This window comes from Janthinobacterium sp. 78 (genome assembly GCF_003096775.1).
Classification (GTDB): Bacteria; Pseudomonadota; Gammaproteobacteria; order Burkholderiales; family Burkholderiaceae_D; genus Janthinobacterium; species Janthinobacterium tructae.
Genome location: NZ_QENT01000001.1, coordinates 173,014 through 632,714, shown reverse-complemented (window position 1 = coordinate 632,714; position 459,701 = coordinate 173,014). Strand labels below are relative to the sequence as shown.

At 62.1% G+C, this 459,701-nt stretch carries 393 protein-coding genes, 8 tRNA genes and 6 rRNA genes (2 of these 407 only partly in view); 190 read left to right on the top strand and 217 right to left on the bottom strand.

Annotation, left to right across the window (positions count from 1 at the left end; genetic code table 11):
- The 4 genes in view from C8C92_RS02755 to mscL are tightly spaced (at most 39 nt apart) and all read right to left on the bottom strand, a layout consistent with a single transcriptional unit that may run on beyond the window.
- Positions 1-329 carry the 5' portion of a cupin domain-containing protein gene (locus C8C92_RS02755; RefSeq protein ID WP_116745823.1) on the bottom strand. Its footprint begins 13 nt before the window's first position, so 329 of the gene's 342 nt are visible here — the first part of the coding sequence; the start codon lies at positions 327-329; its stop codon lies off the left edge, out of view.
- Positions 330-347: 18 nt separating this feature from the next.
- A complete protein-coding gene (locus C8C92_RS02750; protein ID WP_116742967.1) occupies positions 348-1,040 on the bottom strand; it encodes a DUF2461 domain-containing protein in 693 nt (230 codons plus the stop codon).
- 21 nt (positions 1,041-1,061) lie between these two features.
- Positions 1,062-2,222 carry a Do family serine endopeptidase gene (locus C8C92_RS02745; protein ID WP_165829249.1) on the bottom strand — a complete coding sequence of 387 codons (1,161 nt, stop codon included), beginning with the start codon at positions 2,220-2,222 and terminating at the stop codon, positions 1,062-1,064.
- Positions 2,223-2,261: 39 nt separating this feature from the next.
- Entirely contained in the window at positions 2,262-2,711 is a 450-nt protein-coding gene (gene mscL / locus C8C92_RS02740; RefSeq protein ID WP_099761010.1) for a large conductance mechanosensitive channel protein MscL, read from the bottom strand.
- 412 nt (positions 2,712-3,123) lie between these two features.
- Between mscL and petA the strand changes: the two genes are divergently transcribed.
- From petA to C8C92_RS02700, 8 genes are all read left to right on the top strand, one after another.
- Entirely contained in the window at positions 3,124-3,732 is a 609-nt protein-coding gene (gene petA / locus C8C92_RS02735) for a ubiquinol-cytochrome c reductase iron-sulfur subunit (RefSeq protein WP_099761011.1), read from the top strand.
- A 2-nt stretch (positions 3,733-3,734) separates the two neighbouring features.
- The gene (locus C8C92_RS02730) at positions 3,735-5,147 is read left to right on the top strand and encodes a cytochrome bc complex cytochrome b subunit (RefSeq protein WP_099761012.1); all 1,413 of its coding nucleotides are present in this window, start codon (positions 3,735-3,737) and stop codon (positions 5,145-5,147) included.
- Between the two features lie 36 nt (positions 5,148-5,183).
- Positions 5,184-5,948, top strand: a complete 765-nt coding sequence (locus C8C92_RS02725; protein ID WP_099761013.1) for a cytochrome c1 — start codon at positions 5,184-5,186, stop codon at positions 5,946-5,948.
- A gap of 120 nt (positions 5,949-6,068) precedes the next feature.
- Complete coding sequence (locus C8C92_RS02720) at positions 6,069-6,680, top strand: glutathione S-transferase N-terminal domain-containing protein (protein ID WP_010394154.1); 612 nt, start codon at positions 6,069-6,071, stop codon at positions 6,678-6,680.
- A gap of 104 nt (positions 6,681-6,784) precedes the next feature.
- Positions 6,785-7,297, top strand: a complete 513-nt coding sequence (locus C8C92_RS02715; RefSeq protein WP_071079859.1) for a ClpXP protease specificity-enhancing factor — start codon at positions 6,785-6,787, stop codon at positions 7,295-7,297.
- Between the two features lie 26 nt (positions 7,298-7,323).
- A tRNA-Thr gene (locus tag C8C92_RS02710) sits at positions 7,324-7,399 on the top strand.
- A 115-nt stretch (positions 7,400-7,514) separates the two neighbouring features.
- Positions 7,515-8,102: a hypothetical protein gene (locus C8C92_RS02705; RefSeq protein ID WP_116742966.1), complete on the top strand. Its 588-nt coding sequence runs from the start codon at positions 7,515-7,517 to the stop codon at positions 8,100-8,102.
- Between the two features lie 247 nt (positions 8,103-8,349).
- The gene (locus C8C92_RS02700; protein ID WP_133250688.1) at positions 8,350-8,853 is read left to right on the top strand and encodes a hypothetical protein; all 504 of its coding nucleotides are present in this window, start codon (positions 8,350-8,352) and stop codon (positions 8,851-8,853) included.
- Positions 8,854-9,168: 315 nt separating this feature from the next.
- On the opposite strand, the gene C8C92_RS02690 is transcribed toward C8C92_RS02700, so the two are convergent.
- Together C8C92_RS02690 and C8C92_RS02685 are read right to left on the bottom strand one after the other, a co-directional pair.
- A complete protein-coding gene (locus C8C92_RS02690; RefSeq protein ID WP_116742963.1) occupies positions 9,169-9,525 on the bottom strand; it encodes a hypothetical protein in 357 nt (118 codons plus the stop codon).
- 282 nt (positions 9,526-9,807) lie between these two features.
- Positions 9,808-11,046, bottom strand: a complete 1,239-nt coding sequence (locus C8C92_RS02685) for an AAA family ATPase (protein WP_243420096.1) — start codon at positions 11,044-11,046, stop codon at positions 9,808-9,810.
- A gap of 173 nt (positions 11,047-11,219) precedes the next feature.
- On the opposite strand from C8C92_RS02685, the gene C8C92_RS02680 reads away from it, so the two are divergent.
- The 3 genes from C8C92_RS02680 to C8C92_RS02670 all read left to right on the top strand — a co-directional run bounded on the left by C8C92_RS02680 (position 11,220) and on the right by C8C92_RS02670 (position 14,673).
- Positions 11,220-13,094 (top strand): methyl-accepting chemotaxis protein, encoded by a 1,875-nt coding sequence (locus C8C92_RS02680; protein ID WP_116742961.1) that lies wholly within the window; start codon positions 11,220-11,222, stop codon positions 13,092-13,094.
- A gap of 15 nt (positions 13,095-13,109) precedes the next feature.
- A complete protein-coding gene (locus C8C92_RS02675) occupies positions 13,110-14,318 on the top strand; it encodes a hypothetical protein (RefSeq protein WP_243420095.1) in 1,209 nt (402 codons plus the stop codon).
- A 148-nt stretch (positions 14,319-14,466) separates the two neighbouring features.
- Positions 14,467-14,673, top strand: coding sequence for a dodecin (locus tag C8C92_RS02670; RefSeq protein ID WP_034753599.1), 207 nt, complete (start codon positions 14,467-14,469; stop codon positions 14,671-14,673).
- 14 nt (positions 14,674-14,687) lie between these two features.
- Here the strand turns inward: C8C92_RS02670 and C8C92_RS02665 are convergent, their stop codons facing one another.
- Entirely contained in the window at positions 14,688-14,999 is a 312-nt protein-coding gene (locus tag C8C92_RS02665) for a hypothetical protein (RefSeq protein WP_099761015.1), read from the bottom strand.
- A gap of 151 nt (positions 15,000-15,150) precedes the next feature.
- On the opposite strand from C8C92_RS02665, the gene C8C92_RS02660 reads away from it, so the two are divergent.
- On the top strand, positions 15,151-15,525 hold the full coding sequence (locus C8C92_RS02660) for a hypothetical protein (RefSeq protein ID WP_071079861.1): 375 nt from the start codon (positions 15,151-15,153) through the stop codon (positions 15,523-15,525).
- Positions 15,526-15,736: 211 nt separating this feature from the next.
- Positions 15,737-16,726, top strand: a complete 990-nt coding sequence (locus tag C8C92_RS02655) for an EDSAP-1 family PEP-CTERM protein (protein WP_116742960.1) — start codon at positions 15,737-15,739, stop codon at positions 16,724-16,726.
- Positions 16,727-16,795: 69 nt separating this feature from the next.
- On the opposite strand, the gene C8C92_RS02650 is transcribed toward C8C92_RS02655, so the two are convergent.
- From C8C92_RS02650 to C8C92_RS02590, 14 genes are all read right to left on the bottom strand, one after another.
- On the bottom strand, positions 16,796-17,854 hold the full coding sequence (locus tag C8C92_RS02650; protein WP_116742959.1) for a LytR C-terminal domain-containing protein: 1,059 nt from the start codon (positions 17,852-17,854) through the stop codon (positions 16,796-16,798).
- 11 nt (positions 17,855-17,865) lie between these two features.
- The gene (locus tag C8C92_RS02645; protein ID WP_099761018.1) at positions 17,866-18,804 is read right to left on the bottom strand and encodes a type II secretion system F family protein; all 939 of its coding nucleotides are present in this window, start codon (positions 18,802-18,804) and stop codon (positions 17,866-17,868) included.
- 14 nt (positions 18,805-18,818) lie between these two features.
- Entirely contained in the window at positions 18,819-19,796 is a 978-nt protein-coding gene (locus C8C92_RS02640) for a type II secretion system F family protein (protein ID WP_116742958.1), read from the bottom strand.
- Between the two features lie 8 nt (positions 19,797-19,804).
- Complete coding sequence (locus C8C92_RS02635; protein WP_099764332.1) at positions 19,805-21,151, bottom strand: CpaF family protein; 1,347 nt, start codon at positions 21,149-21,151, stop codon at positions 19,805-19,807.
- Positions 21,152-21,201: 50 nt separating this feature from the next.
- On the bottom strand, positions 21,202-22,371 hold the full coding sequence (locus C8C92_RS02630; protein ID WP_099761020.1) for an AAA family ATPase: 1,170 nt from the start codon (positions 22,369-22,371) through the stop codon (positions 21,202-21,204).
- 56 nt (positions 22,372-22,427) lie between these two features.
- On the bottom strand, positions 22,428-23,036 hold the full coding sequence (locus C8C92_RS02625; protein ID WP_099761021.1) for a TadE/TadG family type IV pilus assembly protein: 609 nt from the start codon (positions 23,034-23,036) through the stop codon (positions 22,428-22,430).
- Positions 23,026-23,520 (bottom strand): TadE/TadG family type IV pilus assembly protein, encoded by a 495-nt coding sequence (locus C8C92_RS02620; RefSeq protein ID WP_099761022.1) that lies wholly within the window; start codon positions 23,518-23,520, stop codon positions 23,026-23,028. Before C8C92_RS02620 ends, C8C92_RS02625 begins: the two co-directional genes overlap by 11 nt.
- On the bottom strand, positions 23,517-24,959 hold the full coding sequence (locus C8C92_RS02615) for a Tad domain-containing protein (protein ID WP_165829245.1): 1,443 nt from the start codon (positions 24,957-24,959) through the stop codon (positions 23,517-23,519). The genes C8C92_RS02620 and C8C92_RS02615 overlap by 4 nt, the downstream gene beginning before the upstream one ends.
- A complete protein-coding gene (locus C8C92_RS27370; protein WP_165829243.1) occupies positions 24,949-25,263 on the bottom strand; it encodes a hypothetical protein in 315 nt (104 codons plus the stop codon). Before C8C92_RS27370 ends, C8C92_RS02615 begins: the two co-directional genes overlap by 11 nt.
- Positions 25,264-25,279: 16 nt before the next feature.
- Positions 25,280-26,725: a type II and III secretion system protein family protein gene (locus C8C92_RS02610; RefSeq protein ID WP_099761024.1), complete on the bottom strand. Its 1,446-nt coding sequence runs from the start codon at positions 26,723-26,725 to the stop codon at positions 25,280-25,282.
- Between the two features lie 18 nt (positions 26,726-26,743).
- Positions 26,744-27,598, bottom strand: a complete 855-nt coding sequence (gene cpaB / locus C8C92_RS02605) for a Flp pilus assembly protein CpaB (RefSeq protein ID WP_099761025.1) — start codon at positions 27,596-27,598, stop codon at positions 26,744-26,746.
- Positions 27,595-28,968 carry an ATPase gene (locus C8C92_RS02600; protein ID WP_099761026.1) on the bottom strand — a complete coding sequence of 458 codons (1,374 nt, stop codon included), beginning with the start codon at positions 28,966-28,968 and terminating at the stop codon, positions 27,595-27,597. Before C8C92_RS02600 ends, cpaB begins: the two co-directional genes overlap by 4 nt.
- A 93-nt stretch (positions 28,969-29,061) precedes the next feature.
- Positions 29,062-29,595 (bottom strand): A24 family peptidase, encoded by a 534-nt coding sequence (locus C8C92_RS02595; protein WP_099761027.1) that lies wholly within the window; start codon positions 29,593-29,595, stop codon positions 29,062-29,064.
- Positions 29,596-29,649: 54 nt separating this feature from the next.
- On the bottom strand, positions 29,650-29,832 hold the full coding sequence (locus C8C92_RS02590; protein WP_099761028.1) for a Flp family type IVb pilin: 183 nt from the start codon (positions 29,830-29,832) through the stop codon (positions 29,650-29,652).
- 481 nt (positions 29,833-30,313) lie between these two features.
- On the opposite strand from C8C92_RS02590, the gene C8C92_RS02585 reads away from it, so the two are divergent.
- Positions 30,314-31,360 (top strand): GGDEF domain-containing protein, encoded by a 1,047-nt coding sequence (locus C8C92_RS02585; RefSeq protein ID WP_099761029.1) that lies wholly within the window; start codon positions 30,314-30,316, stop codon positions 31,358-31,360.
- Here the strand turns inward: C8C92_RS02585 and C8C92_RS02580 are convergent.
- Complete coding sequence (locus tag C8C92_RS02580; RefSeq protein ID WP_099761030.1) at positions 31,357-32,586, bottom strand: HD-GYP domain-containing protein; 1,230 nt, start codon at positions 32,584-32,586, stop codon at positions 31,357-31,359. The two genes, C8C92_RS02585 and C8C92_RS02580, sit on opposite strands and share 4 nt — an antisense overlap.
- Before the next feature lie 149 nt (positions 32,587-32,735).
- Between C8C92_RS02580 and C8C92_RS02575 the strand changes: the two genes are divergently transcribed.
- Entirely contained in the window at positions 32,736-33,677 is a 942-nt protein-coding gene (locus C8C92_RS02575) for a LysR substrate-binding domain-containing protein (protein ID WP_116742957.1), read from the top strand.
- Positions 33,678-33,871: 194 nt separating this feature from the next.
- Positions 33,872-37,468 (top strand): indolepyruvate ferredoxin oxidoreductase family protein, encoded by a 3,597-nt coding sequence (locus tag C8C92_RS02570; RefSeq protein ID WP_116742956.1) that lies wholly within the window; start codon positions 33,872-33,874, stop codon positions 37,466-37,468.
- Between the two features lie 46 nt (positions 37,469-37,514).
- Here the strand turns inward: C8C92_RS02570 and C8C92_RS02565 are convergent, their stop codons facing one another.
- Positions 37,515-38,528, bottom strand: a complete 1,014-nt coding sequence (locus tag C8C92_RS02565; RefSeq protein ID WP_116742955.1) for a substrate-binding domain-containing protein — start codon at positions 38,526-38,528, stop codon at positions 37,515-37,517.
- Positions 38,529-38,965: 437 nt separating this feature from the next.
- Between C8C92_RS02565 and C8C92_RS02560 the strand changes: the two genes are divergently transcribed.
- Positions 38,966-39,298 (top strand): hypothetical protein, encoded by a 333-nt coding sequence (locus C8C92_RS02560; protein WP_116745822.1) that lies wholly within the window; start codon positions 38,966-38,968, stop codon positions 39,296-39,298.
- Positions 39,299-39,304: 6 nt separating this feature from the next.
- Here the strand turns inward: C8C92_RS02560 and C8C92_RS02555 are convergent, their stop codons facing one another.
- A complete protein-coding gene (locus tag C8C92_RS02555; protein WP_207780962.1) occupies positions 39,305-40,348 on the bottom strand; it encodes an MBL fold metallo-hydrolase in 1,044 nt (347 codons plus the stop codon).
- A 151-nt stretch (positions 40,349-40,499) separates the two neighbouring features.
- On the opposite strand from C8C92_RS02555, the gene C8C92_RS02550 reads away from it, so the two are divergent.
- The gene (locus C8C92_RS02550) at positions 40,500-41,123 is read left to right on the top strand and encodes a TetR/AcrR family transcriptional regulator (RefSeq protein WP_116742954.1); all 624 of its coding nucleotides are present in this window, start codon (positions 40,500-40,502) and stop codon (positions 41,121-41,123) included.
- Here C8C92_RS02550 and C8C92_RS02545 read toward each other — a convergent pair.
- Both C8C92_RS02545 and C8C92_RS02540 read right to left on the bottom strand, forming a co-directional pair.
- A complete protein-coding gene (locus C8C92_RS02545; RefSeq protein WP_116742953.1) occupies positions 41,096-42,193 on the bottom strand; it encodes an exo-alpha-sialidase in 1,098 nt (365 codons plus the stop codon). The two genes, C8C92_RS02550 and C8C92_RS02545, sit on opposite strands and share 28 nt — an antisense overlap.
- A gap of 1 nt (position 42,194) precedes the next feature.
- Positions 42,195-42,464, bottom strand: coding sequence for a MoaD/ThiS family protein (locus C8C92_RS02540; RefSeq protein WP_116742952.1), 270 nt, complete (start codon positions 42,462-42,464; stop codon positions 42,195-42,197).
- A gap of 102 nt (positions 42,465-42,566) precedes the next feature.
- Here C8C92_RS02540 and C8C92_RS02535 point away from each other — a divergent pair, with 102 nt between their 5' ends.
- Positions 42,567-42,878: a hypothetical protein gene (locus C8C92_RS02535; protein ID WP_099761038.1), complete on the top strand. Its 312-nt coding sequence runs from the start codon at positions 42,567-42,569 to the stop codon at positions 42,876-42,878.
- 1 nt (position 42,879) lies between these two features.
- On the opposite strand, the gene C8C92_RS02530 is transcribed toward C8C92_RS02535, so the two are convergent.
- From C8C92_RS02530 to C8C92_RS02455, 16 genes are all read right to left on the bottom strand, one after another.
- Positions 42,880-43,170, bottom strand: coding sequence for a 2Fe-2S iron-sulfur cluster-binding protein (locus C8C92_RS02530; RefSeq protein ID WP_116742951.1), 291 nt, complete (start codon positions 43,168-43,170; stop codon positions 42,880-42,882).
- A 15-nt stretch (positions 43,171-43,185) separates the two neighbouring features.
- Positions 43,186-44,334 carry a Gfo/Idh/MocA family oxidoreductase gene (locus tag C8C92_RS02525; RefSeq protein ID WP_243420094.1) on the bottom strand — a complete coding sequence of 383 codons (1,149 nt, stop codon included), beginning with the start codon at positions 44,332-44,334 and terminating at the stop codon, positions 43,186-43,188.
- 9 nt (positions 44,335-44,343) lie between these two features.
- Complete coding sequence (locus C8C92_RS02520) at positions 44,344-45,396, bottom strand: sugar phosphate isomerase/epimerase (protein WP_116742949.1); 1,053 nt, start codon at positions 45,394-45,396, stop codon at positions 44,344-44,346.
- A 79-nt stretch (positions 45,397-45,475) separates the two neighbouring features.
- Positions 45,476-46,411, bottom strand: coding sequence for a substrate-binding domain-containing protein (locus C8C92_RS02515; protein WP_243420386.1), 936 nt, complete (start codon positions 46,409-46,411; stop codon positions 45,476-45,478).
- A 97-nt stretch (positions 46,412-46,508) separates the two neighbouring features.
- Positions 46,509-47,525 carry an ABC transporter permease gene (locus tag C8C92_RS02510; protein ID WP_099761043.1) on the bottom strand — a complete coding sequence of 339 codons (1,017 nt, stop codon included), beginning with the start codon at positions 47,523-47,525 and terminating at the stop codon, positions 46,509-46,511.
- Positions 47,506-48,993 carry a sugar ABC transporter ATP-binding protein gene (locus tag C8C92_RS02505; protein WP_116742947.1) on the bottom strand — a complete coding sequence of 496 codons (1,488 nt, stop codon included), beginning with the start codon at positions 48,991-48,993 and terminating at the stop codon, positions 47,506-47,508. The genes C8C92_RS02510 and C8C92_RS02505 overlap by 20 nt, the downstream gene beginning before the upstream one ends.
- Complete coding sequence (locus tag C8C92_RS02500) at positions 48,993-50,018, bottom strand: LacI family DNA-binding transcriptional regulator (RefSeq protein WP_116742946.1); 1,026 nt, start codon at positions 50,016-50,018, stop codon at positions 48,993-48,995. Before C8C92_RS02500 ends, C8C92_RS02505 begins: the two co-directional genes overlap by 1 nt.
- A 265-nt stretch (positions 50,019-50,283) precedes the next feature.
- A complete protein-coding gene (locus tag C8C92_RS02495; protein WP_165829241.1) occupies positions 50,284-51,720 on the bottom strand; it encodes a CsgG/HfaB family protein in 1,437 nt (478 codons plus the stop codon).
- Positions 51,721-51,791: 71 nt separating this feature from the next.
- Complete coding sequence (locus C8C92_RS02490) at positions 51,792-52,406, bottom strand: hypothetical protein (RefSeq protein WP_099761047.1); 615 nt, start codon at positions 52,404-52,406, stop codon at positions 51,792-51,794.
- 82 nt (positions 52,407-52,488) lie between these two features.
- Positions 52,489-53,604 (bottom strand): hypothetical protein, encoded by a 1,116-nt coding sequence (locus C8C92_RS02485; RefSeq protein ID WP_099761048.1) that lies wholly within the window; start codon positions 53,602-53,604, stop codon positions 52,489-52,491.
- Positions 53,605-54,783: a hypothetical protein gene (locus tag C8C92_RS02480; RefSeq protein ID WP_099761049.1), complete on the bottom strand. Its 1,179-nt coding sequence runs from the start codon at positions 54,781-54,783 to the stop codon at positions 53,605-53,607.
- 193 nt (positions 54,784-54,976) lie between these two features.
- Complete coding sequence (locus tag C8C92_RS02475) at positions 54,977-55,891, bottom strand: glycerophosphodiester phosphodiesterase (RefSeq protein ID WP_116742945.1); 915 nt, start codon at positions 55,889-55,891, stop codon at positions 54,977-54,979.
- Positions 55,866-57,470, bottom strand: coding sequence for a hypothetical protein (locus C8C92_RS02470; protein WP_243420093.1), 1,605 nt, complete (start codon positions 57,468-57,470; stop codon positions 55,866-55,868). The genes C8C92_RS02475 and C8C92_RS02470 overlap by 26 nt, the downstream gene beginning before the upstream one ends.
- A 1-nt stretch (position 57,471) precedes the next feature.
- On the bottom strand, positions 57,472-58,344 hold the full coding sequence (locus tag C8C92_RS02465; protein ID WP_116742944.1) for a hypothetical protein: 873 nt from the start codon (positions 58,342-58,344) through the stop codon (positions 57,472-57,474).
- A 28-nt stretch (positions 58,345-58,372) separates the two neighbouring features.
- A complete protein-coding gene (locus tag C8C92_RS02460; RefSeq protein ID WP_116742943.1) occupies positions 58,373-59,395 on the bottom strand; it encodes a hypothetical protein in 1,023 nt (340 codons plus the stop codon).
- Positions 59,392-60,219 (bottom strand): hypothetical protein, encoded by an 828-nt coding sequence (locus C8C92_RS02455; RefSeq protein WP_133250687.1) that lies wholly within the window; start codon positions 60,217-60,219, stop codon positions 59,392-59,394. The genes C8C92_RS02460 and C8C92_RS02455 overlap by 4 nt, the downstream gene beginning before the upstream one ends.
- 125 nt (positions 60,220-60,344) lie before the next feature.
- Between C8C92_RS02455 and C8C92_RS02450 the strand changes: the two genes are divergently transcribed.
- The 4 genes from C8C92_RS02450 (at position 60,345) to C8C92_RS02435 (ending at position 64,717) form a co-directional block, all read left to right on the top strand.
- Positions 60,345-61,742, top strand: coding sequence for a caspase family protein (locus tag C8C92_RS02450; RefSeq protein WP_116742941.1), 1,398 nt, complete (start codon positions 60,345-60,347; stop codon positions 61,740-61,742).
- 75 nt (positions 61,743-61,817) lie between these two features.
- Entirely contained in the window at positions 61,818-62,642 is an 825-nt protein-coding gene (locus C8C92_RS02445) for a hypothetical protein (RefSeq protein ID WP_116742940.1), read from the top strand.
- A 31-nt stretch (positions 62,643-62,673) separates the two neighbouring features.
- Positions 62,674-63,405: a hypothetical protein gene (locus C8C92_RS02440; RefSeq protein ID WP_116742939.1), complete on the top strand. Its 732-nt coding sequence runs from the start codon at positions 62,674-62,676 to the stop codon at positions 63,403-63,405.
- Positions 63,406-63,451: 46 nt separating this feature from the next.
- Entirely contained in the window at positions 63,452-64,717 is a 1,266-nt protein-coding gene (locus C8C92_RS02435; protein WP_116742938.1) for a DUF6445 family protein, read from the top strand.
- A 62-nt stretch (positions 64,718-64,779) separates the two neighbouring features.
- Here C8C92_RS02435 and C8C92_RS02430 read toward each other — a convergent pair whose 3' ends face one another.
- From C8C92_RS02430 to C8C92_RS02325, 21 genes are all read right to left on the bottom strand, one after another.
- Positions 64,780-65,721, bottom strand: coding sequence for a LysR family transcriptional regulator (locus tag C8C92_RS02430; RefSeq protein WP_035823672.1), 942 nt, complete (start codon positions 65,719-65,721; stop codon positions 64,780-64,782).
- 133 nt (positions 65,722-65,854) lie between these two features.
- Positions 65,855-66,829 (bottom strand): glycoside hydrolase family 43 protein, encoded by a 975-nt coding sequence (locus tag C8C92_RS02425; RefSeq protein WP_116745820.1) that lies wholly within the window; start codon positions 66,827-66,829, stop codon positions 65,855-65,857.
- A gap of 3 nt (positions 66,830-66,832) precedes the next feature.
- Positions 66,833-67,807, bottom strand: a complete 975-nt coding sequence (gene yjfF / locus C8C92_RS02420; protein WP_116742937.1) for a galactofuranose ABC transporter, permease protein YjfF — start codon at positions 67,805-67,807, stop codon at positions 66,833-66,835.
- On the bottom strand, positions 67,804-68,874 hold the full coding sequence (locus C8C92_RS02415) for an ABC transporter permease (RefSeq protein ID WP_099761060.1): 1,071 nt from the start codon (positions 68,872-68,874) through the stop codon (positions 67,804-67,806). The genes yjfF and C8C92_RS02415 overlap by 4 nt, the downstream gene beginning before the upstream one ends.
- Entirely contained in the window at positions 68,871-70,424 is a 1,554-nt protein-coding gene (locus tag C8C92_RS02410) for a sugar ABC transporter ATP-binding protein (protein WP_243420092.1), read from the bottom strand. Before C8C92_RS02410 ends, C8C92_RS02415 begins: the two co-directional genes overlap by 4 nt.
- A 9-nt stretch (positions 70,425-70,433) precedes the next feature.
- Positions 70,434-71,396 carry an ABC transporter substrate-binding protein gene (locus tag C8C92_RS02405; protein WP_116742936.1) on the bottom strand — a complete coding sequence of 321 codons (963 nt, stop codon included), beginning with the start codon at positions 71,394-71,396 and terminating at the stop codon, positions 70,434-70,436.
- A gap of 166 nt (positions 71,397-71,562) precedes the next feature.
- Positions 71,563-73,920 (bottom strand): glycoside hydrolase family 127 protein, encoded by a 2,358-nt coding sequence (locus C8C92_RS02400; protein ID WP_116742935.1) that lies wholly within the window; start codon positions 73,918-73,920, stop codon positions 71,563-71,565.
- 9 nt (positions 73,921-73,929) lie between these two features.
- On the bottom strand, positions 73,930-74,964 hold the full coding sequence (locus tag C8C92_RS02395) for an arabinan endo-1,5-alpha-L-arabinosidase (protein ID WP_243420091.1): 1,035 nt from the start codon (positions 74,962-74,964) through the stop codon (positions 73,930-73,932).
- Between the two features lie 23 nt (positions 74,965-74,987).
- Complete coding sequence (locus tag C8C92_RS02390; protein ID WP_243420090.1) at positions 74,988-76,517, bottom strand: glycoside hydrolase family 43 protein; 1,530 nt, start codon at positions 76,515-76,517, stop codon at positions 74,988-74,990.
- Positions 76,518-76,611: 94 nt separating this feature from the next.
- Positions 76,612-78,156 carry an alpha-L-arabinofuranosidase C-terminal domain-containing protein gene (locus C8C92_RS02385; RefSeq protein WP_116742934.1) on the bottom strand — a complete coding sequence of 515 codons (1,545 nt, stop codon included), beginning with the start codon at positions 78,154-78,156 and terminating at the stop codon, positions 76,612-76,614.
- Positions 78,157-78,311: 155 nt separating this feature from the next.
- Entirely contained in the window at positions 78,312-79,079 is a 768-nt protein-coding gene (locus C8C92_RS02380) for an SDR family oxidoreductase (protein ID WP_116742933.1), read from the bottom strand.
- 35 nt (positions 79,080-79,114) lie between these two features.
- Positions 79,115-80,692, bottom strand: a complete 1,578-nt coding sequence (locus tag C8C92_RS02375) for an aldehyde dehydrogenase (NADP(+)) (RefSeq protein WP_116742932.1) — start codon at positions 80,690-80,692, stop codon at positions 79,115-79,117.
- Positions 80,689-81,681, bottom strand: coding sequence for an AraD1 family protein (araD1, locus tag C8C92_RS02370; protein ID WP_116742931.1), 993 nt, complete (start codon positions 81,679-81,681; stop codon positions 80,689-80,691). Before araD1 ends, C8C92_RS02375 begins: the two co-directional genes overlap by 4 nt.
- Positions 81,682-81,693: 12 nt before the next feature.
- Positions 81,694-83,436, bottom strand: a complete 1,743-nt coding sequence (locus tag C8C92_RS02365; protein ID WP_116742930.1) for an IlvD/Edd family dehydratase — start codon at positions 83,434-83,436, stop codon at positions 81,694-81,696.
- Positions 83,437-83,697: 261 nt separating this feature from the next.
- The gene (locus C8C92_RS02360; RefSeq protein ID WP_116742929.1) at positions 83,698-84,768 is read right to left on the bottom strand and encodes an aldose epimerase family protein; all 1,071 of its coding nucleotides are present in this window, start codon (positions 84,766-84,768) and stop codon (positions 83,698-83,700) included.
- An 18-nt stretch (positions 84,769-84,786) separates the two neighbouring features.
- Complete coding sequence (locus C8C92_RS02355; RefSeq protein WP_116742928.1) at positions 84,787-85,728, bottom strand: glycoside hydrolase family 43 protein; 942 nt, start codon at positions 85,726-85,728, stop codon at positions 84,787-84,789.
- A 24-nt stretch (positions 85,729-85,752) separates the two neighbouring features.
- Positions 85,753-87,105, bottom strand: a complete 1,353-nt coding sequence (locus tag C8C92_RS02350; RefSeq protein WP_099761071.1) for an MFS transporter — start codon at positions 87,103-87,105, stop codon at positions 85,753-85,755.
- 113 nt (positions 87,106-87,218) lie between these two features.
- Positions 87,219-89,876 carry a TonB-dependent receptor gene (locus tag C8C92_RS02345; RefSeq protein ID WP_116742927.1) on the bottom strand — a complete coding sequence of 886 codons (2,658 nt, stop codon included), beginning with the start codon at positions 89,874-89,876 and terminating at the stop codon, positions 87,219-87,221.
- Between the two features lie 657 nt (positions 89,877-90,533).
- Complete coding sequence (locus C8C92_RS27120) at positions 90,534-91,163, bottom strand: hypothetical protein (RefSeq protein ID WP_133250686.1); 630 nt, start codon at positions 91,161-91,163, stop codon at positions 90,534-90,536.
- 113 nt (positions 91,164-91,276) lie between these two features.
- Positions 91,277-92,467 carry a hypothetical protein gene (locus tag C8C92_RS02330; protein WP_116742924.1) on the bottom strand — a complete coding sequence of 397 codons (1,191 nt, stop codon included), beginning with the start codon at positions 92,465-92,467 and terminating at the stop codon, positions 91,277-91,279.
- Positions 92,468-92,533: 66 nt separating this feature from the next.
- A complete protein-coding gene (locus C8C92_RS02325; RefSeq protein ID WP_133250685.1) occupies positions 92,534-93,472 on the bottom strand; it encodes a hypothetical protein in 939 nt (312 codons plus the stop codon).
- Positions 93,473-93,600: 128 nt separating this feature from the next.
- Here C8C92_RS02325 and C8C92_RS02320 point away from each other — a divergent pair, with 128 nt between their 5' ends.
- Entirely contained in the window at positions 93,601-93,849 is a 249-nt protein-coding gene (locus C8C92_RS02320; protein WP_347708456.1) for a helix-turn-helix transcriptional regulator, read from the top strand.
- Positions 93,850-94,574: 725 nt separating this feature from the next.
- Here the strand turns inward: C8C92_RS02320 and C8C92_RS02315 are convergent.
- A tRNA-Arg gene (locus tag C8C92_RS02315) sits at positions 94,575-94,650 on the bottom strand.
- A 199-nt stretch (positions 94,651-94,849) separates the two neighbouring features.
- Between C8C92_RS02315 and C8C92_RS02310 the strand changes: the two genes are divergently transcribed.
- Positions 94,850-95,413 (top strand): c-type cytochrome, encoded by a 564-nt coding sequence (locus C8C92_RS02310; RefSeq protein ID WP_116742922.1) that lies wholly within the window; start codon positions 94,850-94,852, stop codon positions 95,411-95,413.
- A gap of 116 nt (positions 95,414-95,529) precedes the next feature.
- On the opposite strand, the gene C8C92_RS02305 is transcribed toward C8C92_RS02310, so the two are convergent.
- From C8C92_RS02305 to C8C92_RS02290, 4 genes are all read right to left on the bottom strand, one after another.
- Positions 95,530-97,443 carry a methyl-accepting chemotaxis protein gene (locus tag C8C92_RS02305; protein ID WP_279340910.1) on the bottom strand — a complete coding sequence of 638 codons (1,914 nt, stop codon included), beginning with the start codon at positions 97,441-97,443 and terminating at the stop codon, positions 95,530-95,532.
- Positions 97,444-97,662: 219 nt separating this feature from the next.
- Complete coding sequence (locus C8C92_RS02300; RefSeq protein WP_116742921.1) at positions 97,663-99,738, bottom strand: M13-type metalloendopeptidase; 2,076 nt, start codon at positions 99,736-99,738, stop codon at positions 97,663-97,665.
- A 282-nt stretch (positions 99,739-100,020) separates the two neighbouring features.
- On the bottom strand, positions 100,021-102,105 hold the full coding sequence (locus C8C92_RS02295; RefSeq protein ID WP_116742920.1) for a M13-type metalloendopeptidase: 2,085 nt from the start codon (positions 102,103-102,105) through the stop codon (positions 100,021-100,023).
- 120 nt (positions 102,106-102,225) lie between these two features.
- Entirely contained in the window at positions 102,226-102,810 is a 585-nt protein-coding gene (locus C8C92_RS02290) for a hypothetical protein (protein WP_099761076.1), read from the bottom strand.
- Positions 102,811-103,134: 324 nt separating this feature from the next.
- Between C8C92_RS02290 and C8C92_RS02285 the strand changes: the two genes are divergently transcribed.
- The 3 genes from C8C92_RS02285 (at position 103,135) to ybaL (ending at position 107,796) form a co-directional block, all read left to right on the top strand.
- Positions 103,135-104,577: a S41 family peptidase gene (locus tag C8C92_RS02285; RefSeq protein ID WP_116742919.1), complete on the top strand. Its 1,443-nt coding sequence runs from the start codon at positions 103,135-103,137 to the stop codon at positions 104,575-104,577.
- Between the two features lie 177 nt (positions 104,578-104,754).
- Positions 104,755-105,876, top strand: a complete 1,122-nt coding sequence (locus C8C92_RS02280; protein WP_116742918.1) for a beta-ketoacyl-ACP synthase III — start codon at positions 104,755-104,757, stop codon at positions 105,874-105,876.
- Between the two features lie 210 nt (positions 105,877-106,086).
- The gene (gene ybaL / locus C8C92_RS02275; RefSeq protein WP_099761079.1) at positions 106,087-107,796 is read left to right on the top strand and encodes a YbaL family putative K(+) efflux transporter; all 1,710 of its coding nucleotides are present in this window, start codon (positions 106,087-106,089) and stop codon (positions 107,794-107,796) included.
- Between the two features lie 80 nt (positions 107,797-107,876).
- Here ybaL and C8C92_RS02270 read toward each other — a convergent pair whose 3' ends face one another.
- On the bottom strand, positions 107,877-109,922 hold the full coding sequence (locus C8C92_RS02270; RefSeq protein ID WP_116742917.1) for an NADPH-dependent 2,4-dienoyl-CoA reductase: 2,046 nt from the start codon (positions 109,920-109,922) through the stop codon (positions 107,877-107,879).
- Positions 109,923-110,081: 159 nt separating this feature from the next.
- Between C8C92_RS02270 and C8C92_RS02265 the strand changes: the two genes are divergently transcribed.
- Positions 110,082-110,663, top strand: a complete 582-nt coding sequence (locus C8C92_RS02265) for an SRPBCC family protein (RefSeq protein WP_243420089.1) — start codon at positions 110,082-110,084, stop codon at positions 110,661-110,663.
- Position 110,664: 1 nt separating this feature from the next.
- Here C8C92_RS02265 and C8C92_RS02260 read toward each other — a convergent pair whose 3' ends face one another.
- The 4 genes from C8C92_RS02260 to C8C92_RS02245 form a co-directional block, all read right to left on the bottom strand.
- A complete protein-coding gene (locus C8C92_RS02260; RefSeq protein WP_096233096.1) occupies positions 110,665-111,120 on the bottom strand; it encodes a hypothetical protein in 456 nt (151 codons plus the stop codon).
- 45 nt (positions 111,121-111,165) lie between these two features.
- Positions 111,166-111,606, bottom strand: a complete 441-nt coding sequence (locus C8C92_RS02255; protein WP_071079926.1) for a DUF2721 domain-containing protein — start codon at positions 111,604-111,606, stop codon at positions 111,166-111,168.
- A gap of 112 nt (positions 111,607-111,718) precedes the next feature.
- Complete coding sequence (gene pip, locus C8C92_RS02250) at positions 111,719-112,675, bottom strand: prolyl aminopeptidase (RefSeq protein ID WP_099761082.1); 957 nt, start codon at positions 112,673-112,675, stop codon at positions 111,719-111,721.
- 82 nt (positions 112,676-112,757) lie between these two features.
- Positions 112,758-113,240 carry an Lrp/AsnC family transcriptional regulator gene (locus C8C92_RS02245; protein ID WP_076564899.1) on the bottom strand — a complete coding sequence of 161 codons (483 nt, stop codon included), beginning with the start codon at positions 113,238-113,240 and terminating at the stop codon, positions 112,758-112,760.
- 165 nt (positions 113,241-113,405) lie between these two features.
- Between C8C92_RS02245 and C8C92_RS02240 the strand changes: the two genes are divergently transcribed.
- Positions 113,406-114,026 (top strand): LysE family translocator, encoded by a 621-nt coding sequence (locus tag C8C92_RS02240; RefSeq protein ID WP_243420088.1) that lies wholly within the window; start codon positions 113,406-113,408, stop codon positions 114,024-114,026.
- On the opposite strand, the gene C8C92_RS02235 is transcribed toward C8C92_RS02240, so the two are convergent.
- From C8C92_RS02235 to C8C92_RS02215, 5 genes are all read right to left on the bottom strand, one after another.
- Positions 113,963-115,399, bottom strand: a complete 1,437-nt coding sequence (locus C8C92_RS02235) for a hypothetical protein (protein ID WP_133250684.1) — start codon at positions 115,397-115,399, stop codon at positions 113,963-113,965. The two genes, C8C92_RS02240 and C8C92_RS02235, sit on opposite strands and share 64 nt — an antisense overlap.
- Before the next feature lie 118 nt (positions 115,400-115,517).
- A complete protein-coding gene (gene phbB, locus C8C92_RS02230; RefSeq protein ID WP_096233088.1) occupies positions 115,518-116,258 on the bottom strand; it encodes an acetoacetyl-CoA reductase in 741 nt (246 codons plus the stop codon).
- 212 nt (positions 116,259-116,470) lie between these two features.
- Positions 116,471-117,649, bottom strand: coding sequence for an acetyl-CoA C-acetyltransferase (locus C8C92_RS02225; protein WP_116742916.1), 1,179 nt, complete (start codon positions 117,647-117,649; stop codon positions 116,471-116,473).
- Between the two features lie 212 nt (positions 117,650-117,861).
- On the bottom strand, positions 117,862-118,347 hold the full coding sequence (locus tag C8C92_RS02220; RefSeq protein WP_116742915.1) for a phasin family protein: 486 nt from the start codon (positions 118,345-118,347) through the stop codon (positions 117,862-117,864).
- A 129-nt stretch (positions 118,348-118,476) separates the two neighbouring features.
- Positions 118,477-119,385 carry a LysR family transcriptional regulator gene (locus C8C92_RS02215; RefSeq protein WP_116742914.1) on the bottom strand — a complete coding sequence of 303 codons (909 nt, stop codon included), beginning with the start codon at positions 119,383-119,385 and terminating at the stop codon, positions 118,477-118,479.
- A gap of 118 nt (positions 119,386-119,503) precedes the next feature.
- On the opposite strand from C8C92_RS02215, the gene metE reads away from it, so the two are divergent.
- The 4 genes from metE (at position 119,504) to minE (ending at position 123,897) form a co-directional block, all read left to right on the top strand.
- On the top strand, positions 119,504-121,825 hold the full coding sequence (gene metE, locus C8C92_RS02210) for a 5-methyltetrahydropteroyltriglutamate--homocysteine S-methyltransferase (RefSeq protein ID WP_116742913.1): 2,322 nt from the start codon (positions 119,504-119,506) through the stop codon (positions 121,823-121,825).
- Between the two features lie 228 nt (positions 121,826-122,053).
- Positions 122,054-122,791 carry a septum site-determining protein MinC gene (gene minC, locus C8C92_RS02205; RefSeq protein ID WP_099761089.1) on the top strand — a complete coding sequence of 246 codons (738 nt, stop codon included), beginning with the start codon at positions 122,054-122,056 and terminating at the stop codon, positions 122,789-122,791.
- A 37-nt stretch (positions 122,792-122,828) separates the two neighbouring features.
- The gene (minD, locus tag C8C92_RS02200; RefSeq protein ID WP_071079934.1) at positions 122,829-123,644 is read left to right on the top strand and encodes a septum site-determining protein MinD; all 816 of its coding nucleotides are present in this window, start codon (positions 122,829-122,831) and stop codon (positions 123,642-123,644) included.
- Position 123,645: 1 nt separating this feature from the next.
- Positions 123,646-123,897, top strand: a complete 252-nt coding sequence (gene minE, locus C8C92_RS02195) for a cell division topological specificity factor MinE (protein WP_071079935.1) — start codon at positions 123,646-123,648, stop codon at positions 123,895-123,897.
- 5 nt (positions 123,898-123,902) lie between these two features.
- On the opposite strand, the gene C8C92_RS02190 is transcribed toward minE, so the two are convergent.
- Positions 123,903-124,406 (bottom strand): hypothetical protein, encoded by a 504-nt coding sequence (locus tag C8C92_RS02190; protein ID WP_116742912.1) that lies wholly within the window; start codon positions 124,404-124,406, stop codon positions 123,903-123,905.
- Positions 124,407-124,573: 167 nt separating this feature from the next.
- On the opposite strand from C8C92_RS02190, the gene C8C92_RS02185 reads away from it, so the two are divergent.
- From C8C92_RS02185 to C8C92_RS02155, 7 genes are all read left to right on the top strand, one after another.
- Positions 124,574-125,263 carry a response regulator transcription factor gene (locus C8C92_RS02185; protein WP_099761091.1) on the top strand — a complete coding sequence of 230 codons (690 nt, stop codon included), beginning with the start codon at positions 124,574-124,576 and terminating at the stop codon, positions 125,261-125,263.
- A 92-nt stretch (positions 125,264-125,355) separates the two neighbouring features.
- Complete coding sequence (hemA, locus tag C8C92_RS02180; protein ID WP_116742911.1) at positions 125,356-126,630, top strand: glutamyl-tRNA reductase; 1,275 nt, start codon at positions 125,356-125,358, stop codon at positions 126,628-126,630.
- Positions 126,631-126,726: 96 nt separating this feature from the next.
- Entirely contained in the window at positions 126,727-127,803 is a 1,077-nt protein-coding gene (prfA, locus tag C8C92_RS02175; RefSeq protein ID WP_116742910.1) for a peptide chain release factor 1, read from the top strand.
- 142 nt (positions 127,804-127,945) lie between these two features.
- On the top strand, positions 127,946-128,416 hold the full coding sequence (locus C8C92_RS02170; RefSeq protein WP_099764338.1) for a disulfide bond formation protein B: 471 nt from the start codon (positions 127,946-127,948) through the stop codon (positions 128,414-128,416).
- 11 nt (positions 128,417-128,427) lie between these two features.
- Entirely contained in the window at positions 128,428-129,258 is an 831-nt protein-coding gene (gene prmC, locus C8C92_RS02165) for a peptide chain release factor N(5)-glutamine methyltransferase (RefSeq protein ID WP_116742909.1), read from the top strand.
- A gap of 213 nt (positions 129,259-129,471) precedes the next feature.
- Positions 129,472-131,073, top strand: coding sequence for a glutamate--cysteine ligase (gene gshA / locus C8C92_RS02160; RefSeq protein ID WP_116742908.1), 1,602 nt, complete (start codon positions 129,472-129,474; stop codon positions 131,071-131,073).
- A gap of 19 nt (positions 131,074-131,092) precedes the next feature.
- Positions 131,093-132,136, top strand: coding sequence for a histone deacetylase family protein (locus C8C92_RS02155; RefSeq protein WP_116742907.1), 1,044 nt, complete (start codon positions 131,093-131,095; stop codon positions 132,134-132,136).
- A gap of 81 nt (positions 132,137-132,217) precedes the next feature.
- Here the strand turns inward: C8C92_RS02155 and C8C92_RS02150 are convergent, their stop codons facing one another.
- Both C8C92_RS02150 and C8C92_RS02145 read right to left on the bottom strand, forming a co-directional pair.
- Complete coding sequence (locus tag C8C92_RS02150) at positions 132,218-133,006, bottom strand: LytTR family DNA-binding domain-containing protein (protein WP_243420087.1); 789 nt, start codon at positions 133,004-133,006, stop codon at positions 132,218-132,220.
- Complete coding sequence (locus tag C8C92_RS02145) at positions 132,999-134,258, bottom strand: histidine kinase (protein ID WP_099761097.1); 1,260 nt, start codon at positions 134,256-134,258, stop codon at positions 132,999-133,001. The genes C8C92_RS02150 and C8C92_RS02145 overlap by 8 nt, the downstream gene beginning before the upstream one ends.
- A gap of 285 nt (positions 134,259-134,543) precedes the next feature.
- Here C8C92_RS02145 and C8C92_RS02140 point away from each other — a divergent pair, with 285 nt between their 5' ends.
- From C8C92_RS02140 to C8C92_RS02130, 3 genes are all read left to right on the top strand, one after another.
- Positions 134,544-134,969 carry an organic hydroperoxide resistance protein gene (locus C8C92_RS02140; RefSeq protein ID WP_035823589.1) on the top strand — a complete coding sequence of 142 codons (426 nt, stop codon included), beginning with the start codon at positions 134,544-134,546 and terminating at the stop codon, positions 134,967-134,969.
- Between the two features lie 229 nt (positions 134,970-135,198).
- Entirely contained in the window at positions 135,199-135,669 is a 471-nt protein-coding gene (locus C8C92_RS02135) for a GNAT family N-acetyltransferase (RefSeq protein ID WP_116742906.1), read from the top strand.
- Positions 135,666-136,337 (top strand): diphthine--ammonia ligase, encoded by a 672-nt coding sequence (locus tag C8C92_RS02130; protein ID WP_116742905.1) that lies wholly within the window; start codon positions 135,666-135,668, stop codon positions 136,335-136,337. Before C8C92_RS02135 ends, C8C92_RS02130 begins: the two co-directional genes overlap by 4 nt.
- 73 nt (positions 136,338-136,410) lie before the next feature.
- Here the strand turns inward: C8C92_RS02130 and C8C92_RS02125 are convergent, their stop codons facing one another.
- Together C8C92_RS02125 and C8C92_RS02120 are read right to left on the bottom strand one after the other, a co-directional pair.
- Positions 136,411-136,872, bottom strand: a complete 462-nt coding sequence (locus tag C8C92_RS02125; protein ID WP_099761100.1) for an FKBP-type peptidyl-prolyl cis-trans isomerase — start codon at positions 136,870-136,872, stop codon at positions 136,411-136,413.
- 147 nt (positions 136,873-137,019) lie between these two features.
- Positions 137,020-138,897: a potassium transporter Kup gene (locus tag C8C92_RS02120; protein ID WP_099761101.1), complete on the bottom strand. Its 1,878-nt coding sequence runs from the start codon at positions 138,895-138,897 to the stop codon at positions 137,020-137,022.
- Between the two features lie 238 nt (positions 138,898-139,135).
- Between C8C92_RS02120 and rarD the strand changes: the two genes are divergently transcribed.
- Together rarD and ettA are read left to right on the top strand one after the other, a co-directional pair.
- Positions 139,136-140,020 (top strand): EamA family transporter RarD, encoded by an 885-nt coding sequence (gene rarD, locus C8C92_RS02115; RefSeq protein WP_099761102.1) that lies wholly within the window; start codon positions 139,136-139,138, stop codon positions 140,018-140,020.
- An 87-nt stretch (positions 140,021-140,107) separates the two neighbouring features.
- Positions 140,108-141,778: an energy-dependent translational throttle protein EttA gene (gene ettA, locus C8C92_RS02110; RefSeq protein ID WP_099761103.1), complete on the top strand. Its 1,671-nt coding sequence runs from the start codon at positions 140,108-140,110 to the stop codon at positions 141,776-141,778.
- 72 nt (positions 141,779-141,850) lie between these two features.
- On the opposite strand, the gene C8C92_RS02105 is transcribed toward ettA, so the two are convergent.
- A complete protein-coding gene (locus C8C92_RS02105; RefSeq protein ID WP_116742904.1) occupies positions 141,851-142,432 on the bottom strand; it encodes a porin family protein in 582 nt (193 codons plus the stop codon).
- Between the two features lie 225 nt (positions 142,433-142,657).
- On the opposite strand from C8C92_RS02105, the gene C8C92_RS02100 reads away from it, so the two are divergent.
- Positions 142,658-143,239 carry a molybdopterin-dependent oxidoreductase gene (locus C8C92_RS02100; protein WP_116742903.1) on the top strand — a complete coding sequence of 194 codons (582 nt, stop codon included), beginning with the start codon at positions 142,658-142,660 and terminating at the stop codon, positions 143,237-143,239.
- 143 nt (positions 143,240-143,382) lie between these two features.
- Here C8C92_RS02100 and C8C92_RS02095 read toward each other — a convergent pair whose 3' ends face one another.
- Positions 143,383-143,745, bottom strand: a complete 363-nt coding sequence (locus C8C92_RS02095; RefSeq protein WP_099761106.1) for a hypothetical protein — start codon at positions 143,743-143,745, stop codon at positions 143,383-143,385.
- 266 nt (positions 143,746-144,011) lie between these two features.
- Between C8C92_RS02095 and C8C92_RS02090 the strand changes: the two genes are divergently transcribed.
- Complete coding sequence (locus C8C92_RS02090) at positions 144,012-145,466, top strand: sensor domain-containing diguanylate cyclase (RefSeq protein WP_099761107.1); 1,455 nt, start codon at positions 144,012-144,014, stop codon at positions 145,464-145,466.
- Between the two features lies 1 nt (position 145,467).
- Here C8C92_RS02090 and C8C92_RS02085 read toward each other — a convergent pair whose 3' ends face one another.
- Genes C8C92_RS02085 through C8C92_RS02055 form a run of 7 tightly spaced genes read right to left on the bottom strand, consistent with a single transcriptional unit; the run spans position 145,468 to position 151,070 of the window.
- Positions 145,468-146,295 (bottom strand): Rossmann-like and DUF2520 domain-containing protein, encoded by an 828-nt coding sequence (locus C8C92_RS02085; protein WP_116742902.1) that lies wholly within the window; start codon positions 146,293-146,295, stop codon positions 145,468-145,470.
- A 9-nt stretch (positions 146,296-146,304) separates the two neighbouring features.
- Complete coding sequence (locus tag C8C92_RS02080) at positions 146,305-146,892, bottom strand: DUF924 family protein (RefSeq protein WP_116742901.1); 588 nt, start codon at positions 146,890-146,892, stop codon at positions 146,305-146,307.
- Positions 146,893-146,897: 5 nt separating this feature from the next.
- Positions 146,898-147,638, bottom strand: coding sequence for an MgtC/SapB family protein (locus C8C92_RS02075; RefSeq protein WP_116742900.1), 741 nt, complete (start codon positions 147,636-147,638; stop codon positions 146,898-146,900).
- A complete protein-coding gene (locus C8C92_RS02070; RefSeq protein ID WP_071079957.1) occupies positions 147,639-147,887 on the bottom strand; it encodes a hypothetical protein in 249 nt (82 codons plus the stop codon).
- A complete protein-coding gene (locus C8C92_RS02065; RefSeq protein WP_116742899.1) occupies positions 147,887-149,710 on the bottom strand; it encodes an aminopeptidase P family protein in 1,824 nt (607 codons plus the stop codon). The genes C8C92_RS02070 and C8C92_RS02065 overlap by 1 nt, the downstream gene beginning before the upstream one ends.
- Before the next feature lie 30 nt (positions 149,711-149,740).
- Positions 149,741-150,460: a hypothetical protein gene (locus C8C92_RS02060; RefSeq protein WP_133250683.1), complete on the bottom strand. Its 720-nt coding sequence runs from the start codon at positions 150,458-150,460 to the stop codon at positions 149,741-149,743.
- Entirely contained in the window at positions 150,447-151,070 is a 624-nt protein-coding gene (locus C8C92_RS02055) for a Crp/Fnr family transcriptional regulator (protein ID WP_242428560.1), read from the bottom strand. Before C8C92_RS02055 ends, C8C92_RS02060 begins: the two co-directional genes overlap by 14 nt.
- A gap of 254 nt (positions 151,071-151,324) precedes the next feature.
- Here C8C92_RS02055 and C8C92_RS02050 point away from each other — a divergent pair, with 254 nt between their 5' ends.
- From C8C92_RS02050 to C8C92_RS02010, 9 genes are all read left to right on the top strand, one after another.
- The gene (locus C8C92_RS02050) at positions 151,325-153,256 is read left to right on the top strand and encodes an AMP-binding protein (protein ID WP_116742897.1); all 1,932 of its coding nucleotides are present in this window, start codon (positions 151,325-151,327) and stop codon (positions 153,254-153,256) included.
- A gap of 14 nt (positions 153,257-153,270) precedes the next feature.
- Positions 153,271-154,086: an ABC transporter ATP-binding protein gene (locus C8C92_RS02045; RefSeq protein WP_029496076.1), complete on the top strand. Its 816-nt coding sequence runs from the start codon at positions 153,271-153,273 to the stop codon at positions 154,084-154,086.
- 25 nt (positions 154,087-154,111) lie between these two features.
- Entirely contained in the window at positions 154,112-155,008 is an 897-nt protein-coding gene (locus C8C92_RS02040; RefSeq protein ID WP_207781057.1) for a branched-chain amino acid ABC transporter permease, read from the top strand.
- Between the two features lie 78 nt (positions 155,009-155,086).
- On the top strand, positions 155,087-156,145 hold the full coding sequence (locus C8C92_RS02035; RefSeq protein ID WP_070218970.1) for a branched-chain amino acid ABC transporter permease: 1,059 nt from the start codon (positions 155,087-155,089) through the stop codon (positions 156,143-156,145).
- Positions 156,146-156,210: 65 nt separating this feature from the next.
- Positions 156,211-157,530 carry an ABC transporter substrate-binding protein gene (locus C8C92_RS02030; protein ID WP_099761113.1) on the top strand — a complete coding sequence of 440 codons (1,320 nt, stop codon included), beginning with the start codon at positions 156,211-156,213 and terminating at the stop codon, positions 157,528-157,530.
- A 126-nt stretch (positions 157,531-157,656) separates the two neighbouring features.
- Positions 157,657-158,493 (top strand): ABC transporter ATP-binding protein, encoded by an 837-nt coding sequence (locus C8C92_RS02025; RefSeq protein ID WP_096233030.1) that lies wholly within the window; start codon positions 157,657-157,659, stop codon positions 158,491-158,493.
- 16 nt (positions 158,494-158,509) lie between these two features.
- The gene (locus C8C92_RS02020) at positions 158,510-158,869 is read left to right on the top strand and encodes an MmcQ/YjbR family DNA-binding protein (RefSeq protein ID WP_116742896.1); all 360 of its coding nucleotides are present in this window, start codon (positions 158,510-158,512) and stop codon (positions 158,867-158,869) included.
- A complete protein-coding gene (locus C8C92_RS02015) occupies positions 158,866-160,122 on the top strand; it encodes an AMP-binding protein (protein WP_116742895.1) in 1,257 nt (418 codons plus the stop codon). Before C8C92_RS02020 ends, C8C92_RS02015 begins: the two co-directional genes overlap by 4 nt.
- 76 nt (positions 160,123-160,198) lie before the next feature.
- On the top strand, positions 160,199-160,780 hold the full coding sequence (locus C8C92_RS02010) for a hypoxanthine-guanine phosphoribosyltransferase (RefSeq protein WP_035823544.1): 582 nt from the start codon (positions 160,199-160,201) through the stop codon (positions 160,778-160,780).
- Between the two features lie 105 nt (positions 160,781-160,885).
- On the opposite strand, the gene C8C92_RS02005 is transcribed toward C8C92_RS02010, so the two are convergent.
- From C8C92_RS02005 to C8C92_RS01995, 3 genes are all read right to left on the bottom strand, one after another.
- Positions 160,886-161,839, bottom strand: a complete 954-nt coding sequence (locus C8C92_RS02005) for a nitronate monooxygenase family protein (protein ID WP_099761116.1) — start codon at positions 161,837-161,839, stop codon at positions 160,886-160,888.
- Between the two features lie 99 nt (positions 161,840-161,938).
- Entirely contained in the window at positions 161,939-162,862 is a 924-nt protein-coding gene (locus tag C8C92_RS02000) for an MBL fold metallo-hydrolase (protein ID WP_116742894.1), read from the bottom strand.
- 8 nt (positions 162,863-162,870) lie between these two features.
- Positions 162,871-163,098: a DUF1289 domain-containing protein gene (locus C8C92_RS01995; protein ID WP_116742893.1), complete on the bottom strand. Its 228-nt coding sequence runs from the start codon at positions 163,096-163,098 to the stop codon at positions 162,871-162,873.
- 276 nt (positions 163,099-163,374) lie between these two features.
- Here C8C92_RS01995 and C8C92_RS01990 point away from each other — a divergent pair, with 276 nt between their 5' ends.
- Complete coding sequence (locus tag C8C92_RS01990; RefSeq protein ID WP_034783786.1) at positions 163,375-163,788, top strand: CopG family transcriptional regulator; 414 nt, start codon at positions 163,375-163,377, stop codon at positions 163,786-163,788.
- A 54-nt stretch (positions 163,789-163,842) separates the two neighbouring features.
- Positions 163,843-165,120 carry a PHB depolymerase family esterase gene (locus C8C92_RS01985; protein ID WP_243420086.1) on the top strand — a complete coding sequence of 426 codons (1,278 nt, stop codon included), beginning with the start codon at positions 163,843-163,845 and terminating at the stop codon, positions 165,118-165,120.
- Here the strand turns inward: C8C92_RS01985 and C8C92_RS01980 are convergent.
- The 3 genes from C8C92_RS01980 to C8C92_RS01970 form a co-directional block, all read right to left on the bottom strand.
- Positions 165,113-166,264, bottom strand: coding sequence for a two-component system response regulator (locus tag C8C92_RS01980; RefSeq protein WP_099761120.1), 1,152 nt, complete (start codon positions 166,262-166,264; stop codon positions 165,113-165,115). The genes C8C92_RS01985 and C8C92_RS01980 overlap by 8 nt on opposite strands.
- 31 nt (positions 166,265-166,295) lie before the next feature.
- Positions 166,296-169,334, bottom strand: a complete 3,039-nt coding sequence (locus tag C8C92_RS01975; RefSeq protein WP_116742891.1) for a response regulator — start codon at positions 169,332-169,334, stop codon at positions 166,296-166,298.
- Between the two features lie 95 nt (positions 169,335-169,429).
- Entirely contained in the window at positions 169,430-169,627 is a 198-nt protein-coding gene (locus tag C8C92_RS01970; protein WP_116742890.1) for a cysteine-rich CWC family protein, read from the bottom strand.
- Positions 169,628-169,858: 231 nt separating this feature from the next.
- On the opposite strand from C8C92_RS01970, the gene argB reads away from it, so the two are divergent.
- On the top strand, positions 169,859-170,752 hold the full coding sequence (gene argB / locus C8C92_RS01965; RefSeq protein WP_010393729.1) for an acetylglutamate kinase: 894 nt from the start codon (positions 169,859-169,861) through the stop codon (positions 170,750-170,752).
- Positions 170,753-170,817: 65 nt separating this feature from the next.
- Positions 170,818-170,892, top strand: a tRNA-Thr gene (locus C8C92_RS01960).
- Positions 170,893-171,040: 148 nt separating this feature from the next.
- On the opposite strand, the gene C8C92_RS01955 is transcribed toward C8C92_RS01960, so the two are convergent.
- Entirely contained in the window at positions 171,041-171,910 is an 870-nt protein-coding gene (locus C8C92_RS01955) for a TraB/GumN family protein (RefSeq protein ID WP_243420085.1), read from the bottom strand.
- 95 nt (positions 171,911-172,005) lie between these two features.
- Between C8C92_RS01955 and C8C92_RS01950 the strand changes: the two genes are divergently transcribed.
- The 3 genes from C8C92_RS01950 to pabB all read left to right on the top strand — a co-directional run bounded on the left by C8C92_RS01950 (position 172,006) and on the right by pabB (position 175,271).
- Entirely contained in the window at positions 172,006-172,740 is a 735-nt protein-coding gene (locus C8C92_RS01950; protein WP_099761124.1) for a pyrimidine 5'-nucleotidase, read from the top strand.
- Positions 172,741-172,841: 101 nt separating this feature from the next.
- Positions 172,842-173,417 carry a nucleoid occlusion factor SlmA gene (gene slmA, locus C8C92_RS01945; protein ID WP_071079975.1) on the top strand — a complete coding sequence of 192 codons (576 nt, stop codon included), beginning with the start codon at positions 172,842-172,844 and terminating at the stop codon, positions 173,415-173,417.
- Positions 173,418-173,438: 21 nt separating this feature from the next.
- Positions 173,439-175,271 carry an aminodeoxychorismate synthase component I gene (pabB, locus tag C8C92_RS01940; protein ID WP_116742888.1) on the top strand — a complete coding sequence of 611 codons (1,833 nt, stop codon included), beginning with the start codon at positions 173,439-173,441 and terminating at the stop codon, positions 175,269-175,271.
- A 99-nt stretch (positions 175,272-175,370) separates the two neighbouring features.
- Here pabB and C8C92_RS01935 read toward each other — a convergent pair whose 3' ends face one another.
- Positions 175,371-175,730, bottom strand: coding sequence for a DUF1428 domain-containing protein (locus tag C8C92_RS01935; protein ID WP_116742887.1), 360 nt, complete (start codon positions 175,728-175,730; stop codon positions 175,371-175,373).
- 115 nt (positions 175,731-175,845) lie between these two features.
- A complete protein-coding gene (locus tag C8C92_RS01930) occupies positions 175,846-176,439 on the bottom strand; it encodes a glutathione peroxidase (protein ID WP_116745813.1) in 594 nt (197 codons plus the stop codon).
- 175 nt (positions 176,440-176,614) lie between these two features.
- Here C8C92_RS01930 and C8C92_RS01925 point away from each other — a divergent pair, with 175 nt between their 5' ends.
- Positions 176,615-177,754 carry a poly(3-hydroxybutyrate) depolymerase gene (locus tag C8C92_RS01925; RefSeq protein WP_116742886.1) on the top strand — a complete coding sequence of 380 codons (1,140 nt, stop codon included), beginning with the start codon at positions 176,615-176,617 and terminating at the stop codon, positions 177,752-177,754.
- A gap of 176 nt (positions 177,755-177,930) precedes the next feature.
- Here the strand turns inward: C8C92_RS01925 and gabD are convergent, their stop codons facing one another.
- The 15 genes from gabD to C8C92_RS01850 form a co-directional block, all read right to left on the bottom strand.
- Complete coding sequence (gene gabD / locus C8C92_RS01920) at positions 177,931-179,385, bottom strand: NADP-dependent succinate-semialdehyde dehydrogenase (RefSeq protein ID WP_099761128.1); 1,455 nt, start codon at positions 179,383-179,385, stop codon at positions 177,931-177,933.
- A gap of 92 nt (positions 179,386-179,477) precedes the next feature.
- The gene (locus C8C92_RS01915; RefSeq protein WP_099761129.1) at positions 179,478-180,320 is read right to left on the bottom strand and encodes a PPK2 family polyphosphate kinase; all 843 of its coding nucleotides are present in this window, start codon (positions 180,318-180,320) and stop codon (positions 179,478-179,480) included.
- Complete coding sequence (locus C8C92_RS01910; protein ID WP_116742885.1) at positions 180,317-180,739, bottom strand: CoA-binding protein; 423 nt, start codon at positions 180,737-180,739, stop codon at positions 180,317-180,319. The genes C8C92_RS01915 and C8C92_RS01910 overlap by 4 nt, the downstream gene beginning before the upstream one ends.
- A 64-nt stretch (positions 180,740-180,803) precedes the next feature.
- Positions 180,804-181,457 carry a bifunctional 2-keto-4-hydroxyglutarate aldolase/2-keto-3-deoxy-6-phosphogluconate aldolase gene (locus C8C92_RS01905; protein WP_116742884.1) on the bottom strand — a complete coding sequence of 218 codons (654 nt, stop codon included), beginning with the start codon at positions 181,455-181,457 and terminating at the stop codon, positions 180,804-180,806.
- Between the two features lie 13 nt (positions 181,458-181,470).
- Entirely contained in the window at positions 181,471-182,364 is an 894-nt protein-coding gene (locus C8C92_RS01900; RefSeq protein ID WP_116742883.1) for an SMP-30/gluconolactonase/LRE family protein, read from the bottom strand.
- Positions 182,365-182,377: 13 nt separating this feature from the next.
- The gene (araD, locus tag C8C92_RS01895) at positions 182,378-184,108 is read right to left on the bottom strand and encodes an L-arabinonate dehydratase (RefSeq protein ID WP_116742882.1); all 1,731 of its coding nucleotides are present in this window, start codon (positions 184,106-184,108) and stop codon (positions 182,378-182,380) included.
- Positions 184,105-185,118 carry a 2-dehydro-3-deoxygalactonokinase gene (locus C8C92_RS01890; RefSeq protein ID WP_116742881.1) on the bottom strand — a complete coding sequence of 338 codons (1,014 nt, stop codon included), beginning with the start codon at positions 185,116-185,118 and terminating at the stop codon, positions 184,105-184,107. Before C8C92_RS01890 ends, araD begins: the two co-directional genes overlap by 4 nt.
- Positions 185,119-185,202: 84 nt before the next feature.
- On the bottom strand, positions 185,203-185,979 hold the full coding sequence (locus tag C8C92_RS01885) for a hypothetical protein (RefSeq protein WP_116742880.1): 777 nt from the start codon (positions 185,977-185,979) through the stop codon (positions 185,203-185,205).
- The gene (locus tag C8C92_RS01880; protein WP_099761136.1) at positions 185,976-187,157 is read right to left on the bottom strand and encodes a DNA-binding transcriptional regulator; all 1,182 of its coding nucleotides are present in this window, start codon (positions 187,155-187,157) and stop codon (positions 185,976-185,978) included. The genes C8C92_RS01885 and C8C92_RS01880 overlap by 4 nt, the downstream gene beginning before the upstream one ends.
- Before the next feature lie 32 nt (positions 187,158-187,189).
- Entirely contained in the window at positions 187,190-188,332 is a 1,143-nt protein-coding gene (locus tag C8C92_RS01875; RefSeq protein WP_099761137.1) for a sugar ABC transporter permease, read from the bottom strand.
- A complete protein-coding gene (gene xylG / locus C8C92_RS01870; protein WP_116742879.1) occupies positions 188,329-189,900 on the bottom strand; it encodes a D-xylose ABC transporter ATP-binding protein in 1,572 nt (523 codons plus the stop codon). Before xylG ends, C8C92_RS01875 begins: the two co-directional genes overlap by 4 nt.
- Positions 189,901-190,034: 134 nt before the next feature.
- Positions 190,035-191,036: a D-xylose ABC transporter substrate-binding protein gene (xylF, locus tag C8C92_RS01865; protein WP_207780961.1), complete on the bottom strand. Its 1,002-nt coding sequence runs from the start codon at positions 191,034-191,036 to the stop codon at positions 190,035-190,037.
- A gap of 114 nt (positions 191,037-191,150) precedes the next feature.
- Entirely contained in the window at positions 191,151-192,938 is a 1,788-nt protein-coding gene (locus C8C92_RS01860) for an IlvD/Edd family dehydratase (RefSeq protein ID WP_116742878.1), read from the bottom strand.
- Complete coding sequence (locus C8C92_RS01855; RefSeq protein WP_116742877.1) at positions 192,935-193,702, bottom strand: SDR family oxidoreductase; 768 nt, start codon at positions 193,700-193,702, stop codon at positions 192,935-192,937. Before C8C92_RS01855 ends, C8C92_RS01860 begins: the two co-directional genes overlap by 4 nt.
- 27 nt (positions 193,703-193,729) lie before the next feature.
- Positions 193,730-194,890: a fumarylacetoacetate hydrolase family protein gene (locus tag C8C92_RS01850; RefSeq protein WP_116742876.1), complete on the bottom strand. Its 1,161-nt coding sequence runs from the start codon at positions 194,888-194,890 to the stop codon at positions 193,730-193,732.
- A gap of 376 nt (positions 194,891-195,266) precedes the next feature.
- On the opposite strand from C8C92_RS01850, the gene chvE reads away from it, so the two are divergent.
- The 3 genes from chvE (at position 195,267) to mmsB (ending at position 199,205) form a co-directional block, all read left to right on the top strand.
- Positions 195,267-196,343: a multiple monosaccharide ABC transporter substrate-binding protein gene (gene chvE, locus C8C92_RS01845; RefSeq protein WP_116742875.1), complete on the top strand. Its 1,077-nt coding sequence runs from the start codon at positions 195,267-195,269 to the stop codon at positions 196,341-196,343.
- 113 nt (positions 196,344-196,456) lie between these two features.
- Complete coding sequence (mmsA, locus tag C8C92_RS01840) at positions 196,457-197,998, top strand: multiple monosaccharide ABC transporter ATP-binding protein (RefSeq protein ID WP_116742874.1); 1,542 nt, start codon at positions 196,457-196,459, stop codon at positions 197,996-197,998.
- Positions 197,988-199,205, top strand: a complete 1,218-nt coding sequence (mmsB, locus tag C8C92_RS01835; RefSeq protein ID WP_116742873.1) for a multiple monosaccharide ABC transporter permease — start codon at positions 197,988-197,990, stop codon at positions 199,203-199,205. Before mmsA ends, mmsB begins: the two co-directional genes overlap by 11 nt.
- A gap of 64 nt (positions 199,206-199,269) precedes the next feature.
- Here the strand turns inward: mmsB and C8C92_RS01830 are convergent, their stop codons facing one another.
- Entirely contained in the window at positions 199,270-200,901 is a 1,632-nt protein-coding gene (locus C8C92_RS01830; protein WP_116742872.1) for an NAD(P)/FAD-dependent oxidoreductase, read from the bottom strand.
- Positions 200,901-202,412 (bottom strand): polyamine aminopropyltransferase, encoded by a 1,512-nt coding sequence (locus C8C92_RS01825; RefSeq protein ID WP_116742871.1) that lies wholly within the window; start codon positions 202,410-202,412, stop codon positions 200,901-200,903. The genes C8C92_RS01830 and C8C92_RS01825 overlap by 1 nt, the downstream gene beginning before the upstream one ends.
- A gap of 59 nt (positions 202,413-202,471) precedes the next feature.
- On the opposite strand from C8C92_RS01825, the gene C8C92_RS01820 reads away from it, so the two are divergent.
- From C8C92_RS01820 to rsgA, 7 genes are all read left to right on the top strand, one after another.
- A complete protein-coding gene (locus C8C92_RS01820; RefSeq protein WP_070313122.1) occupies positions 202,472-202,858 on the top strand; it encodes a DUF350 domain-containing protein in 387 nt (128 codons plus the stop codon).
- 31 nt (positions 202,859-202,889) lie between these two features.
- Entirely contained in the window at positions 202,890-203,930 is a 1,041-nt protein-coding gene (locus tag C8C92_RS01815; RefSeq protein ID WP_116742870.1) for an SPFH domain-containing protein, read from the top strand.
- A gap of 20 nt (positions 203,931-203,950) precedes the next feature.
- Positions 203,951-205,414: a DUF4178 domain-containing protein gene (locus tag C8C92_RS01810; protein ID WP_116742869.1), complete on the top strand. Its 1,464-nt coding sequence runs from the start codon at positions 203,951-203,953 to the stop codon at positions 205,412-205,414.
- Positions 205,411-205,581, top strand: coding sequence for a hypothetical protein (locus tag C8C92_RS27365; RefSeq protein ID WP_157814714.1), 171 nt, complete (start codon positions 205,411-205,413; stop codon positions 205,579-205,581). The genes C8C92_RS01810 and C8C92_RS27365 overlap by 4 nt, the downstream gene beginning before the upstream one ends.
- A gap of 2 nt (positions 205,582-205,583) precedes the next feature.
- On the top strand, positions 205,584-205,949 hold the full coding sequence (speD, locus tag C8C92_RS01805; protein WP_116742868.1) for an adenosylmethionine decarboxylase: 366 nt from the start codon (positions 205,584-205,586) through the stop codon (positions 205,947-205,949).
- Positions 205,950-206,018: 69 nt separating this feature from the next.
- Positions 206,019-206,573 (top strand): hypothetical protein, encoded by a 555-nt coding sequence (locus C8C92_RS01800; RefSeq protein ID WP_099761152.1) that lies wholly within the window; start codon positions 206,019-206,021, stop codon positions 206,571-206,573.
- Between the two features lie 276 nt (positions 206,574-206,849).
- Complete coding sequence (gene rsgA, locus C8C92_RS01795) at positions 206,850-207,926, top strand: ribosome small subunit-dependent GTPase A (RefSeq protein WP_116742867.1); 1,077 nt, start codon at positions 206,850-206,852, stop codon at positions 207,924-207,926.
- Positions 207,927-208,001: 75 nt separating this feature from the next.
- On the opposite strand, the gene C8C92_RS01790 is transcribed toward rsgA, so the two are convergent.
- From C8C92_RS01790 to mnmG, 13 genes are all read right to left on the bottom strand, one after another.
- Entirely contained in the window at positions 208,002-208,421 is a 420-nt protein-coding gene (locus C8C92_RS01790; RefSeq protein WP_065307860.1) for a F0F1 ATP synthase subunit epsilon, read from the bottom strand.
- Positions 208,422-208,483: 62 nt separating this feature from the next.
- Positions 208,484-209,884, bottom strand: coding sequence for a F0F1 ATP synthase subunit beta (gene atpD, locus C8C92_RS01785; protein WP_071080005.1), 1,401 nt, complete (start codon positions 209,882-209,884; stop codon positions 208,484-208,486).
- 29 nt (positions 209,885-209,913) lie between these two features.
- Complete coding sequence (atpG, locus tag C8C92_RS01780; RefSeq protein ID WP_035823466.1) at positions 209,914-210,789, bottom strand: F0F1 ATP synthase subunit gamma; 876 nt, start codon at positions 210,787-210,789, stop codon at positions 209,914-209,916.
- Positions 210,790-210,851: 62 nt separating this feature from the next.
- A complete protein-coding gene (atpA, locus tag C8C92_RS01775; RefSeq protein WP_071080007.1) occupies positions 210,852-212,393 on the bottom strand; it encodes a F0F1 ATP synthase subunit alpha in 1,542 nt (513 codons plus the stop codon).
- Positions 212,394-212,471: 78 nt separating this feature from the next.
- A complete protein-coding gene (locus C8C92_RS01770) occupies positions 212,472-213,017 on the bottom strand; it encodes a F0F1 ATP synthase subunit delta (RefSeq protein ID WP_071080008.1) in 546 nt (181 codons plus the stop codon).
- A 2-nt stretch (positions 213,018-213,019) separates the two neighbouring features.
- Positions 213,020-213,490: a F0F1 ATP synthase subunit B gene (locus tag C8C92_RS01765; protein ID WP_099761157.1), complete on the bottom strand. Its 471-nt coding sequence runs from the start codon at positions 213,488-213,490 to the stop codon at positions 213,020-213,022.
- 43 nt (positions 213,491-213,533) lie between these two features.
- Positions 213,534-213,812, bottom strand: a complete 279-nt coding sequence (atpE, locus tag C8C92_RS01760) for a F0F1 ATP synthase subunit C (RefSeq protein ID WP_071080009.1) — start codon at positions 213,810-213,812, stop codon at positions 213,534-213,536.
- A gap of 59 nt (positions 213,813-213,871) precedes the next feature.
- Positions 213,872-214,681, bottom strand: coding sequence for a F0F1 ATP synthase subunit A (atpB, locus tag C8C92_RS01755; RefSeq protein WP_071080010.1), 810 nt, complete (start codon positions 214,679-214,681; stop codon positions 213,872-213,874).
- 51 nt (positions 214,682-214,732) lie between these two features.
- Entirely contained in the window at positions 214,733-215,101 is a 369-nt protein-coding gene (locus C8C92_RS01750; protein ID WP_071080011.1) for an ATP synthase subunit I, read from the bottom strand.
- A gap of 269 nt (positions 215,102-215,370) precedes the next feature.
- Positions 215,371-216,255: a ParB/RepB/Spo0J family partition protein gene (locus C8C92_RS01745; protein ID WP_099761160.1), complete on the bottom strand. Its 885-nt coding sequence runs from the start codon at positions 216,253-216,255 to the stop codon at positions 215,371-215,373.
- A 65-nt stretch (positions 216,256-216,320) separates the two neighbouring features.
- Positions 216,321-217,091, bottom strand: coding sequence for an AAA family ATPase (locus C8C92_RS01740; RefSeq protein WP_096232943.1), 771 nt, complete (start codon positions 217,089-217,091; stop codon positions 216,321-216,323).
- A 141-nt stretch (positions 217,092-217,232) separates the two neighbouring features.
- A complete protein-coding gene (rsmG, locus tag C8C92_RS01735) occupies positions 217,233-217,877 on the bottom strand; it encodes a 16S rRNA (guanine(527)-N(7))-methyltransferase RsmG (protein ID WP_116742866.1) in 645 nt (214 codons plus the stop codon).
- Complete coding sequence (gene mnmG / locus C8C92_RS01730; RefSeq protein ID WP_116742865.1) at positions 217,874-219,823, bottom strand: tRNA uridine-5-carboxymethylaminomethyl(34) synthesis enzyme MnmG; 1,950 nt, start codon at positions 219,821-219,823, stop codon at positions 217,874-217,876. Before mnmG ends, rsmG begins: the two co-directional genes overlap by 4 nt.
- A gap of 316 nt (positions 219,824-220,139) precedes the next feature.
- Between mnmG and sugE the strand changes: the two genes are divergently transcribed.
- The 3 genes from sugE to C8C92_RS01715 all read left to right on the top strand — a co-directional run bounded on the left by sugE (position 220,140) and on the right by C8C92_RS01715 (position 222,074).
- On the top strand, positions 220,140-220,460 hold the full coding sequence (sugE, locus tag C8C92_RS01725) for a quaternary ammonium compound efflux SMR transporter SugE (protein WP_071080016.1): 321 nt from the start codon (positions 220,140-220,142) through the stop codon (positions 220,458-220,460).
- An 11-nt stretch (positions 220,461-220,471) separates the two neighbouring features.
- Positions 220,472-220,831, top strand: a complete 360-nt coding sequence (locus C8C92_RS01720) for an NADH-quinone oxidoreductase subunit A (RefSeq protein WP_116742864.1) — start codon at positions 220,472-220,474, stop codon at positions 220,829-220,831.
- Positions 220,832-220,916: 85 nt separating this feature from the next.
- The gene (locus tag C8C92_RS01715) at positions 220,917-222,074 is read left to right on the top strand and encodes an iron-containing alcohol dehydrogenase (protein ID WP_116742863.1); all 1,158 of its coding nucleotides are present in this window, start codon (positions 220,917-220,919) and stop codon (positions 222,072-222,074) included.
- Between the two features lie 3 nt (positions 222,075-222,077).
- Here the strand turns inward: C8C92_RS01715 and C8C92_RS01710 are convergent, their stop codons facing one another.
- The 7 genes from C8C92_RS01710 to C8C92_RS01680 all read right to left on the bottom strand — a co-directional run bounded on the left by C8C92_RS01710 (position 222,078) and on the right by C8C92_RS01680 (position 230,813).
- On the bottom strand, positions 222,078-224,147 hold the full coding sequence (locus C8C92_RS01710) for a 3-hydroxybutyrate oligomer hydrolase family protein (RefSeq protein WP_116742862.1): 2,070 nt from the start codon (positions 224,145-224,147) through the stop codon (positions 222,078-222,080).
- 76 nt (positions 224,148-224,223) lie between these two features.
- Positions 224,224-225,204 carry a branched-chain amino acid ABC transporter permease gene (locus C8C92_RS01705; protein WP_099761176.1) on the bottom strand — a complete coding sequence of 327 codons (981 nt, stop codon included), beginning with the start codon at positions 225,202-225,204 and terminating at the stop codon, positions 224,224-224,226.
- A 31-nt stretch (positions 225,205-225,235) separates the two neighbouring features.
- A complete protein-coding gene (locus C8C92_RS01700) occupies positions 225,236-226,120 on the bottom strand; it encodes a branched-chain amino acid ABC transporter permease (RefSeq protein ID WP_034752662.1) in 885 nt (294 codons plus the stop codon).
- Positions 226,121-226,282: 162 nt separating this feature from the next.
- A complete protein-coding gene (locus C8C92_RS01695; protein WP_116742861.1) occupies positions 226,283-227,491 on the bottom strand; it encodes an ABC transporter substrate-binding protein in 1,209 nt (402 codons plus the stop codon).
- Between the two features lie 70 nt (positions 227,492-227,561).
- On the bottom strand, positions 227,562-228,284 hold the full coding sequence (locus C8C92_RS01690; protein WP_071080021.1) for an ABC transporter ATP-binding protein: 723 nt from the start codon (positions 228,282-228,284) through the stop codon (positions 227,562-227,564).
- Entirely contained in the window at positions 228,284-229,054 is a 771-nt protein-coding gene (locus tag C8C92_RS01685) for an ABC transporter ATP-binding protein (RefSeq protein WP_099761182.1), read from the bottom strand. Before C8C92_RS01685 ends, C8C92_RS01690 begins: the two co-directional genes overlap by 1 nt.
- A 133-nt stretch (positions 229,055-229,187) precedes the next feature.
- Positions 229,188-230,813 (bottom strand): GMC family oxidoreductase N-terminal domain-containing protein, encoded by a 1,626-nt coding sequence (locus C8C92_RS01680; RefSeq protein ID WP_116742860.1) that lies wholly within the window; start codon positions 230,811-230,813, stop codon positions 229,188-229,190.
- A 1,469-nt stretch (positions 230,814-232,282) separates the two neighbouring features.
- On the opposite strand from C8C92_RS01680, the gene C8C92_RS01675 reads away from it, so the two are divergent.
- Positions 232,283-233,059: a 5'-methylthioadenosine/adenosylhomocysteine nucleosidase gene (locus C8C92_RS01675; protein WP_116742859.1), complete on the top strand. Its 777-nt coding sequence runs from the start codon at positions 232,283-232,285 to the stop codon at positions 233,057-233,059.
- A 76-nt stretch (positions 233,060-233,135) separates the two neighbouring features.
- Here the strand turns inward: C8C92_RS01675 and putA are convergent, their stop codons facing one another.
- Positions 233,136-236,789 (bottom strand): trifunctional transcriptional regulator/proline dehydrogenase/L-glutamate gamma-semialdehyde dehydrogenase, encoded by a 3,654-nt coding sequence (gene putA, locus C8C92_RS01670; RefSeq protein WP_116742858.1) that lies wholly within the window; start codon positions 236,787-236,789, stop codon positions 233,136-233,138.
- Between the two features lie 207 nt (positions 236,790-236,996).
- Here putA and C8C92_RS01665 point away from each other — a divergent pair, with 207 nt between their 5' ends.
- Positions 236,997-237,452 carry an Lrp/AsnC ligand binding domain-containing protein gene (locus tag C8C92_RS01665; protein ID WP_010393827.1) on the top strand — a complete coding sequence of 152 codons (456 nt, stop codon included), beginning with the start codon at positions 236,997-236,999 and terminating at the stop codon, positions 237,450-237,452.
- 202 nt (positions 237,453-237,654) lie between these two features.
- Positions 237,655-239,214: a methyl-accepting chemotaxis protein gene (locus tag C8C92_RS01660; RefSeq protein ID WP_116742857.1), complete on the top strand. Its 1,560-nt coding sequence runs from the start codon at positions 237,655-237,657 to the stop codon at positions 239,212-239,214.
- A 51-nt stretch (positions 239,215-239,265) separates the two neighbouring features.
- Here C8C92_RS01660 and C8C92_RS01655 read toward each other — a convergent pair whose 3' ends face one another.
- Positions 239,266-240,246, bottom strand: coding sequence for a LysR family transcriptional regulator (locus tag C8C92_RS01655; protein ID WP_034752642.1), 981 nt, complete (start codon positions 240,244-240,246; stop codon positions 239,266-239,268).
- A gap of 192 nt (positions 240,247-240,438) precedes the next feature.
- On the opposite strand from C8C92_RS01655, the gene C8C92_RS01650 reads away from it, so the two are divergent.
- Positions 240,439-240,744 (top strand): hypothetical protein, encoded by a 306-nt coding sequence (locus C8C92_RS01650; RefSeq protein ID WP_099761194.1) that lies wholly within the window; start codon positions 240,439-240,441, stop codon positions 240,742-240,744.
- 73 nt (positions 240,745-240,817) lie between these two features.
- Here the strand turns inward: C8C92_RS01650 and C8C92_RS01645 are convergent, their stop codons facing one another.
- From C8C92_RS01645 to C8C92_RS01625, 5 genes are all read right to left on the bottom strand, one after another.
- Positions 240,818-241,414 (bottom strand): chalcone isomerase family protein, encoded by a 597-nt coding sequence (locus tag C8C92_RS01645; RefSeq protein WP_099761196.1) that lies wholly within the window; start codon positions 241,412-241,414, stop codon positions 240,818-240,820.
- Between the two features lie 111 nt (positions 241,415-241,525).
- Positions 241,526-241,789 (bottom strand): YfhL family 4Fe-4S dicluster ferredoxin, encoded by a 264-nt coding sequence (locus C8C92_RS01640; protein WP_070303217.1) that lies wholly within the window; start codon positions 241,787-241,789, stop codon positions 241,526-241,528.
- Between the two features lie 14 nt (positions 241,790-241,803).
- Positions 241,804-242,301, bottom strand: coding sequence for a pantetheine-phosphate adenylyltransferase (gene coaD / locus C8C92_RS01635; RefSeq protein ID WP_034752633.1), 498 nt, complete (start codon positions 242,299-242,301; stop codon positions 241,804-241,806).
- Positions 242,302-242,413: 112 nt separating this feature from the next.
- Positions 242,414-243,073, bottom strand: a complete 660-nt coding sequence (rsmD, locus tag C8C92_RS01630; protein ID WP_116742856.1) for a 16S rRNA (guanine(966)-N(2))-methyltransferase RsmD — start codon at positions 243,071-243,073, stop codon at positions 242,414-242,416.
- Between the two features lie 70 nt (positions 243,074-243,143).
- Positions 243,144-244,049 carry a DUF6279 family lipoprotein gene (locus tag C8C92_RS01625; protein ID WP_207780960.1) on the bottom strand — a complete coding sequence of 302 codons (906 nt, stop codon included), beginning with the start codon at positions 244,047-244,049 and terminating at the stop codon, positions 243,144-243,146.
- A gap of 25 nt (positions 244,050-244,074) precedes the next feature.
- Between C8C92_RS01625 and glmU the strand changes: the two genes are divergently transcribed.
- On the top strand, positions 244,075-245,451 hold the full coding sequence (glmU, locus tag C8C92_RS01620) for a bifunctional UDP-N-acetylglucosamine diphosphorylase/glucosamine-1-phosphate N-acetyltransferase GlmU (RefSeq protein WP_116742855.1): 1,377 nt from the start codon (positions 244,075-244,077) through the stop codon (positions 245,449-245,451).
- Between the two features lie 527 nt (positions 245,452-245,978).
- On the opposite strand, the gene C8C92_RS01615 is transcribed toward glmU, so the two are convergent.
- Positions 245,979-247,985 carry a sensor histidine kinase gene (locus C8C92_RS01615; protein ID WP_165829238.1) on the bottom strand — a complete coding sequence of 669 codons (2,007 nt, stop codon included), beginning with the start codon at positions 247,983-247,985 and terminating at the stop codon, positions 245,979-245,981.
- On the opposite strand from C8C92_RS01615, the gene C8C92_RS27635 reads away from it, so the two are divergent.
- Complete coding sequence (locus C8C92_RS27635; RefSeq protein WP_207780959.1) at positions 247,984-248,298, top strand: winged helix-turn-helix domain-containing protein; 315 nt, start codon at positions 247,984-247,986, stop codon at positions 248,296-248,298. The genes C8C92_RS01615 and C8C92_RS27635 overlap by 2 nt on opposite strands.
- 184 nt (positions 248,299-248,482) lie before the next feature.
- Here C8C92_RS27635 and C8C92_RS01605 read toward each other — a convergent pair whose 3' ends face one another.
- Positions 248,483-248,956, bottom strand: a complete 474-nt coding sequence (locus tag C8C92_RS01605; RefSeq protein WP_099761205.1) for an Lrp/AsnC family transcriptional regulator — start codon at positions 248,954-248,956, stop codon at positions 248,483-248,485.
- A gap of 161 nt (positions 248,957-249,117) precedes the next feature.
- Between C8C92_RS01605 and glmS the strand changes: the two genes are divergently transcribed.
- Both glmS and C8C92_RS01595 read left to right on the top strand, forming a co-directional pair.
- Positions 249,118-250,947 carry a glutamine--fructose-6-phosphate transaminase (isomerizing) gene (gene glmS, locus C8C92_RS01600; RefSeq protein ID WP_099761208.1) on the top strand — a complete coding sequence of 610 codons (1,830 nt, stop codon included), beginning with the start codon at positions 249,118-249,120 and terminating at the stop codon, positions 250,945-250,947.
- 127 nt (positions 250,948-251,074) lie between these two features.
- Positions 251,075-252,217, top strand: a complete 1,143-nt coding sequence (locus C8C92_RS01595) for a serine hydrolase domain-containing protein (RefSeq protein WP_207780958.1) — start codon at positions 251,075-251,077, stop codon at positions 252,215-252,217.
- Between the two features lie 90 nt (positions 252,218-252,307).
- Here C8C92_RS01595 and C8C92_RS01590 read toward each other — a convergent pair whose 3' ends face one another.
- A complete protein-coding gene (locus C8C92_RS01590; RefSeq protein WP_116742853.1) occupies positions 252,308-253,207 on the bottom strand; it encodes a LysR family transcriptional regulator in 900 nt (299 codons plus the stop codon).
- Between the two features lie 127 nt (positions 253,208-253,334).
- On the opposite strand from C8C92_RS01590, the gene msuE reads away from it, so the two are divergent.
- The 3 genes from msuE (at position 253,335) to C8C92_RS01575 (ending at position 256,016) form a co-directional block, all read left to right on the top strand.
- A complete protein-coding gene (gene msuE / locus C8C92_RS01585) occupies positions 253,335-253,916 on the top strand; it encodes an FMN reductase (protein WP_116742852.1) in 582 nt (193 codons plus the stop codon).
- A 70-nt stretch (positions 253,917-253,986) separates the two neighbouring features.
- Positions 253,987-254,964 carry a DUF1852 domain-containing protein gene (locus C8C92_RS01580; RefSeq protein ID WP_116742851.1) on the top strand — a complete coding sequence of 326 codons (978 nt, stop codon included), beginning with the start codon at positions 253,987-253,989 and terminating at the stop codon, positions 254,962-254,964.
- 26 nt (positions 254,965-254,990) lie between these two features.
- Entirely contained in the window at positions 254,991-256,016 is a 1,026-nt protein-coding gene (locus C8C92_RS01575; protein ID WP_116742850.1) for a methionine synthase, read from the top strand.
- 34 nt (positions 256,017-256,050) lie between these two features.
- Here C8C92_RS01575 and C8C92_RS01570 read toward each other — a convergent pair whose 3' ends face one another.
- Positions 256,051-257,295, bottom strand: coding sequence for a HipA domain-containing protein (locus tag C8C92_RS01570; RefSeq protein WP_116742849.1), 1,245 nt, complete (start codon positions 257,293-257,295; stop codon positions 256,051-256,053).
- Entirely contained in the window at positions 257,282-257,611 is a 330-nt protein-coding gene (locus C8C92_RS01565; protein ID WP_099761223.1) for a helix-turn-helix transcriptional regulator, read from the bottom strand. Before C8C92_RS01565 ends, C8C92_RS01570 begins: the two co-directional genes overlap by 14 nt.
- A 377-nt stretch (positions 257,612-257,988) precedes the next feature.
- Here C8C92_RS01565 and C8C92_RS01560 point away from each other — a divergent pair, with 377 nt between their 5' ends.
- A complete protein-coding gene (locus tag C8C92_RS01560) occupies positions 257,989-260,388 on the top strand; it encodes a DUF3772 domain-containing protein (protein WP_099761226.1) in 2,400 nt (799 codons plus the stop codon).
- On the opposite strand, the gene C8C92_RS01555 is transcribed toward C8C92_RS01560, so the two are convergent.
- The gene (locus C8C92_RS01555; protein WP_116745809.1) at positions 260,389-260,877 is read right to left on the bottom strand and encodes a DUF2938 domain-containing protein; all 489 of its coding nucleotides are present in this window, start codon (positions 260,875-260,877) and stop codon (positions 260,389-260,391) included. It abuts the gene before it with no gap.
- Between the two features lie 63 nt (positions 260,878-260,940).
- Here C8C92_RS01555 and C8C92_RS01550 point away from each other — a divergent pair, with 63 nt between their 5' ends.
- The 4 genes from C8C92_RS01550 to C8C92_RS01535 all read left to right on the top strand — a co-directional run bounded on the left by C8C92_RS01550 (position 260,941) and on the right by C8C92_RS01535 (position 264,958).
- Positions 260,941-261,585: a metalloregulator ArsR/SmtB family transcription factor gene (locus tag C8C92_RS01550; protein WP_116742848.1), complete on the top strand. Its 645-nt coding sequence runs from the start codon at positions 260,941-260,943 to the stop codon at positions 261,583-261,585.
- Positions 261,585-262,097 carry a ClbS/DfsB family four-helix bundle protein gene (locus C8C92_RS01545; RefSeq protein WP_099761230.1) on the top strand — a complete coding sequence of 171 codons (513 nt, stop codon included), beginning with the start codon at positions 261,585-261,587 and terminating at the stop codon, positions 262,095-262,097. Before C8C92_RS01550 ends, C8C92_RS01545 begins: the two co-directional genes overlap by 1 nt.
- A 93-nt stretch (positions 262,098-262,190) precedes the next feature.
- Positions 262,191-263,906: an NAD+ synthase gene (locus C8C92_RS01540; RefSeq protein WP_116742847.1), complete on the top strand. Its 1,716-nt coding sequence runs from the start codon at positions 262,191-262,193 to the stop codon at positions 263,904-263,906.
- Entirely contained in the window at positions 263,903-264,958 is a 1,056-nt protein-coding gene (locus tag C8C92_RS01535; protein ID WP_116742846.1) for a bifunctional nicotinamide-nucleotide adenylyltransferase/Nudix hydroxylase, read from the top strand. The genes C8C92_RS01540 and C8C92_RS01535 overlap by 4 nt, the downstream gene beginning before the upstream one ends.
- A gap of 33 nt (positions 264,959-264,991) precedes the next feature.
- On the opposite strand, the gene C8C92_RS01530 is transcribed toward C8C92_RS01535, so the two are convergent.
- Together C8C92_RS01530 and C8C92_RS01525 are read right to left on the bottom strand one after the other, a co-directional pair.
- Positions 264,992-265,810: a hypothetical protein gene (locus tag C8C92_RS01530; protein WP_116742845.1), complete on the bottom strand. Its 819-nt coding sequence runs from the start codon at positions 265,808-265,810 to the stop codon at positions 264,992-264,994.
- A 115-nt stretch (positions 265,811-265,925) separates the two neighbouring features.
- Positions 265,926-266,828: a LysR family transcriptional regulator gene (locus tag C8C92_RS01525; RefSeq protein ID WP_116742844.1), complete on the bottom strand. Its 903-nt coding sequence runs from the start codon at positions 266,826-266,828 to the stop codon at positions 265,926-265,928.
- 127 nt (positions 266,829-266,955) lie between these two features.
- Here C8C92_RS01525 and C8C92_RS01520 point away from each other — a divergent pair, with 127 nt between their 5' ends.
- Both C8C92_RS01520 and C8C92_RS01515 read left to right on the top strand, forming a co-directional pair.
- A complete protein-coding gene (locus C8C92_RS01520) occupies positions 266,956-268,377 on the top strand; it encodes an MFS transporter (RefSeq protein ID WP_116742843.1) in 1,422 nt (473 codons plus the stop codon).
- Positions 268,374-268,772 (top strand): DUF4440 domain-containing protein, encoded by a 399-nt coding sequence (locus tag C8C92_RS01515; RefSeq protein ID WP_099761245.1) that lies wholly within the window; start codon positions 268,374-268,376, stop codon positions 268,770-268,772. The genes C8C92_RS01520 and C8C92_RS01515 overlap by 4 nt, the downstream gene beginning before the upstream one ends.
- 1 nt (position 268,773) lies before the next feature.
- Here C8C92_RS01515 and C8C92_RS01510 read toward each other — a convergent pair whose 3' ends face one another.
- The 5 genes from C8C92_RS01510 to C8C92_RS01490 are packed head-to-tail and all read right to left on the bottom strand — an operon-like array spanning position 268,774 to position 275,534.
- The gene (locus tag C8C92_RS01510) at positions 268,774-269,349 is read right to left on the bottom strand and encodes a DUF1349 domain-containing protein (protein ID WP_116742842.1); all 576 of its coding nucleotides are present in this window, start codon (positions 269,347-269,349) and stop codon (positions 268,774-268,776) included.
- 25 nt (positions 269,350-269,374) lie between these two features.
- A complete protein-coding gene (locus C8C92_RS01505) occupies positions 269,375-270,775 on the bottom strand; it encodes a TolC family protein (protein ID WP_116742841.1) in 1,401 nt (466 codons plus the stop codon).
- Complete coding sequence (locus C8C92_RS01500) at positions 270,772-273,870, bottom strand: MexW/MexI family multidrug efflux RND transporter permease subunit (protein WP_116742840.1); 3,099 nt, start codon at positions 273,868-273,870, stop codon at positions 270,772-270,774. The genes C8C92_RS01505 and C8C92_RS01500 overlap by 4 nt, the downstream gene beginning before the upstream one ends.
- A 12-nt stretch (positions 273,871-273,882) precedes the next feature.
- On the bottom strand, positions 273,883-274,995 hold the full coding sequence (locus C8C92_RS01495) for an efflux RND transporter periplasmic adaptor subunit (protein ID WP_116742839.1): 1,113 nt from the start codon (positions 274,993-274,995) through the stop codon (positions 273,883-273,885).
- A gap of 56 nt (positions 274,996-275,051) precedes the next feature.
- The gene (locus tag C8C92_RS01490) at positions 275,052-275,534 is read right to left on the bottom strand and encodes a DUF2165 family protein (RefSeq protein ID WP_116742838.1); all 483 of its coding nucleotides are present in this window, start codon (positions 275,532-275,534) and stop codon (positions 275,052-275,054) included.
- Between the two features lie 123 nt (positions 275,535-275,657).
- Here C8C92_RS01490 and C8C92_RS01485 point away from each other — a divergent pair, with 123 nt between their 5' ends.
- Positions 275,658-276,317, top strand: a complete 660-nt coding sequence (locus C8C92_RS01485) for a MarR family transcriptional regulator (RefSeq protein WP_116745808.1) — start codon at positions 275,658-275,660, stop codon at positions 276,315-276,317.
- Here C8C92_RS01485 and C8C92_RS01480 read toward each other — a convergent pair.
- Positions 276,314-277,573 (bottom strand): MFS transporter, encoded by a 1,260-nt coding sequence (locus C8C92_RS01480; protein ID WP_243420384.1) that lies wholly within the window; start codon positions 277,571-277,573, stop codon positions 276,314-276,316. The two genes, C8C92_RS01485 and C8C92_RS01480, sit on opposite strands and share 4 nt — an antisense overlap.
- A 112-nt stretch (positions 277,574-277,685) precedes the next feature.
- On the opposite strand from C8C92_RS01480, the gene C8C92_RS01475 reads away from it, so the two are divergent.
- Positions 277,686-278,585: a LysR substrate-binding domain-containing protein gene (locus C8C92_RS01475; RefSeq protein ID WP_099761260.1), complete on the top strand. Its 900-nt coding sequence runs from the start codon at positions 277,686-277,688 to the stop codon at positions 278,583-278,585.
- 12 nt (positions 278,586-278,597) lie between these two features.
- Here the strand turns inward: C8C92_RS01475 and C8C92_RS01470 are convergent, their stop codons facing one another.
- Complete coding sequence (locus tag C8C92_RS01470) at positions 278,598-279,629, bottom strand: class I SAM-dependent methyltransferase (protein ID WP_116742836.1); 1,032 nt, start codon at positions 279,627-279,629, stop codon at positions 278,598-278,600.
- A gap of 126 nt (positions 279,630-279,755) precedes the next feature.
- Here C8C92_RS01470 and C8C92_RS01465 point away from each other — a divergent pair, with 126 nt between their 5' ends.
- Both C8C92_RS01465 and C8C92_RS01460 read left to right on the top strand, forming a co-directional pair.
- Positions 279,756-280,646 (top strand): AraC family transcriptional regulator, encoded by an 891-nt coding sequence (locus C8C92_RS01465; RefSeq protein ID WP_116742835.1) that lies wholly within the window; start codon positions 279,756-279,758, stop codon positions 280,644-280,646.
- 57 nt (positions 280,647-280,703) lie between these two features.
- Positions 280,704-281,108: a VOC family protein gene (locus C8C92_RS01460; protein WP_116742834.1), complete on the top strand. Its 405-nt coding sequence runs from the start codon at positions 280,704-280,706 to the stop codon at positions 281,106-281,108.
- A 131-nt stretch (positions 281,109-281,239) separates the two neighbouring features.
- Here C8C92_RS01460 and C8C92_RS01455 read toward each other — a convergent pair whose 3' ends face one another.
- On the bottom strand, positions 281,240-284,110 hold the full coding sequence (locus C8C92_RS01455; RefSeq protein WP_116742833.1) for an insulinase family protein: 2,871 nt from the start codon (positions 284,108-284,110) through the stop codon (positions 281,240-281,242).
- 298 nt (positions 284,111-284,408) lie between these two features.
- On the opposite strand from C8C92_RS01455, the gene C8C92_RS01450 reads away from it, so the two are divergent.
- The 9 genes from C8C92_RS01450 (at position 284,409) to C8C92_RS01410 (ending at position 292,658) form a co-directional block, all read left to right on the top strand.
- A complete protein-coding gene (locus C8C92_RS01450; RefSeq protein WP_116745807.1) occupies positions 284,409-285,821 on the top strand; it encodes an ATP-binding protein in 1,413 nt (470 codons plus the stop codon).
- Entirely contained in the window at positions 285,818-286,360 is a 543-nt protein-coding gene (locus C8C92_RS01445) for a hypothetical protein (protein ID WP_243420084.1), read from the top strand. The genes C8C92_RS01450 and C8C92_RS01445 overlap by 4 nt, the downstream gene beginning before the upstream one ends.
- Complete coding sequence (locus tag C8C92_RS01440; protein WP_116742832.1) at positions 286,357-287,730, top strand: sigma 54-interacting transcriptional regulator; 1,374 nt, start codon at positions 286,357-286,359, stop codon at positions 287,728-287,730. Before C8C92_RS01445 ends, C8C92_RS01440 begins: the two co-directional genes overlap by 4 nt.
- Before the next feature lie 267 nt (positions 287,731-287,997).
- Positions 287,998-288,360 (top strand): BON domain-containing protein, encoded by a 363-nt coding sequence (locus C8C92_RS01435; RefSeq protein ID WP_116742831.1) that lies wholly within the window; start codon positions 287,998-288,000, stop codon positions 288,358-288,360.
- 202 nt (positions 288,361-288,562) lie between these two features.
- Positions 288,563-289,576 carry a bile acid:sodium symporter family protein gene (locus tag C8C92_RS01430; protein ID WP_116742830.1) on the top strand — a complete coding sequence of 338 codons (1,014 nt, stop codon included), beginning with the start codon at positions 288,563-288,565 and terminating at the stop codon, positions 289,574-289,576.
- A gap of 109 nt (positions 289,577-289,685) precedes the next feature.
- A complete protein-coding gene (gene modA, locus C8C92_RS01425; protein ID WP_116742829.1) occupies positions 289,686-290,444 on the top strand; it encodes a molybdate ABC transporter substrate-binding protein in 759 nt (252 codons plus the stop codon).
- Positions 290,445-290,459: 15 nt separating this feature from the next.
- Entirely contained in the window at positions 290,460-291,137 is a 678-nt protein-coding gene (modB, locus tag C8C92_RS01420) for a molybdate ABC transporter permease subunit (RefSeq protein WP_116742828.1), read from the top strand.
- Between the two features lie 11 nt (positions 291,138-291,148).
- Positions 291,149-291,850 carry an ATP-binding cassette domain-containing protein gene (locus C8C92_RS01415; RefSeq protein ID WP_116745805.1) on the top strand — a complete coding sequence of 234 codons (702 nt, stop codon included), beginning with the start codon at positions 291,149-291,151 and terminating at the stop codon, positions 291,848-291,850.
- A gap of 40 nt (positions 291,851-291,890) precedes the next feature.
- Entirely contained in the window at positions 291,891-292,658 is a 768-nt protein-coding gene (locus tag C8C92_RS01410) for a TOBE domain-containing protein (protein WP_116742827.1), read from the top strand.
- A gap of 67 nt (positions 292,659-292,725) precedes the next feature.
- Here C8C92_RS01410 and C8C92_RS01405 read toward each other — a convergent pair whose 3' ends face one another.
- Positions 292,726-295,800, bottom strand: coding sequence for a response regulator (locus C8C92_RS01405; RefSeq protein ID WP_116742826.1), 3,075 nt, complete (start codon positions 295,798-295,800; stop codon positions 292,726-292,728).
- A gap of 239 nt (positions 295,801-296,039) precedes the next feature.
- Here C8C92_RS01405 and fnr point away from each other — a divergent pair, with 239 nt between their 5' ends.
- Positions 296,040-296,798, top strand: a complete 759-nt coding sequence (fnr, locus tag C8C92_RS01400) for a fumarate/nitrate reduction transcriptional regulator Fnr (RefSeq protein WP_071080086.1) — start codon at positions 296,040-296,042, stop codon at positions 296,796-296,798.
- 3 nt (positions 296,799-296,801) lie between these two features.
- Here fnr and C8C92_RS01395 read toward each other — a convergent pair whose 3' ends face one another.
- From C8C92_RS01395 to ccoN, 6 genes are all read right to left on the bottom strand, one after another.
- Positions 296,802-297,326, bottom strand: a complete 525-nt coding sequence (locus C8C92_RS01395; protein WP_116742825.1) for a FixH family protein — start codon at positions 297,324-297,326, stop codon at positions 296,802-296,804.
- 146 nt (positions 297,327-297,472) lie between these two features.
- Positions 297,473-298,855, bottom strand: coding sequence for a cytochrome c oxidase accessory protein CcoG (gene ccoG, locus C8C92_RS01390; protein ID WP_099761296.1), 1,383 nt, complete (start codon positions 298,853-298,855; stop codon positions 297,473-297,475).
- Positions 298,856-298,859: 4 nt separating this feature from the next.
- Positions 298,860-299,780: a cytochrome-c oxidase, cbb3-type subunit III gene (gene ccoP, locus C8C92_RS01385; protein ID WP_099761298.1), complete on the bottom strand. Its 921-nt coding sequence runs from the start codon at positions 299,778-299,780 to the stop codon at positions 298,860-298,862.
- A complete protein-coding gene (locus tag C8C92_RS01380) occupies positions 299,773-299,973 on the bottom strand; it encodes a cbb3-type cytochrome c oxidase subunit 3 (protein WP_071080089.1) in 201 nt (66 codons plus the stop codon). Before C8C92_RS01380 ends, ccoP begins: the two co-directional genes overlap by 8 nt.
- 1 nt (position 299,974) lies before the next feature.
- Positions 299,975-300,589, bottom strand: coding sequence for a cytochrome-c oxidase, cbb3-type subunit II (ccoO, locus tag C8C92_RS01375; protein WP_096232806.1), 615 nt, complete (start codon positions 300,587-300,589; stop codon positions 299,975-299,977).
- A 15-nt stretch (positions 300,590-300,604) separates the two neighbouring features.
- A complete protein-coding gene (gene ccoN, locus C8C92_RS01370) occupies positions 300,605-302,032 on the bottom strand; it encodes a cytochrome-c oxidase, cbb3-type subunit I (RefSeq protein WP_099761301.1) in 1,428 nt (475 codons plus the stop codon).
- Between the two features lie 246 nt (positions 302,033-302,278).
- On the opposite strand from ccoN, the gene C8C92_RS01365 reads away from it, so the two are divergent.
- Genes C8C92_RS01365 through C8C92_RS01355 form a run of 3 tightly spaced genes read left to right on the top strand, consistent with a single transcriptional unit; the run spans position 302,279 to position 307,226 of the window.
- A complete protein-coding gene (locus C8C92_RS01365; protein WP_116742824.1) occupies positions 302,279-304,414 on the top strand; it encodes a DUF3274 domain-containing protein in 2,136 nt (711 codons plus the stop codon).
- Entirely contained in the window at positions 304,414-305,886 is a 1,473-nt protein-coding gene (locus tag C8C92_RS01360) for a virulence factor (RefSeq protein ID WP_180287842.1), read from the top strand. The genes C8C92_RS01365 and C8C92_RS01360 overlap by 1 nt, the downstream gene beginning before the upstream one ends.
- Before the next feature lie 17 nt (positions 305,887-305,903).
- Entirely contained in the window at positions 305,904-307,226 is a 1,323-nt protein-coding gene (locus C8C92_RS01355) for a hypothetical protein (protein ID WP_165829236.1), read from the top strand.
- On the opposite strand, the gene ccoS is transcribed toward C8C92_RS01355, so the two are convergent.
- From ccoS to C8C92_RS01315, 8 genes are all read right to left on the bottom strand, one after another.
- Positions 307,214-307,399, bottom strand: coding sequence for a cbb3-type cytochrome oxidase assembly protein CcoS (gene ccoS, locus C8C92_RS01350; RefSeq protein ID WP_116742823.1), 186 nt, complete (start codon positions 307,397-307,399; stop codon positions 307,214-307,216). The two genes, C8C92_RS01355 and ccoS, sit on opposite strands and share 13 nt — an antisense overlap.
- Before the next feature lie 2 nt (positions 307,400-307,401).
- On the bottom strand, positions 307,402-309,840 hold the full coding sequence (locus C8C92_RS01345) for a heavy metal translocating P-type ATPase (protein ID WP_116742822.1): 2,439 nt from the start codon (positions 309,838-309,840) through the stop codon (positions 307,402-307,404).
- A 22-nt stretch (positions 309,841-309,862) separates the two neighbouring features.
- Positions 309,863-310,633: a sulfite exporter TauE/SafE family protein gene (locus tag C8C92_RS01340; RefSeq protein ID WP_116742821.1), complete on the bottom strand. Its 771-nt coding sequence runs from the start codon at positions 310,631-310,633 to the stop codon at positions 309,863-309,865.
- A gap of 9 nt (positions 310,634-310,642) precedes the next feature.
- Complete coding sequence (gene hemN / locus C8C92_RS01335; protein ID WP_099761315.1) at positions 310,643-312,091, bottom strand: oxygen-independent coproporphyrinogen III oxidase; 1,449 nt, start codon at positions 312,089-312,091, stop codon at positions 310,643-310,645.
- Between the two features lie 25 nt (positions 312,092-312,116).
- On the bottom strand, positions 312,117-313,778 hold the full coding sequence (locus C8C92_RS01330; RefSeq protein ID WP_116742820.1) for a PAS domain-containing methyl-accepting chemotaxis protein: 1,662 nt from the start codon (positions 313,776-313,778) through the stop codon (positions 312,117-312,119).
- 195 nt (positions 313,779-313,973) lie between these two features.
- Positions 313,974-316,082: an EAL domain-containing protein gene (locus C8C92_RS01325; RefSeq protein ID WP_116742819.1), complete on the bottom strand. Its 2,109-nt coding sequence runs from the start codon at positions 316,080-316,082 to the stop codon at positions 313,974-313,976.
- Positions 316,083-316,126: 44 nt separating this feature from the next.
- Positions 316,127-316,558 (bottom strand): inner membrane protein YiaA, encoded by a 432-nt coding sequence (yiaA, locus tag C8C92_RS01320; RefSeq protein WP_099761322.1) that lies wholly within the window; start codon positions 316,556-316,558, stop codon positions 316,127-316,129.
- An 84-nt stretch (positions 316,559-316,642) separates the two neighbouring features.
- Complete coding sequence (locus C8C92_RS01315) at positions 316,643-317,590, bottom strand: DUF808 domain-containing protein (RefSeq protein WP_099761325.1); 948 nt, start codon at positions 317,588-317,590, stop codon at positions 316,643-316,645.
- A 192-nt stretch (positions 317,591-317,782) separates the two neighbouring features.
- Between C8C92_RS01315 and C8C92_RS01310 the strand changes: the two genes are divergently transcribed.
- From C8C92_RS01310 to C8C92_RS01300, 3 genes are all read left to right on the top strand, one after another.
- The gene (locus C8C92_RS01310; RefSeq protein WP_116742818.1) at positions 317,783-318,436 is read left to right on the top strand and encodes a LysE family transporter; all 654 of its coding nucleotides are present in this window, start codon (positions 317,783-317,785) and stop codon (positions 318,434-318,436) included.
- 103 nt (positions 318,437-318,539) lie between these two features.
- Positions 318,540-320,162, top strand: coding sequence for a DUF6600 domain-containing protein (locus tag C8C92_RS01305; RefSeq protein ID WP_133250682.1), 1,623 nt, complete (start codon positions 318,540-318,542; stop codon positions 320,160-320,162).
- 287 nt (positions 320,163-320,449) lie between these two features.
- Positions 320,450-320,746 carry a DUF493 family protein gene (locus tag C8C92_RS01300; RefSeq protein WP_096232782.1) on the top strand — a complete coding sequence of 99 codons (297 nt, stop codon included), beginning with the start codon at positions 320,450-320,452 and terminating at the stop codon, positions 320,744-320,746.
- On the opposite strand, the gene C8C92_RS01295 is transcribed toward C8C92_RS01300, so the two are convergent.
- Positions 320,739-321,938, bottom strand: coding sequence for a multidrug effflux MFS transporter (locus C8C92_RS01295; RefSeq protein WP_116742816.1), 1,200 nt, complete (start codon positions 321,936-321,938; stop codon positions 320,739-320,741). The genes C8C92_RS01300 and C8C92_RS01295 overlap by 8 nt on opposite strands.
- Before the next feature lie 125 nt (positions 321,939-322,063).
- Here C8C92_RS01295 and C8C92_RS01290 point away from each other — a divergent pair, with 125 nt between their 5' ends.
- The 4 genes from C8C92_RS01290 (at position 322,064) to ung (ending at position 326,183) form a co-directional block, all read left to right on the top strand.
- Positions 322,064-323,536 carry a PLP-dependent aminotransferase family protein gene (locus tag C8C92_RS01290; RefSeq protein WP_116742815.1) on the top strand — a complete coding sequence of 491 codons (1,473 nt, stop codon included), beginning with the start codon at positions 322,064-322,066 and terminating at the stop codon, positions 323,534-323,536.
- A 75-nt stretch (positions 323,537-323,611) separates the two neighbouring features.
- Positions 323,612-324,316: a lipoyl(octanoyl) transferase LipB gene (lipB, locus tag C8C92_RS01285; protein WP_099761341.1), complete on the top strand. Its 705-nt coding sequence runs from the start codon at positions 323,612-323,614 to the stop codon at positions 324,314-324,316.
- Positions 324,317-324,355: 39 nt separating this feature from the next.
- On the top strand, positions 324,356-325,372 hold the full coding sequence (gene lipA, locus C8C92_RS01280; RefSeq protein ID WP_099761344.1) for a lipoyl synthase: 1,017 nt from the start codon (positions 324,356-324,358) through the stop codon (positions 325,370-325,372).
- A 142-nt stretch (positions 325,373-325,514) separates the two neighbouring features.
- Complete coding sequence (gene ung, locus C8C92_RS01275; RefSeq protein WP_116742814.1) at positions 325,515-326,183, top strand: uracil-DNA glycosylase; 669 nt, start codon at positions 325,515-325,517, stop codon at positions 326,181-326,183.
- A gap of 182 nt (positions 326,184-326,365) precedes the next feature.
- Here ung and C8C92_RS01270 read toward each other — a convergent pair whose 3' ends face one another.
- The 4 genes from C8C92_RS01270 to C8C92_RS01255 form a co-directional block, all read right to left on the bottom strand.
- Positions 326,366-328,522 (bottom strand): TonB-dependent receptor, encoded by a 2,157-nt coding sequence (locus C8C92_RS01270; RefSeq protein ID WP_099761349.1) that lies wholly within the window; start codon positions 328,520-328,522, stop codon positions 326,366-326,368.
- Positions 328,523-328,621: 99 nt separating this feature from the next.
- A complete protein-coding gene (locus C8C92_RS01265) occupies positions 328,622-328,960 on the bottom strand; it encodes a hypothetical protein (protein ID WP_099761352.1) in 339 nt (112 codons plus the stop codon).
- A gap of 67 nt (positions 328,961-329,027) precedes the next feature.
- Positions 329,028-329,849 (bottom strand): helix-turn-helix transcriptional regulator, encoded by an 822-nt coding sequence (locus C8C92_RS01260; protein ID WP_207780957.1) that lies wholly within the window; start codon positions 329,847-329,849, stop codon positions 329,028-329,030.
- Positions 329,839-330,384 carry a YbhB/YbcL family Raf kinase inhibitor-like protein gene (locus tag C8C92_RS01255; RefSeq protein WP_116742813.1) on the bottom strand — a complete coding sequence of 182 codons (546 nt, stop codon included), beginning with the start codon at positions 330,382-330,384 and terminating at the stop codon, positions 329,839-329,841. The genes C8C92_RS01260 and C8C92_RS01255 overlap by 11 nt, the downstream gene beginning before the upstream one ends.
- Positions 330,385-330,581: 197 nt before the next feature.
- Between C8C92_RS01255 and C8C92_RS01250 the strand changes: the two genes are divergently transcribed.
- Both C8C92_RS01250 and C8C92_RS01245 read left to right on the top strand, forming a co-directional pair.
- Positions 330,582-331,739: a PepSY-associated TM helix domain-containing protein gene (locus C8C92_RS01250; protein WP_116745802.1), complete on the top strand. Its 1,158-nt coding sequence runs from the start codon at positions 330,582-330,584 to the stop codon at positions 331,737-331,739.
- A gap of 90 nt (positions 331,740-331,829) precedes the next feature.
- Positions 331,830-332,252 (top strand): PaaI family thioesterase, encoded by a 423-nt coding sequence (locus C8C92_RS01245; RefSeq protein ID WP_116742812.1) that lies wholly within the window; start codon positions 331,830-331,832, stop codon positions 332,250-332,252.
- 2 nt (positions 332,253-332,254) lie between these two features.
- On the opposite strand, the gene C8C92_RS01240 is transcribed toward C8C92_RS01245, so the two are convergent.
- From C8C92_RS01240 to C8C92_RS01210, 7 genes are all read right to left on the bottom strand, one after another.
- Positions 332,255-332,950 carry an anti-sigma factor gene (locus tag C8C92_RS01240; protein WP_116742811.1) on the bottom strand — a complete coding sequence of 232 codons (696 nt, stop codon included), beginning with the start codon at positions 332,948-332,950 and terminating at the stop codon, positions 332,255-332,257.
- Complete coding sequence (locus tag C8C92_RS01235) at positions 332,947-333,537, bottom strand: sigma-70 family RNA polymerase sigma factor (RefSeq protein ID WP_099761362.1); 591 nt, start codon at positions 333,535-333,537, stop codon at positions 332,947-332,949. Before C8C92_RS01235 ends, C8C92_RS01240 begins: the two co-directional genes overlap by 4 nt.
- A gap of 97 nt (positions 333,538-333,634) precedes the next feature.
- Positions 333,635-334,156, bottom strand: a complete 522-nt coding sequence (locus C8C92_RS01230) for a TlpA disulfide reductase family protein (protein WP_116742810.1) — start codon at positions 334,154-334,156, stop codon at positions 333,635-333,637.
- Between the two features lie 86 nt (positions 334,157-334,242).
- Positions 334,243-334,929 (bottom strand): BON domain-containing protein, encoded by a 687-nt coding sequence (locus C8C92_RS01225; RefSeq protein ID WP_116742809.1) that lies wholly within the window; start codon positions 334,927-334,929, stop codon positions 334,243-334,245.
- Positions 334,922-335,518 (bottom strand): phosphoheptose isomerase, encoded by a 597-nt coding sequence (locus C8C92_RS01220; protein WP_099761370.1) that lies wholly within the window; start codon positions 335,516-335,518, stop codon positions 334,922-334,924. The genes C8C92_RS01225 and C8C92_RS01220 overlap by 8 nt, the downstream gene beginning before the upstream one ends.
- 57 nt (positions 335,519-335,575) lie before the next feature.
- On the bottom strand, positions 335,576-335,935 hold the full coding sequence (locus tag C8C92_RS01215; RefSeq protein ID WP_099761373.1) for a YraN family protein: 360 nt from the start codon (positions 335,933-335,935) through the stop codon (positions 335,576-335,578).
- An 11-nt stretch (positions 335,936-335,946) separates the two neighbouring features.
- Positions 335,947-337,149: a penicillin-binding protein activator gene (locus C8C92_RS01210; protein ID WP_116742808.1), complete on the bottom strand. Its 1,203-nt coding sequence runs from the start codon at positions 337,147-337,149 to the stop codon at positions 335,947-335,949.
- 165 nt (positions 337,150-337,314) lie between these two features.
- Between C8C92_RS01210 and rsmI the strand changes: the two genes are divergently transcribed.
- Positions 337,315-338,223 (top strand): 16S rRNA (cytidine(1402)-2'-O)-methyltransferase, encoded by a 909-nt coding sequence (gene rsmI / locus C8C92_RS01205; protein ID WP_096232747.1) that lies wholly within the window; start codon positions 337,315-337,317, stop codon positions 338,221-338,223.
- Positions 338,224-338,260: 37 nt separating this feature from the next.
- On the opposite strand, the gene C8C92_RS01200 is transcribed toward rsmI, so the two are convergent.
- A complete protein-coding gene (locus C8C92_RS01200; protein WP_133250681.1) occupies positions 338,261-338,881 on the bottom strand; it encodes a hypothetical protein in 621 nt (206 codons plus the stop codon).
- Positions 338,882-339,059: 178 nt separating this feature from the next.
- Between C8C92_RS01200 and C8C92_RS01195 the strand changes: the two genes are divergently transcribed.
- Positions 339,060-339,136, top strand: a tRNA-Pro gene (locus tag C8C92_RS01195).
- Between the two features lie 170 nt (positions 339,137-339,306).
- On the opposite strand, the gene C8C92_RS01190 is transcribed toward C8C92_RS01195, so the two are convergent.
- The 12 genes from C8C92_RS01190 to C8C92_RS01135 form a co-directional block, all read right to left on the bottom strand.
- Positions 339,307-340,230, bottom strand: a complete 924-nt coding sequence (locus C8C92_RS01190) for a hydroxymethylglutaryl-CoA lyase (RefSeq protein WP_116742806.1) — start codon at positions 340,228-340,230, stop codon at positions 339,307-339,309.
- Position 340,231: 1 nt separating this feature from the next.
- On the bottom strand, positions 340,232-341,164 hold the full coding sequence (locus C8C92_RS01185) for a glyoxylate/hydroxypyruvate reductase A (protein WP_099761386.1): 933 nt from the start codon (positions 341,162-341,164) through the stop codon (positions 340,232-340,234).
- A gap of 10 nt (positions 341,165-341,174) precedes the next feature.
- Entirely contained in the window at positions 341,175-343,202 is a 2,028-nt protein-coding gene (locus C8C92_RS01180; protein ID WP_116742805.1) for an acetyl/propionyl/methylcrotonyl-CoA carboxylase subunit alpha, read from the bottom strand.
- Positions 343,203-343,362: 160 nt separating this feature from the next.
- Positions 343,363-344,409 carry a biotin synthase BioB gene (gene bioB, locus C8C92_RS01175; protein WP_099761390.1) on the bottom strand — a complete coding sequence of 349 codons (1,047 nt, stop codon included), beginning with the start codon at positions 344,407-344,409 and terminating at the stop codon, positions 343,363-343,365.
- 33 nt (positions 344,410-344,442) lie between these two features.
- Positions 344,443-345,234, bottom strand: a complete 792-nt coding sequence (bioD, locus tag C8C92_RS01170) for a dethiobiotin synthase (protein ID WP_099761393.1) — start codon at positions 345,232-345,234, stop codon at positions 344,443-344,445.
- The gene (gene bioF, locus C8C92_RS01165) at positions 345,224-346,420 is read right to left on the bottom strand and encodes an 8-amino-7-oxononanoate synthase (protein ID WP_116742804.1); all 1,197 of its coding nucleotides are present in this window, start codon (positions 346,418-346,420) and stop codon (positions 345,224-345,226) included. The genes bioD and bioF overlap by 11 nt, the downstream gene beginning before the upstream one ends.
- Position 346,421: 1 nt before the next feature.
- Complete coding sequence (gene bioA, locus C8C92_RS01160) at positions 346,422-347,750, bottom strand: adenosylmethionine--8-amino-7-oxononanoate transaminase (protein WP_116742803.1); 1,329 nt, start codon at positions 347,748-347,750, stop codon at positions 346,422-346,424.
- Positions 347,751-347,795: 45 nt separating this feature from the next.
- Positions 347,796-348,584 (bottom strand): enoyl-CoA hydratase/isomerase family protein, encoded by a 789-nt coding sequence (locus tag C8C92_RS01155; RefSeq protein ID WP_099761401.1) that lies wholly within the window; start codon positions 348,582-348,584, stop codon positions 347,796-347,798.
- A 21-nt stretch (positions 348,585-348,605) separates the two neighbouring features.
- Positions 348,606-350,228, bottom strand: coding sequence for a carboxyl transferase domain-containing protein (locus C8C92_RS01150; RefSeq protein ID WP_116742802.1), 1,623 nt, complete (start codon positions 350,226-350,228; stop codon positions 348,606-348,608).
- A gap of 40 nt (positions 350,229-350,268) precedes the next feature.
- The gene (locus tag C8C92_RS01145) at positions 350,269-350,712 is read right to left on the bottom strand and encodes a YchJ family metal-binding protein (protein WP_116742801.1); all 444 of its coding nucleotides are present in this window, start codon (positions 350,710-350,712) and stop codon (positions 350,269-350,271) included.
- A gap of 80 nt (positions 350,713-350,792) precedes the next feature.
- Positions 350,793-352,079: a D-amino acid dehydrogenase gene (locus C8C92_RS01140; RefSeq protein ID WP_116742800.1), complete on the bottom strand. Its 1,287-nt coding sequence runs from the start codon at positions 352,077-352,079 to the stop codon at positions 350,793-350,795.
- An 81-nt stretch (positions 352,080-352,160) separates the two neighbouring features.
- On the bottom strand, positions 352,161-353,516 hold the full coding sequence (locus C8C92_RS01135; RefSeq protein ID WP_243420082.1) for a serine hydrolase: 1,356 nt from the start codon (positions 353,514-353,516) through the stop codon (positions 352,161-352,163).
- Positions 353,517-353,743: 227 nt separating this feature from the next.
- On the opposite strand from C8C92_RS01135, the gene C8C92_RS01130 reads away from it, so the two are divergent.
- On the top strand, positions 353,744-354,484 hold the full coding sequence (locus C8C92_RS01130) for a GntR family transcriptional regulator (protein WP_099761411.1): 741 nt from the start codon (positions 353,744-353,746) through the stop codon (positions 354,482-354,484).
- Positions 354,485-354,486: 2 nt separating this feature from the next.
- On the opposite strand, the gene C8C92_RS01125 is transcribed toward C8C92_RS01130, so the two are convergent.
- Together C8C92_RS01125 and C8C92_RS01120 are read right to left on the bottom strand one after the other, a co-directional pair.
- Positions 354,487-355,620, bottom strand: a complete 1,134-nt coding sequence (locus C8C92_RS01125) for a nuclear transport factor 2 family protein (RefSeq protein WP_165829234.1) — start codon at positions 355,618-355,620, stop codon at positions 354,487-354,489.
- Positions 355,621-355,762: 142 nt separating this feature from the next.
- Positions 355,763-356,821: a helix-turn-helix transcriptional regulator gene (locus C8C92_RS01120; RefSeq protein ID WP_116742798.1), complete on the bottom strand. Its 1,059-nt coding sequence runs from the start codon at positions 356,819-356,821 to the stop codon at positions 355,763-355,765.
- A gap of 187 nt (positions 356,822-357,008) precedes the next feature.
- Between C8C92_RS01120 and C8C92_RS01115 the strand changes: the two genes are divergently transcribed.
- The 7 genes from C8C92_RS01115 (at position 357,009) to C8C92_RS01085 (ending at position 364,478) form a co-directional block, all read left to right on the top strand.
- Positions 357,009-357,890 (top strand): N-acetylmuramic acid 6-phosphate etherase, encoded by an 882-nt coding sequence (locus C8C92_RS01115; RefSeq protein WP_116742797.1) that lies wholly within the window; start codon positions 357,009-357,011, stop codon positions 357,888-357,890.
- Between the two features lie 45 nt (positions 357,891-357,935).
- A complete protein-coding gene (locus C8C92_RS01110) occupies positions 357,936-359,246 on the top strand; it encodes an MFS transporter (protein WP_116742796.1) in 1,311 nt (436 codons plus the stop codon).
- A gap of 91 nt (positions 359,247-359,337) precedes the next feature.
- Entirely contained in the window at positions 359,338-360,990 is a 1,653-nt protein-coding gene (locus tag C8C92_RS01105) for a family 10 glycosylhydrolase (protein ID WP_116742795.1), read from the top strand.
- Positions 360,991-361,084: 94 nt separating this feature from the next.
- On the top strand, positions 361,085-362,032 hold the full coding sequence (locus tag C8C92_RS01100) for a BadF/BadG/BcrA/BcrD ATPase family protein (RefSeq protein ID WP_243420081.1): 948 nt from the start codon (positions 361,085-361,087) through the stop codon (positions 362,030-362,032).
- Between the two features lie 30 nt (positions 362,033-362,062).
- Entirely contained in the window at positions 362,063-362,878 is an 816-nt protein-coding gene (locus C8C92_RS01095) for an N-acetylmuramoyl-L-alanine amidase (RefSeq protein ID WP_116742793.1), read from the top strand.
- An 83-nt stretch (positions 362,879-362,961) separates the two neighbouring features.
- Positions 362,962-363,864 (top strand): LysR substrate-binding domain-containing protein, encoded by a 903-nt coding sequence (locus tag C8C92_RS01090; RefSeq protein ID WP_099761430.1) that lies wholly within the window; start codon positions 362,962-362,964, stop codon positions 363,862-363,864.
- Positions 363,864-364,478, top strand: a complete 615-nt coding sequence (locus C8C92_RS01085; RefSeq protein ID WP_116742792.1) for a M15 family metallopeptidase — start codon at positions 363,864-363,866, stop codon at positions 364,476-364,478. Before C8C92_RS01090 ends, C8C92_RS01085 begins: the two co-directional genes overlap by 1 nt.
- Here C8C92_RS01085 and C8C92_RS01080 read toward each other — a convergent pair whose 3' ends face one another.
- Positions 364,479-365,858 (bottom strand): sodium-dependent transporter, encoded by a 1,380-nt coding sequence (locus tag C8C92_RS01080; protein WP_099761435.1) that lies wholly within the window; start codon positions 365,856-365,858, stop codon positions 364,479-364,481.
- A 511-nt stretch (positions 365,859-366,369) separates the two neighbouring features.
- Between C8C92_RS01080 and C8C92_RS01075 the strand changes: the two genes are divergently transcribed.
- From C8C92_RS01075 to rrf (C8C92_RS01010), 14 genes are all read left to right on the top strand, one after another.
- A 16S ribosomal RNA gene (locus tag C8C92_RS01075) occupies positions 366,370-367,900 on the top strand.
- Positions 367,901-368,000: 100 nt separating this feature from the next.
- Positions 368,001-368,077: transfer RNA gene (locus C8C92_RS01070), tRNA-Ile, on the top strand.
- Between the two features lie 21 nt (positions 368,078-368,098).
- Positions 368,099-368,174: transfer RNA gene (locus tag C8C92_RS01065), tRNA-Ala, on the top strand.
- A 258-nt stretch (positions 368,175-368,432) separates the two neighbouring features.
- A 23S ribosomal RNA gene (locus C8C92_RS01060) occupies positions 368,433-371,322 on the top strand.
- A 137-nt stretch (positions 371,323-371,459) separates the two neighbouring features.
- Positions 371,460-371,572, top strand: a 5S ribosomal RNA gene (rrf, locus tag C8C92_RS01055).
- Together the 16S, 23S and 5S rRNA genes with 2 tRNA genes alongside form the textbook arrangement of a ribosomal RNA operon.
- Positions 371,573-371,718: 146 nt before the next feature.
- On the top strand, positions 371,719-373,155 hold the full coding sequence (locus C8C92_RS01050) for a DUF3375 domain-containing protein (RefSeq protein ID WP_116742791.1): 1,437 nt from the start codon (positions 371,719-371,721) through the stop codon (positions 373,153-373,155).
- The gene (locus tag C8C92_RS01045; RefSeq protein WP_116742790.1) at positions 373,152-373,751 is read left to right on the top strand and encodes a DUF4194 domain-containing protein; all 600 of its coding nucleotides are present in this window, start codon (positions 373,152-373,154) and stop codon (positions 373,749-373,751) included. The genes C8C92_RS01050 and C8C92_RS01045 overlap by 4 nt, the downstream gene beginning before the upstream one ends.
- A complete protein-coding gene (locus C8C92_RS01040) occupies positions 373,748-377,146 on the top strand; it encodes an ATP-binding protein (RefSeq protein ID WP_116742789.1) in 3,399 nt (1,132 codons plus the stop codon). Before C8C92_RS01045 ends, C8C92_RS01040 begins: the two co-directional genes overlap by 4 nt.
- 5 nt (positions 377,147-377,151) lie before the next feature.
- Positions 377,152-378,348, top strand: coding sequence for a DUF3322 domain-containing protein (locus C8C92_RS01035; protein WP_243420080.1), 1,197 nt, complete (start codon positions 377,152-377,154; stop codon positions 378,346-378,348).
- Positions 378,349-378,765: 417 nt separating this feature from the next.
- Positions 378,766-380,296 (top strand): 16S ribosomal RNA (locus C8C92_RS01030).
- A gap of 79 nt (positions 380,297-380,375) precedes the next feature.
- Positions 380,376-380,452: transfer RNA gene (locus tag C8C92_RS01025), tRNA-Ile, on the top strand.
- Positions 380,453-380,477: 25 nt separating this feature from the next.
- Positions 380,478-380,553 (top strand) — tRNA-Ala (locus C8C92_RS01020).
- 240 nt (positions 380,554-380,793) lie between these two features.
- Positions 380,794-383,683: ribosomal RNA gene (locus C8C92_RS01015) — 23S ribosomal RNA — on the top strand.
- A gap of 137 nt (positions 383,684-383,820) precedes the next feature.
- Positions 383,821-383,933: ribosomal RNA gene (gene rrf / locus C8C92_RS01010) — 5S ribosomal RNA — on the top strand.
- 135 nt (positions 383,934-384,068) lie between these two features.
- Here rrf (C8C92_RS01010) and dacB read toward each other — a convergent pair.
- Complete coding sequence (gene dacB, locus C8C92_RS01005; RefSeq protein WP_116742787.1) at positions 384,069-385,571, bottom strand: D-alanyl-D-alanine carboxypeptidase/D-alanyl-D-alanine-endopeptidase; 1,503 nt, start codon at positions 385,569-385,571, stop codon at positions 384,069-384,071.
- An 8-nt stretch (positions 385,572-385,579) separates the two neighbouring features.
- The gene (locus C8C92_RS01000; RefSeq protein WP_116742786.1) at positions 385,580-386,818 is read right to left on the bottom strand and encodes a nucleoside recognition domain-containing protein; all 1,239 of its coding nucleotides are present in this window, start codon (positions 386,816-386,818) and stop codon (positions 385,580-385,582) included.
- A gap of 214 nt (positions 386,819-387,032) precedes the next feature.
- Here C8C92_RS01000 and C8C92_RS00995 point away from each other — a divergent pair, with 214 nt between their 5' ends.
- The 4 genes from C8C92_RS00995 (at position 387,033) to C8C92_RS00980 (ending at position 393,957) form a co-directional block, all read left to right on the top strand.
- The gene (locus C8C92_RS00995; protein ID WP_165829232.1) at positions 387,033-388,838 is read left to right on the top strand and encodes an ABC transporter substrate-binding protein; all 1,806 of its coding nucleotides are present in this window, start codon (positions 387,033-387,035) and stop codon (positions 388,836-388,838) included.
- Positions 388,839-389,056: 218 nt separating this feature from the next.
- Positions 389,057-391,810 carry a TonB-dependent receptor gene (locus tag C8C92_RS00990; protein ID WP_116742785.1) on the top strand — a complete coding sequence of 918 codons (2,754 nt, stop codon included), beginning with the start codon at positions 389,057-389,059 and terminating at the stop codon, positions 391,808-391,810.
- Positions 391,811-391,898: 88 nt separating this feature from the next.
- Positions 391,899-392,978 carry an LD-carboxypeptidase gene (locus C8C92_RS00985; RefSeq protein WP_116742784.1) on the top strand — a complete coding sequence of 360 codons (1,080 nt, stop codon included), beginning with the start codon at positions 391,899-391,901 and terminating at the stop codon, positions 392,976-392,978.
- A gap of 85 nt (positions 392,979-393,063) precedes the next feature.
- A complete protein-coding gene (locus C8C92_RS00980) occupies positions 393,064-393,957 on the top strand; it encodes a YihY/virulence factor BrkB family protein (protein WP_116742783.1) in 894 nt (297 codons plus the stop codon).
- 397 nt (positions 393,958-394,354) lie between these two features.
- Here the strand turns inward: C8C92_RS00980 and C8C92_RS00975 are convergent, their stop codons facing one another.
- The 6 genes from C8C92_RS00975 to C8C92_RS00950 form a co-directional block, all read right to left on the bottom strand.
- Positions 394,355-395,482 carry an acyl-CoA dehydrogenase family protein gene (locus C8C92_RS00975; RefSeq protein ID WP_099761453.1) on the bottom strand — a complete coding sequence of 376 codons (1,128 nt, stop codon included), beginning with the start codon at positions 395,480-395,482 and terminating at the stop codon, positions 394,355-394,357.
- Between the two features lie 38 nt (positions 395,483-395,520).
- Positions 395,521-396,189, bottom strand: a complete 669-nt coding sequence (locus tag C8C92_RS00970; protein ID WP_116742782.1) for an SDR family oxidoreductase — start codon at positions 396,187-396,189, stop codon at positions 395,521-395,523.
- A gap of 75 nt (positions 396,190-396,264) precedes the next feature.
- On the bottom strand, positions 396,265-397,461 hold the full coding sequence (locus C8C92_RS00965) for an acetyl-CoA C-acyltransferase (RefSeq protein WP_099761458.1): 1,197 nt from the start codon (positions 397,459-397,461) through the stop codon (positions 396,265-396,267).
- Positions 397,454-399,256: a bifunctional isocitrate dehydrogenase kinase/phosphatase gene (gene aceK / locus C8C92_RS00960; RefSeq protein ID WP_116742781.1), complete on the bottom strand. Its 1,803-nt coding sequence runs from the start codon at positions 399,254-399,256 to the stop codon at positions 397,454-397,456. Before aceK ends, C8C92_RS00965 begins: the two co-directional genes overlap by 8 nt.
- A 53-nt stretch (positions 399,257-399,309) precedes the next feature.
- Entirely contained in the window at positions 399,310-400,494 is a 1,185-nt protein-coding gene (locus C8C92_RS00955; protein WP_099761462.1) for an isovaleryl-CoA dehydrogenase, read from the bottom strand.
- A gap of 134 nt (positions 400,495-400,628) precedes the next feature.
- On the bottom strand, positions 400,629-401,033 hold the full coding sequence (locus C8C92_RS00950; protein WP_099761464.1) for a MerR family DNA-binding transcriptional regulator: 405 nt from the start codon (positions 401,031-401,033) through the stop codon (positions 400,629-400,631).
- 702 nt (positions 401,034-401,735) lie between these two features.
- On the opposite strand from C8C92_RS00950, the gene C8C92_RS00945 reads away from it, so the two are divergent.
- Positions 401,736-402,143 carry a hypothetical protein gene (locus tag C8C92_RS00945; RefSeq protein ID WP_034753756.1) on the top strand — a complete coding sequence of 136 codons (408 nt, stop codon included), beginning with the start codon at positions 401,736-401,738 and terminating at the stop codon, positions 402,141-402,143.
- 89 nt (positions 402,144-402,232) lie between these two features.
- Positions 402,233-402,559: a hypothetical protein gene (locus C8C92_RS00940; RefSeq protein ID WP_096232675.1), complete on the top strand. Its 327-nt coding sequence runs from the start codon at positions 402,233-402,235 to the stop codon at positions 402,557-402,559.
- Between the two features lie 164 nt (positions 402,560-402,723).
- On the opposite strand, the gene C8C92_RS00935 is transcribed toward C8C92_RS00940, so the two are convergent.
- The 5 genes from C8C92_RS00935 to C8C92_RS00915 form a co-directional block, all read right to left on the bottom strand.
- Positions 402,724-403,326 carry a UbiX family flavin prenyltransferase gene (locus tag C8C92_RS00935; RefSeq protein ID WP_099761467.1) on the bottom strand — a complete coding sequence of 201 codons (603 nt, stop codon included), beginning with the start codon at positions 403,324-403,326 and terminating at the stop codon, positions 402,724-402,726.
- Positions 403,319-403,630, bottom strand: a complete 312-nt coding sequence (gene grxD / locus C8C92_RS00930) for a Grx4 family monothiol glutaredoxin (protein ID WP_116742780.1) — start codon at positions 403,628-403,630, stop codon at positions 403,319-403,321. Before grxD ends, C8C92_RS00935 begins: the two co-directional genes overlap by 8 nt.
- Before the next feature lie 105 nt (positions 403,631-403,735).
- Entirely contained in the window at positions 403,736-404,206 is a 471-nt protein-coding gene (locus C8C92_RS00925; protein WP_116742779.1) for a GNAT family N-acetyltransferase, read from the bottom strand.
- Between the two features lie 4 nt (positions 404,207-404,210).
- Complete coding sequence (locus tag C8C92_RS00920; RefSeq protein ID WP_116742778.1) at positions 404,211-406,559, bottom strand: Tex family protein; 2,349 nt, start codon at positions 406,557-406,559, stop codon at positions 404,211-404,213.
- Positions 406,560-406,653: 94 nt separating this feature from the next.
- Positions 406,654-407,019: a hypothetical protein gene (locus tag C8C92_RS00915; RefSeq protein ID WP_243420079.1), complete on the bottom strand. Its 366-nt coding sequence runs from the start codon at positions 407,017-407,019 to the stop codon at positions 406,654-406,656.
- Between the two features lie 191 nt (positions 407,020-407,210).
- Here C8C92_RS00915 and C8C92_RS00910 point away from each other — a divergent pair, with 191 nt between their 5' ends.
- From C8C92_RS00910 to C8C92_RS00725, 38 genes are all read left to right on the top strand, one after another.
- Positions 407,211-407,939: a secretin and TonB N-terminal domain-containing protein gene (locus C8C92_RS00910; protein WP_116742776.1), complete on the top strand. Its 729-nt coding sequence runs from the start codon at positions 407,211-407,213 to the stop codon at positions 407,937-407,939.
- Positions 407,940-407,941: 2 nt separating this feature from the next.
- Positions 407,942-408,499 (top strand): RNA polymerase sigma factor, encoded by a 558-nt coding sequence (locus tag C8C92_RS00905; RefSeq protein WP_071074977.1) that lies wholly within the window; start codon positions 407,942-407,944, stop codon positions 408,497-408,499.
- Positions 408,500-408,515: 16 nt separating this feature from the next.
- Positions 408,516-409,439: a FecR domain-containing protein gene (locus C8C92_RS00900; RefSeq protein WP_165829230.1), complete on the top strand. Its 924-nt coding sequence runs from the start codon at positions 408,516-408,518 to the stop codon at positions 409,437-409,439.
- A 199-nt stretch (positions 409,440-409,638) separates the two neighbouring features.
- Positions 409,639-423,291 carry a filamentous haemagglutinin family protein gene (locus C8C92_RS00895; protein WP_116742774.1) on the top strand — a complete coding sequence of 4,551 codons (13,653 nt, stop codon included), beginning with the start codon at positions 409,639-409,641 and terminating at the stop codon, positions 423,289-423,291.
- A gap of 198 nt (positions 423,292-423,489) precedes the next feature.
- Positions 423,490-425,115: a ShlB/FhaC/HecB family hemolysin secretion/activation protein gene (locus C8C92_RS00890; protein WP_243420078.1), complete on the top strand. Its 1,626-nt coding sequence runs from the start codon at positions 423,490-423,492 to the stop codon at positions 425,113-425,115.
- Between the two features lie 56 nt (positions 425,116-425,171).
- Positions 425,172-426,953 (top strand): MotA/TolQ/ExbB proton channel family protein, encoded by a 1,782-nt coding sequence (locus C8C92_RS00885; protein WP_116742772.1) that lies wholly within the window; start codon positions 425,172-425,174, stop codon positions 426,951-426,953.
- A 13-nt stretch (positions 426,954-426,966) separates the two neighbouring features.
- On the top strand, positions 426,967-427,377 hold the full coding sequence (locus C8C92_RS00880) for a biopolymer transporter ExbD (protein WP_034753784.1): 411 nt from the start codon (positions 426,967-426,969) through the stop codon (positions 427,375-427,377).
- Positions 427,378-427,387: 10 nt separating this feature from the next.
- Positions 427,388-428,104 (top strand): TonB family protein, encoded by a 717-nt coding sequence (locus tag C8C92_RS00875; protein WP_243420077.1) that lies wholly within the window; start codon positions 427,388-427,390, stop codon positions 428,102-428,104.
- Positions 428,105-428,141: 37 nt separating this feature from the next.
- Positions 428,142-429,887 (top strand): putative porin, encoded by a 1,746-nt coding sequence (locus C8C92_RS00870; protein ID WP_116742771.1) that lies wholly within the window; start codon positions 428,142-428,144, stop codon positions 429,885-429,887.
- A 9-nt stretch (positions 429,888-429,896) separates the two neighbouring features.
- Positions 429,897-430,589: a hypothetical protein gene (locus tag C8C92_RS00865; RefSeq protein WP_116742770.1), complete on the top strand. Its 693-nt coding sequence runs from the start codon at positions 429,897-429,899 to the stop codon at positions 430,587-430,589.
- A 30-nt stretch (positions 430,590-430,619) separates the two neighbouring features.
- Complete coding sequence (locus C8C92_RS00860; protein WP_243420076.1) at positions 430,620-431,111, top strand: YbjN domain-containing protein; 492 nt, start codon at positions 430,620-430,622, stop codon at positions 431,109-431,111.
- A gap of 210 nt (positions 431,112-431,321) precedes the next feature.
- Positions 431,322-434,426: a DEAD/DEAH box helicase gene (locus C8C92_RS00855; protein WP_116742769.1), complete on the top strand. Its 3,105-nt coding sequence runs from the start codon at positions 431,322-431,324 to the stop codon at positions 434,424-434,426.
- A gap of 50 nt (positions 434,427-434,476) precedes the next feature.
- The gene (locus C8C92_RS00850; RefSeq protein ID WP_116742768.1) at positions 434,477-435,613 is read left to right on the top strand and encodes a PAS domain-containing sensor histidine kinase; all 1,137 of its coding nucleotides are present in this window, start codon (positions 434,477-434,479) and stop codon (positions 435,611-435,613) included.
- 137 nt (positions 435,614-435,750) lie between these two features.
- A complete protein-coding gene (locus C8C92_RS00845; RefSeq protein ID WP_034753797.1) occupies positions 435,751-436,431 on the top strand; it encodes a response regulator transcription factor in 681 nt (226 codons plus the stop codon).
- Between the two features lie 155 nt (positions 436,432-436,586).
- Complete coding sequence (locus C8C92_RS00840) at positions 436,587-437,294, top strand: transposase (protein ID WP_116742767.1); 708 nt, start codon at positions 436,587-436,589, stop codon at positions 437,292-437,294.
- Between the two features lie 194 nt (positions 437,295-437,488).
- The gene (locus C8C92_RS00835; RefSeq protein ID WP_116742766.1) at positions 437,489-442,189 is read left to right on the top strand and encodes a glutamate synthase-related protein; all 4,701 of its coding nucleotides are present in this window, start codon (positions 437,489-437,491) and stop codon (positions 442,187-442,189) included.
- A 69-nt stretch (positions 442,190-442,258) separates the two neighbouring features.
- Positions 442,259-443,722, top strand: a complete 1,464-nt coding sequence (locus tag C8C92_RS00830) for a glutamate synthase subunit beta (RefSeq protein ID WP_070290321.1) — start codon at positions 442,259-442,261, stop codon at positions 443,720-443,722.
- Between the two features lie 240 nt (positions 443,723-443,962).
- Positions 443,963-444,772: an ABC transporter ATP-binding protein gene (locus C8C92_RS00825; protein WP_099764359.1), complete on the top strand. Its 810-nt coding sequence runs from the start codon at positions 443,963-443,965 to the stop codon at positions 444,770-444,772.
- A complete protein-coding gene (gene mlaE, locus C8C92_RS00820; protein ID WP_116742765.1) occupies positions 444,769-445,554 on the top strand; it encodes a lipid asymmetry maintenance ABC transporter permease subunit MlaE in 786 nt (261 codons plus the stop codon). Before C8C92_RS00825 ends, mlaE begins: the two co-directional genes overlap by 4 nt.
- 79 nt (positions 445,555-445,633) lie before the next feature.
- Positions 445,634-446,104, top strand: a complete 471-nt coding sequence (gene mlaD / locus C8C92_RS00815) for an outer membrane lipid asymmetry maintenance protein MlaD (protein WP_096232635.1) — start codon at positions 445,634-445,636, stop codon at positions 446,102-446,104.
- Positions 446,101-446,985, top strand: a complete 885-nt coding sequence (locus C8C92_RS00810; RefSeq protein ID WP_099761512.1) for a VacJ family lipoprotein — start codon at positions 446,101-446,103, stop codon at positions 446,983-446,985. Before mlaD ends, C8C92_RS00810 begins: the two co-directional genes overlap by 4 nt.
- A 72-nt stretch (positions 446,986-447,057) precedes the next feature.
- Entirely contained in the window at positions 447,058-447,693 is a 636-nt protein-coding gene (locus tag C8C92_RS00805) for an ABC transporter substrate-binding protein (protein ID WP_116742764.1), read from the top strand.
- 52 nt (positions 447,694-447,745) lie between these two features.
- Positions 447,746-448,093, top strand: coding sequence for an STAS domain-containing protein (locus tag C8C92_RS00800; RefSeq protein ID WP_099761517.1), 348 nt, complete (start codon positions 447,746-447,748; stop codon positions 448,091-448,093).
- 197 nt (positions 448,094-448,290) lie between these two features.
- A complete protein-coding gene (locus tag C8C92_RS00795; RefSeq protein WP_116742763.1) occupies positions 448,291-449,208 on the top strand; it encodes an ABC transporter ATP-binding protein in 918 nt (305 codons plus the stop codon).
- Positions 449,205-449,966, top strand: coding sequence for an ABC transporter permease (locus C8C92_RS00790; RefSeq protein WP_070290316.1), 762 nt, complete (start codon positions 449,205-449,207; stop codon positions 449,964-449,966). The genes C8C92_RS00795 and C8C92_RS00790 overlap by 4 nt, the downstream gene beginning before the upstream one ends.
- 58 nt (positions 449,967-450,024) lie before the next feature.
- Entirely contained in the window at positions 450,025-450,261 is a 237-nt protein-coding gene (locus tag C8C92_RS00785; protein ID WP_010402134.1) for a BolA family protein, read from the top strand.
- Between the two features lie 4 nt (positions 450,262-450,265).
- Positions 450,266-451,516 (top strand): UDP-N-acetylglucosamine 1-carboxyvinyltransferase, encoded by a 1,251-nt coding sequence (gene murA / locus C8C92_RS00780; protein ID WP_099761525.1) that lies wholly within the window; start codon positions 450,266-450,268, stop codon positions 451,514-451,516.
- Positions 451,517-451,536: 20 nt separating this feature from the next.
- Positions 451,537-452,217, top strand: coding sequence for an ATP phosphoribosyltransferase (hisG, locus tag C8C92_RS00775; protein ID WP_099761528.1), 681 nt, complete (start codon positions 451,537-451,539; stop codon positions 452,215-452,217).
- Between the two features lie 26 nt (positions 452,218-452,243).
- Entirely contained in the window at positions 452,244-453,569 is a 1,326-nt protein-coding gene (gene hisD / locus C8C92_RS00770) for a histidinol dehydrogenase (RefSeq protein ID WP_116742762.1), read from the top strand.
- Positions 453,566-454,504: a site-specific DNA-methyltransferase gene (locus tag C8C92_RS00765; RefSeq protein ID WP_116742761.1), complete on the top strand. Its 939-nt coding sequence runs from the start codon at positions 453,566-453,568 to the stop codon at positions 454,502-454,504. The genes hisD and C8C92_RS00765 overlap by 4 nt, the downstream gene beginning before the upstream one ends.
- 33 nt (positions 454,505-454,537) lie before the next feature.
- Positions 454,538-455,632: a histidinol-phosphate transaminase gene (hisC, locus tag C8C92_RS00760; RefSeq protein ID WP_116742760.1), complete on the top strand. Its 1,095-nt coding sequence runs from the start codon at positions 454,538-454,540 to the stop codon at positions 455,630-455,632.
- 19 nt (positions 455,633-455,651) lie between these two features.
- A complete protein-coding gene (gene hisB, locus C8C92_RS00755) occupies positions 455,652-456,242 on the top strand; it encodes an imidazoleglycerol-phosphate dehydratase HisB (protein ID WP_010402123.1) in 591 nt (196 codons plus the stop codon).
- Between the two features lie 38 nt (positions 456,243-456,280).
- Entirely contained in the window at positions 456,281-456,919 is a 639-nt protein-coding gene (gene hisH, locus C8C92_RS00750) for an imidazole glycerol phosphate synthase subunit HisH (protein WP_099761539.1), read from the top strand.
- 63 nt (positions 456,920-456,982) lie between these two features.
- Entirely contained in the window at positions 456,983-457,756 is a 774-nt protein-coding gene (gene hisA, locus C8C92_RS00745; RefSeq protein ID WP_096232615.1) for a 1-(5-phosphoribosyl)-5-[(5-phosphoribosylamino)methylideneamino]imidazole-4-carboxamide isomerase, read from the top strand.
- A 60-nt stretch (positions 457,757-457,816) separates the two neighbouring features.
- Positions 457,817-458,578, top strand: a complete 762-nt coding sequence (gene hisF / locus C8C92_RS00740) for an imidazole glycerol phosphate synthase subunit HisF (protein ID WP_096232613.1) — start codon at positions 457,817-457,819, stop codon at positions 458,576-458,578.
- A 26-nt stretch (positions 458,579-458,604) separates the two neighbouring features.
- Positions 458,605-459,042 carry a phosphoribosyl-AMP cyclohydrolase gene (gene hisI, locus C8C92_RS00735; RefSeq protein WP_071074999.1) on the top strand — a complete coding sequence of 146 codons (438 nt, stop codon included), beginning with the start codon at positions 458,605-458,607 and terminating at the stop codon, positions 459,040-459,042.
- Positions 459,039-459,410: a phosphoribosyl-ATP diphosphatase gene (locus C8C92_RS00730; RefSeq protein ID WP_034753849.1), complete on the top strand. Its 372-nt coding sequence runs from the start codon at positions 459,039-459,041 to the stop codon at positions 459,408-459,410. The genes hisI and C8C92_RS00730 overlap by 4 nt, the downstream gene beginning before the upstream one ends.
- A gap of 15 nt (positions 459,411-459,425) precedes the next feature.
- Positions 459,426-459,701: the 5' portion of a histidine triad nucleotide-binding protein gene (locus tag C8C92_RS00725; RefSeq protein ID WP_099761542.1), read on the top strand. The gene runs 96 nt beyond the window's last position; the window shows 276 of its 372 coding nt (coding positions 1-276); it begins with the start codon at positions 459,426-459,428; the stop codon falls past the right edge of the window.

The following is a 459,701-nucleotide window of genomic DNA, read 5'->3' as shown; positions in this document are numbered from 1 at the left end:
TTGACCATCAAGATCGTCAGCAGCACCAGACTGTCTTCGCGCGCGGCCAAAGCATGCGCCTGGCCGCCGTGCAGATACAGCATCTGCCCCGGCCCCAGCACCTGCTCCCCGCCATGCGCCGTCACCGCCACCTGCCCTTGCAGGCACAGCAGGGTGATTTCACCGAGCACATGATGCTCGGGCATGGTCTTGCCCTTGGGCATGCACATGCGGATCAATTCCAGTTCGTCCGTCTTGGCCAGCGCGATGGCGGAAAACTGCGACAGATCGTCGCCATCCCTGCGCAGTACCTCGATCACCTGTCCTGAACTTGCGTGCTCCAGTGCCATCATGTGCTCCTTCAGCAATTACTCGGTGACTTCCTCCGGCTCTTTCGCGCCGCGCATCCACTCGACCAGCGGCCACGCATCCTGCAAGCCTTCCGCCAGGGTCGGCAGCAGTTTTTCCGGTTCGTTGACGGGCAGCGGTATTTCGGTCCAGACAAAAAAGCTTTTCAGCTTGATGAATTCGATATGTTCGGCATCCGCGTCAAACCCCTTGGGCGGGCGCTGCAACTTGCCCTCGTTCTGGATGGTGCCGAAACGGGCCTTCAAGCGCTTATTTTTCAGCACTTTGGAAAAACCTGGCGCGTCGTTGAGCATATGCTCGCGCAGCGCCTTCAGGCGGCCTGGCGGCGGCATGTATTCGCCGGCACCGAACAGCAAATTGCCCTGGCCATCGATCTGCAGATAATACGTGGGGCCGCCCGCCTTGCTGGGACGGCGCATGTCGTTCGGCGCGATGGCGGCCGAAAAACGCGTTTTATACGGGCTTTTATCGTGCGCGAAACGCACGTCGCGGTTGATGCGGAACAAGGCCTTCTTCGGATTGCAGTATTTCACGGCCGGGTCGAACTTGCCGAGTTCAGCAATGAGTGACGTCACCAGCGCCAGGAATTCCTCGCGCAGGATGTCGTAGCGGGGCTTGTTCATGACAAACCAGGGACGGTTGTTGTTGTCGCTCAGTTCACGTAAAAATTGGGTCAAATCACGCACATGCATGTGTCAAATTCCGATCAACAACTATTTGGAAAGCTCTTTCGGGATGGGGCGCTTGCCCACCATCACGTCGAGCGCCGCTTCGCGATTTTTGCGCAGCACCGTCATTTTAGCTTTTCCGCCGGGCGGCAGTTGGGCGATCAGATTCAGCATTTCCGTCGTGTCGCCCACGGGCTTGCCTTCCACCGTCAGCAGGATGTCGCCGGGCACGATGCCCGCCTTGTCGGCCGGGCCGTTGCGCACCACGCCGGCGATGATGGCGCCGCTGGTGCGCTGCAAGTTGAAGCTTTGCGCCAGCTCGGGCGTGATGTCCTGCGTTTCCACGCCGATCCAGCCGCGCACCACGTGGCCATCCTTGATGATGGCTTCCATCACCGTCTTGGCCGTCGAGACAGGGATGGCGAAGCCGATGCCGACGGAACCGCCGCTTTGCGAGTAAATCGCCGTATTGATGCCGATCAAGTTGCCGCGCGTATCGACCAGGGCGCCGCCCGAGTTGCCGAAGTTGATGGCCGCATCCGTCTGGATGAAGTTTTCAAAGCTATTGATGTGCAGATTGTTGCGGCCCAGCGCGGAGATGATGCCCATGGTCACCGTCTGGCCCACGCCGAACGGGTTGCCGATGGCCAGCACCACATCGCCCACGCGCGCCAGTTCCGACTGGCCCAGCACGATGACGGGCAACTTGTCGAGGTTGATCTTGATGACGGCCAGGTCCGTTTCCGGGTCCAGACCGACGATCTTGGCAGGCGCCTTGCGGCCATCGGTGAGCACCACTTCGATTTCGTCGGCGCCTTCGACCACATGGTTGTTGGTCAGCACATAGCCTTCATGGCTGACGATGACGCCGGAACCGAGGCTGTTTTTCAAGTCCTCGCCATCCTCAGCGTCCGGGTCGCGCTCGCCGAAGAAACGTTTGAAGAAGGGATCGCGCGCCAGCGGATGGGCGCCGCGCTTGGGCACTTGCAGGGTGAGGATGTTGACGACGGCGGGCATGGCGCGCGCCGCCGCGTCGCGGTAGGAACCGGGCGCCAGGCTGCTCGACGCCGTTTCCACCACGGGCACCGGTTTCGCGGCAGAGCCCAGTTGCTGTACCCGGCTGGCCGGGCGCAGCGCGCCGTACACAAAGTACAGCGCCAACGCGATCGTCACGGTTTGCGCAAACAATAACCAGAATCGTCGCATAGTTCTCTGCCCAGGTCAGCCGGCCGGTGCCGGAACGACTTATTTTGCCAGATTGTTGCTGTTGCGTGCGTTCTGCTGCAGGGAATCGCGGATTTCACGCAGCAGCACGATGTCTTCCGGCGTGGCCGGTGCCGGTGCCGGCGTGACCGGTTCGCTGCGGCGGGCCTTGTTCATCAGGCGCACCATCTGGAAGATGATGAAGGCAAGAATGATAAAGTTGAGCAAAATGGTCAGAAAATTACCGTAGGCCAGCACGGCACCCGCCTTTTTCGCTTCCACCAGGGTCATCGTCGTGGCTTGGCCATTCAGGGGCAGGTAGTAATTGGCGAAATCGAGGCCGCCGAAAATGCGGCCGATGGGCGGCATGATCACGTCTTGCACCAGGGAATCGACAATCTTGCCGAAGGCGCCGCCGATGATGACACCGACTGCCAGATCGACAACGTTGCCTTTCATTGCAAATTCTTTAAATTCTTTCATCATTGCCATGAATTTCTCCTTCGGATAGATATAAAAACATGCCGATCATACTATTGATTCCCAGTGCCACCAACTTGTGGTTGTCGGCGAGACCAATTCGTGCACAGCCAGGCGCATCTAGTTCGAAAGAACTAGCCACCTCCTGCAAAAGTATATAAATTATGGTACAAGCAACGTTTTTGTTCTATTCGTTGTTTGCTTCACTTATAATTTGCGGTTGCCAGAAGTGGATTTTTCACTTCCGGATAATCAACAAGAAACTGGCACGGGCTGCGCCATTGGCCGAAGTTCCGCAGGGATGTTGCCACTTTACCGCGCAAAGACGCGGGTTGCGGCAATCAGTGGGAAAGAGCTTCGGCGACGGGTTTTTCGCGGCTGCCACTCATAATAAAGATTCGCATTTTGACTGATTGGGGTTTGCATGAGTAACGAAAAGCAGGTCGATTCAGGCCGTCGCGGCTTGCTCGTCGCCACGTGCGCGGCGGGCAGTGTAGTTGGATTGGCAACCGCGGGAGCCTTGGTAAGCACCTTCCAGCCGTCGGAGCGCGCGAAAGCGGCTGGCGCGCCGGTCGAAGTAGACATCACCACCTTGCAACCCGGCGAAATGCGCACCGTCGAATGGCGTGGCAAGCCGGTCTGGATCCTGAAGCGTACGCCGGAAATGATCGCGTCCCTGAAAAAGACCGATGGCAAAGTCGCCGATGCCAATTCGCAACGCAATCCCGCCGAATTCACGCCTGACTACTGCATGAACGAGGCACGCTCGATCAAGCCTGAAATTCTCGTCGCCGTCGGCATCTGCACCCATCTGGGCTGCTCCCCTTCCTCGAAATTTGCCCCCGGCCCGCAACCGTCGCTGCCCGATGACTGGGAAGGCGGCTTCCTGTGCCCTTGCCACGGCTCCACCTTCGACATGGCAGGCCGCGTGTTCAAGAACAAGCCGGCGCCGGACAACCTGCAAGTGCCGCGCCATATGTACCTGAGCGACACCAAATTGCTGATAGGTAAAGACGAGAAAGGCGAGGCTTGATCATGGCAGCTTTTAAAGAAACGAAATTCCCGGCAGACGCCCCCGTCGCCGAAAAAGCGCTGGGCTGGGTCGATGACCGCTTTCCCCTGACCAAGCTGTGGAACGACCAATGGGGCAAGTACTACGCCCCGAAAAACTTCAATTTCTGGTACATCTTCGGCTCGCTGGCCATGCTGGTGCTGGTCTTGCAGATCGTCACCGGCATCTTCCTGACCATGCATTACAAACCGGATGCGGCCCTGGCCTTCAATTCCGTCGAGTACATCATGCGCGAAGTACCGTGGGGCTGGCTGGTGCGCTACATGCACTCGACGGGCGCCTCGGCCTTCTTCATCATCGTCTACCTGCACATGACGCGCGCCCTGCTGTACGGCTCCTACCGCAAGCCACGTGAGCTGATCTGGCTGTTCGGTTTCGCCATCTTCCTGTGCCTGATGGCCGAAGCGTTCTTCGGCTACCTGCTGCCATGGGGCCAGATGTCGTACTGGGGCGCCCAAGTGATCGTCAACCTGTTCGGCGCCATCCCATTCATCGGCCCTGACCTGTCGTTGTGGATCCGCGGCGACTACGTTGTGTCCGACGCGACCCTGAACCGCTTCTTCGCCTTCCACGTGATCGCCATCCCGCTGGTACTGCTGGGCTTGGTTGCAGCGCACTTGATCGCCCTGCATGAAGTCGGTTCGAGCAATCCGGACGGTATCGAAGTGAAGGAAAACCTGGGCGCCGATGGCCACCCGCTCGATTCGATTCCGTCGCATCCGTACTACACCGTGCATGACCTGTTCGGCGTATCGATCTTCCTCGTCATTTTCAGCGCCGTCGTGTTCTTCGCGCCGGAAATGGGCGGTTACTTCCTGGAATACAACAACTTCCTGCCCGGCGATTCGCTGAAGACCCCGCTGCACATCGCGCCAACCTGGTACTTCACGCCGTTCTACTCGGTGCTGCGTGCCACCACGGCCGACTTCATGTACGTGCTGATGGGTGTCGTGGCGGCCTACGTGGTGTTCATCTGGCTCAAGTCGCGCCTGTCGACGACCGTCAAGTCGGCAATCGCCGGCATCGCCATCGTCGCCATCATCGGCATGCTGCCGCAGGTGCTGGACGCGAAATTCTGGGGCGTGGTGTTCTTTGGCGGTTCCGTCGTGATCCTGGCCTTCCTGCCATGGCTCGACCATTCGCCCGTGAAATCGATCCGCTACCGTCCGAACTGGCACAAATATGTGTACGCCATCTTCGGCCTGTCGTTCCTGATCCTGGGCTACCTCGGCACCCAGGCGCCAACGGATACGAAAACCATCGTGTCGCAAGTGTGCACCCTGATTTACTTCAGCTTTTTCCTGCTGATGCCATGGTGGAGTGCAATGGGCAAGTTCAAGACCGTGCCGTCGCGTGTGACGTTTCACCCGCATTAAGCCGCTCTCACGCCACGCTCAAAGGACATACATCATATGAAGATTGCAAAAAAACTGCTCGCCATCCTGGCCTTCGTGCCTGCCATGGCTCTCGCCAGCGAAGGCGGCTTTCCGCTGGACAAGGCTCCTGACCGCCAGACCAACATGGCGGCGCTGCAGCATGGCGCCAAATTGTTCGTCAATTATTGCCTGAATTGCCACGCCGCCGTGTCGATGCGCTACAACCGCCTGCGCGACCTGGGCTTGACGGAAGACCAGATCAAGCAGAATCTGTTGTTCTCAGGCGATAAAGTCGGCGACTTGATGACGACTAGCCTGGCACCGCAGGACGCCAAGGCCTTCTTTGGCGTCGTACCGCCCGATTTGTCGGTAATTTCGCGCGCGAAATCATCTTCCGCTGGCACAGGCGGCGACTACCTGTATACTTACCTGCGTACGTTCTATAAAGACGACACTCGGCCGACCGGCTGGAACAACATGGTCTTGCCGAATGTTGCCATGCCGCATGTATTATGGGAATTGCAAGGTGTCCAGACTGCCAAGTTCGTGGAAGAGACGGATCCCCACGAGCCCAGCAAGAAGATCCACAAATTTGCCGGCTTCGAGCAGGTCAAGCCCGGCACGTTGAACAAGATCGAGTATGACAATGCGGTAGCCGACCTGGTCGGCTACATGGAGTGGATGGCCGAACCGGCACAGCAAACACGCAAACGCCTGGGCGTGTGGGTGCTGCTGTTCCTGTCGGTATTTGCTCTGCTGGCATGGCGCCTTAACGCGTCGTTCTGGAAGGAAGTCAAATAAGTGAGGCGCCGGCCATAGGCCGGTTTATGCCTGTTTCTGCGTTGTCCGCATGAGTGGACAAGCGACCTGGGGTGAGCCGTTCGCGGCTTCACCCCCTTTGTTTCTAAGGAACTATAAAAAATGATGGTTCTCTATTCGGGTACAACCTGCCCATTTTCGCAACGCTGCCGCCTGGTCCTGTTTGAAAAAGGCATGGACTTCGAAGTGCGCGACGTCGACCTGTTCAACAAGCCGGAAGATATTTCGACCATGAACCCGTATGGCCAGGTGCCTATCCTGGTCGAGCGCGAACTGATCCTGTATGAATCGAACATCATCAACGAGTACATCGATGAGCGCTTCCCGCATCCGCAACTGATGCCAGCCGATCCGCTGATGCGTGCCCGCGCGCGCCTGATGCTGTTCAATTTCGAAAAAGAACTGTTCGTGCACGTGCACGTGCTGGAAAGCGAACGCGCCAAGAGCAACGACAAGGCCCACGACAAGGCACGCGCGGAAATCCGCGACCGCCTGACGACCCTGGCGCCGCTGTTCCTGAAAAACAAGTACATGCTGGGCGACGAATTCTCGATGCTCGACGTGGCTGTCGCGCCGCTGCTGTGGCGCCTGGACCACTACGGCATCGAACTGTCGAAGACGGCTGCACCGCTGATGAAATACGCCGAACGCATCTTCTCGCGTCCGGCCTATATCGAAGCGCTGACCCCTTCCGAAAAGGTCATGCGCCGCTAAGATTATCCCGGCAAGCCACGCTTGCCGGGATATCTGTGTCTTTTGAACTACCGGTGCGCCCGCCTCATGCTTGATGGGGGCGCTCCCGCCTCACAGTGCCTACCATGTCTGAAATCTCAACCAAACCCTATATGCTGCGCGCCATCTACGAATGGTGCACCGACAGCGGCTACACGCCTTATCTCGCGGTCAAAGTCGATTCGCGCACCACGGTACCGATGGAATACGTGAAAAAGGGCGAGATCGTGCTCAACATCAGCTTCGGCGCCACCAGCGGCCTGAAGATGGACAACGACGCCGTCCGCTTCCACGCCCGCTTTGGCGGTGTCTCGCGCGAAATCTACGTACCGGTCGACAACGTGATGGCCATCTACGCCAACGAAAACGGCCAGGGCATGGCCTTCGAGCCCGTGCTGGGCAACGATGACCCCGATGCACAACCGACGGACAGCCCGGCCTCCGCCGACCTGCCGCCGCCAGCGCTGGCCCCGGTCTCCAGCGCCCCGACCCTGTCGTCCGTGCCAACCAGTTCCCCCGAACAACGCGACAACGCCACGCCCGGCGACGACGAGCCACCAAAAAAAGGCGGCCGCCCGACCCTGACACGCATTAAATAGCGTATAATTCGCAACGCACAGTTTTTGCCGACTTAGCTCATTTGGTAGAGCAGTTGATTTGTAATCATCAGGTGGCCAGTTCGAAACCGGCAGTCGGCACCAGAATTCAGTAGGAAAATCAAAGGGTTACATGCTTCGGCTTGTAACCCTTTTTTAATTCCCTTGCGTCTTTTCCTCCCCATGTAACCGCTGTGTAACCCGATTCGGAAAATATCACATGGCCATCCCGACGTTCACGCTCGACACCAACTGCATAATTGATATCGATGAGGGACGACCCAATGCCGGATATATTCAACAACTGGTGCAAGCCCACAACGAGGGCACGGCATCTGTTGCCCTAATTGCGATGTCGGCGTCGGAATCTCAAAAGTCCGGCCGGCAGCTTGACAGCTTTGCCGAATTCACAGAACGCACCGCTGCCTTGGGGTTGGGGGCTTTAGAAATGGTCTATCCAATGTTTATCTTCGATATTAGCTACTGGGATAACGCATTGTGGACTGACGAAAAGGGTATTCAGTTGCAGAGGGTTATCCACAAAATTTTGTTCCCTACCATCCCTGATGAGTGGGAGTCATACTGCTCCGCTCACGGAGTCGCCCCGCTTGTAATTGATGCCTACCATTTTAAAAAGTGGAAGAATGCATTGTGTGACGTGCAAGCCTATTGGGCACACGCCAATGCAAAGCGGGATGTTTTCGTGACGCAGGACTGCAATTTTCTTAAGTCCAAGAAACAATCCCTGATATCGCTCTGTGGTGGCCGTATAGAAACCCCAGCGGCTGCCACAGCTCTTCTGATTTGAACACTTCCTATTCGCACCTCCACGAACGCCGGGATGCTGTCCACCGCAAAAACCGCTCAGAAGACGTTGAACAGGAAGTCGTATCTTGTAAGCCATATTTTTCATAAAATCATGTGCAAAAACACGATTCTGTACCCGGTTTCGTACCCGGTATTACGTTTCTCTGCCGTACCGGTGCCGGAAACCATTGCAGCATCGACGTGGTTGAATCACACAGCCTCAATAGTCATCACCTTGGGCTATACTTGTGAAGTTGCCAATAAAACCCTCATCTGCCGCTATGAATGTCCATCGCAAACTGCTTATCTTAGGAATCAATCAACTTTTAGAAAAAGGGTTGATACGCTTTGACTATACCGAAGAGGAATCTCGTGGCGCAGGCGGCTACATCACTACAGTGATTGCCGGCGAAACTTCCATAGTCAACTGGGACCCTATAGGCTCAGGAGAGCTGCGCATTTCCGTTTGGTGGAAGTTCAATATAGATAACCATCCGCAGGCCAATCTCAGCGGCGCTCAACAAGAAAAATTCCTCACCTCCAGCCCTTTAGCGAAATCGCAGCACTATCCTAAATTTGTAGGGGCAACCGCTAGTGGCTGGCTTGAGCGAGAAAGAGGTCGTTATCTTATGGGGAAAGGCTCCGAGAGCATTTTCGAGAAATATTTGCGGAAGGGTGAGAAGCAGGTATTGGAGATGGTTCCGACACCAGCGCCCAACGGCTATAAGGCCGAAGGCAAATTTATCTTCTAAGGACTGTGACATCAGCGCCGCACTTGACATCTGCTCAAGCCACTGAGACTTAGCTTTCTCCATCAACATTTAGGAGAAATCATGTCCTCTTCAAATTACAAGTATCGTAGTCTTCAGATTGAGGTGAGTCTTAGCTCCTACGGCAGGGGCTGGCTGGCTGAGTACTCGATTGGTGGCGGCCCGTTCCAGCGGTGCGATGGACGGCCGCACAGGAACCAAGAACTTGCGATGAACGAGGGGAAGTCGGAGGCGCAGGCGCGTGTCGATTCCATGCTGGCGCTAACTCCCCCGCTGTCCGTGTAATCAAATGTTGCGTCAGTCGTCGTGCATCTTTTGGGCGTCATACCGGCACTGCTGACACTTGAAGTCGTCGTCGATGTATGACAACAGGAGACTCTCGTCGTCGATAATCGAGTCGTTCATACAGGAATCGTTACCGTCTTCCAGGAGGCCAATCACTCCCTCGCAACGTACATTTTGGATTAGCGGCCGGACTGCTTCGTCAAAAAGGAATGCCTGCTTTGCCGACAGGCTGGTCACATCGCCTTTCTGTGCCGAAACAAGTTTCGCAATTCCCACCGAGGCAGCAGCATCAACCTTTTTATCGGTAGCGAGCGCCTCGATGCGTTCCACATCGTTGTGGATAAGATGATTCAGAACTTCAAGATTCATTTCTGTCTCCGGTACGTTACGAGAAGGAAATTATATGCCGGAATTGCAACTCTCCATAAACATTTACGGCTTGCTTAGGGCTGGCTGCAGTAGCAATCGTTGAGCGCATCTTGCATAGCGAAGAGCGCACGAAGGGAGCGAAGGGAGCGCAGAAAAAACAGTGCTCCCTTCGCTCCCTTCGGTGCTCCCTTCAATCGGCGGAGCCTCCGACTTGTGCCAAACATTGCCACGAAGACCGTCATTTTTCCCGAAGACCGCCACACTATTTAGTGGCGGTCTTCGCTATTCTTTGGCGGCCTTCGGCAAAATCCATTGCCATCCATCCTTCATGCCGGCCTTCGCTGCCTCGATGCCCAGGTCGCGTTTCGCGCGCTCGATGGTCCGCCATGCATACCCAGCGCCGGAGGCATCAGGCTTGACCTGCTTTGTCGATACTGGACCGTCCGCCAACAGGTCGCGCAGGAACTGCTCCGCGTCCAGGCGCTCGCCGCCGCCCTCGCTGTCATCGTGTTCAACATCGCCGAGGATTTCCCTGGTCGTGCCCTCAATCACGCCTTCCCATACCGCATGCGTCGCCTCGATGCCGCCAGCAATGGTCACCAGGTCGAGCGAGTAGGCCACGCCGCCGTCGTCGGGCGCGATGTTTGACTTCGCCCTGGCCATCACACGGCGGTTGCTGCCCTCCTCCTTGGCCATCACCAGCACCATGCGCGCCAGGGCGCCGAATGCCTGCGAACCGATAACCCGGTCCTGTGGCGCCTTGCCGGCGCCGCCCTTGGCAAAGTGTGTGATGCCGATGACCGCGCAGCCGTGAGCGTCCGCGAAGTCCACCACCGCCTGCAGGCTGCGGCGCACGTCGTTGGCCCGGTGCATGTCGCCAGCGACGGCCGACACAATCGGGTCTATCAGAAGCAGGCTCACGCCGCCGATGGCATCGACCGCGCGGCGCAGGTCCGCAATATCCTGTGACGGGTCGAACGGCACGCTTTCCCCGTCTTGGGCGATGCCCTCGATGAAGTGGCAGCGTGCCAGGTCGGCGCCGGAGGCAATCAGCCGCGGCACCAGCGTATCGGCGGCCACGTCCTCGCTCGACCAAATCAACACGTTTCCCAGCTGCTTGCACTCGCTACCATCAGGCCAGCGTCCGCCAGCGGTCAGCACGGCGGCCAGCGCCAGGGCGAGTGTGGTCTTGCCGGTACCGGCGGCGCCGGCCAGGATGGTCAGCTTTCCGGCCGGCACCCAGCCCGGCCACAGCCAGGTGATGGGCAGGGGCTTGATGTCGGCGCCACAGCGGATTTTCACCACACGTTCGCCGCGCTGCATGCTCCGGTCGAACTGGCGCACCGTTTCTTCCTGGTGGTCCAGTTCGATGCGGGCGGCGCGCGCAGCGTCAGAACAGCACAAGTGTTGCCAGAACATGGCTACGTTGACGCTGCGGATCCAGGAAAGCGAAAACCACCGAACCGCCACGGCGCGCGTCCATGCGAAAAATGGCTGCCGGCAAGAAAGGGGGATTTTCATTTTTACCACATTCTTGCGATAGTTGCCATGAGGTGAAACTAGTTGACTTGACGCAATAGGCTGCACTGAGTTTAACTGTGTTTATTGCGGCATAGCTGAATCCAGGCTTCGTGCTCGCACGAAAACGTGGACTTTCCCTGTTCGATGCGTCCCTTGTCCATTTTGGAGTTGCCATGTTCCACACTTTGCGTGCGCGCCTTATCGGTATCGCCATTGCCATCGCCGCAGTGGCGCTGGTTCTCCTCTCGACTGTGACCTTCGTGAGCGTGCGTACCAATGTCCTCTCTTCGCTGGACAAGCAGATCAACGATGTCACGCGCCTGTATGCGCGTGAGCTGACCGAGTGGGTGCAGGACAAGCAGCGCATTGCGGGCGCATTGAAGGTAGCGGTGGCCCAGCCGGATCCCCAACCCGCACTCGATACGGCCCGGCAGGCCGGAGCATTGGATTCGGTGGGCTTTGCCTTGAGCGACAAGCGTGCTCACTACAGCGGATGGACGGTGCCACCTGACTTCGATGGCACGGCGCGCCCCTGGTACAAGCTGGCGGTGTCGACAGGTGGCCCCGCCATCACGTCCCCTTATGCCGATGCCGGTACCGGCGAACTGTACGTGAGCTTCGTGGAACCCGTTTTCGCACAGGCTGGCGGTGCGCTCGCCGGCGTGGTCAGTGCTGACGCAAAGCTGACCTCGGTGGTCAGGAAAGTCAACGCCATCCACCCCACGGAAAAGAGTTTTGCCGTGCTCGTCGATGGCACGAACAACACCATTCTGGCGCATGCGCGCAAGGAATTGACGCTCAAGCCGGTCACCGAACTGGCAGCCGGCCTCGATGCCGCGCTGCTGGCGCGCCTGGTCGCGGGCAATGCGCATGCCGAAGTGATGATCGATGGCGCCCCGCAGATGGTGTACGCCGCCAAGGTCGAGGGGACGCCATGGATACTGCTGACGGCGGTTGACCGCGACCTCGCTACCGCATCGCTGAGGTCGATGCTGCGCGTGACGGTGGTGCTCACGGTGCTGTGCCTGCTGGCCGCCGGCGGTTTGATGTCGCTGTTCGTCAGCCGCCAGTTGCGCCGCATGATACTGGTGCGCGACGCGCTGGAAGACATTGCTTCGGGGGAGGGTGACCTGACGCGACGCATGGATACGTCCGGCCGCGACGAGCTGACGCACATTGCCAGCGCCTTCAACCGTTTCGCCGACAAGATCGCCACTGTACTGCTACAAATCCGCGAGGCGTCCGATACGGTAAGGACAGCATCGGGCGAGATTGCCTCTGGCAACAATGACCTGTCGGTGCGCACCGAGTCGCAAGCCAGCGCGCTGGAAGAAACCTCAGCCGCCATGGAGCAACTGATGGCGACTGTCCAGCAGAACGCCGAAAACGCCATGCAGGCTGACCAGCTGGCCGCCAGCGCCACGCAGGTGGCCGGGCGTGGCGGCGAGGTGGTGCAACAGGTGGTGCAGACCATGGGCGACATCAATATTGCCTCGCGCAAAATCGTCGACATCATCAGCACCATCGACGGGATCGCCTTCCAGACCAATATCCTGGCGCTCAATGCCGCCGTTGAAGCGGCGCGGGCCGGAGAAATGGGCCGCGGTTTTGCTGTCGTGGCATCGGAAGTGCGCTTGCTCGCCGGCCGCTCGGCCGAAGCGGCCAAGGAAATCAAGGCGCTGATCGGCGATTCCGTGACGCAGGTCGACGCGGGCAGCCGCCTGGTGGAAAGTGCGGGCGTGACCATGAGCGAGGTGGTGGACAGCATTCGCCAACTGGCCGGTATCGTCAAGCAGATCAGCAGTGCCAGCCATGAACAAAGCAGCGGCATCACCGAAGTGGGGACGGCGGTGACGCAAATGGATGAAAACACCCAGCAGAATGCCGCATTGGTCGAGCAAGCCGCCGCCGCTGCGCAATCGCTGCAGCAGCAGGCCAGCGCGCTGGCCGAGGTGGTCGCAGGCTTCAAGCTGCCGCAGATGGACGGCAGTGCCTTGCCGTCGCGGGCGCCGCAGGCCGGGTCGCGCGACGCGCTGCGCCTGCACTAACAAGGGAGATTGACCATGTCTGCAAACCATCGTGGTGTCGTCCTGGCGGGAGCGTTGTTATTGCTGTGCAACGCCGTAACGGCCGAAGAGGTGGCCGGATCGCCCTGGACCGTCGGCGGCGCGATCCGCTTCAATTATGTTTACAAAAGCTGGCAGGACGACTATCGGAGCGGTTTCGTCGGCCTGGATACGGCGCGGCTGGACGTCAATTTTGACGATGGCACGCTGATCGGCTCGGCGCAATACCGTTACAACCGGTACCCGAAGGGGCAGGGCGGCTATTGGCAGCACTTCCTGCATCACGGCTGGGTCGGTGTGCGCTTGGCCGACAAGAGCACCTTGCAAGCGGGCCTGGTGAAAAATCCGTTCGGGCTGCAGCCGTTCGCGTCGAATAATTTTTACGAGTCGATGGCGTTCTACACCGGTTTCGAGGACAAGTACGATCTCGGCGTGACCTACGCCAGCCCACCCGGCCCCGTCGAGTGGCAGCTGGGCTTTTATCCGCGTGACGGGGGTTCCTATGGCGGCGGCGGCAATACGGCCGGGGCTTCGAACCGCTACTCGTATAATATCGTGCCCGATGATGACCAGCAGGGGTTTGCCACCGGCCAGCGCGACCACGAACGCAATACCTTCACGGGCCGCGTCGTGGCGCACATCGGCAGTTCGGGCCAGCATGAAGTGGGCTTGTCCGCCTTGACCGGCACGATACGTAACGACACCCGCAGCGAAGGGCGCGATACGCGGCGCAATGCGGTGGCGCTGCACTACCGGGGCGGCATGGGACCCTGGAATGTCATGCTGGAAGCCTTGCGCTACAGCTATGGCACCAGCCATGGCGTGACCCAGACCTACGGCGGGCTCGACCCGAACAGCTTCGTCATCCTGGGCGCATTCGGTTATCCCTACCCGGTGGCGGCCAAGGGCGATATCTATATCGCCAACCTCAGCTACGACATCCCTGGCACGCTGGGCCCGCTGGGCGGATTCAAGCTGTATAACGACTACAGCATCCTGCGCAAACGTGTCGGCAACTACAAAAGTTCGGTGCAGAACGTTAGCGGACTGAGTTTTTCATCCGGGAAATGGGTGTTCTACGCCGACTTCATGTTAGGCAAGCATCACCCGTATCTGTCGCCGGACGCAGGGGGGCTGGCGTCGACCTCGCTCCGGCACGATGGCTACACGCGCAGGATCAATTTACAGGCGGGGTATTATTTCTGAGCGGGCAATCTTGCTGACGTCGCCAATGGTTCATGGCCATTTGCATTGCTGCACCGCGCAATGACGTCTGCCGCATTTAGGCGCACTATGGGCACTTGCTGGCGAAGAACAAACTCCGATGTCTGGCTTTCCTACCTGGGGAAACATCATGTCCGCACATACTTACAAGCTCATCGAACTGGTGGGCACATCGACCGAGAGCAGCGATCAGGCGATACGCGATGCCATTGCCAAGGCGGCGCTGACGGTCAAGCATATGGACTGGTATGAAGTGACCGAGTCGCGCGGCCATATCGTCGATGGCAAGGTGGCGCACTTCCAGGTCACGCTGAAGGTCGGCTTCCGGCTCGAATAGGGTAAGGCGGCAACTCACCGCCGCCCGACCACTGCCCGGCTCTCCAGCCACTCGCGGCCGCCGGCCTCCAGCGCGGCCTCGATCACCTTTTCCGGCAAGCTATACACGGTCGCCCAGCTGGCGCGGCCATCCTGCGTATTCGCGGGGAAACTGTGCGTCTCGATGGGCCAGTGGTATTTGCGTTTCAGCGCTTTGACGATGGCGGCCAGCGAGACGCGGCCTTGCAGCGGTTCGGCACCGGACTGGTCGCGGTTCGACAGCAGCACGGCCAGGACCTGGCCGCGGCCCGTGCGTGCGCCGGGGAAAGTGGGAGTTTTGTTTGCCATGGCCTATTTTACCGGGCGTGGCGCGATGTGCCGCACCTTTGATCTGGCGCAAGCGCCGCACCCGCTTTGCGGCCACGATGGGTATTTCGCCAGGCGTGCCGGCGCCCCTCCGGCAGCCTGGGCCACTCATCACGGGGCACAGGAGCCTATCATGCACAGCCTGAACATCCATGCCATGCAATGGCAACCCGTTGCCGATATTTCCGCCGTCGATCCGCTGCTGCCCGCGGATCTGGCCTGCTTTCGCGAATTGCGCGACGTGCTGCAGCGCTACGGCGCACTCGACCGCTTCGGCATTTCCCTGATCCACCGCCATTTCGACATCGCCGACGACGAGGAGCTGATGGAATACACAGATGTAGAGCAGCGCACCTTGACGGTCAAACCTGTCAAGAAAAGCGACATCGACTGGCAGCACACGACCATTACCAACTGGAAATTGACGGAAGGTGAGGAAGTGGCGCGCATCGGTTGCGGTTGCGCAAGCAATTCGGGTGGCCACCTGGGCTATCACCGCGGTACCTGAGGCGGGCCGACGCTGCCCGCCAAGCGGCGTCGGCCTTTCTTACACTTCGCCCTATCCAGCTCAGTCCGCTTTGCGCAAGTAGTTGATTCAATTTACTTTTTTTGTGTGGCACGCAAGCTGCTTATCCCAGTCTACGAGATGAATCCAGGCAAGTCACTCTGGATTCTTTGTCCCCCGGATTTTCCGCGACTGACCACGATAAGAGGCTGCGATGAACGTCGATCACACACGAAGCAAGACCCTGGGCTGGCTGGGCGCACTGGCGGCGGCAAGCCTGCTGGCCAGCGGCCAGGCGCAGGCCGGCGCGTACGGCCTGGCCGTCAATGAGTTGAACAATTTCCGGATCACCACCAGTGCCGGCAGCTTGTCGCTGGCCGGCGCCAACCGCAATGCCAGCGACAGCGCGTTTTTCGAAGGCGGCGTGGCCGTCAATCCGCGCGCCGTCAATACGGGGCCGGCCGCCAACGCCGACGTGCTGCAAGTGTGTTCGGGTGGCGGCTGCAGCGGCTTGCCGCAAAACCACTATGCACCCAGTCCCAGCTCCACCCTGGAATTCGCGCGCGGCGATGCGCACGCCTTCGGCAACATGCTCAATGGCGGCGCCAGCGTGCAAGCCGTGGCGGAAGCACAGCGCAACACGGTCGGCGCCGCCACGGCCACGGCCGGCGACACGCTCACCGGCTCCGTCAACCTGACCCTGTCGAGCGCCGGCTTCATCACCTTCAGTTTCATGGGACGGCGCGACTTGCGCACCAGCGTGACGACCATGGGCGACAAGTCGAACGTGTCGATCATGGATATCTTCAATATCTCGTGCAATGCCGCCAGCCCCGCCGGCTGCCTGTCGAACGCGAACGCCGATGGCGTGATCTTCCAGTTCGCGCCCGATGGCGACGCCAACAATGGTAGCGATATCAACGGCAACCATGGCGCCGGCAGCCTCGACCCGTTCAGCCTGAACTTGACGGCAGGCACGAATGATCCCGCTACCGGGCGCGCCTTCACGAATGGCTTTGCGCTGTTTTCCCTGACCTCGAATTTCGCCCTGCCCGCCGGCAGCTATACCTTGAACTTCGCCAAGTCCACGCGCACCGACATCGTCGTCATCGATCCCCTGGCCGTACCGGAACCGGGCAGCCTGTTCCTGCTGGGTCTGGGGCTGGCCGCCCTGGCGTTCACGCGCCGCCGCCAGCCGGAATAGACACTGGCATGTCAACAACACGCGGCGCCTTTGCAGACGCCGCGTGTTGTTGACACCGGCAGAGGCGTTTTACCCCAGCCGTGCCAGTGCCTGGCGCGCCAGCTGCAACTGCTGCAGATAATAGCGGTGCAGCACGGCGGGGTCACTCAGGTCGCGCCCGAGTACCAGGCGCAGCTCGCTGGCCGGGCAGTCGGCGGCCTGGGTCTGCACCTGCGGCCCAAGCTGGCGGGCCAGCTGGCGCGCCGCCTGCTCTTGCGCGGGCAGGTATTCGACGCGCGTGCGCGCCACCTGGAAGCTGGTTTCATTGGCCAGGCGCACCACCTGCACAGGAGCGCCAGCCAGGCTGCGCGCCAGCGCGGCGGCCATGCCCGGCACGCCGTTGCCATTCACAATTTCCAGGCGCGGCTGCGGCGCGGGCGCCGCCGGCATGGGCCGCTCGGGCACTGCGGCGGGTACGCTGCGCACCGCTGCCGGTACGCGCTGCAAGCGGGCCATGCCATCGCTCTGCGTGATCTCCACGCGCGCCATGGCCGGCGCCTCCGGCACCGGCGCGGGCACAAGCTGCGGCGCCGCCGCGCCGCGCACGAGCGCCAGGTCGCGCCGCAAGTCGTGTTCCCGCAAGCTGGCCGCCTGGCGCCGCATGAGGGCGGCGCGCTCATGCTGCCCCAGCCGTTCGAGTACCTGCGCCAGGTGCTGCCAGGCCAGCGCATTGAGCGGATCGAGCAGACACGCCTGTTCCAGCACAGGCAACGCTTGCGCATCGCGTCCGCTCAAATAATAGGCATGGCCGAGATTGCTGAACAGATAGGCTTGCTGCGGCCGCGCCATGCCCGCTTCCTGCGTCAAGGCCAGCCAATGGGCGATCGCGGCGGCGTGCTCGCCCCGCTGCGCATGCAGCACGGCCAGGCCGTTGCGCGCATTCACGTGGCGCGGCGCATGGCGCAGCGCTTGCTCATAGGCCGCTTGCGCGGCGGGCAGGTCGCCCCGCTCGAAATGCTGGCGCCCCGCCACATAGGCGGCATCGGCGTCAGGCCATGTCGGCACCGGCGCATGCGCCAGTTGCGTGGTACAGGCGGCCAGGCCAAGGCAGGCACAGGCGGCGGCCAGGCGGGAGAGCGTCAAGCGCATGGTGACTCCTTTCAGCGGCTGGCCATGGCCGGCACGAGCACGCGATAGACTTCGATCACGGCCGGCCCCATGAGCACCAGCATCAGGGTGGGAAAGACGCAAAATATCAGCGGGAACAGCAGTTTCAGGGCGATCTTCGCCGCCGCCTCCTCGGCCAGCAGACTGCGCTTGCCGCGCAGGTTTTCCGAATGCACGCGCAGCGAATCGCCCATGCTGGTGCCGAAGCGTTCCGATTGGATCAGCATGGCGACGAGGGTATCGACATCTTCCACGCCGCTGCGCAAGGCCAGGTTGCGCAATGCCTTTTCCTTGGAAAAGCCGGCGCGCATTTCCATCAGTACCAGTTGCAATTCCTGCGCCAGCACCATGCTTTTGATGTGGATCTCGCCCGATACCTTGACCAGCGCACGCTCCAGGCTCAGGCCCGCTTCCACGCATACGGTCAGCAAGTCGAGCGCATCGGGGATATTTTCAAAGATATCGCGCTGGCGCCGCTTGGCCGTGCTGGCCAGCACCAGGTTCGGCAGGTAATAGCCGACGGTAGCGCTGACGCATAGCAGCAACAGCAGCACGCTGCGCATCTGCGCCGCCATGGCGCTGGCCGCATACAGCCCCAGCACGGTGGGAAACAGCAGGGCCAAAACGCTTTTCGCCGCAAAGTACAGGGCCGGCGCGCTCGCTTGCCGCCAGCCCGCATTCATGAAACGCGTGCGCAGCGGCGAGCGCTCCCAGCCCTCTTCCGGCAGCGACAGCTTGCTGAACGGCTGCGCCACGCGCGCCACGCGCTCCACCCAGCCAGAGTCGGCCACCGCGTCGCTGGCCGCCGGCGCCGTGGCGCCGAACAGGCGCTGGCGCAAGGTGCCGGGAATGAAGATCAGCCACGCCAGCAGGGCCAGCGCCACTACCACGACGAAGACAATCCCGAGAAACAGCAGTTGCGAAGTGCTCATGCCACCCCCTGTTGTTATATCCTGATACGTATCACATTGCGCATCCAGACCACGCCCAGCGCCACCATGCCGGCCGCGTACCACAGCAATTTGATGCCGCTGGGATCGGTCCACAGCAGGCGGATGTATTGCGGGTTGACCAGCGCCATGACGCCGATCATCACCACCGGCATCAGTCCCAGCACCCAGGCCGACATGCGCCCCTCGGCCGACAGCACGCGCACCTGCCCCAGCAGTTTCAAACGGGCGCGGATGATGCACGCGATGCTGACCAGCACTTCGGCCAGGCTCCCCCCCGATTCGCGCTGCACCAGCACGGCGATGACGAGGTAGCGCAAGTCCGTCAGCGGAATGCGCGCGGCCAGGTTTTGCAGCGCCTCGTTCATCGGCACGCCGTAATTGATCTCTTCGTGCGCCATCTTGAATTCGCCGCTGATCGGCTCATTGAGTTCGTCGCCCACCATTTGCAGCACGTTGGAAAACGAGTGACCGGCGCGCAGCGCGCGGGCCAGGAAATCGGCCGCTTCCGGCAGTTGCGCCTCGATCTTTTTCAGCCGCGCCGCGCGCGCGCGCAGCACCAACAGGCACGGTCCGCTCACGGCACTGACCAGCAGCAGCAAGGCGCCAGGCAAGGGCATGGACCAGGCCGCCAGCAGCAGCAAGGCCGCCAGCAACAGGGCACCCGTGACGCCGATGAATTGCGCCACCGACCAGGACAAGCCCGATTGCAGCAGCAAGTGGTCGAGCCGCGCCGCCTGCGGCACGCGCCGCAGCAAACGCTCGAGGCCAGGCGCACGCGCATAGCGGCGTTGCTTGAGGATGGAGATCCGCTCCCCACCCGCCTCGCCGAGCGCCGCCATCAGCCGCAAGCGCCGGTTGATGCGCCGCGCCGCGCTGCCATGCGTGCCCGACCACCACAGCCAGGCGCCTTCCACCATCAGGATGCAGGCGGCAAACAGCAGCACGGCAAAGCCGTAGAACACCAGGTCCATGCTGCCTCCTATTCGTAGATGCGGTCCGGATCAAAAACACTATCGGGTACCGGCGCGCCGAACATGCGCAGGCGCTCCGTGAAACGCGGCCGCACGCCCGTGGCGCAGAAGTGGCCCTGCACCTTGCCCTCGGCATCCACGCCCGTCTGCTCGAAGCGGAAGATTTCATGCATGGCGATGATGTCGCCTTCCATGCCCGTCACCTCCTGCAGGCTGACCAGCTTGCGCGCGCCGTCCGTCAGGCGCGACACTTGCATCACTACCGTCACGGCCGAACAGATCTGCTGGCGCGTGGCGCGTGGCGTCAGGTTCACGCTGGCCATGCCGACCATGTTTTCCAGCCGCGCCAGCGCATCGCGCGCCGTATTCGAGTGGATGGTCGCCAGCGAACCCTCATGGCCCGTGTTCATCGCCTGCAGCATGTCGAGCGCCTCGGCGCCGCGCACCTCGCCCAGGATGATGCGGTCGGGGCGCATGCGCAGCGCATTGCGCACCAGCGCGCGCTGGCTCACTTCGCCCTTGCCCTCGATATTCGGCGGTCGCGTTTCCAGGCGTACCACGTGCGGCTGGCGCAGCGCCAGTTCGGCCGCATCCTCGATGGTGACGATGCGCTCGCTGCCGGGAATGAAGCCAGACAGCACGTTGAGCAAGGTCGTCTTGCCACTGCCCGTGCCGCCCGAGATCAGGATGTTCACCTTGGCCTGCCCCAGCGCCTGCAGCACCTGCACCATGGGCGGCGTCAGGCTCTTGTAGTCGAGCAGGTTGGCTATGGTCAGGGGCTGCACGGCAAAGCGCCGGATCGACAATATCGGGCCATCGACGGCCAGCGGCGGGATGATGGCGTTCACGCGCGAACCGTCCGGCAGGCGCGCATCGACCATCGGGCTCGATTCATCGACGCGCCGTCCCACGCGCGAGACGATCTTTTCGATGATCTTCATCAGGTGCGCATTGTCGTGGAACGTCACGTCCGTCAACTGCAGCCGCCCGCCCCGCTCGACATACACCTTGTCGCAGGTATTGACGAGGATGTCGGACACGCTGGCGTCGGCCAGCAAGGGTTCGAGCGGGCCAAAGCCCAGCATCTCGTGCTGGATATCGAGCACCAGGCTATGCCGCTCATGCTGGTTCAGCACGATGCGCTCTTCCTCGATGACGCGCTGTACCAGCAGCGCCAGCTCGTGCTTGAACTGCTCCGCCGTCAGGCGCTTTAACCGTTCCAGGTCGATACGGTCGAGTATCGTCTGGTGCATGGTTTTTTTGAGTTCCTGGTAGGCGTGCAGCGCCAGCGCCCCTTGCCCATTCGTGGCGGGGCGCACCATTTCATTCGCCGCCAGGCGTTCGCGTAAAGTCATCTCGGCTCCCATGATGGCTCCCGGCGGGAGCCTTGACATCCATCCCTGTCCTAGGCCTCGCTGCGGCTGAACAACCGGTCGAACAAGCCGCGGCTTTCCGTCACGCGGCGCGCCGTCACCAGCTCCACCAGCTCGGCCAGGCTGCGCGCCACGGCGCTGGTGCGCGACAGCTGCAGCAGCGGGATGCCCTGGTTGACGGAGTCCGTGGCGGCGATGTAATCGTTGGGCACCGTGTGCACCACTTCGGCGCCCAGCGCCTGCTCCAGGTCCGCCAGGCGCAGGCGCCCGCCCTTTTCATAGCGGTTGACGATCAGGCGCAGGCGCTCGCCCGGATAGCCGAGCGAGCGGAAGATGTCGAGCAGACGGCGCCCGTCGCGGATGTCGGGCAGGGCCAGCTGCAGCACCGGATAGATGGCGTCGGCATTGTCGAGCGCGCGCAGCGACAGCGCATCGATCTGGCGCCCCACGTCGAGCACGATGTAGTCGTAATGCTGGCGCGCCACGGCCAGGATGCGGTCCATGTGCTCGGGCTGCATGTCGACCTTGTGCGCGGGGTCGTCGGCCGCCGCCAGCACGCCGAAGTTCGGCGTCACGTGCACCAGGCAAGAGGCGAGAAAGGCGCCATCCATGCGCGCGATCTGCGCGCAGATATCGGACAGCGTCATGGCCGGCTTCTGGTCCGAGACGTACAAAGTGGCGTCGCCGAACTGACCGTGCAGATCGATCAGCAGCACCTTGCAGCCGGCCAGGCTGGCCAGCGCGTAGGAAAAATTCGTCGACAGAAAGGTGGCGCCGCTGCCGCCCTTGCACGAAATGAAGGCGAGCACCTTGCCGTCGCGCATCTGCGTCACGCCGGCCTGGATATCGACCCGGTCCATCGCCTCGTGAAAGGCCTTGTGCACCAGCGGCAGTTGCAGCACTTCGCGCATGCCGGCGCGCATGGCGCGGATCAGCACATCCTGCTGCTGGCCGCGCGTGAGCAGCATCAGCACGGCCAGCGGATACTGGCGCGCCAGCCGTTCCAGCAAGTCCGCCTCCTCGGCGTCAAGGCCGCTGGCGTCGACGATCACCAGCTCGGGCGCTTCGGGCAGCATGCGCTCGACGGCGTCGCGCAGGCCGCTGCGCCGTTCCAGCAGCCGCAGCACGGGCATGCGGGCCGCGCCTTGCGCGGCGATTTCTTCGTGCAAGCTGGCGTCGCGGCTAATCATCAAGGCTTTCATCGCACTTCCTCGCTTCTTTCAGGTCAACACAGTCGGCTGCCACCGTCTGACAGCGCTCAGGGACAGAAATTCGGGTTATCCGGATAGCCCAGCGACTCGGCCACCGCCATGGTGCTCCCGCTGGGCAAACGCACGGCCCCCGCGCCGGAGGGAAACATCATCCCCAGCAGGGGCAGGACGGGCCGGTATGGCACGCGCTCGCAGCGCGCGCCATCGCCCGGCACGCACAGGCGCGCGCGCACGAAGCGGATGCAGCTGGCGCCATGCGGATCGTCCAGGCAATTGATACGGTTGCGTTGCGGACAGCCCGGCATCACCGTCACCGGCACTGCCGCCAGCGCGGCGCCGCCGGCGGCCTGCGACAGATAATCGATGCGCACATACGCATCGCTGATGCCGCCACCGAGCGGCAGCGCGCCCGGCGTGGTGCGCAGCACGGCGTGCGCGCGCACGGCCTGCAGCGCGCCGGCATTGCTGAAATCGGTGACGGCGGCGGCGCGCGCGGCGCGCCGGGTAATTTCATGCACCATATTCCACACGTACACGGCGCGCGCCAGTTCCAGCATGGCGAACAGGAACAGAAAGAACAGCAGCGCCAGCATGGCGAATTCGACGGCGAACACGCCGCCCTGGCGCCGGCGCCCCGTGTGCAGGTCAATTTTCATAGCGCAAGGTCGCGTTGGCACGCAACGGTATCGGCGCCATCTGCGGCAGCCATCCCAATGTCAGGTCGGGCAAGATGCCGATGGGCATGTCGACACCGACCTTGAGACGCACCTGCAGCGGCTTGCTGGGAAAGTTACCGCAGGCATAGGCATCGTCGTTATAGATGCATTCCAGGTTGACCTTGGCGACATCCATGTCCGGCCAGGTTTCCAGCATCGCATCGAGCACCATCTGCCTGGCGAACGCGGCGCCCTGCGCCGCCGCGGTGGCGTTGGTCATCTGCGGCAGCGGCAAGGTGGCCATGTAGCGCGCCGCATCATGCACGCTTTTTTGCATGGCGGTATAGGCCAGCAGCGCACGGCCGAACAGCAGCACCACGGGCAGCAAGCCCATGAAAAACAGCAGGATCAGCGCCAGTTCGATGGCGGCCACGCCGTCCTGGTGGCGCGGCTTGCGGCATGGTTTTCGGCATGGCGCCTTCATTGCAGCAGCTCCGCCGGGCCGGCAAGCGCCTGCTCCGGCACCACGCCGGCAAATTCGGCGCTGAGCATGGCACTGCTGGCCGGCGCCGTCATGAAAAAGCGGCCGACGGCCAGCACATTGGCCAGCACATCGCTGCCGGCCGGCAAGGGACACGCCAGCAAGGCGATGTTGAGCACGCGCCGCTGCGCCACGCCCGTGTTGCCCACGGGCGGCGTCTGGAATGCCCCCCACAGGTAGGGCGTGCCGCTGGCGGGATAAAAACTGTTGCTGGCGGGCGCGCTGGGCAAGCCTGGATACAGGCTGCTCCAGGCGCTGTTGGGAAAGGCGACAAAATCGCCGGGTGGCTTCGGGTTGGCATACTGCACCGCCTTGGCGAACGACCACAAGGGACCATAGCTGGCAGCGGAAATGGAGGCAGGCACCCCGGCGGCGGCCGGCGGCAAGTCGGCTACGGACAGCAGGGGAGTGCCGCCGCTGGAGGCGGCGCTGGAAGCGGACGGCATGTTCATCCACCAGTTCGCCGCCGCGTTGGGAAAGACGCGGATATTCACGTCGGGCGGCGCCGTCAGCGGATGGCAGCCGCTGCCCGCATACTGATTGAAGCGCGCGTTAAATGCCGGCCACAAGCCGGTGGGAAACGGACGGTGCGCATGAATGGCCGCGTTACCGATGGCTGTGTGCAGCATGCTGCCGCTGCAGATGAACGGCGTCACAGCGGTGTTGCTCACTTGCGCCGACGGGCCGATCGCGCCCAGCGGACCGAGCGGGTTGAGCACGAAGTGCTCGGGCGCGGCCCCATGCGGATTAAGCTGGAACAGGTTATAGGCGACGCCGCGGCGAAAGCCGTATTCCAGCGCCTCCTTGCGTTCGGGCGGGCCTGCATTCGTGCGCAGGCCAAGCGGCGCCGACGACAGAGCGCAAATGGCCAGCGGCGCCAGGCGCAGGCTGGCGCGGCCCGCCACGGCGCGCGCGCCCGTGTCGAGCGTGCGCAGCGCCGGCGACCAGGCGCCCAGAAAGGCCGTCGCCACCTTGCCCAGCGACGGCGTGTTGTCGCGCGTATCGACGCGCACGAACAGGGCGGTGGCCGGATCGGCCACCGCCGCCGCCACCTGCCACGCACTGGCCGGCGCGTCAAAGGCGCTGGCAAAGCGGATGCTCTCGTCGGACAGGATGGCGCCCTGTGTGCGGCGCCGATATGCGCTCTGCCCGGCGGCGCTGAGCTTGGCTTTTTGCACGGCATTGGCCAGGCCGGCCGCCGTGCCCACCAGCTCCGGCACCGCCGCCAGCGCCGCGTTGTCGACCAGGTTCTGCAATTCCGTCTTGCGGCCGATGACCTGCCCCACATCGAGTGCCAGGCCGATAAAGCCCAGCACCACAATGAGCAGGATGGAAAAGGCGATCAGCATCGCCCCGCGCTGGCGCTGGCGTCTATTTGCCATTGCCGCCTCCCAGCATGAATTGCACCGGCTGCGGCGCCTGGCCGTTCGGTTCGGCAAACGAGGCGCGGTAGCGCTGCATGACGGCGTGCGCGCTGGGGCCATCGAGGCCATCGGCCGGCGTGCGATTGCCGGCGCTGGCCGGATCGCGCACCTGCTGCGCCATGGCCAGGCGCACGGCGTCGCCGAAGCGCCGGTCCAGCTGCGGCGTGCTGCCGTGCGTGCAGGCGGCCAGCTGCAGCGCCAGCAGCAGCGCCAGCAGCAGCGCCGCCAGGCGCCGCAGCGACATCAAAAGCGAGTTCGGCATGGCATCTCTCCCCGTCTCATTTCAGCTCGAAACCGTTGGCCGCGCGCAGTGGAGACACGGGCGGCGGCACGGACGGCGGCGCCAGCGTGCCTTCCATCTTGCCGCCCAACATCAAGTCCGTGCGCGAAGGGGGCGCCAGCTGGGCCGTCGGCAGTACGGCGTCCGCCGGCAACGGTTTGACCAGGTGTGCGGTAATGACGAACAGCAATTCCGTGCGGTCATGCTGGAAATCCGTGCTGCGAAACAGCGCGCCGAGGATAGGCACTTCGCTGAGCCAGGGCACGCCCGTGATATTGCTCACCTGGTTGTTCTTGATCAGCCCGCCGATGGCGTAGCTCTGGCCGTCGTACAGCTGTACCGTGGTCGACGCGCGCCGCGTCGTGATGACGGGCAAAATAGAACGTCCGCTGACGCCGGCGGCGGAAATGCCCACCCCCTCGCGCGACAGTTCCGACACTTCCGGCGCCACCTTCAAATTGATGCGCCCGCCCGACAGCACGGTGGGCGTGAAGCGCAGGCCGACGCCATACTCGCGTTCTTCCAGCGTGATCTTGTTGTTGTCCTGGCCGACGGGAATGAAGATCTTGCCGCCCGCCAGAAAACTGCCCTCCTGCCCGCTGATCGCCATCACCGTCGGCTCGGCCAGGATACGCACCAGGCCATCCTGTTTCTGCGCCTCGATGGTCAGCTGCTGGCCGTTCGACTTGCGCACGTCGAGCAAGCCATTGGCCGTGCCGCTGAGGAAATTCGACAGCAAGGTGGTAGCCCAGCTGCCGGACGCAAAACGCAGGGTGGCGCCCACTTCCAGCCGTTCCAGCAGCGACTTCGACACTTCGGCAATCTGCACGGCCAGCATCACTTGCTGCGGCGCACTGACGTCGAGCATGTTGATGACGCGGCTGTTCGCGCCACCCGTGCCGCCAGCGGACGCCGTGGCCGCCGCCGGCATGGCGGCGCCATCGGCGGGCTTGGGCAGCGCCAGCGGCGATGTTGCACGACGCACATAGGCGTGTGCCAGCTCGACGGCGCGCAGCACGGCGCCCGCATCCTGCACCGTGCCCGACAGCACCAGGGTATCGGCCACGGCCGTCACACGGATGGCTTTTTCTTCCGGCATCAGGGCCGCCAGGGTCGCTTGCAAGCCGGCCGGGTCCATGCTGACGCTGACGTTCACCACGCTGCACACGCCGCTCTTGCCCTGGATGATCATATTCGTGCTGCCCACATCGACGCCGACCACATATAAAGTGTCGGGCGCCACCAGCATGGCTTGCAGCACGGCCGGATTGCCGACACTGCGGGCCAGCACCGCCTCGGGCAGGCGCAGCATGCTCGACTTGCCCACCTGCAGCTGCAAGTTGCCCGGTGTCGCCGCTTCGCCGCCGCAGCGCGGGCCAGGATCGGCCGCCGCGCCGGCAAGCGGCAACAGCAGGCAGCACAGTGTCAGCAGGGCGCGGTTCATGAGCGTGTCCATGGTTGGCTAAAAACATTCGCGCGACTGGCGCGTCCCGTCGATGACGCCGCTGCACTGGCGCGCCGCTTCCGGCGCTGCCTTCGCCACGCGCACCGGACGCGGTGCCACGGCAAGCACGGGCACGGCGGCAGGCGCGGGTTCGGCTTCAAGCGGCCCGCCCAGCAAGGTCAGCTTGGTGGCGCCTGCCGTCACGCCCGGCTGCGGGTCGACCTGGTTGCGCAGCACCAGCGACAGGCTGCCCACGCTGCGCGCCAGGTCCAGGTTTTCGGCCTGTTCCGGCGTCACTTCCAGGGTCACTGCATTGACCACGCGCGGCTTGGTCTCGTCGCGCCCCACTTCCTGCGCCACGGCCAGCACCAGGATGCGTTCGAGCACGATCTTCGAAATGTTGCGGCTTTGCGGAAACGCGCGGTCGCCAGCATCTTGCTGGGTACTCACGATGATGTCGACATAGTTGCCCGGCAAGGCGAAGCCGGCCACGCCGATCACGTCGTTGACGCGCACGGTGATGGCACGCCGCCCTTCCGTGATCAGGGCCGACAGACCGCCCAGGGTGCCCACCGGCGCCAGCTTGGCTTCGCTCAGCGGTTCGCCGCGCAGCACGCTGGTTTTCAGCACCCGTCCCGCCAGTGGCGCCGGGTCTTGCAGCGCGCCCTGCGGCAAGCTTTCCGCCGGCCACTCGGCCAGGCGCAGCATCTCGGGCGTCAGGCGCTGGCCCAGGTTGACATCGCTGGCGGCGACGACGATCTTGCCCTTGCCGGCCGGCGTCTGGCGCAGCAACCAGTGCGAGGCCAGCAACACGGCCAGCAGGCCCAGCACCACAGCCAGACCCATCATCAGAAGGGCGCGCCGGTTCTTCATGCGATACGCTCGCACAGGCTGGCGGCCGGCATGTCGCAGCTGGCAAACAGGCTGCTCCATGCCTGGTCCAGGGCGGCCACCGTCAGGCGCGCTTCACAGCCGGCAAAGCCGGCAAAGTCGCCTATGCGCGCCAGCAATTCACCAGGATAGCTGGCCAGCAAGGGCCGTCCCTGCGCGCCATGCAGCTGCAGCAGGTGATTCAGGGCCAGCTCGTCGATGGCCATGCCGGCCAGACGGCATTGCTGGCGGAACAGGGCGCGATAGGCGCTCTCGGCCAGCGGTCCCACCTGCACCTTGTAGCCGATGCGGCGCAGCAAGGCAGGATCGAACAGCTCGCCCGGCGGCACGTTCGTGGCCAGCACCAGGGCATTGTCGAACGGCACGCTGATCTGCACGCCGCCGGGCAGGCCCAGCTGGTCGCTGCCCCGTGCCAGCGGCTGCATCAGCCGCGTCAGCAGTTCTTGCGCGCCCAGGCGCTGGCAACCCAGGTCGTCAAGGATCAGCATGCCGTTGTTCGCCCGCACATGCGGTGGCGCCTGGTAACAGCCGCCGCTGGCGTCATGGCGCAGCTCCAGCATGCCCGCGTCGAGCTCGGCGCCCACGTGAATCACGGGACGCTGGCACAACACCCAGCGAATATCCGTGCTGCGCCGCTCCAGCGCCTGGCGCGCATGGCTGACATGCTGCGGCGCGGGCGGCAGGTGCTGCGCCGGATCGTACAATTGAATGATGTCCTGGCCGACGACGATGGCGTAGGGCACGGCGACGAGACCGTGCAGCAATTGGCCCAGTTGCAGCGCCAGTGTCGACTTGCCGCTGCCGGGCGGACCGTACAGCAGCAGCGAGCGCCCCGAATGCAGGGCAGCACCCACCACGTCGAGCATGCCCGGCCCCGCATGGGCGCTGCCCAGCACGGCGGCCAGGTCGTCGCTGCCGACGCGCTGTTCCTGTACCAGCCACGACTGGCGCGCCACCATGGCGCGGTACGCTTCCAGGGTGACGGGGGCGGCGCCGATATACGCACAGCGCTCAAGGAAGGCGCTGGCGCGCTGCTTGCCGGCGCCCGTCAGCTGATACTGCACGTCGATCTCGGATTCGCCGCGCCAGGCCACTTCGGCCATCTGCTCGGCCACCATGAAATCGAGCACTTCGCGCAAGACATTGATCGACAGGCGCAAGCGCGTCGTCATGGCGGACAGGTGCGTCTTGCCGCTCACAAACATCAGCTTGGCGATCAGTTCAACCACCAGCGGCCGCTCCAAGCCCGTTTCGCGCAAGCTCTTCGGCTGCGGCGGCAAGGGCGGCATCAGGTTCGCGTCGGCAGGGCGCGGCGTACTCTCGGTGCTCATGGAATAGTCGACCTCGGTCATCCTGTGTCTCCAAGCCGGTTAAGACTGCATTGAACAGAATTCATTCTAGCCAGCGGGGACTGGCGCCCATTGATTCAGAGCAATAAATAACAATCAGAAATAATGTCGCCCTTGCACTGCCAGGCAACCCAGGGCAATGGCCAGTCCGTACGGCATGTTGCCCACGCTGGCGGCGCTGCCCAGTGCGGCGGGTGCCAGGGGTATGCCGGCCATGCGCGCGATCATCGGCCACAGCAACTGGCGCAGATTGCCCAGGCAGGCGCGCCACTTGCCCTGGTACGTGATCATCAGCACGGCCATCAGGCCGCCCAGCGCAAAGGTGGCGAAACAGATCTGCAGCACGGGCCATGGGCCGGCAAAGGCGCCCACCATGGCGATCAACTTGACGTCGCCGGCGGCCATGCCGCGCAGCACATATAAAGGAAGAAACAGGAAGAAACCCGTCGCCATGCCACCCAGCCACAACGACGGCACGCTTTGCGGCCACAGCCACATGTGCAAGGCCAGTGCGGCGAGGATGCCGGACAGCACCAAACCATTCGGTATCTTGCGGCGGATCAAATCACTGACGGCGGCCCCCGTCACAAAACACAACAACAGCAGGTCACACAAGGCAGTAGCAGGCATGGCATACCTCCTGAAAAAAAACCCGCCACCGGCCGGCCAGCGGCGGGCACCCGCTTAGGGCGTCAACACCAGGTTCTTCGAAATGTCGGTGAGGACGTTCAGCAGGCCGTCCTTGATCAGCAAGAAACCGGCCGCGATGGCCGTCGCCATCAAGGCCGCAATCAAGCCGTACTCGATTGCCGTAATGCCATCCTCATCTTGGACAAATTGCTGTACTGCCGACAGGAAGGTATGCATGACAAGCTCCCAAAAGTGAATCACAAGTCCCTGGCGCAATCGGGTGTGAAACATTGCCCATTCCTGCTAATATGTTTCCTGCCGTAAATTTCTGCGCCATTGCATTGACTATAAAGCGTCCATAATTTGGCAAATTGACGCGCCACAAGTTTCCATATGGAAATTATCAAACCTTGTTGAAACGACGGCGGACGCAAACAATTGTTGCGATCAGGATTGAAAGTCTGCGTCAAGGCAAGTTTTTTGCAACGCAGTGCATGAATCTCATGTATTTACATGAAATATTGCATACGTTAATTGCCTATTAGGCAAAAAGACATTATCCTGCTTAGCTCTTCTTTGGAACGGCCTCTCGCCCTGCGGTAAAGAGCGTCATGCCACCAAATAAATCTTGGCTTCTTGTAGACGGACGCGAACATGCTCTTGCTTGATGCAATGCTGCGATGACGACACTTGTGTGACTACTTTCCAGAGAACGACAATGGATTCCCTACTGAAACACATGGTGGACATGACCGGGCACCGCGACCACACGATGCTCGACATCTCCGTGATCTCGGCGGTTCAGGAGCTCGCTGCCGCGTCGCAGACCCGTGTACTGGCACTGACCAGCGTGCGTGGCCAGGTGTTCGTGCGGTCGCGGGCCATCATCGTGGCAGGCAGCGTGGCCCGCATGGAAGAGCATAACGACCCTACCCTGCCAGGCGAACCGCTGTCCGACTACCCGGCCCTGGCCACCTGCATCAAGCGCCATGAAGCGAGCGCCGACACCCTGTGCGCCGACGGCCGCCACCTGCTGTGGCTGCCCATCTGGATCGGCGACCAGGTCACCACCTGCCTGGAAATCACCAACCCCACGCCCTACACGGGCGCCACCATCCAGGTGATCGGCGGCATCGTCAGCGTGTACCGCAATTTCCAGAACCTGCTCGACTACAGCGAACGCGATTCGCTCACCGGCTTATTGAATCGCAAGACCTTCGACGACCAGCTGGCGAAAATCCTGCACAGCCGCGGCGAACCGGAAGCGGACAAGCCGCTTGCCATCGATGAAGAGCGGCGCCACCATACGGACACGGAACGGCAATGGCTGGCCGTGATCGATGTCGATCATTTCAAATTGGTTAACGATAAGTTTGGCCACCTGTATGGCGATGAGGTGCTGATCCTGATCGCCAACCAGCTGCAATCGTCGTTCCGCTCGCAAGACCGCATCTTCCGCTTCGGCGGCGAGGAATTCGTCGTGCTGCTGCGCTCGATCACCCTGGAAAATGCGCAGAAGATCATCGACCGCTTCCGCACCAATGTCGAAACGCACGACTTCCCGCAAGTGGGCAGAGTCACCGTCAGCGTGGGCTTCGTCAGCATCAACGCCTATGAGGCGCCCGTCATCATTCTCGGCCGCGCCGACCAGGCCCTGTACTACGCGAAAAGCCATGGCCGCAACCTGGCTTGCCACTATGACGAGCTGGTCGCCAAGGGTCTGTTAACTACCATCGCCTCGAACGATACGGCGGAGTTCTTCTAGGCATCCGCCAGCGATAAAAAGCGCATGGGATCGACCTGCCACTTGGCAGCGGACTCATGGCCGACGATCTTGTCGCCGCCGCCGAAGCCGAAGCCGCGCGACAGGTCGACTGTCTCGGGCTTGATGTAGGCATTGCTCTTCGTACTGAAAAACACATTCACCTTCGGCGCCAGCAGATTGCTCTCGTGCGCTTCGATGACGACGGCCAGGCGGCCCGATTCCAGCATGACCATGGTCCCCACCGGATAGATCCCCACGCAACGCATGAAATCCTGCGCGAACACGGGGTTGAAATGGAATTTGCTCCACTCATAAATCTTGCGCAAGGCTTCGGCGGCGGCAACGCCCTTGTGATAGCTGCGGTCGGACGTCAGCGCGTCATACACGTCGACGATGGCGGCCATCTGCGCCAGCTCGCTGATGGCGTCACCGGCCAGCTGGTCCGGGTAGCCGCTGCCGTCGCGCCGCTCATGGTGGTGCAAGGCGATGTCGAGGGGAATGGCGCCCAGCTCGGGCGAGCGGCACAGGATGTCGTAGCCATCGCGCGGATGGCGCTTGATCAGGGCAAATTCTTCCGGCGTCAGGGGGCCGGGTTTGTTCAGCACGCTGTCGGGCACCAGCGCCTTGCCTGTGTCGTGCAGCAAGCCGCCCAGGCCGGCCTGGTGCGTGGTGGCGCCATCGACGCCCCGCGAGCGGCAAAACGCCACCAGCAACGCGCACACACTGACGGAGTGCAGGAAGGTGTAGTCGTCCTTGTTCTTGATGCGCAACAAGCCGACGAGGGCGCCGGGATTGCGCAGAATCGATTCGGTAATATCTTGCACCGTGTGCTGCACGCGGTCGATCTCGACGGCCTTGCCCAGGCGTACATCGGCCATCACCGTGCGCACCAGGCTCGATGCCTGCCGCCGCACCTGCGTGGCGCGCGCCAGTTCCATGCCCAGCGACACGCGCGTGACCACCTGCGGCGCCGCCGCGGCGATCTGCACCAGTTCGCGTTCCGTCTCGGCCCGCGCCTGCGCCACGGTAGGCGCATCCTGCACATCGAGGCCCTTGCCGCTGTCGATCACCACGTCGTGGATGCCGGCTTGCACGATCTTGCGGATTTCATCGTCGCTGCGCAACAGGAAACGGTTGCGCACGAACGGATGGGTCATCCAGTCACAGCTGAGGTCGTGGACATACATGCCCACTTTTAATTGAGACGAATCAACTTTCTTGAGCATGCTGTCATCCCACAAGTACGCGTCTGGAGCACCGAAGGCGCTAGAATGAGTATAACAAAATTGTTATTCTGCTGGCCGCGTTCGGCGCTGCGGCGCAACACCTTGTTTTTTCCGATCACCGCCCCCTCAACGCACCGCTCTTGGGACCCATGGAACTGCGCCAATTACGTTACTTTGTTGCCATCGTTGACCACGGCTCGCTGTCGCGCGCGGCCCTGGTCCTGCATGTGGCGCAGCCGGCCCTGACGCAGCAGCTGCGCCAGCTGGAAGAAGAACTGGGGGTACAGCTGCTGCACCGCTCGGCCCAGGGCGTGCTCAGCACGGACGCGGGCAAGGTATTTTACGAACACGCGCAAGCGATCCTGAAACAGGTGGCCGACGCCCGCTCGGCCGTCACGCAGAGCGCCACGCGCCCGTCCGGCAATGTCACCCTGGGCTTGCCGCACAGCATCTCCGGCGCGCTGGCCCTGCCCCTGCTGCTGGCCGCGCGCGAACGCTACCCCGAGATCACTCTGCAACTGACGGAAGAAATCACGGGCAACCTCAATGAACAGCTCAGATCGGGCCGCATCAACCTGGCCGTGCTGTTCGACGATGGCCAACTCACGCCCTTTGCCTGCAGCCCCCTGGTGGAAGAAGAAATGCGTTTTATCTGCCGCAGCGATTCGCCGTTCGCACCCGCCGGCCATGCCGTGTCGTTCCCGCAAGCATTGAGCGCCACCCTGATCTTGCCGGGCTTGCAGCATGGCGTGCGCCCGCGCATCGACAGCCGCGCGCGCGAACTGGGCCTGGAGACGGCGAACGTGATCGAGATCAACTCGATCGCCATCCTGAAATCGGCCATCCTGGCCGGCATGGGCGCCACCATCTTGCCGGCCGCGCCCCTGCTGGCCGAACTCGACAGCGGCGCCATGCGCAGCTATGCCATCCACAGCCCCGTGCTGTCGCGCACGGTGGCCCTGTGTGCGTCGAAAAACATTCCCCTGACGAATGCGGGCAATGCCGTGAAAAACCTCGTGCTGCAAGTGGCCGCCGAGCTGTGCGGCAGCGGGCGCTGGGTAGGGGCGCACGTGCTCTCGCCCATGACATAAGTATTTCTTATACCCCCATCGTCAAAGCGTATTTGCCCCTTCCCCTCGGTCGTTCTACACTGACCACATTAACTATTTTAAATTTAAAATAGTTATGTGCCGCCCATACGCGGCCATCCCGTCTGCACAGCGCGCGCCTTACCGGGTGCGCCCCTTGTACAGCCGTTATCTGAAACACCCTTTTGGAGACAGCCATGTCCGTGACCACGGAAAACGGCTCCGCAGCGTTCGTTAGAAACGCCGGTGCCGCGCCATCTACACCGCTTGAACCTTCCCGTTTGACCAGCGTCAGCCTCGACGACAAATACACGGCCACTTCCGGCGCCATCTTCCTGTCCGGCATCCAGGCCCTCGTGCGCCTGCCCATGATGCAGCGCCTGCGCGACCAGGCCGCTGGCCTGAACACGGCCGGCTTCATCTCCGGCTACCGCGGTTCGCCCCTGGGCGGCCTGGACGAGAACCTGTGGAAAGCCAAGCAGCACCTGGAACAACACCATGTGCAGTTCGTGCCCGGCGTCAACGAAGACCTGGCCGCCACCGCCGTCTGGGGTTCGCAGCAGGTGGACCTGATCGGCCCGGCCAAGTACGATGGCGTGTTCGCCATGTGGTATGGCAAGGGCCCGGGCGTGGACCGCTGCGGCGATGTCTTCAAGCACATGAACCATGCGGGCACCTCCAAACTGGGCGGCGTGCTGCTGGTGGCCGGCGACGACCATGGCGCCTACTCATCGACCCTGCCGCACCAGTCCGACCATCTGTTCTCGGCCTCGATGATCCCGGTCTTGTATCCGTGCAATGTGCAGGAATACCTGGACCTCGGTATCCACGGCTGGGCCATGTCGCGCTTTTCCGGTTGCACCGTGGCCTTCAAGGCCCTGGCCGACACGGTCGAATCGTCGGCTTCCATCGACGCCGACCCGTTCCGCGTGGAAGTCAAGATTCCGCAGGATTTCATCATGCCCGAAGGCGGCCTGAACGCGCGCCTGTCCAGCATCCCCCTGGGCCAGCAGGCGCGCAACCAGGAAGCGCTGATGCAGGACTACAAGATCTATGCGGCCCTGGCTTACGCGCGCGAAAACAAGCTCAACCACACCACCATCGACAGCCCGAACGCCAAGCTGGGCATCATCGCTTCCGGCAAGTCCTACCTGGACGTGCTCGAAGCGCTGGAAGAGCTGGGCATCGACGAGCAGATGGCGGCCGAGGTCGGCATGCGGCTGTTCAAGGTGGCCATGCCGTGGCCGCTGGAACCGGACAGCGTGCGCGAATTCGCGCAAGGCCTCGATGAAATTCTCGTGGTCGAAGAAAAACGCCAGATCGTCGAATACCAATTAAAAGAGCAGCTGTACAACTGGCGCGACGACGTGCGCCCGCGCGTGATCGGCAAATTCGACGAAAAAGGCGAATGGGTGGCGCCGCGCGGCGAATGGCTGCTCACCTCGAAGGCGGACTTTTCCGTCTCGCAAGTGGCCAGAGTCATCGCCAGCCGCATCGCGCGCCTGATTTCCGATCCCGTCACCTGCGACCTGATCAAGGCGAGATTAAGTTTCCTCGACGCCAAGGATGCGGTATTGAAAAAGGCCGTGAACACGCCGTTCCGCCCCGCGTTTTACTGCTCCGGTTGCCCGCACAACACCTCGACCAAGGTTCCGGAAGGCAGCCTGGCGCTGGCCGGCATCGGTTGCCACGTGATGGCCACCTCGATTTACCCGGAAATGAACAAGCTGACCACGCACATGGGTGGCGAAGGCGCGCCGTGGATCGGGCAAGCCGCATTCTCGGAGCTGCCGCACGTGTTCCAGAACCTGGGTGACGGCACGTATTTCCATTCTGGCTATCTGGCCATCCGCGCCGCGCAGGCGGCCAAGGTGAACATTACCTACAAGATTCTGTACAACGACGCCGTCGCCATGACGGGCGGCCAGCCTGTCGACGGCCTCATCACCGTGCCGATGATGGCGCAGCAAGTGGCGGCCGAAGGCATCGCCCGCATCGCGCTGGTCACGGAAGATTTGAGCCGCTACAGCGACCGCAGCAACCTGCCCGCCCACCTGACCTTGCACGACCGCAAGGACATGGACGCCGTGCAGCGCGAATTGCGCGAAGTAGCCGGCGTGTCCGTGCTGATCTACGACCAGACCTGTGCGGCCGAGAAACGCCGGAGAAGAAAAAAAGGCGAGTATCCGGACATTGCCAAACGCATGGTCATCAACGACGCCGTCTGCGAAGGCTGCGGCGATTGCGGCGTGCAATCGAACTGCGTGTCGATCTTGCCGAAAGAAACGGAATTTGGCCGCAAGCGCACCATCGACCAATCCTCGTGCAACAAGGATTATTCGTGCGCCAAGGGCTTTTGCCCCAGCTTCGTCACCGTCGAAGGCGGCAGCCTGAAGAAAACCAAGACGGGCGCCGGCAAGCCGGGCGAGACGGACAACTTCGGCCCGCTGCCGGAACCTGTCTTACCCGATTGCGACGCGCCGTACAACATCCTGATCAACGGCATCGGCGGCACGGGCGTCATCACCGTGGGCGCGCTGATGGGCATGGCGGCGCACCTGGAAGGCAAGGGTGCTTCCGTGCTGGACATGACGGGCATGTCGCAAAAGAACGGTTCCGTCACCTCGCACGTGAAAATCGCCAAGTCACCGGCGCACATCCGCGCCCAGCGTATCGCCACGGGCGAAGCGGACCTGATTTTAGGCTGCGACATGCTGACGGCCGGCGCGCAGGATGCCGTGTCGAAAATGCGTCCAGGTAGAAGCCTGGCCGTCGTCAACCTGCACGAGCAACCGCCGGGCACGTTTGCGCAAAATGCAGACTGGCAATATCCAACGGCGGAAGTGCGCCAGCTGATCGAGGAATCCGTGGGCGGCGCCGAGGCGGCCGACTTCATCGACGCCACAAAACTGGCTACCGCCCTGATGGGCGACTCGATCGCCGCCAACCTGTTCATGCTCGGCTACGCCTGGCAAAAGGGCCGCATCCCGTTGACGGAAGCGGCGCTGCTGCGCGCCATCGAACTCAATGGCGTCGGCATCGAGTCGAACAAGAAGAGCTTTTTGTGGGGCCGCCGCGCCGCCGTCGACGTGCGCAAGGTCACGCAGATCGCCACGCCGTCGCAAGCGATCCTCGTGCAAATGCCGCAAAGCCTCGATAGCGTCATCAAGAAGCGCGTGGAGTTCCTCACCGCGTATCAAAATGCCGCGTATGCGGTTGGTTATTCCACCTTGGTGAAACAGGTGCGCGACCGGGAAAACACCCTGGGACTGGGCCAGAAGCTGTCGACCGCCGTGGCCAAGAGCTATTTCAAATTGCTGGCCTACAAGGACGAATATGAAGTGGCGCGCCTGTACACGGATGGCCGTTTCGTGGAGCAATTGCAGCAGCAATTCGAGGGAAATTTCTCCGTGAAATTCAACCTGGCGCCGCCGCTGTTCGCGAAGAAAGATGCGAAAGGGCATTTAGTAAAAGCGGAGTTCGGTTCCTGGATGTGGCGCGCCTTCAAGCTGCTGGCGAAAGCCAAGGGCTTGCGCGGCGGCAGCTTCGACATCTTCGGTTATACAGCCGAGCGCAAGATGGAACGCGCGCTGATCGTCGAATACCGCGAACTGCTGGCCGGCCTGCTGGTCAACCTGACGGCGGAGAATTTGGCCACCTGCGTGGAACTGGCATCCCTGCCCGAAAAAATCCGCGGCTTCGGCCACGTCAAGGAAGCCGCTGTCGCCACGTATCGCCAGGACAAGGCGAGACTGTTGGCAAAGCTGGCCGATGGCACGAAGCACGCGGCCTAAAACCGGTCGGGCAATGAAAAACGCAGAGCCTCGGCTCTGCGTTTTTTTATGCGTCCACGCAACGCCCCACGGTCGCCCCCGGCAACAACACCGGTTGCCAGATTTCCTGCAAGCGTTCCGGCGGCGTGCCGGCCAGCAGGGATTGCAGCATTTCCACCATCTTGGCGCCGGCGCGGCGCAGGTCGGGCTGGTCGATGGTGGTGACGTTGATGCCGATCAAGGTGTCTTCCACATTGCCCCAGACGATGACGGAGATTTCCTTGCCGATCTCGATTCCCGCATCCATCAGGGCACGTACCACGCCCACGCCGGACAGGTGATTATCGACAATGACAGCCGTGGGACGGGGCGAACAGGCCAGCAATTGCTGCATGGCCTGGTAGCCGCTGCGGCGATCAAAAGTATTGTCGAGCAGATAGTGGGGATCGAGCGACAAGCCCGCTTGCGCCATGCAGCGGATAAAGCTTTCCTGGCGCTCATAGGCGAAATGCAAGTCCAGCGGCGCGCTCAGCAGGGCGATGCGCTGGTGGCCATGCGCCGCCAAGAAGGACACGGCCAGGTCGATGCCGGTGTCGTTGTCGTAGTCAAAATATGCGTACGGCGCGTCGATGCGCGTGCGGCCATTCGCGACAAAGGGAAACCCGACTTTCGTCAGGTAGGCGATGCGTTCATCAACCACCTTGGTGCGGCCCACCACCAAGCCATCGACCTGGCGCCCGCGCACCATGGTTTCATACGAGGGCTGTTCGTTCTGCGGCGACACGGGGGCGATGATGAGACTCATCTTCGACGCTTCCACGGCGTCCGACATGCCATTCACCACGGAAAGAAAGACGCTGTCGCCCAAGTCGCTGGGCAGCAGGGGATAAATCATGCCCAGTACATTGGTACGGCCGACGGCCAGGCTGCGCGCCAGCGGGTTGGGCCGGTAGCCGACTTTCTTGGCGGCGGCCAGGACGATTTCACGGGTGCGGGAATTGACTTCCGGATAGCCGTTCAACGCCCTGCTGACTGTCGTTTTCGACATGCCGAGGGCAATTGCGAGGCTCTTGAGATTCATGTGTTAACTACCTGTCTGTATGGCAAAAAAAACCAACTCTGACCGTCCATTATAGCCCAGAGCGCCAAGCAGGCCGCGCATTACCCTGCGCCGCAATGGTAAAAAAACAACAAGATATTGACTATTTAAAAAGCAATGTTTTAAATATGACCAGTCCCGCCATCTTCGCAGCGCGGCATCGGCCATGGCAGAGAAGAAAGGGCAAGTAGCGGAAGCGTGCACTCACTTTGAGCATAGCGTCGCCAGCGTCGGCATGCACGCTCGGCAACACAGGGCCCGCACGATAAAATTATCAAGAAAACATAATTAGCTGGAACTATGCGAGAATTTGTCCTACTCTTGATTCAGGTGAAGATTACCTGCAGACATGTCGCGCCCCCCGGCCTGCATTCTTCCTCTTCTACGCACGCCTGGACATACTTTCAAAGGTGAACAATGTGGTCACGCTAACGTCCGTCAACAATCTGCAAGCCTCGCTGGCCACGGCGCAACGCCGGGTCGAGCAAGGCCAGAACCAGGTACAGCGCGACAGGGAGCAACTGGCGCAAAGCCGCCAGTCGCTGGCGCGGGAACAGGAGTCGCTGAGCCAGACGCAGCGCAGCAGCCAGCAAGCCCAGGCCGATGCCCCTGCCGCCGTGAAGGCGCCGCAACTGGATCAGGCGATCAAGCTGGCCGTGCCGCAGCAAGCGCTCCCCGCCACGCCGAAAAGCATGCCCCAGCTGAACAGCTATGGCCAGACCCTGGGCCGCCTGATCAACGTGACGGCTTGAGCCAGCTTACTGCGCCATTTCTTCTTCCAGCATCGCCAGCCACCACTTATTTCCCTTCTGCGGTTGCGTCAGGTCGACCGCCTCGCCCATCTGCGGCGTGGCCAGGTGCACGCCCTGCTTGGCCGCCAGCCCCGTAATACGGTCGAACGGTTCATGCCAGGCGTGCAACCCCAGGTCAAAGGTGCCGTTATGCACGGGCATCAGCCACTTGCCGCGCAAGTCCAGGTGGGCTTGCAGGGTTTCTTCCGGCTGCATGTGCACGTCCGGCCACAACTTGTCATACGCGCCCGTCTCGATCATGGTCACGTCAAACGGGCCGTACTTGTCGCCGATCTGCTTGAAACCGTCGAAATAGCCGGAGTCGCCGCTAAAAAACACGCGCACGTCCGGCGCGTCGATGACCCACGACGCCCACAGAGTTTGATTGCCATCAAACAAGCCGCGTCCCGAGAAATGCTGCGAGGGCGTGGCGACGAGTTTCACGCCGGCAATCGTGGTGCCCTGCCACCAGTCGAATTGCCGCACCTTGGCAGCCGGCACGCCCCAGGCAACCAGGGTATCGCCCACGCCCAGCGGCGCAACAAAATGTTCGGTCTTGGCGGCCAGTTGCAGCACGGCGGCATGGTCGAGGTGGTCGTAATGGTCATGCGACAGGATGACGGCCTTGATCGGCGGCAAGTCGGCGATGCTGATGGGCGGCTGGTGAAAACGCTTCGGACCTGCCCATTGCACCGGCGAGGCGCGCTCGGAAAACACGGGATCGGTGAGGAAGAATTCGTTGTTCAGTTTCATCAGCAGGGTCGAGTGACCGAGGCGAAACAGGCTGTTGTCGGGGGCGGCCAGCAATTGCGCCTGGCTCAAGGCTTGCACGGGCACGGCAGCGGCCGGCACCGTGCTGTCGGGCTTGTCAAAGAGAAAGGTCCACAGCAGCTTGAGCGTGGCTGCCGTGCCCAGCTTGTGCATCTGCACGGGATTGCGAAACTTGCCTTCGTGGTGTTGCAAGGATTCAACAGGCGCCACAGGCGCGGCGCGCAAGGTGCAAGAACTCATGATGATCAGGACTCCCAAGAATAAGATGCGGTGCATATGCGATCCGGTCAATAAAATATAAGGATTAAATTACACTACACAGTGTAGTTCCTATTCCGGGCAAAGTAAACCAGGAGGTGTAAAATATTGTTTTCAAAGGAGATTTCCCGCCATGGCCGCACCGCAACGCCTCACCGACCGCAAGCGCGTCGCCATCGTCGATGCCGCCATCGCCGAGTTCCGCGAGCACGGTTTTGACGCGACCAGCATGGACAGGATCGCCGCCACGGCCGCCGTTTCCAAGCGCACCGTGTACAACCATTTCCCCAGCAAGGACGAACTGTTCGCGGAAATCCTGCAGCGTATGTGGGAAAGCAGCGTGGCGCAGCCCGCCGTACCCTATCTTGCGGACCAGCCGCTGCGCCCGCAGGTGCTGGCTCTGGTCGAGCAGAAAATGGGGTTGCTGTGCGACCCGGCATTCATCGACCTGGCGCGCGTGATCTTTGGCGAAACCATCCACTCGCCCGCGCGCGCGCAAGCGATGGTGGCGCGCCTGAATGAAAAGGAAACGGGCCTGTATCTGTGGATCCGCGCGGCGCAGCAAGATGGGCGCATCAAGGCGGGCGAGACGGTGGAAGTGGCGCACCTGCTGATGTCGCCATTAAAAACCTTTGCCTTCTGGCCACAGATCACCATGGGTGAGCCTCTGCTGGGCCCGGCACGCCGGCGCGAAGTGGCGGAACTGGCCGTCGATATCTTCCTGTGCTACTACGGCGTGGCAAAACAGACGGCATAAACGGGCGGCAAGTGGGCAGAGATGGTCTGCCAATGCTCGCCCTCGTCGCTCGAATACCAGGCGCCGCCCGTCGTCGACGCCATCACTAAACTGCGCCCATCGTCGGCCAGCGCCAGCCCGTGGCGGTAGATGAGGTCGTAGCAATGCTGCTGCGGCAATCCCGCGCGCAACACCTGAAACGTCTTGCCGCCATCGCGCGTGCGCGTCACGGCCAGCGCACCATCGATGGGAATGCGCAGCACATCCGCCTGCGCCGGCACGAACCAGGCCGTGTCGCCATCGCGCGGATGCACGGCGACGGCAAAGCCGAAATGCGACAGCGGCGCCGTGGTCACTTCCTGCCAGTGCCAGCCGGCATCTTCCGAGCGCCAGATGCCGTTATGGTGCTGGCACCACAGCGCGTCCGGCGTGCCGGCGCTGCGCACGATGCGGTGCGGATCTTGCACGGCTTCATTTTCATCGAGCTCGGGCGGCATGTAGTCGGCCCGCATGCCCGTCGCGCTCAAGGCCCAGTTGGCGCCGCCATCGCGCGTTTGCCACACGCCGCCGCAGGACACGCCGACGAGCACTTTGCTGCTGTCGCGCGGATCGACGCAAATGCTGTGGATGCCGGGCACGTCGTAGCCGCCGCCAAACCACTGCGCCCGCTGCGGCACTTGCCACAGGGACTCGACCAGTTGCCAGCTGTCACCGCGGTCGCGGGAACGAAACAGGCCGCCAGGCAGGGTGCCCGCCCACAGCACGCCGGGCTGGTCCGCGCCACCGGCTGCCAGCGACCAGATCTGCCGCAAGGTCCAGTCCAGCGTATCGCTGCTGTCTTCCGGCTTGGCGGGATAGGCGGGCACGGCGATCTCTTGCCAAGTGGAACTGCCCCTGTCCAGGCGGTGCAGCTTGGCGCCGAAGTGGCCCAGGTTCAGGGCCGCGTACAGCGTGCCGTCGCGGCCATCGTGCAGCAGCATGGAAACGGGGTCGCCGGCAAACTGCACCAGCGCCAGCTGCCAGGCGCCGGCCGCATCGACATCGAACTGGAACAGCCCCTTGCGGGTGCCGAGATACGCGCGTTGGCTCATGTCAACCTCCGGAAAGTGCCTGCAAGATATACACCTGGCTGTCGGGCCGCAAGGCGTCATCGAGCACGCGCCGCTCGCGGCAACGCGCGCCGTCGATGAAGATCACCACGTTGGGACGCAGCGCGCCCTGCTCGTCGAGCACATAGCCGCGCAGGCTCGGCTGCTGCGCAAACGCGGCATCCAAGGCGGCGCGCAGGCGTGGCGCGGCCACGTCCACGGTGGGAGCGTCCAGGAAACGTGCCAGTTGCTGGGTAAAATGCAAGTGCGCCATGCTGCCTTCGACGTCATTGGCCTGGACTCATTCTAGTCCGCTTTGCCGACGATACAATGGCGCATGCCCTAAAATAGGGCCAAGCACACAAGGAGGCCAGGCATGACGATTACCCCGGAAGAACTAGCGGTGCTGATGCAGGAAGTGGAAGTGGCCGACCCCATCGATTTTGCCGACTTGCCCTTCGACGAGCAGGAATTGCGCGGGCTGATCGCCAACCACCTGTGCGAGATGGCCGATGCGATGGAAAGCTTCAGCCCGGAAGACCGCAACCTGGCCCTGCTGGCCGTGGCGGCCAAGCTGGTGCTGGAAAACCTGGTGCTGCACGTGCAGCTGCTGCGCCGCCACGGCTTGCCCGTGAGCGACAGCGTGGACGCGCTGCTGCAGCGGCTGAAGGGCGGCAAGTCCTTTTGAGTCAGGCACCTGTGCGCACGGCCCGCGCCTGCACGGTGAGATCGCTTTCGGCCACGGCCACGCAGGGCAGGATGTAGCCGTCGAGCCGTTCATCGGGGCTGATGCCGGGCCAGTCCACCGTGTAGCGTATCTTTCCTTCGGGCATGTGACAGAGGCAGGTACGGCAGGTGCCGTTGCGGCAGGAACTGAGCAGGCGGATGCCGGCCAGCTCGGCGGCGGCCAGCACGGTGGTGCCGGCCTGGGCCGGGAATTGCCAGCCTTGCGGGACGATGGTGATGGTAAAGGAGCGCATGCCCCAGTGTAACAGTCAGCTTGCCAAGGTCGTCCACTGCGCGCCCGCCGCGTGGCTGCGCAGCACGGCCTCGGCAAAGGCCAGGCCCGCCACGCCGTCAAACACCGTCGGCAACCAGCGGGCCGCCTCCGGCACGGGCAAGCCCGCTTGCAGGGCACGGATGGCCAGGGCCGCATCCAGATACAGCTGGGCGAACGCTTCCAGATAACCTTCCGGATGGCCGGCCGGCACGCGCGTGGCGTGGCGCGCCGCCGCACTGTCGACCCGGCCCGGGCGCAGCAGCTGGCGGTTGCCGCCCTGCGGCGTCAACCACAGTGCATTTGGTTGTTCCTGATCAAAATCGAGCTGCGCCTTGCTGCCGAACAAGCGCAGGCGCACCGTGTTTTCGCAACCGGTCGCCACCTGGCTGGCCCACAAAGTCCCCTTGGCGCCATTCGCATAGCGCAGCATCACCTGCACGTGGTCGTCCAGGCTGCGATTCGGAACAAAGGTCGACAATTCCGCCAGCACGGATTGCGGCGTCATTCCGCTGACGAATTGCGCCAGGTGGTACGCGTGCAAGCCCACGTCGAGCAGGGTGCCGCCAGGGCCAGCTTTCAGCGGGTCGTTATGCCAGTTGCCCTGGTTCATGCCGCCAGCGGCAATGGCATCGGCCAGCCAGTCTTGCGAATACTCGACTTGCACCAGGCGCAGCGCGCCGATCTCGCCCGCCTCGACCATGGCCCGGGCGTGGCGCAGCAGCGGATAACCGCTGTAGGTATGCGTGAGCGCAAACAGCAGATTTTTCTGCTCTGCCAGCGCCGCCAGCGCCTGACCTTCCGCCAAAGATATTCCCAGCGGCTTGTCGCAGATCACGTGGATGCCCGCTTCCAGGAACGCCGTGGCGACCGGTGCGTGTAAATGGTTCGGCGTGACGATGGCCACCGCCTCGATACCGTCCGCGCGCTGGCTTTCGGCCTGCGCCATGGCGCGGTAATCGCAATAGCTGCGCTCCGGCGCCAGATGCAGCGCGGCGCCGCTGTCACGCGCACGCTGCGGGTCGGACGACAGGGCGCCCGCCACCAGTGCGTACTGGTCGTCGATGCGCGCCGCGATGCGGTGCACGGCGCCGATGAATGCGCCCTGCCCGCCCCCTACCATGCCCAGCCGTAAGCGTCGCTGCATGTCGTCTCCTTATTTCAAGCCAAGCAAGTGATGAATTTGCTCCTGGTCCACCGCGCTGCCCGCGAAATCGTCGAACGCGCGTTCGGCCACGTGGATGATGTGCTCACGGATAAAACGCGCCCCTTCGGCCGCCCCATCCTCCGGGTGCTTCAGACAGCATTCCCATTCCAGCACGGCCCAGCCAGGGAAATCGTATTGCGCCAGCTTGGAAAAAATCGCCTTGAAGTCGATCTGCCCATCGCCCAGCGAGCGGAAGCGCCCGGCCCGGTCTTGCCAGTCGGCATAGCCGCCATACACGCCCTGGCGCCCGTTGGGCCGGAATTCCGCATCTTTGACGTGGAAGGCCTTGATGCGCGCATGATAAATGTCAATGAAAGCGAGGTAATCGAGCTGCTGCAGCACGAAGTGGCTGGGGTCGTACAAGATCGAGGCGCGCGGGTGATCGCTGACGGCGGCCAGGAAGCGCTCGAACGTCACGCCATCGTGCAAATCCTCGCCCGGATGCAACTCATAACAAAGGTCCACGCCGGCTGCATCGAACGCGTAGAGGATGGGCAGCCAGCGCTTGGCCAGTTCCGCGAATGCCGTCTCCACCAGTCCCGCCGGGCGCTGCGGCCACGGATACAGATACGGCCAGGCCAGCGCGCCGGAAAACGTCACGTGCGCCGTCAAGCCCAGGCGCTGCGAGGCGCTGGCCGCCCACAGCAATTGCTGCGTGGCCCAGGCCGTGCGGGCAGCCGAGTCGCCACGCACGTGTTCGGGCGCAAAGCCATCGAACAGCGCGTCGTACGCGGGATGCACGGCGATCAGCTGGCCCTGCAAGTGCGTCGACAGTTCCGTCACCTGCAAGCCGTGGCGCGCCAGCAGGGCGACCACATCGTCGCAATACTGCTGGCTATTGGCCGCTTGTTCCAGATCGAACAATCGCGGCGCCGTGGGCAGCTGCAAGCCCTTGTAGCCCAGTCCGGCCGCCCATTGCGCCAGGTGCTCGAGCGAGTCGAACGGCGGCTCGTCGCCGAGAAACTGGGCCAGGAAAATGGCCGGGCCCTGGATGGTTTTCATGTCAATGTCCTGTTAACCCAAACCAAAACCCGGGGTCGTACCCTGAGGGTACGACCCCAGCCCTTGTTTTGGGGTGTCGTTAAAAAGGCGAGTTCGGAAAGTAGAACTGCTTGGCATTCTCGCGCGTGATCAGCACCGACGGGATGATGGTGTTGGCCGGCAATTTATCACCTTTCAGGCGCGCTTCCGTCGTCAGCTTGATGGCGTCGTACATGAACTTCGGCGAGTAGGACACGTCGGCCACGATCAGCGGGTCGGAACCGTCCATGATCTTCTTCACGGCGCCCTTCGCGCCCGCGCCGCCGAACACTTGCTTGATATCCGTGCGCTTGGCTTGCGCGATGGCTTTTTGCACGCCGATGGCCATGTCGTCATCGGCGGCCCAGACGGCGTCGATGTGCTTGAAGCGGGTCAGATAATCCTGCATGACCTTGAATGCATCGTCGCGGTTCCAGTTGCCATACTTGGCATCCAGCACCTTGATGTCGGGATGACCTTTCATGACGGCACTGAATGCGTCAAAACGCTCGTTATCGAGCGTGGTCGGCATGCCGCGCAGCACGACGATATTGCCCTTGCCATTCAGGCTTTTCGCCAGATACTCGGCCGGCAGCTTGCCAAAGGCCGTGTTGTCGCCCGCAATGTAGGCATCCTGCGACTGCGTGTTCGTCAAGCCACGGTCCACCACCGTCACGTACACGCCCTTGTTTTTCACTTGCGCCACGGGCTGCGTCAGCGAGGCCGACTCGATGGGGAAGATGACCAGGGTGTTGATTTTGTTCACCGTCAACATGTCCTGCAACTGGTTCGCCTGCTCGGGCGCCGTGGCGGCCGTCTTGACGATGATCTTCACGCCCGGATGGGCTTTTTCCAGCTCCGCCTTGGCCTGGTTCGCCCACCACACGATGCCCGACGTGAAACTGTGCGTGGCCGTGGGGATGGCGACGCCGACCACCAATTTCTCTGCCGCCTGCGCACTTGGCAAGGCCCACGCCTGCATCACCAGCACTGCCATCCCTGCTACCCCTGCTACCCGTCCAAAGCTCTTCATGCTGCTCTCCTCCAAGGTTGTGGGCGCCCGTTGGCTGCCCTTTCAGAACGCCGCTGTGTTTTTATTTGCGGCCTCGCTGCAGGAAGGCGACGGCGATGATCACCACGCCTTGCACTGCGGCATTCAGGTAGACACTGATGATGCTGGTCAAATTCAGGATATTGCTGATCACGGAGAGCAGGATGGCGCCGATCACGGTGCCGACGATGCGCCCTTCGCCGCCCTTCAGCGCCGTGCCGCCGACGACGACGGCGGCGATCGCTTCGAGTTCCCACAGCAAGCCCGTGGTCGGCGTGGCAGAGCCCAGGCGCGGCACGTACAGCACCGTGGCGATGCCCACGCACACGCCCAGCAGCATGTAGGTGGCAATCTTGACCTTGTCGACATTGATGGCCGCATAGCGCGCCACTTGCTCATTGGAACCGATTGCCTGCACGTGGCGGCCAAACGTCGTGCGGTTGAGGATGATGGCGCCGGCCGCCGCGACGAACAGGAAAATCCAGATCGGGATCGGTGCGCCCAGCACGCTGGTGTAATACACGGGGCTGTACAGCTCGGACAGGGTGGCGTCCAGGGTCAGGGCGCCGCCGTCGGCCAGATACGTCAGCACGGCGCGGAAGATGCCCAAGGTGCCCAGGGTGACGATGAACGGTTCGATATTGCCCTTGCTGATGAGCAAGCCATGCATCAGGCCGAATCCGGCCCCCAGCACCAGGGCCATGGCGATGCCCAGCACCAGCATGGTGATGGGCGCCAGGTCGCCGCCCGCGCCTTGCGCCAGCGCATTCATGAAATAGATCATGCAGCCGGCGATCAGCGCCGCCATCGAGCCGACCGACAAGTCGATGCCGCCGGAAATGATGACGAAGGTCATGCCCACGGCGATGATGCCGATGAAGGCCGTGCGCGTGAGCACGTTCATCAGGTTGTCCAGCGTGGCGAAATCGCCGTTGAGCAAGGTGCCCGCGATGCACAGCGATAACAGGCCCAGCACGGGGCCAAAGCCCTTGATGCGCGCGCCCAGTTTGGCGATGCGGGCGCCGGTGGAGACAGTGGTGTCAGTGCGTACCGGTTGCATGGGCAATCAACTCCTCTTCGGTCAGGTGGTCAGCAGACAGGGTGGCTTGCAAGGTGCCGGCGCGCATCACCGCGACTCTGTGGCACAGGCCAATCAATTCGATCAGTTCCGATGAAATCACGATCACGGCGCGCCCTTCGGCGGCCAGGCGGTGGATCAAAAAGTAAATGTCGCGCTTGGCGCCCACGTCCACGCCACGGCTGGGCTCGTCGAGCACGACGACACGCGGGTCCGAATGCAGATATTTCGCCAGCGCCAGCTTTTGCTGATTGCCGCCCGACAGCATGCGCGCGCGGCTGTCCAGGTCGCCCGTGCGGATATTGAAGTCCAGCACCGCCCTGGCCAGCGCCGCCTTCTCCGCCCTGACATCGAGCCACGGCCGCGCATAGCGCTGCAGCGTCATCATGGTGAGGTTTTCGCGCAAGCCCAGATTCACATGCAGACCTTTTCCCTTGCGGTCTTCGCTCAAATACGTCAGGCCGTGCTGCATGGCCTGCTTTGGCGTGCGGATGTCCACGGGCTGCCCATTGAGCTCGATCAGCCCCGCGCTGCGCGGGCGCAAGCCCAGCAGTGCCTCGAACGATTCCGTGCGCCCCGCCCCCACCAGTCCCGCAAAGCCCAGCACTTCACCGGCGCGCACCTCGAACGACAGGTCTTTCGACCAGCCCGGCACGCACAGGCCATCGACCTTCAGCAGGATCGGCGCATCGGGCGCCAGCGGCACTTTCGCGGGGAACATGTCGGACAATTCGCGCCCCACCATCAGGTTCGCCATCTGCTGGCGCGTGAGGCTGGCCGTCGGCTCGCGCGTGACGAAACGCCCGTCGCGCATGACGATGACTTCATCCGTGTTGCGCTCCACTTCATCGAGCTTGTGCGAGATATACAGGATGGTGACGCCGTCCGCTTTCAACTGGGCCATGACGGCGAACAAACGCTGGGTTTCCGACGACGTCAGGGTGGCCGTGGGTTCGTCCATGATCAAAAAGCGGGCGCGGCGCGACAGGGCCTTGGCGATTTCCACAAGCTGCTTTTCGGCGACGATCAGGTCGCGGATTTTCGTCTCGGGCGAGACATCCAGGCCCACCTGTTTCAAATAGCGCGATGCTTCCTCGAGCATGGCCGCTTCGTCGAGCAACCAGCCGCGCGTCTTTTCGTGGCCTAAAAACATGTTTTGCGCCACCGTCAGGTGCTCGGCCAGGTTGAATTCCTGGTGGATCAGCACGATACCGGCAGACTCCGCCGCGCGCGAACTGCTGAAATGCCGGGGCTGGCCATCGATCAGCAGCTGGCCTTCGCTCACGGCCTCGTAGCCGGCAAGGATTTTCATCAGGGTCGACTTGCCGGCGCCGTTTTCGCCCAGCAAGCCATACACGCGCCCGGGCGACAAGGTAAAACTGACGCCATGCAAGACGCGCACGGGGCCGAAATCCTTGCAGACCCCATCGAAACCGACGGCAACGCTCACTATGCACTCCCTCGCAAAATTAACTGGTGTTGCAGCAACACGCCCGGCACACTGGCCGCCGGGTCCGCCAGCCGCTGCAGCAATAATCGCGCCGCCGTCTCGCCCAGCTCGCGCATCGGCTGCGCAATGGTGGTGAGACCCGGGTCGATCTGCGCGGCGATGGCGATATCGTCGAAACCGATCACGGCCACGTCTTCCGGCACGCGTTTTTTCAACTGGCGCAGCGCGCTCAAGACGCCAATGGCCAGGGTGTCGGACACGGCAAAGATGGCCGTCGGCGCGTCCGGTCCCGCCATCATGCGCAAAGTGGCGGCCGTGCCCGCTTCATAGTCGAGGCTTTGCACCGTGTGCACCCACTGCGGCTGCACGGGCAGGCCGGCGCCCGCCAGGGTGTCCAGGTAGCCTTGCTGGCGTTGCCGCGCGTACAGATAGCGTTCATCGGAATTGATCAGGCCGATGCGCGTGTGGCCGCGCGCCAGCAGATGTGCGACGGCGTCGGAGGCGGCGCGGTGGTTGTCGATGCCGACATAGGGCACGGCCACGGCGGGATCGAATTCGCAGCAGGCCACCCACGGCAGGCTGACGGATTCATGCGACAGGGCGTGCTGCACCGTGTCCGGGTCGAGGCAAATGGCGCCATCGGCGCGGTGCATGCGCAGCAAGTCGAAGTAGGAACGTTCGCGGCCCGCATCGGCGCCCGTGTCGCACAGCAGCACGAAATAGCCGTGTTCGCGCGCCACCGTGTCGATGCCGCGCACGATTTGCGCATAAAACGGGTTGCCCACGTCGGGCACCATGGTCAGCAGCATGCGGCTCTCGGCCGTGCGCAAGCTGCGCGCCAGGTGGTTCATGCGGTAGCCGAGCGCGGCCACGGACGCGAGCACCTTGTCGCGCGTGGGCGCCCGCACCCCGGCCTGCTCATTCATCACGCGCGAGACGGTGGCCACCGACACCCCCGCATGCGCGGCGACGGCGCTGATGGAGACGGTTTCTGTCGGCAAAGAAGACGGGACGGCTGGCGGCATGGGGGGTTTCACATAAATGTAATCGATTACATTTATAGTCCAGTCGCGCGCGCGATGCAAACATTATCGATGCTGCGGTGCGGGAGAATGGCCCGTGCAAGCCGCCGGCAGTAGGTATTTTCCGGGGCTGGACGGGCCAGTGTTGCGTGGCAAAATGATACGTCAGGGGAACATGGACACCGGCAACATCACTCCGACACCCAGGCAGCGCCCCGGTTGCCTGGGGCTGTGGCGACTTGCCTGGATTCGCCAGGCCAAGAGAGGCTTACCAGTCCTTGTCGCTAGCCTCTGCAGCGGCATTTTTGGCAGCCGCAGGTGTATTGCGCTTCACTTCGGTTTTCACCGGCGCCACCGCAGGCTCCACCTTGACGATGGTTTTTTCCGCAGGTGCCGCTTCCCGCACCTGCAGCGCGCCCGCCGCGATGCCGTCGAGCTTGATCTTGACGTTTTCCAGGACGCCATACGACAGCTTCGGCGTGACGCGCTCGATACGTACCTCGCAGCACAGCTTTTCCATATTGCCCAGGGATTGGCCAGTCTGCGGATCCTTGATTTCCTTGCCTTGCTGATACACACGGTAGCGGCCGTTTTCCACCACGGCGTTGCCACCCTGACTCAACACAACGTTGTCGCCATCGCGCTCGACGATGGAAATAGGGAACGTGCGCAGCAAGATAGCCTCGGTCGCCTGTTTAACGATCGCTGCCTGCATATTCTTCAGCGTCTGGCTCTCATTAAAGTTACTGCCCAAGGTCGTGGCGGCAATCGCTGGCGGTTCGCCTCGCAGGGTGGTCGATTGCAGGATCTGCCGCGTAGTCAGATTGATCATGCGTTGCGAGACCGACCAGGCACCGGCATAGGACACCAGTTCGCGGTCCGAGGTCTGCAGCTTGCGTGCATGACGCTGGTAAGCGAATTCATTGACCACGCCGACCCACACCAGATCCGCGCTCAGCGCCTGTCCCAGCTTGGCAAGGTCACTACTCGGGGAATTACCCGAGGTAATCATATTCAATTCATCCTGCAACTCGCCCTCGAACTGGCGATCCAGCACGGTAAAGCGGCCCGTTTGCGACAAGGCATCAATGATCTGCTGGCGTATTGGCGCCAGCACTTCCTGCGCCGGCACCGCGCGCCCGCCAATATTGAAGCTGGCTTGCTCGCTGCGCAACGGCGCCACGACGATCTTGATCTTGCCACTATCGGCTGGCGCCTTGAACTTGGCAATGCGCGCTTCGATCTCCACCTTGTACATACCGCCCTTGGAAAACGGCGATGCCATGTCAACCACCTTGAACGAGGACACCACGCCCTTCGATTGACTGATGATCTGCTCGGCAAAAGCCTGACCCTGCATGGTCGCCTTCATGCTGGCGCTCCCTGAACCGGCCGTCGAATCGACATCGAGCGTTGCCGTCACCTGCTCAAACATGCTCGCATTGCTTGAATTGGCTTGCACCGTAGCGCCATTGACTTGCATGATGGCCAGCTTGAGCGCGTCATTGAGCGCGGCACCGGGCGAAATGCCGCTGCCAGTTGCCGTCGTAGTGACTTGTTCGACCTGTCCGACGTCAGGTGTCTGCGTCAGATTAGGCGCGCTTGACGTAACAGGCGGCTGCGCAGCTTTCTCGCCGCAAGCAGCCAGGCCCAAGGCGATACTCAGCAGTATGGCTGGTATACCGGATTTCATTGTGATCTTCATAGGCAATTCCATTGTCCCAAAAAAAAAGGGCGAACCAGTCGCCCTGCTATCTTTCCTACTCCGTTTTTGACTTACAGCAATGCAGTAGCGTCGCTGGCTTCTTTTGGCAGCGGAATATTATTGTTCTTGGCAAAATCGATCGCCACTTTCAAGGTGCTGCCGACGGCCTTGATCGATGACGGCAGGTTTTGCGCGATAAACAGGGCCGAATTGGCCGATGCGCCCAGAGCGGTAACCGATGGCTTGAAGCTGCCGACATCCTTGCTCATGCCGACGTACTGAATCACGCCTTTCGACAGATCAATCAAGCCTTCCGTGAAGCGCTGCTTGCTCGCATCATCCATGGCTACTTTCTTGCCTTTCATTTTCTCTTCCAGCAGTTTGCTGTTTTCGCTTTGCATCTTGCTCGCACCCTGCAGGCTATCCTTGGTGGCGCCTTCGGTCAGATTCTGCGCTTCCAGGGCGGCCTTGTCCGACTCTTCCTTCAAACCAAACGCGGCCAGCATGGTGGCATCGGCTTTCATGACGCTTTGCGTACCGCCGACATATTTCTTGACGATCTGCTCGGCGGTGACTCCCTTGCCACCACCCAGCGCACCGGCCAGGCCACCGAATTGGGCCGATGCCAGGCTCGAAACTGCCAACAGGGTCGCACCCAACAATGCGGAAATACGAATATGCTTCATGACTTGCCTTTTAAAAGAAAAATGAGAAACAGTCGAGGGAATAGAAGATGCGGGCGTTCGACTTGCCGCCAACACCGGTATGTCAATACACGCCAGCGGCGCTCAAGCGGCTGATAATTTCCTTGGCCGCCAGTGCGGAAGCGTCCTTCAACGCCTTGGTCTGGGCTGTCGCATTGTCCGCACCGAGGCCAAAATACTGTACCGGTGGCACGGCCGCCACTTCACGAGGCAAGGCGCCACGCAAATCGAGTACGCGGCCGGTGACCGATACCACGACGCGCTGCAAACCGGTCGCTTCATCGGTCGCGGCAGGATTGACGTCAAAGGTGGCCAGTGCCAGCAAGGGCACATTCGCCTTGCGCAAGGCGGCAACGATGGAACGCAAGGTCGCGGGCGCCAAATCATTGCCTTTGGAAAAATCTTTATTCACGGATGGAATGTCCTTGTCACCGAGTACGAACTCAGGATCGGCGACCAGGTACCCCGCTTGCGAAAACACGCTCGTCACGGCCGTCTTCTGGTTGGCCAGAGAAAACACACGGTAGTCGGTTTCATCTGCCTTGCGCACGGTGCTGCCACCGGTTTCGACCTTGATAGTCTGCTTGAGGGCAACGTTTTCATTCCGGCGCACGGTGGCACTGGTGGCGATGGCCCCGCCGCTCAGCGATTCGCCTTCGCGGCCGTTCACGCTACCGCTCGTTTTCGCGCTACCGTCGAGGGTCAACTCGGCACGCTTGACCACACGCTCATCAAATGCCTTCACGCTGGCCACTTCGCGGCCGACAAAGACATACACCATCTGCGATTTTTCCCCGTTTGATACCCGACCGGTGGCACTGGCGCCTTTCAGGGTATTTCTCAGTTTCGCCACATTTAGTTCGGCACGCACTACCACGGAATATTTACGCAGGCTGACCTGATCTTGCTCGTTCAGGACGACAGTACTGAGCAAGAATTTATCCAGATTGGCTTCAATTTTTCCCTGGATCGCTTCAAAGTTTTCCGATTCCGCTTCGCCGCTCTCAGCGAAATAACGTTCTATCGCCGCCATTTGCGCCTTCTGATAAGCCATTTCCTTGTCGGCATCCGTCAGCATGGCCGCATATTTCACCGTCGCCGCGCCTTTTATCTGAATAACCTGGGAAAAGCATGGGCCGGCCAAAAACAAGCCCAGGCAAAACAACATCAATTTTTTCATCTATTTACTCGCCTTTAATATCACCCGAGTTGCCTCGAGTTGTTTTCCAATATCCTTGGCTCCTGCCGCAGTCTGTATCCATTTCATGTCGCCGCCTTCAAATGCGGCGGTCAGCTTTAAAAACAAACCGCGCAAGGCATCCTGATAGGCGGCAAAATCGTCGGATCCGATGCGGCCGGCAGGAACGATCGCCGTTTCGCCATTTTTCAAATCGGTATTCAGGAAGTCGGAATGGAGCAACGGTTCTGAAAACTGAACGTGCGCATATGCACCATATACATACGATATCGCGACAGCCGTTTCCGCCGTTTTAATCTTGGCAAACTTATTCAGCGTAATATCAAAAACATAATCACCTTCGCCGATGCTCAAATCGACATCATCACCATTCTCGAGCCGCAGCGACATGCGTCCCAGGGCGTCACCAGCCTTGCTCGGCAGCAGCGGCACGCCAGCCTTGGCGGCTAGCACTGAAGCAAAGGCGTCAACCACCATGCTTTCCATCAGTTGCGGCTGGCTACGCAGCGCGTCGGGCATGACCGCCAGCGCTTCGGGCGCCACTTTGGCACGCCGGATCTGGATCGTGCGCTGGCCTGGGGTCGGCAAGGTCGCGTGCGACAGGCGATCCAGATATTGCGTCACCAAGCCCTTGCCCTCTTCCTTCAACAATAACTGTTCGATGAATCCGCTAATACGTGCGGCATCGGGTGCGTCCGGCGTGGCATCAAACAGGGCGGCATTGACGGGATAGCTGCGCACCACGGTCTTGCTCTTGTAATCGAATATCAGGGCATCGCCACGCAAATTGACAAAGGTCTTGTAATAACTGCCAAAATTTTCCGTCAATACCGTTTCGCCGGTCAGTACCAGCACCGTGATCAAGGCCTGATCACTTTTCTTGAGATTAACGAGGGATGCAGGCGGCAACAGGCTGAGGGCAGGATTGGCCACTTTGCCACTACGGTCGTGAATAATGCGCGAAAGGTTCTGCCCCGACTTGTCGGCGCGCAGGCGCATATATAATTGGTGGGAATATGGAAAACGAACGCCGGCCGTGGCGGAGTCACCGGCAAATGCAAACCCGGCTACCGCTATATCGGCGGCATAGGCTGGGATCGCGAACAGGAAAAAAATCAGCTGAAATGACAGAACTGCATATATCTTGGATTTCGACCACACGAACCAACCTCTATTGCCTCATGGAAATAGCATAAATTGTAACTTATTTTTTATCAAAAAATCAAAAGTATTTTGCCAATTTATTACGTTTGTTGATAAATTCCGACGCTCCGTGAATTTGCCCAAGAATAAACCACAGAATATCTGGCTATTTTTTTAGAAAGCGACGTAATAAATATCAACGCGCCTTCCATTAATTCTTCATCATCGCGCAAAACGTCTCGGGATTGCCGTCAAGGATGACACCGCTGGGCCAGCGGTGGCTGCGCTGCTGCGCGCGCAACAGCGAGGCGGCCAGGGCCGAGTCGCCATCGACGGCATACACGAAAACGGGCATGTTCAGGCTGGCGGCGTCCATCAGCAAATTCGGGTTGGCGTCGAGGCTGCGCGCGTCGACGTGCACGCCGGCGGGCATGCCGATCTGCTGCTGCACGCGCTGCAGCCACGGTTTGTCGAGCTTGGGTGGACGGGCATTTTTCGCGATATAGCGGCTGACCCGGTTCGCGCCGGCCGCCTGTGCATTGCGCGCGTCAAACACGAGCAAACCCAGATAACCCTGCGGATCGGCGCGGCGCGCGCACGCCAGGTTGTTCGGCACGCCCGAGGTCAAAAACCAGTTGCCATGCTTGATATTTGCACGCAATTGCCCCACCAGGGTGGCGATCGGCGCGCACGAGGACACGACATCCTTGATTTCCGCGTTCAGGGTCTTGTTTGGGAAAGCCGTCGCCAGGCCGGCGATATCGCTGACGAAGGGCGGTGTTTCCGCCGTCAGCACGCCGCGGTTCTTCATGCTGGCGGCGCGCCAGTCGTCGGCCGTCAATTGTTTCACGGTGCGGGGCGAGCCCGTATCGACGACTCTGCCCGTCAGCAAGTCGTGGTGCACCACCCAGCTGCCGTCGCCCAGCAGTTGCAAATCCGTCTCGACGCCGTCCCAGGTGCCGAAATACGTGTTGCGCAGCGCACTCAGCGAGTTTTCCGGCGCATTGCCGGCGCCACGGTGGGCGTGCACCTTCATGCCCAGGCAGTCGGCCTGGACGGCCGTGCTGGCCATGCAGAGCAGCAAGGCCAGGGCGGCCGCCTTATTTTTGTTGCGGATGATAACCATATTCGATTCCCTGCAAAACATTGATGCGGATCGCTTCGTTGACGGGGTAGCTGTAGCCCTGCCCCACCGCCACGACGTGCGTGATATTGGCCAGGATGGCCTTGCCGGCGAGATTCCAGCGCGTGCTGTCGGGCTCGCCCTGACGCGTCCAGTCCAGCATTTGCCGGAACAAGTCGCTTCGCGTGACGTTGTTGTCGAGCACCGACAAGATGCCCCAGGTGCCCGCAAAGGCCGTCGCCAGCACGCCCGTGGCGATCCAGGCGGAACGGCGGCTCAGCTGTCCATCGGCACCCGCCTGCTCGCCCCGGCGCATGGCCAGCAGCAATAATACGACGGTGGCGATCAAATACAGCAATTTGGAAAAGTGGCCGATGGCGCCCAGCAGCGAGAAAAACAGGGCCACGGGCGGTACGATGGCCGCGCGTGCCGCTTCCTTGCCTTCATGGAAGAACCTGCCGCCCGCTTCAAAATCCGTGCGGCTGGCGCGGTATTCCACCAGTTTTTCCGCCGTCTGGCGATCCAGGAACTGGTCGAACAGACGCCCGAACTCGGCAGGACTCGCATACGATGCCTGCACCGTGGCGCTGGCTGGCAACTTCAACGCTTCGCGCAATTCCGCCTGCACGCCGGGGCGCGCGACAAAGGCGGCAAACGGCAAGCCAGGCGGGATGCGCTCGCCGCGCACGGTAACGCCCTTGCTGGCCGCCTCGGCCGTGTAGCGGCGCTTGACGGCGGCGCGGAAGCCCTGCTCGTCATCGGTACGCCAGTTGGCGGGCACGGGCACTTTCTTGCGCACATTGTTGACGACGGCTGCCTGGCGCCGCATCGGCACCGAATGCGGCTGCCAGCCACGCCGCGACAGGCTGCTCACGTATTCCTGCCACGAGGATTGCTGCTTGGCACGCAAGCCGGCATCGCTATCGGGGATGATGCCCGCATACAGTTCCCACTTGCCGGCCAGCTCGCGCATGGCTTCCTGATATTTGTCATAGTAGCCGGACGGGCCGCCCGCCACCTGGCGCACGTTGGCGCGCACCAGCTGCTCCTTGGCCGGCCCCATGCGCTCGTCAAGATGCCGCACCGACACGGCCAGGAAGGGGAACAGGGCCAGGAAGGATTTGCCTTCCGGCTTGGCGAACAGCGTAGGATCGTCGACCAGGCCTTGCAACTGCAAGCTGCCGCCTACCAGCGAGCGCTGCAGCAAGGTGGTATTGAAAGCCATGCGGCGAAATTCCGCGTCGCGCGTATTGACCAGCACATTCACCGTGGTTTTCAGCACGCCGAAGACGACGCCGGCCATCACCAGGCAGCAGACGATGATCTTTGTCCAGCTGGGGCCGCTGCCATTGTTCTTCAGGCGGCGGCGCCACATCAGTTGCAGCACCACCAGCGCGGCGGCGATGCCCGACAGGCTGCGGCCATAGAATTCCACCCCTTCCACGTCTTCCGGCTTGACGTTGCCGCCCACCACGTCGAGCAAGCGGGCATTGAAGCCCAGCTCGAAGCACAGATAAATGATCGTCAGGACGATCAGGATCAAGGTCTGCCGGATTTGCAGACTGCGCAAACTCGCGGCCATCTTATTTCCTCAAATCGATGACGACGGGCTTGATTTCTTCCGTCTGGAAACTCATGGCGGCCGGTACGCGCGAGGCGCTGTCGGCGGCACGGGTGGCCGGAGCCGCTGCCGGCGCGTTTGGCACGGTGCGGGCGGGCGCGGGCGCTTCCTGCGCCACCTGCCGGCGGTTGCGGCTGGTGGTACGCGTGGCGGGCTTGGTGGCGGGTGCCGGTGCGGCGGCCGGCGCGGCGGGAATCACGCGGCCGCTGTCGTTGCCCGGCATGGTGGCGATGACGGGGCCGGTGGCGCGCAAGGCGTCGTCGGCAAACGGCTGGGCGCGCGTATCGACGCCGGGCGGCACGGCCACGCTGGCGTTCAGCAGGCGGTTGTCCGTGTAGATCATGCGCGACAGGCGGTTGTAGTTGGGAAAGTCGATATTCAGCGATTTCGCGTCCGCCGCCAGTTCCACGCGGGGGCGGTCCTTGCAATTGCCGACCGTCCACTGCAGCACGTCCGTGCCCTGGAAAGCCAGCACTTCATAGCGGTAGGCGCAGCCGCGCTCCTGCGTTTCGACGATCACCACGGTGCGCTCGCCCACGTTTTCCACCCTCGCCACGCGGGCCGTCATCGCATTGGCCAGCGGCACGACGCGAAACGCCTGCGACAGCTTGATCGAATACTTGCCTTGCGGGTCCTTGCGCAAAGTGCCTTCCGTGCCGTCACGCAGGCGGAAGGTGGAAATCGGCGTGCCGAACAGCTCGGCAGTATCGAGGCCCACCAGCACGCCGCCACGGCCGTTCGGCGTCATGGCGCAGCCCGTCAACAGGACGCCAACTGCCACACCGGCGATCAATGTGCGCCAGTGCGCGGATGCAAAATTCTTATACGTTGTCATGCTGGATAACTTTCTCTTATTTCACAATTCAGGGATGGATCACGGCCAGGGGATTGCCCGGTCCCGGTGGCGGCAAGATTTTCTGGCGGTCGCGCGATAACAGCGTGAAGGCGCCCAGGGTGTCCGGTCCGGCAACGATTTCCAGCTGTTCGCGCTGCAGCCAGGTGCGGATTTCCGCTTCCGTGGCCTCGGCGCGGAACAGCACGCGCGTGCGCACGCCCGTCTCGACGCCGCTGCCGCCATTACGGAATTCCGCATTGCCGACCACGGCCTGATCTTTCGGCAGGAACAGCCACGCCGATTGCACCAGCATCACGCTGGCGGCCACGGCCGTGACGAGCTTCAGCCAGCGGCTCGCATTCGCAGCCCTGACTGGCGGGGCTACCGGTGCCAGAGCATCGGCCGAAGCGATCTGCAACTGCTGCAGCCCCTGGCGCAGCAGTTGCCGGTACGCCACGCGGCCATCCTTGCCCAGTTCGTTCGACAAGGGTGTGCCCGTCAAGGCGTAACCGTCGCCGGGCAGGGCCACGCGGGCGATCACGCCGGGCGCCGCCGTGGCGGCATTCGCGCGGCCATGCGCTTCCAGCCAGCGCGCCGCCTGCAGGCGCTCCTGGCTGAACACGCCCAGGCAGGCGCCCAGGTCCGTCACGGCCAGGGTCACGGGCATGTCGCACAGCACCAAGCCCGCGCGCGGGTCGGCGGGCGCATCGCGCTGCTCGACCACCAGGCCGCAGGCATCCGCATACGCAGCATCTGGCGTGACGAGCCAGCCGCGCCAGCGCTGCCGCGAGCTGTCCCAGGCATCGAGCAACACGGCGCCAAAGCCGGGACAGCGCGCCAGCAAGTGGATCTGCCCGCCCGCGATGGGCCGCACGGCCAGCGGCGCGGCATCGCTGCGGCGCTCGAAACGCTGCAGCAAGTGTTCCGGCACGGCAATGCCGCGCCAGTCGGGGGTATCGCCGCTCACCTCCGCGTCCAGCAATTCGGCGGACGATGGGGTAGATGGCAGGCGCGCGGCAACGATGGCCAGCGAGGGCGTCAATGCAGTCATGCCGGTGGCCTTTCATCAGGGTTCGGGGAGGTGGCTATCGGGTCCAGCTGCAGGGATAACGCGGCCAGGCACAAGATATCCAAAACTATTTGCGCCGCCTGCATATCGCGCGCGGTCAGGGCATCACCCACGCGCAGCTTGAGCAGGCTCAAGACCCAGCTGCCCAGCAGGGTAGAACGGTGGGCCGCTTCGACGATCTGGCGCCCCGCGCTGTCCGCGTCACCCTTCTGCCGGTGCACGAGGCCCAGCTTGCCGCCGTGGTAATGCGCGGACGCGATCTGCTCGGCCAGTTCCCTGACGGGCATGCCGCCGCAGCCGCAATGACGCAGCAGCAAGATCAAGTCCCGTGGCAAGGTGGCGATAAAAACGTCGGCCGCCTCGCGCACCTGCTGCGGCGTCAACTGGTAGTCGCGCAGCGGTTCGGCATAGGCGTCGGGCGCGCGCAGTTCGCAGCCCTCTTGCGCATCGGCATCGTCGTCATCGCGCTGCTTGCGCAGCTGGTCGATGATGAAGCGCTTGAAGTACAGAAACAAAGCACCGATGTGGTGGGGCGCCGCATCGCTGTCGCTGTGCAGGACTTTTTCGATGAAGAACTGGTGGCGTAAATCCGCCAGGGAATCACCGAGCGACGCCGCCTCGCGCGGGCGGCATGGGGTCAGCGCAGCGATGACGCGCTGGTAAAACTCGCCCAGTTCGCCTTGTGTCAGTTGCTGGCGGCGGGTCCAGAAAGCATGAATCCGTTCAAATTGTTCCGATTGCACAGCCGGTCCGATCGTGTGTTGGGGCGGCACGCGCCACTGGCCGGCGGCGATGCGCACAGGCAAACAAGCAATGCGCTGGCCAGACAAGAGAAACTTGTCAGTAAGGTAAAATGCATTTAAGCAATTTTCTCATATCACAGTAAAAATCGCTAACTTTTGTTACTTTCACGACAATTCCCGAGAAACCCATGCATCGCCTGATTCCCCTGTTTTTCAGTCTGTTCTTTTTACTGGGCAGCAACGTGGCGCACGCCGCCGTGCCAGCGGCTCCCGGCAAGCGCATCGCCCTGGTGATCGGCAATGCGGCCTATCCGCAGCCGCTATTGAATCCCGTCAACGATGCGCGCGCCATGGCCGAGCGCCTGCGCCGCCTGGGCTTTGAAGTGCTGTTGCGCACGGACATCAATGCGCAACAGCTGCAAAAGGCGTCGGCCGAGTTTTCCACGCAGGCACGCGGCGCCGATATCGCCCTCGTGTTTTACGCGGGCCACGGCGCGCAGGCAGGAGAAGCGAACTATGTGCTGCCGCTGGGCGCCAACATGAATGCGCTCAGTGCGGCCGCCATCGCCGCCCAAGGCGTGTCCGTCTCCAGCCTGGCGGGCGATTTGCAGCGCACGGGCGCGCGCGGCGCCGTGCTGATCCTCGACGCTTGCCGCCAGGAATATACGCGCGGCGGCGCCGTGGTGCTTCCCGGCGGCAGCAATGCGGTCAGCCACGGTTTTGCCGACACGCAAGCGCCACGCGGCGTGGTGATCGCCTATTCGGCCGGTCCCGGCGCCCTGGCGCGCGATTTCTGGTCGCCCGATTCGCGTAACAGCCCGTATACCAGCGCCCTGCTCGACGCGCTCGATGCCCCGGGCTTGCCGATGGGCGACGTGTTTTCGCAAGTGGCGGCACGGGTCGCCGCCATGACGCACGATGTGCAAAAGCCGCGCGTGTCGTTTGGCGAAACGTCGGCGCGCCTGGTGCTGAACATGGGCAGCGGCAAGGGCGTCAGCCAGCCTCCAGCCGGCGTGCTGGCCGGCGCGCAAGGCCAGGGCGGCATGCGCGCACCGGTCCCGGCGCCAGCGCCAGCGGTGGAAAAGCCGGCCGCACCGGGCGCCAAGGTGTGGCCAGGCAATGTGCTGCAAGACATCAACTACGAAATCCGCATGCAGATCGCGGCCCGCCCGTTTCCCCGCCAGCAACTGGAAAAGCGCGCGCGCGGCGGAGACCTGGTGGCGCTGACGGCCCTTGGCTACGGCATCGGCGGCGGCGATGCTGGTGTGAAACAGCCGAAGGCAGGCATGCAGTGGCTGGAAAAGGCAGCCGCGAAAGATTTTCCGATTGCCCAGACCTATCTGGCCGAATTGCTGATGGTCAAGGGTGACCCGGCCTCTTTGAAACGCGCGGGCGTGCTGCTGGACGCCGCCTCGCAGGCGGGCTACACGGCCGCGCACGCGTATAAATTCGACCTGGCGCGGCGCACGGGCGCACCGCCACAGGATGCGGCCCGGCATTTGCAGGATGCCTTCATGGGCTTGATGAAGGATTACCAGGGCGCCGCCAAAGACGTGTTACAGCCGCCAAAAAATAATTCTAAATAATTTTAGATTTCCCTGAACTGCCCCCGTTATCCGTGGGTACATGCAATAGAGCATGACAGTGACCAGGGAAATCCCATGCAAGCATCGAGCCCAGCAGCAACCATTACCACCGGCCAACGGGGCCGCATCCTCGCCTACCAACCGAGCGGACAAGGTTCCGTCAGCGTGGCCGGCATTCAACATGCTTTCGACGTGGCCACGCACTGGCGTTCCGACGTGGCGCCCGCCATCAACGCCGTCGTCGACGTGCGCTTCGATGACGCCGGCAGCCTCGCCACCGTCAGCGCCGTGGCAACGCAGCAACTGGCACAGGAAGACATGGCCATCGCGGCGAAACTGGCGCGCGACAAGGGCCAGCAACTGTGGCGCCAGGCCGTCTCGGCGCTGGGCATCAAGGTGCTGGCCAGCCTGGGCGTCCTGATCGCCGGCGCCTTTATCTTCAACACCATCGGCATCCGTTTGTTCGCCTCCGTCTCGCGCACTTACTGGCAGCTGCTGGGCCTGTCCGCCGACAGCCTGGAAAGCTTTGCCCGCGATGGCGGCGGCGGTTTTACTTCCGCACAATTCTTCTTCCTGCTGGCCATTGCCGGATGCTGCGCCACCATGGCCAGCAATAGCCCGAAAGCGGCACTGGGCAAGTGCGCGCCGCTGCTGTTCATCGTCATCCACAGCAGCTTGCTGTTCGTCAAGATCAAGGGCGCCGTCAGCGAGGCAGGTAACGCCATGGGCGGCATCATGGGCAGCCGCGCGGCCCGCATGGCCGAACAGATGGCCAGCGAAATGCTGGGACAAGTGTGGCAAGGCTTGTCGTTCGGCATCGGCTTTTACCTGGTGCTGGCGTCTTCCATCGTCCTGGCCGCGTACGGCATCGGCGAATACAAACGTAAAACCATCGGCTAAGCCACCTCACACATTCACTCAAGGAAATATCATGAACCGTACCCTCCCCGCCCTGCTCGCCATCGCCGTGATCCTGTCCGCCTGCGGCAAGACGGATAACGCCACACCCGTCGCCTCCGCCCCCGTCGCCGCGAATGTCGCCGACCTGGCCGCCAAGGCGCAAGTCAAGGCGGCCGCCGCCAGCCTGCCACAAGCGGATCCGGCCACGCCAAGCGCCAGCTATGTCGACATCACCAGCGGCAACCAGTTGATGTACAGCTACATCGCCCTGTCCGGCGTGCCGCCCGACTATGCGGCCGTGGCGCAACGCATTTCGCGCGAATATGCGGGCAGCAATGATGCCTTCCGCAAGCAGGAAGTGCTCGACGCGCTGAAACCGCAGATCGACGCCAAGGTCAATGAGGCCAAAACGAAACGCTACCTGCGCTACCAGATCAATGGCCAGGGCGCGCTGTCGCCGTACGCCATGGACAAGGCCGCCTTCCCCGCCAAGTTCGCCGACGCGGGCACGTATTACTACATGTATGACAACGGCGACTACAAGCTGGCGTTCACGAATGGCGACGGTTATTCCTTGCTGAAAGTGGACCAGGAGGCGGCGCGCAAGATCGAGGCGGCGCGCAGCGGCTACAAGGACTTCGCCATCGTCGTGTATGCCTACGCCCAGGAAGCGGACATGGCCAGCAACCAGGTCAAGGCGCAGATCGTCAAAGTGGCGATCAAGCTGAACGGGGAAGAAATTCCCGTCAGCCAGGCGCTGTAGAACAGCCTCGGTTACACTGTTCGCCACATTGCATCGGGATAGTGACATGGGCGAACAGACACTGGCGGAACAACAGCTGGCCAAGGGCCGGCAACTGCAGCAGCAAGGCAAGCTGATCGAGGCGATCAACGCTTACCAGGCCGCGTATCAACAGGACCCGGCCCTGGCCGAAGCGCAGCATTTCCAGGGCCTGGCCATGCTGGAACTGGGCCAGGGCACCATCGGCCTGGGCCTGTTAAAACTGTCGCTCAAACAACAGCCCGACAACGCCCTGTTCCACTACAACCTCGGCAACGTGCTGCGCGGTACAGACAACGAGGCGGCGCTGGCCAGCTACGCCACGGCGGCGCGGCTGGCGCCGCACGAGCACGATTTCGCGATTCTTCACGCGGAATTGCTGCTGGGGAAACAACGGCTGGCGGAGACCATCGCCGAACTGGAACGCGCCCACGCCCTGCGCCCGCAGCGCTGGCAAACCCTGCAGGGCCTGGCCGAGCTGTACTACCGCACGGGACAGCAGGATCTGGCGCTGGAGCGTTACGCGCAAGCGCTGGCGCTGCATCCGGCGCTGGCGCACACGTGCCGCATCGGCTTTGCCAGTCCGCAAGCGGAACAAGTAGAAACGCTGACACCGATCAACGTCGCGCCAGCGCTGCAGGACTTCCTGCGCGAAACGGATTTGCATATCCTCGACGATTTCCTGCCTGACCCCGCCGCCTGGCGCGCCCAGGCGCTGGCTCTGCCATTCGAGCAGCAGCGCTATGCGGGCCAGAACTATCCAGGCAGCCAGACGGCGGGCCAGCCCAGCCAGGCCATCATGGAGCGCATCGCCACGGCGCTGGGCCGCCCCATCCGTTTCATTTCGCCCGACAATGGCTCGTATCGCCTCAGCTATGCGGACGCCATGGCGCGCACGGATATCCACGTGGACAATGAGACGGGCAACAATTTCAATTTCTATGCGGGCGTGCTGTATCTAAACCCGCCCGAGCAGTGCCAGGGAGGCACCACGTTCTGGCGCCACCAGCCCAGCGGCTGGTACCGGCGCTTGCCCGAGGCGGACGTCAAAGCGGGCGGCTATGCCAGCTTCAAGGATTTCCAGAAACGCTGGCTGCCGAATAGTAAAGTGCAGAAATTCAACGACTTGCAGGAACAGCGCGACAGTTGGCAAGCGCTGCTGGAAGTACCGATGCGCCACAACCGATTGATCGTCTACAAGGGCCACTACTTTCACTCGATCAGCAATGTGTTTGGCGACACGCCAGAAAATGGGCGGTTGGTGCAGCTGTTTTTCTTTGAAGTCCCGGATTGAACCCCAAAAGCAAGATCCGGGGTCGTACCCTGAGGGTACGACCCCGGCATTTGCCGTTGGGTTTAATACATATCCGCCGCCGTGGCCCGCACAGCTTTCAGTAACATATCCGCCCCCGGCGACAGCAAATGATCCTGCTGGCGGATGATGCCGAAGGCATCCATCTTGCATGGCAGCTCGATGGGCAAAATGCTCAGCACGTTCAACGATTCGTAGTAGTGCGCCACTTCCGTCGGCATCACGTGCAGCGAATCCGTCTGCTGCAGCAGGGAGGTGATCAGCAGCAAGGCGGTGGTGTCGACGACGTCGACGGGCGGCTCCAGGCTGGCGCGGCGGAACATCATGTCGAAGCGGTGGCGCAGGATGCTGCCTTGCGGCGGCAAGATCCACGGCTGGCCCGCCAGGTCCTTCAATTGCAGATTCTTGCGCGACAGCAGCGGGTGGCCATTGCGCGCCACGGCGCTGGCTGGCTCTTCCGTCAACTCTTCGTAGATGAGTCCCGCGCTGCTTTCCTTTTCCAGGATGCGCCCGATCATGAAATCGAGCGTGCCGTGCTGCAGCATGTCCATCAGTGTATTGCTGTGCTCCAGGTGCACGCCGATGCGCATCAGCGGCGCCTGCTGCTTGATGCGGGCAATCGCGCGCGGCAGCAAGGCCATGGCCGGTGTCATGATGACGCCCACTTCCACCTGGCCCGTCAGGCCCGACTTCAGGGCGACGATGTCGTCATGCGCCAGGGACAGGCTCGTCAAGGCCATGCGCGCGTGGCGTATCATCGTTTCGCCGTAAATGGTCGGCTCCATGCCGCGCGGCAACCTGTCGAACAGGCGCACGTCGAGCATCTCTTCCAGGTCCTTGATTTGCTTGGACGCGGCCGGCTGCGTCATGTGCAATTCTTCCGCCGCGCGGTGGATGTTGCGCTGCTCGTCAAGGGCGATCAACAGCAGCAATTGCCGCGTCTTCAGGCGGGCTCGCAAGAACCAGTTGGGGTTGAGGGTATCCATGAATAAATCATATCATGATCGATATCAGTTTTAACTCAATATCGATATTCCAGATATCGGTGTGTCTCCTTTTTTGCAATTCAAAACCCAAGAGCAAAGGCTGGGGTCAGACCCGGCGGGTCTGACCCCGGTACTAACTTGCCTTGCAGGCGGCGCTGGGATTGGCTGCCGGGCCATCCGTTTGATGGATGAATTCGATCGTGCCGTCGGGCTTGTATTTCAGCTCTTCCACGGCCACGGAACGCCGGTATTCTCCACCGCCGGGCAACTTGTCGTTGTGATAGAAGATGTAGGACTTGCCATTGAACTCGATGATGGCCTGGTGGATGGTTTTCACCACGGCGTTCTTGTCCATGATGGCGCCGCGGAAATGCCACGGGCCCGTGGGCGTGGGGCCCGTCGAGTACGCTGTTTCTTCGGGGAAGTTGCGCGAGTACGACAAATAGTAGGTGCCAGCATGCTGGTGCATATACGCCGCTTCCGTGAACGCATCCATGCCGAAGGTCAGAATCGGGCCATCGAGCTCCGTCATGTTGGCTTTCAGCTTGGCGTATTTCAAGACCGTGTTGCCCCAGTAAATGTAGGCCTGGCCATCCGTGTCGATGAAAACAGCCGGGTCGATGTCGTCCCACGGGATCGCCGTCTGTTTCGTCATGTCGTTCGTGATCAGAGCACTGCCGCGCGCGTCGACGAACGGCCCCGTCGGGCTGTCCGAGACGGCCACGCCGATGGCCTTGCCGGCGATGGTTTGATGGTCGACGGTCGAGTAAAAATAGTATTTATTGCCGCGCTTGACGATGTCGCCAGCCCAGGCATCCTTGCCGGCCCAGGCAAACGTGGAAAAGCGCACGGGCGAGCCGTGGTCCGTCCAGTTGGCCATGTCGCACGAGGAATACACGCGCCACTCGTTCATCCGATAGTCCGTGTCGGTAGCGCTCGCTTCATCGTGGCCGACGTACAGATAGACCCTGCCATTGTCGACCAGCGCGGCCGGATCGCCCGTGTAGATATTTTTCACGATGGGATTGGCCGCCGGCGCATTGACTGCAATACAGGCGAGCGCCACCGCCATGCCGATGGCTGCGGCACGTTTATTCTGCTTCAACATCAATTAACTCCCGTTGGTATGTTTCTGGCCCATGGCCATCAGTCTTTGCACGACACAAAAGACGAACAGCAAGCCGCCGATGACGATCTTGGTCCACCACGAGCTGAGCGTGCCGTCGAAGGCGATCAGGGTCTGGATGGTACCGAGCACCAGCACGCCGGACAAAGCACCGGCCACGTAGCCATAGCCGCCGCTGAGCAGGGTGCCGCCGATGACGACGGCGGCAATCGCGTCCAGTTCCGTGCCTTGCGCATGCAAGCCATAGCCGGACAGCATGTAGAACGAAAACAGTACGCCGCCCAGGGACGCGCAAAAGCCGCTGAAGGCATAGATAAGCACCTTGGTGCGCCCCACGGGCAGCCCCATCATCAGGGCCGACTGTTCATTGCCGCCGATCGCATACACGGCGCGGCCGAACGGCGTGGCGTGCGCCAGCCAGATGGCCAGCAGCAAAGTGACCACGGCGATCACCACGCCGGGCGAGACAAAACCGCCAAGAAATTGCAATTGCGTCTGCGACATGGCCACGAACAGCGGGTCAGTGATGGTGATGGAATTGATGCTGATCAAGTAGCACAGCCCCCGCGCCAGAAACATGCCGGCCAGGGTCACGATGAAGGGCTGCAACTTGAAATAATGGATCAGCGCGCCCATGCTAGCGCCAAACACGGCGCCCAGCGCCAGCACGGTGACGATCACCAAGATTGGGGGCCAGTGCGCCACGTTGAGCAGCCAGGCGGCGATCATGGTCGACAGGGCCAGCACGGAGCCGACCGACAGATCGATGCCGCCGGAAACGATCACGAAAGTCATGCCGACGGCGATCACCAGCAAAAAGGCGTTATCGATCAACAGGTTAAAGATCACTTGCGTCGACAGCAGGCCCGGATAGGCGGCGCCGCCCAGGCCCAGCATCACCACCAGCAACAGCACGGTGACGAGCGAGGTGAAATACGGGGTGTGCAGCAAGCCCTTCATGCTTTTCTCCGATGCAGCAATTGCTTGAATTCCGACGATTGCGACAGGCAGACGAGGAACACGACGACCGACTTGACGACCATGTTCACCTCGGGCGGCACGCCCAGCGAATAGATCGTGTAGGTCAGGGTCTGGATGATGAGCGCGCCGATCATGCTGCCGACTAAGCTGAACTTGCCGCCCGCCAGAGACGTGCCGCCCAGAGTGACGGCCAGGATGGCATCGAGTTCCAGCATCAGGCCCGCATTGTTGGCGTCCGCGCTCTTGATGTTCGAGCTGATCATCAACCCCGACAGGCCCGCGCAGGCGGCGCAAAACACGTAGACGAAAAAGATCAAGGTCGCCGTCCTGATGCCGGCCAGGCGCGCGGCGACGGGGTTGATGCCGACGGCCTGGATGAACAGGCCCAAAGCGGTTTTCCGCATCAGCACGGCCGTGATAATGAACACGGCAGCGACGAGGAACAGCGAAAACGGCAAGCCGAACAAATAACCGCTGCCGATGAAGAAGTAAGGCTGATAGTAGACGGTGACGATCTGGCCATCCGTCAGCAGTTGCGCCAGGCCGCGCCCCGCCACCATCAGTATCAATGTCGCGACGATGGGCTGCAAGCCAAGACCGGCCACCAGCACGCCATTCCAGGCGCCGCACAGCAGGGCCGCGCCCAGGGCGGCCGCCAGGGCCCAGCCCATGGGGATATTGCTCACGTAGGTCGGCACGCCGTTGTCCATCACCATGGTGCCGCCGATCAGCATGGCGGCCACGGTGCCGGACAGGGCCACGACGGCGCCCACGGAAATATCGATGCCGCGCGTGGCGATCACCAGGGTCATGCCCAGCGCCGCCAGCATCAAGGGCGCCGCGCGGTTGACGATGTCGATCACGCTGCCGTACAGGTGACCGTCGCGCACTTCCAGATGGAAAAAGCCGGGGATGGCGAAGAAGTCGACCAGCAGCAGCAAGAACAGCGCGGCCAGGGGCCTGCTCAAAGGGTGATGCAAGACGGTATTCCCCGTAAAAAAAGCCGGGCGCGCCAAGGGCACGCTGGAGGGTGTGGATAAACTCATGTGGCGTCTCCGGCGATCACTTGCAGCACGGAACTGTCATCGAGCTCGCCGCGCGCATAGTCGCCGCAAGCCTTGCGGTCGCGCATGACCAGAATACGGTCGCTGCAGCGCAGCACTTCCGGCAATTCGGACGAGATGAACAAAATCGCCATGCCCTTGCGGCACAGTTTGCTCACATAACTCATGATTTCCTGCTTGGCGCGCACGTCGATGCCGCGCGTGGGTTCGTCCAGGATCAGCATGGCGGGCGAGGTCACCAGCCAGCGCGCCAGCAAGGCCTTTTGCTGATTGCCGCCGGACAAGCTGCCGATCGGCGTTTCGATACTGGCCGTCTTGATGCCCAGCGCCTTGACGTACTCATCGGCCAGCGCCTGCTGGCGTTTGAACGGGATGGCGCGCAGCAAACCCGTGCGGGCTTGCAAGGCTAAAATAATGTTTTCGCGCACGGACAGCGACAAAATCGCGCCCTCGTGCTTGCGGTCTTCCGAGCAAAAGCCGATATCGCGCGCAATCGCGTCGCGCGGCACGTGGAACTGGCACGGCTGGCCTTGCATGGTGATGGAGCCGGAATCGGCCTTGTCGGCGCCGAACAGCAAGCGCGCCAGTTCCGTGCGACCGGACCCCAGCAAGCCGGCCAGGCCCAGCAATTCACCCTGGCGGATGTGGAAATCCATGGGCAGCAAGGCACCCTTGCGGCCCAGTCCTTGCGCTTCGAGCACAGTCGGGCCAAAGCTGGCCGCGTCCGCTTCGTGCGCCAGGTCCAGCGCTTGCTCCTGCGTGTCGGCCGCCACACCGATCATCTTGTTCACCAGCGCCAGGCGCGACAGTTCGCTGCACGCATATTCCCCTTCGCGCTCGCCATTGCGCATGACGGTGATGCGGTCGGAGATGGCGTAGGTCTGGTCGAGAAAGTGGGTGACGAACAGAATCGCCATGCCCTGCTCGCGCAGGCGGCGCAGCACGGAAAACAGCAGATTGACTTCCGCCTCATCGAGGCTGGACGTAGGTTCGTCGAGGATCAGCACGCGGGCCGAAATATTCAGCGCGCGCGAAATGGCCACCATTTGCTGGATCGCCAGCGGAAAGCTGGACAATTGCGCCGTGACATCGATATCGATCTGCAATTGCTGCAGCAAGGCACGCGCCTGTTGCTGCATGGAACGCCAGTCTATGGGGCCAAACCGCGCGCCAAAGCGGCGCGGGTAGCGGCCGATAAAAATGTTTTCCGCCACCGACAGGTTCGGGCACAGATTGACTTCCTGGTACACGGTGCTGATGCCCAGCGCCTGCGCGTCCGAGGTGGAGGCGGGGGCGATGGGCTTGCCGTCAAACAGGATCTGGCCGCTGTCGGGCGTGTAGACGCCCGTCAGCACCTTGATCAGGGTCGACTTTCCGGCGCCGTTTTGTCCCATCAAGGTGTGCACTTCGCCCGGATACAGGCGCAGGGCAACATCGCTGAGGGCTTTGACGCCGGGGAAGGCTTTACTGATGCCGCGCAACTCCAGCAAGGGAGCTGGCGCGGCCGTGTGATGCGCTTGCGTCTTCATCATGCGGCAAGCTTAGTACTTACGGTTCGGAAATTCCTTGGCGGCCACCTCGGCAGGGAACACGTTCTCCACCGTCGTGATGCGCGCTGGCACGGGTTTACCGGCCACCACATCGCGGGCGATGGACATCAGTTGCGGGCCCAGCAGCGGGCTGCATTCCACGGTGACGTTCAGCTTGCCAGCGATCATCGCTTCGAACGCGCCTTTCACGCCATCGATCGAGATGATGATGATGTCCTTGCCCGGCTTCATGCCCGCTTCTTCGATGGCCTGGATGGCGCCGATGGCCATGTCGTCATTGTGCGCGTACAGCACGTTGATCTTCTTGCCTTCGGCTTTCAGGAACGCTTCCATCACTTCCTTGCCCTTGGCGCGCGTAAAGTCGCCCGTTTGCGAACGGATGATCTTCATCTTCGGATTCTTGCCCACCACTTCCAGGAAGCCCGCCTTGCGGTCGATGGCGGGCGCGGAACCGACCGTGCCCTGCAGTTCGACGATATTCAAGGTGGCATCCGGGGTTTTCTTGGCGTGCTCGAGCAGCCATTGGCCCGCGCGGCGGCCCTCTTCCACGAAGTCGGAACCGATGAAGGTCACGTACAGCGATTTATCGGCCACGTTGACGGCGCGGTCCGTCAAAATGACGGGAATCTTGGCAGCCTTGGCTTCGCGCAGCACCGTATCCCAGCCCGATTCGACGACCGGCGAGAAGGCGATCACGTCGACTTTTTGCGCGATGAACGAGCGCAGGGCCTTGACTTGGTTTTCCTGCTTTTGCTGGGCATCGGCAAATTTCAGGGTGACGCCATCTTTCTTGGCGGCCTCCTTGATGGAGACGGTATTGGCGGTGCGCCATTCGCTCTCGGCGCCTACCTGCGAAAAGCCCATGACGAGGGGCTTGGCGGCGAAGGCGGAAGAAGTAGCGGACAGTGCCAACAACATGGCGCTGGCGAGGAGTGTGCGGCGTGTCAATTTCATTCTTGTCTCCAGTTTTTTTTGGAATACCATCACAGCCGGATGCAGGATGGGCGGTTTTTTATGAACCCATGGTAGGAGAAAGCAACATAGCCATCCAATCAATTCTTTTTCGCTTGCGATACCGATTTGCGTATCACCGGATGGTCGCCTAGCTTCCTGCCTCCCGTCAGCGCAGCAGGCGCAGCCCGTACAGGCCGCCCGCCACGGAATTCTTGCCGGCGACAAATTTCACGCGCAATTTGCCCTTGGCCGCTTTGACCAGCTCGGCAGGCAAGGCCACATCCACCGTATGCAGCTCTTGCGGCGCATCGGCCGCCACGGCAATGGTCTCGACCTTGAAGCCGTTGATCAAGACGTCGAAGACGCGGCCCGCGTCCAGGGTGGACAGAGTCAGGCGCAATATCGCCGCTGCACCTTGCGGGTCGCTCAGTTCATAGCTGAACCAGCCCGTGGCATGGCGCCAGTGCCTGCCCTTGTTGACGCCGTTTTCTCCCCCCTCGGCCTGGAAGTTGTGGTCGGACTCGGGCTGCTGTTGTCCGGGCGCCACCTGGTCGATGGTGAGCGCATCGAGCGCCAGGCGCTGCGCCTCGGCTTGCCGGGTGGTTTCCTGCAGCTGCGCCAGGCTGGCGGTCGTGGATACGGGCCAGTACAGCATGTAGCGAGAGTCATGCAGGCGGAAGAACGGGATCAGTTTTATCTTCGCCGCATCCTTGCCCTGGATCAGCCCGGGCGCCGTGAACGTCAGCGGCTGGCCGTTCACGGGGCGGATTCTCCGCATGAAATCCTTCTCATCGCTGACGAACAGCGGCGACGATTCCAGCGGACAGACTTGCCCCTGGGCGATATGGCCCATGCGCGAATCGTCGGCAAAATAGTTCAGTTGTTCATTCGCGAACGGCTGCGTCTTGGCGGCCAGCACGATGGGGCCATGCAGCACGGCATAGTAATTCGACTGGTCCGGCATCTGCTCCAGGCGCGTCGTCATCGGCAGGGTCACGTCCACGGTGTCGCCCACTTTCCAGGCGCGCGTGATCGTCACGTATTCGCCGGGGGCGCCGTTCACGCGCATGGCCTTGCCATTGAGCTTCAGGCGCAGCTTGCCTTTGGCTACCCACTGCGGGTAGCGGATCTTCATGCTGAACGTCTTATTTCCCTGCACGGTGATGCGCGTCGTGTCCTGGTCGGGGAATTGCGTGCTCTGGATAATCCTGACACCCTGCTCTTTCCAATCGAGCGTGGAGGCCATGAACAGGTTCACGTACAGGGCGTCACCTTCATGCGCGTAGATGAACTCGCCATATTTGGCCTGGCTCTCGATGCCGGAACCCACGCAGCACCACATGCCCTTGTCCACCTGCGAATACACGCGGTAGTGATTCGGGCGCATGGGCGTGAAATACACAAAACCGCCCGTGCCGGGGCGCTGCGACGACAAAATATGGTTGTACAGGGCGCGCTCGTAGTAATCCGCGTAGCGCACCTGCTCATCGCGGCGGAACAGTTGCCCGGTGAGCTTGAGCATATTGTAGGTATTGCACGTTTCCGGCCCTTCGACCTCTTCCACCATCGAGGAAAAGTCGTGCTCGTCGTGAAAATGTTCCTTGACGCTATTGCCGCCGATGGCCACCGTGCGCTTGTCATGTACGGTTTGCCAAAAGAATTGCGCCGCCTGCTGCCAGTCGCGCCTGCCCGTCAATGCACCGATACGCTCGAAGCCGATGACTTTCGGGATTTGCGTATTCGCATGCAAGCCCGTCAGCTTGTCCTGCTGCTGCGCCAGAGGCTGCAGGATGGCCTGGTGCGAAAAGCGCACGGCCAGGTCCATGTATTTCTGCTCGCCCGTCATGGCGTAGACGTCGGCCAGCACTTCATTCATGCCGCCGTGCTCGGCGCGCAGCATCGCCTGCATCTGTGCATCGGTAAGCGAGACCGACAGATTCACGGCCCAGTCCGACAAGGCGATCAGCATGGTTTTCGCTTCAAGATTGCCGGCGTACTGGTAGGCGTCGCGCAAGCCGGCGAACACCTTGTGCAGGTTGTACCACGGCACCCAACGACCATTGACGGAGAAGGTGTCGGCCTGCAGTTTTCCCTTGGCAATGGCTTGCCAGGCGGCATTGCCGTCGGGGATGCCGCCCAGGTAGCCATTACCGTTGGCGTCCTGGCATTTCTTCAATTCCGCCAGCATGTAGTCGAGGCGTTCGCGCGCCTGCGCGTCGCCCGTCGATGCCACCATCAGGGCCAGCGCGGACAGGTAATGCCCGCCCATGTGGCCATCGAGGCCCGTCGATTCCCAGTTGCCATAGCTGGGCTGGATCTGCGGCAAGCCCGCTTCGCGGCGAAATGGCGCCAGCAATTTGTCCGGTTCGAAGGCCAGCAAATAATGCAAGTCCGTCGTTTGCGCATCGAGGAAAGGTCCCGCTTTCAAGCGTACGGACGAGAGGGGAAACAGTTCAGCGGCGGGGAGTAGCTGCGTGACAAGGCCGCCGGCGGCCAGCGCCAGCGTCAACAAGGTCTTTTTCATGGCGCGCCCTCAGGGTTTGGCGGCCGGCAGCTCGCGGCTGTGATAGCGGTTCAAATCGCGCGCATCGACCTGCGGCCAGCCCTCCTGGTCCCACGTCATGGGCAGGATCTTGAGCTTCTGCAAATAATTGTCCGCCGTCTCATACGCGTGCAGCACCAGGTAATCCTTGCCGTCAAACGTGTAGGCGCTATTGTGGCCCAGGCCTTGCCAATCCTTGTCGCCCTGCAGCACCACGGTGCCGCCGCCCTGCGCCATGTCGCGCCCGTTCTTGTCCAGATAAGGCCCCGTCACGCTCTTGGCGCGGCCCACTGCCAGGTGATACGTGCTTTTTTCTTTCTGGCAACACAGGCCCCACGAGACGAACAGGAAGTAATCGTTGCCGCGCTGGAAGATGAACGGCGCCTCGATTTCCTCGGGCGCGGGCTTGAATTCGCCCGCGCGTGGCGGCAGCGGTGCCCGGCGCGCCAGCGAGTGCCACTCTTGCGGTTCCGCAATAGTTTTCCAGTCCGCATTGAGTTTCACCAGCTTGATGCCGTTCCAGAACGAGCCGAACGACATCCACGGCGTGCCCTTGGCATCGGTGATGATGTTCGAATCGATGGCATTCCACTCGTCGCGCTCGGGCACCGATTGCAGCAACATGCCCTGGTCGACCCAGCGGTAGTCGGGCGAGCGGGGATTCAAGGTGGTATTGACAGTCACGCCGATGCCGGACGTGTTCTTGCCGAAGCCGGAAACCGAGTAATACAGGTAGTATTTTCCGTCGTGAAATTGCACGTCGGGCGCCCAGATATGGTCGTCAAAGCTGGGAGCGGCTGTCTTGGCCCACGTGGGCTGGCCCGCAAAGACGCGCCCTTCCGGCTGCCAGTCGACCATGTTTTTCGAACTGTAGAAGGTGATGCCGGGGCCCGTGCTGTACAGATAATACGTATCGCCTTCCTTCGCCATCACGGGGTCGTGCACGCTCACTTGCGCGGCATGGCAGGACAGCGCCAGCAAGGTGGCGGTAACAGCGGCCAGGCCGCGCTTGAGCGTTTGCATCATTGTTTTCCTTTGACTTTGACTTGTTAGTTGCCCGTGCGGGCGCCCCACAGCGACACGCCATCGGCGGACTGCACCGTGAACGTGACGACAAAGGTGCCGGCATTGCCATTCCACTGGCGCGACAGCACGCCATGGAACAGGCCGCCGGACACCAGGGTAATGGCGATCAGATTGTTGCCCTGGTGTATCCAGCTCCCCACCTGCGCGCCCGTGATGGTGCCGTCCGCCAGCAAATTGATGGATTGCGACAGCTTGAGCACCGTGGAAATATCCTTGCCATGATTCACCAATTGATAGCTGCCCGCCACGTCCGCTGCCACCACTTGCGCCGCCAGCGGCGTGGCGCTGCGACTCAATGGCACATAACGGAATGGCGCCGCCACCAGCCAGCCATCGCCATTCATGAACAATTCGTGCACGCGGATCTCGTGCAACTCGCCCGTGTTCGGGAAGCGCGTATGGAAGATCAGGAAATACTGCTGCGTGGCGGCATCGTATACCGCCGAATTGTGTCCTGGCGACACATATCCCAGCGGCGTGCCCGTCTCGCCAGCGGTCAGCGCGAATTGATGGTTGCCCATCAGCTTCTGGCCAAAGGGTGCGATGCTGGCGTCGTCGAACAGGGGCAAGGCGGGGTTGGACTTGACCTGGCGCATATCGTTGCCCTTGCCATCCACGTACGGGCCGTCCGGCGCGCGCGAACGGGCCACGCGCATATTGTAGGCGCCGTTGGCATCCAGGCCGCCAAACGACGTAAACAGGTAGTAATACTGCGTTTGCGGGCTGTACAGCACGTAGGCGCCCTCGATGCGGCTATGGTTGCCGCCGATCACGTGCTTGCCATAGCCCTGCCCCGCGACAGGCAAGCCCGTGGCCGGGTCCATGGCGAGGATGAAGATGCCGCCCGAATACGAACCGTAGGTCATCCACAGCTTGCCGGCAGCGTCGCGGAAGGTGTTCGGGTCGACCACGTTCGGTTGCGTCAGCGCATCGTAGATAGTCACGCCATCCTCGCTGATCTGGCCCCACATGCCCGATTTCAGGAAAATCTTCTGATTGACATATGGGCCTTCCACTTTGTCCGCCAGGGCCAGGCCCATGGCGGAACGGGGCGAATCGCCCTTGCAGCTGTTGTAGTACATGGCGAACTTGCCATTGTCGAGCGCGATCACGTCGGGCGCCCACAGGCCCGTCACTTGGGACCAGGCAAAGGTGTCGGCCAGGCTGGTGACCACATTGTTGAACAGGGGGTTGCTGGCATTGACGCCGTCGGCCATCTTCGTCCAGTTCATCAAGTCGGTGGATTTGGCAGCCGCCAGGTGCGAGCCGAACACATAATAGGTGCCGGCCACCTTGATCACGGACGGGTCGTGCACGGAGGCATTGCTAAAAGTGATGGCGCCTTGTACTGGTGGAACGACAGCGGGAGGGACGACCGGCGGCACCACGGGCGGCGTGACGGAGACGACAGGCGCGCTATCGGACGAACCACCGCCACAGGCGGCCAGGGCCATGGCGCTACCCAGCGCCAGCACAGCTTCTCTTCTGTTCATGGAATACTTTCTCTACAACGTGCAGCACGATGCGGCTGGCCGGCGCGGGAAAGCTCCCGCACCGGCACAGAGTAGACAGCAGGAAGCCAGGCGTTTATTCGACGGCCACCACCACCACGGCCTTGGCCGGCACCGACACGGTCAGCTTGCCGCCTTGCGCCTTGGCATTGAACGCCACCGGCTGCACGGCTTGCGGTTGCGCAAAGCTGTTGACGGCATCCATCTTGCCGGCGGTCAACACACGGCCCGTCACGCTGGCCACTTGCTTGCCTGCCAGCGCCACGCTCACGTCGACGGCCTTGTGCGGGTTCGTGTTGACCAGCGACAAGTACACCTTGCCATCCTTGGCGCGCGCGGCCGAGGCGCTCACTTCGGGAATGCTGACCTTGCCCAGGCTGTATTTGCCATTGCCAGCGATGGCCACCGGCAGCGAGGTGGCGTCCTGGAACGGCACGTACATTTCAAATGCATGATACGTGGGGGTAAGGAAATATTTGTCCTTGTCCGTGATGATCATCGCTTGCAGCACGTTGACCATTTGCGCGATATTCGTCATGCGCACGCGGTCCGCGTGTTGGTGGAAAATATTGAAATTCAGGGCCGCGACGAGCGCATCGCGCAAGCTGTTTTGCTGGAACAAGAAGCCCGTGTTGGTGCCCGGCTCCACGTCGTACCAGGTACCCCATTCGTCGACGTACAAGCCCGTCTTTTTCGAGGGATCGTTCTTGTCGATGGCGGCGAGATTGTTCTTGATCAAGCTATCGATGCGCAACGTGCGGCTCAAGGTGGAAATCCACTCATTTTCACCAAAGCCCGTGGCCGCGCCCTTCTTTTCCCACACGCCGGTCGGCACCGTGTAGTAGTGGAAACTGATGGCATCCATCATGTTCGGCTTGATCTCGCGGCTCAGCGTGCCGGACCAGCTGATGTCGTCGTCATTGCCGCCGCTGGCGATGAATTTCGGGCGCGCGCTTTCCGGCGTCTTCATGAAGGTGTGATAGTGCTTGTACAGGTCGGCGTAGTACTGCGGGCGCATATTGCCGCCGCAACCCCAGGCTTCGTTGCCAATGCCAAAGTAATCGACCTTGTACGGCTGCGCGCGGCCATTCTTGCGGCGCAGCTCGGCCAGGGTCGACTTGCTGTCCGAGGTCATGTATTCGAGCCACTCGGACATTTCCTGTGGCGTGCCGGAACCGAGGTTGCCGTTGATATAGGTTTGCGCCCCCAGCAATTCCGCCAGGTCGAAGAATTCATGCGTGCCGACGGCATTCGACTCTTCCACACCACCCCAGTTGGTGTTGACCTTGGTCGGACGCTGCGCGCGCGCGCCGATGCCGTCCTTCCAGTGGTATTCATCGGCAAAGCAGCCGCCCGGCCAGCGCACCAGCGGCACGTGCAACTGTTTCAGCGCGCCCAGCACGTCGTTGCGCCAGCCTTTGGTGTTGGGAATGCTGGACTCCGGCCCCACCCACATGCCTTCGTAAATACCGGTCCCCAGGTGCTCGGCGAACTGGCCGTAGACGTTCTTGTTGATCACGGGACCGGGCCTGGCCACGTCGATGGTGACACTGACGGGCGCGGCAAAGGCGCTGCCGGCGACGAGGCTCAAGGCCACGATGCTGGTATGGATGAATTTCATGCTGTCTCCTGTTTTTGAGTGAAAAGCAAGGGCCGGGGTCAACCCGGCGATGGAATGGCGATGCCTCTCCTGCCGCGGGGTTGGGGCGGCAAGAGCGGTGTTTCAAGATCGGAGTTGCCGGTCAGTGCCGGCGCGAATAAACGGCGCGGGGGCGCTTACACCCAGCCGGCATCGACGATGAATTCCTGACTGGAACACATCGCGCCGTCGTCCGATGCAAGGAACAGCACCATGGCGGCGATGTCCTGTGGCATCAGCTTGCTTGGCAAGCATTGGCTTTTCTTGATTTCCGCTTCCGCCGCCTCGTCGACCCACAGGTCGATCTGGCGCTGCGTCATGACCCAGCCCGGCGTAACCGTGTTGACGCGAATATTGTGGGCGCCATAATCGCGCGCCAGGCCCCGCGTCAGGCCCACGACGGCCGCCTTGGTGGTGGCATACACAGGGTAGCCGCCCGACTTCATGTGCCAGGAAATCGAGCTGACGTTGATGATGGAACCGCCGCCCTGGCGCTTCATGCCCTCGAAGACGGCCTGGCACGTAAAGAACATCGGGCGCTGATTGATCGCAATACGCTCGTTCCAGTATTCCAGGGTAACGTCCTGCGCCTGGTGGCGCTGGTCGTTGGCGGCATTGTTGACGAGGATATCGAAGTCGCCCAGCTTCTGCGCCAGTTCCGCCATGACGGCTTGCAGCGATGCAATATCCGTGATGTCGCAATGGCGGAACAAGGGCGCCGTCAGGCCCGCTTCGGCCAGGCGGCGGCACAAGGCCTCGCTCGCTTCCACGGCAATGTCGACAAACGCCACCAGCGCGCCCTGGGCGGCAAACTCCGCCACCAAAGATTCGCCGATGCCGCTGCCGCCACCCGTGATGAACACGCGCTTGCCCTGCAAGCTGCCATATTTCGCCAATTGCTTCATTTTGTCTCCGCCTGTGTATTTTTTATTTTTTGTAATTAACGTTTGCCCAGCACGCCATCGTGACGGCGCCAGATACTGAGCGGATTATCATCGCGCAGCGACTCCGGCAGCAAGTCTTGCGGCAGGTTCTGGTAAGACACGGGACGCAGGAAGCGGTTGATGGCCGCCGTGCCGACCGAGGTGCTGCGGCCGTCCGACGTGGCCGGGAACGGGCCGCCGTGCACCATGGCCGTCGACACTTCCACGCCCGTCGGGAAACCGTTGGCCAGGATGCGGCCCACGCGGCGCTCCAGCACGGGCAGCAAACGGCGCGCATCTGCCACGTCGCCGGCATCCATCTGCAAGGTGGCCGTCAGCTGGCCTTCCAGGCTTTCCGTGATCGCCAGCAACTGTTGCATGTCACGGCAGGCCACCAGCAGCGAGGCGGGACCGAAGACTTCGTCGCGCAGATCGTGCCTGGCCAAAAACGCCTCGCCCGAGGTGACGAACAGGGCGGCGGCGCCCTTGCCTTCCTCGCCCGTGTTATGCACCAGCGGTGTCACGTCGGCATGCTGCGCCAGCGCGGCGACGCCCTTCGCATAGCTGCTGGCGATGCCGGCCGTCAACATGGTGGCGGCCGGGGCCGGCGCCAGTGCTTCGGCGGCGGCGGCGGCAAACGCCGTAAAGTCAGCGCCTTCCAGGCCCAGCACGAGGCCGGGATTGGTGCAGAACTGGCCCACGCCCATCGTCAGCGAAGCGGCAAAGCCGCTGGCAATGGCTGCGCCACGGGCGGCCAAGGCTTGCGGCAGCACGAACACGGGGTTGATGCTGCTCATTTCCGCATACACGGGTATCGGTTGCGCACGTTCCGCCGCCACCTTCATCAGGGCGATGCCGCCCGAACGCGAACCCGTAAAACCGACAGCCTGGATGGCCGGATGGGCCACCAGGGCCTGGCCGATGCCATTACCCGTGCCTGTCAGCAAGGCGAACACGCCTGCCGGCAGCTGGCAAATCGCGATGGCTTTGACGATGGCGCGCGCCACCAGTTCCGACGTGCCAGGGTGGGCCGAGTGGGCTTTCAGCACGACAGGGCAGCCGGCAGCCAGGGCCGAGGCCGTATCGCCGCCAGCCACCGAGAAGGCCAGCGGGAAGTTACTGGCCGCAAACACGGCGACGGGGCCCAGGCCGATCATGCGCAAGCGCAAGTCAGGACGCGGCGGCGTGCGCTCGGGCAAAGCCGAATCGATGCGCGCATCGGTCCACGAGCCTTCGCGCAGCAAGCCGGCGAACAGTTTTAACTGCCCCACCGTGCGGCCACGTTCGCCTTCCAGGCGCGCGCGCGGCAAGCCGCTTTCCGTCATGGCGCGCACGATCAAGTCGTCGCCCAATTCGCCGATTTGCGCGGCGATGGTGTCGAGAAAATCGGCACGCTGCGCATCGCTGGTGGCGCGGAACGGGTCGAACGCGGCTTGCGCCAGGCGGCAAGCCGCGTCGATTTGCGCTACGTCAACCATGTGGAAGGCAGGCGCGATGTGCGCGCGCGCGGCCGGGTCCCACGCTTCGAAGGAGCCGCCATGGCCCTTGACGGCGACGCCGCCGATCAATGCATCACCGCTGATATTGAAACTCATAATGTGCTCACTTTCGCAAATTCGGTTGGGAAGACGTCGAGGCGGTTGCGCAAGGCAGGGCCAAAGGCCGGCGCTTCGATTTCAAAGGTTTCGCCCGGCGCCACGCTTACGCCATCGGCAAAGCTCAGGGTCGCCGTGCCGAAGAAATGCACGTGCACGTCGCCAGGGCGCTTGAACAGCGGATACTTGAAGTGATGGTGTTCCAGGTTGGCAATCGTGTGCGACATATTGTCTTCGCCGCTGACAAAGGCCTTTTCCCAGCGCACCTTGCCGGCCGCATCGAGCACGCGCGAAGCGCCAGCGATGTGCGCGGGCAATTCGCCCACCAGCAGGGCCGGTCCCACGCTGCACATGCGCAGCTTCGAATGGGCCAGGTACAGATAGTTCTGGCGTTCCGTCACATGGTCCGAGAATTCATTGCCGATGGCGTAGCCGACCCGGTACGGCTGGCCGTCGTCGCCGATCACGTACAGGCCGGCGATTTCCGGCTCTTCGCCGCCATCGAGGGCGAAATCCGGCATGCGCAGCGGCTGGCCGCTGGCGCGCACGATGGAGCCATCGCCTTTATAGAACCATTCTGGCTGGGCGCCGGCCGTGCCATCGGCCGGCTTGCCGCCCTCCACACCCAGGCGGAACATTTTCATCGAGTCGCTCAGGGAATCGGCATCGCCGCCGATCTTCTTGTGCATGGCGTCGCGCGCACCGGCGCTGCCCAGGTGGGTCAGGCCCGTGCCCGTCACGTAGCAGTGCGCTTCATCGGCGTGGTCGAGCGGAGGCAACACACGCCCGGCAGCGGCCACGTCCGCATAGGCATGCGTGGTGTTGCCGACGGTGGCGTTGACCAGCTCCGCCAGGCTGACCTTTTTGCGGATGGCGTCTTGCGCCAGCGCATACGTCGTGTTGTAGCCTTCGATGACGCGGATGACGTCGTCTTGCAGCAGGCCGACGAGGCGGCCGCCATGTTCATTCATAAATTGCAGCAACAGCATAATGGTCTCCGCTTAATGTGAGTGGCGCGGCACGGCGGAACCGCGATTGCCGACCAGGAAGTCGAAATCGCAGCCTTCGTCGGCCTGCAACACGTGTTCGATATACAGCTGCTGGTAGCCGCTCTTCGGTCCGGGCGCGCTGCCCAGCTCGCGCTTCGCCAGGCGCTCGGCGATTTCCGCGTCGCTGATGTCGATGTTCAGGCTGCCGGCGTGGCAATCGAGGGCGATCATGTCGCCATCGCGCACAATGCCCAGCGGGCCGCCGGCCATCGCTTCCGGCGCCACGTGCAGCACGACGGTGCCGTAGGCGGTGCCGCTCATGCGCGCATCCGAGATGCGCACCATGTCGGTGATGCCCTGCGCCAGCAGTTTCGGCGGCAAGCCCATGTTGCCCACTTCGGCCATGCCCGGATAACCTTTCGGGCCGCAATTTTTCATCACCAGCACGGAGTCGGCATCGACATCAAGGTCCGGATCGAGGATGCGCGATTTGTAATGTTCAAAGTCTTCGAAGACGACGGCCTTGCCCCGATGCTGCATCAGATGCGGCGAGGCGGCCGACGGTTTCAAGACGGCGCCGCGTGGCGCCAGGTTGCCGCGCAACACGCAAATGCCGCCATCGGCCAGCAGCGGGTTGTCCAGGGTGCGCACCACTTCATCGTTGTAGATCGGCGCTTCGACGCAGTTGTCCCAGATCGACTTGCCGTTGACGGTCAGCGCATTTTTATGTGGCAACAAATCGCCCTCGCCCAGGCGGCGTATCACGGCCGGCAAGCCGCCCGCGTAGTAAAACTCTTCCATCAGGAAACGGCCCGACGGCAGCAAGTCGACGATGGTCGGCGTGCCGCGGCCTACCTTGGTCCAGTCTTCCAGCTCCAGCGGCACGCCGATGCGCCCGGCAATCGCTTTCAGGTGGATCACGGCATTGGTCGAACCGCCGATGGCGGCGTTGACCTTGATGGCGTTTTCAAACGCCTCGCGCGTCAGCACTTTCGACAGGCGCAGGTCTTCATGCACCATTTCAACGATGCGGATGCCCGACATGTGCGCCAGCACGTAGCGGCGCGAATCGACGGCGGGGATGGCCGCGTTGTGCGGCAACGAGGTGCCCAGCGCTTCGGCCATGCTGGCCATCGTCGAAGCCGTGCCCATGGTGTTACAGGTACCGGCCGAGCGCGACATGCCCGATTCGGCCGACATGAACTGGTGCAAGGTGATCGATCCGGCCTTCATCTGCTCGTGCAACTGCCACACGGCCGTGCCGGAACCGATATCTTTGCCGTTCAGCTTGCCGTTCAGCATGGGGCCGCCGCTGACGACGATGGTGGGAATGTCGACGCTGGCCGCGCCCATCAGCAGCGCCGGCGTGGTCTTGTCGCAGCCGACCAGCAGCACGACGGCGTCCATCGGATTGCCGCGGATCGATTCTTCCACGTCCATCGAGGCTAGGTTGCGCGTCAGCATGGCGGTGGGGCGCAGATTCGATTCGCCGTTCGAGAAGACGGGGAATTCCACGGGGAAACCGCCCGCTTCCAGGATACCGCGCTTGACGTGTTCGGCCAGCTGGCGGAAATGCGCATTGCAGGGGGTCAGTTCGGACCAGGTATTGCAGATGCCGATGATGGGCTTGCCATGAAATTCGTGGTCAGGTATGCCCTGGTTTTTCATCCAGCTGCGGTACATGAAGCCATTCTTGTCCTGCGAGCCGAACCACTCGGCCGAGCGCAGGGCCACCTTCTTTTTTGTCTCAGACATGCCATTCTCCTGGTTGTGCCATGCCGGATCTAAGGTCGTCGGCCCGGGCAGCGATGTTGGAATACTAAAGAATCCTGCCATGCCTTTCCAATCAATTTTTAATGCGTTCCGATATCGAAAACGGTATCAGCATGCGCCAATGAAAACGCCCTGCGGGCGCATGGCGGCAGGGCGTGGAAGGTTTTCAGTCCGCGTTACCCCAGCAAAGGCCGGGGTCGTACCCTAAGGGTACGACCCCAGATTTCGTTTGGGGTTAAACGATTATTCTGCGGAAAACCGATATACCGTTTCCGTCTGATACACCTGACCCGGACGCAAGATGGTGCTGGGGAAGTGGGACTGGTTCGGCGAATCCGGGAAATGCTGGGTTTCCAGGCACAGCGCGCCGCGATAACTGTGGGCGCGCAGCTTGCCGTGCTGGCTGCCGTCGAGGAAATTGCCCGAATAAAACTGCACACCGGGCTCCTGCGTGTACACCTGCATCACCCGCCCCGAAACGGGCTCGCGCACCATGGCGGCCAGCTTCAACCTTTGCTCCGGCTGTTGATTGAGCACAAAGTTATGGTCGTAACCGCGCCCGATGCGCAGCTGTTCATGCGGCACATCGATGCTGTCGCCAATGACGGTACTCTGGCGCAAGTCGAACGGCGTGCCGGACACGTCCGCCAGTTCGCCCGTGGGTATCGATCCCGCATCGACGGGCAGGTAGCGGTCCGCGTTGATCGTCACCTCATGGCCAAGGATACTGTCCTGCCCCGCCAGGTTGAAATAGCTGTGGTTGGTCAGGTTGATCGGCGTGGCCTGGTCCGTCACGGCGTGGTAACGCAGGCTCAGCGCGTTGTCGTCGTCCAGTTCATAGGTCAGCGTCACGTCGAGCTTGCCCGGGTAGCCATCTTCACCGTGCGGGCTGCTGCGCGTGAACGTGATGCCCACGGCGTCATCGTTCGTGAACGGCGCGGCCTGCCACATCACCTGGTGAAAGCCCTGGTTGCCGCCATGCAAGTGATTCGGCGCATTGTTGACGGCCAGCTGGTAATCCTTGCCGTCGAGACTGAAACGTCCCTGCGCGATGCGGTTGCCGTAGCGGCCGATGACGGCGCCCAGGAAAGCGCCGTTGTGCAGATACGGCTCGATGCGCTCGAATCCCAGCACCACGTCGGCAAAGTGGCCGTCGCGGTCCGGCACATGGATTGCGCTGATGATGGCCCCAAAGTCGAGCACTTTGACTTGCATGCCCTGGCGGTTCCTCAGGGTAAAGACCGTCACGGGCTGGCCGTCCGGCAAGATGCCGAACGGTGCTGGCGTCACTGAAACAGTATCAACTGGGGTCATGGCGTCGGGTCCGGAACGTTACAGGGTCGATGAACGGCCAAACACGGGCATGCCTTGCGCATCCCAGCGCAGCGGTTTGACAAACGTGTGGCGGTCCGGGTTCCACAGGGGGTCGCCAACGATTTCCGTGTAGGTGCGGGCATGGTACACCAGCAATACGCCGTCGCCGGCCGTGGTAAAGCTGTTGTGGCCGGGGCCGTAGATGCCGTGCTCGTAGCAGGTGGCAAACACGGGCTCGGGCGACTTCGTCCACGCCGCCGGATCGAGCAAGTCGGCGGACTCGTCGGCCCAGAGCAAGCCCATGGCGTAGTTTTCATCGGTGGCGCTGGCCGAGTAACTGATGAAAATCTTGCCGTTGCGTTTCAGCACGGACGGCCCCTCGTTGACCCAGAAGCCGCGGATTTCCCAGTCGAATTCCGGTTTGCTCAGCATCACGGGCGGACCGGCCAGCTGCCACGGCGTGGCCATCGGCGCGATATACAGGTTCGAATTGCCCTCGATGGCCACATCTTTCTGCGCCCACAGGTAATACAGCACGCCGTCGTGCGTAAAAGTGGTGGCGTCCAGGCAGAAGGTGTCGATGCCCGTGTCGATCGATCCCATGAATTCCCACTCGCCTTCCAGTGGATTGGCGTTGGCATTGCGGATCGCATACATGCGGTGCTGGAACAATTTATCTTTGATTTCGCGGCTCGGTGCGGCGGCAAAATACACATACCAGGCGCCCTGGTTGAAGTGCAGCTCGGGCGCCCACACCAGCTCGCTGTACGGGCCCGTGTCCGGCTTGTGCCACACGTCGACCGCTGGTGCGCCGGCCAGGCCGGCGATGCTGTCGGCGCGGCGCAGCTCGATGCGGTCGTACTGGGGCACGGAAGCCGTAAAGTAATAGTAACCGTCGCTGTGGCGGTAGATATGCGGGTCGGCGCGTTGTTCGATCAGCGGTTTCAAGATGTCAGCCATATTGCTTGCTCCATTCAGTTATTCTTACGCGGCGACAAAACCGCGCTTGTGCATTTCCACTTTTACGCCACGATAATAGTCATCGCTGATGCGGTACTTGAACATCAGCAAGCCCATCAGCAGGTGGAAGAAGCCGGGGATGATCGACAGCATCAGGGCGATGCCGTTCAGGGCGAATTGCGTTTGTTCATGGTTGGGCTGGTAGTCGAAATAGGACAGCAGCATGCCGACCAAAAAGCCCGCCACGGCCATGCCGGCCTTCTGGCACACGGAGATGCCGCCAAAGGCGAAGCCGGAGACGCGCTTGCCCGTCTTGACTTGACCATAATCGATGGTTTCGGCGATGGCCGACCAGAACACGGGCGCGTGCAAATCCACCACAAAGGACAGCAGGAAATACAGGGCGAAGGCCAGCACGGTGTCGCTCGGCGTTACAAAAAAGTAGATCGCCAGGCTGATCAGCGCGACGCCGATTTGCGAGTAGCGGAACAGCTTGACCTTGCAATAAAACTTGGTGATCCAGGTCGAGGCGATCATCGCCAGGATGGCCGCCACCACGCCCGTGGTCAGGAAGGCGGCCACCGTTTCCGTGCTGCCACCCAGATAGTATTTCGCATAATAAATGGCGACGGAGCCGCGCACCACGTAGCCGACCGTGCCCGTGACGCACACGCCGCACAGCACCAGCCACTGGTCATTCTGCAGCAGCACCTTCAATTGCTCCAGCAACGATTGTTTTTCCACCACGTGCACGACGCGCTCGGTGGTGGTGAAATAGCAGAACAGGAACAGGGCCACGCCCATCACCGCCATCACGGCCATGGCCGCCTGGTAGCCGACGGCCGGGTTGCCGCCGCCCCAGCGCTGCGACAGAATCGGCACGACGATGGTCACCATGAAGGCGCCGATCTTGGCGAAGAACAGGCGGTAGCCATTGGCCGACAGGCGCTCATGCGGGTCGCTGGTCAGGCCGCTGATCAGCGAGATATAGGGAATGCCCACGCCGGCCGTCATGATGGTCATCAGGATATACGTGGAATATGCCCAGATCAGCTTGGCGTCATAGCCCCATTCCGGCGTGGTGAACACAAAAAACACGCTGACGCCGAAGGGCACGGCCAGCCACAGCAGGTACGGGCGGTAGCGGCCCGAGGCAAAGCTGTAGCGGTCGGTAATCTGCCCCATGACGAGGTCGGCGATGGCGCCCACCACTTTGACGGCCACGAACAGCAGGGCCAGGTCCGTGGTTTTCAAGCCATAGATATCGGTATAGAAAAAGGTGATGATCAGCATCATCGACGAGATGACGACATTGAGCGCCATGTCGCCCGCGCCGAAGCCGACCTTTTCAACGGTGGATAATTTTTGCGTCTCCATGCTTTCCGTCCATTCTTTTGATGATGAGTCGAGTCTTACTGCCTAACTGCAACGCAAGGGGCGCTGCCGGCCGAAACCTTGGCAACGCCCTTGATGTTTACTGTGCGACTAACTTACATTTTCCAGCGCAGGGATAAGCCTACCGTCCGGTCATAACGGCGCGTATCGCGCGGATACACGCCTGCCTCGTTCCAGTAATCCTTGAATTTGGTATCGAGCAAGTTATTCCCGTCCAGGGTCACGGTGAACTGCTCGTTGATCTTGTATGACAGCGATCCGTCAAGCTGGGCCGTCGGCGCCACTTTCAAGTCCAGGCCGGGGCCGCCCTGGTTGTAGCTGTCGATGAATTTCGAGCGCCAGTTGTAGGCCAGGCGGCCCGACCACGCATCTTTTTCGTACAACAGCACCAGGTTGTAGGCATAGCGCGACACGCCCGTGATGGCATGGCTGCCCGTCTCGTCGTTGGTCTTGCCGCTCATATAGGTGCCGTTCGCTTGCAAGCCCAGGCCGCTCAACAGGCCCGGCAAGCCGTCATAAAATTGCTGGTAGCCAATTTCCAGGCCTTGCAGCTTGCCGGCGGCCGTGTTGTACGGGCGGTCCACATCATAGGTCTTGCCGGCGATGGTTTCGCTGGCAATGCGTTGCTGGATATAGCCGTCGAACTTGTGGTGGAACACGGTTGCCGTCACGGAACCGGCCGGCGCGAAATACCATTCCAGCGCCGCGTCGACATTGTCGCCCGTCACCGGTTTCAAGTTCGGATTGCCACCCGCGCCCGTCGCCTTCACCGTTTCCGTCGAGTTGACCAGGGCCACGCCCGGGTTCAGCTGTGCAAAGCCGGGGCGGCTGATGGTGCGGCCCGCGGCGAAGCGGCCCACCAGGTCGGCGCGCAGCTTGATTTTCAGGGCCACGCTGGGCAGCACGTCGGTGCTGGCCGTGTCGCTGATGACGGGCGTGTAGACGCCATCTTGCGAACTATTGCCTTGCAGGCTTTGCTCGGTGCGCACGACGCGCACGCCCAGAGTGCCGTCGACGGGGTAGGCGCCCAGCTTGAAGGCGATCTTCGCCTTGGTATAGATGGAATACGTCTTTTCCGTATCCTTGAAGAAGGAGCCAGGGTCCATGGCGCGCGCCGCGCTGCTGCCCGTGACGGCTTGGCGGATCGTGCCCGTGTTATTGAGCAGGAAGCTGGCGCACGGCGTGTACCACTGCTTCAAGCCATAGTCGGGGCCGCCGCTGGACATCGGTTCCGACAGGCAATTGAGGCCGGGAATCGAGGTCACGCTCTGGCGATTGAACGGAAACGCTGCGCCGGACACGTCCGGTGCTTCCGCATTGCCCTCGAAGCTCTTGATCGATTCGGCTTCGCGTTTGACGCCGCGCACACCGACGCTGATTTCCTTGAAGAAGCCGCCCGCACTCGGCGTGTAGGCCAGGTCCGCGCGCACATCGTTCGAGCTACCCTGGTCCCGGCCGTAGCGGTCGAAAAAGCCCTTCAGATAGTAATTCGACGGATCTTGCACATCGATGCCCGTGTAGTCGACGTGCAAAGTGCCGTTCCGGTTGGTATTGATGCTGGCGTTCGGCACGACGGTAATGGCATCGAGAATCGGGTTGCGCCAGGCATAGCTGCTTTTGGTGCTGGCCACTTCCGACGTGAAACGCCATTCCGGATTGATATCCCACAAGCCACCGACGGCAAACTGGTGCGTCTTCGTCTGGTTCTTGTTCGCCTGCGTCGACATGATGGTGTTGACGTTGGTGGAAGTGAGCGTTTGCAGCTGGTTAGTGCCGGGAATCTTCGTGGCCGACACGGGCGTGCCCCACCATGGCAAGCCGACGAAGTAATCGGATTCGGCATCGAGCAGAAAACGCGTGGCCATGCCTTCGGCGTACAGTTCAACGTCGGCGTTCGGACGCCATTGCAGCACGGCATTGGCGGTGCTGCGGCGGCGGTCGCCCTTGATCGGCAACAGGCCCACCTGGTCCGGCCCCGTCAAGCCCGGCGACAGGAAACTTTTGTCCACGGGCGCCGTACTGAACGCGCGTTCTTCATGGTAGCGGTGCTGCTGCTGCGACAAGCCCAGCAGCGCGCCCACTTCGCCGATGCCCGTCTTCCAGCGATTCGACAGCATGCCGCTGATGTTCGGGTCGGTGGCCTTGGATTTGTCGCTGTAGACGGCGCGCGTATTCACGCTGGCGGTAAACTCCTTGAAGTCGAAGGGGCGATTCGTGCGCACGTCGATGATGCCGGCCACGCCGCCTTCGACCTGGTCCGCGCCCTGCGATTTATAGACGTCGACGCGCTGCAGCATGGTGGCGGGAATGTCGGCCAGGTTGACGTAGCGGCCCGTGGTGGTGAACAGTTCGCGGCCGTTGAGCAGGGTCGTGACATCGCGCAAGCCACGGATCATGACGGCGCTCGCTTCGCCCGAATCGCGGCGGATCTGGATGCCGGAAATGCGCGCCAGGGTCTCGGCCACGTTGTTGTCAGGGAATTTGCCAATGTCGTCAGCCACGATGGAATCGATGACTTGGTCCGAGCGCATCTTGATCTGCTGCGAATTTTGCGCCGAGCGGCGCACGCCGCTGACGGTCACCACCGACACTTCCGCCGCAGGCTCGGCACTGGCGTCCGCCACCACCGCCTCCTGCGCCCAGACCGAAGCCGTGCTCAGCAGGCCGATACCGGCCAATGCCGCAACGGCTGCCTTCAAAATGAATGGACGAGGGGAAGTGGCCGCGAGCGGGCCGGTGGCGTGGCGCATCATGAATCTCCAGATATTGTATTGATATTGTTGTACCGCTTGCATGTCGTGCGCATGCTCGGCGTTTATCTTAGGGGCTGGACGATAATCTCTCCAATCAATTTTTCCACTGTTTCGATATCAATTTTGATATCGGTGGCTGGAGGACTTTGGAGGTTGTAAACAGACAACGGCAGGGGCGTCAGGGGAAAGAAAGTGGCGGAATGGACGAATACGGAGGAAAACGCCGGGGCGTGACGGAAGTCGTGCCCTTCCTGGTGGCAGACATGCTCAGGGAAAACGACGGTAATTACTCGATCGGCGCCACCAACCAGTTTTCAAAAGATTCCCGGCTTGCTATTACATGGCGCCTCAGGTCCGATTTGGGTCGAGGTAGAGAACGGTTGGCAAGGAGCACGAGACATGCAGAAACCTGTCTGGTTTTTGAGACGTGTCTTTGAGCATTCAGCACCCATGGTCGATAAGGTATGGTTTGTCGTTACCGTCCCCGGCGCCAAGACTATCGGTAAGCGTCTGCATGCAGCATTAACGCATCGGCCAGACAGCGGATATCCGCGCCAAATCCGTGAACTCGACGCCCGGATTTTGAACGAGCGCCTTGCTATTTTTCAACTGGACGCAAACCGTTTGGAGCCTGCACGACTCCCTTGGCAGCAAGATTCAATTCAACAGCTGATTATCGCTCGTAACTGTGTCGGTACTTTCTTGTACTTGAACCGTAGCTTGCGGCTTGCCGTTACGACCAGGCAGAACTGTGGCCAGTTCTGACGCGCTTGTAGCAAGGAATGCCTTAGCCGCATCATCTTGACCACTGAGGTGCTCCAGGCGTTTCACAACTTGTGGGAACCAGGGTTGCACTTTGTCTGCAGGGGTCTCGAGCATATCTCCGGCTGGGAAAAAAGTATGCTTGTCCACCTGCGGACCGCGGCTACCGAAAAGCAGTGTCCGGGTACGAAGCATACCGGCCCTCAAAATGACTTCAGCCTCTTTACCTTTGCACGTCTTGCGGTTGATTATCGCAACGTAACCTGCGATTTTCCCAGGTTCAGGGGGCAGAATTACTCGCTCGCCACCACGGTCTACTTCTTCCGGCCAGGTACGGTCAAAAGGAACCACCATACCAGCGTACGAGCACTTGCCATCACCATCATCACGCCACCATTCACGCACGAATCGCAGCTCTACAGCACCATTCAGTTGACTCGGCACGGCGGTTTCGCCTACTGGATACATGGTGATGCTGGAAAACAGAATGGCTGCCAAATAGACAGCATTCAGAAAATCGAACATGTTTCTGCCTTATATTGAATGTACATGAAGACGCACCGCCATCGCTTCGCCTGCGTCGTCCTACACAGAGCCTCATGCGCTTGTGCGCTTCCAGAAAGCCGCACCCCGTTCTGCTACTGCATCATCGACTTAGGTATGCCTTTGAATTGAATCGCATACTGGAGCGTCGCCTTGGTGCGGAAGGCTTCCGCCTCAGCTCCACTCAGACGCTGCTCTTTAATCATTCTCTCAATCCCCGCCAGCACCTCCGGTGACAAAGACTCCCGGGCTGCGGCAAGCGCTTGTGCAGGGTCTGCTGCTGGATTGTTCGGTTCCTTGGCCGCTGCCTGAGGGTTAGCAGCTGCAAACTGCTTGATCGCTTCCCAAGCGGCCGATGCACTCGATTCCAGCGCCGCTTGCTCCGGAGTCTTGCCATTGGCGTCTTTGGTGAGTATTTTCATGGAACCAGCAGCCAGGAAGAGCTGAACGGCCACTTCATCGTCACGGCGAATTGCTGCGAAAAACTGTTCGGTCGAGTGATACGTCAAGCCCATTCCTGCAAGGTTTTTGCGCGCTTCCACTTTACTATTGCCCTGTGATGCCACGCCGCCCGTCCCAGATACCGATGGCGAACCAACGAGCGATGCTGCCAAAGACGGCTGGGTAGCTATCTCGCTCCTGGCCGGCATCAACTTGGCAACTGCATCCTTATCCGGTTCCTCAAGCGTAGCGCCAGGAACATCGATTTTCTCAATCAGCAACTGAGGCAGATTCTTGCGTATGGCCGCAATCTCTTCTTTCAAGCGCTTGGCGTTGTAGTCTTCGTCCTTGCCTCGGATAGCGCTGGTAATGCCATTGAATAATCCGGATGTCAGCGATTCGGTCTTCTTGACGGAAGCAAAGATCAGGTAAATCTTCACGCCACCCTGGAACGGGTACAGACACGCTTGCACGCGTTCAGCGGCAAACATGAATGGATTTTTGATCGGTGGCGGGGTCTTGGTGACTTCTGCGTAGCCGTTGCGGCACTGATACTCACTGACAGGCTGCCCCTGGACCAGGAAATCCTGGAGCGCCGGCTCCAGCGGGCGAGCAGGCAACGCCGCCGGAAGGCTATGCACGTTATATGAGGTTGGAATAGCGAACTGTGACAAGGCATCCTTGACTTGCGCCGCCACATCTTGAGCGCGCGCATTTGGCACCACTAGCTCAGCTTTTGAGGTTTGCACATTGAACTGGTCACGAATATCCGCAGCGACAGCCGCATTCGTAACGGAGAGAACCAAAGCGGCCATCATAGTCTTCAAAAATACTTCCTTGCCCATATGTCTTCCTAAATACTGAATGATTAAATTTTTGCTCAAGTCCGGGAGATTACTCAGCTATAGCAATCAGTGAGTATTAAAACTGTCGTGCCCCATGTCCGTGTTGTAATAGGACTGATAGTTGTCAGTACCAAAAGCATTACCCATCACATCTACGCTACCGATCCCGGCCACCAAAGGGAGTCCATTTGAAGGGTTGTACTCCATAAAAGTGGAATTCTCGATATGGTTTTGTCCTTCGTCTGTATCAGCCTTCAATGCTTGGTGAGCTGCGCGGATACGCTGATCGACAAGAGGGCCATTCCCCAACTCATGGATGGTAAATAGGGGGATTCCGGCGGCCACTGCTGCACCTCCACAACGGAAACGCGGGGAAGGCACAAAGATCGCCTCGTTGTCATGTTGAATCTGCGTCACGCCGTCACTGCCGAACTCTATGATGGGCGTACCACGCGATGTCGTCCAACCCTTGTATTTCGTACGTAATACGCGATTATTGATTTTTGCGAGTATGGCCAAGACCGGGGCTGCAATAGGGGATGAAAACGCATGCAAAAGCAAAGAAAGCAGACGAATCACGAGCGATAGGACTGCAATTCCAACCATGACAACTATCCAGGTCACACAAAAACCACCGGCGCCGGCAGCAAGAACGATCAGCGGCTCCTTTTTGAGAAGCAGCGTGATGACGAGGCCGCAAAACAAACCAACAACCGCGAACACCATGGCAATACGCGAACTTTTTCTCTCCGCCTTGAGCATCACCGTATTATCAAAGAATGTGACGACCAACATCACAGCGCCGACAACCCCGGCAATCTGAAATGCCTTGCTCCCCATACCTGCAAGGTACGCCAACAATACATAAGCCAAGATTGTGGCTGCCAACGGCCGAACCAGCTTAGGAAGCAACATTGCTCTCTTAACCAAAGCTAACACTTCATCATGGCGTGGGCGATCAATATGGGAAAGATAAGCAACGAGTTGTGCAGATGTAAGTACCATGTTCAATGTTTCCTATATAGCAATTTCGACGAGAAGAGATTTCAAAAGCGGATTTACATCAAAATTTCCGTTTAGATAAAAAGCAATTTTCGAGACCTGGTCCCACGAATACATTGAAATGTTGCCACATGGAATTCTACGAATATCGAAGTATGCCTCCCCGCTCTAAACCTCCCTCTTCTCTTTTTGGACTGCGCCTACGCGAAGCAAGACTTCTCGCCGGCATCCCGCAGGATAGGTTAGGCACAGCAATCGGCTTGAACGAAACCACAGCGAGCGCGCGGATCAGCAGATACGAGACGGGAGTGCATGCGCCACCAGTGGAATCCGCAGCTCGATTAGCAACGGTACTTAATGTGCCCACACCATTTTTCTAATGCGAAGAGGATGAATTAGCTGAGGTTATTCAGGCGTGGTATCACCTTTCAAACAGTGAACGACATCGCCTTCTAACGCTCCTCCGCACGAAACTGGATTAATCCTGAAATCTAACTTTGCCCGTGCTCAATTAGTTATCCAAGGTATCATATTCCATAGAAGAAATACTCACACATTGTCACGTTTTGTAGTCGGATACGACAACCAGAGCGTACAGGGTCCGCATCAATCCACCAAAGTTAAGGAGCAAGCCCGCGCAATTGCTGGTAAATCAATGAAATAGTGCTTGACGTGGCACTGGCTTTGCGCGGCCGCCGCCTTGCTGACCTCTCTTTTTTCGACAGCGGCAAGGCGGCGGCCAATGAAGGTCTTTTGATCTTCATTGGCCTTTCATCTCGCTCGCTTCCTTGCTGTCCGATTTCTCCGACCATCTTCATGTGAACGGGGCTGTGACTGCTGGGACGGCCGCAAAGGCGCAGGATTCGGACAGTACCGGCCGGGAGCGCTCAGCGTACTTACCCCGATCATAGTGAGACTCCAAAGTTGACGAGCGCACAAACGTCCTGCCTGTGATGTGAATCGTCACGGATATCCAAGATTCAGGCCATACGGAATTGGCGCCACTGGCCATGGCAAAAAGGAGGCGGAAATAATGCATCGTAACCCAGGCGTAATCCAGCAAAAAATTCATGCTGATACTGATGCGCTAAGTCATTGATTTTATTGGTGCGGCTGGCGGGGATCGAACCCACGACCCTTGGCTTCGGAGGCCAATACTCTATCCACTGAGCTACAGCCGCGTAGGGGGAATTTCTGAAGTGATGCGAAGGATACCGTTTTTCTTTACCTACGTCTACGGAAACTGTCGTATCGCTGGCAATTGCATGTCGCTGCTCAATTTTTGTGCCTATAATTGTGGGATTCATAAAGGTTTACATACAAGCATGTAAAAATGCTACCTTACACGGCCATCAGTTTCAAATCTGGACTAAGGACATCATGAGCGACGCACATAACGAACAACAATCAGCGATCAAAACGCCTAAACAATTGCTTGCCGCCGTAGCTGGCTTCTTCCTCGTCACCGTCATCGGCATCATCCTGCTGGTGCAGTTCGTCACGGCGCAAAAACTGACGGGCGCAGGGACAGACAGCCAGGCGCCGGAAGCCATTGCCGAGCGCCTGAGCCCCGTCGCCAACGCCGGCTTTACCTTCAAGGATGCCAGCGGTCCGAAAGTGCTGCAAAGCGGCGAAGCCGTCTACACGGCGACCTGCGTGGCTTGCCATGGCGCCGGCGTGGCCGGAGCACCGAAGTTTGGCGATGCGGGCGGCTGGTCGGCCCGTCTGGCCCAGGGCTACGATACGGTCCTGAAACACGCCATCGAAGGCTTGCGCGCGATGCCGGCCAAGGGCGGCAATCCTGACCTCGACGATGTAGAAGTGGCGCGCGCCGTCGTCTACATTGCCAACGCTTCGGGCGGCAAGTTCAAGGAACCGGAAGTGCCGGCACCGGCCGCAGCCGCTGACGGCGCTGGCGCACCAGCGCAAGAAGCCACGAAATAATCACGCTGCCGCGTCAAGCGGCGCGTTGCAGCGGCCCCCAAAGGCTGCCGCGGATGTGAAAAAGCCGCCCGGTTCAACTTGAACCGGGCGGCTTTTTCATGTCCGTGCGCGGCGCGCTACAGCTTGAATGCGCCGATGATCTGTTCGAGCTTGGCCGTCTGCTCCTGCATCGAATGGGCTGCCGCTGCCGCCTGCTCCACCAGCGCGGCATTTTGCTGGGTGGTGTCGTCGAGCTGAACGATGGCCTGGTTGACCTGGCCGATGCCCGTTTCCTGCTCCTGGCTGGCCAGCAGGATCTCGCCGATGATGTTGGCAACCTTGTCGGTGCCGGCGACGATCTCGTGCATGGTGGCGCCAGCCTGGTCGACCAGCTTGGTACCGGCGTTGACGTTGTGCACCGATTCAACGATCAGCGCGCCGATCTCCTTGGCCGCCGTGGCCGAGCGGTGCGCCAGGTTGCGTACCTCGGACGCCACCACGGCAAAGCCGCGGCCCTGTTCGCCGGCCCGGGCCGCCTCGACGGCCGCGTTCAACGCCAGGATGTTGGTCTGGAACGCGATCCCGTCGATGACGCTGATAATGTCGGCGATTTTCTTCGACGAGTGTTCGATCGCGCCCATCGTCTCGACCACCTGCGTCACCACCGCGCCGCCCCGCGCCGCCACCTTCGAGGCGTCCAGCGCCAGCCGGTTGGCCTCCTGGCCGCTGCTGACGTTCTGCCTGACGGTGCCGGTCAACTCCTCCATCGACGCGGCGGTCTGCTCGAGCGCGCTGGCCTGGCTTTCGGTGCGGGCCGACAGATCCTGGTTGCCGCTGGCGATTTCTCGCGAAGCGAGCGCGATCGACGCCGTGCTGGTGCCGATTTCGCGCATCATCTGCTGCAGCCGCTCGATGAAGGCGTTGAAGCTGCCGGCCACATCGTTGAACTCGCTGCCGCCGCCGCCCGGCAGGCGCCGCGTCAGGTCGGCGTCGCCGGCCGACAGCGCATCGATATTGCTCTTGAGTACGCCCAGGCGTCCCATGAACAGGCGGATGCTGCCGATGAACATGGCCAGCAGCAGCAGGGCGATGGGGATCTGCACCATGCCCAGCTTGCTCAAGATGCGGTCGCTTTGCTCGGTCAGCTGGCTGGTCGGCAAACCGGTCGCCAGCACCCACGGACTGCCCGGTATCGCCTTCAGAAACAGCGTGTGAGGCGTGCCGTCGCTGCGATACTCCGATTCGGCCACGCCCTGCGCATCGAGCTTGGGCAACAGGCGGCCGATTTCCGCCACCATCGGCGAACTGGACGCCAGATCCTCGACTTTCTTGAGTACGATCTCGTCCTTGATATACGTACTGTTGCTGATGATCTTGCCGTCGCGTTCGACGATCAGGATCTGGCCGTGGATCGTTTTCTCCATGTCGGCCACCAGGCGGTTGAAAAAGCCCAGCGTGACATCGATGGTCGATACGCCGTACAACTCGTTGTCCTTGTAGATCGGCATGGCGCAGTTGGTGCGCGGCTGCGCACTGGCATCGTCCTTGTAAGCCTTGGCCCAGTCGCAATGGCCCTTGGCAGACTTGAGCCCGCCCAGATACCAGCTCTGCTCGAAGTACTTCAACGACTCCGGCGAGTTCCAGTGGGTGTTGACGACCAGTTTGTTGGAGGCGTCGCGGGCGAAAAAGGTGCTGAACTTGTCGCGCTCGGGATCGCGCTTTTTCGGCAGCGGCCAGATGCCGCCGCCAAACACATTCGGGTCGGAATACTGGTCGACCAGTCCCGGCAGCAGGACGTCGATCGCCGCGCTGTCCATCAGCGCCACCGTCTGGGTGATGCTGCGCTGCTGCGCCTCCACCTGTCGCAACTGCTCGGTAATCCTGGTGGAAATTTTGCTGACGTCAAAACCGACCACCATGCCCTCGGTGCGTTTCAAATCCGGCGTGACGAAAAAATGGATGACGGCCAGGGTCATGACCAGCAGCACCACAAAAACAAGACTGAACAGGGTGATAAAACGGGCTTGGCTGGTACGAAATATGTCTCTCACAATGTTTCCTTTTTGATGACACATGGGGCGCTACACAGGTTTATTCTTGTTTTCATCCAGATATAGGCGCTTCAAACTTCGTTGTCAACGAGCAAGGAAAATCACCGGCGACGCACGCAACACTTCGCTGTGTACGGCTGGCACGCAAGCAAAAAAAATGCCGCCCGGCGCGAACCGGGCGGCATTGCTAGCGTATTTCTGTCCAGCCGAAAAAATGGCTTACCACATGATGACGCGGTCTTTCGGTGGCAGATACATCTTGTCGCCCGGTTTCACGTCGAAGGCCTGGTAGAAGCCGGGCTGGTTGCGCATGGTGCCGTTGGCGCGGAACTGGCCCGGCGAGTGCGGGTCCGTTTTCAGCAAGACCAGTTGCTGCGCTTCACGCATCTTCATGCGCCAGACCTGGGCAAAGCCCGCATAGAAACGCTGTTCGCCCGTGAAACCGTCGATGACGGGGGCTTGCTTGCCATTCAGCGACAATTTGTACGCCTTATAGGCAATCGCCACGCCGGAATTGTCGGCAATGTTCTCGCCCAGGGTCAGTTCGCCGTTGACGAAGTGGCCAGGGATGGGGCTGAAGCTGTTGTACTGCGCCACCAGCTGCTTGGTTTTCTTGGCGAAGTTTTTATGGTCGGCCTTGGTCCACCAGTCGCGCAGGTTGCCGTCGCCGTCGTACTGGGCGCCCTGGTCATCGAAGCCGTGGCTGATTTCATGGCCGATCACGCCGCCGATGGCGCCATAGTTGACGGCGTCGTCCGCCTTGGCGTCGAAGAACGGCGCTTGCAAGATGGCGGCCGGGAAGACGATCTCGTTCAGTTCCGGGTTGTAATAGGCGTTCACGGTTTGCGGCGTCATGCCCCACTCGTCGCGGTCGATAGGCTGGCCCAGCTTGTTCAATTCGCGGTTGTAGTTGAGCAGGTGCGAACGCTGGATGTTGCCGATCAAATCGTCCGGCGCCACCGTCAGGCCCGAGTAATCGCGCCATTTGTTCGGATAGCCGATCTTGGTGGTGAACTTGGCCAGTTTAATTTGCGCCTGTTTCTTGGTGACGGGGCTCATCCAGTCGAGCTTGTCGATGCTTTGCTGGTAAGCCGTCATCAGGTTTTTTACCAGCGCTTCCATGCGCACCTTGCGCTCGGCCGGGAAATATTGCTCCACGTACAACTGGCCTACGGCTTCGCCCAGCGCGCCTTCGACGGCGCCCACGCCACGCTTCCAGCGCGGACGCATTTCCGTCACGCCCGTCAGGGTGGTGCCATAGAAGGCAAAGTTTTCATCGACATACGCTTTCGGCAGGTAGCCGGCGTTGGCGTGCAGCAAGTGCCACTGGAAGTACGCTTTCCACGTCGCCAGCGGCGTCTTGTTGGCGATCTCGGCAAAGCCCTTCAGGTAGCTGGGCTGGCTGACGATCACGTAATTGACCTTGCCGGCGATGCCCGTGTCCTTCAGATAGCGGGCCCAGTCGTAGCCTGGCGCCATGGCGGCCAGTTTCGCCAGCTCCACCTTGTTGTAGGTCTTGACGGGGTCGCGGTTCTGCACATTGCTCCATTGCGCCTTGGCCAGATCCGTTTCCAGCGCGAGGATAGCCTTGGCGTTGGCGGCAGCATTCGCATCGCCGGACAAGCTGAGCATTTTTTCCACGTGGGCCAGGTATTTGGCGCGCGTATCGGCCTTGCCCGCTTCCAGGTAGTAATCGCGGTCAGGCAAGCCCAGGCCGCTTTGCACGATGTCGGCCACGTATTTGGTGGAATCCTTGGCGTCCTGGTGGATACCGAAATCGTACGGCGAGGTCACGCCCAGCTTGCTGAAGTGGGCGATGACGGCCGGCAACTCCGCCTTGTCCTGCAGCGCGGCGATCTTCGCCAGCTCCGCGTTCAACGGTGTCAGGCCCAGGCTTTCCAGCTTGGATTCATCCATGAAGCTGTTATAAAAATCACCGATTTTCTGGGCATTCGAGCCGGCCGCGCGGGCCTTGTCGGCACTGGCGCCTTCGACGATGCCACGCAGCTGCGTTTGCGTATCGTCAGCCAGCTTGGCAAAGCTGCCCCAGCTCGACTTGTCGGCAGGAATCACGGTTTCCGCCAGCCATTTGCCATTCAGGTGCTGGAACAGGTCGTCCTGCGCGCGCACGGCAGGGTCGACGTATTCGACGGCGATGCCGGACGTCAGCGCGGCGCCGGCGACGGCCGTGGCGGGAGCAGCAGCGGCTTTCTTGGCAGAATCAGCGGCGCCAGCCATGCCGGACACGCCGGCCAGCAAACTCAGGGTCAATGCACTTAACAAATAACGATTCACGGTTGTCCTCTATATTATATTGTGTGGAATATAAGGGTCAGAAGGCCCAGGGCTTCTGGCCCGGTTTTTGACTGTAGCATACCGGCCGAAATGACAGAAAGAACTTTGGCCAGAATGTAAAAAAGACCACGCGAGGTGGTCTTTTTTGTTGTGACAAGATAACGTTTACATGACGTAGGTCGGCTTAGCCCGGAGGGCGTAAGCCGACAACATTGTTGGCACAGGCTGTATCGTCGGATTACGCGCTTGCGCGCTAATCCGACCTACCCGGCTAAATGACGTTTACCAGATGATGACGCGGTTTTCCGGCGCCACATACATCTTGTCGCCCGGTTTCACGCCAAACGCTTCATAAAAACCTGGCTGGTTGACCATGGTGCCATTCGCGCGGTACTGGCCCGGCGAATGCGGGTCGGTCTTGATTTGCACGATCTGCTGCGCTTCGCGCATCTTGCTGCGCCACACTTGGCCAAAGCCCATGTAGAAGCGCTGGTCGCCCGTCAAGCCGTCCAGCACGGGCGCCGGCTTGCCTTTCAACGAGATCTTGTAGGCTTTATAGGCGATCGCCACGCCCGAGTTGTCGGCGATGTTCTCGCCCAGGGTCAGCGCGCCGTTGACGTTGTAGCCCGGCAATGGGCTGTAGCCGTCATATTGCTTGGTCAGCGCATCGGCCTTGGCGGCGAAGTTCTTGCGGTCGGCCGGGGTCCACCAGTCGCGCAGGTTGCCGTCGCCATCGGACTGGCTGCCCTTGTCGTCGAAGCCGTGGCTGATTTCATGGCCGATGACGGCGCCGATGGCGCCATAGTTGACGGCATCGTCCGCGTTGGCGTCGAAGAACGGCGGCTGCAGGATGGACGCGGGGAAAACGATCTCATTCATCGTCGAGCTGTAATAGGCGTTCACCGTCTGCGGCGTCATGCCCCACTCTTCGCGGTCGATCGGTTTGCCCAGCTTGGCCACCTGGCGCGCCGAAGCGAAATTGGCCGCGCGCATGATGTTGCCCACCAGGTCGCCCTGAACGATTTGCAGCTTCGTGTAATCGCGCCATTTGTTCGGATACGCGATCTTCGGCGTGAACTTGGCCAGCTTGGCTTGCGCTTCTTTCTTGGTCTCCGGGCTCATCCAGTCCAGGGTATCGATGCTGTCCTTGTAGGCGGCCAGCACGTTTTTCACCAGTTCCTGCATGTGCGCCTTGCGCTCCGCCGGGAAATATTGCGCGACATACAGCTTGCCGACGGCTTCGCCCAGCACGCCTTCGACCGCGCCCACGCCACGCTTCCAGCGCGGCTGGTTTTCCTTCACGCCACTGAGTACCGTGCCATAGAAGGCAAAGCTTTCATCGACGAAGTTTTTCGACAGGTAGCTGGCATAGCTGCGCAGCAACTGCCATTCGAAATACGCTTTCACGGTGTCCAGGTCGCTTGATGCCAGCACCTTGTTGTAGCCGGCCAGGTAGCTTGGCTGGTTGACGATGACGTAATCGACCTTGTTGGCGATGCCCAGGGCGGCCAGGCCCGACTTCAGGTCGTAGCCCGGGGTCAGGTCGTTCAGTTTATTGATGTCGGTCTTGTTGTAGCGTTTGACGGGGTCGCGGTTCTCAACCTTGGTCCATTGCACTTCGGCCAGGGCCGTTTCCAGCGCAACGACCGCCTTGGCGCGCGCGGCGGCGTTCTTGTCGCCGGCCATGGCCAGCATTTTTTCCACGTGCGCCTGGTATTTTTCCTTGACGCCAGCCTGCTTGGCTTCCAGGTAGTAATCGCGGTCGGGCATGCCCAGGCCGCTTTGGCTTACATATGCCGCATATTTCGTCGAGGCACGCGCATCCTGGCCCACGTAGACGGCGTAGGGAGTCGACACGCCCGTCTGGCTCAGGTGGGCGATCAGGGCCGGCACGCCCTTCTTGTCGCGCAGCGAGCGGATGCGGTTCAGTTCGCCGGCCAGCGGCTTCGTGCCCAGCGCATCGAGCTTGGCTTCATCCATGTAGCTGGCGTACAGGTCGCCGATTTTCTGCGCTTCGGAACCGGCCTTCTTGTTTTTGTCCTGTTGCGTGGCTTCGATGATGCCGCGCAACTGTGGCGTCGTGTCATCGCGCAGCTTGGCGAATGAACCCCAGCTCGACTTGTCGGCAGGGATCTCGGCCGTCGCCAGCCACTTGCCGTTCAAATGGGTAAAGAAATCGTCCTGCACGCGCACGGCGGGGTCGATGTACTGCACGTCGATACCGGAAACGACGCCAGCGGCGGCAGGCGCGGAAGGTGCGACACTGGGCGCCACGGTCGGGGCGGCCACGGCGGATGCGGGTTCGGCGGCATGGGCAAACGCAGCCAACAGGGTCAGGGTCAGACTGCTCAAGAGATAGCGATTCACGGATTGTCCTTATGGGGCATATCAAAAAAGACCGGGCAGATAGCTGCGGGCGGATAGCCCGCCGCGCCAGGCGCTGCAGGAATGTAGCACGCGAGCATGGCCTTTGACCATCCTTGCCCCTCAGTTGCCGGGCAACGTCATGCCGGCGCCGCCGCTACCCATGCTCACGCCCGCGCCGCCCATGCCTCCCTTGCCGCCCTTGCGCGCGCTGCGTTCGCCAGCGGGCGCGCCGCGCGATTCACTGCGGGGCGCGGCGGCATCCATCACGCGCGCCATCTGGCCGGCGATGAACTGGGCCACCGCCTGGCGCTGCTGTTCGTCCAGGGCATCGTTGACGCTGAGCCACCATTCGCGCAGCTGCTTTTCTTCGGCCAGGCTCTGCGTGCTTTCCGTGTCCAGGCCCGCGAGCATGTCGCGCAACTCCAGCCGGGGCGTTTGCAAGCCCTGCGTCACAGCCGCTTGCAAGCGTTCACGGCGCACCTTGCGTTCGCGCAAGAGTTGACGGGTTTTTCCTTCCACCTGCTGCCACAAGGTGGTTTGATTCGCATTGAGTTTCAATTCCATCCTGAAATCGGGGGCCATCGGCAGCAAGTCTTCCAGGCGCATCTCGGCAATCGGCACGGCCGAAACGGTCAAGGCGGTGGTGCCCAGCAGGAAAGCCAGGCTGAGGCGGCGCACGGCGGGGAAAAAGGTCAGCGATGTCATGGGGGCTCCGGATAAAAAAAAGCCTGCGTCCGCAGACGCAGGCAAAACCACTTTGGGTCGAGAATGCGAGTCTACTATAGGGCCGCCGCACACGCTTTTTTTCGACTCTTACAAATGCTTACTCCCCTCAAGAGTAACTATACATCGCATACAAAACCGCAACATATGGCAAGCTGACAGCCCCGCTTTCGCGCGTAGACTGGGCCCAGGCACGCTTTTTCCACGGCCGGCCCACGCCGGCAGAGATTCAGGTCTATACTTTCAACAAAGCGCCGCTCCACGGGGACTGGCGCTTGTGCAAGACACGCTAGCTGCAAAGGTGCAATGATGGGCAAACTCAAAAATACCGGCTTGATTGGCCTGGGCGTGGTGGCCGGCGTCGCCGTGTCGCTGCAATTTTCAGCCATGGCGCAAAAGACCGTCGAGCCGCCCCTGCCGCTGGAAGAGTTGCGCCAATTGGCCGATGTGTTTGGCCTGATCAAGTCCGATTACGTCGAGCCGGTGGAAGACAAGAAACTGCTGGAAGACGCCATTTCCGGCATGGTCGCCTCGCTCGACCCCCATTCCGCCTACCTCGACAAGAAAGCCTACGCCGAGCTGCGCGAAGGCTCCGAAGGCAAGTTCGTCGGCCTGGGCATTGAAATTGGCCTGAGCGAAGACGGCTACATCAAGATCGTCTCGCCCATCGAGGATTCACCCGCCTACCGCGCCGGCATCAAGGCCGGAGACCTCATCACACGCCTGGATGGCCAGCCCGTGAAAGGCGTCAGCCTGGACGACAGCGTCAAGCGCATGCGCGGCGAACCGGGCACCAAGGTGACGCTGACCATTGCCCGCAAGGATGAACCGCAGCCACTGGCCTTCACCATCACGCGCGAGGAAATCCATCAAAAGAGCGTCAAGGCGAAGATGGTCGAGCCGGGCTACGCCTGGCTGCGCGTATCGCAATTCCAGGAACCGACCGTCGACGACATGGCCGCACAGATCACGGCACTATATCAACAAGATCCGAACATCAAGGGCATGGTGCTGGACCTGCGCAACGATCCGGGCGGCGTGCTGCAAGGCGCCATCGGCGTCTCGGCCGCCTTCCTGCCGAAGGACGCTGCCATTGTGTCGACCAACGGCCAGTTGCCGGACTCGAAACAGGTGTTCTATGGCCGCGCCGAATACTATACCTTCCGCGCGGAAGGCGATGCGCTGGCGAAATTGCCGGCCGCTATCAAGAAAGTGCCGCTGGTGGTGCTGGTCAACACGGGGTCGGCCTCGGCCTCGGAAATCGTCGCCGGCGCCCTGCAGGATTACCAGCGCGCCACCATCATCGGCACGCCAACCTTCGGCAAGGGTTCCGTGCAAACCATCCGCCAGCTGACGGCCGACACGGCCGTCAAGCTGACAACGGCCCGCTACTACACGCCGAACGGCCGCTCGATCCAGGCCAAGGGCATCGTGCCCGACCTGCTGGTCGATGAAAATGCGGACGGCGACGGCCTGAACGGCTTGCGCATCCGCGAAGCGGACCTGACCAAGCACCTGAGCAACGACCGCGACAAGGAAAGTACCAAGGCGGCCCCCGTCAACGACGAGATGGAAGAGCAATTGCGCATCATCGCCCTGGAAAAGACCCGCAAGCCGCTGGAATTTGGCAGCAAGGACGATTTCCAATTGCACCAGGCGCTGAATCACCTGAAGGGTTTGCCGGTGCAACTGGCCAAGGCCGAACCGGTGGTGGTGCAAGCCGATGTCAAGAAAGAACAGAAGAAGTAAACAGCACAGCCAGGGGGGCGCCATGCCCCCCGATAACCGGTCCACGCGACAAAAATCAATCTTCCGCCACACTTCCCCGTCTCGCGCAACACGAAACTCTCTACAGTCGAGCCCGTTTGTGTAAAATTTGCTTCACTTATCGGCAACGCGCCGATTGCCAAATTTGAAAGTTTAACCATGAAACAAGTCGTCATCAGCGGTACCGGACTGTACACGCCGCCATTTTCGATCTCCAACGAAGAGCTGGTCATCTGCTTCAATGCTTACGCGGAAAAGTTCAATGCCGACAACGCCGACGCGATCGCCGCAGGCACGGTGACGGCGCTGGAGCTGTCGAGCGTGGCCTTCATCGAAAAGGCATCCGGCATCAAGTCGCGCTTCGTGATGGAAAAGGAAGGCATCCTCGATCCGGCGCGCATGGTCTCGCGCATTGCGGAACGGGGCGATGACGAACTGTCCTTGCAGGCGGAAATGGCGGTCGCCGCCGCGCGCGATGCGCTGGCGCGCGCCGGCCGCACACCGGCCGACATCGACATGGTGCTCGTGGCGTGCAGCAATATGCAGCGCGCCTATCCCGCCATGGCCGTGGAAGTGCAGGATGCGCTGGGCATCGACGGGTATGGTTTTGACATGAACGTGGCGTGTTCGTCCGCCACCTTCGGCATCCAGCAAGCCGTGGCCGCCGTGCAAAGCGGCCAGGCGCGCGCCGTGCTGGTGTTGAATCCCGAAATCACCAGCGGCCACCTGAACTGGCGCGACCGCGACAGCCATTTCATTTTCGGCGACGCCTGCACCGCCATCATCGTCGAAGCCAAGGACACGGCCGTCTCTACGCACCAGTTCGAGATCATCGGCACGGAACTCAAAACGCGCTTCTCTAACGCCATCCGCAACAATTTCGGCTTCCTCAACCGTTTTGACGAGTCCGGCGTGGGCAAGGTCGACAAATTGTTCCGCCAGCAAGGCCGCAAAGTCTTCAAGGAAGTGTGCCCGATGGCGGCCGAGATGATCAAGGCGACCCTGGCCAAGGCCGGCGTGGAAGTGGCGCAAGTCTCCCGCTACTGGCTGCACCAGGCCAACCTGAACATGAACCTGCTGATCGCGCGCCTGATCCTGGGCCGCGACGCCGAGGCCAACGAAGCGCCCGTGATCCTCGACACCTACGCCAACACCTCGTCGGCCGGTTCCATCATCGCCTTCCATACCTATCAGGATGACATGGCGGCGGGCGCCATGGGCGTCATCTGCTCGTTCGGCGCCGGCTATTCCATCGGCTGCGTGGTCGTGCGCAAGGTGTAAGCGTTGGGAGCGATCTGCGCCTGATTGCCACAATTAGGCGCAGATCGCAGTCGATGGCATGCGTTCGGTGCCAGCTGGTCGAAGATATAGCGCAAATTTTTTGTAAAAAAAGCGGCAGGAACATTCCAGCCGCAGCTTTGTTGCGTTTATACTCGATCGCTGAACACCCTCTTTTTCCATCCGCACGTCCCCATAAGGAACCCACCACGCATGCCCCATGACATCAGTCTGATCACCACCATCGCCGCCGCCCTCGGGTTCGGCCTCATCTTCGGCTTCATCGCCGCGCGCCTGAAACTGCCGGCATTGGTCGGCTATCTGGCCGCCGGCATCATCATCGGACCGGCCACACCCGGTTTTGTGGCGAATGCGGAAATAGCCGGGCAATTGGCGGAGATCGGGGTGATGCTGATGATGTTCGGGGTCGGCCTGCACTTTTCCATCGACGATTTGTGGGACGTGCGCAAGATTGCGCTACCCGGCGCCGTCCTGCAGATCGGCGTCGCCACGGCGATGGGCATGGGCCTGGCCCACTGGTGGGGCTGGACCCTCGGTGGCGGACTGGTCTTTGGCTTGGCCCTGTCCGTGGCCAGTACCGTGGTGCTGCTGCGCGCACTGGAAGAGCGGGGCATCCTCGACTCGCTCAATGGCCGCATCGCCGTCGGCTGGCTGGTGGTGGAAGACCTCGTCACCGTGCTGGTGCTGGTGCTGCTGCCGGCGTTCGCCGGTGTGCTCGGCGGCAAGGTCGCGCCGGATGCCGAGGCCACCAGCCTGTGGCAAACCCTGGCCGTGACCTTGGGGCAAGTAGCCGGTTTCATCGTCTTCATGCTGGTGGTGGGCCGCAAGCTGTTCCCATGGATTTTGTGGCAAGTGGCGCGCACCGGTTCGCGCGAACTGTTTACCCTGTGCGTGATCGCCGCCGCCGTCGGCATCGCCTACGCTTCCACCAAGCTGTTCGGCGTGTCGTTCGCGCTGGGCGCCTTCTTCGCTGGCATGGTGCTGCGCGAGTCCGAACTCAGTCATCGCGCCGCGGAAGAGTCCTTGCCCCTGCGCGACGCGTTTGCCGTGCTGTTCTTCGTGTCCGTCGGCATGCTGTTCGAGCCGAATATCCTCATCGACAAGCCGCTGCAAGTGCTGGCCGTGTGCGCCATCATTATCTTCGGCAAGTCGATCGCCGCCTTCTTGCTGGTGATGGCCCTGCGCTATCCGCCAAAAACCGCCATCATCGTCTCGGCCAGCCTGGCGCAGATCGGTGAATTCTCGTTCATCCTGGCCGCCCTGGGCCTGTCCCTGGGCCTGATGCCGCAGGAAGGGCAAAGCCTGATCCTGGCCGGCGCCATCCTGTCCATCGCCCTCAACCCGCTCGTGTTCAGCATGGCCAAGCCACTGCTGCGCGTGATCGGCAACAGCGATTTCGCGCGCAAGTTCGAACGCACCACCGACCCGCTGGCCGAGCTGCCGATGACGGTGCCGCAGGAAAAGCTGTCGGGCCAGATCGTGCTGGTCGGCTACGGCCGCGTGGGCCGGCGTATCGCCGCCGCCCTGATGGAACGCGGCATTCATTTTGTCGTGGCCGAGGAAAACCGCGAAATCGTCGACCAGCTGCGCAAGCAGGGCATTCCGGCCGTGGCCGGCAATGCGGGCGAACCGGCGGTATTGATCCAGGCGCACATCACGCACGCCACCATGCTCGTCATCGCCACGCCCGATACCTTCCACGTGCGCGCCATGATCGAGACGGCGCGTGCGCTGAACCCCGCCATCCTGACGGTGGTGCGCACGCACAGCGAGGAAGAGGCGGAATTGCTGCGCGCGGAAAACGCGGGCAAGGTCTTCATTGGCGAGCACGAGCTGGCGAATGGCATGGCCGAGCACGTGCTGCAGAGTTTTGAGACGGCCAAGAAGGGGCATGGCCATTAAGGTTCTTTGAGGCCGAACCTCCAGCCCATGCAAATGCCGGGGTCGGTCCCTGAGGGTCCGACCCCAGTTTTTTTCAGGGTTTACAAACGCGCCGCCAGCTCCGCGCCTTCCCGTATGGCCCGCTTGGCGTCGAGTTCCGCCGCCAGCGCGGCGCCACCGATTTTATGGAAGCGCGGGCCGCCCGCCTGTAAGGGCTTGCCATCCTTGTCGACCGGCGGCATGAGTTCCGTCAAGCTGTCCTGGCCCGCGCAGATGACCACGTTGTCCACCGCCAGCAGGCGCTGCTCGCCGCCCACGGTGATGTGCAAACCCTGCGCGTCGATCTTGTCGTAGCTCACGCCGGCCAGCATGGCCACGCCGTTTCTCGCCAGGGCCGCGCGGTGCACCCAGCCCGAGGTCTTGCCCAGGCCCGCGCCCACTTTCGACGTCTTGCGCTGCAACAGGAAAATCTGCCGCACGGGCGCAGGCGCCACGGGCGGCACCAGGCCGCCGCCGCTCGCCGCATTCAAGTCCACGCCCCACTCGCCCGCCCACGTCGCCACGGATTGCGGCAGCGGGTGCGCCGGGTCGTGCAGCAAATACTCTCCCACGTCGAAGCCGATGCCGCCCGCACCGATGATGGCCACGCGCGCGCCGACGGGTTTCTTGGCTTGCAGCACATCCAGATACGACAGCACTTTCGGATGCTCGATACCGGGAATGGCCGGCAGGCGCACTTTGATGCCGGTGGCGACGATGACGTCGTCATACCCGCCGGCCAGCAATTGCTCGCGCGTCACGCGCTGCCCCAGGCGCAGCTTGACTTCCAGCAGCGCCAGCCGGCGGGCAAAGTAGCGGATGGTTTCCGTAAATTCTTCCTTGCCCGGTATCTGCATGGCCACCTTGAACTGGCCGCCCACGCTGTCGCTGCTGTCGAACAGGGTCACCTCGTGCCCGCATTCGGCGGCCACGCAGGCGGCCGACAGGCCGGCCGGCCCGGCGCCGACGACGGCCACCCGGCGCGGCACGGCCTTTTTTGCGTACACGAGTTCGGTTTCATGGCAGGCGCGCGGGTTGACCAAGCAGCTGGCGCGCTTGTTGGCAAAGGTGTGGTCGAGACACGCCTGGTTGCAGCCGATGCAGGTGTTGATTTCGTCGGCGCGGCCTGCAGCGGCCTTGGCGACAAAGTCAGGGTCGGCCAGGAACGGTCGCGCCATCGACACCAGGTCGCAGTCACCGCGTTCCAGGATGGCGTTGGCTTCATGCGGCATATTAATGCGGTTCGAGGCCACCACGGGAATGCTCACTTCGCGGCGCAAGCGGCCCGCCACACTGGCGAAGGCGGCGCGCGGCACCGAGGTGACGATGGTGGGCACCCTTGCCTCATGCCAGCCGAAGCCCGTATTGAGAATGGTCACGCCGGCCTGCTCCAGCGCCTTGGCGACCGTCACCACATCGTCCCAGGTATTGCCGCCCTCGACCAGGTCGAGCAGGGAATGGCGGTACATGATGATGAAGTTGGGGCCGACGGCGGCGCGGATGCGGCGCACGATCTCCACGGGCAGGCGCATGCGGTTCTCGATCGTGCCGCCCCAGCGGTCCTGGCGCAGATTCGTGCGCGCGCACAGAAACTGGTTCAGCAGATAACCCTCGCTGCCCATCACTTCGATGCCGTCGTAGCCGGCCTTTTGCGCCAGGCGCGCGCAGCGCACGTAGTCGCAGATGGTGCGCTCGATGCCCCGCTCGCTCAAGGGACGCGGGCGGAACGGCGAGATCGGCGATTTTTTCGCCGATGCCGAGACGACGAACGGTTGATAGCCATAGCGGCCCGCATGCAGGATCTGCATGACGATCTTGCCGCCCTCCTCGTGCACGGCGCGCGTCACCTTGCGGTGATTCGGCACGTCGCCGAGGAAATTGAGGGTGCCGCCGAACGGCAGCAGCCAGCCCTGGCGGTTCGGCGAGATGCCGCCCGTGACGATCAGCCCGACGCCACCGCGTGCCCGTTCGCGGTAAAAGGCGGCCAGCTTGCCATAATGATAGAACCGGTCTTCCAGGCCCGTATGCATGGATCCCATGATGACGCGGTTGCGCAAAGAGGTAAAACCCAGGTCGAGCGGGGCCAGCAGATGGGGATAGGCAGTCATGGTCGGTCCGATAGATGGTGGTATGCAGGCCGTACGGTAACAAGCATTGCTGGCTACCGCAGTGTATTTCTCTAGACCGGGAGTTCTAAATCGCCGGACGCGCCCGCCGGCGATGGGTACAGCTTGTGCCGGGCGCTAGTTTCCCGTAGGCTAGGTGGCATGAAGCGACTCTTCCTCTGCCTGCTGGTGCTGTGCGCCGTCCCCGCGACCGCGCTGGCACAGGCGATACGCCTGGACAAGCTGAAGGTCGAGGTCAAGCGCATCGAGGTCGACGGGCAGCGCATGTATGAAGTCGATGCCAGCGGCAGCGTGCAGGCGCCGCCGGCGTCCGTGTGGAAGACCCTGACCACCTACGAGCGCATGCATGAATTCGTGCCCGACCTCAGTTCCTGCCGCGTGCTGTCGCGCAATGGCAATGAAGTCATCATCGAGCAGCAGGGCATGGCGCGCTTCCTGTTCATGAACCACGCCATCCGCCTGGTGGTGCGGGCCACGGAAACGCCGTTGACGGCCATCGACATCGCCCTCATTTCGGGCGACATGCGGCATTACGAATCGCGCTGGAATCTGTATCCCATCCCCGAGACGGGCGGCACGCGCATCGTCTTTTCCAGCCGGCTGATGCCGGGCTTCTATGTGCCCGGCATGCTGGGCACGACCATGATACGCGGCGATATCGAGCGCATGATGGCGGCCGTGCTGGCCCGCATCGACAGCCAGCACGCGGAAAAGGCAGGCTAAATCAAGCCAGATACGTATCGCGGTCGCGGATTTCCGCGAAATTTTCCAGGCTGCCCAGTTTGACCGTGACGGGGTTCAGGCTGGCCTGCGGCTGCATCGAGCGCCAGGCGAACAGCCATTCCTGCTCGGGCGCTTCGGCGCGCGTCTTGGTGAAGGTCGCGCCCAGGGCCGCGCGCTGGCCGTATTCGACGACGCCGTCGATGCCGGCCCAGCTGGGCAAGGTGCGCTGCACGGCGCGGTGCAGGCGTTCGCCGAATTCTTCCGTGTTATGGATGATCAAACAGGCGTCGGCCGGAGCGAACAGGTCGAACAGGTGCTTGTCCCACACTTGCGAAAAGCTGAGGGTCAGGCAATTGCCCGCTGGTATCAGACGGAACTGGCCCAGGCTCAGCGCCAGCTCGAGTTCGCTGCGCTGGCCGTAGCGGTGCAGGGTGGGGGGACGTTTGTAATCGTGCATGCTTGACTCGTTCTTAATATGGAAGGTAAAACCGGCGCTGCCCGCCTAGCGGGGCGGGCGAATATGGCGCCGGATGCGCTGGGCAGTGGCGGCCAGGTAAATCTCGCGCAGCAAATAGGTGAAGCAACCGATCAGGCAAATCACGGCCAGCACGAAGAACACGGCGATGTATTTATCCAGCGTCAGGTTCATGATATCGCCCAGAAACAGCATGGCGATGATGATGCAGACGAAGAAACCGCAGGCCGTGCTCAGCGAGATCGAATAATTGATCAGATGGGTACGCGTATACAGCGTATCTAACTCATCCATATAGAAATCGTTGTAACCGATGTCGAGCCGGTCTTCCAGCACGCGGGTGCGGTCGATGATGCGGCCCAGGCGGTTGGTCAGCACGACCAGCATGGTGCCGATGCCGGTCAGCAGGAAAACCGGCGCAATCGCCAGCTGGATGATATGGCCGATGTCGCCGATCTGTATGTTCATGGATAAAAAGTCGTGGGTTCACACCGACGCCCGATCCTGGCGCCAGCACAGGCCGTAGTGTAGCAGGTGGCGCACGCCGGCTGGCCGCTTTGCCAACCGGCGTGTTGAAATGTCATGCGAAGCCGCGCCCCGGGACGAAGCGCTCGGTGGCGCGCACCAGCGCCGAAGCGATACCGTGCTCGAGCGCGCCATGGCCCGCGTCCGGTATCATCTCGAGCTGCGCGCCGGGCCATGCCTGCTGCAGGCGGTAGGCCGACAGAGGCGGGCAGATGGCGTCGTAGCGTCCCTGCACGATGACGGCCGGCAAGTGCGCGATGCGCCCCATGTTGCGGATCAGCTGGTCTTCCTCGAAGAAACCGAGATTGGCCATGTAATGCGATTCGAGCCTGCCCACGCCCAGGTCCAGCGCATCGTTCGGCGCATCTTCCGGCTGTGGCATCAGGTACACGCGGCGGCCCTCGAAGCGGCTCCAGGCGCGCGCGGCAGGCCAGTACACGGCGGGATCGCTGCTGAGGATGCGTTGCACGTAGGCGGCCAGCAAGTCACCCCGCTCCTCTGCCGGAATGGGCGCGGCAAATTCTGCGTACAGTTCCGGATAGAACCAGCGTACGCCTTCGATGAACCAGTCGATTTCCGCCTGCGTGCACAAAAAGATGCCGCGCAGCACGAAACCGAGGCAAGCCGCCGGATGCGCCTGGCCATACGCCAGCGCCAGGGTCGAACCCCAGGAGCCGCCAAACACCAGCCATTGATCGATGCCGAACTGGGCGCGCAGCACTTCGATATCGTCGATCAGCAGCTGCGTCGTATTGTTGCGCCATTCACCCAGCGGCGTGGACTTGCCGGCGCCGCGCTGGTCGAACAGGATCACGCGGTAGCGCTGCGGATCGAAGAAGCGGCGGTGCTGCGGCGACAGGCCCGCGCCCGGGCCGCCATGCAGGAACAGCACGGGAATGCCGTCGGGATTGCCGCACTCTTCCCAGTAAATGGTGTGGATGTCATCGACCGCCAGCATGCCGTGCCGGTTCGGCGTCAGGGCGGGAAACAGGGGCGACAGGGAATCGGGCATGGCGAGCGGTCCTTGGAATGGCGGTCAGGGCGCCAGGCACGATTCCTGGCAACTGTCCCAATTATAGTGTGCCGCCGGCGCCTCAGGCCAGCAGCAAGGGCAGGCGGTTCGACGACTTGATTTCGCGCATCGACAGGCTGGACTGGATTTCCGCCACGCCGGGCAGGCGGCGCAACACCGTCGAGACGAATTCGCCATACGCTTCCAGGTCGCGCGCCACCACTTGCAGGAAATAATCGGCTTCGCCCGCCACATTGTGGCACGACAATATCTCGGGAATCGTCGCGATGGCTTGCTCAAACTGCGACGGCTGCTCGCCACCATGGTTGGCAAACACGACCCGTACAAATGCCACCAGGCCGATGCCCAGTTTCTTGCGGTTGAGCAAAGCCTGGTAGCCGGTAATAAAACCCTCGTCTTCCAGGCGGCGCAAACGGCGCCAGACGGGGGTTTCACTGAGCTTCAAGCGCTCGGCCAGGCGCGCGTTGGACAGCCTTCCTTCATCCTGCAACAGCCTGAGTATCTGCAAATCGGTGGCGTCGAGGCTAACTTCTGAAATTTTCATCTATTTTTTGTTTTTATAGGAGTGGAATCCACCCGAATACTAGGGCATGCAGGGCAGGAAAAGCAAGCACATTTCATCGCGACAAGAACATAATGGGGTCCGGCGAGCATGCGGCAAACTGCCGTTGCTCCCGCCCTTACTTTTTGCCTGTGACCGAGCTGCACCATGTCCGATTCTACCTTCCTGATGTACCTGCTGGCACTGACCGGCGCCTTTTTATTACCCGGCCCCGACATGGCGCTGGTGCTGGCGACGGGCGCCGCGCGCGGCGTGGCCACGGCGCTGGTGACGGCGCTGGGCATCGCCGGCGCGCGCGCCGTGCACGTGGCACTGTCGGGCGCGGGCCTGGCGGCATTGATGGTCACGCATCCGCAAGCCTTGCAGTGGGTCAAATGGGCGGGCGCCGCGTATCTGCTGTATCTGGCGCTGCGCCTGCTGCAGTCGGCCCTGTCGAAAAAGACGGCACAGGAAGAAACCGCCCCCGCCACGGCGCACGGCGCCCGCGCCAGCCTGGTGCGCGGCTTCCTGACGAATCTGCTCAATCCGAAGGCACTGCTATTTTGCAGCATGTTCCTGCCGCAATTCGTCGTCGGCAGCGAGCACGTTGGCATGCAATACCTGCGTCTGGGCGCGGTCCTGGTGCTGGTGGGCTTGCTGTTCGATGCCCTGTACGCCGTGCTGGCCGCGCGCCTGGCGCGCCGCCTGCGCGGCAAACCTTCGCCTTACGGCAAGTTCGTGCTGCCCACCGTCTTCGTCTTGCTGGCCGGGCGGCTGGTGCTGGGCTGAACGTCAGGCGCAAGCGCCGCCCCGCCGGCAAAAAAGGCGGGATAGTCGTGCAACAGGCTGCGCTCCAAATCGTTGACCTTGCGAAATTGCCGCAGCGACGGCGCCATGGCCCGGCCCGCATCCCAGCTGCGCCAGGCGTTCGGCGCATCGAATTGCGCGTATAGCGCGTCGCCCAGGTCCTGGTACGCGGCCGCCATGTGCGGCTTGGCCTGCAGTACTTGCAGATACAAGGCCATCGCTGCCTGCCGTTGCCCCAGTTTGGCGCGCAGATTTCCCTCGAACAAAGCCAGTACCGGCTGCTCCAGGCCGTGCTGCTGGCGCAAGCCCTGCACGGTGGCCAGCGCGGCCTGAATGCCTTCCTTGTCCTTGGCCAGCAGTGCCCGCGTCAAGTCATGGATGGGCTGGCACGCCTGCATGGCCAGTTGCTGCTGCGGCGACAGTTTGTCGACCAGCGCCCCCGTGGAAAAATGATCTTCCAACATGCTCAAAAAAGCCTCGAAGGGTTTTTCTGCCGCAAACAGGCGCTCCGCTTCGACGCGCAGCGCCGGATGCTCCTCGGGTCCCAGCGGCGGCAACCGCGCCGCCTGCGCCAGCACGCGTTCGAGCACCGGTGCATCGGCGGCCAGCGGGCGGGGCCGGTAGGCGGCCAGGGAATACGTGGCGGGCGCGCCCGCCGTCATGGCGCTGATACGGAAATGGCGCGCGACTTTGCCAGCCATCTGCTGGTGATGCAAGGTGAATGCGGCGGGAATGCGCTTGCCGTCGGCCAGCATTTTCAGCACCAGCGGATGACACCCCCAGGTGTAGCGCAAATACTGGGCAAACGCCGTCGCATCGTCGCCGCTGACGGGGCTTCCAGCAATATCCAGGCGCAGCAGGGGCTGCTCATCGAGCGACCACAGTACGGCGCCGTCGAGCACTTGTGGCAGCAAGGGTCCTCGCCGCTTGTTGTCCAGCACCGACAACGCTTGTTCCTCATACACAGGCGGCGTTGCGTGCTGTTCAAGGCCGCTCAGCTTCAACATGCCGGCGATCCCCTGCCGGTGGTGCAGCTCGGCGGCGCGAGAACCCGCCACGTCGAACAGCGAATACGTGTCGTAGGTGGACGCCGCCGTATCGATCATGTAGCGGCGGCGCGTGGCAAAATCGAGCACGGACAAGGTGTGGCCGTCGCGCACGCTGATGAAATGTTCGCCCAGCACGACGTCGCTGTCCTGCGTCTCGCGCGCGGGCAGGCTGGTGTTCACGCCGGGCTTGTTGACGCGCTCGGTAGTCACCGTGACGTGGAACGCGACGCTGGCCTGGGCCGCGCTGGCGCCCAGGAAAAGGATGGCGGCCACACTGGCGCGACGCAAGGCAGGAACAAGGGGCATGGAGAGTGATGCGGTGAAGAAATGCTGATTCTAAGGCAAATCCCGCACTCCCCTTGTTTTGTTTGCAAGCATAAAAAAAGACAGCCGCAGCTGTCTCTCTGTTTTACCTCAACAACGATTACGACATGTGCTGGCCGCCGTTGATCGAAATATTCGCGCCCGTGACGAACGCGGCTTCATCAGAAGCCAGGTAGGCCACCAGACCGGCCACTTCTTCCGGCTTGCCCAGGCGCGCCATCGGAATTTGCGGGATGATTTTGCTGTCGAGCACTTCCTGTGGAATTGCCATGACCATCTTGGTGCCGATGTAGCCGGGCGAAATGGTGTTGACGGTGACGTTCTTGCGCGCCACTTCCAGCGCCAGCGACTTGGTGAAACCGTGCATGCCGGCTTTCGCGGCCGAATAGTTGGTCTGGCCGAAGGCACCCTTCTGGCCGTTCACGGACGAGATATTGATGATGCGGCCCCAGCCGCGTTCCACCATGCCGTCGCAGACAGGCTTGGTCATGTTGAAAACGGAGTCGAGGTTGGTGCCCATCACGGCATCCCAGTTCGGCTTGTCCATCTTCTTGAACGTCATGTCGCGCGTGATGCCGGCGTTATTCACCAGCACGTCGACAGGACCGATGTCCTTTTCCACGGCAGCCACGCAGGCAGCGGCCGAATCGTAGTCGGCCACGTCGCACGGATACGCCTTGAAGTCATAGCCCATGTCCTTGGTCGTCGCCAGCCAGTCCGCGACCTTCTGATTGCCTGGAGAATAGGTCGTGACCACGCGATAACCGAGCGCCGCCAGCTTGAAACACACCGCTTCGCCCAGACCACCCATGCCACCAGTTACCAATGCAACTCTTGCCATTTTTCATCCCCTCAGTGTCGTTCTATTGCTAAAAAGTTAATTATTTAGGTAAGGCAGTCCACAACCATTGAATCACGGCGGCAAACCGCGCCGCATCCAAGCGTAGCGAGCGGCGATGATTTGCGGCTAAGAAGCGCAACCGTGTTCCAACACGGTGAGCATCGCAGGCCGCAAAGCGCGCCGCGCAGTAGCTTGGGTGCGGTGCCAGCTACTTAGTCGCGCTCGATCGCCAGAGCCACACCCATGCCGCCGCCGATGCACAATGCGGCCAGGCCTTTCTTGGCGTCGCGGCGGATCATTTCGTGGATCAGCGTGACCAGGATGCGCGCGCCGGAGGCGCCGATCGGGTGGCCGATGGCAATCGCGCCGCCGTTCACGTTGATCTTGCTGGTATCCCAGCCCATTTCCTTGTTGACGGCAATCGCTTGCGCGGCAAACGCTTCATTGATTTCCATCAAGTCCAGCTCTTCATGCGTCCAGCCGGCTTTTTTCAGGCACAGACGCGAAGCCGAGACAGGGCCCATGCCCATGACGGCCGGGTCCAGGCCCGACGAGGCGTAGGCCTTGATGCGTGCCAGCGGCTTCAAGCCCAGTTCTTTCGCTTGCGAGGCCGACATCATGATGACGGCGGCGGCGCCATCGTTCAGGCCGGAAGCATTGCCGGCGGTGACGGTACCGTCCTTGGCGAACGCAGGGCGCAGGCCGGTCAGCGATTCCAGGGTCGAGCCGGGCTTGATGTATTCGTCGCTGTCGAAGACCACGGTGCCTTTTTTGTTGGCGATTTCCAGCGGCAGGATTTCATCCTTGAACTTGCCCGCTTTTTGCGCCGCTTCCGCCTTCAGTTGCGACTGCAGCGCGAATTCATCCTGCTCGGCGCGCGTCACTTCGTATTTCTTGGCGACATTTTCCGCCGTGATGCCCATGTGGTACTGGTTGTACACGTCCCACAGGCCGTCGACGATCATGGTGTCGACCATCTTGAAGTCGCCCATGCGGAAACCGTCGCGCGAACCGTTCATCGCGTGCGGCGAGGCGCTCATGTTTTCCTGGCCGCCGGCGATGATGATGTTGGCGTCGCCACATTTGATCGCTTGCGCCGCCAGGTGTGTAGCCTTCAGGCCGCTGCCGCATACCTTGTTGATGGTGAATGCCGGGATGGAGCTGGGCAGGCCAGCCTTGATGACAGCCTGGCGCGCGGGGTTCTGGCCGACGGCAGCCGTCAGCACCTGGCCCAGGATCGCTTCGCCGATCAGGTTCGGGTCGATGCCGGTTTGTGCCAGCAAGCCCTTGATTACATGCGCGCCCAGTTCGGACGCAGGAATCTTGGCCAGACTGCCACCGAATTTGCCGACTGCGGTACGGCCGGCGGCCACGATTACGACATCATCCATTTATTTCTCCGATATGCAGGCCACGAGGGCCAAGGTGAAGGTGTTAATACAATCCAATGAATCCGGGAAGACACAGCAAGCTGTGTTTCATTCTAGCGTGGCCTACGCCACAGTTCCAGCGCCACACCGCAGGCGACAACGATGGCGGCCTGCCCTGCAGTGGCGGCGGGCGGCCTGGCGCGGCGGATAGCCGCTGCCGGGCCGCGACGCGCCTACGCTTGACGAGCGGGACGCGTGTTTTTGTTTTTATCATACCCTTCATCGGCGCCGCCGAAAGTGGTTTTTAGAAAATTATTGAAGGGAATAATCAGGGGCACGGGCGTTTGCTTTACCACCTGCACCAGCTCGCCAAATTTTTGACGCGATGCAGCAAACTCACCCTTTGTCACGGTGTCGAATTTCTCCTGGGTTTCTTGGGCAACATCCTTTGCCTGGCGGCCATATGCACCGATGCGCTCGATGGCCAGTTGCGACTGCGTGCGCGACAGTTCCAGCAGCGCTTGCGTATCCTTCGCGGACAGCAGCTGATTGCCCGCCACCGTAGCGGCCGCCAGCGCCGCGCGGGCCGCGTCGAGCTGCAAATCCAGTACGCTGGCGCCGCTCTCGACGGCGGCCTGGGCATACGCTTGCGCGCTGATCAATTGTGCTTCCACCACAGCCTTGCCGGCGAGTGCCCATTGCTCGGAAAATGAAAACATCGTGTTCCTCCCCAAAGAGTAGGCAGCGCCATGTTGCGCCGCACAGTGCTCAACTGTAAGCGGTGGTTCATTGCTGAACCTTGATATTTATCAAGCTTTGCTGTTGGTTTGTTTCCAACTCAACGTTGATCAGGACAACAACTTGATACCATCGAGCGAGGCCGCGCACTGCTCGCGTATCACGCTGACGAAATCGCGCACATACGCCTTGTCCTGCAACTGCTGCGGCACGGACACGTACAAGTCGCTCCACAGGCCATGCTCGCCCACCGGACGCGCCACCACATAATCGTAATCGACGTAATTCTTGATGGCCCAGTTCGGCAAGGCGGCGATGCCGCGCCGGCTCGCCACCAGTTGCAGCACGGCCACCGTCAATTCCGCCGTGCGGCGTTCAAACTCGATGCCGGCAGGCCGCAGCACTTCGCGGATCAGATCGATGCGCTCCTCCGGCACCGGATAGGTGATCAGGGTCTCGCCCGTAAAGTCGGCCGCCACGAGCCGGCGCTGCGCCTGCAGCCGGTGCTTCTGCGCCATCACCACCAGCATTTCAAAGCGGAACAGGGGAAACACGGTGAAATCGGGGCCGTAAGGCGAACCGATCACGAGATCGGCCTCGCCCGAGCGCAGCAAGTCCGCCGGTTCGCTGTGAAAGCCCGACACCAGGTCGATCTCCACTTCCGGCCAGCGCTGGCGGAACGCATCCATCACCGGCATCAGCCAGTCGAAGCAGGTATGGCATTCGAGCGCCACGCGCAGCTGCCCCTTGTCGCCCTGCGACAGGCGCGCCACGTCGCGCTCGGCCAGCTCGATCTCGGGCAGCAGCTTGTCGGCCAGCTCCAGCAGCCGGCTGCCCGTGGCCGTAAACGCGATCGGCATCGACTTGCGTTCGAACAGGGGCGCCTTGTAGCGCTCTTCGAGCAAGCGGATCTGGTGCGACAGCGCCGACTGGGTCAAATTGAGCAGCTGCGCGGCGCGTACCAGGCTGCCGGAGGAACGCAAGGCACTCAGGGTGCGCAGGTGGCGGATTTCTAGCATCGGGGAAATGGATTCTGTACGTGAATTATTTTCATGTTATTCGGCAAAATGTTTCGTTTTGATTATAGATCAAGTTGCCGCACACTCTAGCGCACTCACATTAAATCTCGATGACATCATGACCATTCGTACCCACATCCTTGGCTTTCCCCGTATCGGTGCCGCGCGTGAACTGAAACTGGCACTGGAAAGCCACTGGCGTGGCGAGGCGTCCGAGGCCGCCCTGGAAGCGACGGGCCAGCAACTGCGCGCGCGCCACTGGGCCTTGCAACGCGATGCCGGGCTCGATTACGTCACCGTCGGCGACTTCGCCTTCTACGATCAGGTGGCCAACCATATCCAGCTGCTGGGCTGCGAACCGGCGCGTTTCCACTTTACGCCGGAGCAATCACCGCTGGCGCGCTATTTCACCATGGCGCGCGGTGACGCAACGCAGGCGCAACACGCGGACTGCGGCCATGCGCACCATAGCAACGCCGCAGGCACTGCCGCGCTGGAAATGACCAAGTGGTTTGACACCAATTACCACTACCTGGTGCCCGAATTGTCGCCGCAGACCCAATTTTCGCTGGCTGGCGAGCGCCTGCTGGCGGAAGTGGCCGAGGCGCAGGCGCTGGGCCACCAGGTCAAGGCGGCCCTGATCGGCCCCCTCACCTTCCTCTGGCTGGGCAAGGAAAAGACGCCGGGCTTCGAGCGTCTGGCCCTGCTGGAACAATTGCTGCCCGTGTACGGCGCCCTGCTCGACCGCCTGAAACAGCAAGGCGTGACGTGGGTGCAGCTCGACGAACCGATTTTGGGCCTGGACTTGCCCAACGCCTGGCGCAGCGCTTTTGAGAGCACCTACTGGCAGCTGAACCAGGTGGGCGTGAATATCTTACTGGCCACGTATTTCTCGCCGCTGGAAGAAAACCTCAGCCTGACCTGCCGCCTGCCCGTGGCCGGCCTGCACGTGGACGGCATCCGCGCGCCGCATGAATTGATCAGCGTGACGGACTGGTTGCCCGCGCATAAAGTCTTGTCGATCGGCATCGTCGACGGGCGCAATATCTGGCGCACCGACCTCGACGCGGCCCTGGCGGTGCTGCAGCCGCTGGCAGCGAGGCGCAACGGCCAGCTATGGCTTGCGCCGTCGTGCTCGCTGCTGCACGTGCCGTTCAGCCTGGAAGCGGAAACGGCGCTCGACGGGGAAATCAAGAGCTGGCTGGCGTTTGCCACGGAGAAACTGACGGAAATCGCCGTCCTCAAGGGCGCGCTCGAAGGCCACCCAGATGACGCCGCGCTGGCCGCATTGGCCATTTCTCGCCTGGTCCTCGCCGGGCGGCGCGCCAGCCCCCGCGTGCAGCGTGCCTCGGTCACGCAGCGTCTGCAAGCGCTCACGCCCACCGTCGACCGCCGCGATTCCAGCTTCCCGCTGCGCCAGGCCGTGCAGCGCGCGCGTTTCCAGCTGCCCGACTTCCCGACGACGACCATCGGCTCCTTCCCGCAGACGGCGGCCATCCGCGCCGCCCGCGCCAGCCATCAACGGGGCGAACTGGCCAGCGCCGACTACGAACAGCAGATGCGCGCCGAAATCGCCCACGCCGTGGGGCGCCAGGAAGCGCTGGGTCTGGACGTGCTGGTGCATGGCGAAGCGGAACGCAAGGACATGGTCGAATACTTCGGCGAGCAACTGGACGGATTCGCCTTCACGCGCCTGGGCTGGGTGCAATCGTACGGCTCGCGCTGTGTGAAACCGCCCGTCATCTACGGCGATGTGCAGCGCCCGGCCGCCATGACGGTGGCCTGGACGGTGCACGCGCAAAGCCTGACGCATAAACCCATGAAGGGCATGCTGACGGGCCCCGTCACGCTCTTGCAATGGTCGTTCGTGCGCGACGACCAGCCGCGCGCCACGACGGCGCTGCAGCTGGCCCTGGCCCTCCGCGACGAGGTGCAAGACCTGGAAACGGCCGGCATCGGCATCATCCAGATCGACGAACCGGCCATCCGCGAAGGCTTGCCGCTGCGCCGCGGTCAGTGGGACGCCTACCTGGACTGGGCCACGCGCGCCTTCCGCATCGCCGCGTCCGTCGTCAGCGACGCGACGCAGATCCACACGCACATGTGCTATGCCGAGTTCAACGACATCCTGCCGCAGATCGCCGCCATGGATGCCGACGTCATCACGTTGGAGACGAGCCGCTCGGACATGGAGTTGCTGACGGGCTTGGGCCAGTTCCAGTATCAGAACGAAATCGGCCCCGGCGTGTACGACATCCACTCGCCGCGCGTCCCCTCGACCGTCGATATGGTGAAATTGCTGCAAAAAGCCAGTGCCGTGATTGCGCCAGCCCATTTATGGGTCAACCCGGACTGCGGCTTGAAGACGCGGGGGTGGGCGGAAACGGAAGCGGCGTTGCGCAATATGGTCGCGGCGGCGCGCCAGATGCGCGCGGCTTGATCCAGAAGTGCGCCGTCAGGGCGCATTCTCAGCAGCTCTTGGGGCGGCGCAGCGGTTTTCCGGGGCGCCGCTCTTGTTTTTTGACAAGAAGTCACTGTTGCCCTGCGGAATAGCACGCGCCAGGCCCCTGATGCTGATTTTTTTGCAGTAGAATGCAAGAAATTTACTGCTCCCATTGTTGCCGTACGGAACATCTGGCCTGCCGCAGTTTCACTTTGATAAATGTTTATGTCCAAAAGCCCGTCGCAGAAGCCTATCGAAATCAAGATTTCCACCGTCGTCGCCGTTTCCGCCATTGTGCATAGCGCCGATACGCAGGCACTCGATGCCGCCTTGCGCGACATGACGGGAGGCGTGGCGGACTTTTTCGAAGATGACCTGGCCGTGCTGGACGTGGCCGACTTGCCGCCTGGCGGCATGCCCGTCGATTGGGCTTCGCTGGTGGCCCTGCTGAAAAAGTACCGCTTGAATGCCGTGGCCGTGCGCAATGCGCCAGCCGAGATGCAGGACGCCATCCTGGCACAAGGCTTGAGCCTCGATAGCGGCAAGACGCGCGACGATGCGCCGCCCAAGGATACGCCCACGGCGGCCGCCCAGGCGGGCGCCGAAGCGCAAGTGATGGTGATCGACACGCCCGTGCGGGCGGGCCAGCGCATTTATGCGCGCGGCTGCGACCTGATCATCACCGCCGTGGTGAACAATGGCGCCGAAATCATCGCCGACGGCAGCATCCATGTGTATTCCTCGCTGTATGGCCGCGCGCTGGCCGGCGCCTCGGGCAATGCCCAGGCGCGCATCTTTGCGCTGGCCATGGAACCGGAACTGGTGTCGATCGCCGGCGTGTACCGCACGTTCGAGGATGGTTTCCCGGCGGAAATGGCACGCGGACCGGCGCAAATTCGTTTGGCTGGAGACAGAATCGATATACACTCTGTCAATCCGGTCACTCCCGTGAACCGCTCTTAAGCTGCACAATTCAAGAGATATCTGAAAAGGATTATTTGTGGCAAGAATTATTGTTGTGACGTCCGGCAAGGGCGGTGTCGGCAAGACGACCTCTAGCGCCAGTTTTTCCACTGGCCTGGCCCTGCGCGGCCACAAGACAGCCGTGCTCGATTTTGACGTGGGTCTGCGCAACCTCGACCTGATCATGGGTTGCGAGCGCCGCGTCGTCTACGACCTGATCAATGTGATCAACAAGGAAGCCACGCTGAACCAGGCCCTGATCAAGGACAAGCACTGCGACAACCTGTTCATCCTGCCCGCGTCGCAAACGCGCGACAAGGATGCCTTGTCGGAAGAAGGCGTGGAACGCGTGTTGAACGACCTGATCAACATGGGTTTCGAGTTCATCATCTGCGATTCGCCGGCCGGCATCGAACATGGCGCGCTGATGGCGCTGACATTTGCCGACGAAGCCATCATCGTCACCAACCCGGAAGTGTCGTCGGTGCGCGATTCGGACCGCATCCTCGGTATCCTGCAAGCGAAGTCGCGCCGCGCGCAGACGGGCGGCGAACCGGTCAAGGAACATTTGCTGATCACCCGTTACTCGCCAAAACGCGTGGAATCGGATGAAATGCTGTCCTACCAGGACGTGCAGGAAATCCTGCGCATCCCGCTGGTGGGCATCATTCCGGAATCGGAACAAGTGCTGGCCGCCTCGAACCAGGGCAATCCGGCCATCCATTTCAAGGGCACGGACGTGGCGCAAGCCTATGAAGACGTGGTCTCGCGTTTCCTCGGCGAAGAGGTCGAGTTGCGCTTTACCAACTATGAAAAGCCTGGATTACTCCAGCGCATTTTTGGGGCGAAGTGATATGGCCTTGCTTTCTTTCCTGTTCCCCCCCAAGCCGAAGACGGCGACCGCCGCCAAGGAACGCCTGCAGATCATCATCGCCCGCGAACGCAGCGGCCGCGGTGGTCCGGACTTCCTGCCCGCCCTGCACAAGGAATTGATCGCCGTCATTTCCAAGTACACCAAGGTCAATGCCGACGACATCAAGATCTCGCTGGACCGCCAGGGCAACCTGGAGGTACTCGACGTCAACGTGGTGCTGCCGGACGCTTAAGGTCTTTACTCCGGCCTGACCGTGAGCAATTCCTGCGCCACCGCGGCGCAGGCATTCACGTGCTGGTTGCCGATCTGGCGGAACACGGCGTAGCCGATGGCTGCCGCCACCACCTGCCCGGCGAACGGCACGAAGCGCGCCACCTGCTTGGTGGCAATCTTGACACCACTGCGCTTGAGCAGCTGGAGGATCAGTTCGCGCGACACCAGCTTTCCCACCAGCATGCCGCCCATGCCCACCGCCGCGCGGTAGGCCATCATCTTGAACTGCGGGTTGAGGCGCTCGATCTGCTCGGGCGTCAGACCGAATTCGTGGTTGATATCGTTGATCAGCATGGAAAACAGGCCGACATCGGACATCAGGTCGATACCGGGAATGGGAATGGCCGAGGCGCCCGCCGACATCACGGCACGCCGCTGCACCAGGCGCCGGCAACGCTCGCGCACTTGCTCGATTTCGGCATGACTGGCCGGTATCAGAGTCCAATCGGTACTGCTCTTGTCTGTCATTGCCATTTCTCCGCGGTGAGGGTAGATGAACAAGTGTAACGTAAAGAATGTGGCCACCGATTTCACTGGACACAGTTGCAATCTCTGTTATATTTCACTTGAGCATTCCTTAACATTACGATAAGCAGAGCGGACCGTCTGTTTGTTGCTACACACTCCAGCCCATTATGCGAATTGCCGTACTCGATAGCGACCATAGTCAGGCAGAACTGATCTGCCAGGTGCTCACCGCCGCCGGCCACGCTTGCCACGAGTTTCAGAGTGGTAAGGAAATGCTGGGGCAACTGCGCAAGGACAGTTGCGACATGCTCATCCTTGACTGGCATGTGAGCGATCTGGATGGCGCGGAAGTACTGCGCCGTGCCCGGGAAAAACTGGCGCCGAAGGCGCCCGTGTTGTTTATGACCAACAGCTCGGGCGAAGACGATGTGGTGGCCGGCATGACGGCCGGTGCCGACGACTACATGATCAAGCCCCTGCGGCGCAGCGAACTGACTTTACGCACCCAGGCGCTGCTGCGCGTGGCCTACCCGTCGCAGAATGGCGCCGAGTATTTGCAATTTGGTCATTACACGTTTGAAACCCGCCCCGGCCGCCTGCTGAAGGATGGCGAAGTGCTGGACGTGACGCACAAGGAATTCGCCCTGGCGCTGCTGTTTTTCCGCAACATGGGCCGTCCCCTGTCGCGCGCCTACATCCACGAAGCCGTGTGGCAGCGCGACACGGCCCTGCCCTCGCGCACCATGGATACCCACGTCTCGCGCGTGCGCAACAAACTGCAGCTGAAACCGGAACACGGCTACCGCCTCGTGCCCGTCTACAGTTATGGCTATCGCCTGGAAAAACTGGGCGGGTGACGCCCACGCATCCGGACGAAAACGGGCGAACTGCTCAAAGAGCGGGCACAAGGCGTTATAATGTCGGCATAAGAATTCCCAACAGCCCTGAAATGCAACTGCTCGCCGTCGGCCTCAACCATACCACCGCCCCAGTGTCGCTCCGCGAACAGCTGGCGTTTGCGCCTGAGCACTTGGGTTCGGCGGTGATGGCGGCGCGCACCTGGTTCCAGCGCATCGACCTGCGCGACAACGACGAAGCGGCCATCCTCTCGACCTGCAACCGCACGGAATTGTATGCGGCCAGCCATGTGCCGAACCCGCTCGACGCGGGCGCGCATTTCCTGGCCGATTATCACCAGCTCAACTACAGCGAGCTGCGCCCCCACTTGTATATGCTGCCGCAGCACGATGCCGTGCGCCATACCTTCCGCGTCGCCTCCGGGCTCGATTCGATGGTGCTGGGCGAAACGCAGATCCTGGGGCAGATCAAGGACGCCATCCGCACGGCCGACGAGGCGGGCGGCCTGGGCACGTATCTGCACCAGTTGTTCCAGCGCAGTTTTTCGGTCGCCAAGGAAGTGCGCAGCAGCACGGAAATCGGCGCCCACAGCGTTTCCATGGCGGCCGCCGCCGTGCGCCTGTCGCAGCGCATCTTCGACAAGATCGCCGAGCAAAACGTGCTGTTCATCGGCGCCGGCGAAATGATCGAATTGTGCGCCACCCACTTTGCCGCGCAAAATCCGAAAAGCATCACGATTGCCAACCGCACCATGGAACGGGGCGAGGAACTGGCGCACCGCTTCAACGGCAAGGCCATCCGCCTGGCGGACTTGCCAGAAATGTTGCACCAGTTCGACATCGTCATCTCGTGCACGGCGTCCTCGTTACCGCTGCTGGGCCTGGGCCTGGTCGAGCGCGCCATCAAGGCGCGCCGCCACAAACCGATGTTCATGGTCGACCTGGCCGTGCCGCGCGACATCGAATCGGAAGTGGGCCGCCTGAACGACGTCTTCCTGTACACGGTCGACGACCTGGGCAAGGTCGTGCAGACGGGCCTGGAAAGCCGGCAAGCGGCCGTGGCGCAAGCCGAGACCATCATCGAGACGCGCGTGCAATCGTTCATGAGCTGGGTCGACGACCGCGCCATGGTGCCCGTCATCCAGCATTTGCATGAAAACAGCGAAGCGCTGCGCCTGATGGAAGTGGAACGGGCGCGCAAGATGCTGGCCAAGGGCGCCGACATCGACGCCGTGCTCGAAGCGCTGTCGAAAGGCTTGACGGCCAAGTTCCTGCACGGCCCGCAGCAGGCGCTGCACCAGGCGCAAGGCGACGAGCGCAAGCAACTGGTCACCCTGCTGCCAAAACTGTTCCGCCCCCGCCGTTAGCGCAGCCCCGCTGGCCGCCCGCGCGCGGCTACCCCTGCCCGCCTGCCGGGTCTGCCGGACCCGCACCATCCCTACACTCTTTTACCGCGAATCGCTATGAAACCATCCATGCTGGGCAAACTCGATCAACTGGCGAACCGCCTGGTCGAACTCGACGAACTGTTGATGCACCCGGACGCCACGTCGAACATGGACAGCTACCGCAAGATGACGCGCGAGCACGCCGAACTGGGCCCGCTGGTGGCGCTGTACCATTGCTACCAGGAAGCGGGCAACGATATCTCCACGGCGCAAGAGATGCTGGGCGACCCGGACATGAAGGAATTCGCGCAGGAAGAGATCGAGGCGGCGAAAGCCACCATGGCGCGCCTGGAACGCGAATTGCAAACCATGCTGCTGCCGAAGGATGTCAACGACGAGCGCAATATCTTCCTGGAAATTCGCGCCGGCACGGGCGGTGATGAATCGGCGCTGTTCGCCGGCGATTTATTGCGCATGTATTCGCGCTTTGCCGAACGCAACCGCTGGCAGGTGGAACTCGTGTCGTCGTCCGACTCCGACCTGGGCGGCTACCGCGAAGTGATCGTGCGCGTGGTCGGCAATGGTGCGTATTCGAAGCTGAAATTCGAGTCGGGCGGCCACCGCGTGCAGCGCGTGCCGGCCACGGAAACGCAGGGCCGCATCCACACGTCCGCCTGCACGGTGGCGGTGATGCCGGAGGCCGATGAAGTGGAAGACGTCAACATCAACCCGGCCGACCTGCGCATCGACACCTACCGCGCCTCGGGCGCGGGCGGACAGCACATCAACAAGACCGATTCGGCCGTGCGCATCACCCACTTGCCGACCGGTATCGTGGTGGAATGCCAGGATGACCGCAGCCAGCACAAGAACAAGGCGCAAGCGATGAAAGTGCTGGCCGCGCGCATCAAGGACGTGCAGCTGCGCGAGCAGCAGTCGAAGGAAGCGGCCACGCGCAAGAGCCTGATCGGCTCGGGCGACCGCAGCGAGCGCATCCGCACCTATAACTTCCCGCAGGGCCGCCTGACGGACCACCGCATCAATCTGACCTTGTACAAGCTGGACTTCATCATGGATGGGGATTTGACGGACTTGACGAATGCGCTGGCGGCAGAGCACCAGGCGGAGCTGCTGGCAGCGCTGGGCGATTAAGTAACCCACGCAAGGGCCGGGGTCGGACCCTGAGGGTCCGACCCCAGATTCTGCCTTTGGGTTTAAGTAGCGGCTAAGCAATAAAAATCCGGCCTTGTGCGAAAATGACCAGCTCGATTCCATCCACTTCACCGTGTCGCCCATGAAAAATTCACGCACCGTCCTCCTGTTGATCGCCGCCCTGTGTTTCCTGATGCTGGGCGTGGCCATGTATTTGCAGCATGCCATGCACATGGCGCCGTGCCCGCTGTGCGTGATCCAGCGCTACCTGTTCCTCGCCATCGGCATCGCCTGCCTGGCTGGCGCGGCGGCAAACAAACCGAAAATCGGCGCCGGCATCGGTGTCTTGGCGGCCCTGGGTGGCCTGGGCGTGGGCGCCAAGCATTTGTACGTACTGGCCAACCCCGGCTTCTCGTGCGGCATCGACCCGGTGGAAACGGCGCTGAACAAGATCTTCACGGCTGAACTCATGCCGTTCATGTTTGAATCATATGGCGCCTGCGAAAACGCCGGCGAGCCGTTTTTCGGCCTGTCGATCCCGCAATGGGCGTTCATCTGGTTCGCCATCTTCGCCATCGGCCTGCTGTGGACCTTGCTGCGCCGTCAGAAATAATTGAAAGCACCATGCCAGAAACACTGATCCCCGCCGGCAGCACTGTCGGCGCGCTGCAAATCCGTCCGCTGCTCGATCCGCTCGACAACCGCATCCTGCTGGGCCACGCGCTGGGCTTGTCGCGCGTCTCGCTGATCACGCAATCGGAGCGCGTGCTCACTTCCGATGAAACCGAACGCCTGTCAGGCTTGCTGGCGCGCCGCCTGCAAGGCGAACCGATCGCCTACATCGTTGGCCAACGCGAATTCTTCGGCCTGCCATTTGAAGTCAACGACGCTGTGCTGATTCCCCGCCCCGACACGGAAGTGCTGGTGGAACTGGCGCTCGATCGCCTGCCGCCCGGCGGACGGGTGCTCGACATGGGCACGGGCAGCGGCGCCATCGCCGTCGCGCTGGCGTACACGCGGCCCGACGCCGTCGTCACGGCCCTGGACGTCAGCAGCACGGCCCTGGCCGTGGCGCGCCGCAACGCCAGCGCCAACGGCGTCAACATCACCTTCATGGCCAGCGACTGGTTCGAAGCGCTGGGCACGGAAAAATTCGACCTGATCGTCTCCAATCCCCCCTACATCGCCAGCGGCGACCGCCACCTGGCCGAAGGCGATTTGCGCTTCGAGCCGGCCGGTGCGCTGACCGACCACGCGGACGGCCTGTCGGCCCTGCGCACCATCGTCTCCGGCGCCGGGCGCCACCTGGCATCGGGCGCCTGGCTGCTGCTGGAGCACGGCTACGACCAGGCCGTATCCGTGCGCGGCTTGCTGGCCGACGCCGGCTACAGCAAAGTACAGAGCTGGCGCGACCTGGCCGGCATCGAGCGCGTCAGCGGCGCCCGCCTGGGCTGACCGCCATCTGCGCAAAGCTTGACCCGGCGGCGCGCCAGATCCCCCCGCAGTTTGTTAAAATATCAAGCGCATTCCTGACCGAAGCGCCGCCCTTCTTGCCCGGGGCGGATGCTGGCGACGCGGCGTTTTTTGGGCCGGCGCCGACGCATTTGCCAAAATTCGGTTAATCTCAGCACAAATTATTTATATGCTGCACAAGAAAGGAAGCTCAAATTGCCCAACCTGTTGACTCGCCGCCTGGCATTGCTGACCGAAGATGCCAACCGCGCGCTGCTGGGCGGCTTGCGCGGCATCGAGCGTGAAACCCTGCGCGTCGACCCTGCCGGCCATCTGGCTTCCACGCCCCACCCCGCCGCCCTGGGCTCGGCACTGACGCACCCTGAAATCACCACCGACTACGCCGAAGCGCTGCTCGAATTCATCACCCCGGCCGAAAGCGACATCGCCACGACATTAAGCAAGCTGGATACCGTGCACCGCCACGCCTACAGCCGCCTCGGTGACGAGTTGCTGTGGAGCCAGTCGATGCCCTGCCAGTTGCCGCCCGAAGCACAAATTGAAATCGCCAACTACGGCAGCTCGAACATGGGCATGCTCAAGCACGTCTACCGGCGCGGCTTGGCCTTGCGCTACGGCAAGGCCATGCAATGCATCGCCGGCATCCATTACAACTATTCGCTCGACGAACAGCTGTGGCAAGTGCTCGCCAGCAACCCGGACACCAGCGCCAGCCCGACGCAGGCAGCTGCCTCGCCGAAAGACGTGCAGTCGGAAAGCTATCTGGCGACGATCCGCAATTTCCGCCGCTACAGCTGGCTGCTGATGTACCTGTTCGGCGCTTCGCCGGCGCTGTCGGCCGGTTTCCTGCGCGGCCGCGCGCACAAGCTCGACACCTTGTCCGACGACACCCTGTTCCTGCCGTATGCCACCAGCCTGCGCATGAGCGACCTCGGCTACCAGAACGATGCCCAGTCGGGTCTGCGCCCGCACGAAAACAGCCTCGAAGACTACGTCAGCGCCCTCACGCATGCCGTCAACGATCCGTATCCGCCGTATGCGGCGCTGGGCACGAAGAAGGATGGCGAGTGGATTCAATTGTCCACCAATGTGCTGCAGATCGAAAATGAATACTATTCGACCATCCGCCCGAAGCGCGTGATCCGCACGGGCGAGCGCCCGATCCAGGCCCTGTGCCTGCGCGGCGTGCAATACATCGAAGTGCGCTGCATGGATGTCGACCCGTTCGAACCGGTCGGCATCAGCCTGGAAACGGGCCGCTTCCTCGACGCGTTTTTGCTGTTCTGCGCGCTCGACGACAGTGCGCCGATTTCTGCCGAGCAAAGCGCCTGCTACACGCACAATTTTGCGCGTACCGTCAAGGAAGGCCGCACGCCGGGCCTGACCCTGCACCGCGATGGCGAGGAAATCAGCTTGCAGGCGTGGGGCGAGCAATTGCTGGCGCGCATCGCGCCCGTGGCAGCGCTGCTCGACGCGCGCCACGGTGGCACGCAGCACGCGGACAGCCTGGCGGCGCAAGCCGTCAAACTGGCCGACCCGGACACGACGCCATCGGCCAAGGTCTTGGCCGAGCTGCGCGCCAACGGCGGTTCGTTTGCCGCCTTCGGCCTGCGCCAGAGCGAACGCCACGCCGCCTACTTCCGCGCGCAGCCAGCAAGCAAGGAACAAAGCGCGTATTTCGACGCGATGGCCGCCAGCTCGCTGGCCGAGCAGCGCGCCATGGAAGCGGCGCCCGCCGGCAGCTTCGACGATTTCGTCGCCGCCTACCGCGCCAGCACCCTGTGCTCGCACACCTGACCTTGCACAAAACGCCCCGATGCTGACCTTCTACAATGAATTGCACAGCCAGCACCGGGGCCGCTTCGAGCTATTTCGCGGCACCATGGTACCCTGCTTCGAGACGCCCGAACGGGCCGACATGGTGGTGGCCGAACTGGGACGGCGCAACCTGGGCCGCATCGTCACGCCGCACGGTGTACCACTGACGTCGCTGGAGCGCATCCACACGCCCCGTTACCTGCACTTCCTGCGCCACGCCTGGCACGACTGGCTGGCGCTCGACCCGGACAATGCCAACAAGGATGCCTTGCCATCCGTGTGGCCCGTGCGCACCTTGCGCAGCGATATCGAACCGGACGACTTCACGGCCAAGCTGGGCCTGTATTCGATGGACAATGGCACGCCGCTGACGGCCGGCACATGGACGGCGGCCAAGACGGGCGCCGACTGCGCCGTCAACGCGGCGCATGCGCTGCGCCTGGGAGAACGCGCCACGTTCGCCCTGACGCGCCCGCCGGGCCACCATGCGGGCAGCGATTTCTTTGGCGGCTACTGTTTTCTGAACAACGCGGCCCTGGCCGCGCAGCACCTGCTCGACGACGGCGCCAGCAAGGTCGCCATCCTCGACATCGACTATCACCACGGCAACGGCACGCAGAGCATTTTCTATGCGCGCAGCGACGTGCTGTTCGCCTCGATCCACGCCGACCCGCGCAGCGAATATCCGTTTTACCTGGGCCACGCCGATGAAACGGGCAGCGGCGCGGGGCTCGGCTACAACGTCAACCTGCCGCTGCCGGCCGGCAGCACCACCGCCAGCTGGTTCGCCGCGCTGGAAACGGCTTGCCTGCGCATCAATATGTACGCGCCCGACGCGCTGGTGGTGTCGCTCGGCGTCGACACCTTCGCCGGCGACCCGCTGTCGCACTTCGCCCTGCAAAGCGGCGACTACCTGCGCGTGGGCGAACGCCTGGCGCATCTGAACCTGCCCACCGCCTTCATCCTCGAAGGCGGCTATGCGGTGAAGGAACTGGGTATCAATGTCGTCAATGTGCTTGAAGGTTTTGAGACCGCGGAGTAATTCTGGGGTCAGCCCCCCGTCCACGTTGACGGTGAGCCTGGCGTTAGCGGTGTTGAGGGTCTGACCCCGGCTTTAGCAGCGCTACATATTCCGGAACAAGGCCATGAACGGCTGGCTCACGGCCAGGGTTTCCGGCCGCGTTTTCAGGCGCAACACACCGCGTCCCACTTCGTCGCGCGTGACCGACGCCACCATCTTCATGTTGACGATGGTGGAACGGTGAATCTGCTTGAAAATGGCCGGATCGAGCACGTCGAGCAGTTCGCGGATCGGCTTGCGCAGCAGCGCCTCACCGTCCGCCGTCATGACGGCCGTGTACTTGGTATCGGACTGAAAGTAGGCGATGTCTTCCACCATGATCAGGCGCGTATCCTTGCCGCTGCTGGCCGTCAGCCACACCAGCGGCGGCGACTTGGCCGCCGCCGGCAAGGCGCGGCTCAATTGCTGCAGCAAGCCAGCCAGCGCGCCGTCGCCCACCGTTCCCTTGCCGGCCCGCGCCTGCAGGCGCTGCAAGGTCGCTTGCAGGCGCTCGCGGGCGATGGGTTTCAACAAGTAATCGACGGCGCCCTTGTCGAAGGCATCGATCGCGTACTGGTCGTAGGCGGTGACGAACACCACCTGGGTGGCGGGGCTGGCGTCGAGCGCGCCAGCGGCCACTTCCAGCCCCGTCAAACCCGGCATGCGGATATCCAGGAAGGCAACGTCGGGTCGCAGGGTGGCGATGGCGTCGAGCGCCGTGCCGCCGTCGTCGCAGGCGGCGACGATGCGCAGTGACGGCCACTCTTCGGTCAGCAGGGCCACCAGCGCATCGCGCAGCAGGCTTTCATCTTCGGCGATGACGCAGGTCATGCCGCTCAAGGTTTCATCCATACGACACTCCTTGCGCCGTGCTGTCAGGCACCGTGATGGTGGCCGTCACACCATCGGGGAAATTGGCGACTATGGCAAACGCGGCGGCATTGCCGTAGGTCAGGCGCAGGCGTTCGCGCACATTGCGTAAACCAATGCCCGTACCGGCGCCGTCGTCGCTGAAACCCTTGCCGTCGTCGGCCACCGTGACGATCACCGTGCCATCGCCGCTGCGCGCCATGATCCAGATGGTGCCGCCGCCGCTCTTCGGCTCCAGGCCATGCTTGATGGCGTTTTCCACCAGGGTTTGCAGCATCATCGGCGGCAGCTCTGCCTGGCGCAGGTATTGTGGTACCTCAATCTGCAGGTTCAGGCGTGCGCCCATGCGGATTTTCAAAATATCGAGGTAGGCGCGCGCCCGTTCCAGCTCCGTGCCCAGGGTCGACATGGCTTGCTCCGTGCGCGGCAGCGAATGGCGCAGGTACAAAATCAGATTGCCCAGCATCTCGTCGGCGCGCACGGGGTCGCTGCGCGTGAGCAGCTGCGCGCTGGCCAGGGTGTTGTACAGGAAGTGCGGCTCGACCTGCGCATGCAGCAGGCTCAGCTTGGCCACCGTGAGTTCCTTTTCCGTCACCGTCTGACGTGCCTCGGCCTGCTCGCCGCGGCGGCGCTGCGCCACGCGGCGCGTCATCGCCCGGGTCACCGCTTCCGCGTTTTCCAGGTTGCTGCCATGGTCGACGAGGAACCAGTCGGTCCAGGCATTGCGCGCCGGCTCGCAGATCAGGGTCACGCTGCCCGCCTCGCCATTTGGCGTAACGGTGGCGAGGATCTGGTTCGGCCGCGGCTCCAGAAAACCCAGCAGACGCATGCGGGGCAAGCCCGTGTGCGTGTACGGCGCCGCGCGGCGCACTCTAGCCTGCACCTGCAGGCTGTCGCGCGCGCTTTCGACCACTTCGCTGCCCGGCAGTTCGCGGATGGCCGCGTCGATCATGTCGAATACCTCGCCCGCCTCGAACGGGATCTCGATCTGGCGCCGCTGGCGGCTCGACAGCGTGCCGGCATTGACGGTGCCGGCGATCAGGCGCACGCGCCGCACATGCGAAAACGCATTCGTGATGACGGCGCTGGCCAGCAGCGCGCCGACGATGACAAAAAAGCCTTCCGTATGCCCGAAGATATAGCGCAGAAAATTCTCGACCAGAATCGCCATGGCGATGATGTAAGTGAGCATCGTGGCCAAGGTGATGCGCAGGATAAAGAAGAGGCTAGTCATGATTTTTTCCTTGGGGTGTGAAGTGGGCCCAGCATAACCATCGCCCCCGGCGACGGTGGCCATTATGCGACGGAAGGGCAATACTGGCGACAAAGGCAAGAAAATAAAGCACAAATATGCGTCGCCCGAAAATAAAATCGCTTGCAATTAAATAGTGCACGATATATATTGAGCACATGGACGCCGGCAATCGCTTCTGCAGACGGGCATCCTGGGGCACTAGCCCATGAAACAAGTAGCACACTATTTAGTCGTTAACTATTTAATTTACTCAAGGAAACCACCATGTCGATCAAACAAGTCCTGTACCGCGCACAAGCCACCGCCACCGGAGGCCGCGAAGGCCGTGCCGTGTCGTCCGACAATGTGCTGGACGTCAAGCTGACCACGCCGAAAGAACTGGGCGGCAATGGCGCAGTGGGCACCAATCCGGAACAACTGTTCGCCGCCGGCTACTCGGCCTGCTTCATCGGCGCCATGAAATTCGTCGGTGGCCGCGACAAGATCGCCTTGCCGGCAGACCTGTCCATTGAAGGCAACGTCGGCATCGGCGCCATCGACACGGGCTTCGGCATCGAAGTGGAGCTGAAAATTTCGCTGCCGGGCATGGAGCGCGCCGCCGCCGAAGCGCTGGTCGCCGCCGCCCACATCGTGTGCCCTTACTCGAACGCCACGCGCGGCAACATCGACGTTACCCTGACCATCGTATGATGGCACCTGACATAAGCTACTGCGCGTCGCGCTTTGCGGCCGGCGATGCTCACCGTGCTCCAGCACGGTTGCGCTTCTCGGCCACAAATCACTGCCGCTCGCTACGCTTCTGTCAGGCGCGGTAAGCCAGAGGTTTACACATCAAAAGCCACGCTGCCCGAAAGGCAGCGCGGTTTTTTTTCATCTGCCGCTTTAAAATGGCGCTTTTCCCTGACAACCTGGAACAGCGATGATCACCTGGCAATGGCAAACCTTCGACGCACTCGGCCCCCACGCTTTGTACCAGGTGCTGGCCTTGCGCCAGCGCGTGTTCGTCATCGAACAGCAGTGCATTTACCCGGACCTCGATGGCCATGACCAGCAAGCCATGCACTTGCTGGGCTGGCAAACGGTCGATGGCCAGCGCCGGCTGGCCGCCTACCTGCGCGTGCTGGCGCCCGGCGCCAAGTACGTGGAAATGTCGCTGGGCCGCGTGCTGACGGCGCCCGAGGCGCGCAGCACGGGCGCCGGCAAGCAACTGCTGCTTGAGGGCATCGCGCGTGCCGAACGCCAGCATCCTGGCCACGCCATTCGCATCGGTGCGCAGCACTACCTGGAGCGCTTCTACCAGTCGTTCGGCTTTGTCACCGTCAGCGCGCCCTACGACGAAGACGGCATACAGCACGTCGACATGCTGCGCGCGGCGCAGGCGGCAGCATGACGACGGCCCTCATTTCCTGGAGCGGCGGCAAGGATTCCTGCCTGGCCCTGTGGCGCGCGCGCAACGCCGGCATGCGCGTGCCGCTGCTGATCACGGCCATGGATGAAGATGGCCGCAAATCGCGCTCGCACGGCGTGCCGCCGGAATTGCTCGAAGCGCAGGCAGCCAGCCTGGGGGCGCGCCTGCAGCGCTATCACGCCAGTTGGGCCAGCTACGAGGAACAATTCATCACCATGCTGCGCGCAGCGAAAGACGATGGCATAGCGCACGCCCTGTTTGGCGACATCGACCTGCAGCCGCACCGCGACTGGGAAGAAAAAGTCTGCGCCGCGGCCGGCCTGACGGCACATCTGCCCCTGTGGGGCGAAGCGCGGCGCGCGCTGGTCGACGAATTTCTCGCCGCCGGCTTCAAGGCCATCGTCGTGTGCATCAATGGCCAGCACCTGCCACGCGAATTTTGCGGGCGCGAGTTCGACGCTTCCTTCCTCGCCGACCTGCCGCCCGGCGTCGACGCCTGCGGCGAAAACGGCGAATTCCACACCTTCGTCTACGATGGCCCCGCCTTCAGCGCCCCCGTGGCGCTGCGCCGCACGCAGGTGCTGCAATATGACGCGCCGGCCGATCTGGGCGGCGCCTCGTATTACTTCCAGGAACTGGCGCCAGCCTGACGCAGACAGGGCCCGCAAAGCAAAAAGGGCGATTCCGTGGAATCGCCCCTGATATCAGCTGCCTTGCGTGTGCTTACTTTTTCGTCACGCCGATCAGCTTGACTTCAAACAGCAAGCCCGCGTAGCCGGGAATCGCCGTTGGCTTGCCCACCTTGCCATAACCGAGGTCATACGGAATGGACAGGATGCGGGTGCCGCCCACCTTCATGCCGACCAGGCCGCGGTCCCATCCCAGGATCACGAGACCCTTGCCCAGCTGGAAAGGCAAAGCCGGGCCAGACATGTTTGTCTCGAACTGCTTGCCCTTGTTGTCCGGCTTGCTCGCGTCATACAGCCAGCCCGTGTAGAGCACATCCAGGGTATCGCCCGCTGCCGCCTCCGTGCCGGTGCCGACCACCGGATTGGTAATGAGCAGTTCTTTCACTTGCGTATTCGGGTCGAGCACGACCGGCTTTTCCGTGTTTGCGGCGGCGCCGCAGGCGGTCAGGGCCACGGCACATGCGAGCGTGGCGATCAATTGAAATACCGATTTCATGGTTTCCCTTTAAATATTGGTGTGTGACTGGGGCCCGTACGGTGCGGACCGGTACGGGCTGGAGTTTAACAGGTGTCGCCGGGCCCATTTGTAAGCAGACGTAAGCTCGGCGTTAAATGCTGCGTCGACACAACATTGTCACAATATCTAGATTTCCACCTGCGTACCCAGTTCGATCACCCGGTTACTCGGGATCTGATAGTAATCGGCCGCCGTGCGCGCATTGCGCGACATGGTGACGAACAGGTGCTCGCGCCACGGCATCATGCCATGTCCCGGCGTGGAGATGATGGTCTGGCGCGCGATGAAGAACGACGTTTCCATCATCTCGAAATCGAGTCCCTGCTCGGCGCATTGCGCCAGCGCCGCCGGAATATCCGGTTCATCCTTGAAGCCGTAATGCACATTCACCTGGTAGCACTGGTGGCCCAGTTCCACCACGCGCACGCGCTCGGATGGCAACACCCACGGCTCTTCATGCATGAATACGGTGAGGAAAATGACGCGCTCATGCAGCACCTTGTTGTGCAGCAAGTTATGCAGCAGCGCATGCGGCACGCCATCCGTTTCGCCGCGCAGGAAGATGGCCGTGCCGGGCACGCGCAGCGGCGGCGCGATGAACAGCGACGAGAGGAATTCGTTGAGCGGGATCGCGTGCTTTTCCAGGTTCTGGAACACCAGCTGGCGGCCCCGTTTCCAGGTCAGCATGATGATGAACAGGACGGCGCCCAGCAACAGCGGGAACCAGCCGCCGTGGAACAGTTTCAGGGAACTGGCCGCGAACAGGTTCACATCGATGAACAGGAAGAAGCCCGTGGCGGCCCAGCACAGCAGCAAATTCATCTTCCAGCGGTAGCGGATGACGAAGAAGGTCAGGATCGTGGTGGACAGCATGGTGGCGGTGACAGCGATGCCGTAGGCGGCGGCCAGCTTTTCCGACGAGCCAAAACCGACGACGGCCAGCAGCACGACGGCCAGCTGCAGCCAGTTGACGGCAGGAATGTAAATCTGGCCGATTTCGCTTTCCGACGTGTGGCGCACGCGCATGCGCGGCAAAAAGCCCAGCGCGATGGCTTGCTTGGTCATCGAGAAGGTGCCGGAAATAGTCGCCTGCGAAGCGATCACGGTGGCCATGGTCGACAAAATCACCAGCGGATACACGCTCCAGGCACCCAGCTGCTGGTAGAACGGATTGGAAATGGCTTCCGGGTGCGCCAGCAGCAAGCCGCCCTGGCCCAGGTAGTTCAGCGCCAGCGCGGGAAAGGCGATCAGGAACCAGGCCATGCGGATCGGCTTCTTGCCGAAGTGGCCCATGTCCGCGTACAGCGCCTCGGCGCCCGTCAGTGCCAGCACCACGGCGCCCAGCGACAGGAAGGCGATGCGGCCATTGTCCAGCAGGAATGCCACCGCGTGCAGCGGATTGACGGCGGCCAGGATGCCTGGCGACTTGATGATGTTGATCACGCCCATACAGGCGAGCGCGACAAACCATATCACCATGATGGGAGCAAAGAAACGGCCGATGCCGGCCGTACCGTGCGACTGCACCGAATACAGCGCCACCAGCACGGCGATCGTCAGCCACACCACGTACGGGCTGAAGGCCGGCGTGGCCACTTCCAGACCTTCGATCGCCGACAGCACCGAAATGGCCGGCGTGATCACGCTGTCGCCATAGAACAGGGTGGCGCCAAACACGCCGATCACCATCAGCGGCACATGCCAGCGTGAAGACTTGCTGACGGACGACAGCACCAGCGCCATCAGGGCCATGATGCCGCCCTCGCCGCGGTTGTCGGCACGCAGCACCAAGGTCACGTATTTCAGCGAAACGATCAGGGTCAGGCCCCAGAAGATCAGCGAAACGATACCCAGCAGGTTGTTATGCGTCACTGCCAGCCCGTGGGCCGGGTCAAAGACCGTCTTCAGGGTGTACAGCGGACTGGTGCCGATATCGCCGTAGACGATGCCGACCGCAGCCAGTGTCAAGCCGACCAGGCTGCTTTTTTTATGTTCCGACGTCAAGATTGCACCCGTTTTTGTTTTGTTGCATCGCACAATATGATAGGTATTAGCAAATAGCAAGAGTATTTTTGCATGGTTCCGCAGCTGCCCCAAAGTCGTGGTTTTGTACCGCTCCGCCTTGCTGCGCGGGCTTGCGGCCATTGATTTGTTGCCATTCTACGCCTCGCCAGCGGCGCCGGGCAGCCCCCGATGTTTTCAGCCATAATGACAGACTGTCTACTCTCCAGCGAACCCCATCATGAATCCAGGCATGTTGTACGCCTCCCTCGCCTTCCTGTGCTGGGGCCTGTTTCCCCTGTATTTCCATGCCATCGGCGAGATCGCACCACAGGAAATCCTGGCGCACCGCATGGTCTGGTCTCTGTTGTTTCTAGGCATCGTGCTGACCGTGCGCCGCCAGTGGGGCTGGCTGGGCAGCCTGAAAGCGCAGCCCAGGGTCGTGGCCGGCTTCGTCGCCAGTGCGTTTTTGCTGTCCGCCAACTGGTTCATCTATATCTGGGCTGTCAACAACGGCCACGTGGTCGACGCCAGCCTCGGCTACTTCATTACGCCCCTGATCAATGTCATGCTGGGCTTTATGCTGCTGCACGAGCGCTTGCGCCGCCTGCAGTGGCTGGCCATCGGCCTGGCCGCCTGCGGCGTGGCCTGGCTCACCTGGCAGGCGGGGCAAGTGCCGTGGATCGCCCTGCTGCTGGCGGCCACCTTCGGCGGCTATGGCTTGCTGCGCAAGACGGCCGCGCTCGGTGCGCTGGAAGGCCTGTCATTCGAAACCTTGATTTTGTTTCCGCTGGCGCTGGCCTACATGCTGTGGCTGGCCTGGCACGGCCAGAGCGGCTTCGTCAATACTGACTCGTCCGCCACGCGCGCGCTGCTGCTGGCGTCCGGCCCCATCACGGCCATCCCCCTGCTGCTGTTTGCCGCTGGCGCGCGCCGCCTGCCGCTGGCCGTGCTGGGCTTATTACAATACATCGCCCCCACGGGCCAGCTGCTGATCGGCGTGTGGGTCTTCCACGAATCGTTCACGCCCGAACGCATGCTGGGCTTCCTGGTCATCTGGACGGCGCTGGGCCTGTACGCGGCCGAAGGGCTGTGGAACAGCCGCCGCGCGCGCCTGGCCGCCTGACCGACCCGCTCCGGCAGCGTACAGCGCTGGCCGGAAGCGGGCGTTTACCGTATCCTGTCCGTCTTTGTATATCACCCGAGATTTCTAATGGCAAATTACGTCTACACCATGAATCGCGTGGGCAAAATCGTCCCGCCCAAGCGCCAGATTCTGAAAGATATTTCCCTCTCCTTCTTCCCAGGCGCGAAGATCGGCGTGCTGGGCCTGAACGGCTCCGGCAAATCGACCCTGCTGAAAATCATGGCCGGCATCGACACCGACATCCAGGGCGAAGCCGTGCCGATGCCGGGCCTGAACATCGGCTACCTGCCGCAGGAACCGCAGCTGGACCCGGAAAAAACCGTGCGCCAGGAAGTCGAATCGGGCCTGGGCGAAGTATTCGAAGCGCAAGCCAAACTGGAAGCCGTGTACGCCGCGTATGCCGAGGAAGACGCCGATTTCGACGCCCTGGCCACGGAACAGGCACGCCTGGAAGCGATCATCTCGACTTCCGACGGCGGCAACTTGAATTTGCAGCTGGAAATGGCCGCCGACGCGCTGCGCCTGCCGCCCTGGGATGCCAGCATCGGCGTGCTGTCCGGCGGTGAAAAGCGCCGCGTGGCGCTGTGCAAGCTGTTGCTGTCCAAGCCCGACATGCTGCTGCTCGACGAGCCGACCAACCATCTGGATGCGGAATCGGTCGACTGGCTGGAACAATTCCTGCTGCGCTTCCCCGGCACCGTGGTGGCCATCACCCATGACCGCTACTTCCTCGACAACGCGGCCGAGTGGATCCTGGAGCTGGACCGCGGCAGCGGCATTCCATGGAAAGGTAACTACTCGACCTGGCTGGAGCAGAAGCAAGCCCGCCTGAAACAGGAAGAATCGACGGAATCGGCGCGCCAGAAGGCGCTGCAGAAGGAATTGGAATGGTCGCGCCAGAACCCGAAAGCGCGCCAGGCCAAGTCGAAAGCCCGCCTGGCCCGCTTCAACGAGCTGTCCGAGCACGAATACCAGAAGCGCAACGAAACGCAGGAAATCTTCATTCCCGTGGCCGAACGCCTGGGCAATGACGTCATCGAGTTCAAGAACGTGTCGAAAGCGTTCGGCGACCGTTTGCTGATCGATAACCTGAGTTTTACCGTACCACCAGGCGCCATCGTCGGCATCATCGGCCCCAACGGCGCCGGTAAGTCGACCCTGTTCAAGATGATTACCGGCAAGGAACAGCCGGACAGCGGCGAAGTGGCCATCGGCCAGACGGCGCGCGTGTCCATCGTCGACCAGAATCGCGGCGACTCGCTGTCGGACAGCAAGACCGTCTTCCAGGACGTGTGCGGCGGCGCCGACATGTTGACGGTCGGCCGCTTCGAAATGCCGTCGCGCGCCTACCTGGGCCGCTTCAACTTCAAGGGCGGCGACCAGCAAAAAATCGTCGGCAATCTGTCCGGCGGTGAACGTGGCCGTCTGCACCTGGCAAAAACCCTCTTGATGGGCGGCAACGTCCTGTTGCTCGATGAACCGTCGAACGATCTGGACGTGGAAACCTTGCGCGCGCTGGAAGACGCCTTGCTGGAATTTGCCGGCAGCGTGATGGTCATTTCGCATGATCGCTGGTTCCTCGACCGTATCGCCACGCACATCCTGGCATTCGAAGGCGATTCGCAGGTCACCTTCTTTGACGGCAACTATCAGGAATACGAAGCTGACAAGAAGAAACGCCTCGGTGACGAAGGCGCGAAGCCAAAACGTATCCGCTACAAGCCGCTCAGCGTATAAATCGGGTGCAGCAATGCAAAAAGGCAGTTACCTCGCGGTAACTGCCTTTTTTTTCAGCACATTTCTAAGCGATTAGAAATTGTAGCGTGCGCCTAAAGCGAGGCCCGTGGCCTTGCGGCCCTGGTCGGCGCTCTTGCCGAAGTGTTCCACTTCCGCCGTCAGCGAGACTTTCTCGTTGATCGCGTACTGGGCGCCGACGGAAGCGTACACGCCCGTCTTGTCGTTGCCGCTGATGCCGGTCGACAGACCCGTGCCGCTCAGGCTATTCTTGACCTTGGCCACACCGAGCTTGCCGAACACGCCGACTTTCTCGCTCACCGGCATGCTGGCCTTGCCGGCCAGGTAGTAGCCGTGCGAGTCGCTTTTCACGGAACCGTTGCCGGCACCGGTGACATAGCTGTAATCCTTGCTGCCGAAATCGGCATAGCCGCCCTCGACCGCCCAGGTTTTATCGAAATCGTAACCGGCGAAGATCTTGGCGCCGGCCTTGTAGCCGCTGTGATTATCGGCGCTGGTGGCGCCAGGAATGTCGAAGTTATAACGGTTGCCCGTGACGCCAGCACCCACATAGGCGCCTTCAGCGTGCGCGGCGCTCATGCCGGTGAATGCGGTAACGGAAGCGATCATTGCAAACAGGATTTTCTTCTTCATCATGTTCTCTCTTTCAATTAGTGAATGGTGCCTGGATTCGCAGTTCAGCGAAGTGCGATGACCACACAATAACAGCCGAAAAAAGCTACGTCTTTCTCCATTCCGTAAGAACTGTGACAAGATGTAAGCAGACATTCCAAACTGACAATAACCATAAAATGCGCACTGTTAAGCGAACTTAAGATAGACTTAAGCGCAATTTGAATTTCAGACGAACAGGAGAAGTGCATGCACAAACGCCAGTTTCTCGCCGCCGCCATGGCGGCCAGCGCCCTGCCTGCCATCGCCCGGGCGGCGCCCGCCGGCCTGCGCGGTCCGGCCTTGCTGACCATCACGGGCAGCATCGCCAAACCCAACCGGGGTCCGTTCGACGCCGTGCGCGACCAGATGATGCACAAGCAGAAAATCAGTTTTGAGCGGGCGCGGGCATTCGACTTTGCGGCGCTGACGAACTTGCCGGCGCGCACCATCCACCCCACCCTGGAATACGATGGCAAGGCGCATGCCCTGCGCGGGCCGCTGCTGGTCGATGTCTTGAAGGCGGCGGGCGCCCCGGAGGAAGATGATGTGCGCCTGCTGCTGCGCGCCGTCGATGGCTATGCGGCGGCGCTGACGGTGGCACAGGCGCGCGCGCAGCGTTTTATGGTCGCCACCCACCTCGACGGGCAGGCGATGGCGCTGGGCGGACTGGGGCCGCTATGGGCGATCCATGATGCCGACCGCATCGCGGCCGTGGCGGCACTGCCCCTGGCCGAGCGTTTCGCCAGTTGCCCGTGGGCGCTATATCACATTGGCGTGGAGGCGGGCTGACGCTACTTAAAACGCCAAACAAAACCGTAGCGAGCGGAAGGGAGAGGTGGCTGAGAAGCGGAGCTGTGCGAATGCACGGGGCCGCCGAGGCAGTGAGGATCGCAGGCCGCCTATACCGACGCGCAGTAGGTTTTGATAGGCGTTTAAGCGTAGGCTTCCGCCATCGACATGACGCGCGGCGCGATGGTGATGCCGTGCTCCTCGAACAGGACCGTGATGGCCGCCAGGTTGAGTGTGCACTCCTCGGTTTTCCAGCCCTTGAAGATATCCGTGCCATCCTTCTGGAAATGCAAATCCAGCACCTTGCCCCCATCCTTGTGCAGGTAGGGGGAACTATAGGTGTTCTCGTAGCCGAGCACCTTCAATTGTCCCAGCAAGGCATGCGGTGGATGATCGGGATCGGTGGCGAGGAAAATGCCAAAGGTCTTGCCCGGTGGTTTGGCGGCGATGTCGACCTCATAAATGCCGGAGGCCTTGCTGACAGACGTACTCTTTAAAAATAACATACTACACTCCCTGCGCGTGGTGTCCTGCGCCTGAAACGGACGGCAAGACAGGGGCGGTGCGCATTGATTCCCATCGTCAAATCTTATTGCTAATTTGCATCTTTGTCGACAAATCGGCACTTTTATTTGGTAAGTCGTGGTTATCTTGTCGCGGATACCAGCGCAAATTATCAATAAAGCCAGTTATCATTGCGCCAATACCCGGCCTGCTGCATACTTTTGGCTTGCGTAAAGATTGCCTTCCCGCCTGCCACTTTCACGTCTCCATGCGCCTTCTGTCGATCAAGTACCGCCTGCTCATCCTCCTGACCCTGATCCTGGGGGCGGGCTTCATGGCCACCAGCCTGGCCAGCTACCTGGCCTCGCGCCAGGCCATCGAGCATGGCATCGCCGACCAGACCTTGCCGCTGACGGGCGACAACATTTACTCGGAAATCCAGAAGGACATGCTGCGCCCCGTCTTCATCTCGTCGCTGATGGCGCACGACACCTTCGTGCGCGACTGGATACTCGCCGGCGAAAGCAACCCGGCGCAGATCGTGCGCTACCTGGCCGAGGTCAAGAAGAAATACGGCGCCATCACCAGCTTTCTCGTCTCGGACAAGAGCAGCAAATATTATTATGCTGAAGGCACGCTGAAATCCGTCAGCCCGGAAGCGACGCGCGACCTCTGGTACTACCGCGTGCGCGCCATGGACAGCACCGATTATGAAACCAATGTCGATGTGGACATGGCCAACCGCGACAGCATGACCATCTTCATCAACCACCGCGTTTATGATTACGATGGCCAGTTCATCGGCGCCACGGGCATCGGCCTGACCCTGGACACCATGAGCCACATCATCGACCGCTACCAGGCGCGCTTCCACCGCAACATCTACTTTGTCGACGGCGCCGGCGCCCTGGTACTGGCGGGCAAGACCATGCGCGAGGGGCGCGGCAACATCCGCAATTTGCCTGGCGTGAGCAGCATTGCCGAGCAGATCATCAACCACCAGAGCGCACCGACGCATCTGTCGTACCAGCTGGGCCGTGCACAAATCCTCGTCAACTCGCGTTTCATTCCCGAGCTGGGCTGGTATCTGGTGGTCGAGCAGAATGTCAGCGACGAAGTCAAGTCGCTGCAGGGCGTGTTCATCCTGAATCTGGCCATCAGCTTTGGCGTCACCCTGCTGGTATTGCTGCTGACCCTGTTGACGGTGAACCGCTACCAGCGCCGCATCGAACGCATCGCCTCGACGGATGCGCTGACGGGCTTGCTGAACCGCCAATCGCTGGAATTGCTGTTCCAGCGCGCCATGCTTCTGTCCAAACGCAACGAGCAACCGATGTCGGCCATCCTGTTCGACATCGATTTCTTCAAGCGCGTCAACGATACCCACGGCCACCTGTGGGGCGACAAGGTCATCCGTGGCGTGGCGGACGTGGCGCGCGCCAGCGTGCGCGAAAGCGACGTCATCACGCGCTGGGGCGGCGAGGAATACCTGGTGCTGCTGAATAACTGCAGCCTGGCGCAGGCGCTGGACGTGGCGGAAAACCTGCGCGCCGCCGTCGAACGGCACGATTTCGGCCTGCCCGCGCCGCAGCTACCCGTGACGATCAGCCTGGGCGTGGCCGAATACCGGCGCGACGAAAGCGAGTCAACCTTCTTTTCGCGCGCCGACAGCGCCCTGTACCAGGCCAAGCATCACGGCCGTAACGGCGTGCACGCCGCCTGAGTCATCCCCCGCGCTTGCGCCTGGCCAGGTCTTGCGTGGGTGCCACCAGCGCCCGGTACAACTCGCCCGTGGCGGCATCCCAGCTTTGCACCGCCTGCTGCTGGCGTTGCACGGTGGCAGAGTCGCCCCGTGCGATGGGGCCGGAGAGCGCGGGCGCGGCGCCCAGGCGAAACACATTGGCCACCGCTTCCATCACCAAAGGCTGGGCCAGCTCGCGCGCCACCGGCTCGGCAATGCCGGCTGCCTGGTAGGCGCGCAGGGCGGCGTCGAGCACGGTCACCAGGTAATTGCTGGCGAAGACGGCGGCGGCGTGATACAGGGTCTTGCCGGCCGGGTCGATGGGCACGGGGCGCGCGCCGATGGCGTTCAAGGCCGGCGTGAGGAAGGCCAGCGCCAGCGGATCGCCTTCGACGCCGCAAAACGTGCCGTCAAAGGTGGCGGCCACCTGCTGCGGGTCGGCAAAGCTGCGGATCGGATGGGCGCTGGCCACCGACGCACCGGCCTGCGTGGCCGCCAGCAGCACGTTCGACGCCAGCGCGCCGCTGCAGTGAAACACGATGGCGCCCGCCTGGCGTCCCTCGGCCACCAGCGCCGCGCAGGCCGGGCCGATCTGGTCGTCGGAGACGGCCAGCATGGTGACGTCGGCATGGCGCAGGGCCGCATAGCTGGCGACGGGCGTGCCGGCGCCGATGAAAGCGACGGCCGCTTGCGCCGAGGCGATCGAGCGTGTCAGCACGTCCTGCACGGCGACACCTTCCACGCCGGCGAACAGACGGCCCAGCACGCGGCCCACGTGGCCGGCGCCGATGATATTCAAAGTGACATTCATGATGATTTTCTAAAAACTCGATCCCGGCTGGCGCAAAAATTCCACCTCTTGCGGCATGGAAGCGCGCCCCAGGATGGCGTTGCGGTGCGGGAAGCGGCCAAAGCGGGCGATGACTTCCTGGTGGCGCTCGGCATAATCGAGCATGCCGTCAAAGCCGGGCTGCGCCTGCGACAGCAGCTGGAACAATTCGACGGCGCGCGCCTGCATGGCCAGGTCTTCCGCATGTTCGAACGGCAGGTAGGCGAAGGCGCGCAGCATCGGTGGCAGCAGCCGATCCTGCTCCGCTTGCGTCAAGGCGACGGCCAGCGCCAGCGCCTGGGCATCGCCGGCAAAGGCGCGCGGCGTGCCCCGATACACATTGCGCGTGAACTGATCGAGCACGATGAGGCGCGCCAGCGCGCCGTGCGGCGTCGCGTCCCACGCGCGCAAGCCGCCATCGATGGCTGCATCGATCAGCGCGCCGAAGCGCGCGCGTATCTGCGCGTCGAAGGCGTCATCCTTGCGGAACCATTCCACGCGCGACTGGCCGTAGCCACGGTTATCCGGCGGCAGGAACCAGAAATCGAGTACGTCTTGGGCCTGTGCATCCATGTCCATCCTTTTCAGTTGCGTGCGTGCGACAGCTGGAAGCCGGCGATACCTTCGAAGGCGGCCAGTTCGGCCGACATGGCCGACAGGCTGGCACCCGTGTTCTTGCCATGCGCGATGGCGACAAAGCGCCATTCCTGCATGCCGTCGGTGCTGCCGATGGTCAGCGAGCCGCCGGCGATGTCGTAGCCGCGCTTGGCGGCCATGCGCCGCAGCGCATCTTCGCGCGGAATGAACCCTTGCTTGAAGCGCATGGTGATGGCCACTGCGTGGCGCGACGGCAGCCAGTTCTCCAATTTTGACAGAAAAATCATCGCCATCGCGCACATGAAGGCCAGGCCCATGGCCGACAGATAAAAGCCGATGCCGACCATGATGCCGATCACGGACGAGGCCCAGATCGAGGCGGCCGTCGTCAAGCCGCTGATATTGAAGCCTTCGCGCATGATGACGCCGGCGCCGAGGAAACCCACGCCCGTGACGATACCCTGGATGATACGCGTCGGGTCGCTGCCGACGATGGTGCCATGGCCGCCATACCAGAACTCCGGATAGCCGCCCAGCACCGTCAGCGCGGCCGAAGCCATGCAGACCAGGCCATACGTGCGCATGCCGGCGGCGCGCCCGTGATACGAGCGCTCGTAGCCCACCAGCAAGCCCAGCAGCAACGCGCCCAGCAGGTTCAGCAGAATCACGCCATTCGTTGCCAGCTCGGCCGGCGACCAATACGCGCGCAGGAAGTCGATGGTCGGCATCTAGGGCTTTTTCGTCAGCTGCTTTTCAAACGCCACATCGAGCTTGCTGACGCGGCGCGCCTTTTGCGGTCCCAGGCCATTCACGAAGGCGACAAAGGCATCGAGTTCCAGCGGCGGGCACAGGGGCGGCAAGCCGGGGCCTTCGGTCAGGAAAAACAGTTCATCGCCCGTGCGCGCCATCGTGTAGAGGCGATGGCCGGTGCGTTCCTTGAGCCGCTCGATGGCGGACGTGGCGCGGGTCGAACGCATCAGATGGCTCCCGTGCGCTGTTCCAGCCACGCCAGCGCAGGCGCATCGGCCGGCGCAGCCAACAGCGGCGCGAGGCGCGCGCGCACGGTGGCGTGGTAATCGTTGAGCCAGGCCGCCTCGTCGTCGCGCAACAACGAGCGCTCGACGCAGCGCGTATCGATCGGGCACAAGGTCAATGTTTCGAAGCGCAGGAATTCCCCGAAGGGCGTCGTCCCTGCGGGAACGTTCAATACCAGATTCTCGATACGGATACCCCACTGGCCAGGGCGATAAATGCCCGGTTCGATGGAAGTGATCATGCCGATCTCCATGGCCGTCTGCGGCTCCGGCATGGCGGACTGGGAAATCGATTGCGGGCCTTCATGGACGTTCAGGAAAAACCCCACGCCGTGGCCCGTGCCGTGGCCAAAGTCGATGCCCTCGGCCCACAGCGGTGCGCGGGCAATCGCATCGAGCATGGGCGACTTCACGCCGCGCGGGAACTGCGCGCGCGACAGGGCGATCATGCTGCGCAAGACCAGCGTGAAATCGCGCTTGTGCTCGGCGGTGATCGTGCCGACGGGGACCACGCGCGTGATATCCGTGGTGCCGCCCAGGTACTGGCCGCCCGAATCGATCAGCAGCAAGCCGTCGCCTTCGATGGTGGCGGCCGAATCCGCATGGGCGTGGTAATGCATGATGGCGCCATGCGCATTGAAGCCGGCGATGGTGCCGAAACTGGGGCTGACAAAGTGCGCGCGGCGCGCGCGGCATGCCGTCAGGTGTTCGTCGACGCCGATTTCCGTCAACGGTGCGCGTTGCGGGTCGGCCAGGGTGCTGTCTAACCAGCTGAAAAATTCGCACAGCGCGGCGCCATCCTGCTGCATGGCGGCGCGCACGTGCGCCGCTTCGCTCTGCGTCTTGCGCGACTTGGCCAGGGTGGTGGGATTGATGGCTTCGACCACCCGCACGCCCTCGGCCACGGCCTGGCGCGTGCCGAACGTGATGCGGCGCGGGTCCAGCAGCAAGGTGGCGCCAGCCGGCAGCGCGGCCAGCACGGCCGCAGTACGGTCATACGCGGCCACGTCCACGCCTTGGCTTTCCAGGGTAGCGCGCAGGGCGGCGGGCAGCTTGCCGTCGGCGACGAACAGGGTGGCGCGCTCCGGCCCCACCAGCGCATGCGCGAGGAAGACAGGGTTGTAACTGACGTCGGCGCCGCGCAGGTTGAACAGCCAAGCGATATCGTCGAGGGTGGAAATGACGTGGTGGCTGGCGCCGTGCGCCGCCATGCTGGCGCGCAGGGCCGCCAGTTTTTCAATACGCGACAGCGATGGATACGCCGCCGCGTGTTCAACCACGGGCGCGGCGGGCATGGCCGGGCGCTCTGGCCAGACGGCTTGCAGCAGATCGATATCCGTGCGCAGGGTCACTTGCTCGCCCAGCGCCTGCTGCAGCAGGCGCGCATTGGCCAGGCCCAGCACGGCGCCATCGACGGCTACCGTCTGCCCCGGCTGCATGGTCTCGCCCAGCCAGTCGATATACAGCACGCTGGCGCCGGACGGGATTTTCTTCAGGACGATGCCGCTGCCGGCCAGTTCCGTTTCCGCCTGCTCCCAGTAGCGGCCATCGGTCCACACGCCGGCAACATCCTGCGTCACGACCAGGGTGCCGACCGACCCCGTAAAGCCCGACAGCCACTCGCGGCCCTGCCAGCGCGCCGGCAGGTATTCGGACAGGTGCGGGTCGGCCGAGGGCACGATGCAGGCGTCGATGTGCTGCGCGCGCATGGCGCTGCGCAGTTGCGACAAACGGGAGGCGGGAGTGGATTGGTCAGGTGTCTGCATGGGGCCGAAAAGAGCGGTGCTGGGAAGTGTCTATGATACCGCGATTAGGCCGGCTAAGGCACTGCGCGCCCGCAACGCCTTTTCCGCCGGTTTCAGGTTGCGTTCGAGTTTCTTACGGATGCCCGCGTGGCGCACCTGGTCCAGCGCCACGCGCAGGGCTTCCAGGCTTGCCTGCGTGGGGATGGTTTCCACCCCATGACCGAGGGCCATGGCCAGCGACTGCGATGGCGCGCTTTTGGCCGTGCCGGGCGCCACACACGCTTGCGGCAGCAAGGTGGCGATGACGGGTGCGAACCAGCCGTCATCGCGATAGGACGCCACCCGCGCAGCACGCGCCAGGATGCCGGTATCGGCCGTGGCGAAGGCCGCATCGGCCACATACGGCAGCTGTCCGGCATGGATGGCTTCGAGGTGGCGCGCCGCCTCTTCCAGGATACGGCGTGAAAAATCGGCATACGCCGCGTCGCCGGCCAGCACCTGCGCGGGGTCCGTGTCGCCGATGTCGTCGCGGCTCCAGTGAGCGCTGTGCGGCGAGCTGGCCAGCGCCAGCAGCGAGGCATCGCGCAGCTGCGGCAGCAGGGCCAGTTCGCGCAGGGTCACCGGCATGGGCAGCAGGGCATGGCGTGCCAGCATGGCCGCATCGAGCCGCGCCAGCGCCTTGGCGCCGGCCAGGCGCGCCTGCAGGAACGATTGATAGTGCTGCTCCGTCAGGTCCCGCACGTCGTCCATCGAAGCATCATTCGCCATCATCGGCCTCATAGCGGCGCAAGCCTTCCAGGTCCAGCACGCGGATGCCGCCGTAATCAAGGCGCAATAAACCCTTTTTTTCCAGCACCTGCAAGGCCTGGTTGGCGCGCTGGCGCGAAGAGCCGGACAACAGGCCGATCTCTTCCTGCGACAGCTGCACCAGCGTATCGACGCCAGGATACAGGTGCGAGTTGAACATCGAGGCCAGGCAGCGCGCCACGCGCGTGTTCAGGTCGAGCAGGCGCTCGTTTTCCACCATGCCGATGAACTGGCCCAGGCGCTCATTGAGCTGCATCAGCAAGAACCGCGTAAATGGCAGGCTCGTTTCCAGCAGCCAGTGAAAGGTGGCGCCGGGCAGGCGCGCCACGCGCGTGTCGCGCAGCGCCATGGTGTCGTATTTGCGGATTTCCCTTTTCAGCAGCGAGCCTTCGCCAAACCAGCTGCCGGGCGGCACGCCGATGAAGGTCATGGCCTTGCCGGAAGCGGAAAAATTATTCATCTTGACCATGCCGCTGATGACGCCGATCCAGTTGTCCACCGGCTCGCCCTTGCGGCAGACAAAACCGCCTTTCGGCACGAAGGTTTCAAACACGTCCGCTTCGACGCGGGCCATTTGCACGGGATCGAGCAGCTGCGCCCAGTTGGCCGCGCGCACGGCATCCTTCAAACTGATATCAGGGTAGGTCATTGTGCGATGCACCATCGAAAAGTGGGTAAATGTCCCCGAAAAGACAACTCGGCAAACTAACGCAGGCTACTATCATTGCACAAACGCCTTATACATAAAAACACAGAGCGCCATCCAACGAGGTGGAGCCTGAGACAAGCAACAGGGAGACACTGGTGCAAACGACTACCACAGCAACGATGCCGACTTTTCCGCGGCGCTTATTGCAACACGGGACAGTACGATCCGACAAGCCCGCCTTTCGCGAAAAACACCTGGGCATCTGGCAAACCTGGACCTGGTCCCAGGTCAACGAGGAGGTGCGCGCGCTGGCCTGCGGCCTGGCTGCCATCGGCTTCCAGCGCGGCATGAACCTGGCCATCATCGGCGACAACCGTCCCCGCCTGTACTGGGCCATGCTGGCAGCACAAAGCCTGGGCGGCGTGCCCGTGCCACTGTATCAGGATGCGCCGGCCGCCGACATGGCCTATGTACTGCAGGATGCGGAAATCCGCTACGCCATCGTCGAAGACCAGGAGCAGGTCGACAAGCTGCTCGAACTCAAGGCCCTGTATCCGCACATCGCCCACATCGCCTACGACGATGAACGGGGCATGCGCCATTACCGCCAGCCGGAGCTGATATCCTTTGCCGCCCTGCAGGTGCTGGGCCGGGCCTACGACCGCGAACATCCGGGCTTCTTCGACGCCGCCGTGGCAGCGGGCCAAGGCAGCGACTCGGCCGTGATCCTGTACACCTCGGGCACCACGGGTAAACCGAAGGGCGTGTGCCAGAGCCACACGGCGCTGCTGGCCGCTGGCGTTGGCGGCGTGGCCTTCGACAAGCTCACCGACGAGGAAGACATCCTGTCCTATCTGCCCATGGCGTGGGTGGGCGACTGCCTGTTTTCGCTGGCGCAGGCCATGGTGGCCGGCTTCACCGTCAATTGCCCCGAATCGGGCGACACGGTGATGATCGACATGCGCGAAATCGGCCCCACCTGCTACTTTGCACCGCCGCGCGTGTTCGAAAACATGCTCACCAGCGTGATGATACGCATGGAAGACGCCAGCAGCATCAAGCGCCACATGTTCAGCCATTTCATGGACGTGGCCAAGCGCTGCGGCGCGCAGATCCTGGATGGCAAGCCCGTGTCGCTGGCGGATCGCCTCAGCTACAAGCTGGGCGAGCTGCTGGTCTACGGTCCCCTGAAAAACGTGCTGGGACTGTCGCGCGTGCGCGTCGCCTACACGGCCGGCGCCGCCATCGGCCCCGACCTGTTCCGCTTCTACCGTTCCATCGGCGTCAATCTGAAGCAATTGTACGGTTCCACCGAAACCTGCGCCTATGTGTGTCTGCAGCCGGACGGCAATATCAAGTTCGACAGCGTGGGCCTGCCCGCACCGGGCGTGGAAGTCAAACTGGCGGCCAATGGCGAAGTGCTGGTGAAGTCGCCCGCCACCATGAGCGGCTACTTCAAGCGTCCCGAAGCCACCGCCGAAGTGATCGATGCCGACGGCTACTTTCATACGGGCGACGCGGGCGTGTTCGACAGCGAAGGCCACCTGAAAATCATCGACCGCGCAGCCGATGTGGGCAAGCTGACATGCGGCGCCATCTTCGCGCCCAACTACATCGAAAACAAGCTCAAGTTTTTCCCTTTCATCAAGGAAGTGGTGGCCTTCGGCCATGCGCGCGACCAGGTGTGCGCCTTCATCAACATCGATATCGAAGCGGTGGGCAACTGGTCGGAGCGGCGCGGCATCGCGTATGCCGGCTACACCGACCTGGCGGCGCGCGCCGAAACCTACGGCTTGATCCGCGACTGCATCGAGCAGGTCAACGCGGAACTGGCGACCGATCCGCTGATGGACCGCACGCAGATCCACCGCTTCCTGGTGCTGCACAAGGAACTCGACCCGGACGACGATGAACTGACGCGCACGCGCAAGGTGCGCCGCAAATTCATCGCCGAAAAATACGCGGTGCTCATTTCCGCCCTGTATGAGGGCAAGGCAACGCAATACATCGAGACCCAGGTGAAATTCGAGGATGGCCGCCTTGGCTCGACCAGCGCCGACCTGCAGATCTGGGACAGCAAAACGTATCGGCCCCAGGGCCTGGCCGCATGATGGAGCACAGCACGATGCAAATGAACGAACCCGACGCCCATTTCGGCACGGCCCGCAAGACCGGCCCCGTGATCCTCGACCTGAAGAACATCTCGCTGTCGTTCGGCGGCGTGAAGGCGCTGACCGACATCTCGTTCGACGTCAAACAGCATGAAATCCGCGCCATCATCGGCCCGAACGGCGCCGGCAAGAGCTCGATGCTGAACGTGATCAATGGCGTGTACCGCCCGCAGCAGGGCGAGATCATCTACCGGGGCGAACATCGGCGCGGCATGGACTGCTACGCGGCCGCCAAGTCCGGCATCGCGCGCACCTTCCAGAACATCGCCCTGTTCAAAGGCATGACGGTGCTGGACAACATCATGACGGGGCGCAACCTCAAAATGAAGTCGAATTTCCTGCTGCAAGCCCTGTACTGGGGCCCGGCGCGGCGCGAGGAAATCGAGCACCGCAAGAAGGCCGAAGAGATCATCGACTTCCTGGAAATCCAGGCCATCCGCAAGACACCCGTGGGGCGCCTGCCCTACGGCTTGCAAAAGCGGGTGGAACTGGGCCGCGCGCTGGTGGCCGAACCGGAAATTTTGCTGCTCGATGAACCGATGGCCGGCATGAACGTGGAAGAAAAGCAGGACATGTGCCGCTTCATCCTCGACGTCAACGACCAGCTGGGCACGACCATCGTGCTGATCGAGCACGACATGGGCGTGGTGATGGATATCTCCGACCGCGTGGTGGTACTCGACTACGGCAAGAAGATCGGCGACGGCACGCCCGACGAGGTGCGCAGCAACCAGGATGTCATCAACGCGTATTTGGGTGTAGCCCACTAGCACCAGACCAGGGATAACAATGAATATCAATTTTTTCTTTGAAGTGCTGATCGGCGGTCTGCTGTCGGGCGTCATGTACGCGCTGGTGGCGATCGGTTTTGTGCTGATCTACAAGGCCTCGGGCGTGTTCAACTTCGCGCAGGGAGCGATGGTGTTTTTCGCCGCCCTCACCTGCGTCGGCATCATGGACAAGTTCGGCCTGTCGCTATGGCTGGCCATCCCGCTGACGATGCTCACCATGATCGTGCTGGGCATGGCGATTGAACGGGTGGTCTTGCGGCCCCTCGTCAACCAGCCCGAAATCACGCTGTTCATGGCCACCATCGGCCTGACCTTTTTCATCGAAGGCCTGGCGCAGCTGATGTGGGGCTCGCAAGTGCACAAGCTGGACCTGCCCATCGAAGACGTGCCAATGCCCTTCCTGATGGAGCATTTCAATATCATCATCTCGCAGTTCGACGTGGTGGCAGCCGGCATCTGCGCGCTGCTGGTGATTTGCCTGGCCCTGCTGTTTTCGAAAACCAAGGTGGGCCGCGCCCTGCGCGCCGTCGCCGATGACCACCAGGCGGCGCTGGCGGTCGGCATCCCGCTGCAGCGCATCTGGGCCGTGGTGTGGGGCGTGGCGGGCCTGGTGGCCATGGTGGCCGGCTTGCTGTGGGGCGCGCGCAACGGGGTGCAGTTCGCCCTCACCTTCATCGCCCTGAAAGCCTTGCCGGTGCTGATACTCGGCGGCTTCACTTCCGTGCCGGGCGCCATCGTCGGTGGCCTGATCATCGGCGCCTCGGAAAAGCTGGCCGAAGTCTACCTCGGCCCCATGGTGGGCGGCGGCATCGAAGGCTGGTTCCCGTATGTGCTGGCCCTGCTGTTCCTGCTGGTGCGCCCGGAAGGCCTGTTCGGCGAGAAGATCATCCGGCGAATATAAGGCCCCAAGAGCATCGTAGGTCGGATTAGCCGAAGGCGTAATCCGACAAACACCCCAACAGCCAGTAAAGGACACGCCATGATTTACCGTGAAGCAGGACAATTCAAGACCAGCTACCAGGCTGACAACCAGATTTTCCCGATCAGGCAAGACCGCCTGGCGCTGACGGCCACGCTGCTTGTCGCCGTCTTCCTGCTGCCGTATTTTGCCTCGCCCTACATGCTGTCGGCGATCCTGATTCCCTTCCTGATCTTCGCGCTGGCAGCGCTGGGTCTGAACATATTGACCGGTTACGCGGGCCAGCTGTCGCTGGGTACGGCCGCCTTCATGGCCGTGGGCGCCTTTGCCTCGTATAACTTCATGGCGCGCCTGCCGGGACTGCCGCTGCTGGTGTCGTTCATCCTCGGTGGCCTGTGTGCGGCCATGGTGGGCATCGCCTTCGGCCTGCCCTCCCTGCGCATCCGCGGCTTTTACCTGGCCGCCTCCACCCTGGCGACGCAGTTCTTCGTCGTCTGGTGCCTGACCAAGATCCCGTACCTGACCAACTACAGCTCCTCGGGCGTCATCACGGTACAGAAAATGAGCATCCTCGGCTACCAGTTCGATACGCCGCAAAGCAAATACCTGCTGGTACTGGCCATCGTCGCCGGCATGGCGCTGCTGGCCAAGAACATGATCCGCTCCAACGTGGGCCGCTCGTGGATGGCCGTGCGCGACATGGACATGGCCGCCGAGGTGATCGGTTTCAGATTGATGCGCACCAAGCTGCTGGCGTTTGCCGTCAGCTCGTTCTACTGCGGCGTGGCCGGTGCCCTGTATGCGTATGCCTACCTGGGCACAGTGGAGCCGGAAGCGTACAACCTGGACCTGTCCTTCCGCATCCTGTTCATGATCATCATCGGCGGCGTCGGTTCGATCCTCGGTTCCTTCCTCGGCGCGGCCTTCATCGTGCTGCTGCCCGTCTTCCTGAACACCATCGCGCACGGCCTGGCATTGCCGACCAGCGTGGCCTCGAATCTGGAACTGATGGTGTTCGGCGCGCTGATCATCTTCTTCCTGATCGTCGAACCACACGGCCTGGCCAGGCTGTGGCAAATCGCGAAAGAGAAACTGCGCCTGTGGCCTTTCCCGCACTAGAAATTTGTACCTTGCAGTCTGATGTCGGTTGACTTGAAATCAAATAAAACAAGAGGAGACACACAATGAAACACATCAAATCGCTCATGCTGGCCGCCGCCATCGCCAGTGCCGCACTCACCATGGCCGGCAGCGCCCAAGCCCAGGACAAGGAACAGTACATCGCCCTGCCGTCCTACCGCGTGGGTCCCTACGCGGCCGGCGGCTCCGGTTTCTACGGCGGCGCCATCGACTACTTCAACCTGGTCAACCAGGCCGGCGGCGTCAATGGCGTGAAAATCAGCTGGGAAGAATGCGAAACCGAATACAATCCGTCGCGCGGCGTCGAATGCTATGAGCGCCTGAAAACCAAGCAGGGCGGCGCCACCCTGGTCGAAACCCTCTCCACCGGCGTCGCCTACGGCATTCTGGACCGCGTGGCGCAGGACAAGATCCCCATGACGATGATCGGCTACGGCCGCTCGGACGCCGCCAACGGCAAGGTCTTCCCGTATGTGTATCCGCTGATCTCCAGCTACTGGAGCCAGGCCGCCGCCATGATCAAGTACCTGGGCGACAAGGATGGCGGCATGGACAAGCTGAAAGGCAAAAAAATCGTCCACCTGTACCACGATTCGGCCTTCGGCAAGGAGCCACTGCCCGTGCTCGAAGCGCTGTCGAAACAGTACGGCTTTGAACTGGTGAAAATTCCCGTCGCGCCGCCAGGCAGCGAACAGCAATCGCAATGGCTGCAAATCCGCCAGGCCAAGCCGGACCACGTGATCCTGTGGGGCTGGGGCGTGATGAACTCCGTTGCCATCAAGACGGCGCAGCGCAACGGCTTCCCGCGCGACAAAATGCTGGGCGTCTGGTGGGCCGGCTCCGAAGAAGACACGATTCCATCGGGCGACGCGGCCAAGGGCTACACGGCGATGACGTTCAATACGCCGGGCAACTACCCCGTGCTGGACGACATCCGCAAGAAACTCTACGCGTCCGGCAAGGGCAACCTCTCCGACCAGTCGCGCGTCGGCTCCGTCTACCACATGCGCGGCGTGACGGCCGGCATCCTGTGGGTGGAAGCGATCCGCGTGGCGCAGGAAAAATTCGGCAAGGGCAAGCCTGTCACGGGCGAGCAGATGCGCTGGGGCCTGGAAAACCTGAACGTCGACGACGCGCGCCAGAAGGCTGTCGGCGCACTGGGCATGTTCCCCACCGTGAAGACCAGCTGCGACGACCATGAAGGTTCGGGCGCCGTGAAGGTGCAGCAGTGGGATGGCAAGAAGTGGATCGCCATCACGCCGAAATGGATCGTCGGCGACAAGGCCCTGGTGCGTAAGCTCGTCGAGGAATCGTCGGGCAAGTACGCCGAAGAGAAGAAGATCACGCCGGCGTGCATGAAGTAAGCGGCTCTCAAAGTGGTGTCGGATTACGCGCGTTGCGCTAATCCGACCTACCTCGATACGACGTAGGTCGGATTAGCCAAAGGCGTAATCCGACAAGCACCAACATCACATGAAAACGAAGCAGCCATGACACCCACTGCCACGCAAACACCAGACACCCCGCCGCCCTACCTGTCGGTGAACAATATCGAAGTCATCTATGACCACGTGATCCTGGTCCTGAAGGGCGTGTCGCTGCAAGTGCCGCAAGGCAAGATCGTGGCACTGCTGGGCGCCAACGGCGCCGGCAAGTCGACCACCCTGAAAACCATCTCGACCCTGCTGCGCGGCGAACGCGGCGACGTCACCAAGGGCGAAGTCCAGTTCAAGGGCGAGCGCGTGGATCAATTGACGCCGAATGAGCTGGTCAAGCGGGGCCTGTCGCAAGTGATGGAAGGGCGCCACTGTTTCGGCCACCTCACCATCGAGGAAAACCTGCTGACAGGCGCCTACACGCGCAGCCTGTCGCGCGGCGAGCTGAAAGACGCGCTGGAAAAGGTCTACCACTACTTTCCGCGCCTGAAAACACGGCGCAGCAGCCAGGCCGGCTACACCTCGGGCGGCGAACAGCAGATGTGCGCCATCGGCCGCGCGCTGATGGCCAAGCCGTCGATGATCTTACTGGACGAACCCTCGATGGGCATCGCGCCGCAGATCGTCGAAGAGATCTTCGGCATCGTCAAGGACCTGAACCACAAGGAAAACGTGTCGTTCCTGCTGGCCGAACAGAACACCAACGTGGCGCTGCGCTACGCCGACTTCGGCTACATCCTGGAAAACGGCAGAGTCGTGATGGAAGGACTTGCTAGGGACCTGGCCAGCAACGAAGACGTCAAAGAGTTTTATCTGGGCGTCTCCAGCGCCGGGCGCAAGAGTTTTCGCGACATGAAGTTCTATCGCCGCCGCAAGCGCTGGCTGGCCTGACACGGGAGCAGCCGTCATGGACCTGGAACGGGCGAAGCAAGTGTGCCGTGCCTTTCCCGGCGCGACAGAAGACATCAAGTGGAGCAACGTGCTGGCGTTTTGCGTCGGTGGCAAGCTGTTCGCCCTGTGCGGCGCGGAAGACCACAGCACGCGCGGCATCAGCTTCAAGGTCGATGCAGAGCGCTTCCTGGAATTGACGGACCGTCCCGGCTTTCGCCCGGCGCCCTACCTGGCGCGGGCCAAATGGGTGCTGGTCGCCAGCCCCGACGCGCTGGACGATGACGAAATGGCCGCCCTGCTGCAGCGCTCATACAGCCTGATTGTTGCGGGGCTGACGAAAAAAATGCAACGTGACATTGGAGAATCAGCAACATGACCGATACGCTCGATAGTCTGGAAGCACGCGCCCCCGAAGCGCGCGAACGCGAATTGATGGCCGGCCTGCCGCAGCTGATCGCGCGCGCGCAACAGGCGCCGGGCTGGGCCCGCATTCTCGATGGCGTCAACGCGGCCGACATCACCAGCCGCGCCGCGCTGGCGCAGCTGCCCGTGACGCGCAAGTCCGACCTGAAACAATTGCAGCACGGCGCGCTGCCGTTCGGCGGCTTGAACACGACGCCGAAAAACGCCCTGTCGCGCGTCTTCGTCTCGCCCGGCCCCATCTTTGATCCGGAAGGCCGCGGCCCCGACTGGTGGCGCTTCGCGCGGCCCATGTATGCGGCCGGCGTGCGCGCCGGTGGCTTGCTGCAGAACTGCTTTTCGTATCACTTCACGCCGGCCGCCTTCATGGTCGAAGGGGGCGCCGCGCGCATCGGCTGCACCGTCATCCCGGCCGGCATCGGCCAGACGGAAATGCAGGTGCAGGCGATGGTCGACCTGAAGCCCGACACGTACATCGGCACGCCGTCATTTTTAAAACTGATCATCGAGAAGGCGCGCGAAATGGGCGCCGACATCAGCAGCGTCACCAAGGCCGTGATGGGCGCGGAAGCCTTGCCCGAATCCCTGCGCAGCTGGTTTGCCGAGAACGGCGTGCCGCACGTGTTCCAGACCTATGCCTCGGCCGATATCGGCAGCATCGCCTATGAAACGGCCAGCAATGGCAAGCTCAATCCGGGCATGGTCGTCGATGAAAACGTCCTGCTCGAGATCGTCCATCCGGGCAGCGGCATTCCGGTCGCACCGGGCGAAGTGGGCGAAGTCGTCGTCACCGTCTTCAATGCCGACTACCCGCTGATCCGCTTCGCCACGGGCGATCTGTCGGCCGTGCTGATGGGCGCGCCGGACTCGCCGTGCGGCCGCACGAATACGCGCATCAAAGGCTGGATGGGACGCGCGGACCAGACCACCAAGGTGCGCGCCATGTTCGTGCATCCGTCGCAGGTGCATGACATCGCGCGCCGCCATCCGCAAATCAGGAAGGCGCGGCTGGTCGTGTCCGGGCGCATGGCCAACGACGAGATGGCTTTGCATTGCGAAGTCGACGATCCGGCGGACGCCAGCGGCGTGGAAGCCATCATCGGCTCGATCCGCGAACTGACCAAGCTGCGCGGCGACGTGGTGCTGGTGGCCGTGGGCAGCCTGGCGCAGGATGGAAAAATAATCGACGACATGCGCGATTACAGCTAGGCGTAGCGCACGGATGGCGTTTGCGGGATAATACCCGCATTCATCATCAGCCCCATTCATCGCCATGCAAGAGTCCATGCAAGAATTTCATCACAACCGTGCCCGTGACCTGATCAAGAACGCGGAACTGCTGTTCGACCAAGATACCGTGCAGGCGTCGATCACGCGCATGGCCGATGTACTCAACACGCGCTTCAACGCCGAGGATTCCAAGGAATTCCCACTGGTGCTGGGCGTGATGGGCGGCGCCGTCGTGTTTACGGGCAACCTGCTGCCGCAACTGAGCTTTCCGCTCGAATTCGACTACATCCATGTGAGCCGCTACGGCGACGACGACAAGGGTGGCGAAGTGGTATGGAAAGTCATCCCCCGTTCGAACGTGGCGGGCCGCACCGTCATCGTGCTCGACGATATTCTCGACGAAGGCGAAACCCTGGCGCACGTCAAGCAGCGCTTGCTGGACATGGGTGCCTCGGAAGTCATCCTGGCCGTGTTTGCCGACAAAGCCATCGGCAAGAAAAAACCGGTGCAGGCGGACATCGTCGGCCTGGTGATCCCGAACCGCTTCGTCGTCGGCTTCGGCATGGATGCGTACGGCTACTGGCGCAACCTGCCGGGCCTGTGGGCTATCAAGCCTGAGGATTTGAAGCAGGAGTGATTGTGGTGTTGTCGGATTACGCGCTGCGCGCTAATCCGACCTACCGAATCCATGGTCGTAGGTCGGATTAGGCCAAAGGCCGTAATCCGACAACCACCACCAGCGTTACAACTTCAACCGCGCGCGCGCCGCATCGTATTCGGCCTTCAGGCGCGCCACCATCTCTTCCACGCTTGGCACGTCATCCATCAAGCCCACGCCCTGGCCCGCGCCCCAGATGTCGCGCCAGGCCTTGGCGCTGCCGGAGCCAAAATTCATCGAACTCTTGTCCGCTTCGGGCAAGGCTTCCGGATCGAGTCCGGCCGCGACGATCGATTTTTTCAGATAATTGCCGTGCACGCCCGTAAACAGGTTCGTGTAGACGATGTCCGAGGCGGCAGACTCGACGATGGCGTCGCGGTAGCCGTCGCTGACGTTCGATTCCTTGGTCGCCAGCCAGCGCGAGCCGATGTAGGCAAAGTCGGCGCCCATGGCCTGCGCGGCCAGCACGGCGTCGCCCGTGGCGATGGAGCCCGACAGCGCCAACGGACCGTCAAAGAATTTGCGCACTTCGCCCACCAGCGCGAATGGCGACAGGGTGCCCGCATGGCCGCCGGCGCCGCTGGCCACCAGGATCAAGCCATCGACGCCCGCCTCCAGCGCCTTTTTCGCATGGCGGATCGAGATCACATCGTGCAGCACGATGCCGCCATAGCTATGGATGGCGTCGAGCATTTCCTTGGGCGGCGCGCGCAGCGAGGAAATGATGATGGGAATCCGGTGTTTCACGCACACTTCCACATCATGCGCCAGGCGGTCGTTCGACTGGTGCACGATCTGGTTGACGGCGATCGGCCCCACTTTTTTATCGGGATTGGCGGCCTGGAAGGCGGCCAGTTCGGCCTGCAGCTCCGTGAGCCAGGTGTCGAGCAATTCGGCGGGACGCGCGTTCAGGGCCGGGAAGGAACCGACGATGCCGGCCTTGCACTGCGCCGCGACGAGGGCCGGGCCGCTGGCGATGAACATCGGCGAGGCGATAACGGGTAAGGAGAGGTTTTGCAACGCAACAGGCAATGCCATGGCGGACTCGCTGGAAAGTTGATCGGGATGAGAAACACACTGAACATCGATTATAGTTCAGAAAAAGTACGATCGTGCTGAATTTATCGCCTGACCGCTTCAGCCTTCGTTAAGCAAGTACTCACCCTCGACCCGTGCCGCCGCAGCCCTCACCAGTTGCGACACGGCCCACTCGGCCAGCGCGGCGACTTCCTGGCGCAGGAAGCGACGGTTGGCCTCTTCGAAGATGGGCATGCCGCGCAGTAGGGCCGGTATGGCGGCGAGCGCGATGCGCTGACGCTCCAGCAGCAAAAATTTCAGCAGCACTTTCACCGCATTCTGCGCATTGCGCACGGGGTCCGACGACAGGTAATCGAGACGTGAATACGCGCGCTGCAGGGCGCCGGCAGCGTCCTGGAACGGCCGCCCGTGGCCGGGAATGACGACGCGCACGTCCAGGCTGGCGATCAGGTCCAGGGTGGCGCGCGCTTCCAGAAAGCCGGAGCCGCCGTCGAGTTCGGGGAAGATCACGCCAAAGCCGTTTTCCCACAGGGCGTCGGCGGAAATGAGGATGCCCTCGTCGGCGCAGTAAAAAATCAGCGAGTGCGGGTCGTGACCCGGTGCGCCCAGCGCCTGCCAGGCCATGTCGGCCAACGTCAACGTGTCGCCGGGCGAGACGGTGGCGTCAAAGCCGAAGCGCGGGCATTGCTGGCCCGTGGCCTGGAAGCTGAGGGCATCGACATCCCATACTCGCACCTTGTCCGCTTCCGAGACGGGAATAGCCGTCTGGCAGCCATACTCGGCTTGCAACAGCGCGTTGCCGCCGCAATGATCGGAGTGCAGGTGCGTATTGAACAGGCGGTGCAGCGGACGCCCTTGCAAGCTATGGCGCAGCAAGGCCAGGGTTTGCGGCGCATGCGTGACATAGCCGCTGTCGATCAGGGCCGTGTCGTCCCGGCCCTGGAACAGGATGTTGTTCGACGACAGCCAGCCGCGTTCGAACACCTGCATGGCATCGGGGAACAGCGCTGGCGATCGTGGCATGGGCTTCCTCAGTAGTCGGACTCGAAATCGAGCAAAGATTCGCGTCCCGGCAATGCGGCCCACACGGCGCGCTTGAAGTCGTCGTCGGCCTTGCTCCAGGCGATGATCTCGTCGAGCGTGCGCAAGCAGCCTTCGCACAAGCCGCTGTTGCGGTTCATCTTGCACAGGCTGACACAGGGCGACGGCACCGGAGACGGCAAGGGGAGCGGAACGGCTGGCAGGGTATTGACCATCATGGAGCGGCATCGGTAAACGTGAGGCTTGCATTATGCCGCGAAACCGTGTCGGTGAGGCGATGGCCTCGCCATGCAATGTTTCTGTGAATATATTTTTAAGAGAAAGCATGAGCAAAAAAGCATCTTCTAGAAATTTATTTTGCAGCCATTCTCACTCTGCGGGTGCCCGTCCTACAACATTATCAGAGTAGATCCTGCTTGACTTGAGATATTTCAGAACTATACTACCATCCATGCAGATGGCAATTGGATGCCACGTGGAGTTTTTGGAGAGATATGGCCAAGCAAGACAGCAAGCCCAAAATTGGGGAATCCGAGAAAATCACGATCAACCTCGGTTTGATCGACCTGGGGCAGATCGATTTGCTGGTCCAGGAGGGATTTTATTCCAACCGTACGGATCTGATCCGTACGGCCATACGCAACCAGCTGGGTATCCACGCCGACGTGGTGAAACAAACCGTCGCCCGTAAAAGCCTGGTATTGGGCATGCAGCATTATTCGCGCGCCGACCTGGAAGCGATCCAGGCAGCCGGCCAGCGCCTGCAGATCCAGGTGCTGGGACTGGCCAGCATCGCCAGCGACGTCTCCGTGGAACTGGCACTGGCCACCATCGAGTCGATTTTCGTATTAGGTGCCCTGCACGCCAGCACCGTCGTCAAGACGGCGCTCGCAGGGCGAATTCACTAGCGTATTGGTTTGCGGCGATGACCCGGCCGATGCGCGGCACCGTTAAGGATGGTCATGAAACTACCTCTCAACATGTTGGCGCAGATGCGCGCAGCGACCCGTAATCTGATGGGCAGCGGTCCCGCCGCCGCCACCGAAGCGATCCAGCAGGCGCTGTCTGCCGCTGGCCTGACGCCGCAGGCAGCAACCACGCAAGCGCCGCCACCGCAGCCGATGCGCGACATCAATCCACCACCGGCGCCATCACCAGCGCAGGCCCAGGCCGAGGCGCCGCCAGCTGATGCCGCGCCGGAAGCGGCATCGGTGCCGCCCACGCCCGCGCAGGCGGCGCAGGAATTCGCGCAGGATTTCATGGCGCGCCTGGGCGTGCCCGCCGGCCTGGGACAGCACAGCTTCGACATGCCCAGCTTCGAGCTGCCGAATTTCCACCCACCCGGTTTCAACGCGCCGGGCGCCGCACCGGCGCAGATGCCGGCTGGCGCGCAGTTCATCGACGGCGTGTACCGCAACCATGCGGGCACGCGCTCCTATAAGCTGTATATCCCCAGCAGCTACCACGGCCAGGCCATGCCGCTGATCGTGATGCTGCACGGCTGCACGCAAAATCCCGACGATTTCGCGGCCGGCACGCAGATGAATGCGCTGGCCGAAGAAAAGGAATGTTTTGTCGTCTATCCGGCGCAGACGCAGGGTGCCAACAGTTCGCGCTGCTGGAACTGGTTCAATGCCATCGACCAGCAGCGCGACCAGGGCGAACCGTCGCTGATCGCCGGCATCGCGCGGCAAGTCATCGACGACTACCCGGTAAATGAACGCGAAGTGTTCGTCGCCGGCCTGTCGGCGGGCGGCGCCATGGCCGTCATTGTCGGCACCTTGTACCCCGACCTGTTTGCCGCCGTCGGCGTGCATTCGGGCCTGCCCTTCGCCTCGGCGCAGGACTTGCCGTCGGCGCTGGCCGCCATGAAGGGCGGCGCCATGCCCAATGGCCAGCGCAAGGCGCCGGCGGGCGGCGTGCCCATCATCGTTTTTCACGGCGACCGCGACACCACCGTCAACCCGCGCAATGGCGATGAACTGATTGCCCAGGGCGTGCGCAGCCAGGCGGGCGGCCAGGCGGCCAAGGCTGCTTCCATCGACGGCAGCGTACCGAATGGCCACCGCTACACCCGCACCACGCACAGCCAGGCCGATGGCTCGCCGCTGGGAGAACACTGGGTCATCCACGGCGCCGGCCATGCCTGGTCCGGCGGCAGCAATAATGGCAGTTACACGGACGGAAAAGGCCCGGACGCCAGCAGGGAGATGCTGCGCTTCTTCAAGACCGTCAGCTGATATTTTCGGTGTATGGCGCGATCTGCCGCTGCTTGTCGGCGATCTCGCACACGCCATCGGCATAGCGGTGGGAGATGGCGATGAACTGGTCCTGGATCTGCAGGAAGGCGTCGACGATCTCGGCGTCAAAGTGCGAACCGCGCCCCTCGACGATGATCTGCACGGCCTGTGCATGCTCCATGCCCTGCTTGTAGATGCGTCGGCTGATCAGGGCGTCATACACGTCGGCCAGCGCCATCAGGCGCGCCGAAATCGGGATGTCTTCGCCTGCCAACCCTAGCGGGTAACCGCTGCCATCCCATTTTTCATGGTGGCTGTAGGCGATCTCTTTTGCGTACTTGAGGAAATCGACCTCGATGCCCAGCTCGTGTTCGGCCGCCAGGATGGCGTCGCGCCCCAGGGTGGTGTGCGTCTTCATGATGGCCATTTCATGCGGCTCGAAACGCCCCGGCTTGAGCAAAATATGGTCGGGGATACCCACCTTGCCGATATCGTGCAGCGGCGCCGTCTTGAACAGCAGTTCGATATTCTTGTCCGTCAAAAAATCGCGGAAACGCGGCAGGCCGCGCACTTTCTCGGCCAATGCCTTCAGGTAGTGCGAGGTGCGGCGGATATGGTTGCCCGTCTCGCTGTCGCGCGTCTCGGCCAGCGACGCCATGGCGTGTATCGTGACGTCCTGCAGCGCCGCCACTTCCTGCACCCGGCGCTCCACTTCCGTTTCCAGGTAATGATTCTGGTCGCGCAAAAAATCCTGCATCTGCTTCATCGCCAGCTGCGTCTTGATACGGGCCAGCACGATGGGCGCCGAAATCGGCTTGGTGATGTAGTCGACGGCGCCCAGGGCCAGGCCCAGCTGCTCGTCGGCCACTTCGCTCATGGCGGTCACAAAAATCACGGGTATGCCGGCCGTGGCGGGATCGGCCTTCAGCGCGCGGCACACATCGTAGCCACTCATGCCCGGCATCATGATGTCGAGCAGGATCAGATCGGGCTGGTCGCCGCCGGCGGCGATTTTCAGGGCACGCTCGCCATTGACGGCGATCTTGGTCCGGTAATCGTCTTCCAGCACTGCGCGCAACAGGTCGATATTGTCTGGCGTGTCGTCGACTACCAGGATGGTTGGCTTGCTTGCTGACGCTCTCATGCCCGTCCTTCGCTCTGCATAGTTATCCTTGTCACAGTCTCAGCTCCAGCGCATCGGCCACCTCGCCCAGCTGCGCCAGCGCACCTTCGAAATCGTATTGTCCCAGCATGCGCTTCAACTGGCGCGCATGTTCCGCCTGCCCGGCTGCGACCAGCACGGGACCGATGCCATCGAGATGCTTGACGGCCTGCGCATCGTCCTGCTGCAGCAGTTGCGACAGTTCGCGCAAGCCCGCCTCCAGGTGTACCCGGTCCACCGCTGCCACCACGGTGCTGCCTGGCTCGGGCACATTGCTGCGCGACTGCATGGCCAGCACGATCTTCGGTACCAGTTCGTCGAGCGCCAGAGTGCAGGCCGCCAGCGCCTGCGGCAAGCCGTCATGCGATCCCAGGCTGAGCAAATGCTCGACCCGCGCCGCGCTGTCGGCCAGGCCACCGGCGCCGATATTGCCGGCCAGGCCCTTCAGGGTATGCGCTTCCCGGATTGCCGTCTCGAGCTGATTGTTCTCGATGGCGGCGACGATGCGCTGCATGGCATCGAATTGGGTTTCCACAAAACGATCCAGCAATTTTCGCATCAAAGTGGCATTGCCGCCCACGCGCCGCATGGCCTCCGCCATTTTCAGGCCGGCGATCACGGGCAGCTCCGCTTCCGGCTGCGCCACCACCACCGTCATTTCCTGCGGCGCAGCCGGCGCGATCCAGCGCGCCAGGGTACCGAACAGCTGCGCCACGTCGATCGGCTTGGCGATGAAATCGTTCATGCCGGCGTCCAGGCATTTTTCCTTGTCGCCGACCATGGCATTGGCCGTCATGGCGATCACGGGCAAATCCGAATAGCGGGGATCCTGGCGCAGCTTGCGCGTGGCCTGGTAGCCATCCATCACCGGCATCTGGCAATCCATCAGCACGCCGTCATAGGCGTTTTCCTCGATCTTCGCCAGCGCGATGGCGCCATTGCTCGCAATGTCGACACGAATGCCGGCGTCGTTGAGAATATGCTGCGCCACTTCCTGGTTCACCTCATTGTCCTCCACCAGCAGCAGCCAGGCGCCGCGCAGGGCGCGTTCGTCGTCGCGGTAGCTGCTCTGGCGCTGCGTCTTGCGGCTCTGTCCTGTCACGCCGCCAAACACGAACGATATCTGGTCGAGCAGGGTCGAGGCGCTGACCGGCTTGTTCAATACGCCATCGAGCGGCAATTCCCGCTGGCGCGCCGCCTCCAGCAGTGCTTCGCGATGGAAGGCCGTGACCATGATACAGGCCGGCGCCGCATCGATGCCGGCGGCATCGGCACGGATGCCGGCCAGCGTATCGAGGCCGTTCATGCCCGGCATTTTCCAGTCCATCAGCACCAGCCCGTACGGGCGCCCCTCGGTGCGCGCCTGCGCCACGGCGCCGATGGCCAGCACGCCGCCAAACACGGCACGCGCATCGAAACCGAGCGCCGTCAGCATGCTGACGAAAATTTCACGCGCACTAGGGTTATCATCGACCACCAGCACGCGCAGGCCCTGGAACTGCGGCGGCACCGGCAGGCTGTCGCGCGGCACGGCGGCCAGGCCGAAGCGGGCCGTGAAGAAAAAGGTGCTGCCCACGCCCGCTTCGCTGACCAGGTCAATTTCGCCTTCCATCATTTCCACCAGGCGCTTGCTGATGGTCAGCCCCAGGCCGGTGCCGCCATGGTGGCGCGTGGTGGAGGTGTCGGCCTGGGTAAATGCCTGGAACAATTTGCTGCGCTGGGGCGGCGTCAGGCCGATGCCCGTATCGCGCACATCCACGCGCAGCACCGCCGCATGTTCTTCCAGCTGCTGCAAGCGGATGCTGACGACGATCTCGCCCTTGTCCGTAAATTTGATGGCATTGTTGGTCAGGTTGATCAGCACCTGGCCCAGGCGCAGCGGATCGCCCTGCAAGGCGTTCGGCACGTCGGGGGCGATGTCGAACAGCAGTTCGAGCCCCTTGTCCTGGGCACGCATCACGGACAGGTCGGCGATCTGCGCCAGTACGTCCTCGAGGAAAAAATCGACTTTTTCAAAGGCCATCTTGCCCGCCTCGATCTTCGAGAAATCGAGGATGTCGTCGATGATGGCCAGCAGGTTCTTCGACGCCGACTCGACCTTTTCCAGGTAATTGCGCTGGGTCGAGGTGAGCTCCGTCTGCAGCGCCAGGTGGGTCATGCCGATGATGCCGTTCATCGGCGTGCGGATCTCGTGCGACATATTGGCCAGGAAGTCCGACTTCATCTTGGTCGCATCCTCGGCCACTTCGACGGCATGCCGCAGATCCTGCTCGACGGCCAGGTTGGTACTCATGTTTTTCAGCGCCTGCAGCAATTCGCCCGTCTCATCGCGCGACGTCACTTCGATGACAGAACTGAAGTCGCCTTTGGCCACGCGCGTGGCGATCGCCACCGCCTCGCCCAGCGGACGCGTGATCGAGCGCGCCGACCAGGCAAAGGCCAGGCCGATCAACAGGGCTGCCAGCCCGATACCGCCCATCAGAATCAGCGACGTATCGATATCGTTGCGTATCCTGGCCGCGCTGTCGCGTATCAGTTGCTGCTGCAAATCATCGAGCTGGCCCACATACAGCAGCACTTTTTCCAGCACCGGCAAGGTCTGCGTCTGCATGGCCAGCTCCGCGGCAGCATCCTCGCCGCGCTCGACCAGTTCGAAGATCGTCTTGAGCGAAACATAGTAGTCGGCGCGTGCCAGGTGCATCTGTTCCAGCAGGCGCCGTTCTTGCGGCCGCGCATCGAGACCATCGAGGATGCGCACCTGTTCATCGATGCCTTGCTTGATCGCTTCCAGGCGCGCCTGGTTCGCCTGGCGCCGTGCCAATTCACGCTGGTTCGGCAAGTTGCTGATGCGCGTGGCCGCCTCGCGCGCCAGCCCATGGATCTTGCTGGTGGCCTTGGCGGCGACCCAGTCGCGCTGCAGGATATCGTCGGTCTCGGCGCGGATGGCATAGATGCGGCTACCGGCCAGGACGATGACGACCAGCATCAGCACGATCAAAATGGCATAACCGGCATTGATGCGCACGCCGATGCGGATATCCCTGAAGCGCATAACTTTCCTATAAGAAATTCTTAAAAATCGAAGTCTGACCGTATTCCCCTACAATATGCAAGGTCTTTTGCAAAGGAAAAGGCGCGCCGATGCGTTTATCTGGCCGGCGTTGCCGCCGGGGGCGTCACGGCGGCGATGCGCTGTTGCAGGCAGGCGGGGCACCAGCAGCCCACGGCGGCGCTACCGGGCACGGGTATGGCGGGCGGCAGGGCCACGCACCAGCATGGTCCGCTGGCCTGCGGGTCAGTCTGGCCACACTGGAAGGTGGCGCCACAGAGAGTGCATACGCTCATGGCTGTGTTTGAATTGGCAAGTGTGTGTCATGCTGCAGCGGGGTGCGACGCAGATGTAACTGGCAGTAAAAAGGCTGGCTGGGGGACATATCGGGCCAGACTATAGGATCATCAGGGAAAATACAACAAGATCGCCCTATAATGCCTCCAGGATTTTCTTCTTCCCTGTAAAATCGCACAAATCTATTTTCCGGACTCGCCATGAATCAACTAGCTAACTTGAACCTGGACATGAATGACGACTTGACGGCGGTGTCGCCACAAATCAAGGCGCAGATTCTGGCCGAGGCCCTTCCCTACATTCGCAATTTCCATGGCAAGACCATCGTCATCAAATACGGTGGCAATGCCATGACGGACGAACGCCTGAAGCACGGCTTCGCGCGCGACGTCATCCTGCTCAAGCTGGTCGGCATGAACCCGGTGGTGGTGCACGGCGGCGGACCGCAGATCGACAACGCGCTGAAAAAAATCGGCAAGCAAGGCACCTTCGTGCAAGGCATGCGCATCACCGATGAAGAAACCATGGAAGTGGTGGAGTGGGTGCTGGGCGGCGAAGTGCAGCAGGATATCGTCATGCTGATCAACCATTACGGCGGCCAGGCTGTCGGCCTGACGGGCAAGGATGGCGGCTTGATCCGCGCGCGCAAGATGCAGATGCCGGACCGCGAACATCCGGGCGAATTCCTCGACATCGGCTTTGTCGGCGAGATCGATGCGATCAACCCGGCCGTCGTCAAGGCGCTGCAGGACGATGCCTTCATTCCCATCATTTCGCCTATCGGTTTCGGCCAGGATGGCCAGGCTTACAACATCAACGCCGACGTGGTAGCCGGCAAGATCGCGGAAATCCTGAAAGCGGAAAAGCTGATCATGATGACCAACATCGCCGGCGTCCAGGACAAGCAGGGCAACCTGGTGACCGACCTGTCGGCGCGTGAAATCGACGAGATGTTCGCCGATGGCACGATCTCGGGTGGCATGCTGCCAAAGATCTCGTCCGCGCTCGACGCCGCCAAGTCCGGCGTGAACACGGTGCACATCATCGATGGCCGCATCGAACACTCATTATTGCTGGAAGTGTTGACCGAGCAGGCTTTTGGTACTATGATCCGTTCGCACTAAAAAAATCGCAATGCATTACAGCGAGTAGTTTGGCGGCGCAGATCACCTGGCGCCGCTTTTAATTTGCCCTTGTAGCTCAGTGGTAGAGCACTCCCTTGGTAAGGGAGAGGCCACGTGTTCGATCCACGTCAAGGGCACCAGTATCCTTTCCCCGCAGCTGTAAAAATGCCCATGGCGGCGTTGTCCTTCCTCGCCGTACATGCGTACTGTCTTCGTCAGTCCGCCTTGCCCTGAACATTTTTCCATCTGCTCTGCCGCGTGTTTTACGCAGCTAAGCCAGCGTTATCCCTAATACACCCGCACGACCTTCAAGCCCCTTTGACGCAATAAATCCGGCACGCTTTTCGTTCCGACCAGATGCAGCACGCCGATGGCGGCCAGGCTGTGCTTTTCGCGCGCCAGCAGCTTGGCGATGCCGTCGGCCAGGGCCGGGTTGCGGCCATCTAACAACACCTTTTGCACGAACTGCGCGGAAAACGAGGGGTCTGTCGCCGCTTTGGCGGCCAGCTTGTCGAAGGCGGCCGCGTCGGCCGTGCGCCAGGCGTTGGCGATCTCGCGCGCTTCCTGGTTTTGTTCCTGGTCTTCGATCGAGGCCACGCCGTCTTCTAGGAAGCGGCACTGGTCAAGCGGCGTCATGGCGCCAAACAGCGCCAGCTGGCCTTCCATCGATTCGAGTTCCACCACAGGGATCTTGCGCGCCCTGGCCTGCTGCGACAGATAATTGTCGACCGCCAGGTCGGAGCGGTAGCCGAGCGTGGAAAACTCGCCGATGGCCAGCATGCTGGCCAGCATCCACGGTTTCATCGGCGCCACCGCTTCGGGCGCTATACCGTATTTTTGCAACAACGGCGCCAGACGCGGCGCCAGGGTCTGACGGCAGTCGGCCGGCACTTGGCTGCCCGGTGCCTCCATGCCATATTTCAGCACGGCGCCCAGGGCGGCGCGCGGGTCGGCGCCGGGATCGATCTCCAGCGCCAGTGCCCCGGCGCCTTCCAATGCCTGCATCACCGTCGGCTCGAGCGGATAAAAGTCGGGGGCGCCGACGTGAATGGTGCCGAACAAATACAGGGTGTGGCCCGCGTCCTGCACCCTGAACAGGGCGCCCCGGTTTTGCGCCACGGGCGCCGCTTCGGCCAAGGCCGCCGGCAACGGCAGCAAGAATAATCCGCAAAACATCACTATAATCTGGCTTCGCATGGTTTTCCTGATTGTTGAATTTTTCATCTTGCTTATCATCTTGCCTAAAGACGCCTGTGCCTGTGTCCCATCTTAACCGCTCGTCGCCGGTCTGGCTGTTTGACCTCGACAACACGCTGCACAATGCCTCGCACGCCATCTTCCCCACCATCACGGCCAATATGAACACGTATATTGCCCGCGTACTGGGCGATGGCGTGACGCCGGCCGACGACGCCATCGTCAATGCGGCGCGCGCGGCCTACTGGCGCCGCTATGGCGCCACCTTGCTGGGCATGGTCAAGCATCATCAGGTGCAGGCAGCGCACTTCCTCCACGAGACGCACGCGTTCGACGATTTGCGCGCCATGATACGCGCCGAGCGGGGGCTGGGGGCTTTACTCAAACGCCTGCCTGGCCGTAAAATTTTACTCACCAACGCGCCGCTGCGCTACTCGAGCGACGTGATGCGCCATCTGGGCCTGCGCCAGCACTTTTCACACCACATCGCCATCGAGGCGATGCATGTGCACCGCCAGCTGCGGCCCAAGCCATCGACCCTGATGCTGCGCAAACTGATGCGCAAGCACCAGATCCGCCCTGGCCGCTGCATCCTGGTGGAAGACACCCTGGCCAACCTGAAGGGCGCAAAAAGACTGGGCTTGCGCACGGCCTGGGTCACGCAATACCTGAAAATGGCCGATCCGATCGGCGTGGCAAAGCTGCCCAGAGCGTTAAATCGCCCCGCTTACGTCGATGTCAAAGTAAAATCTGTCCGGCATTTGGCACGCCGCCTTCACCGTCTGCGCTGAAGGGGACTCCTGGGCTTCCGGTTGACGCCGGAAGCCGCACCGCTAGCGGCGGTGACGGAACGCCCCATCAAGACAGCTTTTTTTTAACGACAAGAGAAAATATGGCAAGCACACCGCCGGGCCAACGCAGGCTACAAATTCTTCAGGCCCTCGCCGCAATGCTGGAGCAGCCGAAAGGCGAAAAGATCACCACTGCCGCACTGGCGGCCAGACTGGCCGTGTCGGAAGCGGCCCTGTACCGCCATTTCGCCAGCAAGGCGCAAATGTTCGAAGGACTGATCGAATTCATCGAGTCGAGCGTTTTCGGCCTGATCAACCAGATCGCGGAAAAGCACAGCGACGGCATGACGCAGACGCGCGACATCGTCGGCATGCTGCTCAATTTCGCCATCAGCAATCCGGGCATGACGCGCGTGCTGATCGGCGATGCGCTGGTGAATGAGGACGAGCGCCTGCAAGTGCGCATGAACCAGTTCTACGACCGCGTGGAACTGGCGCTCAAGCAGGCCTTGCGCGTGGCCGCCGCCGAAGGCCATGGCAAGGAAAGCGAAGTGGCGGCGCGCGCCACCCTGATCGTCAGCTTCGTCATCGGACGCTGGCACCGCTACGCCAAGAGCGGCTTCAAGATCAATCCATCCCAGGACGCGGCGCTGCAAATCGCCATGCTGCTGGGGTAAGTCACCACCGCGGCTGTCCCCATGCATACCGACTGTTTCGCCCTGCTCGACGACGCCAGCACACCCGGCGCCGGTTCGCGCCTGTACACGGGCCTGGCGGCGGTCTTGCAGTGCACCGAGGGTAACGGGTGGCCAGCCCTGCTCGAAGGGCTGCAAGCGGCTTTAAAACGCGGCCAGTACGCCGTCAGCGTGTGCAGCTACGAGTTGGGCGCGCACTTGCTAGCCATGCCGCCGCGCGCGGCCGGCCCCGGCGCGCCGCCACTGGCGCAAGTGCTCGTCTTTGAGCATTGCACCCAGCTGTCGCAAGACGAGGTGCAGCAGTGGCTGGACGCACGCGTGGATAGCGCGCCGGCCGGCGTGGCCGCTATCCACGCAAATGTGGATCAAGCCGAATTCACGCGCGCGCTGCAGCGCATCCACGACTACATCGTGGCTGGCGACACCTACCAGGTCAACTACACCTATCGTTTGCGCTTCGACGCCTTCGGTTCGCCCCTGGCCCTGTATGCGCGGCTGCGCGCGCGCCAGCCCGTACCGTACGGCGCGCTGCTGATGCTGCCCGATGGTGGCGCCCTGCTGTCGCTGTCGCCGGAGCTGTTCGTGCGCCATGCGCAAGGCGAGCTGACGGCGCGTCCCATGAAAGGCACGGCGCCGGCCGCTCCTGCCGAACAGGCGGAAGAAAATGCGCACCGCGCCAGGGCCCTGGCCAATGATCCGAAGAATCGCGCGGAAAACCTGATGATCGTCGACCTGCTGCGCAACGACATCGGCCGCATCGCCGCCACGGGCTCCGTTCAGGTACCGGCCCTGTTCCAGGTGACGCGCTACAGCAGCGTGCTGCAAATGACCTCCACCGTGCAGGCGCGCCTGCGCGGCGACGCCAGCCTGGCCGACATCTTCCAGGCCTTGTATCCCTGCGGCTCGATCACGGGCGCGCCGAAACGCCGCACCATGGAAATCATCGCCGAACTGGAACCCGCACCACGCGGCATCTATACGGGCGCCATCGGCTGGTTCGATCCGCCAGCCGCCGGTGCCGCCCACGCCGTGGGCGACTTCTGCATGTCCGTGCCGATCCGCACCTTGGCCCTGCAAGCGGCTGGCCCTGGCGGCATGCGGCGCGGCGAAATGGGCGTAGGCGCCGGCATCGTGCTCGACAGCGACCCGCACGATGAATTTGCGGAATGCCAGCTCAAGGCCCGCTTCCTTACGGGCCTCACGAACGACTTCGAACTGTTCGAAACCCTGCACGCCAGCCGCAACGATGGCTGCCGCCAGCAGGAACGGCACCTGGCGCGCCTGGCCGCTTCCTGCGCCTACTTCGGTTTTATCTGGGATGCGCAGGCCGCCCGCGCCGCGCTGCAGGCGGCTTGCGCGGCGCACCCCGACGATGCGCCCTTCCGCCTGCGCCTGGCGCTGCGCCAGGATGGCCAGTTCACCGTGCAAAGCGGTGCGCTCAGCACCTTGCCGGAGACCGTGAACATTTTGCTGGCACCCGACGCCACCACAGCGGACGACCTGTTCCTGCGCCACAAGAGCAGCGTGCGCGCGCGCTACGATGCAGCCTGGCGCGCGGCCGAGGCGCAAGGCGGCTTCGACATGCTGTTCTTCAATGAACGGGGCGAGCTGACGGAGGGCGGGCGCAGCAATGTCTTCGTGAAGCTGGACGGCCACTGGCACACGCCGCCCCTGTCCTGCGGCTTGCTGCCCGGCGTGCAGCGCGCGGCCATGCTGGCCGATCCCGCCTGGGATGCGCAGGAAACCATCATCACGCGTCCCATGCTGGCGCGGGCCGAGGCGATCGTCGTGTGCAATGCGCTGCGCGGGGCGTTGGCAGCCAAGCTTATCCTGTAAACCGGTAACACCTGAAACCGTTCAGGGCAAGGCGCATTGCCGAAGGCAGTGCGAACGCACGACGAGGCACTGCAACGCCGCCATGGACTGTTTCAGGGGTTACAGGTCAACTTGCATCTCGTAACCGCCATAGATCATCCGCTTGCCATCGAACGGCAGCTTGGCCGGGTCCATCATCTCGGCCAGGCGCGGGTCTTGCATGACCTTGTCGTTGATTTCATCGCGTTTGGCGCGCGACTCATACACAATCCATGAAAACACCACCACTTCGCCATCCTGCAAGTCCACCGCCTGCGGGAACGAGGTCAGCTTGCCTGGCTTGACATCGTCGCCCACGCATTCGCGAAATTCCAGCGCGCCGTGTTCGCGCCAGACAGCGCCACAGGCGCGCGACATGGCCAGGTAGGCATCGAGCTTGGCTTTCGGTACGGGCACCACAAATCCATCGACATACGCCATGATGTTCTCCTTTGTTGTGACAAACGCGAACAACCAGCTTAGGACAATGATGCCAAGACGACAAGCGCGGCATTAAAAAAAAGCAGGCGCGCAGGCCTGCTTGTGTGTCGGCAACTTACAGCGCCAGTGCTTTTTCCACTGCGCCAACGAGTTTCTTGTCGTCCGGCGTCACCTTGCTGGGGAAGCTTTCCAGCACTTTACCGTGGCGGTCGATCAGGTATTTATGGAAATTCCAGGCCGGCGTCTTGCCCGTCTGCTTGATCAAGTCCACGTACAGCGGATTCGGCGCGGGGCCGGAAACCGCCGATTTGGCGAACATGGGGAACTTCACGCCATAGGTGTTGTAGCAGAAATCGGCGATTTCCTTGCTGTTGCCAGGCTCCTGCTTGCCGAAATCGTTCGACGGAAAGCCCAGTACCACCAGGCCCTTGCTGCCGTACTTGGCGTACAGCGCTTCGAGCCCTTCGTATTGATTGGTAAAACCACAATAACTGGCCGTATTGACCACCAGCACGACCTTGCCCGCGTACTGGCACAGGTTTTGCGGCGTTTCATCCTGCAGGCGGTTGAAGGTCTGCTTGAGAATGGCGGGACAGGCCGCTGGCGCGGCGGCAGCTGGTGCGGTGTCGGCGGCATGGGCCGGCATGGCCAGGCTGGCGCCGGCGGCAAGGGTGGTCAGTGCAAACAGCTTGGCAAGGGTCTTGGACATGAGGGGCACCATGGTTGAACGGAAAAAAACCATTCTATGTCAAACACCGCACACGCGCAGGCGGGCCACAACAACAGCGATAGCTTGAGCGACATCAACGACAGTGCAGTACTTGCCCAACGCACAGTTTTTTTACCTATGCTCGGCCTTCCTGCCCTTGCCTTGTGGAGTCACCATGTCCTTCCCGCACCTGACCGCGCACCTGACCACACTACCCACCACCCTGCTGGCCGCCAGCTTGCTCGTCCTGGCGCCAGCAAGCGCGCACGCCGCCACGGCGGCGAAAGCAGTCAAGCCCGCCGCGAGCAAGGATGCCGCCGCCCTGCCCGCCTACCAGGCCGACCTGAGCCAGACCACCGTATCGGGCCTGTCCTCGGGCGGCTTCATGGCGGCGCAATTTGCCGTCGCCTACTCGGCCACGGTGGCCGGCGCCGGCATCATCGCCGGCGGCCCGTATTTCTGCTCGGGCCAGCCGGGCCGCTTTCCCTACATTCCCTACCTGACGAATGCCCTGACCACCTGCATGAATCCGGGCAGCGCACAGGTGGCGCCGCCTGTCGCCAGTGAATTGCTGCGCGCAGCGAACGATTTTGCACGCGCCCGTCTCATCGACGACACGGCCAACCTGAAACGCCAGCGCGTGTATCTGTTCAGCGGAACGCAAGACCAGACCGTGACGCGGCCGGTGGTGGAACAGGTGGGAAAATTCTATCAACTGGCAGGCACGCCGGCGGCGCAGATCCGCTTCGTCGATACGGTCGGCGCGGGCCATGCCATCATCACAGACAACACTCAGGACAAGCCCTGCGCCGTGACGGACTCGCCCTTCATCAACGACTGCGACTTCGTGCAGGCGCGCGACATCCTGCAGCACCTGTACCCGGACCTGCAGCCGTCGTCGACCACCCTGACGGGCAAGCTGATCGCCTTCAACCAGCGCAGTTTCATCCACGGCGCGTACGCCAGCATGAACAATACGGGCTACGCCTACATCCCGAAAGCCTGCGACAGCGAGAGCTGCCGCGTGCACGTGGTGTTCCACGGCTGCCTGCAAACGACGCAGGCGATCGGCGACCGCTTCTATACGAGCACCGGCTACAACCAGGTGGCGGACGCCAACAAGATCATCGTGCTGTATCCGCAGGCCGAACCGAGCCCCGTTTACCCGTACAACCCGAAAGGCTGCTGGGATTTCTGGGGCTACACCAGCATCAATCCGATCGACCCGGATTTCTACCGCAAGAGCGGCACGCAGATGGAAGCGGTCAAGGGCATGCTGGACAGGTTAGGATCGGCTCGCAACAGCCGTCGATAACAGACGTCACGAATGCTTGAGAAAATCGTAGCGAGCGGCAACGAGGCTCGGCGCCCCCATCTGGCTAAGAAGCGCAGCTGTACTCTAGTACAGCGAGCATCGCAGGCCGGAAAGCGCGCCGCGCAGTAGATTTAATCAAGCATCCTAGATCGCGCCGCGGCTCGCGTTAAGCGGCTTTAGATACCGCCCATGCAGATATATTTAATGACTAAATAATCTTCGATACCATAGGTCGACCCTTCACGGCCCAGGCCCGATTGCTTGACACCGCCGAAGGGCGCGATCTCGTTCGAGATCAGGCCCGTGTTGACGCCGACCATGCCCGTTTCCAGGCCTTCGGCCACGCGCCAGATACGGCCGATGTCGCGCGAATAGAAATAGGCGGCCAGGCCGAATTCCGTGTTGTTGGCCAGGGCGATCACTTCATCATCGGTCTTGAAGCGGAACAGCGGCGCCAGCGGGCCGAAGGTTTCTTCCGTGGCCACGCGCATGTCGTTCGTCACGTCGGCGATGATGGTCGGCTCGAAGAAGCCGTTACCCAGCGCATGGCGCTTGCCGCCGGCCAGCAGGCGACCGCCCTTGGCCAAGGCATCGGCCACGTGCTCTTCCACCTTGGCCACAGCCTTGGCGTCGATCAGCGGGCCTTGCGTCACGCCCGCCTCGATGCCATTGCCCACCTTCAGCTTGGCCACGGCGGCCACCAGTTTCTCGGCAAACGCGTCATACACGCTGTCCTGCACGTACAGGCGGTTGGCGCACACGCAAGTCTGGCCCGCGTTGCGGTATTTCGAGGCGATGGCGCCTTCCACGGCCGCATCCAGGTCGGCGTCGTCGAAGACGATGAACGGCGCATTGCCGCCCAGTTCCAGCGAGAGTTTCTTGATCGTCGGCGCGCACTGTTCCGCCAGCAAACGGCCCACCTGGGTCGAGCCCGTAAACGTCAGCTTGCGCACGATGGGGTTCGACGTCATTTCGCCGCCGATGTCTTTCGGCGCACCGGTGACGATGCTGAACACACCCGCAGGCACGCCCGCGCGCTCGGCCAGCACGGCCAGCGCCAGCGCGGAAAACGGCGTGGCTTCGGCCGGTTTCAAGACCATCGGGCAGCCGGCGGCCAGGGCCGGGCCGACTTTGCGCGTGATCATGGCGGCGGGGAAATTCCACGGCGTGATGGCGGCGCACACGCCGATCGGCTCCTTGGTGATGACCAGGCGGCGGTCTGGCCACGGCGATTGCAGGGTGTCGCCCGCGACGCGCTTGCCTTCTTCGGCAAACCACTCGATGAACGAGGCGCCGAACTGCACTTCGCCCTTCGCTTCCGGCAAGGGCTTGCCCTGCTCGGTGGTCATGATCAGCGCCAGATCGTCGGCGTTTTCCAGGATCAGGTCATGCCAGCGGCGCAGCACGGCCGCGCGTTCCTTGGCCGTCTTCTTGCGCCAGGCGGGCCAGGCGGCATTGGCCGCCTCGATGGCGCGGCGCGTCTCGGCTGCACCCATCAGGGGCACCGTGCCGATATGCTCGCCGGTGGCGGGATTGCTCACATTAATCGTCTGGCCACCATCGGCATCCGCCCAGGCTCCATTCACGTAAGCCTGGTGACGCAACAAGGTAGGATCTTTCAACTGCAGCATATGGATCTCCGGTCTGGTTTGAATTATCGACGAGGGATACTATGCCACAGCGCGGCCGATTCCGCAGGCACAGCGCTGAACTGCCCTGACCTCTACTCGACCTTGAAAGACGACAGTTTCGGGTCCGGCGCCGGGTATTCCAGCTTCATGCCCTGCAGCGTTTCCAGCAGCAGCGAGGCGACCACCAGGTTGCGCTGCGTCTTGGAGTTCGATGGCACCACGTACCACGGCGCGTGATCGGCATCGGTCTCGCGGATCGCCGTTTCATAGGCGCGCTGGTAGCCATCCCACTTCTTGCGCTGGGCGATATCGTTGGGATCGAACTTCCACTGGCGGTCGGGATCGTCAAGCCGCTCCTGCAGCCGTCCCCGTTGCTCGTCCTTCGAGATATGCAGGAAGACTTTCAGGATGACGGTGCCCGTTTCGCTCAGCATGCGCTCGAAATCGCGGATCTGCGCGTAGCGGCGCTGGCATTCGGCTTTGTCGATCATGTCCTGCACCCGCGTGATCAGCACATCTTCGTAGTGGCTGCGGTTGAAGATGGCGATCTCGCCCCTGACGGGCACGTGCTGGTGCACGCGCCACAGGTAATCGTGCGCCAGTTCGATGTCGGTGGGGCCCTTGAACGCCACGGCGCGGATGCCCATCGGGTTGATGTTGCTGAAGATGGCCTTGACCGTGCCATCCTTGCCCGAGGTATCCATGCCCTGCAGGACCAGCAGCACCTTCTTTTTGTGCTGCGCATACAGCATGCTCTGGCACTCGGCGATCTGCGCCGTCAGGGCCACGGTTTCCTCGCGGTCCAGGGCCTTGCACTGGGCAGGCGTGAGCTTCTTGTTGGCCGCCTTGGTGGCGGCGCCCAGCAGGCGCTTGCCGGCGAATTCCTCGTTCAGCTCGAAGCCCTGGCCGGCGCGAAATTGCGTGCGCGCCTTCATGCCGCCACCGCCAGCTTGCGGTGCTCAATTTTTGTGCAGTGGTCCATCACCACATCCAGGCCAGCCGCCCGCGCCAGCTGCGCCGCCTGCTCGTTGATGATATCGAGCTGCAGCCACAAACAGCCTGCCTTGACGGCGATGGCTTCCTCGGCGATGGGCAGGATATCCTCGGACTTGCGGAAGCAGTCGACGATGTCGATGTGCGCCGGCGCCACGGCCGCTGCGGCCTGCGTCAGGGTGGCATAGGCGCGCTGGCCCAGCACTTCCTTGCCGGCGAGGGCCGGATTGACGGGCAACACGCGGTAGCCATGCTGCAGCAGGTAATCTGCCACTTCATGGCTGGCGCGTTCGGGCTTGTCGGACATGCCGACGATGGCGATGATGCGGCTGTCTTGCAGGATACGGGCGATGTTGGACATGGTTTCTGTAGTTGGGCGTGCGACATTGCCCGCCTAGCGTAGCAGATTCCAGTCGCGCCGGGAGCTAGCCAGAAGACTTAGAAGTCCGCACGGCCGCCATCTTCGCCACGAAAGCCTGTGCGCGCGCCATCACGGCCGCGTAATCTCCCGTGGCGCCCGGGCCACTCAGGCTGCCGCCGATACCCACGGCCACGGCGCCGCTGGCAAACCATGCATGCAGGTTTTCCACCGTCACGCCGCCCGTCGGCATCAACGGCGCTTGCGGCAACGGTGCGCGCAGGGCCTTGATGTAGGCGGGGCCGAACATCTCGGCGGGGAAGACCTTGACGATGTCGGCGCCCGCCTGCAGGGCCGTGACGATTTCCGTCGGCGTCATCGCGCCCGGCATGGCCAGCACCTGATAGCGCTGGCACAGCGTGATCGTTTCCACGTTGACGCTGGGCGAAATGATGAACTGGGCGCCGGCCAGGATGGCGGCGCGCGCCGTCTCCGTATCGAGCACCGTGCCCGCGCCCAGCAGCACATCCGCGCCATGGCGTTCGCGCAGGGTGCGCAGCACGCCCAGGGTATCGGGCGTGGTGAAGGCCACTTCCAGCGCCGTGATGCCGCCGGCGATGCACGCCTCGGCGATCTGCAGCGCCGCATCGGGCGAGCCGGCGCGCACGATGCCGACCATGCCCCGCTCGATAATGCCTTCGAAAATCGTATGTTTTTGCATATGCTCTCTCCTGTCAGGCCGGCAGGGCGCCAAAGCGCACTTCCGGCAAACCGCGCACGTCCACCTGGCGCGCATGAAACAATCCTCCGGCCAGCGGTTCGCCCGCCAGCTGGGCCGGCGTCAAACTTTCCTGCGCGGTGGTGACGAACAATTCGTCGTAGTGCGGGCCGCCCAGGCTCACGCAGCTGGGCTGCGAGACGGGCAAGGTGATCGCGCGCTCGACGCTGCCATCCGGCGCGAAGCGCAATACCCGTCCCGCGCCCCATTGCGCGCTCCACAAGTGGTCGTGCGCATCGATGGTGGCGCCGTCGGCGGCGCCGGGGCCGGGATCGAGCACGGCAAACACGCGCACCCGGCTGGCGTCCCCCCCCAGGTAATCGTCCCAGCGGTAGATCGCCTTCTTCATCGAATCGCAAAAATACATGGCCGTGCCATCGACGCTGAAGCAGATGCTGTTCGAGATGGCGATCGGTGGCAGCGGCAAGCGCTCCAGGCTCAAATCCAGGTTGAGGCGGTAAAAGCTGGCGATCGCATCGCGGCAGGGGCGCTCATCGAGCGTGCCGAAGACAAAGCGTCCCTGGCGGTCGCAGCGGCCATCGTTCAGGCGCGTCATGGGCAAGTCGCCCTCTACCGTGTGCAAGGGCGTGACGGCCCCGCTGCGCGCGTCAAACCACGCCAGGCGCGAGGCCAGTCCCAGCAGCAGCACCTCGTCGCGGTCCGTCAGCGCGAAACACGCCAGGCGCTCGGGCATGGCCCAGCTCTGGCGTTCGCCCGTGGCCAGCACCAGCGCATGCAGCTGGCAGCCTTCGATATTCGTCCAGAAAACGCGGCCGCTGCGTTCGCACCAGCGCACGCCCTCGCCCAGGAAATTCTGCGCATCGACCAGCAATTGGGCCCGTGTCCCCATCATTTTTCCTCTTTTAGTGTGATTCGCGTGGAACGGCCGAACCCCGGCAGCCGACGAGAAAATCCAGGTCCGCGCCTTCGTCGGCCTGCGTCACGTGCCTGATGTACATGGACTGGTAGCCGCCCTTCATGGCCGGCTCGGGTGCGCGCCACTCTGCGCGCCGGCGCGCCAGCTCGGCCTCGTCGATGTCCAGGTGCAAGCGCCGCCCCGCCACGTCGAGTTCAATCATGTCGCCATCGCGCACCAGCGCCAGCGGCCCGCCCACGGCCGCTTCGGGCGCCACGTGCAGCACCACCGTGCCGTAGGCCGTGCCGCTCATGCGCGCATCCGAGATGCGCACCATGTCGCGCACGCCCTGCTCCAGCAGTTTTTTCGGCAGTCCCATATTGCCCACCTCGGCCATGCCCGGATAGCCCTGCGGGCCGCAATTTTGCAGCACCATCACGCAGCTGGCATCGATATCGAGCGCGGGATCGTCGATTCTTTTTTTATAGTGCTCGATGCTGTTGAAGACGACGGCGCGGCCACGGTGCTGCATCAGCTCGGGCGAAGCGGCGGAAGGCTTGATGACGGCGCCGCGCGGGGCCAGGTTGCCCTGCAGGACGGCGATGCCGCCCTCGTCCTTGAATGGCTGCGCCAGCGGCGTGATCACCTCGGGATTGAAATTTTCCGCTTCGGCCACGTTGACGGCCATGCTGGCGCCCGTGACGGTGAGCGCCTCGCCATGCAATGTGCCCAGCAGGTCGCGGATGATCACGGGCAGGCCGCCCGCATAGTAAAAATCCTCCATCAGGTACTGGCCCGACGGCATCAGGTTCAGCAGGCAGGGAATGTCGCGGCCCAGGCGGTCCCAGTCGGCCAGGCGCATGTCCACGCCGATGCGCCCGGCAATGGCCAGCAGGTGGATCACGGCATTGGTCGAGCCGCCGATGGCGCCGTTGACCATGATGGCGTTTTCAAACGCTGCGCGCGTGAGGATCTGCGACAGTTTCAGGTCTTCATGCACCATGTCGACGATACGCCGGCCCGTCAGTTGCGCCTGCAGCTTGCGGCGCGCATCGACGGCGGGAATGGCCGCGTTGCCGGGCAGGGTCACGCCCAGCGCCTCGACCATGCTGGCCATGGTGGACGCCGTGCCCATGGTCATGCAGTGGCCGGCGGAGCGCGACATGCACGCTTCGGCCTGCTTGAATTCGGCGGACGTCATGCGCCCGGCGCGCACGTCTTCGGAAAACTTCCACACATCGGTGCCCGAACCGATCGGTTTGCCGCGGTAGTTCCCATTCAACATGGGGCCGCCCGACAGCACGATGGTGGGCAAGTCCACGCTGGCCGCGCCCATCAGCAGGGCCGGGGTGGTCTTGTCGCAGCCCGTCAGCAGTACCACGCCGTCGATCGGGTTGGCGCGGATCGATTCCTCGACATCCATGCTGGCCAGGTTACGGAACAGCATGGCCGTCGGGCGCAGATTCGTCTCGCCCAGCGACATGACGGGAAATTCGACGGGAAAGCCGCCCGCTTCAAGCACGCCGCGCTTGACCATCTCGGCCAGGTCGCGGAAATGGCCATTGCAAGGCGTCAGCTCGGACCAGGTATTGCAGATGCCGATGACCGGACGGCCATCGAAGGCGTCGCCGGGATAGCCCTGGTTCTTCATCCAGCTGCGGTGAATAAAACTGTCCTTGTCGTCGCCGCCAAACCACGACTGCGAACGCAAGGGACGCTTGTTCTTGTTGTCACTCATACCGTCTCCTGCGGGGAAATCAAGCCGCGCGCGGCGGCGATCAGCAGCGCACCGTGACCGGCCAGATGGGCTTGCTGCTGGTCGTCGACGATGATGCGCTTGCCATAAAAAAATCCGTGTTCTTCGATCAGCAAGCCGAGCGCCTGGCGCAGCATGGGCTTGCCGGTAATGACGAGCGGCGTATCGGGCCGCATCTGGATGGCGGTGCTGTTGCGCAGCGCCAGCAAGTCGCCGCTGAGGACAGCGCCCATCAGGAAATTGGCCCGCTCATTGCATTCGACGGCGCTGAACTGGCCCAGCGTGCGCACGCTGAAACAGGCGCGCGCCAGCCCCGTTTTTTGCGCCGCGGCCGCGCCGGCCAGCAGCATTTTCGGCACCAGGGTCTGCGCAAAACCGCCATCGACCGATTGCTTGATCAGGGTATGCTGCGTGATCGCCTGCAGCAGCTCGCCCGCGATGGTGGTGCTGCAGCCGAGGATGCGGCGTTGCTCGTCCACGCTGATCAATTTGGTATGCGAACCGGGCATGATCAGGGTCGCCGCGCCGCGCAACTGCAAGCGCTCGAGCAGCGCGACGACTTCCGTCTCTTCGCCGCGCATCATGTCCATCGCCTCGACGTTATGCAGGCCGACGGCGCCATGCTGGTTGCGCACGCCGGGGATCAGCCACAGGGGCTGCGCCAGCACGTCGGGCAAGTCCACCGCCTGCATGCCTTGCGCCAGCTGGGCCAGGCCGGCGGGCGCCGGCAAATGCGCCACTTCCTGCACGCCCATGGGCGAGCTGATCATGCCCGAGGCCAGCGCCAGGTCCACGGCGGACGGCGCGATGCCGGCGCTGGACAGCACGCTGGCGATGGTGTCGCGCAGCGCCTGTTTCAGCGCGCCGTTATGGCCATCGATGGCGGTATTGCGCACGCCCGTTTCCAGCTGCGCCTGGGCGACGACGGCGCCTGCGCGCCACAGCAAGGTACGCGTATTGGTGGTGCCGGCATCGATGGTGAGTATGTTCATGGGCAGATTCGCAGCGTCGGTCAGGACAAAAATAAATGAGGGAAAAACTACCCCATGGTAGAACTGCCCCGCATATCTGACCAATCACTTATTTGACATCATTGATACCGGTTCGGATATGTCAAACGCGTCGATATCCTGCACGCCCAAACGGTAGGCGAGCGTGAAGCGCATCACCTGTCCCGGCTGCAATTGCACGCCCCGCGCCAGCAGGGAAAAACAGCATGCATCGGAAGACAGATGGCAGCTGTCCTGGCTACTGGAAAAACGCAAGACCCTGCCAGAGGCGGGATCGGCAACCCGCGCCACCTCGCGCAGCTGGCCGCTGCCCATCCAGTAAAAGTCATGCCCGAATCCCGGCAAGTTCACCAGCGCGGGCCAGGCCAGGCGCGATGCGAGCGGCGCCGGCTGGCGAAAGTCAAACGCGCTGCCCGCCACATCGCGCGGAGCATCGCTGGCGCAGCCGCCAGGCCAAGGCCAATAATGGTCGGCGGCCAGGCGCAGCACATGGTCGCCCACGGCGGCATGATGACCCTGCAGATTGAAGCGCGGCGCAGCAAGCGCGAAACGGGAAATGGTATCGGCCGTGGCGGCGCAGTCGAGGTGCAGGCTGCCATCGTCATCAAGCCGGTAGGCCAGGCGCACCGACAGGCCGTCGTGCGCCAGGTGCAGCAGCAAGTGGCCGTCCTCCGGCGGCGCGCACTGCCAGCCCGTGGACGACCGCGCCGCAGGGGGCGCCGCGCCCAGTACATCGGCCTGGCGGCCATAGCGGTCGGGTGCCCACCAGGCCCGCACGCTGGCATCGTGCGCGTCGATGGCCACGCGCATGCCGCGCGCATTGTGCAAGGTAAACATCGTCATGGCGGTGGCCCGCTGCGCTGCTGGAATTCGCGCGGCGTGCAACCGAGTTCGCGCTTGAAGACGGCGTGCATGTACTGCACCGTGGTAAAGCCGCAACGCACGGCCACCTCGGCCACCTGTCCCGGCCCGCGCGCCAGCAGGGTCTTGGCTGCATCGAGCTTGAAATGCAGGATTTCGTCGTGCACGCTGCGCCCCAGTTCCTGGCGGAAGTGCGCTTCGAGCGAGGAGCGCGACACGCCCACGTAATCGGCCACCTGCTCCGTCTTGATGCCCTGGCACGCGTACTGGCGGATGAAATGGCGCGCCTGCATCACCTGCGGATGCTGGAAGGGCTGGTGACAGGTGGAGGCAAGCACGTTCAGGCCGGCCGGCGGCACCAGGATGCGCGTGCCGGACAGGCGCGCGCCATTCAACATCTGGTGCAGCAAATGCGCCGCCGTGCGGCCCATTTCCTCGGTGCCCTGGATCACGGAACTCAATGGAATGCGTGTGAGCATGCGCGCCAGCGGGTCGTTGTCGATGCCGATCAGGGCCACTTGCTCCGGCACGGCGATGCCCGCGTGCATGCACGCTTGCAGCAGCTGGCGCGCGCGCGCGTCGCTGACGGCGATGATGCCGACGGGTTTTTCCAGGCTGTTGAGCCAGGCGATCTGCTGCTCCACCGCTTCGTCCCACGCGGGCGCGCTGGTGGCGACGCCGCGGTACACATCGGCGCGCATGTGGTCGCGCTGCATCAAGGCGCAAAACGCCGTTTCGCGCTCCTGCGCCCAGCGGTTGACATCGGCCTCGGGCAGGCTGAAACAGGCAAAGCGGCTCAGGCCCGCTTCCACCAGATGTTCATAGGCCAGCTTGACGATCTTGAAATTATCAGTTGCCACGTAGGGGATGCCGGCCGGGTAATCCTCGGCGCGCGCATACGAGCCGCCCACGGCCACCACGGGCAACCGGCTGTGCGCCAGCGCCGCGCAGACGGCGGGATCGTCGAAATCGGCGATGATGCCGTCGCCCTGCCAGCGCTCGATGCCGGGCAGGCGGCAGCGAAAATCCTCTTCCAGGAACAGGTCCCACGATACGCGCGTGGTGTTCAGGTAGGCGGCGATGCCCGCGATGATGTCGCGGTCGTAGATTTTATTGCCGTTAAACAGCAGCGCGATCCGGTGCGCGGTCGGCATCTTCATGGTGTCTCCTCGCGTGCCAGATCGTTTCACGGCTATTTACGCCCCGCTCGCGTGCTGACATCGACCCACACGGCCAAAGTGAGGATACTGCCTTTCACGATCATCTGCCAGTAAGTGTCCACGTCCAGCATGGACATGCCGTTATCCAGGCTGGCCATGACCAGCGCGCCGATCAGGGCGCCGTACACGGTGCCCGAGCCGCCGCGCATCGAGGTGCCGCCGATGAAGCAGGCGGCAATCGCATCGAGTTCGCTGAAGGTGCCGGCCGATGGGGAACCTGCCGCCAGGCGGCCCGTGTTGATCAGGCCCGCCAGCGCGCACATCAGGCCCATGATGCCGAAGATCCACAGCTTGACGGCTTTCACGTTGATGCCGGACAAACGCGTCGCCTCCATATTGCTGCCGACGGCGTAGATGCGGCGGCCGAACACGGTCTGGCTGGTGATGTAGCTGAACAGTCCCAGCAAGGCCAGCAACAACAGCACGGGCAGCGGGATGCCTTCATAGCCGTTCAGGGTTTGCACGAAGGCGTACAGCACGGCGCCGATGACGGCCAGGCGCAAGCCGTCAGCCCAGGGCGCCGTCTGCGGCAAGCCATGCTGCGCGCGGCTGGCGCGCGCGCGCCACGTCAGGAAGGCGGCCAGCAGGAACAGGCCGACGCCCAGCACGATGCCGGGCACCGCGGGCAGGTAGCCCTGCCCCAGGTAGACCATCGGCTCGGAGACGGGCGCGATGGTGATGCCGCCCGTGATGCCCAGCAGGATGCCGCGATACGCGAGCATGCCGCCCAGGCCGACGATGAAGGAGGGAATGCCCCGGTACGCCGTCAGGTAGCCATTCAAGAGGCCGATCACCAGGCCGCAGCCGAGTACGGCCGCCAGGTTCAGCGCCAGCGGCCAGTGCTGCGTCACGTCCAGCACGGCGGCGATGCCGCCCAATAGCCCCAGCAGGGAACCGATCGACAGGTCGATCTCGCCGGCGATAATCACCAGCACCATGCCGCAGGCGAGGATGCCGGTGACGGACATCTGGCGCAGCAGGTTCGACAGGTTGCGCGGCGTGAGGAAACTGCCCTGCGTCTTCCACGAAAAGAAGGCCCAGATCAGCGCTACGGCGATCAAGAGGGCCAGCATCTTGTATTGGGTGAACAGCTGTTTGATACTGTGCGGTTTCATGCTGCGGGTTCCTTGTTTGCGGTGTTGGTGGCGGGCGCCGGACGCTGGTCCAGCGCCGCCGCCAGCACGGTTTCCTGGCTCAGGCCATCGTTGATAAAGTCGCCGCGCAGGCGGCCCTCGCCCATCACCAGCACGCGGTCGGACACGCCCAGCACTTCGGCCAGTTCCGACGAGACCATGATGATGGCCACGCCCCGGTCGGCCAGCGCCAGCATCAATTTGTAGATTTCATATTTGGCGCCCACATCGACGCCGCGCGTGGGCTCGTCGAGGATCAGCACGCGCGGGCGCGTCAGCAACATCTTCGCCAGCACGGCCTTTTGCTGGTTGCCGCCCGACAGACTCGTAATGGGCAGCGACGGACTGGCCGCCTTCAGTTCCAGCTGGGCGATCTCGCCGCGCACGGCCGCCAGTTCCGCCTCGCCATCGATGCGCGTGGCGCGCGCGAATGTCTCCAGCACGGCCAGCGTGATGTTCTGCCCCACGTCGAGGTCGGGCACGATGCCGTGGTGCTTGCGGTCTTCCGGCACCATGGCCAGGCCCATGGCGATGGCCTTTTGCGGAGACGAGGTGTCTATGCGGCGGCCATCGAGCCACACCTCGGCCTGGCACGGCCCCTGGTAGGCGCCGAACAGGGCCGAGACAAGCTCCGTGCGCCCCGCCCCCACCAGGCCGGCGATGCCGAGGATCTCGCCTTTGCGCAGGGTAAATGAGACGTCGTCGACCCGCTTGCGCTGCGGGTTGTCGGCATCGATGCACGTCACGTGGCGCGCCTCGAACAGCACTTCGCCGATAGGTGCCGGCTGCGCGCGTTGCGGGTACAGCTGGCTCATTTCGCGGCCCACCATCTGCGCGATGATGCGCTCGACGTTCATCTGCGCCATCGGCGTGGTGGCGATATGCTTGCCGTCGCGGATGACGACGATGGTGTCGCAGATGGCCGCCACTTCATCGAGCTTGTGCGAAATGTAGATGCAGGTGACGCCCTTGGCTTTCAGGGCGCGCAGGATATCGAGCAGCACGGCGATTTCCGACGCCGTCAGCGACGATGACGGCTCGTCGAGGATCAGCAGGCGCGCATTCTTGTTGAGCGCCTTGGCGATTTCCACCAGCTGCTGGTGGCCGCCGCCGTAATTCATCACGGGCTGCGCCACGTTCAGTTCGGGAATTTTCAGTTCGCGCAGCAGCTCGTCGGCGCGCTTGTACATGGCCGCGTAATGCATGCGCCCGCCGGGCAGGGTAAGCTCGCGGCCCATGAAGATATTCTCGGCCACGGACAGCTGCGGCACCAGCATCAGTTCCTGGTGGATGATGATGATGCCCGCGTCTTCCGTGTCGCGGATCGATTGCGCGCGCAGGGGCTGGCCATCCCACAGGATCTCGCCATCCCAGGTGCCGTGCGGGTAGACGCCGGACAGCACCTTCATCAGGGTCGACTTGCCGGCGCCATTCTCGCCGCACAAGCCGATGCACTCGCCGGCCCGCACCTGCAGGTCGATGCCGTCAAGCGCGCGAACACCGCCAAACTGTTTGACGATGCCTTTCATTTCAAGCAGATAGTCGGACATGCTCACTCTCGTTGCTGATGACAGAAACTACACCAGTTGTAGCTGGTATTCCCACCCCAACGTCGAAAGGCCGGGGTCGGACCCTGAGGGTCCGACCCCAGATTCCGCCGTTGGGGTAAAAATGAAGTGGGCGATTAATTGCCCAGCTGCGCCTTGGTATAGAAACCGTCATCGACGAGAATGTTCACATTCGCCTTGGTCAGGGGCGTTGGTTTCAGCAGCACCGTGCTGACTTTTTTCAGGCCGTTGTCATAGCTGGAGTTGTAGGCCGGCTTTTCATTGCGCGCCAGCTGGATGGCCAGCTTGGCCGCTTCCGATGCGATGGTTTTCAACGGCTTGTAGACGGTCATCGACTGCGTGCCGGCGATCACGCGTTTCACCGCCGCCAGGTCGGCATCCTGGCCCGAAACGGGCACCTTGCCAGCGAGTTTTTGCGCAGCCAGGGCCTGGATGGCGCCGCCGGCCGTGCCGTCGTTCGAGGCGACGATGGCGTCGATCTTGTTGTTATTGGCCGTCAGCGCGTTTTCCACGATGGACAGCGCTTCGGTGGCGCTCCAGTCCTTCACCCACTGCTGGCCGACGATCTTGATGTCGCCCTTGTCGATGAACGGTTTGAGTACTTTCATCTGGCCTTCGCGCAGCATCTTGGCGTTATTGTCGGTGGGCGAGCCGCCCAGCAGGTAGTAATTGCCCTTCGGCTGCAGCTTGGTCACGCCTTCGGCCTGCATCTCGCCCACTTTCTCGTTGTCGAACGAGATGTACGCGTCGATATCGGCGTTCAGGATCAGGCGGTCATACGACAGCACCTTGATGCCGGCCTTTTTCGCTTCCTTGACGGTGTTGTTGAGCACAGTGGCATTGAACGGCACGATCACCAGCACGTCCACGCCGCGCGAGATCAGGTTTTCGATTTGCGAAATCTGCCGCTGCTCGCTGGCGTCGGCCGACTGTACGAAGACCTTGGCGCCCTGCTTCTCGGCGGCGGCGATGAAGAAATCGCGGTCACGCGTCCAGCGTTCCACGCGCAAGTCGTCGATGGAAAAACCGATCTTCGGGTTTTTCGCATCGGCCAGGGCGGCGCTGCTGCTCAATGCCAGCATGGCGGTCATGATGGCTGCACTGATGATCTTGTTCATTGTGTGTCTCCTTGTGGATTTTATTAACAACGTTTTTTTCACTACGGGTGCTGCTGAAAAATTTTATGTCTGTGGTGGTGTCGGGTTACGCACGGAGCGCTAACCCGACCTACATCAATGGTTGTGGCGTGGCAGGGTCTGGCCCACGGCGCGGTATTTCAGCGCCAGCTCCATGCAGGCGCCCGTTTCCAGCTGGCCCACGCTGGCGCGGTACATCTCCTGCCACGGCGTGGCGCTGTCGTTGACGGGCGGCGGCAGCTCCTGCGCGCGGCGCGCCAGCTCCGTGGCATCGACCAGCATGTCGCACTGGCCCGCATTCAAGTCCACGCGGATGATGTCGCCCGTGCGCAGCAGCGCCAAGCCGCCGCCCACGGCGCTTTCCGGCGAGGCGTTCAGGATCGAGGGGCTGTCCGAGGTGCCCGACTGGCGCCCGTCGCCCAGTGTCGGCAGGTTCAAGATGCCGGCCATGAGGAGCGCGTCGGGCGGCTGCATGTTGACCACCTCGGCCGAACCGGGCCAGCCCACGGGGCCGGCGCCGCGCATGACCAGCATGCAGCTGTCGTCAATCGCCAAAGCCGGATCGTTGATGCGCGCGTGATAGTCAGATGAACCGTCAAAGACGATGGCGCGCGCCTCGAACACGCCTTCGCTGCCGGGACGCGACAGGTAGCGCTCGCGGAAAGCGGGCGAGATCACGCTGGTCTTCATGATGGCAAAATCAAACAGGTTGCCCTGCAAGGCCATGAAACCGGCCTTTTCCTTCAGCGGCGCGGCAAACGGGCGGATCATCTCGCGGTCCGCGCTTTCACGGCCCGCCAGGTTTAACGCCATGCTCTGGCCCGTGACCGTCAACCGGTCCGCGTGCAGCAAGCCCGCCTGCTGCAGCTCCCACATCACGGCAGGCACGCCGCCGGCGCGGTGAAAGCGCTCGCCCAGGTATTTGCCGGCCGGCTGCATGTTCAACAGCAGCGGCACGTCGTAACCGTGTTCCATCCAGTCGCTCGAATGCAATGCCACGCCCGCATGGCGCGCCATGGCCATCAAATGCGGCTGCGCGTTGGTCGAGCCGCCGATGGCCGCGTTGACGATGATGGCGTCCAGGAACGCCTCGCGCGTGAGGATGCTCGACGGGCGCACGTCGTCATGCGCCAGCTCGACGATGCGGCGCCCCGTGGCATAGGCGATCTGGCCCCGCTCGCGGTATGGCGCGGGGATGGCCGAACAGCCCGTCAGGGACATGCCCAGCACCTCGGCCAGCGCATTCATGGTCGATGCCGTGCCCATGGTGTTGCAGTGGCCGGCCGACGGCGCCGAGGCGGCGGCGATCTGCAGGAATTTGTCGTTGTCGATCAAGCCGGCGGACAACTGGCGGCGGCCCTTCCAGATGGCGGCGCCGGAACCCACCAGTTCGCCGTCCATCCAGCCATCGAGCATGGGGCCGCCCGACAGCACGATGGCGGGAATATCCACCGTGGCGGCGGCCATCAGCTGCGCCGGCGTGGTCTTGTCGCAGCCCGTCGTCAGCACCACGGCGTCGATCGGGTAGCCGTGCAGGATTTCCACCAGGCCCAGATACGCCAGATTGCGGTCCAGCGCGGCCGTAGGACGGCGGCAGTTCTCGAAGATCGGGTGCAGCGGGAATTCCATCGGGATGCCGCCCGCGTCGCGGATGCCGTCGCGCACGCGCTGCGCCAGTTCCAGGTGGATGCGGTTGCAGGGACTGATGTCGCTGCCGCTTTGCGCAATGCCGATGATGGGCCGGCCTGAACGCAGCTCCTCGGCCGTGATGCCGTAGTTCATGAAGCGCTCCAGGTACAGCGCCGTCATGTCGATGTGCTCGGGATTGTCGAACCAGTCCTGCGAGCGGAAGCGCCGCGCCGGGTGTTTATCCGAGGTGCTCATGCGCCGTACCAGCCGGCGTCGACATAGTATTCGCGGCCCGCGCACTTGGCCGCGTTGTCCGACGCGAGGAACAGCGCCAGCGCCGCCACGTCTTCCGGCTCCACGCGCGTTTGCAGGCACTGTCCCTGCAGGATCAACGCTTCCGCCTCCGGCGTATGCCACAGCCGCTCCTGGCGCGGCGTGCGCACGGCACCGGGAATGATGCAGTTGACGCGGATGCCGTCGACGCCCAGGTCGCGCGCCAGGCCGCGCGTGAGACCCTCGATGCCGGCTTTCGCCGTCATGTAGATCGACAGGCGCGCCTGCGCCAGATGCCAGGAAATCGAGCCCAGGTTGAGGATCACGCCGCTGCCCTTGGCGCGCATGGCCGGCGCCACTGCCTGGGCGCAGAAATACTGGTGGCGCAAGTTGACGGCCATGCGCTCGTCCCAGTAGGCGGGTGTGACGTCCTGCAACTGGTGGCGGTCGTCATTGGCCGCGTTGTTGACAAGGATATCGGTACCACCGCTGGCGTTTTCGATCTCGGCGAAGGTGGCGGCCAGGGCGCCCAGATCCGTCAGGTCGCAATAGCGGAAAACGGGCGGCTGCGGCAGGTGCGCCAGCGTTTCCTGCAGCGCGCGCGAAGGTTCGTTGGCGATATCGAGGAAAGTGACGTGGGCGCCCTGGCGCGCGAACGCCTCGACGATGGCCACGCCGATGCCGGTGCCGCCGCCCGTGATGATGACGCGCTTGCCGGCCAGGCTGGGGTAAGTTGCATGCTGCATGGTGTCTCTCTATTTAAAATAATCGGATCAAAGCAAACCGCGTTTGGCCAGGTTCTGATACAGCGCACGTACGCCGAACGTCCAGGGAGGAATCGCATCGCAGCGCTGCACCTCGTTGACCAGCGCGCCCAGCGCGGCGCTGGCAATCGTCACGCGGTCGCACAGGTGATGGGTAAAACCGCCGCCCTGCGCGCCGCGGTCCTTCACGGGCGAGAACATGGTGCCCAGGAACAGCATGAAACCGTCCGGATACTGGTGGTACTGGCCCGCCGTCTGGCGCACCAGGTCGAGCGGGTCGCGGCTGATCTCGCGCATGAAACTGGCGCCTTCGAGCACAAAGCCGTCGTCCGCGCCTTCGATCAGCAGCGACACTTCGGCCTGGCGCACGGTCTCGAGCGTGAAGTGTTCATCGAACAGGCGGATGAAGGGGCCGATGGCGCAGGAGCCGTTGTTGTCCTTGGCCTTGCCCAGCAACAGGGCGCTGCGCCCTTCGATATCGCGCAGGTTGACGTCGTTGCCCAGGGTCGCCCCCAGCACCTCGCCGCGGCTGTTGACGGCCAGGACGATCTCCGGCTCCGGGTTGTTCCAGGCGGACGATGGCAGCAAGCCCACCTGCGCGCAGCAACCCACCGACGACATCGGCTGCGCCTTGGTAAACACTTCCGCATCGGGGCCGATGCCCACTTCCATGTATTGCGACCAGGCGCCGCGCTGCTGCAGCTGCTGTTTCAGGCGCTGCGCCGCCTCCGAGCCGGGTTTTAATGCCGACAAGTCGCCGCCCAATGTCATTTGCAGCGCAGTGCGCAAGCTCGCGGCGCGTGCCGCATCGCCGCCCGCCTGTTCCTCGATCACCCGTTCCAGCAGGCTGACGGCGAAGGTCACGCCACAGGCCTTGACGGCCTGCAGGTCGCACGGCGCCAGCAGCAGCGGCTCGCCTGCCGGTGCGGCCAGCGCCTGCGCCAGCAGCGCCTGCACGGGGCCGAGCGCGATACCGGGCGCATGGCGGGCGATATCGAGTGCATCGCTGCGCTCGAACAGCTCGGCCACCGTCGCCACCGTCTGCGTGATGTCGACCACCTCGCCGCCGCGCACGGCGACGACGCAAGGTCCGTCACGCCAGATGCGGCCGATGAGGAGGGCCTGCGCCAGGTCGGCGGGCAACAGGGAGGCGGGGGAAATCGGCTGCATGGCAAGCTTTCAAAAGGTCGTGACGGGATGGCAGGTCTTCAAGTCCGGACCGATTCTGCGCGCCGGCCTGTATCGCCGCAATTACGAAAATCACCAAATTGAATGATGATTATTGGTATTGCAGCGCACCAAAAAAAGCTGCTGCCCGGCCCCCGTTTCCACCCTGTCAGCAGGCGGAAAGGGGCGGCATGGCGCATTGCATCAATTGACCGATCGATACCGTTTTGGATATCAGCTATGCGAAAAAAGTGATTGGTGAGGGATGGATGGACAAACTAGTATCAGCCGTGGCCTGCAATCGGCCATCCGCACGGAGCCCGCCCACTGGGACGACGGCCCTGGCACATTCAACTATCGAAGACGGTGGAGACCTGAAATGAAAACAACAATGAAAATGCTGACCGCGAGCCTGGCGCTGGCCATCTCCGGCATGGCGGTAATGCCCGTGGCAAGCGCCGCCGACAAGGGCGCGATCGGCATCTCGATGCCGACCAAGTCGTCCATGCGCTGGATCGCCGATGGCGACAACATGGTCAAGGTATTCAAGGAGCGCGGCTACAAGACGGACTTGCAGTTTGCCGACGACGATATCCCGAACCAGTTGGCGCAGGTGGAAAACATGATCACCAAGGGCGCCAAGGTGCTGGTGATTGCCGCCATCGACGGCACCACCTTGTCGAACGTGCTGCAAAAGGCAGCCGACAAGGGCATCAAGGTCATCTCGTATGACCGTCTGATCCGCGGCACGAAAAACATCGATTACTACGCCACCTTCGACAACTTCCAGGTCGGCGTGCTGCAGGCGGGCTATATCGAAGCGGCGCTGAAACTCAAGGAAGGCAAGGGCCCGTTCAATATCGAACTGTTTGGCGGTTCGGCCGACGACAACAACGCGCACTTCTTCTACAACGGCGCGCTGTCGGTCCTGAAACCCTACATCGACAGCGGCAAGCTGGTGGTGCGCTCGAAGCAGATGGGCATGGAAAAAGTGGCCACCCTGCGCTGGGATGGCGCCGTGGCACAAGCCCGCATGGACAACCTGCTCAGCGCCTACTACGGCAATGCCCGCGTCGACGCCGTGCTGTCGCCGTATGACGGCTTGAGCATCGGCATCCTGTCCTCGCTCAAGGGCGTCGGCTACGGCACGCCGAAACAACCGTTTCCCGTCGTGACGGGCCAGGATGCGGAAATCCCGTCGGTGAAATCGATCATCCGCGGCGAACAGGCATCGACCGTGTTCAAGGACACACGCGAACTGGCCAAGGTCACGGCGAACATGGTCGACGCGATGATGAGCGGCAAAGCGCCGGCCGTCAACGATACCAAGACCTACAACAACGGCGTGAAGGTGGTGCCATCGTACCTGCTGAAACCGGTCACCGTCGACAAGGCGAACTGGAAGCAGGTGCTCGTCACCGGCAGCGGCTACTACACGGAAGCGCAAGTGAAATAAGCATCGACGGTACTGAAGGCCCGGCGCTGCCGGGCCTTTCGCTTCATGCATTATCCAGAACAAGACTGCCGCACGACCGATGCCGACCAGCGCGGCCGTGCCAGAGAGGTTATATGACGAACACTATCCTGGAAATGCGCGGGATACGCAAAACATTCCCGGGCGTCGTGGCGCTCGACAATGTCAACCTGCGGGTACGCAGCGGCGAGATCCACGCCATCGTCGGCGAAAACGGCGCCGGCAAATCGACCCTGATGAAAGTGCTGAGCGGCGTCTACGGCCATGGCAGCTATACGGGCGACATCGATTACCTGGGCCAGACGCGGCACTTCCGCGGCATCAAGGACAGCGAAGAAATCGGCATCATCATCATCCACCAGGAACTGGCGCTGGTGCCCCAGTTGTCGATCGCCGAGAATATCTTCCTCGGCAACGAACCGGCCCATATGGGCGTCATCGACTGGGAATACGCGCAAACGAAGACGCGCGAACTGCTGCACAAAGTCGGCCTGAAAGAGTCCCCGGACACCCTGATCACCAACCTGGGCGTGGGCAAGCAGCAGCTGATCGAAATCGCCAAGGCGCTGTGCAAGGACGTCAAGCTGCTGATCCTCGACGAGCCGACGGCCAGCTTGAACGAAAGCGACAGCGCGGCCCTGCTCGACCTGCTGCTGGATCTGAAAGCGCAGGGTATCGCCTCGATCCTGATTTCACACAAGCTCAATGAAATTTCACGTGTCGCCGATGCCATCACGGTGCTGCGCGACGGGAACACGGTCGACAGTTTCGACTGCCGCATCGAGCCCGTCAGCGAAGACCGCATCATTGAAAAAATGGTCGGGCGCGAGATGGCCGACCGCTATCCGCCGCGCACGCCGACGATAGGCGAGACCATTTTCGAGGTGCGCGACTGGCGCGTCTTCCATCCCGAGCATGCCGACCGCCCCGTCATCAAGGGCATCAATATGCACGCCAAAAAGGGCGAGATCATCGGCATCGCCGGTTTGATGGGCTCCGGGCGCACGGAACTGGCGATGAGCATTTTCGGGCGCGCCTACGGCCAGCGCATCAGCGGCACGGTGCTCAAGAATGGCCAGGAAATCGATGTCAGCACCATCGGCAAGGCGATCGCCCATGGCCTCGCGTATGTCACGGAAGACCGCAAGGGCCTGGGCCTGATCCTCGAGGAAGACATCCAGAAGAACACCAGCCTGGCCAACCTGGATGCGATTTCCAGGCACATGGTGATCGACGAGCAGCGTGAATTCGGCGTGGCCGAGGAGTTCCGCCGCAAGCTCAAGACCCGTTGCTCGAGCGTGGCGCAAAAGGTGGTCAATCTGTCCGGCGGCAACCAGCAGAAAGTGGTGCTGGCGAAGTGGCTGTTTTCGCGCCCCGACATCCTGATCCTCGATGAACCGAGCCGCGGCATCGACGTGGGCGCCAAATATGAGATCTACAGCATCATCAGCGAGCTGGCCGCCGAAGGCAAATGCATCATCATGATTTCCTCGGAAATGCCGGAACTGCTGGGCATGTGCGACCGGATCTATGTCATGAACGAAGGCCGCTTCGCGGCAGAACTGAGCGCGGCAGAAGCATCGCAGGAACGCATCATGCGCGCGATCGTTACACACGGAGAAAACAATGGACAATAAACTGACAGCAGGCGTGCCGGCAGCAGCAGCGCCAGCGGCCGCGCCGCAAGCGAAAAGCTATGCCGGCTTTTTGAAGAACAATATGCGCGACTACGGCATGCTGCTCTCCCTGATCGCCATCATGGGCTTTTTCCAGTACATGACCGATGGCACCCTGATGCAGCCGCTGAACCTGACGAACCTGGTGCTGCAAAACAGCTACATCGTCATCATGGCGCTGGGCATGCTGATGGTCATCGTGGCCGGCCATATCGATTTGTCCGTCGGCTCCGTGGTCGGCTTCGTCGGCGCGCTGGCGGCCGTCCTGATCGTCAACTACGAGATGAACTTTGTCGCCGCCAGCATCATCTGCCTGATCGCCGGCGCCGTCATCGGCGGCGCGCAAGGCTATTTCGTCGCCTTCTTCAAGATCCCGTCGTTTATCGTCACCCTGGCCGGCATGCTGGTGTTCAAGGGCCTGACCCTGGCGCTGCTCGCTGGCCAGTCGGTCGGCCCCTTCCCGGAAGGCTTCCAGATGCTCAGCTCGGGCTTTTTACCCGATCCGTTCGGCGGTGAAAACCTGCGCGGCCTGTCGCTGCTGCTGGGCGTGATCGCCGCCGCGGCGCTGATCTTCACCTCGCTGCGCAGCCGCGCCAAGCAACTGAAACACGGCATGGAAAACGAGCCACGCGCCTTCTTCCTGCTGAAAAACGCGATCTTCGCCGCCGTGATGGTGTATTTCAGCTACCTGCTGTCGTCGTACCGCGGTTTCCCGAACGTGCTGGCCGTGATGTCGGTGCTGATCGTCGCCTACACCTTCATTACCAACCGCACCGTGCTGGGCCGCCGCGTGTATGCCGTGGGCGGCAACGAGAAGGCGGCGCGCCTGTCCGGCATCAAGACGGAACGGGTAAGCTTCTACACCTTCGTCAACATGGGCATGCTGGCCGCGCTGGCCGGCCTGATCTTCGCGGCGCGCCTGAACACGGCCACGCCGAAGGCCGGCACAGGATTCGAGCTCGACGTGATCGCCGCCTGCTTCATCGGCGGCGCCTCGGCCTCGGGCGGCGTGGGCAAGGTGATGGGGGCCGTGATCGGTGCCTTCATCATGGGCGTGATGAACAACGGCATGTCCATCATGGGCATCGGCATCGATTACCAGCAGGTGATCAAAGGCCTGGTGCTGCTGGCGGCCGTCTTCATCGACGTCATTAATAAAAATAAATGAGAAGAACAAGGAAGTACAGGTTCGAGCCTTAGGGGGCTCTGGCCGGCGCTTGCGCCGGCCTTTTTCATTTCACCGCCAGGCGCGCGGCCCTGTCCCCCCACCACGCCGCTTCCTCAAACACGGAAAAGCCCGACAAATCGGCATGCGCGAACAGGATGGCGCCGTCGTGCTCGCGCAGCGCCTTCAAGCCCGCATTGCTGCGAAATCCAGGTAACGGTGCGGCCATGGCGTGGCCGCGCACGGTGATGTCGACGCGCTCGACGCAGCTGGCAAAATCGCGTCCATACGCCGTCTTTAAATCGACGCTGGCCAGCGCCAGCAATTGCTCGGGCGTGGCCACATCTAACCATTTGCGCGCTTGCTGCGGCGTGCGGTCGGACAAGGCCACGTAGGCGCTGAAGACGGTTTTCTCGGGCGGGCGCACACGGATATCCTGGTGCGTGGAGACGACATAGCCGAGGCCCGGTTCCTGATACACCACGTTGTCCCAGCACAGCGGCGCATGCGGCAGTTCGTCGGGAAAGCGTTTCAGTAAAAAATTCGCCACCATCCACGGCGCATACGCGGGCGTATCGCGCTTCGCGTCAAAGCCATAGTCGGCGATATTGTTCACTACGCGCGCCGCGACATACAGCGGCATGGCGCAGATGGCCTTGCGCGCCTTGACCAGGTAGGTGCGCGGCTGGCCATCGACCAGCTCCAGGCACAGCGCTTCGACGCCCTGGTCCGTCGTCTGCACGGACACCACCGTGCCCGCATGACGTTGGACACCCGAGGCCTGCTCCATGGCCGTGGCCACGGGTTGCATGCCACCGGGCCAGGTCAGCCAGGCGCCGTTGCCCGCATTCGCCGCCTGGCCCCAGCGGCTGCAATAGTAATGCAGGCCGGCCCAGGCCGACACCTGGTCATAGCGCGTGCCATAGTCGTCGCGGCAGCAGTAATTCAGATACCAGTGCAAGGTGGGCGAGGTATAGCCTTCGCGCTCCATCCACTGCTTCAAGGTGATGGCGTCGAGCGCCTGCCAGGCCGGGTCTTGCGACGATTCCACGGTGGGAAAGACAAACACGCGCTTGCCGTCGTTGCCGCGCGCCTGGCGCAGCTGCGCCACCTGCGCAAAGAAGCGCGCGTGCTGCGCCAGTTCCGCAGGCAGCACGCCTTCGGTGGGAATGAAGCCATCCTGCCAGTGACCGTTGAACAGCAATCGTTCTTCCGGCGCGTGCAAAATATAACGCTCGTCGTAAGTCGGCTTTTCCGCCTGCGGGTCGCGCTGGATAATTCCCAGGTCGAACAGGATCTCGCGCACATGGGTCGATTCGGGTGAAGGCAGCGGCAAATAATGACCACCGGTCGGATAGGCCAGCTCGCCGAAGTGGCCGCCGGCCGCGTTGCCGTAGGGCTGCGGGCCGTCGATCATCAGGAAATCCTGGTGCCCCAGCTTGTTCAGGCGCCATGCCGCCGTCAGGCCGGCGATGCCGGAACCTAAAATTGCCACGTCGGTGCTCAAGATGCGTGTAGGCGGCGGCAGCGCCGTGTGCTCACGCAGCAGCTTGCGCAAATAGTGTCCCTCGCTGCGGCCCGGATACAGCACCTTCGGCGTGATTTCCTGCCAGCGCAGATACGCGGCGATGCTGCCGATGCCGGCGGCGGCCGCCGCCGTGCCACCGGCAGCCCACAGCATGAAGGAGCGGCGCTGCATCAGCGGATCACCCGGTTCCAGTCCTGCTCGAATTCATGCACGAGCGACTGGGTATTGAGGCGATTCGGCGCCATCGGCAGCGGCTGCATGTCGGGCGGGAAGATGAACATTTCGCGCGTGGTGTCCGCATTCAGGTAGCGCATCGGCAGGCGGTATGTCGTCGGCGGTGTGTAGTCTAGCTGGGGCGAGGCCAGAATAAAACCCCATTCGCCGAACGAGGGTACGTAGGCGTGGTAGGGCCAGGTGCGCATGCCCACTTCGCGCAGGGTCGCATTGATGGTCCAGTAGGCGTGCGGAGCAAAGAACGGCGACGTCGATTGCACCACCATCAAGCCCTTGACCGCCAGGTGTTTTTTCACCAGGTCGTAGAAGGGCACGGAATACAGTTTGCCGAGCGCGAAGCTGGAGGGATCGGGGAAGTCGACGATGGCCGCGTCGAACATGTCGCCGTTGTTGCGCAGCCAGACGGCGGCATCGGCATTAACGACGGTGACGCGCTTGTCCGAGAACGAATTGTTATTCAGCTTTGCCAGTTCCGGGCGCGTGGTAAACGCGGCCGTCATGGCGGGGTCGAGGTCGACCACGGTGACGTGTTCTATATGGGGATAACGCAGGATTTCGCGCAGCGCCAGGCCATCGCCACCGCCCAGCACCAGCACGCGGCGCGCCCATGGCAAGGCTTCCAGCACGGGGTGCACCAGCGCCTCGTGGTAGCGGTACTCGTCGCGCGAGGAAAACTGCAGGTTGCCATTGATGTACAGCCGCGTATCGTCCTTCCAGCGCGTGATCACCAGGCGCTGGTAGGGCGTGGTGGTGGAATACACGATCTGGTCGCCGAACAGGCCGTGCTCACCCCACTCCACCATGCGGTCCGACATGGCAAAGCCGGTCACCAGCAGCAGCAGCACGGCGCAGGCGCGCAGGAAGCGCCCCGTGAGGTTTTTCAGTTCGGCGCGAAACACGTAAATGCTCCACAGGCCGACGGCCACATTCAGCATGCCGAACAAAAAGCCCGTGCGCACCAGTCCCAGGTACGGCGACAGCACCAGCGGAAACAGCAGGGAGACGGCCAGCGCACCCAGGTAATCGAAGGTGAGCACACGGCTGACCAGTTCGGAAAATTCGGTTTGCCGCGTGTTCAGCGCACGCATCACCAGCGGCACTTCCATGCCGACCAGTGCGCCGATCAGGAACACCATCACATACAATAAGGTGCGAAATGGCGCCGCCATCCACGAAAACGTCATGAACAGGATGGCGGCCGAGAGGCCGCCGATCAGGCCCACGGCCAGCTCGATGTCGACGAAGCGCGAGAGCACGTCGTCGTCCTTGACATACTTTGAAAAGTGAGCACCCACACCCATGGCAAACAGGTAGCAGCCAATGATGGTGGAAAACTGCAGGATGGAGTCGCCGAGCAGGTAGCTGGACATGGCGCCGGCGATCAGCTCATACGCGAGGCCGCAGGAGGCGACCACGAAGACGGACAAGATCAGAATTTTTTTGTTCATGGGACTTTTTTTGTTCTAATATGCGTTGACGTTATCAAATACTCATTGCGAGGAAAGCCGTGCCCGCCATCCTAAACTATCTGATCCATCTTTTACTGGCCGCCGGGCTGTTGATTGTATTTTTTATCATCTACACGCGCGTCACGCCGTACAACGAAGTGCTGCTGATCCGCCAGGGCAACCAGGCGGCGGCGCTGTCGCTGGGCGGCGCGCTGCTGGGCTTTTCCGCCACCATCGCCTCGTCCCTGATGCACACGGCCGACTACCAGCAATTCTTCGCCTGGGCCTTCGGCGCCATGGTGGTGCAATTGCTGGCGTACGTGGTCACCACGCGCCTGCTGCGCATGTCGAAGGACCAGATCGAATCGAACAACAGCGCCTTTGGCGGCTTGCTGGGCGCCATTTCGCTGTCGATCGGCGCCATCAACGCCGCCTGCATTTCCTGACACCGTTTTATCTTATTCAAGGATATCCATCATGAGCCTCGGCAGCTTTATCAAGAAGCAGTTTATCGACGTACTGCAGTGGAACGAAGAAACGGAAGGCGTACTGGCCTGGCGCTTCCCCATGCAGGACTTCGAGATCCAGAACGGCGCCATCCTGAATGTGCGCGAATCGCAGGTCGCCGTCTTCGTCAATGAAGGCAAGATCGCCGACGTCTTCGGTCCCGGCACGCACAAGCTGACGACGCAGACGTTACCGCTGCTGACCAACCTGAAAAACTGGGACAAGCTGTTCGACTCGCCCTTCAAGTCGGACGTGTATTACTTCAGCACCCGCGTGCAGACGGGCCGCAAATGGGGTACGCCGCAGCCGATCACCATCCGCGACAAGGATTTCGACATGATCCGCGTGCGCGCCTTCGGCATGTACTCGTACCGCATCGCCGACGCCCGCACCTTCTTCACCGAGATCAGCGGCACGCGCGAAGTCTATACGCGCGACGAGGTGGAAGATCAATTGCGCGGCATTCTGATGTCGAGCATGGCCAGCTCGCTGGGCGGCGCGAATGTCCCCTTCCTCGACATGGCGGCCAACCAGGCGCTGATGGCACAAGAGGTCAAGGATGGCCTGGCGCAGGCGTTTGTCCGCTATGGCGTGGGCCTCGATGAATTCAACGTGGCCAGCATCAGCCTGCCCGAGGAATTGCAGGCGGCGCTCGACGAGCGCATCTCGGCCGGCATGAAGGGCGGGCTGGGCGCCGACAAGATGAGCGGCTACACCAAGTTCCAGGTCGCCAACGCGATCCCGCTGGCGGCGCAGAACGAGGGCGGCATGGCCGGCATCGGCGCGGGACTGGGCGCCGGACTGTCGATCGGCCAGGTGATGGCGCAAAGCATGGGCGGTGCGCTGCAGCAGCCCGCCCCGGCACCTGCTCCGGCGACGCCACCGGCGCCAAGCGAAGAACCGATCGAAGCGCGCCTGGAAAAACTCAAAGGCTTGCTCGACAAGGGTCTCATTTCGCCGGCCGACTACGACGGCGCCAAGGCTGAACTGCTGAAAAAACTGATCGGCTGATTAGAGCGAAATACGACTGCATGCAAACTGTTTCCTGTCCCAGCTGCGGCGCGGAAGTCCGCTTCCGCTCGCACGCTTCCGTGCTCGCCGTGTGTGAGTACTGCCACAGCACCATCCTCAAGGACGCCGATTCCGTCAGGGACGCGGGCAAGATGTCGGCCGTCCTGGAAGACTATTCACCTATCCAGATCGGCACGGCCGGCGTGCACGATGGCGTGCACTTCACGGTCGTCGGGCGCATCCAGCAGCGCTACAGCGCCGGCACGTGGAACGAGTGGTATCTGCTGTTCGACGACGCCAGCACGGCCTGGCTGGGCGACTCGTCCGGCCTGTACACGCTGACGCGTGAGCGCGCGACGCAAGACGCCTTGCCCGTCTTTGGCGAACTGGCGCCGGGCAAGCGCTATACGCTCTGCGGCGAGCCGTACACGGCGGCCGAGATCCGCAACGCCGAGTGCATCGCCGGCCAGGGCGAACTGCCGTTCAAGGTGGGCGCGGGCTGGCGCATCCAGGTGGCGGACTTGCGCAACTACGCCAGCTTTGTCACGCTCGACTACACGGATGGCCCGCAACCGGTCGTCTACCAGGGCGTTGCCGTCACCCTGGACAGTTTGAAATGCCAGCTGCTGCGCGACGACGACGCCATCGCCAAGAGCGCCGGCAAGTACCGCGGCAAGCTCGATGCGCTCGACTGCCCGTCCTGCGGCAGCGGCATCAAGTATGTGCCCGGCGCGGCGGCGCAGCTCGTGTGCCCCGCTTGCCACGCGCAGCTCGACGCCAGCGGCCCGGAAGCGCAGGTGCTGGCCATCGGCAAGCAGGTGCACGACAACGCCGACATCACGCTGGAGCTGGGCGCCAGCGCAAAGATCAGCAATGCCGACTTCACGGTCATCGGCATGATGCGCCGCGCCGACGACGAAGGCAGCGAATGGAACGAATACCTGTTGTACAACGCGCGCGCCGGCTTCTTCTGGCTGGTGGAGACGGACGACGGCTGGTCGCGCTCGAACGTGCTGCCGAACTGGCCCAACTGGGCGTCATTGGACGCCGCTACCTGCACGCTCGATGGCGCCACGTATCGCAAACTGTACGACTACGGCTCGCAGGTCGTGTACGCGGCGGGCGCCTTCAACTGGAAGGTGGCCGTCGGCGACAGCACGCGCGTGTTTGAATTCGAACAGGGACAGACCAAGCTGGCGGCGGAGCTCACCGGCGAGGAAATGACCTGGTCGCGCTCCGTACCCGTCGCCTATGACCAGATGGCCGCCTGGTTCGGCGCCGCCTTCCATGGCGGCGCCAAGGTGCAGAATATCCAGCTGAGTCATCGCGGCATCGCCAAGGTCTTCATCGTCATCGTGCTGGTCTTGAATGCGATCCCCATGTTCGTCTCGTTCTCCAGCACCTTGATGTGGAGTTTGCTGGGCTGCCTGGCGCTGTTCCTGCCCGCCGCTTTTCTCGACAAGAATGCAAAGAATCCCCCATGAGTAAATATGTGATCTATGCCCTGATGGTGACGTTTTCCGTCACGGCCGCCAATTGGGTGCGCATGTTCAAGGTAGCCGGCAGCAGCAGCGGCAGCAGCTGGAGTTCGCGCACGGGCAGCGGCGGCGGCAGCTATGGTGGCGGCTCCAGCGGCGGCAGCCATAAATAAGCATGACCGCCACCCCGCATCTGCCTCTGGGCACCCACTTGCTGGCCGACCTGTCGGGCATCGCACCGGAGCGCCTGCGCGATGGCGATGCGCTCGAACGCCTGCTGCGCGCAGCGGCCACTACGGCCGGCGCGCAGGTGCTGCACAGCCATTTCCACAGCTTTGGCGCAGGCCAGGGCGTCACCGGCGTGGTGCTGCTGGCCGAATCGCACATTTCCATCCACACCTGGCCGGAATGCAGCTTTGCCGCCGTCGACATCTTCATGTGCGGCGCGGCGCAGCCGCAGCTGGCATTGGGCGTCATCAAGGATGCGCTGCAGGCGACGCACTGCCAGTTGCAGTCCGTGCGGCGCGCCCCGCCAGGGTAGGCCTGGCGTCGCTGGTGGATCGCGTGGGGATCGCTTACACTGTCGGCTGATCCTCCAACCGTGACTCCCATGCGCCGTTCCGCCCTCCTCGCCCTGCCCCTGCTACTGCTGGTTTCCGCCTGCGACGACTACACGGCGCCGAGCCTGTACCAGGCCACCACGCCCGAGTGCAAGACGTGGACGGAGGGTTCACGCTTCGAGCTGCCGCGCGGTATCAGCGTATATGCCACGCCCCCCGTCACATTGAAAGAAGGCGGCACGGAGCTGGCGCTGATTTTTACGCTTCCCATCGGCACGCAAGCCAGTTTTACGCGCCTGTCCTTCCTGCTGGAAGAGCCGAAAAAGCCCCCCTTCGCCGAAGCGAAAGTGCTGACCATCTACCAGCGCGGCATGAACCGCAAGGCGGAAATCGTCGACGTCATCGAGCAGCTGCCCATCATGTTTTCCGCCGTCGGTTCGAGCGCCGAAACCCAGTGGCGCTTGCGATTGCAACTGCCGCGCCAGCTGCCGCAGCGCTTCGATCTGTCGATGCCCGACATGCTCGTCGCCGGCAAGCGCTATCCGGTGCGCACGTTTACTTACCGCTATTTCCCCGAACGCCAGGCGTACGGCATGTGCAGCTAAGCCACAGCTTCCATTGACGGCGGCGCACGCCGCTGGCACACTGGCGTTTTCCCTCACACCTCAGGAGTAGACAATATGCGCCATTCGGATACTGCCGTGTTGTCAGCTGCCTGATCACTGTTTTTCCCTGCGTAGCCCCTTAGCTCGCAACTCCCCATACGCGTGATCGCGTAGCCGACGTTCCCCTTCTTTCGTGCCAGTCATCGCGACTGGCTGTGCCTGCACGCGCAGGCTAAATGTCCGTACGCGGACGACAGAATCTGGAATCACGCTACCATGATCGCATTCGATTTTGCGCAACTACGCCTTATCGGGCTGCAGCAGGCCATCGCCGGCGCAGCCACCCAACTCGACTTATCTTCCCCGCTATCGTCTTCCCGCGCGCAGCTGCTGCGCGTGAGCGCCGTGCACCGCGACAGCATCCTTGTGCACGACGGCATCCTGGAACACCCGGCGCAGATCCTGCCGCGCCTGCTGCACCAGTTGCAGGCGCAGGACGACGTCCTCACGGTCGGCGACTGGGTCGCCGCCGAACACGATGGTCACGGCACGCTGTGGATAACGGCGCACTTATCCCCAGTCACGCAAATCGCCCGGCGCGGCAATGACGGCCGCCGCCAGGTACTTGCCAGCAATGTCGATACGGCCCTGCTGGTGATGGGATTGGACGGGGATTTTAATCCGCGCCGTCTCGAGCGCTATCTGGCCATCGTGCTGGCGGCGCAAGTGACGCCTGTGGTGGTGCTGAGCAAGGCCGACGTGGCCGACGACGTGGCCGGCAAACTGGCGCAGCTGAAACAGCGCCTGCCGCCCCACGTGCCGCTGTTTGCCGTCGATACACGCCACGCGTATGACGTGGCCATCCTGGAACCCTGGCTGGGTGCCGGCCAGACCCTGGTGCTGCTCGGTTCATCGGGCGCCGGCAAGTCCAGCCTGACCAATACCCTGTGTACGGCCGGGCAGGCGACCAATGCTGTGCGCCATGGCGACGGCCGTGGCCGGCATACGACGACGGCCCGCTCGCTGCACCAGTGCGCGGATGGCGCCTGCATCATCGACACGCCGGGCTTGCGCAGCTGGCAGGCCGATGCCGATGCGCAGACCCTGGCGGCCACGTTTGACGACATTGCGGCGCTCGCAGCGACGTGCCAGTTCCGCGATTGCCGGCATGCGAGCGAACCCGGTTGCGCCGTGCGCGGCGCCGTCGATGCGGACCGCCTGCGCAATTATCACAAGCTGCTGCGCGACGCGCACCGTGGCGAGGCAACGCCGCTCGAGCGCATTGCCGCGCGCGCCAAGTGGAAGACGATATTGAAGGCGGGACTGGAAAGGGGCAAGGACAAGCGCCGCTGATTTTTACTGACATCAGTTTGCACAAAAAAAAGGCAGCCCGCAGGCTGCCTTTTTGTTTTACTGCATGCGAGCAAATTAATGCTTGCGCAGTTTCTGGATCGCTGCCAGCTGCGCAATCGCGCTGGCCAGCTCGGCTTGCGCTTGCGCGTAGTCGATGCCCGAATCCTTGTTGTGGATATTCTCTTCCGCCAACTTCTTCGCTTCCAGCGCTTTCGCTTCGTCGAGGTCGTGACCGCGGATCGCGGTATCGGCCAGGACGGTCACGGTGTCCGGTTGCACTTCCAGCAGACCGCCGGCAACGAAGACGAATTCTTCTTCAGCCTGACCGACTACCTTGATGCGGACCGCGCCCGGACGGATGCGGGTAATCAAAGGCGTGTGGCGTGGGTAGATACCCAGCTCGCCCTGCTCACCCGGCAACGCGACGAATTCTGCTTCGCCTGAAAAAATCAGTTCTTCAGCGGAAACCACGTCAACGTGAATTGTGTGTGCCATGTGTATCCTATCGGGTTGAAGAACCCCGCCTTCTGAGGGGCGGGGTTAGGCCCAGACTTAACTTAGTTAAGTTTCTTGGCTTTTTCGATTGCTTCTTCGATCGTGCCGACCATGTAGAACGCTTGTTCCGGCAGGTGATCGAGTTCGCCCGAAGCGATCATTTTGAAGCCCTTGATCGTGTCTTTGAGCGAAACGTATTTACCAGGCGCGCCGGTAAAGACTTCAGCGACGTGGAAAGGCTGCGACAGGAAACGCTGCATCTTACGTGCACGGGCAACCAGCAGTTTGTCTTCCGGTGCCAGCTCGTCCATACCCAGAATCGCGATAATGTCGCGCAATTCTTTGTAGCGTTGCAGGGTCGTTTGCACGGCACGCGCGGTGTCATAGTGCTCTTGACCAACGATCAACGGATCGAGCTGACGCGAGGTCGAATCGAGTGGGTCCACGGCTGGGTAGATACCCAGGGAAGCGATGTCACGCGACAGCGCAACGGTCGAATCCAAGTGAGCAAACGTGGTAGCAGGCGATGGATCGGTGTAATCATCGGCTGGAACGTAGACGGCCTGGATCGAGGTGATCGAACCGGTCTTGGTCGACGTGATACGCTCTTGCAGACGGCCCATTTCTTCAGCCAGGGTCGGTTGGTAACCCACAGCCGACGGCATACGGCCCAGCAGTGCCGACACTTCGGTACCGGCCAGCGTAAAGCGGTAGATGTTGTCGACGAAGAACAGAACGTCCTTGCCTTCATCACGGAACGATTCAGCGATCGTCAGGCCGGTCAGCGCAACGCGCAGACGGTTACCTGGCGGTTCATTCATCTGACCGTAGACCATCGCCACTTTGGAGTTCTCTGGATTTTCCAGATCGACCACTTTCGCGTCAGCCATCTCGTGGTAGAAGTCGTTACCTTCACGCGTACGCTCACCCACACCGGCGAACACGGACACGCCGCTGTGCGCTTTGGCGATGTTGTTAATCAATTCCATCATGTTGACGGTCTTGCCTACGCCAGCGCCGCCGAACAGACCGACTTTACCGCCTTTTGCAAACGGGCAAACCAGATCGATCACCTTGATGCCGGTTTCCAGCAGTTCTTGCGATGGCGACAGTTCGTCGTATGCAGGAGCGGTGCGGTGGATCGACGCGACTTGCTCGTGCGACACAGGGCCGCATTCGTCAATCGGGTTACCCAGCACGTCCATGATGCGACCCAGGGTTGCTTTACCGACTGGCACCATGATAGGTTTGCCGGTGTTCTGAATCATCATGCCGCGACGCAAGCCATCGGACGTGCCGAGTGCAATGGTACGGACAATGCCGTCGCCCAACTGCTGTTGTACTTCCAGGGTCAGTTCCGAGCCTGCCATCTTCAAGGCATCAAATACCTTAGGCATCGCGTTGCGGGGAAACTCAACGTCCACCACAGCGCCGATACACTGAACGATTTTGCCATCAGCCATGTTCGTTCCTTCAATATAGTTAAATTCGTTTAAACCGCAGCCGCACCGGCGACGATTTCGGAGAGTTCTTTGGTAATCGCAGCTTGGCGGGTCTTGTTGTAGATCAGCTTCAGTTCGCCGATCACACTACCCGCGTTGTCGCTTGCAGCTTTCATCGCGACCATCCGTGCCGATTGCTCGGACGCCAGATTCTCCGCGACTGCCTGGTACACCAGCGCTTCTACATAGCGCTCCAGCAATTCGTCGATGATGCTTTGTGCATCCGGCTCGTAGATGTAATCCCACGAGTGTGCGCTCTTGTCGGCGACCATCTTGTCAGCCGTCAGGGGCAGCAACTGTTCGACCACTGGTTCCTGCTTCATCGTGTTGATGAATTTGGTGTAGCACAGGTACACTGCGTCGAGCTTGCCTGCCTGGAACTCTTCGAGCATGACCTTGACAGGTCCGATCAATTTTTCCAGGTGGGGCGTATCACCAGTTTGAATGGCAGAAGCGACGATCTTGACGCCGATGCGATTCAAAAAACCCAAACCCTTGTTACCGATGGCAACTGCTTCAATCCGGTTGCCAGCTGCTTCCAGCTCGCGCGACTTCGACGTCACCTGGCGCAGGATGTTGGTGTTCATGCCGCCGCACAGACCCTTGTCGGTCGTGACAACGATGAAACCCACTGCCTTCGCTTGCGTACCCTGGGCAGCTGCCAGGAACGGGTGCGTGTATTCCGGATTGGCATTCGCCAGATTGGCGGCGATATTCCGAATCTTGTCACTATAGGGACGAGCGGCCCGCATCCGGTCTTGCGCCTTGCGCATTTTGGACGCGGCGACCATTTCCATCGCCTTGGTGATCTTCTTCGTATTCTCTACGCTCTTGATCTTGCCTCGTATCTCTTTGCTTGATGCCATGAGTCCTTACTCCTTCTGCGCGTAGGGCGGCGCCTCACTCGAGGTGGGCGCCGCCTGGCCGCTTAATATGCGCCGGATTTCTTGAAATCAGCAATGGCCGCCGACAGAGTTGCTTCGCTGTCTTTGTCGAGTTGCTTGGTTTCTTCGATCTTGGCCAGCAGAGCAGCTTGCTTGGTCTTCATGTAAGCGTGGACACCAGCTTCGAACGACAGCACTTGCTTGACTGGCACGTCGTCCATGAAGCCTTTGTTCACCGAGAACAGCGATACGGCCATCAGCGAGATCGACAGTGGCGAGTACTGGGCTTGCTTGAGCAATTCCGTCACGCGCGCACCACGGTCCAGCTGCTTGCGGGTCGATTCATCGAGGTCGGATGCGAACTGCGCAAACGCGGCCAATTCACGGTACTGCGCCAAGTCGGTACGGATACCGCCGGACAGGTTTTTGATGACCTTGGTCTGGGCGGCGCCACCGACGCGCGATACGGAAATACCGGCGTTAATTGCAGGACGGATACCGGCGTTGAACAGCGAGGTTTCCAGGAAGATCTGACCGTCGGTAATCGAAATCACGTTGGTTGGAACGAATGCGGATACGTCGCCAGCTTGCGTTTCAATGATCGGCAGTGCCGTCAGGGAACCGGTCTTGCCTTTGACGGCGCCGTCGGTGAACTTCTCGACGTAGTCGGCGTTCACGCGTGCTGCGCGTTCCAGCAGGCGGCTGTGCAGGTAGAACACGTCGCCTGGGTACGCTTCGCGACCTGGTGGACGGCGCAGCAGCAGCGAGATTTGACGGTATGCAACAGCTTGTTTGGACAGATCATCGTAGACGATCAGTGCATCTTCACCGCGGTCACGGAAGTATTCGCCCATGGCGCAACCGGAGTACGGCGAGATGTATTGCATGGCGGCCGATTCCGAAGCGGAAGCGGCGACAACGATGGTGTATTCCATCGCGCCGTGCTGTTCCAGCGAGCGCACGATGTTCTTGATCGACGAGGCTTTTTGGCCAATCGCGACGTAGATACATTTCATGCCCTGGCCTTTTTGATTGATGATCGCATCAATCGCCACAGCCGACTTGCCGGTTTGACGGTCGCCGATGATCAGTTCGCGCTGGCCGCGGCCAACTGGAACCATCGCATCGATCGACTTCAGGCCGGTTTGCATTGGTTGCGAAACGGACTCACGGGCGATCACGCCCGGAGCGATTTTTTCAATCGCGGCCGTCAGTTTCGTGTCGATGGCGCCTTTGCCGTCGATTGGCTGACCCAGCGCGTTGACAACGCGGCCGAGCAGCTCAGGACCAATTGGCACTTCCAGAATGCGGCCGGTGCATTTCACCGTGTCGCCTTCGGAGATGTGCTCGTAGGCACCCAGAATCACGGAACCGACGGAGTCGCGTTCCAGATTCATTGCCAGGCCAAACGTGTTGCCTGGGAATTCCAGCATCTCGCCTTGCATCACGTCCGACAAACCGTGGATGCGGCAGATACCGTCGGCGACGGAAATAACCGTGCCTTGATTACGCACTTCAGCGCCGCCGTCAAGACCTTGGATCCGGCTCTTGATCAACTCGCTGATTTCAGATGGGTTGAGTTGCATACTAACTCCTAAAAGTGTTTCTCTCAGCTTGCGCGAGGGGTAAGGGTCTGTCTTAGCTGGCCTGCCGAAGCGCGTGTCTTACGACACCAGTGCAGCGTGCAGTTGCTGCAGCTTGGCGCGCACCGAGGTATCGAGCACTTGGTCGCCAACAACCACGCGCACGCCGCCGAGCAGCGATGGATCCACTGTGACGGCAGGGTTGAGCTTACGACTGAATTTCTTTTCCAGCGTTGCGACCAGCTCGGCCGTTTGGCCTTCGCTCAGATCGAAAGCGCTCGTGATCTCGGCGTCAGCCGCACCTTCCAGACCATTTTTCAAGGCATGGAATTGCGCGCCGATTTCCGGCAGCAGGCTGATGCGGCCATTTTCGATCAACAACGTGACGAAGTTTTTGACTTCCTCATTGAGCGGCGATTTCAACAACGACAGGATGGTGGCGGCGACGTCGCTTTCCGAAACTTTCGGATTGCGCGCGTACGCCTGTACCTCGGGGTGGCTACCGATCTGTGCCAGTTCGGACACCAGTTCGGACCACGCCGCGAGGTTGCTTGACTCCTTACCAGCTTGGGCTACGCGGAACAAAGCTTCCGCGTAGGGACGGGCGACGGTTGCGAGTTCTGCCATGATTACAGCTCGACAGCAAGACGCTGCAACATTTCGGCGTGAGCCGTAGCGTTGACTTCACGCTTCAAGATCTGCTCGGCACCCTTGACAGCCAGGTCAGCCACCTGAGCGCGCAATTGTTCGCGTGCTTTCGACAGTTGCTGTTCCGCGTCCGACTGGGCTTGCGCAATGATACGCGCCGCTTCAGCTTGTGCATTTTGCTTGATCTCTTCAGCAACCAGCTGCGCGCGCTTTTCAGCGTCCGCAACGCGTTGCGACGCTTCTTCACGTGCACTGTTCAATGCCTCTTGCGCACGCTTTTCAGCGACAGCCATCGAAGCCTGACCTTGATCGGCCGCAGCCAATCCATCCGCGATTCGTTTGGCACGCTCATCCAGCGCTGTGTTCAGCGCTGGAAATACGAACTTCATCGAGAACCAGACCAACACCGCGAAGGTGATCATCTGGCCGATGAGCGACATATTGATGTCCATACCTTTGCTCCTAACTAAAAGTTTCTCCTAGGGTTGGAGCGAATTACTGAGCAACAGCCGTCAGAGCGGACAGGAACGGGTTAGCGAACGTGTACAGCAGAGCGATACCAACGCCGATCATCGAGATAGCATCCAGCAGACCAGCGATAACGAACAGTTTGGTTTGCAGTTGTGGCATCAGTTCTGGTTGACGTGCCGAAGCTTCCAGGAATTTGCCACCCAGAATAGCGAAGCCCAGAGCGGTGCCGATTGCGGCCAGGCCGATGATGATTGCTGCTGCCAGAACGGTCATGCTTTGTACTTGTGCGATCAGAGCTTGCATAAAATTCTCCTAAATTTAAAAACGAAAGATACTAAAAAAACAAAATATAAAGTTGCTGATTAATGTTTCTCAACCGCAAGGCTCAGATACACAACCGTCAACGCCATAAACACAAAAGCTTGCAAAGTTACAATCAAGATATGGAAAATTGCCCATGGACCACCCAACGCCCACTGTGCCCACCAAGGCAACAACGCGATCAAGATGAAAATCAGCTCGCCGGCATACATATTGCCGAACAGTCGCAGCGACAGGGAGATCAGTTTTGCAACCAACTCAACCATTTGCAGCAAGAAATTAACTGGTGCCAACAAGATCGTGCCGATGATGCCACTTGCATGGAACGGCGCGGTAAACAATTCCTTGATCCAGCCGCCCAGGCCCTTGGCCTTGACGGAAAACGCGATAATGCACAGAACGACCGAGAACGACATCGCAAAAGTATGGTTCACGTCGGCGGTCGGCACCACGCGCAGCTTGTGCACGCCAAACCAGCTCAACACCGTCGGCAGCAAGTCCACCGGCAAGAAGTCCATGGCGTTCAACAACCAGACCCACACGAAAATCGTGATGGCCAGCGGCGCGATGATCTTGCTTTTTGCGTGGAAGGCCCCATTAATAGTCTCATTGACCATTTCCATGATCATTTCGACGAAGTTTTGCAATTTGCCAGGAACACCGGCCGTCGCGCGGCGCGAAGCCATGTAGAAAACGGCAAGGAAAACAAAGCCCATGATGGCAGACACCCAGAAGGTGTCCAGGTTGAAGGCGCCATCGGCGCTTTTCAAGTGGGCCAAATGGTGGCTGATGTATTCTGTGGCGTTGGCCGGGGCAGCATGGCCCGCTTCAATAGCGTGTTCTGTGGTCATAATGAATTTAGATTTGTCGTTTCAGAGCACAACAGGCCCCAAAACCAATGATTAAACAGCGAGCAATGAAAACCAGTATGCTAAGGTTGCCACCGCGAAACCCAAGATCAGCCATAACCAGGCGGCCGACTGAAACAACACCAGTGCCAATATAAACAGCACCGCTGTAAGAAATATTTTCACCATTTCCGCACGCAAGTGCGCGCGAAAAGCCTTTTTGGCGTCGCTACTACCGCGCACCACCAGCAAGGCATACGCCAGACTGCCAGCGACGGCGATCGCACCGCCGCATGCGGCGGACCAGCCTCTCACACTACCACCGAAAAACACGGTGAGCGTGGCAAAGCTGATCACGATTGCTAACTGCAAGGCAACTACTTTGTAGACGGGCTTGGCAATACTTTGTTGTGAATCACTCAATTGCCAGGTTCCCAAAAAAATCTACACACGCAAAGACACGGGATTATAGTTGGCTTTGATCTATAGAGTCAAACGTTGCTGCACCGCAGCAGGGCGATTGCGGCGTGAAACTGACGCTTTACCGACTATTCGCCGCCATTTGCACCACTATATGGCAAAGTCGCTTGTCTGGCCGCTTCCAGCCGTGTTATCAAGGAATCACGTGGTGCATCTGGAAAGCATGGCTGGATTGTCCACACCGCACTCCCCATGTCTTTGCCGCTTGCTATTTAACCACGCAAGCGGGTCAACAAACCATCGAGCACGTCAAGATCGGCAAAATCGATCACCAATTGGCCACGGCCTTTGTTGCCCATTTTGAACACCACGGGCGTGGCCAGCGCATCGGACAACTCTTCTTCCAGGCGCGCGATGTCGCCGGACTTTTCCTTTTGCCGCGGTTCGACCGGGTTGGCCGCTTCCTCGACCGTGCGGGTGACGAGCTTTTCCGTTTCGCGCACCGACAGGCGCTTGGCCACGACCTGGTTGGCCAGCGTGATCTGGCTGGCCGCATCGACGGCCAGCAAGGCGCGCGCATGACCCATGTCGATATCGCCGGCCATCAGCATGGTCTGCACCGGACTGGCCAGGTTCATCAGGCGCAGCAGGTTCGACACGGCGCTGCGCGAGCGTCCCAGCGCAGTGGCCGCTTGCTCATGCGTAAAACTGAAGTCAGCGATCAGGCGGTGAATACCCTGCGCCTCTTCCAGGGGATTCAAGTCTTCGCGCTGGATGTTCTCGATCAGCGCCATGGCGGCGGCGGCCAGGTCGTCCACATCGCGCACCAGCACCGGCACTTCCGTCAGGCCGGCCAGTTGCGAGGCGCGGAAACGGCGTTCACCGGCAATAATTTCATATTTAACAAGTCCGCTCAGGGTGTCTTGCCCGATCGGGCGCACCAGGATAGGCTGCATCAGTCCTTGCGCCTTGATCGAGGCGGCCAGTTCGTTCAAGGCCCCTTCGTCCATGCGCGTGCGCGGCTGGTATTTGCCGGCTTGCATTTGCGACACGGGCAAGCTGGAGGGTTGATGCGTGTCCGGGCTGGCAAAGTCGCCGCCGCCACCCAGGAGGGCGTCGAGTCCGCGACCCAGTCCTTTTAATTTTTTCGTAGCCATGCTGTCCTAATCGTGTTTTCTGAGTGAGCGCTCACATCATTCCATCAGAGTCGCTCGCCCTTTGTTTACATATGTTTAATGCGCTCGACCATCTCGGCGCCGAAGGCGATATACGCCTGGGCGCCTTTCGAGCTGGGGTCGAAGGTCACGCCGGGCAAGCCGTACGATGGCGCTTCGGCCAGACGGACATTGCGCGGGATGATGGTCTTGAAGACCTTGTCGCCGAAATGCTGTTCCAGCTGGGCCGACACTTGTTGTGATAATGTCATGCGCGGATCGAACATCACGCGCAAGAGTCCAATGATCTTCAAGTCCGGGTTCAGGTTGGCATGCACCTTCTTGATGGTGTTGACCAGGTCGGACAAGCCTTCCAGCGCGTAGTACTCGCACTGCATCGGGATGATCACGCCATGCGCGGCGCACAGGCCGTTCAGGGTCAGCATCGATAATGCCGGTGGGCAATCAACGAGGATGAAGTCGTATTCGCTGTCCACTTCGGCCAGCGCATCCTTCAGGCGGCGCTCGCGGTTGTCCAGTTCGACCATCTCCACTTCGGCGCCGGCCAGTTCGCGGTTCGACGGCAGGACATCGAAGCGCCCCGCTTCCGAACGCTGGCGTGCCGTTTTGACATCGGACTCGCCCAGCATGACTTCATAGGTGGACGCCTTCAGGCCGGCCTTGTTGATGCCGGCACCCATGGTCGCATTGCCCTGCGGGTCGAGGTCGACCAGCAGCACGCGCTGGTTCAACTTGGCCAGACCGGCGGAGAGGTTGACGCTGGTTGTGGTTTTACCAACACCACCCTTTTGATTTGCTACACAAAAAATTTTGGCCATGTATCTTCTAGTTGTAAAGAGATGCAAACTTCATCGTGCGCTTCGGCATCCGGCCGAAACGATTTATACTGTTTATTTCATTTATACGATATAAATCGTTTATACGGTTTATATCATTTATACCGTTTAATTTTCTGGCCTTTACATTCTTGCTATAAAAACCAGATGACGCTCTGCATTTAGCCCTGGTACCTGAATGGCGCGTAATTGCGTCACTTTCCAGTCTGCCGGCAGTCGCTCGCGCTCGTCTGGCGGTGCCACCCCTTTCAAGGCGATGAATTGCCCGCCCTCGGCCAGCACGTGGTGCGACCAGTTGACGAAGTCGGACAGGTCGGCAAAGGCGCGCGAGGTGATCACATCGAATTTCTGCGCCACTTCCAGCTGCTCCACGCGCTTGGTGTACACGGTGACGTTGGCCAGGCCCAGTTCGGCCTTCACTTGCGTCAGGAATGCCGTCTTTTTGTGCACCGTGTCGATCATCGACACTTTTACGTCGGGCCGCGCGATGGCCAGGACCATGCCCGGCAAGCCGCCACCGGCGCCCACGTCGAGCACATTCTTCGCGTCTGCAAACGCCGGCACGGCCGCCAGCGAATCGAGCACGTGCAGGGTCAGCATCTGCAGGGGCTCGCGCACCGACGTCAGGTTGTACACGCTGTTCCATTTGGCCAGCAAGGCCAGGTAATCGAGCAGTTTTTCCGTCTGATCCGCGCTCAGGTCCAGCCCCAGCGCGGCGATGCCTTCATTCAAAATGGGGGCCAGTGCGGCCCGGTCAAACTGCTTCATTCAACAACCTCGTCCTTTAAAGTGGTGGTCTGTATTTCGGCCTGACCTGCACCGAAGCCGCGCTTTTTCAAATGCACCAGCAGCAGCGAAATCGCCGCCGGCGTCACGCCCGAAATGCGCGAGGCCTGGCCCAGGGTTTCCGGGCGCTGCTTGTCGAGTTTTTGCCGCACTTCGACCGACAGCGCGCCGATATCGAGGTAATTAAAACCGGCCGGCAAGGCCAGGTTTTCATAGTGTTCGTGACGCTCGATTTCCTTGCTCTGGCGCTCGATGTAGCCCGCATATTTGAGCTGGATTTCCACCTGCTCGCGCACGGCGGGGTCCTGCACGCCGGGGCCGGCCAGGGCCTGGCCTTCCATGCCCGTCATGCTCATCAGCGTGTCGTAGGCGACATTCGGGCGGCACAGCAAGTCGGCCAGCGAATACTCGCGCTCGATGGCCTGGCCGACGATGCGTTCCGATTCGGCGGCCGCCAGGATGCGCGGATTGACCCACGTGGAACGCAGGCGCTGCAGTTCCAGCGCCACCGCTTCGCGCTTGGTCTCGAACGCTTGCCATTGGGCGTCGCCGACGCAGCCCAGGGTGCGGCCGATTTCCGTCAGGCGCATGTCGGCATTGTCTTCGCGCAGGCTCAAGCGGTACTCGGCGCGACTGGTGAACATGCGGTACGGTTCCTGCACGCCCTGGGTGATCAGATCGTCGACCAGCACGCCCAGATACGCCTCGGAGCGGCCCGGCACCCAGGCTTCCTTGTCCTGCGTCAGCAAGGCGGCATTCAGGCCCGCCAGCATGCCTTGCGCGGCCGCTTCCTCGTAGCCGGTGGTGCCGTTGATCTGGCCGGCGAAGAACAGGCCCGCCACGGCCTTGGTTTCCAGCGAGGCTTTCAAGCCGCGCGGGTCGAAATAATCGTATTCGATGGCGTAGCCGGGGCGCAGGATGTGCGCGTTTTCCATGCCCTTCATCGATTGCACCAGGGCGATCTGCACGTCGAACGGCAGGCTGGTGGAAATGCCGTTCGGATAGAACTCATGCGTCGTCAAGCCTTCCGGCTCGAGGAAGATCTGGTGCGATTCCTTGCCCGCGAAACGGTGGATCTTGTCTTCGATGGATGGGCAATAGCGGGGGCCCACACCCTCGATCACGCCCGTGTACATGGGACTACGGTCGAGGCCGGCGCGGATGATGTCGTGCGTCTGGCTATTCGTGTGCGTGACCCAGCACGGTACCTGGCGCGGGTGCATGGCCGTGTTGCCCATGACGGAAAAGACGGGCACGGGATCGAGGTCGCCCGCCTGTTCTTGCATCACGGAAAAGTCAATCGTGCGGCCATCGATGCGCGGCGGCGTGCCCGTTTTCAAGCGGCCCTGCGGCAGCTTCAATTCCTTCAAGCGGGCGGACAGCGAAATGGCGGGCGGATCGCCGGCGCGGCCGGCCGAGTAGTTATTCAAGCCCACGTGGATCTTGCCATCTAGGAAAGTGCCAGCCGTCAGCACCACGGCGCGCGACAGGAACTTCAAACCGATCTGCGTCACGGCGCCGACGACGCGCTCGCCTTCGACGATCAGGTCATCGACCGCTTGCTGGAACAGCCACAGATTCGGCTGGTTTTCCAGGCGCGTACGGATGGCGGCCTTGTATAAAATACGGTCGGCCTGGGCGCGCGTGGCGCGGACTGCCGGGCCTTTCGAGGAGTTCAGGATGCGGAACTGGATGCCGGACTCGTCGGTGGCAATCGCCATCGCGCCGCCCATGGCATCGACCTCCTTGACCAGGTGGCCCTTGCCGATGCCACCGATGGAGGGGTTGCACGACATCTGGCCCAGTGTCTCAATATTATGCGTGAGCAATAGCGTCTTCTGCCCCATGCGGGCAGAAGCGAGGGCCGCCTCGGTACCGGCGTGACCACCACCGACAACGATGACGTCGAATTCTGTAGGAAATAACATGATAAATAGGTAACAGTGCAAGTAAAAATGCGGGAATAGAGCTCCGATTATAGTGTCTTTTTGCGAGCGCAACCTTCCTCGGGCCAATTTTTGCTTAATTTTTACTCAGCAGTGGCAAGCAAACGGCCGTTTCTGTTTCACGTGGAACACGTCACTGGCCTGCGCTGGGGCTGCGGTGCTTGTGAATGTTTGCTACAATTGCCGCATCGTCCGCAAGTGTGGTCACGCCAGTGGCCATAGTGACGATCATCCAGGAGGACGGCCTCCCCCATCATGGGCACACACCGGGACGGCCCGCTCTGTATAAGGAGCCGCCATGGCCTGGATACTGTTACTCATTGCCGGCATGCTTGAAGTCGTGTGGGCATACTCGATGAAACTCTCCGAGGGTTTCACCCGACTCACCCCTTCCGTCATGACCATCGTCATGATGATCGCCAGCTTCGGCTTGCTGTCGATTGCCATGCGCACCCTGCCCCTGGGCACGGCCTACACCATCTGGACCGGCATCGGCGCCGTCGGCGCCTTCATCGTCGGCATCGTCTTTCTGGGCGAGCAAGTCAACACCCTGCGCGTGTGCGCCGCCGTCCTCATCGTGTGCGGCATCGTACTGATGAAGCTGTCGTCCAGCCACTGAGAGGAATCCCCATGCTCCTCGATAACTATTTTCCCGTCCTGCTGTTCATTCTGATCGGCATCCTGGTCGGCATCGTGCCCATGCTATTGGGGCGCGTGCTCGGTCCGCACAAACCCGATCCACAAAAACTGTCGCCGTACGAATGCGGCTTCGAAGCATTCGGTGACGCGCGCATGAAGTTCGACATCCGCTTCTACCTGGTCGCCATCCTGTTCATCCTGTTCGATATCGAGGTGATCTTCCTGATGCCGTGGGCGGCCAACGTCAACGAACTGGGTTTGCACGGTTTCTGGGCCGTCATGGGTTTCTTGAGCGTACTGGCCATCGGCCTGGCATATGAATGGAAACGCGGCGCGCTGGAGTGGGAGTAAGCCCCGCTTCTGGTTCCACGTGAAACATGCGCACGGCGGGAAAGCGGAGTAAGCTTGGCTTCTGTCCTCACTGTCAGGAGTCTGCATGTCCGCCTTCCAGTTTCGCACCGTGCCCCATCTGATCGTTGAACCAGGCGCCGCCGCCCAACTGGGCGCGCACATCGCCCATCACTTCCCCACCGTGCGCCGCGCTTTGCTCGTCACCGACGCGGGTTTTCTGCGCACGGGCCTGGCCGATGCTCCCCTGAACAGCTTGCAGGCGGCGGGGATCGAGGTCCACATCTTTGCCGAGGTGCAAGCCGATCCCCCCGAAGCCATCGTGTTGGCCGGCGTGGCCCAGGCGCAGATGTTTCACGTGGAACTAATTATCGGCCTCGGTGGCGGCAGCTCGCTGGACGTGGCCAAGCTGATCGCCGTGCTGGCCCCCGGGCACCAGGAACTGACGCAACTGTATGGCATCGGCAATGTCCATGGCCAGCGCCTGCCCCTGGTGCAATTGCCGACCACGGCCGGCACGGGTTCGGAAGTGACGCACATCGCCATCGTCACCACGGGCGCCACCAGCAAGATGGGTGTGGTCGCGCCGCAACTGTATGCGGACTTGGCCATCCTCGACGCCAGCCTGACCTTGGGCTTGCCGCCTGCCGTGACGGCCGCCACCGGCATCGATGCCATGGTGCATGCGATCGAAGCGTACACCAGCCGCCTGCTGAAAAATCCCTTGTCCGACATGCTGGCTACCCAGGCACTGTCGCTGCTGTCCAGCAACCTGGTCACGGCCTGCCGCGATGGCGGCAACTTGCCGGCGCGCCAGGCCATGCTGCTCGGCGCCATGCTGGCCGGCCAGGCGTTTGCCAATGCACCGGTGGCCGCCGTGCATGCGCTCGCTTATCCCATCGGTGGTTTGTTCCACGTGCCACACGGCTTGTCGAATGCGCTGGTGCTGCCGCACGTGCTGCGGTTCAATCTGTCTCACGCGGCACCGCTGTATGCGCAACTGGCGGCCGTCTTGCAGCCCGGCATCGTGGGCAGCGAGGAAGCGCGGGCCGTGGCCCTGATCGACGCCATGCAAGATATTGCCCTGGCCACCGGCATCGCGCGCACCCTGCGCGAGGTTGGCATCGCGGCCAGCGACCTGGACCGGCTGACCGACGATGCCATGCTGCAGACGCGCTTGCTGGGCAACAATCCGCGCGTCGTCACGCGCGCGGATGCCCGCGCCATCTATGCGGCAGCGCTATGAGACTCAGTCGGGCACATCCACCACCGTCCCCGTCACACTGATCGCATTGCCTGCCGCAGGGGTCGACGCTATCGCCGGCACGTTGACAGTCGTGATCAAGGTCGACGCATCGGCGCGCGTCACCGTGCGCACTACCTGCGAGGGTGGCAAGGCTTGCTTGGCGGACAAATGCGCATACATGGCATCGAGTGCCCGGTTCAGATACACGTGCAGCGGCACGATCAGTGTCGGCAAGGCGCTGCTGAAGGAATCGAAGTGGTTGGCATGGGTCACCTCGATATAGCGCAGTTTGCTACTACTCCCTTCCACGGCGGCGTTCAGGCCAAGATAGGCGCGCGACGCGTGATTGACGGGAATCAGGGTATCGCTGCGACCGTGCACGATGATGGCCGGCTTGCCATGCAGTTTGCCGCTGGCCGCGACCTCGGCCACGCCTGCCCGCACGCGCACGCTTTGCGCAGCCAATGTCCCCTGCAAGTTGGCGCCGCTGACGGCGTCGCGCCCCGTCGCCAGACTGCGCAGGCACAGGAAGCCATCGAGCGACTGGTCCGCCAGGCTGTTTGACGGCGACACGCCGGCCGTGTAGCCCTTGGCGCCGCCCACGCTGTTCTCGTACACGACACTGCCGAGGATGCCGTTTTGCGCGGCAAAGCTGGCCGCCTTTTGCGCCGTGGTCAACGGAATCGGATTGCCGCTGCCATCGGTCTGTGCAAACGTAAAACCGCAGACCTTGTCCGTGACGGAGAATTTTCCGTAGGCATAGGCATACGTGACGGCCACCAGGATGTTCGTGCCCGCGTGCGCCGCCTGCAGCGGGTCGGAGTCAGGCAACCAGCCATACGCGCGCAAGCGCTGCTTCGCGTCCGCCTGCTGCGCCGCCAGGTCGGCGCCGTTCAGCAAGCCCTTGGCTACCAGCGCCGTGCAGCGTCCCGCATTGCCGGCCACGGACGCGATGCACGGCTGGTACAGGGCCGCATAGGTGGCGTAGTCGAATAGCGCACGGCCGGGATTGGCGACCACCACCCCGCCCTGGCGCACGCTGTAGGCAGTCGATGCCGCCGGCTGGACTTGTGGCTCGCTGGCCGCCACGCCGCTGATCAAGCCCTGCGTATCCTGTTCCGCTGCCAGCAAAGCCGAGCCGGCGCCGTTGGAAATGCTCGAGGCGATCGTGATGGTGTTCTTCGGCGTCAGCCGCACGATGCGCGCACTGCCGTCGCGCGCCAGCACGCCATAGCGCTCGTTCAAGACGTAATACGCCATCTCGACCGCTTGCAAGGTCACCTTGCCCCAATCCTTCTCCGGGTTCTGCTGGGAGTGCGCGTGCTTGAAGGCGATGCGGTTCGGGTTGGCGCTAGCCCAGGCCAGCCGGTCGGCGTCGCTCAAGTCCGGCGCGAAGAGCGCGCTCTTGCCGGCGGCCACCCTGCCCGCGCGCACGCCATTCTGCAGATTGACGCTGTCGTCCTCGAACCCATACAGGCCCGTGCCGGAACCCTTGTCCGCATACGCCACGGCGCAGCCTTTCTTCAAGCCCCATTCGCCGGAGCTGCCGATGGCGCCGTAGATGCCGCGCGAGCCGCTGGACGTGCCCGTGACGATGCAGGCCCGCTCCGGGTCGAAGCTGGCCGGCACCTGCACCATCAAGGTGACATTCTTCTTGCCCGTGCCATCATCGGCATAGGCGATGTATTCGCTGCCCGCCACCAGGCCCTCGCCCGTGCCCACGTTTCCGGACGCATCCACGTTCGGTCCGTACAGGGTGCCATAGCCGCTGTTGACGGCAATGTCGAGCACGGCGCGGTAGTTGGCGTAGATGGCATTGCGGCGCAGTTCGAGCGGCGTCGGCTGTTCCGTATTCGCATACGCGGGCGCGGCGCCGGCCAGCCCCGTCTTGCCCAGGCCGGCCGTGAGTAAGTCATTCGTCTTGCCGTCGTAGTCGGCGCGCGTGATGCTGCCCAGGTAGCCGGGCATCTGGTTCAGCTCTTCCGGTGCATGGTTGCTGCCGCAGGCTGCCAATGCCAGCAAGGTGCACAGGCGCATGCCAGTCGTGCCCGCGCGCGTGATCGTCATTTGCATGGTGGTTCTCTCCGTTGAGGTAACAGTGGACGCACAATGAAAAACGCCGGACGAATCGTCCGGCGTTGCTTGAAAATCAGACAGCGGCTTTGGCTGGCCTGCCGCCGAAGCGCGCGATGGCTTCGCCGACGATACCGCGCCGGAACAGCAGCACGCAGATGACGAAAATCACGCCCGTGACCATACCCACCGATTCGCCCAGGGTGCCGAACCACTCGATGCCCGTGTGCGTGGCCAGATAGGTGCCGACATCGCCCAGCTTGTTTTCCAGCGCGATGATCAGCACGGCGCCAAGGATGGGACCGGACAAGGTACCCATGCCGCCCACCAAGGTCATCAGCACGACCAGGCCCGACATGCCCCAGTACACATCGGTGAGGGTTTCAAAGCCCAGCACCAGGGTCTTCGTGGCGCCGGCCAGTGCCGCCAGCGAAGCGGACAGCACGATGGCCATCAGCTTGTACTTGTTGACGTCGTAACCGAGCGAGATGGCGCGCGGTTCGTTTTCCTTGATCGCCTTGAGCACCTGGCCGAACGGCGAGTGGATGGTGCGTACGATCAGGGCGAAGCCGGCGATGAAGATGGCCAGCACGAAGTAATACAGTACGGTGTCATTGCCCAGATCTATCATGCCCAGCAAGGTTCCACGTGGAACACCCTGCAAGCCATCTTCGCCGCCCGTGAATGGCAGCCGCAAGGCGAGGAAGTACACCATCTGCGCCAGCGCCAGGGTGATCATCGTAAAGTAAATGCCTTGGCGGCGGATCGCCAGACCGCCGATCACCAGGCCCAGCAAGGCACCCGTGGCGACGCCGGCCAGCAAGCCCAGTTCCGTTGGCCAGCCCCAGGTGCGCAGCGCGTAGCCGGTGACATAGCCGGCGCCGCCAAAGAAGGCCGCATGGCCAAACGACAGCAAGCCCGTGTAGCCGATCAGCAAGTTAAAGGCGCAGGCAAACAGGGCAAAGCACAGCAACTTCATCAGGAAGACGGGATAGCCGTAAAACGGGGCCGCCAACGCCAGCAGCAAGGCAATGGCGTAGCCTACATTTTTATTCATCGTGGTAGCTCCAATACATGACTGATGAGGATTACTTTTCTTTGCCGAACAGGCCGGCGGGACGCAGCAGCAGCACGATGACCATCACCACGAAGACCACGGTGGCCGAGCCTTCCGGGTAGAACACGCGGGTCAGGCCCTCGATCACGCCCAGGCCCAGGCCCGTCAGGATCGAGCCCATGATGGAACCCATGCCGCCGATCACCACCACGGCAAACACGACGATGATCAGGTTCGAGCCCATCAGCGGCGAAACCTGGATGATCGGTGCTGCCAGCACGCCGGCGAAACCGGCCAGCGCCACGCCGAAGCCGAAGGTCAAGGTCACCATCAGCGGCACGTTGATGCCGAACGCTTCCACCAGTTTCGGGTTTTCCGTGCCGGCCCGCAGGTAGGCGCCGAGCTTGGTTTTTTCGATGACGAACCAGGTCGCCAGGCAGACGGAGAGCGAGGCGATCACCACCCAGGCGCGGTAGTTCGGCAAGATCATGAAACCGAGGTCCGTCGCGCCGGCCAGCGCTTCAGGCACGGCATACGGCTGGCCCGAGACGCCATAGAAAGAGCGAAACACGCCTTCCATGATCAGGGTGATGCCAAAGGTCAGCAGCAAGCCATACAGGTGGTCGAGTTTATACAGCCAGCGCAGCATGGTCTTTTCGATCAGGATGCCGACCAGGCCGACGAGGATCGGGGCGATGACCAGCATGGCCCAGTAATTGATGTCGAAATAACTGAGGCCCATCCAGGCCAGGAAGGCGCCCATCATGTACATGGCGCCGTGCGAGAAATTAATAACGTTAAGCAAGCCGAAGATGACGGCCAGACCGAGGGACAACATGGCATAGAACGAGCCGTTGACGAGACCCAGCAGCAGCTGGCTCATCATCGCTTGTATTGGAACGCCGAAAATTTCCATGGCATCACAGTATAAAAAGCACCGCCGGATAGCGGTGTGGTATCAAGGGAAACACGCCACCGCAGACCAGACTGGTGCGGCGGCGCAAGGCGAACCCTGCGAGCGAAGTGCAGGACGGAGCACCCGCGCAGCGGCGGGTACTCCATGGATGTTGCTACAGCCTTACTTCCACAGCGAACACTTCGATTCCGCCTTGGTCACATACGCTTGCGCACCGGGCACGGTGGCAACCACCTTGTAGTAATCCCATGGGTATTTCGACTCGGATGGCTTTTTGACTTCCATCAAATACATATCGTGCACCATGCGGCCATCGGGACGCACTTCGCCATTCTGCGTGAACATGTCGTTGATCTTGGTCTTCTTCAGATACGCCATGACTTTCTCTGTGTCATCCGTCCCCAGCGCCTTGACGGCTTTCAGGTAGGTCGCCGCGGCCGAATAGTCGGCCGCCTGCAGCATCGACGGTTCCTTCTTCATCTTGGCGAAATAGCGTTTCGACCAGGCGCGCGTGTCCGCATTCAAGTCCCAGTACCAGCCATCGGTCAGGTACATGCCTTGCGTCAGGTTCAGGCCCAGCGAATGGATGTCGTTGATGAAGATCAGCAGACCGGCCAGCTTCATCGATTTCGTCAGACCGAATTCGTTGGCCGCCTTGATGCTGTTGATGGCGTCGCCGCCGGCATTGGCCAGGCCCAGGATTTGCGGCTTGGACGCTTGCGCCTGCAGCAGGAAGGACGAGAAATCCGAGGCGCCCAGCGGATGCTTGACGCTGCCCAGCACCTTGCCGCCGGCCGCCTTGACGACCTCGGCCGTGTCTTTTTCCAGCGAATGGCCAAACGCGTAATCGGCCGTCATGAAATACCAGCTCTTGCCGCCCTGCTTGACGATGGTACCGCCCGTCCCGCGCGCCAGCGCTACCGTGTCGTAGGCGTAATGCACGGTGTAGGGTGTGCATTCTTCATTCGTCAGGCGCGAGGAGCCGGCACCGATGGCAATGAAGATTTTTTTCTTTTCTGCCGCCACCTTGGCCATGGCCAGGCTGGCGCCGGAATTGGTGCCGCCGATCAGCATGTCGACACCTTGCTGGTCGAACCATTCACGCGCCTTGGAGGCGGCGATGTCGGCCTTGTTTTGATGGTCGGCGGAAATGAACTCCACCTTCTTGCCGGCCAGTACCACGCCGGCATCGGCGATCGCCATCTTGATGGCTTCCGCGCCACCGAGGCCGTCGACGTCGGAATACACGCCCGACATGTCGGAAATAAAACCGATCTTGATGGTGTCGCCCGATACCTGGGCGTGCGCTGCAGCGGAAAAGCCCAGTGCGCAAAGAGTGGCGGTGGCAATGGCGATAGCGTTACGTTTCATAGTGTCTCCGTTGGGATTATTGTTTGCTATTTAAACGATTGCTCGACGACGATACAGAACTACATGGGCATTACACGCCAAGCAGCTCGGTCAATACCGGCATCTTGGCTTCCAGTTCGGATGCAGCAAAGGTCTCGACGATCTGACCGTGCTCCATCACATAAAACCGGTCCGCCAGCGGTGCGGCAAACCGGAAATTCTGTTCCACCATGACGATGGTGTAACCCTTCGCTTTCAGGGTGGTGATCATGCGCGCCAGCCCTTGCACGATGACGGGCGCGAGGCCTTCGGAAATTTCATCGAGCAGCAGCAGGCGCGCGCCCGTGCGCAGGATGCGCGCCACGGCCAGCATCTGCTGTTCCCCGCCCGACAATCGCGTGCCCTGGCTGTGGCGGCGTTCCTGCAAATTCGGGAACATGGCGTAGATTTCCTCGACCGACATGCCCTTCTCGCCGCTGGCCAGGGTCGGCGGCAGCATCAGGTTTTCCTCCGTCGACAGCGAGGAAAATATGCCGCGCTCTTCAGGACAATAGCCGATGCCCAGGTGGGCGATTTTGTGCGTGGCCAAACCTATCGCTTCGACGCCATTGACTTTGATGGAACCCGTGCGTGCGCCCGTCAGCCCCATGATGGCACGCAAGGTGGTCGTGCGGCCGGCGCCATTACGGCCCAGCAAAGTCACCACTTCGCCCTGCTCCACTTTCAAGTTCACATCGTGCAGGATGTGCGATTCGCCATACCAGGTGTGCAGTTGTGCAATTTCCAGCGCGGGTGCCTTGTTGCTAGCGGTCATCAATGTGCCCCTTCCAGTTCGGCGTGGGTGGTGCCCATGTACGCTTCCATCACTTGCGGATTGCGCGACACTTCCGCGTAACTGCCTTCGGCCAGCATGGCGCCGCGCTGCAGGACGGAAATCTTGTCGCAGATGCCAGAGACCACGCTCATATTGTGTTCCACCATCAAAATGGTGCGGCCGACCGAGACTTTCTTGATCAGTTCGGTGACGCGGTGCACGTCTTCGTGGCCCATGCCCTGGGTCGGCTCGTCGAGCAGCATCATTTCCGGTTCCATCGCCAGGGTGGTGGCAATTTCCAGCGCCCGCTTGCGTCCGTACGGCATGTCGACCGTGATGGTGTCGGCAAACTCCGTCAGGTCGACTTCGGCCAGCAAGGCCATGGCGCGGTCATTGAGCCGGTTCAAGGAACGCTCGCTTTGCCAGAAGTGGAACGAGGTGCCCAGCTGGCGCTGCAAGCCGATACGCACATTTTGCAGCACGGAGAGATGCGGGAAGACGGCGGAAATCTGGAAGGAACGGATCACGCCCATGCGGGCGATCTGCGCCGGTTTGGCTGCCGTAATATCTTTCCCATTGAACAGGATCTGTCCACCGGTGGGGACCAGGAATTTGGTGAGCAAGTTGAAACACGTGGTCTTGCCGGCGCCGTTAGGACCGATCAAGGCGTGGATATGGCCCCGCTCTACCTTCAGGTTCACCTCGCTCACTGCGGTGAAACCCTTGAATTCCTTGGTCAAATTTCTTGTTTCCAAGATTACGTTTGACATCGTGTCTCCTAGTTGTACTTTTTGTACTACTTAGTCATTTTTATAATACACAACTTAAATTTAACGCACAATACAGTATAACTACGGGGATTTTGCGCCAGCCCGAATAGCGCAAACCCGTGCTTTGCCACAGTCATTTCCAGGCCGCATGTATCATTTGTGCCGCTTTTTCCGCAATCATCACGGTGGGCGAGTTCGTGTTACCAGAAGTAATGTACGGCATGATGGAGGCATCAACCACCCGCAAGCCGCCCACGCCGAGCACGCGCAGCTGGCTGTCGACCACGCTCGACGCATCGCCTGCCACGCCCATGCGGCACGTGCCCACGGGGTGAAAGATGGTGGTGCCGATCTGGCTGGCCGCCTGCGCCAGCTCTTCCTCGCTCTGGAATTGCACGCCAGGCTTGTATTCCTGTGGCGCAAATTTTTTCAGGGCCGGCGCGGCGGCGATGGCGCGCGTCAAGCGCAAGGCGTCGGCCGCAACCTTGCGGTCCGGCTCGGTACTCAGGTAATTGGGCACGATCTTCGGCGCCGCATAGCTGTCGGCCGAGGCGATGTGCACGTGGCCGCGCGAGGTGGGGCGCAGATTGCAGACGCTGGCCGTAAACGCGGGAAACGCGTGCAAGGGCTCGCCGAATTTGTCCAGGGAGAGCGGCTGCACGTGGTATTGCAGGTTCGGCGTGGCTTGCTGCGCATCGGACTTGGCGAACGCGCCCAGCTGCGACGGTGCCATCGACATGGGCCCGCTCTGAAATAGTGCATATTGCAAGCCGATCTGCATCTTGCCGACAATATTGCTGGCCATCACGTTCAAAGTCTTGACGCCCTGCACTTTAAAGACCATGCGCAGCTGTAAGTGATCCTGCAAATTGCCACCCACGCCAGGAGAGTCCAGCACGGGCGTGATGCTGTGTTCGCGCAGCAAGGCGGCCGGGCCGATGCCGGACAGTTGCAGCAATTGGGGCGAACCGATGGCGCCCGCCGTCAGCAAGGTTTCCCGTTTGGCCGTCGCCTGCCACTGCGTGCCGCCGCCCGTAAACACGATGCCCGTGCAACGCGGTCCCGATTCTGTCGTCTCCAGCAGCAGACGTTCCACGTGACAACCCGTCATGATGGTCAGATTCGGGCGCCGCGACGCCGGTTTCAAAAACGCTTTCGAGGTATTCCAGCGGATGCCGCGGCGCTGGTTGACGTCGAAATACGCGCTGCCGCTGTTGTCGCCACCGTTGAAATCGCTGGTTTTCGGAATGCCGACCTGCTGCGCCGCGTCGCGGAACGCATTCAAAATATCCCAGGATAGCCGCTGTTTTTCCACGCGCCATTCGCCGCCCGCGCCATGGTTTTCCGACGCGCCACCGTAGTAATCTTCGCTTTGCTTAAATAGCGGCAAGACTTTATCCCAGCGCCAGGAAGCGTCGTCCGTCAGGTCGGCCCAGTGGTCGTAATCGCCGGCCTGGCCGCGCATGTAGATCATGCCGTTGATGGAAGAGCTGCCGCCCAGGACTTTGCCGCGCGGATACATCAGGCTGCGCCCGCCCAGGCCCGCGTCCGCCTGCGTGGAATACAGCCAGTCCGTGCGGGGATTGCCGATGCAATGCAGATAGCCGACGGGGATGTGTATCCACACGTAATCGTCCTTGCCGCCCGCTTCCACGAGTAAAACGTGGGCATCCTTGTCGCGTGTGAGCCGATTGGCCAGCACGCAACCTGCCGTACCGCCACCCACGATGATGTAGTCGTATTCGCCTGCCGATTCCAATGAAGCTCCTTTCGGTATGCCATCAAGCTGTCGCGCGGCGTGTCTCCCCGCCGCGTCCCGTTACCAGAGTCTGTCTTTCTTCATGCATGCATGGCTGTTGAGCCGCATTGAGATTACCACCAGTGCCGGGCCAGGGCGACATTATTCGTGGCAAGCGGCGCGACACGCTCAAAAGCCGGGCAAAAACAGGGTCTGCGAGCTGTGGATAACCGTATGGATATCCACAGGGACGATATGTGTGTAAACGAAAAATTTTTTCGGCAGCGTTTTTTTGTCCAGAAACCGTCCCAGGCAGATACACCCCTTACTCAGCGCTTATCCGCACGCCAAGCGATTGTTTACAAGGATAAATCAGGACTTATCCACAGAAGATGCCACCGTTAACTACTATTACTATTCTTGTATACGAACTTGTTAAGGTAAACCCGACAAGCACGCTTTGCCTGCCCTCCGCCATCGAAAAGGTTCACAAGCCTGTGTCCTCGAAAAAAGCCGACAAGCTGCTTTGGCTGACAAAAAAAATCGCGCCAACAACTGAGCGACGAAAACCGGCACGGCCGGCATCACGCACACAGCACTGCCAAACCGTTTTGCAAAATGGAAACGTCAACAGACCTGACCGGGCACAGTGCCAGCAAGCCGTTCAATGTCGAAAAGAGGGGGGATTTACAACGATTGTGGATAAGTCACTTGATATCCACAGGATGACTTGTGCGTAAACACGAACTTTTGCGCAGGCCCGCATTTTATACAATTTTGCTCCTCGCGTGATACAGCGATTATGCACGCTTTATTTTTCGCGTAAACGATTGATCCTGTTGAAAAAAAGCGACTTATCCACAGAAAAAACCGCGTTTACTATTACTACTATTTTTATATAAAGATCTATTGTAAACCGATAAAAAAAGCGGAAGTCCGGGGATATTTTCAAAAAGCATGCAAAAAGCATCCCAAAAAAAAAGCCAACGGCGACATCGCGACCCACTGCCAAACCGTCTTGCAGGAATCACCTCGATGCCAACGTTCGCAAAAGAACAGCGCCCGTGGTCGCTCAAGCTTAATTGCCAAACTTGATTGCCAAACAGGGATCTGAGCATACGAAGCACGTCAAACATGCCACTACAGCAAGAAAACCCGTGATTTTTGCCAAGCACTGTGGATAAGTGCCTGCATATCCACAGGATGAGATGTGGGAAAAGTCGATCTTTGTCCACAGCCCGATTTTTATCCCAAACAAGTCCTCGCTCGATACAATGCTTGTGCGCCTACTTTTTTGTGCGCCAAGTAGATGATTCTTATACGGTATACCGACTTATCCACAAAAAAATGGCCGTTTACTATCACTACTATTTTTATGTATACATCTTTATTTAAAACACAGAGACAAACGCGAACGGTGGAAAAGTCACCGAAACGGCTGTTTTCACCCTGTAAACCGTCTGGCAATTCAAAAAACCTGTAAAAACAGCATGAAATCACACACAAAAATGCGTTTAGGCATCATCAGTGCCTTGCACGAAGAACAGCAGGGGCTGGTAGAAGCCATGCAAGGGCCCCAGAGGCGTTCGCACGGCATGCGCGACTACACCCTGGGGACCTTGTGGAATATCGACGCTGTGTGCGTCCTGTCGCGTCTGGGCAAGGTTGCCGCTGCCATGACAGCTTCTATCCTTGTGGAAAAGTATGGAGTTACCCACATCGTCTTCACCGGCGTGGCCGGCAGTGGGGATAAACACGTGAAAGTGGGCGATATCGTGGTGGCCGAAGCCTTGCTGCAGCACGATATGGATGCCCGCCCTTTGTTTCCCCGTTTCGAAGTACCGCTGACGGGACTGCAGCGCTTTGCCACGGACCTGGAACTGAGCACGCAACTGGCAGCTGCCGCGGACGATTTTTTGCGTGACGATGTTTCCAGCGTGCTCAAGGCGGCCGATATCGCGGCGTTTGGCTTGCAGCACGCGCAAGTCCACCGCGGCCTGATCGCCAGCGGCGACCAGTTCATCAGCAGCGCCGCGCATCTGCACCAACTCAAAGTGGATATTCCCGACCTGCTGGCCGTCGAAATGGAAGGTGCCGCCGTGGCGCAAGTGTGTTTTGAACTGGGCGTGCCGTTTACGGTCATGCGCACCATTTCCGACAACGCCAACGAAGAAGCGGCCGTCGACTTCATGCGTTTCGTGCAAACGGTCGCCTCGCCGTATGCGTTTACGGTGCTTCAGCAGCTATGCCAGCGCCTGGCCGGCTGATTTTCATTCAAACGTGCATAAAAAAAGGGCAGAACCACTGGTTCTGCCCTTTTTGCGTTGATGACCTGCTTAAATATTAGACACTGAGCATCATTAAACTCGCGTTACCACCGGCCGCCGTCGTATTCACGCACAGCGCCCGCTCAGCGACCAGGCGCCACAGGGGGATGACACCCTCCTGCGTGGTGGCGATGGTGCCCACCAGGGCCCCTTCCCGGGCCGCCAGCAGCGGTTTGAGCTGGCCATCGAGACTAGCCTCGATCATGGCGATCTGGAAATCATGCCCGACCGACGCCAGGCTGCTGACGACCTGGATGCGGTCCTTCAGCGCGGCCGGCAAGTCGCCCGGGATCAACTCCGGCGATTGCGCCAGCACCAGGGCCTGGTTTCCGGTGGCCAGCACGGCCGCCAGCTGGTTCATCAAGGTGCCGGAGGTGGCCGCCGCGCACAGTATCGTGCCGCGTGCGGCAAAGCTCAGGGTATTGCGCTCGCCGGTCGGGCCTGGCAACACGGTGGTGCTGCCCAGCAAGGTCGTGCGCGCGTATTGCTGCGCCAGTTGCTCGATCTTGTCGTGGCCATGCATCTTGGCCCACACGGTCAGCGCATCGAGCGCTGGCGGCGCCTGGCGCTGGTGCTGCGGGCCGGCCGCTGCATTGCGCTGCAGGCGTTTCAGGTACAGGGGGCCGCCCGCCTTCGGACCGGTCCCCGATTTGCCTTCGCCGCCGAACGGCTGTACGCCGACGACGGCGCCGACGATGTTGCGGTTCACATAAATATTGCCCACGTGCGCGCGCCTGGTGATGAAATCGATGGTTTCATCGATGCGCGTATGGATGCCCAGGGTCAAGCCGTAACCGCTGTCGTTGATCGATTGCACCAGTTGCGGCAGTTCGGAGCGTTTGTAGCGGATCACGTGCAGTACGGGACCGAAGACTTCCTGCGTCAATTGCGCCAGTGACTTGATTTCCAGCACGGTCGGGGCGACGAACGTGCCTTTGACGGTCGGCAAATCGAGCGAATAATGGTCGATGGCCATGGTTTTCATCTTGTTGATGTGCGCCAGCAGATTGCTTTGCGCTTCCGCATCGATGACGGGACCGATATCGGTGGCCAGGCGGTCAGGATTGCCAACGCGCAATTCCTGCATGGCGCCCTTGAGCATGTGGATGGTCTTGTCGGCAATTTCCGCTTGCAGGAACAGCACGCGCAAGGCCGAGCAGCGCTGGCCGGCGCTATCGAAAGCGGACGACATCACGTCTTGCACCACTTGCTCCGGCAAGGCGGACGAATCGACGATCAGGGCATTCTGGCCACCCGTCTCGGCGATGAGGGGAATATCGATGCCTTCGGTCACGGCACGCGCGGCCAGGTTGCGGTTGATCAATTGCGCCACTTCCGTCGAGCCCGTGAAAATCACGCCTTTCACGCGCGCGTCATTGCACAGGCCGGCGCCAACGATCTCGCCGCTGCCGGGCAAAAATTGCAGCGCACCGCGCGGCACGCCCGCCGCATGCAGCAATTGCACGGCGCGGTGGGCGATCAGCGGCGTTTGCTCGGCTGGCTTGGCCAGCACCACATTGCCTGCCGCCAAGGCGGCGGCCAGCTGGCCCGTGAAGATGGCCAGCGGGAAATTCCACGGGCTGATGCAGGTGACGGGACCGAGCGCCTGGGTCGCCGGCGCGTGTTCCACCTGCGCCGCGTAGTAGCGCAGGAAGTCGACGGCTTCGCGGATTTCCGCGATCGCGTTCGGCAAGGACTTGCCCGCTTCGCGCACGGCCAGGGCCATCAGCTCGATGTGGTGCTCTTCAAACAGGTCGGCCGCGCGTTGCAACGCTTGCGCGCGGATCGAAGGCTCCGTGGTTTGCCACTCGATGGCATACGCGCTGGCGCTGGCCAGGGCCGTTTCCACGTCGGCCGGACCGGCTTCCATGACCTTGCCCACGACATCGTCGTGCTGGGCCGGATTGTGCAGCATGTGCGTGGGGCCATTCAGGCTGACGGCGCCATCGATCAGCGGTGCTGCCTGCCAGGATTGCTGCTGTGCCAGGCCGGTGGCCAGGGTGCGCAAGGTGTCTTCATTTGACAGGTCCAGCCCGGCCGAGTTCCTGCGTTCGCTGCCAAACATGTCCAGTGGCAGTGGAATCGACGGGTGCGGCAAGCCGCCCTGCAGACGCGCCTGCTCCAGGGGATCGCGGATCAGGCTATCGATGGCCACGCTTTCGTCGACGATCTGGTTGACGAACGACGAGTTGGCGCCGTTTTCCAGCAGGCGGCGCACCAGGTAGGCCAGCAGGGTTTCATGCGAGCCGACGGGCGCGTAGATGCGGCACGGCTTGTCGAGGTTGTCGGGGCCGACGACCTGGTCGTACAGGGTTTCGCCCATGCCGTGCAGGCACTGGAATTCATAGTCGCTAATGCCGTCGCGCTTCGCCCAGGTATAGATGGTCGCCAGGGTTTGCGCGTTGTGCGTGGCAAATTGTGGATAGATCAGGCTGCTGGCGGCCAGCAGTTTTTGCGCACACACGAGGTAAGAGACGTCCGTGTAGACCTTGCGCGTGTAGACGGGATAGCCTTCCTGGCCATCGACTTGCGCGCGTTTGACTTCCGCATCCCAATACGCGCCCTTGACCAGGCGCACCATGAACTTGCGGCCGCTGCGGTGCGCCAGGTCGACCAGGAAATCGATGGCGAAGGGGCAGCGTTTTTGATACGCCTGCACCACGTAGCCGATGCCGTCGAAACCGGCCAGGTCCGCATCGAACGCCAGTGCTTCCATCAGGTCGAGCGACAGTTCCAGGCGGTCCGTTTCTTCCGCATCGATGTTGAAGCCGATGTTGTACTGTTTGGCCAGCAACAGCAGCGCTTTGACCTTTGGCAGCAATTCTTCCATGACGCGGGTGCGCTGAGCGCGGCTGTAGCGCGCGTGCAGGGCCGACAGTTTCACGGAAATGCCGGGGCCGTTGCGGATGCCGCGCCCGTTCGAGGCCTTGCCGATGGCATGGATCGCCGTTTCGTACGAGGCATAGTAGTTGGCCGCGTCGGCTTGCGTCAGGGCCGCCTCGCCCAGCATGTCGTACGAGTAGCGGTAGCCGCGCGTTTCATTCTCGCGGCTGTTCTTCAGCGCTTCCTCGATGGTTTGCCCTGTCACGAACTGGTTACCCAGCATGCGCATGGCCAGGTCGACGCCTTTGCGGATCAGCGGTTCGCCGCCTTTGGCGATGAGCTTGGTCATGGCCGAGCCGAGGCCCGATTCGCTGCTGGTACTGACCAGTTTGCCCGTAATCAGCAAGCCCCAGGTGGCGGCGTTGACGAACAGCGACGGCGATTCGCCCAGGTGCTTCTTCCAGTCACCCTTGCTGATTTTGTCGGCGATCAGGCGATCGGCCGTCTGACTGTCGGGTATACGCAACAGCGCTTCAGCCAGACACATCAATGCAACACCCTCTTCCGACGACAGCGAGAACTCGTGCATCAGTGCATCGACGCCGGAGGCGCGTGTGCGTTTGTGGCGTACGTTTGAGACGAGGCGGTGCGCCAGCGCTTGCCCTTCGGCCGTCGTTTCGGTACTGCTGGGGCGCACTTGTTGCAACAGCCACTGCACGGCGGAAACCTCATCGCGCCTATAGGCGGTGGTGATGGCGGCGCGTTGTGGTGTCGCTTCAGGCAGGATTTCTGCCTGGAACGCAGCAAAAGGAAGCGGGGTAAAAGCCGAGGGGCCTGCAGGGTGCATAAGCGCTCTTTACAAGGAAAAAGGGGACGAAAACTGACGTAATTCTTGCTCTTTTTTGGTGCAAAAAAATACAGAAAGTCGGACGTTAAGATGATTCGATTGTAAAGGGGATTCTTATGGATTAATTCTGGTAATACAGGGGACTAGCAATAGATAGTTTTTGATGCGACAATTTAACCAAATAATATTAATTTGGGGGTGATGGTAATGCTGGACAAGATCAGTAAGAAAATCTTGATGGAATTGCAGAGCGATGGACGCATCAGCAATGTGGAGCTGGCCGCGCGCGTGAACCTGTCGCCGGCCGCCTGCCTGGAGCGCGTGCGCAAATTGCACGAATCCGGTTACATCATGGGCTATACGGCCCAGTTGAACCCGCAGCTGCTCGACGTCTCGCTGCTGGTGTTCATCGAAGTGGTGCTCGATCGCACGACACCGGAAGTGTTCGACGCCTTCAAGCATAGCGTACAAATCATTCCAGAGGTACTGGAATGTCATATGGTCGCCGGCGGTTTCGATTACCTGGTCAAGGCGCGTGTCAAGGACATGGCCGCCTACCGCGAATTCCTGGGCAAGACGCTGTTGCAGAAAGGTGTGCGGGAAACCCACACTTATGCCGTCATGGAAGAGGTCAAAAACACCACCAAATTGCCAATTAAGTGACCTTGGTGTAGCCGCCCCACTTTTCTGATTGAGCTATCGGAACAAATGTTGTAGGGTAGAACTACACACTGCTATCCAGTAGCCGCCTGAAACGCCGCGCAGACGTGATGTTCAGGGTGCAAGGTGGGCAATCGTGCCCACCTGCATACGGTTACAGCACGTCCCTTTCGCGGACGTGACGGGTTCGCGCAGCGGGGGACAAATGAAGCAGTTGCAGCATCAGCTGGTGCGTTTCTTTGCATTCACGATCCTGGCCATGGCCGTAGCCTGTTGCCTGGCCTATCTGCTGCTGCTGTCGGGCGGCGACCATCCTTATCTGATTGCCTGCGTGGCTGCCGCCATCGGCGCTGCGCTGCTGGCGTTCGCCGGACGTCCACGCGGCGAGCCGGGCTTGCACCAGTTTGCCGACACGGTGGGCAACGCCATCGACGCCATCATGATCGGCGCGGCGGAAACCTCGTATTTTGTCGACTCCGTCAAACAGAAGGTGGAACTCGATGTGCGCACGGCCAGCGACATCGCCGACAGTTCTGCACAAAATGCCGTGATGACGGAAAAGATCGCCGCCAACGCGGAACGGGCCGCCAAGGTGGCCGCCGGCGTACGCGTGGAAAGCGTGGCGGCGCGCGCCGAAGTCGATCAGGGGCTGCGCCGCATCAACAAGGCCCGCGAGGAAGCGCAAGGCGCCTCCAGCACCATGCTGAGCTTGCAGGACAAATCCAAACGCATCACGGGCTTTACGGAAGCCATTTCCGATATTTCCGCGCGCACCAACTTGCTGGCGCTGAACGCCGCCATCGAGGCGGCGCGTGCCGGCGAACACGGGCGTGGTTTTGCCGTGGTGGCGGGGGAAGTGCGGCAATTGGCGCAGCGCACCAAGGAAGCCTCCGATGAAATCAGCGTAATGGTGCGCGAAATCAATGAACAGTCGGAAAAAGCTGCGCGTGGCATGAGTTCGCTGGCGGCGGGCGTGACGGAAGCGGCGCGCAATGTGGAAAGCGTGCATGCCTCTCTCAGCCATATCGAGGAATCGTCGGGCGAGTCCGAGGACGCGATCGGGCAAATCGCCCGCGCCTCGCGCGAACACGTCGAGACGACGCAGCTGATCGCCGACGCCATCGAGCAAATCCGCGACAGCATGCTGTCGACGAATGTCGAATTGCCGCGTGCCACGCAGTCGGCCATGGCCCTGGCAGAGCGGGCCGAGGCGATCGCCGGCGCTTTGGGTGAATCGAGCGTGGCCACGCCGCACGATGAAATCCGCGAGACGGCCCAGCGCGCCGCGCGCGAGGTGGGCAAACTGTTCGAGCAAGCCATCGCCTCGGGGCGCATCACGCGCGAAGCGCTGTTCGACCGCCATTACCGGCCCATCCCGAACACCAATCCGCCCAAGCACAACACGAAGTTCGACGCGTTTACGGACAAGGTGCTGCCGGACCTGCAGGAAGGCGTGCTGGCGGCATTACCCCATCTGGCGTATGCGGGCGCCGTCGACAACAATGGATATTTTCCAACGCACAACAAGAAGTTTTCCCAGCCGCTGACGGGCGATTACGCCACCGATATGGTGAATAACCGCACCAAGCGCATCTTCAGCGACCGCACGGGCAAGCGCTGCGGCAGCAACACCAAGGCCTTCCTGTTGCAAACCTATAAACGCGACACGGGCGAAGTCATGCACGATTTATCCGTGCCGATCCACGTCGATGGCAAGCACTGGGGCGGTTTCCGAATCGGTTATCGGTCCAGCAATCACGCATAGCAAAACGCCTGATGAGAGATCATCAGGCGTTTTTTCTTGGGCCAGCTACGCTTACTCAATATGCGGCTTGGGCGCTACGCCGCCACCGGCCGCCGTGGCCGTGCGTAAAGTGGGCGTGTTCATGCTTTCCAGGTGGTTGCGCAACCATTTGTGGGCGGGGCTGCGGGCGTCGCGCTCGTGCCACAGCATGTCCAGGTGGACGGCGGGCAAGGTCAGTGGCAAATCCTTGTACAGCAGCGACTCCGTCATGCCCGTCGAGGCGATCAGATGGCGCGGTAAGACGGTGATCAGGTCGGAATTGGCAACGACTCTGCCTGCCGTGAAGAACTGGTTGACCGTCAGCAAGATGCGCCGTTCGCGGTGGATCTGCGACAGCGCTTCGTCGATCAAGCCATGCGCGCGGCCGGAAAAGCTCACCAATAAATGGTTCGCCGCGCAATAGTTATCCAAGGTCAATTCCTTGTCGGCCAGCGGATGGCCGCGCCGCATCACGCACACATATTTGCCGGAATACAGGCGCTCATGGCGGATGGGCGAACCCGTTTCGCTCGACAATTGCGCCGCCACGCCGGGAAAGAAGCCCACGGCCAGGTCGATATCGCCGCGCAACAACATCGGGCGCGGTTCGCGCGTGGTCAGCGGCATCATGCGCACGTTGACGCCCGGTGCTTCCCGTTCGATCGAGCGCATCAGCGAGGGCAGCCAGAAGGCGGCGGTCGCATCGGCCATGGCCATGCGGAACGTGGCGTGGGTCTTCGACACGTCGAAGGTTTCCGGCGTGACGGCCGCTTCCAGGCTGGCCAGGGCCGAGCGCACGGATGGCCACAGCGCTTCGGCGCGCGGCGTGGGTTTGACGCCATATGCCGTGCGGATCAGCAATTCGTCACCGAGGCTCTCGCGCAGGCGTTTGATGGCGTTCGATACCGCCGGCTGCGTCATCGCCAGGTGGCCGGCTGCGCGCGTCAGGTTTTGTTCCGTCATGACGGCGTCGAAAACACGCAGCAAGTTCAGATCCAGCGTCAGAAAACTCATGGAAAGCCCAAGATAAAAGTTGAATTGATTACTTGAGAGTGTAAACCGCGCCGCGCGCGAATATTTTCACTCGTCAAAAAATATTACCGTTTTCCATTCACGATTCATATAATTGGTATCAAGAAATGGAATTAGATTTATATGTTGCACTGCACTATAGTACTGGCAAATTCTATAATGCACTGGAACAGTATGTCTACCTTCGCCGCCGCCCTGTACGCAGTATCCGCACCCGTGCTGGAAATTTCCCTGCTCAACGCCCTGCAACTCGTGCTGGTGATCGTCGCCGTGGGCGCGTTCGCCCTGCTGTTCAAGCCTTTGCTGGTGGGTATCGCCCGCGCCATGGTGCTGGTGGTGCGTCCCAAGCTGAGTCGAGAAGAGCGCCTGGCGCGCCAGCAGATGCGCGAAGCGCAAGCCTTGAAGCGCACCTTGGGCAAGATGGATGGCGTGTCGCCCAGCAATGCCGCTGAATTGCGCGCCCTGTCGACGCGCGCGTAAGCAGAGAACTGTTGCAGAATGACAAGCCGGCGCGAGCCGGCTTTTTTACGCCCGCGTTTTCGTTCAGGCCGCTTTAGGCCATATCGCCCAGCAAATGGGCGCGCAGCAAGCTGTCGGCCGGATGGGCGCCGATCCAGATCTTCAGCAACGCATTGTAAAAGGCCAGGTCCGGCACTGTGTCGCCCACCTGCTTGCCGTTCAGCTTGCACAACGTTCCCTCTTCCGGCAGCCAGTCCACCGTCAGGATGTCGCCTTTTTTCAGGCCGGGCACCATGGCGAACATGGCGCCGAACTGCATCGTCTGGCTCAGCAGACGCGTGCGGTCAGCCTGCTCGGAGCTGCGCTTCAAGCCCTGCATGAAGGCGTGACCCAGCTCGTCGGAAGTGATGTCGCGCAACATGACGATTTCCAGACGGCGCGGCCCGGGCAGGGCCAGGATGTCGGCCAGCTGGGTTTTCTTTTCCGGCAGGTACAGCGCAATCGTGTAGACCTTGAAGATGACCTTGTAGCGCACGCCAGCGCCGTTGAGTTTCAATTCGCGGCTGGCCAGCTGCACGGTCTCGTCCAGTTTGACGCCGCCCACCTCGACGGCCAGCGCTGCTTGTGCCAGGGCAGCGCACAGGCAGGCACAAGCCAGGGAGCGGCCCAAACGGGATGTGCTTATTTGCATCTTCTACCTCCGTGGAAACCATGGGCTGTGGATAAGTCAGCACACAGTGTAGAACAGTTGGCAGAAGCTGGCGCCACGCAGAAGTGGCTCAGAAATGGCGGGGAGAAAAGCTTAGGGCTTGGCGGGCAGCTCCGCCTGCAGGCGTTCGTACTTGGCCATCAATTGTTCCGGGCTTTCGCGCCAGGCGGGATTGAAGGGGATGCAACTGACGGGGCACACTTGCTGGCATTGCGGCTCGTCAAAGTGACCGACGCATTCGGTGCACTTGTTGGGATCGATTTCATAGATTTCCGCGCCCATGTAGATCGCGTCATTCGGGCATTCGGGCTCGCAAATGTCGCAATTGATGCATTCGTCGGTGATCAGTAATGCCATGATTTCACTCTTACTTATTGCGATGATGCAGCGTTGGCGGCAATCTTGTTTTGCAGCCAGCGGTTCACCGAGGGGAAGACAAACTTGGAAACGTCGCCGCCCAGTGCCGCGATTTCGCGCACGATGGTGCCCGAAATGAACTGGTACTGGTCGGACGGTGTCAGGAACATGGTTTCGACATCGGGCAGCAGGTAGCGGTTCATGCCCGCCATCTGGAATTCGTATTCGAAGTCGGAGACGGCGCGCAAGCCGCGCACGATGACCCGTGCTTCATGCTTGCGCACGAAATCCTTGAGCAGGCCGGAAAAGCTTTCCACTTGCACATTCGGATAGTGGCCGAGGACTTCGTTGGCGATTTCCAGGCGTTCGTCGAGCGAGAAAAACGGTTGCTTGTTCTTGCTGTCGGCCACACCGACGATCAGCTTGTCAAACAGACCCGATGCGCGGCGCACCAAATCTTCATGACCGCGCGTGAGCGGATCGAATGTTCCTGGATAAACGGCTACAACCATTGCGGCTCCCTGATGATGCACCAATATAGACGCGCATTATGCCTGAAATTGGTGACCACCTTGGTGCTGCGCCTCGGGCCAGGGAGGTTTTTTGCCTCATTTATAGGCAGATTCAGGCAGTTGCCGTCATTTTGTTGTAAGTTAGCAAATGATAATAAACGGTGCCCGCCTTGTCGGCACGGATCACTTCCCACGGCGCCATCCACTCGGGCTTGTCCAGTTCGCTGCTCTCGTCGAAGATCAGCGGCAAGCCCGATTCCGCGTAGACCATGCCGCCTTCCTTGAGCAGGTTGGCGCACAAGGGCAGCACTTTGGCCAGGAAATCCTGCTGGTAGGGCGGGTCGAGGAAGATCAGGTCGAAACGCTGGCCGCGCGATGCCAGGCCTTGCGCCGTCAGCAGGGCGTCGCCGCGCAGCAGTTGCACATTCTCGGCGCGCAATTTCACCTTGTTTTCTTCCAGTTGGCGGATCACGGGCGTGTGCGTGTCGACCATGGTGACGGACGCCGCGCCGCGGCTGGCCGCCTCGAAGCCCAGTGCGCCGCTGCCGGCGAACAGGTCCAGCACCTGGGCGTTGGCCCAGTCGCCGTCGCGCAAGTGATTGATCCAGTTGAATACGGTTTCACGCACGCGGTCCGGTGTCGGGCGCAGCCCCAGTGCCTGCAAAACAGGCAACACGGAACGCTTCCACTGGCCGCCGATGATGCGCACCTGGTTCGGTGGCGGCGCGTGGTGGACGGGGACTTTGGCGGGTTTTTTAATTTTCTTTTGCATGGGGATTTCTTCAATTCGGTGGCGGCCACTATAGCATATGGCCCCCCTCTCCCCTGCTGGCGCTGCCTGTCTATTTGGCTTGTGTGGCCAGGGAATTGAAATCGTCAATCCAGCCCTGCATGCGCTTGACGGCGTGGGCTTTTTGCGCCGGCGTGGCGATCTTGATCACCGTCAAGACCATCTGCGCCGTGCTGCTTTCGTAGGCATCGAAGAAGGCCTTGCGCTCGGAATGTTCGAGGCGCTCGAAACTGTCCTTGATCAACGTCGTGATCAAGGCTGCGGCCGCTTCCTTGCCGAGTTTTTCCTGGTGGACTTTCTTGACCAGGTTCAATACGTTCTGCTGGCGCCGCATGCGTTCGTCGAGCCAGATCTCATTGTTCAGCGGACGCGCGTCGGACGCCTTGCGGATGATCGCTTCCTGCTCGCTGCTGAAGCTGCCGAACCATAGTTCGAATTGCTCCATGGCTTTCTTGTAGCGCAGCTTCTGGCGATTCTCCTGGTCGCCGCTCAGGTATTTCTTGCGGTAATCGTCATTGTTCGACTTGAACTTCTTTTCCATCTGCGCGATTTGCTCGGGCTTGAGCGAGTGCGCCAGGTCGGCCAGTTCGGGCGCCGCCTTCAGCAGCAACGCCTGGGTGCGCTGCTTGATCTCGCTGTAGTCGCTCATCAGGTCTGCCTGCGTGATATTGCCTTGCAGCTGCTTCTGGCCCGTGCGCAGGATGTTCACGTAATCCTTCAATTGCGTCTTGCGGTGCCAGTCGAACAGCTTGTCGATATCGTCGCGCACCCAGCCCTTCTGGTCGCGGTCCAGGTCGACATACGCGTTCAGCCACCAGTACAGCACGGTATCGCCATTGTTGTAGGCCAGGCGCAAGCCGCTGCAGCCGGCCATGACGACGAGCATGATGACCAGCACGGCATAGGTAAAGCGGTTGACGGGCGTGGAAATGGGGGCCTGCGTGTTAAACTTTTGCATATTCTTAACTTATAAAAGACGGTCTATGAACGTTGTCATTCTCGCTGCCGGTATGGGCAAACGCATGCAGTCGGCACTGCCCAAGGTATTGCACCCGTTGGCGGGCAAGCCGCTGTTGTCGCACGTCATCGACACGGCGCGCGGCCTGGCGCCGTCCCGATTATGCGTGATTTACGGGCATGGGGGCGCCGCCGTGCTGAAGTTGCTCGACGGCTACAAGATGAACCATGCCGTGCAGATCGACGCTGCCGAGCAAGCGCAGCAGCTGGGCACCGGCCATGCGGTGCAGCAAGCCGTGTCCTTGCTCGATGACAGCGTGCCGACCCTGATCCTGTACGGCGACGTGCCGCTGACCAGCGCCGCCTCCCTGCAGCAACTGGTGCAGGCGGCCGGCAACGACAAGCTGGCCATCCTGACCGTGGAACAGGACGATCCCTTTGGCCTGGGCCGCATCGTGCGCGAGCACGGCGCCATCGTGCGCATCGTCGAGGAAAAGGATGCCACGCCAGAACAGCGCGCCATCCGCGAAATCAACAGCGGCATCATGGTCGCGCCCACCGTGCAGCTCAAACAATGGTTGTCGGCCTTGTCGAACGACAATGCGCAGGGGGAATACTATCTGACCGATATCGTCGCGCAAGCCGTCGCCGATGGCGTGGCCGTCACCTCGGCCCACCCGGCTGCCGTGTGGGAAGTGGCGGGCGTTAACAGCAAGGTGCAACTGGCGCAGCTGGAACGCATCCACCAGAACAATATCGCGCAAGACTTGCTCGAGCGGGGCGTGACCCTGCTGGATCCGGCCCGCATCGACGTGCGCGGCGAACTCATTTGCGGCCGCGATGTCACCATCGACGTCGGCTGCGTGTTTGAAGGCCGTGTTGAATTGGGCGACGGCGTGCGCGTGGGCGCCAACAACGTCATCATCAACGCCACGCTGGCCGCTGGCGCGCACATCAAGCCGTTTTGCCATATCGAGGACGCTGTCGTCGGCGCCGCCTCCATCATCGGCCCCTACGCGCGGCTGCGCCCCGGCACGGTCCTGGCGGAAGACGTGCATATCGGTAACTTCGTGGAAGTGAAAAACAGCCAGATCGCCGCGCACAGCAAGGCCAACCACCTGGCCTACATCGGCGATGCGACTATCGGCTCGAAGGTCAACATCGGCGCCGGCACGATTACCTGCAACTACGATGGCGTGAACAAGTTCCGCACGGTGATTGAAGACGACGCCTTTATCGGCAGCGACAGCCAGCTGATCGCGCCCGTCACCGTCGGCAAGGGCGCCACTCTGGGCGCCGGTACGACCTTGTCGAAAGATGCGCCGGCCGGCAAGCTGACGGTCTCGCGCGCACGGCAAGTGACCATCGACGGCTGGACGCGCCCCGTGAAAATCAAGAAGTAAGCGCAACGTTCCGTTTTGCTCACAGGCAGGCCGCGCGGCCTGCCTTTTTTATTTGTGGATAACTATGTGGGTAAGCCGCTGCACAAGTGGCGGATAAGCCTGTGTGTAAGCCCGTGCATAAGCTGTTGGCAAGTTTCTTCCTGCTGCCTGGCATGCGCCTGTCGCTGCCTTTTTCTTCGATTGCCGCTCGCCATCAGCAGCGTCGCGGCACTTATCCCTGTATTGTGGATAAGTCTGTGCGTAAGGCTGCGGATAAGCGCTGGATAGTCTGGGTACAAGTGGGGATAACTGTCTTTTTGCCACCGGCTTGCCTGTGGTTGCTGTGGGTAAGCCTGTGGAAAAGCGCGTGAATAGGCGGTGGATAGCATGTGTGCAAGTACTGCCATCGATCAGGGCAGGCCTGGCCCGGCACCAGGATACACGGCGTTGCGCTGGTCCAGGTTGTGCAGGCGCAGCAGAAGGATAGAATGTGAAGTTGGGCAAACCTCAGCGATTCCCGACTGATTCAGTCGGGAAAGCCGGGGCCATCAGGCGGGCAGGCGCAGGGCGAAGCTGATGGTGCCGTTGTTGCCGGCGCTGTCGAGGGTGACCTGGCCGCCGTGCAATTCGGCGATGCGCTGTACCAGGTACAGGCCCAATCCTGCACCAGGCTTGTGCTGGGCGATGCGGCCGCGGAAGTATTTCTGGAACAGGCGCGGGATTTCATCGGCAGGCAGAGGCTCGCCGGCATTGCTGACGACGATTTGCACGCCGCCGTCATCGAGCGTGGCGGCTTGCACGCGAATCGCCTGGGTTTGCGGCGCATGCCGGTCAGCATTGCTGAGCAGGTTGCGCAGGGCCACGCGCAGCAGGCTGGCATCGGCCACGACGCTGTCGGGCAGCGCCTGTACGCTGGCATCGATGCGGCCGTCGGGCCATTCGGCCAGCAGGGCGTGCAGCAGGGCGCGCAAGTCGCATGGCTGGGGACGGAACGTCGCCGCGCTCGTTTCCATGCGGTCTGCGCTCAGGTATTCATCCACCAGTGCCGTCATGCGGCCGCTCGCTTCGCGCAGGTTCTGGCAGCGCTGCAGGGTTTTTTCCCGTGGCGCCTCCGTGTTGCGGGCAATCTGCTGGGCCGTGGTGTTGATGATGGCCAACGGCGTGTGAAATTCATGCGACACCATGGCAACGAAATCCTGCTGTTCTTCGCGCGTGCGGGTTTCCACTTCCAGGGCGGCACGCAATTCGCCTTCGAGCGCGGCGCGCCGGCCGATTTCCTGTTGCAGCGCCAGCGTGCGCCGCGCCACCTGTTCTTCCAGCCGTTCATTCAGGGCGCGCACGGCACGCACGGCTTCGGCCTGTGCCCTGTCCTTGGCGCGGCGCAATTCCGCGTAGCGGCGGTTGAGGCGCAGGCTCATCAGCATCATGTGGACAAAGGCACCCAGGGTGGCCGCATGGTTGGTCCAGAAATTCGGTGGCACGATCGCCATGTTGCGCAGGAAGCTGATGATGACACCGGCGTAGAAGATGCCGAAAATGAACAGAAAGGCATGCGCCGGGCGATGGCCGCGCAGCGCTAGCCAGCTGGCCAGGCCGATGAACAGCACGATCAGCGGCAAGGCCGTCATTTGCACCACCAGCACGCCTGCAGCATAGTCGCCGCGCAGCACCAGCAACGCCCCGAACAGGGCGGCGGCGGCCGTGATGCCCACCACGGCACGGCTGAAACGGGGATACAGGGCGGGCAGCTCCAGCTGCAAGGTGGAAAAACGCGCGCCGACGGCAATCGACATGGCCATCGATACGCCCAGCATGGGATCGGACAAGCCGTTCGGCATGGCGAAGATTTGCTGGGGAATGGCGATCGTCAGCGCTTCCGTGGTGGCATTCGTCAACACATACAGCAGGTACCAGCCGCTGTGGGCTTCGCGTGTCATGCGCCAGAAAAAGATATGGAACAGGATCAGCAGCAAATAACTGCCGAACTGCAAGCCGTAGTACAGGTATTCGCGGCGCGAGGCGTTGTCGAAGGCATCGCTGGGCAGCAAGGTCAGCTCCGTCGACATGGCTTTCTTGCTCTGCATGCGTATCAACCAGCGCTGTGGCTGTTCTGCTTGCAACTGCACGGGAAACACCACCTGGCGCGCATCGATGGGCCAGGCGTCGCGGATCACGTCGGCGCCCGCCTCTTGCCGCAGCCAGTGTCCGGCCTGGTCCTGGCGATACAGGCGCACGTCATCGAGCACGGCGTTGCTAAAGCGCAATACCCATTCATCGGGCGACTGCGCCGCGCGCGTCACCTCCAGGCGCAGCCAGATGGCATCCTGCGTATAGCCGGCACTGACGGCGCCAGGCAGCGGCCGCCAGCCGGGCGCGGCCAGTGCGGCCTGCGGACCCAGCTGGCCGGAGGGGTCGCGCAGCATCTGCATGTGGCCGCTGGCCGACACGGGTTGACCGCTGGCTGGCAGCAGCACTGGCGCCGACACGGGCGCGGCCGCCCCGGCCAGCGCTTGCAGGGTGGTGAACAACAGGACAATGGCGAGCAGGATTTTCATGGCGCAGGAGCTTACCATGCGGGGCATGACGCCCCTGCGGCTTGCTATTACCTGCCCAAGAGGGCCGCCCGGAGGCGACGCCATTGCGCTGTCGCAACAGGATGTGACGGTGCTGCACGCCCTGATGGCCGAACCGGAGCGTATCGTCAGCCGCCAGCAGATCGTCCAGTCGCTGGGCGAGAATTTCCTCTTGTTCCCTCTGCGCGCGGCTGTGGATAAGCCTGTCGATAAGTGCTGCAAAAGCCTGTTGGCAAGCTGTGGGAAAGCGGTGCAAAAGTCACCGTGGCAATGCCTCGCTCGTGGGTATGAATGAGTGGCAACACGCTTGCCGGGGTACGGCCTCGTCCAGTCTGGAGACTGCTGGAGAAAAATCGTCCTGCCATCGCTCATGGAGCGCAGTCTGCTTGTGCATAAACCTGTGTAAAAGTGCCGTATAAACGGTGCGCAAGACGCGTATAAGCATGTGGGCAAGCGGTGGATAATCGGCGCATGGCAATTCAGACGGCGATGCGTGTCTCGAACTTGCTGCGAAACGTGGAAAAGTAGCTTTTCACGTTGCGCACATTCGCATGCGCGGCAAACAGGCGGTGCGCCAGCGCGTGATACGCGGGCATGTCGGCCACCTGTACCATCAGCACGAAGTCGGGCCCGGGCGAGACGCGGTAGCATTGCAGTACGGCGGGCTCGTCCGCCACGAGTAGTTCGAATTCCGCCATGCGTTCCGCCGCCTGCACGTCGAGCGTGATTTCCACGATGGCCGTCAGGCGCGCACCGACCAGTTGCGGCGCGACGATGGCCACTTGCCGCTCGATGACGCCGCTTTCCCGTAAATGTTTGACGCGCCGCAAACAGGTGGGCGCCGAGACGTGCACCGCTTGCGCCAGCTCACTGTTGGTTTGCGATGCATCAATTTGCAAGGCGTTCAGGATGCGACGATCAATCTCGTCGAGGGTAATGTTGTGCTCGCTCATAATTTTGATGAATTTGGAAATATATTGAGTTTAAATGAAATAATATTTCATCGTAAAATAGTCGTGAAATATTCAGTCAAAAATACACGCATTTAGAAAGCATATTTCATGCGCTCTGCATTAGCATGCGTGCATTGATGAATTTTTAGACAGAGGTTTCCATGTGCGGCATCGTCGGCGCGGTAGCGCAACGTAATATCACTCCCATCCTGATCGAAGGCTTGAAGCGCCTGGAATACCGTGGCTACGATTCCTGCGGTATCGCCCTGCACGCCGATGGCCGTTTGCAGCGTTCGCGCTCCACTTCGCGCGTGGCCGAGCTGGAAAAGCAGATCGCCGAAGAACGCTTGAGCGGTTTTACGGGCATCGCCCACACACGCTGGGCCACGCATGGCGCCCCTGTCAACTTCAATGCCCATCCGCACTTTTCTCCAACGGAGGAGAATGCCCGCGTGGCGCTGGTGCATAACGGCATCATCGAAAACCACGACGAACTGCGCGCCGAACTGACGGCCTTGGGTTACGTCTTCCAGAGCCAGACGGATACGGAAGTGATCGCCCACTTGGTCGAGCACATGTACAACGGCGACCTGTTCGAGACCGTACAGCAGGCCGTGAAACGCCTCGATGGCGCGTATGCGATTGCCGTCTTCTGCCGCGACGAGCCGCACCGCGTGGTGGCCGCGCGCCAGGGCTCGCCCCTGATAGTCGGCCTGGGCAATGGTGAAAATTTTGTCGCTTCCGACGCCATGGCGCTGGCCGGCACGACGGACCAGATCATCTACCTGGAAGAAGGCGACGTGGTCGACCTGCAACTGTCGCGCTGCTGGATCGTCGACGTCGATGGCAAGCCCGTCGAGCGCGAAGTGAAAACCGTGCATGCGCATACGGGCGCGGCCGAGCTGGGTCCGTACCGTCACTACATGCAAAAGGAAATTTTTGAACAGCCGCGCGCCATCGGCGACACGCTCGAAGGCGTGACGGGCATCATGCCGGAATTGTTCGGCGACAATGCCTATGCCATCTTCAAGCAGATCGACCGCGTGCTGATCCTCGCCTGCGGCACCAGCTCGTATGCGGGCATGACGGCCAAGTACTGGATCGAAGCGATTGCGAAAGTGCCCGTCAGCGTGGAAGTGGCCAGCGAATACCGCTACCGCGACAGCGTGCCGCACCCGAACACCCTGGTCGTCACCATTTCGCAAAGCGGCGAAACGGCCGACACCCTGGCCGCCCTGAAACATGCCCGCAGCCTGGGCATGCAGCACACCTTGACCATCTGCAACGTGGCCACCAGCGCCATGGTGCGCGAATGCGCGCTGGCCTACATCACGCGCGCCGGCGTGGAAGTGGGCGTGGCATCCACCAAAGCCTTCACGACACAGCTGGCGGGCCTGTTCCTGCTGACCCTGTGCCTGGCGCAAGTCAATGGCCGTCTGTCCGAAGAGCAGGAAGCGGCGCACCTGAAAGCCATGCGCCACCTGCCCGTCGCCATCGCGTCCGTGCTGGCGCTGGAACCGCAAATCATCGCCTGGTCCGAAGAATTCGCGCGCAAGGAAAACGCCCTCTTCCTGGGCCGCGGCATGCACTACCCGATTGCCCTGGAAGGCGCGTTAAAGCTGAAGGAAATTTCCTACATCCACGCCGAAGCATATCCGGCCGGCGAACTGAAGCACGGCCCGCTGGCGCTGGTGACGAATGAAATGCCCGTCGTCACCATCGCGCCGAACGACGCCCTGATCGAAAAGCTCAAATCGAACATGCAGGAAGTGCGCGCCCGTGGCGGCCAGCTGTACGTCTTTGCCGACGTGGATTCCCGCATCAGCTCCGGCGAAGGCCTGCACGTGATCCGCCTGCCCGAGCACTATGGCGATTTGTCGCCGATCCTGCACGTGGTCGCGCTGCAATTGCTGGCGTATCACACGGCACTGGCGCGCGGCACGGATGTCGACAAGCCGCGCAATCTGGCCAAATCGGTGACGGTGGAGTAAGCAGGCCAGGGGGCCGCCCCGGGCCACCAGGAATTAAAAGAAAACGCTACCTCCGGGTGGCGTTTTCTTTTATCCGGCACCGCTGAACCCATTGTGCGAGAATGCCCCTCTCTACTGGATGGTGCGCATGATGACCAAACTCGCCGCAATCATGACTGGAATGACACTCGCGCTGGCCGCTTGCAAGCCCGCAGCCACGGCACCTGCGCATGACATTCCTGCGGCCATGCGCGAGACCGCGACCACTCTGCTGCAGTCAAAATTGCTGCATGCGACCTCGATTGCTGTCGTGTATCGCGGCAAGGAATTCATGCTGCACCAAGGCGAGCTGGAGACCGGTAAAGCCAATCCGCCGAACGATACAACGCTGTATGAAATCGGCTCGGTCAGCAAAACTTTTGCTGGCCTGCTGCTGGCGAACGCTGTGCTCGATGGCAAGGCGGCGCTCGACGATCCCATACAAAAGTACCTGGCGGATGCCTACCCGAACCTGCAGTCGCAGGGGCAGCCCGTTCGCTTGCGCCATTTGATCACGCACACCAGCACTATGCCGGGCATGTTGCCATTGCAGGTGAACACCGTCTTGCAGGACTTCACGGCACACGCCACGCCGGCAAAGCTCAATGCAGCCTACGCCAACTACGGACAACAGCAATTCTGGCAGGACTTGCACACAGTCGATATCAAAGGTCCGCTTGGCAAGGACTACGCCTATTCAAGCGCCGGTACTGAACTCATTGCGCACACGCTCGAAAAAATCTACGGCGTGCCCTATGACGTCCTGCTCACGCAATTCCTCGCGCGTGAAGCCGGTATGCAAGATACCAGGCTGAGAATCACCGCCAGGGATACCGGCCGGCTGGCGCCCGGCTACCACAGCGACAATCCCGTCATGACCACACCGATGCCACAACTGCCCTGGGGGGCGGCGGGCAACCTGAAGTCGACCATGCCGGATATGGCGAAATACCTGCGCCTGCAACTGAGCGCCCATCCCGCGATCGTCGAATCGCACCAGCCTTTGGCGCGCTTTCAGGACGACTTCAGCATCGGCTATTTCTGGAACATCGGCAGCAATCGCCAGTTGGGCACGCACTATGTACACCATGGCGGCGTGCCACGCGCGCAAAGCTACGCCTACGTCGTTCCTCAATATCAGCTTGGCGTTTTCATCATCACCAACCAGAGCGGCGACGCTACCGCCGGCGCCATGGAAAGCGCGCTGGCGCATATCTTCGATACGGTGGAATCCATGGAAAGCGCGAAGTAAGATCCTCGGCGCTCTGTGCAGGGATGTGCTTCGCACTGGCTTCCAGCGAATAGGCGTGCGTGACGCCGCTGGCGGGCCAAGGGGCTTGTCTTAGCTTTCTTGCGCAATGGCCGGCTGGCGCGCCAGCTCGATGAAGGCGCGCACGTAGTCGATGGCGGTGTCCGTCTCGCGTGCCCCCAGGAAAATCTGCTTGGCGATGCCGCGCGCGCCCAGGCGCACCGGCACCACGTCCATCTTGGCTGCGTATTCCTCGACCAGCCAGCGCGGCAGGGCGGCCACGCCGCGGCCGCTGGCGACCATCTGCAGCATGATGTCGGTCGTTTCGATGGCTTTGTGGCGCTTGGGGGTGACACCGGCCGGCAAGAGGAATTGATTGTAAATGTCCAGGCGCTCGATGTCGACGGGGTAGCTGATGAGCACTTCCTGGGTCAGCTGCTGCGGTTTTACGTAGGCCGCCGACGCCAGGGCATGGCCCTTGGCCACGACGAGCACCTGCTCGTAGTCGAACACGGGTTCGAATGTCAGCCCCGGCTTGTACAGCGGGTCGGGCGTGACCAGCAGGTCGATCTCGTAGCCGAACAGCGCGCCGATTCCGCCGAACTGGAACTTCTGCTTGACGTCCACATCCACATCGGGCCAGGCGGCCAGATACGGGGAAACGATTTTGAGCAGCCACTGGTAGCAAGGGTGGCATTCCATGCCGATGCGCAACGCACCGCGCTCGCCCTGCGCAAACTGGCCCAGGCGCTCTTCGGCCAGGTCCAGTTGCGGCAGCACCCGGTTCGCCACCGCCAGCAGATACTGGCCGGCCTGCGTCAGGCGCAGGTTGCGCCCTTCGCGCAGCCAGACGTCGGTGCCCAGTTGCTGCTCCAGCTTCTTCATGCTGTGGCTCAGGGCCGACTGGGTCAGGTGCAGCACGCCTGCGGCGGCCGTCAACGACCCTTGTTTTTCGACCTGCTGGACGATGCTGAGGTGGATGCGTTCAAGCATTTGAATGAGCTAAGTTCATGGATGTATGAAATAAGACCATTATACTTCATGGGTTTCCCCCGCTATCATCGATCCTCTTGCTGTTGGCATTCTTCGCCCTCGCGCATCACTCCCTATGAAAGCAAACATGACACGTCCACTTCGCTTAGTCGCGGTTTCCGGCGGGCTGCAACGCCCTTCCAAGGCGGCAGCCCTGGCCGAGCACCTGATGGACCTGATCGCCGAGGAAGTGCTGTGCGAGCAGCGCCTGGTCGAACTGGGCCAGCTGGCCCCGCAGCTCGCCGGCGCGACGTGGCGCTCCCATCTGCCCGAGACGGTGGAGCGGGAACTTGCGGCGGTCGAGCAAGCCGACATCCTGGTGGTGACAACGCCGGTCTTCCGTGGTTCTTACACGGGACTGTTCAAGCACTTCTTCGACTTCATTGACCAGGATGCCTTGATCGACAAGCCCGTCTTGCTGGCGGCCACCGGCGGCAGCGAGCGCCATGCGCTGATGATCGATCACCAGTTGCGGCCACTGTTCAGTTTTTTCCAGGCACGCACCTTGCCGCTGGGCGTCTACGCGACCGACAAGGACTTTACCGACTACCGTCTGCAGGACGCGGCCCTGATCCAGCGCGCCACGCTGGCGGTCCAACGGGCATTGCCCTTGGTCGGCCTGACGCGCCAGGCGCAATCTGCCACCGCTGAAGAGCTGGTCTCGGCCTGATACGCATCCCCACGGTCACCAGGCAATCAATATATTCATCTTTTCGCAGCAAACAGGACACCAGATCACCATGAGCCAAGATTTTGCATTCAGCATCAAGAGCATTGTTTTCGATGAAAACTATCACCCATCGGACAGCACGCGCCTGACGACCAACTTTGCCAATCTGGCCAGGGGCGAGCGTCGCCAGGAGAACTTGCGCAACACCCTGAAAATGATCGACAGCCGCTTCAACAACCTGGCGCATTGGGACAACCCGAAGGCGGACCGCTACTGCGTCGAACTTGAAATCATTTCCGTCGCATTGAATATCGATGCCGCAGGCGACAATATTCCACTGATCGAGATATTGAAGCCGAATATCCTCGATAAAAAAACCGGAGAGCGCATCGACGGCATCGCCGGCAATAACTTCTCCTCTTACGTGCGCGATTACGACTTCAGCGTGCTGCTGCCAGAGCACAACAATAATCAATCCACATTCAGCACGCCAGAGAACTTTGGCGATTTTCATGGCAGGCTGTTCAAACACTTTGTCAATTCAAATACTTACAAAGCACACTTCAGCAAGGCGCCGGTGATCTGCCTCAGCGCCTCGAGCAGCAAGACCTATCAGCGCACTGAAAACCAGCATCCCATCCTGGGTGTCGAGTATCAACAAAATGAGTTCTCGTCGACGGATGAGTATTTCGAGAAAATGGGGATGCAGGTGCGCTATTTCATGCCGCCAAACAGTGCGGCACCGCTGGCATTTTATTTTATCGGCGACCTGCTGGGCGACTACACCAATCTTGAGCTGATCGGCACCATCAGCACGATGGAAACGTTCCAAAAGATCTACCGGCCCGAGATTTACAACGCCAATTCTGCGGCGGGAAGACTCTATCAGCCCAGCCTGAAGAACCAGGATTATTCATTGACGCAAATTGTCTATGACCGGGAAGAGCGCAGCCAGCTGGCTGTCAAGCAGGGCAAATATACGGAAGAGCACTTCATCAAGCCCTACAAGCATGTTCTTGAACAATGGGCTGCGAACTACGCGCTCTGATTAAAAAATAGACGAAAGCATTCATCATGAAAAAATTATTGCCTACTTCCACCGCCGGCAGCTTGCCCAAACCTTCCTGGCTGGCGCAGCCTGAAAAACTCTGGTCGCCGTGGAAATTGCAGGACGAGGAATTGATTGAGGGCAAACAAGATGCGTTGCGTTTGTCCCTGCAGGAACAGCAGCAGGCAGGCATCGATATCGTCAGCGATGGCGAGCAGACCCGCCAGCATTTCGTCACCACGTTCATCGAGCATCTGAGCGGCGTCGACTTTGACAAGCGCGAGACCGTCAGGATTCGTGACCGCTACGATGCGAGCGTGCCGACCGTCGTGGGCGCCGTGAGCCGCACCAAGCCGGTGTTTGTGGAAGACGCCAAATTCCTGCGTCAGCAAACCACGCAGCCGATCAAATGGGCCTTGCCAGGCCCGATGACGATGATCGATACGCTGTATGACAGCCATTATAAAAGCCGCGAAAAACTGGCCTGGGAATTTGCGAAGATCCTCAATCAGGAAGCGCGGGAACTGGAGGCTGCCGGCGTCGACATCATCCAGTTTGACGAACCGGCATTCAATGTCTTCTTTGATGAAGTCAATGATTGGGGAATCGCCACGCTGGAGCGCGCGATCGAAGGGCTCAAATGCGAAACCGCCGTGCACATTTGCTATGGCTACGGCATCAAGGCCAATACCGACTGGAAAAACACGCTGGGCTCCGAGTGGCGCCAATATGAAGAATCGTTCCCCAAGCTGCAGCAATCGAATATCGACATCATCTCGCTGGAATGCCACAACTCGCGTGTGCCGATTGACCTGATTGAACTCATACGTGGCAAAAAAGTGATGGTCGGCGCCATCGACGTGGCAAGCAATACCATTGAAACGCCGGAGGAAGTGGCCGACACCCTGCGCAAAGCGCTGCGGTTTGTCGATGCCGACAAGCTCTACCCGAGCACCAACTGTGGCATGGCGCCCTTGTCGCGTCAGGTAGCAAGAGGCAAATTGCATGCGCTTAGTGCCGGCGCGGAAATTATCCGGAGAGAAATCTCTTAACAGGCTGGGGAAAATTCCGAAAACCCGCCTGCGCCTAAGCCAGCCGCACCAGCATCACCCGCAAGCGCTCCGCCATCCGCGCCCGCAAGGCTGCGTTCAGCAGCGGCGCCACCTGCGCAAAAGCTTTCTCGATGCGCGCCAGCAAGGCATCGACATAATCTTCTGCCTGCTGTCGCGTGGCGAAGCCGAAACGGGTCACGTCGCGCAGCATGGCGTCGCGCGTGATGTCGCGGCGGCCGGCGCTCACTTGCATGACCAGCGTTTGTGGGTCGTCTTCCGTATCCGGCACAACATCGAAGGCGGGCGAGAGGCGCCAGCGCTGTTCATCCAGGTCGAACAGCACGGCGTGGTTGCGCGGATGGTCGTCGTTGTTGCCGACGACGCCGTTGAAGACCATGCGGCCGAACAGCTCGATGGCGTCTTCCGGTGGCGCGCCGATGCGCCGGAGCTCCTCGGCCAGGCGGGGATAGCTGGCGCCATCGCTGTCGGCCGCGTCCACCGGCGGATATTGCACTTGCAGCAGCGAAGCGGCACTGACCGTCATGACGCGTTGCGCGCCGCGCCGGTCGTAACGCAGGATGCGCACCACGCTGCGTTCGGCCGTCAACGCATGGTGGCGCGTGTCGGCGAAACGCAGGCCGGCCGCCTTGCCCCATTGCATCGCCGCATGTTCCAGCAGTGCCAGGTCGACCGTATCGGTCATCAGTCCCGGTTTCACCAGCCAGTAATCTTCACCGTCCTGCACCGTGGCCTTCGGCCGTGCGCCGCCCATGCTAGGGGTGGCGAACAGGCGCTTGCGCAAGGGCGCATTGAGTGGCGGCCGGCTGCCCGCGATGGCCAACAGTTCCTGCACCAGCGCATCTAGGTGATGCAGCCTGGGACTGGCCAGTTGCGCTATGTTCGGTTTGGGCGTGTTCCCCACGGCCAGCGCACCCCAGCGCTCGCCGTTGCCGGACAGGCGCAAGAACTGGATCGCCGTGGTTTTTTCGCCCAGCTGGTGTTCGCGGCGTATCAGCATCTGCCCCCAGGAATCGGGACTGGCGTCGCGCAGCACGTCATGCAGGCCGCCATAGCGGCGCGCCAGGTGTTCCATGCCGGGAATGAAAGGCAGATTGACGGGATCGATGCTCCAGGACAAGCCTGCATCGGCATAGCTGGGCGCGTACAGAAAGCTGCCGATGCCGGTCTGCGCATCGAGCACATAGCGGCCCACCACTACCCACGCGCCGTTGTCGGGCCGCTGCAGATAGACAAACAAGGGACGGCTAGAAGTAGCCATCGTCGCCCCCGTTCAAGGCGGGGCGGCTGCGGATGTTGGGGCTGTCCATTTGCCACAGCGCCACGTCGGGTTCCGGCGCCGTGATGGCGAGGATGCCGAGTACGTGGAAGGCGGCCAGGAACAAGCCCACGTTGACGGATGCCTCGCCCCGTTCCATGCGCTGCAGGGTAGGATGTGAAATGTCGAGGCGGGCACACAGGTCGCGTGCCGTGATGTTTTGCTGCACCCGCTGCTTGCGCACGCACTGGCCCCATATCCTGAGCCGCTCGTTGACGAGCGTCGGCATGGCGTCTTCCGGGCGGGCACGTTTTGTCATGATAAGGAAGTGAACATATTTTTTATATTGTAGTCCTTAATTGAAAGAATATGTTTGTTATTGTTTCATGATATATAAACATAAAATTGAACTTAACCATTGTAAATGCAATTTTATGTTCATCTATATTCCTCAGTTTCTTGCCGCACGAAAATTTCCGCCATCTGTCGCTGGAGTGCGCTAGGCTGTCGCTGTTTGCCGTACAGTTCAGCAACTCCCGTAATATCCATCGCCCTGTTCCTGCCGCTGCAGCCGCTGTACCTGCCGGCGCGATGCTGTCTCGCTTTTCCCCGTATTGACCTGGCCGATAGGACCGCATGATTTCATTCCGTACCCCTCATTTTTCTTCCCCGCGCCAAGCCTGGCGTGGCTGGCTATTGCCACTGCTATTGAGCCTGCTGCTGGCGTGCTCGCTGGCCGCGCCACCGGCCTGGTCGCAGCCCGTCGATGACGCCGCCACGGCCGACCAGCACCTCGATGGCTTGCGCAAGCAAATCACCAGCATCCAGAAGGCGCTCGATGGCGAGGCTGATCTCGATGACGCAACCCTGTCGCAGATGCGCGCCGATGCGCTGGCGGCCAGCGCCGAGGCGGACAAGGTGGCCGATGCGCTCGCGCCTACCCTGTCGAGCGTGCAGGCGCGGCTGGCCGAGCTGGGCAAGCCGGCGGCGGGCACGAAAGAGGCCCCTGACGTGGCAGCGCAGCGCAGCCAGCTGGACCGCACCAGCAGCGCGCTCGATGCGCAGGTGAAGCTGGCGCGCTTGCTGGCCGTGGAAGCGACGCAGGCGTCCGAGCAGGTGTCGACGGCGCGCCGCGCGCAGCTGCAGGCGCGCCTGGGCGAGCGCACGGCGTCCATCCTGGCCGGTTCCTTCTGGAAACAGCTGCATGCCGAATTGCCGCAGAATCTGCAACGCCTGCGGGCGCTGGAGCTGGAGTTGGCCAACGCCGCACGCGCCACGCCATGGTCGGCCTGGGGCGGTTTACTGGCCGGTATCGTGGCCGTGATCGGCGCCAGCGTCTGGGTGTCGCGCTATCTGCTGGTGATCACGGCCACGCGCGTGCCGCATGGCCGCTTGCGCCGCTCCTTGCATGCGCTGGCCGTGCTGGTGCTGGCGGCTGCCACGCCGGGCCTGGTGGCCGAATTGCTGGTCATGGGCTTGCGCTGGGAGGGTGGCCTGTCTGAAAAAATTTCGACTTTCCTCAGCAGCTTGATCGGCATCATCTGTTTTGCCGGTTTTACGGCGGGCCTGGGCCACGCACTGCTGTCGCCCTGGCGCGTGTCGTGGCGCCTGCTGCCCCTGCCCGACGCGCTGGCGCATCGCTTGCGCCATTTTCCATCGACGTTTGCCTTCATCGTGGTGCTCGTATGGGCCACGGAACGGGTCACCATCGTCATCAATGCGGGCCTGTCGACGGCCGTGGCCGTCAATTGCATCGTCGCCCTGGTGATGAGCACGACCATCGCCTATGGCTTGATGCGCGCCGAGCGCAGCTGGCGCTTGTTGCGCGAGGCCGATCCCGCCACCCTGGTCACGCCGCTGTGGCTGCGTTGCGTCACGGTGCTGCTGTGGCTGGCGCTGGCGTCGAGCGTCATCAGTTTGCTGGTCGGCTATGTGGCCTTCGGCAGTTTTATTGCCAAGCAAATCGCCTGGGTCATCGTGGTGGTGGGCAGCACCTATCTGCTGACGGTGCTGGTCGATGATATCTGCATGCTGCTGGCCTCCACGCCGCCGCCGCCAGACGTCGTCAATCCCGTGCTGGCCACGCCCAAGGCGCGCGACCAGGCGGCCGTGCTGCTGTCGGGCATCGGCCGCGCCATCGTCGTGCTGCTGGCCCTGATGCTGCTGCTGGCGCCGTTCGGTGAAGGTCCGGGCGAGCTGTTCCAGCGCGTGGGCAAGCTGCAGGATGGCCTGGCCATCGGCGAGGTGGCGATCCGCCCTGCCGCGCTGATCCAGGCCCTGCTGGTGCTGGTGGTGGGCTTTGTGGCGCTGGGCCTGTTCAAGCGCTGGCTGCAAAACAGTTATTTGCCGACTACCAATCTCGATACGGGCATGCAAGTGTCGTTCATCACGCTGTTTGGCTATATCGGCGGGGTGCTGGCCGTGGCGCTGGCCCTGTCTGCGGCCGGCATCGGCCTGGAACGCATCGCGTGGGTGGCGTCGGCCTTGTCGGTGGGGATCGGTTTCGGCTTGCAGGCGGTGGTGCAGAACTTTGTGTCCGGCCTGATTTTATTGGCCGAGCGTCCTGTGAAAGTGGGCGACTGGGTCTCGCTCGGTGGCGTGGAGGGCGACATTCGCCGCATCAATGTGCGCGCCACGGAAATTCAGCTGGGCGACCGTTCCACGGTGATCGTGCCGAACTCGGAATTCATCACCAAGACGGTGCGCAACGTCACCCTGGCCAATCCTCTGGGCCTGGTGCAAGTCAAGCTGCCGCTGCCGCTGGGTACGGATGCGCAAGCGGCGCGCGCGCTGATCCTGTCCACCTTTGTCGACAATCCCGACGTGCTCGACACGCCGGCGCCCAGCGTGCAGCTCGACGGCATCGACAATGGCCTGTTGCTGTTCAACGCTACCGGCTATGCCTCGTCGCCGCGCCTGACGTCGGGCATCCGCAGCGCCCTGCTGTTCGAGCTGCTCAAGCGCCTGGACGAGGCGCATATCGCGATTGCCAAGCCCAGCACGATGGTGCTGAGCACCGTGCCGGCGCATCCCGAGGCGCCGGCCATCTCAGCCGTTGCGCCGGCACCCGCCCCTGTGCCGCCGTTGACGAGCTGATCAGCGGATAGTCGACCACAGCAGCGCCGCCAGGTACAGGCCGATGCCGAACGCCGTGTGGGCCATCAGGCTGCGCAGGCGGGCTGCGCCCGGATGCGGCGTCTTGCTGGCGGCCAGGCCGGCGCCCACGCCCGGCTGCAAGATGCAAAACGGCGCGGCCACGCTCACCAGGCCCGCCAGCAGCGCCGGTGCGAACGTCGGCTGGTGCACCCACTCCTGTCCCACCAGCGCCAGCAGCACGGCCGCAAACAGCACGCCGATCACGTAATGGGCGGTCCAGCCCAGGATGGCTTCATCGCGCACGGGCGCCGCCTGGGCGATGTTGGCATGCGTCACCGTGCCGCGCGGCAGATGGCCCAGCCAGCGTCCCACCATCGCCAAGTTCAGCGAGGGGATGCACCAGAAGCGCTTCAAGGCCACCGCCCACACATCCATCACCGCCGTCGCGCCCACGCCGATCACCAGCGCATCGAGCCAGAGTATTTGCATCATTGTCACCTTATAACATTCAATAGATTGCTTGAATGTTATAAGGGTGCTAGCATCGTGTCAATGAAAAATGCTGATATCGAATTGCTCACCGGTTCCGCCGGATTTGCCCATATTTTAGGCAGCGCGCCGCGTCTGCACCTGCTTGAGCAGGTCGCGCAGGGCGAATTTGCGGTGGAGCAGCTGGTGGCGTTGACGGGCCTGTCCGTGGCGAATACCTCGCAGCATTTGCAGCAGTTGCGGCGCGCCGGCTTCGTGCAGGCACGGCGCGACGGCAAGCGCGTGCTGTACCGGCTCGGTAGCGGCCCCATCGTGCAGTTGCTCGATGCGCTGGCGCTGTATGCGCAGCATCAGCGCAGCGAATTGCAGGCGCTGAGTCGGGGCGACCACGTGGAAGCGATCACGGGCAACGAGCTGCAGGCACGCATGCAGGAAGCCAGCATCACCGTGCTCGACGTGCGTCCCGCGCAGGAATTTGCCGCCGGCCACTTGCCCGGTGCGATCAATATTCCCTTTGATGACTTGCAGCGCCGCCTCGGCGAATTGCCCGCGAACGCCGAAATCGCCGCCTACTGCCGCGGCCCGTATTGCGTGTTGTCCGTGCAGGCCGTGGCCGCCTTGCGCCAGCACGGCTTGCATGCGCGCCGTCTCGGCAGCGGTTACGACGACTGGCAGGCGGCCGGCTTGCCTGTCGTGAAGGCGGCGTGATGGCGATCCCGAACAGCAAGCAGGAACTCGTCGACGCCATCAACACCACGTACGCCAAGCTGGCGCAGGAGCTGGCGCGCGTGCCACCGGCCTTGGCGCGCGATCCCGTACTGGAGGGGCAAGTGAAGGGCACGCGCATGAGCGTGTGCGATCTGCTCGCCTACCTGGTGGGGTGGAACGAGCTGGTCTTGCACTGGCACGCGCAGCTGCGCGACGGCAAACGCATCGAGGACATCGCCTTTCCCGCCGAAGGTTTCACGTGGAACGCTCTGGGTGCCCTGGCGCAGCGCTTCTATGCGGACTATGCTGAACTGGACATGGACGACTTGCTGCAGCGCCTGGAGCAGGCGAAAGACCAGCTGCTGGCGCTGATCGACGCGCATGACGATGCGCAATTGTATGGCCAGCCCTGGTACACGCATTACACGATGGGGCGCATGATCCAGTTCAATACCTCGTCGCCGTATGCGAATGCGCGCACGCGTTTGCGGGCCTGGCTGAAGACCTTGTAGTGGCTCCTGCGCGCTTGCACGATTGCATCAGTACCCTCAGAAACGTTTTCAGGCAGGATAGTGGTTTCACGCGTAACTATCTGAAGGATCGCCATGCTGACCATCGCCCTCGCCCAGATGAATCCCACCGTGGGCGACTTCGACGCCAATGTCGCCGCCATCACCGCGCGCATGGCCCGCGCCGGCGAGGATGGCGCCGACTTGCTGGTGTGCCCCGAACTGTCGCTATGCGCGTATTACCCGGGCGACCTGTTCGAGGACGCCGCCTTCCTGCGCGCCATGCAGCAGGCGCTGAACAAGTTGCTGCAAGCGTCCGCGCGCTGGCCGGCGCTGGTCACCGTCATCGGCACGGCGCGGCCGAACCCCGGCGTCGGCAAGCCCCTGTATAACGCCTTGCTGGCCATCCGCGACGGGCATATCGTCGCCGAATACTACAAGCAGCTGCTGCCCACGTACGGCATCTTCGACGAGGGCCGCCATTTCGAGCCGGGCCCGCCCGGCGCCTGCACCTTATCCATCGCTGGCTGCAAAGTCGGCTTCATGATTTGCGAGGATGGCTGGAACGACGATGGCCGCGCCTATGCCGTCAACCCGTTCGAGTCCCTGCATGCGGCGCGGCCCGACCTGGTCGTCAGCATCAACGCCAGCCCGTCCGACATCGGCAAGCGCGCACAGCGCCACGCCGTGTTTGGCGCCGCCTGCGCACGCGTCAACTTGCCCCTGCTGTTCGTCAACCAGGTGGGCGGCCAGGACCAGCTCGTGTTCGACGGCGCCTCGTTCGCCATTTCGCCGAAGCACGGCGTGGAATTCGAGGCGGCACGCTTCGTCGAAGATTTTCAACTGCTGCGTTTTGCCGCTGGCCGTTTTAGCCGTACCGATGGCGCGGCGTTTCCCGTACCGGACCCGGACGGCATCCCCGCCGTGGAGTTTGCGCGGCGCCAGATCGTGCTCGGTTTGCGCGACTACGCGCGCCGTTGCCGCTTTCAAAAAGTGGTGGTCGGCTGCTCGGGCGGCATCGATTCGGCGCTGACCCTGGCCCTGGCCGTCGAGGCGCTCGGCGCGGACAACGTGGTGGCCATCACCATGCCATCCGTCTTTTCCAGCGCCGGCTCCGTCACCGATTCCGTCGCCCTGTGCGCCAATCTGGGCATCGCCCTCTACACGCATCCGATACGCGACATCGTGGCGCAGTCCGAGGCTGGCTATGCGGCCGCGTTTGACGGCAAGCTGCAGGGGCTGCCGCTGGAAAACCTGCAGGCGCGGGTGCGCGGCACGATCCTGATGGAGTACTCGAACGCGTTTGGCGCCCTGCTGCTCACCACCGGCAACAAGAGCGAAATCTCGGTCGGCTACTGCACCCTGTATGGCGACACGAATGGGGGACTGGGCTTGATCGGCGACTTGTATAAAACCGAGGTGTTCGCCCTGTCGCGTCATATCAACGCCAGTGCCGGGCGCGAGTTGATACCCGCCGCCGTGCTCGATAAACCCCCGTCGGCGGAACTGGCGCCGGGCCAGCGCGACACGGACAGCTTGCCGCCCTACCCCGTGCTCGATGAAATTTTGAAGTGGCATATCGAGGGACGGCGTTTGCCGGCTGCCGAAAGCGCGCAAGCGCTGACCCTGGTCGACCAGCTGCGCGAGACGGACGAGGGGCGAGCCCTCGTGACGCGCATCCTCGGCATGGTCGCCCGCAACGAATATAAACGGCGCCAGGCGGCGCCCATCATCCGCGTGCGTTCGCGCGCCTTTGGCAGCGGGCGCCAATTGCCGATCGCCGCCCACTACCCTACCGGAGACGACGCATGACCCCATCCTACCCTGCCGACGCGGCCATCCTGATCGGCCGCTTCCAGCCTTTTCACAATGGCCATGCCGGCTTGCTGCAAACGGCGTTGACGACCGCTGCCCAGGTGGTGGTGGTACTCGGCTCCGCCTTCCATGCGCGCAGCCCGAAGAACCCGTTTACGTGGCAGGAACGGGCCGCCATGATCGCCGCGACGTTACCCGAGGCGCAGCGCGCGCGTGTGCATTACGTGGCCGTGCGTGATTACTACGACGATGGCCTGTGGGCCGACGCCGTGCGGCGCGCCGTGGCGGGCGCCTTGCCCGCAGCGCAGCGCGTGACCCTGGTGGCCTGCTTCAAGGACGCCACCAGTTACTACCTGCACCACTTCCCGCACTGGCAGCTGCTGAACCTGGAGATCGATGCGGGCGCGCCCATTGGCGCGACGGCGATCCGCAACGTGCTGTTCGAGGCCGAAGACGTGGATGTGTCGCTGAGCGCCGTGGCGCAGCTGCTGCCGGCGGCTATCAGCCAGTATGTCAAAGCGTGGACCTTGCTGCCGTGGTACGCGCCGCTGGTGCAGGAATACCGCGCCATCGAAGCGTACAAGGCGCGCTGGCGCACGGCGCCGTATGCGCCCATCTTTTGCACCGTGGACGCGCTGGTGCAGACGGGCGGCCACGTTTTACTCGTGCGCCGTGGCGGCTATCCGGGCAAGGGTTTGTGGGCCTTGCCCGGCGGCTTCCTGGAGCCGCGCGAACGCCTGCTGCAGGGCGCCCTGCGTGAGCTGGCGGAAGAAACCCAGCTGGGCGTGCTGGCGCCCACCCTCGTCGAGGCGCTGGTCGGCGTGGCCGTGTTCGACCACCCGGACCGCAGCCAGCGCGGGCGCACCATCACGCATGCGCACTATTTTGACTTGAAGACGCGCCAGCTGCCGGAAGTGACGGCGGCCGACGATGCGGCGCTGGCGCAGTGGGTGCCTGTGGCGGCGCTGCCGGCCATGGAAGAGCAATTCTTCGAAGACCATTTTCATATCCTGAACCACTTCCTGCAATTGACGCACGAGGGGCGCTGAAGGACGGGGGAGTCCCGCAGCGCCCTCCGGCGCTCAGGAGGTCATGCGCTCCCAGCCATGCTTGACGGCCGCCTTGAAGTCGTCCCACGCCGACTGCGGATACGTGTGTTCCCAGTTGCTGCGCAGTTCAGGCTCGACTTGCTCCCAGCTTTGCCCCCGGTAGCTGTCGCTGCCCGCCATCGAATGGCCATAGCGGTAGGCGGGATCGTAGTCGTCGAAGCGCGCGCCGGTGGCGACATAGGTGGCGCTCCAGTGGCTGCGGTAATACTGCTCGTCGTCGTCGCTGGTGCCGGGCAGGTTGTCGGCGCCGGGATAGCGGCGCACATTGGCGCCCGCGTTGGACGGCGGCGGGGGCGTCATGTCGCTGGCAAATTGCTGCGACCCTGGCGACTCGTTCAGGTTGCCCTGCTGCGATGACGTATCCGACTGCATGCTGGCGCCCTGGCGCATCGCGCTATCGTTCTGTGGCGCGCCTTGCCAGCCGCCAGCGCGCCAGTGGTCGGCGTGCGCATCGATGTCGAGCGGCGCGTAGCGCTCGACGAGGTCGGTGGCGCGCTGGATATCGGCGTCGCTCGCCCCTTCCAGTGTCAGCACGACATGCCCGCGCCGCACGGCTTCCGCATAGATGTGGCGGTCGGCGTGGCTGCCGAACAGGTCCGTAAAGAAATGCTTGACGCTGTCGAGCAGGCTGTCGCTGTCGTCGCGGCGGATGTCTTCCGTGGTGGATATATCTTCACTGCCCGCATCGTGCAGGCGGATGCTGGCGCCGGGGAAGCCAGCCGTGATCAGGTCGTGCCGGGCGCGCTCGGCCATGTCGCGCAGGGCGAAAACTGCTGCCAATGTATGTGCCATGATGGTCTCCAATCGGTGAACAACGTCCTTCCAGTGTAGGCCGTGTCAAGCGAAAGGGGCGCCCGTTTGCCCCTTGGAAATCGTTGTGTTCAATAAATGTTGACCACGTGAAACTTCAGGCGGGCGTGCCCACGAACGCGCGCAAAAAGTCGATAAAGGCGCGCACCTTTTCCGCAATATGCTGGGTGTTCGGATACACGGCATACACGCCCTGCTGCGGGAAGGCGACGTCGGGCAGCAGGCGGCACAAACGCCCCGCGCGCACATCCGCCTCCACCAGCCACTGCGGCAGCAGGGCCACGCCGCAGCCGCCCAGGGCAAAGCCCAGCAGGGCCGAGGCGGAGTCGGAATGGATGGCGGCGTCGTCCTGCGCGGCGAAGGCGGCGGCGCCGTCCGGCGTCTGCACCTCCCAGCGCAGCGGCGAAGCCAGGCGGCTGTGTGCCAGCCAGCGCGCGCGCTGCAAGTCGGGCAAGCTGGTGATGCCCTTGGCGGGCAGGCTGGCCAGGTAGGCGGGCGAGGCGACGGGCCAGATCGCATACGGCTCGATCAGCGCGGCGCGGTAGCTCGAATCGTTGAGTGAACCCATGCGGATGGCCAGGTCGTAGCGGCCCGAGATCAGGTCTTCATGCGACGACGACGAGGAATGCTGGATCTGCAGTTGCGGATGGGCGGCGGCAAAGGCGATCAGCGCAGGGATCACCGTGCGGCCGCCGTATTCGACGGTGGTGGTCAGGCGCAGGGTGCCGCGCAAGCCCTGCTGGCCCTGGCGCGCCGTTTCGATGGCGCCGTGCGCTTCGCTCAGCACGCGCTGGCAATCTTCGTAAAAGCGCCGTCCCACGTCGGTCAGCGCCAGGCTGCGCGTGCTGCGCGTGAGCAGCGACACGCCCAGCTCCGCCTCCAGCTGTTTCAAATTAAAACTGACGACGGCCTTGCTCTGGCCCAGCACGGCGGCGGCCGCCGTCAGCGAGCCGGCGTCGACGATGGCGATGAAAATACCCAAACGGTCAAGACTGATCATAAATAAGAATGAGGAGGCATGCGGGTTGTAGAGGTTTGTCAAAATTTCTTTGACAGTGTAATCGGGGCTGGCCCGTTACGCAAATGGCGATGGGCGCTTAAGCTGGCCGTTTGCCATTCGGAGCACCATGGACTATCGCAAAAAGGTCGCGGCCATCTATCTGCTGGGGTTTTTCGTCGACCTGATCAACATGTTCATCACCAGCGTCGCCTACCCCGACATCGGTCATGCCTTGCACGCCTCGGTGGCGCAGCTGGCCTGGATCAGCACCGGCTACATTCTCGGCCTGACCATCGTCATCCCCGCCAGCGCCTGGCTTGCTGCCTATTATGGCAGCAAAACCGTGTTTATGGCATCGTTGCTAACTTTTTTATGCGCCAGCATCGGCGCCGGCCTGGCGCCCTCGATCGAGGCGCTGATTGCCTGGCGCTGCGTGCAGGGCCTCGGTGGCGGCTTGCTCATTCCGCTGGGCCAAAGCATGACCTACCAGTTATACAAACCTGCCGAGCGCCCCGGCCTGTCCTCCGTCATCATGCTGGTGGGCTTGCTGGCGCCCGCCCTGTCGCCTGCGTTGGGCGGCGCCATCGTCGATAGTCTTTCCTGGCGCTGGATTTTTTACCTGAACGTGCCATTCGCCGCGCTGGCGCTGCTGCTGGCCGCCTGCTGGCTGCGTCCCGACCCACCGCGCGCGCAAGTGCCCCGGCTCGACACGGGCGGCCTTGTGGCGGGCAGCACAGCCATCCTTTTGCTGTTGCTGGGCTTGACGATGCTGGGCACACCGGGCGAGTTGGCTGCCGGCGCCGGCGTGCTGGCGCTGGGCGCCGCCTGTGCCTGGGGCTATGTGCGCGGCGCCTTGCGCAAAGCCACACCGTTGCTGAATCTGCGTTTGGCCACCGAGCCGCTGCTACGCATCGCCATGCTGATGTATCTGCTGGTGCCGGGCGTCTTCATGGGCGTGAGCCTGCTGGCCATGCTGTACCTGCAGGGCGTGCTGGGCATGTCGGCGTCGACGGCGGGTGCGCTGATGCTGCCATGGGCGCTGGCCTCATTTGGCGCCATTGCGCTGACGGGCAAAAGCTATCGCCGCGTGGGTCCGCAACCGCTGTTCATTGCCGGTGTGCTGCTGCAGGCGGCGGGCATGCTGATGCTGCTGCGCGTGGATGCGGCGGGCCAGTTATTCTGGCTGGCTGGCGCGTATGCCGTGATGGGTTTTGGCGGTGGCTTGTGCAGCAGCACGGCGCAAAGCACGGCGTTTTTGCGCACGCCGGATGGGCAATTGAGCCAGGCCAGCGCCGTGTGGAATATCAACCGCCAGCTGGGCTTTTGCCTGGGCGTGGCGCTGCTCAGCGTACTGCTGAATGGCTTGCTGGCGGCGCACGGAATATCGACGCTGGAGGACCCCGCCCAGCACACGCGCGCGGTGCAGGTTTTTCACTGGTGTTTTGCTCTCGCCGCCGCCTCGTGCGTACTGCCTTTGGTGCTGTGCGCGCGCATCGATAACCGCGCCGTTCTCGACCTTTTACATCACCATGGAGTAGCGAAAAAATGAACGCAACGAACCCCTGTTTTGACGACGTTTTATCCACGCACGCGCTGATCCGCGACTGGCTTTCTGGCGACGCCACGGCACCAGCACATTGCGCCGATTTACTCGCGCGTTTTGCACCCGCTTTCACGATGGTGGCGCCCGGTGGCAAGCAGCTCGATCACCCCGGCTTGACGACGTTTTTCCGCGCTGCCGGCGGCAGCCGTCCGGGCCTGCAGATGCGCCTTTCCGACCTCGTTTTAATCCAGGACAGCGCGGCCGGCGCCAGCGTGTCCTACCGCGAATGCCAGTCGCTGCCGGGGGGAGAAAACACCGAGCGCCTGTCGACCGTCGTGTATGACAAAACACCGGCTGGGACCCTGCTGTGGCGCCATCTGCACGAAACGTGGGTGGCTTAATTTAACTCAAATCATGCAAGTCTTTTTGCTGTGCCGGAGCGATGGAAAACTGCGAAAAAACCACTTCCAGGCCACCACGTTCCGGCGTGCAGCACATGGGGCCGACCAGGTAGCGCGATGCCGTGGGAAACGGCGCCAGACGCAGCAGCGGCCAGCGCTGGCCATCGGTCGAATACTGCACCCGGATCACGCCTTGCGCCACCGTCACGCGCAACCAGAAACCGTCCGGCATGGCGGGGGCGATGCTGACGGCCCAATCCGATTTGTCGAGGGTCAATACGCTGCTCAATAGCAGCTGGCCGTCGGAAAATTCGACACCGCATTTGATCCAGTTTTGTGCGTCGACGCGCACCATCATGCCGGCCTGGTCATACAGCGCGGAGTAGTGCGCCGCCACGTGCAGCTGCGCCGTGAAATCGCCGTTGACTTCAGTGCCGAAAAAGTGGCCGCTGTCGCGGATAAAACCATACGCGGTCTTGCGCCAGAAATCGGTTTTTTCATTGGTCGTCACGCGCAATTGCGCGTCGTCGGCGGACCAGTTTTCCGGTGGATTGAGCCAGCTGCCTTGCGTGAACATTGGATGCCTTTCCGATCTAAGAAGATCACATAGTTTGCCCCCATCCCAGCGCCTTGTACAGGCCAATTGCATCGATGTAGGACGCCGTTTCCGCCAGCAGCGCTTCGCGCCGGATATCGAACAAGGCGCGCTGGTTTTCCAGCACCGCCTGGTAGCTGCCGGCACCGCCCTGATAACGCGTGCTGGCGATGCCGAGGGCCGCATTGCCGTGGCGCGCGGACTGCAACAAGGAGGCTAAGCGCGTCTGGTTTTCCGCCAGTTGCGTGACGGCGTTTTCCACGTCTTCCTGCGCGATTAACAGGGCCTGTGCATAGCGCGCCAGCGCGCCGTGCGCTTCGGCTTGCGTACCGCGCAAACGTGCCCGCACGCTGCCCAGGCGGAAGGCTGGATAGCTGACGGAAGGCGCTACCTCAAAGGCGCGCGCGCCGCCGTCGAACACGCCGCTGCCGCGCAGCGCAAAGAAGCCCAGGAAACCGCCGAGGCTCAGGCGCGGATACAGGTCCGCCGTGGCGGCGCCCACATCTTCGCTGGAGGCGGCCAGCAGGCGTTCGGCGCGCACCACGTCGGGACGCTGCTTGATCAGGCGGTTGACGTCGCCCAGCGGCAGTTGGCCCGCCAGCGGCGCCTGCTGCCGCGGCTGAGTGGCCAGCGCGATGGCGCCAGGCGCTTGTCCGCTCAGCACATCGAGCCGGTACTGCGCCTGGCGCAAGCCCGCCTGCATCGGCGGCAGCATCGCCTCGCTGCGCGCCAGGTTGGCCAGCGCATTATGGCGCTCTTCCGGTAAGCCGCTGCCGGCGCGGATGCGCGCGTCGGTCAAGGCCACCGTATCGCGCCAGCTTTGCACCTGCGCCTGCGTCAGCGCCAGGTTCTGCTGGTAGCCCAGCGCCTCGTAGTAATTGCGCGCCACTTCGGCGGCAATCGTCAGCTGCACCTGCCGCAAGTCCGCCTGCGCGGCGTCGGCGCGCGCCTGCGCCGAGCGGGTGATATGCGCCAGGCGGCCGAACAGGTCGATCTCCCATTGCGCGTCGAATCCCACGCGCGTATTCGCCGTAGCGGCGCGGCTACCGGGCGTGTCTTGCTGCACCTGGCGCTGCCATCCTGCCTGGCTGGTGACGGCAGGCAGTTCGTCGAGGCGGCGCTCGTCGAAGATGGCGCGCGCGGTCAGCAGGTTGGCTTGCGCCTGCGCGATATCGAGGTTGTGTTCGAGCGCGCTGGCGATCAGTTGCGACAGGCGCGCATCGTCAAAAAATGTCCACCAGGCGGCCTGGCTGACGGCGCTCGCACCGGGCGCGAATTGCGCTTGCTGCGGACTGGCCAGGTGGACGTTGGGCGTGCCCGGCGTGACGTAGGCGGGACTGATGGCGCAGCCGGCCAGCAGGGGGAAAAGGGCAGCAAAAAGGGAGGCTAGATAGCGGTCATTTTTCATACGGATTCCTTCAGCGCCTGCGACAAATCTCGCGCGCGCGGCGTGGCATGGTCGGCCGTGTGGCGGCGGGCCAGAAAGGTGTACACGGTGGGCAGCACGAACAGCGTGAAGAAGGTGCCGATCAACATGCCCGAGACGATCACCACGCCCAGGCCGAAGCGGCTGTTGGCGCCCGCGCCGGAAGCGAACAGCAGCGGCACCAGGCCCACCACCATGGCCGCCGTCGTCATCAAAATGGGGCGCAGACGGATCTGCGCCGCCTTGCGGATCGCGCTCATGCGGTCCAGCCCTTCATGCACCTGCAATTCATTGGCAAATTCCACCATCAAAATACCGTGCTTGCTGATCAAGCCGATCAGGGTCACCAGGCCAATCTGCGTGTAGATGTTGACGGTGGCGTAGCCCAGCGCCAGCGGGATCAGCGCGCCGCAGATCGACAGCGGCACCGTGATCAGGATGATCAAAGGGTCCGTCAGGCTTTCATACTGCGCCGCCAGCACCAGGTAGATCACAACGACGGCCGCGAGGAAGGCCAAGAGCAGCGCACTGCCTTCCGTGGCGAACTGGCGCGCGTCCGATTGCCAGTCGTAGCTGAAGCCCGGTGGCAGCGTTTTTGCCACGCCATCGAGGAAGGTCACGGCGTCGCCCAGGGTCACGCCTGGTGCGGGCACGCCCTGGAAGGTGGCCGCGTTTTGCTGGTTGAACTGCGTCAGCATGTTCGGCTCGATCTGCTCCGTTACCGAGACAACAGCGGACAGGGGCAGCAGGCTGCCGTCGTCGGCGCGCACGTACTGCTGCGTCAGGGCTTGCGCCGTCAATCGCTGTTCGCGCGGGCTTTGCGCGATGACGTCATACGCGCGGCCATCCATGCCGAAGCGGTTCAGGTAATTCTCGCCCACCAGCACGGCCAGCGATTCGCCGATGTCCTGCATGCGGATGCCCAGGCTATTGGCTTTTGAACGATCCACGCGCACTTTGACCACCGGGTTGTTGTAATCGAGGTCGCTGTCGACGGCGGCAAACAAGCCGCTATCGCGCGCGCGCTGCTTGACGTCTTCCATGGTGCGGAACAGGGTGGCGTAATCCTGCGCGCTGCGCAGCACCAGCTGCACGGGCAAGCCACCGCTCGATCCGGGCAAGGGCGCCAGCTGGAAGGCGAAGATGCTGGTGCCTTCCACGTCGCCCACGGCGTGCTGCAATTCGGCCTGGATGACGGCCGCGTTGCGCGAGCGTTCGGCCCATGGCGTCAGGTTGATGCCGCCGATGCTCGATGCCGGGCCTTCGCCGCCGTTGATGATCCAGCGCGACGCCGTTTCGGGGATATTTTTGTAGATGGTATCGAGCTTGTACGAGAAGCGTTCGACGTAATCGAGGTTGGCATGCTGCGGCGCCTTGATCGCCGTCAGCACGCTGGCCTGGTCTTCCGCCGGCGCCAGTTCGCGCTGCGGCAGCAGGTACAAAAACGGCAAACTCACCATCACCAGCGCGGCGAAACCGGCGCTCAGCCAGCGGTGGTGCAGGGAGCGGTCCAGCAGGCGCGCATAGCGGCTGGTCAAGCCTTCAAAGAAATGCTCGGCGGCGCGCGCCATGCGCCCTTCCGATTGTTTCGGCTGCAGCAGCAAGGAGCTCATCACGGGAGACAAGGTCAGCGCCACCACGCCCGACACCACCACGGCGCCGGCCAGGGTCAGCGCGAATTCCTTGAACAGCGCGCCCGTGAGTCCCCCCATCATGCCGATCGGCGCATACACGGCCGCCAGCGTGATCGTCATGGCGATGACAGGGCCGGCCACTTCGCGCGCCCCCACCAGCGCGGCCGCCACGGGCTTCTTGCCTTCCTCGATATGCCGGTGCACGTTTTCCACCACGACGATGGCGTCATCGACCACCAGGCCCACGGCCAGCACCATCGCCAGCAAGGTGAGTAAATTGATGCTGAAGCCGAAGGCCAGCATCAACGCCGCCGCACCCAGCATCGACAAGGGGATCGTCACGACGGGAATCAGCACGGAGCGCAAGGAACCCATGCACAAATAGATGACGATGACGACGATGAGAAGCGCTTCGAGCAGGGTGTGCGCCACCTCGTCGATGGACGACTGGATGAAGCGCGCCGTCTCGAACGCCAGCTCGACTTTTACGCCCGGCGGCAGGGTTTTCTGGATCTCGGGCAGCAGTTTCTTGATGCCGTCGACGATCACCAGCGGGTTGCCGCCCGGCGTGGGCGACAGGCCCAGATACACGGCCGGCACGCCGTCCATGATGCCGCTCGTCTCCGTGGCGGCCGCGCCCAGTTCCACCGTGCCCACGTCCTTCAAACGCACGAGCGCAGCGCTGTCTTTGGCATCGCCGCCCTTGGTGATGACCATGTCGCGGAACTCCGCCACGCTGGTCAGGTCCGTGTTGACGCTGATGTTCGAGACGACGAATTGTCCCTTCACTTTGCCGGGCGCCGCCTGGTAGTTATTGCGCCGCACGGCGTCGGCCACGTCGGCGGCCGTCAAGCCGCGCGCCGCCAGTTTTTCCGGGTCGATCCACAGCCGCATGGCCAACTGCTGGCCGCCATACACGTCGACTTTGGCCACGCCGTCGATGGAGGCGAACATCGGCTGCACCACGCGCGCCAGATAATCGGTCAGCGCGGGCGCCGAGACGCTCTCGCTGGCAAAGCCCACATAGGCGACGGCCGAGGAGTCGCCGGCCGCGCGCTCGATGACGGGGTCAAAAGCGCCTTCGGGCAGCTTGTAGCGCACCTGGTTGACCTTGGCCATCACTTCCGTCAGTGCTTGCGTGGAATCGCGGTTCAGTTCCATGCGCACAGTGACCGTGCTGCTGCCCTGCACCGAGGACGAGGTCAGGTAGTCGATGCCTTCCACCGATGACACGGCTTGCGCAATCGGCTGCGTGACAAAGCCCTGCATCAGTTCCGCCGAAGCGCCCGGATACGTGGTTTTCACGGTGATGGTGGACGATTCGAGCATCGGGTACTGGCGGATCGGCAGCTGCTTGATGGCGATCACGCCCAGCATCAAAATCAGGGTGCTGATCACCAGCGCCAGCACGGGGCGGCGTACGAATAAATCGGTAAATTTCATCGTGTGCGCTCCTTAGGAACCGGCCCTGGGCGCGGCGCGCTTGGCCTCGTCCAGGGTGTTGGCCACGGCTTGCACGGCCATGCCGTCGGCCAGTTTCAGCTGGCCCGAAGCGACCACGCGCTGGCCTTCACGCAAGCCATCGATAATGGCCACGCGGCCCCCTGCCCGCTCGCCCAGCTTGACGCCCACGCGCTTGACGGTGAGCGGCTGTTTGCCCTGTTGCTGCGCGACGAAGACCGTGTCGCCATACGCGCTGTAGGTCACCGCCGTTTCCGGCACCGTCAGCTGCTGGCCCGCTTCACGCGCCACGCGCACATTCGCGTACATGCCCGCCTTGAGCGCGCCGCGTGGATTTGTCAGCGTCGCCTGCACCTGCACCATGCGCGAGCGGGCGATCAGCGGGTCGATGGCGTTGATCTTCGCTGTAAAAACGTCGCCCGGATAGGCGTCCACCAGCACTTGCACGGCCTGGCCCGGCGCCAGTTTCGCGCTGCTCTGTTCATCGAGAGCGAAGTTCACCAGCAGCGACTTCGTGTCGATCAAACTGGCCACCGTGTCGGCCGCGTTCAAATACTGGCCCGCGTGCACCTTGCGGATGCCCAGCTGCCCCGCGAACGGCGCGCGGATGGTCTTTTGCGCGATCAGCGCTTGCGTCTGGCGCACGTCGCCCAGGGCCGCGTCGCGCGCGGCCAGCGCAGTGTCGAGTTGCTCCTGCGTGGCCGCTTTTTCCTTGACCATCTGCGCCGTGCGCGCATGGCTGCTTTCCGCGTTTTTCAGTTGTGCGCGCTGGCGCAGCAGGGCCGCCTGTTCTGGCGCGTCATTCAGCTGTACCAGCACGGCGCCGGCTGCCACCTGCTGCCCCGATTCGAAGCGGATCTGCGTGACGCGCCCGCCCGTTTCGGCCGCCACTTGCACCTGGCGCGCCGCTTCCAGTTCGCCCACGCCGGCGAAGTAGCGTTCCTGCGTGCCCAGCACGACGGGCACCAGCGCCACCTTGGTGGCGGGGGTGGCGGGGGCATCGGCCGCATGCGTAGCGGCTTGTGATGCAGCGCGCGGGTACAGCGCGGCGCCCGCGACGGCCAGCGCGATGGCCAGCGCGGAGGCGCCAACGATTTTCGTATTCATGATGCAGTCCTTTACAGCAGTACAAAAAGACAAAGAAGAGGCGCAGCGGAGGCTGATCAGGTCCGCTGCGCGTTGAAGAGGAAGAACAAACCCAGGGTCCACAGCACCAGCACCAGGTGCGTCGTCTGCAAGCCTTCCTGGGCGATCCAGTAGCCGAACCACAGGCCGCCCAGGTGCATCAGCAGCAAAAAGGCGGCCATGGCGCACAGGGCCAGGTTCAGCCAGGGCAAGCCAGCGGCCAGCCCGCCGCCGAGAAACAGCGCCAGGCCCGTCCAGGCAGCGATGGCGGCGGCAAGCTGCAGCGCCAGCACCACGCCCAGCGATAGCCGGTGCAAGGTCAGCGAGGTGAGGGCGCGGCGCAGCAGCGGCGTCTGGATGGTCGGGTCCTGGCGCAGCGGGTTCATGCGCATGGTGTTGCCGATGGCCCAGACGGAGCCGTGGAAGGCGTGCAGGTTGTTGATGGCGGCCAGGGTGAGCCAGATGGCCAGGCCGGTAGCGAGGATGGCGTGAAACAGCCAGATCGAGTGCTGCAGCTGCATGGGATTCCAGTCCAAAGAGTGTCTTGCCGGCAAGCGGACGTGGAAACTCCTCGACAGCGGGGAGCTACCGGCCTATTATGCAAGCAATTAGTTGGTTAACTGGCCCCATGATAGTTGAGCGAAATGAATTACACAAGTAAACGTTTGGATAATAGCGAAGCGCCGCAAACCACGGAGCGCATCCTGTATTTCATCAAGACCAAGGGACCCGTCTCCACGGCGACCCTGGCCAAGACCCTGGACATGACGGGCGAGGCGGCGCGCCAGCAAGTGCAAAAGCTGGTGGCGGCGGGTCTGATCGAAGGACGCCAGGAAGCGCAGGCGGGCGCCGGGCGGCCGCGCCAGAACTGGGTCTTGACGGAAGCGGGCAATGCGCGCTTTCCCGACACGCATGCGCAGCTGACGATCAAGCTGATCGGTTCCGTGCGCCAGCTGTTCGGCGAGGCGGGGCTGGACAAGCTGATTACCCAGCGCGAAGAGGAAAGCCGCAGCGCGTATGCGCTGGCGTGCTCGGCGCCGGACTTGCCCACGCGGCTGCAGCAGTTGGCCGTCGTGCGCGATGAGGAGGGTTATATGGCCCGCGTGGAAGCGGACGGCAAGGACTGGCTGCTGATCGAAGACCATTGCCCGATCTGCGCCGCCGCGCGCACTTGCCAGGGCTTTTGCCGCTCCGAATTGCAGCTGTTCCAGGAAGTGGTGGGACCGAACGCCAGCATCGTGCGCGAGCAGCATGTGCTGGCGAACGCCATGCGCTGCGTGTATCGGATCAGGGTGCTGCCCTAGTCTTTCGGAAACAGCGGCCAGGTCAGCAGCGCCACCAGCCCCGCCAGCCACCAGACGACGGGCCAGCTACTGGCCGCCAGCAAATGCGGGATGGCCATCGGCGTAAGAAACAGCCCCACGTAGACGGCCGTATTCGCCATGCCCAGGGCCGTGCCCGCATGGGCGGCGCCCGCTTCCGTCGCCAGCTCCGTGTAGGCCACGCCATGCCAGGCGGACACGGCGATGCCTGCAGCCACCACGGCGGCCATCAGCAGCCAGCCCGGCGCCTCCGTCCAGGCGATGCATCCGAGAAAAATGAACGCAGCCAGCGCCACCAGGGCCGAGCCGCGCAGGTAGGCGGGCCGGTTCGCGTGGCGGTCCGTGTGGCGTCCGCTCCAGATGCGCATCACCATGGCGCCCGCCTGCAGGGCCACCATCACGGCCGTGATGGCGGCCAGGCCCAGGTGGCCATGGTCGTGCAGGAACACGGTGGCGTAGCTGAGCACGGCAAATTGGGGCACGCACAGCAAGCCGATGGCCGCCACCATGCGCCAGACTTTACGATTGCGTAAAGGTTGCGGTGGCATCGCCTCAGACACGCCCGTGGACGCGTTGTGCGGCCCCGTGGCGGCCTCGGCAGAGAAATCGGGCTCATGCATCCAGCGCCACGTAAAAAACGCCGACAGGCCGCATACGAGGGCCAGGGCGCCAAACGCGGGCATGAAGCCATAGGACGATGCCAGGCTGGGCAGGATGAGGGCGCCGAGGCCGCCGCCGAGCGGCACGGCCGTCTGGCGGATGCTCATGGCGAAACCCCGTTCGCCGGCGCCGAACCAGCGCATCACGGCGCGGCCGCTGGCGCCATTCACGCTGCCGCCCAGCACGCCCACCAGCGCCAGCCCGGCCGCCAGCGCCCATAACGGCGGCACGGACCCGTCAGCGGGCGTAATCCACAGCAGCAAGGTCAGCAGCGCCAGCATGGTGCCCAGCAAGCCCGTCAGCAGCACGGGGCGGTCGCCCCAGCGGTCGGTGGCCATACCCCACGGCAATTCGGTCAGGGCCACGCCCAGGCCCATGGCGCCCAGCGCCACCCCCAGTTGCGTATTGCTCAGGTGATAGCCGCTGCGCAGCCAGATGGCCGTGGTGGGCATGCCGTTGGCGGCGGCGGAAAAGCTGGCGTTGGCGGCCACGCCGACGGCCAGTACTTTCCAGCGGTGGGCGTCGCCCAGCGCGGGCGCGGTGACGGGAAGGGAAACGGCAGGGCAGCTGGTGCGCATGGCAGGGAGGGAAAAGTGGTTGACCCTGCCAGTGTTGCGCAGTACGATCATTCTGAATATCAGATAATTTACGCTATACCATCCCATAAAACCGGACGATTGCATTTTCCCCATGAGCCTGCTGAATTTCGACATCGCCTTCTTGCGCAGCTATGTGGCCGGCATCGAGCTGGGCAGCTTTGCCCGCGCGGCCGACAAGGTGGGCCGTTCCACCTCGGCCGTCAGCGCGCAGCTGAAAAAACTCGAGGAGCAGGCGGGCATGCCGCTGTTCCGCAAGGATGGCCGGGGGCTGGCGCTGACGCCGTCCGGCGAAGTCTTGCTCGGCTATGCGCGCCGGCTGCTGGAACTGAACGACGAGGCGGCCGTCGCCCTGCGCGGCGCGGAACTGGAAGGCTGGATCAGGCTCGGTTTGCAGGAGGATTTCGGCGAAGCCTTGCTGCCCGAGGTGCTGGGGCGCTTTGCGCGCGCGCATCCGAAAGTGCGCATCGAGGCGCACGTGGCGCGCAACACGGCCTTGATGCAAGGGCTGGCCATGGGCCAGCTGGACCTGGCCCTGCTGTGGGGCGGTGCCTGCATCGCCGATGTGGCGCAGTACCCGCTGCCGCAGCGCCAGCAGATTGCCGAACCGGCCATGCGCTGGATCGCCTCGTCCAGCCTGGCCTGGCGTCCCGAATCGGGCGAGCCTTTGCCCTTGATTACGTTTGACCGCGACTGCCTGTTCCAGCGCTGCGCCACCCAGGCGCTCGATGGGGCCGGCATCGCCTGGCGCACGGCGTTTACCAGTCCCAGCCTGGCGGGACTGTGGGCGGCGGCCGCCGCCGGGCTGGGCGTGACGGTGCGCACGGCGTACGGCCTGCCCTCGTCCGTGCGCGCGCTCGACCATGTGGACGCGGGCTTGCCCGCCCTGCCCGCGCTGTCGCTGGAATTGCTGCGTGCCTCCAGCGTGCCCAGGCCGCCCGTCGAGCGGCTGGCGGCCCTGATCATCGCCTCGCTGCAGCAAGATGCGGCGTAACACGCCTGCAATTCAAGTGCGCGCGATCAGCACTTGCACGGGCGCCATGGGGAAATCGCTGGCGCCGTATTGCTCCACTTGCGTCCAGCCCGTGTCGCGCAGTCGCTGCGCCAATTCCCCCTGGCGCGTTACCGTGCGGCCCAGCATGCGCATCGGCAAGTAATACGGCAACACGCGCGCCGCGTCAACGGGCGCCGGGGCGATTTCCGCCTGCACGCAAACGAAGACGCCACCAGGTTTCAAGGCCGCATGGATCTTGCGCAAAGCCGCCGCCATGTCGGGTACGAAGTGCAGCACGGACGAGCACCAGATCAGATCGTAATGCGCACCGATATCGTCGCTGTCCAGGTCGCCGCCCACAGTCTCCAGGCGGTCAGAGAGTTGGGCATGGGCGATGTTCGCGGCAGCCACCGCCACCGTTTCCGGCCAGTCGAAAACGCAGCCGTGCACGCCCGCGTGGGCTTGCGCCAGCGCAATGGCAACCCAGCCGGGACCGCCGCCCAGGTCCAGCAGGCGCAGCGCCGTGTCGCGTCCCGCAAACGGGGCGATGCGCTGCATCACGGACAAGGCCGCGCGCATGGTGACGGCGCGCTGCTCCTGGCCGATCTGCTGTTGTGCGGCAACGGCCCAGTTGACCCCATTTGCCGCGCTGTACGGCGCCGCCTTGCCGCCCTCGCGCACCAGCGTACTCAGCTGGGTGGCGAAGTGGCGCAGCGCATGCAGCCGGTACAGCCAGGCGTCGCCGCAAAAGGCCACAGAGTCGCGGCAGAAATACTGCAAGGTGGTGGCCGTGCAGCGGTAGCGCTGTGCATCTGCGTCGCCCTCGTCGCGTTCCAGCACCTGCATGCTCCAGAGTAACTCCAGCAGCAGCGCCGTGTGCGGCGCATGCAGCGACAGGACTTCGGCCAGTTGCGCCGGCATGTGCGGCGTGGCCAGCACCTCGAAAATGCCCAGTTCCAGGGCGGCGGCCAGCCCATCGGCCTGGACGGGGGCGACGGCCAGGTCCCAGTACGGCTGCAAGGCGTGTTGCGGATTGAATGACATGATCTTCCTTTCGGCGAGGTGGGCATCAGCGTCATTTTATGCAACAATGAGAATAATTATCATTTGCGTTTGTATGCCGGACGGCGCATTTCGTATGCGCGACGGTGCGCAGGGACAGGAGGAGTGATGGCAGGACAGGACAGGGAAGCGGCAGGCTGGACGCGGCGCCAGCTGGACCCGGGGTTGAAAGAGTGCCGCGCCGACCAGCGTCAGGTCGAGCAGGGCTTGCTGCTCGTGCATTCCGATTACCGCCCGCGCCTTGCGCTCGTCGAGCAGTCGCAGCATGACGATGCGGGCGGCCTGGTCATTACCATCGGCCTGGAAGGCGCGTCCGGCTACACCACGCGCGATGGCGGGCAATTGCATTTCCGGGGAGGTCATACGACGCTGACGGCGTTTCACCACGTCAGCGGCGAGCGCCGTTTCGAGGCGCATCAACGGGCGGTGCAATTGCGCGTGCTGGTCGGCGAAGAGGCGCTGGCGCGCTACTGGCCGGAAGGCTTGACTTCCCTGCTGCCCAATGGCGGTGCGCGCCAGCTGGCGCATGCGGCCACCACACCCACTGCCGCCCTGCACGCGCGCTCCCTGCTGCGCGCGACAGACCCGCTGGCCGTGCATATCGGCGTGCTCAGCTTGCTGGCGGAGCAGTTGCGGGCACTGCGGCCGGCGCCCGCGCCCGTGCCGCGCTGGTCCGAGGCCGATATCGCCAGACTGGAGCGCGCCTACGCGCTGATGCAGGAACAGATGGCGCAGGAACTCACGCTCGACTACCTGTGCGCGCAAGCGGGCCTGAGCCTGTTTAAACTCAAGCAGGGGTGGCGCTACCGCTACAACGACAGCCCGCAGCGCACCCTGCTGGCGCTGCGCATGCAGCGGGCAAAGTTACTGTTGGAAAATGGGTGTCAGGTGGCGCAGGCGGGCTGGCAAACGGGTTATCGGCATCCGGCCAATTTCAGCTCCGCGTTCAGCCGCTATTTCGGCTACGCGCCGAAGACCGTGGGACGCGCCGGCGGGTAAAAAGCCGGTGTAGAATCGGCGGGCACACTGTACGCATTCGACCTACAAGGAGACATGATGGCCCGCAAAATCTTTGTCAATCTGCCCGTCCAGTCGCTGGAACGCTCCGTGGCGTTTTTCACGGCGCTGGGCTTCAGCTTCAATGCCCATTTCACGGATGAAACGGCGACGTGCATGATCGTTGCCGACGACATCTTCGTGATGCTGTTGACGCACGATAAATTCCAGCAGTTCACGCCCAAGCAGCTGTGCGACACCAGGGTGGCGACGGAAGTGCTCGTGTGTTTGTCGGCCGAGAGCCGCGGCGAAGTCGATGCGCTGGTGGCAAAAGCCGTCCAGGCGGGCGGCAGCATCTACAAGGAGCCGATGGATTTCGGCTTCATGTATGGCCACAGTTTCCAGGATCCCGATGGGCATCAGTGGGAGTTGATGTTCATGGAGCCGAGCGCCGTACCGCAATAGCAGCGCAATCCGACAATACAGGCCAACAATGTTGTCGGATTACGCTGCGCTAATCCGACCTACCCGATCCGTAGCGTAGGTCGGATTAGCGGCGGCACGCCGCGTAATCCGACACGATCCGTCTGCTCAGCTTAAGAAGCCAGCGCCAACAGGTCGACCACTTCCAGCCCGGCCAGATCCTGCGTCGTGTTACCCGCAAACGCGGCGCGGCTTTGCTGGCCGTTTTTCAGCCAGGTGCGCGTGACATCCTTGATCTGCGCCAGGGTGCAGGTCAGGACGCCGGTGCGGAACTGCTGGCGCACGGCTTCCGTCGTGCCCCGTTGCTGCATGTTCCACGCCGTCAGCGCTTCCGCGTACGGCGAATGCGGCTTGTCGAGGCCCTTGATGACGCAGATGATGGCTTCTTCCACCTGCTCTTGCGAGAAATCGCCGTCGAGGATCTGATCGAGCGTCGTGCGGAAGTCGGCAAACGTGCCGGCCAGGCGCGGATCGCGGTAGGAACTCAATGTAAATGTTCCTGCGCCGGCCGCGTAGCTGGCGCTGCCGCCATACGCGCCGCCTTTTTCGCGCAGCGCCGTATGCAGCACCTGATTCGTCATCAGTTCGGCGGCCACGGCCAGGGCGGAAGCGTCCGGATTGTGCACGCCGGGGACGGCCCAGGAAACGAAGCAATGGTTAATCTGGCTCGTCGCATGCAGCGCCGTGTTGGCCAGCGGCAAGGCCGCCGGTGCTGGCACGGCCGTAGGGACAGCCGTGTCGACGCTGGCCGCCGGCAATTCCAGCAAGCGGGCCAGGGCGATGCCATCGTGCTCCAGGCCCGCGCACAGCACGGTTGGTGACTGGGCGATGATGTGCGCATGCAGGGTGTCGAGTTCGTGTGCGATTTCCTGCAAGCCTGCCGAGGTTTTGCTCAGCTGCTGCAAACGGCGGTAGAACGGCAATGCGGACGGGCCGCCGACGATGTCGTCGAAGCGGCGCGTGGGCGACAGCGGCGCTGCCGAGGCCAGCATGGCGTAGCGGTTGCCCGATTCGGCCAGGCTGCTCAATTTGTCTTGCACCAGGCTTTCGATCAGGAAGGCCAGGCGCTCTTCTTCATCGAAGCGGGGCTTGGCGATCCATGCCGACAGCACGGCGGCAATCGCTGCGTGTTCTTCGCGCAAGCCGCTGGCCGAGAACGACAGTTCCACGCGCATCGCTTGCTGCGGGCGGGGAATCGCTTCCAGGCCGATGTGGAACGAGGGCACCATGCTCTGGCGCCAGGCGCTGGCGTCGTCGAACGACATGTCGCCCACGCCCAGTTCCGGCGCCAGGTCCGTGTACAGGCGCAGCCATGGCCACGACGCTTCCGGCAAGCTCGACACGTCGTACAGCACGTTGGCATAGCTGATGCCGTTGGAGGCAATGGAAAACGCTACGGCGCCATCGACGGCGGGGGGAATCGGCAGGGCCGGGCGCGGCGCGGCGCTGACGTCGCCAGGGCGGATGCGCGGCAAGACTTCGGAATTCGATGGCAATTGCTGATGCGTTTCCAGCGCGGCGGACTCGGCGACAATGTGCTCGCGCTCGGCATCCGTCAGGCGCGCTTGCAGGGCCGCCAGCTTGGCGTCTTCCTGGGCGGCACGGTCCGTGAAGTAGGCGCTGTCGGGCACCACGTGCGTGGTCAAACGGGTCGGATTGGCGATCAGTTCGCGCACCAGTTGCTTGAAGAATTCAGGGTCTTCGATCTGCTGTTCCAGTGTTTCCAGGATGGCCGCATTGTCGAAGGCGTCCATGACGTCGCCGCCATACATGGCCAGCGGCAAGGCGTGCAGCAAGCGGCCCAGGCCGTAAGGCATGCGGCCGCTGCTGATTTCGCGCTGGCTGTATTTGATGTCGCGCAAGGCCGCGTGCAGCACGGCGGCGGGAATGCCCTCTTCCGCCGTCTCTTCCAGGGCCGTCCAGATGCGCTGGTGCGCATCGGCGATCTGTTCCTGCGTCAAACCTTCCATGCCGATGTGGAATACCATCTGGCGGATGCCCGCGTCGCGGCCATTCATGTCCGATGGGCGGCCATAGCCGGCCGATTCCATGGCGCGCATGACGGGCGCCGACGATTCACCCAGCAAGCCGTGCGACAGCAGATGCGCGTGGTAGTAGGCGATCGGGTCGCTCGATTCGCCCATCAGCCAGGCGAATTGCAGGCCGAACTCATCGTCGCGCGCTTCCTGTGATGGAATCTTGACGATATTTTCCTGCGGCGCGGTCCAGGCGGGGGCCAGCTGCGGCAGGCGGCGCTCGGAGAAACCGCTGAGTTTGGACAGCACGCGCTCGGCCACTTGTTCCTGCACGGCCGACGCTTCGATATTGCCGGCGGTCATGATCACGGCTTGCGACGGGTGGTAATGGCTGGCGTGGAATTCTTTCAGCATGGCATGCGTGAGTTCCGGTATCACCAGCGGATCGCCGCCCGATTCCACTTCATACGTCGTGCCCTTGAGCAAGGCGCTGGCGATGCCGCTGTCGAGCGCGCGCATGGGGCTGTTGAAAGCACCCTTCATTTCATTGAAGACGATGCCCTGGTACACGAGCTTGTCGCCTTCGAACGCATGGCGCCAGCCTTCCTGGCGGAAATTCAGGTAATCGAGGTTCGGGAAGAAGGCCGCATCGAGGTAGACGTCGAGCAGGTTGAAGAAATCCTTGCGGTCGGTGCTGGCAAACGGATACACGGTGCGGTCCGGATAGGTCATCGCATTCATGAAGGTGGCCGTCGAGCGGCGCAGCATCGAGAAGAACGGGTCGCGCACCGGGTAGCGCGACGAGCCGCACAGCGCCAGGTGTTCGAGGATGTGGGCGCGCCCGTCGCTCACTTCGGGCACAGTGGGAAAGGCCACCAGGAACACCATCTCAGCCTGCTCGGTATGCATGTGGATATGGCGCATGCCCGTTGCTGGCTCGACATATTGCTCGATGGTTGCCTGCAAGACTGGAATGAAATTGCTGCTGACTTTTTCAAATGTGCTCATGCGGTATGGGATCTCTTCAGTAGGTGAAACGGATAGTCGGTGGGGCTGCATCACATGTGGGGGCAAAGTGGCGTAATGCCAGGGCTGGCCGCCAGGGCGGGGTGTCACTTTGATGCCTGTATGAAGTTTTCCCTATTGTACTAGGAGTACTCGTGCGCCGCCGCCAAGGCCTTGCTGGCGGCCGGAAAAGCGACAGTGTTGCAAAATTAACCATTTCCGGGTGGGTGGCGTCTGCGAATGAACGCTTAGCGTACCATGCGCCTTTTCCCCCTTGCTGACCGAACCGAAGGCGCTTACCTTGTCCAGACTGTCCTTTCGCCAACTGTTATTTGCCGCCTTCATTTTGACGACGGGCATTTTGACGGCCACCTCCGTGCAAGCCCTGCTGACCCTGGAGCACCTGGCGCGGCTGGGACGCGAGACGGCGGCGCAGGCGATTGCCTTGACGGAACAGTCGCAGCGCCTGTCCGAGCGCACCCTGGCCATGGAACGCAGCGCGCGCCAGTTCCTTGTGCTCGATGATCCCGTCTTCCGCGAGCGCTATGCGGCGGCGCGCGACGAAGCGACGGCGGCGCTACAAGTGCTGAACCGCGCCACGCCCGAGTTTGCCTCGCAGCTGGCCGACGAGTGGACGGCGCAGGCGCAGTCGGCCTGGGAAGTCTTGCAAGCAGGTAAGCGCCGCAAGCGCGATGGCCACGCCGTCGTGTACCGCGCGTTTGCCCGCATGACACAGATCAATGACAGCCTGGCGCGCGAAAGCAAGACGGAAATCGGCAGCCGCAACGACGCCCTGCTGGCCGAGCTGGAACGCCAGCGCCGCGTGCTGGGCATGCTGGTGGGCGGCGCCGTGCTGCTGGCGGCCGTGCTGGCGACCTGCTTCGGTTTTCTATTGTCGCGCCCGCTGCGCCGCATCGAGTCGGCCATCGGGCGCCTAGGCGAAAAGCGCTACGATCAGCCCATCGTCGTCGGCGGCCCGGCCGACACGCGCCGCCTGGGCCAGCAGCTGGACTGGCTGCGCCAGCGCCTGGCGGACCTCGATGCCGACAAGGAACGTTTTTTGCGCCACATCTCGCATGAGCTGAAGACGCCGCTGGCGGCCCTGCGCGAAGGCGTGGCCTTGCTGGAAGACGAGGTGGCCGGCAAGCTCAGCGATGGCCAGCGCGAAATCGCGGGCATCCTGCAGCAAAACACGGCCTCCTTGCAAAATCAGATCGAAGACTTGCTGCGCTACAATACCGCCGCCTTTGACGCCCAGCATCTGGCGCACAGCAAGGTCGACTTGCTGGTCTTGCTGCAAGATGTGGTGGCCGGGCAGCGCCTGCAATGGCTGGCGCGCCGTTTGACCGTCGAGGTGCAGGGCGAGTCGCTGATCGTGCAGGCCGACCGTGACAAGCTGGCAACAGTGCTGGCGAACCTGCTGTCGAATGCCGTGCGCTTCAGCCCGGAAGGCGGCACCGTGCGTTTTACCCTGTCTTGCGAAGGCCGCCGCGTGCGCATCGACTGCATCGACGAGGGTGCCGGCGTGGCGCCCGAGGATGCCGCGCGTATTTTTGAACCGTTTTACCAGGGAGTGCGCCAGGCGGCCGGCGCGCGCAACGGCAATGGCATCGGCCTGTCCATCGTGCGCGAATATATCGCCGCGCACGATGGCAGCGTCACTCTTTTACCGCGCCCCGCTGGCGCGCATTTTCGGATAGAACTGCCCTTATGATGACGAGAACTTCCTTGGCCGGCATGGCCGCCTGCGCGCTGCTGTTGGGCGCTTGCGCCGCCAAGCCCACTATCCAGACGCCCGTGCTGGTGCAAACGCCGCCGCGCTTGGTGGTGGTGATGGACCCCCAGCTGACCGAACTGCTGGCGTATCAGAGCGCCTTGCGCCTGATGACGCCGTCGGAACTGGTGAAAGCCCAGCTGGACCTGGCGAAGGCCGATCACGCGCCGTCCAACACCATCCGTCGCGCCATGCTGCAAGCGACAGTGCGCGGCCCCGGCGACCTGGCCCGCGCGCAAGCGTTGCTGGAACCGCTGGCCACGGCCACGGGCAAGGACGCGCAACTGCTGGCGCCGCTGGTGCAATTGCTCAGCAGCCAGTATGCGGAACTGCGCCGCCAGGACGAGAGTATCGACAAGCTCAATGCGCAGCTGCGCGACGCCCAGCGCCGCAACGACTTGCTCAATGAAAAACTCGAGGCGCTGAAAAACATCGAGCGCAGCCTGTCCGTGCGCCCTGCCGCGGGAGCGCCGAAATGAATGCCCAGACGCACGCCCACATCCTGTTGGTCGACGACGATCCCGACCTGCTGCGCCTGCTGACCATCCGCTTGAAGGCGGGTAATTATCGCGTGACAGCCGTGGGCAGCGCGGAAGCGGCGCTGGCGCGCCTGGCCGTGGAATTGCCGGCCCTGGTCATTACCGACGTGCAATTGCCTGGCCGCGACGGCCTGGCCCTGTTCGATGAAATCCGCCGCCAGCACGCGGCCCTGCCCGTCATTTTGCTGACAGCCCACGGCACCATTCCCGATGCCGTCGAGGCCACGGCGCGCGGCGCGTTTGCGTATCTGACAAAACCGTTCGATGGCAAGCTGCTCATGGAAAAGGTGGCGTATGCCATCAACTTGTCCACCGTCATGCCGGCGCCCGCGTCCGGCGACGAGAGCTGGCGTGCCGAGCTGATCAGCCGTAGCGCGCAGATGGCCGAGTTGCTGGCCGAAGCCAAGCTGGTGGCCGGGTCCGACGCCAGTATTTTGATCCGTGGCCCCAGCGGCACGGGCAAGGAATTGCTGGCGCGCGCGCTGCACAACGCCAGCCGCCGCGCCAAGGCGCCGTTCATCGCCGTCAACTGCGGCGCCATTCCCGAGCAGTTGCTGGAATCGGAACTGTTCGGTCACGTGAAGGGCTCGTTTACGGGCGCCGTCGGCAACCGCGAAGGCTTGTTCCTGGCGGCCGATGGCGGCACCCTGTTTTTAGATGAGATCGGCGACATGCCGCTGCCGCTGCAGGTGAAATTGCTGCGCGTGCTGCAGGAGCGGGCCGTGCGGCCCGTGGGCGCCGACCAGACGCGCCCGGTCGATGTGCGGCTTCTGTCCGCCACGCACCGCGACCTGGACGTGGCGATGGCGGAAGGGCAATTTCGCGAAGACCTGTATTACCGCCTCAACGTGGTCACCTTGACCCTGCCGCCGCTGGCCGAGCGCCGCGAAGACATCTCCCTGCTGGCGAACCATTTTCTGCAGAAACTGGCGGCCAAGTACCAGAAACCGCTGAACGGTTTCGCGCCCGACGCCCTCACGGCCCTGGTGGCGGCGCCATGGCCCGGCAACGTGCGCCAGCTGGTCAATGTGGTCGAGCAAGTGTGCGCGCTGGCCACGGCGCCGCTGGTGCCCCTGAGTCTGGTGCAGCGCGCGTTGCGCGTGCCATCGCTGGAAGCGCTCAGCTACAACGAAGCCAAGCAGCGTTTCGAGCGCGACTACCTGATTCAATTGCTGCGCCTGACGGATGGCAACGTGGCCGACGCGGCCCGCCTGGCCGACCGCAACCGCACGGAGTTCTACCGCTTATTGCAGAAATACGAGCTGACGCCGGCCCTGTTCCGGCTTGACGGCGACCCTGTCGCTGAATAGCGACAAAAATAAAGTGTTGTAAATCAGGGACTTAGTCAGAAACATTGATATTGTTGCCATAAGCTGTCGCTGTCTGGCGACAAAAAGCCCTGTTTTTCCGTCCAGATCCGGCGGAAACGCGCTGGAAAAATCGAGTTTGGCTGTAAGTCGTTGATTTTGAATGTAATTTAAAAGCTGGCACGGTGCTTGCTGTATGGGTAGATGTGACGCTTCAACGTGTTGCTTTATCTAAGTAAGAAGCTTTTAACTTCATTGAGAGGAACTACCATGCAAACATCGAAACTGTTCAATACCCTGGTCACCGCTATCGTACTGTCGGGCGCCTCGATCACCGCTTCGCATGCCGCTGACTCCGCACCAAAAGCACAAGCTCCTGCTGACACTGTCGTGGCCGCCAACGCCGCCGCAGCCGTCCCTGATGAAACCATCACTTCCTCGGCCAAGGCCGCCCTGAGCGCCGATGCGCAAGCCGCTACCCTGCCAGTCAAGGTAGCAACCCAGCAAGGTGTGGTCGTCCTGTCGGGCGATGTACCGAGCGCCGAAGCGGGTGACCGCGTCGTGCAGATCGTCGCTTCCGTGAGCGGCGTGAAAGAAATCAAGAACGAGCTGAAAGTCAAAGCCGCCGGTTAAACGCCCTCGCGCTGTACTTTACTCCGGGTTGCCCTGTCTGCGGACAGGGCATTTTTTTGTCCGCACGGTTTACCGGGCAAGCCATGCCGCCAGGCAAGGAGCTGGACAATGCAGGTAGAATAGCCAGCACTGGCGTCGTTTCCGGCGCTGTTTGTCATCCATGGCGCAGTGTTGCAAGGCTGGGCCGCTACCAGGCTACCGCATGTCTTCTTTTTCCCCCGCCGCCCTGCTGCGCAATCTGAAACCCGATAATTTCACCATCGCCCTGCTCGTCACCGTGGCGCTGGCCAGTTTCCTGCCTTGCACGGGCACGACGGCCGTGGTCTTCGGTCACGTCACCACCGTCGCCATCGGCGCCCTGTTCTTCCTGCATGGCGCCAAGTTGTCGCGCGAAGCCGTGGTGGCCGGCGTCATGCACTGGCGCCTGCATTTGCTGGTGCTGGCCAGCACGTTCATTTTGTTTCCCCTGCTGGGACTGGCCCTGCGGCCGCTGGCGCTGACTTTTCTCACGCCCGAGCTGTACGTGGGCATCCTGTTCCTGTGTGCCCTGCCATCGACCGTACAGTCGTCGATCGCCTTGACAGCCATGGCGCGCGGCAATGTACCGGCCGCCATTTGCAGCGCCTCGGCCTCGAATTTCATCGGCATTTTCCTCGCTCCCATCCTGGTCGGCTTGCTGGTGGCGAAAGGCGGGGCAAGCAAGTCGTCGGTCGACGCCGTGCTGTCCATCGTCATGCAGCTGCTGCTGCCCTTCCTGGCCGGCCAGTTCCTGCGCCGCTGGATCGGCCGCTGGGTCGACCGCCACAAAGCCACCCTGAAATACGTCGACCAGGGTTCGATCTTGCTGGTGGTCTACACGGCCTTCAGCGAAGCCGTCAGCGAAGGCCTGTGGCACACGATCTCGGTGGAAACGCTGGTGGCGCTGGGCGTGTTCAGCATCTTGCTGCTGGCGCTGGTCCTGGGCCTGATGACGTTCATCAGCCGCCGCCTGGGTTTTAACAAGGAAGACGAGATCGCCATCGTCTTTTGCGGTTCGAAGAAAAGCCTGGCCAGCGGCGTACCCATGGCCAAGGTGCTGTTTGCCACCCACTCGCTGGGCATGGTGATTTTGCCGCTGATGCTGTTCCACCAGATTCAATTGATGATCTGCGCCGTGATTGCGCAGAAATATGCGCAGCGCAAGGATGACCTGGATAGTGAGAAAGTGGCCGCTTAAGACTGCGCTTGAAGCAAGTTCAGCCGTCTTGACTTGCGCCATGGCAGAACGTTGTATATGCGTGTATATTACGCTCCTTGTTCACCGTTCACTTGACAAGGATACGATCATGCGCCTCACCTCCCTCGCCCGCCTGCTTGGCGCCGCTCTTCTCGCCACCGCCGCCACCTCCGCCGTTGCCGGCGAAGTGGTGGTGTCGGCCGCGGCCAGCCTGACGAATGCGTTCAAGGATGCGGCGCAAAGCTATGAGGCGCAATATCCGGGCAGCAAGGTGTCCTTGAACTTCGCCGCTTCGGGTGTGCTGCTGCAGCAGATCGTCAAGGGCGCGCCCGTGGATGTGTTTGCTTCGGCCGACCAGGAAACCATGGATGCGGCGCAAAAGCAGGGCCTGGTGCTGCCGGCCGAGCGCATGGATTTCGTCAGCAACAGCCTGGTGCTGATCGTGCCGCACGATAGCAAGCTGGGCATCAAGAGCTTGAGCGACCTGACGCACAAGGGCGTGACCCGCGTGGCCATCGCCAACCCGGCCAGCGTGCCCGTGGGCCGTTACTCCGAAGGCGCGCTGAAGAAGGCCAAGCTGTGGGACGCCGTGCAAGCTAAAGCCATCGGCACGCAGAACGTGCGCCAGTCGCTCGACTATGTGGCGCGCGGCGAAGTCGATGCGGGCTTTGTCTATGCCACCGACGCGGCCATCATGAAGGATAAAGTCAACGTGGTGCTCGACGTGCCATTGGACGCGCCCGTGCTGTACCCGATCGCCACCATCAAGGGCAGCGGCAATGCGGCCGAAGCGAAGCGCTTCGTCAGCTACCTGCAGACGGCGCCGGCGCAAGCCATTCTCGCCAAGTACGGTTTTAAAAAGCCATAAAGCAAACGACTGCACATGGATATCGCCTGGACCGCGCTGGCCCTGTCGCTCAAAGTAGCGGCCTGGGCCACGGCGCTCAATTTGTTGCTCGGCATCGGTACGGGCTATCTGCTGGCGCGCACGCGTTTTCCCGGGCGTGAGCTGCTCGACGCCCTGTTGACCCTGCCGATGGTGATGCCGCCCACCGTGCTCGGCTATTACCTGCTGGTGCTGCTGGGCCGGCGCGGCACCCTGGGCATCTGGCTGCAGGATAACTTCGGCATTAACCTCATCTTTACCTGGCAGGGCGCCGTCATCGCTTCCACGGTGGTGGCCTTTCCCCTCGTCTTCAAGCCCGCGCGCGCCGCCTTCGAGGCCGTCGACGGGCAGCTGGAGCAGGCGGCCCGCGTGCTGGGTATCTCGGAAATGGCCATCTTTTTCCGCGTGACTTTGCCGCTGGCCTGGCGCGGCATCCTCGCCGGCGTGCTGCTGGGTTTTGTGCGCGCGCTGGGCGAATTCGGCGCCACGCTGATGGTGGCCGGCAGCATCCCCGGCAAGACGCAGACCCTGTCGGTGGCCGTGTATGAAGCCGTGCAGGCGGGCCAGGACGACGTGGCCAATACGCTGGTCGTGACTATCTCGCTAGTCTGCATCGTGGTGCTGCTGTCGGCTGGCCGCCTGGCGCCCGGGCGCGTCGCGCACAAAGGACACTGAGGATGACGCCCATGCAACTCGACCTCGACATTCGCGCCACCTTGCGCTCCGGCAAACGCCGTTTCGACATGCAGGTGCAATGCACCTCGAACAGCCAGCGCATCGCCGTGTATGGCCCGTCCGGTGCCGGCAAGAGCATGACCCTGAAAGCGATTGCCGGACTGTTCACACCGGACGCCGGCCATATCCGCCTGAATGGCCGCACCCTGTTCGATTCCGCCGCCGGCATCAACCTGCCGCCGCAGCAGCGCAACGTGGCCTACCTGTTCCAGGATTACGCGCTGTTCCCGCACCTGACGGTGCGCCAGAACGTGGGCTTCGGCCTGAGCCGCGGCTGGTTCAACCCGGGCGCGCGCGAAAAATTGCAGAAGGTCGAGCATTGGCTCGACGCCTTCCACTTGCAGGAACTGGCGCAGCAGTTTCCCGACGAGTTGTCCGGTGGCCAGCGCCAAAGGGTGGCGCTGGCGAGGGCACTCGTGGCCGAGCCAGCCGCGCTGCTGCTCGACGAGCCGTTTGCCGCCCTCGATCCGGCCCTGCGTGTCAAAATGCGCCTGGAACTGAGCCAGTGGCAGCAGCGCCTGGACGTGCCCATGATCCTGATCACCCATGATCCGGAAGATGCGCGCATCCTGGGTGAACACGTGCTGTACTTGCGCGACGGACAGATCGATAACAGGGAAGAACACATGGCATTGGGTGAACGCATTGGATAAATCAGCGGCAGCGGAAATCGGCCTGCAAGGCTCGGTATGGATGACGGTGGGCGGAGAAAATCTGGGCGGCGCCGGCAGGGTGGAATTACTGGGCGCCATCGCCGAATGCGGCTCCATCACGCAGGCGGCCAAGCTCGTCAAGATGAGCTACAAGGCGGCCTGGGACGCCATCGACGCGATGAACAACCTGGCTGGCGAGCCGCTGGTTGAGCGCTTGACGGGCGGCAAGGGCGGCGGCGGCACGCGGCTGACGCAAAGGGGGCGCCAGCTGGTCGACAATTTCCGCATCATCGAGCGCGAGCATGCGCGTTACCTGCGCCAACTGGGCAGCCAGGCCGAAGGCATCGCCGACGATCTTTTACTCATACGGAGAATGGCCATGAAAACCACGGCACGCAATCAATTCCTGGGCAAAGTTACCGAACTGAAACAGGGTGCCGTCAACGATGAAGTCACGCTGGAATTGCCGGGCGGACAGCACATCGTTGCCATCGTCACGCAGGGCAGCAGTGCAAGCCTGGGCCTGGTGCCGGGCGCGGAAGCGTTTGCGCTGATCAAGGCGTCGTCGATCATCCTCGTGGCGGACAGCGCAGGGGCGCGCTTTTCCGCGCGCAACCAGTTGGCCGGCACCGTGACGCGCGTGCAGACGGGCGCCGTCAACACGGAAGTGGTGCTGGACTTGCCGCGCGGCGGCACGATAGCCGCCATCATCACCAACCAGAGCAGCACCGACCTGGGCATCGCCATCGGCAGCAGCGTGACGGCGATGTTCAAGGCGTCCAGCGTGATTCTCGGTGTGCCCGCCTAAACCCAAAGCAAGGACTAAGTTCCGGGGTCAGACCCGGCGGGTCTGACCCCAGCTTTACGTTGCGGGTTTAATCCTTCAACCTGGACAACCAATTCGCCGCCGCCGCCAGCGCCTGTTCCAGCTCCTGCGCCGTCTGCGCCAGCAGCGCTGGCACCTCGTCCAGGCGGCCCGCGTCGATGGCTTCCTCGGTGGCAAACGCGGCGCGAATCAGACGTTTCGTGCCCAGGGTGCCGACGGAGCCGCGCACGCCGTGCAGGATGCGCGCCACGTCGCTGTGGCGGCCCGTTTGCAACGCTGCTTCGGCGTCGCGCACGGGCGTCATGCCCTTGTTCAGGGCGTCTTCCACCATGCGCCGCAGCACGCCGCGGCCTTTCGCATCGCGGCCCATCACGCGCATCAGCGGCGCCATGGAAAATACTTCCTCATCGGCAACCGTTACCGGCTCGGCCGTCTGCACGGGCGGGCGCTTCGGCAGGTGGCGCAGGATGACTGCCATCATCTCTTCCACCACCACGGGCTTGGCGATGAAATCGCTGATGCCGGCCGTCATGCAGCGCTCGCGTTCGGACGCCAGCACACCGGCCGTCATGGCGATCACGGGCAAGTTCAAGCGCAGTTCCGTGCGGATGATATGGGTCGCGCTGAAGCCGTCCATGACGGGCATTTGCATGTCCATCAGCACGATATCGTAGCGCAGCGCTTCCGTGCGCAGCCGTTCCACCGCTTGCAAGCCGTCACCCACCACGTCCAGGGTGGCGCCCATGTGCTCGAGGATGCCGCGCGCCACGGCCTGGTTCAAATGATTGTCTTCCACCAGCAGGAAATGCACGCCGGCCAGTTCCGTGCCCAGCGGCTGGTGCAGGATGCGCGGTTCGCCGCCGTCGTTCTTGGCGATCAGCGCCTGGTGCAGGGCATCGAACAGGCTCGAACCCGTGATCGGCTTCATCAGCACGACATCGGCCTCGGCCGCGCTGGAGATTTCTTCCAGGTGGTTGCGCGCGAAGGCGTTGACCATCACCACGATGGGCTGGCGCTGGCCGCTGGCCGCCTGGCGGATGGCCTTGGCCGTGGCCAGGCCGTCCATGACGGGCATGTGCCAGTCGGCCAGCACCACGTCGTACGGTTGCTGCTGCGCCAGGCGTTCGCGGTACAGTTCGATGGCGGCAAAGCCGGAGTCCACTTCGTCGGCCAGCCAGCCCCAGGCCTCGATCAGCTTGACGATCAGTTCGCGCGTGGTGCGGTTATCGTCGGCCACCAGCAGGCGCAGCTGGCCCAGTGCCGGCGTGCGCCGCGTTTCGGCCGGCTGCGCCAGCATCTCGAACGGCACGCTGAACCAGAAGCGGCTGCCCTTGCCTTCGCTGCTGGCCACGGCGATATCACCGCCCATCATGTGGATCAGCTGCTTGCTGATGGCCAGGCCCAGGCCCGTGCCGCCGAAGCGCCGCGTGATGCTCTGGTCGCCCTGTGAAAACGCGGCAAACAGCTGCTGTTGCTGCAGTTCCGTCATGCCGATGCCCGTGTCGCGCACTTCGAAGCGCAGCCAGGCGCGGCCGTTCTCTCTCTCGGCCAGGCTGACGGCCACCACCACTTCGCCGCTCTCGGTAAACTTGATGGCGTTGCCGGCCAGGTTGACGAGGATTTGCTGCAGGCGCTGGGCGTCGCCCATCAGGCGCCGCGGCACGTCGGGCTCGACGGCGATGGCCAGTTCCAGCTCCTTTTCGCCCGCATTCATGGTCATCGTCGTGGCCAGCGTGTTCATGACTTCGTCGAGGTCGAATTCGACGGGCGACAATTCCATGCGGCGCGCCTCGATCTTCGAATAGTCGAGCACGTCGTTGAGGATGCCCAGCAGCGATTGGCCCGCCACGCGCACCATGGTCAGATACTTGCGCTGTTCCGTATCGAGCCTGGTATTGCCCAATAAGTACACCATGCCCAGCACGGCATTCAGGGGCGTGCGGATTTCATGGCTCATGTTGGCCACGAAATCGCTCTTCGCGCGGTTGGCCGCCTCGGCCCGGTCGCGCTCCTGTTCCAGCTCCGCCGCGCGCGCTTCGAGTTCCTGCTGCAGGCGGTCGCGTTCGCTCATCAGGCCGTTGAACGCTTCCGTCAGTTCGCCGATTTCGTCGCGCTGCCGCACCGGCACGGGCGTGAAACGGCTGCCGCTGGTGCGCATGGCTTGCAGCGTGTCGCGCAGGCGCACCAGCGGCGACAGCAGGCGCACGGTGACCCAGCCCAGAATAAACGCGGCCAGCAGCGAAGCGAGGACGCTCCACAGCACCAGCCGGTACAGCACGCCATCGAACGGTTCGAAGGCATCGTCGAGAGGCAGCGAGGCGGCCAGCAGCCAGTTCACCGATTTCAGGCGTTTGAAGCTGTTGACGGCCGTGATGCCGCGGCTGTTGGTGCTGACCATGCTGCCTTCGCCATCTTGCTTCAGCAACTGCGTGGTGGTCAGGTTGGCGTTCGGCAGGCGCGGCTGCAGCAAGCGGCTGGTGTCGGGGTGCAGCACGTAGCGCGGCACGGCGCCGCGCGTGAGGATGAAGTAATAGCCGCTCTTGCCGATCTTTTCCGAACGCAAGCGTCCCAGCAGGTTGTCCTTGTACAGGCGCAGCACGCCGATCACCACGCCAGCCACCTGGCCATCGGCGGTGAGCACGGGCGCCACCATCTGCACGATGGGCATGCCGCTCGACTTGCCCAGCATCGGCTCGGTGATCATGGGCTGGCGCGTGCGCAGCACGGTCTGGAAATATTCGCGCTCGGCGACGTTGATGCCGGCGCGCCCCGCTACTTCCGGCATGTCGGCTACGACGGCGCCTTGCGCATCGAGCACCAGCACGTCGTCGAACAGTACCAGCATCGAGCGGCGCGAATAGTATTCGCGCAATTGGGCGGGCTGGGCGATCAATGCCGGCGGCTGTTGCCGGGCCGTCAAAGTGACGATCTGCAGCAGCATGCCCAGCTTGTCGTCGAGTTCGGCAGCGGTGCGGGTGATCAGGGCAGACTGCTGGCTCAGCAGTACTCGGGTGAAGTCGGCGCGCATGCGCTGCACCTGTATCATGGTGACCAGCGCGATCATGGCGATCGAGGTCAGGCTGGTGGCCAGCGCGACTTTTGCTTTGATGCCGAGAGGCTTCATGATTTCCTTTTCAGTACCGGGCGGTACAGGCGGCAGCTAATGCTGTCGGGAATTTTCCTATCAATACATCAACTTGGCAAGCGGCGCTGCGCAAATTGCCTTCCCCACATGGGCTTTTAACGATGTTGCCATATAATCAAAGTCAGAACGTCGTTTATTCAGCGGAAATGCGGTGAAATTGGCACACGGCAACCCTGTATGCAGTAAACTCGTTATTGCATTTTCTAAAAGGTACCGACATGACTGAAGCGCTACTCACTCCCACCATGCCCACAGTGACCGTGGAAGCGTTGCGTGCGCGATGCTCGACCTGCAGCATGCATCAATTGTGCCTGCCGATGGGCCTCGATGTGGGCGACATGGACAGGCTGGACCAGATCATCGGCCGCCGCCGCAAGATCGTGCGCGGTGCCTCGCTGTTCCGCATCGGCGACTCGTTCCAGAATCTGTACGCGATCCGCCTGGGGCACTTCAAGACGTACCAGATCAATCCGGGCGGTGAAGAGCAGGTGACGGGTTTCCAGATGGCTGGCGAACTGCTGGGTATGGACGCCATCAGCGCCGACCGCCATCACTGTAATGCGGTGGCGCTGGAAGACAGCGAAGTGTGTGAAATTCCTTTTTCCAGCCTGGAACAATTACTGGGCAATATGCCGACCCTGCTGCGTCATTTCCATCGCATGATGAGCCAGGAAATCACGCGCGAGCAAAGCGTCATGCTGTTGCTGGGCAATATGCAGGCGACCCAGCGTTTTGCCGCCTTTATCGTCAACCTGGCCTCGCGCTATGAAGCGCGCGGCTATTCGGCCAGCAAATTTCAGCTGCGCATGTCGCGCGAGGAAATCGGCAATTACCTGGGGCTGACCATCGAGAGCGTCAGCCGTTTATTGTCGAAATTCAAGAAGGAAGGCTGGCTGCGCGTCTCCAACCGCGAGATCGAGATCTTGCAGCCCGCCAAGTTGAAAGCCATTACGGCCGGCACGGACGTCTGCAAATAAGGCTTACAGTTCCTCATCTGCATGCAGCGCGATGCTGCGCTGCAGCGGCCAGGTCCAGATGCCGGACAGGCGCCACTCGCGTTTGTCGTTTTCCACCAGTACTTGCCAGCGGCTGCGTTCGAGCATCGGCAGCGCGACGGAAAAATTGCCGGCCGCATCGGGCTGCACCAGCAGCTTGATATCCTTTTCCGGCAGGGTCGCATGCGCCAGATGCAGCTGCAGCGGACCCTGGTAAGCCTTGCCGAAGCTGTGCACGGAACCACTCAGGCGCGCTGACGCCACATCATAGGACAGGCTGGTATCCATCGCCAGGTCGCTGGCGATCGTATCGCGCCGCAAGTCCTGGTTGATCGCCTTGCCCTGCTTGTAATAGTCGCCCACCACCAGCGCATCGGGCTGCGTAAACGCGATATAGCCCATGAAGCTGCCGACGACCACCGACAGGCCGGGGCCGATCATCAGCAGCCAAGGCCAGCGATGCTTGTACCAGGGATCGGCGGGTGCTTGCAGTTTCAGACTGTCGGACATTTTGTTCTCCTTGGGGTCGGACCCTGTGGGTCTGACCCCAGCTTTTGCTTCTGGGTTGAAAATACAGTAAACCTACCGCATGTTGGATGCTACCCCTACGGCGACATACCGGGGTCGGACCCGGAGGGTCCGACCCCGAATCAACATCACCGCGGTACGATGAATACCGCGCTTTCACGCACATGCAGCGATGGGTCGTCCAGCGAATGCAATTCGATCGCAATCTTGTTCGAACCCTTCTCACCCACGCCGTGCGGCACGCGCAGGCGGATCGGCCAACCCAGCGTTTCCGTCGGCTGCAAGGTCACCTCTTCGCGCGTCAGCAAGGTCAGGCCCGGCAAGCCGGAAGCGCTGATTTTAAAATGCTGGGTTTGCTCCGAGGTGTTCATGATCTGCAAGCGGTAGACGTTTTCGATCATGCCATCTTCCACTTCGCGTCCCATCGAACCGCGGTCGCGGATCACGTCCATTTTCAGGGGCGTGCGCAGCGCCAGCGAGGTACACACGGCAATGATGATCAGGGCCAGGATGGAAGTGTAGATCAGCACGCGCGGGCGCATGGCGCGCTGGCGGATCTGCTTCGAACTGAAGTTGTTTTCCATCGCATGGTCGGTACTGTAGCGTACCAGTCCCCGCGGCCGGTCGACCTTGTCCATCACCGTATTGCAGGCATCGACGCAGGCGGCGCAGCCGATGCATTCATACTGCAGGCCGTTGCGGATATCGATGCCGGTCGGACACACCTGCACGCACAGGGTGCAGTCGATGCAGTCGCCCAGCTTGTCGTTGTTGCCGGCCTTCTTGCTGATGGCGCCACGCGGTTCGCCGCGCTTGGCATCGTAGGTGATGATCAGCGTGTCCTGGTCGAACATGGCGCTCTGGAAGCGCGCGTAGGGGCACATGTATTTGCACACCTGCTCGCGCAGCCAGCCCGCGTTGCCGTAGGTTGCCAGGCTGTAGAACAAGACCCAGAACCATTCCCAGGGACCGAAGTTCAGGGTGGTCACCGACTGCGCCAGTTCCTTGATCGGCGTGAAGTAGCCGACAAAGGTAAAGCCCGTCCACAGGGCGATGGCGCCCCATGCCAGGTGCTTGGCCGTCTTCTTGAAGGCCTTGCGCACGGACGGTCCCTGCTTGTCGAGGGCCATGCGCGCGCTGCGCGTGCCCTCGATGCGGCGTTCGACCCACAGGAAGATTTCCGTGTATACCGTTTGCGGGCAAGAGAACCCGCACCACACCCGCCCGGCGATGGCCGTGACGAGAAACAACAAATACGCACAGATGATCAGCAGGGCCGCCAGATAGATGAAATCCTGGGGCCACAGCACGACGCCGAAAATGTAGAACTTGCGCGTGGTCAAATCGAACAGCAGGGCTTGCCTGCCATTCCAGGTCAACCACGGCAAGCCGTAGAACGCCAGCTGGGTAAGCCATACGCATACCCATCGCCAGGTAGCGTAGCGTCCTTTGGCCTCGCGAGGGTAGATCTGCTCGCGGGCCGCATACATCTTGATGACTTGAGGTTCCATTACATCATTTCACGGGCGTCTGTGGATTCGACAGGCTCCAGACATAGGCCGACAGCACGTGGACCTTGGACTCGCCGAGGAAATCGCTGAAGGCCGGCATGGTGTTGCTGCGTCCCTTGCGTACGGTTTCCATGATGGTATCAGCACTGCCGCCGTACAGCCAGATCTTGTCCGTCAGGTTAGGCGAACCGAGCATCTGATTGCCCTTCGCATCGGCACCGTGACAGGCCATGCAGGCGCCGAACTTGGCTTTGCCCAGCACGGATTTGACGGGGTCCGAGGTGGAACCGGACAGGCTCAGCACATAATGGGCCACGTTCTCGACATCCTTTTCGGAGCCCAGGGCGGCGCCCATCGGTGGCATCTGCCCATTGCGGCCATGCAGGATGGTGGTCTTGATGATGTCGGGTTCACCGCCATACAGCCAGTCCTTGTCGGTCAGGTTGGGGAAGCCCTTGTTGCCGCGTGCATCCGAACCGTGGCATTGCGCGCAGTAGGTCAGGAACAAACGCTGGCCGATGGCATGCGCTTGCGGATCGGCGGCCACCGTCTTCAAGTCCTGGCTCAGGTACTTGTTGAACAGGGGACCGTAGTCGGCTTCCGCCTTCTTCAGCTCTTCCTCGTACTGGCCCGTCGATTTCCAGCCCAGGCTGCCGGCATAGTTGCCCAGGCCCGGGTACAGGAACAGATACGCCAGGGCGAAGACGATGGTGATGTAGAACAACCACATCCACCAGCGCGGCATCGGCGTGTTGAGTTCCTTCAAGTCCTCGTCCCAGACGTGGCCCGTGGTGCCGTCGGCAGGCGCACCTTCGACCACTTTGATTTTCGACTGCGAGTACAGCAGCACGCCGCAGCCGATGATGCCCAGCAAGGACAGCACGATGATGTAGATATTCCAGAAGCCATTGGTAAAATCAGCCATGGTTGCGCTCCCCTTGTGCCGGTGCGGCATCGGCCGCGTAGTCGAGCGCTTCGTCGTCGAACGGCAGGCGCGCCGCCGCGTCGAAGTCGCTATTGCTGCGGCTGAACGTCCACCACAGGATGCCTACGAACGTCGTAAAGGAAACCACCGTCATGACGCTGCTGGCGCTGTCAAACAGGTTTTCGATTGCCATGCTAATTCCTTGTTTTGATTAATGTACCGAGGCCTTGCAGATAGGCGACCAGGGCGTCTTCTTCCGTCTTGTCCTGCAGCTGGGCCGGCGCGGCGGCGATTTCCGCATCGCTGTACGGATCGCCGAGGCGTTTCAGGGCGCGCATCTTCGGCATGATGTCGTCAGGCACCAGCTTGGTCTTCGCCAGCCATGGGTAGCCCGGCATGTTCGACTCGGGCACCACGTCGCGCGGGTTGTTCAAGTGCGTGCGGTGCCATTCATCGCTGTAGCGGGCGCCCACGCGGGCCAGGTCCGGCCCCGTGCGCTTGGAACCCCACTGGAACGGACGGTCGTAGACGAACTCGCCAGCGACCGAATAGTGGCCATAGCGTTCCGTTTCCGCGCGCAGCGGACGCACCATCTGCGAGTGGCAGTTGTAGCAGCCTTCGCGCACGTAAATGTCGCGGCCCGCCAGGCGCAGCGGCGAGTACGGCTTCAGGCCGGCGACCGGCTCCGTCGTGCTCTTCTGGAAGAACAGGGGGACGATCTCGACGGCGCCGCCGATGCTGATCACTACCGTGACCAGGGCGATCAGCAGCCAGGGGTTTCTCTCAATCCATGCATGTGAAAATTTCATTTGCTTTTGCTCCTATCAGGCGTGCGCCGCGTTCAGTTCCGGAATGCGGGCGACGGGGAGTTTGCTGCCGCGCAAGGTCATCCAGGTGTTGTAGCCCATGATGCACATACCCGACAGGTACAGCAGGCCACCGGCCACGCGCACCACGTAGTACGGATACGTTGCTTTCACGCTCTCGACAAAGGTGTAGGTCAGAGTGCCGTCCGGATTGACCGCACGCCACATCAGGCCCTGCATCACGCCGGCGATCCACATTGCGGCGATGTACAGCACGATGCCGATGGTGGCCACCCAGAAGTGCACATCGACCAGACGCGTGCTGTGCATCTGCGTGCGGCCCGCCAGGCGTGGCAGCAGATAGTAGATCGAACCCATGGTGATGAAGCCCACCCAGCCCAGGGCACCCGCATGCACGTGGGCAACGGTCCAGTCGGTGTAGTGCGACAGCGAGTTGATGGTCTTGATCGACATCATCGGACCTTCGAAGGTGGCGATGCCGTAGAACGACAGCGAGACGATCATGAATTTCAGGATCGGATCGGTGCGCAGCTTGTGCCAGGCGCCCGACAGGGTCATGATGCCGTTGATCATGCCGCCCCAGCTTGGTGCCAAGAGAACCAGCGAGAAGACCATGCCGATCGATTGCGTCCAGTCAGGCAAGGCCGTGTAGTGCAGGTGATGCGGGCCGGCCCACATGTAGGTAAAGATCAGCGCCCAGAAGTGGACGATGGACAGGCGGTACGAGTACACGGGGCGCTCGGCCTGTTTCGGGATGAAGTAGTAGACCATGCCCAGATAGCCGGCAGTGAGGATGAAACCCACCGCGTTATGGCCGTACCACCACTGGATCATCGCGTCCTGCACGCCGCTGTAGGCGGAGTAGGATTTGGTGGCCGAAGCGGGGCTGACGGCACCGTTGACCACGTGCAAGATCGTCACGGCCAGGATGTAGGCGCCGAAGAACCAGTTGGCCACGTAGATATGCTTGACCTTGCGCTTGATCAAGGTGCCGAAGAACACGATGGCGTAAGCGATCCAGACGACGGCGATGAGGATGGTGATGGGCCATTCCAGCTCGGCGTATTCCTTGCCGCGCGTCAGGCCCATGGGCAGGGTGACCACCGCTGCCAGAATCACAGCTTGCCAGCCCCAGAACGTGAAGGCGGCCAGTTTGTCGGAAAACAGGCGCACCTGGCAGGTGCGTTGTACAACGTAGTACGAGGTGGCGAACAGGCCGCAGATGCCGAAGGCGAAAATGACCGCATTCGTGTGCAGCGGACGCAAGCGTCCGTATGTCAGCCATGGTATGTCGAGGTTCAGGGCAGGCCAGGCCAACTGAGCGGCGATGATAACGCCAACCAGCATGCCGATGATGCCCCATACCACAGTAGCGACCGCGAATTGCTTCACGATCTTGTAGTTATAGTTCAGCGATTGATCCACAAAGACTCTCCCTGGAATTACTATTTATGATGGTGGCCAGAGAGTAAGTGTTTGACTGCGAAAAAACTTTGATGTGGATCAAAATTCCCCGGATGAAATAAGCGTAGCTAACTGACATCGAAATAAATTGTGATTTGGGTAAAAAAAGCCATGCAAGATCCCTGCAAGCGCTGGCTTGATATAGCTTAAAACATGTAGATTAGCAACGGTTTACAGTGGACAGTCCAGTCATGATGAGGGCTAGCCATGAGTCATGCCGATAGCGCGCCAGCGGATGGTGAAGATATTAAATTGGTTGTGGGAAAGTTCAACGGAACGTCCCTGTTCAGCTACAGCCTGCTCGACTGCCTGCAGCAAATGCCGTCGCCGGGCATCGTCATCTTCGTGCATGGCGTCAATTCCGACGGCGAGTGGTACCGCGCGGCCGAAGCAGGCCTGTGCGCCGGCCTGAACACGCGCATGAAGCGCTGCGACGAGCACCTGTGCCACGCCACGCCCGAGGCCGGACAATTGACGCCGCTGCGCTACCGGAGCGAGTTGAGCGATGACGGCTATGTCGATCCCGACTATACGGCCAGCACCTTCATCGCGCCGCAAGCGCACTTCTCGCCCGTGATCCAGTTCCGCTGGGGCTACAAGGCCAGCGACAAGGAGTTGCAGGCGTATGGCGATTCGGTCTACCTGAACGAACACGCTTACTGGGGCGGCGGCCCGTTCGCCAATGGCTGCTCCTCGCTGCCGGATCTGTGGGGCGAGGGCTTGTCGGACGCCCTCTTCCTGTGGATACACATCGAACACCTCAATCCCGTCAACGACCGCATCGTGTATGCCTGCCCGCCGCGCCCCTACTTCGTGCTGGCGGCTTTGCGCCTGGCGCACCTGGTGGCGGCCATCCGCCGGCAGCAGGCCGACGTGCCCATCACGCTGGTGTGTCACAGCCAGGGCAATATGGTGGGTATGGCGGCGGCGTTTCTGGGCAACAAGATGGCTGACGTGAAAGATGCGGCAGGCAAAAGCGGCCGTTGCGTGGCCGATACTTATGTTTTATGTAACCCTCCGTACAGCCTGTTGCGCAGAAACGACACCGAAGGCTGGCTGCAGGGGCAAGTCAGGGATGTCGATGGCAATGTGGGCCGGCAAAGCGGCGAGGCGCGCCGCCAGACCCTGGCGGCATTTTTCGACATTGTGCGCGGCCAGGCGTCGGAACCGGCCATCGATCCCTGCCTGCGCCGCATGGCGGACAACGAGACACATGATTTCAGCCTGGACAAAGACAAGGCCAGCCATGGCTGCGGCCCGCAGAAAGGCACGCGCGGTCGCGTCACCCTGTATTGCAATCCGCACGACCAGGTGATTTCCGCCACACCCATCCAGGGCATCGGCTGGTTGGGTCTCAGCGCCGAAGAGATCAAGGCCACGCGTGGCGACGGCGTGTTTACCCAGCGCGTCTTCGCTCAGGGCTTTCCCGTTGGCCAGCACGGCGATTATGATTATTGGAGCAATCACTATCGCCAGCCCGCGCGGGGCAGTGCCGATTTCTGGCATCCGCATTCGCCGATCTCCAAATATGATCCCAACAAGGGTGCGCGCGCCAGCAGCAGCGCGGCGGGCAGGACCGCGACCAGGCGCACGGCCGCCGCCACCTCGGCCCTCATGCGGATGCTGAAGATCCCCATCCACGCCATCCCGCCCGACGACTGGCGCATCCCCGTGACGGCGCCCGCCTTGCCGGAAGTGTTTACACCGCAGGCCGTGCGCTTTGGCGTACCCAGCCCGCAGTTCGACCAGAATCTCGATCCGCCCGGCACGCACCGCCATGCGGGCAAGGCGCGCCCGGCAGGCGAGCCGTATGCCGATACAAGTGTGGGCGGCACGCCGCAGGGCGACCGCGATACCGAGGCGGCATTGCGCTACGAAGACCACGCCCGCCTGCGCATGAAGGCCCGCCGCGAAAAGCTGGACGGCCTTGACGGCAAGGCGATGATGGAAGACGACCTGTCTACCGCCACGCCGGAATATTTGCATTGGCGCAAGCAGGAAATTCAGGCGCAACTGGTAGCCACCTGCGACACGCATGCGACTGACCACTCCACCATCCTGACCAATCCGCAGCACGCGGAAAAGGCGCTGGCGTATGACGTGGCGATTGGGGTGGGGCATATCAGCGAGAAGGCGATGCGGGAGCTCAGGATTGCTGCTGATTGGCGCTTATCGGCAGATATGGATAAGGTCGGATCTAGCAAGATGTTTCTTGAATATTTCTCTACTGGAAAGTTTATGAAACTGTCTTTGCTGGAATGGGTTCGATGTGATGGCAGCACAGGGCGCATGCCTGCCGAAATTGTGGATGAACGCATGTACAAGCGCCCGGAGACCTCCTGATGCGTAACTTGATTGCTACCTTTCCGCGCAGGCTGGGCTGGAGCATGTGCGTATTTAGCCTGGCGTTTGGCATTGCATGCTGGTCGGTATTGCAGGCCCCGCCAGTTGACGTTCCTCTTGAAGAAGGATTGCTGATGAAACGACTACTATTGATGCCGGCATTGCTAGCGCTTGCCGTGCTTTTTCTGACCTCGGCCTGCGCCAGCAAGGCGCCGGTCGCGGCACCGGTTGCCGCCGTCGTACCCGCTGTGCCCGCGCAGCCGTACATGGCACAGGTTGTGGGCGTGCAGTGGCTCAATCCCCTGCAGCGGCGCGATTATCCGACCGAGTGGCAACTGCTGTGGACACTGGGGCTGGCCAGGCCGAACAAGGACGATAGCAAAGTGAAAGAGAATCCTGTGCGTTTTGGCAAGGTGCAATCGATCGGCATGATTGCTTATGGTAATAATGGAAAAGAATCATTCGTAGGCTTTCACGAAAAATATGCGTACAAAATGATTATGTTGTTTCATGATATTTACTTTTCTAATCAGGAGTATTTTTACAACGCCCATTCGCTGACCGATAAATCCACGCGCCGTGAACTGGCTGGTATTCATGTGGAATATGCCTTGCCGGTTGGACGCCTTGATCCGGACGAGGCGGGAAAATATGTCGTTGAAACGATTACCGATGCCTTCAGCATCGGCAACCCCTCCTTCCCCGACTCCTGGACCACGGCCACGCCGCCCGACGTGCGCGTCACCATGGGTGGCGCCAATGCGGGTTTTACGTCCTTGGCGGCGGGCCTGGCCTATCTGCAGGCCAATCCCGACAAGACGGTGTGGGTGATGAACTGGGATGCGCCCAGTTATCCGCCCAAGGACGAGCAGATCAATGAAAATATGGTCTTGCTGGTGCTGGCCGGTCCCGGCTACAAGACGGAGCGCGCGCCGTTGGCCTGGCTGGGCTTTCCCGCCACGCGCAAGGTCGCCGATTTCACCGCCGACAAGGGACAGTCACCGCGCGCCGTGCAGGCGTGGAGCGCTGCCATCGACGCTGCCGCCCGGAATGCGCAATTGAACGATGACGCCATCGGCTACGTCATCCACGATGCCGGCAGCACCTATCCGGTCTCGTCAGAACGGCTCGGCCCGCTGGCGCAAAGCCTGACGCAGCAATTGCCCGACTTCGACTTCAACAAGCAGACGTTCAATATGCCAGCCTTGCTGGGCGAGACGGGCGCCGGCACGGCGCTGACCAACGTGGCGCTGGCCATCGCTCATGCCAACCACGTGGGCCGACCCGTCTTGGTGGCGGGCAGCAGCGACAGCGAGAGTGTGACTGCCGTGGTGGTGGCGCCGCCGGCCGTGGTGCGGCCCATCGACCACGAACAGCCGTGGTTTCGCGCGCGCGGCGGCAACACCGTGTTTTTACCGTGGTGGGGCCGGCGCTTCGATGCACGGCCGGGGTCGCAAGGGTACTCGCGCTAATCTCGACAGGAGCAGCGATGAAGCGTTTTCTGATGCTAACGATGCTGACCATGCTGCTATCGGCCTGTGCCAGCAAGGCGCCTGTGGCATTACCGGTTACCGCCGTTGTCCCTGCTGTGCCCGCGCAGCCATACATGGCGCAGGTCGTGGGCGTGCAGTGGCTCAATCCCCTGCAACGGCGCGATTATCCGACCGAGTGGCAACTGCTGTGGACACTGGGGCTGGCCAAGCCGAACAAGGACGATAGCAAAGTGAAAGAGAATCCTGTGCGTTTTGGCAAGGTGCAATCGATAGGCATGATCGCTTCCGGCAACAAGGGCCGGGAAACCTTCAGTGGATATCATGAAAAGTATGTGGAGGAATTGATTTATCTTTTCCGGGATATCTACTTTTCCAGCAAAGAGTATTTTTACAACGCCCATTCGCTGACCGACAAATCCACGCGCCGTGAACTGGCTGGTATTCATGTGGAATATGCGTTGCCGGCTGGACGCCTTGATCCGGACGAGGCGGGAAAGTATGTCGTTGAAACGATTACCGATGCCTTCAGCATCGGCAACCCCTCCTTCCCCGATTCCTGGACCACGGCCACGCCGCCCGACGTGCGCGTGACCATGGGTGGCGCCAATGCGGGCTTTACGTCACTGGCGGCGGGCCTGGCTTATCTGCAGGTCAATCCCGACAAGACCGTGTGGGTGATGAACTGGGATGCGCCCAGCTATCCGCCCAAGGATGAGCAGATCAATGAAAACATGGTCTTGCTGGTGCTGGCCGGCCCCGGCTACAAGACGGACCGCGCGCCGTTGGCCTGGCTGGGCTTTCCCGCCACGCGCAGTGTCGCCGATTTTACCGCCGACAAGGGCGCTTCCCCACGCACCGTGCAGGCGTGGAGCGCTGCCATCGACGCTGCCGCCCGAAATGCGCAATTGAACGACGACGCCATCGGCTACGTCATCCACGATGCCGGCAGCACCTATCCGGTCTCGTCAGAACGGCTCGGCCCGCTGGCGCAAAGCCTGACGCAGCAATTGCCCGACTTCGATTTCAACCAGCAGACGTTCAATATGCCGGCGCTGCTGGGCGAGACGGCCGCCGGCACGGCGCTGACGAACGTGGCGCTGGCCATCGCTCATGCCAACCACGTGGGCCGGCCCGTGCTGGTGGCGGGCAGCAGCGACAGCGAGAGCGTGACTGCCGTGGTGGTGGCGCCGCCGGCCGTGGTGCGGCCCATCGACCACGAACAGCCGTGGTTCCGCGCACGCGGCGGCAACACCGTGTTTTTACCGTGGTGGGGCCGGCGCTTCGATGCGCGGCCGGGGTCGCAGGGCTATTCGCGTTGAGTGGCCGGAGGGGCGGCCGCTTCCTGCGGCGGCGTATCGTCGTCCTGCAGCACGCGCAGGCCTGGTCCGACGAGGTCGTCGAACTGGCCGCTGTCCGAGGCCGTGAAATACACCCACAGCGCGATGAAGACGACCACGACGCTTAAGGGGATGAGGAGGTACAGTGCTTCCATGTTCAGGCTTTCCGCAGGCGCAGGGCGTTGGCGATGACGACCGCCGAGCTGGCAGCCATGCCGACGCCGGACAGCCAGGGGTTGAGGTAACCCAGCGCGGCGGCCGGGATGGCCGTCAGATTGTACAGGGTGGCCCAGCCCAGGTTTTCGCGGATGATGCGCATGCTGCGCGCGGCCGTTTTCGCCGTGTCGAGCACGGACACCAATTGGCTCGACAGCAGCACCGTGTCCGCATGCGCCTGCGCCAGCGCGGCGCCGGACCCCATGGCGAACGAGACGTCGGCACCGCTCAGCACGGCGGCGTCGTTGATGCCGTCGCCGACCATCGCCACGACGGCGCCCGTCGCTTGCAATTGCTGCACGAAATCGAGCTTTTCATCGGGCAGGCATTCGCCGCACGCCGTATTGATGCCCAGCTGCGTCGCCACGCTTTGCGTCAGCGCTTCCTGGTCGCCACTCAGCAGCACGACTTGCTTGCCGCGCCGCTGGAAATACGCGACCACTTCACGCGCTTCCGGGCGCAGCGCATCGCTGAGCAGGAAACGCGTGAGCCAGCGCCCCTGCGTGCCCAGGTACAGCGGCGTCATGCCCTGCATGCCGACGGCCGTGTCGCCCAGCGGCGGCCCGGCGATGGCGGCGACAAAGGCCGCATTGCCCAGGCGGTAGCGCACGCCATCGATCACGCCTTCGAGTCCCTGGCCCTGCACTTCCTGTAATTGCTCCGCATGCGCGCGCGCCTGCTGTCCTGGCAACCCTTCGGCGGCTGCCAGGATCGCCTGCGCCAGCGGATGGGCGCTGCCCGCTTCCAGCGCGGCGGCCACTTGCAGGCAGTCGTCCTCCGTCATGCTGCCGAGTCCCTCGATCTGTTGCAGCACGGGCCGGCCCAGGGTCAGGGTGCCCGTCTTGTCGAAGACGATGTGGGTGGCGCGGTGCAGGGTTTCCAGCACATGCGGCTGGACGATCAGCACGCCGCGCCGCAGCAGGCTGTCGGTGGCGGCCGCCAGCGCCGTCGGCGTGGCGAGAGACAGCGCACACGGGCACGACACGACCAGCACGGCGATGGCCACGGGCCAGGCCCGCGACGCATCGTGCCAGCTCCAGAAGGCGAACACGGCGACGGCAAACAGCAGCAGGCCCAGCACGAACCAGGCGGCGACCTTGTCGGCCCACTGCGCGATCTGCGGCTTGCCGCTGCCGGCCCGCTCGATGAGTTTTAACAGATCCGACAGGGTGCTTTCACGCGCCGGTTTCAAGACGCGCAGGATCAATGCCGCGCTGGCGTTGATGGCCCCGCCCGGCACCTGTTCGCCCGTCTTGCGCCGCTGCGCCGCGCTCTCACCCGTCAGCAGCGATAGATCGAGCGCGCTCGTGCCTTCGATGATGACGCTGTCGGCGGCGATCGCCTCGCCCGGTTTGACTAAAATGATGTCGCCCACTGCCAGGCTGCCGGCCGGCACCAGGATGGTGGCGCGGTGGTCGGGAAAGCCCGCCATCAGCGAGGCCGAGGCGGGCAAGGCGTGCTGCAAGCGCTCCAGCGCCGAGGCGGCCTTGCGGCGCGCCTGCAGCTCGTAATAGCGGCTGCACAGCAGCAGGAAGATGAACATCGTGGCCGAGTCGTAATACACCTCGCCGCGGCCCGTAAAGGTCGCCACCACGCTGCCGAAGAAGGCCGCCAGGATGCCCAGCGCCACGGGCACGTCCATGCCCAAGGTGCGTGCGCGCAGGCTAGCCCAGGCGCCCTGGAAAAACGGCATGGCTGAATAGCAGATGGCCGGTAAGGTCAGCAGCAGGCTGGCCCAGCGCATCAGGCTGGCCATGTTGTCGTCCAGCGTGCCATCTTCGGCCAGGTAGGCGGGCGCCACGTACATCATCACCTGCATCATCGACAGGCCCGCCACGAACAGCTGGCGGCCCAGGGTCTTGCTGGCCTTTTGCAGGCGCTCGCCATGGCGCACGGCGTCATATGGATACGCCGTGTAGCCGACTTGCCGCACGGCTTGCAGGATGTCGCCCGGTTCACATTCGGCGCGGCTCCAGCGCACGTACAGGCGCTCGGTGGCGACGTTCAGGCTGGCGGCCTGCACGCCGGGCAGGCGAGTTAATTGACGTTCGATCAGCCAGACGCAGGCGGCGCAGCGGATGCCTTCGACGGACAGTGTCGCTTCACAGCTGCTGGCGTCGCGCGCGAATTGCGCGTCGTCATTGCTGTACAAACGCAATTCGGGCGGCATCAGGGTGGCATCAAACGCGTTGACGGCGTATTCGTCGCGGTCGCGGTAGTACGCGCTCTGGCCGATGTCGACGATGGTTTGCGCCACCGCTTCGCAGCCGGGGCAGCACATGGCGCGCGGCACTTCGTCGATGGTGACGTGCCAGTTGGAACCGCTTGGCACGGGCAAGCCGCAATGGAAGCAGGCGGACGGTTGTAACACAGCATTCATAGGTTTGTTTTCATGCATCTTTTCATGGATGGCCAGTGACGCACAGGGCGTCGAGCCAGCCCAGCGACACGCCATTCGCGGCGCGCAGCAGGCCCAGCAAGCCAAAGCCCAGCACCAGCAAGCCGCTGGCGATGCGCACGGGACGGCGCTGCATCTGTGCGCGCAGGCGCGTGCCCAGTAAACCCATGCCCAGCAGCATGGGCAGCGTGCCCAGGCCGAAGGCGGCCATGGCAGCCGCGCCGTCGAGGGCCGAACCTTGCAGCATGGCCGTCAGCAGGGCGCTGTAGACCATGCCGCATGGCACCCAGCCCCACAGGCCGCCCACGGCCAGCGCTTTGAATGCGGTATCCATCGGCATCAACGGTTTCAACAGGGGCCGCACGCGGCGCCAGACGACGTTGCCGGCCGCTTCCAGATGCGCCAGGCCGCGCCAGGCATCCATCAGGTACAGGCCCAGGGCGACGAGCATCAGGTTGGCCAGCCAGTAGCCGGCCACTTGCAGGGAAGCCATGTGCAGCATGCCCGCGCCCGCCAGGCTGCCGGCCAGGGCGCCAGCCAGCATGTAGCTGACTATGCGCCCGCCGTTGTAGGCCAGCACGCGCAGCACGTTCGATTGCAAGCTTGTCTGCAATGCGGGGCGCGCCACGGCGATGGCGATGACCGGGCGGGCAGGCGCCGCCGGTGCACCGCCGCTGATCGACAGCGCGCCCACGATGCCGCCGCACATGCCGATGCAGTGCACGCTGCCGGCCAGGCCGACCATGAACATGGGCACGAGGCTGAGGGCGTTCATCGGGCGGCGTTACACCGTTTTCGAGTAGCGCAGCGGCTGCACCGCGTCCGGCGCCGCGTTGGCGCGGGCTTGCGTCAGGTAACGGTCGAAGACCATGCAGATATTGCGGATCAGCAAGCGCCCTTTCGGCGTCACCGTCAGCCAGTCTTCCTCGATGACGAGCAAGCCGTCACGCGCCAGTTCGCGCAGCTTTTCCAGCTCGGCGGCGAAATAGCTACGGAACTTCACGGGGTGGGCTTGCTCGATGGTGGCGATCGACAATTCGAAATTGCACATCAGCATCTGGATGATGATACGGCGCAACAAATCATCGGTATCGAGCTTGATGCCGCGCGCGATCGGCAGCACGCCTTCGTCGAGTTTTTCGTAGTAGGCGTCCAGCGTTTTCTCATTCTGGCTGTAGACGGCGCCGACGGAACTGATGGCCGACACGCCGCAGGCGATCAGATCGGCTTCCGCGCGCGTCGAATACCCCTGGAAGTTGCGGTGCAAGCGGCCCTGGCGCTGCGCCACGGCCAGGTCGTCGGTCGGCTTGGCGAAATGGTCCATGCCGATGTAGACATAGCCGGCGGCCGTCAGGCGCGCGATGCACAGGCCCAGCATGGCCAGCTTGGTGGCGCTGTCGGGCATGTCGGCGTCGAGGATGCGGCGCTGTGGCTTGAACAGGTGCGGCATGTGCGCGTAGTGGTACAGGGCGATGCGGTCGGGGCTGGCGTTGATCACCTTGCGCAAGGTTTCCGTCATGGTCTCCAGGTTTTGCTTGGGCAAACCGTAGATCAGGTCGATGCTGACCGAGCGGAAACCGGCGTCGCGCGCGGCCTGCATGATGGCCACCGTTTCCGCTTCCGGCTGGATGCGGTTGACGGCTTTTTGCACGTCGGCGTCGAAATCCTGCACGCCCAGGCTGATGCGGTTAAAGCCTTGTGCGCGCAGCGAAAACACGCGTTCGCGCGACACGGTGCGCGGGTCGATTTCGATCGAATACTCGCCGTCTTCATCGGAAGCGAACTCGAAATGCTGGCGCAAATGCAGCATCAGCTCATCCATCTGCTTTTCGCTCAGGTAGGTCGGTGTGCCGCCGCCGAAATGCAGCTGTTCGATCTGGTTCATGCCGGCAAACAGCTTGCCCTGCATGGCGATTTCCTGTTTCAGATAGCTGAGATAGGTGGCGGCCTTGCTGCGGTCTTTGGTGATGATCTTGTTGCAGGCGCAGTAGTAGCACAGGGTGTCGCAGAACGGCACATGCACGTACAGCGACAGCGGACGGCGGCCACCGCGCATGCGCAGCGCGGCCAGCGCTTCGAGGAAGTTGCCGTAGCCGAAGTCGGCACTGAAACGGTCGGCGGTCGGATAGGACGTGTAGCGCGGGCCGGACTGGCTCATCTTGCCGATGATGACCGGGTCGAATTCGACGACGGCGTCCAGGTCGGCGGAAGCACTGCTGAGTAGTGTAGGCATGATGTGTGTAAGGTCTTGAAAGGTGTTAAGCGGCCAGGCGTTTCAGAGCGGCGGGTTTGCCCGTGTTCGCGGCGCCTCCCTTGCCGCCAGGCATGGCGACGCGGCGCGGTGGCGGCATCTTGCCGAAATTGAACAGGCTCACGGCTTGCGACAGGCTGGCCGCTTCTTCCGCCAGGCGCGTAGCGGCGGCGGCGGCTTCTTCCACCAGGGCCGCGTTCTGCTGCGTCACCTGGTCCATGTGAGCGATCGCCTGGTTGACCTGGTCGACGCCGATGCTCTGTTCGCGCGAAGCGATGGAAATTTCCTGCATGATGGCCGTGACTTGCTTGACGGAACTGACCACCTGTTCCATGGTGGCGCCGGCGCGGTTCACCTGCAGCATGCCGGCGCCCACCTTGCCGACGGAAATCTCAATCAGCTGTTTGATGTCCTTGGCTGCCACGGACGAGCGCTGCGCCAGGTTGCGCACTTCGCCCGCCACCACGGCGAAGCCGCGGCCCTGTTCGCCGGCGCGGGCCGCTTCCACGGCCGCGTTCAGGGCCAGGATATTGGTCTGGAAGGCGATGCCTTCGATCAGGCCGATGATGTCGACGATTTTCTTAGACGAGGTGTTGATGTCGTCCATGGTGGTGATCACTTCGGCCACGATTTCGCCGCCCTGCACCGCCACTTTCGAGGCGGCCACGGCCAGCTCGTTCGCCTGCACCGAGTTGTCCGCGTTCTGTTTCACCGTCGACGAGAATTCCTCGATGCTCGAGGCCGTCTCTTCCAGGCTGGCCGCCTGCGATTCCGTGCGGCCCGAAAGGTCCATATTGCCGACGGCGATTTGCTTGGTGGCCACGGCCATGGTTTCCACGTTGATACGCACGTCGCGGATGGTGGCGATCAGGTTGCTGTTCATCTGTTGCAGCGCGCGCAGCAATTGTCCCATTTCATCCGTGCTGTCCGTTTCGAAACTGCCCGACAGGTCGCCGGCGGCAATCGCCCGCGCGCCGTTCAGGGCCTTGCCCAGCGGCTTGAGCACGGACATGCGCAAGGTGTACCAGAGGAAGACGTTGATCAGGAAGCCGAACAGGGTGGCGCCAAAGATGGCGTAATTGGTGATCTTGCCGCCGCTGGCGAACAGGCTGATGACGCACACCAGCAGTTGCAGACAGTTGACGATGGAGGTGGCGGCCCAGATGCGCAGGTTGAGCGACATGTGCGTCAGCTTGTGCAGCAGGTGCGCCAGGCCCGGGCGCACGATTTGCCCGTTCTTGATGACAATATTGCCGCCTTCCTTGTTGCGGATGGCTGCGTAGGCTTCCTCGGCCGCCTTGACCTGGTCCTTGTCGGCCTTTACGCGCACCGACATGTAGCCGATGGTCTTGCCCGCTTCGCGGATCGGTGTGACGTTGGCGCGCACCCAGTAAAAATCGCCGTTCTTGCAGCGGTTCTTGACCAGGCCCGTCCATGGCGTGCCGGCCTGGATCGAGGTCCACAGGTCGGCAAACGCTTCGGCCGGCATGTCCGGGTGGCGCACGATGTTCTGGGGCGAACCGATCAGCTCTGCCTCGGTGAAGCCGCTGACCTGGCTGAAGTAGGGGTTCACATACACGATATTGCCGTTCATATCCGTTTTCGACACGATGGCCTGATCGTCCAAGACGAGGACTTCACGGTTAGTCACTGGCAAATTTTGGCGCATGGTCGCGGCTTCCTGATCGGTTAAATGAGCAATTGGTGAGTAAGACTTGCACGATTGCAAGAATGGAGATCAGTGTAAGGAGTCGCCTGCGCAAATTTATTGATGTAGATCAAAATCCTCCAGATTGGTCGTGCTGGCACGCATTTAGGGATAGCAATGCGGCATTGTTTTAAAGCTACTGGTTGCCGGTGGAGGCTAATCCATGCCCGCCGTCAGGGGCCGCAAGCCGCCCACGGCGTAGCCTTGCGCGTAGTCGATGCCCAGTTCGCGGATGATGGCCAGGGTTTCCGCGTTTTCCACGTATTCGGCCACCGTTTTCAAGCCCATCACGTGGCCTACTTCATTGATGGCCTTGACCATGGCGCGGTTGATGGCATTGGTGGCGATGCCGCGCACGAAGATGCCGTCGATCTTCAGATAGTCGACGGGCAGGGCCCGCAGGTAGCCGAACGAGGAAAAGCCGCTGCCGAAGTCGTCGAGCGAGAAGCGGCAACCCATGGCCTTGAGCTGGCGCATGAACACTTGCGCTTTTGGCAAGTTGGCGATGACGGCCGTTTCCGTGATTTCAAAGCAGATTTGTTCGGGCGCAATCGCGTACTGTACGAACTGCGCCGTGATGTAGTCTTGCAGGCCGGGGTCGGCCAGCGACATGCCCGACAGGTTGACGGAATACAGGGCCGGTGTGCGGCGCCGGCTTTCCGCCAGCGCGGCCAAAGGCGGCAGGCTGTCGCGCACGCTCTGGATATGCTGGCAGACGGCGCGGATGACCCAGCGGTCGATGGACAGCATCATGTCGTAGCGTTCGGCGGCGGGAATGAAGGCGCCGGGCAGTATCAGGTCGCCCTTGCCGTTGCGGATGCGGATCAGCACTTCGTCGTGGTGTTCCGGGCTGTCGTGCAGGTGCACGATGGGCATGGCGTACAGGCGGAAGTAGTCGTGCGTGAACGCTTCGTTCAGGCGCGAGATCCACAGCATTTCGCCATGCCGCTGCGCCAGCATGACGTCCGACTCCTGATAGAGATGAATGCGGTTGCGGCCCTGCTCCTTGGCCAGGTAGCACGCCTGATCGGCGGCGCTCAGCAGCTCGCTCATGGACTTGCTGTCCTGGTTGATTTCCACGATGCCGATGCTCACGCCCAGCTCGAAGCTGCGTTCGTCCCAGGCGAACGGGAATTCGTGGATGGCTAGACGCAGCTGTTCGCCAATCAGGCGCGCATGCTCGAGCGGACAGTGGGGCAGCAGCACGCCCAGTTCATCGCCGCCGAGGCGCGCCAGGATGTCGCTGTCGCGCATCTTCCCCTGCAGCATCTTGGCCAGCAGTTGCAGCAGCACGTCGCCGGCGCCATGGCCGCAGGTGTCGTTGATGACCTTGAACTGGTCCAGGTCGAGGTACAGCAGCGCATGCGCGTGGCCTTCCTGCTTGGCCGTGTGCAGGGCGCCCGCCACCAGGTGTTCGAATTCGCGCCGGTTGATCAGCTGCGTCAAGGTGTCGTGCGTGGCTTGCCACGACAGTTGCCGGCTTAATTTTCGTTCGTGGCTGACGTCGCGGAACACGATCACGGCGCCAAGGATAGCGCCGTCGCGCGACCAGATGGGGGCGGCGGAGTCCTCGATCGAAATACGCCGTCCTTTGCGCGTGATCAGTTGCGTGTGCGTGGACACGCCGATGGCCTGGCGCTGCAGCAGGCATTTCAGGGCCACGTGCTCGAGCGCTGCGCCCGTGTTTTCATCGATCAGCTGCAGCGTTTGCCGGATATCAAGGCCTTCGGCCAGTTGGCTGCTCCAGCCCGTTAATTGTTCCGCCACGCGGTTCAGGTAGCGCGTCTTGCCTTGTGGATCGGTGGTGATGACGCCGTCGCCGATGGAGCTGAGCGTCACTTCGGCCAGCTCCTTGCGTTCGGCGATCATCAGCTCGCGCGCCATGTGCTCGGTGACATCCCAGATGATGCCCAGCGTGCGTTCGGGATGCCCGCCGCCATCCATGAAGACCTGCGCCTTGGCCGCCAGCCAGTGTTCGCTGCCGTCGGGCCAGATGACCCGGTATTGCAGGGCGTAGCCGCCGCGCCGGCGCACGCCGTCTTGCAGCACGTTGACCACCTTGTCGCGGTCATCGGCATGCACGCAGTCGAGGAAAGCGGGGAAGGAATGGGTCAGGGCGCGCGCCTCCAGGCCCAGCAAGGCCGCACCCCTGGCCGACCAGATGACCGTGCCGTCGATGACCTGGCCATCGACGATGCGCGAATCCCAGATGGCCATGTGCGCCGCTTCCAGCGCCATCTGTAAACGTTTCTGCTGGTCACCCATCATCCTCTCCCGACATGGATACAGAATAGATGCGCCGCTGCTGTTTAAGTTCCCGGCGCGTCGGCGGAGGTGGCTGGCGTTGCGCGTGCCACATCACGCACATTCTTTTGCACGGCCACGGCGGAAAACAGGCTCAGCAGGAATGCCATCGCATAAAATCCCTTCTCGCTATTCTGCAGGCTGGCGTTCCACAGGCCCACCGTCAATAACAGCAAGGCCAGCAGTACGGAAATCCAGCACAGGCCGAAATACATGCCCGTCACGGCGATGCCTTCCGTGCGGTCGCGCACGGATTTTTGCAGCGAGACGGCGGCGAACAGGCCATACATCAGGAGCGTGAAGTAATAGCCCTTCTCGTTGAGGGGCATGCCGGCGTTCCACAGGCCGGTCAAATAGGTGATGGCGCCGATCAGCAGTGCCGCCCAGGAGGCACCGATGAAGGCGCTGCTGGGACGTTGGATGGGGGATGTCTGCATAGGGTCTCCATGGGCAGCGGGCGCCGCCGGCATGGCCGGGGCGGCAGGCACGGATGCGCCTGCCGCCCCATCAGACCAGAAAGCTTATTTGTTTGGCTTGATCATGCGCAACAAAGCTGACACGGCCGTGACGCCGGCCAGCACCAGGCCACCGGCGATGACGCCGGCCACCGCGTTGATCAGGCTGGGCGTGACGGCAGCCAGCACGGGGCCAACGAGAGCCACGCCGCCGACGGCTGCTTCCGCGTGGTGCAGCATGGCGCTGGCCCACGGCCAGCCGTGCGTCAAAATGCCGCCGCCCACCATGAACATGGCCAGCGTGCCCACCACGGACAGGAATTTCATCAGTTTCGGCGCCGCCGACACCAGCATGCGGCCAAATGCGCGCACGCCGTTCATCAGCGCGCCTGCGCCCTTGCGCGCGGCCAGATAAAAGCCCGCGTCATCGAGCTTGACGATGCCGGCCACCAGGCCATACACGCCCACCGTCATGATGAGGGCGATGCCGACGACGACGGCCACCTGCTCGGCGAAGGTGGCCGCGGCCACCGTACCGAGGGCGATGACGATGATTTCCGCTGACAAAATGAAGTCAGTGCGGATGGCGCCCTTGATCTTGTCCTTTTCCAGCGCCACCAGGTCGACTTGCGGGTCGCGCAGGGCCTGTGCCAGCTCGGCCTTGTGGCTGTCGTCCGGGTGCAGGTATTTATGGGCGATCTTTTCGAAGCCCTCGAAGCACAGGTAGGCGCCGCCCAGCATCAGGAGCGGCGTGATGGCCCACGGCGCAAACGCGCTGATGGCCAGCGCGGCGGGCACGAGGATGGCCTTGTTCTTCAGCGAGCCGACGGCGACGGCCCAGACGACGGGCAATTCGCGCTCGGCGCGCACGCCGGCCACTTGCTGCGCGTTCAGGGCCAGGTCGTCGCCGAGCACGCCGGCCGTCTTCTTGGCGGCCACCTTGGTCATCAGGGAAACGTCGTCGAGGATGCTGGCGATGTCGTCGAGCAGGGCCAGCAGGCTGGAGCCGGCCATCTCAGCGCGCTCCCGCAGTGGTGACAGGGAATCGTGGGGCGAGGAAAGTGTTGTTTTTCATGATGTTATTCTTGGTTGTACGGCAAGGGGTGACGTGGGTAAGGCATCCTTGCGATCTTACCTCAGGGATGGCCGGCAGGGCCGCACTGAGCGGGTTAAAATTGCCTCTTGTTACCATTTTTGGGAAACCGCATGCATTTCGCCACCTGGATCACCTTTGTCATCGCCGCCTCCATCATCGCCGTCTCGCCCGGCTCGGGCGCCGTGCTGTCGATGTCGCACGGCCTGTCCTACGGGGTGAAGAAGGCCAGCGCCACCATCCTCGGCCTGCAGCTGGGGCTGCTGGTGGTGCTGGGCATCGCCGGCGCCGGCGTGGGCTCTTTGCTGCTGGCCTCCGAAGTGGCGTTCAATATTGTCAAGACGGTGGGTGCGCTGTACCTGATCTACCTGGGCCTGTCGCAGTGGCGCGCCAAGGTGGCCGTCACGGGCAACCTCACGGGCGACCTGCATGCCGACGCGGTGGTGCCGTCCATGCGCCGGCGCGTGCTGACGGGTTTTCTGACCAATGTGACGAATCCGAAAGGCATCATTTTCATGGTGGCGGTGTTGCCGCAATTTATCAGCCCCACGGCGCCGCTGTTGCCGCAACTGCTGATCCTGGCCGTCACCATGTGCACGATCGATCAGATCGTCATGCACAGCTACGCTTTCCTCGCCTCGTCGATGCAGCGCTTTTTCCGCGATGCCAAGGCCGTGAAGAAGCAGAACCGCTTCTTTGGCGGCTTGCTGATGGCCGTCGGCACGGCATTGTTCTTCGTCAAGCGGGGTGGCCAGGCGGCATCCTGAGTCCGGTCAACATGCAAACATTTGTAAGCCCGCTTGCGGTGCCCGCACTATGCGGATGTAATCGATAGCAATCATCCTTGTACGTCTTGCCTGGAGCGCTGCCATGCGTCCTATCCTGTCTCTCCCCCTCTTGAACACCGTGTGCGCCATGCTGCTGTCGTCGGCATGCACCTTCGCCCTGGCGCAGGATCCGCCTGCCCGCGTGGGGCGCATTTCCACCGTCGAAGGGCAAGTGCTGGTGCGCGCCGGCGATGGCGAGGCGCAAAACGCCCTGCTGAACTGGCCCGTCACGACGGATAACCGCCTGAGCACCATGCGCGGCGCGCTGGCGGAATTGCGCGTGGGCGCGGCCGCCGTGCGCCTCGACGGCGATTCCGAGCTGGAAGTGAGCGAGCTCGATGACGACAGTTTCAAGCTGCACCTCGGCTATGGCACGGTCAGCGTGCGCGTGCGCAATCCCGATGCGCTGCGCGGCTTCGAGCTGACCACCGCCCAGGCCCGCGTGATCCTGACCCAGCCGGGCTGGGTGCGCATCGAGGCGGGGCGCCAGAGCGGCACCAGCGTCGTCAGCGTGCTCGACGGTGCGGCCGACGTGGATGGCGCGACGGGCAGCGTGACTTTGCGTGCCGGCCAGCGCGCGGAATTGACGGACGAGGACTTGCGCACGGGCGCCTTGCAGCGGATCGCGTTCGACAACTGGCCCGAAGCCTTGTCCGCCGCCGCGCCGGCCTTGCGCTATGTCACGGACGATACCACCGGCTATGAAGAGCTGGACCGCTACGGCGCCTGGCAGGACGATGCGCAATATGGTCCGCTGTGGCTGCCCAGCGCGGTGCCGGCTGGCTGGGCGCCGTACAGCGACGGGCGCTGGACGTGGATCGCGCCATGGGGCTGGACCTGGGTCGACAATGCACCGTGGGGCTACGCGCCCTCGCATTACGGCCGCTGGGTGCTGCTGGGCCAGCGCTGGGGCTGGGCGCCGGGGCGCGAGCGCGGCCGCGTACCTTGGGCCCCGGCCCTGGTGGGCTGGGTCGGCGGCCACCCCGGGACACACCATGAGCAGCGCCCCGGCGTGGGCTGGTTTCCCTTGTCGCCGCATGAGCGCTATGTGCCCGGCTACCGTGCCAGCGCGGAGTATGAACGCCGTATCAACCGCGTGGCCGAGGGGCGCCGCTCCGTGGTGGGTGAACGCGAACGCCGCGAGGGCATGACGATGCTGCCCGGCGAGCGTTTTGGCGGCTCGCGCACGGTCGACGTGCCGCGCCGCAACCGCACCAGCATGCCACCGCCCGTCCTGCAAAGCTTGCCCTTGAGCACGGCGCCTGCGCCGGCGGGCAACTGGCAGCGTCCCGTTGATGCGCCGCGCGGCGACAGGCCGCCCCGGCGCGACTGGGTCAATCGCCCCGGCCGCTTGCAGACGGACGATGGCCAGACGCACCTGGCGCCGCGTCCCATGCAGCCGAACCGGCAGCCCGTGCCGGCCCAGCCGCAGCAGCCGCCGATGCCGGCCCAGCCCTTGATGCCGGCAATGCCGGCCTTGCCGCCGGTACAAGACCAGGTGGGCCGCCCCGGGTGGCGTGGCGAAGAACGGCCGCGCGCCGAGCGGCCGCAGCCGCGTCCGGTCAGCGAACGCAGCGGGCCGCCACGTGAACGCAGTCATGACAGAGGCAATGAGCGCGGCAATCCCGGCCGCAATGGCCGGCTGCAGCAGGAAGCGGAGCGCTGACGGCCGTGTCGTCTGTCGCGCCGTATCGACGTTCAGGCCGCAAAAGGCGCAGTTCGTCACATACCGGAGGTAAAGCCGGCGTGGTTTGTCTACAGTACGACCACTGCTTTTCCTCCACGTCATGGCAGCGACTTTTCCGGCTATTTTGTCCAAACGAAATAGTTTTCGCCAGCTTACCCAGCTGGCTTTTTTTTTCCGTGCCCCTGGCGCCATGGCAGCGGGCGCAGGCGCTGCCAAAGTTGGCTACAATACGTCTTTGGCACTGACCGGCACTGATTGGATTTCCCATGCAAACGACCCCTCCCACCGAACACATCATTCCTCCCAGCGAATCGCTGATCGAATACCCGAGCGACTTTCCCATCAAGATCATGGGTCCGACGCACGTCGATTTCGCGCCCACCATGCTGGAACTGGTCATCAGCCATGATCCGACCTTCCACGAGGGCCGCATGGAAGAGCGTCCATCGCCCAAGGGCAATTACACGGGCCTGACCGTGACCGTGCGCGCCATCAGCCGCGAGCAGCTCGACGCCCTGTACATGGCGCTGTCGGGCCATCCGATGGTCAAGATCGTCATGTAAGGCTGGCTGCCGCCACGCTGGCCCGGCTCTTCGTGAGCAGCCAGACGGCGGCAAAGGCGCCACTGGCCCCTGCCGTCACCCACAGCAGGGGCTTTTCGCTGCCATCCGTGATGGCGGCGATGACGGCGCCGCAGACGGCCGTAATCGCCATCTGCACGAAGAAGAACAGGCCCGAGGCGCTGCCCGCCTGGGCGCCATACGGCTGCAGCACGGCCAACTGGCAGGCCGGAATGGCCATGCCCACCGACACCATCACCAGCAGCATCGGCGCCACCAGCGACGCGACATGCTGCGGTGCCAACGTGCCCGCCAGCAACAGGCTGGCCGCGCCCGCCACATTGATCAGCACCGCCACGCCCAGCATGTAATCGGCACCCAGGCGCGGCCCCAGGGCGCGGAACAGGCTCGATCCTACGATATAGCCGCTGACCGTCAGCGCGAACACCAGCGCATACGCGTGCGGCGACAGATGCATGCGCCTTTGTAACAGCACGGATGATTCCGCGATGAATGGGAAATACGTGCAATACACACAGCCGATGGCCAGCGTATAGCGCAGGAAATACGCGTCGCCCAGCAGGCGGCGGTACAGGGCCAGGGTATTGCCTTGGGGGACGGCGCCGGCCGGCCTGGTTTCCGGCACATACGCGGCGATCAGGCCCAGCGACAGCGCGCCCAGCAGGCACAGCACGCCAAACACGGCACGCCAGCCGAAGGCCGCGTCGAGCACGCTGCCGGCCAGCGGCGCCAGGATCGGCGACAAGCCCATCACCATCGATATTTTCCCCAGCATGCGCGCCTGCGTGGCGGCGTCAAACCGGTCGCGCACCATGACCCTGCCGATGATGGTGCCGCTGCAGCCGCCGAACGCCTGCAGCACGCGCGCGGCGATCAGCACGTGCACGTCGCTGGTGAAGGTGCAGACGATGCTGGCGAGCACAAAAATGCCCGTGCCGGCCAGCAGCACGGGGCGGCGGCCGTAACGGTCGGCCAGCGGCCCGCAAGCGAGCATCGAGGCGGCCGAGCCAGCCATGAACAGGCTCAGGGTAAGTTGCAACTGGGCATCGCTGGCCTGCAGGGCATCGGCCATGGCCGGCAGCGAAGGTAAATAGATGTCGATGCTGATGCGCGACAGGCAGACCAGCAGCAGCACGATGCTACCCCAGGCCCATACAGCGAGTTGTTTCTGCATTGTTTTACACGATCCTTGCAAACGTGCGCCCCGTTGGCGCACCGGAACGGTGAGAGTAGGATGGTTGTGGTGTAATGCGAAGTGCCAGTCATCAGAAAATTCATTGGACCACTTGGACGATCATCATGCCGCGAGGAAAATCACCGCACGCCCTGGACTTGCCGCGTCCCACCAGCTGGCTCGACAAGGCGGGCGTCAACAAGCAGGATGGCGCGTATGAAGCGCTGCGCTCGGCCATCCTGACGAAGATGCTGCCGGCGGGTAGCCGGCTGCCGTCCAGCCGCACCCTGGCCGAACGCTGGGAATTGTCGCGCGGCACCATCGAAACCGTGTTCGATCGCTTGCACGCGGAAGCCTATGTGACGCGCGTGCCCGGCTCCGGCACGCGCGTGTGCGCCGTGGTGCCGGAACGTTTTTTGATGGCAGGATTTACAGATACCACCCCGGTCGGGCCATTTTCCGAGCCGGTACCTTTGTCTGATACGGGCGTGCGCGACGGCTTGCCGTTCGTGGCGCGGCGCGCCGACGCCAGCCTGTTTCCCATGGCTGCCTGGTCCAAGTGCGCCACGCGGGCGCTGGCGGCCGCCACGCCGGAGCAGCTGTGCAGCGCCGATCCGGCCGGCCTGCTCCAGTTGCGCCAGCAGATCGCCGATTTTCTCGCCAAGTACCGCGGCATCCGCTGCGACCCGCAAGACATCGTTGTCACCACCGGCATCCGCCACGCGATCGACTTGCTGGCGCGCGGCATCGTGCGCGATGGCGACAAGGTTTGCCTGGAAGAACCGGGGTACCCGGCCGCGCGCGCCCTGTTCGCCCTGGCCGGCGCCGTGCCGGTGGACATTGCCGTCGACGCCGAGGGCATCGATTGCACCGCCCTGGCCGCGCACACCGACGCCTGCCTCGCGTATGTGACGCCGGCGCACCAGTCGCCGAAGGGCGTGACCATGTCCGTCACGCGCCGCCTGGCGTTATTGGAATGGGCGAACGACAGCGGCGCCTGGGTGGTGGAAGACGATTACGACAGCGAATTCAATTACCACAGCGCCCCGCTGGCGGCCCTGAAGGCGCTCGACCAGTATCAGCGCGTGATCTACTGTGGCAGTTTCAACAAGACCCTGTTTGCCGGCCTGCGCGTGGGCTTCATGGTGCTGCCGCCCGCCCTGCGACCGCCACTGCTGCGCATCGTGCAGTTGACGGGCCGCTCCGTGGGCGTGACGCAGCAGCTGGCGCTGGCTGCCTGGATGGAGGAAGGCGCTTTCGTGCGTCATTTGCGCCAGGCGCGCCTGGCCTACAAGGAGCGGCGCGACCTGCTGCTGGCTTGCCTGGAGCAGGTCGCCCCCGGCCGCTACACGATTTCAGGCCAGCAGGCGGGCTTTCATTGCGTGCTGTGGCTGCCGCCGGATGCCGACGAACGGGCGTTTTGCGCGCGCGCGGCGCAGGAGGGGCTGGCGCTGCAGCCGCTCGGCGACTTTTGCCATAGCGCCAGGCTGGCGCCGGCCGTGTTGCTCGGTTACACGGCGCTGAGTCTGGCCCAGGTGCGCCACGCTGCACAAAAATTGGGCAGATTGCTGCTGTTGCCCGCGCCCGGGGCTGAATGAAACGGCGGCCTGGCTTATAATCACGGCTTCGCCGCAGCGTCCGCAGGGCGCCGGCAGCTGATTACAGAATCTGTCATGACCACCACCCGCACCGAAACGGCGCTGATCCGCGAGCTGGGCCGCGTCGATTACGAGCCCACCTTTGCCGCCATGCGCGCCTTTACCGACGCGCGCACGACGGACACGCGCGACGAACTGTGGATCGTCGAGCATCCGCCCGTATTTACTTTGGGCCTGGCGGCCGACCGCGGCCATTTGCTGGCCGGCGCCGAGAATGTGCCCGTGGTGCAGACGGACCGGGGCGGCGAAGTCACCTTCCACGGCCCCGGCCAGGTGGTGATTTATCTGTTGATGGACTTGCGCCGCAACAAGCCGGGCGGCAAGCTGTATGCGCGCCAGTTCGTGCATAAAATCGAGCAAGCCATCATCAACGTGCTGGCGGCGTATAATCTTGCTGGCGAACGCATCGATGGCGCGCCTGGCATCTATATCGCCGGCGGACCAAGCAAGGGTGCGAAGATCGCCGCGCTGGGATTGAAAGTGCGCGGCAACGGCTGCACCTACCATGGCGTATCGCTCAACGTGGCGATGGACCTGGCGCCGTTTTCCTGGATTAACCCCTGCGGCTATTCCGGCCTGAAGACGGTGGACATGCGCAGCATGGGCGTGGTGGCGCCGCTGGCCGAGGTGCAGCGGGCCCTGGCCCATGAATTGACCGTATTACTCGATGTAAGCGAAGTAAACAGCGCCGCAGGCGCGCCTCAGGCAACGGATGCCTGAGCAAACAAACCAAACTTTGCCCCTCAAGGGCTTGCAGCCATGACTTCTGAGACCATTTCCAGCACCGCCCCCGCCGCGACCGCCGCTCCCGCGTACAACCCGAGCGAAAAGCAAAAAGGCGCCAGCAAGACGTCGCGCATCCCGATCAAGATCATTCCGATCGAGCAAGTCGAGCGCCTGAAAAAGCCGGACTGGATCCGCGTCAAGGCCGCATCGGCATCGACCCGTTTCTATGAAATCAAGGATATCCTGCGCGAAAACAAGCTCGTCACGGTGTGCGAGGAAGCCAGCTGCCCGAACATCGGCGAATGCTTCGGCAAGGGCACGGCCACCTTCATGATCATGGGCGACAAGTGCACGCGCCGCTGCCCGTTCTGCGACGTCGGCCACGGCCGTCCTGATCCGCTGGACAAGGAAGAGCCGTCCAACCTGTCGAAAACCATCGCCAAGCTGCGCTTGAACTACGTCGTCATCACCTCCGTCGACCGCGATGACTTGCGCGACGGCGGCGCCGGCCATTTCGTCGAGTGCATCCAGCAAACGCGCGCCCTGTCGCCGAACACCCGCATCGAAGTGCTGGTGCCCGACTTCCGTGGCCGCCTGGAAAAAGCCCTGCTGTTGTTCAAGGATGGCTTGCCTGACGTCATGAACCACAACCTGGAAACGGCGCCGCGCCTGTACAAGGAAGCGCGTCCCGGCTCCGACTACATGCACTCGCTGAAGCTGCTGAAAGACTTTAAAGCCATGTACCCGGACGTGAAGACCAAGTCCGGCATCATGGTGGGCCTGGGCGAGACGGACGAGGAAATTCTGCAAGTCATGCGCGACATGCGCGAGCACGACATCGACATGCTGACCATCGGCCAATACCTGGCGCCATCGAACAGCCACTTGCCCGTGCGCCGCTACGTGCACCCGGACGTGTTCAAAATGTTCGAAGCGGAAGCGTATAAAATGGGCTTCACCCACGCCGCCGTCGGCGCCATGGTGCGCAGCTCGTACCATGCGGATGAACAGGCGCACAGCGCCGGCGTGGAATCGGCGCTGAATTTCTAAGCCCTTTACGCCAGATCAAGGCCGCCCGCTCACGCTGGCGGCTTTTTTTTGCCTGTTCGTATCGTATGCGCACCATGCTGCCGAGCGTCCTATACTGGCAGGCTGACAAAGCATGGTGGACGAATCGGCTATGAGGTGACGCATGGACGTACGCATCGACGCATCGTGGAAGGCGCGGCTGGAAGGGGAATTCGCCCAGCCCTACTGGGAACGCCTGACGGCCTTCGTCAAGGCGGAATATGCGGCCGGGCCGTGTTGTCCTCCCGGTAAAACCATTTTTCGCGCGTTCGACCTGACGCCGTTCGAGCAGGTGAAAGTCGTGATCCTGGGGCAAGACCCATATCACACGCCCGGCGCGGCCATGGGCTTGTGCTTTTCCGTGCCGGACGGCCATCCGCCGCAGCCGAGCTTGCAAAACATTTTCAAGGAATTAGCCACGGATGTGGGCGTCGAGCGCACGCGCACGGATTTGTCCGACTGGGCCGAGCAAGGCGTGTTTTTGCTCAACAGCGTGCTGACGGTGCGCGCCGGGGCGGCCGGCTCGCATGCGGCCAAGGGCTGGGAAACGCTGACCGATAGCGCGATTGCCCATCTGTCCGCCGAGCGCGAGCACCTCGTGTTCCTCCTGTGGGGCGGCTATGCGCAAGCCAAGCGCAGCCTGATCGACCCCGGCAAGCACCTGGTGCTGGCGGCGCCGCACCCGTCGCCCTTGTCGGCCAGCAAAGGTTTCTTTGGCAGCAAGCCGTTCAGCCAGGCGAATGCGTATTTGCAGGCGCATGGCCAGACGCCCGTCGTCTGGGGCGATAGCTGATTCCTGAGACGGCAACCGACAGCGGCAGGCGTTGCTCCCTGCCGCTGTCTTCGCGCGACTTACAACACCTGGACAGAACCGTAGCGAGCGGATGTGCGGCGTGGCCGAGAAGCGCAGCTGTGCTTTAGCACAGTGAGCATCGGAGGCCGCGCCCCACGCCGCGCAGTAGGTACTGTCAGGTGTTAAAAGCTGGTGGACAGGCCGGCGTAGATGCTGCGGCGGGCGCCATACTGCGGCGCCCCCACGCCTACGCCGGAACCGTCGCGTAGCAGGTACGACTTGTCGAACAGGTTGATCAGGGCCAGTCGTCCTTCCACCTTGCCCACGGGCGTGTTCTTCCACGTATGCGTGAGCGCCGTGTTGACGGTGAAGTAGCTGGGCAAGTGGCCGGAATTCGGTGCGCCGCCGTCCGGGGTCATGCGCAGGCCGCTGCCGTACAGGAAGTCAGCGCTCACTTGCGAATCGCCAAAGTGATAATGGCCACCACCGGACAGCGTGTATTTCTGGTCATGATCGAGGTAGACATAGTGGGAGCTGATGTAGTTCAACTCATCAGCGCCAAACAGGGCTTGCCCCGAATTGATGTTGCGCCCCTGCGCCTTTTGCGTGCTGGCGTTGAGGAACAGGCCCCAGTTTTTCTCGCTGTAGATGGCGGATAATTCCAGGCCTTTGGCGTAGCCATCCGCATAGTTGAATGGCGTCAAAATCAATGCCTGGCCGAACTGGCCTTCATCCAGCAGGTTGTTAATCTTTTTATAGTACACATCGGCCGTCACGGTCAGTTTCGAACTCACCTGGTGGCTGATGCCCACGTCGTAGTAATGCGTGCGTTCGGCCTTGACGTTGTCCGACTGGCCGATTGCCGGCGCATTCGTCGTGTTGGCGTACAGGTCGATGCTGGCTTGCGCCGCCAGTTCCTGCGGTGGCGGCGTGAAGTAGCGCGAATAGCCCGCGTGCAGGGCCGTGCCCGGCGCGATTTTGTAGGCCAGATTCACGCGCGGGCTCCATTGCTGCTCGCTCGTGTAGGCCGAGACCTTGTCGAAGCGGGCGCCGTAATTCAGGGTCAGGGGTTTGCTGATATGCCATTCATCCTGCAGATAAAAGCTGGCCAGGGTGCCCGTCTTGCCGCTGTTGTCCAGCACCGTGATCGGCGTGCTGGACGTTTGCGCGCCGTCAATACTCGGGAAGACGGCCACCGTGTTGTTGCTGGTCGTCTTCTGGCGCGTATAGGCCAGGCCCGCGCGCACGGTGTGGTCCTGGTGCAGCTTGTAGCTGATGTCGAATTGCGCGCCGGAAGCGCTGTTGGCGCGGCGCGAGTCGGAAGCCACGCCGTTGTAGATCAGGTCGCCGATGGTGTCGGGCGTGAAGTGCAGTTCCGAATACTGGTGGAAGGCGGACACCTGGTAATTGATGTCGCCCAGGCTTTTTTGCAGGGACAGCACCAGAAAACGGTTCACTTCGCGCTGGTTTTCATTCAGCTGCGACGACGGTAACGTGGACGTGCCCGCCTGCGCATCGCTGTGGCCGTCAAGGGAAAATCCTGGCGCCTGGTTCGGGTTGTTCGGGATCTGGAAGCGGCCGTTGTAGGTGCCGAACATGGCGCCCAGGCGCGTATTGTCATCAAGGAAATACGACAGGTTGCCGAACGATTTGTTCTGGCGCGTCTTGTCGTGCAAGGCGCTGCGCGTGGCTTGCGGATTCTCCACGCCCAGCGCATTGCCCAGGTAGCTGCCGGACAGGTAGTAATTGAACTTGCCCACGCTGCCGAAAAATTCGGCACTCGGTTCCACGTGGTCGTGGCTGCCGAGCATGATGCCGATGCGCCCGCCAGGCGTCAGTCCGCCCTCCTTCGTTTCAATATCGACGATGCCCGCCGTGCGCAGGCCGAACTGGGCCGGCAAGGCGCCCGTCATGAAATCGGTCTTGTCGATCAGCCGCGTGTCGATCGACTGGCCAAAGCCGCTGATGCTTTCCGGCAGTTGCACGCCATTGATGCGGTATTGCACGTTGGCATGGTCATCGCGCACGTGCAGGGCGCCGGAGCCCTTCGAATCCTGCGACACGCCAGGCAGGCGCAGCAGTACCTCATTGAAGGGCGTGTTGTCGCCCTGGCCCAGCATGTCAACCATATGGCTGTCGATGCTGTAGATGGTGGTGCCGACTTTCGGCGACAGCTCGATGCGCGCGCTTTTCAAATGGGCGGAGGTGACTTCGACCTTTTGCATGTCTTGCGGGACAGCATCGGTATTGGCCTCGGCAGGCTCGGCGGCATGGGCGGAAAAGCTGAACAGGCTGGCAAGGGCGAGCGACAGCGCGCTCAGACGTGGAGTGTGTTGCATGGTAAACCTCGAAAATAGTCAACGCCAGGCGGCCCGGCGCGCATACGGAGGACGCGGCGCGCGGCGGTGCAGCCTGAAAAAGGAAAAACGGCGTGGGAACTACAGTGAGGCGGCAGGCGGGCCGCGCACGGGCGGCAGGATGAGGGCGGCGGCGGGCGCCAGGGTAGCGGGTGCGATGGCCAGCAAGCGGTACGGCAATAACTGGGCCGGCGGCGCGGTGATGGCCGGCGGCACGGCGAGATCGGCCACCTTGTCGATGACCGTGGCGCACAGCGCGCACTCTTCCGCGTCGAGCGTCGTCTTGTGCAGGTGCGAGGCGGCCGTCGACAGCAGGAACACGAGGGCCAGCGCACTGAACAGGGCCACGCACAGCTGCCACGGCGTGTGCGCGAGGGCGGACGCCGTGTAAGGCTTGCGGGATGGCTGGCGGGAAGACATGGGCGCATAGTAGCAAGAAAATCGCCCCGCTGTCAGCGCTTGTTGCGTGATTTTCGCCAGAGCGCGCTTACAGGGTGGCGCGCAGCTCGCGCGGCGACAGGCCGTAGTGCTGGCGGAAACGGGCCGCGAAGCGCGATGGCGAGGCGTAGCCGCAGGCGGCCGCGATGTCGCCGATGGGTAAGATGCCCGATTGCAATTCCTGCAAGGCCAGTCCCAGGCGCACGTCTTCCAGGATGGCGCGGAAGTGACGCTGTTCCAGGGCCAGCTGGCGGCGCAGGGTCGAGGCACCCAGGTGCAGCTTCGACGCCACCTTGGCCACGCTCCAGTCGGCGCCCGGGTCCAGCAGCAGCACTTGCTGCACGCGCGCGGCTAGCGGATCGCGGCGGTCCAGCAGCAGCGGGCCGCAATGGCCGCCCAAGGCCAGGGCCAGCAGCAAGCCTTCCGCCTGGTGCGCCAGCAGCGCGGGCGGTGTGTTACTCGCCAGGCTGGCCGTCAGCTGGTCCCAGGCGAGCGCCGCGTGCACGTCGAGCGGCACGCACAGGCTGGCCGTGGTGGCCTGGCGCAGCTGGGTATCGACGAGGCCGCCATGGCGCGCGCGGAAACGGGCGATCAGGGCGGGTGAAAAACTCAGCACTTCCGCCCGGTAGCCTTGCGCGCCGGGCAGGTTGGCCACGCCCAGCTCCTGTCCCGCCGGCATCAGCACCACGTCGTGCGTGCCGGCGCGGGCCTGGCGCGCGCCCCATTCCAGCAGCTTGGTTCCGTGCCGCACGCGGCATAGGGCGCTCTGGAAGACGGGCACGCGGCGCAGGGTTTGCGCGCGGCGCGCCTCGATGGTGCCGTGCGCGATGCGCAGCTCGCTCAGGGCCACCGCTTCCATGTCATCGGCCATACAGTCCTGTCAGCTGCGCTTTGCCCAGCGCATTGGCGTTGAGCATGTAACCGAGCATGGCGCCGCTGGCGTGCTGGTCCAGTGGCAGCTTGTCCACGCTCAATGCCCAGACCGTGAGCTGGTAGCGGTGCGCCTTGTCGCCCGGTGGCGGACAGGCGCCGCCGTAGGCGCTGTCGCCGTAATCGTTGCGTCCTTGCACGGCGCCGGCCGGCAAGGTGGACGTGGTCGTTCCCGCAGCCAGGGACGTGGTGCTGGTCGGGATATTGAACACGCTCCAGTGCCACCAGCCGCTGCCCGTGGGCGCGTCCGGGTCGTACACGGTGACGGCATAGCTTTTGGTGCCGGCTGGCTCATCGTGCCACGACAATTGCGGCGCCAGGTTGCCGCCCGTGCAGCCGAAGCCCTGAAATACTTGCGCGCTCGCCAGGGTCTGGCCAGGGGCGATGTCGGCGCTCGTGAGCGTGAAATCGGCGGCGTGGGCACCCAAATGCAGAGCCAGGCCCAGCATGACGGCGAGGAAGCGGGAGGCGGTCATAATTTTCCTTTCGATAAGTATAGGGGAAAGTGTATGTCGCGCAACATAACGCCGCGATGCCGATGCGCTCGCTGATGGTGCCGAAACGCTCGTTTTTATCTGAATCCGCCGTTGCCATGAGCGTGTTGTTCGCTGTGAGGCCGATTGTGTTTGTCTTTCATGCTATCGTTTCGCAGCCCAAATTTCCCAAAGTGTCCATGTCCCAACGCTCGATCAAGTGGTTGTTCACCAAGCTGCACCTGTATGCGGGGCTGTGGTTCGGCGCCCTGTTCGTCCTCTTGGGCTTGACGGGTTCCGCCATCGCCTGGATGCCGGAGCTCGACGCGTATCTGAATCCGAATTTGTTGCAGGCGAGCACGCCCGTGCCTGGCCAGGTGTTCCAGGTGACGCCACGCACGCTGCAGGCCGTGGTGGACACTCTTGCGGCCGACCCCGCCTACGGCAAGCCGAGCCAGCTCAATCCGCCCGCCGATGCGCGCGACGTCTACGTGGCTTCGTACCGCCAGGCGGGCAAGCCGTCCCCCTTCAGCCAGGCCATCGTGCGCCAAGTGATGGTCGACCCCTATACCTTGCAAGTGAAAGGCGAGCGCGACTGGGGCCGTTTCGGCCTCACGCGCCCGCTGCTGATGTCGGGCATGTTTCATTTGCACCGCTATGTATTGTCGGGTGAGGTGGGCAAGACCATCACTGGAGTTTCCGGCGTGATGCTGCTGCTGATGGCGCTGAGCGGCATCTATCTGTGGTGGCCGCGCCTGCACTGGACGGCGATCAAGCGCGCCCTGACGGTGTCGCATGGCGGCTCCTGGCCGCGTTTTCATTACACCTTGCACAAGGCGGCCGGCTTCTTTGCCGCGCCCGTGCTGGCCGTGCTGGCCTTTTCCGGCATCTATTTCAATTTGCCGCAATTGATCGTGCCGCTGGTGGATCTGGTATCGACGGTGCCGGACACGGCAAAACTGAAAAATGTGGCGCAGGATGGCGCCCTGCTCGATGCGGGCCAGGCCATGGCCGCCGCGCAGCGGCTGTATCCGCAGGCGCGCGTGTCGCGCATCGGGCTGCCAGCGAAACAGGACCAGCCGTACGAGATCCGCGTGCGCCAGCCTGACGAAATCGCCGAGGGCGACGGCGCCACGCGCATCACCCTGGACGCGCGCAGCGGCTTGCCCTTGCGCATACGCGATCCCTTGCGGGCGCCGGCCGGAGACGTTTTCCTGGGCTGGCAATTCCCCCTGCATTCGGGGCAGGCGTTCGGCCTGGCCGGGCGCAGTTTCATGACGGTGTTCGGCCTGATGCCGCTGCTGTTCCTGCTGACGGGCAGTCTGGTGTGGTGGAAACGGCGGCGCAGCCGGAAATAAGCGGCCGTCAAACCGATGTGGGGAAAGTTGCTATCATCATAGTATTTTCCGGCAGATCCGCTGTCCGGACTCACCCGCACAAGGACCCGCATGAGCCATCCCGACATCACCGTAGCAATGTTAAATGAACGCGGCACAGGCCGCTTGCCCGGCCACCTGGGCATCGTCATCACGGCCGTGGGCGACGGCCAGCTGACGGCGGAATTGCCCGTGCTGCCCCACCTGCTGGCGCCGAACGGCTATCTGCACGCGGGCAGCGTGGTGACCCTGGCCGACACGGCGTCCGGCTATGGCTGCATCGTCAACCTGCCCGAGGGCGCGAACAACTTCACCACCATCGAGCTCAAATCGAACCACCTGGGCACGGTCCGCGAAGGCACGCTCACCTGCACGGCGAAAGTCGAGCACAAGGGCCGCAACACGCAAGTGTGGGATGCCGTGGTGAAAAACAAGGAAACGGGCAAGACGATTGCCCTGTTCCGCTGCACGCAGATGATTCTGTATCCCAGATAAGCTTACATTTTTACCCAGTTACCTTTATACAAAACCGGCCCTGTCGGTCCGTTCGGATTCGGCGAACCGCCTTTCGGCTCCAGGGTGACGGCCAGCAGGGCCACGTCGCTGCCGATGGCGCGCTGCGACAGGGCCAGTTTTATATTGCCCTTGCCGGCCAGCAAGCCCAAGGAGCGGGGGTTGCCGCTCTTCGGCACGGCCCACAGTTCCAGGTCGCGATCAGCAGGCACGGGGGCGTTGCCCAGCATGCGCACCTCGAGCGCGCCGTGGCGGCTATCGGCCGTCAGCAGCAGGGCCGTTTGCGCTTTCTCGTCCGTCAGGCTGGCGACATAGCTGATTTGCGGCGCGTCCAGCATGCGCGTGGCCACGACGATCACCAGCAAGGCGGCGATGGCGCTCGAGGCCAGGCCCAGACCACGCCAGAACGACAGCGCATCGCGCCATAGCGACCAGCCGCCCTGCGGCGCCAAGTGCAGGCGCTGCTCGATCTGCTGCCAGACGCGCTTTGGCGGCGCCACGGGCGTGGCGAATTCCGCCATCGGTTCCAGGCGCTGGCGCCATTCGGCCGTGATATTGCGCAAATCGGCGTCGTTGTGCAGCCAGCCTTCGAAACGCCGCCGCGCGCCCCCTTTCAAGGTGCCCAGTACGTATTCGGACGCCAGTTTCTGGCGCAGGCTGTCATTGCCGCGGATATTCATGATGCCTCCCGTTTCGCCAGGCACGTGCGCAGCCGGTCCAGGCTGCGACGTATCCAGGTTTTCACGGTGCCGATCGGCAGCGACATCTGCTGCGCCACTTCGCTGTGCGACAGGTCGTGATAGAACGCCAGGGCGACCACCTGCCGGTGCAGCCCTTCCAGGGCCGACATGCAAAACGCCAGCGCCTTGGCGTCACCGCTCATCTGCAGTGATTCGATCGGCGTGGCCTGGGGGTCTCGCAGTGCATTCATGACTTCGCTATCAAACTGTTCGGCATCGATTTCCACGCTATCGTCGCTACGCCGCAGCACATCGAACGCCTTGTTGCGCACGATGGTGGCCATCCAGGTCATCGGCGCGGCCAGATGGCTCTGGTAAGTGGCGGCGTTGTTCCAGATGGCGACGAAACCCTCTTGCAAGGCTTCTTCAGCGAGCTCTTGCTTATGCAATATACGCAGCGCGAAGCCAAACAGTTTCGATGAGGTGGAGTTATATAGCTGACGGAACGCGGTGGCGTCCTTGTTGCCGGCGGCGAGCAGCCAGGTTTTCAGTTGTTGCGGGTCGAGCGATTGAGCGGCGAGGGACACGGCTGGCCTTCACAAGGGGATGGGGATCACGCAAGGGAAGGTTATAACAGCTTGGCAACACCTGGCAACAGGGTTTTGTGCGGTGCTGGGGACTGAATCAGCCGGCGATGGCCTTTTCCAGGAGTTTATGCAGTTCGGCAAACTCGGGCTTGCCCACGTAGCGCTTGAGGATCTTGCCCTGCTTGTCGAGCACGAAGGTGGTGGGCGTGAGGGCCACGTCGCCATAGGCCTTGGCCGCCTCGCCCGTCACGTCGAGCGCCACCTTGAACGGCAACTGGCGCGTTTCGGCGAAATTGAGCACGTAGTTGGCCGGATCGTATTTCATGGCCACGGCCACGAATTCCAGGCCCTGCCCCTTGTACTTGTTGTAGGTATCGATCATCTCCGGCATTTCCGCCACGCACGTGGTGCAGGAAGTGGCCCAGAAATTGACCATCACGACCTTGCCGCGCAAACTGCTTGACGTGATTTTCTCGCCATGGATGCCGTGGAAGGTCACGTCCGGCGCGCTTTGCTTGTCATTCAGCGACAGATAGCCGACTGCCGCCACGCCCGCCACGAAGACGGCGATCAGGGCTGGCTTGATCCAGGACTTGCTTGCGGAGGGCGAAGTTGACATGGCGAAGTTTCACTAATGTTGAGCAACGATGCGGCCATTATAGTCGCATCATCACTCAGGCGCCGTAGGCCGGATGGGGGAGGACCTTATTGCTGGACCGTATCGCTGACCGTGTTCGTCGTGCGCTGCTGCGGCGGATCGGGCTGCAATTGTTTCAATTCCGCTTCCGAAATGTAGTCGAACAGCTTGACCACTTTCTGTACGCCGCCCACGCCGCGCGCCACATCGGCCGCGACCGTGCCTTCGCGCTGGGTAACGCGGCCCATCAGGAAGACGGTGCCGTTTTCCGTGACGACCTTGAACGAGGCGGCCGAGATGGTTTTCATGTCGACCAGGCTGGCCTTGACCTTGGCCGTGATCAGCGCGTCGTTCGAGCGCGAGGTGTAGCTGGCCGGGCCGGCGATGATCAGTTCATTGGCCACCGATTCCACGCCCTCGATATTGCGCACTTCACGTTCGACGGCATTTTTCATCGCATCGTCGCGCACTTCGCCCGTCAGCAGGACGCGGCGGTTGAAGCTGGTGACATTCACATGGCCGGCATCGCCGACGATGGAGGGGATGCGCGACTCGCCTTTCAGGGCGATCGACTTGTCTTCGGTCTGCGCGCCCAGGGTGCGGCGGTCCGCTGCGGCAACGCCGCCCATCACTGCGCCGCCGACCATCAGTTCGATGCAGCCGGTGAGCGAGGTGAGCATGGCGCCGCACAGCAGTGCGGTAGCCAATGGGCGTTGTACGCGTTTCCAGCCTGGGCCAGTACCGAATTTAGTCATTCACGTCTCCTCCGAATAGCGCGACGTCGATGCCGTCGCAGATGCAATGTATGGTAGTCAGATGGACTTCCTGGATGCGCGCCGTGCGCTCGGCCGGCACGCAGATATGCACGTCGGCGTCCGTCAGCACCTTGCCGATGGCGCCGCCGTCCCTGCCCGTCAGCGCCACGACGCGCATTTCGCGCTCGAGCGCCGCTTCCACGGCGGCCAGCACGTTGGCCGAATTGCCCGACGTGGAGATGGCCAGCAAGATGTCGCCGGCCTGGCCGAAGGCCTGCACCTGCTTCGAGAAAATCTCGCGGTAGCTGTAATCGTTCGCCACGGCCGTCAGGATCGAGGTGTCCGTCGTCAGCGCCAGGGCCGGCAGCGGAAAGCGCTCGCGTTCGAAGCGTCCCACCAGCTCGGCCGCGAAGTGCTGGCAGTCGGCGGCGGAACCGCCGTTGCCGCAGGCGAGGATCTTGTTGCCGTTGGACAATGCATAAAACATCAGGTCGATCGCCTGCGCAATGGGTGGCGCCAGCACGGTAGCGGCCTGGATCTTGAGTTCGGCACTTTCGTGAAAGTGCGAGAGGATGCGTTGATTATTCATAGTCTGCCGATTATAGTGCAGGCACGCGGCATGGCGGACAAGCACTGTTAAAAATGCTTACATATCGAGGATGTTCTGCAGCCAGCTGATGTGCCCGCCATCGATGGCCAGCGCGTCGAAGCGGCACGGCGGCAAAGTCTTTTGCCCCTGCAGCCAGGTTTGCGCGGCCACCACCATGCGCCGCTGCTTGGCTGGCGTGATGCTGGCCAGGGCGCCGCCGCAGGCTGCACTGCTGCGTAGCCGTACTTCGACGAAAACGATGCAGGCGCCATCGCGCATGATCAGGTCCAGCTCGCCTCCCTTGCACAGATAATTGCGTTGCAGCAGCACCAGGCCTTGCAGCAGCAGATACGCGAGCGCATCGTCTTCTCCCTGCCGTCCCCGTTCCCGTTTGTTCCAGAAAGCGAAGGGCGGCATGGCGCATGTCCTTACTGTACCGGTGGCGTGGCCGGCGTGACCGGCGGCCAAGTGCCCAGCACGCCCTGCTGGTAGGTGGCGGCCTGTTCCGTGCGTTCGAACACGCTTTGATCATCGTCAAAGCGCACGGCCAGACGGCCCGTCACGCCATCGAGCGTGAACGGCGTGTTCGGGCGCAACGCCACTTCGCGGGCCACGCGGAAGGCATCGATGCCCAGCGCATACAGGCGTTCCATGTCGGCCGTCAGACGGCGTTCGGCAGGCTGCGGCGGCTGTGGATACACCATCACTTGCGGATGGTCGCGCTGGACTTGCCATGGCAAGTCCAGCAGGCGCGCGCCGTCGAGCTCGGGGCCGCTGGCGCCGCGCCCGGCGCCGGGATTCAAGGATGAGGTGCCATACAGGGGCAGATCGCTGCCGATGGCCACGCGCAGCTGGCGCGCCTGGTCGGCGTCGAGCGCGACAAACAGCAGGCCCGGCGGCGTCGCGGCCAGGCGCGCGCGCAGCTGCACCAGTTCCGCATCGCTCAGGTAGCCGTTCGTGGCCGTCAAGTCCATCACATCGACTTTGCCGCCTTGGCGCAGCCATTCCTGCTTGAAGGCGGCGCTGATGCGGCGCTGCGAGGGCGCACCGGCCGACAGGATCAGCGCGCTGGCGCCCGGCTGTTCGCTGGCGGCCCAGGCGGCGACCTGGCGCGCTTCCGCCTCGATCGACAGGCCCATCACCAGCAGCTTGGCCGGCAGGCGCGCCTCGCCGCGATTGTCCGGGTGGTTCAGGGCAATCGTTGGTTTACGTACCAGGTCGCTATTCGCCACGGCCGTGACGGCCGAGCGCGACAAAGGCCCGACGACGACGTCCTGTTCCTCTTGCGCTTGCGCAAACTTGTTCAGCACGTCGCTGCTGCCGTCGCCCGTGTCGATCACCGTCACTTCAAAGCCGCTGCGGTCGCGCTCGTACGCGGCCATGAAGCCGGCGCGCAGCAGTTCGGCGGCCGGGCCCAGGGACGCCGAGCGCAGCGGCAGCAGCAGGCCGATGTGGTGGACCTTGCCGTCGGACGGCGCCGGCGCCGTGGCGGCCGGCATGTCCTGCGGCGTGCCCGTCGCCGGCTTGGTGGTGATGGGAGACAATGGGGCGCCGTTGCCGTCGTACGCGGTAATATCGGGCACGGCCACGGCAAACGTCACCGGTTCGGGCGCGGGCGGCTTGGGCGGCACAGGCGGCGCCCGCGGCGTCGGTGGCGGCAGCGCTCTTGTGTTAGATTCAATAGGCGCGCACAATTGCCCGGGCGCGTCGCAAGGCGTGCTGCAAGCGCTCAGCATGCCGGTCGCGGCACAAACAAGCAGTAACTTCACACTATTAGCAAGCATTCAACCTCCAAAATGACCGTACAAGAAATCAGTTCCATCGCCAGCCTGCCCATCATGACAGAGGCGGCGCACCAGGTCTATCCTATCGCAACATTGTATATAGTGGCCACGCCGATCGGCAATGTGACCGATATCAGCCTGCGCGCGCTGCATTTGCTGAGCATTGCCGATGCCGTCGCCTGTGAAGATACGCGCAACACGGCGCACCTGCTGACGCGCTTTGGCTTGAACAAGCCGCTAATTGCGGCGCATCAACATAACGAACGCGAAGTGGCGCAAACCCTGATCGCCCGCCTGCACGCCGGCGAGCGCATCGCCCTCGTCTCCGACGCGGGCACGCCGGCCGTGTCCGACCCGGGCGCGCGCATCGTCGACGCCGTGCGCGCGGCCGGCTTGCGCGTCCTGCCCCTGCCCGGTCCGTCGGCGGCCATCACCGCCATTTCCGCCAGCGGCTTGTTGAATGACCAGTTTTACTTCGTCGGTTTCCTGCCGGCGAAGGCCAAGCAGCGCGAAAACATCTTGCACAGCCTGCGCGGCGTGACGGCGACGATGGTGTTTTATGAAGCGCCGCACCGCATCCTCGATTGCGCCACGGCTTTGGTGGAAGCGTTCGAGCCCACGCGCCAGGTGGTGTTCGCGCGCGAACTGACGAAAATGTTCGAAGAAATCCACCGCTGTCCCCTGTCCGAAGCGGAAAGCTGGATCCGTGCCGACGCGCACCGCGAAAAGGGAGAATTCGTCGTGCTGCTCGAAGGCGCGACGGAGGCGCAGGACGCGGAAGACGTGGAAGCGGAACGCATCCTGAACATCTTGCTGGCCGAATGCAGCGTCAAGCAGGCGGCGAACTTGACGGCGCAGATCACGGGCCGCAAGAAGAATGCGCTGTATGAGCGGGCGTTGCAGTTGAAGGGGCAGGAATAGGCTGCTCTCTGCATGCCCGGTGATGATTGTTAGGTAACTACCACTTGCAGCCGCTATCCTTCTTGTCGAGCAACATCAGCACGGGCGCCAGCAAGCCTGCGCCTGAATAGGCGCTGCGGCAGTCGCCGCGCTTGCCTTGCGCGATATCGCGCGCCAACTGGGTTTCCGTTTGCAGCGGCTTGTCGGGGATTTGCCCCACGGCCGTGCCTACCTTGGACGGGTCGCGTTCGCCGGCCATCTTGCGCGCCGTCTTCCTGGCCGCTTCCATGTCGAACTTTGGCGTCTCTTGCCTGAAGGTATCGGTACTGGCCGCTGGCGTGGCCGGTACCACCGTGATGGCTTGCGGGCTGGCCGCTGGCGCCGTGGCCGCCGCTGGCGTTTCCCTGGCCGTGGCGAGTCTCGGCTTGCTGACGGGTTTTGCTTCGCGCTTCGGCTTGATGACCTCGACAGGCGGTGGGGGCGGCTTGGCGGCCAGCGGACGTATCCACACGGCGATCGACTCCACGCGCGGCGCCGTGTCCGGCGGGACAGGCGGCTGCACATGGCGCCATAGATAGATCAAGGCGCCATGCAGCAGCAAGGATACGGCTATGCCCAGCGCGATGCTGCGGCGATGCGGCAAGGGCTGGCCACCGCCGCTTCCGCCGTTTCTTTCCATACTGAAATCCATTGCCGTCGTCGCCTTCATGTCTGATCGGGAAAACTTGCAAACCGAGTGTCGCATATTTCATGCATGTTGAAAAATACAGGGCTTCCAGTGCCGCGCGTAAATAATTTACGCAGAGTTTCACCTGACCCTTGACCGAAGTCGATACGGCCTGTATTATCTTGGTCTTCGGAGTGTGGCGCAGCCCGGTAGCGCACCTGGTTTGGGACCAGGGGGTCCAAGGTTCGAATCCTTGTACTCCGACCAAATTTGTAGAAAAAAACCCAAGAGTTTCGGCTCTTGGGTTTTTTTTCGTCTGTACGGTTTACGTACGGCTGGCGTAGGTCGGGTTAGCGCACAGCGCGTAACCCGACAACATTGTTGGCCATGTCTCTGGTGGCGTCGGATTACGCGCTTGCGCGCTAATCCGACCTACCTCAAACAGCGGCGCGTTTCGCCGCGATGGCGTTGCCAGCCCGGCTCGATCCCTTGCGGCCCAGCTGCTGCGAGATGAACTGCCCCGCATCGACCACCAGGTCCAGGTCGATGCCTGTGTCTATCCCCAGCCCCTGCATCATGTACAGCACGTCCTCGGTGGCCACATTGCCGGTGGCGCCCTTGGCGTACGGGCAGCCGCCCAGGCCCGAGACGGACGAGTGATAGATCGCGATACCCGTTTCCAGGCTGGCGTAGATGTTCGCCAGCGCCTGGCCGTAGGTATCGTGGAAGTGGCCGGACAGGCCGCCCACGTGAAAAGCCGCAATCGCGCGCTGCATCACCGCCTGCGTTTTGCGTGGCGTGGCCACGCCGATGGTGTCGGCGATGTCGATCTCGTCGCAACCGAGGTCGCGCATGCGGCCCACCACGTCGGCCACGGCGTCCAGCGGCACTTCCCCCTGGTAGGGGCAGCCGAAGGCGCAGCTGATGCTGCCGCGCAGGCGCAGGCCGTGTTCCTTGGCCGCCTTCGCCACGCCTTCGAAGCGGGCGATCGATTCGGCGATCGAGCAGTTGATGTTCTTTTGCGAGAACGCCTCGGAAGCGGAGCCGAAGATCACCACTTCATCGACTTTCGCCGCCAGCGCCGCTTCGAAACCCTGCATGTTCGGCGTCAGCGACGAATAAATGGTACCAGCGCGGCGCGCGATTTTCTCCATCACTTCCGCGCTGGTGGCCATTTGCGGCACCCATTTTGGCGAGACGAACGACGCCGCCTCGATATTGGCGAAGCCGGCCAGGGTCAGGCGGTTGACCAGTTCGATCTTGACGGCGGCGCTGATGGTGTCCTTTTCGTTTTGCAGGCCGTCGCGCGGACCCACCTCGACGATCTTGACCTGTTTCGGCAAATGCGGTTGATTGCTCATCTCAATATCCTTGCAAACGGTTGACGATGCCGGCGACAGAGTCTCCGGCGTGCAGGCGGCGCATCTTGGCGGCGATCTGCGCCACGCTTTCGCGGCGCAGGGTGGCCGCCGAAATATGCGGCGTGATGGTGATGCGGGGTTCTTGCCAGAACGGGTGCTGCTGCGGCAGCGGCTCGTTGCGGAACACGTCGAGGGTCGCCCCGGCGATATGCCCGGAGCGGATCAGTGTCAATAAATCCGGTTCGGCGAGATGCGCGCCGCGCGCCACGTTGATGACGTAGGCGCCCGGCAGCAGCATCGACAGGCGCGTGCGGTCGAGCAGGTTGTGCGTCTCCGGCGTGAGCGGCAGCATGCACACCAGCACGCGCGTGCCGCGCAAGAATGCTTCGAGCCCCTCTTCGCCTGAGTAGCACTCGACGCCATCGAGCTGCTTGCGGCTGCGGCTCCAGCCGCGCAGCGGAAATTCGAATTGCGCCAGCGCTTGCAGCACGCGCGTGCCCAGCACCCCCATGCCCAGCACGCCGACGGGGAAATCCATCTTGTCGAACGCGGGCAGCGGCTGCCAGATGCCGGCGCGGCCCTGCGCCTCGTAGTCGTCGAAGCGGCGGAAGTGGCGCAGCACGGCGTGGCTCACATACTCGGCCATCTGCACGCCCATGCCCGCGTCATCGAGGCGTACCAGCGGCACGTGCGCGGGCAGCGCCTCGCCAAATTTCAACAGCGCGTCGACGCCGGCGCCCGTGTTGAAGATGGCTTTGACGTTGGCCAGCGCGGGCAGCATGGCGGCGGGCGGCTGCCACACGACGGCATAGTCGCACGGCGCGAACGTGTCGCCTTCGCGCCAGAAAACAATTTCGGCTTCGGGCAGCAAGTCTTTGAAATCGGCAATCCACGCCGCTTGCTTGCCGTCCGAGCGTTGTAACAGGATGCGCATGTGCTGACCTCTATGCGGCCGCCTTGAAGGCCAGCAGCGGCGCGCCGTCGGCCACCTGGTCGCCGACTGCATACAGCACGTCTTCCACCAGGCCGTCGTGCGGCGCGGCGATCGTATGCTCCATCTTCATCGCTTCCATGATAACCAGCGGCTCGCCCTTCTTGACGTCCTGGCCCTTGTTCACCAGCACGGCGACGACCTTGCCCGGCATCGGCGCCGTCAGGCGGCCGCCTTCCGCTTCTACTTCACCCGCATGCGCCATCGGGTCGCTGTAATGCAAGGTATGGTGCAAGCCATTGGTGAATACGTGGAACTGCTCGCCATCGCGCAGCACCGTGCCATGCACGGCACGCTCGCCCAGCTTGATGTGCAGCTCGTTGCCTGTGCGCGCCGTCAAGGTCAGGGGCTGGCCGTTGAACAGCCAGCCATCGGTTTTATAGGCGATGCGCGCGGCATAGGCCTTGCTGGCGCTGGCCAGCGCGAATTCGTCGGCAAACGCCAGGCTGCGTCCCAGGGTGCTGTTCAAGCGCCAGCCCAGGGCATTGCCCCATGGGTCGGCAGGGTTGCTCGACTGCGCTTCGGACGCGGTTTTTTCTTCCGTCAGCAGGCTGACTGCCGCCAGCGCCAGGGCCGTGTCGGGCGCCGCCTGCAGGACGGGGAACAGCGTGTCTTGATTGCGCTCGATCAAACCCGTGTCGAGGTCCGCGCTGGCAAATGCCTGGCCTTCGACCAGGCGTTTCAAGAAGGCGATATTGCTGGCCAGGCCGACGATCTGGTATTCCGACAGCGCCTGCGCCATGCGCGCCAGCGCTTCGCGGCGGTCTGCGCCCCAGACGATCAGCTTGGCGATCATCGGGTCGTAGAACGGAGAGATGGCGTCGCCTTCGCGCACGCCCGAATCGATGCGCACGGCGGCCGGAATCACTGTGCCACCGAGCTCGAACGTGACGGCCGATGGCGACTGCATGTGGCGCAGCGTGCCGATCGACGGCAAAAAGCCCTTTTCCGGATTTTCCGCATAAATGCGCGCCTCGATGGCGTGGCCGTGGATCGTCAGTTCGCTTTGTTTTTTCGGCAGCGGTTCGCCAAAGGCGACGCGCAACTGCCATTCCACCAGGTCGGTGCCGGTGATCATTTCCGTTACCGGATGTTCCACCTGCAGGCGCGTGTTCATTTCCATGAAATAGAAAGAGCCATCCTGGTTGGCGATGAATTCCACCGTGCCCGCGCCCACGTAGCCGACGGCCTTGGCGGCGGCGACGGCCGCTTCGCCCATGGCGGCGCGGCGCTCCGCCGGCATGCCCGGCGCCGGCGCTTCTTCCAGCACCTTTTGGTGACGGCGCTGCACCGAGCAATCGCGCTCGAACAGGTAGATGCAGTTACCGAGCGTGTCGGCAAACACCTGGATTTCGATATGCCGCGGACGCGACAGGTATTTTTCGGCCAGCACCTTGTCGTCGCCGAAAGAGCTGATCGCTTCGCGCTTGCACGAGGCCAGCGCGGCCTTGAAGTCGGCGCTGTTGTCAATGACGCGCATGCCCTTGCCGCCGCCGCCAGCGGATGCCTTCAGCAGCACGGGGTAGCCGATCTTGTCGGCCTGCCCGTGCAAAAAGTCCGCATCCTGATTCTCGCCGTGGTAGCCGGGCACCAGCGGCACATTGGCTTTTTCCATCAGCGACTTGGCGGCCGATTTCGAGCCCATGGCGCGCATGGCGGACGCCGGCGGGCCGATGAAGACCAGGCCCGCAGCGTGGCAGGCGTCGGCAAAGTCGGCGTTCTCGGACAAAAAGCCATAGCCAGGGTGGATCGCCTGGGCACCAGTGGCCAGCGCCACGGCGATTATCTTGTCGCCGCACAGATAGCTTTCCTTGGCCGGCGCGGGGCCGATCAGGACGGCTTCGTCGCACACGGCGACGTGCTTGGCGTTGGCGTCCGCTTCCGAATACACGGCGACGGTCTGGATGCCCATGCGGCGCGCGGTAGCGGCGACACGGCAAGCGATTTCGCCGCGGTTGGCGATCAGGATTTTAGTGAACATGGTCTCTCTCTATTCTCTCAAAAAGGGGCAGCTGTCTCTTGGCGGACCTTGTCTGCTGGTTTGTCGGTTTACGCGCAACGCGCTAAACCGACCTACGCATGGTGAGGCTGGATATCGTAGGTCGGGTTAGCCGGCACGGCGTAACCCGACAAGGCTGTCATCAGCAGCCGCACTTCTCTTTCTGTACCGAGTCCAGCATGGCGCCGCGCGTCTGCAGGCCCAGCTTACCCAGCAAGACGCGGTCGTCTTCCGCTTCCGGGTTGTCGGTGGTGAGCAGCTTGTCGCCGTAGAAGATGGAATTGGCACCAGCCAGGAAGCACATCGCTTGCACGGCTTCGCCCATCTGGCGGCGGCCCGCCGACAAACGCACGCGCGCCTTCGGCATGGTGATGCGGGCCACGGCGATCGTGCGCACGAATTCAAATGGATCGAGCGCTTCCAGGCCGAACAAAGGCGTGCCTTCCACTTGTACCAGATGGTTGACGGGCACCGATTCCGGATACGGATTCAAATTGGCCAGCTGGGCGATCAGGCCCGCGCGCTGCAGACGCGTTTCGCCCATGCCGACGATGCCGCCGCAGCACACTTTCAAGCCTGCTTCGCGCACGCGGCCCAAAGTGTCCAGACGGTCCTGGTATTCGCGCGTGGAGATGACGTTGTCGTAGAACTCGGGCGCCGTGTCGAGGTTATGGTTGTAGAAGTCCAGGCCCGCGTTTTTCAGGCGGTCCGCTTGTCCCTCTTCCAGCATGCCCAAAGTAGCGCAGGTTTCCAGGCCCAGCGCCTTCACCTTGGTCACCATCTCTTCGACTTTTTCCATGTCGCGCTCTTTCGGGCTGCGCCAGGCGGCGCCCATGCAGAAGCGCGTGGCGCCATTGGCTTTCGCCTGGCGCGCCGCGTCGAGCACCGTGTCGATGTCGAGGATTTTTTTCGCTTCCACGCCCGTGTCATAGCGGGCAGCTTGCGGGCAGTAGCCGCAGTCTTCTTCGCAGCCGCCCGTCTTGATCGATAACAGGGTCGCCAGTTCCACGTCGCCATCGGGGAAGTTGATGCGGTGGGTTTGCTGGGCCTTGAACATCAGGTCATTGAATGGCAGGTCGAACAGGGCCAGTACATCGGCGACGGGCCAGGTGGCCGCTTCCGGCACGGTGATGCGCGCCGCAGGGCGGTGCAGTTCGACGGTTTTTGTTGCTTCTTGGACGTGAGACATGTGATTCCTTCGCTTCTATTTTTTGGATACGTTTTAAGTGTTGGGATGCTGCGCCGGCCAGTTCGGCAAGCCGGTGAAATCGAGATACGCCGCCGCCGCTTGCGCGCTCGGCTGCGCCAGGCGCGGCACCTTGCCCAGCAGCGGCGCCGGGATGCGCTCGATCAGCGCATCGATATTTTCGTCGAGGAAGCGCATTTCCACTTCCAGGGTGTTGGCGACCCAGCCGATCACCGTCAGGCCGCGCGCTTCGATGGCTTCCAGCGTCAGCAAGGCCTGGCTGATGCAGCCCAGACGCATGCCGACCACCAGGATCACGGGCAGGTCGAGCTGCTGCGCCAGGTCGGCCGAATCAAAGCCGGGCGACAGCGGCACGCGGAAACCACCCACGCCTTCGACCACGACCGCGTCCGAGGCGGCGGCAATTTCCAGGTAGGCGGCCAGGATCGGCACCGACTCGATGCTGACGCCTTCGAGCGCGGCGGCGATGTGCGGCGCGGCCGGCTCCTTCAGCATGTAGGGCGTGGTGATATTGCGCAGCATGGTGACGTTGCCGGCGGCGATCAGGCTGTCGGCGTCTTCATTATGCAGTTCGCCGTCGCGCATCTCGGCGCCGGCGGCGACGGGCTTCATGCCGCAGGCGCGCACGCCGCGCGCCACCAGCGCGTGCAGCAGGGCCGACGAGGTCAAGGTCTTGCCGATTTCCGTGTCCGTGCCGGTGACGAAACAGGCAAAGCGCGATGGCAGGCCGGCAGTGGCCGGAGCCGGCTGCACGGCCGGCGCCAGGTCCGCCAGCACTGCCGCCACGATAGGGTCATCAAGGCTCATGGCGTGTCCTTTCCAGGGTGTTGATTGCATTGATCAATTGCGCCACTTCCTGCGCCGTGTGGCCGGCCGACAGGGTCACGCGCAGGCGCGCCGATCCGGCTGGCACGGTGGGCGGGCGGATGGCGCCGACCCACAGTCCCTGCTGGTAGAGTTGAGCGGCGATGTCCAGCATGTCCGCATTGTCGCCGATGATGACGGGCTGGATGGCGGACAGTGATGGCAAGGCTTGCCAGTGTTGCAGTTGCAAGCCATCGTTCCATTGCGCCACCAGCGCCGCGAGGTGCCTGCGACGTTGTTTTCCTTCCTCACCGGCGATGATGTCCAGGCTGGCCAAGAGCGCATGCGCGAGCGCGGGCGCGGCCGCCGTGGTGAAGATGTAGGGGCGCGCCTTCTGGATCAGCGTGTCGATCACGGCTTCGTGCGCGCAAACAAAAGCGCCACCCACGCCGGCCGATTTGCCCAGGGTGCCCACGTAGACCAGGTGCGGCGAATGCAGGTCGAAGTGTTCCAGCGCGCCACGGCCATTCTCGCCCAGCGCACCGAAGCCGTGCGCATCGTCGACCACCAGCCAGGCGCCATAGCGCTCGCACAGGGCCAGCAGCGCGGGCAGCGGCGCCAGGTCGCCATCCATGCTGAAGATGCTGTCGGTGACGACGATTTTGGTTTTGGCTTTGCTGTCCGCCAGCAGGACCGCCAGGGCATCGAGGTCCGCATGCGGATACACGCGCGTCTTGACGCGGGCCAGGCGCGTGCCGTCGATCAGCGAGGCGTGGTTCAGCGCTTCCGAAAAAATCTCCGTGTCCGCATCGCCCGCCGCCAGGGCCGTCAGCACAGCCAGATTAGCCATGTAGCCGGTGCAGAAATACAGGGCGCGCGCCTGCTCCAGGTTGGCGCCGACGAAAGCGGCCAGCCGTTCTTCCAGCTGCGCGTGGGCGCGGCTGTGGCCACTGATCAGGTGCGAAGCGCCGCTGCCGGCGCCATACAGGTCGGCGCCCTCTTTCAGCGCGGCGACGATGCGCGGATGCGACGCCAGGCCCAGGTAGTCATTGCTGCAAAAGGCCAGCATGTCGCGTCCGTCCACCGTCAGGCGCGGCGCGCACGGCGTGTCGACGGTGCGGCGGCGGCGGATCAGGCTACGCTCTTCCAGCCCTTGCAGCTGCTGTTGTAATCGCGCGATCAGTTCCATCTCAGGCCCCGATCACTGTGTTGAAGACGGCCAGCGTCTGCTGGCCCAGGCCCGCGATTTCCTCGTCGTCGAGGATATATGGCGGCATCAGGTAGACGGTGGAGCCGATGGGGCGCATCAACAGTTCGTGTTCCAGCGCCGTGCTGAAGAAGCGGCGCGAAAAATCGGGCGCCGCATCGACGGCATCGAATGCCCAGATCATGCCCTGCTGGCGGAAGTGTTTTACGCGCTCATGCTGCGCCAGCGGTGCCAGGGCGCGCGTGATCTTGGCGGCGCGCACCCGGTTGGCCACCAGCACGTCGTCTTCCTCGAAGATGGACAAGGTGGCCAGCGCTGCGCGGCAGGCCAGCGGGTTGCCCGTGTACGAGTGCGAATGCAAAAAGCCGCGGCGCACGTCGGTGCTGTAGAACGCTTGATAGATGTCTTCGCGCGTCATCACGAGGGACAGGGGTAAATAGCCGCCGCTGATGCCCTTCGACAGACACACGAAATCGGGCCAGATGCCGGCCTGTTCGCACGCAAAGAAAGTGCCCGTGCGGCCGCAGCCGACGGCGATTTCGTCGAGGATCAAATGGACGTGATAACGGTCGCACAGGGCGCGCACCAGCGACAGGTACAGCGGGTCATGCATGGCCATGCCGGTGGCGCATTGCACCAGCGGCTCGATGATGATGGCGGCAATCTTGTCGGCTTTTTCCTGAAACAGCTGCTCAACTTCGGCGGCCGCGCGGCGCGCCACGTCCTGCGCCGTTTCGTTTTCAGCTGCCTGGCGGAAGTCGGGCGACATCACCGTCTGCGTGGCGCGCAGCAGGGGGCCGTAGGCATCCTTGAACAGGGCGACGTCCGTGACGGCCAGCGCGCCGATGGTTTCGCCATGGTAGCTGCCCTTCAGGCAGACGAATTCCTGCTTGTCACTCTTGCCGCTGTTGCGCCACGCGTGAAAGCTCATTTTCAGGGCGATTTCCACGGCCGAGGCGCCGTCGGACGCGTAAAAGCTGTGGCCAAGCACGCCGCCCGTCAATGCCGACAGCTTTTCCGACAGTTCGACCACCGGTGCATGCGTGAAACCGGCCAGCATGGCGTGTTCCAGGCGGTCCAGCTGGTCCTTGAGTTCCGCATTGATGCGCGGATTGGCGTGGCCGAACAGGTTCACCCACCAGGAGCTGATGGCGTCCAGGTAGCGTCGGCCTTCGTGGTCATACAGCCAGGCGCCGCGGCCATGGCTGACGGGGATGAGCGGTACAGTCTCGTGATGCTGCATTTGCGTGCACGGATGCCACACGCTGCGCAGACTGCGTTCGACCCAGCCCGATTGTTTTTCTGCTTTCAAAACTGCTCCAATGATATTCTTAGTCCATGAGCTTTGGACTATTAACTAGCCCATGAGCCAACTCGGCTTGCGCTTGTCGAGGAACGATTGCACGCCTTCGCGGCCCTGCTCCGAGGCGCGGATGTGCGCGATGCGCTCGGCGGTGTCCGCCAGCAGCGCGTCATCGACCGGCTGGCCAACGATTTCGCGCACCAGCGTTTTCGCTTGCGCCACGGCGTGCGGGCTGTTGCCCGTCAGCGCTTTGAGCACGTCAAAGGTTTTCGCGTCCAGCGCGCTTGCCTCGACTACCTCGTGGGCAAAGCCGATGCGCAGCGCTTCCTGTGCAGAGAATCGCTCCGCGGTCAGGAAATAGCGGCGTGCCGCGTTTTCGCCCATGGCCTTGATGACATACGGTGAAATAGTGGCCGGGATCAGTCCCAGCCGCACTTCGCTCAGGCAGAAATGCACGTCTTCCGCAACCAGAATGATATCGCATGCGGCGACGAGGCCCATGCCACCCGCATAGCAGTCGCCCTGGATCTTCGCCACGACGGGCTTGGGACACAGGTAAATCGTGCGCAGCATCTGCGCCAGCTGCAGCGCGTCGGCCTGGTTTTCGGCGTGCGTGTAGCCGGCCATCTTCTTCATCCAGTTCAAGTCCGCACCGGCGCAGAAGGCCGCGCCATTCGCGGCCAGCACGATGGCGCGCACCATGTCGCTGCGCCCCAGGCCTTCGAAGGCGCGCGCCAGTTCGGCGATCGTCGTCTCGTTGAAGGCGTTGCGCACGTCGGGGCGGTTCAGGGTCACGGTGGCGACATTGCCCTCGATGACCAGCTTTAAGGTTTCAAATTCCATGATCTTCTCCCTGAGTGCCGCTTACATGCGGAATACGCCGAACTTCGTGTCCGGGATTTCCGCGTTCAAGGCGGCCGACAGCCCCAGGCCCAGCACCATGCGCGTGTCGGCCGGGTCGATCACGCCATCGTCCCACAGGCGCGCGGTGGCATAGTATGGGTGGCCCTGATGTTCGTATTGATCCTTGATCGGCTGCTTGAAGGCCGCTTCCTCGTCCGCGCTCCATGCGCCGCCCTTGCCCTCGATGCCGTCGCGCTTGACGGTGGCCAGCACGGACGCGGCCTGGTCGCCGCCCATGACGGAAATGCGCGCATTCGGCCACATCCACATGAAACGGGGAGAAAAGGCGCGGCCGCACATGCCGTAATTGCCGGCGCCGAAGCTGCCGCCGATAATCACCGTGAATTTCGGCACGGCGGCCGTGGCCACGGCCGTGACCATCTTGGCGCCATTGCGGGCGATGCCTTCGTTTTCGTACTTGCGCCCTACCATGAAGCCCGTGATATTTTGCAGAAAGACGAGCGGGATCTTGCGCTGGCAGCACAATTCGATGAAATGCGTGCCTTTCAGCGCTGATTCGGAGAACAAGATGCCGTTATTGGCGATGATGCCGACTTTGACGCCATAGATATGCGCGAAGCCGCAGATCAGGGTGGTGCCGTAGCGGGCCTTGAATTCGTCGAAATCGCTGCCGTCGACGATGCGCGCGATCACTTCGCGTACATCGAAGGGCTTGCGCGTATCGACGGGGATCACGCCATACAGTTCCTGCGTCGGGTATGTCGGTTCGACGGATGCACGCAAGGCCATCTGCTGCGGTTTTTGACGGTTCAGGTTCGAAACGATGGTGCGCGCCAGCGACAGCGCATGCAAATCGTTCTGCGCCAGGTGGTCGACCACGCCGGACAAGCGCGTGTGCACGTCGCCGCCACCGAGGTCTTCGGCCGTCACCACTTCACCGGTCGCCGCTTTCACCAGCGGCGGGCCGCCGAGGAAAATCGTGCCCTGCTCCTTGACGATGATCGACTCGTCGCTCATGGCCGGCACATACGCGCCGCCCGCCGTGCAAGAGCCCATCACCACGGCGATCTGCGGGATGCCCTTGGCCGACAGGTTCGCCTGGTTGTAGAAGATGCGGCCGAAATGGTCGCGGTCGGGGAAGACGTCGTCCTGGTTCGGCAGGTTGGCGCCGCCCGAGTCGACCAGGTAGATGCAGGGCAGGTTGTTCTGGTCGGCGATTTCCTGGGCGCGCAAATGCTTTTTCACCGTCATCGGGTAATACGTGCCGCCCTTGACGGTGGCGTCGTTGCAGACGATGACGCATTCCTGGCCCGAGACGCGGCCGATGCCGGTGATGATGCCGGCGGAAGGCGCCGCATCGACGCCCTTGGCGTCCTGGTACATGGCGTAGGCCGCCATCTGGGAAAACTCGAGGAAGGGCGTGCCGGGATCGAGCAGCATCTGCACTCTGTCGCGCGGCAGCAGTTTTCCGCGCGCCAGGTGCTTGGCGGCCGCCGCTTCGCCGCCGCCAGCCGCGATCTTTTCCACCTTGTCGCGCAAATCGTCGACGATGGCTTGCATGGCTGCGGCATTGGCCTTGAAATCTTCACTGCGCGGATTGAGTTTGCTTTCGATGTGCGGCATTGCGGTTCCTTTTTATGATCGCCCGGTCTCTCGGGTCGCGCTATTCGGGAAAACTGCCGTCGAGATAAAACCAGCGCATGCCACCGTCACCCGCCTCGCGCACGAAGCGGCTCACTTCATGCAGGCGGTGCGCGCGGCCGTTGACCTTGTAGCGGGCCACGAATTCGACGCTGTCGCGGTGTATCTCTTCGGCTTGATCTGCTGATACTGCTTTACGTTGACGTAAACGTAAAGCAGATTTTACCTCAAGTCCCAGCCAGTGGACTTTTTCTTCTTCGGCAAATAAAGCGTCGGCTGGACGGGTGCTGGCATGCCAGGTGGCGCGCAGATAGGGCTCGTCGCGCAAGGTGAACGCCGTGTAGCGCGAACGCATCAAAGCTTCGGCCGTGGGCGGCAAGGCGTCGCCCGCGATATACGGGCCGCAGCAGCTGGCGTAGGAGGCGCCGCCACAGGGGCAGGCGGCAGATGTCGAGGGTGTGGGCATGCGGACGCGGATAGGGGAACAGGAAAGTTCCGCAATTATCCGTCATATCGGCAGCGGCGCGTGCGCGCCGCCTTGGCCAGCTACTTTTTCGGGCTGAGGAAGTCCAGCGCAAACGGCGGCGCCTTGCCGGCCATGAGATCGGCGAGGATGCGCGCCGTGCCGGCGGCAAACGTAAAACCCAGCGGGCCGTGGCCCACGTTGAGCCACAGGTTGGCGTAGGTGCTGGCGCCCACCAGCGGCGCGCTGTTCGGCGTGGCGGGGCGCAGGCCGGCCCAGGCCGTGGCCTGGTCGTAGTCGGCGCCGTGCGGCATGGCTTCGCGCGCCAGCCGCGTCAGGCCGGCGATGCGGTTCCAATCGATGCTGTTGTCGGCGCCCACCATGTCGACCATGGCGGCCACGCGCAGGTCGCTGCCAATGCGCGCATACAGCACCTTGCGCTCAAAATCCGTGATGCTGATCTCGGGCGCCTTGTCCTGTGCGCGGATGGGCGCCGTCAGGCTGTAGCCCTTCAAAGGGTACAGCGGCAAATAAATGCCCGCCGTGGCGGCCAGGTCGCGGCTCTGTATGCCGGCCGCGAGCACATAGTGGTCCGCCTGTAACAGGCCCAGGCTGGTGTCGACGCCCGTGATCCTGCCCTTGTGCGTGACGAGGCGGCGCGCCTCGCCTTTCAGCAGGAGCGAACAATTCGGGTGCTGCAGCAGGCGTGCTTCCAGGGCCAGGCAAAAGGCGTGGCAATCGGCCACCGCCTCGCCCTCGGTAAAGATGCCGCCCGCCAGGGAGCCTTGCAAGGCGGCCAGCGCCGGTTCGCGCTGCACGGCTTCCTGTGGCGACAAGACGATGCGCGCTTCTTCCGACTCGGGCCGGGCCACGGCCCGCTGAAAGATGGCGGGCGAGCGGTAGACGATGAGTTTGCCCGCATCGCGCCAGGCATACGCCTCGGGCGGCACGCTCAGTTCCAGCTGCGCCATGCCGGCGCGGCTTAATTCTCCCAGTTGCAGCAGCTTGGCCGTCGTGCGGGCATTGCTGGCGCTGTTGCAATTACGCAAGAAACTGGCCATCCAGCGCCACTGGCGCCAGTCGGCCTCGGGCCGGAAGCGCAGCGGGCCATCTTTCTGCAGCAGCCATTGCAGGGCTTTCAGGGGGACGCCCGCGTCCGCCAGCGGTGCTACATAGCGATAGCTGAGCTGGCCGCCATTGCGGTAGCTGGCGGCGATCGCCACTTGTTCATTGCGTTCCAGTACCGTGACCTTGTAGCCGGCCTCGGCCAGCCACCAGGCCGATGTCAGACCGACGACGCCGCCGCCGATGATGATGACGTGTTGCTGCATGTTGCCTCGCTGCGTTGCGCTCCCATGGTGCGGGAGCATTCGGGAAGAGCTTAGAGGCTGGCCGCCAAGGCAGCCAATGAAACATCATGGTGCAGCCATAACTTTCAGGAATGCACCATTTCAAGGCAGGGATTGATTGTTGGCAATCGCACCATGGTAGAGCGCCGTGAGGATCAACTCCTCGCTGCGCCCCATGGCGGAATACGTGCCGGGATACTGCGCGGGATCGCTGCCCGTGCCGCCCACCAGCATTACCATGCCATTCCTGTTATTGAAATCGAGCACGAAGGCGGAAACGAGGCCATACGCGTCGCCCAGGTGGCCCACGGCCGTGAAACTGGCGCCCTCGACCAGGCCATTGCCCTGCCCCGCCAGCGCATCGAACTGCTGGTTGCCCAGGCCCCAGGCGCGGTACAGGCCCCGCTCGCTGTCGCCATTGCTGCCATCTGGCGCCAGCTGCCATTGCCGGGCAAACATCAGCGCGATGCTGGCCGGCTGCAACAACTGCTGATGCTGGTAGCGCCCACCGTCGAGCAGCATTTGCATGATCTTGCCCAAGTCAGCGGCGGAAATGCGCAAGCCGCCCGTGGGACTGAAGACGGTGGCGTTGCTGCCGATCACATAGTTGGCCAGGCCAGCGGGCACGGCGGGTGGACGCTGGTAAACAGCATCGGCCTGGGCGATCCAGGGGCCGTGCGGCTGCCACTGTTCCGTCTCCAAGGTGCGCTTGCGGTACAGGGTGGCCGTGTTCGCCACGTCCGCCGCAGGGAAGGCCGCCGGGTGGTAGCCGCCGCGCACATCGAGGGGATCGAGCAGCAGACGGCGCATCAGCAAGTCGAAGCGCTCGCCCGTGACTTTTTCCATCACGGTGCCGATGACTCCCCAGTTCAGATTGGAATACGTGAAATAGCGGCCTGGCGGCATGGCCGCATCCCACATGAGGTCGCCGCCGGCCGTAAACACGTCGCGCAAGCTGCGTTCGGGGCCCCAGGCATAGCCGCCCGCGTCGCGCAGCGAGGAAGTGTGGCTGAGCAAGCTGCGCAAGGTCACGGCTTGCTGAGGGAAATGCGGGTTGCGCAAGGAAAAGCCCAGATAGATGCCCACGTCCTGGTCCAGGCTCAGCTTGCCTTGCTCGACCAGCCGCATCAGGCCCACAGTGGTCATCATCTTCGATACCGAGGCGATGCGAAACAGCGTGGCCGGCGTCACCGGCAAATGCTGCGCCGGCGTGGCGCCGATGTGCCGGTAGCCAAATTGCTGCTGATACGACACCTTGCCGTGGCGGATGGCCAGCACGGACAGGCTGGCCAGCGGATGGGCCGGGTCATCGACGATGGCGGCCAGCGCCGCATTAAGCGCGCGCTGCTGTGCCTGTGGCACGCGTGGCTCAGTGCCGCTGCCGGGCGGGGTGGCCAGTGCAGTCCAGGTCGTACCCAGCAGTAGCAAGCCCAGCAAACCCGTCATTTTGTTGATCATGCTTTCCCTGTGTCATGGTGGATGGACGCCTTGCCAGCATAGGGGGGGATGCTTGACTACGCCAATGAAAATTGCTTATTTATCTATAATGCAAAGCTATACGTACGGTAAAACATTGTTTTTTTAAATGTATAACCGTTATTTATGGTCATTTTCCATTTATTCATAGGTGGATGGGCTACGCGCAAGCGCCATCGCTATTACACTAGGAGGACAAGGAGAACTGTATGAGCCAGACCAGCGTAGAACTCAAGGTCGATTTAAATGACAATTCGCCTTTATATATGCAGATCGCCCGCAAGCTGAGCGATGACGTACGCAATGGCCGCTACCAGGTAGACCAGGCCCTGCCCTCTGAACGTACCCTGTCCGAACTGCTCGACGTATCGCGCGTGACTGCCCGCAAGGCCATCGACCAGCTCGTCGAGCAAGGCCTCGTCGTGCGCCGCCGTGGTTCGGGCAACTATATTGCCCCGCGCATCGAGCAGCCGCTGTCGAACCTGTCGAGCTTTTCCGAGCAGCTGCAGCAGCGCGGCTACCGCCCCGGCTCGCGCTGGCTCAAGCGCGAAGTCGTCATCGCCAGCAGCGATGAACAGCTGAGCCTGGGCCTGGCGCAGAACACGAAAGTGGCGCGCCTGGAGCGCTTGCGCCTGGCCGACGATGTGGTGATGGCGTATGAAGTGAGCGTGCTGCCCTTCAGCGTGGTGCCGGACCCGGCCGCCGTGGGCGATTCGCTGTACGAATACTTAAACAGCATCAAGAAGGCCCCCGTGCGTGCCTTGCAGCACATCCGCGCCATGAATGCGACGGACGTGCTGGCCAAGCAACTGGGCATCCCCGATGGCCAGGCCGTGCTGTTCATCACGCGCATCGCCTATCTGGAGTCGGGCGAAGCGGTGGAACTGACGCATTCGTATTGCCGCAGCGATCATTACGATTTTGTGGCGGAAATGCGCCGCGCGCCATAAATCTACTGCTCGAGCAGGCGCATCATGGATTCGGCCACGCCGACGGACGACTCCCAGCTCATGCCGGTCACCAGCCGGCCATCGACCTCGACGTGACTCTTGCCGTTGGCGCCGTGTCTGAAGATGCCGCCATGGCGCTTGATGCTGGCCTCTGCCGAAAAGGGATAGGCCTTGTATACCGGTGATTCCTTGTTGAGAAACGCATCGGGGAACGAGGTGAGCACCTTGCCCTGGATGAGGAAAGTACCGTCACTGAGCTTCAGGTTCTTGATGCCCTCGGTGCCATGGCAGATGGCCGCGATCACTCCACCTTGTTGTTCATAGATGCGCACAGCGATGTCCTGCAGCGGCTGGTTGTCCGGGACGCCGACGATGGCCGCGCCGCCGCCGACGAAAGCCATGCCCGCATACTCGTCTGCCCTGACATCGGCGACGGGCGTGGTATGGGCCAGTGCCCACATGAAATCACTGTCGTACAGATGCTTCTTGAGCAACTCGTCCGACGTGACGATCATTTCCAAAGGAATGGCGCCACCGTCGGGACTGACGAAGTCGACCGCGTACCCTGCTTTGCGAAAGGCGTCGTAGGTATACGCTAGCTCGGGAAAATTATTGCCTGCGTTAACCTTTGTGCCCGGATATTGATGCACATTCGACACGACCAGCAGCACCTTGCGTGCCTGGCGCGGAGCTGCCGGCTCGCGATCGGCCGACTTGCTGATGATCTTCCAGTGGCCGGCGATCTTTTTCAACAGAAACACATCCACATAGCGCACGCCTTGCTGGGGAATGTGGATCTCGGCCTTGGCGCTGGCCACCTTGCCGCTCACTTCCACCTTGATCAGTCGTCCGTGGCGCCCATTGAATTGCCCTTTTTTCTCCTGGGAAAAGAGTTTGGCGTATTCCGGACCGCTCAACTCCCATTCCGCACCGTTTTTACCGTCGAGGTAAAGGCGGGCGGTGGCATGGAAGGCCTGGTTGATCTCGTCCGGTACGTTGAAGCTGGTGCCGTGCAGATACAAGTGCACGGTTTCCCGGATGGCATTTTCGTCCTGGTCTGCGGTGGCGGCGGTGCCGGCGGCGGCGCTGCTGAGCAAGCAACAGGCGAGTAGCGTGCGCATTAAAAATTGAATCATGGATTTACCCTGCATGGAGAACTACGTTTATCGGAGCAACGACTATTTCAGGTCGCTGGTGGTCGATAAGTTATCGAAATGCAGGGGAATGGATGTCGCCAAACACGATGTCAGACTCCGGAATGGCGATTCCGGAGCGGTTTTACGCGGAAACAGGCCTGGCCGCCTGGCCAGATTGGGCGCGGAAGCTGGCGGGTGTCTGCCCAGCAACTTTCTTGAAGGTGGAGTAGAAGGTGGAACTGGAATTGAACCCGCAGCGCTCGGCAACGATATCCATGTTCAGTTGCGGCTCGTCGGTCAATAGCTGTTTCGCTTCGGCGATACGGTATTCGTTGACGTAGGTGTTGAAGCTTTTGCTCAGCCGGTCATTCAGTACTTGCGACACCTGCGCCTGCGTGCATCCCGCCCGCTTGGCCAGCTGGGCCAGGGTCAGGTTCGGATTCAGATAGGATTGTTGCCCGCTCATCTGTTGTTCCAGCGCCGCGAGCACGGCAAGTCCATCTTCGTGCGTCAGGCGGCTATTCTGGTATTTCTGCCTGGGGTCGGCAAGCGTCGATGTTTCCTTTCTCAGCAGAAAGACCATGACCGCGACATGCAGCGAGAAGGTGAACGACAAGGCACCGACAATATAGGACGTGAACGGCGTGCTCGCGTACGCCGCCAGCATGACACAGCTGCCTGCAAAGACGCTCAGCAGTAGCACGCTGCTGGTGGCCATCCGCTGTCCGTCGTTCAGCCATGCATGGCGGCTTTGCCACAGCAACTTGGCAGTTGTCAGCAGGTAGCCTAGCCAGAACACGTGAATGGCATGACTCGACAGGTCCCACACAGGACGATACGCGGAATACGGAAAGGCAACGCCTATGCCTATCAGCAGGAAGGACAAGCCGAGATGCCAGCGCCATTGTGGTCCGGCCGGCAGTTGCGCACGCCCGGCCAGGAAAGAGCGCACATAGAGATAGGTCAGGGGACCGATCAGCAGGCAGGCCGACAGGCCCAGCTGTCGGAATTCGATGGCGATCGCCGGGTTGAAGTAGAGGAAGGCGGATTTGGCGGTGCGCACTCCGACGGCAAGCAGCAATGCACCGAGCATGCAGTCGGCCAGGCAGCGAGGCCGACGGCTGAAAAAATAGACGGCCAGGAAAATGCCGTTGATGGCGCCAAGGGCGCTAAACAGGAACAGCAATTGGCGAGCGATCATGGGGCGTGTCGTGGATTAGGGCGTCGAATCGAAGTATAGACACAAATGGGAGCGTATCGAAGTACAAGTAATATGCCACGTTCCTGCGCCAGCCATAAACTCCCGTTATGCACGCCCGCCAAGCTTTCATGGCTGATCTTGCACATCGGTATTAAACTGGTTTCACGTTCAACTATGTTCTGAAATCATGTTGAAAACTGAAACCCCGAGCCGGCGGCATCCGGACCTGGACCTGTATCCGGTGGAGCAACTGGTGGCGGCGCTGGTCGATGACCAGTTCTGGGCCGTCGAAGCCGTGCGGCTGGCCTCGCCCGACATTGCTGCCGCCATCACGGCTGCCCTGCCCCGCATCGCGGCCGGCGGACGCTTGCTGTATGTGGGGGCCGGCACCTCGGGCCGCCTGGGCGTACTCGACAGCGTGGAACTCAATCCCACGTTTTCCTGGCCACCCGAGCGGGCCGTCGCCATCCTCGCCGGTGGCGCCGGCGCCATGTTTGTGGCCGTCGAAGGGGCGGAAGATGATGTACAGCAAGGCGAGCGGGATTTGCTGGCCTTGCAACCGCAGGTCAACGATGTGGTGATCCTGCTGGCCGCCTCCGGCGCCACGCCGTATGTGCTGGGCGCGCTGCTGGCTGCGCGCACGGCAGGCGCCTTGACGATCGGCATCGCCAACAATGTGGATGCCCCCGTGGCGCACGAGGCGCAATGCGGCATCGTGCTCGACACGGGCACGGAAGTCATTTCCGGCAGCACGCGTCTGAAAGCGGGCACGGCGCAAAAAATCACCCTGAACACGATTTCCAGCGCCCTGATGGTGGGTTTGCACAAAACTTACGGAAACTTGATGGTAGACTTGAAGCCGACCAACGCCAAGCTGATCTGGCGGGCGGTGCGTCTGACCATGCATGCCACCGGTGCCAGCGAAATGCAGGCCAGGGCCGTGCTGGAGCAATGCCACTATCACGTCAAGGTGGCGATCGTTGCCTTGATCAAAAAAATCAACACAAACCAGGCACAGGCATTGTTGGCCGGCGCGGACGGCAGTGTGCGGGCGGCACTGGCGGCGTGATCCGATGGCGCGGCATTCTTCTGTCTGGGAGACCAAGAAGGATGTATGGAGCTAGTGAAACAAACCGCCCCGGCGCGCGCGAATAAGCCGTCAAATAAGCCGTGGTTGTGGATCCCTTCCCTGTATTTTGGCCAGGGTATCCCCTATGTCGTGGTCATGACCTTGTCCGTGATCATGTACAAGAACTACGGCTTTTCGAATACCGATATCGCGCTGTATACCAGCTGGCTGTACTTGCCCTGGGTCATCAAGCCCCTGTGGTCGCCCTTCATCGATATGTACCGCACCAAGCGTTTCTGGATCGTCGGCTTGCAGCTGGTGATCGGCGCCGCGCTGGCGCTGGTGGCCCTGACCACGTCGCTGCCGCATTTTTTCCAGATCAGCCTGGCCATCTTCTGGCTGATGGCCTTCAGTTCCGCCACGCATGACATTGCCGCCGATGGCTTTTATATGCTGGGCCTGGAAGAGCACCAGCAGGCGGCCTTCGTCGGCGTGCGCAGCACGTTTTACCGCCTGGCGATGATCGCGGGCCAGGGCGGCCTGGTGTTTCTGGCCGGCTATCTGACGCATGCGACGGGCAATGTGCAGCTGGCCTGGTCCGTCGTGTTCGCGATTCTGGCGGGCCTGTTCATCGCGCTGTTCCTGTACCACTATTTTGTCTTGCCGAAACCGAAAGATGACCGTCCCAGCATCCAGGATGCCGGTGTTTCTCCGCTGCAAGAGTTCGTCGCCACCTTTGCTTCCTTTTTCAAGAAGAAGGATATTTTCGTCATCCTGGGCTTTTTGCTGCTGTTCCGCCTCGGCGAAGCGCAACTGCTCAAATTGGCCGCGCCCTTCCTGCTCGACCCCGTCGCCAAGGGTGGCCTGGGCCTCAGCACGGAACAGGTGGGCCTGGTCTACGGCACCATCGGCGTGATCGCCCTGACCCTCGGTGGCTTGCTGGGAGGATTCATCATTTCCCGCTTCGGCTTGAAACGCTGTTTGTGGATCATGGTGCTGTCCGTCCACTTGCCCGACCTGGTCTTCGTTTACCTGGCCAGCGCCTTGCCCAGCAGCATCTATGTGATCGCCGGTGGCATTGCGCTTGAGCAATTCGGCTATGGCTTCGGTTTCGCATCCTACATGTTGTACATGATCATGGTCTCCGATGGCGCGCATAAAACGGCCCATTACGCCATCTGCACGGGTTTCATGGCCCTGGGCATGATGTTGCCCGGCATGGCAAGCGGCTGGATACAGCAAATGCTTGGTTATCAGCACTTCTTCATCTGGGTCTGCATCGCCACCATTCCTGCTTTCATCATGGCCGCGCTGGTCAAGATCGATCCCGAATTCGGCAAGAAGGCCGAGGCCTGATTCTTTTGAACTGTGCGCCCGCAAGGATGGCGGGCGCACAGTAAAATGCCCGCACCGATACACCTGCGCTTCACCACTGCAAGGAATTGTTTTGTTGTCTACTTTGAAAAAACGCCTGGGCGCCACGGCTGGCGTGCTGGCCGCGCTGGCCACCGCCACATTGCTCAGCAGCTGTACCAGCACCAAAATGCCCTCCGCAGTGACGCCGGGCGAAGCGGGCTTGCCGGCCGTGCCGCACATCACGGGCGAAGTGCCGCCGCCGGCGCCGCGCGAGTTCCGCGCCGCCTGGGTCTCGACGGTCGCCAATATCGACTGGCCCAGTCGCAGCAATTTGCCGGTCGCCAAGCAGCAAGCCGAGGCAATTGCCATCCTCGACCGCGCCAAGTCCTTGAATCTGAACGCGATTGTGCTGCAGGTGCGGCCCAGCGCCGACACGATTTACCCGTCGCAACTGGAGCCGTGGTCGGAATACCTGACCGGAAAGCAAGGCCAGCCGCCATTGCCCCTGTATGATCCGCTGGCCTTCTGGGTGGCGCAGGCGCATGCGCGCGGCCTGGAATTGCACGCCTGGTTCAATCCTTACCGTGCCCGTCACGCGACGGCCAAGTCGCCGCTGGCGCGCGACAGTTTCGCGTCCACCAACCCGGCGTCCGTCAAGCAATACGGCCGCTACCTGTGGATGGACCCGGGCGACGCCGCCGCCTCAAAACACACGACGGATGTGGTGCTCGACGTGGTGCGCCGCTACGATATCGATGGCGTGCACATCGACGATTACTTTTATCCGTATCCGATCGACGCGCCCGGCGCCGGCGCGGGAGCCGAGACGGCCGCGCTGGACGCGGGCAATGGCGGCGCCAAGCGCGAACTGCCGTTTCCCGATGAGCCTTCCTGGCAGCAATATCTGCTGGCCGGTGGCCAACTGGACCGCCCTTCCTGGCGTCGCCAGAACGTCAACCAGCTGATCGAATCCTTGTATACCGGCATCCACCGCGAAAAGAGCTGGGTGCGCTTCGGTATCAGCCCGTTCGGTATCGGCCGTCCCGACCGCCGCCCTGCCGGCATCGTCGGCTTCAGCCAGTACGATAAATTGTATGCGGATGCGGAACTGTGGCTGGCCAAAGGCTGGCTCGATTACCTGTCGCCGCAGCTGTACTGGCCCGTGGCGCAGGCGCCGCAAGCGTTTGGCGTGCTGCTCGACTACTGGCTGGCGCAAAATCCGTATGGCCGCCACGTGTGGCCGGGTTTATATACCAGCCGCATCGACAATTCCGCCAAGTCCTTCACGCCGCAAGAGATCATCAAGCAAATCGAAGTGACGCGCACGCGCCCCGGCGCGAATGGCCAAGTGCATTTCAGCATGGCGCCCCTGATGCAGAATCGCAAGGGTGTCAGCGAGCAACTCAAGGCGACCGTGTACCAAAGCCCTGCCCTGATTCCCGCCACGCCATGGCTGGGCAAGGAAGCGCCGGGTACGCCCGTGCTGGCCTTGCGCCGCGATTCCACCAGCCTGAACGTCAAATTGACGGCGGGCGGCGGCAAACCCGTGGCGCAGTACGCGGTCTGGGCCCGCTACGGCGAAGACTGGCGCTTTAGCATGGTCACGGGCATGCAGGGCGAGCTGACCCTGGTCGACGATGCCATTGGTAAAGTCAATGCGGTGGTGGTCAGCGCGGTGGACCGTCTCGGCAATGAAAGCCCCCGCGTCACCGTGCGCGCACCGTTTACGGCCGCCGCCAAGTAATTGTTGACCGTTCAACGGTAGTCCATAACCTGCAGGCATGAAACATGCGCAAGCTTTCATGCCTGCAAGCCCAGCTTGGCTTTACACTCATGCCATGATTTCCTTCCCTACAGCCAATAATGCGGTGCCCGTGCTGGGCCTGGGCATCGACGCGGGCGGCACGCAGACGCGCTGGGCCCTGGCCACCGTTGACGGCGCCATCGTGGCCGACGGCGCCGTGGAAGGCTTGTCTGCCTTGCAAATGAGCAGCGATGCGGGCCGCGCAGCCGTGCACGCCACGTTCACCGGGCTGTGCCGTGCCGTGCTGGCCGTCGGCCAGCCCCGCGCCGTGGTGGCGGGCTTGACGGGTTTTGGCGGCGACGACGCTGTGCTGGCGCAAACACTGGCCACCTTGCTGGCGCTGGACGCCGCCCACGTCCGCGTGGGCAACGATATCGACATCGCCTATCGCGACAGTTTTGAACCAGGCGAAGGTTATCTGGTCTACGCTGGCACGGGCTCGATCGCCGCCTGGATCGATACGGATGGCGTGTTTCACCGCGCGGGCGGGCGCGGCGTGCTGCTCGACGATGGCGGCGGCGGCTACTGGATCGCCCGTGAAGCCTTGCGCCACATCTGGCGCCGCGAAGATGAGGCGCCCGGCAGCTGGCAAAGCTCACCCATGGCCGAAGCCGTGTTTGCGCATATCGGCGGCAGCGACTGGTCATTGTCGCGCGCCTTCATGTATGGCCAGGACCGGGGCGCCATCGGCCGCCTGGCATTGGCGGTCGCCGCCAGTGCGGACACCGACCCGCTGGCGCTGGACATCTTGCAGCGCGCGGGACAGGAACTGGCGCGCCTGGCGCTGGCCCTGACGGCGCGCTACGGTCCGCGTCCAGTGGTGCTGGCGGGCCGCGCGGCGCAGTTGCACCCGGCCATTGCGGTTGCCATGCGTGCCGCTTTGCCGGTATCGTTGATGATGGAGCAAAAAGTTGCCCGTTCGCATGAGGCTGCTGCCAAGCTGGCAGCCCGGGCAGCCAGCCAGCGTACTGGCAAGAATTGACTATTTTATTAAACCGAACATGGATCTTTCATGAAAAAAATCGCCCTCGCCCTGCTGGTGGCCCTGCTCTCCGCCTGTACCACGCCCGCGCCGCACCTTGACCATAGCTTGACGGCGCGCAGCCAGAGCCCGCGCGTGAAATTCATCGTCATCCATTACACGGTCAGCGACTTGCCCCGCTCGATCAAGATCCTGACGGAACAAGTGGTCAGCAGCCATTATTTGCTGACCGACACGGACAAGCCGAAGTTTTACGTGCTGGTCGACGAATCGCGCCAGGCCAATCACGCGGGTGTGAGCAACTGGAAGACTTATACACAGTTGAATGTCAGCTCGATTGGCATCGAGATCGTCAACCCCGGCTACAAGGACACGCCGGAAGGCCGCCTCTGGTATCCCTTTCCGCAGGCACAGATCGATGAGCTGATTCCACTGCTGAAAGATATCCAGGCCCGCTACAACATCGCGCCGGAAAATATCCTGGGCCATAACGAAATCGCCCCGCAGCGCAAGCAGGACCCGGGGCCGCTGTTCCCATGGCGCCAGCTGGCCGATGCTGGCCTGATTGTCTGGCCGGACGCGAACCGCGTGGCCATGCAGCGCCTTATTTTTGAGCAGCAAGTGCCGGACGCCGTCTGGTTCCAGAAAAAGCTGGCCCAGCATGGGTATGCGACGCCGAATACGGGCATCTTCGATGAAGCGACGCGCAATGTGCTGATCGCCTTCCAGATGAAATACCGCAACACATTGTTTGACGGCACGCCCGATGGTGAAACGGCGGCTCTGCTGGAAGTGCTGACGACGCCGGCCCCAGCGGTTGCAACACCTGCTGTTGTAGCAAAGTAGCATAGCCGTTCCAGCCCATGACTTTTTCTTATATGCTGAACGTTGACGGCCCAGGTGGCCACGGCAAGGTAAAGGAATAGCTCATGCGGCTGCGTCATATCGAAGTGTTTCACGCCATCATGCAAGTTGGCACCATCAGCGGCGCCGCCCAGGTGCTGCATATCTCGCAACCGGCCGTGACCAAGGTCTTGCAGCATTGCGAGTTGCAGCTGGGCATGCCGCTGTTCGAGCGCGTGCGGGGCAAGCTGTACCCGAAGCCGGAGGCGCACCGTTTGTTTGTCGAGACGGAAAAGCTCAACCGCGATTTATTGGGCATTCGCCGTCTGGCGGCCAGCCTGAAGGGCCATGCGGTGGAAACCATCCGTTTGGTTTCCACGCCGACGCTCGCCATCAGTGTCTTGCCGTTTGCCATGACCGAGTGGCGGCGCGACTTTCCCCACACGCGTTGCCAGCTGGCTACCCACCACACGGGCGAGATCGTCAATACCCTGCGCCTCGGTGAAGCGGACTTGGCCGTATCGCTGCAAGACCCGCGTCATCCGGGCATCGTGGCCGAACCGCTGGCGCACGGTGTCATGACGGTGATCGCGCCGGCTGGCACCTGGCATGCGGCCGATTGCGGCACGCCCTTGACGGCGCATGGCCTGAATGGCGAGCTGATCGGCCATGCGGACAACGATCCGCTGGGCGAACTGGTGGTGGCCGCCTGCGAGGCGCAGGATATCCACCCCGTCTTCAGTACCGTGGTGCAAACCTATCAAATTGCCCGTTCCCTGGTGGAAGCGGGCGCCGGCATGGCCGTGGTCGACCCGTTTACGGCCGCGTCCGGTTCACCCGAGCGCTTGCAGCGCCGTCCCTGGGCACCCACGATACCGATTCAACTGTATTTATTGACGGCGAGCCACTCGCCGCTGTCGCATGGCGCGCGGCGCCTGGCCGACAGCATCGGCGTGGCGGCGCGTCAGTGTCTGGAAAGAGGAGTCTGATGTCTGTTGCAAGTTTGCAATTGGAAGCGGTCGGCAGCGATCCGCAATTTCGCCACCTGAGCAGCATCGCCGGCATCGCCGTCGACTTGCGCTACGCCACGCCCGACAATTTTGTCGGCCGCGACTTATATAGTCCCATCGATTGCGCCTGGTTGCACCGCGATGCGGCCGCCGCACTGGAACAGGCAGTGGCCTGGCTGGCCGCGCATCGCCCCGATCATCATCTATTGGTGCTCGATGCCCTGCGTCCGCAGCGGGTGCAGCAGCAACTGTGGGATGCGTTGCAGGGAACCGAGTTGCTGGGATATATCGCCGAACCGTCGCGCGGCTCGATTCACTCATTTGGTATGGCGCTCGACATCACCATCGTGGGACCGGACGGGCAGGAACTGGACATGGGCACGGGCTTTGACGACTTGAGTGAGCGCTCGCATCCAGCGCTGGAGCTGGCTTTGCTGGAAAGCGGGGAGATTACGCAGGAGCAGGTGGCGCACCGCCGATTGTTGCGCGACGCCATGTTCCAGGCGGGCTTCTTCGGCATTAACAGCGAATGGTGGCATTTCGATTGTGGCGACCGGGTGCTGGTGCGCCAGACCTACACCCGGGTACTCTGATTAAAAGACCTTTAATCCCTTCAGCATCACGATCAGGATCAATACCGGCGAGACAAAGCGCAGCAGGAACAGCAGCACATGCGCCAGAGTTTGATTCTGCAACTGGCCGTGATTACTGATCGCCTCGATGAAATGCTGCTTGCCCCAGGCCCAGCCTGTAAACAAGGCAATCGCGATGCCGCCCACGGGCAAGAAGATATTCGATGACACAAAGTCGAACAGATCAAACATATTCAAATTAAACAGCTTGAAGTCCGCCAGGGTGCTGTTGCTCAGCGCGCATACGGAACCGAGCACGGCCAGCAGCAGCATGGTCACCACGGTGGCCTTGGTGCGCGTCCAGCCGAAGCGCTCATGGAAAATCACCACGGGTACTTCCATCAGCGACAGCATCGCCCCTGTGGCGGCCACGGCGGCCAGGATGAAAAACACCACCATCAGGGCTTGTCCCATCGGGATTTGCGAGAACACGGCCGGAATCGTGATGAACACCAGCGACGGTCCCGCGCTGGGGGCGAAACCAAACGTGAACACGGCGGGGAAGATGGCGATGCCGGCCAGCATCGATACGCCGAGGTCGGCCGCCATCACGCGCAGGGTAGTGACAGGGATATTCTGGTCGTCGCGGAAATAGCTGCCATAGGTCATCATCGTGCCCATGCCGACGGACAATTTAAAGAAAGCCAGGCCCATGGCCGTCAGCACGACGGAAGCCGTCAGCTTGGAAAAATCAGGACGGAACAGGAACGCCAGTCCTTCGGCCGCTTTATCGAGCGACAGGCTGACCGCGCAGAGCAGGAGCAGCAGCAGGAACAGCAGAGGCATGAGTTTCTTGGCGATCGCCTCGATGCCCTTGGTCACGCCCAGCATCAATATGCCACCGATAAACAGCAGCACGCCCCATTGCCAGAACAGCGACTGCAGGGGATTGCTGATCAGGGAGGCGAAGGCTGCTTCCGTCACCAGCTTGTCGCTGCTGAGGATGGAGCCGTCGATGGCCTTGGCGATATACGCAAACACCCAGCCCACCACTTCCGAGTAAAACGCGACGATCAGGAAGGCGGCGATCATGCCGATGACGCCGACCAGCCACCACGGTTTGCCCTTCGGTGCCAGTTGTTCCATGGTGGAGATGGGATTGACCTTGGCGTGGCGGCCCAGGGTGATTTCCGCGATCATCACGGGCAATCCCACTAATAAGGTGGCGAGTAAATAGATGAGCAGGAAGCCGGCGCCGCCATTGGCGCCCGTCAGATAGGGGAATTTCCAGATGTTGCCGAGACCGACTGCGGAACCGAGGGTGGCGGCGAGTACGCCGAAGCCAGTGGTAAAGCCAGCTCGTTTCAGGGTCAGGCCTGATCCTTGAGCTTGTTGTTTCATGGTGAATCTTCTATGGTGGGACGCGAATTTGCGTTGAGGGGGCGAAATTGTAGCAGTTGGCCGCAAATACCCCGGAAAAGCCTTGCTACTGGCGGGGCGCTTTGCTATAGTTCGCCTCCCCAATGAGACGCAGTCACTGCGGCAGTTGAGGATCACCGGAAACGGCGATGAGCAGGAAAAGAAGGAGTTGACGGATGTAGTGAAATGCTTCATACTCTTCCTTCTTCGCAGCTGACAAACACAACGCTTTGTCAATAGCGCGAAAGTAGCACCGAATACCGTTCTTTAACAATTAACAGTCGATAAGTGTGGGCATTTGATGTAAGTGCAGCGTCAATCTTCGGATTGGCGTCTAACTTAAAATATCAAATGTTCACAAGAAATAATGAAATAGGATACTTCTTCGGAAGTAGCCTGTCAGTTTTTTGAGTGAGCAAATCTTTTGCAATGCAAAAGATTTGGATGGTAGTGATACTGTCCGACCTGTCAGAAATGACATTAAACAGAGATTAAACTGAAGAGTTTGATCCTGGCTCAGATTGAACGCTGGCGGCATGCCTTACACATGCAAGTCGAACGGCAGCACGGAGCTTGCTCTGGTGGCGAGTGGCGAACGGGTGAGTAATATATCGGAACGTACCCTAGAGTGGGGGATAACGTAGCGAAAGTTACGCTAATACCGCATACGATCTAAGGATGAAAGTGGGGGATCGCAAGACCTCATGCTCGTGGAGCGGCCGATATCTGATTAGCTAGTTGGTAGGGTAAAAGCCTACCAAGGCATCGATCAGTAGCTGGTCTGAGAGGACGACCAGCCACACTGGAACTGAGACACGGTCCAGACTCCTACGGGAGGCAGCAGTGGGGAATTTTGGACAATGGGCGAAAGCCTGATCCAGCAATGCCGCGTGAGTGAAGAAGGCCTTCGGGTTGTAAAGCTCTTTTGTCAGGGAAGAAACGGTGAGAGCTAATATCTCTTGCTAATGACGGTACCTGAAGAATAAGCACCGGCTAACTACGTGCCAGCAGCCGCGGTAATACGTAGGGTGCAAGCGTTAATCGGAATTACTGGGCGTAAAGCGTGCGCAGGCGGTTTTGTAAGTCTGATGTGAAATCCCCGGGCTCAACCTGGGAATTGCATTGGAGACTGCAAGGCTAGAATCTGGCAGAGGGGGGTAGAATTCCACGTGTAGCAGTGAAATGCGTAGATATGTGGAGGAACACCGATGGCGAAGGCAGCCCCCTGGGTCAAGATTGACGCTCATGCACGAAAGCGTGGGGAGCAAACAGGATTAGATACCCTGGTAGTCCACGCCCTAAACGATGTCTACTAGTTGTCGGGTCTTAATTGACTTGGTAACGCAGCTAACGCGTGAAGTAGACCGCCTGGGGAGTACGGTCGCAAGATTAAAACTCAAAGGAATTGACGGGGACCCGCACAAGCGGTGGATGATGTGGATTAATTCGATGCAACGCGAAAAACCTTACCTACCCTTGACATGGCTGGAATCCTTGAGAGATCAGGGAGTGCTCGAAAGAGAACCAGTACACAGGTGCTGCATGGCTGTCGTCAGCTCGTGTCGTGAGATGTTGGGTTAAGTCCCGCAACGAGCGCAACCCTTGTCATTAGTTGCTACGAAAGGGCACTCTAATGAGACTGCCGGTGACAAACCGGAGGAAGGTGGGGATGACGTCAAGTCCTCATGGCCCTTATGGGTAGGGCTTCACACGTCATACAATGGTACATACAGAGCGCCGCCAACCCGCGAGGGGGAGCTAATCGCAGAAAGTGTATCGTAGTCCGGATTGTAGTCTGCAACTCGACTGCATGAAGTTGGAATCGCTAGTAATCGCGGATCAGCATGTCGCGGTGAATACGTTCCCGGGTCTTGTACACACCGCCCGTCACACCATGGGAGCGGGTTTTACCAGAAGTAGGTAGCTTAACCGTAAGGAGGGCGCTTACCACGGTAGGATTCGTGACTGGGGTGAAGTCGTAACAAGGTAGCCGTATCGGAAGGTGCGGCTGGATCACCTCCTTTCTAGAGTTTGCACGAATCAGGTAACTGATTCACGCATCAAATGTTCACACTTATCGGCTGTTTAATTAAGAAGAAACAGTAGTCGTAGTAGTTCCGCGTTGGGGCTGTAGCTCAGCTGGTTAGAGCACCGTGTTGATAACGCGGGGGTCGTTGGTTCGAGTCCAACCAGCCCTACCAGCTAATTAGTACATAATTCCCGGGGGATTAGCTCAGCTGGGAGAGCACCTGCTTTGCAAGCAGGGGGTCGTCGGTTCGATCCCGTCATCCTCCACCAATACTTTGAAAGTGCAAACGTAAGCCAGTCAACAAGACTGTGGTTTAGGTTTGATCTTTTAGCGATCAAAGCTGTTTCGTTCTTTAACAATCTGGAAGAAGTAAAGATTATTTATTGATCAAGTCTATGCGTGCAGCGATGCATGAGGCGACTTGATGGGTAATGATTGTATGTATCAACAAACAAGCAACAACGTTGTACTTTCTTATCCCTGTAACGCTCTTTCATTATGCAAATGATGAGAGGCTAACGTTATAGGGACAAGCGAATAAGTGCACATGGTGGATGCCTTGGCGATTACAGGCGATGAAGGACGTAGTAGCTTGCGATAAGCTGCGGGGAGTGAGCAAACACACTTTGATCCGCAGATTTCCGAATGGGGCAACCCACCCTTTTAGGGTATTGCATACTGAATACATAGGTATGCAAGGCGAACGCGGCGAACTGAAACATCTAAGTAGCTGCAGGAAAAGAAATCAACCGAGATTCCCAAAGTAGCGGCGAGCGAAATGGGAAGAGCCTGTACGTGATAGTCGGACCGATAACAGAATCCCCTGGAAATGGGAGCCATAGTGGGTGATAGCCCCGTATGTGAAATTGGACCGGTGATACTAAGCGTACGACAAGTAGGGCGGGACACGTGACATCCTGTCTGAATATGGGGGGACCATCCTCCAAGGCTAAATACTCGTAATCGACCGATAGTGAACCAGTACCGTGAGGGAAAGGCGAAAAGAACCCCGGAAGGGGAGTGAAATAGATCCTGAAACCGTGTGCATACAAACAGTAGGAGCGGACTTGTTCCGTGACTGCGTACCTTTTGTATAATGGGTCAGCGACTTACATTCAGTGGCAAGGTTAACCGCATAGGGAAGCCGTAGAGAAATCGAGTCCGAATAGGGCGATCAGTCGCTGGGTGTAGACCCGAAACCAAGTGATCTACTCATGGCCAGGATGAAGGTGCGGTAACACGCCCTGGAGGTCCGAACCCACTAATGTTGAAAAATTAGGGGATGAGCTGTGGGTAGGGGTGAAAGGCTAAACAAACTTGGAAATAGCTGGTTCTCTCCGAAAACTATTTAGGTAGTGCCTCAAGTATCACCATCGGGGGTAGAGCACTGTTATGGCTAGGGGGTCATTGCGACTTACCAAACCATTGCAAACTCCGAATACCGATGAGTGCGAGCTTGGGAGACAGACGTCGGGTGCTAACGTCCGGCGTCAAGAGGGAAACAACCCAGACCGCCAGCTAAGGTCCCAAAGATTGGCTAAGTGGAAAACGAAGTGGGAAGGCTAAAACAGTCAGGATGTTGGCTTAGAAGCAGCCATCATTTAAAGAAAGCGTAATAGCTCACTGATCGAGTCGTCCTGCGCGGAAGATGTAACGGGGCTAAGCCAGTCACCGAAGCTGCGGATATTGTTCTGTGATTTATCACAGATATATATGGTAGGAGAGCGTTCTGTAAGCCTGCGAAGGTGTCTTGTAAAGGATGCTGGAGGTATCAGAAGTGCGAATGCTGACATGAGTAGCGATAATGGGGGTGAAAAGCCTCCACGCCGTAAGCCCAAGGTTTCCTGTTCAACGTTCATCGGAGCAGGGTGAGTCGGCCCCTAAGGCGAGGCAGAGATGCGTAGCTGATGGGAAGCAGGTTAATATTCCTGCACCGTCGTATGATGCGATGGGGGGACGGATCGCGGAAGGTTGTCCAACTGTTGGAATAGTTGGTTTTTGGCTCATAGAAGGCACTTAGGCAAATCCGGGTGCGGAATTCAAGGGGTTGAGACGAGTGCACTTGTGCATGAAGCAATCGGAAGTGGTTCCAAGAAAAGCCTCTAAGCTTCAGTCATACGAGACCGTACCGCAAACCGACACAGGTGGGCGAGATGAGTATTCTAAGGCGCTTGAGAGAACTCGGGAGAAGGAACTCGGCAAATTGGTACCGTAACTTCGGGAAAAGGTACGCCCCGGTAGCTTGATTGGTTTACTCCATGAGGGTGAAAGGGTTGCAATAAACTGGTGGCTGCGACTGTTTAATAAAAACACAGCACTCTGCAAACACGAAAGTGGACGTATAGGGTGTGACGCCTGCCCGGTGCTGGAAGATTAAATGATGGGGTGCAAGCTCTTGATTGAAGTCCCAGTAAACGGCGGCCGTAACTATAACGGTCCTAAGGTAGCGAAATTCCTTGTCGGGTAAGTTCCGACCTGCACGAATGGCGTAACGATGGCCACACTGTCTCCTCCCGAGACTCAGCGAAGTTGAAATGTTTGTGATGATGCAATCTACCCGCGGCTAGACGGAAAGACCCCATGAACCTTTACTGTAGCTTTGCATTGGACTTTGAACCAATCTGTGTAGGATAGGTGGGAGGCTTTGAAGCGGGGACGCTAGTTCTCGTGGAGCCAACCTTGAAATACCACCCTGGTTTGTTTGAGGTTCTAACCTTGGTCCGTTATCCGGATCGGGGACAGTGCATGGTAGGCAGTTTGACTGGGGCGGTCTCCTCCTAAAGTGTAACGGAGGAGTTCGAAGGTACGCTAGATACGGTCGGACATCGTGTTGATAGTGCAATGGCATAAGCGTGCTTAACTGCGAGACTGACAAGTCGAGCAGGTACGAAAGTAGGACATAGTGATCCGGTGGTTCTGTATGGAAGGGCCATCGCTCAACGGATAAAAGGTACTCTGGGGATAACAGGCTGATTCCTCCCAAGAGTTCATATCGACGGGGGAGTTTGGCACCTCGATGTCGGCTCATCACATCCTGGGGCTGTAGCCGGTCCCAAGGGTATGGCTGTTCGCCATTTAAAGTGGTACGTGAGCTGGGTTTAAAACGTCGTGAGACAGTTTGGTCCCTATCTGCCGTGGGCGTTGGAAATTTGAAGGGGGCTGCTCCTAGTACGAGAGGACCGGAGTGGACGTATCTCTGGTGTACCGGTTGTCACGCCAGTGGCATTGCCGGGTAGCTAAATACGGAAGAGATAACCGCTGAAAGCATCTAAGCGGGAAACTTGCCTTGAGATGAGATTTCCCAGAGCCTTGAGCTCTTTGAAGGGTCGTTCGAGACCAGGACGTTGATAGGCTGGGTGTGGAAGTGCAGTAATGCATTAAGCTAACCAGTACTAATTGCCCGTACGGCTTGTCCCTATAACCTTAGCAGGTACAGAGGATAAGACGGTACAACGTTGCGTGTTTGTTGATACTACTATTCATTACCCAATCTTTGCTTCTTCCAGATTCAGGCTTTGTCGCTCCACTGAGGACAAATGCCAGTACAAGTTATGCCTGATGACCATAGCAAGTTGGTCCCACCCCTTCCCATCCCGAACAGGACCGTGAAACAACTTTGCGCCGATGATAGTGCTGCAACCAGTGTGAAAGTAGGTTATCGTCAGGCTTGTTATTTGGAGAAACAGCCCCCGGCTGTTTCTCCTTGAGAAAAACCCGTCAAGAAATTGGCGGGTTTTTTTTCGTCTGGAGATTTATCAAGAGCTGAGACATTGATCGGTGCTACAGTACGCAATAGACTCACAATGCGTACAGATGGACTATCAACAACTTTCTGCCCAGCGCCGCAACCATCCGGCCTGGCGTTTGCTCGCCGCTGATCATGCACCGATGATCGCCAGTTTCCTGCACCGTCATTTTATTGCTCCCAATATCCGTACCATCGCACGCCAGCAACTGGCATCGCATCTGGACGATCATCTGTATCATCTGCATGAACTGGCTGGCGAGGTGTTGTTTCCCAAAAGCGCGACAGCGTATCTGGACGACTGGGCTTCCGATGAACGGGGCTGGTTACGCAAATATTATCCAAGCGGGCAGGACGAACCGCACTATGACCTGACGTCGCCGACCGAACAGGCAATCGAATGGCTGCTTGGCCTGGGACAGCGCCAATTCATCGGTACCGAATCGCGCCTGATGACGGTATTCGATCTGCTGCGGCAGATTATCGATGGCACGGAATTGAATCCCCGTACCCGTATCGCCGAACTGCAGAAACGCAAGGCGGCCATCGATGCGGAAATAGCGCAAATCGCCCAGGGCCGGCTCGACATGATGGAACCGACCCAGATACGCGAACGCTTTCTGCAAATGTCGTCCACTGCACGCGAGCTATTGTCCGATTTTCGTGCCGTCGAGCACAATTTTCGCAGTCTGGATCGCTCGGTGCGTGAACGTATCGCCACCTGGGAGGGCAGCAAAGGTGAATTGCTGCAGGAAATTTTCGGCAAGCGCGATGTGATCGCCGATTCCGATGAAGGCAAGAGTTTTCGCGCCTTCTGGGATCTGTTGATGTCGCCATCGCGCCAGGATGAATTGACGGCGCTGCTGAATGCGGTAATGGCGCTCGATCCGGTGCGTGAACTGGCGCCCGATGGCCGTTTGTTGCGGATACATTATGACTGGTTGGAGGCAGGCGAAGTGACGCAGCGCACGGTGGCCCGTTTGTCCGAACAGCTGCGGCGCTATCTCGACGATCAGGCCTGGCTGGAAAACCGCCGCATCATGCAGCTGATACGCGACATAGAAAAAAAGGCGCTCGATGCGCGCGCGGTGGTCGAGCATGCCGCTTTTATCGAGATCGATGCCGCCGCGCCGAATGTATTGGCGCCGATGGATCGCACCTTGTTCACGCCGCCCTTCAAACCCGTCATTTTGCATGGCGTGCTCGATGAAGCCGCCGAACCGGTGCCGTCGGATGCCTTGTTCGAGCAGGTCCATGTCGACCGCCTGAAACTGGCGTCGAATATCCGCCGCGCGCTACAGCAGCGCAAGCAAGTGTCGCTCGCCACGCTGATCGCCGAATACCCGCTCGAGCAAGGTCTGGCGGAACTGGCCACTTATTTGAGCCTGGCGACACAGGAGTTGCCAGGCGTGATCGACGATACGCAAGAAGAAACGATACACTGGAGTGATGCGCAGGGTCGTGCGCGGCTTGCCACAGTGCCTCTTCTTATTTTCAGTGCATGATGAATTCTTCCAGCGAAATCCATTACAGCCAGATCCTGATCGCCTTGATGCAAGGCGTGTTGTACCAGGAAAACAATGTCGCCTTATGGCAGCCACTGCTGCTGTTGCAAGCGCGCGTGCGCGATTATTGCCAGCAAATCGGCCTTGAACTGATACTCGACGAAGCCGAGGGCTATGCCTATCTGCGCCAGCGTGCCACACCGGAAGGGGAAGTAGCGCTGCCGCGCCTGGTGCCGCGGCGCCAGCTCAGCTATCCGGTCAGTTTGATCCTGGTGCTGTTGCGTAAAAAGCTGGCGGAGTTCGATAGCCATGCTGGCGATACGCGTTTGATTGTCAGCCGTGAGCAGATCACCGAACAATTGCGCCTTTTCCTGCCCGATACCGCCAATGAAGCGCGTTTGCTTGACCGCATGGAGACGCATTTGAATAAAGTGGTCGAACTGGGCTTCCTGTATCGTTTGCGTGGACAGGATCAGCAATTTGAAGTGCGGCGCATTTTGAAGGCCTTTGTCGACGCGCAATGGCTTAGCGATTTTGAACAACGCCTGAACGATTACGCCAGTCATGGCGCGGGACTGTCAGAGGATGCGGAATGACGGCGCGGGATCATGAGGACGGCGTCAGTTCCCAATTAGATTTTGCGGAGCCGGCGCTACTTGAACGTGCGGGCTTCCGGCTGCATCACTTCGAAGTCCTGAATTGGGGGACCTTTCATGCGCGCGTGTGGAAACTGCATCCGGGCGGCGACAATCTGCTGCTGACCGGCGACATCGGTTCGGGAAAATCGACGCTGGTCGACGCGATTACCACCTTGCTGGTTCCCGCTCAAAAGATTTCCTATAACAAAGCCGCCGGTGCCGACGCGCATGAGCGCAGCCTGCGCACATACGTGCTTGGCCACTACAAATCGGAACGCGGTGACACGGGTAGTACGGCGCGCGCGGTGGCCTTGCGCGACCAGAATACCTATGCCGTGATCCTTGGCGTGTTTTATAACGAAGGCTACGATCAGACGGTGACCCTGGCGCAGGTCTTCTGGCTCAAGGATGCGCGCGGCCAGCCCGAGCGTTTTTATGTGGTGGCGGACAGCGCCTTGTCGATCGCGGATCAGTTCGCCGGCTTCGGTAGCGATATCACCCAGTTGCGCAAGCGCCTGCGCGCCAGCAAGGGTATAACCCTGTACGACAGTTTTCCACCGTATGGTGCCGATTTCCGCCGCCGCTTCGGCATCGGCAATGAACAGGCGATGGAGTTGTTTCATCAGACGGTGTCGATGAAATCGGTCGGCAACCTGACCGACTTCGTACGTGAGCACATGCTCGAAGCATTTCCTGTCGAAGAGCGTATCGCCGCCCTGATCGCCCATTTCGATGATCTGCATCGCGCGCACGAAGCTGTACTCAAGGCGAAACAACAGATCGAGCAATTGCTGCCGCTCACTGCCGATTGCGCACGCCACGCCAGTTTGCAGCAGCAGGATGAGCAATTGCGCGGCTGCCGCGAAGCGCTGCGGCCGTGGTTCGCTGCCTTGAAAAGTGAGCTGTTGGAAAGCCGCCTGGAACAACTGGTGCTGGAACTGGAAAAAACCGCCGCGCGCCTGCAGCGGCTGCAACAGCAGCGCGGCGAACAAGGCCTGCGCCGCGATGAAATACGGGAAGCCATTTCCGCCAACGGCGGCAATCGCCTGGCGCAGATCGACGCCGAGATCGCGCGCCGGCAAACGCTGAAGGATGAGCGTGCGCGGCGCGCAGCGCTCTACGAGCAATTGGCGCAAGCGCTGGGCTTGCCTGGTGCGGCCGATGACGAAGGCTTCAGCGCCAATCTGCGTGCCATCGACAGTGGCCAGGCGCAATGCGTCGCGCAGCGCGACGAGTGCCAGAACAGCCTGACAGAGGCGGGTGTCATGGTGCGCGAACTGGGGGCCAGCCATGGCGAGTTATCGGCGGAGCTCGCATCGTTGCGCCAGCGCCGCTCGAATATTCCAGGCCAGATGCTGAAACTGCGTGACTTGCTGTGCGGCGCGCTTGATCTCGATGGTGATGAGCTGCCCTTTGTTGGCGAGTTGATCCAGGTACGCGACGATGCGGACGAGTGGGAGGGCGCGGCCGAACGCCTGCTGCACAATTTCGGCCTGGCGCTGCTGGTGCCGGAAGCCCATTATGCGGCGGTGGCGGCATGGGTGGACCGCAGCCATCTTGGAGCGCGCCTGGTGTATTTTCGGGTACGCGCGGTCAATGTGCCGGACGCACGGCCGCTGCATCCGGACTCCCTGGTGCGCAAGCTGTCCATCAAGCCTGATTCGGCATTTTATCCATGGATAGCCGGTGAACTGGCGCGGCGTTTCGACTACGCATGCTGTGAATCGCTGCAGCAATTCCAATGTGAAAAATTGGCCATCACGCGCAACGGCCAGATCAAGGCGGGTGGCGAGCGCCATGAAAAGGATGACCGTCATCCGTTGCAAGACCGCACCCGTTATGTGCTGGGCTGGACCAACCAGGCCAAGATCGCGGCGCTGGAAAAGCAGGCGCGTGATTTGTCATTGCGCATCACCGCCCATCGTGCTCGCATCAGTGCACTGGGCATTGATGTCAAAACGCATCAGGACCGCCTGGGTCACTGGCAGCAACTGGCGGTGTTCCAGCATTTCGGCGAACTGGACTGGAAGCCCTTGCTGCTGGCGATCGAACAATTACTGCGTGAAAAAGAGGCACTGGAAGCGGCGTCCGATCTGCTGCAAGAGCTGCAGGGCCAGCTTGAGGCGTTGACGCAAGCGCAAGCCAAAACGGATGACGACATCAGCCGCCACACCACCGAGCATGCCAGGCTCAGCGAACGCCAGGAGCAGGCCAGCGGTCACTTGGGCGATTGCGCACAGTTGCTGGACGCCACGCCGTTGCACGCGCGTGAGCTGTATTTTCCCTTGCTGCAGTTGCTACAGGCGGAAGCGCTGGGCGAACACAAACTGACGGTGGAGTCGTGCGACAACCGTGAAAAAGACATGCGCACTTTCTTGCAGGCGCGTATCGATGCCGACGGCAAGAAAATCGCCAGTTTGCGCGACCGTATCATCAATACCATGAGCGATTACGTCACGGCCTGGCCGCTCGATACGCGTGAGGTCGATGTCAGCATCAATGCCGCTGGTGAATTCGGCAAGATGCTGGCGGCACTGCAGGCCGATGATTTGCCGCGCTTTGCGCAGCGCTTCAAGGAGCTACTCAATGAAAACACGATCCGCGAAATTGCCGGCTTCCAGTCGCAGCTCAAGCGGGAGCGGGAAACCATCCGTGAACGCATCGACATCATCAACCTCTCCTTGCATGATATCGATTACAACCCCAACCGTTACATCGCGCTGGAAGCCGAGCCCAACCTGGACGCTGACCTGCGCGACTTCCAGGCCGACTTGCGTGCCTGCACCGAAGGCGCGCTGACCGGGTCGAGCGACGAAGAATATTCCGAAGCCAAATTTCTGCAGGTCAAAACGATTATCGAGCGCTTCCGTGGCCGCAGCGGGAGCGCCGAGGTGGACAAGCGCTGGACGCGCAAGGTGACCGATGTGCGCAACTGGTTTGTGTTTTCGGCTTCCGAGCGCTGGCGCGAAGACGACCGCGAGCATGAACATTACACCGATGCTGGCGGCAAGTCTGGCGGACAGAAGGAAAAGCTGGCCTATACCGTGCTGGCCGCCAGTCTGGCGTATCAGTTTGGTTTGGAGTGGGGAGTGGTGCGCTCCCGTTCCTTCCGTTTTGTCGTGATCGATGAAGCATTTGGGCGTGGCTCGGATGAGTCAGCGCGGTATGGCCTGGAATTGTTCAAGCGCATGAATCTGCAATTGCTAATCGTCACGCCCTTACAAAAAATTCATATCATCGAACCCTATGTTGCCGGACTGGGTTTCGTGCACAGCGAAGAGGGCCGGCAATCAATGTTGCGCTGCCTGAGCATCGAGCAATACCAGGCCGAGCGCCAGGCCCGCAGCGCATGAGTGCCATGAGCAGCAACTGGACCACGCCGGCTGACATTCGTATGCAGTTACTGCGCCTGTGGGACAGCGGTCGCCTGCTGGCGGCGCATGTCAGTCAGAGCGTGCTGTTTCCCTTGCCTCTCAATCTGCGCCAGCCTGCATCGGCGCAACTGGGCGAGCAATTCGATGAAGTGCGGCGCTGGATACGCCAACTTGACGAAGGCAGCAAGAGTCACAAGGGCTACGGCTACACCATCGAATGGCGTGATATCAATCATCGCCAGTTGGGGCGCAATCGCATGCCGGCTGGCGTGGTCGTGGACGAAGAGGGCGACGCCTTGCGGCTGATCGGAAAAATGGCGGAGAAGCGGCGTTTCGAGCAATTGCTGACGCTGACGCTGCAGGCGTTTCCTGCTTTGGCCGGCTGGATCGCGCGCCGTCCGATGCTGTTGCTCGAGCACGCGCCCGCATGGGAACGCATCGTGCTGATCCTGCAATGGTTTGTGGCGCATCCACGTCCGCAGCTTTACTTGCGCGAACTCGACATCGCTGGGGTGGACGGAAAATTCATCGAAACGCGCAAGGCCTTGCTGGCGGAATTACTGGATCAGCTAATGCTGCCCGAGGCGATCGACGCGCAGGCCGTCGGGGCGCGCCAATTTGAAACGCGTTATGGATTATTGAGCAAACCGGTATTGATACGTTTTCGCCTGCTCGATCCGCGTCATTATATCGCTGGCTTGTCTGACCTGAGCGTGCCGGTAGCGCAGTTCGCTGCCTTGCATGTCAATGTAAAACGCGTCTTTATTACCGAGAATGAAATCAATGGCCTGGCGTTTCCGGAGGTTGAAGACTGCATGGTGATTTTCGGCGGCGGTTATAGTGTCGAACGCCTCGGTGATGTGCCGTGGTTGGCTGACAAGGAAGTAATTTACTGGGGCGATATCGATACGCACGGCTTTGCCATCCTGGATCGCTTGCGCGCATACCTGCCGCAAGCGCGCTCCATGCTGATGGACATCGCGACCCTGGAAGCGCACCGCTTGCTGTGGGGGAGTGAAGAGCCGCATAAACGCCACGGTGGTAATCTGACCCGCTTGACGCATGAGGAACTGGCCCTGTTTACAATACTGCGCGAACATGCTTTGGGCGAATGCCTGCGTATGGAGCAGGAAAGACTGGGTTTTCGCTGGGTCAGGGCGGCGATACAAAATCTTGGCTGAAAGCCTTGCCACTATCGCGGGGCAGGACTATAATTCGCCCCCTCGCTGAACGATGCATGCAAATGCCGAGTGAAGCGGGCAAAAAAGAAGGTTGACGAAATGCTGAAAAAGCTTCATAATCTTCCTTCTTTGCAGCTGACAAACACAACGCTTTGTCGATAGCGCGAAAGTGGCACCGAATACAGTTCTTTAACAATTAACAGTCGATAAGTGTGAGCATTTGATGTAAGTGCAGCGTCAATCTTCGGATTGGCGTCTAACTTAAAATATCAAATGTTCACAAGAAATAATGAAATAGGATACTTCTTCGGAAGTAGCCTGTCAGTTTTTTGAGTGAGCAAACACCTCGCAATGCGAGGGGTTTGAACTAGTTAAATAGTTCGACCATGCCAATAAAATGGCAAAGTAACAGAGATTAAACTGAAGAGTTTGATCCTGGCTCAGATTGAACGCTGGCGGCATGCCTTACACATGCAAGTCGAACGGCAGCACGGAGCTTGCTCTGGTGGCGAGTGGCGAACGGGTGAGTAATATATCGGAACGTACCCTAGAGTGGGGGATAACGTAGCGAAAGTTACGCTAATACCGCATACGATCTAAGGATGAAAGTGGGGGATCGCAAGACCTCATGCTCGTGGAGCGGCCGATATCTGATTAGCTAGTTGGTAGGGTAAAAGCCTACCAAGGCATCGATCAGTAGCTGGTCTGAGAGGACGACCAGCCACACTGGAACTGAGACACGGTCCAGACTCCTACGGGAGGCAGCAGTGGGGAATTTTGGACAATGGGCGAAAGCCTGATCCAGCAATGCCGCGTGAGTGAAGAAGGCCTTCGGGTTGTAAAGCTCTTTTGTCAGGGAAGAAACGGTGAGAGCTAATATCTCTTGCTAATGACGGTACCTGAAGAATAAGCACCGGCTAACTACGTGCCAGCAGCCGCGGTAATACGTAGGGTGCAAGCGTTAATCGGAATTACTGGGCGTAAAGCGTGCGCAGGCGGTTTTGTAAGTCTGATGTGAAATCCCCGGGCTCAACCTGGGAATTGCATTGGAGACTGCAAGGCTAGAATCTGGCAGAGGGGGGTAGAATTCCACGTGTAGCAGTGAAATGCGTAGATATGTGGAGGAACACCGATGGCGAAGGCAGCCCCCTGGGTCAAGATTGACGCTCATGCACGAAAGCGTGGGGAGCAAACAGGATTAGATACCCTGGTAGTCCACGCCCTAAACGATGTCTACTAGTTGTCGGGTCTTAATTGACTTGGTAACGCAGCTAACGCGTGAAGTAGACCGCCTGGGGAGTACGGTCGCAAGATTAAAACTCAAAGGAATTGACGGGGACCCGCACAAGCGGTGGATGATGTGGATTAATTCGATGCAACGCGAAAAACCTTACCTACCCTTGACATGGCTGGAATCCTTGAGAGATCAGGGAGTGCTCGAAAGAGAACCAGTACACAGGTGCTGCATGGCTGTCGTCAGCTCGTGTCGTGAGATGTTGGGTTAAGTCCCGCAACGAGCGCAACCCTTGTCATTAGTTGCTACGAAAGGGCACTCTAATGAGACTGCCGGTGACAAACCGGAGGAAGGTGGGGATGACGTCAAGTCCTCATGGCCCTTATGGGTAGGGCTTCACACGTCATACAATGGTACATACAGAGCGCCGCCAACCCGCGAGGGGGAGCTAATCGCAGAAAGTGTATCGTAGTCCGGATTGTAGTCTGCAACTCGACTGCATGAAGTTGGAATCGCTAGTAATCGCGGATCAGCATGTCGCGGTGAATACGTTCCCGGGTCTTGTACACACCGCCCGTCACACCATGGGAGCGGGTTTTACCAGAAGTAGGTAGCTTAACCGTAAGGAGGGCGCTTACCACGGTAGGATTCGTGACTGGGGTGAAGTCGTAACAAGGTAGCCGTATCGGAAGGTGCGGCTGGATCACCTCCTTTCTAGAGTTTGCACGAATCAGTAATGATTCACGCATCAAATGTTCACACTTATCGGCTGTTAATATAAAGAACAGCATTTGGGGCTGTAGCTCAGCTGGTTAGAGCACCGTGTTGATAACGCGGGGGTCGTTGGTTCGAGTCCAACCAGCCCTACCAGTTTCTGTAGTCTGGAAATACCCTAGGGGGATTAGCTCAGCTGGGAGAGCACCTGCTTTGCAAGCAGGGGGTCGTCGGTTCGATCCCGTCATCCTCCACCAAAAGTTCAAACGTAAATCAGTGCAGAGTGCACCAGGATTTAGGTTTGGTCTTTTCGAGATCAAGTGCTGTATGTTCTTTAACAATCTGGAAGAAGTAAAGATTATTTATTGATTGGTTTGCCGTAAAACGCAAATCGATGGGTAATGATTGTATGTATCAACAAACAAGCAACAACGTTGTACTTTCTTATTCCTGTAACGCTCTTTCCTCATGCAAATGATGAGAGGCTAACGTTATAGGGACAAGCGAATAAGTGCACATGGTGGATGCCTTGGCGATTACAGGCGATGAAGGACGTAGTAGCTTGCGATAAGCTGCGGGGAGTGAGCAAACACACTTTGATCCGCAGATTTCCGAATGGGGCAACCCACCCTTTTAGGGTATTGCATACTGAATACATAGGTATGCAAGGCGAACGCGGCGAACTGAAACATCTAAGTAGCTGCAGGAAAAGAAATCAACCGAGATTCCCAAAGTAGCGGCGAGCGAAATGGGAAGAGCCTGTACGTGATAGTCGGACCGATAACAGAATCCTCTGGAAATGGGAGCCATAGTGGGTGATAGCCCCGTATGTGAAATTGGACCGGTGATACTAAGCGTACGACAAGTAGGGCGGGACACGTGACATCCTGTCTGAATATGGGGGGACCATCCTCCAAGGCTAAATACTCGTAATCGACCGATAGTGAACCAGTACCGTGAGGGAAAGGCGAAAAGAACCCCGGAAGGGGAGTGAAATAGATCCTGAAACCGTGTGCATACAAACAGTAGGAGCGGACTTGTTCCGTGACTGCGTACCTTTTGTATAATGGGTCAGCGACTTACATTCAGTGGCAAGGTTAACCGCATAGGGAAGCCGTAGAGAAATCGAGTCCGAATAGGGCGATCAGTCGCTGGGTGTAGACCCGAAACCAAGTGATCTACTCATGGCCAGGATGAAGGTGCGGTAACACGCCCTGGAGGTCCGAACCCACTAATGTTGAAAAATTAGGGGATGAGCTGTGGGTAGGGGTGAAAGGCTAAACAAACTTGGAAATAGCTGGTTCTCTCCGAAAACTATTTAGGTAGTGCCTCAAGTATCACCATCGGGGGTAGAGCACTGTTATGGCTAGGGGGTCATTGCGACTTACCAAACCATTGCAAACTCCGAATACCGATGAGTGCGAGCTTGGGAGACAGACGTCGGGTGCTAACGTCCGGCGTCAAGAGGGAAACAACCCAGACCGCCAGCTAAGGTCCCAAAGATTGGCTAAGTGGAAAACGAAGTGGGAAGGCTAAAACAGTCAGGATGTTGGCTTAGAAGCAGCCATCATTTAAAGAAAGCGTAATAGCTCACTGATCGAGTCGTCCTGCGCGGAAGATGTAACGGGGCTAAGCCAGTCACCGAAGCTGCGGATATTGTTCTGTGATTTATCACAGATATATATGGTAGGAGAGCGTTCTGTAAGCCTGCGAAGGTGTCTTGTAAAGGATGCTGGAGGTATCAGAAGTGCGAATGCTGACATGAGTAGCGATAATGGGGGTGAAAAGCCTCCACGCCGTAAGCCCAAGGTTTCCTGTTCAACGTTCATCGGAGCAGGGTGAGTCGGCCCCTAAGGCGAGGCAGAGATGCGTAGCTGATGGGAAGCAGGTTAATATTCCTGCACCGTCGTATGATGCGATGGGGGGACGGATCGCGGAAGGTTGTCCAACTGTTGGAATAGTTGGTTTTTGGCTCATAGAAGGCACTTAGGCAAATCCGGGTGCGGAATTCAAGGGGTTGAGACGAGTGCACTTGTGCACGAAGCAATCGGAAGTGGTTCCAAGAAAAGCCTCTAAGCTTCAGTCATACGAGACCGTACCGCAAACCGACACAGGTGGGCGAGATGAGTATTCTAAGGCGCTTGAGAGAACTCGGGAGAAGGAACTCGGCAAATTGGTACCGTAACTTCGGGAAAAGGTACGCCCCGGTAGCTTGACTGGTTTACTCCAGAAGGGTGAAAGGGTTGCAATAAACTGGTGGCTGCGACTGTTTAATAAAAACACAGCACTCTGCAAACACGAAAGTGGACGTATAGGGTGTGACGCCTGCCCGGTGCTGGAAGATTAAATGATGGGGTGCAAGCTCTTGATTGAAGTCCCAGTAAACGGCGGCCGTAACTATAACGGTCCTAAGGTAGCGAAATTCCTTGTCGGGTAAGTTCCGACCTGCACGAATGGCGTAACGATGGCCACACTGTCTCCTCCCGAGACTCAGCGAAGTTGAAATGTTTGTGATGATGCAATCTACCCGCGGCTAGACGGAAAGACCCCATGAACCTTTACTGTAGCTTTGCATTGGACTTTGAACCAATCTGTGTAGGATAGGTGGGAGGCTTTGAAGCGGGGACGCTAGTTCTCGTGGAGCCAACCTTGAAATACCACCCTGGTTTGTTTGAGGTTCTAACCTTGGTCCGTTATCCGGATCGGGGACAGTGCATGGTAGGCAGTTTGACTGGGGCGGTCTCCTCCTAAAGTGTAACGGAGGAGTTCGAAGGTACGCTAGATACGGTCGGACATCGTGTTGATAGTGCAATGGCATAAGCGTGCTTAACTGCGAGACTGACAAGTCGAGCAGGTACGAAAGTAGGACATAGTGATCCGGTGGTTCTGTATGGAAGGGCCATCGCTCAACGGATAAAAGGTACTCTGGGGATAACAGGCTGATTCCTCCCAAGAGTTCATATCGACGGGGGAGTTTGGCACCTCGATGTCGGCTCATCACATCCTGGGGCTGTAGCCGGTCCCAAGGGTATGGCTGTTCGCCATTTAAAGTGGTACGTGAGCTGGGTTTAAAACGTCGTGAGACAGTTTGGTCCCTATCTGCCGTGGGCGTTGGAAATTTGAAGGGGGCTGCTCCTAGTACGAGAGGACCGGAGTGGACGTATCTCTGGTGTACCGGTTGTCACGCCAGTGGCATTGCCGGGTAGCTAAATACGGAAGAGATAACCGCTGAAAGCATCTAAGCGGGAAACTTGCCTTGAGATGAGATTTCCCAGAGCCTTGAGCTCTTTGAAGGGTCGTTCGAGACCAGGACGTTGATAGGCTGGGTGTGGAAGTGCAGTAATGCATTAAGCTAACCAGTACTAATTGCCCGTACGGCTTGTCCCTATAACCTTAGCAGGTACAGAGGATAAGACGGTACAACGTTGTGCGTTTGTTGATACTACTATTCATTACCCAATCTTTGCTTCTTCCAGATTCAGGCTTTGTCGCTCCACTGAGGACAAATGCCAGTACAAGTTATGCCTGATGACCATAGCAAGTTGGTCCCACCCCTTCCCATCCCGAACAGGACCGTGAAACAACTTTGCGCCGATGATAGTGCTGCAACCAGTGTGAAAGTAGGTTATCGTCAGGCTTGTTATACGCAGTAGAGAAAAACCCCGCCAGCAATGGTGGGGTTTTTTTTCGTCTGGCGCTTTGGCAGGTTTTACAGCGTACAGGCGTAAAAAAAGGCAGCGCTACGCGCTGCCTTTCTGTCTTTGCGTCCCTTTTATTGGCCAGCCACCACTGGCGTGGCGCCGCTCCTGGCGACCCACTCGATCAGCGCATCGACGGCGGCGCGGCCATTGCCATTGCCCACCAGGTCGCTATTGATCATGGCGACCACCACGCATAACTGGTTGTTGGCGTCAGGCACATAGCCGGCGATGGCCACCACATTCTTTAATGTGCCCGTCTTGATGCGGGCGCGCGCGGCGGCCGGGCTGTTCAGCAGGCGCTTGCGCATGGTGCCGTCCAGCGCCACGATGGGCAGGCTGGACTGGAACTCGGGCGCCCACGGACTTTGCTGCATCGCTTGCAGCACGCTAGCCATTTGTGCTGGTGCAATGCGCCCGGTGCGCGACAAGCCGGAGCCGTTGTCGATCAGCATGCCCTGGGTATCGATATGGTGCCGCTGGAACCATTCCTGGATGACTAGCCGCGCACGCGTGGCCGTGTCTTCCGGCGCCGCCATGGCAACGGGGCGGCTGCCCAGCCAGCCATCGCTCTGCAAGCTGCCCAGGCTCAGGAACAAGGTGCGGGCCAGGGTGTTGTCGGAGGTCTTGTTGATGTCACGCAAGACTTCCGGCAAGGCGCGCGCCACGTGGTCGGCCAGCATGCGCGTGCCGACCGGCTCGGCCGTCGGCGGCAAGCCCGTCAATGGCGCTTCGCGTACCGTGCCCGTGAGCGTGCCGCCCAGGCGTTTCCAGGTGGCACGGAACAAGCGGTCTGCATAATCGTTGCGGTCGAGTACATTGATGCTGGTGGCCTTGCTGCAATTTTGCGGGAAGGTGCCGTGCAGTATCACCTGCAGCTTGCCGCTCGCATCGCGCCGGTATTCGGGTGGGCGCCAACCGTCTTCCCACCGGGCACAGCTACCCTTGATGAGCTTCATGTCGCTGGTGATGCTGACGTTCTCCAGCGGCGGCTGCATCAGGATGCTCAATTGCCGGTCCGTCGAGTTCATGTTGATATCGAGTAAATTGGTGTTCAGCAACAAGGCATCGGGAATGACGTTGTAGCGGAACTCGGCCGACTCATCGAAGGGCGGCGTACCGATATCGGGCCGGGCCGGCTGGAACAGCTGGCGGTCGAGGATCAGGTCGCCCTTGATTTTGACGATACCCTGGTTGCGCAGGGTTTGCAGCATGTGTGCCAGCACGTCCGCGTTGAAATCCGTGTCGGCGCCGCCGCGCAGGATCAAGTCGCCTTTCAGTACGCCATTGATGACGTCGGCGCTGGTGCGCAATTCCGTGCGGCCGCGGAAGGTGGGGCCCAATTGCTCCAGGCCCACGGCCGTCGTCACCAGCTTCATGGTGGAAGCGGGCTGCATGCTGCGCTCGGCGCCGTGCGACAGCACGGTGGTGCTGCCACGCAAGACGATGGCGCCCATGGCGTCTTCGGGAATATTCGCGCTGCGCAGCAGCAGGCTGACGGATTCGGGCAATTGCGCGTGGGCAGTCGACAGGCCAAGACCCGCCAACAGCGCAGCCATCAGAACAGGACGTAACATGGTGCTCCTTAGTGGAAAAAGACGTAGGCGACAAAGACGGCCGTGACCACGCCAGCGAAATCGGCGATGAGGCCGGCCGTGATGGCATAGCGCGTCTTGCGGATGCCGACGGAGCCGAAGTACAGGGCCACGATATAGAAGGTGGTGTCGGCCGAGCCCTGGAAGACGCAGGCCAGGCGGCCGACGAAGGAGTCGACACCGTAGGTATTCATGGCGTCGATCATCATGGCTTTCGAGCCGGAGCCGCTGAGCGGCTTCATCATGGCCGTTGGCAGGGCGGGCACGAAGTCCGTATTGATGCCCAGGTTGGCGAAGAACCAGTTCATGCCGCTCATCAGGAAATTGAATACGCCCGCGTTGCGGATCACGCTGATGGCCACCAGCATGCCGACCAGGTAGGGAATCACGGTAATCGAGGTCTGGATGCCGCCTTTCGCGCCCTCGATGAAGGCGTCGTACACGTTCACTTTCTTGCGCAGCGCGCCGATGATGAAAATGGCGATGACGCTGATCAACACCAGGTTGCTGACCACCTTCGAAACCAGTTCGATCTCCTGTTTCGTCAGGTATTGCGTGAAGTACCAGATCATGGCGACGATGGCGCTCGTCATGCCGCCCATCCAGCTCAGGACGACGCGGTTGAGCAAGTTGATGCGTTGCTTGATGGATACCGTGATGATGCCGACCATGGTGGCCACATAGGTGGCGATCATGCAGGGGATAAAGATGTCGGACGGGTCGGCTGCGCCGAGGATGGAGCGCTGCGCCATGATGGCCAACGGAATCAGGGTCAGGCCCGAGGTGTGCAGCACCAAAAACATGATTTGCGCATTCGTCGCCTCTTCCTTGTTCGGATTCAGGGTTTGCAGGCTTTCCATGGCTTTCAGGCCGAATGGCGTGGCCGCATTGTCCAGGCCCAGCAGGTTGGCCGAGAAATTCATCACCATGTGGCCCGTGGCCGGATGGTCTTTCGGAATTTCCGGGAAGATGCGCGAAAAGAAGGGCGCGATCACTTTCGCCAGCCAGCCGACGATGCCCGCCTTTTCACCGATGTTCATGATGCCCAGCCACAGGGTCATCACGCCCGCCAGCGGCAGGGCGATATCCATCACGCCCATGCGCGCCGTTTCAAACGTGCCGTCGATGATGCGCTTGAAGATATCGGTATCGCCGAGAAACAGCCACTGCAGCACTGCGGCCAGGAAGCCAACGAGGAAAAAGCCGGACCAGATGTAATTAAGTGCCATATGCGATCAGTTCTGTGTGTCGGGAGTGAAAAATGTCTGCAAACAAAGTATAGGGGCAGCCCGATACGAGTTGATGAAAGAATGCAGCAATCGCATGCCAAAAAGTTATAAGCTGGCAGCCTGTTTTCATTGGCGCCCCGTCGCTTGCCCGCGTAGTGTGGGGGATGCCTGTCGCTTGTCGTTGTTCGTTACCCCTGTCTGCACTGGATCACTGATGATGTTTTTACGCAAAACCGCCTGCGCCGCCGGCCTGGCCCTGTTGACGCTGTTCGCTGTACCGGCCCACGCCGCCACCGACGCCCGCGCGAACAAGACCTTGCACTTGTTTTTGAGCACCAGCGAGACGGGCCTGGACCCGGCCGTGGCGTCCGACCTGGCCAGCCTGAATTTGATGGAAAACATCTTTGACCCGCTGCTGCGCTATGACTACCTGGCGCGTCCGGTGCAGCTGCAGGGCAATACGGCGCGCGCCATGCCCACCGTGGCAGACGGCGGTCGCACGTATACCTTTCACTTGCAGCCCGGCATTTTTTTCACGCCCGATCCCGCCTTCAAGGGCCAGCCGCGCGAAGTGACGGCGCAGGATTATGTCTACAGCCTGACGCGGCTGTATGACCCGAGCCTGAAGTCGCCGTGGCTGTTCTTGCTGGAAGACAAGCTGGTCGGCGATGCGGCCCTGAAAGCCAAATTCAGCTACGACACGCCGATCGCCGGCTTGCAGGCGCTGGACAAATACACCCTGCGCATCCGCCTCAACGCCATCGACCCGAACTTCCTGTTTTACCTGGCCATGCCGGCGACAGCCGTGGTGGCGCGCGAAGTGGCCGAAGCGTACCCGGCGGCAGGGCAGATCGGTAATCACCCCGTGGGCACGGGGCCGTTCCTCGTCAAGGAATGGAAGCGCAGCGACAAGATCGTGCTGCAAGCCAATCCGACTTTCCGTGCCACCGTGTTCCATACCGAGGCCAAGGCGCTGGCCGCTTTGCCGGTCGACGCGCGCGTCATCGCCACTGCGCTGGAAGGCAAGCAATTACCGCTGGTCGAGCGCATCGAGGTGCGCATCGTCGAGGAATATCAATCGCGCATGCTGGGTTTCCTGAAAGGTGAATTCGATTACCTGGAGCAAGTACCGGAATCGATGACGGACATGGTGCTGGAAAACGGCGCCCTGAAACCGGCGCTGGCCGCCAAGGGCTTGCAGCTGACGCGCTTTCCCGTGCTGCAGACGTATTACATGTGGATGAACATGGACGACCCCGTGCTGGGCGGCACCAGCAAGGACAAGCTGGCCCTGCGGCGCGCCATCGCCCTCAGCTACAACAGCCGCGAAGACATCGCGCTGCTGAAAAAGGGCCTGGCCTTGCCGGCGCAGTCGCCGCTGCCGCCGAATGTGCTCGGTTACGACAAGGCTTACCGCAGCCCCGTCGGCTACGATCCCGTGCTGGCGCGCGCCTTGCTGGACCGCTTCGGCTACAAGGTGGGCGTTGATGGTTTCCGCACGCAGCCCGATGGCACGCCCTTGCTGCTGAGCATGCATACGGAGCCGAGTACGGTGGGACGCCTGCGCGATGAGTTGTGGCGGCGCAATCTGAACGCCATCGGCGTGCGCGTTGAGTTCAAGAGCGACAAGAAGACGGAAATCATCAAGGCGTCGCGCCTGGGCAAGGTGCAGATGTTCGAGACCAACTGGATCGCCGACTTCCCCGATGGCGATAACTTTATGCAATTGTTGTATGGTGGCAACGTTGGCCGCGCCAACTATGCCCGCTTCAACTTGCCCGATTACAATAAACGCTATGAGGAGGCGCGCCTGCTATCCGATACGCCGCGCCGACGCAGTCTGTACTTCGACCTGTTTCAGCTGATCCACGCTTACACGCCGTGGGTGTTGCTGACGCATCCCATCTCTGCCGACCTGCAGCAACCGTGGCTAAAAAACTACAGGCGCCACCCCGTGGAATTCACGTCCTGGCGCTATCTGGACGTCGATCCCGCCAAGGGCCGCCCCGCAGGCAAGTGACCACGTCGCTGAAAAGGGCATTCATTCCAAAAAGTTATGGTTAGGAAAGCATTTTTCATTGGCTGGCTGCGGATGCATCGCGCTACTCTGAAAATGAAAACAAATAAAGTCATGCGCAAATGTCATAAAAAAATGTACTGCGAGACAGACAGCTGCGACGTGAAAAAACAGCCTGACTTGATAACTCAAGTTTCGATTGCCCAACAAGGAGAAGACCTGTGAAATTGAAGAAGCTAGCGCAGTTGGTGGCATTGATGGGGGTGGTGGGGCCGGTAGTGGCACAGGAAGCGGTGCCGCCAGCGATGCAACGGGTCGAAGTGACGGGCAGCAGCATCAAGCGGGTGGCCAAGGAAGGCGCACTGCCGGTGCAAGTCATCACCTTTGACCAGATCGAAAAACAGGGCATCACGACGACCGAGCAACTGGTGCGCACCCTGTCGGCCAACGGCACGGGCGCCGATAACATGACTTCGGGCAATAACGTGTTTGGCGCCGATGCGGACAGGGTCAGCGGTGGCGCCTCGTTCGCCTCGCTGCGTGGCCTGGGCCCATCGAGCACCCTGGTGCTGTTGAACGGCCGCCGCATCGCCACGCACGGCGCCAGCGGCAAGTCGGTCGACTTGAACTCGATTCCACTGGGTGCGATTTCACGCGTGGAAATTCTCAAGGATGGCGCCTCGGCCATCTACGGCACGGACGCCATCGGCGGCGTGATCAATTTCATTCTGAAAACCAATTACAGCGGCGTGGAAGCGTCCGTCTCGACCAACGACACGCAGGCAGGCGGCGGCGCCACGCGCCGCGCGTCCATCCTGGCGGGCACGGGCTCGCTGGAGTCGGACCGCTACAACATCATGGCCAGCCTGACCGTCGACAAGGCCGAGCGCTTGAACGGCAGCGACCGCTCCTTCGTCAACGGCTACCAGCCGGGCCGCGGCCTGTCGCCCGATACCACGGGCACGCCGTTCGCCAACCAGATGGCGGGTGCCGGCACGGCGCTGGGCACCGCGTTCCAGCTGCCTGGCGATGCGAATAAATATCTGCAAGCCAATCCGCTGAGCTTCCAGGGCAAGTGCGACAGCATCGCCGGCATGTCGCAATACCAGACGGCGCTGTGGAAAGATGTGACCTCGCCGTTGCGCACCAAGTATTCGTGCGCGTACGACTATGGCGCCGACTATGTGCTGCAATTCCCCGTCGAGCGGGCCAATCTGTTGTCGCGCGGCACGTTCCAGCTGGCGCCCGACCACCGCATGTTTGTCGAAGTGCTCGGTTCGCGCACCAAGGCCACGGCCATTTTGACGCCGATGCAGGTGCAGGCGACCGTTGCCAACAAGAATTTGTATCCGGTCGGCGGCGCGTATTACCAGGATCTGTCGGCCTACATCCCTTCTTTCGACAAGACCAAGCCGATTTCCTACAAATGGCGCGCGAATGACGTGGGCAACCGCACGCAGGAAAACACCACCGACAATGCCCGCGTGCTGGTGGGCTTTGAAGGCAACTTCGGCAAGTGGGATTACAAGGCGGGCATTTCGCGCGCCGAAAGCAGCACCAAGACCAAGCTGACGGATGGCTATTCCTACACGGACAAGCTGTACGCGGCCCTGGCGACGGGCATCATCAATCCGTGGGTGGGCGCGGGCCAGAGCCAGACGGAAGCGGCCAAGCAATTGATCGAATCGACCAAGTTCCGTGGCGACTTCCAGCACGGCAAGACAACCCTGACGCAGATCGACGGTTCCGTTTCGGGCGAGCTGTTTCAGCTGCCGGCCGGTGCGCTGGCCATGGCGGCCGGCTTTGACTTGCGCCGCGAAGGTTATAGCTTCGGGCAAGACGTCGACGCCATCCAGATCCTGCTGGCACCAGGCAATGCTTCATTGAAAGATGCCAGCCGTACCGTCAAGGCCGTGTATGCCGAGTTGCTGGTGCCGGTCACGAAAGACCTGGAAATGCAACTGGCCATCCGCCGTGACGATTACAGCCTGGTGGGCGCGACGACGAATCCGAAAGTGGCTTTCCGCTACCAGCCGACCGACTTCCTGCTGTTCCGTGGTTCGGCCAGTAAGGGTTTCCTCGCGCCAAGCTTCCAGCAGCTGTATTCCGGTTCGCTGAGCCAGGAATTGCCGAACGGCGTGATCGACCAGGAGGGTTGCGCCAAGCATCCGGGCGTGCCCGAATACTGCGCCATCGACCGTCTCGACTACAGGACGGGCGGCAATACGAATCTGAAGCCGGAAACGTCGAAGCAGGGCAGCGTCGGCTTTGTCATCGAGCCATTCAAGGGCTATTCCGCCTCGTTCGACTACTGGGCCATCAATACCAAGGACCGCATCCTGAACCGCACGCCGCAAATCGTGCTGGCCAATTACCAGGCGCTGAATCAGTACATCCACCGCAATCCGGACGGCACCATCGAGTACGTGCAGGCGGGCTGGATCAATGCGGCAGGCAGCCGCGTGCGCGGCCTCGACGTGGGCTTGCGCGGTGAAGGCAAGGTCCAGGACGCGAAATGGACGGCGACCCTGGACGGCACGTATATGGACAGCTTCAAGTTTGCGGAATATCAAGGCCAGCAATACCAGGAACTGGTCGGCAAGTTTTATACGCGCGATCTGTACCTGCGCTGGAAACACAATGCCAGTTTTGGCGTGTCGCGCGGCGACTGGAGCGGCTTGCTGATCCAGAGTTTTTCGTCGGGCTACAAGGACCAGTTGCCGAATGGCGGCAAGGGGTCGCCGCCACCGGGCTTCAAGCCGGATGTGTCCAGCTACACCACGTATAACTTGTCGGGCACGTACACGGGCTTCAAAAATACGACGATTACCGTGGGCATCCAGAACTTGTTCGACCGCGACCCACCGTTCACTGCGCACAACGTGGATGAAGTGGTGGGCGCCGGCTGGGATCCCCGCGTGGCCGACCCGCGCGGCCGTTCGCTATCGTTCCAGCTGAAGTACAAGTTCCTGTAAGGCAGCCATGCCGGCGGCGATCCTGTCGGCATGCTAACCTCGTGCGGCGGCGCCTGGCGTCGCCGTTTTTATTCCAGGAAAGGGCCGCATGTCCAGTCATACCAATCTCAGCCGGCGCCGCTTCGGCGGTTTGCTGGCCGCCACCTTGGGGGCGGCAGGCACACCGGCATGGGCGGCGGCCGCGCAAGGGAAGGGCAAACGCATGCAACAGCCACACGCATTGATCAAACCGGCGCGCCTGCGCGAAGGCGACCTGGTCGCCATCATCGCACCGGGCGGCTTTACGGATGAGGACGCCATCGCCAAGGCTCAGCGCAATATCGAATCGCTGGGCTTGCGCGCCAGCCTGGGCGCGAATATCCGCGCCGTGCACGGCAACTATGCGGGCACGGTGCAGCAGCGTCTCGACGATCTGCACGCGGCATTCCGCGACCCGGACGTCAAGGCGGTGTGGGCCATCCGCGGCGGCTCCGGCTGCATTTCGCTGCTGGCGCTGCTCGACTACGCCTTGATCCGCGCCAACCCGAAAGTGCTGATCGGCTATTCCGACATCACGGCCCTGCACCTGGCCATCGGCCGCCAGACGGGCCTGGTGACCTTCCACGGTCCCGTGGCCTCGTCCACGTTTTCCGAGTACACGGTGACGCAGCTGCAAAACGTGCTGATGACGCCGCAAGACAGCTACACGATCCCGATGGCGCTGGAGAATCACCGCCGCGCGCAGACGCAGCCGAATTTCGCCATCCGCACCGTGCATGGCGGCCAGGCGACGGGACGCTTGACGGGCGGTAACCTGTGCATGGTCAGCGCGCTGGCCGGCACGCCGTATGCGGCCAATTTCCGCGAAAGCATCCTATTCCTCGAAGAAATCAATGAAGTGCCGTATCGCATCGACAGGATGTTATGCCAGCTCGACCTGTCCGTGGGGTTCAACAAGGCGGCGGCATTGATGCTGGGCATCTTCGAGCATTGCGAGGCGGCCGAGGGCGACACTGCGCTGAGCCTCGATGCTACCGTGGACCAGCATTTGCAGCCTTTACGCGTGCCGGCCGTCAGCGGCTACTCGTTTGGCCACATCCGCCACCAGTTCACGCTACCGATGGGTATATTGGCGACCCTGGATGCGGACCGGCAAACCTTGACCTTGCTTGAGCCGGCCGTCTGCTAGCGCACGGTGCAGCAGGGCGATTGTCAGTATGCTAGTGTGATAAGGCGTGGCACGAGGCTGCGCCGTCTTCCTCACCGCTCCCGACATGATCAACCGCCACGCCAGTACCTACATCCTCAGCCATCCGCTGGCCTTCGTGCTGCAGGTGCTGAAGGGTTTCCGCGCCAACCAGGGCTTGCTGCTGGCGGGCGCCGTCGCGTATTACTCGCTGCTGTCCATCGTGCCCTTGCTGATGCTGGTGGTGGTGGCCCTGTCGCACGTGATCGCGCAGGACGAATTGCTGCAAACAATCGGCCATTACCTGGAGTGGCTGGTACCGGGACAATCGAAGGCCATCGTGGGCGAGATTGCACATTTTCTCGACAACCGGGGCGTGATCGGCTGGCTGTTGCTGCTGACCATGCTGTTTTTCAGCTCGCTGGCGTTTACCGTGCTGGAAAACGCCATGAGCGTGATTTTCATTCATCGTGTGGCCATCCGCCGCCGCCATTTCCTCATTTCCGCCGTGCTGCCGTACTGCTACATCCTGTGCCTGGGCGTGGGCATCTTGCTCATTACGCTGGTAGCCGGCGGCTTGCAGGTGATGGGCGAGGAAAGCGTGCGCTTCTTGCGCCACGACTGGGGCCTGGAAGGCGTGTCCGGCGTGCTGCTGTATCTGTTGGGGCTGGGCGGCGAAATCCTCGTGCTCAGCTCGATTTACCTGGTCATGCCGGTTGGAAGATTATCGATTACGCATGCGCTGATCGGCGGCGTGACAGCGGCCCTGCTGTGGGAAATCGCCCGTCACGTGCTGGTCTGGTATTTTTCCACCTTGTCGCAGGTTAACGTCGTGTATGGCTCGATGACGACGGCCATCGTCGTCATGTTCAGCCTGGAAATCGGCGCCACCCTGCTGCTGCTGGGCGCGCAAGTGATTTCCGAATACGAAAGAGTGGCCCGTGGCGGCGAAGAGGACAAGCCGCTGGCGCTAAGGACTTGATTTAAGGTATGGCTTCAATTCGTTGTTGCGCCGCACAAAAAGCTGTGCTATACTCCGTTCAGTGATTGAGATTTGGCAGCAAATCATCTCACCATCCAGTTTCAGCGCGGCGACCGACAGGTGTAATGTTGATGGCGTGACAGAGCGAAGAGTGGATTTTGTAATTCCGGATACGTTGGTCGATTTACACTTGGAGTCACCATGCAGATAGCATGGGAGTCCGAAAATCAGGAGGCACTTTGCAGATAGCACTGGCGTCCATGACACGATTAAAGCATTGGTAATACATTGGAACGAAGCCCGCGCTAGCGGGCTTTTTTTTCGTCTATTGAAAACCCAAGGGCGTAACCCCGGGGTCGTACCCTGCAGGGTACGACCCCAGTATCTGCAGTTGGGTTTACAACGCCCTTGCAATCAAAATCTTCTGAATATCGCTGGTCCCCTCGTAAATCTGGCACACGCGCACGTCGCGGTAGATGCGCTCGACGGGGAAGTCGGACACATAACCGTAGCCGCCGTGCACCTGGATCGCGTCCGAACACACTTTTTCCGCCATTTCCGACGCAAACAGCTTGGCCATGGCCGCTTCCTTCAGGCAGGGCAAGCCCGCATCCTTCATCGACGCCGCGTGGCGGATCAGCTGGCGCGCCGCTTCGATTTGCGTGGCCATGTCGGCCAGGCGGAATTGCACGGCCTGGTGTTCATAAATGGGTTTGCCGAAACTTTCGCGCTCGCGTGCGTACTGCAGGGCCGCTTCATACGCGGCGCGCGCCATGCCTACGGCTTGCGAAGCGATGCCGATGCGTCCGCCTTCCAGGCCGGACAGGGCGATCTTGTAGCCTTGTCCTTCTTCGCCAATCAAATTTTCCGCCGGGATGCGGCAGTTGTCGAACAGGATTTGCGCCGTATCAGATGAATGCTGGCCCATCTTCTGTTCCAGTCCCGCGACGATGTAGCCGGGCGTGTTCGTCGGCACCCAGAAGGCGCTGATGCCGCGCTTGCCGGCCGCCTTGTCGGTGACGGCCATGACGATGGCCACGTCTGCATACTTGCCGCTGGTAATGAATTGTTTTGTGCCGTTGATGACGTACTCATTGCCATCGCGCGTGGCCGTGGTGCGCAGGGCCGAGGCATCGCTGCCCGTGTGCGGTTCCGTCAGGCAAAACGCCCCCAGCATGGTGCCTTGCGCCAGCGGACGCAGCCATTGCTCCTTTTGCGCATCGTTGGCGTACATCATGGCGATGCTGCATACGGGGCAATTATTTACGGAAATGATGGTCGACGTGCCGCCATCACCGGCAGCGATTTCTTCCAGCACCAGGGCCAGCGACACGTAGTCGAGGCCGGCGCCACCGAGCGCTTCCGGCACGGCGACGCCAAAGGCGCCCAGCGCGGCCAGTTCCTGCAATTCTTCCTTGGGGAAATGATGTTCCTTGTCCCAGCGGGCCGCATTGGGCGCCAGGCGCTCGCGCGAAAAACTGCGCAGCGCTTCCTGGATCATCGATTGTTCTTCATTGAGTATCATGGACGTCGTCTCGTATATTTTTATAGTGGATGCGGGAATTACCAGGCGATGGGCTTGCCATCGTAATTGCGAAACACGGCCTTGTCCGTGGCCGGCAGGCTGGCCAGCGTGGCGCGGATGCCGGCTGCGCTTTCTTCCGGGGAAATATCCGCGCCGGCGCCGCCCATGTCCGTGCGCACCCAGCCCGGGTGGAAGGCGACGCAGCTGACGCCTTGCGGGCCATGCACGAGGCTAGTATCGATCAGCACGGAATTCAGGGCCGCCTTGCTGGCGCGGTACAGCGAACCGCTGGGGTTGCCCCGTTCGCTCAGGGAGCCCATGTGCGAGGACAGCACTGCCAGCTTGCCTTTTGCAGACGCTACCAGCGGCGCCAGCATCGGCAGCAGCCGCATGGCTGCCAGCACGTTCGTGTGCATGACGGCATCGAAATCTTCTTGCGTGGGGGAACCATCGTGACGGGGGCCATACACGCCTGCGTTGAGGATGGCCACGTCGAGCTTTTCATCGTCGAGCTTCCAGCCCAGGGCGGCGCAGCCGTCCACATCCGTCACGTCGAGCTGGTGCGCTTCCGCGCCCAGTTGCCTGAGGGCATCGCAAGCGTCCGGCGTGCGCGCCGTGGCGATCACTTTCCAGCCAGCGTGGCGGTATTGATGGACGATTGCGTGGCCGATGCCGCGCGAGGCGCCGATGATCAATGCGGTAGGCATGTGTTTTCTCCCTGGAAAGTCAAATGAAAAGGCGCGCAACCAACAACCATGCGCGCCTGTCGTCAACAGAGCCGCTTATACCAGTTCGATCGCCATCGCCGTCGCTTCGCCGCCGCCGATGCACAGGGCCGCCACGCCGCGCTTGCCGCCGGTTTTCTTCAAGGCGCCCAGCAGGGTGACGATGATGCGCGCGCCCGAGGCGCCGATCGGGTGGCCCAGCGCGCACGCGCCGCCGTGGATGTTGATCTTGCTGTGTGGAATGTCGAGGTCGTGCATGGCGGCCATCGGCACGGCAGCGAATGCTTCATTGATCTCGAACAAGTCGACGTTGCTGCTGCTCCAGCCTGTTTTCGCGTACAGCTTCTTGATGGCGCCGATAGGAGCCGTGGTGAACTCGTTTGGCGCCTGCGCGTGCGTGGCGTGGCCGTGAATTTTCGCGATGACGGTGCATCCCAGTTTTTTCGCCGTCGATTCGCGCATCAGCACCAGCGCTGCCGCGCCATCGTTGATCGACGAAGACGAGGCGGCCGTGATGGTGCCATCCTTCTTGAACGCCGCTTTCAAGGTCGGAATTTTTTCCAGGCGGGCCTTTTGCGGACCTTCATCGATGCTGACGATGGTGTCGCCGCCGCGGCCGGAAACGGTCACGGGCACGATTTCCCATTCGAAACTGCCATCCTTGGTGGCCGCTTGCGCGCGTTTCACCGATTCGATGGCAAACGCATCCTGCGCTTCGCGCGTGAAGCTGTACTGGCTGGCGCACTCCTCGGCAAACGTGCCCATCGAGCGGGCATTGCCCTTTTCATCGCGGCCGTAGGCGTCTTCCAGGCCATCCATCATCATGTGGTCATAGATCATGCCGTGGCCGATGCGGTAGCCGCCGCGCGCCTTCGGCACCAGGTAGGGGGCGTTGGTCATCGATTCCATGCCGCCCGCCACCACCACGTCGGCGCTGCCGGCGAGCAAGGTGTCATGCGCGAACATGGTCGTCTGCATGGCCGAGCCGCACATTTTCGACAGCGTCACGGCGCCGGTGGAATCGGGCAGGCCAGCCTTGCGCAAGGCTTGGCGCGCGGGCGCCTGGCCTTGGCCGGCCATCAGGCAATTGCCGAAAAACACGTGTTCAACGGCGTCTGGCGCCACGCCGGACCGTTCGACGGCGGCGCGGATGGCCACGGCGCCCAGGTCGCTGGCGGTGACGTTGGCAAAATCGCCCTGGAAGGCGCCCATAGGGGTGCGCGCGGCACCGACGATTACGACTGGATCATGCATGTTGGATCTCCGGTTGGGGGTGGGAAGGTGCTTGCTTACAAAAACGCAGGTGTTGCGGATACGGGAAGACGTCCTCGATATGACCGTCTTCGATGCGCTGCTTGCGCGCCTGCCAGTATTGCGCCGTCAGCAGGTCGGCATGGTGCTGCATGAAATACTTGCGGATGCGTGGATTGCCGAGCAGGAAGGTGCCGAATTGTTCGGGAAACACATCGTGCTTGCCGATGGGATACCACGGTTCGGCCGACATTTCTTCCTCCTCCGTGCGGGCTTGCGGGATGACGCGGAACTGGCAATCGGTGATGTACTCGATTTCATCGTAATCGTAAAAAACGACACGCTGATGACGGGTCACGCCAAAATTTTTATACAGCATGTCGCCCGGAAAAATATTCGCCGCCACCAGTTCCTTGATGGCGTTGCCGTACTCGATGATGGCATGTTCCACCAGGTCGTCGCGGCCTTCCTTCTCGGCATTGCTCAGCCACATGTTCAGCGGCACCATGCGCCGCTCGATGTACAGGTGGCGGATGATGATCTGCTCCTGGTCTTCTTCGATCAGCGATGGGGCGAACTGTTTCAGTTCGGCCAGCAATTCCGCAGAAAAGCGGGCGCGCGGAAAGGCCACGTTGGAATATTCGAGCGTGTCGGCCATGCGGCCTACGCGGTCGTGGTGTTTCACCAGCAAGTACTTTTGCTGGACTTGCGCGCGCGTGGTTTCCTTGGGAGGAGGAAAGAAATCCTTGATCACCTTGAAGACATACGGAAACGACGGCAGGGCAAACACCAGCATCACCAGGCCGCGGATGCCGGGTGCGCTTTCAAAGTGGTCCGATGAGTGTTTCAAGTGCTGCAGGTAGTCGCGGTAAAACAGCGTCTTGCCCTGTTTTTGCAGGCCCAGTATCGTATAGATTTCGCTGCGTGGTTTGCGCGGCAGCAAGCTGCGCAGGAATTGCACATAGGCCGACGGCACTTCCATATCGACCAGGAAATAGGCACGCGTAAATGAAAACAGCACGGCGATCTGCTGCTGCTCGAACAGCACCGTGTCGAGCACCAGCTTGCCGTGGCGGTTGTGCAGGATCGGCACGACAAACGGATACTCGCGGTTGCCGTTGATGCCCTTGCCGACCAGATAGGCGCCCTTGTTGCGGTAGAACAAACTGGTCAAGACCTGGAGCTGGTGGTTCGGCTCCAGCCTGTCGCCGCCGAACAGCTGCTGCAGGCGTGCTTCCACCTGGGCCACGTCACGCTCCAGGTCGGCAAATGCACAGTCCAGCTGGAAGTTGCTCAGCATGCGCAGCAAGGTGAGGCGCAAGCCATCCTTGCCCGGGTAGTACACGCGGTAGGTGGGCACCAGGTCTTGCGTCTCGATGTATTCCGTGGAAACCACGGGACGCACGAAAATATAGTCGTTATTGAAATAGGTGCGGTGCAGGATATTGCAGCAGACGGAATTGAAGAAGGTTTCCGCCAGTTCCGGCTGCTTGTGTTCCGTCAGCATGCCGATGTAGTGCAGCTTGAGTTCGCGCCACACTTCGTCGCTCAACTCCGACTCTTCGTACTCATCTTCGAGCATCTGCACGCATTCCTGCACGCGCTTGTCATAAAAGTCGATGCGTTCGCGGGCCGCCGTCTGCGCCGCGCTCCAGGCGCCTTGCTCGAAATACCGCTTGGCGTGCTGGCTCGTTTCACGGAACAGACGGTAATGCTTGTCAAAGCCGTCGCGGATGGTGCGCGCGATATCGAATGCAATCTGGGAAGAGAGCAATTTGGGGAAGGCAATTTGCGTCATAGTTGTGCTCGCATGAATGGCTCATCACCCAGTCGATAACCGCGCGCCCGTGCTTACTTGGTTTCCGCAAACAGCTCGCGGCCGATCAGCATGCGGCGGATTTCGCTGGTCCCGGCGCCGATTTCGTACAGCTTGGCATCGCGCCACAGGCGGCCGGCCGGATACTCATTGATGTAGCCGTTGCCGCCCAGGGCCTGGATCGCTTCGCCTGCCATCCAGGTCGCCTTCTCCGCACTATACAGAATGGCGCCGGCCGCATCCTTGCGCAACTGGCGCACGGCTTCCGGCGTGGTGGCGCGGTCGCAAGCCTGGCCCACGGCATACACATAGGCCTTGCACGCCATCATGGTCGAATACATATCGGCTAGTTTGCCTTGCATCAATTGGAATTCGCCGATAGCCTGGCCGAATTGCTTGCGGTCATGCACGTAAGGCACGACCAGGTCCATGCAGGCCTGCATGATGCCCAGCGGTCCGCCGGACAGCACGGTGCGCTCGAAATCGAGGCCCGACATCAGCACATTGACGCCCTTGCCCAGGCCGCCCAGCACGTTTTCGGCCGGCACTTCGCAATCCTGGAATACCAGTTCGCCCGTGTGCGAGCCGCGCATGCCCAGCTTGTCGAGCTTTTGCGCGATGGAAAAGCCCTTGAAATTCTTTTCGATCAGGAACGCCGTCATGCCGCGCGCGCCCGCTTCCAGGTCGTTTTTCGCGTACACCACCAGCACGTCCGCGTCGGGACCGTTGGTGATCCACATCTTGGTGCCGTTCAAGACCCAGCGGTCGCCCTTGAAGTCGGCGCGCAGCTTCATGCTGACGACGTCCGAGCCCGCATTCGGCTCCGACATGGCCAGCGCGCCGATGTGCTCGCCCGTGATCAGTTTTGGCAGGTATTTGGCTTTTTGCTCGGCCGTGCCGTTGCGCTTGATCTGGTTCACGCACAGGTTCGAGTGGGCACCGTAGGACAGGCCGACGGACGCCGAGGCGCGCGAGATTTCTTCCATGGCGATGATATGCGCCAGATAGCCCATGCCGGCCCCGCCGTATTCTTCGCTGACGGTGATGCCGAGCAAGCCCATGTCGCCCATCTTGCGCCATAGGTCCATGGGGAACTGGTCTGTACGGTCGATTTCGGCCGCGCGCGGCGCGATTTCGGCGGCGGCAAATTGTTGGATCGCTACTCTTAGCGCGGCGATGTCGTCGCCGTGGTCAAAGGTCAAGCCTGGGAGATGGAGCATGTCGTCCTCGTCGTTATAGGTGTGGCGGTCATGGGTGTCGGGTCAGTGAAGCTATGATACTCAGTTGTGACGTTTACGTAAACGTAAAGTGAGGCGCGTAAAGCGATGTGCGCGGCAAGCGCCGCCGCAGCGATTTAGTTTGCTTGCGCCTGATCAAGGTTCAAGTCCGCCAGCATGCGCGCGCACGCGTCCTCATGCGCGCTGATTTCCGCCAGCGCCATTTCGATATCGATACGCTGCTGCTCCAGCGTCTGCCGGTGCTGCGCCAGCACGCCCAGGAAGCGGTCCATCTGCGCGCGCGTGTCCTTCGGCGATTCATACATGTCGACCAGGCTCTTGATTTCCGACAGGGCCAGGCCCAGGCGCTTGCCGCGCAGGGTCAGCTTCAAGCGGGTGCGGTCGCGCGGCGTGTAGACGCGGCTGCGTCCGCCTGCGCCTTCGCGCTTCGGGCTGAGCAAGCCCTGGTCTTCATAGAAACGGATGGCGCGTGCCGTGATGTCGAATTCCCGCGCCAGTTCGGTAATGGTATAGGTCGTCATTGCTGCGGGCGGTGTCGGTTGCATGGGTGATCGGTCGATAGATGGGGTGCTGCGGGGCAGATGGTGGCAAAGTGCCGTTTACGTCAACGTCAATACTATTGTAGCGTGCCCTGCCCGTGCTGCAACAAAGAAAAAAAACGCCTGTGGACAGGCGAGTTTGGCGAATAAGACAACAGTTACTGAAAATAAATTGATTCTTCTTGCGCAAACACGCTTAAGATCGAGAGTTGGTGGCCAAGATGACACCAAAAAGAGCTTTCCTGGCATAACGGCGACATTCTTTTCGCTGCGATGGCAGTAAAATTTTTGGGGCAGTAGACACGATCAAAAAACAACGTTTCACTATGAGCACGTTGTACCGATTGTTTCCATATTGAAAACAGAATGGCCCTTCTGAAAACTTTGTCTACAAGAAATTGTATGACATGGGCATTGCGTGTATCGGTAGAGCAGGGCATTATCCGATACCGTACGTTGTAATGCCAAACCGAGGCTTTGAATCGTGCTGCAGTGCGAAAATCAAGGCCAGCCGCGAATTTGAACCGAAGCCACACAGAATCACAAGAGAAAATTTGGGCCACTTTTTTACCTGAAAAGCCTGGCCGGAGTGTTAATTGTTAATTCATACTCTTTTCAAATGTAACAATCTGTATGGTCATTCAAGAAACTGACTTTCATGTTACAACATGAAATAGTACACCTATGAATTCTTCTAACGAACGCGAAAGCTTCAGCCAACGACTTCAGTTGGCTCTCAAAAACGCCCATTACTCTCCAGACAGCCCGACCAGACTGGCGCGGGAATTTAACATCCGTTTCGACGGACGCCCGATTACCGTGCATGCAGCTAGGAAATGGTTAGTAGGTGAAGCAATTCCCACGCAAGAGAAATTGCGCATGATTGCCCAATGGTTGGGCGTTCCGGCGGAATGGTTGCGGTTTGGCGGCCCGGAAAGCGCCACGCCGAATGGCGAAGCGGGCAGCGCTTTATCGCGTTTTGAATCTGCCGATGTGAAATTAATTGCCGATTTGCAAAGATTAGATGAACATCATCGTCAAATCGCGCGTGAATTTATTCGCATGCTGGTCAGAGTCAACTACCAAAAGTAAGCATTCAGGCCCTCCCCGGCGGGCGCCGTCGGCTTTTCGCTGGCGGTGCTTTCCCTGTCCTTTTATTTGCGCAGCGTCATACTGGAGACATGATTTTGCCGCACAATAAGACCTCGCATGTTGCGCTGCAGCGGAATTATTTGACAATAATCCCGTACGCAGCGGCGCGGCAGCCAATACCAGCGCATAATCACAGCAGAAGCAGCCAGTTCATCCACTACGGAGCCGAGCATTTGAGCCGTCTTATGAAAAGTAACTACAGCAATACCGCGCAGCTGAAGGACTTGATGACCGTGCCCCCCATGACTGCCGCGCAACATGCGGAAGTGATGCGCAAACGGATCGCCCACCGCAGGATGGTTGAAGAAGCCAGGGATTTGAAGCAGGCCAGTGCTCACCAATTCGACAAGAGGTGAGGGATGCCTGACCAAAGCTACTGCGCGTCGCGCTTTGCGGCCGGCGATGCTCACCGTACTAAAGTACGGTTGCGCTTCTCGGCCACAAATCACTGCCGCTCGCTACGCTTTTGTCAGGCATCGTGACTTGGCAGGTATTTGCCGGTGATAAGCTGATGGTGGTGTCAGGTCTCTGATGCCTTAAGACCACTCCAGCGTGGTGCCAGGCTGTGCTCGATGCCGAGCAGGTCGATGACGCGCGCCACCGTATGGTCGACCATGTCCGCGATGCTGTGCGGGTGGTGATAAAAGCTCGGTAATGGCGGGAAGATGATGCCGCCCATTTCGGTCACGGCGGTCATATTGCGCAGGTGCGCCAGGTTGAATGGCGTTTCGCGCACCATCAGGATCAGGCGCCGGCGCTCCTTGAGCACCACATCGGCGGCCCGCGTGATCAAGTTATCCGACAAGCCATGCGCCACGGCCGCCAGCGTCTTCATCGAGCACGGCGCGACGACCATGCCATCCGATTGAAACGAACCGCTGGCGATCGACGCGCCGATATCGCGCAGCTTGTGCACCACGTGCGCCTGCGCTTCGATGTCCTTGCGCCCCACGCCCGTTTCCTGGTGCAGGGTCAGTACCGCTGCATCCGACAAGACCAGATGCGTCTCGACGCCAGGGATGGCGCCGAGTAATTGCAGCAGCCGCAAGCCATACACGGCGCCCGTGGCGCCCGTGATGGCCACGACGATCCTGCGCGGCCGCGCAAGCTGGCTATCAGGCATCGATCAGGGATTTCAATTCGCCCGATTCAAACATTTCATTCATGATATCGGAACCACCGATGAACTCGCCTTTCACATACAGCTGCGGAATGGTCGGCCAGTTCGAATAATCCTTGATGCCCTGGCGTACTTCCGGGTCGTCCAGCACGTTGACGGTAGCGATGTTTTCCACGCCGCAGGCCTTCAGGATCTGGATGGCGCGGCCGGAAAAGCCGCACTGTGGAAATTGGGCGGTGCCTTTCATGAACAGCACGACCGGCGTGCTCGTCACGGTTTCTTTGATCCAGGTTTGTACGTCGCTCATAGCTGCCTCTGATGGGGAAATAAATAGATGCCGTCATTTTATAAGAAAACGACGGCACGGGTATGCGCTCAAGTCATAAATCGGGCAAGTCAGCCACGTTGAGGCTTAGAAGGTCTTGCCCAGGCAGGCCGATTGTGCCGCGCCCACGTATTTACCCCAGGCAATGACGGGTGCGTAGCCGTGTTTGGCATAAAACGCCACGGCGCGGCCATTTGCCACGCGCGTGGACAGGTAGAGGGCCTGGTAGCCATGCCCACGCGCCTGTGCCTCTACATGGGCCAGCAGGGTCGCGCCCACGCCGGCCGAGCCCGGGCGCGCATACATGCGCTTGAGTTCGCCTATGGCGCTGTCCGCTTCGCCGAGCGGGCGTAAGGCGGCGCAGCCCAGCAGTTCTCCAGCCGCATCGCTGGCCAGATAAAAACCGCCGCGCGGCGTTGCCGCTTCGACATCGAAGGAGGCACGGCCGCTGTCGCCATTCATGCGCAGCAATACGTCCGACAATTCGTCGAGCAGCCGCTGCGCATCCGGGCTGGCCGCGTCCACCGCCAGGATGACAAGGTCGTGCCCGGCGGCCATGGACTTAACCGCGCAGCTTGGCGAACGCGGCGGCCATGCTGCCGGCCGGCTCGGGCGCGTTGCGCGACTGCGACTGGTGCTGCGCCAGGCCGCGGCGGTCGTTGCGGTCGCCCTTTTGCTCGGGCTTGCTGCCCGCCTGGGGCGCGCTGTCCGTCAGGCGCATGGTCAGCGCGATGCGTTTGCGCTTTTCATCGACTTCCAGCACTTTTACACGCACGACCTGGCCCGCCTTGACCACCGTGTGCGGGTCTTTCACGAACGTATTCGACAGGGCCGAGATATGCACCAGGCCATCCTGGTGCACGCCGATATCGACAAAGGCGCCAAAGGCGGCCACGTTGGTGACCACGCCTTCGAGAATCATGTCCGGGCGCAAGTCGCGGATTTCTTCCACGCCTTCCTTGAAGGTGGCGGTGGTGAATTCCGGACGCGGGTCGCGGCCCGGCTTTTCCAGTTCCTTCAAAATATCGGTAATGGTCGGCACGCCAAACGTTTCATCGGCGTACTTTGCCGGGCTGAGGGTTTTCAGCAAGGCGGTCTCGCCGATGACGGCCTGGATATCCTTCTTGATATCGGCCAGGATCTTTTCCACCAGCGGGTACGATTCCGGGTGGACTGCCGAGGCGTCCAGCGGATTGTCGCCGCCCATCACGCGCAAGAAGCCGGCCGCCTGTTCAAACGTTTTATCGCCCAGGCGCGGCACGGCTTTCAAGGCCGCGCGCGAAGTAAACGCGCCCTTCATGTCGCGGTAGCTGACGATGCTTTGCGCCACGCTGGCCGACAGGCCGGAGACGCGTGCCAGCAGCGGCGCCGAGGCTGTATTCACATCCACGCCGACGGCGTTCACGCAATCTTCCACCACGGCGTCGAGCGAGCGGGCCAGCTGGCTTTGGCTCACGTCGTGCTGGTACTGGCCCACGCCGATCGATTTCGGGTCAATCTTGACCAGTTCGGCCAGCGGATCTTGCAGGCGGCGCGCGATCGACACGGCGCCGCGCAGGGACACATCCATGTCCGGCAATTCCTTGGAGGCGAATTCGGACGCCGAATACACCGACGCGCCCGCTTCCGAGACGACGATCTTCGTCATCTTCGCTTCCGGGTGCTGCTTGATCAGGTCTTGCGCCAACTTGTCCGTCTCGCGCGAGGCGGTGCCGTTGCCGATGGAAATGAGCGACACATTGTGCTTGGCGGCCAGACGGCCCAAGGTGTGCAAGGAGCCATCCCAGTCGTTTTTCGGCTGGTGCGGGTAGATCACGGCCGTGTCGACGACTTTACCGGTGGCGTCGACCACGGCGACCTTGACGCCCGTGCGCAGGCCGGGATCGAGGCCCATGGTGGCGCGCTGGCCGGCCGGCGCGGCCAGCAGCAGCGCTTTCAAATTGGTGGCGAAGACGTTGATGGCGTCGAGTTCCGAGCGTTCGCGCAGCGCACCCATCAGTTCCGTTTCCAGGTGCATGAAGCTTTTCACGCGCCAGGTCCAGCGCGCCGTGTCCGCCAGCCATTTGTCGGCCGGGCGGCCTTGTTGTTTGATGCCGAAGCGGACGGCGATGCGGCCTTCGCATGGGTTGTGCGGCGCATCCCATTTCGGTTTTTCCGCTTCCGTGTCCAGGCGCAGGGTGACGTCGAGGATACCCTCGCGGCGGCCGCGCAGCAGCGCCAGCGCGCGGTGTGATGGCACAGTCGAAATGGTTTCCGAGTAGTCGAAATAATCGGCGAATTTTTCGCCTTCGTCCTGCTTGCCTTCCACCACTTTCGATTCGACGATGCCGTGTTCCTGCACGTATTCGCGCAGGGTTTGCAGCAAGGTTGCGTCTTCGGCGAAGCGTTCCATCAGAATCTGGCGCGCGCCGTCGAGGGCTGCCTTGGTATCCGCCACGCCCGGATTGTTCCCGTCGGCACTGGTAAACGCGTCGCGCAGGAACTTGCCCGCTTCCATTTCCGGCGTCAGTTCCGGATTGTCCAGCAAACAGTCGGCCAGCGGCATCAAGCCCGCTTCGATGGCGATCTGCGCCTTCGTGCGGCGCTTCTGCTTGTAGGGCAGGTACAAATCTTCCAGGCGCGTCTTGTCTTCCGCGTGCATGACGGCGTCGAGCAGCGCGGGCGTCATCTTGTTCTGTTCCGTGATCGAGGCCACGATGGCGGCACGCCGCTCTTCCAGTTCGCGCAGGTAGCGCAGGCGCTCTTCGAGCAGGCGCAGCTGGATATCGTCGAGGCCGCCGGTCGCTTCCTTGCGGTAACGGGCGATGAAGGGCACGGTGGCGCCTTCGTCGAGCAGTTCGATGGCGGCGGCAACCTGCACCGGTTTGGCGGCAAGTTCAAGGGCAAGGCGTTGTTCGATAGTGGGCAGCATGGTTGTTTCCAGAGCGATCAAGCTTGGAATGATACGCAATCGGCGCGATTGCGCAATCTTGACAGCGCAAATGGACTGTGCGTTGACAACAAGGTCAACGCGGCGGCAGCAGCGGGCTGGCGGGCGCTGGAGCTGGCGGCCTCTGCGGCGTGACGGATTTGCCAAAGGCATTGCCCATGCGGTGTTCGAGGGCGGCGCGGTTGTACAGGCCCAGCTGGTTCGACGGACGCTGCATGACCGCCTCCGCGCCGGACAGGGTAGGCGGCGGCCGGTTCACGGTGTTGCTGTCGGGTAATAATTTTTCACTCAAGCAAGACATCGATTGCGCGCGCTGGCCATTGACTTCCACTTCCACGCAGCCCTTCTCCGGTGCGGCGGCTTGCACGACGACGGTGTGCTCGTCCGCCTGCGCGGCCAGGGTGGCGCAGGCCAGCAGCAACAGTGATAACAGGCGTGCCATGGCGGCTCCCGGAGCGGTGGATGAGGCGTTCAGCATAGCAAGGCCATGTGTCGCGGCGATGACACAGGCGGGATGCGGGCTGGCGCCATGTCATACAGTTGTCATTTTATGAAGCTACCATCCTGCCATTCTGCTTGAACTGGCACAGTCAAGACACTTCATGAGCAGGCTCTCGTTGATTTCCCTGGACAATGACACGAATCCACCGCCGCACCGCAACAGGCAACGCCCTGGCCCTGTCCGCCTGCTTGCTGATGACATTGATGACATTCGTGCGACCGGCTGCCAGTGCATCCGGCAATGACGCCGGCACGCAGGCCACCGTGCGCTTCGACTTGCCCGCCCAGCCGCTCGATGCGGCGCTGGTGGCGTTTGGCGAAGTGACCGGGTATTCCGTGCTCGTCAGCAGCCAGCTGGCGGCGGGCAGAGTGGCCGCGCCCGTGCGCGGCGACTACACGCCGGCCGAGGCGCTGCAGCGCTTGCTGGCCGGTACGCAGCTGGGCGCACGCTTCAGCGGCAGCAATGCCTTCACCTTGCTGGCGCTGGCCGACGCCCCCGTGGCACCGGCACCCGTGCCGGCCGAGGCGGTCCCCGCCGCGCCACCGTTGCAGGGCTATGCGGCCATCCTGCAGCGCTCGCTCACGCGCGCCCTGTGCCGGCTGCATCCGGACGCCTTCGGCCGCTACCGGCTGGCCTTCCAGCTGTGGCTCGACGAGCGGGGCAAGGTGCGCGCCGTGCACGTGCTGGAAGGGAGCGGCGTGGTGCAGCGCGACCGTGCCGTGCTGCAGCGCCTGCGCAGCCTGCTGATGGATGGCGCGCCGCCGGCGGGCTTGCCGCAGCCGCTGACGATCCTGTTGACGCCGCGGCCCGACCCGGACACCGACTGCGCGCCGTATCTGCACCTGGCCGTGGCACCCTGAGCATGTCGGAATTACTCAAAACCACCTTGCGCAAGCTGTTCCTGGAACGCTACGGACAGTTTCGCCGCCACCTGCAGCGCCGCCTGGGCTCGGAAGACCTGGCCAATGACGCGCTGCATGAAACGTATCTGCGGGTGGAACGGATGAATGCGCCCGAGGCGATCAGCTATCCGTCCGCCTATCTGATGCGTATCGCCATCAACATTGCGGAAGATCAACGCCGCGACAATGCGCGCCTGCTCAGCCTGCCCGATATCGACGACTTGTACGAGATGGCCGATGAATTGGCCGACCCGGCCCGCACCTTCAGCGCGCGCGCCGAACTGGAAGAACTGGAGCGGGCCTTGCAGGAGTTGCCGAAACGCCGGCGCGCCATCGTCATCGCTGCCCGCGTCGACCAGTTGCCGCACCGCGACATCGCCGAGCGCTTTGGCATTTCCGCCCGCACGGTAGAGAAAGAATTGCGCGCCGGCCTCGAACATTGTTGTGAGCGCATGGGACGCGATTTCATTCAGCGCTTCGGTCCCGGCGCGGGAAAAACGTCTAAACATCATGATTGAACAAGCGGAAGACGACATGAGTGTCATCCAGAAGGAAGCGCAGGCGTGGGTCGTGCGCCTGGCCTCGGGCCAGGTCAGCGAGCGCGATGCGCAAGTGTTTCGCCACTGGTGCGCGCGCAGCCGCAAGCATGCCAACGCCTTTGCCGAGGCGCGTGCCGTGTGGGGCGCGATGGCGCCGGCCGCGCGCGCCGTCAAGCGGGCGCAGCGGCCCGTGAACACGGCGCGGCGCGCCTGGCTCGGTGGCGCCGTGGCCGCCTCGCTGGGTTTACTGGTGCTGCGTCCACCGACAGACTTGTGGCCGGCCGTGGCGGGTCTTGCCGCCGATTACGCCACGGGCACGGGCGAGCAGCGCGCAGTGGCGCTCGACGGCGGCGTGCTGGTGCAGATGAATACGCAGACGCGCCTCGATGCGGCGCCGCTGCAGGACGGCGCCGCGGCGCTGGTGCTGCTGGCGGGCGAAGCGGAATTCCAGGCTGGCTTGCGCGGCCCGGCGCGCGTGCGCGTGCAGGCGGGCGACGGCATAGTGTCGGCCGGCAGCGCGCGCTTCAATATCCGCCTGTTCGGCCAGGAAGTGTGCGTGACGTGCCTGGCTGGCCGCCTGCGCGTGGCGCAGGCCGGCAACGATGCGGAGCTGGCGGCCGGCCAGCAGCTGCGCTACCGGCCCGAGCATTTCGGCATCGCCCGCGCGGTGGCAAAAAGCGACGTCAGCGCGTGGCGCCAGCGCCTGCTGGTGTTCAAGCAAAGCACCCTGGCCGAGGTGGTGGACGAAGTGAACCGCTACCGTCCCGGCAAGCTGATCCTCAATGGCGACGCCTTGAAACAGACGCGCGTGCAAGCGAGCTTTTCGCTCGACCGTCTCGACGACGTGATCGCCCTGATCCAGGATGCGTATGGCGCGCGGGTGACGCGGCTGCCGGGCGGCATCGTGCTGTTCGGCTGAGCCCCGCCTTGGAGTTCCGCCTTGGCGCGCCAAGGCGGTGCGCCAATTATGACATTTTCATGACCTTTTGCAGTCCCGGACCTTGTTCCCTGTCAATGCTGCTGGAAGCCGCGAATCAGTGCCTGCCGCCCGCCCCGTGCGTGCCGCGTGCCCTTTCGCGATATCGGTCAGCAACGGAACATGAAAAGGGAATGTCGCCATGCAGCGAAGCAAGTCGGTCACGAAACACGCATCCTCCTCCGCCATGGCGGGCAACCGGACCGGGCGCCCGGTGCGCTTGAAACCGCTGGCGCTGGCCATCGCCCTGCTGCTGCAGGCCGGTGGCGCGCAGGCGCAGCAGCCGTTCAGCGGCGCCTGGTTTGCCGGCAAGGGTGCGCAGCAGGGCACGGCTTCTGCCACGGGACGCTTGCCGAATGGCCAGCCGGCAACCTCGCTGAACAATCCCCTGTTGCAGCAGCAGAAGGCCGAAGGCAAGCTGCAGCAATCGCTGAACAACTTGCTGCTGGCCGCGCGCGGCATCGCCGCCGAGCAGGCGGTGCAGGCGGCTGCGCGCCAGGCCGCGCTGGCGGCGGGCGGCGCCCCCGATGGCCTGGCCAAGGGCGGCTTGCAGGTCGACACTAACAGCCTGACGGCCGGCTGGCTCAATGCCCAGGGCCCCGTGCAGAGCCAGGCCGACGGCAAGACCGTCGTGAAGGTCGTGCAGACGGATGACAAGGCGATTTTGAACTGGGAAAGCTTTAACGTCGGCAAAAACACCACCGTGCAGTTCGACCAAAAATCGAACTGGTCCGTATTGAACCGCGTGAATGATCCGCTGGCACGCCCCAGCCAGATCCAGGGCCAGATCAAGGCCGACGGCACGGTGATGATCGTCAACCGCAACGGCATCGTGTTTACAGGCAGCAGCCAGGTCGATACGCGTAACCTGGCGGCCGCCGCCATGGGCATGAGCGACAGTCAGTTCAAGAGCGGCCTGTACGGCAAGGCGCAGGGCGCGGGCGCCGTGCCGACGTTCGCGAATGATTTATTGCTGGGCCAGAATACCTTTACGCATGGCAAGGCCGAGGCCGACGTCGTCGTCGCCGCCGGCGCGCGCATCGACACGCGCAAGCCGCAGACGGTGACGGAAGGCGGCGGCTATGTGCTGCTGGCCGGCCGTAGCGTCGACAATGCGGGCGCCATCACCACGCCGAATGGCCAGACCACCCTGGCCGCTGGCGACGCCATCGTCGTGCGCCCTGGCCAGGGCACGGACAAGAACCAGTATTCGAGCACGCGCGGCAATGAAGTCGAGATGCTGCGCACGGCCGGCAGCGGCGCCGGTGCCGTCGTCAACCGCGGCTTGATCCAGTCGGCCGGCGGCGACATCACGCTGAGCGGCAACACGCTGCGCCAGGACGGCATGCTGCTGTCGAGTACCTCCGTCAACGGACGCGGCGCCATCCACCTGTCGGCGGCGGGCGAGAACGCCGGCGTCACCATGGGACGCCGCAGCGTCAGCGCCATTTTTATCGACGACAACGGCGCTACGGCGCTCGACGTACAGCGCGACACCTTGCTGAAAGATATGGGCAAGGGCACGGACACGCCGCTGGACCGGCGCGACCAGTCGCTGGTGCGCATCGTTTCGGCCGGCAACGTGGAATTCGAAGGCGATTCGCTGACCCTGGCCACGGGCGGCCAGGTGCTGGTCGACGCGGCCCGCCGCAGCCACGTGGCGCGCGACGCCGCCATCGACGTCTCCGGCGCCGTCGGCGTGAAGGTCGACATGAGCAGCAACAATGTGCTGATCAACGTGCAGGGCAACGAACAGCGCGACGCACCCGGCAGCCGCGACGCGAAATACCTGAACAACAGTGACGTGTGGGTCGACCGCCGCGACCTGGTGCTGGTGCCGGCCGGCACGAATGGCTACGCCACGGACCGCTGGTACACGGCCGGCGGCTTGCTGGAAGTGAGCGGCTACCTCAATACCAGCGGCCACGGCATCGGCGAGTGGGCGGCCCAGGGCGGCACCGTCGGCTTTGGCGGCGGCGAAGTGGTGACGCAGGCCGGTTCGCGCATCAATATCGCCGGCGGCTCGCTGGACGTACAGACGGGCATGGTCAGGCAGACGTGGCTGAAAGGTGCCGACGGCGCGATGGTCAAGCTCAGCACTGCCCCCGGCGACAATCTGTACACGGGCTTGTACCGCGGCTATGAAAGCACGCATGCGCGCTGGGGCGCGAACACGACGGAAACGTACGCGAATGCCTTGATCGGTCCGCGCGAGCGCCTGGAAAACGGTTACACGGTGGGCCGCGATGCGGGCCGCCTGATCGTTTCCACGGGCGCGGCCGTGCTGGAAGGCGATATCGACACGTCCGTGTTCCAGGGCGAGCGCCAGCAGCGCAAGCGCGATGAAGGAATGGATAGCTACAAACAGGGGCAGACGTCGGCGGCGCGCGCCGGTCAATTAATCGTCGGAAAAATGACGCCCGTCTTCGATACGAAGACGGGTCAGCTGCGCGACAGCGCGCAAGCCGTGCTGGAAAAAGTCGAGATCGGCAAAGTGGCGCCCATCGCCGATGGCCAGCTGCTCAGTGACGCCTTGCCGGCCGCGCGCAGCAAGACCCTGCAGCTCGATGCGGACTGGCTCAATGGCCTGGAACTGGGCGCCCTGAATATCTACGCCTATGACAAGCTCGACGTCAACGCCGACGTGCGCGTGGCTGATGGCGGCGACATCGCCCTGCACGCCACCGACGTGGCCATCAAGGCGAACGTGAGCGCGCGCGGCGGCAGCATCGCCGCCGGTGACATCATCTCGCGCTATCTGGCGAATGCGGGTGCGGTATGGGTCGAAGGCAAGCTGGTGCCGGACAACCGTCCCACGGGAACGGCCGGCGTGCGCGTGGCGCCCGGCGTGCGCCTCGATGCGCGCGGCCTGTGGAGCAACCTGGAACTCGATCCGGGCGCGGTCGCCGGCTTGCCATATGTGAATGGCGGCAAGGTCACCTTGAAAAGCTCGGGCGGCATCGAGCTGGCCGGTGGCAGCGTCATCGACGTCTCGTCCGGCGCGGCCCTGATGAGCAATGGCAGGCTGCAGGGCGGGCGCGGCGGCGACATCACCCTGGCGGTCGATCTGCCGACGGAGAAAGCGTCGACGGGCGCCTTGCTCAAGCTTGACGGCGAGTTGCGTGGCCATGGCGTGAAGGGCGGCGGGCGCCTGGTGATCGACAGCGGCACGGCCGTCAGCATCGGCGGCAAGCTGCAGGCTGGCGACGTGCTGCCAGCGGGGAGCAGCGCCCCCGTCGGCCTGCGCCTGAGCGATGAATTTTTGATTGCCAAGGGCGAGAAGGTCCCCTTTGATTTCGCCATCATCACCAGCCTGATCAAGCCGGGCGAGACCCTGGCCAAGCCCGTGACGGCGGATGTGTCGATGCAGAAACCGCTGGTGCTGGGGGCCGACTTGCTGGTGCCGCAGGGCGCGAGCTTCTTCATCAACGGCACGGCGTATGTCTGGGGCGGTTCCATCGTTCCCGCCGGCAGCGTGGTAACGGCCATCAACGGTCTCAATGCGGGATTCGTGGTCTCGGCGGCGGTTTTTCCGAACGGCTTGCCGATTCAGCCAGTGACGACGCAGTATGCGGCTGGCAGCGTCGCCACCGACGACGTGCGCGCGCCGCGCGGCATGCTGCTGCCGGCTGGCATGGTGCTGGGACGCGATGTTGCCGTCCAGCCCATGCTGGCGCTGGGCGCGAGCCTGTTCCAGAGCGGGTTTGCCGACTACGCCATCACGGGCCGCGATGGCGTCGTGGTGGTCAAGGATGCGCAGATCGATGTCGCGATGCCCGTGCTGCGTTTCAATCCCGCCACGGGCCACACGGTGGCGGGCGGTACCGATCCGGCTGCAGCGCTGGAACTGTGGACGCCACAGCTGTACCAGGAAGATGCGCGCAAGGCCCGTCTGACGCAGCGCGCCGGCGCCAACCTGTCGCTGACGGCCGGCAGCCCGCACGTGAAGGGGGATCTGGCGGTGGCGCAGGGCGCCGTCGTCACGGTCGATCCGGGCCGTCAGATCAGCCTGACGGGCAATGGCCAGATGACCATCGATGGCCGCCTCGACGCCTGGGGCGGCAAGATCGCCGTACTGCCCGGCACGTTGGGTACGGGCAGCGATGTGGACGTACCGAACGGCAAGGGGCAAGCCACGTCGATCTGGATCGGCGAACACGCCGTGCTCGACGTCGCCGGCCGCGCCACGGTCGCCACCGACGCGCGCGGCGGGCGCTATGGCCGTGCCGACCAGGGCGGCAGCATCGAGATCGGCGCCCGCTACAAGGCCGACGCCGCCAGCGTCGACGCGGCCGATGCCTTTGTCGTCGTGCGTCCTGGCGCGCGGCTCGACGCCAGCGGCGCGCAAGCCACGCTGGACTTGCCGAACCAGGGCGCCGTCAACGTGGCAGGCAACGGCGGCTTGATTTCGCTCAGCTCGTATAACGGCATCTTTGCCGACGGCACCCTGCGCGCCGCGGCCGGTGGCGCCGGTGCGGCCGGCGGCACCCTGGCGCTGGCGCTGGATACGCCCAATTATGGCAAGGTCAACCGCCACAACTTGCAAGGCGACAACGTGGACAACGCGGTGCGCGTGCCGCGCGAAATGCAGCTGGCGCAGGTGCAGGGCGAGAGCGCCTTGCCCGACGACTTGCGCGCCGGCCAGCAGGATGCGGCGCTGCGCTACGGCAGCGCGCGCCTGGGCGCCGACCGCGTGCAGGCGGGCGGCTTCGACAACCTGGCCCTGCATGTGAACGGCATGCTCAGTGTTGACGGCGACGTCAAGCTGTCGCTGGGCCAGAGCCTGCGCCTGAGCGCCACCTCGCTGGGGCTGGCGCAGCAGCCGCCGCAGCCGGATGCCGATGGCCAGGACAAGGCGAGCCGCCTTGCCAGCCAGGTGCATCTGGCGGCGCCGTATGTGCGCCTGGGTACGGCCGTGCGTGCGCAGAAGGACGATTACATCGTGCCCAATGCCGTGAAAGGCTCGAAGAATCTGGGCAAGGGACGCGGCATGCTGGGCGTGCCGCTGGTGGCCGACGGTTCCCTGCTGCAGATCGATGCGGGCATGCTCGATATCGCGGGCGAGGTCAACATGGGTACGCGCGGCACCATTGCGCAGAGCAGCGGCGCCGACCTGGTGGTCGAGCGCGACGCCTTCGAGCAGCTGACCCTGAACAGCCGTGGCGACATGCGCCTGTCGAACAGCGCCGCCCTGTACCAGCCCGGCAATGCCACCCTGGTCGCCGCGCAAATCTACCCGGCCACGGGCGACAGCGGCATGGTCACCGTGGGCCAGCAGAGCGGCATCGACGAATACGGCAATATGCGCGTCACGCTCGATCCGCTGCGCACGCTCAATATCGGGCGCAGCGGCGACGGCGCCACGCCAAACCAGCCGTTCTCCGTGTTCGGTACCCTGAGCCTGGTTGCGCCCACCATCAACCAGCACGGCGTGCTGCGCGCGCCTCTGGGCCAGATCACCCTGGGCGCCGAAGGCTATGAAGCCTACACGGGCCATGTCAAGCTGTTGCCTGGCAGCCTGACCTCGGTCAGCGCGAAAGGCTTGACGATGCCGTACGGCGGCACGCTCGATGGCTTGAGCTATCTGTATGACGGCAACGATGTCGTCTTCAAGGGCGTGGGCAATGGCCCCGAGATCGCCTTGACGGGCGCCGCCATCGACGTGCAGGCCGGCGCCGTGCTCGACATGTCGGGCGGCGGCACCTTGACGGGCGCGGCCTTCCTGGCCGGACGCGGCGGGTCCACCGACGCGCGCCTCAATCCGCTGGTGCAGATGAAGCCGAATGGCGGCTTTACCTTGCCCGGCCTGAATACCAACCCTGTGTACGCCATCATTCCCGGCGTACAGCCTGACGTGGCGCCTTTGATGGCCGAGCAAGGCGCGGGCCAGCCCGCCGTGGGACGCCAGATCACCATAGCGGCGGGCGTGCCCGGCCTGGCGGCCGGCACCTATACCCTGCTGCCGTCGAATTTCGCCCTGCTGCCCGGTGCTTTCCGCGTGGAACTGAATGGCCTGGCCGGTGCCGTCGAGACGGGCGGCACGATCGCCATGCGCAACGGCTCGTTTGCCACCGCGGCGCAGACGGGTGTGGCGGGCACGGCGATCCGCGACGTGGTGGCGCAACAAGCCATCCTGACGCCGGCCGACGTGCTGCGCAGCTATTCGCAATACAATGAAACGGGCTATGCCGCCTTCGCCGTGGCGCAAGCCACGCGCGACGGCGTGCCGCGCGCCGCGCTCGAGCGCGACGCCAAGGGCGTGCGGGTGCAGCTGACCGCCCCGTCCCTGCACAGCGTCGAGAATAACCATACGCCCTTGATGATGGATGGCAGCGCCCTGTACGCGCCGGCCGAGGGCGGCTTCGGCGGCTCTCTGCTGCTGGGCTCGGGCAACCATGCGTCGACGCGCTACGAAGTGCTGGCCGACGGCACGGCGCCGCTGGCCGATTTCAATGGCGTCTCCGTGCATGCGTCGCAGATGAATGCCTTCGGCGCCCAGCGCGTGGGCATCGGCGGCTTGCCGCGCGTGAACTACAGCGAATTTGGCACGGGCAGCAACCAGCGCGCCAATATCGCCGCCATCAAGGAATCGGCGGGCGGCATCGTGCTGCGCGACGGCGCCGTGCTGAAGGCAGCCGAAGTGTTTCTGGTGACGGCGAGAAAAGACGACGGCATCATCCTGGAACAGGGCTCCGGCATCAATACGCTGGGCCGCGGCAAGGCCGCCTGGGATTCCCGCGACGGCTATGTGTACGAGCCCATGGGCAGCGTGCTGGCCGTCTCGAATGGCTGGCTGGACATGCTGCCGGCCGCGGCGCCGTCGTCCGAATCGTATGGCCCCGGCATCATCGATATCGGCGCCTGCCAGAAGGCGGGCGGCGCCTGCAGCGGCAGCACCTCGCTGTATTCCGAGGGCACCATCGCGGCCGTGACGGAGCGCGCGTTTACCCTGCGCGACAACGTGCGCTACGGCACGCGCAACCTGGTGCTGGCGATGGGGGCGATCAATGTCGGCAGCGAGGCGTCCCTGGCGGCCGCCAGCGCCCGCAGCGCCCTGCCCGATGGCCTGGCGCTGAACCAGGGCGTGCTCGACCGCCTGCTGCACGGCGACACCAGCACGGGCGCACCGGCGCTGGAAAGCCTGGGTTTGACGGCGCGCAATTCCTTCAACTTCTATGATTCGTCGCAACTGTCGACCATCGACGCGGCCACGGGCAAATCCTCGCTGTCGCGCCTGGTGCTCAATACGCCGGCCATCTACGGCTATGGCGGCACGGACGCGCTGGCGCGCATCCACACGGACACCCTCGTGTGGCAGGGCGCGACGAATGCGCCCGGCGCCGTCGTCGCGGCTGGCCCCGGCACGGGCAGCGGCCGTTTGCAGGTCGATGCCAGGCGCATCGAGTTCGGCTTCACGCCGGACAGCCGTCCCGACACCATCCATAACCTCGACCGTTTGATGCTGGGCTTCGGCCAGGTGGCGCTCAATGCCAGCGAACAGCTGACGGCCAACAACAAGGGCAGCCTGTCCGTCTACCAGTCGCAAAGCGCGTGGGATACGGCCACCAATGGCTACCGTTACAGCGGCGGCGATTTGCTGATCAACACGCCGCTGTTGACGGGCGCGGCCGGTTCCGTCAACCGCATCACGGCGGGCGGCGACCTCAAGGTGAGCGCACCGGCCGGCGCGGCCGCCACCACGCCGGCGAATGCGGCGCTGGCCGGCGCCCTGGGCGCCGAAGTGGCGCTCAGCGGCAACAGCGTCAGCGTCGATACCTCGGTGGTCTTGCCGAGTGGAAAATTGACCCTGTCGGCCGAGCGCGATGTATTGCTGGGCGACAAGGCCAAGCTGGACCTGGCGGGCCGCAAGATCGATTTCTACGACACCAGCAAGTACAGCTGGGGCGGCGACGTGATCCTCGACAGCCGCGCAGGCGATGTGCGCCAGGCGGCCGCTTCCGTGATCGACGTGTCGGCCGTGAACAACCGCGCCGGCAAGCTGAGCGTGGTTGCCACGGGCGACGCGGCGGGCACGGCCGACTTGCGCGGCGCCCTGCTGGGCGGCGCCAGCGGCCATTATGACGCGGGCGGCACCCAGGTGCCGTACGCGGCCGGCGGCCTGGAGTTGCGCGCCCAGCATGTCGGCGACTTCGCCGGCCTGAACCAGCGCCTGAACACGGGCAAGGTATACGGCAGCCGCAGCTTCCAGCTCAGACAGGGGAATCTGACCATCGGCGACGAGCTCAAGGCGCGCGAAGTGAGCGTGTCCGTCGACGGCGGCAGCTTGACGGTGAGCGGCCGCATCGACGCCAGCGGCGAGCAGGTGGGCAGCATCCGCCTGGCCGGCCGCGACGGCGTCACCATCGAGTCCGGTGCCGTGCTCGACGCGCATGGCACGCTGCTGCGCACGGACAGCTACGGCCAGGTGATCGAGGCGCCGAACCGCGCCGTGATCGAACTGGCTGCGCCTGGCGGCCGCCTGAGCCTGGAAAACGGCGCGCGTTTCGACCTGCGCAGCGGAGACAAGGGTGGCAACTATGGCAGCATCGACCTGAACGCGCGCCGCCTGGGCGGCGCCACGGGCGACGATATCGATATCGACGCGGCCGGCGCGCTGAACATCACCGGCGCGCGCAACATCAACGTCAACGCTTTCTGGCAATACAAGGATGCCCCGGCCGGCACGGGCAAGGATGCGGATGGCCGCAGCTACCAGAGCATCAGCCAGGCTTACCTGAACGAGAAGCACGCGGACAGCCAGGCCTTCATGGCCCACGCGCTGGCGAACGGCAACTTGATGGACAACAAGCTGCGCGGCTTGCGCGGCGACGCCAACGCTTTTCACCTGCGCCCCGGCGTCGAGATCGTCAGCGCCACGCCGGGCGGCGATCTGCATGTCGATGGCGATATCGACCTGTCCGGCCACCGCTATGACGGCGTCAATCCGCTGGCGCGCCTGAGCAGTGTGTACGGCTCGGGCGAGGCCGGTGCGCTGGTGCTGCGCGCCGGCGGCAAGCTCAGCGTCTTTGGCAGCATCACCGATGGTTTCGATACCAGCGCCCTGCCAGTCACGGTCGATGACAAGGGCTGGCAGCTGGTGAAAGGCCGGCTGCCGTGGGGCGGCGAGGTGGTCGTCCCCGCCGCGAACTTGGTGACCCTGGCCGAGGACACGTATTTCAAATCGGGCACGAGCGTCAATTTCGCCGTGCCGATGAAAGCCATGGAGTTGCGCAGCGGTACCTTGCTGGCGGCGCGCGCCACCTTGACGGCGGAGTTGAATCTGCCTGCAGGCAGCGTGCTGGGCGGCGCCGTGCGCAATGCCGACGGCAGCGTGCTGTACGCGGCCGGCACGGTCTTGCCCAAGGCGCTGACCTTGTCGAGCGGCATGCAGCTCGATGCCGGCCTGCGCCTGCCTGGCGCGGCCAGGGTGGCGGCCTTGCTGTGGCCGGCGAACGTGGCCCTGCCTTTCCCCGAAGGCCGGCCGTGGGATGTGGCCGATAGCACGAATGCCGTCAATGGCGTGGTGCTGGCCTCGGCGCTGGCGCTGGACAAGGGCAGCGTGCTGCCTGCCGGCACCTTGGTCAGGCTGCCGGGCGACGCGGCGATGGTAGCGCTGCGCCCGGCGGACAGCGATGGCAACCAGGGCCGCAACCTGGCGCTGGCGCCCATGCTGGCCCAGGGTTCGCAAGCGTGGTCGCTGCGCCTGGTGGGCGGCGCCGATACGGCGGCGGCCGACACGCGCGCGCTGCGCCCGCATGCGCAGGACGCCCATCTGATGCTGGCCGATGCGCATTACGGCATGGCCAATGCCCGCGAGCTGGTTCCAGGCACCGGCTTGCCCGCACAGTATGTATGGGGCGACGATGCCGGCCTGTTTGGCGAGATACCGGGCATGCCGATCGACCTGGCCAACTTTGCCAGTGAAGAAGTGCTGCTTGGCTTCAATGAATATGGCGCAATCGTGGTCAAGATTGCCGATGGCACTGCGCCTCAATACGTGTACGTGACCGCGCCGGCGCGCCAGCCCCTGTTCAGCGTGCTGCGCACGGGCGCGGGCGACCTCGATTTGCTCGCTGCGGGCGACTTCGACATGCGTTCGCTGTATGGCGTCTACACGGCGGGCACGCAGTCGGCCTCGCCGCTGGTCGGCGGCAAGGACCTGTTCAATCTGCCGCGCGCGCAGACCGTCAAGGGCCGGCTGCTGGGGGCGGACGGCGATGCCTTCATCCCGTTCATCGACGGCGGCAGCCAGAGCCTGTACCGGGCCTGGTATCCCGAACATGGCGGCAACCTGCTGCTGCGCGCCCAGGGCAACGTCACGGGCGACACGCTGGCCGCTTCCATCAGCCGGCGCGAAGACGCCATCGGCTGGCTGCGTCCACAGCAGGACAGCAGCGACATCGGCACCTGGCTGTGGCGCCAGGGCAGCGGCAGCACCGGCGGCGGCGTGCCGACGGCATGGTGGATCAACTTCGGCACCTATATTCCGGGCACCGAAGGGGCGGACCTGTATTCGGGCATGCCTTTCCTGTCGGGCTTTACGGGCATCGGCACCCTCGGTGGCGGCAATCTGCTGCTGCAGGCAGGCGGCGACGCCGGCATGCTGGCCTCGCGCGCCGATCCGGGCGGCGAGTTCGCGCCGCGCAGCCAGGGCCTGAATGTGGCCGTGGGCAGCACGGGCAGGGTGACGCCGGACGGCAAACTGCTGCTGACGGGCGGCGGCGATCTCGATATCCGCATCGGCGGCGGGCTGAACCCCGTGGCCGAGGTGCGCAGCTTCGACACCAATAGCGACTGGCCGAACCCGAACACGCGTTTCGAACGCCAGCTGCCTGGCCTGAACAGCACGCTCACCAACCTGCGCGGCGCGCTGCGCCTGGAGGCGGGCGCCGTGGGCGGCATCGAATTGCGCTTCGACCGCGCCGATCCGAAGGAATCGCGGCCGTATGAAACCTACACGGCGGGCACGGCGATCGCCAGCGGCGGGCCTATCCTGGTGCCGGGCGACAGCGGCGTGCGCATCGATGCGCGCGGCGACGTGGTGCTGGGCGGCGTGGCCGATGCGGGCCGCGTGAAGCAGCTGGCCAACGGCACGCCGTTCAGCTACCAGGGCGTGGAGCGCAAGGGAGAGGGCTGGAGCTGGTTCTCGCTGTGGACGCCGGCCACGGCCATCGACCTGTTCAGCGCGGGCGGCAACCTGACGCCCACCTCGTCCTGGATCAATGCGACGGCCGGCGACAACCACGCGCCGACGGACGGGCGCTTCGTCATGCCGTCCGTGCTGCGCGCCGTGGCCGCCAGCGGCAGCTTGTACTACGGCAATGCCAGCCTGGGCAGGCTGGGTGATGGCGGCAAGGTTGACATGCCGCAAAACGGCGTGATCCTGGCGCCGTCGCCGGTGGCGCAGCAGTTTGTCAGGACGGGCACGGGCCAGCTGGAAATGCTGGCCGCCGACTCCATCCATGCGGCCGGCTATCCGATCACGCAATCGGGCGCCGATCCGCGACTCTTGCCGAGCCCGTTCAATCCCGGTTTCGTCGGCGCCCTGGGCCCGGTGTGGTTCGGCCACTTGCCGCTGCATAACGTCAGCCAGGAGGCGCTGGCGCCTTCAGCGTTGAAATTGCTGGGGGCGACCAGCAACGGCGCCAGCGGTGAGCAGCAGACTTATCCGCTGTTCAGCATGACCCCGCCGACGGTCTCCGATTATGTGCCGGCGGGCCAGGTGCCCGCGCACTTCTATGCCAACAGCGGCGACATTGTGGGCTTGCGCACGGGCGGCATCGTGTACCGGGGAACACTGAAGGGCGAAACGGGCCCGCTGGGCCTGTGGTACGAAGGCGGTGGCGCCGTGGCCGTGCGCGCCGGGCGCGACATCGTCAATTCCGGCACGCCGCTCGGCAGTGTCGAGTACGTGCCGGACGGCGCGGCCGGATGGACCGGCCAGCCCTTCGCCAACAGTCCCGAGCTGCCGGAAAAGCCGGTCGTCTTCGCCAGCTCGTCGGCGCGCGGCAACCTGTTCGTGCACCGCCATGCCGATGACGTTTCCGTCGTCAGCGCCGGGCGCGATATCCGCTACAGCACCTTCTATGTGGCGGGGCCGGGCCAGCTGAACGTGAGCGCCGGGCGCGACCTGTACATGGCCGACAAGGCGGAATTGCGCAGCATCGGTTCGATCGTCGGCAGCGGTCTCGGCGAACGCGGCAATGGCGCCGGCATCAGCGTGGCCGCCGGCGTGGGCCGCAACGGTCCCGACTATGCGGCTTTCGCGGCGCGCTACCTGGATCCGGCCAAGCTGGCCGACCCGGGCCGGCCGCTGGCCGACCAGGCTGGCAGCGCCGTGTACGTCTACGGCGGCAAGCTGACCCTGGCCGACTGGCTGCGCGGCCAGTTCGCCTACAGCGGCGACGAGGCGGGCGCGTCCGCCTTCCTTGGCACGAAGCAGGCGGAGCTGGAGAAGGCCGGCCAGGCCACGGGCGGCGTGCGGCGCGACCTGGCGCGCGAATACGCGCAGGTCAGCCAGTTGCACCTGGTGAACTGGCTGACGACGCGCTTTGGCGGCGACAGCGGCCTGGGCATCCGCTACGACCCGGCCACCGATGCGCGCAGCTTCTTTGCGGCCTTGCCGAAGGAACAGCAGCAGGTATACCTGAGCAATGTCTACTTTGCCGAACTGAAGGCGGCCGGGCGCGAGTACAACGATCCGGACGGCATGCGCCGCGGCAGCTACCTGCGCGGCCGGGAAGCCATCGCCACCCTGTTCCCGGCGCAGGACAAGGCGGGCCAGAAGATCGAGTACCAGGGCGACCTGACGATGTTCAGCAGCGCGCTGTACACGGTCAACGGATACGGCGGCGTGTACACCAAGCGGCCCGTTGCGGGCGTGCGCTACCTGAGTCCGCAGGAATGGGCCGAGGCCGGCCGCCCCGACTACAACGTGCCTTACGTGACCGTCAACGATGCGGGCATCCATACGGATGTGGGCGGCGATATCGGCATCACCGTGCCGGGCGGGCGCGCGCTGATCGGCGTCGACGGCGGCTATGCGCCGGGCGAAGGCTCGGGCGTGCTGACGCAGGGTGCGGGCGAGATCCAGATGTATGCGAAAGACAGCATCCTGCTGGGCCAGAGCCGCATCTTCACCACCTTCGGCGGCAACATCCTGGCCTGGTCGGCCACCGGCGACATCAATGCGGGCCGTGGCACCAAGTCCACCGTCGTCTACACGCCGCAGCGCCGCGCGTACGACAGCATCGGCCTGGTCAGCCTGTCGCCAAGCACGCCGGCCACCGGCGCCGGCATCGCCACCCTGAATCCGATCCCGGAGGTGCCGCCTGGCGACATCGACCTGATCGCCCCGCTGGGCAGCATCGATGCGGGCGAGGCGGGCATCCGCGTCTCGGGCAACGTCAACCTGGCCGCGCTCCAGGTGGTGAACGCGGAAAACATCCAGGTGCAGGGCAAGTCGACGGGCATGCCGGTCATTGCCGCAGTGAACGTGGGTGCGCTCAGTAATGCCAGCGCGGCCGCTTCGCAAGCCGTGACGGCGGCGCAGGACGTGCTGCAGCGCGAACGGGCCGCCACGCGCCAGGCGCAGCCTTCGCTGTTCACCGTGAAGGTGCTGGGCTTTGGCAACGAGCAGGCGGACGAGGGCAGTGTCGGCAAGCACCAGGGCGGTGAGCCGCAGGCGTCGAACTACCAGCCGGCCGGCGTGGTGCAGGTGCTGGGCGCGGGACCGTTGACGGCGCCGCAGCTGCAGGCGCTCACGCCAAACGAGCGTCGCGGCTTGCAGCCGTAAGCGCAGTCCGGGCTTGACGGGAGGCCTTTCCGGCCGCGGCGCCAAGGTCGCGGCTGGAGTTTTATGAACATTTGATGACAAACGTCAGTTCGTGCATGCGGCGTTCGTCTAGGTACTGTCTTGCCGAGCATAGCGTTCGGCGCCGCAATACCGGGTAGGGCAACCGTTTGATTTTAAGGTGAATGGAAGATGCGTGAGATGAAGAAACGAGGTAACGGTGCGCCGCAGGCGCCCGCAACCGCCTTGACGATGCTGTGCCTGGCCATGCTGGCGCTGCCCGGCATGGCGCACGCCCAGGACGCGGTGCCGGCAGCCGCCCCCGTGGCCGCGCCGGAACGGCAAGTGACGATCGAGGAATACCTGGTGCGCGGCAATACCGTGCTCGATGCGCGTGCCATCGAAGAGGCGGTCACGCCGTTCCTGGGGCCGGGCCGCACCCTGAAGGACGTGGAAGGGGCGCGCGACGCGCTCGTTGCGGCCTATCAGGCGCGCGGCTACCAGTCCGTCTACGTCGACTTGCCCGAGCAGCAGGTGGAGCAGGGCGTGGTGGTGCTGCAGGTGAGCGAAACCAAGGTGGGCCGCTTGCGCGTGGTCGGTGCGCAATACAACTCGCCGCTCGACGTGCGCCAGCAAGTGCCGGCACTGACGGAGGGCAAGGTGCCCGACTTTACCCAGGCGCAAGTGGAACTGACGGCCCTGAACCGCGGTCCCAAGCGTCAGGTGATGCCGCTGGTCAAGCAGGGCAGCCTGCCCGGCACCATGGACGTGGACTTGAAAGTGGAAGACAGCAGCCCGTGGCGCGCCAGTGTCGGCTTGAACAACGATTACAGCGCCGATACGAAGAAATTGCGTACCAGCATGTCGCTGGGCCACGACAACCTGTGGCAACTGGGCCATAGCGCCACCATCAGCTTTTTCGGCACGCCGGGCGACCTGAACCAGACCAAGGTCTGGTCCGCCTCGTACGTGGCGCCGATCGGCACGCAGGGCTGGAGCGTGGAAGCGACCGGCTACCAGTCGAACAGCAACGTGGCCAGCACGGGCGGCACCAGCGTGCTGGGCAAGGGCCATGCGCTGGGCATGAAAGTCAACTACACGGTGCCCAACAGCGGCATCTGGTGGCACAGTTTTTCTGCCGGCATCGATTTCAAGGATAACCAGGAAGCGCTGAAACTCAATGGTGCCGGCTCCAGCGTTCCCTTGAAATACGTGCCGCTGAGCGTGTCGTATAACGGCTTTGCGCAGACGGAGGCGGCGACCTACGGCCTGGGCCTGTCGCTGGTGGCCGGCACGCGCGCTTCGTTCGGCTATGGCAGCGACAGCGCCGCCTACGACAACAAGCGCTACAAGGCCTCGCCCAGCTTCCTCGTGCTGAAGGGCGACGCCAACGCCACGTATACCCTGGGCAGCGGCGCGCAGCTGTACGGCAAGCTGGCGGGCCAGCTGGCCGATGCGGCGCTGGTGTCGGGCGAACAGATGGCCGCCGGCGGCGCCAATTCCGTGCGCGGCTACCTGTCGGCCGAGGCGACGGGCGACTACGGCGTGTCGGGCACGCTCGAATGGCGCACGCCGCAGCTGACGTATTTCAGCCGCCTGGAAAACTGGCGTCTGTACGCGTTTGCCGATGGCGCGCGCCTGCGCCTGCGCGATCCGATGATCGAGCAGAAAGACCTGTTCGGCCTGGCGTCCGTGGGCCTGGGCAGCAGCTTCCAGTTCCTGCGCTACCTGAATGGCCGCATCGACTTTGCGTATCCGCTGCGCGATGGCCCGCGCACGCACAAACACGTGCGCCGCATCAATTTCAACCTGTCGGCCAGCTACTGACGGGCCAGCTCACCAGCACTGCACTTTTTTAGACTTTTCTTCGGAGAATTACTGTCATGCAACGTCTTCTTTTCTTGCTCACGATCCTGGGCACGCTCGTTCCCGGCCTGGCGCACGCCTGGTGGCAGCCCGACTGGGCTTACCGCAAACCCGTCACCGTTGACGCCGGCCCGAAGGCGGGCGCCGTGGGCGGCGATCCCGGCCGCATTCCCGTGCTGCTGCGCTTGCATTCGGGTAATTTCAACTTCGAAGGCGTCAGCGACAGCGGCGCCGACCTGCGCTTTGTGGCGGGCGACGATAAAACGGTGCTGAACCACCAGATCGAGCAATTCAACCCGCTCCTGGGCATCGCCCTGATCTGGGTCGACGTACCGGCCCTGACGGCCGGCACGCCGCAGCAGCTGTGGATGTACTATGGCAATCCGAAGGCGCCCGCGTCCGGCAACGGTCAGCGCACTTTTGATCCCGACTACAGCCTGGTGTACCACTTCAGCGAGCCAGGCGTGCCCTCGCGCGACAGCACCGCCTACGGCAACCATGCCCAGACGGCCGTGCCGGCGCTGGACGGTTCCGTCATCGGTGCCGGCGCCCGCCTGGGTACGGCACCATTGATGCTGCCCGCCTCGCCGTCGCTGGCGCTGGCCGCCGCTGCGCCATTTACCTTCTCGGCCTGGGTACGCCCGGACAGCCTGGGCGCGCAGCAAGTACTGTATGCACGCCGCGACGGCGCCAATGAATTGCTGATCGGTATCGACCAGGGCGTGCCGTTCGTGCAGGTGAATGGCCAGCGCAGCAAGCCGGGCCAGCCGATCCAGGCCGCGCAATGGTCGCACCTGGCGGTGAAAGCCGACAAAGCCAACGTGGCCCTGTACGTGGGTGGCCGTCCGGCCGTCTCGCTGACCACCGCCTTGCCAGCATTGACGACTGCCGCCTCGGTGGGCGCCGATGTGCCGCCTGTCGCCACCGGCACCGCCACCCTGGCCAACTTCACGGGCGCCATCGACGAGCTGCGCCTGTCGCGCACGGCCCGTCCCGATGCGCTGCTGCTGGCCGATGCCGTCTCGCAAGGTTCCGAATCGCGCCTGGCCGTGTTTGGCGCCGATGAACAGCAAGCGGGCAAAAGCCATTTCGGTTTCATCATCGCCGCCATGCCGCTCGACGCCTGGATCGTCGTCGGCTTGCTGGGCCTGATGATGGTCTTGTCGTGGATCATCATGATCGGCAAGGGCCGCAGCTATGGCGCCATCGCGCGCGCGAATGCGCAATTCATGCAGTCGTTCCACGAAGCGGCCGGCGCGCCGCTCGACCACCTGGCGCGCAACGGCAAGCTGAGCGCCTCCGTGAAGACGGATTCCTCGCTGTGGCGTTTGTATGACGTGGCCATCGACGAGATGCGCCGCCGCCACGACCGTGGCTACGACCTGAACGCCGTGTCCAACGCGACGATCGGCGCCATCCGCGCCGCCATGGATGGCGTGATGGTGCGCGAAAGCGAACGCATGTCGAAGCGCATGATCTGGCTCTCGACCACCATCGAAGGCGCGCCGTACGTCGGCCTGTTCGGCACCGTGATCGGCATCATGCTGGTGTTCGTCGTGGCGGCCATGGCCGGCGCCGTGGACATCAACTCGGTGGCGCCGGGCATGGCGGCAGCATTGCTGTGTACGGCTGCCGGCCTGGGCGTGGCGATTCCCGCGCTGTTCGGCTACAACTGGCTGTCTTCGCGTTCGGACGCCATCGTCGCCGATATGGCCGTCTTCGTCGACGAATTCGCCACGCGCCTGGCGGAAGAGCAGGGCGACGGACGCCAGATGCGTCCCGTGCTGCAACAGGCGTGAGGGGCACATAACCATGGCCACCTCCGCCAAGTTTACCCCCCGCAAGCGTAGCGGCGGCATCAACATCACGCCCTTCGTCGACGTGCTGCTGGTGGTGCTGGTGATCTTCATCTTGACCAGCAATGCCAGCATTCCGGGCATCAAGGTCGACCTGCCCAAGGCCAGCTCGGCCATGGCGCTGGAAAAACCGAAGACCAAGGCCATCACCATCGACAACGCGGGCCAGGTCTTTCTCGATGCCTATCCCGTCACCCTGCCCGAGCTGGAAGAGCGCTTGCGCACGGAAAAGGCCCTGACGCCCGACTTTCCCGTGATCGTGCGTGGCGATGCCGCCGTGCAATACGCGAAAGTGGTCGAAGTGCTCGACTTGCTGCGCCGGATCGACCTGAACCAGGTGGGTCTGGTGACCGGCAAGCCGGCATGAGGAGCGCAAGGTGAAGCGTGACGACATGATGAAGATGGCCGCCTCGGAAGCGTCGGGCGCGGCGCAGTGGTGGCGCCGCTGGGGCGGCGTGGCCGGCGGCGCGCTGCTGGCCGGTGCGCTGGCCGCGCTGGTCTGGTATTTGCTGTCGGACACGGCGGCCACGAAGCGCGAAGTGGCGGCGCCGCCGATGCTGATGCTGCCACCGCCACCACCGCCGCCGCCGGAACCGGAAAAACTGCCGGAACCGACGCCCGACAAGGTGGTGCCGGAAGTGTCGGAACCGGAACCGACGCCGGCCGACAAGCCCATGGATGACGCGCCGGAAAGCCCGTCGCCGGACAAGGGCGACCCCGTCACCATCGACGGTGCGGCGCAGGCCGGCAGCGACGCCTTCGGCATCCAGGCCGGGCGCGGCGGCGGCATGAGCGGCAGCGGCGGTGGCGGCGGCCTCGGTGCGGGATCGTATGGCCGCTATGTGGCCAATGCCTTGCAGATGGCGTTCGCCCGCGACCCGCGCACGCGCCAGCTGGCATTCGCCGACATCCGCGTCGACCTGTGGCTCGATACGGAAGGCCGGACGGCTAAGGTCCAGCTGGTGCAAGGCACGGGCAATGCGCAGACGGATGAGCAGGTGCTGGCCATGGTGCGCGACTTCCGCGCCGATGAGCGGCCGCCGGCGTCGTTGCGTTTCCCGGCGCGCGTATCCATTAAAGGCCGCCGCCCATAGCGTCCTTAATTCATATTAATTTTTACCGAAAGAAGCGATGAACCTCATATTTTCTTCCTCACAGGGCCTGCGCCGCCTTCCGCTGGCGCTCGCTGCCCTGGCCCTGAGCGTGGCGGCGGGCGCGGTACAAGCCCAAGCCCAAACCGTTGCACCGGCCGACAGCACCATGGTCAAACTGATACGTGGCCTGATCCAGAGCGGCGCCCTCAACAAGGATGCCGGCGAGGCGCTGCTGGCGCAAGCGCAGAGCGAAGCGCTGGCCGCGGCGCAAGCCCGTCCGGCCGCCGCGCCGGCCGCCCTGGCGCAGGTACAGCCAGGCGACGTGCGCGTGCCGTATCTTTCACACACCGTGCGCGAGCAGATCCGCGACGAGATCAAGGGCCAGGTCATGGCCGAAGCGAAGGCGGGCGGCTGGGCGGCGCCGAATGAAACGCCGGCCTGGACCAAGCGCATCCGCGTCGAAGGCGATGTGCGCGCGCGCTACGAATCGCGCTACTACGACATGGCCAACAGCAATATCGAGATCGACTGGCGCTCGCTCAACAACGGCAGCGGCTATGACGTCAATTCGAACACCAATCTGGCTCTGCCGGCGCTGCTCAACACGCGCGAAGACCGCAAGCATTTGCTGCGCGCGCGTGCCCGCCTGGGCATCCTGGCCGACATTTCCGACAGCACGCAAGCGGGCATCCGCCTGGCCAGCGGCAACGACGACAGCCCGGTATCGACCACGCAAACCCTGGGCGGCGGCCTGGGCAAGAAAAACATCTGGCTGGACCAGGCCTGGCTGTCGTATCAGCCCGCTTCCTGGCTGAAACTGACGGCGGGCCGCTTCGATAACCCGTTCGTGTCCGGTGATGAACTGTTTTCCAGCGAACTCAATTTCGACGGCATCGCCGCCAAGCTGCAGCAACCGGTGGGCGCGAACAAGGACGTCACCGTGTTCGGTACGCTAGGCCTGATTCCGCTCGAGTATTCGTCCGACAATGCGCCTAGCCGCAGCCAGGCAAAAATGTCCAGCGAAAACAAATGGCTGCTCGGTGCGCAGGTGGGCGCGTCGTGGAAGATCAATAGCGAGCATCAGTTGCGCGGCGCCCTGGCCTACTACAACTTCCGCAACATCAGCGGCGAATATTCGCAGCCGTGCGCGCTGTACGCGGGCGCCGATGGCTGCAGCACGGACTGGTCGCGTCCATCGAGCATGCAAAAGGGCAATAGCTTGATGCTGCTGCGCAATATCGCGCTCAATCCGCTCGATCCGGCGAATACGCCGCAGCCGCAATTCGTGGGCCTGGCGTCGAAGTTCCGCCTGGCCAATATCAATGCGCGCTGGGATAGCAAGGTGGCCGGCGGCAAGGACTTGCGCATCGAAGGCGATTATGTGCGCAACATGGCCTACGACAAGAGTCAAATGTGGGCGCGCGCCAAGGGCGGCATCATGAACAACTTCGGCGGCACGGGCGGCGTCTCGCAAGCCGATTTCAGGAGCGGCGGCAACGCCTACATGCTGCAGGCGACTCTGGGCAAGGCGAACACGCAAGCGCGCGGTGACTGGAACGTGCTGCTTGGCTACAAGCGCATCGAACCGGATGCCTTGCCTGACGCCTACAACGATTCCACCTTCCACCTGGGCGGCACGAATGCGCGCGGCTACTACCTGGGTGGCGCGTATGCGCTCGACAAGAATACCTGGCTGAACGGTCGCTGGACGTCGAGCCGCGAAGTGTTCGGTTCGGCGCTGTCGATCGACACCCTGCAAATCGAACTGAACGCGCGTTTTTAAGGAGCCATGATGTTGATATTCAACAAAACGCGCTTGCCGCTCCTGCTGCTGATGTTGCTGGCCGGTGGTGCCGCCCAGGCGCAGGGACAGAAGGGGCAAAGCATGGAAGAGCGTTTGCGGGCCGAGTTGCGCAATGTCACGGCGCAATTGCAGCAGACGCGTGGCGAGCTGGAAGTGCTGAAAGCCAAGGGCGGGCCTGCCGCCAAGGCCGCGCCCGCTGCTGCAGCTGCGCCTGCCAGCGATGGCTTGAAAAAGGAGCTGGCCCGCAGCCAGTCGCAGCTGGCGCAAGAGCGCGCGCAACGGGAAAAACTGGGCGAGCAGCAACAGCACAGCGCGGCCGCCGCGCAAGAGGCAACGGCCAACCTGGCGCAATTGCGCCAGGCCAGCGAGCAGCTGGCCGCTACGGGCAAGCAGATCGAAGCGGAGCGTGCGCGCCTCGACGGCGAAGTGGCGTCGCAGCGCGGCGCGCTGGCGCGCTGCGAAAGCAAGAATGCCCAGCTGTATGCGGCCGGGCAGGAAATCCTGCAAGCGTATGAAGGCCTGGACGTGCTGGGCGTCATGCAGGCGCGCCAGCCATTCGCCGCGCAAAGCCGGGTCAAGCTCGAGCAAATCGCCCAGCAGTATGGCGATCAGTTGTACCAGGGCCGCTTTGACGCGCGTCAGACGGCAACGCCGGCCGCGCCCGCAGCAGCCCCCCAATAATTTTATCTTCTTGAAATGAATGGAATGACGATGGAACACACCAACACCAACTTGCTGACCACCCTGAATGCGGAACAAACGGCCGAGGCCATCAAGGCGGCCGGCTGCGCCGTGACGAGCATCGAACACGACGGCGTCGTGCGTCTGCACAGTGCCAGCCATGGCATCGGCTTTCAAGTGCTGTGGGGCAATGAAACGGCGCCCGGCCAGTACGCGGACCTGACCCTGAGCTGCCCGCTGCGCGTGCAGGGCGGCGACTTGCCGGCCGGCTTGCTGGCCGAATGGCACCGCAGCAAGCGTTTTGCCCGCGTGGCCCAGCATGGCGATTTCGTCGTGCTGGAAATGGATGTGCTGGTCGCCGGTGGCGTCAGCAGCGAGTACCTGAATATCAATCTGCAACTGTGGACGCAGATGATGGGCCAGTTCTTTTTGTTTTTGCGCAACTTTACGCCAGCCGATACGAGCACGGCACCGGTAGTCGAGGCCGCCAGTGTGGCGGAAGAAGAAACTGTGCCTGCCTGACAAGAGCCGTCCACAGGCGGCGAAGATGGCCGGTGACGGGCCACTTTTGCCGCTCGTGGGCCCCAAGTGTCGTATTAAATACTTATTTTTTAGGCATCGCGCATTAAAACTGTTCAAAGAGCGTGTGTGAATCAAGCCAGCAACGCCTGTATGGCGGATAATATTGCCTGTTGCCGATTTGGATACGACCTTTACACAAAAATGCGCCCCATGGATTTTACCCGCGACGAAACCAGTGAAACCCCAGTTGCCCCGGCCAGCGCGCCGGGAGCGCCTTTGCCGTATGCCGTGGCCACCTGGCTGCAGCGGGTGGAGGCTGCCGCCCATCCGAAGGCCGTGCTGAGCATTGCCGAACCGGACCCCAAACTCAACGCGCATCGATTGATTTACGTGCTGGCGCCCACCAGCGGTGGCCGCCATGTGGCCCTGTGCCTGTACAAGGCGCGGCTGCGGCCGAATGGCGACGTGGCGGCGGCTTCCCCCATCAGCGAAATCTTTTCGCTGCTGTCGGCGCCTCCCACGTTTTTGACGCCGTTTGATGAAGACCTCGTGCGTTTCTTCGTGGCCATGCGCAGCGGGCAGAATTCGCAGACGGGCAGCGCCACGGAGCCGAAGGGCAAGGTGGGCGCGGCCCTGCTGAAAATGCTGGCCGAGCAAGATAAACTGTTGTGGGCCAATTCCTGGGCCGATGTCGGCAATGGCCTGGTGTACCCGTTGAAGGAAGGTCCCGTGCGTCCCGCGCGCCTGTTCTGGCGCGACGAAGGCAAGACCATGCGCCTGGGCTGGCAAGTGGACCCGCCGGAAGGTGCGAAGCACCATGGCGCCGACCAGATCGACTACATGCTGCCCACCGATCCGCCGTGGTACATCGACAATCTGTCGTGCGGCGTGCTGGAACTGAATCAGGGCGGCTCCGACATTTCCCTCGCCGATCTGCAGGCGCTGGTGGCACAGGCGCCGCCGTTGAATGCGAACGACAAGGTACGCGTGTCGCAACTGCTGCTGGCGCAAGGCTTGCAGCATTTGATGCCGCTGCCGCAACCGTTGCCGCAGCGCTTGCGCAAGGACGTGCCGGCGCAACCGGTCTTGCTGCTCGACAGCGCCCTGCTGGCCGATGGCAGCGCGCAGCGCTGGAGCGATTTCGCCGTGCTGTCCTACGACTACGATGGCGAGCGCGTCGCGTTCGACCCGTCGCAGCGCGTGGTGCGGCAAGTGGGCGAGGTGACGGAAATTATCCAGAGAAATACGCTCGATGAAGCGCGCGCCCTGGCCACCCTGGCCGAGCTGCAATTCAAGAAGCCGGGCTCGGCCCCCTTGAGCGGCTTGAAGGGCGCCTTGCAACTGCCTTCCCAGGCGGAATGGCTGCGTTTTGCCGAGTCCGGCATCGACGCCTTGCGCAAGCAGGGCTGGATCGTGGAAAAGACGGCCAAGTACCGCTACGACGTGAGCGAAGCCGGTGACTGGTACGCCGAGATCGACGACCAGGACCCGGACAGCGGCAACGCCTGGTTCGAGCTGGAACTGGGCATCGTTGTCAACCAGGAAAGAGTGCCGCTGCTGCCCGTGCTGGTGCAGCTGATCCGCAACGCGCCCAACGATTTCAACCCGAAAGTCATCGAGGCGCATGCCGACGATGACCAGATGCTGGCGACCTTGCCGGACGGCACGCGCGTCGCCCTGCCCTGGGGCCGGGTGCGCCCCATCCTCAACACCTTGGGGGAACTGTACTTCAGCGACAAGATCAAACATGCGGTGCGCATGTCGACCCTCGACGCGGCGCGCCTGGAAGAACTGGCGCGCGGCCTGGAACTGCGCTGGACGGGCGGCGAGCAATTGCGCGCCATGGGCCGCAAGCTGAGCCAGTTCGGTTCCGTGCAAAAAGTGGCGGCGCCAGCCGGGCTGCAGGCCACCCTGCGCGACTACCAGGCCGATGGCCTGGCGTGGATGCAATTCCTGCGCGACCATGACCTGGCCGGTATTTTGGCCGATGACATGGGTCTTGGTAAAACCGTGCAGACCCTGGCGCATATCCTGGTGGAAAAGGAAGCGGGACGCCTCACGCATCCGGCGCTCGTGATTGCACCGACGAGTTTGATGGGCAACTGGCAGGACGAGGCGGCCAAGTTTGCGCCCAGCCTGAAAGTGTTGCTGCTGCAGGGCAAGGACCGCGCCCAGCAATTCGACCAGATCGACCAATGCGACCTGGTGCTGACCACCTACGCGCTGTTGCCGCGCGACGAGGAAACCTTGCGCGAGCACGATTTCCACCTGGTCATCCTCGACGAATCGCACTACATCAAGAATACGCGCAGCAAGGCGGCGCAAAGCGCGGGCCTGTTGCGCGCGCGCCACCGCCTGTGTTTGTCCGGCACGCCGCTGGAAAATCACCTGGGCGAACTGTGGTCGCAATTTCACTTCCTGCTGCCGGGCTTGCTGGGCGACGAGAAGACGTTTAACACCCAGTTCCGCCATCCGATCGAGCGCCAGGACGATCCGCTGCGCCGCATGCTGCTGAACCGCCGCATCAAACCGTTCCTGTTGCGCCGTACGAAGGACAATGTGGCCAAGGAATTGCCGCCGAAGACGGAAATGGTGCGCAAGGTGGAACTGACGGGGCCGCAACGCGACCTGTATGAAACCGTGCGTCTGGCGATGGATCAAAAAGTGCGCGAAGAAATCGACAAGAAGGGCGTGGCGCGCAGCCAGATCGTCATCCTCGAAGCGCTGCTGAAACTGCGCCAGGTCTGTTGCGATCCCCGTCTGGTGAAATCCTTGCCGGCGAAGAAGCAGTCGGCCGGTTCGGCCAAGCTGCTCGACCTGATGCAGATGGTGGAAGACTTGCTCGACGAAGGGCGCAAGATCCTCGTTTTCTCGCAATTTACCAGCATGCTGGAATTGATCGAGGAAGAGCTGGAATCGCGCGACATTCCCTACGCCTTGCTGACGGGCGAGACGAAGGACCGGGGCGCGCAAGTGGCGGCCTTCCAGCAGGGCGCCGTGCCCATCTTCCTGATCAGCCTGAAGGCGGGCGGCGTGGGCCTGAACCTGACGGCGGCCGACACGGTCATTCACTACGATCCATGGTGGAATCCGGCGGCGGAAAACCAGGCCACGGACCGCGCCTGGCGCATCGGCCAGGACAAGCCCGTGTTCGTGTATAAACTGATCGCCAAGGGCACCCTGGAAGAAAAAATCCAGTTGCTGCAGCAAAAGAAATCGGAACTGGCGCAATCGATCCTGGCCGAAGGCGAAGCGCAGAAGATGGCGCTCACGCAGGAAGACTTGCAGCAGATTTTCGCTCCGCTGGAAGATTAAGGGGGCCGCTGGCCCTATACTTGGCGCTTCTTTCTTGCCAGGTATAAAGCATGCTGCCCTTTCTGCCGTTTATTGTATTGCTGCTTGCCGGCGCCATCCTGATGGCGCTGCGTTTCGTCCAGTTGCGCCGCGCCCTGCTGCGCGCGCGCGCGGGCGAAGCGCAGTTCCGCCTGCTGGCCGAACACGGCCGCGATGCGGCTTTCCTGCTCGACGCCAGCACCTTCGAATTACTCTACATCAGCCCCGCCGCGCAGCGCCTGACGGGCCATGACTTGCCCGCTTTGCAGAACCACGCGGCGCGTCTGGCGGCGGATCTGCCGGCCCGCTTGCAGCGCTGGCGCGCTGGCGACACCAGCCGCTTGTCCCTGCTGCGCGAAGTGGAGCTGCCGCATGCAGACGGGCATCTATTGGCGCTGGAAATCAGCTCGACCATCGTGCCCGCCGCACCGGGGCGGGGCGAAACCGTCGTGGGTACGCTGCGCGACGTCAGCGCTGTTCAGGCACAGGAAGCTGAGCGGGAAAAGGAGCAAAAGCGCTTCGCCTCGATGCTGTCGCATGAATTTCGCACGCCGCTGGCCACCATCGACGGCGCCATCCAGCGCCTGGTCTCGACGTCGAAAGACGCCGACGAGGCCACGCGCAAGCGCTACGTGAAAATCCAGACGGCCGTCGACCGCCTGCTGGGCATGATCGACGATTATCTGTCGCCCGAACGCATGGCGGCCATCGGCCGCGAGCGGGCCGCCGACGGCATCGCGCCGCTGGCCTTGCTGCAGCAGGCGGCCGCCACCGTACCGGCCAGCCACCGCGTGCAGCTGGAACTGGACGAGGACTTGCCGGCCAGGCTGCGCTGCGACGTGCCCGGCATGGCCCTGTGCCTGAAAATCCTGCTGGACAATGCCGTCAAGTTCAGCCCGCCGGGGAGCAGCATCACCGTGTCGGCCAGGCTGGTACCCGAGGGCGGAGTGGCCCTGTGCGTGCGCGATGCGGGGCCCGGCTTGCGGGAAGAAGAACTGGCGCAGCTGTTCGATAAAGGCAGCCGTGGAAGCCATGCCACGCATCCCGGTGCGGGCCTGGGCCTGTACATGGCGCGCGCCGTGGTGGACGTGCATGGAGGGAGTTTGCAGGGGCATAATCTGCCCGAAGGAGGGGCGCTTTTCCGCATTTGGCTGCCGCTTCCTGTCTAGACAAGGAAAAGCCTTGCTTCCGCTGAAGGCAACCGTGATAATTCCTTGACGTAAACCTATTGTGCCGTCCATCATGGTGCAGAAGTGAATGGCATGGTTTGCCCACGGTAGCTCACTAACGGAAGAATGGCGTTGCAATGACGAAAATACTGATCGTCGAAGACAATCTGGACTACGCCGAAGACATGGCGGAGTTTCTCGTTGAGCTCGAACATGAAGTCCATATCACCAGCTCCGCTGGCGGGATGTGGACGGCGTTGAGCCATGGCAATGTCGGCGTGGTGGTGCTGGACCTGGGCTTGCCTGACGAGGACGGCTTCAACGTCATCCCCCGCATGCGCCAGCTGTATCCGCAAATCGGCGTGCTGGTGCTGACGGGGCGTGTCGCTTTCGACAGCCGCATCCTGGGCTTGCGCCTGGGCGCCGACCACTATCTGACCAAGCCGATCAAGTTTCCCGAACTGGCCGCCCACATCGAGGCGCTCGACCGACGCGTCGGCCCGCAAGATCCCGTGCCTGAACCAGGCAAGTGGACCTTGAAAGTAAGCGCACGCCAACTTGAGCTGATGGGCGCCGTCATCGCCCTGACGGAAAAGGAATTCAACTTCCTGCACTTGCTGACCATCAACACCCGCCCCGTGCCGCGCGACGTCATCGTGGCCGGCATGGGCGGCGAAGATCCCGATGCGGGCCGCCGGGTCGACATGCTGGTGTACCGCCTGCGCAAGAAAGCCAAGACGGGCCTGGGCCAGGACTTGCCGCTGCGCAGTGCGTATGGCGAAGGCTATAGCCTGTCGGCCAGCTTTAATCTGTCCTGATCGTCCCTATTGCACCGCCCGCAAGCGGGCGGCGGCACAAAAGGGACAGAGTCCAGCGTTTTTCGGCGTATTTTCAATAAAACAGGGTCAGAGTCGTGCCTAGTATGCAAAAGTGTGTAAAATCAAGGCCTTAGCCTTCATTTTATGACTTTGCCATGGCCCGTTTGCCCCGTCTCATCATTCCCGCACTGCCCCATTACGTGATCCAGCGCGGCAGCAACCGCCAGCCGGTGTTCCAGGACGCGTCCGACTACGCGCAATGCTTGTCCTGGCTGAAAACGGGCGCGAAAATGTTCAAGGTGGCCATCCATGCCTACGTTTTATTGCCTGATCAGCTACATTTGTTGGCCACGCCCAGCGATGCCACGGGTCTGGGACAGCTGATGCAGTGGCTGGGACGCTATTACGTGCCGTATTTCAACCAAAAATACGGCCGCGAAGGTGCTTTGTGGCAGGGACGCTACAAAACCTCCGTCATCGATGCCGACAATTTCTTTCTTACTTGCTGCCGCTACCTGGAGTGCGTGCCCGTGCAAACGGGCCTGGCGGCCCAGGCATTGGACCATGCATGGTCCAGTTATGCCCACCATGCCGGTGTGCGGCCCGATCCTCTCATCACCGACCATGCGCTGTACTGGGCGCTGGGCAATACGCCGTTCGACCGCGAGGCCGCCTATCTGCGCCTGGTCGAGCAAGGCCTGGGCAGCAGCCAGGTCAAGGTGGTGGAAGAGGCTGTATTGAAGGGCTGGCCGCTGGGTTCCGACGCTTTCAAGCAGGCGCTGGAGCAGAAAATGCAGCGGCAAGTGCTGCCTGCCAAGCGGGGCCGTCCCCGCAAAATCGCGGCCGCAACGGATGCCAATTGAAAAGCATTCGCATTTAAAACAAAAAATGGTTTCTTTCTGACGTTTTATTGAAATTGGTTCGACTATGTCCCTATTAAATTTTTAGGGCGGCAGAATCAAATTTAATTCGACTCCGACCCTAATTGTTGTAGTTGAGTTTTTTGTTGCGTTGCACTACTCTAGGTTTTCGATACTCATATGCAGCGGAGAAGCCCATGAAAGCGCAAGGCCTGTACGACCCAGCCAATGAACACGATGCCTGCGGCGTCGGTTTCGTCGCCCATATCAAGGGCAACAAGACCCATTCGATCGTCGAACAGGGTTTGCTGATTCTGAAAAACCTCGATCACCGGGGCGCCGTGGGCGCCGATGCGCTGATGGGCGATGGCGCCGGCATCCTGATCCAGATTCCTGACCAGTACTACCGCGAAGAAATGGCCAAGCAGGGCGTGGAATTGCCGCCGCCTGGCGAATACGGCGTGGGCATGGTTTTCCTGCCGAAGGAACACGCGTCGCGCATCGCCTGTGAACAGGAAATCGAACGCGCCGTGCGCATCGAGGGCCAAGTCGTGCTGGGCTGGCGCAACGTGCCCATCGATACGGACATGCCGATGTCGCCCACCGTGCGCGCCAAGGAACCGGTCATCCGCCAGATCTTCATCGGTCGCGGCCCGGACATCATGGTCACCGACGCGCTCGAGCGCAAACTGTATGTGATCCGCAAATCGTCGGGCCACGCCATCCAGGCCTTGAAGCTGCTGCACGGCAAGGAATTCTTCGTGCCATCGATGTCGGCCCGTACCATTGTGTACAAGGGCTTGCTGCTGGCCGACCAGGTGGGCGTGTATTACAAGGACTTGCAGGATGCGCGCTGCATCTCGGCCCTGGCCCTGGTGCACCAGCGTTTCTCGACGAATACCTTCCCCGAATGGCCGCTGGCCCACCCCTACCGTTTGATCGCGCACAATGGCGAGATCAACACGGTGAAAGGCAACTTCAACTGGATGCGCGCGCGCGAAGGCGTGATGAAGTCGGCCGTGCTGGGCGACGACCTGCAAAAGCTGTTCCCGTTGATCTATGAAGGCCAGTCCGACACGGCGTGCTTCGACAATGCGCTGGAATTGCTGTTGATGGCCGGTTATCCGATCGCCCAGGCGATGATGATGATGATCCCGGAAGCGTGGGAAAACCACACGACGATGGATGACAACCGCCGCGCCTTCTATGAATACCACGCGGCCATGATGGAACCGTGGGACGGCCCTGCCGCCATGGCGTTTACGGACGGCCGCCACATCGGCGGCACCCTGGACCGCAACGGCTTGCGTCCGGCGCGCTACATCGTCACGGACGACGACCTGGTGGTGATGGCGTCGGAATCGGGTGTGCTGCCGATTCCCGAGTCGAAAATCATCCAAAAATGGCGCTTGCAGCCTGGCAAAATGTTCCTGATCGACCTGGAAGCGGGCCGCATCATCGACGACCAGGAACTGAAAAACACCTACGCCAACGCCAAGCCGTACAAGGCGTGGATCAACTCGGTGCGCATCAAGCTCGACGAGATCAAGATGGCCGAAGGACAAGCCAAGCAAGACCGTGCCCAGGGCGAAAAAGAGCAGCCATCGTTGCTCGATCGCCAGCAGGCGTTCGGCTACACGCAGGAAGACTTGAAATTCCTCATGGCACCGATGGCCGTGGCTGGCGAAGAGGCGACGGGGTCGATGGGCAATGATTCGCCGCTGGCCGTCATGTCGAACAAATTGAAGCCGCTGTATAACTACTTCAAGCAATTGTTCGCGCAAGTGACGAATCCGCCGATCGACCCGATCCGCGAAGCGATGGTGATGTCGCTGGTGTCGTTCATCGGCCCGAAACCGAACTTGCTCGATACCAACAACGTCAATCCGCCGATGCGCCTGGAAGTGGCGCAGCCCGTGCTGGGTTTTGACGACATGGCGCGTCTGCGCAACATCAGCGCCCACACGGGCGGCAAGTTCAAGTCGTACGAACTGGACATCTGCTACCCGCTGGCCTGGGGCAAGGAAGGCGTGGAAGCGTGCCTGGCCTCGCTGTGTGCGGAAGCCGTCGACGCCGTCAAATCGGGCCACAACATTTTGATCGTCTCGGACCGCGCCATTTGCGCCGACCAGGTGGCGATTCCCGCGCTGCTGGCCACGTCCACCGTGCACCAGCACCTGGTGAGCAAGGGTTTACGGGCCTCCACCGGCCTCGTCGTGGAAACGGGCTCGGCCCGCGAAACGCACCACTTTGCCCTGCTCGCGGGCTATGGCGCGGAAGCCGTCCACCCGTATCTGGCCATGGAAACCCTGGCCGAGATGGCGCACGGCTTGCCCGGCGATTTGTCGGCCGAGAAAGCCATCTACAACTACACCAAGGCGGTGGGCAAAGGCTTGATGAAGGTCATGTCGAAGATGGGCATTTCGACGTATATGTCGTACTGCGGCGCGCAAATCTTCGAAGCCATCGGCTTGAACAAGTCGCTGGTGGACAAGTACTTCAAGGGCACGGCCTCGAACGTGGAAGGCATCGGCGTGTTTGAAGTGGCGGAAGAAGCGCTGCGCCTGCACGCGCTGGCCTTCGGCAACGACCCCGTGCTGATGGATAAGCTCGACGCGGGCGGCGAATACGCATTCCGCGTGCGTGGCGAAGACCACATGTGGACGCCGGATGCGATTGCGAAGCTGCAGCATTCGACGCGCAGCAACAATTTCTCCAGCTATAAAGAGTACGCGCAAATCATCAACGACCAGAGCCGTCGCCACCTGACCCTGCGCGGCCTGTTCGAGTTCAAGCTCGATCCGACCAAGGCGATCCCGCTCGACGAAGTGGAGCCGGCCAAGGAAATCGTCAAGCGCTTCGCTACGGGCGCCATGTCGCTCGGCTCCATCAGCACGGAAGCGCACGCGACCCTGGCGGTGGCCATGAACCGTATCGGCGGCAAGTCGAACACGGGCGAGGGCGGCGAAGATCCGAACCGCTACACGCAGGAATTGAAGGGCATCCCGATCCGCCAGGGCGACACCATGGCATCCATCGTGGGCGCCGAGCAGATCGTCGTCGATATTCCGCTGCAGGAAGGCGATTCCATGCGCTCGCGCATCAAGCAGGTGGCGTCGGGACGTTTCGGCGTCACGGCCGCCTACCTGAACTCGGCCGACCAGATCCAGATCAAGATGGCGCAGGGCGCGAAACCGGGCGAAGGCGGCCAGTTGCCGGGCCATAAAGTGTCCGAATACATCGCCAGCCTGCGCTTTTCCGTGCCGGGCGTGGGCCTGATTTCGCCGCCGCCGCACCACGACATCTATTCGATCGAAGATCTGGCGCAGCTGATCCATGACTTGAAGAATGCCAATCCGCGCGCCTCGATTTCCGTGAAACTGGTGTCGGAAGTGGGCATCGGCACGGTCGCTGCCGGCGTCACCAAGGCCAAGGCCGACCACGTGGTGGTCGCCGGCCACGACGGCGGCACGGGCGCCTCGCCTCTGTCGTCCGTGAAGCATGCGGGTACGCCGTGGGAGCTGGGTCTGGCCGAAACGCAACAAACGCTGGTCTTGAATGGCTTGCGCAGCCGCATCCGCGTACAGGCCGACGGCCAGATGAAGACGGGTCGCGACGTGGTCATCGCCGCCCTGCTGGGCGCTGACGAGATCGGCTTCGCCACGGCGCCGCTGGTGGTCGAAGGCTGCATCATGATGCGCAAATGCCATCTGAATACGTGCCCGGTGGGCGTGGCCACGCAAGACCCCGTCCTGCGCGCCAAGTTTTCCGGCAAGCCCGAGTATGTCGTCAATTACTTCTTCTTCGTTGCCGAAGAAGCCCGTCAATTGATGGCGCAGCTAGGTATCCGCACGTATGACGAACTGATCGGCCGCGTCGATTTGCTGGATAAATCGAAGGCGATTTCGCACTGGAAGGCGCAGGGCCTGGACTTCTCGGCCATCTTCTACAAGCCGGAAACACCGAGCGGCCAAGCCTGCCGCCACGTGGAATTCCAGGACCATGCGCTGGAGAAGGCACTGGACCACAAGCTGATCGCGCAAGCGCGCGCGGCGCTGGAAAAGGGCGAACGCGTCTCCTTCATCTCGCCCGTGCGCAACGTCAACCGCACGGTGGGCACCATGCTGTCCGGCGAAGTGGCGAAGAAATATGGCCACGCCGGTTTGCCGGACGACACCATCCACATCCAGCTGCAAGGCACGGCGGGCCAGTCGGCCTGCGCCTTCCTGGCGCACGGCATTACGATCGACCTGGTGGGCGAGGGCAACGATTACGTGGGTAAAGGCTTGTCGGGCGGACGCATCATCGTGCGGCCGAATACGGAATTCCGTGGCTGGGCCGTGGACAACATCATCATCGGCAACACGGTGCTGTACGGCGCGATTGCCGGCGAAGCCTTCTTCAATGGCGTGGCCGGTGAACGTTTTGCCGTGCGCAACTCGGGCGCCACCACGGTCGTCGAGGGCCTGGGCGACCATGGCTGCGAATACATGACGGGCGGCACGGTGGTGGTGCTGGGCAACACGGGACGCAACTTCGCGGCCGGCATGTCGGGCGGCATTGCCTATGTGTATGACCCGGCCGGCGACTTTGCCACCAAATGCAACACGGCCATGGTCAGCCTGGACAAGGTCGTGTCGGCAGCGGAACAGCATCTCGACCGCGACGCCTGGCATACCCAGCACCGCGACGGCGTGCCGGAAGCCGACGAAGTCATCCTCAAGCGCCTGATCGAGCGTCACTTCAAGCACACGGGCAGCACCCGTGCCCGCGTCCTGCTGGACGATTGGGCCGCGGCGCGCGGCAAGTTCGTGAAAGTCTTCCCGAACGAATACAAGCGCGCGCTGATTGAAATGGCTGCCGATGCCGCCATGGAAGTACAAGCCGTCGCCGCCTGAGCCAGCCGAGATGAATGTGAAGGGAGCGGCCGCGCCGCTCCCGCCAGCTAAAAATACAAAGGAACTATCGTGGGTAAAATTACCGGCTTCATGGAATTCAAGCGCCAGGACGAGCACTATCTGGAGCCTGCCGCGCGCCTGAAGAACTACAAGGAATTCGTGCTGCACCTGTCGGATGCGCAAGCCACCGTGCAAGGCGCGCGCTGCATGGATTGCGGCATTCCCTTCTGCACCACGGGTTGTCCCGTGAATAACATCATTCCTGACTGGAATGACCTGGTGTACCGCGGCGCCTACCGCGAAGCGCTCGACATCTTGCATTCAACTAACAACTTCCCGGAATTTACGGGCCGCATCTGTCCGGCGCCGTGCGAATCGGCTTGCACCCTGGGCATCCACGAAGATCCGGTCGGCATCAAGTCGATCGAGCATAAAATCATCGACATGGGCTGGGAGCACGGCTGGGTCACGCCGCAGCCGGCCTCTTTCAGCACGGGCAAGAAAGTGGCCATCGTCGGTTCCGGCCCTGCCGGCCTGGCGGCGGCGCAGCAGCTGGCGCGCGCCGGCCATGCCGTCACCGTGTTTGAAAAGAGCGACCGGGTCGGTGGTTTGTTGCGTTATGGCATCCCTGACTTCAAGATGGAAAAATCGCACATCGACTTGCGCGTGAAACAGATGGAAGCCGAAGGCGTGGTCTTCCGCACCAGCGTGCTGGTGGGCAAGGATTTCCCTGCCCACGTCAACAACTGGGCCAAGGAAACCATTTTCCCGGAAGACCTGGAAAAAGAATTTGACGCCGTCATCATGGCTGGCGGCGCCGAGCAGCCGCGCGACTTGCCCGTGCCGGGCCGCGAACTGAAAGGCGTGCACTTCGCCATGGATTTCCTGCCGCTGCAAAACAAGGTCAACGCGGGCGACAAGCTCAAGGACCAGATCAAGGCGACGGGCAAGCATGTGGTGGTGATCGGCGGCGGCGACACGGGCTCCGACTGCGTGGGTACCTCAAACCGCCATGGCGCCGCCTCGGTGGCCCAGTTCGAACTGATGCCGCAGCCGCCGGAACAGGAAAACAAGCCGCTGGTCTGGCCGTACTGGCCGACCAAGCTGCGCACCTCGTCCTCGCATGAGGAAGGCTGCGAGCGCGACTGGGCCGTGGCCACCAAGCGTTTCGAAGGCAAGGGCGGCAAGGTGGAAAAGCTGATCGCCTGCCGCGTGGAGTGGAAAGACGGCAAGATGAGCGAAGTGCCGAACTCGGAATTCGAGATGAAGGCCGATCTGGTCTTCCTGGCCATGGGTTTTGTTTCCCCTGTGCAGCAAGTGCTGCAAGCGTTCGGTGTCGATACGGATGCGCGCGGCAACGTCAAGGCGACAACGGATGGCGCCGGCTGCTACCAGACTTCGGTGGCCAAGGTGTTTGCCGCCGGCGACATGCGCCGTGGCCAGTCGCTGGTGGTCTGGGCCATCCGCGAAGGGCGCCAGTGTGCGCGCGCCGTCGATGAGTTCCTGATGGGTGCATCGCTGCTGCCACGCTAAGATTTGAGCTGGATCAAGCCAGGGCCACGGCGCGCGATGCGTCGTGGCCCTTGTTCTTTTACTCATGCCGCCGTGTGTGGCGGTGGCGCACGTGCAGGCTCGGGCTTTTTACAATAAAATATCTGACTTTCGATTCATTAGTGTTGTATTCTCCCCCTGTCCCGGGCCGTGCCAGGGGGTGTCTCAGCAGAGGTTGGCGTTTCTGCACTACAATACGCCATTAAAATAGTGAGCTTCGTCGTGCCAAATCTTGTTGAGATCCGTGATTTACACTTTGCCTATGGAGAACGTTCGATTTTATCGGGCCTTCAAATGGATTTCCCACGTGGAAAAGTTGTGGCCGTCATGGGTGGCTCCGGCAGTGGCAAGACGACCGTATTGCGCCTGATCGGCGGGCAGTTGCGCCCCAGTTCCGGCTCCGTGAATATCGACGGCCAGATCGTGCATACGCTCAAAACCGACGAGTTATATCAAATGCGCCGCAAGATGGGCATGCTGTTCCAGCACGGCGCCCTGTTTACGGATTTGACGGCGTTCGAGAACGTGGCGTTCCCCCTGCGCGAACACACGGATCTGAATGAAGAGCTGATCCGCACCCTGGTGCTGATGAAGCTGCACGCCGTGGGACTGCGCAACGCGGCGCAATTGAAGCCGGCCGAGATCTCGGGCGGCATGGGCCGCCGCGTCGCGCTGGCACGCGCCATCGCGCTCGACCCCGAACTGATCATGTACGACGAGCCGTTCGCCGGCCTCGATCCGATTTCCATGGGCGTGACGGCCAATTTGATCCGCAATCTGAACGATGCGCTGGGTTCCACGTCTATCCTGGTATCGCACGACGTGAAGGAGTGTTTCGCCATCGCTGATTATGTGTATTTTCTATCATCGGGCAAGATCGTGGCGCACGGCACGCCGGCCCAGATGGCCGTGTCGACGCATCCGTACGTCAAGCAGTTCGTCAATGCCGAAGCCGATGGCCCCGTACCGTTCCACTATCCGGGCAAGTCGCTGGCCGACGACCTGGGCTTGCACGCGGGAGCAGGCCGATGATCGCGCGTTTCCTGGCGGCGATCGGAGCATGGTTGCGGCGGTCAGTACAAGACCTCGGCTTTGCCGTACGTTCGTTCTTTCTCATCATCGCCTCCTCGGGGGGGCTGTGGCGCCGTCCGGGCCTGGTAATCGAGCAACTGTTTTATCTCGGCAGCCGGTCGGTGGTGATCATCGCCGTGTCCGGCCTGTTTGTCGGCATGGTGCTGGGTTTGCAAGGCTATTACACACTGAGTACCTTTGGCGCGACGCAGTCGCTGGGGCAGTTGGTGGCGCTGTCCTTGATGCGTGAACTGGGTCCGGTCGTCACGGCGCTGCTGTTCGCGGGCCGCGCCGGCACCTCGCTGACGGCGGAAATCGGCCTGATGAAGGCGGGCGAGCAATTGTCGGCCATGGAAATGATGGCCGTCAACCCGATCCAGCGCGTGCTGGCACCCCGTTTCTGGGCTGGCGTGATCGCCATGCCTATCCTGGGTGGCATCTTCACGGCCGTCGGTGTCATCGGCAGTTATCTGGTCGGCGTCGTGCTGATCGGCGTCGATGAAGGCTCGTTCTGGTCGCAGATGCAGGGCGGTGTGGATGTCTGGAAAGATATCGGCAATGGTACCTATGTCAAAAGCATGGTCTTCGGTATCGCGGTGACGTTCATCGCGCTGTTCCAGGGATATCAGGCACAGCCGACACCGGAAGACGTCTCCGGCGCCACCACGCGCACGGTGGTGATTTCGTCGTTGATGGTGTGGTGGCTCGATTTCATGATGACGGCGTTGATGTTTAGCAAGTAATTACCGATCAGCCAACAATAGCTGGCCTGGGCAGGATGTTGCGCAGGCGGCAGCAAGTAAAAATTATTTAGGATTGTTTATGCAACGTAAATCTATAGATGTCTGGGTCGGCTTGTTCGTCTTGCTGGGTGTGGCGGCATTGATGTTTCTTGCGCTCAAGGCCGGCAATATGAGCTCGCTGTCTTTCAGCAAGACGTATACCATTACTGCCAAGTTCGACAATATTGGCGGTCTCAAGCCGCAGGCGCCTGTCAAGGGTGCTGGCGTGGTGGTGGGGCGCGTGGCGGAGATCCGCTTTGACGACAAGACGTATCAGGCGCTGGTGAAACTCGACATCGAAGATGGCTACAAATTTCCGAAAGACAGCTCGGCCAAGATTTTGACGGCCGGTTTGCTGGGTGAGCAGTATATCGGCCTGGAAGCAGGCGGCGATCTGACGAACCTGGCAGAGGGCGACAAGATAGCCCGTACTCAATCGGCCACAGTGCTGGAAGACCTGATCAATCAGTTCATCTACAGCAAGGCAGCGGAAGGAAAGGACAGCAAATGAGCGAGTCGACCAAACAATCCCAAGGCAGCCTGGCGCGTATCGGCCTGGCCCTGGCCATCGCCGCCAGCGTGAGCGCTTGCGCCACCGGCACCAATCCGCGCGACCCGCTGGAAGGGTATAACCGCGCCATGTTCAAGTTCAACGACACCGTCGACCAGGCGGCCCTGAAACCGGTCGCTACGGCCTACAAGAAAGTCACGCCATCGTTCGTGCAAACGGGCGTGGGCAACTTCTTCGGCAACTTGTCCGATGTGTGGAGCGCCGTGAACAATTTGCTGCAAGGCAAGGGTGAAGCGGGTTTGCAAGACGTCGTGCGCGTCAGCATGAACTCGACCTTCGGTATTCTCGGCCTGATCGACATCGCTTCGCAGGCGGGCATTCCGAAGCATAACGAAGACTTTGGCCAGACCCTGGGCTGGTATGGCATCCAGCCAGGTCCGTACGTGATGCTGCCGCTGCTGGGCCCATCGACCGTGCGTGACACGGTGGCCCTGCCGCTCGATATGACGGGCGACCCATGGCGCTACAAGGATCCGGTCAATGTGCGCAATATCGGTACGGTGACGCGCATCGTCGACAAGCGCGCTGCGCTGCTCGACGCGACCAACCTGATGGAAGCGGCCGCGCTGGACCGCTATGAATTCATCCGCGACGGCTTCCTGCAGGCGCGCGAAAGCAAGGTTTTCGATGGTGATACGGACCGCCGCGATCGCAAAGTGCCAAAAAACGACAGCAGCGATTATGCGCCGGAGTACGATGCGAAACCCCAGGCGGCCCCTGTGGAAGTCCCATCAGCGACCGCTGCGGCCGATGTGGCGCCGGCGGATCTTGTAACATCTGGTAGCAATACCGTGGCTTCCGAGGCCAGGCCTCAGGAGTAAACTCCGGTACAGAAACACCACGGCTGCGATCAACGCCAGCCGGTGCATAGCAACACCATGAAAGGTAGAACCATGAAATTGATGAAACAACTGCTGGCGATGGCGACCATCGCCTTTGCCACCGCCGCCCAGGCTGCCCCCGCGACGGAAGCACCGGACGTGTTGGTCAAACGCATCAGCCAGGACGTGATCGAGACGGCCAAGGCCGACAAGGCGATCCAGGCGGGCGATATCAAGCGCGTCACCGAATTGGTGGAAAGCAAGATCTTGCCGTACGTGGATTTCCAGCGCATGACGGCCCTGGCCGCCGGCCGCTTCTGGCGCGACGCCACGCCGGACCAGCAAAAGCAGCTGGCCGCGGAATTTCGCACCTTGCTGATCTACACGTATTCGGGCGCCCTGTCGCAGATCAAGAACGAAACCGTGGAATTCAAGCCGCTGCGCGCCGAGCCTGGCGATACGGACGTGGAAGTGCGCTCGCAGGTCAACGTGGCGCGCGGCGAACCCATGCTCCTGAACTACCGCGTGGCGAAAACCCCGTCCGGCTGGAAGATCTATGACATAAACGTGCTGGGCGCGTGGCTGGTGGAAACGTACAAAAGCAGCTTCGCCAGCGAGATCAGCAAGGGCGGCATCGATGGCCTGATCAAGACATTGCAGGCAAAAAACAAGGCCCTGGCCAGCCGTCCGACCGTCAAAGCCAAATAATCGGCTATCATATAGCTCCTGAACCAGCTCCAGACCAGCGCAGCCCGACGCCATGCCCGACTCTCTCGACACCTTGCAATCCCTGACTTCCCTGACCGTGCACAATGCCACTGTGGCATTGGAGCAGGGTCTGGATGCCATCCGCTCGGGTCAGACCAAGTTCGACTTGCGCAACATCAAGGCTGTCGATTCGGCCGCCGTTTCCGTCATGCTGACGTGGCAGCGCGCCGCGCAGGATGCGGGCGGCGTGCTGGAACTGAAAAACCTGCCGAACAACCTGAAAAACCTCACCAAGCTGTATGGCGTCTGCTCGCTCGTCTCGAGCACTTTGAGCGCCGACGACTGCGGCAGCGCCGACGGCCACGCCGAACGCAGCCCGTCCGACCTGCATCATCATTGATCCTGTCCCACTCCCCGCATCAGCAGTAGCTTTCAAGCCGGCAGGCCAGCAGCGCCGCCGGATTGATCTCCAAGTGTTCCACGAATTTTCCAACTATAATTGACTGTTGCGCCGCCCTCGTCTGAAGGGAGCGCCCTGCACCGGCCAGCCGGCCTGGATGTCTCCGGCAACTGGCGCATCACACTTGAAACAAGCACATGACCGCAATTCAAATCACGAATGTAGAAAAGAGCTATAAATCGCTCAAGGCGCTGGGCGGCGTGTCGCTGGCCATCGAAGAAGGCGAGTTTTTCGGCCTGCTCGGCCCGAACGGCGCCGGCAAGACCACCCTCATTTCCATCATCGCCGGCCTGATACGCCCCGACGCGGGCAGCGTCAAGATCCATGGCCACGATGTGGTCAAGGACTTCCGCAATGCGCGCCGCAACCTGGGCGTGGTGCCGCAGGAGCTGGTGTTCGACCCGTTTTTCACCGTGCGCGAAACCCTGCGTCTGCAGTCCGGCTATTTCGGCCTGCCGAACAACGACAAGTGGATCGACGAGGTCATGGAAAACCTCGACCTGACCGGCAAGGCCGACACGAATATGCGCGCGCTGTCCGGCGGCATGAAGCGCCGCGTGCTCGTGGCGCAAGCGCTGGTGCACAAGCCGCCCGTCATCGTGCTCGATGAACCGACGGCCGGCGTCGACGTGGAACTGCGCCAGACCCTGTGGAAGTTCATCTCGCGCCTGAACCGCGAAGGCGGCCACACGGTCGTGCTGACCACCCACTACCTGGAAGAGGCGCAAGCCATGTGCCAGCGCGTGGCCATGCTGAAAACCGGCAAAGTGGTGGCGCTCGACACCATGTCGGCCCTGATCCGCCGCATCGCCGGCTCGCAGCTGCAGGTGCACCTGAAACACGGCAGCCTGCCGGCCGACCTGCAGCACCTGGTGCTGCACCCGGAAGAACAGCAGGCGCCGAACAAGTTCAGCCTGCGCGTCAACGAATACAGCGAAGTCGAGAAAATCCTCGCCCGCCTGCGCGAAGCGGGCGTCGAAATCGATGAAATGCAATTGCAACAAGCCGACCTGGAAGATATCTTCTTGCAGATCATGGATAAAGGTACCGTATGATTTCGACAGGATTTCGCACCCTCGTCTACAAAGAGACGCTGCGCTTCTGGAAAGTGGCGACGCAAACCGTGGCCGCGCCCGTGCTCACGTCGATGCTGTATCTGCTGGTGTTCGGCCATGTGCTCGACGGCCGCGTCGAGCCGAGCCCCGGCGTCAGCTACACGGCCTTTCTGATTCCCGGCCTGGTGATGATGAGCGTGCTGCAAAACGCGTTTGCCAATTCCTCGTCCTCGCTGATCCAGTCGAAGATTACGGGCAACCTGGTGTTCGTGCTGCTGACGCCCCTGTCGCACTGGGAAATCTTCTCGGCGTATGTACTCGCTTCCGTCGCGCGCGGCCTGGCCGTGGGCTTTGGCGTGTTTGCCATCACTTGCTGGTTCGCCGACCTGTCGTTTGTCGCACCGCTGTGGATCGTCATCTTCGCGTTTCTCGGCGCCGCCATGCTGGGCACCATGGGCCTGATCGCCGGCATCTGGGCCGAGAAATTCGACCAGTTGGCCGCCTTCCAGAACTTCCTGATCATGCCGGCCACCTTTTTGTCGGGCGTGTTCTATTCGATCCATTCACTGCCACCGTTCTGGCAGACGGTATCGCATTTGAACCCCTTCTTTTACATGATCGACGGCTTCCGCTACGGCTTCTTCGGCGTGTCCGACGTCAGCCCGTGGCTCAGTCTTTCCATCGTCGCCGGTTTCCTCGTGATCCTGGCGCTGGCCTCGATCCGCCTGCTGAAAAGCGGCTATCGTTTGCGTCATTAATTACGCCACTGATTGCGGCACATCCCATTACTACCTTATTCAATATCAAGGACTTATCGTGACCACCACTCCAGAACTGATCCACGGCTACCTGTCGGCCGGCCTCGAATGCACGCACCTCGAAGTGGAGGGCGATGGCCAGCACTTCCAGGCCGTGATCGTTTCGCCCGCGTTTGCCGGCAAGCGCCTGATCGCCCGCCACCAGATCGTCTACGCGGCGCTGGGCGACCGCATGCGCGAGGAAATCCACGCGCTGTCGATGAAAACCCTGACACCTGAAGAATTCCAAGGATAAGCACATGGACAAACTCCTCATCAACGGCGGCAACCGCCTGAACGGCGACATCGCCATCTCCGGCGCGAAAAACGCCGCGCTGCCGATCCTGTGCGCGGGCCTGCTGACCGCGGGCGACCTGGACCTGACGAATGTGCCGCACTTGCACGACGTGGCCACCATGCTCAAACTGCTGGGCCAGACGGGCCTGAAGGTGCAGCAGGACGGCGACCGCGTGGTCCTCAACGGCAGCGCCATCGACACCCTGGAAGCGCCGTATGAACTGGTGAAAACCATGCGTGCCTCGATCCTGGTGCTGGGCCCCATGCTGGCGCGCTTCGGCGAAGCCAAGGTCTCGCTGCCGGGCGGCTGCGCCATCGGTTCGCGCCCCGTCGACCAGCACATCAAGGGCCTGGAAGCGCTGGGCGCCGAGATCCGCATCGAGGCGGGCTACATCTACGCCAAGTGCGCCAAGCTGAAAGGCGCGCGCATCGTCACCGACATGATCACCGTCACCGGCACCGAGAATCTGCTGATGGCCGCGACCCTGGCCGAAGGCGAGACCATCCTGGAAAACGCCGCCTGCGAACCGGAAGTGACCGACCTGGCGCACCTGCTGGTGGCCATGGGCGCGAAGATCGACGGCATCGGCACCAGCCGCCTGGTGATCCAGGGCGTCGACGCCTTGCACGGCGCCTCGCACGCGGTCATCGCCGACCGTATTGAAACGGGCACCTTCCTGTGCGCCGTGGCGGCCACCGGTGGCGATATCACGCTGCGCAATGTACGCACCGATATCCTTGACGCGGCGCTCGACAAGCTGCGCGCCATGGGCCTGACGATGACCTTCGGCGCCGACTGGATCCGCGCCGAGATGTCGGCCCGTCCAAACCCCGTCAGCTTCCGCACCACCGAATACCCTGGCTTCCCGACCGACATGCAGGCGCAGTTCATGGCCGTCAACACGATTGCCAACGGCGCCAGCCGCGTCACCGAGACGATCTTCGAGAACCGTTTCATGCACGTGCAGGAAATGAACCGCCTGGGCGCCGACATCACGATCGAGGGCAACACGGCCATCATCGCCGGCGTCAAGCACCTGCGCGGCGCGCCCGTGATGGCGACCGACCTGCGCGCCTCGGCCTCGCTGGTGATCGCCGCCCTGGCGGCCGATGGCGAAACCCTGATCGACCGCATCTATCACCTCGACCGCGGCTACGACCGCATGGAAGTGAAGTTGTCGGCCGTGGGCGCCAATATCGTGCGCATCAAGTAAAAACAAGAAAAGGAACGAGCATGAACGGATCGAACAACGGTGACAGCTCCCAGCTGATTCTGGCGCTGTCAAAAGGCCGCATTTTTGAGGACACCATGCCGCTGCTGGAAGCGGCCGGCATCAAGGTGCTGGAAAACCCGGAGACCTCGCGCAAGCTGATTTTGGCCACCAACGATCCGAACGTGCGCGTCATCATCGTGCGCGCCAGCGACGTGCCGACCTACGTGCAGTACGGCGCGGCCGATTTCGGCGTGGCGGGCAAGGACGTGCTGCTGGAACACGGCGGCGAAGGCCTGTACCAGCCGATCGACCTGAATATCGCTTCTTGCCGCATGTCGGTGGCGGTGCAGGCCGGCTTTGACTATGAAAAGGCCGTGCATCAGGGCGCGCGCTTGCGCGTGGCCACCAAGTTCGTGCACACGGCGCGCGAGCATTTCGCCGCCAAGGGTGTGCACGTCGACCTGATCAAGCTGTATGGCTCGATGGAGCTGGCGCCTCTGGTGGGCCTGTCCGACGCCATCGTCGACCTGGTCAGCACGGGCAGCACTTTGCGCGCGAATAACCTGGTCGAAGTCGAGCACATCATGGAAATTTCGTCGCGCCTGGTGGTCAACCAGGCTGCGCTCAAGCTCAAGCGCGAGCGCTTGCAGCCGATTATCGAGGCGTTTGAACGCGCTTCGCAAACTAATTCGCAAGCCTAGACACCTTCAGTAGCAGAAAGCCGATTATGCCGATACAGATACGCAAGCTCGATTCAAGCCAGGATGGTTTCCAACAATCGCTCGATACGCTGCTGGCGTTCGAGGCGGGCACCGATGCAGCGATTGAAACGTCGGTCGCGAAAATCCTGGCCGACGTGAAAACGCGCGGCGACGCCGCCGTCCTGGAATACACCAACCGTTTCGACCGTATCCCGCATGGCGGCGCGGCGGAAATGGCGGCTTTTGATATTTCGCAAGCCGAATTGCAGGCGGCCCTGAACGGCTTGCCGTCGGCCCAGCGCGAAGCGCTGCAGATCGCCGCGCAGCGCATCCGCGCCTTCCACGAACGCCAGCGCGAGGAATTGCGCGGTTTTAGCTACACCGAACCCGATGGCACGGTGCTGGGCCAGAAGATCACGCCGCTGGACCGGGTCGGCATCTACGTCCCGGGCGGCAAGGCAGCGTATCCGTCGTCCGTGCTGATGAACGCCATTCCCGCGCATGTGGCGGGCGTGGGCGAAATCATCATGGTGGTGCCGACGCCCGATGGCGTGAAAAACCAGATGGTGCTGGCCGCCGCGGCGATTGCCGGCGTGACGCGCGTGATCACCATCGGCGGCGCGCAAGCGGTCGGCGCACTGGCCTACGGCACGCAGACGATTGCCGCCGTGGATAAAATCGTCGGCCCCGGCAACGCCTATGTGGCCGCCGCCAAGCGCCGCGTGTTCGGCATCGTCGGCATCGACATGATCGCCGGACCGTCCGAAATCCTGGTGCTGTGCGACGGCACGACGGACCCTGACTGGGTCGCCATGGACCTGTTTTCGCAGGCCGAGCACGACGAGCTGGCGCAAGCCATTTTGCTGTGCCCGGACGCCGGCTACATCGCCAAAGTGGAAGAGAGCATCGCCAGGCTGCTGCCGACGATGCCGCGCCAGGCCACCATCAGCACCTCGCTGCAAGACAGGGGCGCGCTGATCAAGGTGCGCAGCATGGCAGAAGCGTGCGAGATCGCCAATTCCATCGCGGCGGAACACCTGGAAATCTCGGCGGACAACCCGCAGCAGTGGGCCGAACAGATTCGCCACGCGGGCGCCATGTTCCTGGGCCGCTTTTCGTCCGAATCGCTGGGCGACTATTGCTGCGGTCCCAATCACGTGCTGCCAACCTCGCGCACGGCACGCTTTTCGTCGCCGCTGGGCGTGTACGACTTCCAGAAGCGTTCGTCCATCATTCACGTCAGTGAAGCGGGCGCGCAAACCCTGGGCCGTGTCGCCGCCACCCTGGCGTATGGCGAAGGCTTGCAAGCGCACGCGCGCAGCGCCGAACTGCGTTTGAAGCCGCAGCCATGACGCAGGTGGCGGAGCGGCCGGACTGGGTCAACCGGGTCTATTGCGAAGATGCGCTGGCGGGGCTGGCGCGCATTCCCGATGGCTCGGTGGACCTGATCCTGACGGATCCGCCGTACAACCTGGGCAAGGATTACGGCAATGCCTCGGACCAGCAGTCGGTGGCCGACTACCTGCGCTGGACGGAGGCATGGATCGATGCGGCGCTGCCCAAGCTGAAAGCCAACGGCAGCCTGTATATCTTTCTCACCTGGCGCTATTCGCCGGAGATCTTCGTCATGCTGAAACAGCGCATGGCGATGATGAATGAAATCATCTGGGACCGCCGCGTGCCGTCCATGGGCGGCAGCGTGCGCAGCTTTTCATCGGTGCACGACACCATCGGCTTCTTCGTCAAGCGCAAGGATTACTACTTCGACCTTGACGCGGTGCGCATCGCCTACGACGCGGCCACCAAGAAAGCCCGTTCGCGCTCGATTTTCATCGGCGCCAAATGGCTGGAAGTGGGCTACAACCCGAAAGACTTGTGGAGCGTGTCGCGCCTGCACAAGGAACACCCGGAACGGGCCGACCACCCGACGCAAAAGCCGCTCGAAATCATCGAGCGCATGCTCAAGGCTTCGTGCCCGCCCGGCGGCGTGGTGCTCGACCTGTTCATGGGCAGCGGCACCACGGCGCTGGCGGCGAAACGCTGCGGGCGCGATTTCGTCGGCTTTGAGTTGAACCCCGATTACTGCGCCATCATCGAACAGCGCCTGGCGGCACTGGCGCAGGAGCTGGCCGCACCGGCTGCTCCCGCACCGAAGGCTGCCAAGGCGGCCGTGAAGAAGCCGGCGGTGGTGAAAAAGCCGGCCACGGCGAAAAAGCCGCCCGCCGTGAAAAAAACGCCGGCCCGCAAGGCGCGCAGCGCCGGCGTGCCGGAAGACGTCGTCATTTAGTCTCCATTTAATTTCATCAGGAGTGTTTGCAGCATGTCTTTCCTCGATCAGTTAATCAGCAACACCGTGCGCTCCGATGTGCGCGCCGTCAACAGCTACCAGGTAGCCGATGCCAGCGGTTACATCAAACTCGATGCGATGGAAAACCCGTATCCGCTGCCGCCGCAGCTGCGCGAGGAACTGGGCGCGCGCCTGGCCGGCGTGGTGCTGAACCGCTATCCGCCGTCGTACGCCAGCCTGCAGGCGGCCATCTGTGCCAATCTGGGCGTGCCAGCCGGTTACGACGTCATGCTGGGCAACGGTTCCGATGAACTCATTTCCATCCTGGCCATGGCTTGCGCCCGCCAGGAGCCGGGCCAGCGCGCCGTGCTGCTGGCGCCCGTGCCGGCCTTCGTCATGTATGCGCGTTCGGCGCAGTTTGCCGGCATGGATTTCGTCGGCGTGCCGTTGAACCCGGACTTCAGCCTGGACATGCCGGCCATGCTGGCGGCCATCGAACAGCACCGTCCGGCGCTGGTCTTCCTTGCGTATCCGAACAACCCGACGGGCAATCTGTTTGCCAGCGCCGACATCGAACGCATCCTCGCCGCCCTCGGTGACACCGGCATCGCCGTCGTCGACGAAGCGTATGAACCGTTCGCGCAGCACAGCTTCATGGGGCGCCTGCCCGAATTCGAAAACCTGGTGGTGATGCGCACCGTGTCGAAACTGGGCCTGGCGGGCATTCGCCTCGGTTACATGTCGGCTGCGCCGGCCCTGCTGGCGCAATTCGAGAAAGTGCGCCCGCCGTACAATGTCAATGTGCTGACGCAGGCGGCGGCCGAATTCGCGCTCGAGCACCTCGACGTGCTCAATGCGCAGGCGGATCTGCTCAACAGCGCGCGCGACGCGCTGGCGCTGCGCCTGGCGGCGTTGCCCGGCGTGACCGTGTTTCCCTCGAAGGCAAATTTTCTTCTGATTCGTGTGGCTGATTCCGACGATGTTTGTGCAAAACTGCTTGCCCGCAGGGTTTTAATTAAAAATATGAGTAAAATGCATGCTGCGCTGGCCAATTGCCTGCGCATCAGCGTCAGCACCCCGGAAGAGAATTCCCTTTTTTACGATGCCTTCAAGGCATCCCTCGTTTAGCCTATCGCCAGAGCCTCCCATGAACCGCACCGCAGAAATCACGCGCAACACCAATGAGACGCAAGTTCGCGTCGCCCTCAACCTGGACGGCACGGGCCAGCAAAAGCTGAACACCGGCGTGCCCTTCCTCGACCATATGCTGGACCAGATCGCCCGCCACGGCTTGATCGACCTGGATATCGAAGCGACGGGCGACGTGCATATCGACAACCACCATACGGTGGAAGACGTGGGCATCACCCTGGGCATGGCCGTGGCCAAGGCCATCGGCGACAAGAAGGGCATCCGCCGCTACGGCCATGCGTATGTGCCGCTGGACGAGGCGCTGTCGCGCGTGGTGCTCGATTTCTCGGGCCGCCCGGGCATCGAATACCACATCCCGTTTACGCGCGCCATGATCGCCGGCTTCGACGTCGACCTGACCCTCGAATTTTTCCGCGGCTTCGTCAACCATGCGGGCGTGACCTTGCATATCGACAACCTGCGCGGCACGAATGCCCACCATCAGTGCGAAACCGTATTCAAGGCCTTTGGCCGCGCGCTGCGCATGGCTGCCGAGCTCGACGAGCGCGCGGCCGGCATCATTCCATCGACCAAGGGCAGCCTGTAAGCGCCGCTCTCGCTATACTGTAGATTCCGGGATCAAACATGAATAAAATTGTGGTGGTGGATTACGGCATGGGCAATTTGCGCTCGGTGGCGCAGGCGCTGCGTGCCGTGGCGCCGGAAGCCGATGTGCGCATTTCCGGCCTCGCTGCCGATATCGACAGCGCCGACCGCATCGTCTTGCCGGGCCAGGGCGCCATGCCCGACTGCATGCGCAGCCTGCGCGAATCGGGCGTATTGGAGGCGCTGCTGCGCGCCGCCGACAGCAAGCCCGTGCTGGGCGTGTGCATCGGCGAGCAAATGCTGTTCGACGGCAGCGAAGAGGGCGATGCGGCCGGTCTGGGCTTGTTGCCAGGCAAAGTCGTGCGCTTCCAGCTCGACGGCCAGGTGCAGGAAGACGGCTCGCGCTTCAAGGTGCCGCAAATGGGCTGGAACCAAGTGCGGCAAACGGCGTCCCATGCGATGTGGGAGGGCATTGCCGACAACGCGTATTTCTACTTTGTGCACAGCTATTTTGCTCAACCTCAAGAAGCGGCGCACACGGTGGGCGAGACTGTCTATGGCGCACCGTTCGCTTGCGCCGTCGCGCGTGATAATATTTTCGCGACACAGTTTCATCCTGAAAAAAGTGCTGCCGCTGGCTTGCAGCTGTACAAGAACTTTGTTCACTGGCAACCTTGATGTGAGCTACGTGACCTTTTCAGCTTTTTTTCGCTTCTTCACTCACTTTAAACCACACTGACCATGCTGCTAATTCCCGCCATCGACCTGAAAGACGGTCACTGCGTACGCCTGAAACAAGGCGATATGGAACTTGCCACCGTATTTTCCGAAGACCCGGCCGAGATGGCCCGCCATTGGCTGATGCAAGGCGCGCGCCGGCTGCACCTGGTCGACCTGAACGGCGCCTTTGCCGGCAAGCCGAAGAACGAAGGCGCCGTCAAAGCCATCCTGAAGGCGGTGCAGGATTTCGCACTGGAAAACGATATCGAGGAAATCCCCGTGCAGCTGGGCGGCGGTATCCGTGATCTCGACACCATCGAGCGTTATCTCGACGCCGGCATCACCTACGTCATCATCGGCACGGCGGCCGTGAAAAGCCCCGGCTTCCTGCACGACGCCTGCGGCGCCTTCCCGGGCCATATCATCGTCGGCCTCGATGCCAAGGATGGCAAAGTGGCAACGGATGGCTGGAGCAAGATGTCGGGCCACGAAGTGATCGACCTGGCGAAAAAATTCGAAGCCTACGGCGTCGAATCGATCATCTACACGGACATCGGCCGCGACGGCATGATGGGCGGCATCAATATCGACGCCACCGTCAAGCTGGCGCAAGCGGTCAAGATCCCCGTCATCGCCTCGGGCGGCTTGCACAATATCGGCGACGTGGAAGCGCTGTGCGCGGTCCAGGCCGAAGGTATCGAAGGCGTGATCTGCGGCCGTTCCATCTATGAAGGCACGATCGACCTGGCGCAGGCGCAAGAACGCGCCGACGAACTGACCGACGCCGCCGTTTAAGCCAGCCCGGCCGGGGTGCGCCTGCGCGTGCCCTGGCCTGGCGACAATCTGGAACCCATCATGCTTGCAAAACGTATCATCCCCTGCCTCGACGTGACCAATGGCCGCGTCGTCAAAGGCGTCAACTTCACGCAATTGCGCGACGCCGGCGACCCGGTGGAAATCGCCCGCCGTTATGACGAGCAGGGCGCCGATGAAATCACTTTCCTCGACATTACCGCGTCGAGCGACAATCGCGGCCTGATCTTCGACATCATCGAAGCCGTCGCCTCGCAAGTGTTCATTCCGCTGACCGTGGGCGGCGGCGTGCGCGTGGTGGAAGACGTGCGCCGGCTGCTCAACGCGGGCGCCGACAAGGTCAGCATCAACACCTCGGCCGTGACGAACCCGCAGCTGGTATTTGAGGCATCGCAAAAGCACGGCTCGCAATGCATCGTCGTGGCCATCGACGCCAAGCAGGTGTCGCCCGGCAAGTGGGAAGTGTTTACCCATGGCGGGCGCACTGCCACGGGTCTGGACGCCTTTGCATGGGCCAAAAAGATGGAAAGTCTGGGCGCAGGTGAAATCTTGCTCACCAGCATGGACCGCGATGGCACCAAGGTGGGCTTTGACCTGGGCTTGACGCGCGGCGTGTCCGACGCCGTCAGCATCCCCGTCATCGCTTCGGGCGGCGTGGGCGGCTTGCAAGACCTGGTCGACGGCATCAAGGTGGGCCGCGCGGATGCCGTGCTGGCCGCCAGCATCTTCCACTATGGCCAGCACACGGTACAGGAAGCCAAGCGTTTCATGGCGCAGCAGGGCATTCCCATGCGTCTGGCGTAAACAAAATAGTACCCAGGATATAGAACATGCAAAACGGAACCATCGTAGCAAGCAATGCCAAGTGGCTCAAAAAGGTCAGATGGGACGAGCACGGCCTGGTGCCCGTGATCGCGCAGGAAGCGGGCAGCAATGATGTGCTGATGTTCGCCTGGATGAACCGCGACGCGCTGGCGCGCACGGTGGAACTGGGCGAAGCCGTGTACTGGAGCCGTTCCCGCAAAAAACTGTGGCACAAGGGCGAAGAATCGGGCCACACGCAAAAAGTGCTGGAAATCCGCCTCGATTGCGATGAAGACGTGGTCTTGCTGAAGATCGAGCAAGCTGGCGGCATCGCCTGCCATACGGGCCGCCATTCGTGCTTCTTCCAGAAGTTCGAAGGCGACGAAAAAACGGGCGAATGGCAAATCACCGACCCCGTGCTGAAAGACCCTGAGACGATTTACGCGGAAAGCAAGAGCAAATGAGTGAAACTTTAAAGCGCCTGGCCGCCGTGATCGAATCGCGCAAGCTGGCCAACGGCGGTGACCCCGCCACCTCCTATGTCGCGCGCCTGTTTGCCAAAGGCGACGATGCCATTTTGAAAAAAATCGGCGAAGAGGCGACGGAAACGGTGATGGCCGCGAAGGATGCGCGCCGCGACAACGACCCGTCGAAGGTCTTGTACGAATGCGCCGACCTGTGGTTTCACTCGCTGGTGATGCTGGCGCAGTTCGACCTGACGCCGCAGCAGGTGCTCGACGAGCTGGCGCGCCGCGAAGGCCTGTCCGGCCTGGAAGAGAAAGCGGCACGCAAGGATGAATTGCGCGACGCCGGCGAAACAGACAAACACTGACCTACTGGAGCGTGCGTGGATAACTGTATTTTCTGCAAGATTGCTGCAAAACAAATTCCCTCGACCATCGTGTATGAGGATGACGACTTGCTGGCCTTCAAGGACATCAACCCGGCCGCCCCCGTGCATCTGCTGCTGATCCCGAAGCGCCACGTGGCCAGCCTGTCCGACTGCGACGACAGCCACGCGGACATGCTGGGCAAGCTGCTGCGCCTGGCGCCGAAACTCGCTGCCGAATTCGGCTGCGCCGTCACGTATGAGGCCGATGGCACGCCCGCCGGCGGCTTCAAG

What these genes read in the sequence shown, in the direction of transcription:
- ccoS (WP_116742823.1), bottom strand. Translation starts at nt 307,399, where the DNA reads ATGGAAGCACTGTACCTCCTCATCCCCTTAAGCGTCGTGGTCGTCTTC.
- C8C92_RS01000 (WP_116742786.1), bottom strand. Translation starts at nt 386,818, where the DNA reads ATGGCACTTAATTACATCTGGTCCGGCTTTTTCCTCGTTGGCTTCCTG.
- C8C92_RS01855 (WP_116742877.1), bottom strand. Translation starts at nt 193,702, where the DNA reads ATGCAGCATGCAACTTACCCCAGCCTGGCCGGCAAGCGCGTCATCATC.
- C8C92_RS01435 (WP_116742831.1), top strand. Translation starts at nt 287,998, where the DNA reads ATGCAAACATCGAAACTGTTCAATACCCTGGTCACCGCTATCGTACTG.
- C8C92_RS02500 (WP_116742946.1), bottom strand. Translation starts at nt 50,018, where the DNA reads ATGCCGCCAGCCGTCCCGTCTTCTTTGCCGACAGAAACCGTCTCCATC.
- C8C92_RS02450 (WP_116742941.1), top strand. Translation starts at nt 60,345, where the DNA reads ATGCATCGCCTGATTCCCCTGTTTTTCAGTCTGTTCTTTTTACTGGGC.
- C8C92_RS02105 (WP_116742904.1), bottom strand. Translation starts at nt 142,432, where the DNA reads ATGATGAAGAAGAAAATCCTGTTTGCAATGATCGCTTCCGTTACCGCA.
- C8C92_RS02515 (WP_243420386.1), bottom strand. Translation starts at nt 46,411, where the DNA reads ATGGCAGTGCTGGTGATGCAGGCGTGGGCCTTGCCAAGTGCGCAGGCG.
- C8C92_RS02020 (WP_116742896.1), top strand. Translation starts at nt 158,510, where the DNA reads ATGGACCTGGAACGGGCGAAGCAAGTGTGCCGTGCCTTTCCCGGCGCG.
- C8C92_RS02000 (WP_116742894.1), bottom strand. Translation starts at nt 162,862, where the DNA reads ATGCCACGATCGCCAGCGCTGTTCCCCGATGCCATGCAGGTGTTCGAA.
- C8C92_RS02075 (WP_116742900.1), bottom strand. Translation starts at nt 147,638, where the DNA reads ATGCCGACCATCGACTTCCTGCGCGCGTATTGGTCGCCGGCCGAGCTG.
- C8C92_RS02095 (WP_099761106.1), bottom strand. Translation starts at nt 143,745, where the DNA reads ATGTTATTTTTAAAGAGTACGTCTGTCAGCAAGGCCTCCGGCATTTAT.
- mlaE (WP_116742765.1), top strand. Translation starts at nt 444,769, where the DNA reads ATGATCGCGCGTTTCCTGGCGGCGATCGGAGCATGGTTGCGGCGGTCA.
- C8C92_RS00945 (WP_034753756.1), top strand. Translation starts at nt 401,736, where the DNA reads ATGAATTCTTCTAACGAACGCGAAAGCTTCAGCCAACGACTTCAGTTG.
- C8C92_RS01675 (WP_116742859.1), top strand. Translation starts at nt 232,283, where the DNA reads ATGAAATCACACACAAAAATGCGTTTAGGCATCATCAGTGCCTTGCAC.
- C8C92_RS02630 (WP_099761020.1), bottom strand. Translation starts at nt 22,371, where the DNA reads ATGAAAGCCTTGATGATTAGCCGCGACGCCAGCTTGCACGAAGAAATC.
- C8C92_RS01575 (WP_116742850.1), top strand. Translation starts at nt 254,991, where the DNA reads ATGAAAAAATTATTGCCTACTTCCACCGCCGGCAGCTTGCCCAAACCT.
- C8C92_RS02345 (WP_116742927.1), bottom strand. Translation starts at nt 89,876, where the DNA reads ATGATGCGCCACGCCACCGGCCCGCTCGCGGCCACTTCCCCTCGTCCA.
- C8C92_RS02395 (WP_243420091.1), bottom strand. Translation starts at nt 74,964, where the DNA reads ATGATGCAAACGCTCAAGCGCGGCCTGGCCGCTGTTACCGCCACCTTG.
- C8C92_RS01465 (WP_116742835.1), top strand. Translation starts at nt 279,756, where the DNA reads ATGGCAGGACAGGACAGGGAAGCGGCAGGCTGGACGCGGCGCCAGCTG.
- C8C92_RS01315 (WP_099761325.1), bottom strand. Translation starts at nt 317,590, where the DNA reads ATGGCCGGCTCCAGCCTGCTGGCCCTGCTCGACGACATCGCCAGCATC.
- C8C92_RS02290 (WP_099761076.1), bottom strand. Translation starts at nt 102,810, where the DNA reads ATGACATCGCTGACCTTTTTCCCCGCCGTGCGCCGCCTCAGCCTGGCT.
- C8C92_RS02070 (WP_071079957.1), bottom strand. Translation starts at nt 147,887, where the DNA reads ATGCGTTCGACCCGCGCCACGTCCGCCATCGAGCGGCTCAAGGAACGC.
- C8C92_RS02080 (WP_116742901.1), bottom strand. Translation starts at nt 146,892, where the DNA reads ATGGACATGGATGCACAGGCCCAAGACGTACTCGATTTCTGGTTCCTG.
- minC (WP_099761089.1), top strand. Translation starts at nt 122,054, where the DNA reads ATGTCCAAAAGCCCGTCGCAGAAGCCTATCGAAATCAAGATTTCCACC.
- C8C92_RS01300 (WP_096232782.1), top strand. Translation starts at nt 320,450, where the DNA reads ATGCAAACGACCCCTCCCACCGAACACATCATTCCTCCCAGCGAATCG.
- C8C92_RS01265 (WP_099761352.1), bottom strand. Translation starts at nt 328,960, where the DNA reads ATGTCTTCCCGCCAGCCATCCCGCAAGCCTTACACGGCGTCCGCCCTC.
- C8C92_RS00905 (WP_071074977.1), top strand. Translation starts at nt 407,942, where the DNA reads ATGTCGGAATTACTCAAAACCACCTTGCGCAAGCTGTTCCTGGAACGC.
- C8C92_RS00835 (WP_116742766.1), top strand. Translation starts at nt 437,489, where the DNA reads ATGAAAGCGCAAGGCCTGTACGACCCAGCCAATGAACACGATGCCTGC.
- rsgA (WP_116742867.1), top strand. Translation starts at nt 206,850, where the DNA reads ATGATCGCATTCGATTTTGCGCAACTACGCCTTATCGGGCTGCAGCAG.
- C8C92_RS00950 (WP_099761464.1), bottom strand. Translation starts at nt 401,033, where the DNA reads ATGACGACCTATACCATTACCGAACTGGCGCGGGAATTCGACATCACG.
- atpB (WP_071080010.1), bottom strand. Translation starts at nt 214,681, where the DNA reads ATGACCACAGAACACGCTATTGAAGCGGGCCATGCTGCCCCGGCCAAC.
- C8C92_RS01540 (WP_116742847.1), top strand. Translation starts at nt 262,191, where the DNA reads ATGCTGACCATCGCCCTCGCCCAGATGAATCCCACCGTGGGCGACTTC.
- C8C92_RS01720 (WP_116742864.1), top strand. Translation starts at nt 220,472, where the DNA reads ATGCTCCTCGATAACTATTTTCCCGTCCTGCTGTTCATTCTGATCGGC.
- C8C92_RS02145 (WP_099761097.1), bottom strand. Translation starts at nt 134,258, where the DNA reads ATGACTAGCCTCTTCTTTATCCTGCGCATCACCTTGGCCACGATGCTC.
- C8C92_RS01765 (WP_099761157.1), bottom strand. Translation starts at nt 213,490, where the DNA reads ATGGACATCAATATGTCGCTCATCGGCCAGATGATCACCTTCGCGGTG.
- C8C92_RS02100 (WP_116742903.1), top strand. Translation starts at nt 142,658, where the DNA reads ATGCACAAACGCCAGTTTCTCGCCGCCGCCATGGCGGCCAGCGCCCTG.
- C8C92_RS02690 (WP_116742963.1), bottom strand. Translation starts at nt 9,525, where the DNA reads ATGAATCTTGAAGTTCTGAATCATCTTATCCACAACGATGTGGAACGC.
- C8C92_RS02620 (WP_099761022.1), bottom strand. Translation starts at nt 23,520, where the DNA reads ATGAAGGCGCCATGCCGAAAACCATGCCGCAAGCCGCGCCACCAGGAC.
- C8C92_RS02730 (WP_099761012.1), top strand. Translation starts at nt 3,735, where the DNA reads ATGGCAGCTTTTAAAGAAACGAAATTCCCGGCAGACGCCCCCGTCGCC.
- C8C92_RS01225 (WP_116742809.1), bottom strand. Translation starts at nt 334,929, where the DNA reads ATGACTAAATTCGGTACTGGCCCAGGCTGGAAACGCGTACAACGCCCA.
- C8C92_RS02400 (WP_116742935.1), bottom strand. Translation starts at nt 73,920, where the DNA reads ATGAAAAAGACCTTGTTGACGCTGGCGCTGGCCGCCGGCGGCCTTGTC.
- speD (WP_116742868.1), top strand. Translation starts at nt 205,584, where the DNA reads ATGACCGCCACCCCGCATCTGCCTCTGGGCACCCACTTGCTGGCCGAC.
- lipB (WP_099761341.1), top strand. Translation starts at nt 323,612, where the DNA reads ATGACCACCACCCGCACCGAAACGGCGCTGATCCGCGAGCTGGGCCGC.
- C8C92_RS00800 (WP_099761517.1), top strand. Translation starts at nt 447,746, where the DNA reads ATGCCCGACTCTCTCGACACCTTGCAATCCCTGACTTCCCTGACCGTG.
- ccoP (WP_099761298.1), bottom strand. Translation starts at nt 299,780, where the DNA reads ATGGCTGATTTTACCAATGGCTTCTGGAATATCTACATCATCGTGCTG.
- C8C92_RS02530 (WP_116742951.1), bottom strand. Translation starts at nt 43,170, where the DNA reads ATGCGCTCCTTTACCATCACCATCGTCCCGCAAGGCTGGCAATTCCCG.
- C8C92_RS01290 (WP_116742815.1), top strand. Translation starts at nt 322,064, where the DNA reads ATGCCGCGAGGAAAATCACCGCACGCCCTGGACTTGCCGCGTCCCACC.
- minE (WP_071079935.1), top strand. Translation starts at nt 123,646, where the DNA reads ATGGCCTTGCTTTCTTTCCTGTTCCCCCCCAAGCCGAAGACGGCGACC.
- C8C92_RS01890 (WP_116742881.1), bottom strand. Translation starts at nt 185,118, where the DNA reads ATGAACATACTCACCATCGATGCCGGCACCACCAATACGCGTACCTTG.
- C8C92_RS01360 (WP_180287842.1), top strand. Translation starts at nt 304,414, where the DNA reads ATGCGTAACTTGATTGCTACCTTTCCGCGCAGGCTGGGCTGGAGCATG.
- putA (WP_116742858.1), bottom strand. Translation starts at nt 236,789, where the DNA reads ATGCACCCTGCAGGCCCCTCGGCTTTTACCCCGCTTCCTTTTGCTGCG.
- C8C92_RS00985 (WP_116742784.1), top strand. Translation starts at nt 391,899, where the DNA reads ATGTCCAGTCATACCAATCTCAGCCGGCGCCGCTTCGGCGGTTTGCTG.
- pip (WP_099761082.1), bottom strand. Translation starts at nt 112,675, where the DNA reads ATGCCCGATTCCCTGTCGCCCCTGTTTCCCGCCCTGACGCCGAACCGG.
- C8C92_RS01640 (WP_070303217.1), bottom strand. Translation starts at nt 241,789, where the DNA reads ATGGCATTACTGATCACCGACGAATGCATCAATTGCGACATTTGCGAG.
- C8C92_RS01535 (WP_116742846.1), top strand. Translation starts at nt 263,903, where the DNA reads ATGACCCCATCCTACCCTGCCGACGCGGCCATCCTGATCGGCCGCTTC.
- C8C92_RS01125 (WP_165829234.1), bottom strand. Translation starts at nt 355,620, where the DNA reads ATGATTCAATTTTTAATGCGCACGCTACTCGCCTGTTGCTTGCTCAGC.
- C8C92_RS02535 (WP_099761038.1), top strand. Translation starts at nt 42,567, where the DNA reads ATGACGATTACCCCGGAAGAACTAGCGGTGCTGATGCAGGAAGTGGAA.
- C8C92_RS02245 (WP_076564899.1), bottom strand. Translation starts at nt 113,240, where the DNA reads ATGAAAATTTCAGAAGTTAGCCTCGACGCCACCGATTTGCAGATACTC.
- C8C92_RS00925 (WP_116742779.1), bottom strand. Translation starts at nt 404,206, where the DNA reads ATGGCCGCCGGGCACGACCTTGTCATCCTGGCGGTGGACGCGGCCAGC.
- C8C92_RS01120 (WP_116742798.1), bottom strand. Translation starts at nt 356,821, where the DNA reads ATGATCGCTCGCCAATTGCTGTTCCTGTTTAGCGCCCTTGGCGCCATC.
- C8C92_RS00895 (WP_116742774.1), top strand. Translation starts at nt 409,639, where the DNA reads ATGCAGCGAAGCAAGTCGGTCACGAAACACGCATCCTCCTCCGCCATG.
- C8C92_RS02025 (WP_096233030.1), top strand. Translation starts at nt 157,657, where the DNA reads ATGACACCCACTGCCACGCAAACACCAGACACCCCGCCGCCCTACCTG.
- C8C92_RS00810 (WP_099761512.1), top strand. Translation starts at nt 446,101, where the DNA reads ATGAGCGAGTCGACCAAACAATCCCAAGGCAGCCTGGCGCGTATCGGC.
- C8C92_RS01710 (WP_116742862.1), bottom strand. Translation starts at nt 224,147, where the DNA reads ATGCAAATGACGATCACGCGCGCGGGCACGACTGGCATGCGCCTGTGC.
- C8C92_RS01200 (WP_133250681.1), bottom strand. Translation starts at nt 338,881, where the DNA reads ATGGAAAGAAACGGCGGAAGCGGCGGTGGCCAGCCCTTGCCGCATCGC.
- C8C92_RS00840 (WP_116742767.1), top strand. Translation starts at nt 436,587, where the DNA reads ATGGCCCGTTTGCCCCGTCTCATCATTCCCGCACTGCCCCATTACGTG.
- C8C92_RS02510 (WP_099761043.1), bottom strand. Translation starts at nt 47,525, where the DNA reads ATGCAACCGGTACGCACTGACACCACTGTCTCCACCGGCGCCCGCATC.
- C8C92_RS00765 (WP_116742761.1), top strand. Translation starts at nt 453,566, where the DNA reads ATGACGCAGGTGGCGGAGCGGCCGGACTGGGTCAACCGGGTCTATTGC.
- C8C92_RS02570 (WP_116742956.1), top strand. Translation starts at nt 33,872, where the DNA reads ATGTCCGTGACCACGGAAAACGGCTCCGCAGCGTTCGTTAGAAACGCC.
- C8C92_RS02555 (WP_207780962.1), bottom strand. Translation starts at nt 40,348, where the DNA reads ATGAGTTCTTGCACCTTGCGCGCCGCGCCTGTGGCGCCTGTTGAATCC.
- C8C92_RS01145 (WP_116742801.1), bottom strand. Translation starts at nt 350,712, where the DNA reads ATGCCCACACCCTCGACATCTGCCGCCTGCCCCTGTGGCGGCGCCTCC.
- ung (WP_116742814.1), top strand. Translation starts at nt 325,515, where the DNA reads ATGGACGTACGCATCGACGCATCGTGGAAGGCGCGGCTGGAAGGGGAA.
- C8C92_RS02720 (WP_010394154.1), top strand. Translation starts at nt 6,069, where the DNA reads ATGATGGTTCTCTATTCGGGTACAACCTGCCCATTTTCGCAACGCTGC.
- C8C92_RS02015 (WP_116742895.1), top strand. Translation starts at nt 158,866, where the DNA reads ATGACCGATACGCTCGATAGTCTGGAAGCACGCGCCCCCGAAGCGCGC.
- C8C92_RS02595 (WP_099761027.1), bottom strand. Translation starts at nt 29,595, where the DNA reads ATGCCTGCTACTGCCTTGTGTGACCTGCTGTTGTTGTGTTTTGTGACG.
- C8C92_RS01880 (WP_099761136.1), bottom strand. Translation starts at nt 187,157, where the DNA reads ATGAAGATGCCGACCGCGCACCGGATCGCGCTGCTGTTTAACGGCAAT.
- C8C92_RS02655 (WP_116742960.1), top strand. Translation starts at nt 15,737, where the DNA reads ATGAACGTCGATCACACACGAAGCAAGACCCTGGGCTGGCTGGGCGCA.
- prfA (WP_116742910.1), top strand. Translation starts at nt 126,727, where the DNA reads ATGAAACCATCCATGCTGGGCAAACTCGATCAACTGGCGAACCGCCTG.
- C8C92_RS01980 (WP_099761120.1), bottom strand. Translation starts at nt 166,264, where the DNA reads ATGAGAGCGTCAGCAAGCAAGCCAACCATCCTGGTAGTCGACGACACG.
- hemA (WP_116742911.1), top strand. Translation starts at nt 125,356, where the DNA reads ATGCAACTGCTCGCCGTCGGCCTCAACCATACCACCGCCCCAGTGTCG.
- glmS (WP_099761208.1), top strand. Translation starts at nt 249,118, where the DNA reads ATGTGCGGCATCGTCGGCGCGGTAGCGCAACGTAATATCACTCCCATC.
- C8C92_RS01240 (WP_116742811.1), bottom strand. Translation starts at nt 332,950, where the DNA reads ATGAATATCCGCGGCAATGACAGCCTGCGCCAGAAACTGGCGTCCGAA.
- C8C92_RS01520 (WP_116742843.1), top strand. Translation starts at nt 266,956, where the DNA reads ATGGACTATCGCAAAAAGGTCGCGGCCATCTATCTGCTGGGGTTTTTC.
- C8C92_RS01445 (WP_243420084.1), top strand. Translation starts at nt 285,818, where the DNA reads ATGATGACGAGAACTTCCTTGGCCGGCATGGCCGCCTGCGCGCTGCTG.
- xylG (WP_116742879.1), bottom strand. Translation starts at nt 189,900, where the DNA reads ATGTCCGACTATCTGCTTGAAATGAAAGGCATCGTCAAACAGTTTGGC.
- C8C92_RS00910 (WP_116742776.1), top strand. Translation starts at nt 407,211, where the DNA reads ATGACACGAATCCACCGCCGCACCGCAACAGGCAACGCCCTGGCCCTG.
- C8C92_RS01910 (WP_116742885.1), bottom strand. Translation starts at nt 180,739, where the DNA reads ATGTCCAACATCGCCCGTATCCTGCAAGACAGCCGCATCATCGCCATC.
- C8C92_RS02125 (WP_099761100.1), bottom strand. Translation starts at nt 136,872, where the DNA reads ATGAAATCGGTATTTCAATTGATCGCCACGCTCGCATGTGCCGTGGCC.
- C8C92_RS01095 (WP_116742793.1), top strand. Translation starts at nt 362,063, where the DNA reads ATGAAAAAAATCGCCCTCGCCCTGCTGGTGGCCCTGCTCTCCGCCTGT.
- C8C92_RS27365 (WP_157814714.1), top strand. Translation starts at nt 205,411, where the DNA reads ATGAGTAAATATGTGATCTATGCCCTGATGGTGACGTTTTCCGTCACG.
- murA (WP_099761525.1), top strand. Translation starts at nt 450,266, where the DNA reads ATGGACAAACTCCTCATCAACGGCGGCAACCGCCTGAACGGCGACATC.
- C8C92_RS01455 (WP_116742833.1), bottom strand. Translation starts at nt 284,110, where the DNA reads ATGAGCACATTTGAAAAAGTCAGCAGCAATTTCATTCCAGTCTTGCAG.
- C8C92_RS02660 (WP_071079861.1), top strand. Translation starts at nt 15,151, where the DNA reads ATGCACAGCCTGAACATCCATGCCATGCAATGGCAACCCGTTGCCGAT.
- C8C92_RS01530 (WP_116742845.1), bottom strand. Translation starts at nt 265,810, where the DNA reads ATGGCACATACATTGGCAGCAGTTTTCGCCCTGCGCGACATGGCCGAG.
- C8C92_RS01115 (WP_116742797.1), top strand. Translation starts at nt 357,009, where the DNA reads ATGTTGAAAACTGAAACCCCGAGCCGGCGGCATCCGGACCTGGACCTG.
- C8C92_RS02045 (WP_029496076.1), top strand. Translation starts at nt 153,271, where the DNA reads ATGCAAATGAACGAACCCGACGCCCATTTCGGCACGGCCCGCAAGACC.
- C8C92_RS02545 (WP_116742953.1), bottom strand. Translation starts at nt 42,193, where the DNA reads ATGAGCCAACGCGCGTATCTCGGCACCCGCAAGGGGCTGTTCCAGTTC.
- C8C92_RS02090 (WP_099761107.1), top strand. Translation starts at nt 144,012, where the DNA reads ATGCGCCTTCTGTCGATCAAGTACCGCCTGCTCATCCTCCTGACCCTG.
- C8C92_RS02385 (WP_116742934.1), bottom strand. Translation starts at nt 78,156, where the DNA reads ATGAAATTCATCCATACCAGCATCGTGGCCTTGAGCCTCGTCGCCGGC.
- C8C92_RS02050 (WP_116742897.1), top strand. Translation starts at nt 151,325, where the DNA reads ATGCCGACTTTTCCGCGGCGCTTATTGCAACACGGGACAGTACGATCC.
- C8C92_RS00870 (WP_116742771.1), top strand. Translation starts at nt 428,142, where the DNA reads ATGAACCTCATATTTTCTTCCTCACAGGGCCTGCGCCGCCTTCCGCTG.
- C8C92_RS02725 (WP_099761013.1), top strand. Translation starts at nt 5,184, where the DNA reads ATGAAGATTGCAAAAAAACTGCTCGCCATCCTGGCCTTCGTGCCTGCC.
- C8C92_RS02580 (WP_099761030.1), bottom strand. Translation starts at nt 32,586, where the DNA reads ATGCTCAAGAAAGTTGATTCGTCTCAATTAAAAGTGGGCATGTATGTC.
- C8C92_RS01615 (WP_165829238.1), bottom strand. Translation starts at nt 247,985, where the DNA reads ATGAAAATCCTGCTCGCCATTGTCCTGTTGTTCACCACCCTGCAAGCG.
- C8C92_RS01035 (WP_243420080.1), top strand. Translation starts at nt 377,152, where the DNA reads ATGAGCAGCAACTGGACCACGCCGGCTGACATTCGTATGCAGTTACTG.
- C8C92_RS01770 (WP_071080008.1), bottom strand. Translation starts at nt 213,017, where the DNA reads ATGGCAGAACTCGCAACCGTCGCCCGTCCCTACGCGGAAGCTTTGTTC.
- C8C92_RS00805 (WP_116742764.1), top strand. Translation starts at nt 447,058, where the DNA reads ATGAAATTGATGAAACAACTGCTGGCGATGGCGACCATCGCCTTTGCC.
- araD (WP_116742882.1), bottom strand. Translation starts at nt 184,108, where the DNA reads ATGAGTGACAACAAGAACAAGCGTCCCTTGCGTTCGCAGTCGTGGTTT.
- C8C92_RS02135 (WP_116742906.1), top strand. Translation starts at nt 135,199, where the DNA reads ATGATCACCTGGCAATGGCAAACCTTCGACGCACTCGGCCCCCACGCT.
- C8C92_RS01525 (WP_116742844.1), bottom strand. Translation starts at nt 266,828, where the DNA reads ATGATCAGTCTTGACCGTTTGGGTATTTTCATCGCCATCGTCGACGCC.
- C8C92_RS02470 (WP_243420093.1), bottom strand. Translation starts at nt 57,470, where the DNA reads ATGGCCGCGAGTTTGCGCAGTCTGCAAATCCGGCAGACCTTGATCCTG.
- C8C92_RS00865 (WP_116742770.1), top strand. Translation starts at nt 429,897, where the DNA reads ATGTTGATATTCAACAAAACGCGCTTGCCGCTCCTGCTGCTGATGTTG.
- C8C92_RS01215 (WP_099761373.1), bottom strand. Translation starts at nt 335,935, where the DNA reads ATGCCGCCCTTCGCTTTCTGGAACAAACGGGAACGGGGACGGCAGGGA.
- C8C92_RS01480 (WP_243420384.1), bottom strand. Translation starts at nt 277,573, where the DNA reads ATGCGCACCAGCTGCCCTGCCGTTTCCCTTCCCGTCACCGCGCCCGCG.
- atpA (WP_071080007.1), bottom strand. Translation starts at nt 212,393, where the DNA reads ATGCAACTCAACCCATCTGAAATCAGCGAGTTGATCAAGAGCCGGATC.
- C8C92_RS02465 (WP_116742944.1), bottom strand. Translation starts at nt 58,344, where the DNA reads ATGACAACGTATAAGAATTTTGCATCCGCGCACTGGCGCACATTGATC.
- C8C92_RS01050 (WP_116742791.1), top strand. Translation starts at nt 371,719, where the DNA reads ATGGACTATCAACAACTTTCTGCCCAGCGCCGCAACCATCCGGCCTGG.
- C8C92_RS01990 (WP_034783786.1), top strand. Translation starts at nt 163,375, where the DNA reads ATGGCCAAGCAAGACAGCAAGCCCAAAATTGGGGAATCCGAGAAAATC.
- C8C92_RS01500 (WP_116742840.1), bottom strand. Translation starts at nt 273,870, where the DNA reads ATGAAATTTACCGATTTATTCGTACGCCGCCCCGTGCTGGCGCTGGTG.
- C8C92_RS02415 (WP_099761060.1), bottom strand. Translation starts at nt 68,874, where the DNA reads ATGAGTTTATCCACACCCTCCAGCGTGCCCTTGGCGCGCCCGGCTTTT.
- C8C92_RS01700 (WP_034752662.1), bottom strand. Translation starts at nt 226,120, where the DNA reads ATGGAAATTTTCGGCGTTCCAATACAAGCGATGATGAGCCAGCTGCTG.
- C8C92_RS00730 (WP_034753849.1), top strand. Translation starts at nt 459,039, where the DNA reads ATGAGTGAAACTTTAAAGCGCCTGGCCGCCGTGATCGAATCGCGCAAG.
- dacB (WP_116742787.1), bottom strand. Translation starts at nt 385,571, where the DNA reads ATGTTACGTCCTGTTCTGATGGCTGCGCTGTTGGCGGGTCTTGGCCTG.
- C8C92_RS01340 (WP_116742821.1), bottom strand. Translation starts at nt 310,633, where the DNA reads ATGAACGCCCTCAGCCTCGTGCCCATGTTCATGGTCGGCCTGGCCGGC.
- C8C92_RS01590 (WP_116742853.1), bottom strand. Translation starts at nt 253,207, where the DNA reads ATGCTTGAACGCATCCACCTCAGCATCGTCCAGCAGGTCGAAAAACAA.
- C8C92_RS01085 (WP_116742792.1), top strand. Translation starts at nt 363,864, where the DNA reads ATGTCTGTTGCAAGTTTGCAATTGGAAGCGGTCGGCAGCGATCCGCAA.
- slmA (WP_071079975.1), top strand. Translation starts at nt 172,842, where the DNA reads ATGGCAAGCACACCGCCGGGCCAACGCAGGCTACAAATTCTTCAGGCC.
- atpG (WP_035823466.1), bottom strand. Translation starts at nt 210,789, where the DNA reads ATGGCATCAAGCAAAGAGATACGAGGCAAGATCAAGAGCGTAGAGAAT.
- C8C92_RS00980 (WP_116742783.1), top strand. Translation starts at nt 393,064, where the DNA reads ATGATCAACCGCCACGCCAGTACCTACATCCTCAGCCATCCGCTGGCC.
- rsmG (WP_116742866.1), bottom strand. Translation starts at nt 217,877, where the DNA reads ATGAAGCAGTTTGACCGGGCCGCACTGGCCCCCATTTTGAATGAAGGC.
- C8C92_RS02525 (WP_243420094.1), bottom strand. Translation starts at nt 44,334, where the DNA reads ATGCAGCGACGCTTACGGCTGGGCATGGTAGGGGGCGGGCAGGGCGCA.
- aceK (WP_116742781.1), bottom strand. Translation starts at nt 399,256, where the DNA reads ATGACGCAAATTGCCTTCCCCAAATTGCTCTCTTCCCAGATTGCATTC.
- C8C92_RS02065 (WP_116742899.1), bottom strand. Translation starts at nt 149,710, where the DNA reads ATGCAGACACCTGACCAATCCACTCCCGCCTCCCGTTTGTCGCAACTG.
- C8C92_RS02490 (WP_099761047.1), bottom strand. Translation starts at nt 52,406, where the DNA reads ATGAAGCATATTCGTATTTCCGCATTGTTGGGTGCGACCCTGTTGGCA.
- C8C92_RS01260 (WP_207780957.1), bottom strand. Translation starts at nt 329,849, where the DNA reads ATGGCCGATGACATGGAAGCGGTGGCCCTGAGCGAGCTGCGCATCGCG.
- C8C92_RS01410 (WP_116742827.1), top strand. Translation starts at nt 291,891, where the DNA reads ATGACGGTGGGCGGAGAAAATCTGGGCGGCGCCGGCAGGGTGGAATTA.
- gabD (WP_099761128.1), bottom strand. Translation starts at nt 179,385, where the DNA reads ATGCTGCAGTTGAAAGATCCTACCTTGTTGCGTCACCAGGCTTACGTG.
- C8C92_RS01220 (WP_099761370.1), bottom strand. Translation starts at nt 335,518, where the DNA reads ATGAATAATCAACGCATCCTCTCGCACTTTCACGAAAGTGCCGAACTC.
- C8C92_RS02680 (WP_116742961.1), top strand. Translation starts at nt 11,220, where the DNA reads ATGTTCCACACTTTGCGTGCGCGCCTTATCGGTATCGCCATTGCCATC.
- C8C92_RS02350 (WP_099761071.1), bottom strand. Translation starts at nt 87,105, where the DNA reads ATGGAGACGCAAAAATTATCCACCGTTGAAAAGGTCGGCTTCGGCGCG.
- C8C92_RS02260 (WP_096233096.1), bottom strand. Translation starts at nt 111,120, where the DNA reads ATGCACGATTACAAACGTCCCCCCACCCTGCACCGCTACGGCCAGCGC.
- C8C92_RS01310 (WP_116742818.1), top strand. Translation starts at nt 317,783, where the DNA reads ATGCATTTCGCCACCTGGATCACCTTTGTCATCGCCGCCTCCATCATC.
- C8C92_RS01665 (WP_010393827.1), top strand. Translation starts at nt 236,997, where the DNA reads ATGCTGGACAAGATCAGTAAGAAAATCTTGATGGAATTGCAGAGCGAT.
- phbB (WP_096233088.1), bottom strand. Translation starts at nt 116,258, where the DNA reads ATGGCAAGAGTTGCATTGGTAACTGGTGGCATGGGTGGTCTGGGCGAA.
- C8C92_RS02155 (WP_116742907.1), top strand. Translation starts at nt 131,093, where the DNA reads ATGCTGACCTTCTACAATGAATTGCACAGCCAGCACCGGGGCCGCTTC.
- C8C92_RS01830 (WP_116742872.1), bottom strand. Translation starts at nt 200,901, where the DNA reads ATGCAGCGCCGCTCCTTCATGCTGTGGGCTGCCGGTGGCACGGCGGCG.
- C8C92_RS02185 (WP_099761091.1), top strand. Translation starts at nt 124,574, where the DNA reads ATGCGAATTGCCGTACTCGATAGCGACCATAGTCAGGCAGAACTGATC.
- C8C92_RS01155 (WP_099761401.1), bottom strand. Translation starts at nt 348,584, where the DNA reads ATGGAATTTGAAACCTTAAAGCTGGTCATCGAGGGCAATGTCGCCACC.
- mscL (WP_099761010.1), bottom strand. Translation starts at nt 2,711, where the DNA reads ATGGCAATGATGAAAGAATTTAAAGAATTTGCAATGAAAGGCAACGTT.
- C8C92_RS00890 (WP_243420078.1), top strand. Translation starts at nt 423,490, where the DNA reads ATGAAGAAACGAGGTAACGGTGCGCCGCAGGCGCCCGCAACCGCCTTG.
- C8C92_RS01245 (WP_116742812.1), top strand. Translation starts at nt 331,830, where the DNA reads ATGAGCCATCCCGACATCACCGTAGCAATGTTAAATGAACGCGGCACA.
- C8C92_RS02520 (WP_116742949.1), bottom strand. Translation starts at nt 45,396, where the DNA reads ATGAAAACCATCCAGGGCCCGGCCATTTTCCTGGCCCAGTTTCTCGGC.
- C8C92_RS01395 (WP_116742825.1), bottom strand. Translation starts at nt 297,326, where the DNA reads ATGTCCGACAGTCTGAAACTGCAAGCACCCGCCGATCCCTGGTACAAG.
- C8C92_RS02085 (WP_116742902.1), bottom strand. Translation starts at nt 146,295, where the DNA reads ATGAATGTCACTTTGAATATCATCGGCGCCGGCCACGTGGGCCGCGTG.
- C8C92_RS02540 (WP_116742952.1), bottom strand. Translation starts at nt 42,464, where the DNA reads ATGGCGCACTTGCATTTTACCCAGCAACTGGCACGTTTCCTGGACGCT.
- C8C92_RS02240 (WP_243420088.1), top strand. Translation starts at nt 113,406, where the DNA reads ATGTCCGATTCTACCTTCCTGATGTACCTGCTGGCACTGACCGGCGCC.
- C8C92_RS01185 (WP_099761386.1), bottom strand. Translation starts at nt 341,164, where the DNA reads ATGCGCATCCTGTTACAACGCTCGGACGGCAAGCAAGCGGCGTGGATT.
- C8C92_RS02235 (WP_133250684.1), bottom strand. Translation starts at nt 115,399, where the DNA reads ATGCCCCTTGTTCCTGCCTTGCGTCGCGCCAGTGTGGCCGCCATCCTT.
- C8C92_RS01545 (WP_099761230.1), top strand. Translation starts at nt 261,585, where the DNA reads ATGGCGATCCCGAACAGCAAGCAGGAACTCGTCGACGCCATCAACACC.
- C8C92_RS02565 (WP_116742955.1), bottom strand. Translation starts at nt 38,528, where the DNA reads ATGAATCTCAAGAGCCTCGCAATTGCCCTCGGCATGTCGAAAACGACA.
- C8C92_RS01605 (WP_099761205.1), bottom strand. Translation starts at nt 248,956, where the DNA reads ATGAGCGAGCACAACATTACCCTCGACGAGATTGATCGTCGCATCCTG.
- C8C92_RS02650 (WP_116742959.1), bottom strand. Translation starts at nt 17,854, where the DNA reads ATGCGCTTGACGCTCTCCCGCCTGGCCGCCGCCTGTGCCTGCCTTGGC.
- C8C92_RS01905 (WP_116742884.1), bottom strand. Translation starts at nt 181,457, where the DNA reads ATGCAAAAACATACGATTTTCGAAGGCATTATCGAGCGGGGCATGGTC.
- C8C92_RS00885 (WP_116742772.1), top strand. Translation starts at nt 425,172, where the DNA reads ATGCAACGTCTTCTTTTCTTGCTCACGATCCTGGGCACGCTCGTTCCC.
- C8C92_RS02550 (WP_116742954.1), top strand. Translation starts at nt 40,500, where the DNA reads ATGGCCGCACCGCAACGCCTCACCGACCGCAAGCGCGTCGCCATCGTC.
- C8C92_RS00795 (WP_116742763.1), top strand. Translation starts at nt 448,291, where the DNA reads ATGACCGCAATTCAAATCACGAATGTAGAAAAGAGCTATAAATCGCTC.
- C8C92_RS01800 (WP_099761152.1), top strand. Translation starts at nt 206,019, where the DNA reads ATGCGCCGTTCCGCCCTCCTCGCCCTGCCCCTGCTACTGCTGGTTTCC.
- C8C92_RS00920 (WP_116742778.1), bottom strand. Translation starts at nt 406,559, where the DNA reads ATGCTGCCCACTATCGAACAACGCCTTGCCCTTGAACTTGCCGCCAAA.
- C8C92_RS00935 (WP_099761467.1), bottom strand. Translation starts at nt 403,326, where the DNA reads ATGCCTGATAGCCAGCTTGCGCGGCCGCGCAGGATCGTCGTGGCCATC.
- C8C92_RS01925 (WP_116742886.1), top strand. Translation starts at nt 176,615, where the DNA reads ATGTCCTTCCCGCACCTGACCGCGCACCTGACCACACTACCCACCACC.
- C8C92_RS01550 (WP_116742848.1), top strand. Translation starts at nt 260,941, where the DNA reads ATGAAAAATGCTGATATCGAATTGCTCACCGGTTCCGCCGGATTTGCC.
- C8C92_RS02130 (WP_116742905.1), top strand. Translation starts at nt 135,666, where the DNA reads ATGACGACGGCCCTCATTTCCTGGAGCGGCGGCAAGGATTCCTGCCTG.
- C8C92_RS01485 (WP_116745808.1), top strand. Translation starts at nt 275,658, where the DNA reads ATGAATTACACAAGTAAACGTTTGGATAATAGCGAAGCGCCGCAAACC.
- atpD (WP_071080005.1), bottom strand. Translation starts at nt 209,884, where the DNA reads ATGGCTGATGGCAAAATCGTTCAGTGTATCGGCGCTGTGGTGGACGTT.
- C8C92_RS02425 (WP_116745820.1), bottom strand. Translation starts at nt 66,829, where the DNA reads ATGTTGAAGCAGAATAAACGTGCCGCAGCCATCGGCATGGCGGTGGCG.
- C8C92_RS01090 (WP_099761430.1), top strand. Translation starts at nt 362,962, where the DNA reads ATGCGGCTGCGTCATATCGAAGTGTTTCACGCCATCATGCAAGTTGGC.
- hisG (WP_099761528.1), top strand. Translation starts at nt 451,537, where the DNA reads ATGAACGGATCGAACAACGGTGACAGCTCCCAGCTGATTCTGGCGCTG.
- C8C92_RS02380 (WP_116742933.1), bottom strand. Translation starts at nt 79,079, where the DNA reads ATGAAGCAATTGGCGAAATATGGCAGCTTGCAGGGCAAGCGCGTGTTC.
- hemN (WP_099761315.1), bottom strand. Translation starts at nt 312,091, where the DNA reads ATGCCTACACTACTCAGCAGTGCTTCCGCCGACCTGGACGCCGTCGTC.
- C8C92_RS00845 (WP_034753797.1), top strand. Translation starts at nt 435,751, where the DNA reads ATGACGAAAATACTGATCGTCGAAGACAATCTGGACTACGCCGAAGAC.
- fnr (WP_071080086.1), top strand. Translation starts at nt 296,040, where the DNA reads ATGACTGAAGCGCTACTCACTCCCACCATGCCCACAGTGACCGTGGAA.
- C8C92_RS02615 (WP_165829245.1), bottom strand. Translation starts at nt 24,959, where the DNA reads ATGGCAAATAGACGCCAGCGCCAGCGCGGGGCGATGCTGATCGCCTTT.
- C8C92_RS01080 (WP_099761435.1), bottom strand. Translation starts at nt 365,858, where the DNA reads ATGAAACAACAAGCTCAAGGATCAGGCCTGACCCTGAAACGAGCTGGC.
- C8C92_RS01935 (WP_116742887.1), bottom strand. Translation starts at nt 175,730, where the DNA reads ATGGCGTATGTCGATGGATTTGTGGTGCCCGTACCGAAAGCCAAGCTC.
- argB (WP_010393729.1), top strand. Translation starts at nt 169,859, where the DNA reads ATGAATGACGACTTGACGGCGGTGTCGCCACAAATCAAGGCGCAGATT.
- hisF (WP_096232613.1), top strand. Translation starts at nt 457,817, where the DNA reads ATGCTTGCAAAACGTATCATCCCCTGCCTCGACGTGACCAATGGCCGC.
- lipA (WP_099761344.1), top strand. Translation starts at nt 324,356, where the DNA reads ATGACTTCTGAGACCATTTCCAGCACCGCCCCCGCCGCGACCGCCGCT.
- C8C92_RS02320 (WP_347708456.1), top strand. Translation starts at nt 93,601, where the DNA reads ATGGAATTCTACGAATATCGAAGTATGCCTCCCCGCTCTAAACCTCCC.
- C8C92_RS01715 (WP_116742863.1), top strand. Translation starts at nt 220,917, where the DNA reads ATGTCCGCCTTCCAGTTTCGCACCGTGCCCCATCTGATCGTTGAACCA.
- C8C92_RS01255 (WP_116742813.1), bottom strand. Translation starts at nt 330,384, where the DNA reads ATGACCGCCTCCCGCTTCCTCGCCGTCATGCTGGGCCTGGCTCTGCAT.
- C8C92_RS01625 (WP_207780960.1), bottom strand. Translation starts at nt 244,049, where the DNA reads ATGCAAAAGTTTAACACGCAGGCCCCCATTTCCACGCCCGTCAACCGC.
- C8C92_RS01250 (WP_116745802.1), top strand. Translation starts at nt 330,582, where the DNA reads ATGTCCCAACGCTCGATCAAGTGGTTGTTCACCAAGCTGCACCTGTAT.
- C8C92_RS01930 (WP_116745813.1), bottom strand. Translation starts at nt 176,439, where the DNA reads ATGTCCAAGACCCTTGCCAAGCTGTTTGCACTGACCACCCTTGCCGCC.
- hisB (WP_010402123.1), top strand. Translation starts at nt 455,652, where the DNA reads ATGAACCGCACCGCAGAAATCACGCGCAACACCAATGAGACGCAAGTT.
- C8C92_RS02590 (WP_099761028.1), bottom strand. Translation starts at nt 29,832, where the DNA reads ATGCATACCTTCCTGTCGGCAGTACAGCAATTTGTCCAAGATGAGGAT.
- C8C92_RS27635 (WP_207780959.1), top strand. Translation starts at nt 247,984, where the DNA reads ATGGCGCAGGAGCTTACCATGCGGGGCATGACGCCCCTGCGGCTTGCT.
- hisA (WP_096232615.1), top strand. Translation starts at nt 456,983, where the DNA reads ATGCTGCTAATTCCCGCCATCGACCTGAAAGACGGTCACTGCGTACGC.
- hisI (WP_071074999.1), top strand. Translation starts at nt 458,605, where the DNA reads ATGCAAAACGGAACCATCGTAGCAAGCAATGCCAAGTGGCTCAAAAAG.
- C8C92_RS02005 (WP_099761116.1), bottom strand. Translation starts at nt 161,839, where the DNA reads ATGGCATTGCCTGTTGCGTTGCAAAACCTCTCCTTACCCGTTATCGCC.
- C8C92_RS01690 (WP_071080021.1), bottom strand. Translation starts at nt 228,284, where the DNA reads ATGACCGCTAGCAACAAGGCACCCGCGCTGGAAATTGCACAACTGCAC.
- C8C92_RS02220 (WP_116742915.1), bottom strand. Translation starts at nt 118,347, where the DNA reads ATGTTTTCATTTTCCGAGCAATGGGCACTCGCCGGCAAGGCTGTGGTG.
- C8C92_RS00855 (WP_116742769.1), top strand. Translation starts at nt 431,322, where the DNA reads ATGGATTTTACCCGCGACGAAACCAGTGAAACCCCAGTTGCCCCGGCC.
- C8C92_RS01510 (WP_116742842.1), bottom strand. Translation starts at nt 269,349, where the DNA reads ATGTTCACGCAAGGCAGCTGGCTCAATCCACCGGAAAACTGGTCCGCC.
- C8C92_RS00970 (WP_116742782.1), bottom strand. Translation starts at nt 396,189, where the DNA reads ATGCCTACCGCATTGATCATCGGCGCCTCGCGCGGCATCGGCCACGCA.
- C8C92_RS01270 (WP_099761349.1), bottom strand. Translation starts at nt 328,522, where the DNA reads ATGCAACACACTCCACGTCTGAGCGCGCTGTCGCTCGCCCTTGCCAGC.
- rsmD (WP_116742856.1), bottom strand. Translation starts at nt 243,073, where the DNA reads ATGCAAAAGAAAATTAAAAAACCCGCCAAAGTCCCCGTCCACCACGCG.
- C8C92_RS01505 (WP_116742841.1), bottom strand. Translation starts at nt 270,775, where the DNA reads ATGAAAAATGACCGCTATCTAGCCTCCCTTTTTGCTGCCCTTTTCCCC.
- C8C92_RS00915 (WP_243420079.1), bottom strand. Translation starts at nt 407,019, where the DNA reads ATGGCACGCCTGTTATCACTGTTGCTGCTGGCCTGCGCCACCCTGGCC.
- C8C92_RS02055 (WP_242428560.1), bottom strand. Translation starts at nt 151,070, where the DNA reads ATGGCCCGCGTCGAAGCGGACGTGTTTGAAACCTTCGTGCCGAAAGGC.
- C8C92_RS01995 (WP_116742893.1), bottom strand. Translation starts at nt 163,098, where the DNA reads ATGATGGTCAATACCCTGCCAGCCGTTCCGCTCCCCTTGCCGTCTCCG.
- coaD (WP_034752633.1), bottom strand. Translation starts at nt 242,301, where the DNA reads ATGGTTGTAGCCGTTTATCCAGGAACATTCGATCCGCTCACGCGCGGT.
- C8C92_RS02705 (WP_116742966.1), top strand. Translation starts at nt 7,515, where the DNA reads ATGGCCATCCCGACGTTCACGCTCGACACCAACTGCATAATTGATATC.
- C8C92_RS02675 (WP_243420095.1), top strand. Translation starts at nt 13,110, where the DNA reads ATGTCTGCAAACCATCGTGGTGTCGTCCTGGCGGGAGCGTTGTTATTG.
- rsmI (WP_096232747.1), top strand. Translation starts at nt 337,315, where the DNA reads ATGACCGTACAAGAAATCAGTTCCATCGCCAGCCTGCCCATCATGACA.
- yiaA (WP_099761322.1), bottom strand. Translation starts at nt 316,558, where the DNA reads ATGCAGACATCCCCCATCCAACGTCCCAGCAGCGCCTTCATCGGTGCC.
- C8C92_RS02635 (WP_099764332.1), bottom strand. Translation starts at nt 21,151, where the DNA reads ATGACTTTACGCGAACGCCTGGCGGCGAATGAAATGGTGCGCCCCGCC.
- C8C92_RS01705 (WP_099761176.1), bottom strand. Translation starts at nt 225,204, where the DNA reads ATGAATAAAAATGTAGGCTACGCCATTGCCTTGCTGCTGGCGTTGGCG.
- C8C92_RS00955 (WP_099761462.1), bottom strand. Translation starts at nt 400,494, where the DNA reads ATGCTCCATCTCCCAGGCTTGACCTTTGACCACGGCGACGACATCGCC.
- C8C92_RS02475 (WP_116742945.1), bottom strand. Translation starts at nt 55,891, where the DNA reads ATGGTTATCATCCGCAACAAAAATAAGGCGGCCGCCCTGGCCTTGCTG.
- C8C92_RS02610 (WP_099761024.1), bottom strand. Translation starts at nt 26,725, where the DNA reads ATGAACCGCGCCCTGCTGACACTGTGCTGCCTGCTGTTGCCGCTTGCC.
- C8C92_RS00995 (WP_165829232.1), top strand. Translation starts at nt 387,033, where the DNA reads ATGATGTTTTTACGCAAAACCGCCTGCGCCGCCGGCCTGGCCCTGTTG.
- C8C92_RS02010 (WP_035823544.1), top strand. Translation starts at nt 160,199, where the DNA reads ATGCAAGAATTTCATCACAACCGTGCCCGTGACCTGATCAAGAACGCG.
- C8C92_RS01565 (WP_099761223.1), bottom strand. Translation starts at nt 257,611, where the DNA reads ATGACAAAACGTGCCCGCCCGGAAGACGCCATGCCGACGCTCGTCAAC.
- C8C92_RS01305 (WP_133250682.1), top strand. Translation starts at nt 318,540, where the DNA reads ATGCGTCCTATCCTGTCTCTCCCCCTCTTGAACACCGTGTGCGCCATG.
- C8C92_RS02750 (WP_116742967.1), bottom strand. Translation starts at nt 1,040, where the DNA reads ATGCATGTGCGTGATTTGACCCAATTTTTACGTGAACTGAGCGACAAC.
- C8C92_RS02140 (WP_035823589.1), top strand. Translation starts at nt 134,544, where the DNA reads ATGTCGATCAAACAAGTCCTGTACCGCGCACAAGCCACCGCCACCGGA.
- C8C92_RS00965 (WP_099761458.1), bottom strand. Translation starts at nt 397,461, where the DNA reads ATGCATGATCCAGTCGTAATCGTCGGTGCCGCGCGCACCCCTATGGGC.
- C8C92_RS01470 (WP_116742836.1), bottom strand. Translation starts at nt 279,629, where the DNA reads ATGTCATTCAATCCGCAACACGCCTTGCAGCCGTACTGGGACCTGGCC.
- mmsB (WP_116742873.1), top strand. Translation starts at nt 197,988, where the DNA reads ATGGACAATAAACTGACAGCAGGCGTGCCGGCAGCAGCAGCGCCAGCG.
- C8C92_RS27120 (WP_133250686.1), bottom strand. Translation starts at nt 91,163, where the DNA reads ATGTTCGATTTTCTGAATGCTGTCTATTTGGCAGCCATTCTGTTTTCC.
- C8C92_RS02150 (WP_243420087.1), bottom strand. Translation starts at nt 133,006, where the DNA reads ATGGATGAAACCTTGAGCGGCATGACCTGCGTCATCGCCGAAGATGAA.
- C8C92_RS01685 (WP_099761182.1), bottom strand. Translation starts at nt 229,054, where the DNA reads ATGTCAAACGTAATCTTGGAAACAAGAAATTTGACCAAGGAATTCAAG.
- C8C92_RS01380 (WP_071080089.1), bottom strand. Translation starts at nt 299,973, where the DNA reads ATGGCAATCGAAAACCTGTTTGACAGCGCCAGCAGCGTCATGACGGTG.
- C8C92_RS02405 (WP_116742936.1), bottom strand. Translation starts at nt 71,396, where the DNA reads ATGAAATTGACACGCCGCACACTCCTCGCCAGCGCCATGTTGTTGGCA.
- C8C92_RS01815 (WP_116742870.1), top strand. Translation starts at nt 202,890, where the DNA reads ATGAGCCTCGGCAGCTTTATCAAGAAGCAGTTTATCGACGTACTGCAG.
- C8C92_RS01970 (WP_116742890.1), bottom strand. Translation starts at nt 169,627, where the DNA reads ATGAGCGTATGCACTCTCTGTGGCGCCACCTTCCAGTGTGGCCAGACT.
- C8C92_RS02485 (WP_099761048.1), bottom strand. Translation starts at nt 53,604, where the DNA reads ATGAAAAAATTGATGTTGTTTTGCCTGGGCTTGTTTTTGGCCGGCCCA.
- modA (WP_116742829.1), top strand. Translation starts at nt 289,686, where the DNA reads ATGCGCCTCACCTCCCTCGCCCGCCTGCTTGGCGCCGCTCTTCTCGCC.
- chvE (WP_116742875.1), top strand. Translation starts at nt 195,267, where the DNA reads ATGAAAACAACAATGAAAATGCTGACCGCGAGCCTGGCGCTGGCCATC.
- C8C92_RS01190 (WP_116742806.1), bottom strand. Translation starts at nt 340,230, where the DNA reads ATGAGCAATCAACCGCATTTGCCGAAACAGGTCAAGATCGTCGAGGTG.
- C8C92_RS01515 (WP_099761245.1), top strand. Translation starts at nt 268,374, where the DNA reads ATGAACGCAACGAACCCCTGTTTTGACGACGTTTTATCCACGCACGCG.
- C8C92_RS01150 (WP_116742802.1), bottom strand. Translation starts at nt 350,228, where the DNA reads ATGCCGCACATCGAAAGCAAACTCAATCCGCGCAGTGAAGATTTCAAG.
- C8C92_RS00860 (WP_243420076.1), top strand. Translation starts at nt 430,620, where the DNA reads ATGGAACACACCAACACCAACTTGCTGACCACCCTGAATGCGGAACAA.
- C8C92_RS01495 (WP_116742839.1), bottom strand. Translation starts at nt 274,995, where the DNA reads ATGAATACGAAAATCGTTGGCGCCTCCGCGCTGGCCATCGCGCTGGCC.
- mmsA (WP_116742874.1), top strand. Translation starts at nt 196,457, where the DNA reads ATGACGAACACTATCCTGGAAATGCGCGGGATACGCAAAACATTCCCG.
- C8C92_RS02390 (WP_243420090.1), bottom strand. Translation starts at nt 76,517, where the DNA reads ATGAACAGAAGAGAAGCTGTGCTGGCGCTGGGTAGCGCCATGGCCCTG.
- C8C92_RS00880 (WP_034753784.1), top strand. Translation starts at nt 426,967, where the DNA reads ATGGCCACCTCCGCCAAGTTTACCCCCCGCAAGCGTAGCGGCGGCATC.
- C8C92_RS01740 (WP_096232943.1), bottom strand. Translation starts at nt 217,091, where the DNA reads ATGGCCAAAATTTTTTGTGTAGCAAATCAAAAGGGTGGTGTTGGTAAA.
- C8C92_RS01850 (WP_116742876.1), bottom strand. Translation starts at nt 194,890, where the DNA reads ATGCAGCCGATTTCCCCCGCCTCCCTGTTGCCCGCCGACCTGGCGCAG.
- C8C92_RS01570 (WP_116742849.1), bottom strand. Translation starts at nt 257,295, where the DNA reads ATGGCTACTTCTAGCCGTCCCTTGTTTGTCTATCTGCAGCGGCCCGAC.
- ccoG (WP_099761296.1), bottom strand. Translation starts at nt 298,855, where the DNA reads ATGGAACCTCAAGTCATCAAGATGTATGCGGCCCGCGAGCAGATCTAC.
- C8C92_RS01875 (WP_099761137.1), bottom strand. Translation starts at nt 188,332, where the DNA reads ATGAAACCGCACAGTATCAAACAGCTGTTCACCCAATACAAGATGCTG.
- prmC (WP_116742909.1), top strand. Translation starts at nt 128,428, where the DNA reads ATGCCAGAAACACTGATCCCCGCCGGCAGCACTGTCGGCGCGCTGCAA.
- modB (WP_116742828.1), top strand. Translation starts at nt 290,460, where the DNA reads ATGGATATCGCCTGGACCGCGCTGGCCCTGTCGCTCAAAGTAGCGGCC.
- C8C92_RS01460 (WP_116742834.1), top strand. Translation starts at nt 280,704, where the DNA reads ATGGCCCGCAAAATCTTTGTCAATCTGCCCGTCCAGTCGCTGGAACGC.
- C8C92_RS02685 (WP_243420096.1), bottom strand. Translation starts at nt 11,046, where the DNA reads ATGAAAATCCCCCTTTCTTGCCGGCAGCCATTTTTCGCATGGACGCGC.
- C8C92_RS02430 (WP_035823672.1), bottom strand. Translation starts at nt 65,721, where the DNA reads ATGGATACCCTCAACCCCAACTGGTTCTTGCGAGCCCGCCTGAAGACG.
- C8C92_RS02460 (WP_116742943.1), bottom strand. Translation starts at nt 59,395, where the DNA reads ATGACTGCATTGACGCCCTCGCTGGCCATCGTTGCCGCGCGCCTGCCA.
- C8C92_RS02640 (WP_116742958.1), bottom strand. Translation starts at nt 19,796, where the DNA reads ATGGACCTGGTGTTCTACGGCTTTGCCGTGCTGCTGTTTGCCGCCTGC.
- C8C92_RS01355 (WP_165829236.1), top strand. Translation starts at nt 305,904, where the DNA reads ATGAAGCGTTTTCTGATGCTAACGATGCTGACCATGCTGCTATCGGCC.
- C8C92_RS01555 (WP_116745809.1), bottom strand. Translation starts at nt 260,877, where the DNA reads ATGCAAATACTCTGGCTCGATGCGCTGGTGATCGGCGTGGGCGCGACG.
- C8C92_RS01645 (WP_099761196.1), bottom strand. Translation starts at nt 241,414, where the DNA reads ATGCAAATAAGCACATCCCGTTTGGGCCGCTCCCTGGCTTGTGCCTGC.
- C8C92_RS01810 (WP_116742869.1), top strand. Translation starts at nt 203,951, where the DNA reads ATGCAAACTGTTTCCTGTCCCAGCTGCGGCGCGGAAGTCCGCTTCCGC.
- bioB (WP_099761390.1), bottom strand. Translation starts at nt 344,409, where the DNA reads ATGTCTCACGTCCAAGAAGCAACAAAAACCGTCGAACTGCACCGCCCT.
- C8C92_RS02355 (WP_116742928.1), bottom strand. Translation starts at nt 85,728, where the DNA reads ATGGCTGACATCTTGAAACCGCTGATCGAACAACGCGCCGACCCGCAT.
- C8C92_RS02410 (WP_243420092.1), bottom strand. Translation starts at nt 70,424, where the DNA reads ATGATGAAGACGCAAGCGCATCACACGGCCGCGCCAGCTCCCTTGCTG.
- C8C92_RS01130 (WP_099761411.1), top strand. Translation starts at nt 353,744, where the DNA reads ATGAGCCAGACCAGCGTAGAACTCAAGGTCGATTTAAATGACAATTCG.
- xylF (WP_207780961.1), bottom strand. Translation starts at nt 191,036, where the DNA reads ATGAACAAGATCATCAGTGCAGCCATCATGACCGCCATGCTGGCATTG.
- C8C92_RS01790 (WP_065307860.1), bottom strand. Translation starts at nt 208,421, where the DNA reads ATGGCACACACAATTCACGTTGACGTGGTTTCCGCTGAAGAACTGATT.
- C8C92_RS01110 (WP_116742796.1), top strand. Translation starts at nt 357,936, where the DNA reads ATGGAGCTAGTGAAACAAACCGCCCCGGCGCGCGCGAATAAGCCGTCA.
- mnmG (WP_116742865.1), bottom strand. Translation starts at nt 219,823, where the DNA reads ATGTTATTTCCTACAGAATTCGACGTCATCGTTGTCGGTGGTGGTCAC.
- C8C92_RS02745 (WP_165829249.1), bottom strand. Translation starts at nt 2,222, where the DNA reads ATGCGACGATTCTGGTTATTGTTTGCGCAAACCGTGACGATCGCGTTG.
- C8C92_RS02255 (WP_071079926.1), bottom strand. Translation starts at nt 111,606, where the DNA reads ATGAACATACAGATCGGCGACATCGGCCATATCATCCAGCTGGCGATT.
- C8C92_RS02440 (WP_116742939.1), top strand. Translation starts at nt 62,674, where the DNA reads ATGAACCGTACCCTCCCCGCCCTGCTCGCCATCGCCGTGATCCTGTCC.
- C8C92_RS01440 (WP_116742832.1), top strand. Translation starts at nt 286,357, where the DNA reads ATGAATGCCCAGACGCACGCCCACATCCTGTTGGTCGACGACGATCCC.
- C8C92_RS00940 (WP_096232675.1), top strand. Translation starts at nt 402,233, where the DNA reads ATGATTTTGCCGCACAATAAGACCTCGCATGTTGCGCTGCAGCGGAAT.
- C8C92_RS02190 (WP_116742912.1), bottom strand. Translation starts at nt 124,406, where the DNA reads ATGACAGACAAGAGCAGTACCGATTGGACTCTGATACCGGCCAGTCAT.
- C8C92_RS02360 (WP_116742929.1), bottom strand. Translation starts at nt 84,768, where the DNA reads ATGACCCCAGTTGATACTGTTTCAGTGACGCCAGCACCGTTCGGCATC.
- C8C92_RS01135 (WP_243420082.1), bottom strand. Translation starts at nt 353,516, where the DNA reads ATGATCAACAAAATGACGGGTTTGCTGGGCTTGCTACTGCTGGGTACG.
- glmU (WP_116742855.1), top strand. Translation starts at nt 244,075, where the DNA reads ATGAACGTTGTCATTCTCGCTGCCGGTATGGGCAAACGCATGCAGTCG.
- C8C92_RS02265 (WP_243420089.1), top strand. Translation starts at nt 110,082, where the DNA reads ATGAAGCGACTCTTCCTCTGCCTGCTGGTGCTGTGCGCCGTCCCCGCG.
- C8C92_RS01330 (WP_116742820.1), bottom strand. Translation starts at nt 313,778, where the DNA reads ATGCGCCAAAATTTGCCAGTGACTAACCGTGAAGTCCTCGTCTTGGAC.
- C8C92_RS01915 (WP_099761129.1), bottom strand. Translation starts at nt 180,320, where the DNA reads ATGAAGGCGCGCACGCAATTTCGCGCCGGCCAGGGCTTCGAGCTGAAC.
- sugE (WP_071080016.1), top strand. Translation starts at nt 220,140, where the DNA reads ATGGCCTGGATACTGTTACTCATTGCCGGCATGCTTGAAGTCGTGTGG.
- C8C92_RS01345 (WP_116742822.1), bottom strand. Translation starts at nt 309,840, where the DNA reads ATGAATGCTGTGTTACAACCGTCCGCCTGCTTCCATTGCGGCTTGCCC.
- grxD (WP_116742780.1), bottom strand. Translation starts at nt 403,630, where the DNA reads ATGAGCGACGTACAAACCTGGATCAAAGAAACCGTGACGAGCACGCCG.
- C8C92_RS01045 (WP_116742790.1), top strand. Translation starts at nt 373,152, where the DNA reads ATGATGAATTCTTCCAGCGAAATCCATTACAGCCAGATCCTGATCGCC.
- atpE (WP_071080009.1), bottom strand. Translation starts at nt 213,812, where the DNA reads ATGCAAGCTCTGATCGCACAAGTACAAAGCATGACCGTTCTGGCAGCA.
- C8C92_RS02375 (WP_116742932.1), bottom strand. Translation starts at nt 80,692, where the DNA reads ATGAGTTTCAATATCAGCGGTGATGCATTGATCGGCGGCGTCGCCGTC.
- C8C92_RS01100 (WP_243420081.1), top strand. Translation starts at nt 361,085, where the DNA reads ATGATTTCCTTCCCTACAGCCAATAATGCGGTGCCCGTGCTGGGCCTG.
- C8C92_RS02280 (WP_116742918.1), top strand. Translation starts at nt 104,755, where the DNA reads ATGAAACAAGTCGTCATCAGCGGTACCGGACTGTACACGCCGCCATTT.
- C8C92_RS01490 (WP_116742838.1), bottom strand. Translation starts at nt 275,534, where the DNA reads ATGCAGCTGCAGCACTCGATCTGGCTGTTTCACGCCATCCTCGCTACC.
- C8C92_RS02445 (WP_116742940.1), top strand. Translation starts at nt 61,818, where the DNA reads ATGCAAGCATCGAGCCCAGCAGCAACCATTACCACCGGCCAACGGGGC.
- C8C92_RS02585 (WP_099761029.1), top strand. Translation starts at nt 30,314, where the DNA reads ATGGATTCCCTACTGAAACACATGGTGGACATGACCGGGCACCGCGAC.
- C8C92_RS02365 (WP_116742930.1), bottom strand. Translation starts at nt 83,436, where the DNA reads ATGTCTGAGACAAAAAAGAAGGTGGCCCTGCGCTCGGCCGAGTGGTTC.
- C8C92_RS01430 (WP_116742830.1), top strand. Translation starts at nt 288,563, where the DNA reads ATGTCTTCTTTTTCCCCCGCCGCCCTGCTGCGCAATCTGAAACCCGAT.
- C8C92_RS02215 (WP_116742914.1), bottom strand. Translation starts at nt 119,385, where the DNA reads ATGCTAGAAATCCGCCACCTGCGCACCCTGAGTGCCTTGCGTTCCTCC.
- C8C92_RS02325 (WP_133250685.1), bottom strand. Translation starts at nt 93,472, where the DNA reads ATGGTACTTACATCTGCACAACTCGTTGCTTATCTTTCCCATATTGAT.
- C8C92_RS02310 (WP_116742922.1), top strand. Translation starts at nt 94,850, where the DNA reads ATGAGCGACGCACATAACGAACAACAATCAGCGATCAAAACGCCTAAA.
- C8C92_RS02435 (WP_116742938.1), top strand. Translation starts at nt 63,452, where the DNA reads ATGGGCGAACAGACACTGGCGGAACAACAGCTGGCCAAGGGCCGGCAA.
- hisC (WP_116742760.1), top strand. Translation starts at nt 454,538, where the DNA reads ATGTCTTTCCTCGATCAGTTAATCAGCAACACCGTGCGCTCCGATGTG.
- bioF (WP_116742804.1), bottom strand. Translation starts at nt 346,420, where the DNA reads ATGGAACTGATCGCGCGATTACAACAGCAGCTGCAAGGGCTGGAAGAG.
- yjfF (WP_116742937.1), bottom strand. Translation starts at nt 67,807, where the DNA reads ATGAAGGGCTTGCTGCACACCCCGTATTTCACCTCGCTCGTCACCGTG.
- bioD (WP_099761393.1), bottom strand. Translation starts at nt 345,234, where the DNA reads ATGAGCCTTGATGACCCTATCGTGGCGGCAGTGCTGGCGGACCTGGCG.
- C8C92_RS01695 (WP_116742861.1), bottom strand. Translation starts at nt 227,491, where the DNA reads ATGAAACGTAACGCTATCGCCATTGCCACCGCCACTCTTTGCGCACTG.
- C8C92_RS01230 (WP_116742810.1), bottom strand. Translation starts at nt 334,156, where the DNA reads ATGTCAACTTCGCCCTCCGCAAGCAAGTCCTGGATCAAGCCAGCCCTG.
- C8C92_RS02060 (WP_133250683.1), bottom strand. Translation starts at nt 150,460, where the DNA reads ATGATGGCGAATGATGCTTCGATGGACGACGTGCGGGACCTGACGGAG.
- C8C92_RS00790 (WP_070290316.1), top strand. Translation starts at nt 449,205, where the DNA reads ATGATTTCGACAGGATTTCGCACCCTCGTCTACAAAGAGACGCTGCGC.
- C8C92_RS01655 (WP_034752642.1), bottom strand. Translation starts at nt 240,246, where the DNA reads ATGAGTTTTCTGACGCTGGATCTGAACTTGCTGCGTGTTTTCGACGCC.
- C8C92_RS01660 (WP_116742857.1), top strand. Translation starts at nt 237,655, where the DNA reads ATGAAGCAGTTGCAGCATCAGCTGGTGCGTTTCTTTGCATTCACGATC.
- C8C92_RS02285 (WP_116742919.1), top strand. Translation starts at nt 103,135, where the DNA reads ATGATGGGCAAACTCAAAAATACCGGCTTGATTGGCCTGGGCGTGGTG.
- cpaB (WP_099761025.1), bottom strand. Translation starts at nt 27,598, where the DNA reads ATGAAGAACCGGCGCGCCCTTCTGATGATGGGTCTGGCTGTGGTGCTG.
- C8C92_RS01405 (WP_116742826.1), bottom strand. Translation starts at nt 295,800, where the DNA reads ATGAAGCCTCTCGGCATCAAAGCAAAAGTCGCGCTGGCCACCAGCCTG.
- C8C92_RS02715 (WP_071079859.1), top strand. Translation starts at nt 6,785, where the DNA reads ATGTCTGAAATCTCAACCAAACCCTATATGCTGCGCGCCATCTACGAA.
- hisH (WP_099761539.1), top strand. Translation starts at nt 456,281, where the DNA reads ATGAATAAAATTGTGGTGGTGGATTACGGCATGGGCAATTTGCGCTCG.
- C8C92_RS00850 (WP_116742768.1), top strand. Translation starts at nt 434,477, where the DNA reads ATGCTGCCCTTTCTGCCGTTTATTGTATTGCTGCTTGCCGGCGCCATC.
- C8C92_RS01985 (WP_243420086.1), top strand. Translation starts at nt 163,843, where the DNA reads ATGAAACTACCTCTCAACATGTTGGCGCAGATGCGCGCAGCGACCCGT.
- C8C92_RS00975 (WP_099761453.1), bottom strand. Translation starts at nt 395,482, where the DNA reads ATGATACTCAATGAAGAACAATCGATGATCCAGGAAGCGCTGCGCAGT.
- C8C92_RS02030 (WP_099761113.1), top strand. Translation starts at nt 156,211, where the DNA reads ATGAAACACATCAAATCGCTCATGCTGGCCGCCGCCATCGCCAGTGCC.
- C8C92_RS01975 (WP_116742891.1), bottom strand. Translation starts at nt 169,334, where the DNA reads ATGCGCTTCAGGGATATCCGCATCGGCGTGCGCATCAATGCCGGTTAT.
- C8C92_RS01040 (WP_116742789.1), top strand. Translation starts at nt 373,748, where the DNA reads ATGACGGCGCGGGATCATGAGGACGGCGTCAGTTCCCAATTAGATTTT.
- C8C92_RS01415 (WP_116745805.1), top strand. Translation starts at nt 291,149, where the DNA reads ATGCAACTCGACCTCGACATTCGCGCCACCTTGCGCTCCGGCAAACGC.
- mlaD (WP_096232635.1), top strand. Translation starts at nt 445,634, where the DNA reads ATGCAACGTAAATCTATAGATGTCTGGGTCGGCTTGTTCGTCTTGCTG.
- C8C92_RS01885 (WP_116742880.1), bottom strand. Translation starts at nt 185,979, where the DNA reads ATGACGATGTTTACCTTGCACAATGCGCGCGGCATGCGCGTGGCCATC.
- C8C92_RS02270 (WP_116742917.1), bottom strand. Translation starts at nt 109,922, where the DNA reads ATGACTGCCTATCCCCATCTGCTGGCCCCGCTCGACCTGGGTTTTACC.
- hisD (WP_116742762.1), top strand. Translation starts at nt 452,244, where the DNA reads ATGCCGATACAGATACGCAAGCTCGATTCAAGCCAGGATGGTTTCCAA.
- C8C92_RS01325 (WP_116742819.1), bottom strand. Translation starts at nt 316,082, where the DNA reads ATGGGTGACCAGCAGAAACGTTTACAGATGGCGCTGGAAGCGGCGCAC.
- petA (WP_099761011.1), top strand. Translation starts at nt 3,124, where the DNA reads ATGAGTAACGAAAAGCAGGTCGATTCAGGCCGTCGCGGCTTGCTCGTC.
- C8C92_RS02495 (WP_165829241.1), bottom strand. Translation starts at nt 51,720, where the DNA reads ATGAAGATCACAATGAAATCCGGTATACCAGCCATACTGCTGAGTATC.
- rarD (WP_099761102.1), top strand. Translation starts at nt 139,136, where the DNA reads ATGAATCCAGGCATGTTGTACGCCTCCCTCGCCTTCCTGTGCTGGGGC.
- pabB (WP_116742888.1), top strand. Translation starts at nt 173,439, where the DNA reads ATGCATACCGACTGTTTCGCCCTGCTCGACGACGCCAGCACACCCGGC.
- C8C92_RS01595 (WP_207780958.1), top strand. Translation starts at nt 251,075, where the DNA reads ATGATGACCAAACTCGCCGCAATCATGACTGGAATGACACTCGCGCTG.
- C8C92_RS01860 (WP_116742878.1), bottom strand. Translation starts at nt 192,938, where the DNA reads ATGAGCACCTCGGATAAACACCCGGCGCGGCGCTTCCGCTCGCAGGAC.
- C8C92_RS02575 (WP_116742957.1), top strand. Translation starts at nt 32,736, where the DNA reads ATGGAACTGCGCCAATTACGTTACTTTGTTGCCATCGTTGACCACGGC.
- C8C92_RS00900 (WP_165829230.1), top strand. Translation starts at nt 408,516, where the DNA reads ATGAGTGTCATCCAGAAGGAAGCGCAGGCGTGGGTCGTGCGCCTGGCC.
- C8C92_RS02170 (WP_099764338.1), top strand. Translation starts at nt 127,946, where the DNA reads ATGAAAAATTCACGCACCGTCCTCCTGTTGATCGCCGCCCTGTGTTTC.
- ettA (WP_099761103.1), top strand. Translation starts at nt 140,108, where the DNA reads ATGGCAAATTACGTCTACACCATGAATCGCGTGGGCAAAATCGTCCCG.
- C8C92_RS01825 (WP_116742871.1), bottom strand. Translation starts at nt 202,412, where the DNA reads ATGAACAAAAAAATTCTGATCTTGTCCGTCTTCGTGGTCGCCTCCTGC.
- C8C92_RS01365 (WP_116742824.1), top strand. Translation starts at nt 302,279, where the DNA reads ATGAGTCATGCCGATAGCGCGCCAGCGGATGGTGAAGATATTAAATTG.
- C8C92_RS01475 (WP_099761260.1), top strand. Translation starts at nt 277,686, where the DNA reads ATGAGCCTGCTGAATTTCGACATCGCCTTCTTGCGCAGCTATGTGGCC.
- C8C92_RS01180 (WP_116742805.1), bottom strand. Translation starts at nt 343,202, where the DNA reads ATGTTCACTAAAATCCTGATCGCCAACCGCGGCGAAATCGCTTGCCGT.
- metE (WP_116742913.1), top strand. Translation starts at nt 119,504, where the DNA reads ATGACCATTCGTACCCACATCCTTGGCTTTCCCCGTATCGGTGCCGCG.
- C8C92_RS02600 (WP_099761026.1), bottom strand. Translation starts at nt 28,968, where the DNA reads ATGACCGAGGTCGACTATTCCATGAGCACCGAGAGTACGCCGCGCCCT.
- C8C92_RS02645 (WP_099761018.1), bottom strand. Translation starts at nt 18,804, where the DNA reads ATGAGCACTTCGCAACTGCTGTTTCTCGGGATTGTCTTCGTCGTGGTA.
- C8C92_RS01650 (WP_099761194.1), top strand. Translation starts at nt 240,439, where the DNA reads ATGTCTACCTTCGCCGCCGCCCTGTACGCAGTATCCGCACCCGTGCTG.
- C8C92_RS01900 (WP_116742883.1), bottom strand. Translation starts at nt 182,364, where the DNA reads ATGGGGACACGGGCCCAATTGCTGGTCGATGCGCAGAATTTCCTGGGC.
- C8C92_RS02225 (WP_116742916.1), bottom strand. Translation starts at nt 117,649, where the DNA reads ATGGATGATGTCGTAATCGTGGCCGCCGGCCGTACCGCAGTCGGCAAA.
- C8C92_RS01140 (WP_116742800.1), bottom strand. Translation starts at nt 352,079, where the DNA reads ATGCTCCCGCACCATGGGAGCGCAACGCAGCGAGGCAACATGCAGCAA.
- C8C92_RS02330 (WP_116742924.1), bottom strand. Translation starts at nt 92,467, where the DNA reads ATGGGCAAGGAAGTATTTTTGAAGACTATGATGGCCGCTTTGGTTCTC.
- C8C92_RS01745 (WP_099761160.1), bottom strand. Translation starts at nt 216,255, where the DNA reads ATGGCTACGAAAAAATTAAAAGGACTGGGTCGCGGACTCGACGCCCTC.
- C8C92_RS02625 (WP_099761021.1), bottom strand. Translation starts at nt 23,036, where the DNA reads ATGAAAATTGACCTGCACACGGGGCGCCGGCGCCAGGGCGGCGTGTTC.
- araD1 (WP_116742931.1), bottom strand. Translation starts at nt 81,681, where the DNA reads ATGCTGTTGCTGCAATTTATGAATGAACATGGCGGCCGCCTCGTCGGC.
- C8C92_RS01580 (WP_116742851.1), top strand. Translation starts at nt 253,987, where the DNA reads ATGAGCCAAGATTTTGCATTCAGCATCAAGAGCATTGTTTTCGATGAA.
- C8C92_RS01295 (WP_116742816.1), bottom strand. Translation starts at nt 321,938, where the DNA reads ATGCAGAAACAACTCGCTGTATGGGCCTGGGGTAGCATCGTGCTGCTG.
- C8C92_RS02670 (WP_034753599.1), top strand. Translation starts at nt 14,467, where the DNA reads ATGTCCGCACATACTTACAAGCTCATCGAACTGGTGGGCACATCGACC.
- C8C92_RS27370 (WP_165829243.1), bottom strand. Translation starts at nt 25,263, where the DNA reads ATGCCGAACTCGCTTTTGATGTCGCTGCGGCGCCTGGCGGCGCTGCTG.
- msuE (WP_116742852.1), top strand. Translation starts at nt 253,335, where the DNA reads ATGACACGTCCACTTCGCTTAGTCGCGGTTTCCGGCGGGCTGCAACGC.
- ybaL (WP_099761079.1), top strand. Translation starts at nt 106,087, where the DNA reads ATGCCCCATGACATCAGTCTGATCACCACCATCGCCGCCGCCCTCGGG.
- C8C92_RS02035 (WP_070218970.1), top strand. Translation starts at nt 155,087, where the DNA reads ATGATTTACCGTGAAGCAGGACAATTCAAGACCAGCTACCAGGCTGAC.
- C8C92_RS02665 (WP_099761015.1), bottom strand. Translation starts at nt 14,999, where the DNA reads ATGGCAAACAAAACTCCCACTTTCCCCGGCGCACGCACGGGCCGCGGC.
- ccoO (WP_096232806.1), bottom strand. Translation starts at nt 300,589, where the DNA reads ATGAAATTTTCACATGCATGGATTGAGAGAAACCCCTGGCTGCTGATC.